Raw genomic sequence first — 461,373 nt, forward strand, 5'->3', positions numbered from 1 at the left:
TGCAAAATCATAAATCCTTTTTTTACCAACTCCTCAAACCGTTCACCGATCACCTCCCCATATAAGATTAGCTCTCTTCCTAAATTCCCGCTTGCCTGGCCATGCATTAAAATTTCTTTGAATTCAGGAACATACAAACGTGGCTGATCAAATAAATCCTCTAATTTTTCACCACGCATTAATGATCGTGAAACACGTTCGGCTTCTTCTTGAAAAAACACAAAGTGAGATTGTTTCGTTAATAACGAGAAAGCTTCTGCAATTGAAAGACCGCTTTGAAGTAGGAGCCCCAGGTGAAGAGAGGTATGATGTGTCAGATAAAGAGGAATAAAAAAATGCACGAACGGAATTTTACTGTAGACAAGCATTTTGTGTACAGCTGAACTTTTCTTGTTTTTTATCAAAGTGGAAAGGTAAAGGACAATAGAAAGTAAAATTAAAACGACAAAAATAGCTGGAGTAAATCTAACGAGCGTCATAAAAAATCTTGAAATAAAAGGGAGTGGAACATCAAGGGAGTGGTAGAGCGTATTAAATTGAGGTAATAAATACTTTCCTACGACAAACAGCATGATCGCTGTCATCCAAAATAAAAAGATGGGGTAAGCAAGCGTACTTCTAAGTCGTTTTTGCCATTCACTTCGCGTTTTCATCAACTGACCGGATGCCGAAATACCGGTTGCAAAATCTCGCTGCTCAGACATATATAAATAGGATAAGATATCTGCTGGAAACTGAAAATCTGCTAAAACATCGTGAAAGGAATCACCACCCTTAAGTCTGATAATAATCATTTCAATATTTGATCGAATATGGTCGTTTTGATATAAGGCGTATACCTCCAAACATTTGGCAAGTGAGTATCCTTCCTCAAGCATCTTCCCTATACGACAAAGAAAATCCGCTTTACGGTCAAGCTTCCATTTGAATCGTTTCACGATTAAATAAACCCAACTCCTTCTCGACAGTCTCTTTTTGAATATAACCTAGGGCATATGCTCGAAGAATGTAATCTTTAATGGTGGATTGACCAGGGATCGATAAAAGATCTGGATGATCGAGGGCTTTTTGAAGATGAAGACCAGCGAGAATTTCAACGACAGCAAGTTTTCTTCGTGTTCTTCGTTTTAGACACTCTAGAGAGCATACTTGACAATAGGGACACTTTAGGGGTACGAGTCGTTGAGTGGCGACTCCTCTTAACGTTTGAGTAATATTATGAAGAGGAATACCAAACTCAAGTAATCTTGGAATGCACTCTAGCGTACTTCCAGTGTGTAGCGTTGAAACCACAAGATGCCCCGTCATGCTAGCTCGAATAGCGAGTTGGGCAGTTTGTTCATCTCTTATTTCCCCAACGACAAGAATATCTGGATCATGCCTGAGCCCAGCTTTGAAACCTTCATAATAAGATAGTCCAGCTTTCTCATTGACTTCCATTTGAATAAAATCAGGATTGCGCTTTTCGATGGGATCTTCAATTGTAAGAACTCGCCTATGCCGCTTAACGCTGAGAGTTTGAAGGAGGGAATACATCGTTGTAGTTTTTCCTGAACCTGTTGGTCCTGTAATCATAAATAAGCCACTGTTACAACTTACGATTTGGAGAAGTCGAGTTGCAGTTGAGGGGAAAAGAAAGAGTTCTTTAAAGGAGTGGGTTTCATCTTGCGGAAGGATACGAACGACAAGACTTTCGTGATAAGGGGTGGGAATCGTTGAGAGTCTTAAGTGGAGTTTTCTTGGATATAGAACCATATCCATGGCCCCATTTTGCGGGCGACGCTTCTCTCCAATATCCATACCACTGAGGAATTTAAAATGAGACAATAGCTTTTCTGCTACCGTCATAGGAAGCCAAAGCGCATCATAAAGTCGATTATCAACACGAAATTGAATCAACGCTCCTTTTTCTTTCGGATGAAAGTGTACATCTGAGGCCCCTACTTCCACCGCTTGCTTAATAATATCCTTTCCTTTTTCTTCAATGTTCAGCAAAAACACACCTTCCTTTCATATAAATTGACAGCAAAACCAGTCACGATTTTTAAATCGTAAAGAGAAGGATTCGCCAGGTAAATGGCAATTCCTTCTTAATAAAGAAATTTCTTTTTGACTAGCCCTCAATAATGATTTGGGGTTTATACTCAATATTCAATATCTAAATGACGCATCATTGAGAAAATCATGAACCTTTGTTTCAAATAATGCTTTTTCTTCAAGAAAAGGATAATGATTGCTTTGATCAAAAATAGCCAGTTGGGCATTTGGAATTCCATCTGCTATTTCTTCCGAAAATAATAAAGGACACTGGACGTCATGCTTCCCACATGCTATTAAAGTTGGGGCAGATATTATATTAAGTTGTTTCGTTACATCAAATTGGATGATTTCGCGGGCAAAAAAGTTCATCCGATTTGTTGCCATCTTTTTATTTATTCGTTTTGAAAAATAGTCTTGATATTTTTCTGGCAAATAAAGAGACAGCTTGGTTCTGTCTCTGGTGATCCTTTCCCGCTCATCATCACCAAGTCTCGAGTCTTTTAGTTTTTCTATGTAATGCTGCATGATGTGATAATTCTCATGCGCAGAGTTATATATACATGCTGACGACGAAGAACCATATTCTCTAGCTGCAGCTCCTACTATTATTATGGCTGTAAGCGAACGGGATGCATGAATTCCATATACACAACCAAGCATCCCTCCCGTAGAATGACCAGCGAATGTCCACTGTTTAACTCCAAGAGCTGATCTAACACTTTCAAGATCAAATACAGTCTCCAACATAAAATACTCATAAGGTGCGTTTACAGAATCTGAATGACCCGCATCCTTTAAATTAACTAAGTAGACTTTATGACTAGTCGTAAACGTATCTGCAAAATAGTCTCCGCTTTCATTAAATTGAGAGTACAGGTGCGTCACACATAATGGAGGACCGTTCCCTTTGATAAAAACTTCAAAAGTCCCTCGCTTTGTATTAATAAGCGTTTGTTTCCACATATAGACCACTCCCTTTACTTAGGTTGCGTGAATCCCGTCATCCTATAATAACCGCTGTTCCATAAGCTATAATTTCTGATGCGCTTGACATTACAGCTGAAGACTGAAGGCGAAAACCGACAATCGCATTTGCTCCCTTCCCCTCAGCATCTTTGACCATTCTTGCGATAGCTCTTTGCCGTGCTTCCGTCATCATTTCTGTATATTCTGTTATTTCTCCCCCTACTATTGTTCGAAGACTTGCTAGTATGTCTTTCCCTACGTGTTTGGATTGAACTGTGCTCCCACGAACATACCCAATAACTTCCTTGATCTCTTTCGTTGCTATCTCATCAGTAGTTACGATCATCATCACTTTTTTCTCCTCTCTCCATCGATCTTCGTTCTTTTATTAGTACAAGAATTAAAAATAAAAGTGAAAGAACATATGCCAACGCAACAATCGGCACCCAAACTTTCTGGATAAAGAACATTACTACAATAAGGAACTGAAATACAGAGGCGCTAATTATAAGGAAAATCTTAATTATGCTCTTCCCTTTCATTCTTCAATTACTACTTAAAGAATACCTTATTAGGATCTACTTTACTTCGTTTTCTCTGAAAATTTCGCCTTTATTAGTGAACATTTTTATTTTTCACTAATTAATTAAAAAAACTTTAACAAACTACAAAAAAGCGATACGCAGAAGTTTTCCGCATATCGCTGTGACATGGATTATGATGCTATCTTATTCAAATAAGCAGTAGGACATTCCTAAAACATACATTACTTATTATTATTTAAAGTGCTAACTCAGAAAAAAGATACCATTACAATTCGCACCTTCAATGTAAGTATAAGTTACTGATTCTCTGATCATACTATCAGAGAAATACATGATTGGGCTATAGCCAAGCGGTAAGGCAACGGATTTTGATTCCGTCATGCGCTGGTTCGAATCCAGCTAGCCCAGCCAATTTCTTATGAAACCACCGCGAGTTTTTTCTTTCGCTGTTTTAAGTTCTGAAGTCCTGATTTGTTATAGCCCACAATCAGTTTTTTTCCATTTGTTACGATAGGTCTTCTAAGAAGTTTTGGTTCGTTATGCATAAGCTCTAACATCTCTGTTATGGTTAAATCGTCAATTTCAACATTTAGCTTTTTAAAGGAGCTACTCCTTCTAGCTAGAATCTCTTCAATTCCGTCAGTAGAAAGAGTGATAATTTCTTTTAGCTCTTCAATGGAAGGTGTGTCTTTAAATAAGTGACGCTCCTCAAAATTAACGCCATTTTCTTTTAACCAGGCTTTTGTTTTTCTACATGAGGTACAACTTGGATAAGTGTAAAACAATAATTTATCTTCCAATTTAAATCCTCCCCGTTTCGTTTTCCGTTAATAACTAACATTACCCACATTATACAACACTTAAACAAATATTGTACAAGAAAAAGATTTGTATTTTTGTGAACGATTTGGGATAATAAATTGGAACCCTTTTCAAGGTTAAATAAGGAAAGTCATTATTTTGCCATGAGACTAGCATTTACTTTTCTACAGAACCTCATATATAATACGATATGTATGAGGAATGAACGAGCAAGGGAGGAACTTTTATGCCTAGAATGTACCGAGTTTTAGCTTTCTGGACCGGCATTTTCTCACTAATGGGCTTTGTTGGTGAGATGCCAGTATTGGGATTGCTGTTCCTTGGCCAGGCCGGCATGTTTTTAGCGTTAAGTTATTTAAACTTAACAGAACGTACTTATCTGTATATTTTTGGTGTATACTTAACTTTATTTATGGTCGGTTTTTCATACTGGTCAGTGTTCATGATGACGCCTGGATCAGGCGGACATTAATTCGAACGAAAAAAGACGATGCTCATGCATCGTCTTTTTTTCTTTGGCGCTTTTCTTGAATCATGACAAGAAACTGATTTGATTCTGCTAACCATCTAATTGCTCGATTTTGTTTTTGTTCATTAGAAAACGGTTTATCTGGATTGACTTGCTTAATAAAGCTTAATAGATCATGCTTCAAAAGAAACTGTCCCTGCGGCAAGCACTCAAGCCATTCTAGTCCATTTTCTATTCCAATCTTTTCAATTGCATCAATAGAAACATGGGTGGTTAAATCCATTTCCCCTGGATACTGAAGAACATCTTCCATTAATTGGTGTTTCCTGTACCCGCGCAGACTCCCCCTTTTCCTTGCAGGATGTTGCCATTCCTCGTTCGTGTAGCCGTAGTCAATTGTATAAACTTTCCCCTCGGAAATCCATTCACCAGTCTTATAAAGCCAATCGCTCATGATCAAGGGTACTTCAAAGCGTTGATTTTCCGCAAGAACAACGTCATGATGATTTAACCATTTGATTAGCTTTGCATCTGTACAAGGTTTGTAGATCTCCCTAAAAGAACCACGATGATCTATTCCCACACATACTTCCCACAATTGATTTTGAAATTTCTCTACAACCCGAACAGGAAAAGCATCTAACAGTTCATTGGATAAAAGAATACCGTTTAATATAGGTACGTCATTCTTTATTTCAGAAAGTGAAGCATACATTCTCACGTTAAGCTCGTGCACCTTTTCTTTAATTAGACGACGATGGTATTGACTTGCTTCTATCACACAATAAGTTAGTTGATGAAAAAGTGCCTGGTCTTTTTGTTTCACTTCATCAAGAAAGGAGGCAATGAAGTTCCCATCACCAGACCCTGCATCAACAATGAAAGGTTCAAGATTATGCTTGTGAATATCGGCAATCAGAACCCGAGCCATAACTCTAGGAAAAATATCATGAACACTTGTAGATGTATAGAAATCACCGTTTCGACCTGTTTTAGGTTGATTTACCTGGTAATAGCCATACCGCTCATGATAAAGAGACAGCTTCATAAATTTCTCGAACGATATAGCGCCTCCAGGACTACGCTCGATCTCCTTCATGATTTCATCCCTTAAAGACGTCATTTATAAAGAAAATCCATTTAGAAACGGATTCTCTGCCATCTCCACTTCTATTGTCGTAGACGGTCCATGACCAGAGGCTACAATCGTTTCTTCTGGTAATACTAGAAGGCGGTTATGTATACTGTTCAGCAGCTGCTTTTGATTTCCACCAGGAAGATCAGTTCTTCCTACGCTACCTGCAAAAAGGGCATCACCTGAAAAGACTAGATTAACGTCTTTAAAATAAAATGAGACGCTACCAGGTGAATGTCCTGGCGTTTCAAATACCTCAAATTGAAACGGTCCGATTGTCATTTTCCCTTCACTTTCAATTAAATGATCAGCCGGCTTACCTTCAATATTATCAACTACCGGAAACAGCTTAGAGCCATTTAAAGAAGCATCTGAAAGCCATTTTTCCTCATAAATATGTAAGTAAACTGGGATTTGATACGTTTCTCTTATCAGATCCACCGCTCCAATATGATCGAAATGAGCATGAGTTAAAAGAATAGCGATTGGTTTTAGTTCTAGCTTTTCCACTTTCCTTTTGATTCGACCACCTTCAGCTCCCGGATCAATGATAAGAGCCTCATTTTGCTCATTCCATAAGAATCCTGCGTTTGCTTGCACCGGCCCAACAGCCATTTGTTTCCATTCCATTGTCATCGCCTCCATTGAAAGATTATGTTTCTTATTCTACACTATACAAAAGGTTGTACAAAAGGAGATGTTTATGTTGAAAAACATGTATGGCGTAGAAATGAATCCCCCAAATAATAAACTACCTGGCTTCATGGCCCAGATAGTGAAAAAGACAGCCGAACTTGCAAAAGTGTTTGATCGAGATAAACAGCTCGTTATTCTAAATGATCGTGAAGAAGCTGTTGCTCTTCAGGAATACTACATTTCCAAAAATATATTTCAAGACTTCTACCCACTTCTATACCTTTCTCCAAACACAGAAATAACTCCCTCTTTTTCAGATTATGGGTTTGTTTCTCAAAACAATGAGTATTTTCTTTATAAAAAGATGGTCTCCTGCTTTACTATAAGGAACGGAGAGCAGCCGCAAATCGAAATGGCGATTCTTCAAATGGAAGAGCATTTGATTTGCAAAGAGGGTGAACTCTTTTTTGTTGATCATATGTCCATTGAACTAATGGAGGGTATTGCTCGAGCTTATAACATTGAACTTACATTTTTGGATGAATAACACCTCGACAAACGAAAAGAAAACGGTTAAAATAAGAAAGGACTTATCGTACATACCACGCAAGTTAGAAAAATTTATGATTTAACCATGCAACAGCTATTTTACGGGTATACTGATAAAGAGTGCATGGATAGGGAGGTATTCCAAATGGGGTTAGCAATTATTTTTGCAATCGTTACGTTATTTTGCGTATGGGGCGTATTCCGTTCTCTTCGTGAAAAGAACTTTATGGGCCTTGCCTTTGCAGGATTAACAGTGCTTGTATTCGGCGCCTTTACCGTTGCCACAATGATCGATATACTTTTCGGATCTGGGGGCGGCGGAGGCCACTAAAAAAACAGCCATTTAGGCTGTTTTTTTATTTCGAAGAAAAATGAAAAGAATAATTTTATGAATCTGTCACAGCATAGCAAAACAACCAGTAATCAACTAAATGATGACAGGCACTTATTCTAAGTGCCTGTTTACCGAATCAAGTTTATCATCCATCTTAACCTTTTTATCACGACGATCATCTATACGAAGGTTAGTAGCGACACGCTCTATCCCCGCTTGAAAAGGTGCCTCATGTATGGCATGGACCACCTCGAGAAGATCTGCTATTTCCCCTTCAATAAGAGTGCTCATTGGTGTTAACCTATAAGTAACTCGATCTGAATAAGATTCAAGAATCTTCTGTACCTCAGCTACATATTTGCTGACACTAGGAGTTTCTGTACCAATCGGAATAACCGTAACGTCTACAATTGCCATTATTTATTTCCTCCTTTGACTTCTAATAACTGCATCTTTCGATTATAGAAAAAGCGGTATGTAACTAACGATATAATCATCGCACATATGGAAACGGATGAGAAGATGCTTATCGATATTACAATTTGATATCGTATAGCTTCAATGGGCGAAGCGCCACCTAGAATAAGTCCTGTCATCATACCGGGCAATTGTACAAGACCAATCGTTTTTAATCCATCTACGTTAGGGATCATAGCCGCACGAATTGTTTTCCTTATGATCATTTGAGAAGCTTGTGACGAATTTGCCCCAAGTGACAACGCTGCAAGAATTTTCCCTTTGCTATCATGAAACTCATTTTTCATTCTCTCGAATGCTAGACCTGTTGCAACCATACTATTACCAATAATCATTCCACTCATTGGAATGACTTGTTCTGATTTAAATGGAATGATATCAAAAATAATCCATAGTGAGAGAACAAACACTTCAATCAATATGAGAGAACAAAGAGATAGCAGAAAGGCATAGGGTATACCCTTTCCTCTTTTGGCAGCTTGTAGAGAAGCAATGACCAGCATAACCGCTACCCAAAGACCTATTCCCTGCCAATCACGCATTGAAAACAAAAAAGTAAGAATGTAGCCTATAAAAAATAATTGAACTACCCCACGTAAGGAAGACCAAATCGCGGATTTGCCAATTCCTAGTGAAAATAAATAAGAAAGAGACACGGGGATCATGACAAAGAGAATCATCGTTAATAAAGATAGACTTGATATTTCAGTCATTGGTTATCCTTCCAAAAAGTGCTTTAAAGCATCTGATTTAGGCGATTGAAACAATTTTTTCGTTTCTCCTTGTTCTTCAATCTTTCCTTCATTCATAAAGAGAGTATATGAACCAAGCCTCTTCGCCTGCTTTAGATCATGTGTAATCATTAGAATCGTTTTCCCTTCTTCATTCACAAGTGTATGTAACAATTCTTCCATCCAATCAACTGTACGCATATCAAGCGCACTAGTCACCTCGTCTAATAACAACACCTCAGGATTATTAGCAAGCGTTCTCGCAAATGCCACTCTTTGCTCTTCACCACCAGATAAATTTTCCACATCTTTTGTTAAAAAATCGCGAGGTAATTGAACTTTCTCTAATAGTTGAATGCCCATTTTTTCATTCCATTTCTTTTCTAGAAGCGGTCCAAACTTTAAATTATCTTCAATTGTTCCATTAAATAGGTGAGCCTGTTGAAAGACCATCCCAATATTTCGACGTAGCTTATTGATTGAAAATTCATCTAGCTTCTTTCCTTTAAAGAGAATTTCACCTCTATCAGGATCCTCTAATCGGTTCAGCAACATCAATAAGCTACTTTTTCCAGCGCCTGAAGGGCCGATGATCGTTGTTAATGATCCTTCTAGCATATCAAAATGAATATCTGACACACGTTCATTATTCACATTTTTCACTTCAATTATTTTATTCATGAGACGACCTTTCCTTACTGTAAATTAACACCATTATTCTATCATGCATTGATGACCTATGATACGAAAGTGCCTTTCGTGTATAGCTTATGTATTTTCGACCTTCTCATCCTAAAAGACAACCCCAAATAAAAAACTCTGCGCAGTGCAGAGCTATTGTTTCATTCCACTTATTAGCTTTTGCCTATGCGCAGAGTGGTTCGTAGGTCCAATTCCATTACCTATAGAAAGAGAATTCGCAATGGCTGCTGTAATAAATTCTTTTGCAGTTGAGACCGCCTCTTGTATTGTTCGTCCTTTCGCAAGCTCTGCAGCGATGCAAGCAGAGAAGGTACATCCCGTTCCATGAGTATGTTTTGTATCAATTCGTTTAGACTCATAGTGATAAAAACGTTGGTTCGCATACAAAACATCTATAGAAGTTTCTCCATCCATATGTCCGCCTTTAACAAGGACAGCCTTTGCACCAAAGTCCTGTAATGCCGCTGCAGCTTCTTCCATTTCTCGAACTGAAGTAATTGAGTCGCCACCTAATAACTCCGAAGCTTCAGGAATATTTGGTGTAATAATAGTACCAAGAGGAATGAGTTCTTCCTTCATGGCACGAATCGCCTCTTTTTGAAGGAGTGATGCTCCTCCCTTTGCAATCATAACAGGATCAATCACAAGGTTTGGCACCTGGTATTCTCTTATCTTCTTAGCAACGCCCAAAATAATATCACTAGAGAAAAGCATACCAGTTTTCACAGCATCTGTTCCAATATCCGATAGCACAGCATCTAACTGAGATTGAACCGCTTCTATAGATTGGGGATAAACATTGTGAACCCCTAGAGTATTTTGAGCTGTAAGTGCCGTTATGGCACTCATCCCAAACACTTCACGCTCTTGAAATGTTTTTAAATCGGCCTGAATACCAGCTCCTCCTCCACTATCAGATCCAGCTATCGTAAGTGCTTTACGCATAAAACTCACTCCTTCATTATATAACCTGGAAACGATCAGGTCGAAATTGACCGAGCCCTATTTCACTAACACTTCCATCGATTTCATTTGCTACAATTTTTGCTGTAACAGGACTAAGTAAGATTCCGTTCCGATAATGACCAGTGGCTAAAATAACCTTAGGTTTATGATCTAGCTTTCCGATAATAGGAAAGCCATCTTGAGTAGCAGGTCTTAACCCCGCCCACTTATGAAATGGATTTTTCTGCTGTAAGGCAGGCATCACTTGCTTACTCCATTTCTCAAGTCTTCCTACACCATGTTCTGTAACAGATGTATCAAAACCAGCGATGTCCTCCGAAGCACCAGCAACAACTGATCCATTTGCTTTCGCTACAAGATAGCCTTGACTTGTAAAAATAATGTGATTGAGAGATGGGGCTTCATATGCGCAAATTTGTCCTCGTATTGGATAAATGGGCAACGTCAAACCAAGTGCTTCCTCCCAGTACATAGACCATGCTCCTGCAGCAAGAACAACTCGATCGCTTTCGATCCGTTGACCTTTTACCACAACGTTATTCTCTTCAAACGTCGCCTCTCCCGCATTCTCTATCACCCGAACACCTAACTTGCGACAAGCATCTAAAAGCGCTGAGACGTAGCCAGGAGCATAAATATGTGACTCTTCTGGACACCATAATGCTGCAACAACATCTTGAGAAAGGCCTGGCTCTTTCTCTCTTACTTCGTCAGCATTTAATATTGTAGATTCGACGTTAAACTTACGTTGCCAGGCCTGCTTTGTCTCAAGAGACAGCCGATCAGCCTCATGAAAGATACAATAAAGACTGCCGCTCTCGCTATATTCAAAATCAACATCTGAATTCTGTTTGATTTCTTCCTGCCATTTCGGGAAAAGCTTTAAACTATGTTGGCAAAGCCTGAAAAAATCATCTGGATCTTCTTCAATTTCCGAATAAGGCGCAAGCATGCCTGCAGCTGCACCTGAAGCTTGCCCCCCACACTTATGAGCTTCTACTACAGTCGTTTCATGTCCCCTCGTACGGCATTCATAGGCAATGGAGAGACCAATCACTCCGCCTCCTACAATCGTAATGTTAGCCATGATCGCCCTCCTTCTATTAATTTCGTACTGGACTACTTGCAGTGGCGTACTTCTTTTTAGGAATTCTTCCTGCAACGTAAGACAATCTTCCTGCTCTAATAGCCAACTTAACTGACTCAGCCATCATAACAGGGTTTCTCGCTTTCGCTATGGCTGTATTAAGGAGGACTCCATCTGCCCCAAGCTCCATCGCTTGTGTTACATCAGATGCATGTCCAAGACCCGCATCGACTATGACGGGTACCTTCAGTTGTTCTGTAATTAGTTCAATATTGTATGGATTTAAGATGCCGAGACCAGTTCCAATAGGAGATCCACCTGGCATGACAGCCGCTGCACCTGCTTCTTGTAGTCGATAGCAAAGTGCTGGATCATCAGAAGTATACGGTAAAACAACAAAACCTTCTTTAGCAAGAACCTCTGTAGCTTTCAAAGTTTCCACCGGATCAGGGATTAGCATTTTTTCATCACGACTAACTTCGATTTTTATCCAATCACTTAAGCCAGATGCTTTTGCTAAACGAGCGATGCGAATGGCTTCTTCAGCAGTCGTAGCTCCGGAAGTATTGGGCAAATAGTGAAATGATTGATTCTCGATGTGCTGTAAAATCGCATCTTCATTTGGTGCAGTAAGATTCACTCTTCGAATAGCAAATGTGAGAACTTCTGCTTCAGAAGCTTCAATTGCTTTATTTTGAACATATGGATTTGGATATCTTCCCGTGCCAAGAAACAATCGTGAAGAAAGTTCTTTACCGGCTATTGTTAATTTATCATTCATTCGGTCAACCCCCTCCTACAAAGTGGACAAGTTCGATTTTCATTCCTTCTTTTACTTCTGTATCGATCCATTCCGAGCGATCAATAATTGTTCCATTAACTTCAGTGACAACCAACCCTTCTTGCAAGCCAAAATGAGTAACAACTTCTTTCAATGTTGCCACTTCTAAATCATGCTGCTCTCCATTAACTAGTAATGTCACTTGGGAATCACCTCTTTTTGAATGGATTGAATAAATGCTTCGCACGTGCCTTTAATATCGGCACTACCAACTACTTCACTAATGACACATACTCTAGAAGCACCTGAATGGAGGACGTCCGAAACATTATGCAATTTGATGCCGCCGATGGCTACAAACGGAATAGATATTTCTGCTGCAACTTCTTTGAGATAGTCAGTTGTTACTGGATCAACAACATCGCTTTTGCTATTTGTAGGAAAGACTGGCCCAGCCCCGATGTAATCAGCACCACGCTGCTCTGCTTCACGCGCTTCTTCGATTCGATGTGTGGAGATACCGATGATCTTATTAGGTCCAACAATCTTCCTTGCTACCTCTAAAGGTAAATCATCCTGACCGAGATGAATGCCATCAGCATCAACGGCTAGCGCAATATCAATGTGATCATTCACAATAAAGGGAACTTCATATTTTTGTGTTAGCTCCTTTAATCTCAAAGCTTTTGCTAGTACAACCTTTTTAGAATTCGTCTTATCACGCAATTGAATAATATCAGCACCACCTTGTATCGCTTGCTCCATTACCTCAACTAGGTCTCGATCAGGGTGGAATTCTTCCCCTGTAATGACGTATAATTTAAAATCCTTCATTATTTACCTCCTCTAATACTTTTAACCTTAAGCCTATGTTAATGAGCTTTGTTGATTTTCGGCTCAATTACGCTCTGTGATAACCAATCGCTTCGAGCTAAAAATCGAGAATCAAGAGTATAAGCTACCACCGTAAACGCTTAAAAACGATTAACATAAAACACACTAAAAAACCCCATTCCGCGTAAGGAATGGGGGTAGTAATACGTAATCAATACTGCTACCGACTTCCCTACGCTGGTATCAACCAGATCAGGTTCAAGGGTAAAAGAAATGACGGTTTCTTTTTCTCAGCCTTCCCTTACATGAAGGCACCCCTAGTCTTTGGAATTATGAAATTAAGTTTATTATGACAAAGAAGTGATTAAAAAACAAGCCACTAACCTACATATACAGAGAAGAAAGGAAAATCCCTAACGTATCTTGGTAAATAGTGTTGAAATCAGAAGTAGGCAAAGGACTTTCCCCTTTTCCAATTTCTACGGTAAAACCCGGTCTTCTAAAGTCTTGAATAAACCAATCCTTGTATCCAGCGAAACTATCAACATAGCGAACTGCTCGATAACCGCTCAGTCGCGAAAATTCTCTCACTAAGATTTCTGACTCAGGAGGTTCAAGTCCTTCGAAACCCCAAAAGATCACTTCACCTTGAGAATGAAATGCTAGCGCACGATCAAATTCCTTTCTTCTCGTCAGGTCTGCGATCGCTATTGCTTCTGGCTCTGTAAGCGGTGCTTTTCCCGGGTAATTTCTTGGAGAAGGTTTTGTTGGTTTTCGTTCAGCTTCTATTTCCCATTTAGCAGGATACTGATTGTTTAAATCAACTCCCCTAATGTTCGCCTTCCATCTGTTAAATTGTTCACTTCCATTATTAATTTGATCCGCTAATGAGCGATAAGGTTCTTCTTCAGGTAATCCATTAATGACAAGATCAACGCCATCTGGGTTTACCATGGGTACAAGAGAGAGAGAAGTCGATTCATATAGAGATGGGAGGTAAACACCGCTCAATCTCTGACTATTCGTCAATTCACAAGAATAATCATCTACAAATTTCATAATGAGAGTTGAGGTTAACCATTCATTAGCATGAAATGCTCCATTCATATGAACTTTTTTCTTTCCTGTTCCCACTACTAGTTCTGGGATTGGCTTTTCCATGACAGATTCGCCAATGATTGATCGTTTAATAAATGGATAAACAGCAAGTATTTTTCGAATATCATTAACAAGGGTTTGATAATCGTAATTTTGATTTGGGTTAATGAGTGACCACGTTACACGAATCGGTATATTCACTTTTTCTCCTGGTTGTAACGAAAAAGGATTCGAATCGTTTAGCAAAAGAACACCATCTAGGGGTGTTCCGTACCATCCTGCTATTTTCCATAATGTATCTCCTGGCTTAATGGTATAACTTTTCGTGACAAACCCAGGGATCTGAATTTGTTCTCCGACTATAAGTTGATCAGGATTCTCAAGATTATTACTATCTAATATTAATCGAAGTGGAATTTGAAACACTCGGCTATATTTCCAAAGGCTATCCCCACTCTTCACCCTAATTTTCATGTCATACCCTCCCACATTTCATATCCTTCTTACAATGATATGAAATAATGAGTGATGCATATGCTACATAATTAGGACATATTAGCCTTATTGCTCGCCTCAGAAAAAATTCATTACAATACAATAACCCCACCTAACATCCAAGGTGGGGTTTGCATCTTTCATGCTATTTTTCTATTTCTGTATCCTCTTGTTGCTCATCATGCTTGCCTAAGAAACGTAGAAGGTCTCCATAAACGATTTTATCTGAGTAGGCAAGATCAGTTTTTGCCTTCTCCATGTATGGTTCACAGGCTGATTTATCCGTTTCTTCTCCTGTTTCTTTGTCATAACAGACATTTTTAGTGTATAGATTATTTTCAGTAATGAAGCTTCCATCGCGAAGGATAGTGAAATTATCCTGTTCTTTTGCAAAAAGATCGTTACCAAATTTAATCATATCCTTCGTATCAATACCAAGCAGGTGCATGATCGTCGGCTTCAAATCAATTTGACCACCGACCTGGTCCATCACTTCCCCTTCTTGGCCAGGAATATGAACAACGAGTGGAACTTTTTGAAGTTCCGTGGATTCAAATGGTGTAATTTCTTTGCCTAAGAATTCTCCCATAGCTTTGTTATGGTTCTCAGAAATTCCATAGTGATCACCGTACATGACGAAGATGGAATCTTCATAAAGTCCTTCTTCTTTCATGCGCTCAAAGAATTTCTTTAGAGCTTCATCCTGATATCGAACTGTAGTGAAAAATCTGTTAACAGTTCCATCATCTGAAGTCCACTCTGGAATATATTCATCCTCTGATTCAAGTGTAAAAGGAAAGTGGTTCGTTAATGTAATGTATTTAGCATAGTAAGGTTCCGGTAGCGTTTCTAAATATTTAATGGATTGATCAAAGAAATATTCATCTTTCAATCCCCATCCGATTGAATTATCAGGCGTTACTGTAAAATCGTTAATGTCATAGAACTTATCGTATTTAAGGGAGTCATACATAACGTCACGGTTCCAGAAGCTTTTGTTATTCGCGTGGAAGACAGCATTATAGTATCCATCCTCACTTAATATTTCTGGAGATGCATTGTATTCGTTACCTGAATGGGTAAAGAATACAGCTCCACTTGGGAGTCCATATAATGAATTCTCAAGAATAAATTCGGAGTCAGAAGTTTTACCCTGAGCTGTTTGATGATAGAAATTCGGGAAATAATAACTTTCATCTATAAGATCATTTAAGAAAGGCGTAATTTCTTCTCCATCCACTTCTTCATTCACTACAAAACTCTGTGTGGATTCTAACGATACAAGGATGATGTTTTTCCCTTCTGCTTTACCAAACATTTCAGGATCTGGCTCAACGTGGTTAGCTTTTACATAGTTTTCGATATCTACAATCTCACTGCCATCTGCAAATGCTCGCTGTGCTTTTGCTTTCGACTGAAGAACAGCGTCATAAACGTGGTAGTTATAAGTACCAATATATTTTATGAGCATTTCACGATCAAACGTACGAGTTAAGAGCTGCGGGCGTTCTGTTTCTGCAAGCCCAACATTAACAGCAAAAAGAGCTATAGCACTAGCAAATACAATAGCAATTTCTTTCTTCTTAACCGTGTACGCCTTCGTTTTTCTTACGAAAAGGAAAACTGACAGAATAATGATATCTACAAAGAGCAAGAAATCAAAACCGCTTACAAGTTCAGCAATACTATTTCCGAGCTCTCCCATATTATTCGTTTGAAACAACAATGGTATTGTTATAAAATCAGTAAATTCACGGTAGTATACGACGTTTGCAAATAGAATAAATGAGCCAATAAAATTAATGACCAATAGTACTCTGTTGCGATACTTTGGTGAGGCAAATAGGGCAAAACCGAGGAATAGCAATACAGAACTAAGTGGGTTTAGCAGTAAAATAAACCCTTCCATTTTATTTTCAGGTTCAATGTTGAAAGCAAATTCATACACCAAATACGTTTTTAACCACAGCATAAAGGCTACGATTAGGAAAAAAGAATACTTATTTTGTAGCTTTTTCATGTTTTCTTAGTACCTCCTTAGTTGAATATAAGGAAAAGCTACCATTACTTTCTACGACCATACATAATCGCAATGATAGTATGTTTTCGAAATTTAATCAACTAACTTTTGTCCTTATTTTAGTATTTCTTTCACAATTATTTTGATTCTGAGCAGCCTGTCTGTTAGTAATAACGAATGAAAAGGACAAAAAGTTTCATTTGGGCAATTTTTTTACATAAAAAAAAGAAAAGATCGAACTTAACTGATCTCTTCTTCCCTTGTTATAGCAGGCTGAAACATGAAAAACTAGGACTATTTCATCAATTTCGTTTTTACGAGCCACGCTCCTCCTATTACGCCAGCATCATTGCCGAGTGTGGCAATTGCAAAATCCGCACCTTCTCTAACTCTTGGCAATGCATATTTTTCAAATTGTTTTTTTAAGGGGGTTAGAAGTACATCTCCTGCTTTTGATACGCCCCCACCTATTACAATTTTAGAAGGATTCAAGGAATTAGCCAGGTTTGCAATCGCAAGTCCTAGATGGAAAGTTACATTATTCACTACTTCAACAGCATATGGATCCTCGGCATCAGCGCCTTCAAAAATATCACGAGAAGTAATTTCATTCTTTTCTTGATAAATATGATATAGGACACTGTCCTGATGTGACATAAGTTTTTCCATCGCAATACGAACAACACCAGTCGCTGATGCTACTGTTTCAAGGCAGCCTGTTTTGCCACAATTGCATTGCGCTCCACCATCAGGGATGGATGTAATATGACCTATTTCCCCCGCCATGCCATTCGTTCCATGAATGATTGTTCCATTCGTAATAACGCCTCCGCCTACTCCAGTCCCAAGCGTGACGCATAGCAAATCACGTGCTCCATCACCTGCGCCACGCCACATTTCACCAAGAGCAGCAATGTTCGCATCGTTATCAATAATAACTGGTAACCCTGTTTCAACTTCAAGCTTGTCTTTTAAAGGAAAGTCTCGCCATCCAATGTTTACTGCGTGGTAAATAAATCCTGAATCCATTTCAATGAAACCTGGAGCTCCCATACCGATACCAGAAAACTTCTTTCTGCTAACGTTCATTTCTTCCATCTTATCATCAATAGCACGAGCTATATGAGTTGTGATATGACGACCAGCTTCCGATTTATCAGTAGGAATTTCCCATTTACTAATAATTTCACCATAAAAATCTAGGAATGAAAGCTTGATGGTTGTTCCACCTAAATCAACACCAATGAGCCATTTTTCTTCTTTCATCTTAATCCACCTTTCGCAAGTAACACTTTATTTCAGAGGAAAACCTTTCTTTTCAAGAAATTTCTTCATATACGTTCGAACAGGGGTCGCTAATTTATGTGCCATCATAGAAGTCCATCCTGCTGATCGTTGACCTCCCGTTCGATTCGTGTAATAACCTGAAATAACTTCATCATATTCGTTTAATCCTTTTTTAAATGCATTTGCATCCTGCTCATATTCATCAATATGATAGATGTTATTTAAGGGCAATCGTGGTTTTACATCTGGATCCTGATCGGGATATCCAACACAAAGACCAAATAAAGGAATAACAAATTGAGGAAGATTCAATACTTCACTCACTTTATCAAGGTCGTTCCGAATGCCACCAATATAGCAAATACCTAGTCCCATTGACTCTGCTGCTATGCTGGCGTTTTGTGCAGCAAGCGCTGCATCTATTAATCCTACCATGAACTTTTCAGTTGTTTGCGTCGTTTCCGTTACATCTGTCCCATGCATTTCAGCTGTTGCATGGTGACGATTGAAATCTGCACAAAAAACAAAGAAGTGACCATTTTTTTCAACATAACTTTGCCCACCAGCTAATTCAGCAAGCTGCTTTTTCTTTTCTTTGTCTTCCACACCAATGATCGAATATGCTTGTATGTAGCTTGAAGTTGAAGCGGATTGCGCTGCTTTTACTAACGTATGAATTTGCTCTTCTGTTAATGGCTTATCTTTAAATGCTCTAATTGAGCGGTGAGCAAGCATCGTTTCAATTGTCTGATTCATGTTTTGTCCCTCTCCTTGCTAATTTCATTTCTTATGATCATTCTGGCGACGAGGTAATCCTCATTCTCGAGAATTTTCATATCGTATAACTCTTGGATCTCGCCTTCCATTAGTTCAAGGTCTCCAAGTCGAGTTCCAGTATAAACAATCATGCCATATTGCTTTAAAAGCTGCTGTATATCATAAAATGTTTTCATTTTCTTCACCATTGTTCATTATAGCAATCCCTAGCGCCAAAAAAAATAATTACGCACAAAAAGACCACATTCCCGTTTAAGAAATGTAGTCTCTGCTTTACATCTTGTAAATAAGCCATTGATATTAACGATCCGGATCTTTAGGATGTAATACCGTAGGTCTACGATTTTTAAGTGGCATAGGTGATCTGAATATAACATCTCGAAATGCCCGATAAGAAAACGGGATAAACGGCCATAGATAAGGAATATGAAACGATTTTGTACGAATTAAAAGCATTATCCATAGTGTAAATCCTCCAACAAATCCAATTACGCCAAAAGCTGCGGTCAAAATGAGCAATAAGAGACGAAAAAGTCGATTAGCAAGACTTAATTCATAGGATGGTGTTGCGAATGTCCCCATTGCTGCAAGGGCCAAATATAAAATGACCTCATTAATAAACAGTCCTACCTCTACTGCTACTTGTCCAATCAAAATGGCCGATACAAGACCAAGCGCAGTCGCAAGGGAGGTTGGAGTATGAATGGTTGCCATCCTGAGTATATCAATCCCTATTTCTATAAGTAAAAATTGAACGAACAGAGGCAACGTTCCGTTTTGATCTACCCCAATAAACTGCATATTTGAACCGAGTAACCGTGGGTTTGTAGCAAATAAATACCATAGCGGCAAAATGAAAATTCCGATCCAAACGGCTATAAAACGAACAAGTCTCAAATATCCGCCAACAAGCGGCTTTTGTCTGTACTCTTCAGCATGTTGCAGATGATGCCAGAAAGTAGTAGGGGTAATAAGCACACTGGGCGATCCATCTACAAAGATCAATACGTGACCTTCATAAAGGTGAATAGCTGCTGTATCGGGACGCTCTGTGTACCTCACAAGAGGATAAGGATTTAAATGTCTTCCACAAATAAACTCTTCAATCGTCTTTTCGCCCATCGGTAAGCCATCTGTATCAATGTTACTAACAGAATCCTTAATTCTATTTACGATTTCAGGATCAGCAATATCTTCAATATAACTAACACAAATGTCTGTTTTGGACCTTCTACCTACTTGCATATATTCCATTCTTAACGTTTTATCTCTCACTCTTCTTCTCGTCAGTGATGTATTGAATACGATCGTTTCTACAAAGCCATCTCTCGCGCCCCTTGTTACACGCTCCAAATCTGGTTCCTGTGGTCCTCTGACCGGGTACGTTCTTGCATCGATCATAATAACTTCGCTCATACCTTCTACAATAAGGGCAGTTGGACCAGCAAGCACTAAATCCATTACAACATCCAGATCCTTTTGTCGATCAATTTCAACGTATGGGATATGTACTTTCATGAGCTTCTCAAGTGGATCAGGATCAAGTTGGGAAGGTTCAAGTCTTGATAGTAACTTCATAAGATAGTGAAGAATATCATCTTTGACAAAGCCATCGATTAAAAACATCGCCATTTTTCTACCTGCGTAATCAAGATCTAGTTGAATAACATCAAAACTTTTCCCAACACCTAATTCTTTATGAAGGAAATCGATATTTTCCTCAAATGAACGACTAACGGGATGAATGATCTTTTTTTGAGACATAGTTCCCCCTCCTCCCTTCCATCATTCACCATTCTTACATTATGCATACCTCATTGGAAAATTGGGCATAGAAAAACCAGCCTTTTAAGAAAGGCTGGTTATCTCATTCAATCGATCATTTCCGATAAGAGGTACTGATAAATTAAATGTGCTGTATGAAGCATTGAATCCTGATGTGTTCGCTCATATGCGTGGGAAGCATCAATACCAGGACCAATAAGCGCATGACGAACATCCACTCCTGCCCGAATGGCAGCTGATGCATCTGACCCATAATAAGGATAAATGTCGAGTTTATACTCAATCTTATTTTCCTCTGCAAGCTTCACAAGATGTTTACGTAAGCGATAATGATATGGACCGCTTGAATCTTTGGCACAGATCGAAACCGTATATTCATCAGAAGTTTGTCCATCTCCAAGTGCTCCCATATCCACAGCTATGTATTCGATGGTTTGATCAGGGATATTGGAATTACCACCATAACCAATTTCTTCATTATTCGAGATTAGAAAATGCGTCGTATGTGGAAGCCTGATGTTGTTTTCTTTTAGTTTCTTAATGTTTGCAAGAAGAAGAGCTACACTAGCTTTATCATCCAAATGGCGTGATTTAATAAATCCAGAATCGGTAATTTGGACACGAGGGTCAAAAGAAATAAAGTCACCAACACTCACTCCTAAATTCATGACATCTTCAGGATTAAAGACACGCTCATCAAGACGCACTTCCATGTTCTGTTCGTCTCGTTTGACCTCCCCATTGTTTTTATAAACATGAACAGAGGTTTGGTGTAAAAGAATCGTTCCAGTAAAACGCTTGCCATCTCCGGTGATAATCTCACAGTACTCACCTTCAATTGCATTAAATCGAAAACCACCAATTAAAGATAAGCGCAGGCGACCATCACTCTTAATTTCTTTCACCATCGCTCCCAATGTATCAACATGAGCTGTTAACATCCGTTGACGCGACGAATCTGCCCCTTCAATAGTAGCAATGAGTCCACCCTTATTATTTCGTTTTGTCTCTACTCCAAGCTCTTGCATTCTCCCCTCAACCCAACTAATGACTTCATCAGTGTAACCAGATGGGCTTGGAATACTAACTAATTCTTTCGTAGTTTGTAGAAGTTCTTCTGCATGAAATAAATCACTCATTGATTTCATCCTCTCAAATTGAATTAATTGGAAAAGCAAACGAATCCTTCTTCATATTTCAGTTAACTATCACATACATATGATGACAAGCTTACTCATTTGGAGGTATCGGGATGATCAAAAGAATTCACTACGTTATCATGCTAGGTATGATTGGTTTTTTTGCGCTCATCCTTGTTAACACTAGTAGTAATCCTGTTAGGGAATCATTTACGTATTTCCCACCTGATCCAGACGTCGCATTTGATTCAGCAAGCACATCTCTTTCTATTCTAACGCAGGACGATGAAGATGAATACACATTGGATTGGAAGACAGAATCAAGTCTTTCTGAAGTGGCTTACCTTCGTCAAGATTTATCATTTCTCTATGAAGAAGGTCGCCTGATTGATTCCATGTCAATTTGGAAAGAAAATACGGCTACACTTCGTCAAAAAAAAGAATCTACAAGTGAAGATAGCGGACATTATGAAGCGATTACCTACCATTATGGAGAAATCCATTACCCTAATGATGTAATTAAAAGTGCCCAGCAATTGAGTTATGACCAACTTTACGTCATTGACTCTCCGATGACACCACTTGAGTCTTTTAAAAAGGCTTCAAGTGAAGAGGAAAAAGAATGGCAATACATCCTCGATCATGCCATGGATCAACAAGCCCAGTTGGTTTTCAAAGCTATGGTAACAGAATATAATCTTCATCCTGAAGACTATTATATTTTCCCACTAACCTCGTTAGATCAATATCAACAGCGAACGCTCCCAGGACTATCTCAGAAACAGACCGCTGATACGATCGGAGGCATTTGGGAAGGTCTATACAAAAACTATTTCCTTGGCATAATTCCACCGAATGGCCCGACAGAATCACCTATTGGAAGTACAATTCCAATCATATTGCTTCATAAAGATTCACCATATTTACTCATCCTATTCCAAACGAAAAGTGGAAAGAACATTGAGCTTATTCAATACCTTAACGAGCCTATATTAGAGCCACAAGATACAGAAGAATAAAGAAAGGATTAATTGATTAATACTTTCTTCAGTTCTTCATAAGTCAATATTTCTGGAATATCTTTGCGAATTGCGTGGTCAACAGCTTCATTCCTGGAATTAAAATATATTGCATCAAAGCCTGCTTCTATAGCAGGCTTAATGTCATGATCCCACGTATCCCCTATGTAAAGATACTGCCCCGTACTTCCAAGAACATATTGAAATATGTCAACGTCTGGCTTTTCAATCCCTACAGTTTCTGAAATGTAAATATTCTCATGAGGGATCCATTGAAGCAGTTGAAGAGCTTTAATTTTTGCTAGCTGTGTTTCCTGCCCACCATTTGTAATAATGCCCAGCTCTATTCCACTATCCCTCAAATTAGATAGAATAGAGGAAACCCCGTCATATAATTCAGCGAAGGAGGCAACTTTAGATTGATATTCTCTTTGGAACTCTAACGCTTCCTCCTCAGAGCAAGTTAAGTTAAAATAGTCATTCGTTTTACAAAATCGCTTCACCTGGTACCGCTCTCTTGACCATCTACCTTCTTCATAGGCATTCCAATATTGATCGCAATTAGATTTGAATACATTAAACCACTGCTCAACTGAAACAGATTTACTTTTATTTAGCAACATTTTTTCTGCACAATGCAAAATGGTTTTTTTAAAGGCCTTTTCATGATCATAAAGAGTGTTATCTAAATCAAAGTAGATGTGTGTCCACTTCATCTAAAGCTCCCCCAGTCTCCGGTTAATCAAACTATTCCTTATTGTCTTCCCCCTATTCTAACCTTTTCAATTTTTAGAAGAAAGCTTTGTTAGCTTATATTGTTGATTCTCGACTTTTGCCTCATTCGAGTGGTCATCACAGAGCATAAATGAGCCAAAATCAACTGCGTGCATTAACATACCCTAGAACAAAGAAAAACCTCCACCGGTGAGGTAGAGGTTAAGATAGAAAAGAGCTAAAAAGTTTGTTACGTAAACCTGGAAATTTCAACGAATTTCCGACGACAAAGCGCCTTATCACCGCGACGCCTAGCAGCCCATTTAATAATCGGTATCGGTATTCATACAACACGACTACTAAAGATAATAGAACAAGAACCTTCGTTATTTTCATCATTCTCCTCCTGAAACTGTACTATATCTCTACTGTTTGCAGGTAATGACGTTTTTATCCATGATTCACAGAGGGGTCTTCACCTAATTTCTTATTGTTCCAATAGCCCAAAATCACAGTAAATAATGGTGATAGCCATAGAAAGACTGCAAACGGAAGATAGCTTAACACCGATACCCCTAACGTTTCTGCAAAAAAGGCACCCGATACTCCCCATGGGATTAACGGATTAATGAGCGTCCCAGCGTCTTCTAATGTACGGGAAAGATATTTCCGATCCACGCCTGCTTTATCATAAAACGGCTCAAACGTTTGACCAGGAAGAAGAATTGACAAATACTGCTCACCTGTTAACAAATTCACTCCAATTGCAGATGTGGCTGTGGCAGAAATTAAATGGCCTCGCTTATTTAGAAGCTTTGTTAACCCGCTCATGAGGGATTGAATGATTCCCATCACTTGCAGAACGCCACCAAGTGCTAATGCTAAAATAATCAGTGAGACGCTCCACATCATTGATTGAAGGCCACCTCTATTTACGATTCCATTTACAAGATCACTTGATGTATCACTCACAAAACCATTTTGCATCGTTCCAAGAATTGAACCAGCTGAATACACGCCTTGTGTTAACATTGATACGATAATTCCCGCAAGAAGCCCGGCAAACAAAGTGACTAGGACAGGCACTCTTCTTACAGCAAGAACGAGCACGATAACAGGAGGAATTAACGTCCAGAGTGATATATTAAACTCACTTTGCAAAACCGACATAGCTTTGTTCAAATCCTCCGGGTTAACGGAAGTAGATAAATTTTTACTCATCATAAAAAAGAAGATTACTGCTACGACAATGGCTGGAATGGTAGTCTGTGTCATATGTCGAATATGAGTGAACAGATCTACTTTTGCAACAGCAGGAGCAAAGTTGGTCGTATCAGAGAGGGGAGACATTTTGTCTCCGAAGCATGCACCTGAAATAACAGCTCCAGCGGCCAAAGCCGGGTTAACCCCCATTGCTGCTCCTATTCCCATCATCGCTACGCCAATGGTACCGATTGTAGTAAATGAACTGCCTGTAAAGCTTGAAACGATAATGGTCACGATCAATGCACTGATGAGAAACCACTCAGGCTGGATGAACTGAAGCCCTCCATATAACAATGTTGGCACCGTACCACTCTGCATCCATACGGCGATCATCATTCCTACTACAAAAAGAATGAGAATTGGCTTTAAGCCCGTAGTTATACTCTGCAGTAAAGCCTTCTCTATTTCTTCCCACTTCATACCAAGAATTAATCCCAATATCCCCATTCCTACTATGCCAGCAAGAAGAGGAATATGCGGTTCTACCTTTAAGCCAATAATACTAAACAACATCCAGCTCATTAATAGCGCAATCACAACAAGCGCTATTGGAAATGATATTTTTTTCATTTTCTTTCTCTCCCTTGATCTATGTTCTCTCACCGATTAGTTTTGCTCTATCTGTCTTTTTCCATTAAAAAAAGCCCTTCAATAATTGAAGGGACGAAATTTTTTCGCGGTACCACCCTTATTGACAGTAATAACTGCCCACTTATATCCTCAATATCGGGAGGATCACCCGTACCTAGCTCCTCAAATGTAATTTCACTCCTAGACGCCCTAGTTTTCACCAACCACCAGGTCTCTTCGACTGCTTATCTAGAGAAGCTACTTTTTCTGAATCTTCGCTTTTGTGCTTTTATGCTTTTGTGCGTTTAAGTAACATCGTTATTCTATAATTGAATATGAGCTATGTCAAGGATAAGAGTTAAGATGTCAAAAAGCACCAGCCTAAGGCTGATGCTTTTTACATGCCAATATATCTTGAATAGAGTGCTTTTGCTCTTCCACTATCTTCTGTTCCTTGAATAAGTACCCGTCCATCTGGAAATAACACTAGTCTTTCCCCCTCCTCAAGTTGCGCTTTAAGTAAGAAAGGAGTTTTCTTTACTGTAGTTGTTTTTTCTAGCTTTGATGCCCATTCTTTTAAATCAAAATGACTTTCAAGCTGTATCTGAATCGTTTCTCTTCCACATAGAGAGGTGATATCCTGCTTAGCTCCCGCTTTTAATGATGGATATTCGTTTGTTTGGCATGTTGGACAACCTTCTTTAGGCGAAGAAAATTTCATCGCATAACTATGATTATGCCAAATATCCATTGTCATTAGGCTGCGATGAAGCTTCTCATGGTCTCCCGCTATATATTTCATAATCTCAGTCACTTGATACGATGCGATAATATCAACGATAGGAGAAATAACCCCGATCGTGTCACACGTTTCACCAGTCGTTCCTTCGCCACCCTGAATAAAGCAACGAAGGCAAGGCGTTTCACCAGGAACAAATAGTGCTGTCATTCCCCTTGAACTTACCGCCCCACCATATACAAAAGGAATATTCATTTTAAAACAAGCATCATTTAAAAGAAAACGTGTGGAAAAGTTATCGGTCCCGTCCATAACAAAGTCCACTTCTTCCATAAGGTCACTTACGTTACTTGCATTAACATCCGCTATGATCGCTTCGATTTCAACTGAGGAATTCATTTTTTCTAGTTTCTTTTTGGCTGCAATTGTTTTTGGTAACGCTGCCGAAACATCCTCTTCGTCAAATAGCATTTGTCTTTGAAGATTGCTCTTCTCAACATAATCACGATCGACAATTCTTACATGACCGAAGCCCGCTCGCACAAGATGATTGGCAATCGCTGTCCCTAGTGCACCCATTCCTACAACAAGAGCCCGTGATTGACTGAAATTCTTTTGGCCTTCTTCGCCTATAGGAGAAAACAGCATTTGTCTTGAATACCTTTTAAAGTCATCCATTTAATCTCTCTCCTTTTGAACAAATTTATATTCTTCTTTTGTATTTACATTTAAAAACTGCTTTTTCAGTTCTTCAACTGTTATATATTGGGCATTAATTAATTCAAAAAGATCATTCATTTTTCTTTTTCCTGATAAAAGAAGCTCTTCGATAATGGATTGACAGGAAGAATGATAGATAGCACAGAGTGGCTGGCTTCTTCCAGAGCTCACCGGTATGACGGCCATTGCTTCTGGATGTTTGATCATTTCTTCAATTAGTGTAGAAAATAGACCATCTGTTACGAACGGCATATCACAAGCGACCGTTAGATAAAGATCACCATTCGTTTGAGTCATCCCAGAATAAAGACCTGCTAGCGGTCCCATCCCTACAAATTTTTCCTCATCTCTTATCACTCTTATATCTTCTGATGTGCTCATGCTAAACTGCTCTAATAAATCTCTATTTGTTACGATAATGGATTCATTTACAACAGGGTGAAGTTGATTCAGTACCACTTCATAAAAAGGCTTGCCGTGATAAGTGGCAAATGCTTTTGGGGATCCAAACCTTCTGGACTCCCCTCCTGCTAGCAATGTACCTATTATTTTCATAACCACCATGCCCCTCCCACAAGAGCGCCAATCATAGACGAGGCGAAATTGACCACGTCATTATTAAATCCTTTTATACCGCTGATTTTGACTGTCCTATTTCCACAATGCATATGGCGTTCGGTTTTTGAACCACATTTCTGACATTTTAATTCTTCTTGCAAGGTTGCTCCAATCAGCGTATCGCTTAAACAGCCGACAAATCCTGCGACCGTAACAATAACTAACCCTAGAAAAGATAAGTCAAAAACAAGTGAACCAACTCCTCCAATTAAACCAGCTCCGAGCAAAGACGCCAATATACCTGGCATACTAATAGCTCCAGAAGTGCCTGCCGGAACGAATTTCATCGTTATTATATGAAGGGGGCGTCGCTTTGAGAGAACGCCAAGTTCAGATGCCCACGTATCAGAATTAGAAGTGGCAATCGCACTTAGAAAAATAAACAGCCATACATCCCCAGGGAATAAAAGCATCATTATTCCAGCGAAAGCAGCAACCCCACCATTTGCAAGAACTTGATACTGATCTCTCGAAGCGCCCTTTTCTACAATTTGTTCCACGCCATCTTTTAACTGCGCTTTATACTTACTCCATATAGTAGAAGTTAAAAAAAAGATACCAAGAAGCAAGAGCCCTTTCCAGCCAAAACCTAGTGCGATCGCGCACCCAACACCTGTGGCGGCTATTGCTCCATTTCTCGAAAGTGCATGAACTTTATATCCTAAAATACCTGTTATAGCACTTAAAAAAGCGTAAATGATCATTTTCCGTTAACAAGCTGTTCATTAGTAATGATGGCTTCCACAGGTACGTCAAAAGATTCGGTTGGCACCTTTTCAACGACTTGAAATTGATAGGCAAGGGATACGGTTGAGTTTGAATAGTGTTGCAAATATCGATCATAAAAACCGCCACCAAATCCAATCCTAAAGCCATTAAGATCAAAAATGAGACCAGGAACAAGCAAAAGATTTATTTCTTCTGGGGGACACACTACTGTTTTATCGGGGCGAGGTTCTTCCAACCCAAAATAAACGCTTTCTAGCTGATCCCACTCTGTTAAGTAGCGAAAAGTCATCTGCTTCGTCTTCGGATTACACTTCGGGACTGCTACTCTCTTTCCATCAGTCCAAGCTTTTTCTATAATTTTCTTCGTATTTATTTCACCTTTCATTGCCACGGTTAATCCGATCGTTTTAGCCTTTTTGAATGGTTCATATGTATAAAGACGTTCACGTATTTGTTCATCAAGCAATATTTTCTCATCAGCACTAATTTCTTTTAATTTCACTTTCATGTTTGTTCGCCATTCATGTTTTGATTGCATCATCATTCCTCCTACTTTTCTCTTCTATTAGTTTACGAGAAAATGTGCAAATAAAAAAGCAGTAGGATATCCTACTGCTTACTTTGTTTCGCGATGTAACGTCTGCTTTTTAAGTCTTGGGCTGTATTTTTTAAGTTCAAGACGATCAGGGTTAGTACGTTTGTTCTTCGTCGTGATGTAGTTACGATCGCCTGTTTCAGTGCAAGCCAATGTAATTTGTACGCGCATGAATATCCCTCCAAATCCTATCAAACTGTTCATTTAACAACATACTTCATTATGATAACAAACATATCTCATTCAATCAAGTTGTTTTTGTTGAAGAAAGTGACTCATATTTCTCAAGATAATCCTTCACCACATCTACGTACGTTGCATGCGACCAGGTTAAGGGTGCTACAGATAGTGGTTTACCCGTGTAAGGATGAACCTGTTCTGGTAGTATACCACTTGTGAGGGCCTGCTTAAATACCCAATCAATATGATTCTTCGCATCGCGAAGTTGTTCAATCGTTTGAGCACTAGAAATTTTCCATTTGGCGATCCATAGAGTACAAATAACCCACGGATTCCCTGGTACTTCTTCTACATTTTGTGATTGTTGAAAATAATAATCACTAACATAACGTGCTACACCGCCTATACTTGTTTTGACAGACAGGCGTTTTTCAATTTCTTCCATTGTACGAACGACCCTTGGATCATCTGCAGGGAATACTCCAAAAGCAAATAGACCAAACAAACTGCTTTCTATTGTATAATCCTTCGTTATCTCTCCAGTCTCACCATTGCGGTACAACCCCCGAATAAAGCAGGAACGGGTCTTATCATATAAATGTGTCTCAATTCCTTTTTTGATCCGCTGTGCCCCTTCAAAATAGCTATCAGCGCGGTCATCTTCACCAAATAGCCTTGCAAACGAATGAGCTGCCATCAAACCTCCATAGCAAGCTGAAGCTGTAAAGCTAAAAATTCCAAATCGCTCTTCCCAAAGATCGTAAGAAGGAAGTGGTAAATCTAGCGCTTCATCCATAAATTGCAACAAGAACTTAGCTCCTGGCCGTACTAAGAACTTATAGAGCGATTGAGCAAATTCAATATCTCCTGTCGATTGATAATGCTCCCAAAAAGCCCAGAGAACAAGAGCAGTTTCATCTTCTTGTATTGGAAGCTGAGATTGCTTTAAACGATCCACATAGGGATGCCAGCTCGATCCTACAGAGCCATCAGGATTGTATTTGTGATGTAAATACCCTTCTTTTGAAAGAAGCTCTGCACAGCAGCGATAGAAGTTCGCCACCATTCCATGGTAACCTGCTTTTGACATCGCTGAAGCAATGAGCGCGCCATCTCTTGGCCACATATAACTATAATGGTCTCGATTGTAATGCAAAATGTCTGAATCATTCGCCGCAATAATCGTTCCATTTTGGTTGGTTTGCGTTCGAACAATTAATAAGCTTCTTTTATAAAGTGAAAGAATGTCCGATCCTAAGTCTGTCTCAGGTAACACCGACTTATTCACCCAACGGTTCCAGTACATCCGAATTTTTTCAACAGTCAATTGTGTTCCAATCTCACTTACATACTCATGAATACTACTAACTTCTTCCTTCGTTCTTCCAACTGTCATCCAATAATAGGCTACTTTCTCACTGTTAGGTTCCAGCTTCGTTTCCAAAGAAAATGTGCTATCTACTGATCCCTGTGCGATGGGATTCACATGTAAGTGGCCGTCTTCAGCATCGCGCCATGTACCTTCAGCAGCCTGGAATCGTTTCACACCAGAAGTATACTGTTTAATCCCCGCCCCATCTATTTCACCATTAAAAAGAAAATATCGATATCGTTTGTAATGAATCATCGACTTAGTATCCGGACAATAATAAGCTGTATCGCCTACTTCAGTTTCATAAATATTCAGATCTTGATGAAAAAAAATCCTAACGTCACGTCTTTGACCTTCAAGGTTATGAATCGTAATCTTACGAATCATCAGCATCTCACGCTGATGGACCCCCTCTTCAAACACAAGCTTAAGTCCGAGATGAGGATGGACAGCCGTACTATATGTTACCAGCGTGTCTTGATCATAATTAGGCTGAATCTCCCATTCAGATGAATGTAACCATGAAAATTTCCCATCTACCCAAACCCCTATACGATTTGCATGACCTTGAACGTGATTTTGCTGCCCAACATACGGATAATAAATATCTCGTATTTGAAGAAACTGATCCATATTTATAAGCAATTGTCCATTTCCTATTACTAAGTGTCTTGGCATTTTGCTACCTCCTATCCATCTCCTACACTAGTTTATTGCACGAGTGGACAGGTCATTACTTAAGCTTTCTAATTATATGAAAAAACCACACTCTAATTTAGAGTGTGGTTCGATCACTATGCATTAAGGTCGTATCGTTTCCCCTTCACAACATAAATCACGCTTTCGGAAATGTTCGTACAGTGATCACCAATACGTTCAACATAGCGGCATATAAATGAAAGCTGTTGAATTTGACTAACACTTTCAGGATGTTCGGTCATTAACTCAAGTAGCTCCTTCACAAGACGACCATACATGTTGTCAATTTCATCATCTGCATCCGCAACAGCCATTGCCTTATTCACATCTTCATCATAGAAAGATGCAAGCACTTCTTTCAGCATGTTGTTTGCTTTCTGAGCGAGCGCTGGAATTTCTTCGATCGGCTTTACAAATGGTTTATCGCCAATACGAATAATCGACTTTGCAATGTTAACTGCTAGATCTCCAACCCGCTCAACATCAGTTGTAATTTTCAGGGCTGAAATAAGTCTTCTTAGATCGGTTGCAAGCGGCTGCTCCTTCGCGATTAACCAAATCGCTGTTTCGTTAATCTCTTCCTCGAGGCGGTTAATTTTATAATCATTATCAATAATTTCAAGTGCTTTATCAACATCCTGATTCTTTAATGCAGTAATCGCATCATCAACCGCCAACTGCGCTAAAGAGCCTAGTTCAAGAAGCTTAGTCTTTATTTCATCTAACTGTTCTTGGAAATTTTCTCTTACTACCATAAATGCTCACCCCCGAAATAATTAACCGAAACGGCCTGTAATATAGTCTTCTGTTCGCTTATCTGTAGGATTAGAGAATAACTGGTTCGTATCAGAAAACTCTACGACTTCACCGTTTAAGAAAAAGGCCGTTTTATCAGAGATACGAGCTGCTTGTTGCATGTTGTGCGTTACGATAATAATACTGAAATCTTTCTTTAACTCTTGAACAAGTTCTTCTACTTTTAGAGTAGAGATTGGGTCAAGCGCAGATGTTGGCTCATCCATCAAGATAACATCAGGCTCAATTGCGAGACAGCGAGCGATACAAAGGCGCTGTTGCTGACCACCAGATAAACCGTAAGCATTTTCGCTAAGACGATCTTTTACTTCTTCCCAAAGCGCTGCACCTTTTAAGCTTTTTTCGACAATTTCATCAAGTACTTTTTTGTTTTTAATGCCGTGAATTTTGGGACCATAAACGACATTTTCATAGATTGATTTTGGAAATGGATTCGGCTTTTGGAAAACCATCCCCACTTTTGTGCGCAAATCTTCTACTTTGTATTTGTTCTCAAAAATATTTTTCCCACGATAGTTAATATCACCAGACATTTTTACAATTGGCACCATTTCAACCATTCTATTAAGAGCTTTAATAAACGTGGATTTACCACAACCGGATGGCCCGATAATGGCTGTTACCTGTTTTTCTGGAATTTCGAATTTAATATCTTTTAGAGCCTGGTCTTTTCCGTACCATAAATTAAAATTTTGAATGCTATATACAGAATCTTTTTCTTTTATCTGTTCTTCTGACCGCGGAGCTTTTACGACTTTCTTTTCATCCATAACTGTTTTCATTTTCAAAATCCCCTTTACACATTGATGAGAGTTTTACGTAGCTACAGTCTTTTAGAAAACTTATTTCGAATTAAGACAGCAATTGAATTCATAATGAGCAACATCGCAAGAAGAACGATAATTCCAGCTGCCGCAACATCATGGAACTCTGTCTGAGGTCGACTTGTCCAGTTGAAAATTTGGATTGGCATAACGGTGAAGCCGGACAAGAAATTCTCAGGCAAGTAAGCTACAAACGTTAATGCACCAATCATAAGAAGTGGCGCTGTTTCACCGATTGCGCGTGATAGCGCAAGAATTCCTCCTGTTAAAATCCCAGGGATCGCAGCTGGTAATACAACCTTTTTGATTGTTTGCCATTTCGTAGCACCCATCGCATAAGAAGCCTCTCGAAGCTCTTTTGGAACCGAACGTACAGCTTCTTGAGCAGCAACAACGATTATTGGCAAAATTAATAAACTCATCGTTAAACCACCGGCTAGAACACTGCGCCCCATTTCCAACATCCGAACAAATACAGTTAGACCAAGTAAACCAAAAACGATCGAGGGCACACCTGCTAAGTTTGAAATATTTATTTGAATAAACGTTGTAAACTTATTTTTCTTTGCATATTCTTCAAGATAAATCGCGGTTCCAACTCCAATTGTAAGTGCCACTGGAGCTATCACTGCCATCATCCATAAAGTACCGAAAAATGCTGCTTTAATCCCTGCTTTTTCAGGGAAACGAGACGCGAAATTTTGAAAGAACTCAAGATTTAAGTAACCAATTCCTTGAGTGAATATCCGATATAACAAGATAACAAGCACTACGAGTGCTAGCATTGTTGCTCCAAAGAAAATTCCTTTAAGAATCTTATTTTGTGCCAGTCTGGTTTGCATTTTACTTTTTACTTTTGCCTGATCTACTAATTGCATTAGTATTCCTCCCTGAATCTACGAGAAATATATTGCGCGATAAGGTTCATGATAAGTGTGAAAAGGAAGAGCGTCATCCCAACAGCATAAATGCTGTAGTAAATTGTTGTTCCATAACCAGCATCCCCTAGACTTACCTGCACAATATAAGATGTCATTGTCTGTATAGACTCCGTTACATCTAGAGTAAGTTTTGGTGTTGCACCACCTGCGACTGTTACGATCATTGTTTCACCGATTGCTCTTGAAATCGCAAGTACAAAAGATGCAATAATTCCTGATAATGCTGCTGGTAGAACTACTTTCACAGCAACCTCAAATCGTGTAGCGCCAAGTCCGAGTGCACCTTCTCGAATTGCGTTCGGTACAGAGCTCATCGCATCCTCTGAGAGAGATGCAACCATAGGAATAATCATAATCCCTACAACGATACCGGGGCTTAACGCGTTGAAAATAGGAAGACTCGGAATAATATTTTGTAGAACTGGTGTAACAAAAGTTAAAGCAAAGAAACCATATACAATCGTAGGAATACCTGCTAATACTTCCAGAATCGGCTTAATGATTCTTCTAACGCTATCACTTGCATATTCACTCAAATAAATGGCTGCTGCTAAACCTAACGGAATGGCAACGAGCATGGCGATCCCGGTAATCATTAATGTTCCAGAAATCAGTGGCCAGATTCCATAATCAGGGTTGTCTCCAAAAAACGGGTACCAATCTTTATTCGTAAAGAATTCAATAATTGAAACACGGTTGAAAAACGTAATTGTTTCTACAATCAATGTAAAAACAATACCAAGCGTTGTTAATACAGAGATAATTGCACATAAAAGCAATAAGCCCGGTACAAGTTTCTCCATAAACTTCGCTCGTGATTGATTTTTCTCTTTTTTGTCTTTAATCATCTGACGAACAGAGCTTTGCATTTATTACTCCCCCTCACAAAGAGCAAAACAGGATAAAGTGAGGAGCCGTAACTCCTCACCAATCTGTTTCATTTTATTCTTACTTACCAGCGATTTCTTCTAGTTTGTTCATGTCTTCTGTATACTTTTCTTCTGGAAGAGCTACATATCCAACTGCTTCTGCCATTTCACCAGCGTTTTCTAGTGCATATTTAGTGAAATCATATACTGCAGGATTTTCTTCTACTGCAGAGTGCTTCACATAAGTGTATAGCGGGCGAGACAGTGGCTCATATGTTCCATCTTGAATTGTTTCTGCATTTGGTTCTACAGCTTCACCGTCACCATTAACGATTGGAACAATGTTAAGGCTATCTTTGTTTTCAAGGTAGTAAGCATAACCGAAGAATGCCATACCGTTTTTAGAGCCAGTTACACCATTTACAAGTACATTGTCATCTTCAGAAAGTGTTGCTTCTTTCACCATTTGCTCATCTTCTAGTACTACTTCATTAAAGTAGTCATACGTTCCAGAATCTGTACCAGGGCTAAATAATTCGATTTTTTCTTCAGGCCATTCAGGGTTAACGTCGCTCCACATCGTTGCTTCGCCTAACCAGATTTTCTTTAAGTCGTCAATTGTAAGCTGATCTACCCAATCATTCTCAGAGTTAACAACGATAGAAAGACCGTCTTTTGCAATTTCAAATTCTGTGAAGTCAATACCAGCTTCTTCAAGTGCAGCTGTTTCTTCTTCCTTGATTGGACGAGAAGCGTTACTCATGTCTGTTTCACCAGCAGAGAATTTCTCAAATCCACCACCAGAACCTGAAACACCTACACTAACTTTTACATCAGGTTGTACAGAAGCGTATTCTTCAGCAACTGCTTCCATAATCGGGAATACTGTAGAAGATCCGTCCATTAGAACTTCGCCAGATACTTCTTCACCAGAAGCTTCTCCGCCGCTGTTTGTGTTACCAGAATTATTTCCGCAAGCTGCTGCGAAAATCATTACCATCGACATAACTACCATAAGCATAATGCCCTTGAACTTCATGTAATTTCCCCCTAAATGGATGTTTGTACTTTGTGACCAACCAGGTTGTTTGTGTATTGGCCTCTCAATCACAATTCTTAGAATACAGGCTAGATATTAATGTCGTATAAACCGAATGTAAAGAGATTGTAAATGCGTGTCGGAAAACGTTTTAATTAGTCTTTTTGGGGCATACCTTACTTTTGCAATGCATTCAGCCTATCACTTCACCTCAATCTGACAGATATTATTCATTAATTTGTCCTTAAACAATAAAAAAAACCGCTTTTCAGCGGTTTTTCATGAAATGCTATTCTGTTTCTTTTTTGTTAGCCTCAATAGGTTTCTTCGCTTCATCTTTTAAATCAAAATAAGCATCTAGAACGCGTCCACCTATTTTTTTATTAACATATCCTGAAGAAGAATCATTTACTTCTGGAACTACTACAGAAAAGGCTACTTCGGGATTATCATAAGGTGCATAGCCAACAAGGGTCAAATTATATCCATCTCCGATTTGCGCTGTTCCAGTCTTCCCAGCAGCTTGATAATCATCACTTTGGAAATAAGGATAATGTGTACCTGCGGTTCCATTTGCCGTATTCATAACCATCCACATCCCCTTTTGGACATGTGTCACTTCTTCTTCACTCATTTTAATTTTGTTTAACACCTCTGGAGTGTTTTGGAAAAGAATAGTATTTGATAGACCATCTTTTTCAGAAGGTTCATGAACTTCTTTTAATATGTGTGGCTCAATACGATAGCCGCCATTTGCGATTGTAGAGGTATACTGAGCCATTTGCATTGGTGTATACGTATCATACTGTCCAATTGCAAAATCGAGAATTTTACCAAATTCATTCACACCTCCGTTTAATCCTGCACTTTCACCAGGGAGATCAACCCCGGTTTTAACGCCTAGACCAAACTGAGAGAATGACTCTTTTAGCTCATCGTAAGCTGAAGGGTCATAACTACTACTTTCGTACGGAGCATAGTCATAGTCAGCCATCTTCATCGCGATTTTCCACATATATACGTTTGAAGATCTTTGTAAAGCAACTAGGTCTGATATAGGCCCCATTGCATTAGCCGTATATGAAGATTTTTTACCTTCGTCCTTAAAGTATAAAACTTCATCCACAAGCGTCGTATTCGGGTTAATAACACCATACTGATAACCTGTTAAAACAGTTGCTCCTTTAACAGTCGATCCCATTGCGTAGGAGTCACCGATCACTCCAAACGTTCGGTCTTTAAACTCTCCGTTGCTATATTCCTTACCAGCAAGAGAAAGAATTTCACCTGTTTTGGGATCCATCATGACTACATAGCCTCGTGTTGCCCCATATTGTCTTGCATCACGAAGCTCTTCATCGAGAATTTTCTCGACTTCCTTTTGAAGATCGATGTCTAATGAGAGGACCAAATCGTTTCCTCTTTGTCCTTCAATTACTTTCGGTTCACCAATTGGCTCTCCTGATTTGTCGGTCACGTAGGTTTGCTTTTCTTTTTGACCTTTTAAGTACTCTTCATATTCTTTCTCGAGATAGCTAATCCCCACTTTGTCATTTCTTTCGTAATCTCTCAAACCATAATAATCTAACTCATCTTTAGGGATTGGTCCGACCCTTCCGAAAATTGTTTGAAGAGTATTTCCATAAGGATATTCTCGAGTTGCGTCTGCTTGAATTTCTATTCCAGGTAGTGAACCAAGGTTTTCACTTACTTTAGCTATTTCATCTTCAGTTAAACCAATCTTAATTGTTTGAGATGATAAAGCGTACCCAGTATCCATCGCCCTTTTGATAGCAGCTACCTCAAGCTCTTGTGGATCGTTCTTAATCTCTTCTAAATCATCATCATTAATCCGTTCAATTTGGAGTTGATAAGCTTCACTCGACTCAAGTTCTTCCCACTCTTTTTCCGTTAGCTTTGCCTTCGCTTTTTCCGGATTCGTTACAATCCAATAATCTTTAAGATCTCGATCAATGACATCATCTGTATCTTTTTCAATATACCCAGCTAATTTCTGAGCTAATTCAAGCCTCTCAGCTTGCTTAGTATTCTGCGTTCGGATATATGTAAGCGCAAATTCAGGGTTATTATCAACCAGAACTCGCCCATAACGGTCATACATTTTCCCACGAGGTGCTGTTGATTCTGCTGTAACATTCTCAGTTTGCTCAGAAACACGCTCGTATTCTTCACCGTTTACAATCTGTATAACGCCCAGTCGAAGAATTAATGTAGAAAACAAAAGGAATACAGATAAAAATAATATATTTAGCCTTAAAGGCACATGATTTTTCTTTTTCTTCGTGTTCACGATAGACTCCCTTCCCTTAAACAAATATAGACACCTGTTCCAGACAGGTGTCTCTGCTCTCTCTTCTACTTACTATACTTAGTGATATAAAAAAAGTAAAGGGTCTAATGAGCTATTGTACGGTGTCAGGAGAAGGGTTTGGGGGATGGGGAGCTTGAAGTTTTCTTACAAATAAGTAAATAAACGAATGGCCAGCACCAACAATTAATAATAAAATCGGAATGCTCGTTTCATCGTCGAATAACGCTACTGTTATTAAGAATAAAAGAACGGAAACAATTCGTCCTAAGTTTAAGTACACCTCTCGAACGACAATGTACTCAATCCGCATTTCAGCTGCATTCCAAGCCTTACCGATCACATCGTACGTAAGCGAAATGTAGGGGACAAGTAAAAGTGGATAAGCAAGAGAAATACAAACACCATACATTAACAACCGGGCAAACGTTAGGTCGGATACAAGTAAAAAAACCGAAGCGTAAAGAATAAGTCCGCCATATAAAATAGCCTTCTTACGATATCGCGGTTTAATCAATCTCGTCGCCAAATAATAGGCTAAAAACGATACTCCTGAATTAACAAGTCCAAAAGTACCAATTGCAAGCTCACTTTCCGTCGTAATAAAAACTAGGACAACGATAATGAAAATAAAGGTACCTTCTCTTATACCTTGAAAAAAATGCGCGTGTAAAATGTTAAGCCAATCTGTATTCGCTTTTCTTTCTTGAAAAACACGTGTAAATGAAAAAGTCCCTTTGGCAGAACGACGTTCGAGAAAGAAACTTAAGATTACAGCTGCGAAAAACAAAGCAAGTGAGACGGCAAATATTACTTTGTACCCCGTGAATGCTTCTAGACTTGAAATAATAACACCAGCAAATATTGGCCCAATCATCCCAGCGAAAGATGTAAGTAAACCAAGGAATCCATTAAAGAAATCCCTTGTGTCCGGTTCTGTAATTTCGAATGTTAGCACATTAAATGCAAGCCAATAAAAGCCAAACCCTATTCCGAGTAAAGCGCCCAGTAAGATAAGCAAATGACTAGCGTTCTGACCAAGAAAAAGCACTGTTATATAGAAAAGAGCGAGAAAAATCACTCCAATCCGCAATACAATAACTCTATCCATTTTTTTAGCCCATCTACCTGCGAGAATAAAGGTAAGCGGCTGACTTATAACCGCAGCAAGGTTGTATATACCTATATCCGCAAAATCACCAGACTGCTTCCACAAGTAAACATTTACGAACGTATTTGAGAGCGCAATACTCAGCGCGTATAAACCACCGATTGTAAGTAATAACAACAAATCTTTTGTTACCTCTATCTCACCAATCATATGTTTTATAACTTTCATAACAAACTCCCCTTTTTTCATCCACCCTTATTTTGACTTAAATTCTGTTCGTTATGCGGATGAAACAAAAAGGATAAACTGTTTTTGAAAGGGGACTGGGTATGTATTACTTTCTATATCGGACAGACTACATTACTGAAGACAGTCAAATCCAACTACTTCAAAGCGTTCAACATCTTATAGGAGATGATGAACACTCGTTCTTTATTAATAGGATGAGGCACTATCTTCAAATCCAATATCGAAATGATCTCATCTCTTTAACCATCACAGATCATCAAGTTCTGATTTGTACACCTCATGATTTTGAAACTGGCTGTGATTTTACAGATTTTATAATAAATTTCATGCTACACCATTTAGGAACAATTTATACCTTAATCGAACCATAATAGAAAAACCCCCAACATAAATGTCGGGGGTTTTGAAAGCTTGGTAAATTATTTAGCTGCTTCGTAACGCTTTGCAACTTCATCCCAGTTAACTACATTCCAGAATGCAGCGATATAATCAGGACGTTTGTTTTGATACTTAAGATAATAAGCATGCTCCCAAACATCTAGCCCAAGAATTGGTGTAACACCTTCCATTACTGGAGTATCTTGGTTTGGAGTGCTTGTTACTTCAAGTTCTCCACCTTTTACTACTAGCCAAGCCCAACCTGAGCCAAAACGACCAGCTGCAGCATTAGCAAATTCTTCTTTGAAGCTTTCAAAGCTACCAAATTTCTTTTTAAGTGCTTCGCTTAGATCACCTGATGGTTCGCCGCCACCGTTAGGGCTTAGCAATTGCCAGAAAAGTGAGTGGTTAGCGTGCCCGCCACCATTGTTTCGAACAGCAGTGCGAATGCCTTCAGGAAGTGCGTCAAGGTTGCCAAGAAGATCTTCAAGGCTCTTAGATGCATGCTCCTCATGACCTTCTAGTGCACCATTTAATTTTGTTACATATGCGTTATGGTGCTTGTCGTGGTGGATCTTCATTGTTTCTTCGTCGATGTGTGGTTCTAGTGCATTGTAGTCGTAAGGTAGTTCTGGTAGTTCAAATTTAGCCATTGTGAATCTCCTCCTTAAATATAGTATGTAACTTGCTGTTAGGGTAGCGTTAGCCACCACTTGAACATGATGTCGTCACAAGTTTACACTAGCAGAATTGTCATGCGTTTTCAAATAATAAACCTTTGAATTTCCGCAACACAGATAAAGTTTCCCCTCAGTATATGGAATTAAACATCTTAAAGAAAAAAATCGGGAATTAACAGCGTAATAACATACATAAAACATAAAAAAACTCGTCATTAATTGACGAGTGGGATCTTTATTGAGTGGTGGCTCCGGACGGAATCGAACCGCCGACACGAGGATTTTCAGTCCTCTGCTCTACCGACTGAGCTACAGAGCCAAATCATGTTATCAGTATTAATTTTAATTAGTATGTAGTTTGCATTTACATTAAAAGTAATTTGGCCTTGCTATGAGCTTAGGTAGCCCCTAGGGCACTCCGATCAAATTCTAACAAAGAAGTATGTTCGACGTAGTAAGAATTTCATTTTGGTTGCACCAATGGCACTCCAATTAAATTCTGACGAAGAAGTATGTTCGACGTAGTAAGAATTTCATTTTGGTTGCGGGGGCAGGATTTGAACCTGCGACCTTTGGGTTATGAGCCCAACGAGCTACCGAACTGCTCCACCCCGCGATGATGTAAAAGAACTTAATTTGCATCCATTTTTTAGAAAGCTAACTTTTAGAAAATGGAGGAGGAAGAGGGATTCGAACCCCCGCGGGCGACTAAGCCCCTGTCGGTTTTCAAGACCGATCCCTTCAGCCAGACTTGGGTATTCCTCCGATATGCATTTGGTGGACCCTGCAGGACTCGAACCTGCGACCGGACGGTTATGAGCCGTCAGCTCTAACCAGCTGAGCTAAGGGTCCTTATGTAATAAGTGGGGCGGCTGATGGGAATTGAACCCACGAATGCCGGAATCACAATCCGGTGCGTTAACCACTTCGCCACAACCGCCATGTTGTATCGTTGAAATATATGGTAGCGGCGGAGGGGATCGAACCCCCGACCTCACGGGTATGAACCGTACGCTCTAGCCAGCTGAGCTACACCGCCATATGGCTCCACAGGTAGGATTCGAACCTACGACCGATCGGTTAACAGCCGATAGCTCTACCACTGAGCTACTGTGGAATATTTCTTAACGACAAGAACTAATATATCATATGGATAAAGAAAGCGTCAATAAGTTTTTCATATTTAATTGAATTAATCTTAATTTCAATTATGAAAATACTATATCACGCTTTCATTTTGTCATCAAGAACTTATAGGACATACACTAGGAACACAACCACCATAATCGTTTGGAGTAATCCTTTCATAACAGCTCCACCAAGAAAACCAAGCAATGAACCTACACCTACTTGAACAGATTCTTTAAAAGCTTTTCGATGAATAACTAGTTCAGCTAAGATAGCCCCGATAAATGGTCCAAGGATGATCCCTGCAAACGGAATGACAAATGGGCCAACAAGTAAACCAATTGTACTCCCCCATATCGCCGCCTTTGACCCTCCATACTTCTTCACGCCAAATAAATTACTAGCATAGTCCGCAACAAATAATAGCATCGTCAGCAGAACTTCAACAATCCAAAAGGAAATAGTCATTGAACTAAAATCAAAAAACACCCCATACAGGATAAACCCAACATAAATAAATAGTACGGCTGGAATAATTGGATAAATCAATCCCACAAATGCAATGATGAATGACGCAATGATCAGGCACCATAATAGAATATCCACGCTTTTAACCTCCCTTCAACTTGACTCTATTTTAGCGGAGATGTCACTTTTCTTCTATATAATGATAAAAAGAAGCAGAGGCATCCCTCTGCTTCCCACATTTATTCTTCTCCAATGACGGCTTCTGCAATATTCACCGCATGGTCACCAATACGCTCAAGGTTACTGATGATATCAACAAAAACAATTCCAGCACTTCCAGTACATTCACCCTCATTTAGACGAAGGATATGCTGCTTACGAAGCGTTCTTTCCATTTTGTCGATCTTATCTTCTAGCTTAACAACTTCCTGCGCCTTAGCTACATCCCATTTATCAAGTGCATCAAAGGCTTCATTGAGTGCAGAAAGAGTCAGATTAAACATTTCATCAAGGTCTTTCATAGCAACGTCAGTCATCTTCACTTTATTGCTTATTTGATAATCAACCAACTCAACAATATTCTCCATATGATCGCCAATACGCTCGATATCACGAACTGAGTCCATTAGCATACCGTGTCGTGTCGACTCATCTCCAGACAGAGAAGTTGCTGATAATTGGATAAGGTAATCTGTAATTTTATTATCCAGGTTGTTAATAGCTTCTTCATACTGAGCGGTTTTTTCAGCGCTCTTCTGACTCTTAGATGTTAAATAATTTGATGCTTCTTTAACACCCTTATAAGCAAATCCGCTCATTCGAATCACTTCTTCTTTAGCTTGTCCTAATGCAACAGATGGAGAGCGTTCGATAAATACTGGATCAAGGTGTTTTGGCTTATATTCAATCGTTGCATCATCACCAGGAATAATTTTTGTAACGAGATAGGCAAGTCCGGCAATGAATGGGAACTGGATAACAGTATTTGTAATGTTAAAGATCCCGTGTCCGAATGCAATCGTCATTTCCGGTGTTAAGTTTAATGCATCTCTTAAGTATTCAATAAACGGCGTATAGGCGAATAAGAATATTAGGAAAAGCGCCGTTCCAATTAAATTGAAAATAACGTGAGTCAGTGCTGTACGTCTAGCGGCAACGGATGCACCGATAGAAGCAAGAACTGCGGTAATCGTTGTACCGATATTATCTCCAAACAGAACTGGTAATGCAGCTTGAATATCCATTGCGTTCTGTGAATAAAGACCTTGCAATACACCAATTGTCGCACTGGAACTTTGTACAATGACAGTAAATACTGTACCGATCACAACGCCTAACAGTGGGTTCGAGCTCATGCTTACTGTTAATTCTTGGAAAGCCTCAAGGCTACGAAGTGGTTTCATTCCCGTACTCATTAATTCAAGTCCAAAGAACAACGCACCAAATCCGAAGACGATTTGACCAGCGTAGTTAATTTTCTTGTTTTTAAAGAAGAAAATTAACAAAGAACCGATGGCTATAATTGGAAGTGCGTAATCTTTAATAGGAAAACCAATAATAAATGCTGTAACAGTTGTACCAATGTTCGCACCCATTACAACGCCAATTGCTTGCTTCAGAGTCATAAATCCTGCGTTAACAAGACCGACTGTTAAAACCGTTGTTCCTGAACTACTTTGTATGAGAATAGTTACAATGACCCCAGCGAGCACACCCATAAACGGGTTAGTCGTAAAACGATCGAGAATGTCTCTTAATCGATCACCTGCTGATCGTTGAAGGCCGTCTCCCATATACTTTAGTCCAAACAGGAAAATACCAAGACCTCCCACAAACTGAAAGATCATCTCCTGAACGTTGAGTTCCATCATTTCAACCCCTTGCACTTATGTTTTATTTTTTTCGACAATACTCAACAAAGTCCCTTGTCTATTATCTACATCGCTCCCCCCTTTGTAAAGAGTTAATATAGATTTGTAAAGATATTATGCTGAAAACAAATTTATTTCAATAAAGTTTCACCAAGAATACTGTTCCCTTCTCTCTATATAAGATAAACTGATTGGGTGGAGAAACGCTCCACATTTAGAAAGGAGATTATTAATTTGAACGTTTTTAAACAACTTTACTACAGCTTATTTTCCCCTAAGATGATGGCCAGATTCCGTTTTCAAAAGCTAGGCAAGCCAATATTGTACGTGTTTTTACTTATGTTCCTTTCTTCTGTGCCAGTAGGAATTATGACGGCTCTATCCTTTACAAACGCTTATGAGGATCTCAAAACACATATGTCAGATCTACCAGAATTCACTTTAGAGGACGGATCTTTAACAAGTGAACAGTCTGAACCGCTTATTCGACAAAATGATGAAAATACTTTTATTTTTGATGCGACAGACCAGACAAAGCCTGATGATGTTGATCAATATGATTCCGTTATCGCATTCCTAAAAGATCGTGTAATCGTTGTAGATAGCGGTGCTAGACAGGAGTTTAATTACAGTAACTTTAGTTCGATGACTTTCACGAAGCAAGATGTTAATGAGCTAAGTAATAATCTGGACAACCTGCTCCCTATCTTTATTCCGTTACTGATATTCGTTATCTATTTGTTTCAAACCGGCCTTAAGTTTATAGGAGTTACCGTACTAGCTACAATTGGACTACTATTGAGAAGTATTACCGGAAGAAAAGCTTCTTATAAACAACTTTGGGTCTTATCTGTTTATTCAGTAACAATTCCAACGCTCTTCTTTGCGATTATGGCACTCATTAAAACAGCAGTCCCTTTAGGATTCCTACTTTATTGGATTGTGGCCATCATGCTACTTTATCTTACGATTAAAGAAATCCCGTTACCAAAAAAACGTGTAACGAACGAGCGAGCAAATGATTCAACAGAAGAAAAATTTTGATAATTTACTCAAATCCCTTGCTTTTCACTTTAAAGTGATGTAGATTATGAAAAAAGCGACACAATAAAATTCCATATATTTTCAATTCTTATCAAGAGAAGCAGAGGGACTGGCCCTATGAAGCTTCAGCAACCACCAGATATTTTCTGGTAAGGTGCTAACTCCAGCAAGTTGATTTCAACTTGGAAGATAAGAAGAAGAGCAACCAAAGTCTTCTTCTTATAGAGGGCTTTTTTTATTGCCCTTATTCAATGAAAAGGAGATTGATTATGTCGAATAAACAGTTAGAAACACTACTTGTCCAATTAGGTAATCATTCAGATACTAAAACCGGTGCGGTAAATCCTCCAGTGTACTTCTCCACATCGTATAGCCATGAAGGCATCGGTCAATCCACCGGATTCGATTATTCAAGAACCAAAAACCCGACACGATCCATTTTAGAATCCGCTATATCAGAACTCGAACATGGTGATCAGGGATTTGCTTTTAGTTCCGGAATGGCTGCGATTCAAGCAATCCTTGCCATATTCAAAAGCGGCGACCATATTCTCGTCTCAGATGATTTGTATGGTGGGACTTATCGATTATTTGCCCATGCTGAAAAACATTATGGTATCTCCTTCACATATTTTGATACACAAAGAAATGAACAACTTTCATCACTCCTAACTCACCGTACAAAAGCCATTTTTGTTGAAAATCCATCTAATCCATTAATGAAATTAACAGATCTTGAAAAAATTGCACGGATAGCAGAAAACAGGGACCTATTATTTATTGTAGACAATACTTTGTTCACCCCTCTTCTACAAAACCCACTACTGCTTGGGGCGGATATCGTCGTGCATAGTGCCACTAAGTATTTAGGCGGTCATAATGATATTCTCGCAGGGCTTGTGGTTGCAAAAGGTGAGAATATTTGCGCTGAAATCCAACAATACCAAAACGGTGCAGGCGCTGTGCTTTCTCCTTTTGATTCCTGGTTATTAATGAGAGGCATGAAAACCTTGCCACTCAGAATGAAGCAGCATGAAGAGAATGCCAGAAAGGTAACTGAATTTTTAACAAATCATGAAGCAATAACAGACGTTTTTTATCCAGATAAAGGTGGGATGCTTTCTTTCAGATTGCGGTCCGAAGAATGGGTAGATCTCTTTCTTAGAAAATTAACACTTGTCACATTTGCTGAAAGTCTTGGAGGGGTAGAAAGCTTTATCACATATCCTTCAACGCAAACTCATGCTGAGATACCAGAAGACATCAGACTTGAAAAAGGGGTGTGCAATCGACTGCTACGTTTCTCTGTTGGGATTGAAAACATTGATGACTTAATACAGGACCTGAATCAAGCATTGTCCATTTTTGAAGAGGAGGTTGTTCAAATTGACAAATACTGATTATACATTTCAAACAAAACTTCTTCATAACGATCACAAATTTGATAAAGCTACGGGAGCTGTTAGCGTCCCTATCCAACAGGCTTCTACATTTCATCAGATGGATTTTGACCAACCTGGAAAATACGATTACAGTCGTTCAGGCAACCCCACTCGCGAAGCGCTTGAAGAAACAATTGCCAATCTTGAAGGTGGGGTTAAGGGATTTGCGTTTGCTTCTGGGATGGCCGCTATCGCCACCTCGTTTATGCTCCTTTCACAAAACGATCACGTTCTTATATCTGAAGACGTCTACGGTGGGACGTATCGCATGATTCATGACGTTCTCGGGAGATTTGGAATTAAACATACTTTTGTAGACATGACAGATTTAAATGAAGTGGCGAGAGGTATTCAATCCAATACTAAAGTAATCTATATCGAAACGCCTTCTAATCCTTTGCTGAAGGTAACTGACATTCAAGCCGTTGTTAAATTAGCTAAAGCGAATAATTGTTTAACATTTGTCGATAACACCTTTATGACACCTGCTCTACAACGTCCGTTAGACTTCGGAGCCGATATCGTATTGCATAGTGCTACGAAATTCATTTCAGGACATAGCGATGTCGTCGCTGGTCTTGCTGCCGTAAAAAGTGAGGAATTAGCGGAACAGCTTGCATTCCTGCAAAACTCGTTTGGATCGATTTTAAGCGCTCACGATTCCTGGTTAGTTCTCCGTGGCTTAAAAACATTGCATTGTCGGCTAGATCAATCGTCTAGATCTGCGTTTCGTCTTGCGCATGCTCTTACTAAAGAAAAGATGGTAGAAGAAGTCTTTTATCCAGGGCTTTCTTATCACCCTGGTCACTCCACTCATATTTATCAAGCCGCTGGTCCTGGTGCAGTTTTGTCCTTTCGGTTACCTGATGAAAATGCCGTGCGTCTATTCACAAAGCATGTTCAAATTCCTGTTTTCGCGGTAAGTCTTGGTGCCGTAGAATCAATTCTCTCCTATCCAGCTAGAATGTCACATGCTTCTATGCCTCCTATAGAACGAAGAAAACGAGGCATCACAGATGGATTATTGCGATTGTCTGTGGGACTTGAAAATCCTGATGATTTATTAAAAGATTTCAAAAATGGATTTGCAGCTATTAGAAAGCAATACTCCGCTTCCGAAGCGAGTGGTCAACTATGAGTTTCCTTAATAAATTAAAAAACAATATTCTAATCGGTGATGGCGCGATGGGAACACTTCTCTATTCATATGGGGTAGATCAATGTTTTGAAGAGTTAAACCTATCGCATCCAGAGCAAGTATTAAACATACACCGCGCATATGTAGAAGCAGGTTCAGACGTGATACAAACGAACACCTATGGAGCAAACTACAGTAAATTAGCGAGATATGGTCTTGAAGATCTTGTAAAAGAAATGAACACTGAAGCTGTTAAATTAGCTCGACAAGCAGCAAACAAAGCGACTTATGTATTTGGAACGATCGGTGGCATACGAGGAATCAATACTCAAAAGACTTCTCTTGATGAAATCAAACGTAGCTTTAGAGAACAGTTATACTGTCTTCTACTTGAGGGCGTTGACGGGATCTTACTCGAAACTTATTACGATCTTGAAGAAATTTCATCAGTCCTTGGGATTGCTCGAAAACAAACGAACCTCCCCATAATAGCTCAAGTTTCCATGCATGAACCCGGGGTTTTACAAAACGGGACCTCCCTTCCATCTGCTCTTAAACAATTAGAAAAGTCTGGAGCAGATGTGACAGGTGTTAATTGTAGACTAGGGCCATATCACATGATTCAAGCTTTTGAAGAGGTCCCCCTTTCAACTAGTTATCTCTCTGCTTATCCAAATGCAAGTTTACCTGACTATGAGGAGGGACGATTGGTTTACCCCACTGCCCCTGATTATTTTAAACAAAGTGCTGAATCTCTCCGCAAACAAGGTGTTCGATTAATTGGAGGATGTTGTGGTACAACACCAGAACATATTGCTGCTGTTTCAAAAGCTTTAAAGGGAACAAAACCTATTACTCATAAAAAAATAGAAGTAATAGCTAAAGAAGTCACACAAACCGAAAACAACATAGAACGTTTGCCCCACTTGCATGAAATTGCTCAAAAGCAACGTTCTGTTATCGTAGAGCTTGATCCGCCTAAGAAGCTAAATACAAAGAAGTATCTCCAAGGTACGAAGGCCCTACAAGAAGTCGGAGTAGATGCTATTACACTAGCTGATAATTCCCTTGCCTCACCTCGTATTTGCAATACAGCTATGGCATCAACTATTCAGTCACAATTTAATGTTCGCCCTCTCGTGCACATAGCTTGTAGAGACCGGAATATCATCGGATTACAATCGCATATAATGGGGCTTCATACACTGGGAATTAATCAAGTACTCGCTGTTACTGGAGATCCTACAAAAATAGGAGATTTTCCAGGTGCAACTTCTGTATATGACGTATCATCTTTCGACCTTATCCGGTTAATCAAACAATTCAACAACGGGTTATCTTGTTCCGGTAAATCACTTGGGATGAAGACTTCCTTTTCGATCGCAGCAGCTTTTAACCCTAATGTTCGCCATCTTGATCGAGCTGTCGCAAGACTTGAGAAAAAACAGCAGTATGGGGCGGATTATTTTATTAGTCAGCCTATCTATAGCGAAGAACAATTAATCGAAGTACATGAAGCTACAAAACATTTAACGTGCCCTATTTACATCGGAATCATGCCGTTAACAAGCTATCGAAATGCCGAATTCCTGCATAATGAAGTACCAGGAATAAAATTATCTGATTCAATACGTAAGCGAATGTCCACAGCCACCGATGCCAGTGAGTCACAAAATGAAGGACTCGCCATCGCAAAGTCCTTAATTGATGCAGCATTCGATTTATTCAATGGCATTTATTTAATAACACCGTTTTTGCGCTACGAATTAACAGTAGAATTAACTCGTTACATTAAAGAAAAAACTCGTATTGAAGAAGAAAGGAAGATTCATAGTGGTCTACCCCTCATTTGAAGATCTACTTAAGAAGAGAATTCTTGTTCTTGATGGAGCCATGGGAACAATGATTCAACAGGCTAATCTTAAGCCCGCTGATTTTGGTGGTGAAGATTACGAAGGCTGCAACGAATACTTATCTTTAACAAGACCAGACCTTATCTCCTCAATACATGATGATTACTTAGCTTGTGGTGCTGATATTATTGAAACGAACACTTTCGGAGCGACCGATCTCGTTCTCGACGAATATAATCTTGGCCATCTTGCTGAAGAGCTTAACTACACATCTGCCATTCTAGCAAAAGAAGCAGTTTCAAAAGTGACGACATTTGATAAGCCCCGTTTTGTAGCTGGTTCAATGGGGCCAACAACAAAAACATTATCTGTTACAGGTGGCACTACATTTGAAGCTCTATGCCGATCCTATCAATTACAAGCAAAAGGATTACTAGAAGGTGGCGTAGATCTCCTCCTTGTTGAAACAAGTCAGGATATGCTAAATGTTAAAGCCGCTTTTATTGGGATTTCAAAATCTTTTAAAGAAAGCAATCGTTCTGTTCCCCTTATCATTTCTGGTACTATCGAACCGATGGGAACAACTCTCGCAGGTCAAAGCATTGAAGCTTTTTATTTATCACTTGAACACATGAACCCAGCTGTTGTTGGTCTAAACTGTGCAACAGGACCAGAATTTATGAGAGATCACCTCCGCTCTCTATCAGATCTTGCCACAACTTCTGTGAGTTGCTATCCAAATGCGGGTCTTCCAGATGAAGAGGGGCATTATCATGAAACGCCAGAAAGTTTGGCATTAAAAATTAGAGGATTTGCGGAAAAAGGATGGCTAAATGTAGTTGGCGGTTGTTGTGGAACGACACCTGCTCATATCAGAGCGATATCAGATTCTGTGAAGAATGTTCAGCCTAGAAAAGCGCCTCACTCCCACCCGCACGCAATTTCAGGGATTGAGCCATTTATCTATGATGAAAACACAAGACCTGTTCTTGTCGGAGAGCGGACAAATGTGATTGGTTCACGGAAATTCAAACGTCTTATAGCTGAGGAGAAATTTGAAGAGGCTTCTGAAATTGCTCGATCACAAGTAAAAAAAGGAGCGCAGGTTATCGATATTTGCCTAGCAAATCCTGACAGTGACGAACTTGCAGATATTGAGAATTTCATGAAATATGTTGTAAATAAAGTAAAAACCCCTCTTATCATTGACTCAACAGATGACGCGGTGATTGAAAAAGCCCTTTCTTATTCACAAGGAAAAGCGATCATCAACTCAATTAACCTCGAGGATGGAGAAGAACGATTTGAAGCTGTCACTCCTCTTATTCATAAATATGGCGCCGCCGTTGTAGTTGGCACTATTGATGAGTCAGGGATGGCGATAACAGCTGAACGTAAGCTCGAAGTTGCCAAACGCTCACATGAGCTACTCGTTTCTAAATACGGTCTCAAATCTTCAGATATCATTTTTGATCCACTTGTTTTTCCAATCGGAACAGGCGATGAACAATACATCGGCTCAGCTTCTGAAACAATTGAAGGGATAAAGCTTATTAAAGAAGCGCTCCCGGACTGTCAGACTATACTCGGAATTAGCAATGTATCATTTGGGCTTCCTCCTGTAGGGAGAGAAGTATTAAACGCTGCCTATTTGTACCACTGTACAAAAGCAGGATTAGATTACGCAATTGTGAACACTGAGAAATTAGAACGATACGCTTCCATTTCTGATAAAGAAGTTCGGCTTGCAGATGAACTTCTTTTCGAAACAAACGACATGACTCTTGCTGATTTTACAGCTTATTATCGTGGTAAAAAGAAAGAAAGCAAAGTACAAACGTCGAACCTCACGCTTCAAGAACGACTTAGTTTATATGTAGTAGAAGGAACAAAAGAAGGTTTGCTGCAGGATTTAGAAAAAGCCCTTAATGAATACAGTTCTCCACTTCAAATTATCAATGGACCTCTAATGAATGGGATGGCAGAGGTGGGTAAATTATTTAATGATAACCAATTAATTGTTGCTGAGGTACTCCAAAGTGCAGAGGTGATGAAAGCTTCCGTCGCTTTCCTCGAACCTCACATGGAAAAAGAAGATGCCTCCCATACCAAAGGGAAAGTATTATTAGCAACCGTTAAAGGCGATGTTCATGATATTGGTAAGAACCTAGTTGAAATAATATTAAGTAATAATGGTTTCGAGGTGGTTGACCTTGGAATCAAGGTTACCCCTACCGATCTTATTCATCAGATTCAGGAGCAACAGCCAGATTTTGTTGGACTTTCAGGACTATTAGTGAAATCTGCCCAACAAATGGTTCTGACCGCTCAAGATATGAAGCAAGCTAAAATATCTATACCAATTATGGTAGGCGGTGCGGCTCTATCACGTAAATTTACCGATAATAAAATTTCAGCTGAGTATGATGGACCTGTTTTTTATGCAAAGGACGCAATGGAAGGACTATCGCTTTCCAATCGGCTAAGTAATGAAGAAGAAAAAAGAACTCTTATGGAAGAGCAATCTAAAAAAAGAGCTACTCAACCTGTCATAGAAAGGAAAACTAGCTCTAATAACGGAACGGCCGTTGCTGTTAAACCTGTTTCTAATGTAACGACTGATGTGCAGGTTTATCAGCCATACGATCTCGAGCCGCATATTTTAAGAAATTACTCTGTTGCACATATTGAGCCATATATAAATATGCAGATGTTAATTGGACATCACCTGGGTCTTAAAGGGAAGGTATCAAGACTATTAAAGGAAAAAAACGAGAAGGCTGTTCATTTAAAAGAAGTGGTTGACCAGCTGTTAACTCGAGCGAAAAAAGAAAATTGGATACAGCCCTCAGCGAAGTATCAATTCTTCCCAGCACAGTCCAATGGGAATGAAGTGATCATTTACTCTCCACATGATTATCAAACAGTTATTGAACGGTTTTCGTTTCCTCGTCAGCAAAAAGAACCTTTCTTATGTCTTGCTGACTACCTTCGTTCGGTATCAAGTGGTGAAATGGATTATGTTGGATTCTTTGCTGTTACAGCGGGAAGAGGAATTCGAGAACGTTCTCTAGAGTTAAAAAATAAAGGTGATTATTTGGAAAGTCATGCACTACAAGCATTAGCTCTAGAGACTGCTGAAGGTCTTGCTGAACACATTCATCAGTTGATGAGAGATAAATGGGGATTCCCAGACCCCACAGATTTCACTATGCAGAATCGATTTTCAGCAAAATATCAGGGGCAACGCTTTTCCTTTGGATACCCTGCTTGCCCCGAACTCGAAGATCAAAACAAGTTATTTGCACTCATTCATCCCCGAGACATTGGGATTGAATTAACGGATGGATGTATGATGGAGCCCGAAGCCTCTGTCACTGCAATGGTTTTCGCTCACCCAGAAGGAAGATACTTTAACGTTTTATAAGAAACAAAAGGAGGAGCCAGGGCTCCTCCTTTCTTATCTTATGGTAATTTTAGGATCGTTTCAAACGTATCATTGATGATCTTGAAACAGAAAAATAGTCTAAGCGAATCAATAGCATGTGATTATAGAAATGTCTTATTCATAGCTTTTTCTAAAATGTCCTTCTTTTCACTTTCACACATGTTATTGCTCTTTATTTCCAGCCTTTTCTTATATAAACTCTCTACATACTGTCCATATGACTGGTCATATTGCAACGAAAGGTCATCTCGAATTTTCTTTGCGAGTAACGGACTTGCTCCACCTGTGACAACAGATATCACTAGTCTTCCTCGCCTCAACGTTGCAGGTAGAGACACGTTACCTCTGTCAGCCTGATGTGATGCATTAACTAGCTGATTATCTTCGGCATGTTTGACAACAAATTCATTCACTTCATACGAATTGGTCGCTACAATAATTAAAAACGCATTATGTATATCACACTCCCTAACTGCGCGTTCCACGAGGGTAATATTGTCAGAATCCACATATTTCTTAATATCACTGTGAATATCAGGACTTACTACTTTTAGATTCGCACCGCAACCAAGTAGACCTTTGAGCTTCCTAAGCGCTATACGCCCCCCTCCAACAATGACAACTTTTTTTCCTACCAGGTTAAGGGTAACCGGATATTCCCTCATACCTTTACCTCCATCTCATATGCTTCTATTACTCTTTCTTTCAATACATCTTTCAAAAATTCATGGTAGCCGAGGTAATGACAAAGATAGAAATCTGGACCATCTCCATCTAACCTACTTATTTTATGTTCCATTTCTCTCATTAGAACACCTGTAAATAAAAGATAAGGAATGACAAAGACCTGACTATTAGTGCCGTTTTTAGCGTGTTTAATTCCTTCATCAAAGGTTGGAGTTGCAGCTGCAAGATAGCACACAGAGACCTTTTTAAATCTCATCTTTTCAAGGATTCGCCTTGCGATTCGATCTAAATCTCTTATTATATCAGGATCACTACTTCCTCTCCCTACAAGTAGAGCACTTGCATCTTGTTGAATGGAAACTCCTGTCTCCCTAACTCTTTCTTCTATAATAGAGATCAACTTATCGTGTACTCCTAAAGGACATCCCATGTGAACAGTTATCGATGGAAATTCTCCAGAGACGCGCTCTACTTCGTTTGGAATGTCCTTCTTTACATGAGTTGCTGCAAGTAATAAGACGGGTACTACCACAATTTCTTTCGCACCTTGTTGTACACATGTTGATATACCTTGATAAATATCGGGCTTCGAAAGCTCAAGAAAACATGTCTCTTGTATTGGATACCCAAGTTCTTTTTTACACTTCTCAACAAATTCTACCGCTTGATTTCTTCCTTCTTTCACGCGACTACCGTGACATATATATAGAACGGCTTTCACTATCCACCACCTCCTATAAGGCGCTAACGACCGACTTAGTGCTTTGTTCATCTCGTGACATTTTCTCAAACCAATTCAGTTTCGACCTTAGGTTTACCACTTCACCCACGATAATCATGCTTGGGTTTTGCACTCCTGCTTTCTTTACATCTTCTGTTATTGTCTCAAGGGTACCCGTTACCGTTTGTTGCGTTTGTGTTGTTCCCCAGTGAACAAGCGCAACAGGAGTTTCTTTATTTCTTCCATATTTTCGAAGCATCGAGCAAATATAAGGTAGATTTTTCACTCCCATATAAATGGCGAGTGTATCTATACCTTTGGCGAGACTCTCCCAGCGTAATTCTTCTTCTTCGCCTTCTTTACGATGACCAGTTACAAATGCAAATGTTGAACTTAGTTCACGATGTGTTACTGGAATGCCTGCATACATAGGGGCAGCAATACCAGAAGTAATTCCTGGAACGATTTCAAAGGGGATTCCATGGTTTGAAAGGACTTCGGCTTCTTCACCACCTCGACCATAAACAAAAGGGTCTCCTCCTTTTAACCTTGTGACCACTTTCCCTTTAAGTGCATGCTTTACGAGAAAACGATTTATGGTTTCCTGTTTTAGCGTGTGGTAATCAGGTAACTTACCGCAGTAAATTAACTCGACTCCTTCTTTTGCGTAATCGAGAAGGTCTTGATTGATTAAGCGATCATAGAGGATCACATCTGCCTGCTCAATACACTTTACGCCTTTCACTGTAATTAAGTCGATGTCTCCTGGTCCTGCGCCAACTAGATAAACTTTCCCCATCTGATTTCCTCCTCCACGAGATGATTTTATTCTTAAAAATCACTTAAGATCAAAAGTTATTGATTTATAATCAACCCTTGCTTTACTAAATAGGACATCACTTTATCAGCACATTCTTCTCTTGAGTCGTTATAGGTATCAATGGTGATTTCGGGATTGATCGGTTCTTCGTAAGGAGATGATACGCCTGTGAAGTGAGGAATCTCGCCACTACGAGCTTTTTTGTATAATCCTTTAGGATCTCGACTCTCACACTCATTTATTGGACATTTCACATATACCTCAATAAATTCACCTTGTTGCAGAAGTTCACGTACTACTTGTCTATCACTATTGAACGGGGAAATAAATGCAGTGATTGCGAATTGACCGCTATCAACTAGTAGTTTAGACACCTCCCCAATACGTCTAATATTTTCCTTGCGATCTTCTTCTCGAAAACCAAGATCCTTATTTAAACCCTGACGGATATTATCTCCGTCTAGTACATAACTTTGGACGTTTAATTCATGAAGCTTCCTTGAAACATCATTTGCCAGCGTTGATTTCCCGGAACCAGACAAACCTGTAAAGAAGAGTACTGCACTTTTATGCTGATTCCTCTGCTGCCTCATTTCTTTTGTTATCACTGTATCGTGCCAGGTTAAGTTATTGTTCACTGTCATCTCAAATCTCCCCCTTATGCGTTCACTGTCTTCTCACTCATCCCTTTAATTAATACCTCCACTACCTCAGGACGACTGAATGTTGCTGGAGGCTGCTCCCCATTTCGTAAAAGGGCACGTACTTTAGTACCTGATAAAATGACGTGATGTTCTTTTCCATGAGGGCACGTTTTGGCCGAAGCCATGCTATCGCACTTCTCGCAGTAGAAACTGTGTTCAAAAAAGAGTGGTGTAATTCCTAATTCCTCGCTTGTAAATTGACTAAAGATTCTCTGGGCATCATAAGTGCCATAGTAATCACCTACTCCGGCATGATCTCTCCCCACAATAAAATGTGTGCATCCAAAGTTTTTTCGAACAAGCGCATGAAAGATTGCCTCTCTTGGCCCTGCATAGCGCATAGCAGCAGGAAAGACACCAAGGTGCACACGATCTTCAGGGTAATAGTTCTTAAGTAGAACTTCATAACTTTCCATTCGAATTTCTGCTGGTATATCATCTGATTTGGTTTCACCTACAAGAGGATTCAAGAACAAGCCATCCACTGTTTCAAGTGCGGTCTTTTGAATATACTCGTGCGCTCGATGAACCGGATTTCTTGTTTGAAATCCTACAACTTTCTTCCAGCCCTGACGTTCAAAATACTCTCTTGTTTCAGATGGATCATAATGATAGCGGTCAAACTTGCCTTTTTCGGTTCTTTTAATAAGCGTAATTGGTCCACCAATGTAAACATCTGGTCTATCGTAAACTTTTTTCACTCCTGGATGTTCACTGTCCTCTGTTAAATACACGTGGCGCCCCTCCACTCCCTTATCAGGAGTATATTTGGATTCCACTTCTATTGTGCCGTACACAGTCCCATTATTAGTTAACTTCACTTTATCACCAATTGCGATCTCAGCAGCTCGTTCGTGCGTAACTGGCAACGTAATAGGAATGCTCCATGGCAACCCGCTTTCTAATTTGAGGTGATGAACGACTGACGTATACTCATTTTCATTAAGAAAACCAGTTAACGGACTATACGCTCCTGTTCCGATTAATTCCAGATCACTTAACGCAGTAGCGTCTAACTCAATTTCTTGAATAATCCCATCAATTTCAGTATTAGGTTTGTAACGGTTAATCAATGTTCCTCCATGCGCGTTAATTGTTGCCATCTTAATCCCTCCAAATTGAATTTATTATAAGCTTCCTTCGTCTTGTAATGTTCTCTTTTGAGAGCGAATCGATCGAATTAAACTTCCTGACCCAAGCGTCGCTAGAATAACGCTGCCAATTGCAATTAATGTATATAAATCACTTTCTAAAAAAAGTTTGATCATACTATAAGAAATAACTAAAGAAAAAACCGGTGAAACTGCCCAAACTTTAATCATTCGCGTAATGACATCTTTCTGCCAAAGCTGAAATCCATCTTTAGCAGTTCCGATACCAATGATCGATGAGGTGGTAATCTGGGTAAGCGGCACCGGAATCCCAAATAAGGAAGCTCCAATCACAAGTCCAGCGCTCGTACCTGATATAGCACAACCTTCACCAAGTGAAAATTTTGTGATGCGATAACCATTCGTTTCAATGACACGTTTACCAAAAACTAAAGCACCTAAAGCAACAAAAGCTCCCCCAAAAAATGCGCCGTGAGAAAGGGATAAAACTCCCGCTCCAACTAGCGGTCCAATCGCATTTGCGACGTTATTCATTCCCGCTGAAAAGGCTTCTAGAAAACCGGCTACAATTAAAAAAATGGTGAGTGGCTTTTGCCACTTTGAAGTAAGATTGATTCTTTGTTTTAAAAGACCAAAAATTTTCCCAACACTGAGAGCTGTCGCAAAAGCAATAACCGGTATAACGATCCACAACAACATAATGAACATCACATTCTGAAAGTACAAAGCACGGTAAGCAATACCAACTCCTACCACTGCGCCCACAGTAACTTCACTTGTTGATAATGGAATCCCCATCATATTTGCTAGAAAGAGCGCTGTTGTAGCTGAAATAAAAATAATCAAGATAACCTTTAGACTGAGTACGGAAGAAGGTATAATGCCACTCCCCATTGTTTTAATAACATTACCTCCACCTAATGTGGCACCACCAACAATCCCAATCGCACAAACACTCAGTGCTACGCTTCTTCTTTTAATCGCTCCAGCCCCGTAAGCCACTCCCATCGATGCCGCAGCTCCACTAGCCCCAATATTCATAGCAAAAAAGAGAGCCACTGTAATAACTAGGGTTGTCATGACCGTCACCGATTTGGTGCTGAATCAAAATGCAAGCCGCATTCCGTTTTTTCCTGATTTGCCCATCTCCCAGCTCTAGAATCACTACCTTCCAATACTCTTTCAGTGCATACCGCACATCCTATACTTGGGTACCCTTTATCATGAAGAGGATTGTATGGTAAATCCTTTTCGTACACGTACCTCCAAACATCTTTCCATGTCCAATGAATAAGTGGACAAACCTTAATCGACTGAAACTTATCATCTCTATTGAAATAATTTGTCTTTTGTCTGAGTGGCGACTGCTCTCTCCTTAAACCTGAGATCCATGCACTTACATGATCTAATTCTTCATGCAATGGTATGATTTTCCTCAAGTTGCAGCACTGTCCCGGGTCTCGCTCCCATAGAGCATCCCCTTTACTTAATGCCTGTTCTTCGACCGACTCCTTTGGTTGCTTTAACTTAATATTTAGAGATGGATATTTAGCTTTCACTTTATTAATTAGCTCATAAGTCTCATCAAAATGGAGACCTGTATCCAGAAAAACAATCTTCGCGTTCTGGTTTACCCGGGAAATCAAATCAATTAGAACGACACCCTCAACACCGAAACTACAAGCATATACAATATCATCTTGGTAAATTTGATACGCCCACTCCAGAACTTCAAGAGCCCCTTTCGTTTCTGATTCAACGTCGAATTCAGGTTCCTTACCCGACCAATTATTATAGAACCAATTCATTTCTAACCCTCCCAATTCCGATCAAGGAAATATATTTAAAAGTTTAAAAAAAGAGGCGGTTCTAACCTTTAGGGTTAGAACCGCCTCTAGTTTCTCTAGTCAGCGCCAATATTAAAGTCGTTCTTTTTCTTTTCTTTCAAGTTGAACAACTTTCCCATCTTGAACAACAAGCGTAATTGACCCAAATTTTAACGAACTTAGCATTCGTTCTATACGTACAGCAACGTCTGAAAAATTCTGGTCTTTCGTTCCCATCATGCAACCTCCCTTAGTCGTAATAATCATGAGGAGAAGCTTATAAATGAAAAAAGCCTTCCCAAATTGGAAAGACAGATCAGGTTACCTTAATTCACCTTATCTTCCAAAATGGACTCCATTTTGCTGGAAGTAGCACCTTGCCAATCAGGCAGGTTGCTGGACGTCAACGGGCCAGTCCCTCGGTCTCTCTTGATAAGTTATTTTCTAAATCTTAACTATTATCTAACAATATGTCAACCCTAGTTTAGAGATCGGGATAAAGGGATTAGAAAAGAATATGAAAAAAACCCCGAATCTATGACTCGGGGACCATTTTTAAATTGGATGACGTTTACTTTCTTCTTTTTTCTCTTCTATTAAGATACGCGTACCATCTACAGACGTAATAACTACTGCCGTATCCTTGTCGATCCAACTTCCAACAGAAATGGCGCTGTACTTTTTCTCATTGACTTGTATTGTTCCACTTGGTCGAAATGGAGTAATTGTCATAGCCGATTCTCCAACTAAATTCTTATACTCAGCGTTCATGGAATTATACCCCATTTCACTGCTTAACCGATCCTTTAACGTCATTTTCGTCCACATAGAACGTGCGGGGAAAACACGCAAAAACAGGAATGAAGCAGCCGTACCAATTAAAAAACCACTAGAAACGAGAAGGCCATAAAGGAAAGTCGGAGAAGGAATGGCTACGGCTGTAACCATCATAATTAATCCAATCAAACCAAATGTACCATCATTGAGTAATTTCCCATCAAGAATAACTAAGCCTAAACCAACAGCAAACACAAGTCCCATCCAGAGAATTGATGATAAAGAAGTAAGATGGAAACTAAAATAAAATGTGAGCAATAGTATTCCGATCAATCCAAAAATACCTTTTACACGGACAAGTAACTCAGCAAACAAGAATAGCACGCTAAGTAAAACGATAAGAAAGCCAACTGCTGGCAAAGATAGAATCTCCATCCTCGCTCCCTCCTTTTCCTTCTTCTCTTATACGTTCAAAAGGGAAGAAAGTTTCAGTCACTTGTCACCTTACGATTGAAATACCCCTTTTATTCCATCAATAATCGCAATAAAGAAATCAATGATTTTTTGAATAAATGACTGTGTCTCGTCTTTATTTAAAAACTCGTCCAGGTTTTCTCTCGCGTTCTGCAACTGACTCTTCATTTGATCCCAATCAATATCAAGATTTTTCATTCGATTAAACAGTGCAACAAGACCATCCAACTCATCTTGAGTCAATTCAATACCTGAATCGTTAGCAATTTGTTTAATAACTGTTCTTAAATCATCTTCCGTCTCAGGTGGGTTTGTAGCAATTTCATCCTTAATCTTAGTCATTAGCTCTGTTGCTTTATCTGCGCCAATACTATCGCTCAATTTTGCAGTAGTGACAAGCTCTTCATTTGCTACTTGTTTTTGCTCCTCAGGTATCACTTCATCTGTGCTTAACTCATAAGCTTTGATTAAACCAGTTAATGCAGCCGTACCTGAAACCTCCATTGGTGCTGTCACATAAACATCAGCATCTTTTACTCCAGCTGTTATTAAAGCATTTGCGTACATTTCATCTGTTACCCAATTAATATTTTTTGTGTCAACGCTTAAACCAGCATCTTTTTCACCAATGGTTATGGAAGAAGAAGATAAGGCGCGGGTACCGATTAGCGCTTTACTTATATAATTCCCAAGATATTTATGCTCTTCTTCATTTGATACCGTTACCGTCATTGCATTTTCCGGAGCTTCCATTTCATCAACTAGCTTCTGTTTTTGCTCTTCAGATAGATCTTCACCAAGTGTAACGATGACATCCCCGACGCTCGCATCCGCTTGTGCCACCATAGGAATAATAGACATCATTAACACCATCGACAATAAAAACGGCAATCCTTTTTTAAGCATGTTTTTTGTCTCCTTTTAACGTGAGGCTCTAATGAAGAGTAACTCAGTTAATCTCCCCATCTCTTAGTATTCTACTCGACACTCGATCGAAAGAAAAGATAATTCACTAGGAAATCTGTCATATCATGGAAGGACAAGCATATCGTAGTACAAAGGAAATCATTCTGAAGGAGTTGCGAGAGATGCGAAAACTATTGTTAAGTTCCCTATTTCTGCTTGTCCTTCATACAACTTATTATGATTTAACAACAGGAACTCTTACAAATAACAGAGCTATTTCAGAAGTATCAGAAGCAGTCGAAGTGGGGTCACCTGAAAAAAACTCTCCCTATGTGGTTTATAAAATAAATGCTGGCGATACTGTTCTTTCTTTAGTAGAAAAAGCGAACGGCTCAATACCGGTTCCGATTGAAACGGTCGTTCACGATTTTGAAACATTAAATAAAATTCATCCAACTCTTATACAAATTGGGGAAGAATATAGGATACCAACTTATGACCAAACATCTGCTCAATGATTATTTCTTGTCAATAGCTCTCTAAAGTTGCTACAATGGGATAGTATTACAGATGAGTCTTATTCCCTACAAGGGAGTATATAAAAGCGATCTAAATCATGAGGTAAGCAATCCTACATGTAAAAGGAGCGATTTTCGCATGAATGAAATTACCCACCGTAGTCAAACTAGACCTGTTAAAGTAGGTCCTTTAACAATAGGCGGTAACGATGAAGTTATTATTCAAAGTATGACAACAACCAAAACTCACGATGTGGAAGCAACAGTTGCTGAAATCAATCGTCTTGAAGAAGCTGGTTGTCAGATTGTACGAGTAGCTTGTCCAGATGACAGGGCAGCAGATGCAATCCCTGAAATCAAAAAGAGGATTAATATCCCTCTTGTCGTTGATATTCACTTTAATTATAAGCTAGCACTAAAAGCCATTGAAGGTGGAGCAGACAAGATACGTATTAACCCTGGTAATATTGGACGGCGCGAAAAAGTGGAAGCTGTCGTAAAAGCAGCCAAAGCAAAAGGCATTCCGATTCGCATTGGCGTTAATGCTGGTTCACTTGAGCGAAAAATCCTTGAAAAATACGGCTATCCTACAGCTGAGGGAATGCTAGAAAGTGCCCTCCACCATATCAAAATTCTTGAAGACCTTGATTTCTACGATATCATCGTCTCCATGAAAGCTTCCGATGTTAACCTTGCAACTGAAGCATATGAACTGGCAGCACGTTCTTTTAATTACCCACTGCATCTCGGAATTACAGAGTCAGGCACTCTATTTGCAGGTACAGTTAAAAGCGCAGCCGGTCTTGGTGTTATTCTTTCAAAAGGAATCGGAAATACGGCACGTATTTCTCTTAGTGCGGATCCGGTTGAAGAAGTAAAAGTAGCTAGAGAGCTTCTTAAATCATTTGGACTTGCAGCGAATGCAGCCACATTAATTTCTTGTCCAACTTGTGGTCGTATCGAAATTGACCTTATTTCAATCGCAAATGAAGTCGAAGAGTACATTTCAACAATCAAAGCACCTATTAAAGTAGCCGTGCTTGGATGCGCAGTGAACGGTCCAGGTGAAGCGCGTGAAGCTGATATCGGTATTGCAGGTGCACGTGGTGAAGGTCTCCTCTTCCGACATGGTGAAATTATCCGTAAAGTTCCTGAGGAAACCATGGTAGAAGAGTTGAAAAAAGAAGTCGACAAAATAGCAGAAGAACATTACAAGAAAATGGCAGAAGAAAAAGAGAAAGCTGAAGCTAACTCTTAATTCTTTTTCTTGATCAAAGAAGAAAAGCCAGGCACTTTAAAAGTGCCTGGCTTTTCTATTAAGGTTTTCAACTAAAAGAACGGTGCGAAGAATAAGCTGATGATCATTGAAGCGGCACCAACACCAATCGCCCATGATCCGAGCGTTGTTAGTCCCTTTCTCCTAGCAACAAATCCTACGACGATTCCCGCTGCTCCAAGAATGACGGGAAGTATAAACAAGGAAATAACCGATAAAGCAAGAGCAGCTACACCCACTCCCACTCCTGTTCGATCCTGTTCTTGTCTTTTAGCTTCAAAGTGTTCATGATGCTCCTCAGCAGTTGGACGTTCATTTTCAGGCGACTGTAAATAAGGACGGTCTAATACACCAGGGGCTACTTCAGCTGCAGCTTCCTCAAGATATTCCTCTTCCGATTCGCTGCGAACTTCGCGCTCCTCGATAAAGTCCAGATCGTCATCATGTCTGTCTTCTGTCATATACATCCCTCACTTTACCTTGTTGTGGAGCATGATTAGTATTTGTCAGTGAGTGTAAGAATATGTTCGTTCAATCAGTAAGATAATCCCAATTCCTTCTTATTGCCTTTCTTTTCTATGATATGATGAAAAGAGAGCAAATCAAAAAGGAGTTTTATTATGACGATCAAAAGACTAGGACTTGATATTGATGGAACTGTAACAAGTCCTAAAACCTTTCTTCCTTATTTAAATTCTTCATTTAATAAACAATTATCCTTACATGATATTACACAGTACAATCTTGCTAACCTTCTCGGCATTCCTCAAAAAGAGTTTTTTGAGTGGTTAAAAATAAATGAAGAGAAAATTTACGCAAATGCCCTTATCGCAGATCAAGCTCATCCTATACTAGAAGAATGGAAAGTGGATTATGAACTTTTCTACATTAGTGCAAGAGGGGATCATTTACTCAACACAACAAAAGACTGGTTTACATCAAATGCCGTCCCTTATCATCACATCGAACTTATTGGAAAACATGATAAAATTGATTCCATTAAAGAACATAGCGTTGACGTTTTTTTTGAGGATAAATACGATAATGCATGTGCGATTGCAGAGGAATGTGAGATCCCAGTGATCCTTTTTGACACTCCATACAACCAGGGAACAGTGCCTTCTAATGTATCTCGATTGGAAACCTGGCCAGAAGCTCAACAGTGGCTTAAGCACCATAATAAAAGCGGAAGAGCATAACTATGCTCTTCCGCTTTTAGGCATATGCCTGACATGCACCACAACGACCGTACACTTCAAATTTATGTCCTGTTACTTCAAACTCAGAGTCCCCTACTGGGATGTTCTCCATTGGACATGATTCTATTTGGCGAGTTTTACCGCAATCCAGACAAATGAGATGATGATGATGCGTATTCGTTGAACAGCTAAGACGATAGCGCTTTTCACCGTTCCATTCTGTCTCCTCTAATATCGTTAAATCCGCAAACAGAGTTAAATTTCTGTAAATCGTATCAACACTCATCCCGGGATAGCTTTCTTGCATATGGTTCAGCACATCTCTTGCTGAAAGATACCTCTTTTCTTTGGCGAAAAGAGTGACGAGATCCTCCCGTTTTTCAGTGTATTTATAACCTTCATCCTTTAAAATACGCAATGCTGTAGAGACATTCATATATCCACCTCATTATGTTAAGATTTCCACTGTTTTAATCTTTTGAATAGAAGAACGAACAACAAGATCAACGCTGATAGAATAACAATTGTTCCACCAGGGGCAATATCTAGATAATATGCCAGAACCAGTCCACCAAGCACCGCAACTTCTCCCAAAATAATGGAGTATGCGATTGTTTGCTTAAATCCTCTAGCAATTCGAATACTTGCAGCAACAGGAAGCGTCATAAGCGCCGAAACGAGTAGTACACCTACAATCTGCATCGAAACGGCAATCACGAACGCGACAAGTAAAATAAAAATGAAATGAATCCACTTTCCTCTAACGCCTGATACGATTGCTTGCTCTTCATCGAATGAGAGAAAAAATAGTTCTTTGTATAATAAAATCACAACAAGTACGACAATAATCGTTATCACTGCCACAGCCATTAAGTCACTTCGACTAATGGCAATGACGCTTCCGAATAAATAATTAAATAGATCAGAATTGAATCCATCTGCTAATGATAAGAATACGACCCCAAGTCCAATCCCCCCAGATAAAGTAATGGGGATCGCTAGCTCTTCAAAATGCTTGTACACTTTTCGCAGTTGCTCAATAAATAACGAACCCGCTGCTGAAAATCCCATTCCCATATAAACAGGATTAACGCCCTGCCAGAATGTAAAATACTTACCTAGAAGTAAACTAGCAGCTATTCCTGCCAAAGTAATATGTGATAAAGCATCCGCTATTAACGCCTGTCTTCTAACAACAATAAACACTCCAAGTAGCGGCGCAATAATTCCAATTAATATGCCAGCCAAAAAAGCGTTTTGCAAAAACTCAAATTTCCATAAAGCTTCTATCATTTTCTAAATGCCTCCGTGATCATGGTCGTGACTTAGAACGTGAACATGATGGCCATAAAATCCAGATAGTTCACGATCATTAAACTGTTCAAATTCATTTGTTTCACCATGAAAGTGAAGGGTTTTATTCAAACATGCCACGTGCGTTACTTTATCCGTAATCGTACCGATATCATGTGTTACAAGAAGCAAGGTAATGCCATTCTCCTGATTAAGCTTACCAAGAAGTTCATAGAAATCACTCGTTGAATTAGCATCTACCCCCACCGTAGGTTCATCAAGAATAAGAATTTCTGGTTTACTGACAAGCGCTCTTGCAATAAACACTCTCTGCTGCTGTCCACCAGAAAGTTCTCCAATATTACTTGATGCATAATCACTCATTCCTACTTGTTTGAGGGCCTCCATAACTGCTTTTCGATGCGCTGCTTTCATAAATTTGAATAATCCAAGTTTACTCGCTAATCCCATCGAAACGACTTCAAATACAGAAGCAGGAAATCCTGAATTAAAACTATTTGCTTTCTGAGAGACATAACCGATTTTGCTCCACTCATGAAACTTATTCATCTTCTTGCCGAATATATTCACTTGTCCCTTTTGAGGCTTCAATAGTCCAAATATGATTTTAATTAAAGTTGATTTACCTGAACCATTCGGACCTACAAGTCCTACAAAGGCTCCACTAGGAATAGAAAAAGTAATGTCTTCAAGAACATATCCATCCCCATAATGAAAAGAGATATTCTGAAGATCAATGATATTTTGAGAAGTTGCCATAAATAAAACCTTCCATCTATAAGAATCATTACGATTTACATTATGTAGTATACCTTACATGATGAACATTTGTAAATTTCCTTGATGATATTCTATCTCAGATAACTTATTGTAGTCGCCCCCCGTAATTTGATTGGTCATAAATCGTATAGGAAGTTCCTCAATAACATTTAATGGCCACAGCTTTCAGACTTGTAAGCTGTGGCCATCTTTACGCTTCTTCGGAGAAAGAAACGAAGGTGCTTTTAAGCTGTGTTTACATTTCATGAAGGCTAGCCATCTCCTGAATCTCTTCTGAATAGCTACTTTTCGGTGTTCCTTTTTCTGCTACATAAGCCTTCAATCCGCCGATGCCTCGGTTATAAGCTGTCAGAGCTTCATCCCAATTCTCATATTTTTCATAAAGATAATCAAGATAGGTGACGGAAAGTGTTATTGAAAAATAAGGGTCAAATAGCTTGTCCTCTGAATAATCAATCTCCGCCATATCGGCAATCCATGGAGCCGTATTTGTCATGAATTGAGCCATCCCATAAGCATGCCCATACTTTGTTTCTGGCCCAATGAGTTCAGGATCAAACGTATTTCCTGTCTCAACTTTCAGAAGCTCATAAACGATTGTAGGATCAATATCTTCTTTCATAGCCTGATACGTTAAGAACAATCCCCACTTCTTACTAAACTTCCCCTCACTATCTTGATAGAACTGTTCAGAGTAAGCTTTCGCCTGCTTCCACTCTTCTACACTTACTGAGTTTGGGTCAAGTGAGTAACCCGTTTCTTTTTCTAATTTACTAATAGCTGTCTGTGTTTTCATCTGATCATTCTGGGATGATTTCTGATTCAATTCACCGACAGTTGTTTCAGCATCGGCAACCTGCTCATTAAATAGATGAGATTGTACAAGGACTAGTGCTAGAACAAGTGTTAGAACAATTACAGTGATCATAGACAGAGGTTTTTTGATATTGTTTTGAATAAAATTAATAGTGTTGCACTCCTTTTCAACTGGTATTAATAAAGCTGAAGAGCACCAGTTAAGGTAATACCCTATCATCTTTTTCTCAAACCTTTCTACTATTTTGCTCATAAATCATTACAATTTCATAAGAAAAAAGACCCCCGGTATAGGAAGTCTAATGAATTGGAGATTTGAACTTCGCCCCTCTTGTTTCTTGAGTATTCATAATTGTAATAAATGCATGAGGGTCAATGTCGTAGATCACACTTTTTAGTTTCGTCACCTCTAACCTTGTTATAACTACATATATAACTTCTTTCTCCTCGTCAGTATAACCACCTTTACCAACGAGTTTTGTCGTTCCTCTACCAAGTCGATCTAAAATAGCATTCGAAATTTCCTCGTATAAATCCGAGACAATCAATACAGCTTTCGTTTCATCAAGACCTTGAATCACCGTATCAATTGTCTTAAAAGCGATATAATACGCCATTACAGAATACATCGCATTCTCCCAACTGAAAACAAATCCAGCCCACGTAAAAATAAATATGTTTGTAAACATAACAAACTCGCCAATTGAAAAAGGAATTTTTTTCGTTAACAAAATCCCTAATATTTCAGTTCCATCCATTGAACCGCCATGTCTAATCACCAATCCAACGCCTAGTCCTAATGTCAATCCGCCAAAAACCGTACCAAGAATAGGTTCCGTTGTAAATGGATCTGTATGGTGAAGAAAGGTTTCGAATGTAGCAAGCCCGATAATACCGAATAGTGTTGAAAAGGCAAACGTCTTACCAATTTGCTTATAACCATAATACATAAATGGAAGATTTAACACTACAACCAGAATAGCAAAATTAAATGCTGTGAGGTGATCTAAAATAAGGGATATCCCTATAATTCCACCGTCAATCAACTGATTTGGAACTAAAAATAATTCAATGGCTGCGGCAGCGAGAAAAGCGCCAATCATAATCATAAAAAGTCTATAAATTAAATGCGTTTTACTTTCTTTCCTATGCTGTTTTTTCTCCATGGGACCCTCCAAAGTATGTCTCTTATTTCTTTGAAGCCTATGTTAATGAGCATGATTGTCTATTGGCTCATTCACGACAAGTCATGAGTCAAAAGTCAAGAAAACGATAATAAAATAACCTGATCCTAAAAGTTTAGAATGTTCTTTTAGCGAACACCATCGTGAACTGTGTGCATAGTATGAGATAGGCAAAGGGGGCATCGTGATGAATCCAATACAGCTTCAACTTGTAAATTTCAAATTGAATCGTATTACAACAGAGGAATTGCTTCAACTATCTAACCAATATGGTATTACACTTTCAGCAACAGATGCAAAGAAAATTGTGCAAATTTTAAAACAAGAGAATATTGATATTGCGAACCAAACGCAACGAAAACGTATATTAATGAAAATTAGTCGTGAAGTTAGTCCTTCGGTTGCGTCACGCGTACACAAGTTAATTCTCTCTTTTCTTACCCAATAACAAAAAACCGCTTAAGCGGTTTTTTGTTAGACAGACATTAGTTTACTTTTTAAATCTTCATCAAACTTTTGATTTCGAAGCATTTCAATCTCTAATTTATAAGGCGCCTTCTTATTTTTCTTGTCTTCTCCTACATAAGGCGTTTCTAAGATCTTCGGAACATCTTTCAATTGAGGGTGATGAATCACCTTATTAAGTGCATCAAAGCCAATATAACCAAACCCAATATTTTCATGACGGTCTTTAGACGCACCACGCTCATTTTTACTATCATTCACGTGAAGCACCTTTAACCGATCCACTCCGATTACTCGGTCGAATTCATTTAGAACCCCGTTAAAGTCATGCACAATATCATAGCCTGCATCGTGCGTATGGCAAGTATCAAAACAAACGGATAACTTTTCATTATGTGTAACACCATCAATAATTTGAGCTAGTTCTTCGAAGCTTCTTCCGCACTCAGAACCCTTACCGGCCATTGTTTCAAGAGCGATTTGAACTTCTTGATCGGCTGTTAGCACCTCATTTAATCCTTCGATAATTTTCTGAATTCCTTTATCTGCCCCAGCACCTACATGAGCACCAGGGTGGAGCACGATTTGACGAGCACCAAGAGCATGTGTACGCTCTATTTCAGATCTGAGAAAATCAACTCCGAGTTGAAAGGTTTCAGGTTTTGTAGTGTTACCAATATTAATAATGTATGGCGCATGGACAACAATGTCACTGATACAATGCTCTTTCATATGGGCCGAACCTTTATCAATATTAAGCTTTTCAATCGCTTTACGCCTCGTATTCTGAGGTGCACCCGTGTAAATCATAAAGGTTGTAGCGCCATATGAAACAGCTTCTTCGCTTGCTCCTAGAAGCATTTTATCACCGCTCATTGAAACATGTGAACCTATTTTTAACATTATCTTCAATCCTTCCCTTTTCACTTCATCATTTTATTATACCTTTTTTGCTAATCTGCCATCTATTCATGTCGATTGAAAAAGTAAACTTAACACATGCCCTCTCATACGATTAAGCAGACAAAAACCCTCTGTCATAAGAGGGTTTTGAATTATTTCCGACCGCGCTTTTGCTGAATACGATCTCTTTCCTGCTGCATTTTCTTTTTATAGCCTGGTTTTACTTTCTTAGGCTTAGGTACAAAAACCTCAGGTTTTGATGAGGTAGGCTTTTTTCTTGGAGTTACGGGCTTCGCTTCTACCCACTCACCATTTTTAATTTCTTTGTACTCAATGCTAATGCCTTTTGAAGATAGCTTTTGTATAGCTTGTTGATCAGATGGTTCTGCCAATGTATATGCTATTCCATCGTGACCTGCTCTTGCTGTACGTCCTACTCGGTGAATATAGAAATCAAGATCTTTTGGTAGTTCAAAGTTAATCACGTGTGAAACGCCCTTAATGTCGATCCCTCTTGAAGCAAGATCAGTTGCGACTACATACTGACATTCAGCTTCCTGAATTTTCTTCATGATTTGTTTACGCTGACGTGCTTGAACACCACCATGAAGTCTTTCAACATTATGGCCATTTTCGATAAGGAAGTCAGCCACTTCATCTGCCGTTTGTTTAGTGTTAGTAAAGACAAGAGCAAGATAAGGATTAATTGCCTTAGTCACATTTAAAAGTAGCTCTTTCTTCTCTTTATATCGTGCAGGAATAAAAATGTTTTCTACTTTATCAGCCGTCACTTGTTCTGCATTCACTTCTACAAATTTAGGATTGTCCATGTACTTTTTCAAAAATGGCTGCAAGCTCTTTGGAATAGTTGCAGAGAAAACAAGCATTTGTAATTGTTTTGCCATTCGAGATGCGATATAGTCTACATCTTCAATGAATCCCATGTCCAACATTTGGTCCGCTTCATCAACAACAAGCATCGTTGCAGGAAAAACGCTTAGCGCCTGCTCTTCGACAAGATCCTTAATACGCCCAGGAGTGCCGATGACAATATGGGGTGTATTTTTCATACGACTAATCATACGTTTACGATCAGTTCCACCTACAGCCTTTTTAATAGAAATTGCTTCTTCTTCAGGGAGGGTAGAGATCAATTTTAACGATTCGTTGTAAATTTGATCGGCCAATTCTCTCGTAGGCGCTGTAATAACAGCCTGACATTCATTTAATCCACTATCAATTCGATGAATAAGTGGGAGTAAGAAAGCAAGCGTTTTGCCTGATCCTGTTTGCGATTGTCCGATCGCACTGTCACCATTACGTATCGCTGGGACCAGTCTCTCCTGTATTTCGGTTGGTCTGTTGAATTTCTGAGCTTCTAGAGCATCAACTAAAAAAGGCTTAAGCCCTAATCTATCAAAGTGTTTCATTATTATTGTTCCTCCATCCATTAATCCAACTTGTATTATAGAACATTTTTGCTCAAAGCGCCATACGTTAAGGGAAGAGCGATCCTCTTATTTATTTTAGAAAGCCATAAATTCGATGAAAGTGATCGTTTTTCAATTTTGCTACACGTTTGCCATAGTCACCGAACAAGAACAACAGAAAACTATAAGATTGGATCGTCGAACACCATTTTATTAGTAAAGCGATGCCCTAACTAATTTCACTTCATACAACTTCTCATTACTTGTATTGCCCATTAATCTCTATTCTCACACCTTCTATTTTTGTGGCATACCATATTAATACCAAGAGCTTATTATGGTCAAGTTATCATAAGGAGGGTAAGACATGAATCAATTTCCTCCCTCCCCCCAAAGTGGTCCGGGTCCAGGTATGGGCTTTCCATTTTCCGGAGGAGGGTTTCAAAGTCCTGGGCCAGGATTTACACAGCCTCAGCAAACAGGAGGTGGCGGCGGTCTGCTATCCAGGTTTTTAGGAGGAGGCGCTCCTCAAGGAAGTCAGGGACTCCCGACTCCTCCAGGAGCATTTCCAGCCATGCAACGAGGTACCATCCCAGGTTTACCCCAACAAGCCGGCATGCTCTCTAGAATCCTTCCGGGTGCCGGACAGGGTGGCATGGATATGATGGGAATGATCCAAAATGTTCAAAAAGTGATGCAGGCTGCTGATACAATTAAACCAATGGTACAACAATACGGTCCAATGGTTAAGCAGCTCCCAGAAATGATTGCTTTGTTTAAGGAATATCAGAAGTCTTCAGGGTCAAGTGAAGAGGATGAAACAGAGGATGAAGTCAAAGAAAAAACGATCAAGCAGAAAAAAACCCCAAAGAAAAAATCAACTAAGCAGCCCGCTGGAGTAAAAGCCAAGAAAAAAACAAAAACGACAAGCTCAAATGAAATCAGTATCAAGTCTAAGCCGAAACTCTATGTATGAACATCGTGATTCATTGAGTTATCTCGGAATCTCCTTTATAATTGAGTAAGAACAGTTATACAACAATCCGTATTTGGGTTGAGGAGGTACTCGATGAAAGTAACTAAAATTTCGCCAAGAGGTTATTGCTATGGTGTTGTCGATGCTATGGTAATTGCACGAAATGCTGCATTAGATAAAACATTACCGCGCCCGATCTTTATTCTCGGGATGATCGTTCATAATAAACACGTGACAGATGCATTTGAAGATGATGGTATCATTACACTTGATGGACCAAATCGGATGGAAATTCTCGAAAAAGTAGAATCAGGAACTGTCATTTTCACTGCGCATGGTGTTTCACCTCAGGTTCGAGAGCTAGCGGAGAAAAAGGGCCTAACTGTACTTGACGCTACCTGTCCAGATGTAACAGTGACACATGATTTAATTCGCGAAAAACAAAAAGAGGGCTATCACGTCATTTATATTGGCAAAAAAGGCCATCCTGAGCCTGAAGGTGCGATGGGGATTGCTCCTGACATTGTGCATCTTGTTGAAAAGCCTGAAGAAGTTGATGAACTTGAAATCGATTGTGATAACATCATTATTACAAATCAGACGACCATGAGTCAGTGGGATGTTCAAGAAATTATGGAAAAAGCAATGGAACGTTATCCACATGCGGTTATTCATAATGAAATTTGTAATGCCACTCAAGTTCGTCAGGAAGCCGTAGCCCAACAAGCAGGTGATACAGACTTAGTTCTTGTAGTTGGAGATCCTAAGAGTAACAACTCTAATAGACTTGCCCAAGTTTCCATTGAAGTTGCTGGCACACCAGCCTATCGGATTGCGGACATTTCTGAATTAAAGCTTGAATGGCTTGAAGGTGTTGAATCAGTTGGAGTAACTGCAGGTGCTTCTACACCAACTCCGATTACAAAAGAAGTGATACGTTTTCTTGATCAATATGATCCTGACAACGAAGAAACGTGGACTCGTGAGCTAAGCGTTCCTTCTTCTAAAATTCTCCCTAAAGTGAAAGTGAAAAAATAACAAAAATCCCGCCTACTTTTAGGCGGGATTTTTGTTTATCTAAACTGAAAGGGGTCCGTTATTTCTTGTGAAGACATAATAACCGTATCAAAATTTTTCTCTTCTACAAAAGCCTGCAATTTTTCCCGTACACCCTCAATCATAATCTTTTCAATATTATGGCCTGCATCAATAATTTGGAGCCCCTCCATCATAGCATCGTGAGCTACATGGTAATAAATATCACCTGATACAAATACATCTGCTCCACTAAATCGAGCTGCACTAATAAATTTATTACCGTCTCCACCTAACACAGCAACTTTTTTTATTTTAGAAGTAAGATTGCCTACAATTCTAACACCACTTGCGCCAAGCCTCTCTTTCACAAAACCAGCAAAATCTTCTAATGTCATTTCTGCATCAAGATGACCTATTCTTCCCAGCCCAAGCTTTTCTGGTTCATTTTCTAAAGGATAAATATCGTAAGCTACTTCTTCATAAGGATGCGCCTTTTTAACAGCATTTAAAACCTTCGCTTGTTGATCTGCATGAAAAATGCTTTCAATTTTCACCTCTTGAACAGCTTCTAACTCTCCTGATTCACCAATAAATGGCTGCGCTTGAACTGTGGGCTTGAATCGGCCAGTTCCTTGAGAAGTAAATGTACAATCACTATATTCACCTATAAACCCTGCTCCTGATTTCGAAAGAGCTGTTCTAATTTGTTCCTGATGTGTAATTGGAACGAATATAGCTATTTTCTTTAGTTCTCGTTGAAATGTTTCAACAAGAACGCTCGTTTCTTGTAGTCCTAATGCATCCGCTAGCATATCATTCACGCCACCAGGTGCAACATCTAAATTTGTATGTGCCGCGTAAACAGTGATGTCATTTTTAATTAGCTTCTCTACCATTTTCCCCTGTTCTGTATCCAAATTGATTTTCTTAAGAGGACGGAAAAGAATGGGGTGATGGGCAATAATTAAATCTACCCCTTCTCGAACCGCTTCGTCTACCACGTTGGGAAGAACATCAAGCGCGGTCATTACCTTTTTAACCTTTTTGTTTAAGCTTCCGATTTGCAATCCAATAGGATCACCATTTTCGGCATACTTCTTTTTTGACCAGGCCTCAAATTCTTGAATAATCGCCTGAGCTGAAGCTATCTTGCTCATGAGAGTACCTCCTTAATGATGTCACGCTCATTCGTTACCTGCGCTTCTTTGTCAGAAACACCTTCTGTATTTGTAAGAGACTGTAAGATCCGTTCTCTTTTCTTTAATTCAATCTGCCATTTTTTCATAAACGCTTCATTTCTATCCTTTAGGAGAAAGGGGCCCGCAAGTAAATTCTTTTGAAGTTCTTTGCCATCCATTCCAGCGTAGGGTTGCTTTCCATTGCCAGCATCAAATACAAGGACTTCGTAAATTTTATCATCTTCCTCAAGAATCCGTTCGTCGACAAGTTCCCAGTTCAAATCCGCAAGTCGTTCACGTAAAAGATGTGCCGCAACATTAGGTTGTAAGATTAGCCGCTTTACATTTTCTAGCTTCTCTACTCCGCCTAGCAAGATATCCCGTATGAGTTGCCCTCCCATTCCTGCGATTGTAACCACATCCACTTCTCCAGGCGAGATGACTTCAAGGCCATTTCCCTTACGTACTGTTATTTCATTGGTGAATCCGCTTCGCTTAACTTGCTTGATTGCCGATTGGTATGGACCCTCGTTCACTTCTCCGGCAATCGCCATAGTAATACGTTGATGATTCATCAAATAACATGGCAAATAGGCATGATCAGATCCAATATCAGCCACACTACTTCCCTCTGGAACAAAATTCGCAACCATTTTCAAACGTTCAGATAATAATTTATCGTTCATTTTTTCACCACTACTTATCCAGTTTTCTTCTCTATAGTTTACCCTCTCTGCATGCAAGCTAACAAGAATTTGCATTCCGTAAAGGTTAATTGATATACAAATAGAAAAGCCTCCTGTTCTCACAGAAAGCTTTTTTCCTTCTTATTTTTTCTCAGATAACCACTGAGCTACTGCTTCAGCTTGTTCTCCCTGAATAACTCCAGCTGGCATTCCCGAACCTTTACCATTATTAATAATGTCGAGAATTTCATCTTTGGAGTACTTTCCGCCAACAGCATTTAGAGCTGGTCCAACCTGGCCGCCTAGATCACCGCCATGACAGGAAGCACAGTTCTGAGCGTAAATATCTTCTGGTGCTGCTGCTTCAGCTTGTTCTTGCTTCTCGCCTTCACCTTCAGCACTTTCTTCGCCGCCCTGTTGCAATGCCCAGAAAGAAACACCAATAATGAGAATTAATCCGATAACTGCCGTCCATGCAAATGGAATAAGCGGATTCTTTTTCATTTCTTTTCCTCCTTGTACCGATTCGCTGATATCGTTTTCCCCAATTATGTAAGAGTAAACAAATCATAACTTATTTTACTTGAAAACGCTATGAAAGAAAAGGGGAAGCGAGGCAAATCACATATTTGTCATTGATTTCACTCTATACTTATCATAGCAAATTTTTCTAATAAAACAAACGGCATCAGCACAATCACTGATGCCAACAATTATTTTTATTTGGATATTTCTGAATTAAGGTTTGCCCATTCAACTGCTGATTCACGTAACTTGTATTTTTGTATTTTTCCCGAAGCTGTCATTGGATACTCATCTACAAAGAAGACGTGTGCAGGTACTTTATATCTTGCAATTTTGCCTTTACAGTATAAAAGAATATCGGAAGCATTAACTGCTTCTTTTTCTTTTAATTGAATGCATGCTACTACCTTTTCACCGTATTTCTCATCTGGTACTCCAATAACCTGAACGTCCTGAACAGACGAATGGGTATACAGAAATTCTTCAATCTCCCTGGGGTAAACATTCTCTCCCCCGCGTATAATCATATCTTTCAAACGTCCTGTAATCTCTACATAGCCCTCTGAGTCCATTTTAGCGATATCTCCAGTATGAAGCCATCCTTCTTCATCAATCACTTGATTCGTAGCCTCAGGCATGTTGTAGTACCCTCTCATCACGTGATACCCTCTCGTGCATAGCTCACCAGCTTCGCCAGATGGAACCTCGAGGCCTGATACGGGATCAACTATCTTCACTTCGACACCTGGTAAGGCTCTTCCCACTGTATTAACTCTATACTCGAGCGGATCATTGGTTCTTGTTTGGGTAATTACTGGTGAAGCTTCAGTCTGTCCATAAGCTATTGTTATTTCTACCATATTCATTCTTTTCATGACGTTTTTCATCACTTCTATCGGACATGGGCTTCCAGCCATTATCCCAGTCCTTAACGAGCTTAGATTATAGGATTCAAATTCAGCAAGACTGAGTTCGGAAATGAACATCGTTGGTACACCATGAAGTGCTGTACATCTTTCTTTCTCCACAGTTCTTAGTACCAGTTCTGGTTCAAACTCAATGATCGGAAAGATCGTCCCTCCTGCAGAAAAAGCCGCTAAAGTTCCGAGCACACAACCAAAACAGTGGAAAAATGGAACAGGAATACAAAGTCGGTCATTATGAGTGAGCTCCATGCATTGGCCAATCTGGTAGCCATTATTGAGAATATTATTATGAGTGAGCATCACTCCTTTTGGAAAGCCGGTCGTTCCTGACGTATACTGCATATTAATGACATCGTCTGGATCAAGTTCTCCATTTCTCATTTCTAATGCTTTATCCGTCACCGATACGCTTCCCTTGAGAAAATCTCGCCACTTCATGAACGAAGAACGTTCTTCTGTACCAATATAAATAACATCTTTCAAATATGGAAGACCAGCTATCGCACATTTCCCAACAGTCAGTTGATCATTGCTTTTTTGAAGTTGCAAGAAAACCTCAGGATAAGAAGTGCCTTTGAAGCCATCAATTAAAAAGAGACGAGTGGATTCTGACTGCTTTAGGACATATTCTAACTCTGATGATTGGTAATTCGTATTAATCGTGACAAGAACCGCCCCCACTTTTGCAGTGGCAAATTGCAATAGTAACCATTCCGGTACATTCGTAGCCCAAACTGCTACGTTCTCTCCTTTAGTAACACCCAACCCTAGCAACGCTTTAGCAACTCTGTTCACTTCATTATTGAACTCTTCAAACGTGTATCGAACTTTTTCTTTTGAGTAGACGACAGCTTCTTTATTACCAAACTGATCCACTTGTCTTTCGAGCATCGATCCGATCGTCTCATGAAGCAATTTCGTCATAGTAACACTCCTATCATCATTAAGAATCCAAAAGAGATAAAGAGATCATCTTCTTCTCTTCTGGACCATGGGTATTTGCTTAGCTAATAATCAGTGTTGGTTTTGGCTCCTTTACGACTTGAACCAAAACTAACTAGTTAATGGGGTTCACTAATAAATTCATGTTATGAAAAAGACAATAATAAAGAAACTTCAAGAGTAACAACTAATCGAGCGCTCGTTCAGTTTAACAACCAATTTCTCGTGCAATAACCATTCTTTGGATTTCTGAAGTACCTTCTCCAATTTCAAGTAGTTTTGCATCTCTAAAATAACGCTCAACGTGATAATCGCGCATATATCCATTTCCTCCATGAATCTGAACAGCTTGATCACAAACTTCCATACAAATTTCTGAAGCATAGAGCTTACAAATAGAAGCTTCTTTCGTGAATTTCTTCCCTTGATCTTTCAACCAGGCTGCTTTATATACCATCGTTCTCGCTAATTCAATTTTCATCGCCATATCCGCTAGCTTAAATTGAATCGCCTGGAAGCGTGAAATCGCACGACCAAACTGCTTACGCTCATTAGCATACTGTAACGCCTTCTCATAAGCTGCCTGAGCAATCCCTACTCCCATAGCACCTATTCCAATTCGACCACCATCAAGAGTAATGAGAAACTGTCTAAAGCCATCTCCGCGTTTCCCCAGCAGATTTTCTTCTGGGACTCTCACGTCTTCCATTACAAGTTCCGTTGTGTTTGAAGAATGAAGTCCAAGCTTCTCATAGTTATCCACTACTCTAAATCCTGGTGCAGAAGTAGGCGCAATGATTGCACTAATTTCTTTATTACCATCCTTACGATCAGTAATAGCGGTTAATGCAAGATGATCAGCATACGAAGCATTGGTTATATAACATTTACTTCCATTAATTACCCATTCTCCATCTTTCAGTACGCCTTCAGTCTCGGTCCCACCTGCGTCAGAACCAGCATTAGGTTCTGTTAAACCAAAGGCTCCTAATGACTCACCAGAACAGATTGGCGCAAGATATTTCTGCTTCTGTTCTTCAGTACCAAATAAGTTCAGCGGTGCTCCTCCGAGTGATACGTGCGCCGAGTATGTAATTCCAGTTGAACCACACGCACGACTCAATTCCTCTACTACGATTGCAAAGCTGACGGTATCTGCACCGCCTCCTCCATATTCTTCTGGAAATGGAAGCCCCATAATCCCCAAGTCACCAAGCTGTTGAAATATCTCTTTTGGAAACCTTTTCTCTTTATCGCGTTGTTCGGCACCTGGCGCCACTTTTTCGTCAGCAAATTCTCGAATCATTTTCTGAATCATTTTTTGTTCTTTCGTTAAGTCAAAGTTCATGAACAAATAACCTCCTGTAAATAAAAATCCAATAATGTGAATGCGCTTACATTTCATTATCTCCTTTGATTGCTACTTTTTCAACATTTTAGAATATAAAAATAATTTTATATATTATTTTTTTGCCAAACTATTTTGAGAAGCCTACTACAACGGGCGTTAACGCTTTTTATACAAAAAGCGGCATTTGCAAAACGAAAGAAAAATCAGTAAAATAAATGACAGGAATTGTATTCTTTATTGATCCGTTCCACTAACGATAAAAAAAGAGTTTTTAACTAAACCGTTTTCACATATGGTAAGAATGTGATTCATTAAGCCATAAAAAAACTCTCTGACTGCATGAGCAGACAGAGAGTGATCCATTCTATTCAAGAAAATCTTTGAGTCGTTTGCTTCTACTTGGATGACGGAGCTTGCGAAGTGCTTTCGCTTCGATTTGGCGAATTCGCTCACGTGTAACTCCAAAGACGCGACCTACTTCTTCTAGGGTTCTTGTACGTCCATCATCAAGTCCGAAACGCAGTCTAAGAACATTTTCCTCTCGATCAGTTAGCGTATCTAGTACGTCTTCAAGCTGTTCCTTGAGTAGTTCATAAGCTGCAGCATCGGATGGTGCCAATGCATCTTGATCTTCAATAAAGTCTCCGAGGTGGGAATCGTCTTCTTCCCCAATAGGCGTTTCTAAAGATACTGGTTCTTGAGCTATCTTAAGAATTTCACGGACTTTTTCAGGAGAAAGGTCCATTTCCTTACCAATTTCTTCAGGAGCAGGTTCACGGCCAAGATCCTGAAGAAGCTGGCGCTGCACACGAATCAATTTATTGATTGTTTCAACCATATGAACTGGAATACGAATCGTTCTAGCCTGGTCTGCAATGGCGCGAGTGATAGCTTGACGGATCCACCACGTGGCATAAGTACTAAATTTGTAACCTTTACGGTAATCAAATTTCTCAACGGCTTTAATAAGCCCCATATTTCCTTCCTGAATTAAATCAAGGAAAAGCATCCCACGACCAACGTAACGCTTCGCAATACTAACAACAAGTCGAAGGTTTGCTTCAGCAAGACGACGTTTTGCTTCTTCGTCACCTTCTTCAATACGTTGTGCTAGACTAATCTCTTCCTTTGCAGAAAGAAGGTCTACTCGGCCAATCTCTTTAAGGTACATACGAACGGGATCATTTATTTTGACACCCGGAGGAACACTTAAGTCATTAAGATCAAATTCTTCTTCCTTATTCACTTCTTGAGGCGAAGGGTTTTCAGTACTATCTTCGATGACTTCTACACCTTGTTCCTCTAGATATTCAAAGAATTCATCCATTTGATCGGAATCCTGTTCAAACGGGGACAACCGTTCTACGATCGTAGAGTAAGTAATTAAGCTTGTTTTCTTTCCAAGCTCTACTAACTGCTCTTTCACTTGATCGATGGTTAATTCACCTTCCGCCGGCTGGCGAGTTGGTTTTTCAGCCATTCGATCCCCTCCTTCCATACATCTCAACAATAAAAATAGTTAATTTCTTAAAATGAATTTTTTAAGTTCTTCTTCATTTCAAGAATTTCCATAGCGATCTTAGCTGCCTGGACAAAGTCTTGCTTCATTTCCGCTTCTTTTTTCTCTTTTTCTCTCTCTTCTATCTTTATCCATTCTGGATAATTTAACACCTGCCGAATATAATCATGAAGTTCTTTATCCGACACGTCTTCATTTAAATCCATCATGGCCAGTTCAGAAGCAATTTTGACAAGGTTAGGATCAGTAAGCTGCTCCATGAATTGACTAATGTCCGCCTCATGGCCGTTAGCATAAAAGCTATACAGATATGCAGCGATCGCACTATGCTCGTCAATATTAAACGAACCGCCAACCTCTTCCTGTACTTTTTCTGCAACATCCAGATCTCGCATCATATATGCAAGTAAGATTCGCTCTGAATTCTGGAAAGCAGGCAGAAGCTTTTTCTTCACATAGAAATTTTTCCTAGCATTATTATCCCTTTTAGGAGGAGCATTATCCTTACTTTTCTTGCCCTCTTTATAAAATTGGGTAACTTGCTGCTTTAGCGCATCGAGTGAAAGCGAGAATTCTTCCGATAGCTGTCTAAGATAATGGTCTCTTTCGACAGGGTTTGAAAGGCCGCTAATTTCTTTAAGTACTTCTTCGATGTAGCGGATTCGTTCTCCTTCATCCGATAGGTTTTTTCCTGATCGAAAAACTTCCATTTTAAAAGCCATTACTGTTGACGCTGCCCCTATTACATCCTTTTCAAACCGTTCTGCACCGTATGTTCGGATATAGTCATCGGGATCAAGTCCGTTTGGCATTTTTGCGATTCTAACATAGCAACCGGCTTGGACTAATTCATCCGCGGCTCTTGTAGCAGCATTAATCCCCGCCTTATCTGAGTCATAACAAATCACCACTGATTCTGTCTGTCTTCGTAGAAGTTTAGCCTGATCTTTGGTTAATGCTGTCCCAAGACTCGCTACAACGTTTTGTACCCCATTCCCGTACGCTGTAATCACATCCACGTAACCTTCTAAAAGGATAGCCTGGTCTTTTAAGCGGATAGAAGAACGGGTAAGATGAAAACCATACAAAAACTTCCCTTTCTGAAACAATTTTGTTTCAGGGCTATTCAAGTATTTCGGTTCACCTTCCCCTAATATCCTACCTCCAAATGCGACCGGTCTTCCTTTTGGATCCCATATTGGGAACATAATACGATTACGAAAACGATCAAAATATTTTCCATCAAATTCCCTTTTCGCAAGAAGTCCGGCATTTGCAATTTTTTCTATAGGATAGTTTCTTTTCTCCAAATATCCCGTTGCATAATCCCACGAATCAGGGGCAAAGCCAAGTTGGAACTTCTCAATCATTTCATTTGTAAAGCCTCGCTCGCTCAGATAATCACGAGCTTTTTCGCCTTCTGGCGTCTTCACCATGCAATGATTATAAAGCTTAGCTAGAAAATCATGAGCCTTATAGATGACCTCATTCTCAGATGTTGTCTTTGGATTACTATTTTGATTGTCTTGAACTTCAGGTAGTTCTATCCCTGATTTCTGCCCAAGTGCTTCAACAGCTTCTATGAAGTTGTAACCTTCAATTTCCATTAAAAATGAAAATGCATTACCACCAGCGCCACAACCAAAACAATGATATATTTGCTTATCGGGAGCTACTGAAAATGAAGGAGTACTCTCCCCATGAAAAGGGCAAAGACCGAAGAAATTCCTTCCTTGTTTCTTCAGTTGGACATAATCACTAATCACATCAACGATATCGGTGGATTTGCGAATCGCTTCAATTTTCTCTTCCGGGATTCTGCCACTCATTAATTATCACCAACAGGTTCTATAATTTCGACAAATAGAAATGAACTCCTTCATAATTCGACAAAATTTTAATTAATTCTTTCCGAAACTCATCTCGATCTTCACTTGTAAACTTACGCGGACCTTTTGTATGCTTACCCGCTCTTCTACTTTTCGATGCTAAATAACGCGTATGTAGAAGAGTAGAAATGTTCTCTTCAGTGTATCTTTTTCCTCTTGGAGAAAGGACAAAAACACCCTTTGGAAGGAGTATACTTGCTAGTCCATAGTCTTGAGTTACAGCTAAATCACCTTTCTTAGCATGACGATGGATGTAGAGATCAGCTTCTTCCTTTTCAGAGTCTACCATAACCCACCTCGCTTCACGGAACGTCGTGCTCATATGAGCATACGATGCCACAAAAACGATTTCGGTGTCTGATAAAGCTTTTTGAAAAGACATCATTTCTTCTTTAATTAGTACAGGACATGCATCTGCATCGACAAAAAGCGTCAGTTTCTTTTTCGTCATAATTCTGTATTCTACATCTCCCTGAGTTATCCTTCTTTTGAAATTTATGTTTTAACTTTCAGAATTTTAGTTCAAGCCTCAATAGTTTAAGAATCTTATTAAAGCCTTCTTATATGATTATAGACAATTTTTATTGACAATATTTGATTATATACTAAAAATATTAAATTGAACAGGTAAAAACGATAAAAAAACGCCATCATCGTGACCAGATTCAATCCGATGATGGTGTGATTCATTGATTTTCAAGCTATCTTCATGTTTGTTCATCACTGGTTAAGTTTTCAGCATAGCTAAAAGGCGAGATATCAATAAAATTAGATCAAATAGCTTTTGGTGAAAATGTAGATGAAACCAATCATTCTATCCAAGCTATTTTTAAGAAGTATGCTTCCCTTTATGTAAGCTAAGAATTAAATTAGCTGTTTCTTCAACAGCACGATTAGAAACATCGATCACCTGACAATTCATCTTATTAATAATCGTATCAAAATATTCAAGCTCATCTTTTATTCTTGTCATATTTGCATAGCTCGCTTCGGCATTTAATCCAAGAGCAATTAGCCTTTCTTTGCGTATATTGTTTAATTTCTCGGGGCTTATTTTAAGGGCATAGCATTTACCTTCACCAACAGTAAATAGTTCTTCAGGTGGGTCCACCTCAGGAACAATCGGCACATTAGCCACCTTCAACCTTTTATGAGCTAAGTATTGAGATAGCGGTGTTTTCGATGTTCTTGAAACTCCCACAAGAACAATATCTGCTAGTGCAATTCCTCGTGGGTCTCTCCCATCATCATATTTAACAGCAAACTCAATTGCTTCTACTCGACGAAAATAATCTTCATCGAGTTTATGTACGAGTCCAGGCTCATTGCGGGGAGCTTTACCAATAACTTCTTGCATATGATCAATCATAGGACCAATAATATCAACAGCCTGAATATTTTCTTTTGAGGCGACATCAAGAAGAAATTTTCTTAATTCAGGCACCACTAGGGTAAACGCTACGATCGCTTTCGTTTCTTTTGCAAGTGTCATCACTTCATGTATTGTAGCCGTATCCTCTACATAAGGAACTCTTCTAACATCGAAATCGGTAGGGTCAAACTGACTTGCTGCCGCCTTTACGACAAGCTCCGCCGTTTCACCAACCGAGTCTGAAATAACATACACAATTGCACGATTTGTTGTATTTGTCATATAAACCTCCTAAGCTAAATAATTTCATCCTTAGCCAGATCTACAAGAGCTCTGGTAATATTTGTTTTCGTAATTCTTCCGATAACCTCTATGCCGTTCTCTACATCTTTTACAATCGGTAAGGCATCTATCTGCTTTTCGATTAGCTGATTTGCCACTTCAATTAAAAGATCTTCTCGTGAGCAAACAGTAATATTGGGCATTCTTGTCATAATAATTGTTACTGGAATACTACCAAGATCTTGCTTACCGAGCGCAGCTCTTAATAGGTCTTTTCTTGATAAAACACCGACTAAATGAGCCATTTCATTTACCACAAACAGCGTACCTACATCCTCAAGAAACATCGAGCAAATCGCATCATATACGCTTGCGTTCTCTTGGACAACTACTGGTATAGACTTATAATCGTCAACTTTAATTTTTCTTATTTTCTCAGTAAGAAGTTGTGAGCCTGTTTTCCCTGTATAAAAATACCCAACTCTTGGCCGTGCATCAAGATAACCTGCCATTGTAAGGATAGCAAGATCAGGTCTAAGCGTTGCGCGAGTCAAACTAAGCTTTTCAGCAATATGCTCGCCTGTAATAGGTCCTTCGTTTTTTACGATCTGAAGGATTGTTTCCTGTCGATTATTCAGTTGGATAAGAATCACCACCTCTACTAAAAATGTTATACTGTATTTTCATTATTATATACGATTATACCATTTGAACGAAAGCATCGAGCCTGTATTTGAAAAAATCAAGCCATAAAAACTTTTTAAGTGATATTGTGAAGTAAATAAAAGCTATATGATGGAATATCGTTGATTTAGCTCTATTGAAAATAAAAAGCCTCCGGATTCTCTCTCCGCAGACTTTTTACTCCAGTTTGAATTTGTCTAACTGATCCAAAAATCGTTTTGACTTTAGGTAAAGGCCCGAATAAGCGTCAAAATACAAATTAAGAATGTGCCTAATCTCTTTTTTAGTTTCATCTTTAAGTGAAATATTTCCTAATCTTCCGAGATCAATGTGGGCAAACAGGTGAAGAAGCTCTGCCGTTCGTTTTGTCATTGGAAGATGATAAGGATCGACTGAAAGACAACGGTGACATAGCAACCCACCTTCATTAATTGAAAAGTGGAATTTCCCTTCAGGAAGGCCGCAGTTCGCACAACGATCCAGTTGAGGGGTTATTCCAGCAACACGTAGCATTTTTAATTCAAATATAAACACCACTACTTCAGGGTCTTTTTCTTCATCTAACGCGTGCAGCACCTGATAGAGCATCTCAAATAAATAGGGGTTAGGCTTTCGTTCCTCTGTTAATTTGTCAACAAGCTCTGCCGCATAAGCAGCATATGAGGTAAGAAAAAGATCATTGCGAATGGAACGAAATGAATCAATGATTTCTCCCTGATTCAGTCCCCCAAGACCGGATGTATGCTGGTAAAGATACTGACCATATACAAAAAGTTGAGAAACAGCAGAAAGACGGCTTTTAGGTTTTTTTGCGCCTCTTGCCATAACGCCAACCTTACCCGTCTCTCTTGTAAAAAGTGTTAGTATTTTATTTGTTTCACCATAGTCTACGGTTCGAATCACAATTCCTTCAACCTTTTTTAACAAGAACATTCACCAACCGTTTCCTGTTAACATTCCATAAGGTCAAGTGAGGCGAGTTACTTCTTCCAAATCGATAAGAGATTCTCCCTCTTCATCGCTCGGTGTTTCCATTTCCTTCAAAAGAAGATAAGTATCAATGTTTCCTGTTTCACAAAATATTTTCCAGGTAAACTCTAACACTTTAGATCCCACCTTTCATTTTGTAAAAAAGTTTTTCTCTTACCTCTAGCTTGACCTGACATATGTCGGTTTATGTGATGGAATATTTAACAAAATTTCACTTAATAGTCATCTTCCCGGTAACCATAATCACGTAATGATGATGGTTTGTTTCGCCAATCTTTTACTACCTTCACCCAGATCTCCATAAATACACGCGAACCAAGAAGGGCTTCAATATCTTGCCTTGCTCGCTTTCCTACTTCTTTTAGCATTTTCCCCTGTTTCCCGATGATAATGCCTTTTTGAGAAGAGCGTTCTACGACGACTGTAACATGAATATCAATGACATCAGAACCTTCACGTTTGATCATTTGTTCTGTGACAACTGTAACTGAGTGAGGGATTTCTTCTCTTGTCAAATGAAGAACCTTTTCCCTTACAAGCTCTGCCACAATAAATCGTTCAGGGTGATCGGTCACATGATCACTTGGGTAATATTGGGGCCCTTCTTCAAGATAGCCAACTACCTGCTCTAAAAGTGTATTCACATTATTTCCTTGCAAAGCAGAAATCGGAACGATTTCGGCAAATGAATATTTATCTTTATAAAAATTAATCATGGGGAACAATTGATCAGGGTGGACTTGATCGATTTTATTTATGACTAGGAAGACTGGACTTTCTACATTCTGCAAGCGATCAATAATATACTGATCCCCAGCTCCGTAACCTTCTTCAGCATTAATAACGAACAATATTAAATCGACTTCATTTAATGAACTTTGAGCCATTTTAATCATAAAGTCGCCTAGTTTATGTTTTGGCTTATGAATCCCTGGCGTATCGATAAAGACAACTTGTGCATCATCTCTCGTATAAACGCCTTGAACTTTGTTGCGCGTTGTTTGAGCTTTGTCACTCATAATCGCAATTTTTTGGCCAATCACTTCGTTTAACAAAGTAGATTTCCCTACATTTGGTCTACCAACAATTGATACAAATCCTGACTTAAATACTTCTTTACTCATTCAAATCCTCCGGTGAAAATGCGCCAGGAAGCAATTCGCTGACGGTTAATTCATGTATTTTTCCATCTAAGTTTGTTAAGATAACTTGCATATCTGGAGAACAAAGTTCAGATATCACCTGTCTACACGCACCACATGGTGGGACTGGCCTTTTAGTATCTGCAACTACTGCAATCGCTTTATATGCTTTATGACCTTCTGAGTAGGCTTTAAAAAGGGCTGTACGCTCCGCACAATTACACATGCTGTATGCAGCGTTCTCAATGTTACATCCACCAAATACTGTGCCATCTTCAGAAAGAAGAGCCGCACCTACTTTAAATTTTGAATAGGGAACGTAAGCCATTTCTCTTGCCTTTTTAGCTTCATCAATCAACATTTGCTTATCCATTACTATTCCTCCTTATGACTGAAACAAGTGAACAATCGGTTCGAAAAAGAGAAGGATACCGATTATAACTGAAATGACCGCAAAAAGAAAGACTGCAGCGGCTGAAACATCTTTTGCCACTTTCGCTATAGGATGTTCTTTTTCGGTAATTAAGTCAATCGACCTCTCAATCCCTGTATTTAACGCTTCTAAGCTTAACATGATACCGATTACAGTTAATAAAATGCTCATCTTTATCACAGATAGCTCAAGAATTAGCCCCGCTATCAGAACGAAACTACCTGCAATAAGATGAAATAGAAAATTTTGTTCATTTTTCACTAAATAACGAAAGCCTTGTGAAGCATATAGAAAGCTACGTAAAAACCGTAACAACCTAGACCGATTATCTCGTGAGGCCATATTGTTCTAACAGCACTTTTTGTTTTCCGAACATTTCTTTCTCATCTTCCTCGGTCATATGATCATAACCAAGTAAATGAAGAAAACCATGAACACTTAAAAAGCCAAGCTCCCGCTCAAAACTATGTCCATATTCAGTAGCTTGATCCTCTATTTTTGGAACGGAAATAACAATTTCTCCGAGTAAATGCGGTAGTTCTTCACCAATAATAAGCGGTTCTTCTCCCTCTTCCTCATCATCAAGTGCGAAGGAAATGACATCTGTCGGTTGATCTTTCCCACGATATTCGCGATTGATCTCGGTAATACGTTCATTATCCACAAACATAACCGACACTTCACTTCCCGGTCTAACCTCTTCTTCCTTTGCAGCATGGTTTAATAAATTCTCGAGCATCTCAAGCTGCTCTTTTTTAATTGAGTTCGTCTCATCAACAAAGTCTATCGTTAAATTCATGAAGTCACCTTCTTTTTTAATTCTGTTGGATATTCAATTCGACTATGAAAAATACCATTTAATGTTTCTAATATTGTTTTTGCAACAATGTCGAGCTCTCTGAGAGATAAATCACATTCGTCAAACTGTCCATCTTCAAGTCTTTCAGTAATAATTTTTCTTACGAGCGATTCTATGGTATCAGGGTTTGGTTTGTTCATCGACCTCACTGCCGCTTCGATACAGTCTGCAATTCCAACAACAGCGGCTTCCTTCGTTTGAGCTCTTGGTCCAGGATAGCGGAATTCAGCTTCAGACACCTGCTGATCAGATTGTTCACTTGCTTTGTAATAAAAGAACTTCAGCAGTGTCGTTCCGTGATGTTGTTCAGCTATATCCACAATTTCTTTTGGCAATCGATGCTTCCTGAGCATCTCCGCCCCGTCAGTGGCATGAGAAACGATAATTGTTTTACTTAAATATGGAGAAATTTTATCATGCGGATTTTCCATATTCATTTGATTTTCAATGAAAAAGTGGGGGCGTTTTGTTTTACCAATGTCGTGGTAATAGGCTCCCACCCTTGCTAGTAAACCGTTGGCTCCAATCGATTCACATGCTGCCTCCGATAAGTTAGCAACCATTACACTATGGTGATATGTTCCCGGTGTTTCAACAAGAATTTTTCTCAGAAGTGGATGGTTTGGATTAGATAATTCGATTAATCTTGTAGTCGAGATGATCCTAAAACCTGCTTCAAAGAAAGGCATAAGTCCCAGTGTTAACATAGATGAAAGAAAACCTGATACAAATGCAAACAAGAAATGGTAGCTTAATTCGATACCACTGTATTGTCCGTTCTTTAACATTAATAATATAGCCACTGAAACGATGTTTATTAAGGATACTAGTAATCCTGCTTTCAATATGTTGGATCGATGATTTCTTTTACCGAGGAAAAAGACTCCCGATAAAGAACTCATCAATACATAGAAAGCAAGTGACGCATTCATTGGTCCCGTTATTTCTCCGTTGAAAAACACGCCAGCACATACTCCAAAGAGGAAGCTTGATGCAATGGCTAATTGTTCATTAAAGAGCATTTTGATGAGCATAGAACCTACCGCTACAGGAACAATATAAGCAATACCCGGCAATTCAATTCCCTGCATCAAGCTTGATAGTTTCAGAACAAGCAGTGTGCTGAGATAAATGAGAACGAGAATCAATAAATTTGTATTGGCTGAGCGGACTCTTGAATTTACATCCTGAAAGAAGTAATACAAATAACCAGTAAGAAGGACAACTAGCAATGCAAGGCCGATATAAGGAACTGCATCAAACCCCTCATCAAGAAGACCAGCTAGTCTTAATTGCTCCATCACTTCTCTATTAATCATCGCTCCTTCTTCAACGATAATTTGGCCTTCACGAATCATAACCGGCTGAACTGCTTCTATTGCTTCTTGACGACTTTGTTCGGTTTGTTCTGGATCTAGAAAATAATTAGGCACAATACTCTGCTGTGCTACTGTTATCATTGCTTTTTTCTGCTCAGTAGGTAGAGAAGTAAGGGATAACCGATCTTCCACATCCGTTTTAGATTGCTCTAAATTATCAATAGACACTCTATCAGTCATGACTTCCATTACTTCAGATAGTGTCAGCTCTTTAATTAAGCTAATTTGAGACAATTCCGCTTCAAGAAGCGGCACGAGAGTTTCGTTTGAAAGTTCTGCTGACATCGACACAGATAGCAAAGATTCAAGTTCTGTTATTTTCTCTTCTGTCGTTTCAGCGTCATCACTATCATTTTTTTTAACCTTTTCAATACCTGAAAACAAATCATTTAATTGATCGACCTGTGACTGAGAAACTTCATCTCTGTAAACATATTTTGCGTCGATTTGAGCTGCTTTCGATCGTTCATCTTCTGTGGCTGTTTTATTTTCGATCGTAATAGGCGAAGCTATATCATGATCTGCTCTTGAATAAAGAGAAACGTCCAATGATTCAGGAATGACATTTGAAAGCATCGTTAAATACATGATGAGAGCAACTAGGCCATAAAGAGACCATTTCACCATTTTAATTCGTTCAATATTACGGAGATTATCCTGAAACAGACGTTTAATCTTCGCAACCATAGCTTCCTTCACCTCATAAGTTCTGGCCTCTACTACTCTTCTTCATATTTTATCAGAATTCCCTAATAAATGGAGCGGAATCTCACAATAAGTTAAACTGATTGCTAGCAGTTCAACTTGATGAAAACATAAAAGATAAAGGTATCTTGTTGAATTCTTAAAGGCTAAAAAAAGACCCGTTTTTCACGGGCCTTTGAAAGCTTATTTCGTTTCATGCTCGTATGCGTCAATAATTCGTTGAACTAATGGGTGCCGGACCACATCCGTTTGCTGTAAGTAAATAAATGAAACGTCTTTTACTCTCTTAAGGATTTTTTCGGCAGCAGCAAGGCCTGATTCTTTACCTTTCGGAAGGTCAATTTGCGTTATATCTCCAGTGATAACCATTTTAGAACCAAATCCTAATCGTGTTAAGAACATTTTCATTTGCTGAGAAGTTGTATTTTGTGCTTCATCTAAGATAACGTAGCTATCGTCAAGCGTCCGACCTCTCATATAGGCAAGTGGAGCAATTTCGATCGTGCCACGTTCAATTAAGCGCGTCGTTTGTTCAACACCAAGTACATCATGAAGCGCATCGTACAATGGACGTAAGTATGGGTCCACCTTTTCCTTCAAATCCCCTGGTAAAAACCCAAGACTCTCTCCAGCTTCAACTGCTGGGCGAGTTAGCACAATTTTCTTCACCTGGTTGTACTTGAGAGCTGTTACCGCCATTACAACAGCAAGATACGTCTTGCCAGTTCCAGCTGGCCCAATCCCAAATACCAGATCGGTTTTCTTCATAGCCGAAACGTAATGACGCTGTCCCAGCGTCTTAACTTTAATCGGTTTCCCTTTAGCGTTCGTTGTGATTTCTTCTTGGTAAAGTTCAAGAAGCTGATCTAGCATTCCCTGTTGAACAAGTTGACAAGCATAAACGACATCTCTCCCTGAGATACTTGCTCCGCGTTTTATAAGGGTGTGAAGCGTGTGGACAACTTCCTTTACCATGGCGATGGTTTCTTCATTACCTTTTACGGATATGCCTTCTCCACGAGTAACAAGTGAAACTTCAAGTGATTCCTCAATTATCTTTAAATGCTCATCGCCAGGACCAAATAAGCTTTGAGCTTCATTAGAATTTTCTAACTGCAATGTAAGTTCAACATAAGATTCTGCCAATAGCCATCAATCTCCTTGAATAATCGGTATGTCTTTCCCGATCTCTTCTATTACTTCATAGTGTATCTTTACGTTTACTTTACCATTCTCTACCTCATGGTGCAAAATCTTTTCCTCTTTAATTTCAGCTTCTTTGGAGGTTTTATTTAGGATGTCCTCCCGACTAACACTACGCGCCGCATTCAGTGCTTCTTTTTCTGTGTATTTTCTTGTCACTTCCTTTGTTGCCAGCACCTCTGTCGTTTGAAAAGCTATCGGGATTTCCCACTTCAAAAAATGAAAATCAGTCTCTCTTTTGAGCTCTTCGTAGTGTTCAAAATCTGGTTTAGAGAAGCCCCATATTGGGATGCGTAAGCCAAACAATCCAATCGCGTATTTCGTTTCTGATTCTCCTGTGTTTGTTTGAAAAGTAGATTCAAGTGGAATGGAAACATTAGTTACATACCACGTCTTTCCATAAACTTCGCCTCTTGCAGGAACAAGTTCACTCTTATCTTCTTTTCCAATAAAGCCTGAAATAAGCAATTGACCCGGTTTGACATATGTGTTTTCCTCTACCTGCGCCTGACCTTCCTCAACATACATTTTTGTAATGATCGCTTTCTTATTCGCAACGATATGCCTAGGACTTAGCGCAGGTTCTTTTTCAGGAAGCTGTTTTTGCACAACTTCGAAATGATAGGTAGTCCCGCTTTGCTTAACACCAACCCACGTAATTTCTTCTAAACTCTCTGTAATCTCGCGCTGAAGCTCTTGATTAGAAGGCAATTGAAAGATAAATTTACCCTTCTTTACTCCTAGCTCGACTGCTGCCTGCTTTAGTTTATGCTCCACTTCAGGTGTAGCACCATTTACTGTAATAGACCAAACCATGTTTGATAAAATGAATATCAATACTAAACATCCAATTACTCCACTGAGAAAGCCTCTAGAATATACGATCCTTTTAATTACAAATGGAAAACCTTTTCTTTCATGAATTCGAATTCTACACCTTGTCCTCTTTAAGTGCGGCCTAATTCTCTTTACATCAGAAGTATAGAGCGAAAGAATAATAGTATCTTTATCCAAACGAACAATATCCCAAATTGGTATGTTGTACTCAATACACCGATTAATAAAGAGTTCTGAATAAGAACCCACTACTTTAATTCGAACAAATCCTGAAAAAAGTTCTCGTAAGTATTCCTTCATAGCAGCCTCCTGTATAGTCAGCCTGAGGATATCATAAGGCTTCTGATCAGTTATTAGGTCGATCAAGGTAAGAAACATGTTCAATTTTACCCTCAAGAAGTATCTCTTCTGGAAGAATTGTCTTAAGCATAAAATCTTTTCCTTTAATCAACAATTGGCCATTCTTAAGAAGGAGGCGAACTTCTTCATTAGAGAATTTTAAAACACCTTGATGATTCTCTATGTAGATATGCAGCTGCCCTACCATGGTTATTCGTGGTAAATCCATGACTGCATCTGCAGGAAGCTCTAACCTTCGGGTTAACCAGCTTTTTAGACCATGCTTCCACTTTGCCATGGATGCTCCCCCCTCTCCCTTCATCTTTATGAAAAGAATCGCAAAACTATCCCACTTACATTTGATTAAAAATCCTGTTCTCATCTTATGCAAACTTAAAATGAATGATCGCGCTCCAACAAAAAAAGACGCCAATCGGCGTCTTTTGAACATTTTATTTCTTCATCTGTTTCATGCTTATCATCGAGGGATGCGGTTTTCTTGAGCGCGGCGGCCCAAGGATTTCCGACCAGATTATACCATCCCTTACATTCTTCTTATTTATCGAAAGATTCTTATCATTCTTATAAGAAGTTTGCTTCACATTCTTTTGAACTTTAATATCGTTCTCTGAATATCGATTCTCCCGCTTCGCCATCCGTCCTAGAGCTTCTTGATAAGCACTGACAGTCTCAGTTTGAGGAGTTTCCTCTTCCCCTATCCCATTAGACTCTGAACGGCCTGAGGCGGTATTTCCCTGCTCTCTCCGTCTTTGTGATTGCTGGCGATTGTTAGCAGTGGGCTTCGATTTCTGTTTTTCTTCCTCACTGCCCATTCGCTTAAGGAAACTAATAATTCCCCCAATAGCGACCAACACAAAAACAAAATTATTTAGAAGCAGTTCAATCAGATTATCCAACAAGATCACCTCCACCACAGGACTTAGGAAACAGTTTAGCGATCATCCTCATCTTCTTCCTGATTCGGTTTCCCGATCATGTCACGCATATCTGTATCTGCTTCAATGTTCTTTAAATTCATATAGTCCATTACTCCAATATTACCAGCTCTTAGGGCTTCAGCCATTGCCATCGGTACCTCAGCCTCTGCTTCAACAACTTTAGCACGCATTTCCTCTACGCGAGCGCGCATTTCTTGCTCTTGGGCAACAGCCATCGCACGACGCTCTTCAGCTTTCGCTTGTGCAATATTTTTATCTGCTTCAGCTTGATCCGTTTGTAGAACCGCACCGATGTTTTTACCGATATCAATGTCAGCAATATCGATCGAGAGAATCTCAAATGCCGTACCTGCATCTAACCCTTTGGAAAGAACCGTATGAGAAATCATATCTGGGTTCTCAAGTACCTTCTTATGATTTTGAGAAGAACCAATTGTACTAACAATACCTTCGCCTACTCGAGCAATAACAGTATCTTCACCAGCTCCACCTACAAGGCGGTCAATGTTAGCACGCACTGTAATTCTTGCTTTTGCTTTTACTTCAATTCCGTCCATCGCAACACCTGCGATAAAAGGGGTTTCAATCACTTTCGGGTTAACACTCATTTGCACAGCTTCTAATACATCTCTACCCGCAAGATCAATCGCAGCTCCTCGTTCAAAGCTCAGTTCTATATTCGCGCGGTGCGCTGCAATTAACGCATTAACAACACGGTCAACGTTACCACCAGCAAGGTAGTGGCTTTCTAATTGATTTGTACTTAACTCAAGTCCCGCTTTTACAGCTTTAATTAACGGATTAATAACGCGTGATGGGATAACTCGACGTAATCTCATCCCCACAAGATTGAAAATACTAACTCGCACACCAGCTGCTAATGCTGAAATCCACAACATAACAGGTACAAACGTGAAAAGAATCGCTAAACCAATAATAACTAACCCTACTATAACTAATAAACCTAACGTTCCAGTATCCATAATTTTCCTCCCTGATTTAAACTATTTATTTTCTCTTACAATGACTCTAGATCCATTTGTTTTTACAACCTTTACTGCTGTCCCAGCTGTTAAGAAACTCCCCTCCGTTACAACGTCCAGACGTTCGTCTCCAAACTCCGCTATGCCCGATGGTCTAAGCGGAGTCACCGCTACACCTTCCATTCCAAGCAGTTCTTCCCGAGTAGCATTTGAGACATACCCAAATTCTGACTTCGTTGAATCAGAAAGAACGATTTTTTTGAAGAAGCCACGATAGCCGAATAGCCGAATGAACAGATAAGAACCACCAATTGTAACGGCAACGGCAATAAGGACCGCAATTAAAACGTATTGCATCGATTGTCCTGAAGCAAGAACAATACTTGCTACAACACCTACCGCCCCAAGAACGCCGAATATCCCAAAGCCAGGAATGAATATCTCGACGATGATCAGCACAACTCCGACAATCAATAGAAGAAGAGATTCCCATCCAGCAAAACCAGCAATCATATGACCAAAGAAGAACAGTAGAAGAGCACCCGCTCCCATAAATCCCGGTACTCCAAATCCAGGTGAATATAGTTCCAATACAAGTCCCAAACTCCCTATAGATAATAAGATGGGAATAATGATAGGATTTGTAACAAAACGTGCAATTCTCTCTGCAATACTAACTTCAGCATCACTTACTTCGGCATCCTTAAGATTTAGAACGCTTAGTAGTTCTGTGCGATCTTCTGCAGTCCCTTCGGCATATCCAACTTTCACAGCTTCCTGATCGTTAAGCGTTAAAAGCTCACCTTTAGGTGCGTTATAATCCGGAAGATCTACATCAGGATCAGCCATTGCTAGCGCATACTTTGGGTCTCGGTCATTAAGTTCTGCGGCCGACTTCATAGCCGCATGCCAGAAAGACTCTGCTTTCTTTCCTGCCGTATTGCCAGATTGATCAATGATAGCAGCCGATCCCATAAGTGCTCCTGGTTCCATAATAATCTGATCCGCATTTAAAGCAATATAAGCACCAGCTGAAAGTGCTCGATTGGTAACATATGCTGTAATCGGAACATCTGATGCTTTCATAATCTTGGCAATATTATCAGCCGCATTCACAGCCCCTCCAGGCGTGTTAATTTCTAACACAATGTGATCAGCTCCCTGGTCCTCCGCATCCTGGATCGACCGTTTTAGAAATGCTTCCAACCCCCGCTCCACTTCCTGCTCCACAGGTATAAATGTAACGAGATCTCCTTCGCCTTCACCCAAAACTAACTCCCCAAAGAACGGAAGAAAAACCATCATCATGAAGCAAATACACACTAAAAACCTGACTATGTTTTTTCCGATAGTAATCCCTCCCTCCAACTTCCTAAGTATACGAATGAGATCATCATGAAGTTTCAATTTTATGTAGAAGAATATCTTTAGTATGACAAAAGGATTTAGAAAATACTAGTTTGAAATGGCATATGGATCAAAATTCTTTGAAATATAACATAACTATTTTTCCTTTTCACTTGTATCGTATGTATGAGCGAGCGTTGATAAAAAAAACACGCCCTGTTCGTACAGGGCGTGTTTGCGCTTGATCATATTTATCCAACACTTAATGCATAACTAAGTTCTTCTTCTCTTTAACAGGGAAGTGAACACCCAGTCACGCCTTAAGGTCTGATTGTTTCAACTAGTCATCTTTAGAAAACAGATAATCTTCTAAAGTGACAGCATCACTTTATGATAAGTTTTTTTGTACAAGACGATTAACAAGTCCGCCGTCCGCTTTGCCTTTTACTCGAGGCATTAGCGCACCCATTACCATACCCATATCTTTCTTTGAAGACGCGCCAGTTTCAGAAATAACTTTCTGAACAATCTGGTCAACTTCTTCTTCAGAGAGTTGTTTCGGCAGGTAGACAGATAAAATCGACAGCTCTTCATCGAGATTCTGCACAAGATCACTTCGGCCAGCTTTTTCAAATTCAAGGAGGGAGTCTTTACGTTGCTTGACTTCGCGAGTGAGAACGGTAAGTTCTTCCTCTTCAGTTAGATCATGACCCAATTTAATGGACTCATTCTGAATTGAAGATTTCACCATCCGAATAACAGATAGTTTGTTCTTCTCTTTGTTCTTCATCGCTACTTTCATATCTGCTGTTAAACGGTCATTTAGACTCACTGACCTAACACCCTCTCTTAGAACTTACGCTTTTTCCTTGCTGCCTCAGATTTCTTTTTACGCTTTACACTTGGCTTTTCATAGTGCTTGCGCTTCTTTACTTCAGCCATAGTGCCTTCTTTAGAAACCGTTCTCTTGAAGCGACGCAGAGCATCATCGATCGACTCGTTCTTACGCACGCGAGTTTCCGCCATCTCTATCCCTCCCTCCAAAACATAGACAATCATAACACATGACTTTCTAACAAAGACATGTCACCTGCAATTATAATACATCCCGTCCTGTTTATCAACATTTCTTTCGTATATTTTATTTATATTAGTCTTATTAAAGATTTTTTGTTTTTCACACATAATTGCTTTAAAACCGCAACTAAGTGAAAATTTAACTATTTGAATGAGCGGTGGTTATAATGAAAACTTTTTCCATAGCAATGAGAAAAAACGAGCATGTAACACGGATCCTGTCCATAAACTTTCAATGGAAAGGGGAAGTGCTAAATTGAGTCAATATATTGCATCTTTCATCGTCTTCATTAGTATTTTTCTTTTTGGAATGGCTGTTCTCCGCGTTGGACTAAATACAATCTCCAGTTCCAGGCTACAAACATGGCTTTATAGGGCTGCTTCAACGCCTTTACGCGGACTAATTACCGGCGCTGTTATAACAGCCCTGTTACAAAGCAGCTCTGCTGTGATGGTCATTACAATAAGCTTAATTGCGGCTAAGCTGCTTACCTTTAGACAGTCAATTGGAATTATTCTTGGCACGAATATTGGGACTACTATTACAGCTGAATTAATGACTCTTAATCCCGATCAACTTGTCATACCGCTATTATTGAGCGGCTTTGTCTTGCTTCAAGTTAGAAAACAGCTGCTTTTCAGCATTGGAACAGTTCTCTTCGGCTTAGGTTGCATTTTCGTTGCTATGCATGGGCTAGAAGCACTTGCTAAACCTTTATCGACTTTATCATTTATTAAAGATGTTATCCATCATACGAATTCAAACCTTATGTATGGTATTGGAATTGGGACATTATTAACTGCAGTCATCCAATCAAGTACAGCAACAACTGGAATTACAATGAGCTTTATTAATCAGGACTTACTTTCGCTATCCTCAGCTATTGCCATCCTTTATGGAGCGAATATCGGCACTTGTATCACAGCGGTCATAGCAAGTATCGGAAGCAGTGCAGAAGCTAAACTTGCTGCTTATGCTCACGTTTGGATAAACATAATAGGTGTAGTCATATTCTATCCGTTAATAGGGATTTTTGGCACGATGGCTTCTACCCTTACTACCTTTCCTGACGTTCAACTTGCTCACGTATCTATCCTCTTTAACGTCTTGTCTTCATTACTCTTTTTACCTGTAACTGGTTTGTTAGCACTATCCATAGAAAGGGTACACTCAAAAAACAATTTAATATAAAGCTAGCGAATTCAGCATAAATTCTCAGGCTTAGTTCAATTGACTGTCACCTTATTATCTACTGAGCAAAACGATATTCCCTCTCCTTCATAATATCTAAAAAACCCCATCACTTCTGTTAATAGAAGTAATGGGGTCGTTATATTAATAATCCGTATCTGCTGTTTCACCTTGCACAATTTTGACTCCAGCACTAGCTCCAATACGTGTAGCTCCTGCATCAATCATTGCTTGAGAACCTTCTAGGTCGCGAACTCCTCCAGAAGCTTTCACACCAATGTTCGGCCCAACTGTATTTCTCATTAGTTTAATATCTTCAACTGTAGCTCCACCAGTTGAAAAACCAGTTGATGTCTTAACATAGTCAGCCCCAGCTTTTACCGAAAGCTCACACGCGCGTGTTTTTTCTTCATCAGTTAGAAGACAAGTCTCAATAATTACCTTAACAAGCGCCTTACCTTTTGCCGCTTCAACAACAGCTTTGATATCTTGCTCAACAAAGTCGTTATTTCCATCTTTAAGTGCACCAATGTTAATAACCATATCTACTTCAGTAGCACCCTTTTGAATCGCATCATTTGTTTCGAAGGCTTTTGTTTCTGTTGTAACGGCTCCTAGAGGGAAACCAATTACTGTACAAACTTTAGCTTCAGCACCTTGCAACATTTCCGCTGCGAGGGAAACCCAAGTAGGATTAACGCAAACTGAAGCAAAGTTAAATTCTCTTGCTTCTTCACAAAGCTTTTCGATCTGCTCTCTGCTAGTATCTGGTTTTAGTGCTGTGTGATCAATCATTTTTGCTAGTTCTTTATTCATGATAGTCATCCTTCCAATTCTGTTTAGTTAGGTTAAGTTAATAGCTTAAAATGAAGCAACTGCAGCAGTTGGCTCGTCCTCGTTCATAACGCGAACAAATTGACCTTCATTATAAGGATATCCTGGTTTAGTGATTTTCACTTTAACAATTTTTCCAATCATTTCTTCAGATGCTTCAAAGATTACTTTCATATAATTCGCTGAATAACCAACGAATAAGTTTGATTCTGGGTCATCCTTGTACTTCTCTTCCGGAATTACCTCAAGCACTTCACCTTCATAATGGGATGCGTACTCTTTCGCAAGTTGATTTGAAAGCTCAATTAAATGATGAACACGCTTGTTCTTAACTTCATCATCAACCTGGTCTTCCATCCGAGCTGCAGGCGTACCTGTTCTCTTTGAAAATGGGAAAACGTGAAGTTCTGAGAATTTATGCTTTGCAATAAAGTCATATGTCTCTTTAAATTCCTCATCTGTTTCACCAGGAAAGCCGACAATAACGTCGGACGTAATTGCTAATCCTGGAAGTGCTTTTTTCAAACGCTCTAAGCGCTCACCAAACATTTCCATTGTATACTTTCTTCTCATTCGCTGTAGTACTGTATTGGATCCAGATTGAAGCGGTATATGAAGATGCGGAACAACTTTTTCAGATTGATTCAATACTTCTATCACTTCATCAGTTACCTGACTGGCTTCAATAGAAGAAATCCGAATTCGCTTAAGACCTTTTACTTTAGCATCAAGGTCACGAAGAAGCTGAGCAAAGTTGTAATCTTTCAAATCCTCTCCATAACCTGCTGTATGGATACCCGTTAGAACGATTTCTTTATAACCGGCATCAACAAGCTGTTGAGCTTGTGAAATGACCGCTTCCGGTTCACGAGATCTGAGAAGCCCTCTTGCCCAAGGAATTATACAGAAAGTACAGAAATTGTTACAACCTTCTTGAATTTTAAGAGAAGCTCGGGTGCGATCTGTAAAAGCCGGAACTTCAAGCTCCTCATATACACGCGCTTTCATAATATTGCCTACGCCATTTACAGGCTCTCGTTCGCGCTTATACTGTTCAATGTAATCAAGCATTTTAACGCGATCCTGAGTTCCTACAACAACATCCACTCCAGGAATAGCCATAATTTCTGCAGGTGAAGTTTGAGCATAACAACCTGTTACACAAATGACGGCATCAGGATTTTTACGAATCGCACGACGAATAACCTGTCTGCTTTTTTTATCCCCAGTATTCGTTACTGTGCACGTATTAATAACATAAACATCAGATGCATGATCGAACTCAACGCGTTCATAATCATGATCTTTAAACAACTGCCAAATCGCTTCCGTTTCGTAATGGTTTACTTTACAGCCTAATGTATGGAAAGCAACTGAAGGCATATAATCACCTCATTAGTTCAAAATGATAAGAAACTGCTGCCAGCACGTACATAGCAGCCGTTTCTGTTCGCAAAATCCTTGGACCAAGTCCACATGAAGCAAAACCAGCTTGAATTAAACTGGCTACTTCATTATCTGAAAGTCCGCCCTCTGGTCCAAATACGACCATTATTCGGTCATTCACATTTGCCTCGTGAAGCGTTTGAACAAGCGCAGCAGTTTCTCCTGCTCTCGCTTCCTCTTCATAAGCAATTAATTTATAATCATAAGACTCACTTGCTTTAATAAGTGATGAAATGGAATGAGGCATTTCAATCAATGGAATGGTTGTTCGATGGGATTGTTCAGCCGCTTCTTTTGCAATTTTTTTTAGCCTTTGCAACTTTTTAGCGCTTTTTTGCTCATCCCATTTTACAATAGAACGCTCAGCTTTAAAAGGGATAAACTGATCTGCACCTAGTTCTGTGCCCTTTTGTATGACTGTTTCTAGTTTATCTCCTTTAGGCAGTCCTTGAACAATTGTAACATGAACAGGGAGTTTCTTTTGTTCTTCCAACCATTCTATTGGAACAGCTTTGATTAAGTCCGAATTAATTTCTTCTAATTCGCATAGGGCTGATTTACCGTCTTCAGTGCAACATATGATGTTGTCACCCTCTGTCATTCTCATCACTTTCGAGATGTGCTTCACATCTTCCCCTTCAATAGTAACGTGACCGTCTTGAACTTGAGAGGCAGAAATGAAATATCGTTGCATCGTTCTACCTCCTTACTCGTGGGGTTTTCTGGCAATAAACGCAACCCAATCTTCCATTTGGAGCGTTTCTTCAATGATAAGACCCTGTTCAATGATCGACTGTTTTACTTCCTGCTTTTTCGCAGAGATAATACCCGAGGTGATAAATGCACCACCTGGTTTAAGGACGCGGGCCACATCGTCTGTAAAGCGAATAATAATTTCTGAAAGTAAATTAGCGACAATGACATCGTAAGTTTCATCAATGCCCTCAAGAAGATTATTTTGACTAACACTAACTTTGTGATGAACTTTATTTAATTTAGTATTTAACGCAGCGCTTTTAACAGCTATTTCATCAAGGTCAAGTGCATCAACTGGTTCAGCCCCAAGACTAGCAGCCGCGATACTTAAAACACCTGACCCCGTACCAACGTCAATCACACGCTGACCCGGCACAATGATTTTTTCAAGCGCTTGAACACACAATACCGTTGTCGGATGTGTTCCTGTACCGAAAGCCATGCCAGGATCAAGCTCAATAATAATTTCATCTGTTGTGACAGGCTTGTAATCTTCCCATGTGGGTGTAATCGTAATTCGTTCAGATATTTTGACAGGTTTATAATATTTTTTCCACGCTGTAGCCCATTCTTCCTCATTCACTTCACTGATTTGAACAGTGTTATGTCCTAAATCAATATCATAGACAAGTAGTCCATTAATCGCTTCTTTAATTTGTTCAACCGTTTCACCAAGAAAACTATTGACAGGCAAGTAAGCTTTCAAGATAACGCCTTCTTCAGGATAATCATCTGGATTGAGCTGATAAACCTCTCCGAAAGTAGTATCCCATACTTTCACAAGATCCATTGGGTCTTCAATGACTACCCCACTGGCACCTGCTTCATGTAGAATGTTTGATACTGCTTCAATTGCTTCGTTTGTCGTATGAATGCTTATCTCAGACCATTTCATTCATTGCCCACTCCTCTTTTGGATCCTTTTTTTCGGAAAGGAAACAGGCAGGCCACTTGAAGTAGTAGCCTGCAATCTGTTACCAGCTTTCACCTTACTTATTCTCCTTTGAACGCCTTTTTCACTTTAGAGAAAAAATTCTCATGCTGTTCGTCAGGTACCTGTCCGGAAATTTCACTAAACTCCCGTAGAAGCTCTTTTTGTCGATCAGTTAAGTGCTTAGGAGTAATCACTTGAATTTTAACATGTTGATCTCCCTGGCCATAACCACGTACGTTCTGAATACCTTTCCCTTTTAGACGGAAATTAGTTCCACTTTGTGTACCAGCTGGCACTTTAAGCTTCACTTTACCATGAAGGGTCGGCACTTCAATTTCATCTCCAAGACCCGCTTGTGAGAAGGTGATCGGCATTTGACATAACACATCATCGCCACTACGTTCGTAAAAGTCATGTGATCTCACATAAACAACTACAAATAAGTCTCCTGGAGGTCCACCGTTAACGCCAGCTTCCCCTTTTCCAGTTATGCGGATTTGTTGACCTTCATCGATTCCTGCAGGGAGTTTAACGTGAATTTTCTTTTTAACTTCAACTTTCCCTTTACCGCGACACGTCTTACACTTATCTTTAATAAGTTTGCCTGTACCTTCACAATGATGACACACGCGACGATTAACTACTCGTCCAAACGGAGTATTTTGCTCTACATTCAATTGACCAGCTCCACCACAGTGTGAACAAGTTTCAGGTGAAGTTCCTGGTTTTGCGCCAGAACCATCACATGTTGAACATTCTTCTTCTTTTGGAATAAAGATATCCGTCTCTTTACCAAATGCTGCTTCTTCAAAAGTTAGTTCCATTGAATACTGAAGGTCAGCACCCTGTCTCGGAGCATTTGGATTACGGCGACCTCCGCCACCAAAGAACATATCAAAAATGTCGCCAAAGCCACCGAAGTCAGCTCCTCCGCCACCAAATCCTTGATTTGGATCTGCGTGCCCAAACTGATCGTACTGAGCTTTTTTCTGAGAGTCACTTAATACTTCATAAGCTTCCGTTACTTCTTTAAACTTCTCATCTGCACCCGGCTCCTGGTTGATGTCTGGGTGATATTGCTTAGCAAGCTTTCGATAAGCTTTTTTCAGCTCGGCATCAGAAGCATCCTTACTTACGCCCAGCACTTCATAATAATCTCGTTTACTCATCGTATCCACTCCCGATTCTCTTCACATAACGTTTATCATATCATTGAGTTTATACGCTCTGCAATACTCTATCGTAAGCACCAGTGAACGCTAATAGCAAATTGGGCAAAGTTGGATAATAACCCAAAAGTTAATTGGTGAATATTACCACGATACGTCGCTTCCACCCGATTTTTAGAATTTTTCAAGTATGGAGAAAACGTGACCTGTGATTAGTTATTGTTCAACTGCAAACAACATTCTTAGCATACGTATTATATGGAATTGAATGGTTTGCATTTCATTTTAAACGAAAAAAGTCAAAGTCAAGATACGCCTGACTTTGACTTTTTTTCGTATCATCTTCTTACTTTTTGTCGTCGTCTACCTCTTCATACTCAGCATCAACGACGTTATCATCTGCTTGTTCAGCTCCGCCTTCTTCGCCAGCTTGAGCCTGTTGAGCTTGTGCAGCCTGCTCATAGACTTTCATTGATAAGGCTTGAACGATTTCTTGAAGCTCATCTTTCGCAGTGCGAATTGCTTCAATGTCATCATTTTCAAGAGCTGCTTTCACTTTATCTTTTGCTTCATTAGCTTTTGTCACTTCTTCTTCCTCTACTTGACCTTCAAGGTCTTTTAGAGTTTTATCAGTAGTGAATACGAGCTGATCAGCTTCGTTACGTGTTTCAACTTCTTCACGACGCTGCTTATCTTCTTCAGCGTTAGCTTCAGCGTCTTTCACCATGTTTTCAATTTCGTCATCTGAAAGACCGCTTGAAGATTTGATTGTAATAGACTGTTCTTTATTCGTACCAAGATCCTTCGCGCGAACGTTCACGATACCGTTTTTGTCGATATCAAATGATACTTCGATTTGCGGAGTTCCTCGTGGTGCTGGAGGAATATCAGTCAGCTGGAAGCGACCAAGAGTCTTGTTATACTGAGCCATTTCGCGCTCACCTTGAAGAACATGAATGTCAACTGAAGGTTGGTTATCAGCTGCAGTTGAGAAAGTCTGTGACTTACTAGTTGGGATCGTTGTATTACGCTCGATAAGCTTCGTAAATACGCCACCCATTGTTTCAATACCAAGAGAAAGTGGAGTTACGTCAAGAAGAACAACGTCTTTCACATCTCCAGCAATAACACCAGCTTGAATTGCTGCACCAAGTGCAACGACTTCATCAGGGTTAACGCCTTTGTGTGGATCTTGTCCTGTTTCTTTCTTAATCGCATCTTGTACTGCAGGAATACGAGTAGATCCACCAACAAGAATTACTTTATCAAGTTCAGATGGTGACATTCCAGCATCTTTAAGAGCCTGACGAGTAGGTGCCATTGTACGCTCTACAAGATTTGCAGAAAGCTCTTCGAATTTAGCACGAGTTAGGTTAAGCTCAAGGTGTTTAGGACCTGAAGCATCCGCTGTGATAAATGGAAGAGAAATTTGAGTTTGTGCTACACCTGAAAGATCTTTCTTCGCTTTTTCAGCAGCATCTTTCAAACGTTGAAGTGCCATCTTATCCTGACCTAGGTCAACACCAGTATCTTTCTTAAATTCAGCTACTAGATGATCGATAATAACTTGGTCAAAGTCGTCACCACCAAGACGGTTATCACCAGCAGTAGACTTAACTTCAAATACGCCTCCGCCAAGTTCAAGGATTGATACGTCAAAAGTACCGCCACCAAGGTCAAATACTAGGATTGTTTGATCTTCATCTTCTTTATCAAGACCGTAAGCAAGCGCTGCAGCAGTTGGTTCGTTTACAATACGCTCTACTTCAAGTCCAGCGATTTTACCAGCATCTTTTGTTGCTTGACGCTCAGCATCGTTAAAGTAAGCAGGCACTGTAATAACCGCTTTTTCAACGCCTTCACCAAGATAATCTTCAGCGTAAGATTTTAGCTTCTGAAGAATGATCGCAGAAATTTCTTGAGGAGAAAATGATTTACCCTCAACGTCTTCTTTATGATCAGTACCCATATGACGCTTAATGGATTGAATTGTGTTTGGGTTTGTGATTGCTTGACGCTTCGCAACTTCACCTACTAGACGTTCTTCATCTTTAAATGCAACGACAGATGGAGTTGTACGGCTACCTTCCGGGTTCGGGATAACGGTAGCTTCTCCGCCTTCCATTACTGCAATACAAGAGTTTGTTGTACCTAAGTCAATACCGATAATTTTACTCATTACATTCTACCTCCTATTTCTTAATATGTAGTTAAGAGCTTACCTTTACCATTGCTGGTCGAAGGACGCGATCGTTTAGTTGATAGCCTTTTTGTAAGACCTCTACAACCACATCTGAATCATGTTCATCTGATTCAACCTGCATGACAGCCTGATGGAGATGCGGGTTGAATGCTTCTCCTACAGAACCAATTTCTTCGACACCTTCATTAGCAAGTGCCTCTTTCAACTGACGATACACCATTTCCATTCCGGTAAGCAATGACGTTACTTGCTCACTATCGCTTTGAACAGCTAGTGCACGTTCGAAATTATCCATAGCTGGGAGTAACCCTTCAGCTAATTTTTGAGAACGGTATTTTGCATCTGCATTTCGTTCTTCACGCGTTCTGCGGCGGAAGTTATCGTATTCTGCCTGAGTGCGCATATATTTATTCTCAAGCTCTTCAACCTGCTGTTGCAAGTTCTCAAGCTCTTCATTTTCATTGGTTTCAGATACTTCAATCACTTCAGGTTCATCATTCTCTTCAGCATTTTGCTCAAGATTCTCTTCCTCTTCAGTTAGAAGTTCTTCTTCCTCTTGATGACTGTTTTGCTTTTCCACGAATTTCACCTCCCTAACGAAATATAACAAATCTTTCTCCCATAGAAAAGGATGGAAGAAATGTTTCTCCCACCTTCTTCACTATTACCAATTTACCAGTGTTTGAAACTTTGATATCGATCGGTCAAGGTTCGAGTAAGATCATTTGCTAGAAAACCAAGAATACTCATTGAACGATGATATTCCATTCTAGTCGGGCCAAGCAAAGCGATAGAGCCCATTCGCTTGCCTTCTATGAAATAGTCGGCGGTTACGATGCTACAATGCTGCATCGCCTCAAGATCATTTTCCTGACCAATTTTAACTTCAATTCCATTTTTCTCAGGTCGAAGTATGTTATACATAACGTCTTCTTGTTCAAATGTATTAAGTAACAACCTGACTTTATCAATATCTTTGAATTCAGGTTGGGTCAGAATATTAGTCTTGCCTCCGTAATACACTTTTTCAGCATTGGTATAGAGAAAAAGATTTTCAAGCATTGTATTAACCTGATTATAATTTTCAATATGTTTCTTTAAGACAGTTGCCATTTCTTTCATCATTGTCGACTTCAAGGAGATTAGTGGAACGTCCTTCAAGCGTTCATTCATGATGTTCACAACTTTTTCAATATCAGACATACTGACCGAAGGCGGGATTTGCATTGTTCGGTTCTCGACATGTCCACTGTCAGCTACCAAAATCACAACGGCCGTATCCTTTGACAAGGGAATGATCTGAATTTGTCGAAGTTTCGTTTCAAATACTTCAGGTCCAAGAATAATGGACGTATATTGAGTTAGCTCTGAAAGTATTCCAGCAGATTGTTGAATCACTTTCTCTACTTCCACCATTCTCTCTGCAAAAAGAGAATGAATGTTATTCACATCTTTTTTCGAAAGCACAGGTGGAGACAGAAGATGATCAACATAAAAACGATATCCCTTTTCAGAAGGTACTCTTCCAGAAGAACTATGTGTCTTCTCGATGTAGCCCATCTCTTCAAGGTCCGCAAGTTCATTACGAATGGTTGCAGAACTGAATGTCACATCTTCACGCTTGGAAATCGTGCGTGATCCAACAGGCTCAGCCGTTTGAATGTAGTCATTAATCAATAACTGCAAAATGAATAGTTGACGTTCTGTTAACATCTCCTCATCACCTCTGTTAGCACTCTAATGTGCCGAGTGCTAAATCTATTAATAAGGTAACAGAAACTTATTTTAGTTGTCAATCATTACGTTAATCATTATTGTGACTAAACATTTCCAACAATAGAAAGGCTCTTAATTATCGCTTTATCGGGGTACTCTGAAGACCACCATCACTACCTTAGTTAACAACCTAAGGGCATAATTGACAACGATGTCACTAGATAGCAAGAAATTCTTGAAATACTTCATTGCCTAAAAAGAAGCCTTGCTCTGTCAATGCAATATGTGATCCAGTATCTTTCAAGAGGTCGCTTCGGACTAACTTTTCAATTTGTTCACTAAAAACTTCCTCAATCGACTGATTAAATTTATACTTAAACGTCTCTTTTGAAACGCCCTCTCTCATTCGAAGGCCCATAAACATTTCTTCTTCCATTCGTTCGTTTTTCGTTAGAACATTGTCATCCATATACGGAAACTTGTTCTCATCTATTTTAGTCATATATTGCTTAAGCGGACCAGCATTTGCTCGTCGTACCCCATCAATATAGCTGTGAGCACCCGCACCTATTCCATAGTACTCATTATTCTTCCAGTACGTTATGTTGTGTCGGCTCTCGTATCCAGGCTTTGCGAAGTTACTAATCTCATACTGCAAAAGACCAGCTTCCTCAAGGCGTTTCATTAGAAGCTCATACATATCAGCTTCAGCTTCTTCCGTTGGAAGAGGTAATTCTCCTTTACGCCATTTGTTATAAAACACTGTTTTCTTCTCTACCTGCAAGGAATAAGAAGAAATATGAGTAATCCCTAATTCAATTGCTTTTGTAATCGACTCTGAGAATTGTTCAATAGTTTGTTCTGGTAATCCAAACATCAGATCCAGTGAGAGGTTAACAAAGCCCTCACTCTGAGCCATCTGAACAATTTCTCCGATTTCTTCAACGGAATGACCTCTGCCAAGCTTGTTTAGAAGCGTATCTTGGAATGCCTGAGCTCCGATACTTAATCGATTCACACCGTACTTCTTCATAATTCGAAGCTTCTCAGGTGTGACACTCCCAGGATTTGCCTCCATTGAAAACTCGAGGTGCTCGGATACATACGGACCAAAGCGTTCTTGAACGTCTTTTAAAAAGCGCTCAAGCTGCGCTTCGTTTAATGCTGTAGGTGTTCCTCCACCTACAAATATTGTGTCTATTCGATTGGTCGGGAATCGCTCCAATGTATTTTTCATTTCAGTATCCATATGAGCTAAATAGTCATCCACAGGCTGACCTTGCATAAAAACTTTATTAAAATCACAATAGTGGCATATATAGTCACAGAACGGAATGTGTAAATAAACAGCGTTAACCATTTCAATCACTGCTTTCTGGCATAATGTAAAGACCGCAGAAACGCTCTGCGGTCTTCTAACCTACATAGTATAAAAATCAACTCAGCACTTCAACTAAAGCACCTTAATTATTCTTCGTGTTATCCTGACGGAGGACAGCCATAAATGCTTCTTGAGGCACTTCTACTTTACCTACCGTTTTCATTCGTTTCTTACCTTCTTTTTGTTTTTCAAGAAGCTTACGCTTACGAGAAATATCTCCACCGTAACATTTTGCTAGTACGTTTTTACGCATAGCTTTGATTGTAGAACGGGCAACAATTTTCTGTCCAATAGAAGCCTGAATCGGGACTTCAAATTGCTGTCTTGGGATAAGGTCTTTCAATGTCTCAGTAATGTCTTTACCACGGTCATAGGCAAAGTCTCTGTGAACGATAATGGATAGAGCATCAATTGTCTCACCATTAAGAAGAATGTCCATTTTAACAAGATTTGAAGCTCTATACCCAATTAATTCGTAGTCGAAGGACGCATAGCCTTTCGTACTTGACTTCAATTGATCAAAGAAATCATAAACAATTTCGGAAAGAGGAATATGATAGACAATATTCACACGACTTTCATCCATATATTGCATATCGATAAAGTCACCGCGTTTACCCTGACATAATTCCATAATAGCACCGACATAATCATTAGGTGACATAATTGTCGCCTTTACATATGGTTCTTGCACTTCCGCAATAGATTGCGCATCAGGCATCATTGCAGGGTTATCGATAATCACTTCTTCTCCGTCTGTTAGTTTAACTTGATAAATAACACTCGGAGCCGTCGTAATCAAATCAATGTTAAATTCTCGTTCAATCCGCTCCTGCACGATTTCCATATGAAGAAGTCCAAGGAAACCACAGCGGAAACCAAAGCCGAGTGCCTGAGATGTTTCTGCTTCGTATTGAAGCGAAGAATCGTTTAACTCAAGACGTTCAAGAGCCTCGCGGAGATCATTGTATTGCGCTGAGTCTACTGGATAAAGACCACAGTATACCATTGGATTCATTCTCCGATAACCAGGCAGAGGAGTTGCAGCAGGATTTTTCACAGCTGTAATTGTATCCCCTACACGAGAATCTCCCACATTCTTAATCGCTGCAGTAAGGAAACCAACATCGCCGACAGAAAGTTCTTTCTTAGATACCGGCTTAGGATTAAACACGCCAAGCTCATTTACTTCAAATTCTTTACCTGTCGCCATCATACGGATCTTATCGCCGACCTTAACAGATCCCTCTGTTATTCGAATATAAGCAACTACTCCCCTATATGGATCATAAAGAGAATCAAAGATAAGCGCTTGAAGCGGCCCTTCAGGATCTCCTTGTGGCGCGGGTACTTTCTCCACAATCTGTTCTAGAATGTCTTCTATACCAATTCCAGACTTAGCTGAAGCAAGCACTGCGTCAGAAGCATCCAATCCAATTACATCTTCTACTTCTTGCCTCACTCGTTCAGGCTCAGCACTCGGTAAATCGATCTTATTAATAACTGGAAGGATTTCTAAATCATTATCAAGAGCAAGGTAAACGTTCGCTAGCGTTTGAGCTTCAATTCCCTGTGCTGCATCAACAATTAATAATGCTCCTTCACAAGCTGCCAGGCTCCTAGATACTTCATAAGAGAAGTCGACATGTCCTGGTGTATCGATTAAATGAAAAATGTACTCTTCTCCATCTTTCGCTGTATAAGTAAGCTGAACAGAATTCAGTTTAATCGTAATTCCTCTTTCACGTTCGAGATCCATCGCATCGAGCGTTTGAGCTTTCATTTCACGGTCAGTTAACGCACCTGTCCGTTCTAAAATGCGGTCTGCAAGAGTCGATTTTCCATGGTCGATATGAGCAATAATGGAAAAATTTCGAATCCTGGACTGTCTTTTCAATTTTTCTTCAAGGTTCATCTACAATCACTCCTAAGGCGAAACTACGCTAGTATAGATTATAGCAATACCGCTGTCCAGATTCAATCCGGAATCCGCCCATTTACATAGACTATGAATTTCTCTTAGAAATTCCTCTCTTTTTCACAAGAAAGAATAACACTCTGTTACCTTTCGAGACTCAAATAATATAGAATAACTAAGCTTATACTTTCGATTCTCGATTTTTTACATAGCCAATAATTTAAAAAAGGCCGCAAATGCGACCTTTATGATTGAAAAAAGGAAAGAACTGTCGTAATTAATGTGAATACAAACGCTAAAAGGGATTTGATTAATGCTGATAACCAGTTACTAAGCTTTGAACCGAGGTCTCCTAGCACATTAAACTCATTTGCACCTTCTAACGTTTCTTGTTTATTTTGGAGATCGCTTTGTGTAATGGATGTTCCTAAAATTTCAGCTTCAACACCATTGGATGCAGTCTTGATTTGAAAAGCTCCAGTACTCTCATGATCCTGCATATAATTCATATTTCTAGAAGCTTGTTCCATTCCAAGAAGCACACCAAATAAAAGCAATGTAACAAGAAGAAAACATTTAAGAAAAAAAGATGCCATCACTTTGGCCCCTTCCTGAAATAGCTCGTCCTTCAGTAATACCTATGCAAAAAAAACCAAAATATACTCAATGGGTATACATTCCACTATTTTGTTGGTTTACTTCCCCATGAAGGCAGCTATTAAGCCCTCCAGATATGACATTCGCCATATCTTCTATAAAAACATCTACTTCTTTAGGTGTAACCATTAAGTTGTGTCCCATAGGAGCAAGAACCTCTCGGATTAAATTACGTTTTTCTTCATCTTCTAGCGTCCCAATCATGCCAAGAAATGTTTGTCTTTTCTCTGCATCAGGGAGATCATCCTCTGTATATGTTTTTCTTTCTCCGAAAGTCATTCCTGCAGGAGCTAATGATTTCGATGGCTTTCCTTTTTCCTTCAACTCTCTTCCAAAATGTTTCAAAATAAAATCAATCGTATCACTCGTTATAGAGACAGCGTCAACAACTGTTGGTATGCCAATCGCTATTACTGGTATGCCGAGGGTATCAAAGCTTAGCTCCTTACGCTTATTTCCTACACCCGAACCAGGATGGATTCCTGTATCAGAAATTTGTATAGTTGTATTTACACGCTCGATTGATCTTGAAGCAAGCGCATCTATTGCAATCACGAAGTCTGGCTTAGCTTTTTCGATAACCCCATGTATAATATCGCTCGTTTCAATTCCTGTTACCCCCATAACACCTGGAGTAATTGCGCTTACAGGGCGAAACCCTTCTGAAACGGTTTCTGGTTGAAGCTCAAATAAGTGGTTTGTAATGAGCAGATTTGAAACAACTAATGGCCCTAGTGAATCTGGGGTAACATTCCAATTACCCAGCCCAACAATAAGACAACTCGCTTCTTTCGCAATATTTTGTTGTTTAAGGAAAGCCGCAAATTCATGAGCAAAGACATCCTGAACGGTTTGTTGAAGAGCAGAGTCTTTTCGACGAATTCCCTGTACCTCGAAGGTAAGATAATGACCAGCTTTTTTTCCTATCTCTTTCTCACCCTCTTCTGTCACTTCAACGGTTGTAATATTTACTCCCTTTTCATTTCTTTCTTTCACAATAACGCCTTTAAGCCCATCAGGCTTATCTTCTTTCATGCTTTTTGCTTTTTTCTCTTTCACCATTTCTTGCGCTTCAACCGCAAGATCTGTTCTCACCTGATATTTTTCTAGATCAACGAATCCCATCAGATCACCTCTCATTCTATCTGTTACATGTTAGCGTAACCCTGAAATAAGGTTTTCATTCTCTATTGCAATTCATTGTGCTATTTGATAGAATGTTTCTTGTTCTATGCACGGATATGACATGGAATTGTTAAGCCTTGCAAGGAGGTGAAAGGTATGCCAAATATTAAATCTGCGGTTAAACGCGTTAGAACTCAATCTGATCGTCGCGCTAATAACCTCGCTTTCAAATCTGAAATGCGTTCTGCAATCAAGACTTTTGAAGCGAAAGTTGAAGCAAAAGACGTTGAAGCTGCGAAAACAGCTCTTAACCAAGCTTCTAAGCGCATCGACAAAGCTGCTGATAAAGGAATCATTCATAGAAACACAGTAGCACGTAAAAAATCTCGTCTAACTAAAATGTACAACGAGATTTCAGCGTAATTCCTTAAAACGTTAAAAGCTGTTGGGGCAACCCAACAGCTTTTTTATGTGTTTTTAATTTTAGTAACTAACAATTCAAGAATAAGTTTTTTATCCATTCTACCTGTTTTCATTTCATAATCCGATTCTGCGATTTGGTCTAGAATAAAACGCAACTTTTCTTCATGAAAACTTCGACTTTGCTGCTGTGCAATTTTAACCGCGTAAGGATGCAATTTAAGTGTCGAAGCCATTTGCTTTTGACCATAACCTCGCTTAGAAAGTTCACTAACCTGGTATATAATTCGAAATTGCCTGCCGATTAAAGAAAGAATTTTGATTGGTTCTTCATTTATTTTTAATAAATCATATAAAATACGAAAGGCTTTATCTAGGTCTTTTCTAACAATCCGGTCTATTAGCGCAAAAATATCATTTTCTAATGTTCTTGCAACAAGGAGATCAACAACCTCCGCATTGACAACTCCACCCTCACCAACGTATAGAGCCATTTTATCAATTTCCTGCTGCAATAACATCAAATGACTACCTGTTAATTGAACAAGCCTCTCTTCACCTTCCTGGTCAAATGTAACACCATTCTCTTTTGCTCGTTGCTGAAGCCAGTCCCCAAGATGACTTTCTTGTAAAGCCTCAGCTTTCACAAAGGCTCCTGCTTTCTTAATTGATTTTACCAATTTTTTTCTCTCATCCAGCTTTTCATAAGGTGCTTCAATTATGAGTATCGTAAAAGGAGAAGGGTTTTCAGCATATCGTTGAAGGGAATCAAGATCATGCTCAACTTTGCTTTTGTCCCTAGCAGCTGTTAAAAACAAAGGATTCTTTACTATTATCACCCGTTTCTCCCCGAGAAACGGCAGCGTTTCAGCATCTTCTACGGCAGCTTGTACGGGGGTTTCGTTTAGATCATAATAAGCAAGTCCAAATTCTCTTTCCTCTTCAGGTAGTGCCTGTTCAATGATCATTTTTTGCAGCTCATCAATTAGGAAAGCTTCTGTTCCTGTTAAGAGATATAGTGGATCTAACTTGTTCTGTTTGATTTTCTTTTTTAAGTCTGAAATGGACATTTATGTACACCTCGATTTTATTCGTCCATTCCTATCCTAATAGCAGACAACAAAGTTGGCAAGTAGAAAAGGGAAGCCGGCTGCTACAACCAGCCTCCCATTTATAGTAAACGCTGCTCCGTAAGGCCTAGGACTCTTACCAAGCAACGATGTTCGGTGTGTAGTAGATAGGATATCCTATGCAAAGTTAAAGTATGGGTGACAACTCTTTACAGGAAAGGGAGTGATTTTTTCGCATAAATTACGTTCATTAAAAACGTAAACAGTTCATGGATAATAAAGACATGAGGAATAATACATGATACAATATTGTTTGAAATGTACATTTAAAGGAAAACCCCTACATAAAGACTACATAGGTAGTTAACAGTGAATACTATTGGGGAAGCAGGAGGGAAGGCAAATGAACGAGTTCGAAAAAGATGTTCAAGCTAAGGAGAACGACGCTGTTCAATCAGCTGTTGGCTTTGCAGTACCATTTTTATTCTTTTCCATCATTTTCTTCACGGCTGTAATTATTAAAGCGCTAGGCTAAATAGACTGCCCCAGGCAGTCTATTTTCAATTTAACATCACAGACCACCTTCCAATTTTGTTGTTTCTAAAGATGTATCTCACCGTACCATTCTCATCTGTTCTGAGGACTGGAATATGAAGTTCTTCATACCTTTTCAAAACCTCTTCGTTTGGATGACCATATCGATTATTTACACCTACTGAAATAATCGAAAGCTCAGGTGATAAATGCTCAATAAACTCTTTAGAGCTGGATGTAGGGCTTCCATGATGCCCTACTTTTAGTACATCGATTTCTTTGAGGTAACCACTTGAAAGCAATCGACGTTCTCCCTCTTCTTCCAGATCTCCTGTAAATAGCCAACTATATCCGCCTAATCGTGCATGAAGTATAATGCTACCGTCGTTCTCTTCTGCTTTCTCTAAAGCCTGAAAAATTGTAAATCGAGCGTCATTCAGAGACCAGGATTGCCCCGCCTCCGCTAAAGAAATAGTGGTCCCCCCTTCTTTCGCAATATGAATCAACTCTTTTTCTAATGCCGTTTGTTCTGTGCTGTGATCGAGTAATAACCTTCTTACAGAGACCCCTTCAAGCAACTCCTTGGCTCCCCCCGCATGATCATAATCCCCATGTGTCAAAATTAACAAATCAACGGCACGAATTCCTTTAGACTTGATATATGGAAGGACTACATCACCCCCTATATCAAATGATGAAGCTCTTTTTCGCCACTCTTCCTCATTGCCATACATCGGTCTTCCTCCTGTATCAATTAAGATGACCTGCCTTTGAAAAGGCAATGTAATTAATATACTATCTCCTTGACCCACGTCAATAAACGACACTTCTCCATATGGATTCAAATAAGGCATAACGTATAATACGATGCAAAATACACTCCACAAAGTTCCGCCTAAGAGAACATTTCCACGCTCCCACAAAAGCAAAATACCAATACTTACGCCTAATGAGACAATTAGCGTTATGGCTGATATTTTCCCGAATACAACAATCGTATCCTTACCTGCAATAAATACAAAGAAAGTATGAATATGATCTATAAAAAAAACGAGAATTTCAGAAATAAATTGAAAAAGAAAATGTAAGTGGAGGAAATGCAATAGAAAGGTAAGCATCAAACCTGGTAATACAATGACTGAAATAATTGGAACATATATGAGGTTTAATCCAAGACTTAGAATGGAAATTTGATGAAAGTGATAAATAACAACGGGGAATGAAATAATTTGAGGGATAACAGAAAGAGAAAGAAGCTGAGCGAATGGATGAGTTGAACGATTAATGATCGATTTGGAAGAAACAATTAAAGCAAACGCAATGAGAAAAGAAAGCTGAAATCCAATATGGTAGGCGTAATATGGGTTTACAGATAAAATAACCACACAAGCGAATGAAACACCATCAAGCGGATTGACATTTAACTTTAGCCGTAAGCTGATGACAACTAGCATAGCCATTAATGAAGCTCTCATAACAGAAGGAGCACATCCTGTTAGAGTCATATAAATCGGATAAAATGCAATGAGTGAAGTATACGCTTTTTCTCTGGTTAGTCCTAAACGGATACATAACCAAAAGAACACCCCTCCCACAACGCCAACGTGTAACCCCGAAACAGCCAGAACATGACTTAATCCTAAAACTTGATAAGCTTCCTCAACTTCATCTGGTAATAGGCTTCGTTCGCCTATTAACAAAGAAGCAGCCAATCCATGAAGGCGGGCTGGGTATTCTGAAACAATGGTCGATAAAACATTTTGACGAGATTGCTGAACTAAAGAAAAAAATGACTTTGATAATTTGTGACATTCAGGCTTTGATTTTAGTTCATAAATCCAATGAATGTTTTGGTAATAAAGATAACGCTCATAATCAAATAAAGAGGGAACTCTGAGAGGGGATGGAGGCTCTAGCGACCCAGAAAGGTAACATGTATAACCAACTTCTAATTGCTCTACTTCATTTTTTTCTTGTATAGAGGAGATATAATAATTGACCTTCAATTTCTCTTTTTCAGTCTTTAGTTCAAATGACATAAAATCGCCATCAATTTCTGGTATTGACGAAATGGTTCCTAGAATATTACTTGGCCCTTCCTTTAAGGATGTTACATTAAAAACATTCACAATAACTGTATAACTAAAGAAAAGAATGCAGGTTAGGCAAACTAACAGCATTAATAGCTTTCGCTTGCCCTTCCATAACCATAGTAATACTACAAATAATACAAAAAAGGCGCCTGAAAAATTGACACTCATTACGCCAATGAATGCAGCAGCTGCTATGACCCACAAATTCCCTTTCATTACATGCCGTATAGTTTTGAAGCTTTCTCATATAAAGGTTTTACTTCTGTTGGATCGAGTCCAGCATCAGATACTTTTCTTAACAAATCAGCCGTTAAATCAAGTTTCTCTTGACTATTTGTATCCAAAATCATTTCTTCCAGCTCAACTTGTCTAACACTTACTCCTGCATCCTCAAATAATTCAATCGCATAAGGATGATTTTTATAATTCTCAGCGTAGATGACCGTTTTAATTCCAGCCTGTATAATTGCTTTACAGCAGTTGAGACAGGGAAAATGAGTAACATAAATTTCAGCATCAGTTGTTTGCACACCAAATTTAGCACATTGTATAATTGCATTCATTTCAGCATGAATGGTACGAACACAATGATTATCAATGACGTAACATCCTTCATCAATACAATGCACCCCACCTGACACAGATCCATTATATCCGCCAGCAATCATACGCTTATCCCTCACAATTGTTGCCCCTACAGTTAAACGAGTGCATGTGCTCCTAAGTGCAAGTAAATGGCTTTGCGCCATAAAATATTGATCCCACGAAATGCGTTCCAAGGTTCTCCCCCCAATGTCTTTTATCTTCTATTAGTTTGATCTAAATAAACTGTCTCGTCAATCTATCTCATTGAACCGTAATCAAATCCTTTAATTTCTCAAACGTTTTCTCCCCGATCCCACTGATATTCATCAATTCTTCTATTGCAGTAAAACTACCATTGTCTTCTCGAAATTGGACAATTGCTTCAGCCTTGGCAGGACCTATCCCCGGCAGTTTTTGAAGCTCATTTAAATCAGCTGAATTAATTGAAACGAGCTGTGATTCAACACTTGGCTTCTCACTAACTGAACTAACTGAACTAGATGTCACTTCCCCAACTATTGGTACATAAATGACCATTTCATCCACTACTTTGCTTGCTAAGTTCAGCTGAACCTGATCGGCATCTTCAAGAAATCCTCCAGCTTTTTTAATGACATCCTTTACGCGCCCATTGCTATTTATTTCATACACGCCTGGCGCTACTACAGCTCCTTTCACGTCTACCAGTACGACACTAACTACTTCATCCGGCTTCTCTACAACCGTTTCTTTTGTTTCTTGGAGTTCACCACCTTCACTTTCTAAAAGCGCATGATCAAATGAGAGATTGTCTTGATTTTCTGCAAATACATTAAAATAAAAGAGGAAACTAATACCAACCGAAACGGCCAGAATAGAAAGAATTACTTTTTCACGAACAGTTAAATTTCGAAAATACTTCATTCTTCTCTCATACCTTTCTAATGTTTCATGGTCTTAAACATATATTTAGACTTTCATACATATGTTGTAGGAGAAATGAGTATGGAAGGAGGGGGAGTAAATTGAAAATCGGTGTAATTGGTACCGGCAATATGGGGACAATTCTTATTTCTTCCTTTATTGATTCGTGCGCCGTAATACCTTCCCATCTCACAATAGTAAATCGATCAATCGAAAAAGCGGCAACATTAAAAAGGCAGTACCCTTCGTTAAACCTTGTGAGAAGCGCAGAAGAAGTAGTGAAAAAATCTGATATGATCTTTGTTTGTGTAAAGCCACATGAGTATTTCCCACTCTTAAAGAAAATTCGACCTGGACTTAAACCCCAGCATCTTGTTGTTTCCATCACAAGTCCAATTAAGGTGAGTGAACTCCAATCGTTTGTTCCATGTGATGTTGCAAGAGCCATCCCAAGCATTACAAACAGGGCCCTAAGCGGCGCTTCACTCGTAACATTCAGCAGTCAGTGTTCTGAAGCAAATAAAGTGAAATTGCTTTACCTCATGTCACAAATTTCAACGCCGATCGAAACAGAAGAAGAAATCACTAGAGTTTCATCTGATATTGTCAGTTGTGGTCCTGCTTTTCTAAGTTACTTGATCCAACAGTTCATCGAAGGAGCAGTAGCTGAAACAGACATATCAAATGAACAGGCTTCCATTTTGGCTACTGAAATGCTGATCGGGATGGGGAAGCTTCTTGAAAAAGATTATTTTTCACTTGAAACATTGCAGAGAAAAGTAACTGTAAAAGGAGGCGTAACTGGAGAAGGGTTGAAAGTTCTCGAAGCGGAAACTGGAGAGATGTTTCGTCATTTAATACAGAGCACTCATAAAAAATTTGATGAAGATCGCGAAGGAATTAAAATTCAATTCAAGGAAGAATCGAGACAAAAATAATAACTACTTAAAGTTCATTCGTCAAAACTTAGCCGTTTCCTTTAACCAAATAAAAAAAGAGTGATTTCAATTGAAATCACTCTTTTTTCATTTCACAGCTCTAAAAAACAGGCGCTCAGATGTAGGAGTTGGAGCTAGCTCAGTAAAGTCAGCTGTTACTGAAATATTTGAAAAGCCTACCTCTGTTAACCAGGCTATATAATCATCCGTTTGGAACGTTCTTTGAAAATGAAGCTCATCAAATCGTTCATAGAGACCTTCTTCATTTTCTACAAAAAAGCTTAATTCATGCTCAACAGATCCCTCTTCTTCCCCGGCATAACTATTCCATATATAAGAAATGTCATCTTCACTACTCGCAAAAGTATGACCAACAAAATGGTTTTCCATTTTGTGAAGAGAGTGAACATCAAATAACAAAACCCCACCTGGTTTTAAATGCTTATAAATGCTTCGAAAAGAATCTTGAACACCATTTTTATCTGTGACATAGTTCAAAGAATCACAAAAAATCGTTACTATGTCGTACGTTTCACCAGTATCAAGTTCTCTCATATCTTGTTGGAGCAGGTTTAAAGGAAGATTGTATTTTAGTGCTTTATCTTGCGCCACGGAAAGCATATGTTCTGAAAGATCCACTGCAGTAACATCATATCCCGCTGACGCAAGTCTAATTGAACATTCTCCAGTACCAGATCCTAAATCCAAAATACGACCATGAGACAATTCCCCTTTAACAAGAGCAGACCATTTCTCATAAGGAGCTTCTTCCATCAAACGATCGTAAACATAAGAAAAGCGTTCATACGATTGCATATTATGCCAGAATTTCTTCAAGGCTTAAATGCGGTGCATCGCCCCATAATTTCTCAAGATTATAATAGTTGCGCTCATCTTTATGAAAAATATGGACAATGACGTTCCCTAAATCAACAAGAACCCATCTCGCTTGGTCATATCCCTCAAGCCTCTTCACATCCATACCTTGCTCTAATGCCTGGTCTTTAACCTCTTTTGCAATAGCTTGAACTTGCTTCTCTGAATTCCCGTGACAAATCAAGAAGTAATCTGCAATTAAAGAAACTCCATTCATATTAAGGGCTACAATATCTTCAGCTCTTTTATCATCGGCTGCTTTTGCAGCAAGGTTAATCATTTGGTTTTCATTCATATTGTTTCCTCCAATTCTTCTCAGGCGTTCAATGATTTTACAATGCTGTTATATGTTAAGAACGTCGCCGGATAAACGGGTTGATTCTTCTTCATTAGAAACTGCACAGTGTTCCTGAGAGACAACGCAATAGCTTGATCGAGATCTTGTTGAACCATTTCTCTGACCTCATCTACACCAGGAAATGACCGTCCTGGTTCAATGTAATCAGCTATAAACACACATTTTTCCATTAATGTCATTTCAGGACGACCTGAAGTATGATATTTGATGGCATTTAGAATTTCTTCATCCTCAATCCCTATCTCACAACGTACTAAATAAGCTCCAACTGGAGCGTGCCAGAGTTCAGGCGAATACTCCAGCAAATCTTCAGGAAATCCTTGATCAATAATAACCTGGCGCATTTCATCCTTTGGACGAAACTTAGCATAATCATGAAAAATAGCCGCAATTTCTGTCTTTTGACGATCTGCGCCATATTTTTCTGCAAGCTCAATTGCAGTATCCGTTACTCCAACAGTATGAACGTAGCGATGCTCAGTTAAATGAGGCTCAACTAACTTTAACGCTTCAGTTCGATTCATATAATCCCTTCTCTTCAATAAAAGTTCGGACGGCTTCTGGAAGCAAGTACCGTCCACTCTTTCTATGGCGTAAATCGTCTCTTAATTCACTTGAAGAAACATCGATTTGAGGAACGTCTATAACAGAAACATTGTAACGTTCTTTATCTGGATCATACCCAGGTCGATTTACTCCTACAAATGAAATCATCGAAGACAACTCATCAATTCGATTCCAATTGGGGAGATCCTCAATCATATCTCCACCAATGATAAAATAAAAATCGATATTAGGATAATTTTCTTTCAATATTTCAATTGTATCAATTGTATAGGATCGATCATTACGTTCAAATTCGATTAAAGAAAGCTTAAAGTAAGGGTTCCCCTCTATTGCCAACTGTACCATCTTCACACGGTGATGATTATCAGTAATATGACTACCATTTTTATGTGGAGGTCGATGACTTGGCATAAACCAAATTTCATCCATTTGGCAAGTTTCGAGCACCCCTTGCGCAATGGTAAGATGACCGAGATGAGGGGGGTCAAATGTTCCACCGAGTAGGCCGACTCTTAATTTTTTCTCAACAGTCATTATGGAAGAATAATTTCTTTATTCTCTTCTGATTCTTTATACAAAACAACCATATTCCCAATAATTTGTACGAGCTCCGCCCCTGTTTCAGTTGATAGTTGTTCCCCAACTGTATTGCGATCTTCGTCACAATTTTGAAGAATGCTTATTTTAATAAGCTCTCTAACCTCTAATGCTTCTTCAATTTGTTTTGTCATATTCTCATTCACGCCACCTTTTCCTACTTGGAAAATAGGGTTTAGACGATTAGCTTTTGCGCGTAAGAAACGCTTTTGTTTTCCTGTTAACATTAATATCCTCCTAGCTCTTTTAAAACCGTATTTCGCATTCGTTTCCGATCAGGCGAGACTCCTGTCCACTTTTCAAATGCAAGCGCCCCCTGTTCAACAAACATCGAGATGCCATTATCAGTGACTGCGCCTTTTGATTTTGCAAGCTTCATCCATTTTGTTTCTAGTGGATTATAAATCAAATCACTAACAACCGTACCTGATCTTATATGTTCAAGTGATATTGGCATTCGATCAAGGTGAGGGCTCATACCAATAGACGTTGTATTAATAACGATATCGAACTGTCCCAATGAAGTCTCTGCTTCAGATAGCGTTATAGCATTTGCCACGCTGTAATGTTGACATAATTTTGATAGCTCTTCTGCTTTCTCAAGTGTTCGATTGGCAATCGTTAAAGATGCCACCTCGGATTGGGAAACAGAAACAGCAACTGCTCGAGCAGCGCCTCCAGCACCAATAACAAGGATTTTCTTTCCGCTCAAGTTTTTTTCTCCAATCAAAGTGAGCAACGAAAGTAAATAACCTGATCCATCAGTGTTCGTACCGATATATTTACCATCACGCTTATAAACCGTATTAACCGCACCAATATCAATAGCTTCTTGCTCCACCTCATCTAGTAATGGAATAATGGCGACTTTGTGTGGAATGGTCACATTGAAACCTTGAATATCAAGCATTTTCATTGCATCCACACCATCTTCCAGCTGTTCTGGCGATAGATCAAATGCATGGTAATGATGCGATAAACCAAGCTCTTTAAATTCACCGTTATGCATGACCGGTGACATCGAATGTCCTATAGGATGACCAATCAGTCCATATAACTTCCCCATTATCTGCCTCCTAGATGAGTGATTTTCTAATAGACACGCCTACTCCTTCAGGTGCATATGCTTTCACAGTTGTTCCTTTACCGGATACGGTTACCCATCCTAGACCTGAAAAAACGATATCCATCTTTTCCTCTTTGATCCGGAGTTCATGACCAACTAGAGCAGGCAGCTCTTTCTTTGACTGATATCCTGGAGGATAAAGAAGTTCTCCTAGATGCTCATCATAAAGATCATCAGCCTTCTCAATTTTTGTACGATGGATATAGAGATCATTTGACACATGACAAATAAAAGACTGTCTTCCGCCCTCAACAAAATCAAGGCGTGCAAGTCCACCGAAAAACAGCGTTTGTCCTTCATTTAACTGAAATACTTTAGGCTTAATTTCTTTCTTTGGACTAATCACTTTTAATTCCTCAGCGTTGACAAAGTGTGCCATCTGATGATGATTAATAATACCTGGAGTGTCATATAATGTGTTTCCATCATCAAGCGGAATATCAATCAAGTCAAGTGTTGTACCTGGAAACTGACTTGTTGTAATCATTTGCTCTTCATCTCCGCCAAACTCTTGTATAAGTTGATTTACAAAAGTTGATTTACCAACATTTGTACAGCCAATTATATAAACATCTTTTCCATCTCTCAAGCGATCAATTTCACCTGCTACATCCATAACGCTATCGCCTTTTTCTGCACTCATTAACATGACATCAGCAGGCTTTAGTCCATTCTCTTTGGCGCTTGTTTGCATCCACTTTACTAACTTTGATTTGTTTACTGACTTGGGCAACAAATCTACTTTGTTTCCAACTAATAAAACAGGATTTCCTCCTGCGAATCTCTGAATACCAGGAAGCCAACTTCCATTAAAATCGAAGATATCGACAATCTTGACGATAAGAGCATCCGTTTGGCTAATTTCATTTAGTATTTTCAAAAAGTCATCATCTGTTAAAGAAACGTCTTGAATTTCATTATAGTGCTTTAAACGAAAACAACGCTGACATATAATGACGTCTCGATTAAGTGCAGACGGTGGTGCATAGCCAAGTACGTTTTTGTCTTCTGTTTGAATGTGTACACCGCATCCGGCGCAAATAATTTGTTCGTTGTCCAAACTTATTCCTCCCAATTTATCTTCCCTTTTCGTTTCATCCAGGTAAGGAAAATGCTTTCTATTTTTCGATTGAATTTCGTAAAGAACCCATCTGTGCTTGCAACTGGCACGACAAGAATTGTATGAAGGCCCATGCGATTTCCTCCGACCACATCCGTGAAAATTTGATCTCCAATAACTACAGTATCATCTGCGCTAAGATTCATATCCTTCAACGCTTTCCGAAAAGCTTTAGTCATCGGTTTTCGAGCTTCATATATAAATGGCACCTCAACTGGTGAGGCAAACTTTTCTACTCTTGTCTTATTATTATTCGAAACAATGGTAACGAGAATGCCCTCATCACTCATTTGCTTAAACCATTTTAGCAACTTAGGTGTGGCGTCAGCTCTATTCCATTCCACAAGGGTGTTATCGAGATCAGTAATAATGCCCTTAATGCCTCGCTCTTTCAATAATTCTGGGCTTATTTGAAAGATGTCTTGTACATGTTCATTTGGTAAAAACTTATTTAGCAAATTGCAACACTCCTACTATTAGTGACATCCCTATTGTATCAATATTTTCACCTCGTACAACTATTAACTTACGAATGAACAAAATGAAAACAAAATAATAAAATCAAAATTTTTCGACACATTATGTCATTCACAAAATATGTGGATAACATTATTAACATAAACAAACCATTAAATCATTGTGAATGACTAAGATATAAACATGATACCCACAAATTATCCACTCTTCACTGTGGATAACGGAACGGTTGTTCTCCGTATGTTTACGTGGTAAGCTTACTGCAAATAAAAGATCCACATACACAATATGCGGACTAGACGGAGAATAGAACCTTATTCAGGAGGTGCTTAATCATGGAAAAGTTATCAGATGACTTATTGATTGAATCCTTTTATAAGGCAAAAGAATTAAAGCTAAGTAGCGACTTTATTGGTCTTATTCAACGTGAGATCAAAAGGCGCAGACTTGATAAGCAAGTTTCTCTTATCGGGATTTAAACATTGCCAACCTTGATCGTATCCAGGGTTGGCCTTTTTATTTTATTCGATTTCAAAGTAGTTCCCCCATGAAGAAGTCCACTCTTCGCTTGTTACTTCATCAGTCGTCTTCATTTTCTTCGCTTTTCGAAAGTGATCAGGTTCTGATAAGAAGACAACCGCCAATCCTTCTGCTTGAAACCATTCCTTGTACTCTGTAAGCAATGGCTCAATATCTTGTCTTGTATATGCAAAAGGTTTCAACGCCACCACCGTTTGGTCATTACGGGATAAAATAATGACATCATTTATAGCAGACTCATTTTTTATTTTTTTTCGAATAGCTTCTAATGAACTTAACGGTTTATGATCTTTCATTATTGCGGCTCCGATGGGAGCCATTTCTATTGAGCGAAAATATTCTCTTGGACCAAATGGAGATTGATCCTCGCTTTTATATATCGTTTGACACGCCGTTAACAATATAAGGATAGGAATAAGAATAGAAATGGATTTTATCACGTGAATCCTCCTTTCGCAAATAGAATCGGCGATGTTTGGAAAACTTATACGGGAAAGTTGCTTTTTTAAACAGGAAAAGTTGATAAACGTGTCGGTTTTTGATTACAATTGAGGTATCGCAATATGAGTTCATTTGAACTTTTATCATATTGAGCATTAGTGGGGAGGTTTTTGTAGAATGCTTCATGCAGCTGTCTTGCTACCTTTTCTGGCAGCGTTTTTCATCCCGTTACTTTATCGGGGCGTCAAACAAGTCCATTTAGGATGGTTTGTTCTTTTAGTTCCGATAGTGTTGTTTGGGTATTTTCTTACGTTTATAAAAGAAGTTACGCAGGGTGTACATACACTTAAAACGTTTGAGTGGATTCCATCACTCGGAGTGAACGTTACATTCTATATTGATGGTCTTGGCCTGTTTTTCGCGCTTTTGATCACTGGAATTGGATCACTCGTTGTTCTCTATTCCATTTATTATTTAAGTAAAGCCGAAAAGCTTGGCCATTTTTATGTCTATCTCCTATTGTTTATGGGAGCCATGCTCGGGGTTGTGTTGTCGGATAATTTATTTGTTCTCTACACATTCTGGGAATTAACGAGCATTTCATCATTCCTGCTAATTGGATACTGGTACCAACGAGAGAAATCAACATCTGGTGCCCTTAAATCCATGATGATTACTGTTTTTGGCGGTCTAGCCATGCTCGGTGGTTTTTTACTCATGGCAGATATCACAGGAACGGCAAGTATTAGGGGGATTATTGAAAGCGGAGAGATGATTGTTACGTCTTCCCTTTTCCCATTCATCTTAGTACTCGTACTACTGGGAGCTTTTACGAAATCAGCTCAGTTTCCATTTCATACATGGTTACCTGACGCAATGGAAGCACCAACACCAGTCAGTGCCTTCCTACACTCAGCTACTATGGTTAAAGCTGGTATCTACCTTGTTGCGAGGTTAAGCCTCATCTTCGCAGGTACCGATCTCTTTTTCTTGATTGTTAGTGGATTTGGATTGCTCACGCTATGCTGGGGATCTTATATGGCGGTTAGACAAACAGATCTTAAAGCTATCCTCGCCTATTCGACGATTAGTCAACTGGGTATGATCATGGCTATGTTAGGTTTTGGTACTGAAGTGGCTATTCTTGCAGCGGTATTCCACATTTTGAACCACGCTACGTTCAAAGGGAGTCTCTTTATGGTCGCAGGTATTATTGATCACGAGACAGGCACTCGAGATATTAGAAGGCTCGGAGGCCTATTTACGTTCATGCCAATCACTGCAACCTTAGCATTCTTTGGCACATTCTCAATGGCAGGATTCCCGCTACCTTTTCTAAACGGTTTCCTGAGTAAAGAAATGTTCTTTGAATCGTCCCTGCATTTTGAAAATGCATCTACAATTGTTGAAGCTGTTTCACCTTATTTCCCTTATTTAGCAGTTGGCGGAAGTATCTTCACTTTTGTTTATTCCATTATGCTTTTCTTCCGAACATTTACCGGTAAACAAAGGGATAAATTACCTAAAGAACCACACGAAGCACCGATTGGTATGCTTATCTCGCCAATCATTCTTGTACTTCTTGTGATCGTCATTGCTTTTGTTCCGAACGTTTTTGGGCATTCTCTTCTTTCGCCAATGGTGGATTCCATAGCCGGTTCAGCTGGTGAAACGCATATTAAATTCTGGCACGGATTAGGGCCTGCTCTTTACATGAGTTTAGCTGTACTTTTGCTAGGAACGGTTTTCTATCTGACCCGTACAAAATGGGAACGTATATACAATATTTTACCTGGTAAACTTTCTGCAGCTAAAGCCTATGATGGTATTATAAACGGCATCATAAATGGATCTAAGAAATTAACGAATGGTTATATGACTGGATCTCTCAGGCATTACATGATATATATCCTAATCTTCTTCATAGCTCTTGTCTCCATCACCATAAGTGTTACTGGAGGCTTCGAAATGTCATTTGATGACCTGGCCCCGATTGCTATTCCTGAGTTACTTATAGCGATTGTGATGGCCGGCGCTGCTTTTGGAACGATTTTTATGAAGAATCGTATTGCCGCTATTCTAGTACTTGGAATCGTAGGGTATGGATTATCCCTATTATTCGTCTTCTTCCGAGCACCAGACTTAGCGCTCACTCAGCTTATTGTAGAAACCGTAACGGTTGCACTATTTCTTCTATGTTTTTATCACTTGCCTAATTTTGATAAACAGAAGGAATCCAAAAGAACAAACGCCGTTAACTGGGTCATCTCTATATCTGTAGGGGTTCTTGTAACTATGATAGGAATCGCTTCACACAGTACGAAATTGTTTGAACCAATTTCAGAGTACTTTCTTAAAAACTCCTATAAATTGGGCGGAGGAGACAACGTTGTTAACGTTATTCTTGTTGACTTCCGTGGACTTGATACGATGCTTGAAATCCTTGTACTTGGACTTGCTGCGCTCGGCATCTTCACAATGATTAAATTGCGTCCGAGTAAGAAGGAGGGAAATGATTAATGGAAATTATCATGTCTGTACTTGCAGGTCTGCTTTTTACAGCAGGTGTCTACATGATGCTGCAAAAACAAATTCTTAAAATCATTATCGGTACGGCACTGTTGTCTCATGGAGCACACCTCTTTATTATTACGATGGGAAAGTTAAATCGTGGAAAACCTCCTATCCTTGCAGAAGGCGTAACAAGTTATGTTGATCCGTTACCACAGGCACTTATATTAACTTCCATCGTTATTAGTTTCGGTGTGACATCGTTTCTTCTTGTGCTAGCGTATCGGACATATCAAACGAACGGTACTGATAATATGGAGAAGTTAAGGGGTAACGAAAATGAGTAATCTAGCTATACTACCAATTTTATTACCGTTATTAACTGGAATCATTCTTGTATTCCTCAATAAACGGTTGCCACTTGTACGATTGATTACACGCATTATGGTGCTAGTCAATCTCGCAGTTGTATCTGTCATCGCATTTAATGTGATTCAAAACGGCACGATCGTATTAAAAGCCGGGGATTGGACAGTGCCTTATGGCATTGTTCTGGTCGCCGATCCGCTTGCTATGTTGTTAGTCGTCACTGCGAATATCATTGCGGTTGCATGTGCTTTTTATGCTTTTAATTCGCTTGATGAACAACGCGAACGGTTTTACTTTTATCCGCTTTTTCAACTTCTCATTGCGGGTGTTAGTGGTGCGTTTCTAACAGGAGACCTATTTAACTTATTCGTCTTCTTCGAAGTACTGCTTATTGCTTCATACGGATTAATCGTTCTTGGTGGGACCAAAGAACAATTCAGAGAGTCCTTTAAATACATCATTATCAATCTATTTTCATCTATGCTGTTTGTTACAACGATCGCCTTTCTATATGCAGTAGTTGGGACAGTCAATATGGCTCAGTTAGCTGAACGGATCGGTGAAGTTCAACAGGATGGTGTGTTAACGACCATTGGCATTTTGTTATTGATCGTTTTTGCAACGAAAGGTGCGCTTTTCCCATTATATTTCTGGCTCCCTAAGTCTTATACAGTTCCACCAACTGTTATTTCAGCATTATTTGGAGCGTTACTTACCAAAGTTGGGGTATATTCTATACTAAGAGTTTTCTCTCTGATCTTCGTCTATAACCTTACAGTTACGCATCAAATTTTGCTTGTACTGGCAGGATTCACGCTTGTTTTCGGTGTGATTGGGGCCCTTTCGACGAATAATGTGCAATTGATTATTGCCTATAATATCATTCCAGCAGTTGGTTATATGATTCTTGGTATTGGCACGTTCTCAGCAACTGCTCTTGCAGGCACAATTTATTATTTGCTTCATGATATGATTATTAAAGCAGCACTCTTCTTCCTTGTTGGTGCTATGGTGGCTTACGCCGGCACATCAGATTTAAGAAAGATGGGTGGCATTATTAAAAATCAACCAGTCCTTGGATGGCTCTTTTTCATTGCAGCATTAGCGCTTGCTGGATTACCGCCATTTAGTGGATTTATCGGTAAACTCCTTATTCTAAGAGGTGCTTTCGAGGAAGGACATTATGTACTAGCGATTATAGGATTAGTGACCAGTCTTTTAATTCTTCTTTCTGTTATCCGCATCTTTATTAATGGATTCTGGGGAGAGGCAAAGCAGGTATATGTTTCAACAGTTAACTCTACTAAAGGTAAAATAATGCCTGCTACTTTCTTACTCATTTTCACGATATTTCTTGGATTAGGTGCAGAATTTATTTATCCTACGGTTCAAACAATTGCGGATCAAATGATTGATCCAGCAAATTATATTGATTCGGTTATGAAGGAGTAGATGGCATGCCAATACAAATTATCATAAACCTGATTATTGCCGTTCTCTGGATGTTTCTTTTTGAAAGTTACTCTTTTAGTACGTTCTTTGTAGGCTATTTATTTGGAATCGGATTACTTCTATTAATGGAGCGTTTCATTCCAGACCGCTTTTACTTTTATCGTCTTTGGGCGATTCTTAAGTTATTGTTTTTGTTTATTAAAGAGCTGATTATGGCTAATGTTCAGGTTGTTAAGCTCGTATATAGTCCCAATCTTAAAATGGAACCAGGCATTATCGCTGTACCCATTGATGTTCGAACAAACTGGGAAATTACGATGCTCGCAAATCTCATTACATTAACACCAGGGACACTAACGGTTTCAGTCGCTCCAGATAATATGCACATTTATATCCATGCTATGGACGCACCTGATGCAGATGAGGTTATTAAAGAAATTAAAGGCACATTTGAGAAAGCAATTATGGAGGTGACGAGATGACTTCTCTTTTATCTACTGTATCAACCATTTGTATCGTCATCATCGCAATCTCTACCCTATTTTTACTCTATCGAGCAATAAAAGGACCTTCAAATCCTGACCGTGCTGTTGCACTGGATACAATCGGCATTAATCTTATGGCAATAGCGGGTATTCTAGCAATCAAACTGGAAACAGCGTATTTCAATGATATTATTCTTCTTATTGGAATTCTCGCTTTTATAGGCACAGTAGCTATTGCTAAATTTCTGGAAAAGGGTGTTATCATTGAAAGAAGTCGTGATTAGCATTTTTATGATCATTGGCACGTTTTTCCTTTTTTCTGGAGCACTTGGAATTTTTCGACTTCCTGACGTTTATACTCGTCTACATGCTGCTTCAAAAAGCGCTACTCTAGGAGTAGCTGGAATCCTCATTGCCGCTTTCCTTTATTTTATCTTTGAAGAACAAATGGTAAGTGGAAAGCTCATTCTCGGTATTATTTTCATTTTGATGACAGCTCCAGTTTCTGGACATATGATTTCTAGAGCTGCTTATCAAAAAGGTGTTCCGCTCTGGGATAAAACTACGAGAGATGATCTTGATAAAGCACAAAACCAAAAAGCAAGTACGAAAAAGGGTTAAACCCTTTCGTACTTGCTTTTTTACATGTTGACCGTGTCCTTGAAATTATTGTTATAGATTTATCAAATTATTTATAGCTTCCATAATGATTAGCGTAGTAATAGTATCCTCCGCCAATAACAAGTAGTAATACTAGTAGAACAACGATTAAGGCAAAATATCCTCCGCCATAGCCTGGATATGGGTATGGGTAAGGCGGATAAGGATAACCACAACCGGGATAACCGTAACTCATGCTCCCCCTCCTTCTCTCCTTCAAACAATCTATTGGTAGATATTACAGTCTATGATAGGTTGATCAAAAATGTATGGACATTGGCGGAGTTTTCTAAATTCATTACTACATCTGTTCATCCTTCATTTTATGTTCTACAATTATAGAAGGGTGTAAGCCTTGAACTAACACTAAGGGGTCGATTTAAATGATAACACCAATGAAAACAATAACGCCTAGCTATGACCCATGGGAAGCTTATATGGATGTTGAAGAATATGGAAATATGATTCTTTCCAACATAGAACTAACAACGACTACTTTATGTAATATGAGATGTGAACATTGTGCAGTTGGTTATACATTGCAACCAAAGGATCCTGATCCACTTCCTCTAGACCTTATTACTCGTAGTCTTGATGAAGTAGAAAAACTTAGGGCGTTAAGTATTACGGGTGGTGAACCAATGCTTTCCATGAAATCGGTTAAGCAATATGTAGCTCCACTTCTTAAATACGCTCATGAACGCGGAGCGAGAACACAAATCAATTCAAATTTAACGCTTGATCGTAAGCGATATGATTTGATCATACCCTATCTTGATGTTTTACATATTTCACATAATTATGGAAGCATAGACGATTTCACTGACATTGGATTCGCTGTTATGGAAAGGAAGCCATCTCTCAAACAGCGGGAAGCTTATTTCCATCGTATGGTTGAGAATGCAAAAGATTTAACATCTAAAGGTGTCATCGTATCAGCGGAGACAATGATTAATCGTAGAACTCTTCCAAATATCGTGAGCATTCATCAACAAATAGCAGACATGGGGTGCCAGCGTCATGAAGTTCATCCGATGTATCCGTCAGACTTCGCTTCAGGTCTTGATATTGCCTCTTTGGATGAAATTCGAGAAGGAATTCACCGTTTATTAGATAATCGAGATCCAGATGTTTGGCTCTTATTCGGTACCCTTCCATTTTACCCATGCAGTTCCAATCAAGAAGACCTTAGACTTCTCGAAAGATTATATTCAGAACCTAATGTCACTGTTAGAAATGACCCAGATGGACGTTCTAGATTAAATATGAATATTTTCGATGGCGATATTATCGTAACTGATTTTGGAGATACGCCACCACTTGGAAATATTAAAGATACTAATCTGAATGATGCTTACGAAAAATGGCAAGAAAGTAAAATGGCTCAAAGCATAAGTTGTCATTGCCCTGCAGTAAAGTGTCTAGGACCCAACCTTCTTGTAAAGGATGCTTACTATCAGGATGTTGATTTCTTACAAAAAAAGACAAACATCTCGCTATAACCTCCAATTTTGGGGGTTTTTTTACTCATTTTTAAATTTAATACCATTTTCAGCTTTCGCATTAACTCAGATAGGGTATAATACCTATCGTAATCTATAGGAGTGTGATAGTTGTGAAGAAAAAGACATGGATTCTGATTCTAGTTGCGGGATCTCTTGTTATTTTGCTTGCATTGGCTGAGAACCAAACAGATTTTCTAAGAACCAATGCAAATGAAATGCCCGAAAATGATTCAGAATCAAAGAAGAAAAACATTACGTATTATACTAAATATTATCAGACTAAAAAGAGCATTTATGACTCTTATAAACATGAGGAAAGCGAAACCATTTTCCTCGGTGATAGTTTGACTGATTATTATGAGTGGGGGGAAGCTCTTAGTGACCATGAAGTATTAAATCGCGGTATTGCTGGGGATACGACTACAGGAGTTCTAAACAGGATTGAAGAAGTCGTAAAAGCAAAGCCAGATCGGATTTATTTGTTAATTGGTATTAATGATATGATTGCTGGGCAGTCAGTAAACAAAATTGAAACCAATTATAAGCAAATTCTAGATACGCTCAAAACGCAATCACCTAACACAAAAGTTTATGTGCAAAGTTTATTTCCGGTGAACACAGCATTAACTGGTCACCCACTAAATAATTCAATCATTAAGGATTTAAATAAACGCCTAGAAGATCTTTCGAATCTGTATGATTATCAATTTATTGATATTTATCCAGAGCTAGTAGAGTTTGGTCAGTTAAATAAAGATTTCACATTTGATGGGCTTCATCTTAATGGAGAAGGATATAAAATATGGACACGAAAAGTTCTCTCAACATATAACACTAACGCAGAGGAGAAATAATAAACTCTTCAATGCGTTATTGCTTTTTTGCTTTTGTGTGTTAAACTATAAGAGACCAACCTTAAAATGCTTCGGAGGAAAACCTCCGGAGTCCTTTTTTTTGCTCTTTTTAGCTTTTAATTCATTAATGAGTCCTTGCTCCTGGCAAATTGACATGGTTAGTCAACAAAGAGTTGTTCAGTTTTAAACATTCAAACTATCTTTCTTAAATGACAAAATCCAATTGTTTCTTCTACATTTACAACATAAAATGTTACAACTCATTCAGAAAGCTGATTTTCTTTTGATAAATAGACTATTTCGACCGACTGATGATGAGTTAGATACCCTTTTTATTTTTGATACTTCATACACCCCCTCATTCAGATTGTTTGTTCCGATCGTATTACGAACAAACTGCCAATATTTCTCACGAGAAGAGAGAAGTTATTTTTCCTATTAGCGTTATGACCAATTGATGAAACAAACATAAAAAAACCTGCACTTTGGCAGGTTTAGGCTCCACTCTCTTTTTCTTTTCGATTACGATAGAATTCATGAAACAGTTTCATTAGTGCTCGCTTTTCAATTCTAGATACGTAACTTCGTGAGATCCCAAGCTGTCGGGCTATTTCTCGCTGTGTTAATTCCTTCTCAAGATTCAGACCAAATCGCCCAACAATAACTTCCTTTTCTCTGTCATCTAAAATATGAATGTACTCATATATCTTCTTTTTCTCCATGTTTAACTGAATTAATTCAACAATATCTTCCGTTTCTGCTTTTAAGACATCGATCAGAGAAATTTCGTTCCCTTCCTTATCCTGACCTATGGGGTCATGAAGAGATACGTCTTTTTTCGTTTTCTTCAAAGCGCGGAGATGCATCAGAATTTCGTTCTCAATGCATCTTGCAGCATAGGTTGCTAGCTTAGTACCCTTGTCAGTAGAGTAGCTTTCAATTGCTTTAATTAATCCGATTGTCCCTATCGAAATGAGATCTTCAGGGTCTTCACCTGTATTTTCAAACTTCTTCACAATATGAGCGACAAGACGGAGGTTATGCTCGATCAGACGATTTCGTGCATCTTCATCACCTTTTGCCATCAGTTCTAAATACTTTCTTTCGTCCTTTCTTGAGAGAGGCTGAGGAAAAGCATTGTTCTTCACAAACGAGACAAAGAAAAGAACTTCCTTACATACGTAAGCAAGTGCTGCCAGTAATGACACATACTCACCTCCCAAAGATGGGCTTTTACTATATCTTATGTTTATGTGAATGCCTACCCCTACGTGTCTGTCCTTATGGAATTCTAATTAAAAAAATAAGACGCCCCTGACTGGAACGTCTTATCAACCGTTATAATCTCTATTCTTTTCTCTTGCCCACTTCTCAGACATAACTTCTTCCCTTAAATACCGATGATGGGTGGAGTAACGTCCATACTTCAAACGTATAACTGTTAGGATAGCAACGATTCCGCCAAGACCTGTCAGCTCTAACCATTCCATACCTGCCACTCTCCTCTAATGACAGTATATTCATAAATAATTAGATTGCTACGCTATAGATTAGTGTTGAATAGTTTAACGAGCATCTCATCGTTTATAATTAAATCAGACAGCTGATAACCATCCAAAACTTCAAAATAAGCTGATAAGGCATCATGTAGGACATGTTTTAATCGACAAGCAGGACTAATCACACAACTATTATTTTCCTTATCAAAGCACTCCACTAAATTGAAGTCTTCTTCAGTGCTTCTTACAACTTTTCCTACATTAATATCTTCTGGGAGATGAGCGAGTCGCAATCCTCCATTTCGCCCTCTAATCGTTTCGATATATCCATTTTTCCCAAGCTCATGTGCTACTTTCATGAGATGATTTTTTGAAATTTGATAGGCATTAGCGATTTCTTGTATGCTAGCTAACTTATCCTCTTTCATACTACCAAGATAAATCAGCATTCTTAACGAGTAATCCGTGTAATTAGTTAAACGCATGTTCCTTCAACCTCTTTTCGCTCCATTGTTCATGGGTCTATTTTATCATACCTCCTAAAACATAGTGTTCTACAATGCTTTCTATAAGATGTGAACGTTTCTTTAAAGATGTATATTTTATATTGCTTTTCAAATAACAATTCGATACTATAAAGATGTATTAAAAATGCATCTTTAAAATATTGGAGGTTTTATCTATGTTATCACCTAAAACCATTACTACAATTAAATCAACAGTACCTGTCCTCGAAGTTCACGGTACTGAAATTACAAAGCGTTTTTATGAAATGCTATTTGAGAACCATCCTGAACTATTAAATATTTTTAATCACGCTAATCAAAAACAAGGAAGACAACAACAAGCTCTTGCAAATGCAGTTTATGCAGCTGCCAAACATATTGATCAATTAGAAACTATTCTTCCTGTTGTTAAACAAGTTGCTCATAAACACCGTAGCCTTGGTGTTAAACCAGAACATTACCCAATTGTAGGAGAATATTTGCTTAAGGCTATTAAAGAAGTTCTTAAAGAAGATGCAACAGAAGAAATTTTACTTGCATGGGAAGAGGCCTATGGCGTCATAGCTAGCGTTTTCATCGAGGTGGAAGAAGAGATGTATGAAGACGCAGCAAAACAACAGGGTGGTTGGGACCTTGAACGCACTTTTGTTGTCGACAGGAAACAGAAAGAAAGTGATGTAATTACCTCATTCTATTTAAAACCAGCTGACGGGGAGCCAATTGCTTCATTTAAACCTGGTCAATATATTAGTGTCAAAGTTCATATTCCAGGAGATCAATTCACTCATATTCGTCAATACAGTTTATCTGACGTTCCTGGTAAACCTTACTATCGTATATCTGTGAAAAAAGAAGAAAATCCTTCAAAACCTGACGGAATCGTTTCCAACTATTTACACGACAATGTTAAAGAAAATGATGAGTTAAGCTTAACCGCTCCTGCAGGTGACTTTTATTTGGAGGAAGATCAATCTCCAATCGTTCTCTTAAGTGGTGGGGTAGGTATAACACCTATGCTAAGTATGCTGAAGACCAGCGCAGATCAAAATAGAAAAACGACTTTTGTTCATGCAGCACTTAATGGAAATGTCCATGCTTTTGACGAGGAACTTAAGACTCTCAATCATCCATCTATGGACTATTTCGTATGTTACGAATCCCCTACGAAAGAGGATTCTATGAAAAACAGTTATCAAAAAGAAGGATTTGTAACGAGCGAATGGTTAAAAGAAATTCTTCCATTAGAACGCAATACGCATTATTATTTCTGTGGACCACTTCCATTTATGAAGGCTGTTAAAGAAGCATTAACAAAGCTCGGAGTCGATGAAGATAAAATGCATTTCGAGTTTTTCGGTCCAGCCGTCGCTTTAGAACCATCAATGCCATAACCGAACTTCTAAACATTAAAGAAGCGCCAAATAGGCGCTTCTTTAAATTGTTATAATAACCGTGTGATTTCGTTCCTTTATGAAAGAACTAATTTCATCCCAGTCCTTTTCAAATGGAATATAAGGGACAAAGATAGGCTTTTGAGTATTTTCGTTAATAATAGCAATAACTGGGGAACCGTTTATTTTTCCAAACATAACTTCTTTAACGGACGAAAAAGCTACACTTCGACAGCTAAATCCTAGTAACTTGTGTTCGATCCTATATTCTGTTAGTTCGATTCGCTGTGTTCGAATGCAGAAACTAAGAAAGGTACAAAACAAGACATAAATGAGCCCAATTAGCATGAAACTTCGCCAGCGTTCAAATGTTAAATCTTCTTTTAACCACAACAATAGGGTGCCAAAGCAAACGACAATACTATACACAAGCATCATAAAAAATTCGACTGCTTTCACTTTCGGGTAATACGTTTTGATTACCTTCATAAACGTCACACCTTTACGTTAAATGGATGTGAAGCACGTTTTTCACTTATTTTAACAAGGTGTTTATCATCTGTATATGTTTTCAGAAAATTACATATTATAAAGTTTTACTTATAAAGCTTCATAGAGTGTTCTTTTAGAAGCGCTAGAATGTCCTTGAATTGTGGAACAAGATTGTAAGCATAGTTCCAGGCATTATTTTCAATTAGGACGGATACTTGCTTCTTCATTTCTAAACACTCAGTATGTGCCCTCTTACTAGCTAAAATAGGAAGGTTAGAGTCTGCGGCATGACCAAGTTCATGAGCCAAAATCACAGTGAAAAAATCAAGAAATTGTTCCTCTGATCCAATTAACTTAACACACTGCGTTCGTACCTCTTCTACATAAATTGTGACTTGATTCGTTTCTAATGAATATTTTCCTCCTATTAGTCTTCGCTCAGGAAAATAGTCTTTTAATTGAATTTGCACATCTAAACCTGAATCTCTGAGAAGCTTGTGACTAATGTCTTGAAGATAATTTATATTATCGCTCATGTCCCCAAACCCTTTCACCTTGATAGCACCATCTCCTGTTTTATTTATTCATACGCAAAAAAAAGAGACCTTATTCAGGTCTCTTTCTCATCTTACTTCCACCAGCTATCGAATATTGTTGCGGCCATGTTTCGCTTATGCTTTGTTTTAATGAAATGATTCTCAATTGTCTTAGAAGCCTCTTCAGGAACTTCTTTTCCTTCAAGGTAATCATCGATATGCTTATAACTTACTCCTAGCGCTTCTTCATCAGGAAGTGCTGGGCGATCATCTTCTAAATCAGCTGTCGGCACTTTCTCCACAAGATGGTCTGGCATACCGATTTCTTCAAGAATCGCTCTACCTTGACGTTTATTCAAACCAAAAAGAGGCGTGATATCGCATGCCCCATCGCCATGCTTCGTATAGAAGCCCGTCACAGCTTCTGCTGCGTGATCTGTTCCAATAACAAGCTTCTTCTCATCGCCTGCAATGTTATACTGAGCAATCATTCGCTCTCTAGCTTTGTTATTGCCTTTTGTAAAATCAGTAAGGCTATTTCCTGTGGCTTCAAGATATGTTGAGACTGAAGCATCAACGGCAGGTTTAATATTAATCGTAACCGTTTGATCAGGCTTAATGAACTTGAGTGCGGCCTGAGCGTCATCTTCATCACTTTGCTCTCCGTATGGTAGTCGCACAGCAATAAAACTTGCATCAGTTCCTTCTTCACGAAGTTCCTCAACTGCAATTTGTGCAAGACGCCCTGCAAGTGAAGAATCCTGTCCACCTGATATTCCAAGAACAAATCCAGTTGTTCCACTTTTCTTGAGATAATCTTGTAAAAATCCAACGCGCTTTTTGACTTCTTCTTTTACATCAATTGAAGGTTGTACACCAAGCTCTTCAATAATTTCTTTTTGCATTTCTCTCATTATTGTCACTCCTTTTAAATACCACATCTCTTATTTTTATATAATTTTCTCTACTAATCAATACCCCTTTGCCTACTTTTAAAAACAGATTCAGCTATATGTACACTACTATTTTGACTCGCATCTTACCTTTTCATACAAAATAGCGATGCATTCAAGAAAATAGTCATAAGGCAGGGAGCGCCTGCCTTATGACTTATTGATGGATATAGAAACTTTGTTTGTATTGGTTTGAATCAATCAGTTCTTGCCTTCTCTTATGGTCTAATTCCTGATCAAGCGTATGCCGATTACGTTTGATCGAAAAAGTGATTGTAACAAACAATAAATGTAAAGTCATTCCACTTCACTCCTTTCCAGATAGATTACTTCAGGTTAACCCTTTCTCTACTGCGATCCATTTTTGAATGGCTAATTTCTTCTGATCGATAATCATCATTCTCTTCCTTTCCGTTTTGGTATTAATGCATCCAGATTGGTTTTTCACTTCTTACATTCATTTGTCTTTTCACTCGCAAATAATGTTGTTCCTCAGCTAAAGTTCGTTCATGAACGCGAAGACGAATTGTGACAAAAACTAAATGTATCGTTAACATGATCATTTCTCCTTACTGTCTTTTAAATTAGGATAACCACATCGAAGCTCGGTTTCGTTTCATTTCGGCTTCTGACATGCGTTGATGAATGGAGCGCTGATGTAGTTCCGTAGATAAACTACGATGAAAAGCACCCTTCACTTTTGTTATGATCATTAAATGGAATGGCAACATGTTAACGACCTCCTTTCTATTCAATTACTTCTGGGGACCCATTTTTTCCTTTTTAGTTGCTTTACGTTCAACACTTTTCCATTTACCATTTACATTCCTCCTCTCCATTTTTGGACACAAAAAGCCGCAGGATATTAGCCTGCGGCAAAAAAAGCATAGAAAAGCCACAGGCATCGACCTGCGGCTTTTCAATCCGATATTAAAAAGGATTCCTCTTATCGAGGCACTGGTCGAACAGATTGTGCATATTCAGTTACAGTCGTTGCATCTGCTTTCATCATTTTCATCATTCTGTTCGACCTCCTTTTTTCATATTTGTTTACAAAGGTAAGTATATCCAAATCCACCATTTAAGTAAACCTTTTTTACTAAATTTCCTAAATATTTTATTTATATGAATATTTTCGACAATCTTCAACATTGTCCTAAATCCCCTTATATTATAAGAAACCAAGAAAGTTCTGCTAAAGAGGACATACATATATACAAAGTGGAGGTGAACATATGCTGAACGTGACAACAATCGTCCTCTTTATCATTGGATTTCTTGCTGTGTTCGGGGTAACAGCTACGATTCAGATTAGTTTACAAATGAAAAAATGGCTCCGAGATATTGAGAATGCTGAGATACAAAATGATTCAACGACTCATACTGCACCATGGATTCAAAATGTTATGAAAGAATACAAGTCATACCATTTAGCAGGCGTATCTCAAGTCAATACACAAGCTCTTATTGAGAAACATTTCTATAAAGAATCCGTTCCTCTATTTGGCTTTGCTCGTGTTCCAGCAGGTGGAATGATGCGATTCATGCAGCAGCTACCCCCTACCTCCATTATCATAGGAATACTAGGAACTTTTATCGGACTTACACTCGCCATTTCATCGATGCAAGAAACGCTTATGTTTCTTTCACAGAAACCAGAAGATGCAAACCTCAATCTTGCTTCCGTGATTGAAGCGATCTCAAGTCCTTTTCAAGGAATGAGCGTTGCATTCATCACAAGCATAGCCGGGATTGGTAATGCTCTATTTTTAACACTTATCCAAAATGGTGTATTAACAAATGGGCGAACAACTGCTTATTATTTGGAGAAAATCATTTCGGATTGTGAGTCCCTTCTTGATCATAATCTAAATGCAAGCTTAACGCAGGAAAAACCTCACGATGAAATGGAACGCATATTAGATCGCCTTGCATGTAGGATTCAAGATAGTTTTCATGAAACACTTGGAGATTTTTCTACTAATATGGTCCACTTTACAGCTGGTCTTGAACAGGCGATGAAAGACGTTCAAGCTACATTAACAGCTCAACGTGAATATACCGAAAAATTCTCAAGTAGCACCGAGACGTTGGAATCATTCGGGATAAAACTTAAAGACTCATTTACCCAGCTTGACGGTGTTCAAGAAAAAGCAACGAACGGAATTATCGATCTTGGGAATCGATTAAAAACACTCGAAAGTCAACTTCAATCTTTATCTAAACACCATGAATCTGGTCAGCGTAAATTCGAGCAGCTTGTTCAACGATCGGATCAATTAATCAAGGAAACTCAAAAGAAAGCAGAAGAAACAGGTCAACATTACTTAAGAGGCTTAGATGAACAAATGCAGCGGTTCCAAGGCTCGCAGGAGGAGCTTGAGAGGCGCGTTCACCAAATGCAGGATGAATGGTATTACCGCTATCAAGATAAGCAAAATCAATATGGAAGAGCTTCTCAAGAATTCGCTGAATCAGTTTTACAGCTTGAAAAAGCCTGGTATAGCTCTCTCGATAAAATTAAGCGTGAAGCACTGGAGCCAATTATTCATCGAATGGAACGGGACCAGCGTGATCAACCTCTTCAGCATGAAATGAGAGCTATATCAAACAGTCTTGATTCTCTTTACCAAGGTCTAGCTCGAGAGCTAAAAGATATTCAACACCAGCTCTCAGAATCACATCAACTACAGCTACGCTTGTACGAGGAGCAAATGCGTCGTCAATCTATGGCACAGCAGCATGTCCAATCAAGGATGATTGGTGACAATCGATGAAAAATCGAAAAAGGCGATTTCAAATACAGAGTGATGAAGAACATTATTGGCCTAGTTTTGCTGATATGATGGCGATGATCGTTCTTGTCATGCTCTTTATCGCGATCATCGCGTTCGTTCAAATGATCTATGATGCATATGACCAAACGGTTATGAAACAAGAGCTTGCCAAAGTAGCAGATGTCAAAAAGCATATTAGTGATTTAATTGAGGAACAGCTTGAAGAAAACGTTGGCAAAGATAAGATCGTTCGCGGACCAAATAATACGATTTCAGTCGAAGGAGATATTTTATTTGATACAGGAAGCGCCGAAATTAGCCCTCAGGGGAAAAAAGTTTTAAACGACCTGGCGGATGTTTTTGCTAATTTAATCGATGAAGAAGATATTAGTCAGTACCTCTATATCATCTTAATCGAAGGACATACTGATAAAGTTCCCTATGATAACTGGAAACTTTCAGCTGATCGCTCTGTCGCAGTTGTAAAGGAATTGATGAAAGCAAACCCTAAACTAGATACTCCAGAATATGCAAAATATTTAGCGGCAACGGGATATTCAGAATATAAACCAGTTATTGAAGAAGATACAAGTGATGCGTACGAGAAAAACAGAAGAATCTCTTTTCAAATTATTCTTGATGACGAGAAATGGCAGGGACGCCTTAAAGAAATCATGACTTATTAGGAAATACAAAAGCCGCTTCCAAAAAAGAAGCGGCTTTCATTAAAACATATGGATCATTCATCATATATCGTTTAATAGTTTATATCTTGCTCGTTTATTTTTTTTTGAATAGCGATAGCGCGAGAATAGAAGAAAATCGCAATCCCAACGAGTACAAACCCACCACCCGTTAAAATAAGGGCTGCACCATCCGTCTTCCCTTCAACTGGAAGAAAAGAACCAATATATAAGAAAACACTAAGACTAAGCAATACAAACGCAAAACGTTTATAATCTGTCATTTTGTCTTGAAGTTGCTTCATAGCGCTCACCTCTCCCGTCTCTTATTCTACCATAAGAAACGGGTCTACTAGAGATGTAACTCTTTCCAATCATTAAAGAGCCCTTATCCAAATATATCAGATAAGGGTTCTACTATTATCCTAATGCGTTTGAAAGGTCTTCAATTAAATCATCTGCATCCTCAAGTCCAACAGAAATACGTACAAGACCCTCTGTGATGCCGAGCTCATCTCGTCGATCTTTCGGAATAGAAGCGTGAGTCATGCGAGCAGGAACTGAAATTAAACTTTCCACCGCTCCTAAACTTTCAGCAAGAGTAAAATATTTCACTTTGCTTAACAGCTCATCTGCTTTATCAGCACTTCCGATATCAAAAGAGATCATACCACCAAAGCCACGAGACTGATTAACAGCGATATCATTACCTGGATGTGTACTTAGCCCAGGATAATATATTTTCTCGACTGATGGGTGATTACTAAGGAATTGGACAATTTTCGCTGTGTTTTTCTCATGCTCTTCCATACGAACCCCAAGTGTTTTCAATCCTCTAATAAGCAGCCATGAATCCTGCGGTCCAAGAATGGCACCTGCCGAATTTTGAACAAAATGCACTTCTTCCGCCAGCTCTTTTGAATTAACAACAACAAGTCCAGCAACGACATCACTATGCCCGCCTAAATACTTTGTTGCTGAGTGAAGAACGATATCAGCACCATGGTCAATTGGATTTTGCCAATAAGGCGTATTAAACGTATTATCAACGATTGTTAGAAGATTGTGGTCTTTTGCCAATTTGGAGATGGCATTAATATCGGTCACCTTCAACAACGGATTCGTTGGTGTTTCAACGTAAATCGCTTTCGTATTATCCTGAATCGCAGCTTTAACAACAGCTAAATCAGTCGTATCGACAAAAGTTGATTCAATACCAAGACGGTTTAAAACCTTTGTCATTACACGGTAAGTTCCACCGTAAACGTCATCTGTCATAACAACATGATCTCCAGAATTAAACATCATCATAACAGAGGAAATGGCTGCCATTCCGGATCCAAATGCAAATCCTGCGACGCCATTTTCAAGGTCTTTAATCAGCTCTTCTAGTGCATGACGTGTTGGATTCCCTGTTCTGGAATATTCATAGCCGTTGAACTTTCCTACAGCTTCTTGTTTGTAAGTACTTACTTGATAGATCGGTACCGATACAGCTCCAGTTTGTGGATCACCGGTAATCCCACCATGAATAAGTTTTGTTTTTGGCTTCATTGGTTAAATGCCTCCTTGATAAATCTTCTTACTTAAGTATCGTTCACTACTATCTGGAAAAATCGTAGCGATATTTGTTCCGGGACGAGCGTGCTGTGCTTCGATAAGAGCCGCCTCGAGCGCTGCTCCAGAGGAACTTCCAACTAAAAGGCCCTCTTTTTCAGCGAGCTCTTTTACACGTTTGAAGGCTACTTCATCTGTTACGGTATGAATACTATCAAAGTAGGCTTCGTCCATATAATCAGGTAGAAACTCCATACCAATCCCCTCTGTTTTATGAGGACCAGATTCTCCACCATTTAAAATGGATCCCTCGGGTTCTACAATAACGGTTTTCACATTCGCCTTCTGCTCCCTCAAATAGCGAGCTGTACCCATAAATGTTCCACCAGTTCCAGCCCCAGCTACAAAAACATCAAGCTCACCGTCAAGCTGCTTCCACAACTCTGGACCAAGTGTTTTGTAGTAGGTTAGTGGGTTAGCAGGATTACCAAACTGACGAGGCATGTATGAATTAGGGATTTCCTCAATTAGCTCTTCAGCTCGAGCTATTGCCCCTTTCATTCCAAGCTCAGTAGGGGTATTGACAATTTTCGCACCAAGCGCCCTCATTAAATCCTGTTTTTCCATACTGAATTTTTCTGGAACCACAAACATCACGGTGTACCCTCGATTAACCGCTGCAAGAGCAAGACCAATGCCTGTATTTCCAGCTGTAGGCTCAATAAATGTTCCGCCCGGGGCTATTCGATTATGATCAATCGCTTCCTGAAGTAGTTCCTGACCAAGACGATCTTTAATACTTCCCCCAGGATTATAAAACTCTAACTTTGCAAAAAGGCGAACGCCTCCTGGTAGATCAAAATGATGGAGCTCGATGACCGGAGTTCGGCCTACGAGCTCATGAATATTATGAAAGATTTCCATAGCGTGAAATCCTTTCTATTTGGCGAAGATAATGTGCCACTCATCACGATGTGTCAGCATTTCGTCTGCGATTTCTTTTGCTCCTTCTAAACTATGGTTAGCAGCCCAGCCGCATTGTACTTCGTTGCACGCTGGTACTTCTTGTGCATTTAGAACATCCTGCAATGTTTTCTCGAGTACTTCTAGAATCTCGTCGTAGTTTGAATGATTTAGAACCGCAAGATAAAACCCAGTCTGGCATCCCATCGGACCAATATCAACGACGTTTTCCATATGATTACGAATATTTTCTGCCATCAAGTGTTCGATTGAGTGTAGACCAGCCATTTCCATGTGCTCTTTGTTTGGTTGTTTGAAACGAATATCATACTTATAAATCTCATCACCATTTGGTCCTTTTGTTACGCCTACTAGACGAACATATGGTGCTGCTACCTTTGTATGATCAAGATTAAAACTTTCTACATTCATTTTTTTAGCCATTCTTACTCAACTCCTCCACTAGATTTAAAATTAAGTTTGCTGAATTAATTGAAGCTGTCTCAAGAAATTGATCGAAAGAAATATTTGATTCTTTCCCTGCAATATCAGAAAGTGAGCGGATAATCACAAAAGGTGTACCGAACTGATAACAAACTTGTGCAATCGCTCCTGCTTCCATTTCTGCAGCGTCTAGGTTCGCAAGTTTTGACCTGACATAGTCAACTCTCTCCGCATCATCCATAAAGGAATCGCCAGTCGCGATCATTCCTTTTACTACCTGATGTTCCGTTACTTTCTCAGCACTTCGCTCAGCAGCTTCAACAAGCATGCTGTTCGGTTCATAAAGAGCCGGCATTTGAGGAACCTGGCCGTATTCGTAACCAAAAATGGTTGCATCTACATCATGGTAACGAACTTCTGAAGAAATCACGATGTCGCCTACTTTTAATTCAGGATTAAATCCACCCGCAGAGCCTGTATTGAGAATGTAGTCTGGTTTAAATAGTTGATTCATTAATGTTGTTCCGATGGCCGCATTCACTTTACCAATGCCTGATTTTAAGAGAACTACCTCCTGGCCATCTATGCTTCCTGTAGTGAACTCAGATCCTGCAATCACCTGTTCTTCTCTGTGATCGAGACGGTCACGTAAAATTCTAACTTCTTCTTCCATTGCTCCAATAATACCGATCTTCATGACGAACTCCTTTACTTGTTCAATTTTTGATGGCTTCCATCAACCAAACAAAATCGTTTAGTTGAGTAAAAGTAACGTCGAATCCATGCTTTCGAAATAATGTCTCCAACACTGAAATCGTCGTATAATATTCCGACTGTAAATCTTGTAGCAAATTGTAATATCCCTTTGCTTTCACTTTCTCATGCATCTTTACTCTAGCATTGTCATCCTTAAATGCTGTATCCGCAAATACAATTTTATCATTTTGAGCCAGTAGTTGGCTATATTTGTGAATGGCGATACTTTTTTCTTCGTCAGTGAGATGGTGAAATGCATAGGTACTCACGATTGTTTGTACAGGGTTAGTCGGAGTTGGAAAATCCATAAAATCACCATCATGAAGCGTGACATGAGGTAATCTTTCACTCGCCTTTTCTCTCATCGCTTTTGATGGCTCTATACCGGTTACCGACAAGCCTTTCTTAAGTAGAATAGAAGTTAAGTTCCCTGTTCCAACGCCAAATTCTAACACGTGGCCTGAGGAAGCTTGAGCAACTGCAGATAGAATGCCGTCGTATCCCTTAAAGACATCACGATACTCTTCATCTTGACCAGACACCGTTGTGTCATACGAGTCAGCCCAGCGCTCAAATAAATCAATAAACTCTCTTCCCATTGCTGTCACATCGCTTTCCTGTTTTTAATTCATAGTATTAAGGTATGAATAATATGCATTATGGTTCTAACTTATCATATTCTTTTTTGAATATCAATTTGTATGATTTAACAAAAATGTGTACACTGTTATGTGGAAAGTATTTTAAGGAGGAGCAATAAATGAGTTTTTCCCTTGAACGGATAGATGATAAAGTAGAATTTTTCGAAGGATTTTCGCTTGAAGAAATCGAGAATAAAATTCAGACTCAGATCGATAACAACCGTGCACTGCTGCTTCAAGTTCATTCTGTTCAGCATCACGCTCTTACACATGAAAAAACAGGCAGACCTTATTACTCTGCTGTTGTTCATTTTAAAGCTAAATAAAAAAAGCAGGAGCATTTGCTCCTGCTTTTTGTTATTCTGGCTTAACACTAACCGGCTTCCAACCTTCTCCATCAACCCACTCAAGTTCGATGTAATAGACTTGATTTCCAGATCCTGCTTTACTAACACGTGCAAAGGACTTTTGTGGCCCACCATTACCACCTATTCTCCAGATCGTCATTTGATCTTCTGATAGACCCATAACAGATTCTGCAGCTTTTATTTTTTCATTCCAGTCATCAGTACCTTTGGTATAACTGGATTTATGTGGACCTGATTGCACTGTACCCACCGGCTCCCACGGTCCTTCAAGATTTGGTTCACCTGGCTCTTGATCAGCTTCTTCTTTGTCCTGGTCTTCTTTATCTTCTTTCTCTTTATCGTTCTCTTCTTTTTCTTTCTCTTCGTCAGTACTTTCATCTTTTGAACTATCTTGATCAGCGCTACTGTCAGAATCTGAATCATTGGACTCTGAATCCTTTGAGTCGGCTTCATCAGAAGTAATGGAATCGTCACTGCTCTTATTCGATTTTTCATCTGAACTTGTTTGTGCTGTTGGTTGTTCTTCACTTGCTGTTTGTTGAGAGTCGTTACCCGTAAACACAATGTTGGCAACAAGTACAAGTATCACTGCGAGAACAATTCCAATTAAACTATTTAATACGATATTTTGTTTTCTCTTTGAATGTCGGTCCCCATATCGTGATCTCAAACCCATCCACTCCTCTATTTAGCTGTTGCTCTTATTTTATCATCTCTAAATGATTCGTAGAAGGCTTGACTTTTGTTTCGTTATTGTCTCTCAAATTGTTGCAACAGCTTAACGATTGAAGCAAAAGCTTCATAAGTTTTATATTCTTTCTCCTTTCGTTCGAAATCAACAACAACCAAAGCATACTTTGGAGAATCATAAGGAAAGTAACCAGCGAACCACTGATGATCAAATGACAAATCTTCACCAAGTTCAGCAGTACCTGACTTACCAGCTACTTTTACTGGTAAATCAGCTAAATATGTACGACCGGTTCCACTTACAACTACTTCTCGAAGCGATTCTTGTAGTGACTTTACTACCTTATTCGAAAGTTTTCCGTTCAAGTTTCTTTCACTAAAACTAAGGAAAGTTGTGCCATTTTTATAAAGTATGTCACTAACGGCCCTCACCTGTTTTGCTTCTCCCTCTCTTCCAATTGTCGCCATCATATTGGCGATAGCCAGTGGACTTAACTTAACATTTAATTGCCCAATCGCTGTTTGGTCAATCGCCTTAATCACAACTTTATCTTTATCATCTTTAAAAAAGACCGGTTCCGACTCGTCGGGAAACTGTTTAAAATCTTCGTAATGATAGAGCATATCTTCCCAGCCAACAGTTTTGCCAATCCCTAGTTTTGTTGCAGTATTTTCAATCACATCCGGATCAATTTTGATGAGCTCTTCAGCAAGTTCTGTGAAAGCGGCATTGCAGCTAGCTGCAAAGCTACTCTTTAGGTTCATGATTCCTAGGTCACGGTTCCCAGGTCCATCTCGATATAAATTTAGATCACAGTTGAATGTGCGGGTGTCTTTTATCCCGTTCTCATAGGCAGCTGCTAGAATAATCGTTTTAAATACCGAACCTGGAAAATATCCTTTTACCATTTGATTGACTGCGCCTTTTCCAAGTGGATCATCCGATTCAAAGAGAGGACGACTCACCATTCCAATAAGATTGTTCGATTCGATATCAAGTAAAACTGCTCCACCATTTGTAATACCTGCTTCATCTACCGCTTCCTCAAGGCTGTTCTGGATCTCCATATCCAACGTTGTCTTCACTTGAAGGGGGTAGAAAGAGTCTGTTGTTGAAAAAAGCTTCACATCAAGTCCGAGTAGAGGATTTCCCTGACGATCAGCATGATAAAGGAGTGTGGTATCTCCTTCAGATATTAAAAAGGGATCAAAAGCAGCCTGGAGTCCTGAAATACCTAATTTAGTGTGTTCATTAATTATTCCTTCTGCCCATTTCTCAGGATATTTCGATTTGATTAGATCTGGATTTGGTCTTACACTTCCAATAACATGAGCAGCTAACGGATTTTCGTTCAATGGTTTATTTACAGCGTAAACACCCGGAATACTTAATTCGTTTATTTGCCTCATCTGTTCAGATGTTAGTCTTTTTTCATAATTAAATGGTTGCTTTCGCTTATCAAAAGAGCGGTCGATTTCATCAGGAGAAGTCTTTATAATCTTTGCTACCTCTTCAATCGGCCAGTCCCGATCTTTCAAAAACGGAAATAGTACCAAAGCTGGAATGGTCTCACTCATCGGAATACCATTTCGATCTAGCATCGTTCCCCTTCCTTCATCTAGTACATAAGATTGGGTACGCTGATCGATGCTAGCTTCTATTAAATTCACTTCATGCTTTGAATAAGATTCCGTTTCAACTAATTGTAGCTGAATCAATCGCCCAACTAGCACGAACATCAAGCACATAAAGAGGAAACCAACTCCGGTCACCCTTCTCCTACTCATACCACTCACCTCTATATGAGTGTCGACCGATGTCCCCTATTTCAAACATAAGTAACCTGGGACTTGCTGTTGACTTATAACTTTAATTCAATTGATATTCCATAGAAAAAGACAGCCGGATTGGCTGTCTTTTTAAACATTGCATTTATTAGCTAACTTCTAGAATTTCAACGCGAATTTCTCCGCCTGGAGTTTGCACGTTAACCTTTTCTCCAATTTGACGGCCGAGAAGACTTCTTGCCATAGGTGAGTCATTTGAAATTTTCCCTTCAAATGGATCAGCTTCAGCACTACCAACGATAATATATTCTTCTTCATCTCCATCTGGAATCTCAACAAATTTAACCCGCTTACCTATTGATACAACATTCGATGAGCTATTGTCTTCTTCAATAATTTCAGCATTACGAATCATATTTTCAACTGTTTGAATACGCGCCTCGACAAATGCCTGCTCATCTTTTGCAGCGTCATACTCAGAGTTCTCAGATAGATCTCCAAAACTACGAGCAATTTTAATTCGTTCTACTACTTCTTTTCTTTTCTCTGTTTTAAGGGAATCAAGTTCCTTTTCAAGCTTTTCTTTACCATCTTGTGTCATGTAATACTTTTTATCCTCTGCCATTTCTTTCACTCCTTCATCAATTAAGGGCATCAATCGTAATAAACTGTATGAAAAAAAGAGGTAAATATACCTCGTTTAATCGTTATAACATGGCTTTATCTTCGAGTATCGTATGAATCTTCGTTACCATTAGGTCGATGGCTACTCTATTCTGCCCGCCTTCTGGAACAATAATATCTGCGTAACGCTTTGTAGGTTCTATAAACTGAAGATGCATGGGGCGAACAACTGAAGTATATTGCTCTACAACAGAATCAAGCGTTCTCCCTCTGTCACGGATATCCCTAACCATTCTTCTTAAAATACGGAGATCAGCATCCGTGTCTACAAATAGCTTAATATCCATTAAATCACGGAGACGTTCATCTTCAAGAATTAGGATACCTTCCAAAATAATGACATCTTTTGGTTCGACAGGGATAATTTTATCAGATCTTGTGTGAACTGTATAGTCATAGACAGGTTTTTGAATAGGGTTATATAACATTAGTTCTTTCACATGGTCAATTAACAGGTCATTATCGAACGCTAGTGGATGGTCATAGTTTGTACCTAGTCTTTCAGGCATTGACTTTTCACTCTGATCTTTATAATAAGAATCCTGTTCAATGACTAACACTGATTGATCAGCAAACTGTTTAAATATCTCTCTTGTTACAGTGGTTTTACCTGAGCCTGAACCTCCGGCAACACCAATTACTACGGGTCTATTAACCATAATTCTTCCCCTTCTATTATAGAAAAACCGCTCGTACATACGTACGTCGGCTTTTCTTCATCATGAGTTTTTACGCTGACTAACAGCTAATCCATCTCCAATAGGATATATTGTAGTATCTAGTTCGGGATGGGATATTAAAAATTCATTATAAAGACGGAGCTTTTTTACCATTGATCTAAAGCGCTTCTCTTCGATCTCCTCTTCTGCTACCATACCTCTAAAGAGAATATTATCAGAAAACACTACTCCGCCCTTTTCTAATTGATCATAAAATTCATCAAAAAAACGCTGGTACTGACCTTTGGCCGCGTCAATGAAGAGCGCTTGATATGAACCATAGCTCTTAAGCTCATCAGCCAGCTCAAATGCATCCCCAAATAAAACGGTTATTCTATCAGAGTATCCTGCTTTTTCAATATTTGCGATCGCTTCATTATAACGAGTTTCATCTCGTTCAACAGTAAGTATAGCAGTATCTGGCAAACGCTCAGCCATACGGATTGCTGAGTAGCCAATGGCTGCACCAATTTCCAATATTCGGCCCGGTTTCAAAAAGGTCAGGAGTTGAAGCATCACATCAAGACTCGTTTGTTCCATAATTGGAACATGTTTTTCCCGTGCATATTCTTCTATCTCTTTTATTAAGTCTTCTCGATTCGGGCGTAAAGATTCCAGATATTGTTCCACATGATCGGATATCATGATCGGTCCTCCTTCATGTAACCCGAATAATTTTATCATAATCGAAAGGGGAATGGTAGTCTTACTCGCCATTCCCCATAAATTTCTTATTCTTCTTTTTCTTTCTCTTCTTTCTCTTTCTTCTTATAATACTCTGTCCACTCTTCCTTATACTTAGCAACTTTCTTATTGTGCTCTTCATTAGTCTCTGAGAACAGCGTTTCGCCACTCGGTCGAGCATAGAAATAAAGTGCTTCTGTATCGGCTGGTTCTATTGCCGCTATGATTGACGACTCACCAGGGTTGGCAATAGGGCCAATCGGCAGACCTTTTTGCTTATACGTATTATAAGGCGACTTTGCATCAAGATCATCCTGGGTGATTTCTCCTGATTGCTCTCCTCTCGCATATACAACCGTAGGATCTGTTTGTAAGATCATATTCTTATCAAGACGATTATAAAACACCTTCGAAATTTTTGTTCGATCAGCTTTTGCTGACGCTTCTTCTTCAATGATCGAAGCAAGTGTCATCATTTCATGGATGGAATAATCACGATCTTCTATTTCAGAGCGATATTTTTTTAAGACGCTATCAGTTTTGTCTAACATATCTTTCACAACGACTTCCACTGAAGGTTCTTCTTCAAAATCATAAGTAGCAGGGAAGAGATAACCCTCTAACGGATGACGAATGTCTTCATTTAAAATATCTTCTGTTAAAAACCAATATTCATTCACTAAAGCTTTCATGTATTTCTCATCATCTAATTTCTTAATAACATCTTCTTGCTTTAAGTCAAGTTCCTTCGCAATACGAGCAGCTATGTCTTCTAACCAGATTCCTTCTGGTACAGATATAGTGGCAACAGCTTCTTTCATTACTTTCCCACTCTTCATAATGGCAATAATTTCATCCATCGTCATAGAAGGTGAAAGTTCATAATCACCTGCTTGAAAGCCGCTTTCATTCTTATATTTCACGTAATAACGGAAAGCTGTGCCATCTTTAATGATGCCTTCTTCTTCCAGTTTAGCTCCAATTGAAGATGTTGAAGATCCAATTGGAATAGTCACAGCTGCTTTTTCTTTGCTATCAGAATCAACTGGTTCGAGTATGTTTTTTATGTAGAAGTAACCACCTGTTATAACGGCAGCCACCGTTATGGTTAAAAGCAGTAAAATGATAAACACTATTTTTCTTACCGTTTGATTCTCGGTCTGGCGCTTCATAAGCTTCTCTTTATACAAGTCCTTAAAATCAGACAACGCCGTGGCCCCCTTTCATTCTTCATCTATTATACTATATGTCGACATATTGTCGGCAAGGATGCCAACGTTCGCCAAAAATTATCCATTATGTATTATACAAGGTTATTTGAAAGGTTTGTAGTCATTTCCAAAAAACAGTAAGAAGATTCTTTGCCCTAAGGTATCCAAACACATAAGAAATCTTACTCAAACCGATCATGACACAGTAATTCTAAACGTATAATCAAGAAAAAAAGCTGCCGATTTTCACCGGCAGCTTTTGATTGAAATTTACTCGCTATCTTCTTCTTCTTCTTCAGAGAAAGTGTTGAGCATTTCCTCGACCATTTCCCATTCCTTATCTGATTCAATAGGGAAAAGCTTATAGTCTCGCTCTTCATTGTCCTCTTCTTCATAGCGGAAAGCATAAACTTCCACTTCCTCTTCACTATCAGCTTGATCAGCAGGAACTACAGTCATATAAGATTGACCGTTCTCAGCTACATCAAATGTAAAGAGAACTTCAAATAGATGCTCGTCTCCATTTTCATCTGGAATGATAATACGTTCTTTTTCCTCCATGTTTTCACCTCATTAATTTTGCTTGCTGTCTAAGTATCCTTGCAGAATCATAACAGCAGCCATTTTGTCGATCACTTTCTTACGCTTCTTACGACTCACATCAGCACTAATCAGCATGCGTTCTGCAGCGACGGTTGTTAGTCTTTCATCCCACATGTCAACTGGAATATTAGTCGTTGTCTGAATAAGTTCTGCAAATGCCTGGCAGGCTTCGCCACTCGGACCAATTGAGCCATTCATGTTTTTAGGAAGTCCAACGACAATCTTGCTGACATCATTCCCATTAATGATTTCCATTAAACGATCAGGAATCACATCCTGCGCTTCTGGGTTACGTTTCACGGTTTCTAATCCCTGTGCCGTCCATCCCATCGCATCGCTTAGCGCTACGCCGATTGTTTTTGTACCGACATCCAATCCAAGTGTTTTCATGCTGTCTCCTTATCCCTGATGATGAGTAAGATACGATTTCACAAGCTCTTCAATTAATTCGTCTCTTTCAAGCTTACGAATTAAGCTTCTCGCATCATTGTGTCTCGGAATGTAAGCCGGATCCCCAGAAAGGAGGTAACCCACGATCTGGTTAATCGGATTATAGCCCTTTTCTTGAAGAGCACTATAGACGGTGAGTAACACTTCCTGGACATCATGATTATATGCGTCGTCTGGAAAATTAAATTTCATTGTTTTGTCCATCGAACTCATTCCTTACACCTCTTTCTCCGATCCCCATCTAGAATCGTAACTAGTCAACTAATTCTTATTGTACACTACTAAAACCAAATTAGGAAATGGATTTCACCCAATCTGTTGTGTAAGCAAGAGCATCATCCAGTTTCTCTGGATTTTTGCCACCTGCCTGCGCCATATCCGGTCGGCCACCGCCACCGCCACCACAGCGAGTAGCAAGCTCTTTAATCAATTTCCCTGCATGATATCCCTCTTTTACGAGGTCATCTGTAATTCCAGCAGCTAACTGAACCTTCCCGTCTGCACCGCTACCAAGTACAACAATGACACTGCCAATCTGTGCCTTCAGATCATCGACAATACTACGAAGGTTATTCATATCTGTATCGATGCGTTTAGCAACTACTTTCACACCGTCTACTTCTTGAACATCTCCTGCCATCTGTTTTGCCTCAACATTTGCAAGTTTTGACGTCAATGAGTCATTTTGGCGTTGTAATTCACGAATCTGACCAAGTAGTGCTTCTGTTCTTGATGGAACATCCTTCACATTTGATTTTAACAAGTCAGCCGTATTTTTCAAAATTGATACTTGTTGATTTAGAACCTGGTAAGCTCCTTCGCTTGTTACAGCTTCAATACGACGCGTTCCTGCACCAATGCCTGATTCAGAAAGAATTTTAAACAATCCAATTTCTGCTGTATTTTGAACGTGTGTACCTCCACATAGTTCAAGACTATAATCACCAACACGTACAACGCGAACAGAATCTCCATACTTTTCACCAAACAATGCCATAGCTCCCATTGCTTTAGCTTCGTCAATAGGCTTTACCATCGTATTCACTGGAATATTAGCCCAAATTTGATCATTCACTTGTTTTTCAATCTCTTCAAGCTCTTCAGATGTAATCTGTCCAAAGTGAGAGAAGTCAAAGCGAAGTCGCTCTGAACCAACGAGTGAACCAGCCTGGTTTACATGCTCACCAAGAACATCTTTTAAAGCCTGATGAAGCAAGTGAGTTGCCGTATGATTCTTTACAATTGCAGAACGGTTCGAACGATTGATTTCAGCTGTTATTTTTGCTCCAGTTTTTATCGTTCCAGATTCTACAACCGCCGTATGGACGTGTTGGCCATTTGGCGCTTTTTGTACATCCGTTACGCGAAGTTGAACATCTTCACCACGAATGATACCAGGATCTGCAACTTGCCCGCCGCTTTCAGCATAGAAAGGCGTGCTTTGGAGAATAACCTGGATTTCGTCGCCTTCTGACGCTACCTCAGTCAGCTCTTTATCTTTTATGATTGCGACTACTTCTGTATCAACAGACCGCTCTTCATAACCGACAAAATCGCTTTCGACTGAAATGTCGCCAAGCGCGCCACCTTGAACCTGCATGGAACCTACATCCTGACGAGCATCTCTAGCACGTTTACGCTGCATTCCCATTTCCTGTTCGAAACCTGTACGATCAATTTCCATGCCTTCTTCTTCAGCATATTCCTCCGTTAATTCCACAGGGAAACCGTACGTATCATAAAGTCGAAACACATCGCTACCAGAGATGACATGATTACCAGCTTCTTTTTCTTTCTTCATAATGTCTGAAAGAATTGAGAGTCCTTCATTTAATGTTTCATAGAAGCGGTCTTCTTCATTCTTAATTACTTTTTGGATGAATTCCTTCTTCGCATTAACTTCAGGATAGAATTCAACCATGATGTCCCCAACGACTGGTACAAGTTCATACATGAATGGACGGTTAATACCAATTTGCTTAGCGAACCGAACTGCTCTTCTAAGTAATCTTCTTAGTACATATCCGCGACCTTCGTTCGATGGAAGGGCACCGTCACCAATGGCAAATGTAACTGTTCGAATATGATCAGCGACTACCTTAAATGCTGTATCTCCCTCTCTGGAATCTCCATAGTTCACTTCTGCCATTCGCTCTGTTTCACGAATGGTTGGCATAAAGAGGTCTGTATCATAGTTTGTTTTTGCATCCTGAATAACCGATACCATTCGTTCAAGTCCCATGCCCGTATCAATATTCTTCTTAGGTAATGGTGTATAAGTACCATCAGGGTTATGATTAAATTGGGAGAAAACAAGGTTCCAGATTTCAAGATAACGCTCATTCTCTCCACCAGGATAAAGTTCTTCTTTAGGATCTTCGAAACCATACTCTTCTCCACGATCATAGAAAATTTCCGTATTAGGTCCACTTGGCCCTTCCCCGATATCCCAGAAGTTACCCTCTAGACGGATGATACGCTCTTCTGGAAGTCCAATTTTCTCTTTCCAAATGGTAAATGCTTCATCATCTTCCGGATGAATTGTGACAGATAATTTATCAGCATCAAAGCCAATCCAATTCTCGCTAGTTAGGAATTCCCATCCCCATTCAATCGCTTCTTCTTTAAAATAATCTCCGATAGAGAAGTTCCCAAGCATTTCAAAGAACGTATGATGGCGTGCTGTTTTGCCTACATTCTCAATATCGTTTGTACGAATTGATTTTTGAGCATTTACAATTCTTGGGTTGTCAGGTGTTACGCGACCGTCAAAATATTTTTTAAGCGTAGCTACACCACTATTGATCCACAGTAAAGTTGGATCCTCATGTGGAACAAGAGATGCACTTGGTTCCACCGAATGACTTTTTTCTTTAAAGAAATCGATAAACATTTGTCTTACATCTGCTGATGATAAGTTCTTCATACTAATTATCCTCCTTTAGTTACTCAGTAATGGATTTTGGTGGTGGTGTTTTTTGAACGCAAAAAAACTCTCACCCCTGAATAAATCAGGGACGAGAGTTTTGTTTAAATGCTCACGCGGTACCACCCTGGTTATAGACAAAACTGTCTATCACCTCAAGCGACCGTAACGAGGTCGAGACGGCGGGGATTAACCCGCACTCAGGATTAGCTTTCTGCTGATCTTGTTCTTAAAGCTCTTACAGCCAGGGAGCTTCTCTCTAACGAATACAGTTCGTATTCAAGAATAGGGGTCAACATACTCGTTCCGTCAATGTGTTTAATTCTTAATCTCTGGGATTATTATAGTCAGAGCAGCATTCGTTTGTCAATTGCTTCATTCATCTTCGTTTCGATAGAGAAAGAGTGCTTTCAGAACCGCAAGAGCAGGCACTGCAAGAATTAGTCCGATTACGCCAGCAATCTCTCCCCCTGCAAGAAGTCCAAAAATTATGATGACCGGGTGAATGTGCAGACTTTTCCCAACAATATAGGGCGATAGAATATTACTTTCAATAAACTGAAGAACCACAATAACGATAATCGTAATGATCGTCATTTTAACTGAAACGGTCGATGCAATTAATAGTGCTGGAGCCGCGCCAAGAAAAGGTCCAAAGTATGGGATAATATCCGTTATACCAACGATAATCCCCAGTAGAATTGCATATGGAAGCTTAATCAACCAGAACCCCAGTGCCGCAAGAACACCTAACACCGAAATGACAAAAAATTGACCTCGAATATAATTACCAAGCGATTCATCTATTCGGATGAGTAGGTTCTTTCCGGGTGCTCTCCACTTAGGTGGCGTTATTCTCCATGCTGTTTTTTTTAACGTCTCAAAATCCTTCAGTAAATAGAACACGATGAAAGGAATAATCATAATGACAAAAAAAGAACTAAGTAACTTCTTTGCTAATTCAACCGCCAATGTCAATGTATTGTTAACAGCATCTTCAACATCCTGAAAAGTTTGATCAACCTTTCCTTGTAAAGCAGGAGGTAAATTTGAAGTGAAGTCATATGTATGATGCACAGCATCCCGATACATATCAATGAACATTGGAACGTTCTCCATTAACTCCTGTGACTGTTTCACAATATGAGGAAGCCCCTTAAAAATCGCATAGCCAGTACCTCCAAAAAACAGAACATAGATTAAAAGTACAGCTATCCCTCTTGGCAAACCTTCTTTATGAATTTTCTCTACAATGGGATGAAGCAAATAAGTTATAAGAGAAGCAATTAAAAATGGAACAATTAAAACAGTTAACACATCGATGATCGGATCCCAAATTGGAGAAAGCTTCAGCAATAAATAAATGCATAAAAAAACTAGCAGAAGGGTCGTTAAATAAATGATCCAGTTCAGGTTCCATTCACGCTTCACTGTCAATCCCTCCTGCTAGCAAATACCATCTACAACTCAACTCGCATATCATAGTCTTCAAATAAATCATCCAGGGATGTCAGCGATCCGTCCTCTTCCACCTGGTGTAAGGAAAGAACTCCTTTAATAATCGACATTTCCACAAAACAGTTCCAACAATAGAATTGATTTGCCCCGATTTTCCCTATATTTTTACTTTTACAATTTGGACATTCCATCTCCATATGCCTCCTAATCCAGCTATTTAAGAAGATATACACCATCCTGTCCAGTTTGAAATCATTCTATACGGCATTTGTAAAGTAATCGCTTCTTTTCAACAGAGCCTCATGTTCATAAGGCGTGAATTACCTAGTAAAGCTAAATAGAAAAAAGCCAGAGATTTTCTCTGGCTTCTACATCGACTCTTCAATTGTCTTTTGTTCCCCAATCATTTCTTGCAATTTCTCCGTTAATTGCGTGTTTCGAACCTGATCATCTTCTGTTTGGATAGCTAGTTTAATGGCCTCTTCTTCTCCACATAAAATCAAATAATCCTTACTCCTTGTAACGGCTGTATAAAGAAGATTTTTTCGTAGCATCCGATAATACCCTCTTACAATAGGAAGAACAACAATCGGAAACTCACTACCCTGGGATTTATGAATGGAGCAGCAGTAGGCATGTGTTAATTGATTAAAGTCAGGCCTGTCATAAACTACTTCTTGTCCATCAAATGAAACAACAAGCTGATCCTGCTTTTCAATATTTTCTTTCGCAAAGAATACAGAAACAACTTCGCCCATATCACCATTGTAGACATTGTCTTCAGGATTGTTTACAAGTTGAAGAACTTTATCACCGACTCGATAAACGAGATCTCCATGCAAAAGCTCTCTTCGCTGCTCTGTTGCAGGATTAAACAGCTTTTGAAGCTCCTGATTTAGCCGATCCACTCCTGCCGATCCTCGATACATTGGAGCCAGAACTTGAATATCCCGAGGAGAGTATCCCTTCTTTAATGCATTGCCACACACTTGCGAGACAACCTCTATAATCTGTGCTTGGGAACAAGGAAAGAACCTCCGATCAGGCGTTGGTTTCCGAAACTCTTCTGGAAGCTCTCCTTCTTTAATAGAGTGCGCGAGATCAATAATCGAAGAGCCTTCAGCTTGTCGATAAATGTCCGTCAGTTTACTAACGGGAACTGCATGTGAATCGATCATATCCTTGAGCACCTGTCCTGGCCCTACCGAAGGAAGTTGGTCTTCATCACCAACAACAATCACTTGAATTTGAGATGGTAAGGATTTAAATAATTGATTGGCAAGCCACACGTCAACCATGGATACTTCGTCGACAATTAACAACCTGCCTTCAATCGGATTATTCTCATCATGCTCAAATCCCGCCTCACCTTTCCACCCAAGTAATCTATGTATCGTAAAAGCCGGTAGTCCTGTTGCTTCACTCATCCGTTTCGCTGCTCTTCCTGTTGGTGCTACAAGTAGCACTGGAAACGGCTTATCCTTTGAGTAATCTTTCGGTTCGAGTGAAAGTCCATTTAACTCAGCATAGAGCTCCACAATCCCTTTAATAACCGTGGTTTTCCCCGTACCTGGTCCGCCAGTTAAAATCATAAACGGAGAAGCGATTGCTTTTTGTACCGCTTCACGCTGTGAGGGAGCGTATTGAATACCAAGTCGTTCTTCAAGGTCTCCTAGAGCGCGATAGAATTCAGATTCCGGAAAAGAGTCAGCATACTCCGTTTGCGACATCACATTATTTAATCCAGTCACAAGACCTTTTTCAGCATAGTAAAGTGAATGTAAATAGATTCTCTCTCGATCAAGAATCAATTTATCACTCTCGTAAAGAGAGATCAGTTCCCTTGAAATATCTGCTTCATCAAGCTTATCACCTAGTAACTCATTCACAGATTGAATCAATGCATCGTACTCAAGATACACATGTCCCTCCTGTAACGTTTGTTCATTTAACGTATGAAGACATGCTGCCCGAATGCGATCAGGATGCTTTCCTTCAATACCAATCGATCTCCCTAAATCATCCGCACGTCGAAAACCAATACCTTCCACATCTTGAATAAGCTGATATGGATTTTTCTCAACAATCTCGAGCGTTTCTTGCTTATAGGCTTTAAAAATTTTCATCGATAGTCTCGGTCCAAATCCTAACTCAGTTAATCGAATCATAATTTGGTCAAGCCCCTGATGCTCCATTAGAGAATCATATAGTCCCTTTGCTTTTTCTTCAGATAGCTTTGGAACCTTACTTAATATTGATGGATCACGCATAATTTTAGCTATGGCGCGCTCACCTAACACATCAACAATCGATTCAGCTGTCTTTTCACCAATTCCATGGAATAAATCACTAGATAAATATTGGATAAGCCCTGGCTTTGATTCAGGCATCTGTCTCTCAAATGATTCAACAGCATACTGTTTCCCATAACGGGGATGATCCGTAAAGCGTCCGTAAAATACATACGTCTCATCTTCAAGAAGTCGAGGAATCATTCCATTCACGACGACTTCTTTCTCATCATAAGGTTCGTTCGTTTCAGAAATCCGAAGTCTTGCCACTCCATACAAACTATCTTCATTAAAAAAAATCATTTGAATGGGTCTTCCTTTGATATACCCTTTTTGTGGCTGATCCATAAGATCTTCTCTCCAATAACTTAAAATTTAATTGTTATTGTTCATCGCTTGTTCCATTTGTTTCTTCCCGTTTCCTGCTAAGAGATGATCTGGTTGGATAGCGAGTGCACGATCAAAACAGCTTATTGCTTTCGTCAAATTTTCTTGATAAGCATAGCTCACACCTAAATTAAACCACGCATCGGCATGATCCGGATCCTCTTCAACGACTCTCTCAAACTGAGGAAGCGCTACATCGATTGCCCCATCTTGCGCGAGACAAAGTGCATACTGAAAACGCGCTTCCGTATCTTCCTCATTGAGCTCAACAGCTCTCTGGAAGAAAGGTAATGCTAATCGAAGTGCATCCTGCATCATAAAGCACTGACCAATCATAAAGTGAACATCACTTTGGTCAAGCCCCTGCTGGATTGCTTTCTGGTACATGTCTGCAGCGTCTTTATACTGCTCTAGTTCAAAGAATGCGTTTCCTGCGCCATAATAAGCAGTCCCCTGCGTTTCATCCAAATCAATCGCTTTTTCAAAATATGCGACAGCCTGCTTAATTTCTCCTGCCTGTGCGAGGAGATTTCCAATATTCGTATAAGCAACTGGATCTTTAGGATTCTCTTCTATTGCTTCATAAAGTAGCGTTACAGCTTTTTCTAATTGTCCATTATTCATTGCTTCAATCGCTTGTTCATTTTTATTACTCATTTAAAAAAACTCCTTATTTCTTTAACTTAATCTCTAGTTTAGCATAAGTTAGCGGCGGTTTCTCCACCTAAAAAACAGCCTCATTTCATTTCGAAATGAGGCTAATTGTTAAACGTATGTTAGTTCACTTGCATTCTTAAATACTTGATCAATCGTTGCTCCGCCGAGACACTCATCACCGTTATAGAAAACAACGGCTTGTCCAGGTGTAATAGCGCGTACTGGTTCATCAAATGTTACTTTCAAGCGATCGTCATCCAGCTTTTCCACCGTAACGCCTGAATCTTTTTGACGATAGCGGAATTTCGCTGTGCAAGAGATATGCTCTTCTATCGGAAGATTCGAAACCCAGCTTGAATTCACTGCAATAAGGGAATCAGAGTATAAGAGATCATTATGGAAACCCTGGTCAACATAAAGAACATTATCGTCAAGATTCTTACCTACCACGAACCACGGTTCACCGTCGCCACCAATTCCAAGGCCATGACGCTGACCAATTGTATAATACATCAATCCATCATGTTGTCCTTTTTCTTCTCCACCAAGCGTCATCATTTTGCCTGGTTGAGCAGGAAGATATTGTCCAAGAAATTCTTTGAAATTACGCTCGCCGATAAAGCAAATTCCTGTGCTATCCTTTTTCTTAGCTGTAGCAAGACCCGCTTCTTCCGCAATCTCTCGAACTTTTTTCTTCTCGATGCCTCCAAGCGGGAACATTACTTTAGAAAGTTGCTCTTGCGTGAGCTGATTCAAAAAGTAAGTTTGATCTTTATTGTCGTCTACACCACGAAGCATTTTGACTTCTCCGTCGCGTTCGACCACTTGCGCATAGTGCCCTGTCGCAAGGTAATCTGCTCCAAGCGTTAGTGCATGTTCAAGAAATGCTTTGAATTTAATTTCTTTGTTGCACATAACATCAGGATTTGGTGTACGCCCACCTTTATATTCATCTAGGAAATAAGTAAACACTTTATCCCAGTATTGCTTCTCGAAGTTGACTGCGTAGTACGGAATGCCGATCTGGTTGCATACACGAATAACATCATCGTAATCTTCTGTTGCTGTGCATACCCCGTTTTCGTCGGTGTCGTCCCAGTTTTTCATAAAAATGCCGATCACGTCATAGCCTTGTTCTTTCAACATTAATGCAGCTACTGATGAATCAACACCTCCGGACATTCCAACCACGACTCGTATATCTTCATTCTTACGTGCTGCCATGGTTGCACCTCCTCTTCTTTAACACAAATTGTGTCCTGACTATTTTATAACTTCTTCAAACGATTGACAATCTTAACGACTTCACTCGCAGCTTTTGTGGCATCTTCAATTGCATTTCCATATCCAAAGCTAAAACGAATGGCCGTTTGTGTTCTCTCATTATCACCAAACATCGCTGTCAACACATGTGAAGGTTCATGCGATCCAGCCGTACAGGCCGAACCACTCGATACTGCAATACCTGCAAGATCTAGATTCATTAACATCGGTTCCACTTTTGCATCTAAAAAACTAACATTGAATACATGTGGAAGAATATGATCCTGATCACCGTTGATACGATAAGGAATGGATGCTTCTTCAAAAACACCTAGCATCACTTGCTTCATATTCTGATAAAGCTCCACTTTCGCTTCTCGATCAATCCGCATTAATTCAGCTGCCTTCTCCATTCCTACAATGCCAGCAACGTTCTCCGTACCTGCTCGTCGTTTTCTCTCCTGTTCACCGCCAAATGAATGAGGCAACAGCTTTGTCCCATCCTTAACATAAAGAAAGCCAACGCCCTTTGGACCGTTGATTTTATGTGCTGAAACAGAAAGAAGATCTACGCCAAGTTGCTTTACATCAAGATCGATTAAGCCATACGCTTGAACGGCATCGGTATGAAACAGAATATCAGAATCGTTTGCCAACCTGGCGATCTCTGCAATTGGCTGTACTGTCCCAACTTCATTATTACCATACATAACTGTTATTAAGATTGTCTCTGGCCGAATCGCCTTTTCTAGATCATCTATAAAAATTCTACCATTCTCATCTACAGGTAAGTACGTTACAACATATCCTTCTTTTTCAAGTACTTTACAAGCATTCAGTGCAGCATGATGCTCAATCTCTGTTGTGATAATATGGTTTCCTTTAGCAAGGTTTCCTTTAGCAGCTCCTACAATTGCTAGATTATCTGCTTCTGTACCCCCACTTGTGAAAATAATTTCATTAGCTCGAGCATGAATACTGCTCGCAAGATTGTTTCTCGCTTCATCAAGTGCATGACGCGACTTACGGCCAAACTGATGAATACTTGAAGGATTACCAAAATCACTTTTTAGTGATGAAACCATCGCTTCAATAACATCGGGATGGACCGGAGAGGTCGCAGCATGATCCATATAAATTGCACTCATTATTAGTCACCTCTTACTACCAGCAGTGAGCCGGCTACTAAATATAAAACATATAACTATCTTGCTCTCCTTCACCTTCATAGGTGGCAAGATCTTCTAGCGTTGTAGAATCGAGAACATCTTTCACAGCGTCTCGTATTTTTAACCACAGATCACGTTTAGCAGGTTCTTCATCGTCCATAACTTCAACAGGACTAATGGGTCCTTCTAGAACACGAATGATATCTCCCGCTGTAATTGAACTTGCTTCTTGCGCTAGAATATAACCACCATATGCCCCTCTAACACTCTTAACAAGACCAGCATTTCTTAATGGAGCGACTAGCTGTTCAAGGTAATGCTCTGATAAATCTTTGCTTCTAGCAATGGACTTTAAAGAAATCGGACCATCACCGTGCTTTTTTGCTAACTCCATCATAATTGTTAATCCGTATCTTCCTTTTGTTGATATCTTCAAACCTGCCACCTCTTTCTATCAATCGAGCCACAAGTTTTTTGCACTGTGGCAATGAATAACCCACAATTGGCCCTATCGTAATACAAAACAAAAGTGTTCCCACATGAATAGGACCATTCAAAAGCCATCCAAGAGAAAGGACAACTATTTCCATAGTAAGTCGGATATGTTGTACCTTCCATCCCGTTCGTTCTGTTAATACAAGCATCAAACTATCTCTTGGACCTGCTCCACGATCTGCTGCAATATAGAGACCGATGCCGTACCCCATGATCAGAATACCACTAACAAGCATAACCAATTTGCCTATCAAATGATCCGGAGTTTTAAAAAAAGGAACCCATATATAAATATCGATAAACACACCTACAAGCAGCATGTTTAGAAAAGCACCTAATTTTGGCCAGGTTCGATCTAATAATGAAGTCGAGCCTATAATCAGAAAACCAATTAGAATTGACCATGTGCCAATTGTTAATCCAAACTGCTGATACAGTCCAATATGGAAGACATCCCATGGCGCGCTACCGAATTCAGCTTTAATCATCAGAGAAATGCCAAAAGCCATAACCAAAAGACCTAATACAAATATTCCCCAGCTCATCCAGAACCATGGTATGCCTTTGTTATCTGGTTTCATCTCATCCCTCTTAACTCAATCTTCTCTCATCTATTTAGCCATTGATTCTGTTAGTAAACCTTCGCTATTATAGCACGAACCGGTTTTTCTTGCATTTCCAAAACCCGTATAGTATGTTTCAAATAACTATGAAAGGACGGGTGTTCTATGGATTTATTTGATTACCCAAAAGAAAACAACAATACTTCTTCTGGACCTCTCGCTAGCAGAATGCGACCTAGATCCATTGAAGAATTTATCGGCCAAGACCATATTATTGGTGATGGCAAATTATTGAGAAGAGCCATCCAAGCTGATCAACTTACTCCAATGATTTTTTTCGGTCCACCAGGAACCGGTAAAACAACACTTGCACGTATTATAGCCAACACTACATCTGCTCATTTCGAACAGTTAAATGCTGTTACTTCAGGAGTAGCTGACATTAGAAGACTCACGTCTGAAGCAAAAGATCGCTTAAAGCTTGATGATCAAAAAACGGTGCTCTTTATAGATGAAATCCATCGCTTTAATAAATCACAGCAGGATGCACTTCTTCCTTTTGTTGAAGATGGAACGATCGTGTTAATCGGAGCAACAACAGAAAGCCCAATGTTTGAAATTAATGCGGCTCTTCTTTCTCGTTCAAGATTATTTCGATTTGAACATCTTAATGAAACAACTATTAAAAACATTCTTTATCAGGCGATTAACGACAAGGATCGCGGCTTTGGAAGATACGATGTTGAAATCGAGGATGAAGCCATTGAGCATCTCATAGACGTTTCTAATGGAGACGCTAGAACAGCTCTAAACGCGTTAGAACTCGCCATCCTTACAACGACTCCAAATAAAGATGGGAAGCTTGTAATTAGTCTTGCAATTGCAGAAGAATCCATCCAGCAACGCGTGCTTCAATATGACAAGGATAGCGATAATCACTACGATACCGTTTCGGCCTTTATTAAAAGTATACGAGGATCTGATCCAGACGCTACGCTTTACTGGTTAGCAAAAATGATCTATGCAGGTGAAGATCCTAGATTTATCGCGAGACGCCTTTATGTCCATGCTGCCGAGGATGTTGGATTAGCCGACCCAAACGCACTTCTGATTGCCCATGCGGCCAGCTATGCGGTCGAATTTATCGGTATGCCGGAAGCTAGAATTCCACTAGCCGAAGCAGCGTTATATCTTGCCACCGCTCCAAAAAGCAATGGGGTGATTTCAGGTATAGATGCTGCACTTGCAGCAGTAAAAAAAGAAAAAAACGGAACAGTTCCTATTCATTTACGTGACTCACACTACAAAGGAGCTTCAGAACTAGGGCATGGGATTGACTACAAATTCCCGCATGACTATCCAGGAGGATATGTCCCTCAACAGTACCTTCCTGATCACATGGTCAGAAAAACGTTCTATAAACCTACTGAGCGCGGGCACGAAAGAACGATCCAAAAGAGACTTGATTATTTCGCTGAACGCATCAAATCCGATAGCAAGAAATCTTAACAGCAGGGCTTATGCTCTGCTGTTTTTTCTATTCACTCTTGCAATCTACCTCAAATTTACAAGACTTCTGTATAAATTCTTCCATACTGGCAAAGCTATGATTACTTTCAAAACGCAAAAATGTTAATCACATAAAGGAGCTGAATGAAAATGAAAGTAAGACAAGATGCCTGGTCTCATGAAGATGATTTAATGCTTGCCGAAACAGTGCTGCGGCATGTAAGAGAAGGCAGTACGCAATTAAAAGCCTTTGATGAAGTTGGTGATCGACTAAGTCGCACATCAGCCGCTGTAGGATTCCGCTGGAATGCCATTGTCCGCGAAAGATACGAGCAGGCCTTAAAGCTAGCGAAAAAGCAGCGAAAAGAAATGAAACGAGCCGAACGAAGGCAGCCTGAATACACAAATAAAGAAACACATACGACTGTTTCCACCCAAGAACAACCAATCTCACAACCATTAATTGAAACTTCAATATCATATACCGAACCGGTACAAATGAAAAAAGAAATGACTATGAGAGAAGTAATCTCATTCTTATCAAACTTAGAACAATCCGCTTCCTCAACAAACAGACTTAGAACAAATGTCGAGAAACTAGAATCAGAGAATCAACACCTAAAAGAAGAAAACACCCTTCTTCATCAAAAAATCAAAACACTCGAGAACGAACAACAAATCATGAAAGAAGATTACCAATCCCTCATCCAAATCATGGACCGAGCCAGAAGAATGGTCGTCCTAAACGACAACGAAGACCACAACGTCCCAACATTTAAAATGGATAAGAATGGGAACCTAGAAAAAGTCGCAAGGTGAAAACGAAAAGCAGAAGTGGGCGTTTAGACACGGCAGGCACTGGAGCCTTTTCATTTGAACACGCTCTTTGTGTTCGGATGAAAAGGTGAAGTGACCGAGGGTCTGCCCACTGCAGCTAGATCATGAAAAGCGGAAGCGATCGAGAGGCTGGGCGCTGCAGCTAGACACCAAAAGCGGAAGTGGGCGTTTAGCCTCGACAAGCACTGGAGCCCTCCAAATTGAACACGCCCTTTGTGTTCGATTTGGAGGGTGAAGTGACCGAGTGGCTGCCCACTGCAGCTGGACAAAAAAAGTGGAGACGAGCGTTTAGAAACGGAGATATTGGAACTCTTGAACTAGAACACTTAATAAACCATTCAAACAGAAAAAGCATCCGTTCAAAATGAACGGATGCTTTATTAATTGTCATAAAAATAGAAGAGCCCCAACTGTGCCGTCCTTTCCATAATCGTTGAACCTGCATTGGCAGGTGGGTGCCTTATCCCATTCTCCGTAAGTCCTCAGCTACCGAGGCATGTACTTTGAATGGAAAGAGTCAGGCTCCCGTTGTAAAAGTGTTGGCTCAAATTATTATGGAAGTAAACGAACACTTCAGGACTCTTCGTTAACTTGTAATTGAATTATAGCAGACCTTCAAACCGATTTCAATCATCAGGTATTAGGTCCTTTTTATTATTTTTTACTCTTTCTCAGCACCCACTGGCTTCTTAGCTAGCTCAAGATTCAGCTCCTTTAGTTGATCCTCACTAACTGGAGAAGGAGCTTCTGTTAACAGGCAGCTTGCGCTAGCTGTTTTAGGGAAAGCAATTGTGTCGCGAAGGTTCGTTCTTCCTGCAAGCAACATCACGAGACGATCAAGACCAAATGCAATTCCACCATGTGGTGGGGTACCGTATTCGAACGCTTCAAGAAGGAAACCAAATTCTTCCTCTGCTTCTTCTTTTGTAAATCCTAACGCTTTAAACATTTTTTCCTGAATATCACGCTGGAAAATACGTTGGGAACCTCCACCTAACTCATAACCATTTAGGACAAGGTCATATGCATCTGCACGAACTTTTCCTGGCTCTTCTTCAAGAAGATGAAGGTCTTCTTTCAACGGCATTGTAAACGGATGATGTTCCGCAAAATAACGATCAGCTTCTTCATCGTAACTCATCAGTGGGAAGTCCATGATCCAAAGGAAATTAAACTTGGAATAGTCAATAAGGTCGAGGTCTTTTCCAAGCTTTGAACGAAGAGAACCGAGACTGTCTGATACAACAGATTTACTGTCAGCTACGAACAGAAGAAGGTCACCCGCTTCTGCATCGAATGCTTCTTTTAGTTGAGATGCAAGAGCCTCGTCAAAGAATTTAGAAATAGGGCCTTTCAAACCATCTTCCTCTACTTTTAACCATGCAAGTCCTTTTGCTTTGTACGTTTTCACATACTCTGTTAAAGCATCGATATCTTTACGTGAGTACTTACTTGCTGCACCTTTTGCATTAATACCTTTAACAGCTCCACCAGAAGAAACAGCACTAGAGAATACTTTAAAGTCAGAGTCTTTTACAAGATCAGATACATCCACAAATTCCATTTCAAAACGCGTATCAGGTTTGTCTGATCCGTAGCGATTCATCGCTTCAGCATGAGTCATGCGTTGGAATGGCTTTTCAATTTCTAATCCCTTCGTTTCCTTCAATACCGCACTCATCATTTCTTCCATCATCGCAATTAAATCTTCTTTTGGAAGGAAGGATGTTTCAATGTCGACTTGAGTAAATTCAGGTTGACGGTCCGCTCTAAGATCCTCATCTCGGAAGCAGCGAACGACCTGGTAATAACGTTCAAATCCTGAAACCATTAACAGTTGTTTAAAGAGCTGCGGAGATTGCGGAAGAGCGTAGAACTCTCCTTCGTGCACACGGCTTGGTACCAAGTAATCACGAGCGCCCTCAGGTGTACTTTTTGTTAACATTGGAGTTTCAATTTCAAGAAATTCATTATGATCCAGGAAATCACGAATGACTTTAGTTGTTCGATGACGGAGCTTGAATGTCTCTTGCATCACCGGACGTCTCAAGTCCAGGTAGCGATATTTCAAGCGAATATCTTCTCCAACTTCTACATCGTTCGCAATGCTAATGGGAGGATTCTTCGCAGCATTGAGGATTTCAAGTGATTCAGCATGTACCTCAATCGACCCTGTTGGAAGATTCGGATTAACCGTTCCCTCCGCACGAGATACTACTTTACCAGTAATGCCTAGTACGTATTCACTTCTAACTTTCTCAGCAAGTTCAAGCGCTTCTTTTGAAAGGTCTGGATTGAATACAACCTGTACAATACCTGAACGGTCTCTAAAATCAATGAAGATTAATCCACCAAGATCACGACGCTTTTGAACCCAACCTTTTAATTCTACTGTTTGCCCGATCTCGCTTTCACGAATTTTCCCGCATGAATGGCTTCTTCCGATCATTCTCCAACTTCCTCCTTTAATTTCCCTTTCAGATAAGAATCAACATGTGTTAAATCTATTGATTCTTGCTCACCTGAGTTCATATCTTTAATGTTAATTTCATTCTTTTCAATTTCTTCATCACCTAGAATAGCTACGTACTTTGATTTGAGTCGATTAGCCGCTTTAAACTGACCTTTCATCTTCTTATCAAGGTAGTCTCGCTCTGTGGAAATCCCAGCATTTCTAAGCTTCTGAACAAGGCCATTAGAAACCTTTTGTGCTTCTTCCCCCATTGTGACAACATAACAATCAATTGTCTTTTCAATCGGGAGCTCAACACCTTCTGCTTCCAATGCCATTAATAGACGCTCAATGCTCATTGCAAAACCGATTCCAGGTGTTGATGGGCCACCCATCTCTTCAACAAGTCCATTATAGCGACCACCACCGCTCAACGTCGTAATAGCTCCAAAGCCGTCAGCGTCGCTCATGATTTCAAATGCTGTGTGATTATAATAATCTAATCCGCGTACAAGGCGGTCATCAAGAACATAATCAATTCCCATTTGATCTAAGGCTTCTTTTACTTTTGTAAAGTAAACAGTCGATTCCTCATTTAAATAATCGATGATGGAAGGCGCAGTTCCCATTAATTCATGGTCACGATCCTTTTTACAATCAAGAATACGTAAGGGGTTTTTCTCCAGGCGATTTTGACAATCGCTACAAAACTCTCCGATTCTTGGCTCAAAATGATTAATTAATGCCTGACGGTGTGCCTCACGACTTTCTTTATCACCGAGACTATTCAAATATAGTTTAAGCTTTTTAAGTCCCAATTCTTGATACAAACTCATCGCAAGCGCAATAACCTCGGCATCAATCGAAGGGTCATTACTTCCTAACGCTTCAATTCCGAACTGAACAAATTGTCTCATCCGCCCAGATTGAGGACGTTCATAGCGGAACATAGGGCCGATGTAATACAGTTTAACTGGCTGCTCGGGTAAACCGTACATCTTGTTATTCACATAAGCTCGAACCGCCGAAGCTGTTCCTTCAGGTCGGAGTGTTAAACTACGATTACCGCGGTCTTCAAATGTATACATTTCTTTTTGAACGATATCTGTTGTATCGCCTACTCCGCGTTGAAATAACTCGGTATGCTCAAATATTGGCGTTCGAAGTTCATGATAATTGTATCTGCGGCAAATATCTCTTGCCTTATCTTCAATGTATTGCCATAACTCCGACGTACCAGGAACAATATCCTGAGTACCTCTAGGAATTTGAAAACTCATGTTTATATCCTCCTTTAATCACTAGCAAGAAGCTCTTCTAACGGCTAATTCTAATGGGCTAAATCCTTTTTTTGGATACAAAAAAACTCCCATCCCTGAATCGAAATTCAGGGACGAGAGTTACCCGCGGTGCCACCCTAATGGAAAGATAAATCTTTCCTCTTAAAACAGTTAACGCCTGTCTACGTCGTCCCCTACTGAGTTATCTGTTCGGAGACGATCCTTGGAAGTGTCTTTCAAAAAAGCGGTATCGAGAAATGCTCTCAGCCTAGCGGCATTTCCTCTCTGATCAACCCGGTATTTTTTTACTTTTCTTCCTCATCGGAGCTTCGTATCGATTTACTGAATTGTTTTCTATCATACGAGTCAGTGATTTTTTTGTCAAGTATATTAGGATTGGTTTTACAAAACATTATCGCTTCATTTTTTGTTTCATGATTTTCACACTTTTTAATGACAGTCCAAATTCTTCCGCGAGTTCCATATTTGACAAACACTGTTCTTTTTGTAGAAAATCATGAAAGTCGATACCAAATTCCGGCTGTGACATATGATAGCTCATCATTTCTTTATTAGTTGATCTCACAAGACCCCACCCTTTTATTAGTTCAATTATTTCTTAGTTTCACCAAAAAGAATGCATTTTACTACTTAACGAAGGAATCTTTTTATCCGATAAAGAAATTATCTATGAAAGCAGCAGGCGTCATTGAAAGGAGTCATCACTTGAAAAAAATGATTTTTGCATTTTTATTTTTTGTCATATCCATTATTTTCTCTACTTCTGCTTCGGCTGAGAAAAATGCTTATTTTGAGGAAACTGTAAATGTTCGCGCCGAACCCTCTCTTACTTCATCTGTTATCACACAGGTTCATAAAGGGGATTCAGCCATCGTTCTCGAAAGTAAGACCGATTGGACAAACATTCAACTTCATACTGGGGAAGAAGGTTGGGTTTCAAGTAGACTAGTAAGCATTTCTTATGATTCCAAAGAAAGGAAATCAATACAATCAACCGTGTCTGATCTTCAAGTCCGTGCTGGCCCTGGTAAAGAATACAAAGTTATTGGAAATATCACTCAAGATTCTGAGTGGAATGTGCTTGAGACTGCAGGCGATTGGACCTCCATTCAATTTAAAGGACAGACCGGATGGGTAGCGTCCTGGTTAGTAAGTTCTACAACAGCTAGCCCAGATCAAAAAACAAGCCAGGTAAAAGAAGTAAAGGCGCGTATCTTAAACGTTCGTGACTTCCCAGGAACAGAGAACCGGATCATATCTCAACTCCCTTCAGGAACAATTGTAGAAGAAGTTCGTCAAGAAAAAAACTGGAGCTTCATTCGCTATCAGAATGGACAGACTGGTTGGGTAGACAGTACCTATTTGCAAGAAACAGACAAACAAGAGGAGTCAGAATTTCTTACAATTCTATACCAGGCAACAAACTTAAGAAGTGGGCCGGGGTTGAATTATGAAGTTATTAAACAAGCGCCTGCAAAAGCGCGCTACAAAATAGCTGCAAAAGAAGGCAAATGGTTTCGTATCCTTCTTGACGATGGTCGTTCAGCATACGTTGCTGACTGGGTCGTCTCTACTGCATCTAAACTATCCACTTCGCCTGTCTTGAAATCTGGAAAAACAGTTGTTCTTGATGCTGGTCACGGTGGCTACGACAGTGGTGCCCTAGGCATTACGACACTTGAAAAAATCCTTACATTGAAGACGACAACAACTATCGCGGAAAAATTAAAGAATGCAGGGGTTCAAGTTATTTTAACGAGAGATGATGATACATTTGTCTCTCTTTCTGAACGAACTCTTTTATCAGATCGTTATAAAGCCGACGCATTTGTAAGTATTCATTTCGATAGCACAGTTGATCCAACTGCAAATGGAGCAACAACGTATTATTATGGTGAGAATGATATGCCCCTAGCTTCAGCGATACACGCCAAAATCGGAGATGATACAACTTTGAGAGATCGCGGTATTCGATATGGAAATTATTATGTTCTAAGGAACAATAAGCAGCCTTCTGTCCTTCTTGAACTTGGCTTTCTCTCAAATCCATGGGAAGAGCAATTAGTGAATAGGTTGGATTACCAATCAAAAGTGACTACTGAAATTTCAAATGGCATCCTTACTTTTTTACAGTAGTAACGCTTAAGATGAAGAACAGTTTGACTTGCTTTTCTATCTATATGGATGAACCAAAAAACCGCAATTCCAATTAGGAATTGCGGTTTTTTGTCATTCTTTGCTCTCAATGATAAGAGTTACAGGTCCATCATTCGTAAGCTGTACGTCCATCATCTCACCAAAAACACCTGTCTGCACCTCGAGACTCTCTTCTCTAAGTAAAGCGTTAAACTTATCATAAAGTACGCTGGCTTCAGGAGGTTTTGCCGCCTTCATAAAGTTTGGACGTCGCCCTTTACGACAATCACCATATAACGTGAATTGTGATATAGATAGAATAGCTCCACCTTTGTCTTTCACTGACAGGTTCATTCGATCATTTTCGTCCTCAAATATACGAAGGTTTGCAATTTTAGTGGCAAGATAGCCTGCATCCTCTTCTGTATCCTCGTGCGTGACCCCTAGGAGCACCACAAGGCCATGTTCGATCTCACCTGTAGTTTCTCCATTCACGGTGACTGAGGCTTGCTTTGAACGTTGTATAACGGCTTTCATGGAGAACTTCCTTTCTTAACTACTGCATAATTCTACGAACAGCATAAATATCTGGAATTCGTTTAACGCGCTCAACCACTTTTTGAAGATGAGCTGTGTTCCGAATGGAGACAGTCATACTAATTGTTGCCATCTTGTTATTATCTGATCGACCTGAAACAGACGTCATGTCGGTTTTGGTTTCTGCTACAGCCTGAAGAACCTCATTCAGAAGACCTCTGCGATCAAAACCACTGATTTCGATATCAACATTATAGTTTTTTGGAGAGTCACTTTCCCATTCAACCTCTAAGAGGCGTTCCTGACCATTCTCTTCATTCACATTAGGACAGTCTTTCCTGTGAATCGAGACACCTCTCCCTTTCGTGATATAGCCCACAATATCATCACCTGGAACAGGGTTACAGCATCGTGAAAGGCGGATTAACAGGTTGTCTATCCCTTTCACTCGCACACCCGACTCTGCTCTCTTTGGCGGCCGAGAAGGTGAATGAGTCTTACCTTCAATAATTGATTTTGCTAGCTCTTCTTCCTGCTCTTTCGTCCGTTCTTTACGAGCCTTATCTGTCAGCCTTGTTGCGATTTGTGCAGCTGTAATTCCACCATATCCAACAGCTGCGTACATATCTTCTTCACTTGTAAAGTTAAATTTCTTAGATACATTTGCAATGTTATCTGAAGTCAAAACAGCCTTTAACTCAAAGCCATGGTTTTTAATTTCTTTCTCAACAAGCTCTCGGCCTTTTTCAACGTTTTCTTCACGCTTTTCTTTCTTAAACCATTGCTTAATCTTATTCTTAGCGTGGGAGCTTTGACTGATTTTTAACCAGTCTTTACTTGGACCATAAGAGTGCTTAGAAGTTAGAACTTCAACGATATCCCCTGTTTTCAACCGATGATCTAGTGGTACCATTTTGCCGTTCACTTTTGCGCCAATGCAATGATTCCCAATTTCAGTATGAATGCGGTAGGCGAAATCAAGAGGTACCGAGCCAGTAGGCAATTCAAATACGTCTCCTTTAGGCGTGAAGACAAAAACCATATCACTGAATAGATCAATCTTAAGAGACTCCATAAATTCTTCAGCATTCGAAACATCATTTTGCCATTCAAGAATTTGCCTAAACCATGATAGCTTTTTCTCAAATGAGCTATTCACCTGATTCTCATCGCCTTCTTTGTAGGCCCAATGAGCGGCAATCCCGTATTCAGCAACTTTGTGCATATCAGACGTTCGAATTTGCACCTCGAGAGGATCACCTTTTGGTCCAATGACTGTCGTATGAAGCGATTGGTACATATTCGCTTTTGGCATAGCAATATAATCTTTGAAACGACCAGGCATAGGCTTCCAGCATGTGTGAATAATGCCAAGAACGGCGTAGCAATCCTTGATGCTATTCACAACGATACGTACCGCGAGCAAATCATAAATTTCGTTAAATTGCTTATGTTGCTTAGCCATTTTCCGATAGATACTATAGATATGTTTCGGACGACCTGAAATTTCAGCTTCAATGGAAACTTCTTTCACACGCTCTTGAATTTCGTCCACAACTTCATGGACAAACCCTTCACGCTCAGCCCGTTTCTTTTGCATTAAATTCACGATGCGATAATACTGCTGTGGATTTAAATAACGAAGCGCCGTATCCTCAAGCTCCCACTTAATAGTGGAAATACCTAGACGATGGGCTAGAGGCGCAAATATTTCTAGCGTCTCATTCGCTTTTTGCATTTGTTTTTCTTTTGGCATGTGCTTAAGCGTACGCATGTTATGAAGTCTATCAGCCAATTTAATCAGAATGCACCTAATATCTTGAGCCATAGCGATCATCATCTTCCGGTGATTCTCAGCTTGCTGCTCCCGCTTGGACTTATACTTGATTTTCTTCAGCTTCGTAACGCCATCAACGAGCATGGCAAGTTCCGGGCTGAATTCATCAGAAATTTGTTCAAGCGTCACGTCGGTGTCTTCAACGACATCATGAAGAAAGCCCCCAGCCACTGTCACAGGGTCTACTTCAAGGTTCACAAGAATGCCAGCAACCTCAATAGGATGAATAATATAGGGTTCACCCGATTTGCGGTACTGGCCTTCATGTGCGTTTCGCGCGTATTCAAATGCTCTATTAAGATAAGAGAGATCGTCCTCAGACAGATACTTCTCCGCTCTTTCCATCACTTCTTCTATCGTCATCAAATCACCTTGATTACTGTTGGTATATTGCTTCTATTATCGTTAAAAAAAGTCAGCATGTAAAGAGATTAAGAGAAAAATGTCGTTTTCCCTAATTAGTAAACGCTCAATCTTTGTGTCTAAGGTGCATAAAGAGAAAGAGCGTCCGGCTATTCGGACACTCCATTCTTTAGTATGTCATTAGAGTAAAGATATCATGGCGGTCAAGGTTTTTACGCCCTTCGAGATAGGAAAGCTCAATCATGAAAGCAAGTCCTACAACAACTCCACCAAGCATTTCAACTAGCTCGATCGTTGCATTGATCGTACCACCAGTCGCAAGCAAATCATCCGTAATCAATACTCGTTGACCTGGCTTAATAGCATCCTTATGAATCGTAAGGACGTCTTTACCATATTCAAGACCATAGTCTACTTTAGCTACTTCGCGTGGTAATTTACCTTCTTTTCGAACAGGTACAAAACCGATACCAAGAATATATGAAACCGGACATCCTACGATAAATCCTCTTGCTTCAGGTCCTACAATAACATCAACATCTTTATCTTTCGCAAAATCCGCAATATCATTAACGACTCCTCGGTAAGCTTCGCCGTTTTGCATTAACGGAGTGATGTCTTTAAAACGAATACCCTCTTTCGGATAGTCTTCAACCACTGCGATATAATCTTTATAATTCATTTACTTAATGGCCTCCTCAGTGCTATTGAAACAATTAACTGATTGATCGAACCAACTTTTCAAAGCATGATAGGAGGAATAGCAAAAATCATTTTCGAGCTTTGCTTTTTCAAGCTTACTCCTATACGTTTTAGAAGAAGTTAATTCACTTTTTACAGATTGTGGATTTAGAGAAATCAGTCCATTATCCATTGTAACAAAATCTAGCTCAAAAAACACCTCTGACATAAACGGAACTGTTTCTTTTGACCAACCTTTATGCTTTGCGAGCTTTTCAGCATCGCGTAAGTTAAAGCTACCTCTCTTCATTAAGAAAGCATAGAACCATTTAAAATCCTCACGTGACGGAAGCGTTGAGAAAAAGTGATCCTCCTCATGCTCAAATACCGCATACGTTCGATCTGGTAATCCACCTTTTCGAAACAGATTGACAAGGTCTTCCTCTAAATCCGGAAGATCGAGTAGCATAACATATTTATTCTCAATTGCTAGTTTCTCTTGTTCTGTTGGATCAACAATAATGTAGTCTTTCCAATTCTCAAGTCCAAGCTTTGTCATGGTGTTTTTTTGGAAAGCTACCATAACAAGCTTATCGAGCGGCAACATTTCAAGTCGTTTTTTCAAATCTCGAATGCCACGATAATCAAAGAGCTGCCATTCATTCACAGCGATATCTTTCACAAAGATTTGTGGCTTTCGAAGTCCATTCCACTCGTTGACGGAGAGTTGGCCAATTACGCTTACAGCAGCTCTTGATGCTATTTCTTCAAATGCATAACCGAAATGAAACCCTACGCCATCTAGCGTAGCGCCGTTTTCCTCAAGACCTACCTTGAGGTGATTGTCCTGACTCCCAATCCTTCTGATTTGAGAGAGATGAACGTCTTTTAGCATAACGACTGGTTTCGGATTACTTACTCCAAAAGGAGCCAAAAGATTCATTTCTTCAATTGTCTCAAGAGTAACATCCTCTACACGACAGTGAAGATCTACTTTTGTAAGTGGTGTCAAATCTTCTTCTGTTAATTTATCTAAAGCCTGTTCGTTTAATCTTGAACGCAAATCTTCTAGGTAGCTTAAATCAATGGTCATACCAGCGGCCATTGGATGACCACCGAAGTGAGGGAGAATGTCTCTGCACTCAGAAAGGTTTGCAAACATATCAAAGGCCTCAATACTTCGTGCAGATCCTTTTGCGACACCTTTCTCACGATCAATACTCATCACGATGGTTGGGCGATAATACTTTTCAACAAGTCGTGAAGCCACGATTCCAATGACCCCCGCATTCCATCCTTCCTTAGCAATGATGAGTACACGATTGCTTTCATCACTCAAGTACTTTGACTCAACCTCTTCAATCGCTTCTTTCGTCATTGTATTAACTAGTTCCTGACGATTCTTATTAAGAGCATCAATATCAGATGCCAGCTGTTCAGCAAGAATCGGATCATCTGTTGTCAGCAGTTCAACTGCTGGGTCTGCACTATCAAGACGGCCCGCAGCATTTAGTCTCGGTCCTATCCCAAAACCAAGATGCTCTTCGTTAAGCTCCTGACCCTTTAGACCACATACATCTAGCAAAGCTTTTATTCCTGGCTTATTTGAATTTTGAAGGGCGCGAATACCTTCGCTTGCTAAAAGACGGTTCTCATCCTGAAGTGGCACAAGATCAGCTATGGTACCCATTGCGGCGATCTCTAATAAATCCCCTGGAATTCTTCCAAGCAAAGCCTGCGCAAGTTTAAATGCAACCCCTACTCCTGCTAAACCTTTGAATGGATAACCACACCCTGGCTTTTTAGGGTTTATTGTCGCGTAGGAATCGGGCAGAACCGGAGGAGGCTCATGATGATCAGTAATAATGAGATCAATACCGATTTCTTTAGCAACTTCCGCCTCATGTACACCGGATATCCCTGTATCTACAGTCACTATTAGTTGATACCCATCTTCTTTTGCCTGCCTAAAAGCAGCTTCGTTCGGACCGTATCCCTCTGTAAATCGATTAGGAATATAGTAATCAAATATAGCGCCAAGCTCGCGCAACGTATAGACAAGTACAGTCGTGCTGCTAACGCCATCGGCATCATAGTCACCAAAAATAAGGATTCGCTCACCAGAAGCAATCGCCTGTTGAATTCTTTCGACCGATTCCTTCATACCATCCATTAAATATGGGTCGTGATAAGTTAAATTCTCTTTATATAGAAATCTTTTCGCTTCTTCTTCTCCCTCAATACCTCGATTAACTAAAAGCGAAGCAGCAAGTCGAGAAATTCCAAGTTCACTCTGGAGCCGATCAATGTTTGTTTCATCTGTTTCAGCCAGTTTCCAGCGTGTTTTAGACCTTAACATCGAATCACCTCTTAACTTGTTCATTATATATAGTTTCAGGAGGTTTGACCATAGTTCAAGAAGAGGAATCTTTTACAATCCCTCTTCACTCCACTATAAAAAGCCTTGAACTTAATCAAGGCTTTCTCGTCATTATTCCCCTTCAGTACCGGTGCCCTCATCTGCTGCCTCACCATCAAGTGGAGTATGGACAGCTTTTGATTCATTTGATACTGGTTCTGTTATTAACCTTTCATTTTCTTTTTGTAACTTTCTCAGCTCTCTTTTCAGTCTGTAATACTTAACCATTCCAAAACCAAGCACAAGAATCGCACCCATCAATACAGATCCCAATATAACAAGCACAAGCGGCCAATCCGAAGTTCCAAATACATAGTTCACCTGTACAGGATCTACATTCACGACTGAAAACACCGCTATAATTAAGGCGAAAATAAGTGCTACAACTAATCCCCATTGTCCCTTCATCCTTATCTACCTCCTCTTCTACTACAATACCTATTCCATTACTCTCTCTTTTTTTCCTTCGGTTCATAAGGATTAATGTGGACTAACACATCATGCACGTCATCTTCTTCAAGAAGTCGCTTCTTCACGTCCTTACCGATGTCATGTCCTTCTTTAACAGAAATATCCGGGTCTACACCAAGCTTGATATCAATAATAACATAGTGTCCGTGCTCTCTAGCATAGAACTCATCAAGGTTCACAACCCCTGGCATCCCGGTAATCACTTTTTTATACTCCGTCGTATCCTCCTCATGCAGCACATGATCGAGTGTTGTGTGAATGGATTCGAAACCAAGCTTCACAGCCATTTTAGCAATCAGAACAGAAACGAAAATTCCTGCAATCGGATCGGCATAAATGAGCCATGGCAAGCTAAATTCGCTTCCTAAAATGGCACCTGCAATCCCTATTAAAACAGCAATAGAAGAATAGACATCTGAGCGATGTTCATACGCATTCACGATCAGTGCATCACTTTTTATCTTTTTACCCAACCGATACTTATATCGAAACATCGCTTCTTTGACCACAATCGAGATGAGAGCTGCATAGAGAGCAAGAGTACCGGGGGCCTCAATAGGTTCGAATATCGCCTTCCCTGAACTTATTCCAATTTCAACGCCAACTAATAACAACAACACAGCTACAATAATAGCTGCAATTGACTCTGCTTTACCATGACCGTAGGGATGATCTTTATCGGGTGGTAGCTTAGCGGCTCGCAAACCAACAAAAACAGCAAATGAGCCAGCTACATCTGATGCCGAGTGTGCGGCGTCGGCAATAAGAGCTCGACTATTGGAGATCGACCCAATAACGCCTTTAAGTACTGCTAGGATAATATTTCCTAGTATACCAATGATCGCTGCAATCTCAGCTTTTCGAAACCGCTCTTCTTTATTCATTTTTTCACCTCTTACGTAACAAGTCATTATAGCTTTTCCCTTATTTCAAAATCTCACACCGCACCATTTGGACACGTAAAAGCCATGGCTAAGCCATGGCTTCACTTCATCCGGGCACCCTCAAAGGAATTCTCTTATGCTTCACCTTCAACAGGGGCGAACTTTTTCTTCTTCAATTGTTTCCCCTTCCATACTGCCCAAAGCTGCGAGGCAATGAAGAGAGATGAATACGTACCTGCGACTAGTCCAATCAATAAGGCAATCGCAAATGGTCTAATTGCTTCGCCGCCAAAGGCCGTAAGAGCAGCAGCAGCAAAGACAACCGTTAGCACTGTATTAATGGAACGAGCAAGCGTTTGAACAAGACTTTTATTCACAACACGTGCGACGTCCTCAAATGTTTTGACCTTTTTTTCAAACTTCATATTTTCACGTATGCGATCAAAGGTAACGATCGTATCATTTATGGAATAACCGACAATCGTTAGTACTGCTGCTATAAACGTAATGTTCACTTCAATCTGCAGGATACTGAATACCGCAATTATGAAGAACGCATCATGGAATAACGCAACGACAGCGGCAAGCCCTTGTAACCATTCAAACCTTAGTGCAACGTATACGATAATTCCTATCGAAGCAATAGCAACTGCGATAAACGCATTCTTAGCAAGATCAACTGCTACATCAGGTGAGACCGTACTAATACTTGGTTCAGCACCATAAAGCTCTGTGAAGTGATTTTTAATTTCAGCAACTTCATCTTTGTCAAGCTCATCCTTAAATGCAGCAACGGCAATATCACCACCACCAGCAAGAGTTACTGATTCGGGTTTATATCCAAGTCCATCGAATTCGTCGCTTACTTCTTCTGTTGTTAGTTTACTATCAGATTGGAGATCAACACGTGATCCACTAGAAAAATCAATTCCTAAATTTAGACCAAATATAGCAATCGCTAACCCACCAAGAACGATTAAAGCTAGTGAAATCGCAAAAAACTTATTTCGATGTTTGACAAAATCAAACTTAATGTCTCTTACTTTAGAGCTCATCGATTTCACTCTCCTTTACGCCAAAAAGTCCGGGCTTTTTATTCAGTGCCCTGCTCTTGACCCATAGGCCGAGAAGAATTCGTGAACCCCAAACGGCAGTCAAAAAGCTAACGACGATACTAGTAATTAACATCACTGCAAATCCTTTAACAGAGCTTGTTCCATATGCAAATAGAACTCCTGCTGCAATTAACGTCGTGATGTTTGCGTCAAAAATAGTTGTAAACGAACGTCTTCCCCCAGCCTTGAAGGCCGACATGACGGATTTACCTGAACGAAGCTCTTCCTTAATTCGTTCATACGTAATAATATTCGCATCAACCGCCATCCCTACGCCGAGGATGAGTGCAGCAATACCAGGGAGAGTTAATACTGCGTTCATCCAATTAAAGACAACAAGAATCAAATAGATGTACGTAGTTAACGTAATCACCGCAATTGCTCCCGGCAAACGGTAATAGAACAGCATGAATAAGAAAATCAAACCGACTCCAATAAATCCTGCTATAACCGTTTTATCAAGAGACTGTTCGCCGAACTGTGCACCAACTGAAGTTGAATAAATTTCATCTAGCTGAACCGGTAAAGAACCTGCGTTTAAAAGCTCTTTTAGATTTTCAGCTTCTTCAAGCTGAAATGGTGGTCCTGAAATGACTACAGTATTTTGAGAAAGCACTTGATTGACCGCTGGATCGGAAATAAATTTCTGTTCATCAGCTGGCTTTGTAACTTCCTCTTTATAAGAATCGCCTTCTTCATAATCAAGCCAGATCACTAGTCGATTATCCGGCTGAGGCAATTGACTGAGGTCTCGAGTTATATTTGCAAATTTTTCGGGATCCTTAAGCGTTACCTGAACAACGGGTTGGTTGTTATCAAATACAACCTTGGCGGCGCCTTCTTTAAGATCAGCTCCGCTCATTTTCTCTTCATCATCCGTGGTTCGGAAGGTGAGCTCAGCCTGAGTGGAAAGAAGTTCACGCGCCTGGTTTTGATCTTTCACTCCAGCGAGCTGAACGCGAATGCGATCTTCCCCTTCAATCGTAATACGAGGTTCTGAAACCCCTAATACGTTAATACGCTTGTACAAAGCGCTTACTGTGCTGTTTAACAGGTCCTGACTAAGTTCCTGGCCCTCTTGAGCCGGTTCTACTTCATATAGAACTTCAAATCCACCCTGCAGATCAAGGCCTAATTTAATATCTTTTGTTACACCCATGACGGTTGTTCCAATTAATCCGCCAAGTAAAAGGACGATCAAAAAGAACGCAACGATCCGGCCTTTTTTTACCATGGAATAAAACTCCTCTCTAAACCCCCAACATTAATGCTTATGTAAAACGGATAGCACACAATATTAGCTATTATATCGAAATATGAATTTTTCTGTCAATTTTAGTCTTTTCTAAGTCTGACTTTCAAACGTTTTCGTACCTTTATACGCATGAATGGTTAACCAATTCATATATTCATTCACCGATAAACGCATAATTTCATTCACAAGTCTGTGCAACTTTACTTCTTCTAATTCATTGTTTCTTTCAAGGCGTGCAAGGAGACATTCCCAGATTTCGTCCATGGTCGCTCCACTATACCCTAACAGCAAAAACTCGTCTCTCTTGCTTTCAAGCGCTGGGGATATTTCCTTCTTCCACTCTTCCATCTCGCCGTCTCCTTTCTCAAATAAGCTAGCGTCCAACATAGCATTAAATCAAGAGGCGCTATAACCTTTCAAACATTTTACACTCTGGATTAAAAAATGGAATAAATCGCTGCGCCAACCCCAAGGCCTGCAATAATGACTCCTGTGAGGATGGAAAGAAAAGCATATTTAAAACGAATCGCAAATAAAGCAGCAGCGACACATGCGCTATATGCCCCAGTCGTCGGAAGCGGGACAGCGGTAAAAAGAATAAGCCCGATTGCACCGTACTTATCGACATTTTTACTTTTGCTTATCGTTCTATGATAAAGCCAGTCATAAAATCGTTTATACCAGCCAAATCTCATTAGCCAATTGCTTAACGGCTGAAAAAGAAGAAGCAATGGAATAATCGGTAACACATTTCCTAAAAGACTAAGTGAGAACGCCTTTAAAAATGAAAAATCAAAGGTATACGCGAGAGGTAATCCACCCCTCAGCTCTAATATTGGAAGCGCTGAAACAATAACTACAATCACTTCATGAGGTAGAAAACCAAGGTTCTCTACGACAAATTGTTTAATTTCTTCTTTCATTGAAACACTCCTATATGCCTGTCATGCTTTGTCCCCTAATAAGCATATACATAGTGATAAAAAATATCTAGACTTTTCTACAATTTCGCAGGTGCATTCTGGATAGAAAGTAGGGTGAATATGTCAAAGCAAACCTTTCTTAGAGGGACTCTTTTTCTCATTCTCGCCGGGTTAATTACAAAGGTACTAGGCTTTATTAACCGTATAGTGATGGTTCGTGTGATGGGCGAAGAAGGTGTCGGTCTTTATATGATGGCTGTCCCAACGCTAATTCTAACCATTACATTAACACGTATGGGACTCCCCGTTGCAATCTCAAAGATGGTCGCGGAAGCGGATGCCGGTGGAGATCGACAAAAGATTAAACGAATTTTAATTGTATCGCTCTCCATTACCACTGTCCTTAGTGTCATTTTTACGACAATTATGGTACTAGCTGCACCTTTCTTATCAAAAGAAGTTTTCACAGACGACCGTACCTTTTATCCTCTTATTGCTATCGCTCCAGTTGTATCGATTGTAGCTCTTTCCTCTGTGCTAAGAGGCTATTTTCAAGGATTACAAAACATGCGACCTTCTGCTTATTCCCAAGTAATCGAGCAAATTGTCCGCATTTGCCTTGTAGCGGTTCTAACAGGAGCTTTCCTCCCATACGGTGTTGAGTTTGCAGCTGCGGGCGCTATGATTTCCGTTGTTCTCGGAGAACTTGCTTCCTTACTATTTATGTTCTCGATGTTCAAAATGAAGAAGCGCATTAAAATTCGAAGCGGTTTTTTCAATTATTTAAAAGGCGGGAGGGAAACATTTAACAGCTTAATGAAAATTTCCCTACCTACAACAGGAAGCCAGTTAATTGGTTCGTTATCTTATTTCTTTGAGCCAATCATGGTTGCCCGTAGTCTGGCGATGGCTGGTGTTGCGACAACGCTTGCCACCACACAATACGGGCATTTATCAGGCCTTGCCATCCCACTCCTTTTTCTGCCTACTTTTATTACGTATTCCTTACAAGTCTCACTCGTCCCCGCAATCAGTGAGGCTCACGCTCAGAAACAATACAAACAGATTCAGCATCGTCTCAGCCAGGCGATTCGACTATCCATGGTTGCAGGTGGCCTTTCAGTTGTTGTTACGTATATTTTTGCCGTTCCTTTAATGGATATTATGTATCAAGCACCTCATGTAGCTATCTATGTGCAAGTAATGGCTCCTTTCTTTTTCTTCTACTATTTTCAAGGACCACTTGCGGCCGCACTTCAAGCTTTAGATTTAGCTAAAGCAGCGATGATCAATAGCTTCATCGGAGCAGGCGTAAAGCTCACCGCCATCTTCTTCCTAGCTTCAAGACCTGAACTCGGCATTATGGGGGCTGCTCTAGCGATTGTTATTGGGATATTACTTGTAACGCTTCTCCATTTTGCAACACTCGTAAAAGCAATTGGTTTCTCCATCGTAGTGAGTGATTTATTGAAAGGGGTTGCGTCCATTATTGGTGCCGGAGTTGCTGGTCACTTTCTGTATGAGAACCTCGCTTCTTCATCATCAGATATACTCGGTACGTTTGTTGCTATTTGTGTAACATCAATTATTTATTGCATCGTCCTTCTATTACTTGGGTTAATTAATCGAAATGATCTTAGAAGAATCCCTCTTATCGGAAAATATGTGCATTAAATGAAGAGAAAAAAAGGTAACCGCTCTGGTTACCTTTTTTCATTCTTTAAATCAATAAAAAAGCTGCCATTCTTATGAAGAGAACAAAATGAGATACGTTTAATATCCTTATGACCCACTTTTCTTAATTCCTGACGAAGCCATAAAGCTGTTTTTCCAATTCGTTCAAGATGTTCCTCCTGTACTTTCCCGTCGAGAATGAGAGGGAGTGGCATCAATGTCTCTGGATGTTCCTTCTTATCATCTTCCTCTTTTCTAATGACAGATAGCTTTCCAGAAGGCTCAAGGATGGCGAATTCCACGTCCGAAACAGAAGCAACGTTATTTTCTCTCAGTTGAATAAGCAAATCATCAAAGTTATACCGTTGTTTTTTCATTTCGATCTCATCAATTCGACCACGATCAATTAAAACAGACGGCTTTCCATCTACAATTTCTCTAACCTTCTCACTTTTTAATGAAATATAAGCCATAATCATTTGAATAAGTACTAGAATGACCATTGGAACAATTGTATTTATCATTGGCGTTTGAGGGTCTTCAATTGACATAACGGCAAGCTCAGCAATCATAATGGAGACAACAAAATCAAGAATGCTTAACTGACCAATTTCTCGTTTTCCCATGACTCGAAAAACAAAAATGATGACAAAATATAAAACAAGTGTCCTCATTATGACTGTCATAAATTCCATCCCTGAATCCCTCCTTCCAGTCTTGTTTTGATTAGTGTAACCATGTTTCAGCTCAGCATGAGGGAATGTATTGGAAAAACGGATTTTTACATTTCATTAAAATAACGTGTGAACCAAAGATAGGATGATCTTAGCACAAATAAAAAAGCTTCCCTCAATAGTAGGGAAGCAAATAGCGGAAATAAATGTAGATTGTACTAATGGCAAGTGAAACACAAACAACAGGTATTCCGATTTTCAAAAATTCAATAAAGCGAACTTCTTGTTTATCTTTCAGCGCTAGACCTGCTACTACTACGTTTGCTGAAGCACCGATTAACGTTCCGTTCCCCCCAAGACATGAGCCTAAGGCAAGCGACCACCACAATGGATCAAGGTTTGTCATTCCATAACCCGAAAATTCCGTAATGACAGGAATCATCGCTGCTACAAATGGAATATTATCTAAAAAGGCTGAAAGAAAACCAGATCCCCATAAAATCACAAGCGATGTTTTAGGCAAATCGCCGTCCGTGTATAAGAGAATACTTCTCGCCACTTCATCAATAATCCCTACTTCCTCTAATCCACCGATTAAAATGAACAATCCAATAAAGAAGAACAGGGTCACCCATTCAATTGACTCGAAAACCTCTTCAATCTTGTGTTCATTTTGTGTGATGAGTAATAAGAGGACCGCTCCTGCCATCGCAATGTTAGTTAGCTCTGTATGTAAAATAGGATGTAGCAGAAAGCCTGAAATCGTCATTAGCAGAACGACCGACGATTTATAAAGAAGAGGCCCTCTCTTTAAATAATCATCTGCATTAATTCGAAGCAACGTTTGTCGATGGTCGTCATCTACAGTCAATCCCTTTCGATATAAAAATAAAAGACCTGTCATGATCACGGCATAAATGACAACAACCACTGGTGCCAGATTATATAGAAAATCATTAAAGTCTAAATGATCAACAGCCTGCCCGATCATAATGTTCGGCGGATCACCAATCAACGTTGCTGTTCCACCTATATTAGAAGATAAAATAACAGTTACTAAAAAGGGCATGCTTGTAATTTTAAGTATCCTTGTTAAGGTAAGAGTAATTGGTACGAGAAGAAGAACGGTGGTCACATTATCTAATAAAGCTGATCCAACTGCAGTCAATGTCCCTATTACAGCAAGTAGCGGCAGCGGTTTTCCTTGTACCTGTTGCGCAAGTTTGATGGAAATATATTCAAACAATCCATTCTGACTTGTAATGGAGACAAGAATCATCATTGAAAACAATAATGCAATCGTATTCCAATCAACGTGGTTCATGAAAGCAGAATCTGTGGTTGTAATTCCTGAAAGTAGCATGAGAAGACCACCGCCACAGGCAACGATCGCACGATTAATTTTCTCAGTTAATATGCCGACATAAGCAAGAACAAATATGATGAGCGCGATGATCATTTCCAATCCATGCTGCCCCTTCCCTGTCCCGTTTCTAACATCGTATGACGAGCTGTTCGATTTCATGAATAGACTTCTATTTCCTTCTCAAACGAATAGAATGTACAAACTATCTCGTTTAAGGAGGAAGACAATGAGATCGAAACATGCAGTCTCAAGTATGGGCTCAGGGCTATTAGCAATAATCGTGATTGTGCTTGCAACTAGCGTGCTTTTTTCTTTAATTCTTCGTTTCACATCTGTATCAGAAAACGGACTGAGCCCGTTCATTATTGTTGCTACCGTTATTGCATTTTTTATAGGTGGCTTTATTTCAGGTGGGAAAGGAGGAGAACGCGGTTGGCTACTAGGAGGAGGAACAGCCATTATGTACGTCATTCTCCTCTTTCTCATTCAGTATCTGGGTTACAGAATAAACATGAATCTTGAACAATTGCTTTACCATGCTGGTTATGGTCTGATTTGCATTCTAGGAGGAATCATGGGGGTAAATGTTAGAGGCGGAAATCATCGAGAGGCTTAGACGAACAAAGAGCGCCCTCTGATGAGGACGCTCTTTATTATGTTACTTGCTGTTTTCAGTGATTGATTCGCGGATAGCCGCTCGGTCAAACACCATTTTTGTACCGTCTGTAGTACGGATTGTAATTGTACCTTCATCCATTGCATCAATGATGCCATGCATACCACCGATCGTTACAACTTTATTTCCTTTTTCTAAGCTTGCTTGCATTTCTTTCGTTTTCTTTTGACGCTTCTGTTGCGGGCGAATCAAAAGGAAATAGAAAATCGCAAACATTAGTAGAAGCGGGACTATATTCATTAACGTAGAACCCATATTCATTTCACCCCTTTCCAGCAATCATACAATCTATGGATTAAAAGTTTTTCGCATTTGGTTTATTAAACCCATATTGTTCAAAAAACTCATCCTTAAAGTCCAGGAGACGATCATCCATAATCGCCTGCCTAACTTGCTTCATCAAGTTTAACAGAAAATAGAGATTATGGTAAGTCGTTAATCTAAAGCCAAATGTTTCATTGGATTTTACAAGATGACGAATATACGCCCTTGAATAATTGCGGCAGACATGACAATCACAATTCTCGTCAAGCGGACGGAAATCACGTGCATATTTTGCATTTCGAACGACTAGACGACCATTACTAGTCATTAGTGTTCCATTTCGCGCGATACGAGTAGGAAGAACACAATCAAACATATCCACGCCTCGAATAGCTCCGTCAATAAGAGAATCTGGTGAACCAACCCCCATTAAATAACGAGGTTTCTGAGTTGGAAGGTGAGGTGTCGTAAACTCGAGCACGCGATTCATCACGTCTTTCGGTTCACCTACTGAAAGGCCTCCAATAGCATAGCCCGGGAAATCAAGTGAAACAAGATCCTCAGCACTTTGTTTTCTTAACTCTTCATACTCTCCACCTTGAACAATTCCAAACAACCCCTGGATGTCTTTTCGTTCATGAGCTGTCAGGCATCGTTCAGCCCAGCGACTCGTACGCTCAACAGAACTTTTCATGTAATCAAATTCTGCTGGGTATGGAGGACACTCATCGAATGCCATCATAATATCAGAACCGAGTGCATTTTGGATTTCCATTGCGCCTTCTGGAGATAAGAATAACTTCTCACCGCTCATGTGATTCCGAAAATGAACGCCTTTTTCCTCAATCTGTCTCAGGTCACTTAAGCTAAAGACCTGAAATCCTCCAGAATCCGTAAGAATCGGCTGATCCCAGTTCATAAATTTATGAAGGCCCCCAGCTTCTTTGACAATATCATGACCAGGACGAAGCCAAAGATGATACGTGTTACTAAGGATAACGCCAGCGCCCATTTCTTTTAGTTCTTCTGGACTCATCGTTTTCACTGTCGCAAGTGTTCCAACAGGCATAAACATCGGTGTATCAAACGTACCATGTGGCGTGTGCAACTTTCCAAGACGTGCCCCACTTTGTTTACACGTTTTTATTAATTCATAGCGAATTGGTTCTGTCATTCTTTCATACTCCCTTCCAAAATCAACATTGCATCACCAAAACTGAAGAAGCGATACTCTTCCTCAACAGCCGTGCGATAAGCAGAAAGCACAAAATCTCTTCCCGCAAGGGCACTCACGAGCATGATCAATGTTGACTGAGGCAGGTGAAAGTTTGTAATCAGCCCATCGATTGCTTTAAAAGTATAACCCGGATAAATAAAAATGTCGGTCCAACCAGAAGCTTCTTCAAATTGTCCATCATGTGCTGATGCCACGGTTTCAAGTGTTCTCGTTGAAGTAGTACCGACAGAAATGATTCGGCCTCCCGATTCCCTTACACTGTTCAACAGTTCAGCGGTGCCCTTTGTCAGTTGATAAAATTCCCCGTGCATTTCATGTTCAAGAATATTATCGACGGAAACTGGTCGGAAAGTGCCAAGACCCACATGAAGTGTGATAAATGCGACATGAACACCTTTATCTTCAAGACGCTGAAGCATTTCTTCTGTGAAGTGGAGGCCAGCAGTTGGTGCTGCTGCAGATCCTCTATGCTTAGCAAAAACGGTTTGATATCGTTCTTGATCATCGAGCGTTTCAGTAATATATGGTGGAAGAGGCATTTCGCCAAGCTGATCAAGAATTTCATAGAAAACGCCTTCGTATTGAAACTCTAATACTCGTCCGCCATGTTCAAGTGACTCTTTGCATACGGCTGTTAGACGTCCATCGCCAAATGAAATCACAGTGCCTGGCTTCACTCGCTTAGCCGGTTTAACAAGAGTCTCCCATTGATCCTCTTCCATTTGCTTAAGAAGCAGCACTTCAATTTTAGCTCCTGTTTCTTCTTTTAATCCATACAATCTAGCTGGCATGACTCGTGTATCATTCAACACAAGACAATCACCGGGATTTATGTAATCCTCTAAATTGGAGAATTCGCGATGCTGAAGCTTTTGCTTTAATGGATCTAATACCATCAATCTGGACTTAGTCCGTTCCTTTAACGGCGTTTGAGCAATTAACCGTTCTGGAAGTTCAAAATCAAAATCATTTACGTTCATTTTATTCACCACTGTTTCTAGAAAGTGTTCAACTTTATTGATTTTACCACAGCTCTACCTGTTGGCGCACCCTTAAGGGGCAGTTCCCCTTCTACCATGTTGAAAATGGCGTTTGGAAAGCTGCCCCTTATCTGAACTTACCTATAATAAAAAAGAGTAAAGACAAGGCAATACTAACGACTATTGAGGTTACAATCGGGAAAAAAAACGTAGTGTTTCCTTTTTTGATTACGATGTCACCAGGTAATTTCCCAATAAAGGACCACAACACACCAATGGCCAAGAAGGCGATCCCTAAGATAATAAACAGTTTTGAAATTCCCATCGCTATTGAGGAATCTCCATACCAAAGTGATCATATACCTGATGAGTAACCATACGTCCACGAGGTGTACGCTGAAGAAATCCAATTTGAAGAAGATAGGGTTCATACACGTCTTCAATGGTATGACTTTCTTCACCAATCGTTGCTGCAATTGTATCTACTCCTACAGGACCTCCACGGAATTTCTCTATGATGGCTAATAGAAGCTTGTGATCGATATGATCAAGTCCAAGAGGATCGACTTGCATCATCTCAAGAGCCTGAGAAGCAAGCGAATGCGAAATGACGCCATCCCCTTTCACCTGTGCAAAATCCCTTACACGTTTTAGCAAGCGATTGGCAATTCTAGGGGTCCCTCGCGATCTTCGGGCAAGTTCAACAGCAGCAGCGTGGTCCATTTCAACATCGAAAATGTCAGCTGTTCTCATTAAAATAGTTTGAAGTTCATCTTCAAGATAATACTCTAATCTACTCAGTACGCCGAAACGATCTCGTAAAGGCGCCGTTAATAGTCCAGCCCTTGTCGTAGCGCCTACTAGGGTGAACGGTGGCAGATCCAAACGAACAGATCTTGCCGTTTCGCCTTTTCCTATTACAATATCTAGACAGTAGTCTTCCATCGCAGGATAAAGAACTTCTTCAACACTTCGAGGTAGTCGATGTATTTCATCGATAAATAAAACATCCCCAGGTTCAAGGGCGGTTAATATAGCTGCAAGATCACCAGGTCTTTCAATCGCAGGACCTGATGTTGTACGCAAATTCACTTCCATCTCGTTTGCAATAATGGCCGAGAGAGTCGTTTTACCTAGACCAGGAGGGCCGTACAACAGCACATGATCTAAGGGCTCTTCACGCATTTTAGCCGCTTCAATAAACACTTCAAGATTTCGCTTTACCTTTTCTTGTCCAATATATTGACTTAATCGCTGAGGACGGAGGCTATATTCTACGGATGAGTCGTCACCGACCTGCTCTCCTGATAGAATTCGATCTTCCACTTTACTCCCTCCTTATTGCTTCAGCATAAGCTGAAGGGCTTTTTTAATATACTGATCTGTCGTTAACGTTTCTTCAACTAGCTTTGGTTTAATCTTCTTAATTTCTCGTTCAGCATACCCAAGAGCTTTCAATGCTTCTAGCGCTTCTTCTAGCTCATGAGCACCCTCTTCTTGAACTTCATCCACTGCAAACAATCCCTCAGTGGGAGCGCCAAAGCCTTTAAGCTTACCTTTTAGATCTAGAATGATTTGTCTGGCAGTTTTCTTACCAACGCCAGGAAACTTTGTTAGAAATTTCTCATCTTCCATTTCAATGGCACTCACAACTTTATCAGGTTCACCAGTCGCTAAAATGGCCACAGCTCCCTTAGGACCGATACCGGAAACATTTAGAAGCTTCTCAAACAAAAGTCGCTCTTCCCGTGTTGGAAATCCATAAAGGGCAATGAGATCTTCTCTAACGTAATGATGCGTAAAAATTTGAATCGATTGATTACGGTACTTCTGAAATTCAAAAGGATTCCCACAATAAATTTTATATCCTATCGCATTCGATTCTACAACAATGTATTCTGTATCAATATATTCAACCGTGCCTTTAATATATTCTATCAAAGCTACTCTCTCCCCTGTACATACGAACATGTATTTCTATCTCTCCATTCTACCATAAAAAGATGAAAAGCGGAGACGAGCGTTTAGAAACGGAGATAAGCGTCTAAATCAAAAGAAGAACCTGCCCTTACTGGACAGGTTCTTCTTTTTTAATTTTAGAAAAAGACTGGATGACGTCTTCAAACTGATACCATGACTCTACTGGAATTCCTTCCATAAGCTGCTCTCTTCTTTGACTTTCTAGCTTTCCTACATCAATTTGAAAAAATGTTTGAATGACTTTCTCTTCTGCCGGAATTCCATCAAATATCGTAAGAATGCCATCCTCTGTTAATCCAAAATGTCCATTTTGTTTACTCGCAGGCGAAATATCTTCTAGATTCCGTTCAAATATCATTCGTCCTTCTTCTTGATCTACAAGTTGCCAATCAGCGTATTGACTCCAAAAGTCTTCCATTGCCCATATGGTTTCATATACAGATTGGTTCGTTGAAACACCGTCCGCATAATTTGTTCTCAATACAACTTCAACAACTAGTGGTCCTTTTTCTTGAGTTTTGGTTCCTGTAACCGGTGATATGCCATCTCCTTCATAAGCCACGGCCGATGTTCCTCCAAGAACAAGAAGTATACCTAATAGAAGGAGTGGATAAAGGCTTTTCATATGTTTCCAACACCTTTCTTCCATTTTCAAGAAGTTCATGCCGTTAGCGTTTCCATTTTATTGAGGAATATGCATCAAAAAAAGCTACAGAAAAACTGTAGCTCACAATTGATCATAAACATCATCATTTATTTCAGCATTATGATAAACATCTTGCACATCATCGTTATCTTCAAGCATATCAATTAGCTTTAACATATGAAGCCCATCTTCATCTTCTAGTGGAGCATACGTTTCTGGAATCATCGTGACTTCAGTGGAAGAGAAACTTAATCCGCTCGCTTGTAATTGGTGCTTTACATCTTGGAATTCCTGGGGATCGGTATAAATCTCATAAGCATCCTCATTTGTTTCCATTTCTTCAGCCCCGGCTTCAATAACCTGAAGCATCAATTCATCTCCATCGAGATCATTTTCGGAACGATCGATCACAAGGAGACCTTTTCGGTTAAATAAGAATGAAACACAGCCATTTTCGCCCATATTCCCTTTATTTTTACTAAAGGCATGACGCACATCTGCTGCAGCTCGATTTTTATTATCGGTAAGTAGTTGAACCATAATGGCGGCACCACCTGGGCCATATCCTTCGTATGTCACGTTATCATATTGAACACCGTCTAAATCCCCTGTAGCTTTCTTAATTGCTCGATCAATGTTTTCGTTAGGCATATTTGATGATTTAGCCTTGTCCACAGCAAGCCTTAATGAGGGATTCGTTTCCGGATCGCCCCCTCCTTGCTTGGCAGCTACAAAGATTTCCTTAGCTAGCTTCATAAATACTTTTCCACGTTTAGCATCTTGAGCGTTTTTTCTACGCTGTATATTTTTCCATTTGGAATGTCCTGCCATCTAAGAGAACTCCTTTCAAATGAACTGATTTCCCAACTATATCATAGGGCTCAAGTCTCCGAAAAGAGTTTTGCATATGTAGTCGAGCAGGCTACTGCCCGCTCGTTATTTTTATTATTTATTGTTTTCAAATGGACGTTTTGCAGCATTTCCGATGTCATCTAATATGCCATTCACATCTGCCTGTACCTCTTCAAAACCATCTCCATCTTCGAGACGGTTATTAACATCGCCCATTCGACCAAACACATTTTCATCTGTTGAAATTGACACATTCTTTTGCTTTGTTACTTTTGCTACCTCGCTGCGAACCTTGTCTTTAACATCTGCATCGTTTTGGTCGTTTGTATCAACGGCAATCATAATTTGATCACCATATACGATAACTCGAGCATCATCCACGTTCTTAAGCTTATTGATTCGTTTAGCTAGTCGTGTAGAAAGCTCATTATCATAACCTGAATAATTGTTATCTGTACGCATATATCCAGGGCCATTCATGCCATTTCGCTTATCGATTTGCTTTTTGTCAGGGGCCTTAACTCCGTTTGAATAGTCACGATCAATCATATCCGTTACTGCACCTTCACGGTAATCACCGTTATTATCTTCACTCGTGTAGTAACCAATTGGACGTGCGGAGTCGTTATAACGCGTATCCATCGCCTCATTATCAGCTGTACAGCCGATCAAACCACCTGCGAGCATCATCGTTGAAAGCGTCAAGACTGTTTTCTTCATATTTAAAACCTCCTTTCACCTTTAGAATGTGAGGAGGCTTATCATTTTAATCTGTTAGTTCTAGGTAACACAGGGACCTACTTCAGAATCGAATTAATAAACCGTGATCTAAGGTTGTTTTGTTGTCTCATTTTAACTAATAGGGCACTTCTTCCATTTGGATTCATCAACCATTCTCGGTAGAAATCGGCAGGATAGGCTAGAAGCCTACACAACAAAGGGTTCTCTAAGCAATGTCGAACAGTCGGGATATGAGATCGTGACCATTCATCCAGTGACCAGTTAGAGTGAGGCAGCATTCGATTCATTAACTGCAAAAAGTCATATTCATGAGGGGCATAGTTCGCTAGGTCACCATCAATCAATAATAATGTATCCGTACGAAAGATAAAATTATGATGTGCGGGGTCGCCGTGAACAATGCATTTATCACGGAGAGCATTTCGTTCCAATTCTTCGATCGGTGTCATACCCGAAATGACTTCTTCCCCTACAGAAATATAATACTGAATGAATTGTTTTTCATTTGCAGATATTAGAGAAGATCCTACTTCATTCTTGAAGCGAATTAAACGGTTCGTCCACTTACGAGTAAGTGATACGGGAAAAATATCCTTACTGACTAATCCTATACTTTCTTGATGAAAGTGTGCTACTTTCTCAATCGCTAAAAGCCGATCTTCTTTCAATGAGTAATTGAGCGTTCGTCCCTCCATTGTTTTCATACAGGCAAAATATACTCCCCCGTCTTCCTTAAGCCAATCGCCATCTGGAAATGGAATGAAAGTAATAAAAGAATCTGAACAGTGATGTGAGAGGTGTATTTGTTTTCTTAACGTTTCCTTTTTTACAGATCCTTTCATATAAACCGATACGCCAGTAATCAATCTGCCCTTCCAAACAAATGAATTAACACGTTCTAAATGAAGAAAAAAAGGACGTACCCTTTCCAGGATACCGTCCTCTTTTTCCTTAGCGTGATTCTGCATAGCTACTTTCCATGCCCATGTAATCATCCATCATTGGCGCTTTATTCGCTCCCTGAACAAATCCCGGATTCGCATATTGCGGCATTTGGTGATATGGTGAAACGTTCGGATTCCCACCACATCCACAGTCGTGCTGTTGATAAGGTGATACCATTGGCTGGTTCGGATAACCCGGAGGCATCATCATGCCTGCTACGTTCTCATTTGGATAGCCATAAGCTCCCATTACAGCTTCAGGATATTCTTCATTTCCTTTATGGCCATAAGGTGATGGCATACCATTCCCATTCATTGAAGCACCTGCGACGTTTGGGTAGCCCATATTCATTTGCGGATAACCGGAAGCTGCACCTGCTACAGCACCTGGGTATCCACCATTGTTCCCTTTGTGTCCGTAACCTTCATACGCACCCGCTACGTTTTGATTTGAATAACCCAGGTTCCCATCATATTGCATGCCACCTACTGAGCCTGGGTACCCACCATTGTTATCTTTGTACCCATAACCATCATACGCACCCGCTACGTTTTGATTTGGGTAACCCTGATTCCCATCATATTGCATGCCACCTACTGAGCCTGGGTACCCACCATTGTTATCTTTGTGCCCATAACCATCATACGCACCCGCTACGTTTTGATTTGGATAACCCTGGTTCCCATCATATTGCATGCCACCTACTGAGCCTGGGTACCCACCATTGTTATCTTTGTGCCCATAACCATCATACGCACCCGCTACGTTTTGATTTGGGTAACCCTGATTCCCATCATATTGCATGCCACCTACTGAGCCTGGATAGCCTGACATTTGTTGATTGGCTTTATGACCGTAGCTTGCTCCTGCTACATCTGAACTTTCTTCGCCCATTCCATAATTACTTTTATTGGCCCCACCGACCGAACTTTTATTTCCATATTGATATGCGCCTGCTACATTCTGATTAGGATAGCCGTTACCTTGATTATACGCGCCTGCTACATTCCCAGAAGGCGCACCGAAATTCGGCTGACCATACCCTTCATAAGCCCCAGCTACTTCAGAGCTTTCCTCTCCTTTATGGCCGTAATTATTCATTTCTGCTCCTGCAACTGAACCTGGATAGCCACCTTTATTTCCATAGCCTTGATACATCCCAGCCACTTCTCCTGGAGAGGCATTTTGATTACTTTTGTTCCCATAACCATCATATACACCAGCAATATTCTGGTTGTTAGGGAAGCCCATATGCGCTCCGCCTACAGAAGTTGGATACCCCGGGTAACCTCCATTGTATTCTTTGTTCGCATAATTCGTTGCACCCGCTACATTATTAGGATAGCCCTGGTTCATTGGCGGTGGGGGCATTTCCATTGATGAGGATTCAAATTCGCTCAGCACTTCTTCGTCATTCATTGGATAGAATAAATTTTCTGCTTTCTTCGCTTTCTCAACAGGTTTCTTCGCAGCTGCCTTTTTCTCTTCTACTTTCTTCTCAGCCTTCTTTTCAATAGGCTTCATTTTCTTTTCAGGCTTTATTTCTTTTGGCTTAACCTTTTTAGGCTTCTCTTCTTGAGGCATCATGTTCATATTCATGTTCATGTTCATATTCAATTCATTGTTGATCGGCATTGTCATTGAAGGCTTCTCTTTCGGCTTCATCATTGGCTTTTCTTTTTTCTTAGGCATTTCTTTTTTCATTTCTTTAATCGGCATTTCCTTCTTCTTTACCGGAACACCGCCAGATGGTATTTTCACTTTCATACCAGGCATAATCATATTAGGATTGTTAAGCTGTGAATTAACAGCTTTTAGTTGTTCAAAATCAACACCATATTTTTTAGCGATTTTCCACAAAGTATCGCCTTTTTGAACGACATGTATTTTCAAGCTAAAAAACTCCCTCCTGTAATCAGTACAATGAAATTCAGTACAGTGTATGCGTGACTGGGCAGATTGCTACCTTTTTTAAAGGATAAGATCATCACATTAATATGCAGGAGTAAGTGTAGCTATGTATAGTGTCTCTCTCTTCAATAAAAAAAGGAATCAAACATCAAGTCTGATTCCTTATCCATCATGCTCGATCAAGCATTCGATTCAATGATTTAATTGCGTAGAAAGATGTTTCTTGATCAACGATTATTTGATTCGTTTTCTTTCCACTTTGTACTTCTTCAAGCGCCCAAAGAAGGTGGGGCATATCGATTCGATTCATTGTAAGACAAGGACACATATTTGGGTTTAAAGAAACAATTCTTTTATCTGGATGTTGTTGAATGATCCGATTCACAAGATTCATTTCTGTTCCGATTGCCCATTTCGTACCTGGCTCTGCTTCCTCAATGGTTTCAATAATCATTTTAGTAGATCCTGATAAGTCAGAACGTTTAACAACGTCAAAACTGCATTCTGGATGAACAATGACGGACATATCAGGATCATTCTCTCGAATTTGTGCGATGTTTTGAACTGTAAACTTTTCATGGACGGAACAATGACCTTTCCAAAGAATCACCTTAATTGCATCATAATCTCCTTTATATTCAAGCGTATCCGTTATTGGATCCCACACTGCCATCGCTTCAAGTGGAACACCAAGGTCGTAAGCTGTATTCCGCCCAAGATGCTGATCAGGTAAAAATAGGATACGTTCTTTTTGAGTAAAACCCCACTCAACCATTGCTACAGCATTTGAAGATGTAACAGTTGCCCCTCCGTTTCTTCCAACGAATCCTTTAATAGCTGCCGTTGAATTTACATAAGTTAGGGGGAGAATGGTCTCTCCAAAAAGATTAATGAGATGGCTCCAAGCACGTTCAGTTTGATAAATATTCGCCATATCAGCCATCGAACACCCCGCTCGCATATCAGGTAAAATAACCGTTTGATCTTCTTCAGTTAAAATATCTGCTGTTTCGGCCATAAAATGAACACCACAAAAGACTATTGCTTCTGCCTTCTTATTCCGAGCGGCAAGCTGGGCAAGTTGAAGTGAATCTCCGGTATCATCTGCAAATTGAATGACTTCATCTTTTTGATAGTGATGGGCAGGTAAATACAAACGATCCCCCATCTCTGCTTTAATCGCTGTGATTTTTTCTACCATCTCTTGATCTGATAGTTCTTTGTATCGATCAGGAAGTCCGTTCGATCGCTTCAACGCATCTAAAATACTCATTTCTCTTCCCCTTTCATTCGTAAGCTAATATCAAGGCTTTTAACAGAGTGTGTTAAGCAGCCGAGTGAAATAAACTGAACACCTGAATCACGATAAGTTGCAAGGTTCTTAAGCGTGATGCCCCCAGAAGCTTCAGTTATAATGTGGTCAGGTACTAACTGCGCGTATGAAGAGACTTCTGTAGGAGAACAATTATCAAACATAATAATATCTGCTCCCGCATTCACCGCTTGACGAACTTCTATTTCAGATGACGTCTCAACTTCAATTTTGGTCATATGCCCTAAGCGACCTTTCACATGTGCTACAGCCTGTTCGATACTACCAAACTGGGCAATGTGATTATCTTTTAACATTACCCCGCTATCAAGTGTCATTCGATGATTAAATCCTCCTCCACTCCTTACTGCATACTTCTCATACATTCTTAACCCAGGCGTCGTTTTGCGTGTATCACAGATCCGAATCGATGAATCCCCCAAAATTTCCACAGCATGAGAAGTCATCGTTGCAATACCGCTCATTCGCTGTATCATATTTAAAACAACCCGTTCTCCCGTTAATATTGTGCGAACATTTCCTTTCACAGAAGCAATTACTTCACCAGTTTGAACGTGATCGCCATCTTCGACGTAAACCTCGACACAAATATCCCGATCAAGAAGTTCAAACCCGGTCTCGATTACCTGATGCCCACAAAAAACGCCAGCCTCTTTCATTACAAATAACGCCTCAGCTTGATCCTCTGAACGAAATAACAACTCACTTGATAAATCAACATTTCCAATGTCTTCAATAAAAAACTGTTCGAGATCTTTTTTGACTTTCAGCCCAATCATCGTAATATATCCCCCTGAGTATTCTTTTTTGCTTCCACTCTTGCTTCTGATCTGGATAATCTGCGCGATAATGCCCTCCTCTGCTTTCTTCACGAAGAAAAGCTGAAGTTGCCATTAACCACCCTACCTGAAACATATTGTATCGCTCGATTGACTCTATTTTTAAATCCTCAACTAGCCTCATTTCATCCAGCTGAAGCATTCTTAGCGAGTAAGCTAACCCATCACTTGTTCTCACCATTCCTACATGTTGCTCCATTATGTTTTTTAACTCATTTGTTGTTAACAAAGGTTCATGAAGTTGAAAATGTGAGCTCTCCAATTTACCTTCCGTAACGTTCCGTTTATTTTGAAGAATCCACTCCGACGCTTCACTAGCAAATACAATTCCCTCCAAAAGAGAATTGCTTGCAAGACGGTTAGCACCGTGCACACCTGTATGAGCGACCTCACCAAGAGCAAATAAACCTTCTATGGATGTTCTACCAACCTGGTCCGTCATTACTCCGCCCATAAGAAAATGGGCGCCTGGTTTCACGGGAATGAGTCCCTCAGCTAATCTTACGGCATGACTTTGACACTGCTTAGCGATTGTTGGAAATCGTTCTTCAAACTGTGAAACCTTTGATATGTCAAGGTATACAGTCGAAGCCTCTTGTTGAATCTCTCTCGCAACGACATCTCTTGGGGCGAGATCTAATTGGTCATGCTTACCTTCCATTAAACGCTTGCCTTCAACCGTTACTAAAATGCCGCCTTCTCCTCGGACAGCTTCTGAAATAAGGAACGATTGCTCGGTGTCTCCTGCATACATTGTAGGATGAAACTGCATAAATTCTAGGTCGGCTAGAACGGCTCCGGCACGATAAGCCATCGCAAGACCATCGCCCGTTATTGATAGTTCATTTGAAGTAACAGGGTAAAGTTGCCCCGCTCCTCCGGTAGCGAGAATAGTGTACGCTGCATTAATAAGCATTCTTTCACCTTCTTGATTGATCGCTTCAGCTCCAATACACTGCCCATCTTTCATTGTTAAGTCAACGATTTGATGATGCTCAATGATCGTACACTTTCTTTGAACACGCTTCATTAGCGTTAAAACAATTTCTCTCCCCGTCGCATCTCCCCCAGAATGATAAATACGTGAAACACTATGAGCTCCTTCTTTACACCTTTTATACTTTCCATCAGCTTCTTGATCAAAATGAACCCCTAAGTTTATGAGCTGATCGATTTGATCTGGTCCTTTTCTGACCAAAAGTTCCGTTAGTTCTTCATTATTATGAAAAACCCCAGCACGAATCGTATCAAAAAAATGATTTGTCCAGCTGTCTTCATCAGCTGTAGCTGCGGCAATTCCTCCTTGTGCAAGCATTGAATTGCTTTGTCCAAACTTAGACTTTGTGATAATAGTCACATTCTTTTGCGCCGAAAGAAGTTCGGCCACCATCAATCCACTCACGCCACTTCCAATTACTAATACATCTGTTTTTAGCTGATTCATGAAATCCCTTCTCTCGCTGAACAATATGGAGATTACACCAAAGTAAATTAACATGTGTCTTGACACCTATATTTACATATATTTAAATAAATAACAAGACAGAATATAAGCGAGGAGATTAAAATGATTTATTTAGACTACGCAGCTTCAACACCGATGTCAGAAGCTGCAATTGAGGCATATACTCATGCCGCACAGCATTTCTATGCAAATACACAAAGTTCTCATGATGCTGGCACCAACGCTTCTCATTTACTAGAAGCTGCGCGTAGTTCAATCGCCTCTCACATAAATGGCGAACCATCAGGAGTTTATTTTACATCTGGTGGAACAGAATCAAATATACTTGCTCTTAGAAGTTTAGTAAAAATGTATGCTAAAGGACATTTGATTACTTGTGCTGCAGAGCATTCTTCCGTTTTGCATACATTCTCTCAGCTAGAACAGGAAGGATATGAGGTAACATATCTTTCTTATGATCATAATGGGCATGTATTACTTAGTGAATTGTTAAAGACTATTCGTGAAGACACGATTTTAGTATCGGTCGCCTTTGGCAATAGTGAAATAGGATCCGTTCAGTCAATGAAAGAAATCGGAGAAGAACTTGCGAAGCGTCACATTCTTTTCCATACAGATGCGGTACAGGCTTTCGGCAAAATCGCGATTAATGTCAAGGAGATGCATATCTCTGCATTATCCGTTTCATCCCATAAGGTATATGGACCAAAAGGTGTCGGTGCATGCTATATTGCACCGTCTTTAGCATGGAGGCAGAATTTACCCGGAACCGTTCATGAAAAAGGATTTCGCCCTGGTACCGTAAATGTTCCAGGCATTATGTCCTTTGCTGCAGCAGCAGAAGAAACGATTCATGCGTTGAACTCGAACCAAACAAAATATACAAACTTACGTGCCTACCTCGTGAATAAACTTACTCATCCGAATATTGTCATCGAGGGAGAGCAAGGACTACCACATATTATCGGACTTCGAATCAAAGGGATGGAAGGACAATATGTCATGCTAGAGCTGAATCGCAAAGGAATTGCTATTTCAACTGGATCAGCCTGTTCAGTTGGCCAACAGCAGGCTTCAAAGACATTGCGAGCAATGGGAAGATCGGATGATGAAGCTAGAGAGTTAATTCGTATAAGCTTTGGAAAAAGAACTACACAGAAAGAAATAGAGAAAATAGCAGACGTATTTAATGAAATCCTTACACGCACTTCCGTAACAAAGATATAATAAGGGTACACATCGTGGTCTTCGAAAGGAGTTTTCAATAGTGGGACAAGAAGGAGAAAAAATACTGGGTGAGAACAGGAGGTTACTCATTCTTCAATGGCTGAAAGAGAGCGAAAAGCCTTTAACAGGAAGTGATTTATCAAAACGAACCAATGTCAGCAGACAAGTGATTGTCCAGGATATTTCTTTGTTAAAAGCAAGAAATGAACCGATTATCGCTACTTCCCAAGGATATGTCATGTTCTCTTCAGATCGGAAAGATACAAAGCAAGAACAAGTGATTGCATGCAAGCATTTACCAGAAGATACAAAGAATGAACTCTATACAATAGTTGATAACGGAGGGACTGTGAAAGACGTCACCGTTGAGCATCCTCTTTATGGACACTTAACAGCTTCACTTTACGTTGGAAATCGCTTTGAAGCAGATCAATTTCTTTCTAAGCTCTCTATGACAAATGCTTCTCTTTTGTCCGAGCTTACTTCTGGTGTTCATCTTCATACAATCGAAGCAAACTCTAAATCACAGCTTGAGGCTGTTATCAACGCATTAAAACACGAAGGGTTTCTTTTAGAACAGGACTAATTCTAAAAACTTTATTTTCCAATAAAAAAGAACGGCTCAGATGCCGTTCCTTTTTATTGCATTCCTATCGCTATTTATTCGTTACAACAAAGCAGGGGTACTCTCCTAATACAGAAATACCAATACCAAGCGCTTGAATTTCTTCCATTACACCTTTTAAGAGTACATCGCGGTTAGGACGTTCGACATCAATAATAAAGAAATAGTTACCAAGTCCTGTTTTCATTGGGCGAGACTCGATTTTCGTTAAATTGAGATTACGCCATGCAAATGCCGCAAGCACTTGATGGAGGGCTCCAGGATAATCTGAAGGAAGAATAATCTTGTAAGTGACGCGGTCTTCCCGAAATAGGTTAGTTCTCGGGAGTGGTTCAGCCGTTTGATGTAAAACAAGAAAGCGAGTATCATTATCTTCTGTATCATGTATGTCAGCCTGTGCAATGGTTAATCCGTATTTTTCTGCAGCAAGCTCATTACCAATTGCTGCCTCTTCGATCTTTCCGGTACTCTGCACATATTCCGCTGCAGCACTTGTAGACGCTGCATTACTAAGCTCAGCTTGAGCTAACTCCTTTTGGAGAAAAACATGGCATTGGGCTATCGCGTGCGGATGCGAAAGAACTCGAGTAATCTTTGTCCAATCGTTTTGATCAGGATGGATCAGTAAGTGCTGTCGAATTGGCAATACAAGCTCTCCTACGATTGGAAGTGAAACTTGCTGCGAAAGAAGATCAAGCGTCATATTAACGGAGCCTTCAATCGTATTCTCTAGAGGAACAACGCCATAGTCAACAGAACCATTTTCTACTGCTTCAAGGCATGCGCGAATCGTAGGAAAAGGTGTCCGATCCTCGTCTTGAAATAACGTTTTTGCTGCGATTTCTGTAAAAGTTCCTTCTGGTCCAAGAAAACCTATCTTCTTTTGATTATCCATTTTCTCCCCCTATGCTCCAGATCCAATAATTTCAGCATTGTTTACGGCTTCGATGTCTTTAATTTTCTCAAGTAAATTGCTTAAGCGTAAGTTTGTTTCACCAATTTCCATTGTTAAAATAACCGTAGCATAGCCCTGTAGGGGAATCGTCTGGTTAATCGTCAATAAATTGCAACCAAGTGAGGCTACTGTGCTAAGCACTCTAGAAAGCGCTCCTGAACGATCTTCCAAATGAACCGAGAGCGTTACGATCTGTTCAATGATCATCGTATGAAACGGTAAGATTGTGTCACGATATTTATAGAATGCACTCCGACTTACGCCAACTTCATCAATGGCTTCTCGAACTGATTCCACAGTGCCACTTTCAAGAAGAAGCTTGGCTTGCAGCGTTTTCAACATCGAATCAGATAGGACATCTTCCCGAACGAGATAAAAATTCTTATCGTCTTTGCTCATTCTTCCCCTCTCCTCTATCGCGGCCAGCTACGACCGATAATCGTATACCATTCACAGGTTTGCTATGTTCATGTAGCTCTATGTAAAAAAAGACCGCCCTTCCATGAGGACAGTCTTCTCCGTTTATCAGTCTACGAACTCAAATTCGAACTCCAGAATTCGAACCGCATCTCCATCCTCAGCTCCACGCTCTCTTAGCGCATCATCAATTCCCATGCTACGCATTTGTTGCGCGAACCTGCGAACATTGTCTTCTCGGTTAAAGTCTGTCATCTTGAATAGCTTTTCAATTCGTGGTCCGTTAACAACGAATGTTCCGTCGCTATCACGCGTTACAAAGAACTCAGGTGCACCTTTTTCGTGACGGTACATCACGCGAGTCTCTTCTTCCTTCTCTTCATCAAGAGGGAACTCAGGTGTTGTCTCAAGCTTGTCTGCAATTTCAAACAATACTTCCTGGACACCTTGTCGCGTTACAGCAGAAATCGGATAAATCGGGAAATCTTCCTCAAGCTTTTCCTTGAAAATTTCAAGATTTTCTTCAGAATCTGGAAGATCCATTTTATTAGCGACAATGATTTGCGGACGTTCCATTAGACGCATTTTATATTGCTTTAACTCATCATTGATCTTCAAGTAGTCTTCATAAGGGTCTCGCCCTTCCATACCAGACATATCAATGACGTGAACGATAACTCGTGTTCGTTCAATGTGTCGAAGGAACTGATGGCCAAGGCCAACGCCTTCATGAGCGCCCTCAATTAATCCAGGTAAATCAGCCATAACGAAACTGCGTCCATCTTTTGTATCAACAACACCTAGATTGGGTGCAATCGTTGTAAAATGGTATGCTGCAATCTTGGGCTTCGCTGCTGATACTACGGATAGAAGCGTTGACTTACCTACACTAGGAAACCCAACAAGTCCAACATCAGCTAGAACCTTAAGCTCTAAAGTAACATCTTTTTCTTCCCCAGGTTCACCATTCTCTGAAAGCTCTGGTGCCGGGTTAGAAGGTGATGCAAAACGTGAATTCCCACGTCCGCCTCGACCGCCACGCGCTACAGTTGCTCGTTGCCCATGCTCAGTTAGATCCGCAATAACTTCTCCCGTTTCCGCATTAGATACAATTGTACCAGGTGGGACCTTTACAACCATATCTTCTGAATTACGGCCATGCTGATTCTTCGAGCGACCATGCTCACCTGTTTTGGCTTTAAAATGACGATTGTAACGGAAATCCATAAGCGTACGAAGACCTTCTTCTACTTCGAAAATGACGCTTGCGCCTTTTCCTCCATCGCCTCCTGCTGGACCGCCATCCGGTACATATTTCTCTCGACGGAAGGCAACCATACCATTTCCGCCATCGCCTGCTTTAACAAATACTTTGACCTGATCTACAAACATACTTTCACCTCATTTAATCAAAAACGTGCTAACTAGCTCCTGACCCGTTTGCTCTAATTCAATCAATTTAGCGCTTTTCACCTCAGGATTTTCGAACGCCAGCTTGAGCTTGTTTTGATCGGAAACTTCACCTTGAAAATCAAAAACAAGATGAATTTCTTCGTGGTACAACTGAAGCGTTAATAACAAGTGATGATCTGATGGAACTTTCACATGAGAATCAAGCACTGTTGTACATCGAGAGATTAACTCGATAAGATCCGCTTCATAAACGCAAATATCATACTCGTCTCCGATCACTTCAAAATCCAACTGAAATAAATGGTTACACCAGTTAAACGTTAATATATATTCTGCAAGTTTCGGAGCATTTAAATTCGATAATTTTGCTTCCTGTCTCGACTGGATAATAATTTCTTCGATAATTTCCTTTGCCCTGTCTACATGATCCAGCGCAAGGTTTCCCTTGATCAGCTGCAAACGATTTAACCAATCATGACGAGAATGGCGCAGAACGTCAAAGGTATTCCAATTTTTAGACATAATTGCACTCCCAATGCTCTAACCATTTCCTTCATTATAACAATAGATCTTTTCTGTATGTTACTTTGGATTAAAAGAAAACAATCTTACGCGAATTCATTGTGCATCGTCACTTATCCATCTCATTTTCTCCATTATATCAAAAAACTCTAACCGTTCGGTTAGAGTTTTTCTTAAGTTGCTTACGCTTCCTTAGCAACTGGATATACACTTACTTGTTTACGGTCACGTCCAAGACGCTCGAATTTCACGACGCCGTCGATTTTCGCATATAGAGTGTCGTCTCCACCGCGGCCAACGTTTGTACCAGGGTAGATCTTAGTTCCGCGTTGACGGAAAAGAATCGAACCGCCGGATACGAACTCGCCGTCTGCGCTCTTCGCGCCAAGACGCTTGGAGATTGAATCACGGCCGTTTTTTGTACTACCTACACCCTTTTTCGATGCGAAAAACTGTAGATTCATTTTCAACATATTGTCCCACCTCCTATGTGTGAGTAATTTGGATGTGCTTGCCATATTCCTCGGCAATAGCAGAAATGGATACTTCCATTCCTTGAAGGAGAAGTTGAACATTCTCATCTATACGTTGTTCCAGATGATCCGGAACAGTACAGCTGAGGTAGCCGCCTTCATCCTCCATATCAACTATGAGAGTTACATCGCAAAGGGATTCAATCGCATTCACCGTCCCAATCGACACAGCAGAAACACCTGCACAAACTAAATCATAGCCATAAGGGCCAGAATCAGCGTGTCCAGAAAGGGAAAATGAAAGGATGCGATTGTTAGAATCTCGCTTCACCTTGAAACGTATCATCTTAGATATCCTTAAGCGTTAATTTTGTCGATAACTACTTTAGTGTAAGGTTGACGGTGTCCTTGCTTACGACGGTAGTTTTTCTTTGGCTTATATTTATAAACCGTGATTTTCTTACCTTTACCGTGCTTATCAACTTTACCAGTTACAGTAGCGCCATCTAGCATAGGAGAACCAACTTTAATGTCATCTCCACCTACCATTAGCACACGGTCAAAAGTAACCGTTTCACCAGCTTCAGTGTTTAGAAGCTCGATGTAGATTTCTTGACCTTCAGTAACCTTGATTTGTTTACCACCAGTTTCAATAATTGCGTACATACGTGCACCTCCTCTAATACTAAGACTCGCCATTGCAGGTGCTAGAAACTAGCTTAAAAACCTGTTCTTGAGCGGTTGTAGCTCTTTGGGTGCTTCCAAACGAACTAACCACTAAATCATACCACAGCTAAAATTGCCATGTCAATGCGATTAACGTGACTTATTTTACACAAACCGACTTAACGGAAGTCCGGACTTTTTACGTTGCATCTCAAATAGTCCTAGCTTTGTAAATCCTCCAACTTTTAAGCGTTTATCTGTTTCTTCTTTGCTTTTCATTAACGCATGAAGGTTCTGTTGCTCTTCTTTCTCGACTCGTAAAAAATCGACGACAATCAATCCACTAATGTTGCGAAGTCGAAGCTGTTTCGCAATTTCGTCCACCGCTAATCGATTCACTTCGAAATGAGTTTCATTTTTCGTCCCAAGCTTTACTCCTCCAGTATCGACGTCAATAGCTGTCAATGCATGCGTTTCTTCAATATGAAGATTCGCTTTCCCCATTTTAATGGTTTTCTTCATATTCAGAATGGTATCTTCAAGCTTATCAAGCTTTTTTTTCTTCTCATTCAATTCCATCAGGGTCGCATTCTTTGATAAAAGCGGAAAAAACGAGCTAACCGCTTCGGAGGAATTTGCCGCTAAACTACTCACCCGATGAAGGGGGTATAGTTTGCTCACTTCCTCCCCAAGGCCACTGTTTTTTTTCACCATACTAGGCGCTCGTTGTGAAGAGGATTGTTCGAGAATACGCAGCCATTCTTTACGATGAGACTGTAATTCCGCTAAAAGAGCTTCTTCCTTTATGTATCCTGCACTAGTTCTAAAGATAACACCTTCTTGCTCTATACAATATTTATCTGCAAATTGGAGTAGTTCTTCACGATTTGTAGTTAACTGCTTCGATACAGCTGAGTATCCTGCATAAGGCATGTAGACTAAGTGATCCAACGTCAGCTTAATTAGCTCTGTAACAATTGGGCCCTTCCGATCAACGCCTGGATGCTTTACTTGAACAAGAATAGCCTGTCCTTCTTGAACGCATTCAGAAACAGCCGGTAATGGTTCTCCAGCTGTCTTTTTCCCTTGCGCTAAAACAAATTCTTCTCCATTTAATAACCCGGGTTTTCCACTGCCTAAAGAGATAAAGGCGGCGTTTTTGCCATCTAATACGGAAGACACTTTTCCGAGAATAATATCTCCTTGAGAAGGCTTCCTATTCGTCAACGTTTCCGCCCATATATCTGTAAGTTCATTATTTATTTCAATAGCTGCTGCCCGCAATTGATTTCTCTCAAGAACAATTAATCGCATAGCCGTTCTCCTTTAGTAGCTTTTCTTTAGTTTACCTAAATAGCGTTCCCACTGCACAGGCAATTTGATTTTTTTTGAAATAAGCCTCCAGTAAGAAATGTTCATCTGTTTCAATATTCAAATCTTGTATGAGGATATGGTAATGCTTCCCTCGTGAAAAGGTTGCTAGCAAGTCATTTAAGCGCATATCTGGAGCAATTGTAACAACCTGTTTTTTCCCATTAAACGATTTAGAATAGCGTTCAAGTAAAAATCTAAAATAAATATAAGGATGATGTTTCCATTCTTTAAATTGTGATACAGACAGAAACACAATCACCATCCACAAATTAAGATGAAAAGGAAATAATATCGCTGTTAAAATAATAAGAAGTGAAAAGCAAAACAACGAAGAATATAGCATCATTTTGTGAGCCGATTTAAAGGGAAGACGCAAAGAATAAAGAAGAAAGAGGAGCTTCCCGCCATCGAGTGGCCAAATCGGCAGCAAATTAAACAAAAGAATCATGATATTATGAAGCATAAAGAGATCGAACATGTCATTCCATATTCCCATATAATGGAGCGTCGCGCCAACCCCCATCATCCAAACATGCTGTAACGGCCCTGCGAGAATGACAATAAGCTCTTCTTTCAAGGGACGATTCCCATGTTCATCAACTACGGCTACGCCCCCAAATGGTAATAAAACGATCTCATTGATACGCCATCCTAAAATACGGGCTGCCCCCGCATGCCCTAACTCGTGAATGAGGACAACTAAGAAGAGCAGCAGCATCTCTCTAAACCTACCTGTTAAGATGGAAAGACCAATCGTCATCCAAAATAGTGGATGGATCGTTATCATTTTCACCATTATTTGATTGGCACAACTTGAAGCGGATCAATAAATGCTTCGTTCTTCTTAATGGCAAAATAGAACGTTCCTGTCTTCCCATCATCAGAATTCGACACGCTTCCAAGTTGATCCTTTGTTTGAACAAAATCATAGATCGATACATCCACCGAATCTAGCATCCCATACCATGATTCACTACCATCCGTATGCTGAATCACTACTGTTTGGCCAATTCCTTCTTTCTCACCTGCATATGTCACTACTCCTGCATCGATTGCTTCAACATCGGAGCTTAAAACCGTTTCAACCATGATTCCTTTGCCCGTCGATTCAAAGCTTTCAAGTACTTTTCCGCTCGCAGGAAGGGCATAGCTTGGTGCTTCCCCTACTGAATCAGTTTCAGGCGCTGTCGGGAACAATGCCACAGGATTCCCAAACTTTCCTTCATACCAACTTTTCACAGTGGCAAACTGAAATTCTTCTACCATCATGTCTGACACATACTCCTGAACAGGCGCAACCTTATCGCTCTCTGCTTTAAATAGTATTCCTGCAGCAAGAAACAAGCATGCCGCAACCATCGAGCGCATTAAAAAACTTTGCCTGTTAAAGAGAGGATGGATTTTGACCTCCGTGTTTTGAAAAGAAGATGAAGGGATAGCATCATGACGTCTTTCCATTTGGGGAACTGCTCGCCGCTGTCTTTTTCTTGAATGAAGTCGTTTCCTTACATCATCTAGGTCTCTCCGCATTCTTCACCCAACCTTCCTATAAGTAGTACTCAGTTTATGACTTGTCCTGTGGGGATATGTCATTGAGAATACTTTCTTTCACAAGGAATTGAATGAAATGAAGATCACACAACCGATCAAAAGCCGTCTTACTTTGATAAGGAAGAAGGAATAGCAAGAAACAAAAAAATCCCGGCCGCAGCCGAGATTTAGGAACGCATTCCAAAGAATTTCTTCACTTTACTAAACATCCCTCGTTCTTCCTGGAGAGAAAGAAGCGGAACAGATTCACCTAAAATTCGTCTCGCGATATTGCGATAGGCAATGGATGCTTTTGAACTAGGGTCGAGCGCAATGGGCTCTCCTTTGTTAGATGCTGTAATAACTGTATCGTCATCGCCAACAATGCCAAGTAGATCGATAGCAAGAATAGAAACGATTTCATCTACATCTAGCATTTCTCCACTTTCCATCATATGGTTTCGGATACGATTAACAACAAGTTTTGGTGCTTCAATACCTTCTTCTTTTTCAAGAAGGCCTATAATACGATCAGCATCTCGAACAGCCGACGTTTCGGGAGTTGTGACTACAACCGATTTATCCGCGCCTGCAATCGCATTCTTAAAGCCCTGCTCAATGCCAGCAGGACAGTCAATGAGAACATAGTCATAATCCTGCTTTAACTCACCAATAATCTTCTTCATTTGCTCTGGCTGCACAGCAGATTTATCTTTCGTTTGAGCTGCAGGTAGCATATAAAGCGCTTCAAAACGCTTATCTTTTATTAACGCTTGATGTAGTCGACATCGCTCTTCAGCAACATCGACAAGATCGTAAATAATACGATTTTCAAGTCCCATGACTACATCAAGATTTCGAAGACCTATATCTGTATCTACCAGACATACTTTTTTCCCCGATAGTGCAAGAGCTGTCCCAATGTTTGCTGTCGTTGTGGTCTTACCCACACCACCTTTTCCGGAAGTAATGACGATAGCGTCTCCCACACAACATTCCCCTTTCTGTCTACAACCTAGTCAAATTCGGTCGAACTTTAGTCAGTATTTGAACGCGATCAACGCTAATTTCAGATTGCCCGTCCTTAACAAAAGCACATTCTGCTTCATGAATACTTACTCCTGCTTGATCAGGTGGCCTGCTTATTAGTTCAGCGATTTTCAACTGAGATGGCTTCATAACAGATGCCGTAATCACGGCATTTATATCGCCATAAGCCCCTGCATGTGCGATGCCTCTAAGCGAACCCATTACGAATATATTCCCTGCAGCCATTACGGTGCCACCAGGATTAACGTCGCCAATCAAAAGAAGGTCTCCTTCTACTTCAAGTACCTGTCCGGAACGAACGGTTCTCGAAACAGATGTTACAGTTGTTCTTTTTCGCTCTGCTTCCGCTTCACTCCGAGAGATGACATTTGAATCAATCCGATCAACTTCAAGGTTTTGCTTAGATTGAATCATGGCACGAAGCTCTTCTTCTTGTTTGTCTGTTAAATATCGATTACCCAATTTAAGGGTAACAGTAATCGTATGACCTTCCGTCTGCTGTATATGACGAGCGGAAAGTTTTTCATCAAGTTCATTTATAACATCACGAAAAGCGCAAGAATCATCTAGAATCAGATTCAAGCCATCTTTCGTTCCTTTAATCGTGACAAAATGCTGTGTTTGCTTTTGTACCATAGACAATTTCATTCACCTCAACATAGAATAATTCAACGTTGCTAAAGGAAACTCCTTCTTTTGGCCTGATTTTCTTGTCTACGGTTTTCCGATAAATCATCCAGCAACCGTTTAACAGGATAGTAAACAATAAGCAAAAAGATTCCATTTAAAAGTAATGAAGGAAGATAGCGTTTGTAGAAAAAGGAAGAGAAAGAAAGATCCGTTACATTAATAAGTGAAAATAGTTCATACACATAGAATTCCACCAATGATACGCCCAGTAAACCGAGGATAAGCGTTGTAAACCAATTCAGGTGAAATACTTTCGATAAATAACCGATTATGTAGGCTGCAACAGACATTCCAAACATATAGACACCAACAAGATCCGTGTAGATCAAATCGTGCAATAGACCAAATACGACACCGTACACTACACCATAAGCAGGGGAGAGAATCATTCCAATCATAATCACAATCACCGTAACAAAACGTGGGATTAATTGAAATTCAAATCCAAATTGCTCAGGGGCAAACACCTGAAAAACGGTACCTTCAAGAAGAAAAAGAACAAATAGCGTTCCAATTAGAAGAAAACGCCTCATTCCTCTTCACCTTCTCCGTCATCAGGCGTAACATCCTGCGCTCCACGATCGATTACCATAACATTGTTAATATCATATAAATCGGCCGCTGGTTTCACATAAGCCGTCTGAGTCGTTCCAACGTTGTCTGTTTCAACATCTACAATTTCCCCGATGACAATACCTCGTGGAAAAATGCCTCCATTACCTGCCGTAATAACAGTTTGACCTTTTTCAACCTTTGTATCTACTGGAATTTTCGAGAACATAAGCACTTCTTTTTCAGTATCATAACCTTCTATTGTACCGAAAACGTTCTTATCTTCTTGAGTCATAGCAGCGATTCGATTCGTCCGGTCTACATCACTCACTAGCTGGACAGTCGATGAAAAAGGCTGAACGTTTTTCACTTTACCGATTAATCCATCCGGTGTGGCAACAGCCATATCCGCTTCTACCCCGTCCTGTTTACCTTTATCAATCGTTAATAAATCATTCCACCGATCTGGAGATCTTGCAATCATATTTGCGTGAAATGTTTGATAGCTAGCTAACCCAGTTGATGAATCGATGTTTAATTCGCTTTTTAAGTCTTCATTTTCCTTCTTCACTGTTTTGAGCTCTTCTGAGACAGCAACAAATTCATTAAGTCTCGATTTCAATAGCTCATTTTCTTCGTACATGTCCTTCATATCACCAATACTCTCAAATAAACCCGCTACTGAATTAGCGGGTTTATAGAAGATTGATTGAAGCCAGCCAACGGAATCTTTGAAAAATTGCTCCGGCATCGTGAGAGCATCACGTTCTTTCATAGACGTCCCAATTAACGCTACAAGAATAATGATACTGACAAGTAATACAATGAGTCGTTTATTCGAAAAAAATTGTGGCATGCCTTACACCTTCCAACTACTTCTGTTTTGAGCGGGAAGTAATACCAGCTCTAGATTTGAACAGATGAATATTTTCTAGCGCACGCCCAGTACCAATCGCTACGCACTCAAGCGGATTCTCAGCTACAATAACAGGCATTTTTGTTTCATCGCTAATCACCTGATCCAAGTTACGAAGCAATGCACCACCGCCTGTAAGAACAATTCCACGATCCATAATATCTGCTGCAAGTTCTGGCGGTGTTTTCTCAAGTGTTACTTTAACAGCTTCCATAATGCTATTAACCGTATCACGAAGAGCGCCCGACACTTCATCAGCGGATACGCTGATCGTCTTTGGAAGACCCGTTACAAGGTCACGTCCACGAATATCCATCGCTTCAATACCTTCTGTCGTTCCAGCAGATCCGATTTCAAGCTTAAGCTGTTCAGCTGTACGCTCACCAATCATTAAATTGTATGTTTTCTTCACATATTGAATGATAGACTCGTCCATCTCATCACCAGCAATGCGAATCGATTCACTTGTAACGATTCCACCTAATGAGATGATCGCAACTTCTGTTGTTCCTCCACCAATATCGACAACCATACTACCAGTTGGTTCCCAAACTGGTAGATCAGCTCCGATTGCGGCTGCAAACGGCTCTTCAATTGTATAAGGTTCACGTGCTCCAGCTTGACGAGTTGCATCTTCTACTGCTCTTTTTTCGACAGCCGTGATCCCTGAAGGTACACAAACCATCACGTTTGGCTTACGTGCGAACACAGAACGGTTTTTCTGTGCCTGTTGAATAAAATATTTTAGCATTGTAGCCGTTGTTTCAAAATCAGCAATAACGCCATCTTTCATTGGACGAAGTGCAACGATATTACCCGGTGTACGTCCAATCATGTTCTTTGCGTCGTTTCCGACTGCTTCAATAGAACCTGTATCTGTACGAAGTGCCACAACTGATGGCTCTCGAACAACAACGCCTTTTCCTTTTACATATGCCAGCGTATTAGCTGTACCTAAATCTATTCCCATATCTCTTGAAAATCCACCAAACATTTATGTTAAATCTCCCTTCAATTCAAGCAAAACTCATAAATATGATTATACTGCATCAGTATTGAAAACGGTAGTGGGAATACGTGCTATCCCACGTCCGATTTATACATACCCTTTTTCTTTTAAACTAATAAACTTCTGATCTCCGATAATAATATGATCTAGCATATCAATACCAAGCATTTTACCACATTCTGCAAGACGTTTTGTCACTTCAATATCTTCTCTGCTCGGTGTTGGATCACCGCTCGGATGATTATGAAAACAAATTAATGAAGCTGCCGACCGCCTAAATGCTTCACGAAAGACCTCACGCGGATGAACAATCGATGCGTTTAGACTTCCAACAAAGACAGTTTGACGATGCAGTACCTGATTCTTCGTATTTAAGTATAAGCAAACAAAATGTTCTTGTGATAGGAAGCGCATGTCTTCCATCACATAATTCGCACCATCTTCAGGAGAACGAATCGTATAGCGCTCTTCTAATTGAAGGCGGCTAACTCTTCTACCGAGCTCCATCGCTGCGATTAGCTGAACCGCTTTAGCAGTTCCAACGCCGTTTAGAGACGTTAACTCTTCAATACTTGCATCTTTCAGAAGTCGAAGTCCTTCAAAGTTCTGGATAATGCGATAAGAAAGCTGAAGTACTGACTCCTGCTTTGTTCCTGTCCTGAGGATAATAGCTAATAATTCTTGATTGGATAAGGTCTCAGGACCATCCTTCATCAGACGCTCTCTCGGGCGCTCTTCTTCAGGATAATCTCGAATCATTAAAGGTGTTTTCAACAACACGCTTCCTCCCTGGATTCATCTTCATGACTGACTACCGCTGAATCTCCGGAACAATTCCAAACGCACGAAGCTCTCGTAGCGTTTTCGAAATAGGAAGCCCTACCACACTATAATAATCACCATGAATTCGCTTCACAAAGGCGGCACCGAAACCCTGTATGCCATAACCTCCCGCTTTATCAAAAGGCTCTCCTGTATCCAGATAATTCTCAATCTCCTGATCTGTTAACTCCCAGAATTCTACTTCAGTTGCTTCAAAGAATTGAGAACTTCGTTCACTGGATAGAATGGCCACACCTGAATAAACGACGTGAGATCGTCCTGATAAGGCTTTAAGCATCTGCCTCGCATGCTCGCGGCTATCAGGTTTTCCAAGGACCTCATGGTCGAGTGTAACAACCGTATCTGCACCTAGCACGACAGCATCTGAAGTATTTGTATACACTTCATTTGCTTTCCCTAAGGCAAGCTGTTTCACAAGTTCTGAAGGTGGGACAGATTGAGAGAGATGCTCTTCAAAGCGGCTAACGATAATCTCAAATTGGAGATTCATTTGATCTAGAAGTTCTTTTCTTCGTGGAGACCCTGAGGCTAAGACGAGGCGCTTCATTTTACCACCCTTTTTGTAAATGATTCATAAGTGGGAAAAGGGCTTGATAACAGCTTATCAAATCCCTTTTCTTTCCACAATTTAATTTTCTAACGTTCCTCTACATTTTTCGTTTTCTTTCGTTTCTGTATGTGCATACAGTTTAAATTTGTTTAATCTTATTTTAATTCGTTAAGAAAAAGTCGTTAGGGAGGGTCGCTCCCAATACTCATATCGTACCGTTAATTGAGAATCTCCGCAAATAACTGATTATTTCAACCTTTCCACTACATTTTGAAATGCTACCATCCCGTCTAATAAATGCTGCTGAGCAACCCATAAAGACGGTACTGTTTCGTCAGAAGCGTACATTTCAAGTTCCTCCAAAGCACTGTTCAGACTTTGTTCAAGCTCTTTCCCGCCGATTTTATCCCACTCTTTTCTCCCCGAGCCACTCTCATTCCAGGCTTCAACTTCTTTTTTTATGTCACTCATTTCAGCTTCTTTCAGCTTTCCATCAGATAATGCGACAAGATCTAGCGTCGTTAATTTTTCGAGCAACGCTTTGCCTTCCTTCATCTGACCCGCCATTTCGTCACTCACAGATGCTTTCTGACCATCAATCGACCACACCTTCTTATAGACATCCTGTCCTTTTCCTTCATAATAAGCTCCAAGTGCATCCTGTCCTTCAGCAGAAGGAGATACACCTATAAACAAATAGTATTTCTCTCCTTTAAAAATAGCTGCCGGAAATCCATTCTCTTTTAACTTGTCTTGAAACTCCTTCGCAGACTCCTCTGTTTCATAAGCTCCAGATTGAACTACGTGAAAATCTAATGATAAGTCCAAATCCGTGGTCGTTGTAGCTGCTTCTTCATATCCATCATCTATCGTCGCCACGCTATCCCCACTGAATACCATTAATAAACCAAATCCAAATAAAATCCCAAGAATAATAGCAAAAGCAGCGGAAGCCACCACTTTCTTTTGTAGTGTAATAATAGGTTTCTTATTAACTAAGTGTTTTTTCTTTTTGCGTCCAACTGGGAGCCTTGGACTTTTCTTTTCATAAAAAGCTCCAGCTTTTTTTTGAATGTGCCTCTTTTTAAGTTCTACTATTTTCCTCGAATCACGCCGTTCGGGTAAAATCCACTCAAATTCCTTCTCCTCAGCTGCTGCGCTTTCTTCTTTATGTGTTTCGGGAGGCTCGCTTTTCTCCTCATCATTTAATCGGATTGAAATCGTCCGTCTCTCCTTATCCATAATCATCCTCCTCGGTACCGGCTTGTACTACAGTCTATGAATTCTGACGAAATACTAGAACTGAAAATACTAGAGTAGATCAGGATAATTCAGACGATAAAAAGAAGCCTCCGTTAACCGACAAAGGCTTCCTCCACTTGCTATATCACTTGTGATTATAAAAACATCATTACTCCGAAGCTTCTTCTTTATCAACCTTTTCATACAATGGATTGTCTTTATCTGCAGGTTCTGGATAATCAATCGATGGCGTTTGCTCTGCTAGATCCGTTAAGGTGGGATGTGAAAAGTAGCTACATTCGCCGTATATGTTAACTCATTTTTCTCAGCTTCATCTAGCAACACAGCATCCGTTTCACTAATCTACTCATAATCAAAACGAAATTCAGAAAAAGAAACGTGATGCTCGCCCCAAATTCAAGGTACAAGTAGCCTTTAATGTCATCGTTAGAAATGGCTCGCGGGATCTTCTCATAACGGAAAACAAGATAGGCATTAGGCACAAGAAAAACGACCCGCTTCCCTTTAATTCCCCACTCTTCTAAAATCACGAAGAGCGTATCACACTCCATAATTTTCCGTCCTTAACAAACCCTTCAGGTATAAATCGTTCCTGATAAGAACGAATCCCCATCGTAGAAGGCGCGAGCTCTACCACCCGAATCACATGATCATGCAGAATCAAACTAATCTGCTTTTTTTGGCTTGAAATTAAAAAGTCCTATCGTTTATTCCCTCCATCATGAAAGAAAACTAAAATACCAGCGCAAAATTTGTTCGCCATAAAAATACGTTAAGATCGCGCCTAGCGCTATCGATGGCCCAAACGGAATGTGCTGCTTTCGCTTTACTCTTCCAGTCGATAGCGCTGTTACGCCAATGATCGTGCCACATAAAGTAGAAAAGAAAAACACAAGAAGTAATTCCTGATAACCAAATACGAAGCCTAGTACCGCAAATAATTTAATGTCACCGCCCCCCATTCCCCCTTTACTAATAACAGCAATGAGAAGGAGTAATAAAAATCCTCCAGCCGCTCCAATAAAAGGGCTATACCACGGATCCATTGGAACAAGGATTCGACCAACAATAAAGTAAGCAGCAAAAAAGAGAAGAATACGATCTGGAATAAGCATATAGGTGATATCTGAAACAAAAATAATCACAAGAAGCGAAATCAATCCATAAGAAATGATCAATTCTTTTGACCATCCCACTAAAAACGGTGCAATCGTAAAAAGAAGTGCCGTAGCGAATTCAACACTGGCGTAAATAGGTGAAATGCGTGACGCACAGCCTTTGCATTTCCCGCGCTGGAATAAATATGAGAAAACCGGCACAAGCTCAAGCAGTGAAAGCTCTCGTTCACATGTTGGACAGGATGAGCGAGGGGCCACAATCGATCGTTTGACAGGCACCCGCAGACCTACGACATTATAAAAAGACCCAAGCGCAAGCCCAACTAGAAATAAATAACTATGTAAAATGCCCCCCATATGTTCCCCCCCCCCCTCTTCGAAAGAGTTTAGTAGGTTAAGAAAAACGGTATGTATATAAAGTGATTTCAGGATTAATAGTTGTTTTAATGCTATTAAAGTGAAACGAAAATCACCTTACCCATATATCAACAAATATTAGAAATGCGGTTATGGCTATTTCCAACAAAGAAATTTTCAAGAAAATGTACCCCCACCGACTACAAATCACTTACCAACCAACGATACTCAGAACATCTTCCTACTTCAAGACCGTACAACCCTGTGTTTTAAGTAAATTGTTGAACCCGTTCCAATTGAACGTTCCAAAAGGAATTCTTATAAAATCCCCGTTCTTCACAATTCGTGAAGAACGGGGATTTTCTTATTTATCCAACATAGCTCGCAACGCGGTTTCGCCCCTGCTGCTTTGCTCCAGTGTACATCGCTCGATCCGCGTTTCGTATCAACGTTTGCGCATCCTCTCCCTGATCAGGAGCCGTGGCCACACCAATACTAGCCGTTACGTAAATAACCTGGCGATTGCCGTTATCGAGATCATTATAAATTTCAAATGGACGATCCGCGATGGAACATCGTAAATCTTCTGCTACTTGAACACTCTTCTTATGAGAATGATTTTCTAGCAAAACGACAAACTCTTCTCCACCAAATCTTGCAACGGTGCCTCTGCCTCCAATTTCTTCTTCAAGTCGATTTGCTACCCCACAAAGCACTTCATTTCCACTATGATGACCAAACGTGTCATTCACTTTCTTGAAATGATCCAGGTCGAGCAGAATGATAGAGAACGGATCAGGCGTTTTGTCAAAACGCTTGTATTTCTCATCCAATAACTCCCCAAAAAACCTGAAGTTGTATAAATTCGTTAATGGACATCGTTCACTTCGCCTTTTCGTCTCTTCATAATGCCTAGCATTATCAACAGCAACGGCTAAATAGTTAGCTAGTATTTGCAGGACAAGAATGTGATGTTTCTCATAAGAACGGACGCGGTCTGAAGCAAGAGTAATGATGCCTACAACATTTTTATTCCGCTTCATTGGGACGGAAATTACTGAGTTGGCAGCATCAGAAAGCACACCTTCCGTAAGATTCTTCCACTGAGACCTCTTCGTATACAAGCGGCTTCGTCCGCTTCGCCACACCCTTGAACTGATACCTTCCTGGTATAGGTTACTTTCTTCTTTTGAAACGATGCCACGCTCATTCTCATATCGTTTAATAACCGTTAGTCGCTTCACATGTTCGGCATCCATAATATAAGCATAATCCACAAGAAACATATCTTTCACTTCATTTAAGAAGACATTTAATATTTCATCAGTATCGAGAGATTGTGTGATTTGCTGTCCTATTTCACTTGTCTGCTGAAGAAGATTATTTACTTTTTGGCTGGAATAATAGAGCCTGAGCATAAGAGAAGCCAGTATAAATGGTACGCCTACAAAGAAAATAGCGACTGTACCTAGATATGTATGTAGCATATATAGTAAGAAGCCAACAGGAAGAGTCACCCCAGTTGATATCGCTTCCCAGAGCATATCTTTACCAAAAAATTTAGTATCAGCTTCTTTGTAAATATAAATTTTTAAAAAATGTAGGAGAATTTGATTTACAACTATAAGCGATAAGATGTATGCAATTGAAGGAACGAGCTGCGTAATCGCATCACCAGAGAATTCACCTACTGAACCACCGAGTAAATAGAAAAGTCCTCCGGAAACGAGTGAAACAAGCATAAACATCAGCATGTTAACAGGATAACGATGACTATCTTTTTTTGTGACACGTAAGTTTAAAAGAAAAACGAGTATCGCTAACTGAGTTAAGATCATTTCGACAAATAGACCATACCTTAAGAACACAGCAAGCGAGATCCCCTGGATAAAAAAAAGGTCAGTCCCCTTTACATTAATTGGCATCATAGCAACAACAGCAAGAAGCACAAACAATGCAAGAACATCTGCCCAATTTCCTGATAATACAGGAGGAAAGAAATAGAACGTTGCAAAAATGAGTAGTGGCCAGAACAAAAGCCATACCAACCAAACTTTACGTTTCATTAATGCAGTCAATTGTTTCCCCCTCCATCTTCCAAACTCAGGAAGAATATTTTTCCATATTAATGTGGTTAAGTTCTATTTTAGCAAAAAATGGCGAAAAAGTCCTAGCTTTTTCTATAAAATTCTAATTTTTTAGAAAACGGCGAACTTCAGAGACAAAGTAAAGAGAGCCCGTTATCAGAAGCAGGTCATTTTCAATCATCTCATCCATCATCACCTGGATGGCTTTCCGCCAGTTTTCCTCATATCTCTTATTAGCAAAAGTCGCTTTATTCGACAACTCCTCACCTGATATAGCTCTTGGAAATTCAAAGGTAGTAAACGAAATAGTCTCAATTAGAAGATAAAGTGGTTTTAGCATCGATTCAATATCTTTATCACCAAGAGCACTAAAGATAACATGTATGCGTGTCTCAGGGTAATGCTGCTTAAGCGTGTTAGCAAGACTTTCGACACCTTCCGGATTGTGCGCACCGTCCACAACAATAGTCGGATTTGAACGAAGCTGTTCAAATCGACCTGGCCACGTTGCTCTCTCCAGTCCGCGCTGAATCATATCCTGTTCAATATGTAGACCATAGAAAACACGTAAATATTCAAGTGTCATAAGCGCTGCGCCTGCATTTTTTACCTGGTGCTCACCCTTCATCTGAATGTGTAGATTTTCTAGTTTACGGTAAGGTGATTGAAAAGAAAAACGCTCCCCTTCCTTATCACTCATTTGCTCCTTAATAGAAAACTCTTCATTCAATCGATAAATTTTCGTCTTTTTCGATTTGGTCGTTTCATGTAAAAGAGTGAGTACCTCTTCTTTTTCAGCAGTTGTCACAAGAGGAACCCCTGACTTAATGATCCCCGCTTTTTCATAAGCAATTTGCTTAATATCACTCCCAAGGATGTGCGTATGATCGTATCCGACATTTGTAATCACACTTACAAGCGGGTGAATAATATTGGTTGAATCAAATCGTCCGCCAAGACCAACTTCCATCAAAACAAGGTCTGGATAGGCAATTGTCCCAAAATATAAGAGAGCGATAACCGTAATCACTTCAAATTCAGTTGGTGACCCAAGCGGAGAGACAGCAGCCATCTCAACAAGAGGCTGAACACGATTGCATAGAGCAACTAAGTCTTCTTCATTAATCGGTTGTCCATTAATAGCGATTCGTTCGCTAAACGATTCAATATAAGGAGAAGTAAAGCTTCCTACTTCATATCCTGACTCTTCGAGCACCGTCCGCAAGTACGTAACGGTTGATCCTTTTCCGTTCGTTCCGCCAACGTGTACCGTTTTTAACCGTCTTTCTGGATGATCGAGCTGATCCAGCATCCATTCCATACGCTCTAAACCTGGTTTTATGCCATGATTTAATAAACTATGAATCCAACTCACCGCTTCGTCATATGAGTGAAACATGCGTCCCGCTCCTTCCTTAAAAGAAGACGAATCTCTAAAAGAGATTCGTCATTTTCTTATTTTTTTAGTTCGTTTATACGAGCTTCTACGTTGCTTCGTCTCTCAAGATAATCCTTTTCTTTCGCTCGTTCTTCTTCGACGACTTTCTCAGGAGCTTTGCTAATAAAGCGTTCATTAGCGAGCTTCTTCTGAACACGATCAACTTCAGAATCTAGCTTCTTCATTTCTCCTTTTAGACGCTCGATTTCTTCATCAATATTGATTAACCCTTCAAGCGGCAAGAATAATTCAGCTCCAGATACAACAGCCGTCATCGATTTTTCCGGTGCCTGAAGTTCCGCTGAAATAGTCAAGGTTTCTGGGTTACAGAAGCGTTCGATGTATTGACTATTTTGCTCAAGCTGTTTCTGAGTATCAGCTGATTTCGGCTTAATACGAAGTTCAATCGGCTTGCTTGGTGCCACATTCATTTCAGCTCGAATGTTACGTACTGAACGAATAACTTCCGTTAGAAGCGCCATATCAGCAGCAGCTTCTTGGAAGTGAAGTTCTTCGTTCTTTACTGGCCAGCTTGCAACGGTGATCGATTCACCTTCATGAGGAAGGTGTTGCCAGATTTCTTCAGTAAGATAAGGCATGAATGGATGCAGAAGACGCATCGTTTGATCAAGTACATAAGCTAGAACAGAACGAGTTGTTTTCTTAGCTACTTCGTCTTCACCATAGAGCGGTAGTTTAGCCATTTCAATATACCAATCACAGAAGTCATCCCAGATAAAGTTGTAAAGGTAGCGACCCACTTCACCAAACTCATAGTTATTAATCAGGCGCGTCACTTGTTCAATCGTATCGTTTAAGCGAGTTAAAATCCATTTATCAGCTGTCGATTTTTCACCTGTTAAATCAAGTTCTTCATACGTCATGCCATCCATATTCATTAAAGCAAAACGAGAAGCGTTCCAAATTTTATTAGCAAAGTTCCACGTAGACTCTACCTTTTCCCAATAGAAACGGAGATCCTGACCTGGTGATGAGCCAGTGGATAGGAAGAAACGAAGGGAATCAGCACCGTACTTCTCAATGACATCCATTGGATCGACACCGTTACCGAGCGATTTACTCATCTTACGTCCTTCAGAATCACGTACAAGTCCATGAATGAGGACGTCGTTAAACGGGCGCTGCTCTGTAAATTCAATACCCTGGAAGATCATACGAGCTACCCAGAAATAAATAATGTCATAACCCGTTACTAGAACGTTTGTTGGGTAGAAACGGTTAAAGTCTTCAGCGTCTTCGTTTGGCCATCCCATTGTAGAAAAAGGCCAAAGCGCTGAACTAAACCACGTATCTAGAACATCAACGTCTTGCTCCCAGTTTTCAATATCAGCTGGCTCTTCCAGTCCAACGTGGATCTCTCCAGTTTCTTTATGATGCCACGCCGGAATACGATGCCCCCACCAAAGCTGTCTTGAAATACACCAGTCACGAATGTTCTCAATCCAATTTAAATACGTTTTTTCAAAACGCTCAGGTACAAAGTTCACTTTGTCGTCTGACTTCTGAAGAGCAATCGCCTGATCAGCAAGAGGCCCCATTTTAACAAACCACTGTGTTGAAAGATAAGGTTCGACAACAGCACCGCTTCGCTCAGAATGACCTACGGAATGAACGTGCTCTTCAATGTTGAATAAGATTCCTTTATCCTGTAAATCTTTCACAAGTTTCTTACGGCATTCAAATCGGTCCATGCCCTTGTACTCTCCGGCATTCTCATTCATTGACCCATCTTCATTCATTACGAGAATGCGCTCAAGGTTATGACGGTTACCAATTTCGAAGTCATTCGGATCGTGAGCTGGAGTGATTTTCACAGCGCCTGAACCAAATTCCATATCAACGTAATCATCCGCAACAATTTCAATTTCACGACCTACAATTGGCAAAATCGCTTTCTTGCCAACTAGGTGCTTGTAGCGCTCATCTTTTGGATGAACCGCAATACCTGAGTCACCTAGCATTGTTTCAGGACGCGTTGTTGCAATTTCGATATGTCCTGAGCCATCTGCAAGAGGATAGCGCATATGATAGAAGTGACCAGTTACTTCCTGGTGAATAACTTCAATATCTGAAAGGGCCGTTTTTGTTTGTGGGTCCCAGTTGATAATATATTCACCGCGATAAATTAAGCCCTTCTCATATAGCTTCACAAATACTTCACGTACTGCATCAGAAAGACCGTTATCAAGTGTAAAACGCTCTCTTGAATAATCTAGAGAAAGACCAAGCTTCGCCCACTGGCTACGAATAAAATCCGCATACTCTTCTTTCCATTCCCACGACTTCTCTAGGAACTTCTCTCGGCCAAGGTCATAGCGCGAGGTACCTTCTTCGCGGAGCTTCCCTTCAACTTTTGCCTGTGTCGCAATCCCAGCATGGTCCATTCCTGGAAGCCAGAGAACATCATATCCCTGCATACGCTTTACACGCGATAGAATATCTTGAAGCGTTGTATCCCAAGCATGCCCGAGGTGTAGTTTACCTGTAACGTTCGGCGGGGGGATTACAATTGTATAAGGTTCTTTATCTTTATCACCTGTTGCCTCAAAAAATTTGCCATCTACCCAATACGGGTACCATTTCTGCTCTGTTGCCTTCGGGTCGTACTTCGTCGGCATCGTTAGCTCTTTATTCGCCATTGTCACTCTTCCTTTCCATTCAATAAGTCTCAGGACATTTCTTCGGCTTTCCTTGTTCTCTTTCCACGAAGGTGTAAGCTTTTTAGACAACAAAAAAACTTCCTCCATCCTTAGGAAAAGGACGAAAGAAGTATTTTCGCGGTACCACCTTTATTTACAGCTAAATAAACGTTAGCTGTACGCTTCATTCGAATAACGGGATTACCGGATTCTCCTACTACTCGTTCAGAGAAACAGCTCAAGGGCGACTTCGAATGCTACGATCCTGAGAAATCTTTCAGCAAATGACTTCTCTCTCTGAAGGGTTCACATTCTACTACTCCCTATCTTTGCCTGTCGACTATTTGTATCACTAAGTTTACCTTTTTGATTCGAGATCGTCAAGATCATAAGAGCCCTTTTTCTTAGCTTAGCCAGTTCGCTCCCGCCTTAATCACCCAATTCCAACTTCCCACATAGTCTATTTGTAACAATAACTGAAAACAAAGGGGAATACCTGATATGAAAAAACGGTTTGGTGGAATGAATCGCTTTCAGATCCCACCCTCGTTATATAAGTTCAGAGATATTTGCGCTCAGTTCGTACCTCCGTTTATTGTGTTTCAAACGATCCGAACAATCCTTTTTCCAACATCTATAGATGTACTCATATTAATAATCCTTGTTGCCTTAGAAGTGTGCTTTTACTTTGAATGGATCTAGAAGCTTTCTAGAACGTTATTTATCCCATTCATCACTTCTATTTTTTTCGTAAATAGGCGGACATGCTTAATATGTGGCCATTGTTGTCGGTTTTCATTAAATAATGACACGCTATTAAAAACCGACTCTGGAAAATATAAATAGCTTGCAAGAAGCTCCTTTTCCTCATCATTAAGAGAAAATTGGGCTTCATATCTGGCAAGATGAGCAGTTGTGGCAGCAGGGTTGAATTGAAAAGGTTGAATAGATGAGCGAATAAAATAAGCAACATCCCTTATAGGAGTATCGCTAACTGACTTTTCGAAATTAATGAAATACCCTCTCCCCCCGCTTGATACATAATGAGAAGGAGAGCATTTTCCGTGACAGAGAACACTTCGATACCGTTTTGTTTCCAGAATTTGCTCATACCAGTCATCTAATCTTCTTTTCGCGAGCTCACAATACCTCATCAGCATGTGAAAATGTGATACAAAGGTAAGCTCAAATGGCGAAAGATAAATGCGTTTTTCAATTTGACTTACGTATTTCTCCATTTCAAATTGTCTACTTTCTCTTAATAAAACCATTTTCTGATACGACTGTTTGATCACTTCTTCAGAAAAAGCTTGCTCTTTAGCAGTATAGCCATGTAATTCAGCTAGGTTATGAACGAGAAGCTCATTTTTCTGAGCCGGACTTGTTTCCCTTTCATCTACCCATGGCGTTAAATAAACGATGTTGTTCCCTTGATAAACGAAGGAATCCCCATACTTTGTTCGAACAAGCGGTACATAACCTTCGAATTTCAGCTGTTTAAACCGCTCCTCTAGATAAAGCATACGATCCATCTGTTCTTTACTAAGCTTCGTTTTTTTTAAAGCAAACGCGCCTCTCTCTGTTTCGATCTTTGTGATTTTCCCCATTTGTACAACCCGTTCAGGATATAAATCATATTGAAATAAGAGTGCTGGATCGCTCATTAGAAGGTAACCCTCCTATCTGAAAGGGAGAGCTCAAGTTCCCTTAACATATCTCTATTTGCTTCCCACTTATCAATAAACTCTTTCATGACCTGATCAGGGTCATTCATATTCGATTGCAATGCCTGAATACACTCCTGCCACTCCCATGGAGCAAAAATAGCCTGAATAAGTCTGTGTTTCATATCGTCTTCCACGCCATTCACTAACGCTTCAAAGCATTTTACAAAATGATGGGAGTTTTTAAGAGCATACCAGGATTGAACTTCTTTCCTAATAACTTCGGAAGCAGAAACAGGTGATTCGTCGCTACTTTCAAAGTAGATTTGGCCTAAAACCTCTTTTAAAACTTGGTGAGTAAATGGAATGAATGGAAGCGAATAACACACCTCAAAATTCAGACGCTTTTTCACTTCTGGAATAAGGTTAACAAGTAACAAGTATTGTTCCTTATACGTTAATTTTATAGATGATAACTCTTCTAACGTCTTACGATAAGGGAAATCTAATGTAAGAGTAGCCTTCTCATCTCCGGTACTTAGTAGTGTCGCAAGTAAATATCCTTTCATTTCAGGAACGACGTCCAATGGGTAAACTTCTTCTACATGATCATGTATAGTCAAATAATCGTTTTCTATTCGGATAAATCCTTTCCCTTCACTTGTTCGAATCATTCGATTACAAAGAAGTCCATGTTGAGAAAAAAGACGGTCACGGAAGTTGAGATGATACTCAAGCAAATCCCGATCCCGCCAGTATGATAGTTTTCTTTTACCTAAATGGGTCATGATCAATTGTGGTTTCTCTAACCATTGGACAACTTTTAGATCATACTTCTCTTCAATGATCGCTACGAGATCCATTTCAATTACCCCTTTATCCCCTACCTTATTTGCAACATTCCAAAAGGTAGGGGCAGCAAACAATTTAAGTTAACGATTGACAGGAATATATAAGATCTGTCCTTCCTTCACTTCATCTTCCTCAAGTCGATTAACGCGCGCAAGATGACTTGGTAGGACTCGATAGCGTTCCGCTATTTCGGTTAACGAATCCCCAGGCTGGATAATACACATCTTCATTCTCGAAAATTGTTCTTCTTCTTTTGTCAGCATACTTGTAAGATAGAGCGCATTTTCTTCGCGCGGTGCTTGATTCCGGTTTTCCTGACGCTCTTGTTCCTCCTCTTCATAGTTATAATGATCGTCTTGATATGACCTCGTTTCTTCTACGATTGGCTGGTTATTATATTCATTGGAACCATCCATTTGCCTAGCCATTCTCGTGAGAAAGTCATACGTGGGTTCCGGCTGCTCTTGATCATCGTTCTCTAGTTCATTTACTTCATATGAGTCTGACTTAGCTCTCATACCTACTTGTGGAGCGCGTAAATGATAGGCCTGTTCCAATGATTCTTCCTCATTGTCATCAACGTATTTAATATCATTCTCCCAGATTGCATCTTCCTCTGTTGTATAATCCTCTGTCCCTTCGTCCTCTTCTACAACGTATAGTTCAGCTTCGTCCTCTTCCACACGATTTTGATCCCCCTGAATGCCACTAATGGAAATATCTGCTTTCAACTGAAGGCAATTCTCTTCCACTAGAGAGTAATCAAACGTGTCAACCGTAACGAAAATTTCCTCGAGACTCCTTATACGGCTTGCTGGAATCGTAATATCAACAGGGAAACGATGCCCCATTGACGCTGTACCATCTTCTCTAACGTTCACCTCATGAATGGAACGATAAGGGGAAGCTTCGTTAATAACTTCCTCATCTGTTTGGTCACGCTGCAAATATTCACCCGTTAAATATAAACAGCCTTTCACAGCTACATAATCCTCATACTCTTCAATCGAAATTTCAGGGTCAAGTGAGATAGATAGAACCTCTTCAACTTCCTGTCCTTTCTTTAACCAGACCTGCTCCTCCACGGAGAAATGCAAATATGAGCCTTCAGGCATGCCTTCTCCTCCTTTCAAACATTATCCATACATTACACATGTATGAGTGATTCACAGGATTATGTCTAAATTGAAAAAGAATGAAGAAGTTTTCAATTTCTTATCATAGAAAAAGCTACCGGCAAATGCCGGTAGCTTTAGGTTAGACTAGTTTAGAGAAAGCCGCTTCTGCAGCCGCAATCGTTTCATCAATATCGTGATCTGTATGGGCGGTTGACAAGAACATTCCTTCAAATTGAGAAGGGGGAAGTGAAATCCCTTGTTCAAGCATTTCTTTAAAATAGTTTGTAAAATGTTCAAGATTTGAAGAGGATGCTGTTTCAAAATTAATCACATCTTCATTAGTAAAGAAGAAACCAACCATCGATCCTGCACGATTTACTGTATGAGGGATATTGTATTTTGCAGCAGCTTTTGAAAGTCCTTCTCCAAGTCGCTCTGCTTTCCGTTCAAATTCCTCATAACTTTCTGGTGTGAGTTGCGATAAGGTTTCATACCCAGCCGTCATAGCTAGCGGATTTCCACTTAACGTTCCCGCTTGATAAATCGGACCGCTTGGTGCGATTTGGTCCATGATTTCTTTCTTACCGCCGTAAGCGCCAACAGGGAGCCCACCGCCAATAACTTTACCTAGACACGTAAGATCGGGTGTAACATTGTAATATCCTTGAGCGCAATTATACCCAACGCGGAAGCCTGTCATAACTTCATCAAAAATAAGAAGTGTGCCATTCTCTTCCGTTATCTTACGAATTTCTTCAAGATAGCCCTGCTGTGGTGGGACGACCCCCATGTTACCTGCTACAGGTTCAATAATGACGCCGGCAATGTCATCTCCAAATTCTTTGAATGCGTAACGTAAGCTTTCAAGATCATTATATGGAACCGTAATCGTGTTTTTCGCAATTCCCTCAGGTACGCCAGGACTGTCAGGTAGCCCAAGCGTTGCAACACCTGAACCTGCTTTTATTAATAACGAATCCCCATGACCATGATAGCAGCCTTCAAACTTAAGGATTTTATTACGGCCAGTATATCCTCTAGCTAAACGTAAAGCACTCATAGTGGCTTCCGTTCCTGAATTCACCATACGAACAATTTCAATAGATGGGACTCGATCAATCACTAGTTCAGCTAGTTTCGTTTCATACTTACTTGGTGCACCAAAGCTCGTTCCAAGCTCTGTCACAGCTTTAAGGCGATCAACAACCTGTTCATCAGCATGACCGAGAATAAGTGGTCCGTACGAAAGGACGTAATCAATATACTCATTTTGGTCGATATCATAAATTTTAGATCCTTTTCCTTTTTCCATAAAAATAGGATCCATACCAACTGATTTAAACGCCCTAACTGGACTGTTCACACCACCTGGCATTACTTTAGATGCTTCTTGAAAAGCTTCCTTAGAACGATCAAAATTACCCATTTTTACAACCCCTCTCTTTCAGTTCTATTGATCTAGCCAGCGAGCAGCATCTTTCGCAAAATATGTGATAATTAAATCTGCTCCTGCGCGCTTCATGCTTGTTAATTTCTCAAGGACAACCTCTTGTTCATTTAGCCACCCGTTCTGACTCGCAGCCTTTATCATGGAATATTCCCCACTTACATTATAGGCAACCATCGGTAGAGGATAACGATCTTTCAGTTCACGAATGATATCAAGATAAGAAAGAGCCGGTTTAACCATTAAGAAATCTGCCCCTTCTGCGATATCGCTCTCTGCTTCTCGAATAGCTTCGAGTCGATTAGCAGGATCCATTTGATACGTTTTACGATCTCCGAACTGCGGAGTACTATGAGCCGCATCGCGGAAAGGACCATAGAAAGCAGATGAGAATTTCACAGCATAGCTCATCACCGGGACGTCAACAAAGCCCGCTTCATCAAGACCCTTGCGAATAGCTGATACAAACCCATCCATCATATTCGACGGTGCAATCATATCTGCTCCAGCTTTCGCTTGAGAAACCGCTGTTTTAGTAAGTAACTCTAGAGACTGGTCATTTTGTACATACCCGTTTTCGATCACACCACAATGGCCATGATCCGTATATTGACAAAGACATGTATCTGCAATAACAGTTAATTCAGGAAACGCTTCTTTAATTTGTGCAATAGCTCTTTGCACGATTCCAGTATCACAGTATGCTTCTGATCCAACCGCATCCTTGTGATTTGGTACACCAAACATCATAATTGACTTAATGCCAAGGTCAACAACTTCCTGTACCTCTTCATTCAAACGGTCTAATGAATAGTGATAAACACCAGGCATAGAAGGAATTTCGCGTTTTACATTCTCTTCTTCAACTGCAAATATGGGATAGATGAAATCCTCTTTATGTAAATAGGTTTCTCTCACGAGTGATCTCATTGATTCAGATCGTCTTAAACGACGATGACGATGAAAGTTTCCTGTTTCCATTATACTTTCCTCCTATTTTTCAAAGAAATGCTCAAGGCTATCAAGCATTCCTTCAATTGTATATTGATCAGGGACTACCTGAGGTACGATCCCATAAGACAGTAGCGTCTTTTCAGTAATAGGTCCGATTACCACTATTGTGATCCCTTTAAGCTTATCTTTCAAATTCTCGGCTTGAAGAAGTTGATTAAAATGGTGGACCGTTGACGAAGAAGTGAACGTAATCACATCACACTCCCGCTCTTCAATCACTCTTTTCAATGCTGCCCTGGACTCGTAAGGAATGACTGTGTCATAGATAGGTAAGTCAGTTACGTTAAATCCAAGATCCCTTAATTGCCCCGGCAATACTGCTCGACCAAGATTCCCTCTTGGTAATAGCATCTTCTCATTTGGGTCAGCCTTGCGAGACAAAGCAGCTACAAGCCCTTCTGCTATAAAATCCTTTGGCATAAGATTGATTTCAATCCCATATCGCTTTAGGGCCTTAGCTGTTTTACTTCCAACCGCTGCAACCTTTACACCTATTGGAACCTTCGCTTGCTTCAAGAAAAACCGCACACCATTCGCACTTGTAAACACAATCCAGCTATATTCACTCAACGTGATCGAATTCAACAATTGATTCCGAGATTCGAATGAAATAAGAGGGATTTCAATAGAAATCCCCTCTTTTTCTTCAATTAATTTCGTAAATGATGTTGCCTGCTCCCGAGCTCTCGTGACCAATACACGCTTTCCTGAGAGCGGCGAGATCATTGGTCTAATTCTTCTTTCACACGGTCGAGGATATCCTTAGCTCCCTGTTCTTTCATTCTATTTGCAAGTGTGTTCCCTACCTGGATAGGATCATCACCAATTTCCATTTCTTTAATAATGATCGAACCATCAGGTTCTCCCACTAATCCAGTAACCGTAAGCGTCTCATCCTTAAGCGTCGCATGACCGGCAATCGGCACCTGACATCCACCTTCGAGGGTATGAAGAAAAGCTCGCTCCGCTAATACTGTTTTCGTCGTTTCATAATCACTGAATTGATTTAAAATAGCTCGTAGCTCATCATCACTTTCTCGACATTCAATCGATAAAGCACCTTGTCCAACAGCCGGTACACACAAATCAGGATCAAGGTATTCTGTAACAATCTCCTTTGACCACCCCATACGGTGTAGACCCGCTGCAGCTAGTACAATGGCGTCAAAATCTTCATCTGTAAGCTTACGTATACGCGTGTCAATATTTCCGCGAATCCACTTAATCTCCACATCCGGACGAATGGCTTTCAACTGTGCACCACGTCTCAAACTGCTAGTTCCTATTACGGCACCTTCTGGAAGCTCTCTGAACGTCTTCTTCGATTCAGAAATAATCACATCTCGATGATCTTCACGTTCAGGTATACACCCAATCATTAATCCTTCAGGCAAAATAGAAGGCATATCCTTCATACTATGAACCGCCATATCAATATCTCCTCTTAACATGGCGTCTTCAATTTCCTTCACAAATAGTCCTTTTCCCCCAACTTTTGAGAGCGTAACATCAAGAATTTTATCACCACGAGTGACAATCTCTTTGATTTCAAAATCAACATCCGGATTTAATTCCTTTAGTTTACTGATCACCCATTTTGTTTGAGTGATCGCTAATTTACTTCTTCTTGAACCAACTACGATTTTACGCATTATTTATCCTCCAAACTTTCAGTGCTCCCCTTATACATACCAGAAATGGAATTCTGAAAATGTTCCAGAAAGGAAGACATTAATTAAAACGATAAGAAACGCCGCTACGTTCCATAAAGCAAGGGATTTCCCTTCCATATCTCTAGCTACCTTTTGATATAAATACGTACTATATGCGCCAAGAACAAAGAAAGAGATAATAACCTTTGCATCCAGTAAGCTGAATGTATCTACTTTCAAGATCGCCCATACGATTCCTAAAATCAGGCTCAGTAACAAAAGCGGCACACCCAGAACGCTACATAAATAAGACAATTTCTCAAGCTGTGACAAATCCCCAAATCTTCTCAGTCGTTTGCTCCACTTCTTGCCTTTTAACATTTGATAGAGAGTTAAATACATAATCGAGAAAATAAAGGAAAGTGAAAATGCTCCATATGATAAGAAAGCCATCGTAATATGAATAATCGAAAGCTCAGACATAAGCTGTTCTGTGAGTAAACTCGATGCCTGCTCTCGAGTAGCAAATAAGTTGATGGCCATGATACTGAAACCGAGTACATTTGCAAAAAAGACAAAGAAATCGACTCGAAAAAACCAATTAATTAAGAGTGATAGTGAGACAATCACCCACGCATAAAAAAATAACCCCTCAAAAGGTGTTAAAATCGGGAAGCCGCCAATTTCAATAATCTGCGTTACAAGAAACGCACTTTGCAGGATCCAGACAATAGAAAGCAACCAGAAAGCAAACTGATTTACTTTCCGGTTGTTCTGCAAGAAATCAATAAAATACCCAAGTACACTAAGTGCATAAAGTAATATCGTTATATCATAAAGCCAGCTGGCGTTCGTCACAAATCATGTCTCCTCTCCTAGGAGCGCAACTGCGATACCTGTAATAAAGGGGAGTAGTCAACGGATTCATGCTGTCTTTTTTCTTCGTTTTCTTTCACTCTTTGCTTATGGAGTTCTCTCTCAATCTCTTCTTCAATCGCAAATATTTTAGTGAAGATCTCAAGCGACTCTTCTGCATTTGGCTCTGCAGCCATCTCCTTCACTCGCACTATAGGATCACGTAGCAGCTGGTTCACTATACTTTTCGTATGCTTACTCAATACTTTTCGTTCCCGATCTGTTAAATTAGGCAGTTTGCGTTCAATACTATTCATTGTTTCTGCTTGAATCGCAAGTGCCTTCGTACGTAATGCTGTAATCATCGGTACAACTCCAAGTGTATTGAGCCAATCTCTAAATTGAACTAGATCTTCTTCAATCATAAGTTCAATTTTCTCTGCTTCCTTCTTACGCTCTGCAATGTTTGTTTCGACAATCCCTTCTAGATCGTCAATATCGTATAAGAAAACAGAGTCCATATTATTAAGTGATGGATCTAGATCTCTTGGAACAGCAATATCTACCATAAACAATGGACGACCTCTTCGCTTTTTAAGTAGAGGTTTGACATTTTGTTCTGTTAGAACATAACTTGTTGAGCCTGTTGAACTGATTAGAATGTCTGCATCAGCAAGCGCAGTTTCTACTTCATCCATAGAACGAGCCTGTCCTTTAAAACGCGAAGCAAGCTCTGTCGCTTTCTCAAGCGTTCGATTTACGACCGTCACTTGGTCTACACCGTTGCTTTGCAAATTCTTAGCAGTGAGTTCCCCCATTTTGCCTGCGCCAAGAATGACAACGTGTTTATTTTGAAGTCCACCAAAGATCTTCTTGGCTAATTCGACCGCAGCATAGCTCACCGAAACGGCATTTTCTCCAATTTCGGTTTCGGAATGTGATCGTTTAGCAAGAGTAATCGCTTGTTTAAAAAGCTGGTTAAAAATCGTTCCAGTTGTCTCTGAATCCTGAGCAAGCAAGAAAGCATCACGAACTTGTCCAAGGATTTGCGTCTCCCCGATGACAAGCGAATCAAGTCCAGCGGCTACACGATAAAGATGTTCTGTTGCCGCATCGTTTTCGCGAATCACTAGATATGGTGAAAATTCTTCTTTCTCAATTCCAAACCATTCAGATAGAAAAGCTTTTGAATAATATCTCCCTGTATGAAGCTGATCAGCAACAACATATAACTCTGTACGGTTACATGTTGATAAGATCACCGCTTCTAGAATACTTTTAGAGTGACGCAACTTATCTAGCGCTTCAGGCAATTCGTTCTCCTGAAAGGAAAGTTTCTCTCGTATTTCAACAGGGGCTGTTTTGTGGTTCAACCCTACGACCAGGATGTGCATCGTTCCACCCCCAAAAAATTGTTAGCTAAAACTAATCTTTTGCTATCATACCGTCTCTAATTATTGTAACATGTGACAAAACTCACAGAGTTATGAAATGTGAACAGACTATGAAAGCAATTATGATATGATGAAGAAAGTATTATCTCTGCATATTATTAGTAGTCATACAACTATTAATGTACCAGAAAATCAATTGTATAGCAAAAAATGCGTATTTCTGACAATAGGAGGATTTTCATTGAAACGTCAAAGTATTTTTCCGGGTGTTTTATTTATTGGAATCGGCCTTTATTATCTCTCACAAACGTTAAATCTGCCTTTTTCTGAACAACTAATGAATTGGCAAATAATCCTAATCGTTATCGGTGTAGCGATGATGATTCAAGGCTTCATTGCGAGAGAAGGAAACATGCTTTTTCCTGGAGTACTCCTACTTGGCCTTGGTGTCCATTTCTACTTCGTCAATAAACTCACTATCTGGCCAGACAGCTGGGGCATGTATACCCTTATATTAAGTGCTGCCTATCTCGTTACATATTATAAGACCAAGAAAACAGGCCTCATTCCAGGTTTAATTCTACTTGCCATATCCATTATTGAACTTCTATACACCGGGTTAGAAATTTGGCTTACGACTACTTTTTCTTTCGTAGGAAAATTCTGGCCTCTTGCTTTAATTGCAATCGGTATCTATCTTGTAACAAAAAAAAAGTAAGGAGCAGCAGCTCCTTACTTTTTTATAGAATTGAACTTAAAAAGTCTTGTGTTCTCTGTTCTTTTGGATCGTTGAACAGTTCGTTCGGGGGACCCTTCTCTACAATTTTACCGTCGTGCATGTATACGACCCAGTCTCCCACTTCTCGTGCAAAGCCCATTTCATGTGTGACCACCACCATGGTCATTCCCTCTTTCGCTAATTCCTTCATAGTTGAAAGAACCTCTCCTACAAGTTCAGGATCTAGCGCCGAAGTCGGCTCATCAAAAAGCATAATGTCTGGCTTCATCGCGAGTGAACGTGCTATTGCAACTCGCTGCTTTTGCCCACCTGAAAGTTTGTTCGGATACACATTTGCTTTATCAGCTAGCCCTACTTTCGCAAGAAGTTCTTTGCCTTCTTTCTCAGCCTCAGCACGCTTCAATTTCTTAACCATTAACGGTGCTTCGATAACGTTTTCTAAAACGGATTTATGGGGGAATAAGTTGAAATGTTGAAATACCATTCCAACACGCTGCCTTACTTTATTTAGATCATTTCTTTTAGGATCGATTGTTTCACCCTCAATGATGACATTCCCGCTATTCTTGATTTCAAGAAAATTCATACAGCGTAGCAATGTGCTTTTACCTGAACCACTAGCTCCAATCAGAACAACAACGTCACTTTCATTAACTTCAAGATCAATATCCTTAAGGACATGGAGGTCACCAAAGGATTTGTTCAATTTCTCTACTCGAATCATTTCAGCTTTTTCGGCCATTTCTAACACCTCTCTGGTTTCTTAATCACTAGCTGATAGTCGTTTCTCAAGAAGGTTAACTAAGAACGTAAAGATTAGAACCAACACAAGATAATATACAGCAACTATAAGTAAATACGTCATTTCATCAAACGTTCTTGCTCCCTGCGTAGTCGCAACGCTAAACAATTCTGGTAGAGCAATAAAGGCTGCTAGAGAGGAATCTTTCAAACCAATGATAAATTGGTTACCCAGTGGCGGAAGTGCTCGTCTGAATGCTTGTGGAAGGATAATCCGTCTCATAGCAAGAGTATGACTCATTCCAAGAGAGCGTCCTGCTTCCATCTGACCTTTGTCGATTGATTGAATCGAACCTCGAAAGATCTCTGCAATATAAGCCCCATTATGGAGAGCAAGTCCGATCGAAGCAGCCCAGAATTTCGGAATGTTGAATTCAGTTAAACCAAAATAGAAAATAAAGATTTGCACAATAAGTGGTGTACCTCGAATGACAGCGATATACACATTCGCAATCCAATTAAGTATTTTTGATTGAGATATTTTAAAAAGTGCAAAAAACAGTCCAATAAAAACAGCTATCAAAACAGATACAAATGTAACTCGAATCGTTAGCCATAAACCTTCAAAGAAAACAGGGTAGCTTTCTAATAATGTTTCAAAAAAATGAGCAAAAGTTGGCAAGTGCGATCAGCTCCTTAGAATTCGGTAACGTAACAGGTTAAAAAAAGGAATGTGCGCACATCGCACACATTCCTTTTCCTTACTCACTGTCAGGACTCTGGGTGATGTCTACTCCGATGTATTCCTCACTTAGCTTTGTTAGTGTTCCATCTTCTTTTAACTCTTCTAAAGCTTTGTTAACGGCTTCAAGAAGATTTGAGTTCTCTTTCTTAATGGCAACAGCTTGTTCACTTGTATCAAGTTGCTCAACCTTCTCAATCTTGAAACCTTCTTCGATTGCTTGTTTACCTGTAATGTCATCTGTAATAACTGCATCATGCTTTCCTTCACTTAATGCACGCAGTGCAGTTTGATCACTATCGTAATTTGAAATCTTATCAGTGTACTCTTCGGCTGATTTTTCGTAAGTGGAACCTTTAGATACAGCGACATCTTTGCCACTTAGATCTTCTACACTCTTAATATCGCTCCCAGGCTGAACATAAAGTACAGGTCCCGAATAGTAGTATGGTTCACTAAAATTAACTGCTTCTTTACGCTCATCCGTAATCGTATGACTAGCTACTGCCGCATCATAACGACCTGACTGAATGGCCGATACCATACCGCTAAATTTAAATTTCTCTACAGCGGGTTCAAGATCTAACTTTTCTGCGATGGCTTTACCAACTGCTACGTCAAAGCCATCAAGATCTCCATTCTTATCTACTGTACTAAACGGTGGGAATTCACCCGAAACGACGTAGCTGAATTTACCGTCTTCTGTTAATTCTAGACCGTCGTCTCCTTCAGAACCAGATGATCCACTTTCTTCTTCGTTCCCTCCACAAGCGGCTAAAACAAGCACAAACAATAACATTATTGCGGTTAGAAAACTCCATTTCCTTTTCATCATCACGTGTCCCCCTTGAACGACTTTTCAAACTTGCAGTTATGATTATGTAAACTGCGATACTTTTATAATACCAATTTTTAGACATTTCTATCAATTCTGACTTGTGGCTTGTACACCTCCTAATTCCTCCTAAGAGTGGATAACAGAAAACCAGCCTCTATATCCTTCTGTTTGCTTCATTTTATTTCCATTCCCTTTCTATTTGAATTAAAAACCTTAAATTGCTAATTATCTGAAAAATAATCATAAAGAAAAACCCGATCTATTGACCGGGCTTGATAACTACAAATAAGATTTAATTGCCCCCCATACATTTTCTTTACCTTGTCCAGTATGAGAAGAAAACGTGACGAGCTTGTCGGATGGTTCAATTTTCAGCGTCTGGTTAACAACTTTTAAATGTTTATCCCATTTTCCTTTAGGGATTTTATCCGATTTCGTCGCTACAACAATTACTGGTATTTCATAGTGCTTTAACCAGTCGTACATCACGACATCATCATTAGATGGAGAGTGACGTAAATCAACAATTTGAATGACCGCTTTAAGCTGATCTCGATCAGTTAAATAAGTCTCAATCATACGCCCCCAGGCATCTCTTTCTTTCTTGGATACTTTAGCAAAGCCATAACCAGGAACATCCACAAAATACAAAAGCTCATTAATCAAATAAAAATTAAGCGTTTGGGTTTTACCAGGTCTTTGTGATGTTCTAGCAAGATTCTTTCGATTAATTAGCGTGTTAATAAGAGAAGATTTCCCTACGTTAGATCGGCCAGCTAAGCCAATCTCAGGTAAACCATCTACAGGATATTGCTCTGGCTTAACAGCACTAATTATAAAATCTGATTTCGTTACTTTCATTTATTCTCCCCCACAAGTGCGGTTTTTAACACTTCATCCAAATGTGAGACTGGAAGGAATGTTAAATCTTTGCGAATGCTTTCTGGAATATCATCCAGATCTTTTTCATTTTCCTTTGGCATGATGATAGTGGTTAAACCAGCTCGATGCGCACTAAGCGATTTTTCTTTAAGTCCACCAATCGGCAGAACACGTCCACGTAACGTAATCTCACCGGTCATCCCTACATCTCTTCGAACAGCCTTGCCTGTTAATGCGGATACAAGAGCCGTGGCAATTGTAATCCCTGCTGATGGACCATCTTTTGGAGTAGCCCCTTCTGGTACGTGAATATGAATGTCGTTCGACTCATGGAACGACGGGTCAATGGATAGCTCTTCTGACTTAGAGCGAATATAACTAAACGCAGCTTGAGCTGATTCTTTCATCACATCGCCAAGTTTCCCTGTTAAAATGAGCTTACCTTTACCAGGTGATAGGGAAACTTCAATAGCAAGGGTGTCTCCACCAGCCGTCGTATAAGCTAGACCCGTGGCCGTTCCAATTTGATCTTCCTTCTCAGCTTCACCATAACGAAATTTCGGATGTCCAAGCAGCTCTTCAAGCATAGTTTCAGTAACAATAACGCGTTTTTTCTTACCTGAAACAATTAATTTCGTTGCTTTTCGACAAACCGTAGCAATTTGGCGCTCAAGATTACGAACACCAGCTTCTCTCGTATAGTGACGCACAAGCTTATAAAGACTCTCTTCTCTGAGCTGAAGATTTCCTTTTTTCAATCCGTGCTCTTTAAGCTGTCTTGGTACAAGATAATTCTTAGCAATATTCACTTTTTCAATTTCAGTGTACCCTGCAATTTGAATGACTTCCATACGATCAAGAAGTGGTTCCGGTATCGTTGCAAGATTATTAGCTGTTGTTACGAACATCACTTTCGACAGATCATACGGCTCTTCAATATAGTGATCACTAAATGTGTTGTTTTGTTGCGGATCAAGCACTTCCAATAAGGCAGATGATGGATCACCACGGAAGTCATTAGACATTTTATCGATTTCATCTAATAGAAAAACAGGGTTAACAGTGCCTGCTTTTTTCATCCCTCTGATGATTCGACCTGGCATAGCTCCAACATAGGTTCTACGATGACCTCGTATTTCAGCCTCGTCACGCACACCACCAAGAGAAATTCGCACAAACTCTCGTCCAATGGAACGAGCGACAGATCTTGCAAGTGATGTTTTACCTACACCAGGTGGTCCAACAAGACAAAGAATTGGTCCTTTGAGCGATTTGGTGAGTTGCTGAACAGCAAGATATTCTAGCACACGTTCTTTTACTTTCTCAAGACCGTAATGATCTTCATCAAGAATCTTTTCTGCATGATTAATATCTAGGTTATCCGTCGTTTCTTTTGACCAGGGTACTTGAATTAACCAATCAATATAATTACGAATAACAGAACTTTCAGCAGAGCTTTGCGGAATTTTCTCATACCGATCAAGCTCTTTATACGCCATTTCTTGAACGGATTCGGGCATATCCGCTTCTTCAATTTTCTCTTTCAGTGTTGCGATCTCACCAGTTTTACCTTCTTTTTCACCCAGTTCGTTTTGAATCGCCTTCATTTGTTCGCGAAGATAATACTCTTTTTGTGTTTTCTCCATCGACCGTTTTACACGCTGACCAATTTTCTTTTCAAGATCGATTACATCTTTTTCATTTTGAAGAATTTCAATCAGCTTATTTAATCGTTCTTGTGAACTATAGGTTTCTAGAATTTCTTGCTTTTGGCGAATCTTTAATGAAAGATGAGAAGCAATAATATCAGCAAGCCGTCCGGGCTGCTCGATATCACTTACAGAAGCAAATGTTTCCGCGGTCACTTTCTTCGAAACTTTAATGTATTGTTCAAATAAATCAAGAACTGTTCGCATTAATGCCTCTTCTTCAACATTCTTATCTGCGCTTTCATTAATTTGCTCTACTTCAACCTCATAAAACTCTTCTGTATCTTTAAATTCTACAATTTTTCCTCGTTGGAGCCCTTCAACAAGCACTCTTATTGTGCCATTTGGCAATTTCAGCATTTGCTTAACCGTTGCAAGTGTTCCAATTTCGTAGATATCTTTTACTTCAGGTGTTTCAATTTCCACCTCTTTTTGTGTAGATAGAAAAATTTTCTGGTCATCCATCATAACCTTCTCAAGTGCTTGTACAGACTTCTCACGTCCTACATCAAGATGTAAAACCATTGATGGGTAAACAAGCAAACCTCTTAAAGGCAGCAATGGCAATGTTTTATGTTCATTCTTCAATCACGGCACCTCCAGACAACAAACTAAAAAACGTTATGATTCGCAATTATCCGAGCTTATTCTATTGATAAGTTGTACTTCATTGTATCCTAAGTTTCTTCTACTTGTCTAATCATCCCTGCTCAAACTCCAAAAAAACTTACTTACAATAGAAAAACGCGCCTGGCAGTCTTTTTTAGCTATGTTAGCTGATCTAATTTATTTCACCTTTTTCTTTGACTTTTCTTCAATGCACAAAGAAAATCCCCGCCCCCTAACTTCCGGGCTGGGATTTTCCTATTACAATGGAAGGAAATTCTTGCGCTTTTTCAATCATAAAGGCTGCGTCAAATACTTCTGACAGATGTTTTACCGGTACTACAGTAATACCTTTTATGACTTTCAGCATTTCTTCATTATTCTCATATGGGATGAGGACTAATTCAGCACCAGCATCCCGTGCAGCTGTTACTTTGGCAAAAACGCCCCCGACAGGTTTAACAAACCCATGAATGCTAATTTCGCCAGTCATTGCAACTTTATGATTAACAGGACTTCCCTTAACAGCAGAGTATATACCTGTCGCAATAGCAACCCCTGCTGAAGGACCATCTACAGGAACACCTCCAGGAAAGTTAATATGTAGATGATAAGCCCCCACTGGTATCCCCATCGATTTTAATACGGTCATAACGTTTTCAACAGAAGATTTCGCAAGGCTCTTTCTTCGAATCGACTTTGACTGATTCCCGATGCTTTCTTCCTCAACAATACCTGTAATAGTAACAGAGCCTTCTTTTTCTAGTTTCCCTTTAACGGCTGTCACTTCAATTTCAAGTAAAGCTCCCATGTTTGGTCCATAAACTGCGAGCCCATTAACAACACCTGTTGCTGGGGAAAGAGGGATTTTTCTTTCTGGTCTTGGCGTAAGTCGACTGGCATGGATGACCCATTCCATATCTGCCGAAGTAATGCTTCCTCTATTTTCTGTAATCGCCAGTCCTGCCGCAATTTGCATTAAGTTAACCGCTTCACGACCATTTCTAGCATAGCGACTAACCCGCTCAATACCATCGTTATCGAGCGTAAGGTTTAATTTCTTCGCTGCTCTAGTCGCTATACGAGCGATTTCTTCCTGGCTCAACTCACGGAAATAAACTTCCATACATCTAGAACGAATGGCCGGCGGAATATCTTCTGGAGTTCTCGTAGTCGCTCCAATCATTCTAAAATCTGCTGGTAATCCATTTTGGAAAATGTCGTGTATATGGTTAGGAATATTTGTATTTTCTTCATTATAATAAGCACTCTCAAGATACACTTTTCGATCCTCTAGAACTTTTAGCAGCTTGTTCATTTGAATGGGATGAAGCTCTCCAATTTCATCAATAAAGAGGATCCCTCCATGCGCATTCGTAACAGCTCCTTGCTTTGGCTGAGGAATGCCTGCCTGCCCCATAGCTCCCGCACCTTGATAAATAGGGTCGTGAACAGAACCAATTAAAGGATCAGCAATTCCTCTTTCATCAAAGCGTGCCGTAGTAGCATCTAGTTCTACAAAAACGGCTGAATTTTTGAAAGGCGTTCCACGGTTTCGCTTAGCTTCCTCTAGAACGAGGCGGGCGGCCGCTGTCTTGCCTACCCCAGGCGGTCCATATATAATCACGTGCTGCGGATTAGGTCCACAGATGGCGGCTCTTAACGTACGAATCCCTTCTTCTTGACCAACAATTTCAGAAAACCCAGTTGGCCGAATACGTTCTGATAGCGGTTCGCTTAGCGAAATACTTCTTAATCGACGTAAATGCTCCATTTCTTTTCGCGATTCTTTATCTATTGAAACTTTCTGGGTTCGCTGATTTCGAAGCAAATTCCAGAAATACAATCCGATCACTATTCCAAAAAATAATTGTATCGCAAGTGCTATCCCTGTCCAATTCATACTCCTACCTCCTGAAGATTGATCAATAGAACTAGTATCTCCTGAGGTTTCGTTCCATAAACCGGCAATCCACAAATTGGATAGGGCATCTCACAAAAAAGCCAATCACCCGCAGGCGATTGGCTTTGAAATTATGCACTTTCTTTAGGTGATTTCTTATCTTCGTCGATAACAGAACCATCTTCAAGAATCAATTTAGGCGTAGTCTTCTCACTTACTGTAGAAGCTGACAAAACGCACTTCTTAATCTCTTCACGAGCAGGAAGGTCATACATAACATCAAGCATAATTCCTTCAATAATCGATCGAAGTCCACGTGCACCAGTTTTTCTTTCAATTGCTTGTTTCGCAATTTCTACTAGTGCATCATCTTCAAACTCCAGTTCAACATCGTCAAGTTCAAGAAGTTTTTGATATTGCTTCACTAATGCATTTTTAGGTTTTGTAAGAATTTCTACTAGTGCTTCTTCGTCTAGAGGCTCAAGGCTTCCAATAACCGGAAGACGGCCAATAAATTCAGGAATCAGTCCAAAACGAAGGAGGTCTTCAGGAAGAACCTTACCTAGGTATTCACCTGGTTTAAGATCTTCTTGTTTTGCTTCGCCACTAAATCCAATAATTTTCTTACCAAGACGACGTTTGATAATTTGTTCAATTCCATCAAACGCTCCCCCGCAAATGAAGAGAATGTTTGTTGTATCAATTTGAATAAATTCTTGATGAGGATGCTTACGTCCACCTTGCGGAGGCACACTAGCAGTTGTACCTTCAAGAATTTTGAGTAGCGCTTGCTGAACACCTTCACCAGAAACATCACGTGTAATAGAAGGATTCTCAGATTTACGAGCTACCTTATCAATTTCATCAATGTAGATGATCCCTTTTTCAGCTTTTTCTACATCGTAATCTGCAGCTTGAATGAGTTTAAGAAGAATATTCTCAACATCTTCCCCAACATACCCAGCTTCAGTTAATGAAGTAGCATCCGCAATAGCAAAAGGCACATTCAGAATTCTAGCTAGCGTTTGTGCGAGAAGCGTTTTACCGCTCCCTGTTGGTCCAATTAGTGCAATATTACTTTTCGCAAGCTCAACATCATCAGGTTTAGATGATGCATTAATACGCTTATAGTGATTATAAACGGCTACTGAAAGTGATTTTTTCGCCTTTTCCTGCCCAATGACATAGTCATCAAGAATTTGGCAAATTTCATGAGGTTTCGGTACTTCTTTGAAGTCCACCTCTTCTTCAGTTCCAAGTTCTTCTTCAACGATCTCAGTGCATAATTCAATACACTCATCACAGATATAAACACCTGGTCCTGCTACTAACTTACGGACTTGATCCTGCGTTTTACCACAGAAAGAACATTTAAGTTGTCCTTTTTCATCGTTAAATTTAAACATGAATTCACCCCTAACCTTTGATCTCGATGAAATCCGAGTAGGTCTATCTGCAAAGGAACTCCGTCAGTCCAATTGAACTTTAATTACTCATGAAGTAATCTTAACGGGCATCCACCACTGGTTTCTCATCCTATTTATGTAATGAAATTGTATCATATAACGCAAAAGGATACGAAATAAAACGACTCTTTAAAGCTTATTATGTATCAAGTTCTTTGTCTTACTACTATGTTTAGCAAATTTGTTACATTTCATTACTACTTCTTTTTGTAAAAACAAGGCGCGATTAAGCGCCTTGTTTTAAATAAGCCAATCTAATAGCTTGTATTAAGCTTTTTTACTGTTGTCTACAAGAACATCGATTGCTTTACGGATGCGTAGGTCACCTTTAAGTGCATCAGTGCCACCCTGCATAGTAAGCATTGAACGAATTTGTTCTTCTTCCATGTTGTACATTGCAGCCATTTTAGAAAGTTCTTCATTCACTTCTTCTTCAGAAACTTCCACATTTTCAGCTTCAGCAATTGCTTCAAGAGTTAGGTTAGTACGCACGCGCTTTTCACCGTCTTCTTGCATTTGCTCACGAAGTGCTTTTTCATCCTGACCAGAGAACTGGTAGTACATTTCAAGGTTCATACCTTGTTGTTGAAGACGCTGTTCAAATTCTTGAAGCATGCGGTCAACTTCTGCATCTACCATAGCGGATGGAAGGTCAATCTCGCTGTTTTCAGTAGCTTTTTCAATCAACGTGTCTTTCTTTTGAACATCAGCATCTTCTGCTTTTTGTTTCTCAAGATTTTCTTTCGTTGTTTTCTTAAGCTCATCAAGTGATTCTACTTCTTCGTTTACATCTTTAGCGAACTCATCATCAAGCTCAGGAAGTTCTTTACGCTTAATGTCGTGAATTTTAACTTTGAATGTCGCTTCTTGACCAGCAAGATTCTCAGCATGATACTCTTCAGGGAAAGTAACTGTTACTTCCTTCTCAGCACCAGCTTTCTCACCAATTAGTTGCTCTTCAAAGCCAGGAATGAAAGTGTTTGAACCAATTTCTAATGAATAGTTGTCGCCTTGTCCACCTTCAAATGGTTCTTCACCAAGGAAACCTTCGAAGTCGATTACTGCTGTATCGCCTTCTTGAAGTTCTCCATCTTCAACAACAACAAGCTCAGCTTGCTTTTCTTGAAGTGACTTAAGCTCTGCTTCCACTTCTTCATCTGTAACGCTTGTCTCTTGTTCTTCAACTTCAAGACCTTTGTATTCGCCAAGTTTTACTTCAGGCTTAACAGTTACTGTTGCTTTGAAGATCAAGTTTTGACCTTTTTCCATTTGCTCCACGTCTACTTCCGGACGATCAACTGGCTCGATACCAGATTCATCGATAGCTTCTGAATAAGCTTTAGGAAGAATAATATCAAGAGCATCTTGATAAAGAGATTCTACACCAAAACGCTTTTCGAAAAGAGAGCGTGGCATTTTACCTTTACGGAATCCAGGTACATTAACCTGTTTTACGACTTTTTTGAACGCTTCGTCCAGCGCACTATTAACCTCAGTAGCGTCTACTTCTACTGTAAGAACGCCCTGATTACCTTCAAGCTTTTCCCAATTTGCAGTCATTTACACATTACCTCCAACAATAAATATATTTCCACTAATCGAGCGTTTAAAAAAGATGACGCCTTTTGGAGTATAAAAGCGTCTGCTGTCTTTTAAACGGTCTCTTTTACTAGTAAATATGGGTTTGCAACCATTTTATTATAACATAGAACAGTTACTTTTCAACACATACGGTATGATTGTAAACCGCGTAACCATAGTACAGCTTACCTATGTTCCCGAATGATCGCAAGGCAAAACATTCTATTTCCATGTATTTCTACTCAAACGGGCGATAAAATGGCTGATTTTCAATGTTCATGATCCGATTTGCAGCCACCTCAAATTCAGAAGACTTAACTTCATAATAATCGCTAAGCTCCTCATTTAACAAGTCTTCACCATTCATTTCAGAAGCCACTTTATGAACAGCTGCCGCCCAAACAGCACTGTTCGATGGTTCGGCTTCAAATGGCGAAATGGCGAACAAATAATGCCACCAAATTTGCATACACATCTCAAAAAGAGCTGGGTTTTTCTGTTCCACCACATGAGAAAGTTTCGATTTAACGCTTAAAGAAAAGTCCTGCAGAAAAATATCCTTCAATTCGGAAGGATTAACAGTAATCTCTCTTCCAAACTTATGTACGATAACTTCTTGATTCAACTCTTTTTCTCTTAAAACCTGTAACACCAGGCTTTTAAGGAGGGGATCCTTATCTGTTGCATTTAAATATGTAAGATAAACTGGAATAGACTTTTTCTCATTAACAGCGCTCAGTTTCTGTATAGCCAACCACTGTTTTTCCGTCTTATTGCTTTCTAAATAAGCAATTAGCTTGTCTGCATCTTCCTCTTGGACAGTTTCAAACTCATCGTCAGAATCGATATCATAACTCGTCATTTGCCTGCTGAAATGCAATAGCTGATAGAGCGATTCCGCTATATTTGACGGAAGTTGATTTTCTTGCAATACCGCTTCGATCATCGTAACTACATTCTGATACTTTCCAAGCTGAACTAAAATTGATATGTATACTTGAAAAATGTCGTAATAGTCCCCGATACCCTGCTGCATCATTGTTTCACAGCGTTCAGATGCTTCTTTTAAATCGCCCATTTCAACCAGGCTTAGGACCATTCCAAAATTCCCTTGAGGATGATCTGGTTCGATTTCAAGTAGCTGACTAAAATGTTTATGTGCCTCTTTAATTTCTTTAGCTTTAAGTGCTGCCATTCCTTTTTCGACAAGCTTGCCTGCCACGTTTGGAAAATAAACTATTTTCCTCTCATGCTTTTCTTTATCCATGACGTAATCGCTCCACTCTCTTATATTCTCTATTAAAAGAGTTTACAGCAGGAAAGGCGCAGCTACGATTAGGTATCAGTTTATCAGTATCCACCTGTAAACTCAAGTTGAAGCACGTTACAGGTTCTATTCCCGCTTGTTTATTGTTTCACACGCTCTATTAGTAAAGCGCTACGATAAGTGATTGTTCCCCTGAAAGCAAGTCACAGTACAGCACCGTTTCTGAACGTACTCATTAATGTGTAAGCTATGTTAGGTTATATTGATGAAATGTCGTTTTGGGCTCATTCAAGTGAAACCTTATTTTCACATGGTGAAAATAAGCCAAAAATCAACAACGTTCATTCACACTGCTCAAAGTATAAAAAAAAAGCCATCTTATCACAATGATAAATGCCTTTACGTTATAAATATGGTGTCCCAGGAGAGATTCGAACTCCCGACCCACAGCTTAGAAGGCTGTTGCTCTATCCTACTGAGCTACTGGGACATTGTTTAGTTTGTAGCGACATTTATTAATATAACGAATATCAAAAATAATGTCAATAGAAAAACTAGAAAAACACAGCCTTCGCTGTGTTTTTTCCTAAGTGAGAGAAAATATTTTTGAAAGATCTTCTACTATTTCCCCATTTTCATCACGATACGTCACGCTAACATCATTTTCAGACCATTCTACAATCGCATAAGTTTGAATCGGCGGTTTTCTCGGAAGTTTGACACTACCAGGATTAAGAAACAGTGTTCCTTCCTCATATACAGATAGGACCTCATGAGAATGACCAAAACAAACAAGATCCGCTTGTACTTCTTCAGCTTTATACTGTAATTTCATTAACGTCATTTTCACATTATATAAATGTCCATGGGTCGTAAAAACAGTTTTGTCCCCTACTTTATCGACCGATTCATCTGGATAACGATGGTCGTAATCACAGTTTCCACTCACTCTCACCTGAAAAGGTAGCATTTCAGATGCATCATAATCAAATTCTGAATCTCCACAGTGGATCATACATTCGACTTCATTTTGATGTCTCTCTACAAGATTCTGCAATTCTTCCTTAGAACTATGATTATCACTTACAACTAGAACTTTCATCTCACGTCACCTCTTCAATTTAGAGTCGAGTCATGAATGCTATTAATGTTAACTCAGGCAAAGAAGCCGTATATTCAACGAGTTCAAATCATTAGTTATCCATATGTTTTAAAATAAATCCTTAAATCCCTTTTCTAAACGATCAAGAGCTTGTCCTCTATGTGAGATAGCATTTTTTTCTTCAGGAGAAAGTTCAGCCATCGTTTTACCGTATGAAGGCAGGTAGAAAATCGGATCATATCCGAACCCGTAGTTTCCAGAACGTTCAAAAGCAATTGTCCCCTTGCATGAACCCGAAAAAACTTCCGTGTTTTGACCAGGGATGGCGACCGCTAGAATACATTGAAAAGAAGCTCCACGATCTTCTTCAGGTACATTCTTCATTTCTTCGAGAACTTTGTCCATGTTTGCTTCATCATTTTTATCGAGTCCTGCATATCTAGCCGAATAAACCCCGGGATCACCATCAAGTGCATCTATGACAAGCCCAGAATCATCCGCAATAACCGGTTGGTTTGTTAATTTCATAATGGCTTCGGCTTTTAGTACGGCATTCTCCGCAAAAGTATGACCAGTTTCTGCCACGTCAGGCGCTTCTTCGAGATCCAATAAAGAAATTACAGTAAGCTCTTCTGACTCGAATCTTCTCTTAAATTCTCTTACTTTACCTTCATTCTTTGTTGCAATAAGAAGTTTACGCATCGTCCGTAGATTCCTCCTTTATTTTTGAAGCAAACTCACCGATCACTTCTGTTTGCTTCTGAATCAATTTCTCAACACCATCTTTACCTAGCGCAAGCATTTCATTTAATTGATTCATATTAAACGTTGCTTCTTCACCTGTTCCCTGTAGTTCCACGAATTCCCCACTACCAGTCATAACAATATTCATATCCACATGAGCAGAGGAATCTTCCTTATAACAAAGGTCCAATAAAGCCGTTCCACCTTGATCAATTCCTACCGAAGTGGCTGCAAGAAAATCAGTTAATGGCATTTTCTTAATTTGCTTTCGATTCATACCTTTTTCTACAGCCAGTGCAAGTGCTACAAATGCGCCAGTAATAGAAGCAGTTCGAGTGCCGCCATCTGCCTGAATTACATCACAATCAATCCAAATCGTGCGTTCTCCAAGTGCTTCAAGGTCAACTACCGTCCGAAGTGCTCTTCCAATTAGTCGCTGAATCTCCATTGTTCGACCAGCAACTTTTCCTTTACTTGATTCACGAATGTTTCTTTGTTCAGTAGCTCTTGGCAACATAGCATACTCGGCTGCAATCCACCCTTTCCCCTGTCCTCGCATAAAAGGTGGTACGCGATCCTCTATTGATGCAGAGCAAATCACTTTTGTATCTCCTACAGTAATTAATACAGAACCTTCCGGATGCTTTATATAATCTCTTTCAATATGTATCACTCTAAGCTCATCTTCCTTACGTCCATCAATTCTCATACTCTTCCTCCTGTTCCCCATCTCTTTCATTACTAAATCGTAACCATTTAATGAAACTACCTTTTATCTTTTCTAGACTATGTTAATAAACGTTACTGAATTCTAGATGACCCATGAATTTAAACGTAATAAGCCTAACTAACCTTCATTTAAATAGAAAAAGAGGCAGTACACCTGCCTCTTAATCGTATCATATTCTATTTTAAAAACCCACTTTGTTAACGTCTTCTGGCCTTGAAACTGGTTCTGACAAAGCATTACCAGCTTCATCAATGACTTCTGGGTGACCATCAACAGTAATAGCTACTTCACTAATGCTTTCCTTCTCGGTTAACGAAAGAACCAGACTATTTATAATATCTTTCTGAATAACCATCTCTTCTGATCCAGTTAAGATCGCTTCATTAAAATCTAGCGTTAATAAACCATCTTCCTCTTTAGCCTTCAATAATTTTACGTCTTTAGATAGTTGACTAAATAAGCCGGAATGAACTGCCGGTCCTTCCATTAGTCCTTTCAATACGCCTCGCACATCATCCGAGACGCCTTCCATCCGTTTTGTAACTGGGACGTAGTATGCATAGTCTTCACTTTGAGCCATGAAATAGACGGTTACATCTTCGCTATTGGAAACATCAACCACATTACCCATCTCATGGTTAATCCCATTTGCCCTGCTAACACTCTCACCGATTGGCGTCCCATTCACAGGCATTTCCTGTTGATCATAGCCATTGATTTGAATTTTCACCTTCTCAATTCCGTCAAATTGAGTTAATGTCCAAGTGACAGCCTCAAGAATTTGTTTCTCATTTTCTGCAGCATAATCTTTAAACTCATTTGAGAAATCCACAACCACCGTTTCATCAACTTGATCAACGCCCTGGATAACAGTTCCAGCAGGCAACACAGCTTTAAAACCGTTAGGAAGCATTTCTGTCACTGGACCATCAACAACAAGGTATTCTAACGCTTGCTTTGCAGCACCTTCTACGGCAGGAAGTTGAACGCTCTGTGGCACAACCATTCCATTGGCATCAAGTAAATAGAGTTGACGAGTCGTCATTCCATTAGCTTCATCAGCCGCCTCTTCACCCGTCGCTTCTTCTACTTCACCTTCTTTTGTAGCACCTGTCTCATTATCCTCCATCTGTTCTCCATCTTTTACATAATCGACTTTAGGAGGATCGATTTCCTTTAATGATTTTTCAAAACCGAAACCGCAACCAGATATTGTTAATATACATGAAAGCAACAATAGCGCGAACCCAATTCCGCGTAAACGCATAGCTATCCCTCCCCGGATGGTTTGTACTACCATTTATACGAGTTATATTTCAATTTATACCTGAGTAATTTGAATAACTTGTTTTATCATTTATTAGGAGAGATACGAGCTTCAAAAATTGGCTACGATATTGAACCTTGGTGATTTCTAGAAATTTTTTGAGAAAGACTAATTTTTTGATAACTAAAAAACTCTAATCTTTGATAGATTAGAGTTCGATACGTTCAACATTAGCTACAGGATAATCGAGCCAATGGCTCGCAATCCTAGCGAAGTTGTCAATTGATCCAGTTGTAAGAAATGTATGCGATGGACGTTCATCACCTGTATATAAAAGTGAACTGTACTCTAGAATACCACTCACTTCATATGCTGTTTCATCGCCTGAACAAATAATGGCTGTATCGTCTCCCATGACTGATTGAATCACTGATTCTAATAATGGATAATGTGTACATCCTAATATCAGGGTATCGATTCCTTTATTCATCAATGGGGCAAGCGTGCTTCTGACAGTCTGATACGTTTCTTCACTGTTCAGATTTCCGGTTTCGACCAGCGGCACAAAGGGAGGGCACGCAAGACTTTCCACTTTAATATCATTATCAATAGCTTTAAGGGAGTACTCGTAAGCTCGACTTTTTACAGTACCAGTCGTTCCAATTACTCCAACATACTTATTTGTCGTTTCTTTCAAAGCACTTCTTGCTCCAGGATGAATAACACCTCTTACGGGGATAGATAGTTCATCTTGAATCTCTTTAAGAACGACAGCGGTCGCAGTATTACAAGCAATAATGAGCATTTTAATATGGTATTGCTCTAATAGGTAATTCGTCATTTCCCAGGTGAACTGCCTCACCTCAGAAACCGTTCTTGGCCCATAAGGACATCTTGCTGTATCACCTAAATAAACAATTTCTTCTTTTGGTAGCTGTCGCATAATCTCTCTTGCTACCGTTAGTCCGCCAACACCTGAATCAATAACCCCGATTGGTTTCTTCAAAATATTTCGCCTCTCTACTTACCGGTCCAGTTAGTTCTTTTTCATTTCGTCATAAAGTAAATGCAAACTTTCTTCAAGTGCTTTTACTTGATCCCCCGAGAATTTCTGGGTAATGTTTTCCAAATAGACCTGTCTTTTATGAATCACTTTTTTAATTATTTCATTTCCCTTATCTAATATATGAATTCGTACGACTCGTCGATCGTGTGGGTCTTTCACTCGTTTTACTAGCTCCGTTTTTTCCATACGATCCACGAGATCCGTCGTCGTACTACAGGCAAGATACATTTTATTAGACAGTTCTCCAATAGTTAAATCACCGTATTCAGAAAGCCATTGGAGCGCAAGAAATTGAGGAGGTGTAATGGAAAATTCACTCAAAAGTTCCCGTCCATGTTGTTTAATAATACCAGCAACCATACGAAGTGATTTCTCTATATCAACAATTGACGCTGGTTCTCTTGTTAATTCTTCAGACATCTAGTCTCCCCCTTATAATATCTTACATTCTATTTTGATTGTAACCGATATGAATTGCAAGAGATGACTCCTCCTAACTTCTTATTCATATGCCCATGTATAAGAAGTAGCGTAAAAGACTTACCGAATTCATCATTGCCCAAAAACGAATCATGAACATATGTAAATAAAAAAAGAAGAGCTATAGTTTCCTATAGCTCTTCCGTTGCGAAATGTTCTTGTACATAGGCAACCACTTCTTCATTTGTTGCAAGTGAAAGAATGTGATCGATATGAGAAGAAATCTCTTCTTTAGATAGCTTCGTCATTTGACTTCTAGCAGGCAAAATCGAAGTAGCACTCATGCTGAATTCATCGAGTCCAAGACCAAGAAGGATCGGGATCGCAATCTGATCTCCCGCCATTTCACCACACATACCAGCCCACTTGCCTTCTTTATGAGCTGCATCAATGACCATTTTAATAAGTCTAAGAATTGCAGGATTATATGGTTGGTAAAGGTAAGATACCTTTTGATTCATACGATCAGCAGCCATCGTATATTGAATAAGATCGTTAGTTCCAACACTAAAGAAATCAACTTCTTTAGCAAAAACGTCAGCCATTGCCGCCGTTGCTGGAATTTCAACCATCATACCAATTTCAATATCTTCTGATACCTGAATACCTTCCCCTATTAGCTCCTCTTTAACAGAAAGAAGCATATCTTTAGCCTGACGGAATTCACCGACAGTTGCAATCATAGGAAACATTACTTTTAAGTTACCGAATACGCTAGCGCGAAGAAGTGCACGCAGTTGAGTACGGAAAATTTCCGTCTCTTCAAGGCAAAGGCGAATCGCACGGAACCCAAGGAACGGATTCATTTCTTTCGGAAGATTTAAGTAAGGTAGCTCTTTATCTCCACCGATATCAAGTGTACGGATTACGACAGGCTTACCATCCATTTTTTCAAGTACTTCTTTGTAAGCCTTGAACTGCTCTTCTTCTGAAGGCAATTCGTTACGGCCCATATATAGAAATTCAGTACGGTATAGGCCGACGCCTTCTCCACCGTTTTCAAGGACACCTTTTACGTCTTCAGGAGTACCGATGTTTGCTGCAAGCTCAACATGTTTCTCATCTTTCGTTGTTGTTGGCTCATTTACAAGCTTCGCCCACTCTTGTTTTTTAGCTTCAAAGTGTTCCTTTTTCTTTGTATATTCCGCAATTTCTTCTTCAGAAGGATCAACAATCACATTACCATCGATACCATCAATGATAACTAATTTACCTTCCACATCTTCAGAAGTAATAGTTTTCGTTCCAACGACAGCTGGAATTTCCATTGAACGAGCCATGATAGCAGAGTGAGATGTTCTACCACCAATATCCGTCGCAAACCCTTTAACAAACTGCTTATTTAATTGAGCAGTGTCAGAAGGAGTGAGATCTTCAGCTAGAACAATAACTTCATCGGTGATTGCACCTGGAGATGTAAACGTAACGCCAAGTAAATGAGCCAGTACACGTTTAGATACGTCTCGAATATCAGCAGCACGTTCTTTCATGTACTCATTATCCATGTTCTCAAACATGCTAATAAACATATTCGAAACTTCACTCATTGCACTTTCAGCATTTACTTTTTCATTATTAACTTTATCTTTCACTGCATTCAACAACTCTGGATCAGATAAAACGAGAAGATGAGCAGCAAAAATCGCTGCTTTATCTTCTCCGAGCTGTTCATTGGCGTGATTCTTAATGACTTCTAGTTCTTCTTTAGCACGATGAACGGCCGCTTCAAAACGTTCGATTTCAGCACCAGCATCAGTAATTGACTTTTGTTCAATTTCAAGTGCCGGATTTTCAAGTACGAACGCTTTAGCGATAGCAATTCCCGCAGAAGCGCCAATTCCAGTCAGTTGGTTAGACATTACTTGCCTAGACCTTCGTTTTCCATAACTTCAGTTAGTCCTGCAATCGCATCGTCAGCATCTGATCCTTCTGCTTTGATAGTGATTTCAGAATTTTGTTGGATACCAAGACTCATAACACCCATGATGGATTTCAAGTTTACAGACTTCCCGTTGTAATCAAGCGTTACGTCAGAGCTATATTGACCTGCTTTGTTTACTAGTGCTGTCGCTGGGCGTGCGTGGATTCCTGATTCGCTTGTTACTGTGAAATTTTTCTCTGCCATTTTCAATTCCCTCTTTCAAATGTTATATTTTTTATTTTGATATTGTAATAATATCTTTGTCTTCCCGAGAAACAGTTCCTTCTTTCGAAAGATCAATTGTTTCTCCCTCTTCAAGGTTAGTAAATACAATAGGCGTAATAGTTGATGTTGCATTCTCTTTAATAAATGAGAGATCAACCTTCATAAGCTTCTGTCCTTGCTTAATCTCATCGCCTTCGCTAATGAATACTTCAAAACCTTCACCTTTGAGGTTAACCGTATCAATTCCAACGTGAATTAGAATCTCACGTCCATTAACAGACTCAATACCAATTGCATGCTTCGTTGGGAACACATTCATTATTTTGCCATCAACCGGTGCGACAATCAAGCCATCAGTTGGTTCAATCGCAAAACCGTCTCCCATCATCTTACCAGAAAAGACCTGATCAGGCACTTCCGTGATTGGCATAATCTTACCCTCTAGAGGAGAAATAAGATGATCAGCACCCTTCACTCCAGAAATTTGCTCACTCTTTTCTTCTTTTTTCTCATCTTGAAGTGGCTTTGGTGTCTTTCCACTCATGATATCTCTGATTTGTCCTTTCAAACCATCGGACTGCGTTCCAAAAATAGCCTGAATGTTATTTCCTACTTCCATAACACCTGATGCACCAAGACGTTTCAAACGCTTCTTATCCACTTCGCCTTTATCTGAAACAGAAACACGAAGTCGTGTAATACAAGCATCAAGACTTGTAATATTGCTTTCACCGCCAAGAGCTTGAAGCACATTGTAAGCAAGCGCTGTATTGTCTTGACCATCGTCAGCAATTTCATCCTCTTCATCTTCTTCTCGTCCAGGAGTCATTAAGTTAAACTTACGAATCGCAAAACGGAAGCCGAAGTAATAGATTAATGCGAATACTAACCCTACTGGAATAACAAGCCACCAGGCAGTTCTACCTTGAAGTACTCCGAATAGAAGGAAATCAATGACACCACCAGAGAAAGTCATACCAATTTTAACATCAAGTAAAGCCATTGTCATAAAAGAAAGACCTGCAAAAATCGCATGAATTCCAAAAAGGACTGGAGCTACGAATAAGAAAGAAAATTCAAGCGGCTCAGTTATCCCTGTTAAGAAAGAAGTAAGTGCAGCAGAGCCCATGATTCCTGCTACAACCGCTTTCTTTTCTGGTCTAGCTTCATGATACATAGCAAGCGCTGCTGCAGGAAGACCAAACATCATAAACGGGAATTTACCAGTCATGAATGTACCAGCAGTTAACTCAGCACCATCTTTCAACTGTTCGAAGAAAATCTTTTGATCTCCTCGAATGATTTCACCTGCAGCATTTGTATATTGTCCAAACTCAAACCAGAATGGTGAGTAGAAAATATGGTGCAGTCCGAATGGAATTAACGAACGTTCAATAACACCGAATACAAATGCAGCAAGTGCTGGATTAGCATCAAGCATGTTGTGTGAAAAAGCATTTAGGCCAGATTGTACAGGTGGCCAAACGAAAATCATAATTACACCAAGAATCAAAGCTGAAACCGCCGTAGCGATTGGAACAAATCGTTTCCCAGCAAAGAAACCAAGATATTGAGGAAGTTGAATATTATAATACCGTTTATACATATAGGAGGCAAGAATACCGACTATAATTCCTCCGAAAACCCCTGTTTGTAATGTAGGTATACCCAGCACATTAGCATATGATGCGCTTTCAGCAACTTGATCAGCTGATACGCCTTCAAGTACACCCATTGTAATATTCATAACAAGGAAACCTACAATTGCAGCAATACCCGCAACGCCGTCTCCATCAGATAAACCAATTGCTACCCCAACCGCAAATAGTAGTGCAAGGTTAGCAAATACTATCCCACCAGACTCCTCCATGACAGTAGCAAGAAGCTGGAACCATTCAGCTGACAAGAACGGTAGTTTTTCAAGTAAAGTTGGATTTTGAAATGCATTACCAAAACCTAGCAATAGTCCAGCAGCAGGTAAAATTGCAACTGGAAGCATTAGCGCTTTACCAACGCGCTGTAAAACCCCGAAAGCCTGTTTAAACATGTGTTTTCCTCCTTTTATTTTTCCCCCAAAAAATTTGAATATAAAAAAGGCATGAGTGGACGGTATGACAACTCAATCAGGATATACTATACCCCAATCAGTTTTTGTCATTCCGGCTTCACTCATGCCTGATCGTATCAGTAACACGTTACCGTTAAGTATGAAATTATTTAGGAGAAAGCCTTTGCAAGTGCATCGTTAAGTAGACCGCTTCTGCATCAGGAAAATTCGTACGAAGTTCCTTCTGCATAATTTTAATCAACTTCCATGACAGATTATAGCACACTGGATATTCTTCTTTCAACACTTTTTCTAATCGTTCATGCGCTTCCACGGGTTGATTTAACTCACTACGTTCAATCGCATGTCTCAGATGACGTACAAGACGCAAATAATCAATTCCTGTCCGACTAATTTCAATTCGAAGAGATTCTTCAATGACTTTAACGAGTTGACTAATTAAAGCCGAATATTTGTTAAGCTTACCTACGCTTCTATTTGTAATAGCACTGTGAATGTGTAACGCAACAAACCCAATCTCTCCATCAGGAAGAGCCACATCAAGCTTATGATTAATTAACTGTATCACTTCTTCAGCAATTGTATACTCTTTTGGATACATTGTTTGCGTTTCGACTAGAAAAGGATTCTTTACATCCAATCCTTGACGAAGGCGTTTAATCGCAAAGGAAAGGTGATCCGTTAAGGAAACGTGGATATGCTCGTCTAACTCCGCATCCAGCTTATCTCCGATCAGCGAAATCGTATCATTCATCATGCCGATAAAAGATTCTGGTACATGTGGAACTAATAACTTATATTGTTCCTGCTCATGCTTATCTATAAGAACAAAATACTTGTCTACTTTGGATTCATCGAGTCTTTCGCCTTGTTTCTGATTGAAGCCAATCCCTTTTCCAGTTAAAACGACTTCATTATTATTCTCCGAAACGGCAATTACGACATTATTATTTAGAATTTTCTTTATTTCAAATTCACCATTCATGTTCAATTTCCCCTCATTAAACCGGTTTCATTTGTGATTATGAACGTACTAATAATAGTAAATAACAGATCGAACGTCAATGAGAAAACGTTCCATTAGGTTGCCCCTTACTCATGTAATATAGTTGATATCATAATCTATTGCTTTATTTATAACAACCCGAAGATAATTTTCTATCTTCCATTCATTTCATTTGCCGATATTTTATGTCATTATCATACAAAAGAAAATCTACTAATAAGCTACGCTTGTTTGTATAAGTGTCTCTCCTTCGCATGGAACCATCTTGTTATAAGCCTTTTTGTTATCTTAACATACTATTCATTCTTTTTTATTTTAACCTACTCACTTCATAGACTGATCTCTATAAATTTCTCTTCCTTACCCTTTATCATGAAGTTTAAGTTCCTATGTATCTCATTGATTCTTTTTCACAGAATGACATTTAACTCGAATGAGGAAATAATCTAGAATTAACAGTATAAGCAAACAAGACGTTTCACAAAAGAAAAAACCGGCTTTTAAGCCGGCACAGTTTTATATTTCTAATTCTCCCAGTCGAAGCAATTCGACAACAGCCTGAGAACGCCCCTTTACCCCCAGCTTTTGCATCGTGTTCGAAATATGGTTTCGAACTGTTTTTTCGCTAATAAACAATTCTTCTGCTATTTCTCTTGTCGTTTTGTCTTGAACAAGCAATTCGAAAACTTCTCTTTCTCTTTTGGTTAATAGTGGCTTTGGTCGGTAGTGGTTCCCTTTCAACATTCCACCCTCCTCGATAGGGCAACAAAGCAACTTCGATTGAAATTATATAGTCCATACAATATATGAATTTCTATCTTACGTGTTACATTAATTCACACATTGCATAAAAACAGTTTAGAGAATTTATTATGACAACCTTCGTTCTTCTTCATCATTTCCTGAGAAATATCGTAATAAGGTTTTATTCTTTTCTTAAGACTTGGCTCTTTTAAAGAAGCTGTAGATCTTAGAATCAATTAAGTTCTGTCATGATCAATCGCTTCGCAGAAAAAATCGAGAACCCACGTTATAAGCTAACATAGCTTAAGAATTATCTGAAACTAAAAAAGACCCCCTTGTAGGGGATCTTTTCCTAGTGATCACTTCCAAAAAAGTTTTTGAACGTTTGAAGTGACGTTGCTCTATTCATTGCAGCAATAGAAGTTGTTAGTGGAATTCCTTTCGGACAAGATTGCACACAGTTCTGTGAGTTACCACAGTTCCCAAGTCCACCCTCTCCCATTAAGCCTTCCAGACGCTCCTCTTTGTTCATCTCACCTGTTGGATGTGAGTTGAATAATCGAACCTGTGAAATAGCAGCTGGTCCAATAAACTCCGAGCGACTATTTACATTCGGACACGCTTCAAGACAAACACCACATGTCATACATTTTGATAGTTCATATGCCCACTGTCGCTTATTCTCAGGCATTCTCGGACCAGGTCCAAGATCATAGGTACCATCGATCGGAATCCATGCTTTCACTTTCTTAAGTGCATCAAACATTCTGCTTCGATCTACAGCAAGATCTCGCACAACCGGGAATGTGGTCATTGGCTCTAAGCGAATTGGTTGCTCAAGTTGATCTAGTAAAGCAGTACAAGATTGACGTGGTTTTCCATTAATGACCATCGAACAAGCTCCGCATACTTCTTCTAGACAACCCATTTCCCAAATAACAGGTGTAGTTTTCTCACCGTTTGCATTAACTGGATTACGACGAATTTCCATTAAAGCAGAAATAACGTTCATATTTTGACGATATGGAATCGTAAACGTTTCTTCATATGAATTAGATTCAGGTCCATCCTGCCTTTTTATCTTAAGTGTGACAGTTTTATTCTCACTCATCATTTATCCCCCGCTTTCTTCTTAGAATAATCGCGTTTACGAGGTGGAATTAATGATGTATCTACTTCTTCATAGTAGAATTCTGGTTTGTTGTTGACTGCATCGTATTTAGCCATTGTTGTTTTAAGAAATTCTTCATCATTACGCTCAGGGAATTCAGGCTTGTAGTGAGCACCGCGACTTTCGTTACGGTTTAAGGCCCCGATTGTAATTACCCGTGCCAACTGAAGCATGTTAGATAATTGTCGAGTAAATGAAGCCCCCTGATTACTCCACTTGGATGTATCATTAATATTGATGTTCTCGTAACGCTCCATCAACTCTTGAATTTTCTCATCTGTTTCCTTTAACTTGTCGTTGTTTCTTACAACCGTTACGTTAGCTGTCATCCATTCGCCAAGCTCTTTATGAATTTGATAAGCATTCTCTGTTCCATTCATCTTCATGATTTCGTCCTGCTTTGCCTGCTCTTCTTGTTGATGCTTTTCAAATAATGAAGAAGAGAGATCCTCAACCGTTGCTTCTAATCCATTAATATAGTCAACCGCATTTGGACCAGCAACCATGCCACCATAAATAGAAGATAATAGCGAGTTTGCTCCAAGACGATTGCCACCGTGTTGAGAATAATCACATTCACCAGCAGCAAATAGCCCAGGAATATTAGTCTGCTGGTTAAAATCAACCCATAAACCACCCATTGAATAGTGTACAGCAGGGAAAATTTTCATAGGGACTTTACGAGGATCGTCACCCATGAATTTCTCGTAAATTTCAATAATACCGCCAAGCTTAACATCAAGCTCTTTTGAATCTTTATGTGAGAGGTCAAGGTAAACCATGTTCTCTCCATTAATACCAAGCTTTTGACTAACACACACATCAAAAATTTCTCTCGTAGCAATATCACGCGGTACAAGGTTTCCATATGCTGGGTATTTTTCCTCAAGGAAATACCATGGTTTACCGTCTTTATACGTCCAAACGCGGCCACCTTCGCCACGTGCAGATTCACTCATAAGACGAAGCTTGTCATCACCAGGGATTGCTGTTGGATGAATTTGAATAAATTCCCCATTAGAATAAATAGCCCCTTGCTGATAAAGCGCACCAGCAGCAGAACCTGTATTAATAACAGAGTTTGTACTCTTACCGAAGATAATACCAGGTCCACCAGTCGCCATAATAACCGCATCTGCTTCAAAACTTCTTATTTCAGAAGTTGTTAAGTTTTCACCAACAACTCCTCGGCATACACCTTCATCATCTAAAATAGCGGAGAGAAATTCCCATCCTTCATATTTTGTAACGAGGCCTGCTACTTCATGGCGACGAACTTGCTCATCAAGCGCATATAGAAGCTGTTGCCCGGTTGTTGCACCGGCAAAAGCAGTGCGATGATGTTGTGTTCCACCAAAGCGTCTAAAATCTAGTAGACCTTCTGGTGTTCTGTTAAACATTACGCCCATACGATCCATTAAGTGAATGATACCAGGCGCTGCATCACACATTGCTTTTACTGGAGGTTGATTTGCAAGGAAATCTCCTCCATAAACTGTATCATCAAAGTGCTCCCAAGGAGAATCTCCTTCTCCTTTTGTATTAACAGCCCCGTTAATTCCCCCCTGCGCACATACAGAGTGAGAACGTTTTACCGGAACGATGGAAAGAAGATCTACTTGCATTCCAGCTTCCGCAGCTTTGATGGTAGCCATCAAACCTGCAAGGCCGCCTCCAACTATCACTAATTTACCTTTACTCATAAGAACAGTTCCCCCTTAAATGCTGGCTCTGTCTGAAAGTTATGTATCAGACGTGGTGAAGACAGTTCACTTTCTTAAACGAATGCAAATAATGCGCGCATGCCAACAACTGAAAGTGCAACGAAAATGACCATTGTTACGTATGTCATCGTACGCTGTGATTTTGGTGTTACTGTGAAGCCCCAGCTTACAAAGAAAGACCATAAGCCATTTGCGAAGTGGAAGACAGTACCAAGTACACCAACGATGTAAAAGATCATCATTCCTGGATTAGACAAGATATCAGCCATCATTTGGAAGTTTACTTCTGCTCCCATCGCAGCTTGTATTCTCGTTTGCCAGACGTGCCAAGTTACAAATATTAATACGATAACGCCAGAAATCCGCTGCAAATAAAACATCCAGTTACGTAAATAGCCATATCGACTTACGTTGTTTTTGGATTGAAATGCGATATAAACACCGTAAATCGCATGGAATAAGAGCGGTAAGAAAATGACGAAAATTTCAAGCAAATACCTGTAAGGAAGGCTCTCCATAAAATGAGCTGCGTCATTAAACGCCTCGGGCCCTCTTGTTGCAAAATAGTTAACAGTGAGATGCTGAGTAACATAAAGTCCGAGCGGAATTACTCCTAGAAGCGAATGCAATTTTCGGCTTACAAAGTCTCGACTTGCGGCCATGTTTTGTGTGTCCCCCTTTTAAGTTGTTAAGCTACCATCTGCCAGTGCATTTTTTTCTAATAAAGAAGTCTTTGCATGCACAGAAATCATCGCTTTCTGTCGATTATATTGTGACATACCCATTGTACTCCCATCATTTAGGACCGTCAAGAAAACGTGTACATTTAGATTTTTCAAAATTCCCTTGCAACACCTGCGTATATCTCAATTGAATACGCTTTCTATATATATAAATTCTATCTATGGTGCTATGGAGGATTTGTCGATAAAACGTTATAATTATTTTGTAGAAAAGCTGGGAGGAATTTATGTTTAAGAAGCGCACAAACTCGATTGATTATAGTCATGAAATAGAAACAACTGCTTTTGGATATGAATTTTATAGAGAAGTTCTTATTCCTGAACTTCTTGGTAGTGAACAGCCGGCTGTTTTATATTGGACTGGAAAAGAAATGGCTAGGCAATTCCCGCTCTCCACTCGAGAAGAGATCGAGGATTTTTTTCAGCGTGCTGGATGGGGTAAATTATCAATTGCACAAGAAAAAAAGAATGAAGTAACGTTTGATCTTCAGTCAGCTCTTATCACTGAGCGAAGAAATACTAGTCGAAATGCTTGTTATCAACTAGAAGCAGGTTTTCTTGCTGAACAATATCAAAATATGCTTCGTTGCATCGCTGAAGCCTATGAAACTGATAAAAAGAATGAAATTCAATTCACAGTAAAATGGGACCCAAAAGATCAGATTGAATAGAAAGGAGACCACATGTGGTCTCCTTTTTGATTACATTTGTTTAACAGGGGTTCTTTCATCTAGTTGAAATTTATCGTGTAGCGACTCAATAGCATAAATCATTTTATCTTCTGGAACGATCGTTGACACTTTGATTTCTGATGTACTCACCATCTTCATTTCTACCCCGTGTTCAGCAAGTACTTCAAACATTTGTGCCGCAACACCAGGGTTAGAAATCATACCTGATCCTACTATGGATACCTTAGCAAGTTCTGATTCGTGATAAATATGTTCGTAGGGAAGTTTCACTTTAATGCGACGGAGCACATCAAGAGTTAATTCAAGAGAGGCTGTTTCAATTGAGAATGAGATACTCGTTGTATTTTTCTCTCCTGTACTTTGAATGATCACATCTACATTAATACCATTTGCCGCAAGAGATGAGAACAAGGAAGGAAGTGTTGTAATCTCATTCGGCAAACCTGAAATTGTTATTTTTGTTACATTACTTTCAAAAGCCAGACCTCTAACCACCAAATTTTGTTCCATTGATACGACCTCCTCAATTAGCGTTCCAGGTTCATTCGTAAAGCTCGAGCGGACCTCAAGCAAGATGTTATAGTTTTTTGCAAACTCAACCGCTCTAGGATGTAAGACACCAGCCCCAAGGTTAGCAAGTTCAAGCATTTCATCATAAGAAATCGTAGAAAGCTTTCTTGCACCTTTCACATATCGAGGATCTGTCGTATACACGCCATCCACATCTGTATATATCTCACAACGATCCGCTTTAAGAGCTGCTGCAATCGCCACAGCTGTTGTATCGGAACCACCACGCCCTAGCGTCGCGATGTCAGACGTATCAGTTAGCCCCTGGAATCCTGCTACTATCACAATTTTCCCTTCAGCAAGGTGTTGATTCATACGTGATGCATCAATATCGAGGATTCTGGCATTGCCGTGAAGCGACTCTGTTTTAATTCCTGCTTGCCAGCCAGTTAATGAAATAGCATCGTACCCTTCTTCATTTAATGCCATCGAAAGAAGCGCTGTTGTTACTTGTTCTCCAGTCGTTAGAAGCATATCAAGCTCTCTTGCAGACGGTGTAGCTGTTATCCCTTTTGATAATCCTAAAAGCTCATCCGTTGTTTTGCCCATCGCTGAAACAACCGCAACAACCTCATCTCCATTATTTACAGCTTCCATAAGCCTTTTGGAAACATTTTTGATTTTCTCTACATCTCCAACAGACGTACCTCCGAATTTCAATACGCGTAGTCCCACTCTCTCCATCCTTTCTTTCATGCAGCTCGTTATCCCTCATAGTGCGTAATCATCGCACGTTACAAACACTCACTAACTAAGAGTCGAAATGGATATTAAAAAACTCGGCCACTCACCAGATTGAAATAGCGATAGCCTTCATTTTTTATACTTTAAACTTGTAAAGCGTTTATTAAAGTATAAAAAAACAACAATGAGAAAAACCTCACTGTTGTTTTCATAACAAATCCAAGAAAACGTCCCTTTGTGAGATAGTTCTCCATCCAATTCCCGGGTAGGTATTGGATGACAGCTCTGCACTTATTCAATACAGATCCAGCTTCAGACGGATAAGCGTCTTTCCACTTCGGCAAATCCCCCTTTCAGCTCCTATCACTGAGTCTTAACACTCTTCAGTAAGCTTACTATTGGTTTTTGCGCCTCTACCATCACTTCAACTTTCGAAGTGTGGAACTATTAAATTTCACTCATTATAACGAACTTACGTGAATGCCGCAACATGTTCTTACAAATTAATTTGATTGACTTTCAAATCGAGCGACTACTTCCTCTGCAACATTCATTGGTAGTCCTGCGTTGTGTAAGTCTTCAACGCTTGCTTCTTTCATCTTTTTGATCGATCCAAAATGATTTAGCAGCTTCTTTTTTCTCTTCTCTCCGATACCGGGAATATCATCAAGACTTGACTTAAGCATCGATTTTCCTCGAAGCTGTCGATGAAACGTAATCGCAAATCGGTGTACTTCATCTTGAATCCTTTGCAACAGGTAGAATTCCTGACTATTTCTTGGTAGATAAACAGCTTCAGGAGGATCACCAATAAGAAGATGAGACGTTTTATGTTTCTCATCTTTCGTCAGCGAGCAAACCGGTATGTCCAGACCAAGCTCATTCTCGAGCACATCCTGTGACGCCTGTATTTGAGCTATTCCGCCGTCAATAATAATTAAGTCAGGAAGCGGACCATTTTCCTTAAGCATTCTTGAATATCTTCTTCTCACAACCTCTTTCATAGAACCTACATCGTTTGGTCCTTCCACTGTTTTGATTTTGTACTTGCGATACTCATTTTTCTTTGGCTTTCCATCAAGAAAAACAACCATAGCGGATACAGGGTTCGTGCCCTGAATGTTCGAGTTATCAAAAGCTTCAATTCTGAGCGGAGCTTCTATATTAAGCTTTTCTCCCAAGTTGTCAACAGCATCAATCGTTCTTTTCTCGTCGCGTTCAATTAATGAAAATTTCTCATTAATGGCAATGGTCGCATTCTTCATTGTAAGCTCGACAAGCTCTTTTTTCTTGCCTCTTTTTGGCTGGTGAACTGGAATTTGTAGAAGTTCTTCTACCATTTGAGCATTAACCTGCTGAGGAAGCAATACTTCTTTTGGCTTAGGATGATTTTGTTGAAGATAGAACTGACCGATATAAGTTAAGAAATCTTCTTCAGCATCATTATAGAAAGGGAAAAGTGAAACATCTCTCTCAATTAACTTCCCTTGTCGTACAAAGAAAACTTGAACACACATCCATCCTTTGTCGAAACTATATCCAAAAATATCCCGATCAATACCATCGTTAGATTGGATCTTTTGCACTTCCATAACTTTATCAATATGAAACATTAAATCACGAAACTCTTTTGCTCGCTCGAAATCCATATTCTCAGATGCTGTGGTCATCTTTCTTTCTATGTCTTCTTTAACTTCCTGGTGACCTCCGTTTAGAAAACGCGTAATCCCGTCAATCATCTCTTTATTTTGCTCTTTAGAGACGTCGTTGACACATGGAGCCAAACACTGGCCTATATGATAATAAAGACAGACGCGATCAGGCATTTTACGACATTTACGTAAAGGATATAGTCGGTCCAAAAGCTTCTTTGTTGCACTAGCTGCATAAGCATTCGGATATGGACCAAAATACTTACCTTTATCTTTTTTTATTTTACGTGTCGTAATTAAGCGGGGCTGTTCTTCTGCCGTTATTTTTATATAAGGATAGCTTTTATCATCTTTAAGCATCACATTATATTTCGGATCATGTTTTTTGATTAAATTAAGTTCAAGAATAAGAGCTTCAAGATTTGTGGAGGTTACGATATACTCAAAATCACGTATTTCACTTACAAGCCGCTGCGTTTTTCCATCGTGTGATCCACTAAAATAAGATCTGACTCTATTTTTTAGCACCTTTGCCTTCCCAACATAAATAATCGTTCCCTGGCGATCTTTCATTAAATAACACCCGGGCTGGTCAGGAAGGATTGCTAGCTTATTTTTAAGATGTTGTTCCATGCTGCCTCACCTCACTACTCCTTTTCAAGGCGTATCTATGTTCCCCTCTCATTGTAACACATTACCTCAATTTTCTATCATCTTAAGAACTCATATAAAACAATGTCATGATAGACAGGATCATACAATGTGGAGGATTGGAATTCTTTGACCTTTTTGATCTGACCATCCATCGATATATTCTGTTTCTTAAATCCATCGAGAACCTGTCCTGTTAAAAATACGCGATGCTCATCATAATATTGAAGATCAGATAGAAAGGTTGAATACGTATAAATTTGTTCGTGTTCAAATGACACCTTGTTATAGGACATTACCCTAGTTTCTTCCCAAGTATACACAATGACCGGCTCGTTAATTTGCTCTACATAATCCATCAATTGATAAACAGCTGCTGGATCGTTTGCTTCTTTCATTGTTGAATAGGAAACAAGTGATTGTATGCTAATCATTACGGCTAAACCAAGCATTATTTTCGTTGAGTTATTACCCTGTCTTCCTAACCCTATCCAGACAAATCCTAACATTATTATCCCAGGTAGAGGCAGGATATGTCTTGGCTTATCAATGTTTTGTGCCAAAAGGGCCCATAGAAAATAGCTAAATGCCATAGCGACAAATGCCCATCCAAACCATGAAATTTCTCGCAATGTTCTCCCACTATTTTTCACCCCTTGGAAGATCATGAACGTAAAAAAGGTTAGATATAGTAGTAAAATCATTAGCGATTGACCGCTAAGACCTGTCCAAACTATATTATTCAATATCAGATGTGATATTCGTTCCAAAAGTGGGGCTGAGGCTGAAACCGCAGTTCCACCCCACTCTTCAAAGTGACCTTCAGAGAACCCAAAGGCTAGCTGTAAAAATGCAGCTACGCCACCTTCAGAAGCAGCAAGACCCCCTACCCAAATTAATTGAAAGATGACGGCTATACCGACCTGGGTGAGTAAAAATAAACTGTAGGATTTAATGGACTTATGCTGCTTTTTTCTCTGTATTAATAGTAGTAGAAGGCCGACACCAAAAGGTAAATAAGATAAACGAACTCCTAAAAGTAAACTAAACAACAAAGAAGCGACAACGATGCTCGTGAATGAATGTTCGCGATGAAATGCTTTTTGCAAACTCCATAAGTACCACCATAGAATAGCCACCGCTGCCGCCTCGCTCATCGGTTGAATGGTTAACACGTTGACAAATACCATTGATTGAATAAGAGCTACTGATGCCATACTAAGTGTTTTTGAAAGAAAAGAGCGACTAACTGCATATGCTGGATACATAGAAAGCGACATTAATAGTCCATTCCATAACGTTAAAGCCTCAACGGGATTTCCTATCCATTTATTTAACAACATCCCACCTAGAATAAAATAGGGATATCCGGGAAAGTGAGGTTGCATGGCAAATAAATCAAATCGATTTAAAGCTAGTGAGAAATCGACTTGATCCCAAGAACGTGGTAACTCAGTTGCATAGGCGGTTCTCCACCAAATAATCAACAAGATACTGCTCATTGAAATCAGCCAGATGAGTATTTTAATGTTTCTAGCTCGTATAAGGTATCTACCTGATCGATCCAATCCTAATCATCCTTTATAATTCTTGGTATGGGTCATACGTTAATCTATCCTTTTTAAATACCTCCGATGAAAAAAAGTACAAGACGAAGAATTTCGCCTTGCACTTTGGAAATTTATTTAACTGTCGATTGCTTCATTTCGTTTGTCGCTTTAAAAATCGCTTTACTCGGTTCTTTCACTTCTGATTTTACAGGTTCATTCTTTGAGTTCACAAGAAGATAAATCACTGCAAAATAACCAACGTACGCGATGATTTCTTCAATGGAAGGCATTGAAGAGTAACCGAACAACGCTTTAAAGAAAATTCCAATGTCTCCTGAGAGAAGAGGTGCCACACCATGATCACGAACATAATGCGCGTAGTCAATCGGATGTTCTGGCAAGAACCATGTAAGATCGTATACATGAGGCATTACGCTACCAATTAGTTTAATATCCTGCATCATCGAAATTCCCTGTACAAATAAGCCACCGGCAATAAGTACAATAAAGATTCCAGTAATCTTAAAGAACGATTTAAGCGGAATGCGCATCGTGCCCTTAAAGAAAAAGTACGATACAGCGGAAGCAATCAAGATTCCAGTAATCGCTCCCCATCCTTCAAATCCTTTACCAATATCGCCACCAGTAATTGCAGCAAAGAAAAATACGGTTTCTACACCTTCACGAAGGACAACGAGAAAAGAATGAATGACCATGCCTACCACGTTACCCGTTGTAATGTATTCCGTCATTTTCCCTTCTGTCTTTCCTTTAAGATTGCGACTATGTGAAGCCATCCAAAATACCATTTGAGTTAATAATACGGCGGAGATTAGCATAATGGAAATTTTCAGGTAAATCTCGCTTCCCATCGCTGCGAACCCGGTGAAAACAACCTGGAACAACATGGCTACGCCTACACTTGCAACTACAGCAAGCCCAGCACCTAACCAGACATATTTATTATACTGGCACTGTCCCATTCGTTTCATATAGGTAGTTATGATTCCAATTATGAGAAGCGCTTCAAGTACTTCTCTGAACATGATCAGTAATGCCTGAATTTCCATTAAACTTTCCCCTTTCCGTAAACAAAGATTTTAGGAGCGTCGCCGTTTTCTTGTTGTGTAAATTACTACTCCTGCAATCACAACGATGAGAATAACGATTGGCACCCAATTCGATAGCTGACCGAGATCAGTCCAATCCGTTTTTTCACTACCAGCGCTTTCATCCTCTGTTGCACTTTCTCCAAAGTGACCAATTTCAACTGATTTCATATCAAAATGATTTTTTAGTCCATCAAGTATAACTTTCTTACTTTCAGCGTATTTCTCTTCATCTGAATCTTTCTCCCCCACTCCAAAAAGGCCAGGGTTACCAAGCGAATCAAGCAATACCTCAAATTCATTCTTTATCTTTTCATCAAGTTCGGGATTCGTTTGTTTTACCACGGGAGAGAGCGTTTTATATGTGGCATCTGCTTTGCCAACTAGCTTTCTTGTTGTATCATATTCTTCAAAATCTGTTTCAGCGTTTTCAAGTCGACGTGAAATATTTAAGACCAGGACTTGCTGCATATTCGTTATAACAGCTTCCTTGTCTTCGTTGTCTAGCTCCTTTTGAACAGCTTGAACCGCATCTTCACCCATATGTAATTGAATTTCGTCTTTAACGGAAGCAAAAATTTTATTCGCTTCTGCAAAATTCGGAGGAGATTCATTAAGTTTTGCAGACATCTCACTGTATGCTTCAGCTACTTTCTCTTCGGTTGGGTCACCATAAGAGTATGCACTGGCAAGATCAGGAACTGCTAGTATACAAATTAGTGTCATTATTAATGCTGATGACAGAATACGTTTTATCATTTGAAATATCCTCCTCATTGATAATGATAATGATTATCATCATTGAAGTCAATAACAGATCTGCAATTAGTGTGACTTTTCTGCCACCATACTTGTCATGTGTCCAGGCAAGATTTTATGCGCACTATAGTCAATCGACACCTTTTGAACTGGTTGCATCATTTCTTTCAAAATAGCCGGTAAAACAGATGTTAAATACGCTTTAAACTTAATATATGATTCACCAGTAGATCGAACCTGGTACGTAATTGGAACTTCTTTAACTCTAAATCCTTTTCGAACAAGGTTCAATGTAATGACTTGTGCATAGTTGTAGTCATGAATGATTTCTCCATGCTCCATAGCTTGTCTAGAGAAAACTCTCATCCCAGACTGACCATCATAAATCCACCTTTGTAAAAGAAGGGACTGAATAAATGTAAAACAATAATTGCCTAAACGACGATGAAGTCGCATCCCATCAATCGTACCTTTAAAACGAGAACCCATCACATAGTCTGCCTCCCCTTTGAATAGAGGTTCGAGAAGGTCAGCTAATTGCCAGGCAGGGTATTCATTATCCGCGTCAAGCATCACACCTATGTCAGCACCTAATTCTACTGAATAGGAAAGCCCCTTTCGAACTGCGGCACCAAGACCCTGATTGTTATCAAAAGAATAAATATAGTTAGCTCCAGCCTTTTTAGCTACTTCTACTGTCCGATCTGTTGAGCCATCATCGATCACGAGAACGCTCACCTGAACAGAAGGATGAATACTTCTGGGAATTTGCTTAATCACTTCTCCAATGGCATGCTCTTCATTATGCGCGGGTAAAAAAACAATCACATGCTGTTTCATTTGATAATGTCTTCCTTCCTATCCTGAAGCGCTTCTTCTAGTATCGCTCCTCTACTATGTGAAGGGATAGGGGCACCTAGTAAATGAGCAACGGTTGGCGCTACTGAAGTAAGACTATGCCTTTCTTCTACAATTTTCCCCTTTTCGATAAATGGCCCATTCATAAAGAATGGAACAAATCGTTCTCCTTCATCTAGATGACCATGTCCCCCAATGCCATCTGCTTGTCCATGATCGGCACAAACAATGAGTGTTGTATTTTCCATAAACCCATTCACTTCAAGAAAACCAACGTAATCTTCCACTAATTTATCAGCTTCTTCAATTTTTTGAATGTAATCATCATACAAGACTCCTCTCGCATGACCAGTTTGGTCGGTCCCAATAAGCTGTACAGTGAAAAAGTCAGGGTTTTTATCTAACATAATCTGACGAGCGCCCTCCATAATTTTCGTATCAGCCACATCGTTATTCATAACTGCCGTTACAGTATCTACGTCATCTCCCATAGCGTCAACAAGGTGGGCAATACCGAGTAACCTTCCTGTTTTCCCAACTTTTCTTAACGAATCAAAGATCGTCTCTACTTTCACGCCAAGATTCCAAACCATATTGGACTTAATACCATGCTCAAGAGGATATGTACCTGTCATCATCGAGGAGAAGCAAACAACTGTACGCGCAGGGTATACCGTCTCCATTTGACTGTATTCTGTCCCATTTTTCTTTAATGAATCAAGAAAAGGCGTATTGGCTTCCTGGAATCGTTCTTTTCGCATTCCATCGATTACAATCATAATGACACGCTCATTAGTCGACGTAGGTGGCACAGCTTTCGTATAATCTGATTTAATTGCGGGCTTCCAGTCAAATAAGTAATGGTGAAGAATAAAACTAAATAACCAAATTCCTGCATAAAAGAAAACAAGAGTCGTCCATTCAAAAGTCATTTCATTCTTTACTGAAGAGTCAATAACCATCACCCATAATGGTAGAATTAATAAAAACTTCGGAAGTTGTTCTTGCGCGTTACCACTAGTAGAATCACTATTCTTAAGCACTAACTTCCAAAAACGAGTGAAGTTAAGCCAGCTCGTTCCAATTCGAAGATGGTAATAGAATGTTCCCCAGAAAAAGACAGTAAAGAAAAAATAGAGACCTATACCTAGCATGGCTACTTGAAGTGAAAATGAATCAAAAATCAGCAGGTACCCAATTAGAGGCATCCATAAATAATTTCGTAAAAATAATGGGTAATCATAAACGTAGTAGAGTACTAAAAGAGGCAATACGACGCCTAGTCCAACAAAGAAAGCCCCCCAGAACTCTATAGAAGTCCATTGTGAAATGTAAAATAACAAAATTGTCCCTGTAACAAAGATTGGTGTAAATGGCTTACCTTCATTTAACAGATTCCAGCATCTTGCTGCTATCTTTTCAAAGCCTGACGCTTGTTTCATGATGTTTCTCCTTTCTTATTCATAAACGACTTCAACTCCTGTAATCGAAGAGGATAAAGATAAAACGCCACTAATCCAGCGCCAAAAGAATAAATATACTTAAATGCATGCGTGACAATCGCAATTGAAAGGGCTTCTTCCCATCCGAAACCTACCCGATTAAGTGAAAAGCTCATCACACTTTCGTAAGTCGCAAAGCCACCTGGAGCTAATTGAAAGACACCAGATCCGACTGATAATGATGTAACCCACATGGCATCTGAATATGTAAACAGATGTCCAATAAGACTCGCTACGCTAAATACGACGATTCCTTCAGCTACCCAGCTTATACAAGATAGCGTTAGAACAAGCACCATATGTGGTGAACTTACAAGAGTCTGCATGGTAGTTATCTGCTTATTAAAAAAAGAAGCAGCGTGATGTTTTTTTAGATAGATAATCAACCCACTCACGGTAACACCAAAAATAACAAGCGCTGTTATGAAAAAAGTCAGGTTGATATCAATCCCAATAAGGTCCGCCCCAATAACTGAAAAAACCCCCAACCAGAAGAGATCAATTAACCTGAGAACGAGCACGGATTGAATAGCCATTCCCCATCGCCCTTTTTGTTTCTGCGCAAGCACTCCCATACGCACAGCCTCTCCGCCCTTGAAAGGAAGTAGATGGTTAAAAAAGAGACTATAAAAAACCCCTGCTAAATAAACCCTAATTGATATATTCTTATCAACAAGTAATCGCCAGCACCAACTACGCAGTAAAAAAGAACATGTGTATCCAGTTATCATAGCGATTAACCACCATGGTTCACTTAGCAATTCAGAGGTAAGAGCTAAAAGACTCGACAGATTAAACTCTTGAAAAAGAAGAAATCCAAATGAAATGAATAGGCCAATTCCAAATGACCACTTTAATAAGCGTGATATTTTTTTGCCCATTCGATTGTCCTTCTTAATCCTTCCTCAAACTTCACCTTCGGAGTATATCCCAATTCTTCCCTAGCCTTACTAATACCGCTCCAAGTATGCCTTACATCCCCTGGACGAAATGTTCCATCAAGTATTTTCGCATCAGGAAAATAGACACCAAGCGAAGTAATAAGTTCATTAAGCTGAATCGGCGTACCCGAACCGAGATTATAAATCTCTGATATTCCTTTTTGTTCGAATGCTAATGTTATACCTGTAACAATGTCATCAATATACGTAAAGTCCCTAGACTGGTCACGATCATAAACAATGATTTCCTCCCCCTTTATTAACTTATTAATAAATAGAGGAATCGCCATATCGGGACGGCCCCATGGCCCATACACTGTAAAAAATCGTAAAACCGTTAACTTAAAGTCGTAAAGCGATTGATACGCATGGCAAAAAGATTCTGCTCCAGCTTTAGCAGCTGCATACGGAGACTTCACTTTGCCATTTGCCTCATCTTCTAACACCGGGCCATTCTCACGATTACCGTATACTGATGAAGAAGAACCAAATAAAACATGGGGGACTCCCGCATCACCCGCAGCTTTTAATACATTTACCACTACTTTGATATCTTGATCAATATAGTCATGTGGATGTGTTAATGAATATTGAACTCCTGGAAGTGCAGCAAGATGAACCACCTTATCGTAAGAATGCTCTTTGAAGTGAGCATCCGTTTTTTCATGATCTAATAAATCAAAAACGTGAACTTTAATTGACCCAGCTTTTTTCACTTCTTCTAGATGTTCTTCTTTTCGATTAATATCATAATAGGAAGAGAAATGGTCAATGATTGAGACATCGTGACCATCTGTTAAAAGCGACTTTGCAAGGCTACTTCCTATAAAACCTGCCCCGCCAGTAATGAGTATTTTCATCTCAGGCACTCCTATATTTTTCAGTGTTTCAAATTAATCCGTCCTACAAGAGAAATGGCCGCATTTAGCGGCCATTTCAATCTAAAGCTATTCTACTACACTTTCTAGTTCGGTCAAAATGCGATCACTTAGCTTTTGCACTTCATCTGCATTCTCACTAGCAACTGCATCAAACCAGTTTTGTGCGTCTTCATAGACTGCATCCGTTTCCTCTTCACCGATTGCCTCCATTAATGGCATTTCAATCGCTTTTAAGAATACATTGGCTTCCATTGCAGCTTCTTTACCTTCAGAAAGCTTGTCTTCTTTAGCTAGCTCAGCTACTTTCTCGTGATATCCTTTGATTTTTCCTGTAAACGCTTTTGCGAACAAATCGTTTACTTCATCAGCTTTGATAGCCTCTGGATCGTTACTTATATCGAATAATTCACTTAACTTCTCAGCCGCTTCTTCATCGCCGCCTGAGAGTGATCCTTTTATTGCTTGATAAAAACCGAGAGCTTCTGTTTGCATCACTTGTAACTCATCTGTTTCACCAGTCTTTACCGCTTCTTCAATCTTTTCTGCATAGGAATTAGAAGCTAAGTAGTAGCTCTTATAAATGGACTTATCCGTTACTTGCTTCGTCACAGCAAAATCTTCCATATTCCCTTCAGAAAGCGCCTGTTCCTGCGCTGATAGGCCATTTTTAATATTCTCAACAATACTTGAATCTCCATCAAGTTCATAGTAGGAGTCGCGTTTTTCGGCTGTAGGAACAAATACTTTTTCTGCTAGTAACTGTATTTCTTCAAAATGAAGCATAGCCTCATCTTCTTTTTTAGCATCCTTCGCATCAATCACTGCCTGTTGAAGGGATTTTTGCTTTTGATAAAAGTATGACTGTGTCCCTTTATCAATGATCTGACGAGCTACATTCTTATCAAGCTCTTCAGATTTTCCAGCTTGAATTCCAGTAGAGATAAATGTATCAAACTCATTATCAATTTCATTCACAGCGCTCTTTAAGTCACTAGTGTAGGTAGTTTCAACTAACTCCCAATCTACTTCTTGATCTTCCTTCATTTTGTTTAGTTCATTAGTAATCGTCTGATAAGCTTCTACTTGTTTCGTAGTAGCAGCGCTTTCAATTGACATCTCACTAGACTTATCATCAGAATTCGTTTGTTCTTGCTTAGAACTGTTATTTTCTGTGTTTGTAGCATTTTCAGAATCATTACCACAAGCAGCAAGAACCGTAGCTGCAAGCGTAATAGAAGTGAATAGCATAGCCGATTTCTTCATTATGTAAAACTCCTTTTCGTCAGGTCTTATATCCATGATGATTATATCGAGAACGATTATCAGTGTCAATACCGTTTCATTTGAAGATAACAAAAAAAACACCCTGATCCTAAAACAGATCAGGGTGTTTGAAACTTAACTAATTATTGATGCTTAGAAAGCGTCTGTGCAAGTGCTTCTTTTGGTTGGAAGCCGACAACCTGGTCAACTACCTCACCATTTTTGAATACAAGTAGTGTTGGGATACTCATTACCCCAAATTTACTTGCTGTTTCCTGATTTTCGTCAACGTCAAGCTTTACAACTTTTACGTCGCTCATCTCAGAGTCAAGCTCTTCTAGTACTGGAGCAATCATTTTACAAGGACCACACCATGGTGCCCAGAAGTCTGCAAGAACGAGACCTTCACTTGTTTCTTGTGCGAAACTTTGATCTGTTGCGTGTACGATAGCCATACTGTATCTTCCTCCTTAAACATTATCACTTGAGTTTACCAGGTTAAGGCCGGTTGCCTCAGTGTGCTCTGCCAATTTGATTTCATATCAATAGGCACAAAATGAGTATATCATTAATACTCTTTCTGATTCCATTCTTTTGACTTAATTTCATTGTTCCCTATCTCTTCATTAATAAAACGAGCCTGAAATAATGAAATAAGATCGTAATGATCTCTATACAAAAAGCGAGCTAGATAAGCTCGCTTTTTTTCTTAGCTTGTTTGCAATACTTTCTTAAACTCCTGTGTAAGTAATGGTACAACCTCAAAGAGATCACCAACAATACCATAATCTGCAACATTAAAAATGCTTGCTTCAGGGTCTTTATTAATTGCTACTATCACTTTCGAGTTAGACATTCCTGCTAAGTGTTGAATAGCACCAGAAATACCGCAAGCAATATAGAGGTCAGGTGTAACTACTTTCCCTGTTTGCCCAATCTGAAGGGAGTAATCACAATAGTCAGCGTCACAAGCACCGCGGGACGCGCCTACAGCAGCACCGAGAAGATCCGCAAGTTCTTGAAGTGGTTCAAATCCTTCTTCACTTTTAACGCCTCGGCCGCCGGCTACAATCACTTTTGCTTCTGAAAGGTCAACACCTGATGTAGATTTACGGACCACTTCTTTCACGATCGTACGAAGGTCCTTTATTTCTACGGTTTCTTCAAAGACTTCACCAGAGCGTGATTCATCGATTTCAAGAGCAGAAATATTATTTGGACGAATCGTTGCAAGAACAACGCCTTCTTTTACTTTTTTCTTCTCAAAAGCTTTACCAGAGTAAATTGGACGTGTAAATACGACATCTTCACCATCAAGTTCAATACCCGTAGCATCGGAGACAAGTCCAGCGTCAAGCTTACTTGCAAGACGTGGTGCTAAATCTTTGCCCATTGACGTATGGGGCATTAAAATAGCATCCGGATCGACGCTCTGAACGATTTGCAAAAATGCCTGACCATATCCATCACTTGTATAGTTTTTAAGCTTTTCATCTTCTACTTTAATCACACGGTCTGCTCCGTAGTGAAATAGTTGGTCTGTTAAAGAACTAATACTTTCACCAGCAATTGCTGCAATCACTTCACCACCGGCTGCGATTTCTTTCCCAGCACCAATTGCTTCAAATGATACATTTCGTAATTCATTGTCACGAGCTTCTGCGAATACAAGTACTTTTTTGGCCATGTTGATTCCCTCCTATATAACTTTCGCTTCCTGGCGAAGTAATTTCACTAATTCTTCCACTTGATCTCCAATTTCACCTTCAAGTACTTTGCCAGCTTCTTTCTTTGGTGGCAAATAAACTTCAATTGTTTCCGTTTTAGCTTCGATCTCGTCTTCATCTATATCAAGATCGTCGTAGTCTATTTCTTCAAGTGGCTTTTTCTTAGCCTTCATAATCCCTGGAAGTGATGGATAACGAGGTTCGTTAAGTCCCTGCTGTGCTGTTACAAGTAACGGAAGCTGTGCTTCAACAACTTCCATATCACCTTCAACATCACGTTCCATTGTCGCTGTTGTTCCATCAATATCAAGCTTCGTAATCGTTGTTACGTAAGCGATTCCAAGTTTTTCAGCAAGACGCGGTCCAATCTGACCAGTGCTGTTATCATTAGAAACATTCCCGCCAAGGATAATGTCATATTCCTTATCTTCAAAATAAGCAGCAAGAAGGGCAGTCGTCGTATACTGATCACTCTCATCAATGTCTTCATTGTTAATGAGAACTGCCTTGTCTGCGCCCATCGCTAGAGCTGTTCTTAACTCTTTTTCAACTTCTTCGTCACCAATGCTTACAACCGTTACTTCTCCGCCATGATCGTCGCGAAGTTGGATCGCTTCTTCAATGGCATACTCATCGTATGGATTAATAATAAATTCAACGCCTTCTTCACTAATTCTCCCATTTTCAATTACGATTTTTTCTTCAGTATCAAACGTTCTTTTCATAATGACATAAATGTTCATATCTTTATCCCTCCCTGAAATAGTTCACCTTATTTATCTTGAAAGTTTGGCTGACGCTTCTCGATGAAGGCTCGAATGCCTTCTTGACCATCTTCTGAAGCAAATGCCTTTCCAAAATACTCTTTTTCTTTTTGAACGCCTTCATCAAACTTTTCTGATTTAGAATAAGTAAGAAGTTTAAGTGCATAACCAACTGCCACAGAGCTCTTCATAGCAATCTTCTCAGCAAGGTCTTTCGCTTTCGGAAGAAGCTCTTCTTCGCTATACATCTGATTCGCTAAACCAGTTGCAACAGCTTCACGTCCTGAGATTGGCTCGCTCGTTAGCAGCATCTCTGTTGCTTTTGCTTTTCCCACTAATGCTGGCAACCTTTGAGTACCTGCAAATCCCGGTACTAAACCCAGCTGTAGTTCGGGAAGACCTAGCTTTGCATCTTCAGTTACAAGACGAATATGACATGCCATTGCAAGTTCTAGTCCACCACCAAGCGCAGCACCATGAATAGCAGCGATGATCGGTTTTGGGAACGCTTCCATTTTGTCGAATAATTGTTGACCGAAGCTCCCCAAATCAGCAAATCCCTCTTCAGTGCTAACCGTTGTAAACTCTTTAATATCAGCTCCTGCTGAGAAAAACCTTCCTTCTCCAGAGAGCAATATAACCTTTGTTGCTGGATCGTTTTCAATTTGAGTGAATGCTTCTGACAATTCTCGCAATACGTCCGATGCCACTGCATTAGCTGGTGGACGGTTCAGCGTAATTTGTGCCACTTTGTTTTCAGTTGAAATGTTAATGAATTCCACTTCTCCACTCCTCTCAAAACTTTGTGACCCCAGTCAAAGCCGGGGTCTCTATTTATTTGCTTAAGCCATTGATCAAAAGATTATGAAGTGGCTTAGCAAGTGGTTCTAATTCAAATTTGTGGTCTTTCATAACCCAATTCGTTACGGTTTCATCGAGTGTCCCAAAGATCATTTGTCTTGCGAGACGAATATCTAGTTCCTCAATAAACAATCCTGATTTAATTCCCTCATGCAATATGTGATCAACGAGCGTAAGGTATTTCTTAAGTACTTCGCCAATTTGTGCTCGAAGGGCTTTATTTGTTTGTCTTAGTTCCAATTGCGTGACGATAGCAAGCTCATGATCAGAACCTAGATGTTTAAAGTGCATATCAATAAGCGTGAACAATTTATCCATTGCATTATCTTTCTTTACAATTTGTTCCTCTGTCTTATCGATAAAACTCCCCATTTTTTTCTGAAACAACGAAATTAACAAATCCTCTTTATTCTTAAAATAAAGGTAGATCGTACCGTCTGCCACGCCTGCTTCACGCGCAATTTTGGATACTTGCGCTTGATGATAACCATTTTGAGCAATGACAACAACAGCCGCATCAATGATTTTGTCGTATTTCGGACCCCTTTTTTTCCCCTTTTCAACCATATGAAGCTCTCCCTTATACTTTATCCGGCACTCATTCAAAATGAATGAGCATTCATTCATAATCTTATTGTAGCGATACGACTATGCTATTGTCAACATAAGATTTCTGAACGAGCGCTCGGTTGGAATCGAGAGTTATTTTGCAAATTCATCATATCATAATAAGCAGAAATGTGCGAATCTTTACGGAATTTTAATTGGAATTTTTTATTTAATACGTATTGATTTAACTGAAACCAAAAAACAAAACCAATCGCTACATCGATTGGTTTTGTTTAACTTTCTCTTCGTCGACTAGAACACGACGTAGAATTTTACCAACGGTTGTTTTAGGAAGTTCCTCCCGAAATTCATATAATCGAGGTACCTTATAAGCAGCAAGGTAACGTCGACAATGTTGATCTAAATCATCTTCTGTTATTTCAACGTTACTTTTTAGCACAACGAATGCTTTCACTGTTTCTCCTCTATAAGCATCAGGTACACCAATAATAACGGCTTCTTGAACTGCTGGGTGTTCATATAAAACTTCTTCAACTTCGCGTGGATAAATGTTATATCCGCCTGCTATAATCATATCCTTTTTCCGATCAACGACATAAAAGTAGCCCTTCTCATCTCGGTAAGCCATGTCACCAGTATAAAGCCAGTCATCCTTCAATACGGCAGCGGTTTCATCTGGTAGATTCCAATACCCCTTCATCACCTGAGGACCTTTTACAATTAATTCGCCGATTTCCTTCACTTCAGCTTCTTCATTTGCAGCGTTCACAATTTTTGCATCTGTGTCTGGCCAAGGTAAACCGATACTACCAACGACAGTACCATCTGATAAAGGATTGGAATGGGTTACAGGAGATGACTCAGTTAAACCATAACCTTCCACTAAACGACCGCTAATCTTCTCTTGAAATTTTTGTTGGATTTCAATTGGAAGTGGAGCTGAACCGCTAATACAAGCCTTAATAGACGAGAGATCATAGCGATCGATATTCGGATCATTCAATAAAGAGATATAAATAGTTGGTGCACCTGGAAATAAGGTTGGCTTTTGTTTTTGAATCGTTTTCAATGTATCTTTAGGTTCAAACTTTGGAAGTATGATCATTTTGGCAGCATACATAATCGATAAGTTCATCACACAAGTCATTCCGTAAACATGGAAAAAAGGGAGAATTCCCATCACACTCTCTTCGCCATATTTAGCATCACGAATCCAGTTCTTACATTGCATCGTATTAACAACGAGGTTATAGTGTGTCAGCATAACTCCTTTTGCGAGACCTGTAGTTCCCCCAGTGTATTGAAGAAGAGCCAAATCTTCTTTGGAATCCACATTAACATGTATATCATCGTTACTACCGTTTGCCACCCATTGCAAAAAGCTATGAATTTGGTCTGTTGAAGGCATTTCAACAAGTAATCCCTGCTTCTTTTGCTTTTGCACGAGTGGATACAGAACATTTTTAGGAAAAGGTAAATACTCCTGAATCTTCGTTACAACAATGTGCTTTAGTACTGTTTTATCTTTTACTTTTAATACTTTCGGTAAAACAAGATCAAGACAGATCATCATATCCGCCTTAGAATCTCTTAATTGATGTTCTAGTTCCCTCTCCATGTATAGTGGATTCGTCTGAACGACCACTCCCCCAGCCATCAATACAGCGTAATAACTAATCACAGCTTGAGGGCAATTAGGAAGCATGATTGATACTCTTCCGCCCTTGCTCAGACCGTGATCCCGCAATGAATTCGCAAGTCGTCTTGAGCGATGAAATAATTCCTGAAATGTAAGTTCTTTTCCCAGAAAGTGAACTGCCTTTTTGTTAGGATGTTTTGTAGCTGCATCAACAAGATACGCATGAAGGGGCTTTTCCTCATACTCTATTGAAGTCGGTACTCCTTCTTGATAATAATCAAACCATTCTTTTGCGCCATTGTTTGTCAATTTTCATCAACCTCCCTTTCACGACTCCTTCCAAACCAAAACTCTCTCTATATGATAATTATAATGAAAACGCTTCAAATATCCTATCTTTTTTTAATTTTTTGAATACATTGGCATTTTAGGTCGTAAAAAACAGACGAGCATACGACATTATTCTATCCATATTTAGGTTAAGTTGTGATAAGAGCGCACAGAATTTTGAAGAAAAAAAAGAACAGGTAAAGTACCTGCTCTTCTTGAACCATCATACAAAATAAAATAAATAAACAATGCCCGCAATAAAGAATATCCCTGATACAACCATAAGAACTTTCCATAAAGTCTCCATATGTGCTCCCCTTACGAAATTCCTGCCCCTATAACAAAGGACAAACCAATCGAAATAACCATAGAAATGAATCCTACCGCTCGATTGTCTGCTGTAATTTCTTTATCAATCCTAAATTTAGGTGTTAAAAACTCAAAGGTGAAGTAACCAATTAATAGAAGGACAAATCCAAAGACTCCCCACCCCATCATGGTCACTAGTGAATCATTATGCTCAATTGAAAAACGAAAGATATTCGCAATACCAAATATTTTACCTCCAGTAGCCATCGCTACTGCAAGATTACCTTTTTGGATTTCTTCCCAGTTACGATAGGACGTTACAAATTCAAATGCTGAAAGAAACACAATCATACAAACAATCACTACGCTATAATTCGCTGCAGTTTGAAATGCGATACTCTCCCATAATTGATCCATTGTGTAAATTCCTTTCTCTACTTCAATTCAACGACAGTTACACCACCGCCGCCTTCATTCATTCCACCCATGCGAAGATTTTTCACTCGGGAATGACGTTTCAACCATTCATGGACACCTTTTCTAAGTGCACCCGTTCCTTTACCATGAATGATTGAGACCTGGTTATACCCTGCAAGTAAGGCATCGTCGATATAGCGTTCAACTTCCATTTGAGCATCTTCATACCTCTTACCTCGTAAATCAAGTTCAGTTTTCACTCGACTATCACTTCCACGAACTGTCACAAACGGCTTTCGCTCAACGACCGGTTTTGATTTAATCGCTTCAAGATCGTTTGCCTTCACATTCATTTTCATTATCCCAAGTTGAACCTGGTATTCGTTCTTCCCGACTTGCTCAACAATGTGCCCCTTTTGGTTAAAGCTAATCACTTTCACTTCATCACCTGGTTGATATGATTTAGTTTGGGCTTTTTTAGGTTTTGGTTTTGAAGATTTTAATTCGGGTTTGGCATCTTCAAGCTGCTTTTGAGCATCAATCAATTGGTGTTCTTTAACAGATCCGTTTTGGAATGTACGCAGTTCCTGAATGATTTTTTTGGCTTGTTCTTGTGCTTTTTCTACTTCTTCAGCAGCTTTCTGTTCCGCTTCCTCAAAAAGTCGCTCTCGCTGTTTTTCAAATTTCTCAAGTTGCTTTTCCAGGTCATTCTTAAGTGACTCTGCTTCTTTTCTAAGTTCAGACGCTCCTTCTCGATCTAATTCGGCTTGCTTCTGGCTATCTTCAAGCGATGAAATCATCCGATCAACTTTGTTACTTTCGCTTGATATTTGAGATCGTGCATCCTCAATAATATCATCCATCAGCCCGAGGCGTCTTGAAATCTCAAATGCATTACTGCGGCCTGGCACTCCAATTAATAGGCGATACGTTGGGCGTAGTGTCTCAACATCAAATTCTACACTAGCATTCATCACGCCTTCTCGATTATACGCATAGGCTTTTAATTCACTGTAATGTGTCGTCGCAATAACTCTTGATCCACGTTTATATACATAATCAAGTATGGATATGGCAAGTGCAGCACCTTCCTGAGGGTCGGTCCCAGCGCCAAGCTCATCAAAAAGCACAAGACTATTGTGGTCAATGTTCTTGAGAATATGAACGATATTCGTCATATGCGATGAAAAAGTACTTAAGCTTTGCTCGATAGACTGCTCGTCCCCGATGTCTGCAAAGATATTTTGAAAGACCGCCATAGTAGATCCTTCATCAGCTGGTATATGAAGTCCAGATTGAGCCATTAGAGTAAGAAGTCCTGCCGTTTTTAATGTAACTGTTTTCCCGCCTGTGTTTGGTCCAGTAATAACAAGTGACGAATAGTCTTTCCCGAGAAATAGGGAAGAAGGGACGACCTCATCTTGAGGTAGAAGGGGATGTCTCCCCTGTCTTATTTCTAATTCCCCCTCATCATTCATGGAAGGATTCGTTGCTTTTAATTCGTTAGCATATAGGGCACGAGCAAAAATAAAATCAATATCCGCAAGTACATCAACATTATGTCTAAGCGTTTCAGAAGCTTCCGCAACATGTCCAGTCAATTCTGTTAGGATCCGCTCAATCTCAAGTTTTTCCTTAACTTTTACTTCTTTTAGCTGGTTGTTAATTGATACGACCGATTGTGGTTCAATAAACAACGTCGCACCAGAAGAGGATTGGTCGTGGACCATTCCACCAAATGAACCTCTATATTCCTGCTTAACGGGGATAACGTACCGTTCATTCCGAATGGTAATGAGCGCATCTGAAAGCATTTTCCTTGTGCTTGAAGATCGAATGAGACTTTCTAATTTCTCACGAACGCGAGATTCAAAGCTACGAAGCTGGGTTCTAAGTCGACGAAGTGCATCACTTGCAGAATCAAGCAAATCCCCGTCCTCATCTATGCAGGCGTTAATCTCATTCTCCAGCTCATTTTCAGGCATAATTTGACTAACTAAATCTCCGAGAAGAGGAAGCTCTACACCATCTTCAATCATATTATCAAGAAATGTTTTAAATCGACGACCGCCATAAATTGTACTCGAGATGTCGAGTAATTCAGATGGGTTTAGCATCCCTCCAATCTCTGCTCGCTTCACGCTTTGTCTAATATCTCGAATGCCACCAAGCGGAGCTTGACCACGAAGACGGATCACTTTTCTTCCTTCTTCTGTTCCTGCTAACTGTTGGTTAACATCTACTAAAGAATACAAAGGGGTTAACTGTTCTACTTTTTGTTTTCCTAATGAGGATGAAACGTGTTTTCCTAATCGTTCTTTCACTTTATTATATTCGAGTAGCCGTAACACTCTTTTTTGCAATGGTCGTTCCTCCTAATAAAACGGGATTTGTTTATGAGTGACGGTTAAAGAATGCTTCAAGATCTTTAGCCGTAAATGTGTTTAAGACAGTCTCTTTTCGCAGCCAGCCTCTTCTCCCAGCTGCTACGCCGATTTCCATATGCTCAAGCATGTCCATATGGTGAGCATCTGTATTAATCATTATTTTAACATGATTTTCTTGTGCTTTTTGAAGCCATTCCGCTGCAAGATCTAATCGGTTTGGATTTGCATTTAATTCAAGAGCCGTATCCGTTTCTTTCGCAAGCTTTATTAACTTATCATGGCTTAAAGCATACCCTTTCCTTTTTCCAAGTAACCTTCCTGATGGATGAGCAATGAGGTCAACATGGTGACTCCGAAGTGCTGTTTCAAGACGTGCCATTATCGTATCCTCATCTTGGGAAAAGGATGAATGAATTGAAGCAATAACAAAATCCATTTCCGACAGCATCTTATCGTCACAATCAAGTGTTCCATCAGGTAAAATATCCATTTCTACCCCTGCAAATATTCTAAAATCAATCCATTTTTGATTGAGACGATCAATCTCTTCTCTTTGATCTCGTAGCCTTTCTGGTGTCAAGCCATTCGCCACTTTAAGGTACTGAGAGTGATCTGTTATCGCGATATACGAATATCCTTTTGCTCTTGCTCGTTCGGCCATTTCTTCAATCGTATAAGCACCATCACTCCAGGTGGAGTGCATATGTAGATCTCCTTTTATATCGTTCAACTGGACTAATTCAATCTCATCTTTCTCAGCTTCTTCAATTTCACCTTTATCTTCGCGAATTTCTGGCGGAATATAGGCTAAACCAAAATGCTGGTAGAAATCCTTTTCATCTTCAAATGTGAGAACTTCCCCCGTTTCTAAAGACTCTACACCGTACTCACTAATTTTTTCGCCTTTCTTTTTTGCGATTTGCCTCATTTTCACATTATGAGCCTGTGAACCAGTAAAATGATGGAGTGTAGAAGCAAATTCTTCAGGCATTACAATTCTAAAATCTACTGAAACGCCATATTCATCGTCAAGTTCAAGTGTAATCTTCGTCTCTCCCTTTACGACTACTTTAGAAACACCTTCTAATTCAAGTAAGCTCGCTGACACATCAGCAGCAGAAGTTGTCGCTATAATAAAGTCAAGGTCTTTAATCGTTTCCCTTACCCTTCGCAAGCTCCCCGCTCTTGCAAATTTGTCAATGCTCTGGATTTCTTTTAATTGGCTTTCAATGTTTTCAGCAAGTGGTAGCATGTAGGCAATGGATAAGCGTTCAGGTCTTTTACCTGCTTCCTCAATCGCTTCAAGAATTTTATCCTCACTCTTCTTCCCAAAACCAGGGAGTTCTTGAATCTGATGATCTTCACAAGCTGTTTGTAATGTCGCCATATCAATAACATCAAGTTCCTTGTATAGCTTAGCAAGCTTTTTACCACCAAGTCCCGGTAATTTAAGTAACGGCACAAGCCCAGATGGGACTTCCTTCTTTAATGATTCAAGCGTTTCTGATTCTCCTTTTTCGAGGATTTCATTTATTACCGCTGCCGTCCCTTTTCCGATGCCATTTAGCTCAGCAGGATCTTCAATTTGCTCCATACTCCGATCATCTGTTTCGAGTGCTCGGGCAGCTTTACGAAAAGCGGATATTTTAAAAGGGTTTTCCCCTTTCAACTCCATATAAACTGCTATCTCTTCAAGGAAATGAATAACCTGTTTTTTATTCATCTTTTTCTCACCCTTCTTCATAAGATCATTACTACTATCCTATCCATATTCAAACCCAAATCCAATTAATTTATCTTAAAAAAAGCGGGAGCGCTCGATTAGGTCCGACAAGCGCTACCAATTTAACCAATCGTACTTATGCTAATACAAATAAATAACCCTTCTAATTGAAGGGTTATGCTACGTGTGTACTCCAGAGGTCTTTAATTTGTTCTGTCAACACAGGGGTATGCTTGACGATGCTTTCCGCAAGAAACGAATTTGATATGGCTGTTTGAACGGTTTCATTTGGAAGAAGCGCTGCAATAAATAGAAATAAAAACACGATAATGTATACTTCTACAAATCCAAGCACTCCGCCAAGCCATCCATTTACAGTTCTCAATATAGGTAAATCTGCAAGAAAGTCGAGCATAGAACCAACTATTTGCATGATAATTTTGGTACCAAAGAACAATAGCGCAAACGCAATTCCACTATAGTATGTGGCCTCTAAGTTTATAGCGTCAAACACCATTGCCGTTGAAGATGCCTCGTTGCCGAAGGACGGGTATGGAATCCATAGCTTCAAATGTGGAGCGAGATCCTTAAAATACATGTACGCAACAACAAATGAAACGATAAATCCTGCTAAATGAACAACTTGAAGGATCAAGCCTCTTCGAAGTCCAATTAGGAACCCTCCAACTAATATAATAAAAAGAATTAGATCAACCATCTTACGTTATTCCTCTTCTCTCAGTTTTTTCTTTAACTCTTCAAGTTCTTTCTTAATCATCACATAATCATTTACAATATTAACTGCTGTTAGAACAGCAAGTCGCTTCGTATCTAAATAGGTATTCATTCCTTTAATCTCATTCATCTTCTCGTCCACTAAAGTTGAGACTTCACGAATATGTTGATGACTTTTATCACCGATTATTGTATATTGTTCACCATAGATTTCCACGGTTGTACGTATTTTTCCATGACTGTCTGTCACCCCATAAGCCTCCTATCAAGAGAGAGAATCCTATTTTACATCATAGCATGAAAATTGGTATTTTTGAAACACAGCACTCCTGAACCATTCTTGTTCATCTTCAGATTCTGCTATAATAGGATGCAAGCCTAGTTCACAAAAGGAGTTTTGTTATGTCACAGGTTGTTTTAACTGTATCACCTTCCATTATGAATGAAATTAAAAAGAAATACAACAGCCACTTAAGCGATAAACAGCCACCGGGGAGCGTTTTTGTAGCGAAAACTTCTACCTGTACTATTACAGGCTATAAATCTGGAAAAATAATGTTCCAGGGCCCAGGGGCAGAAGGAGAAGCAAGACCATGGCAATCTAGCGGAACAGCGAGTTCTAAAAAGGCAACGAAATCTAAAAAGAAAACAGTGGGCGATCATCAATACTCTCCACCTGGTAATATCTCAACTCTTTCCGCCATCGGAAGTGATGAAGTTGGGACAGGAGATTTCTTTGGTCCAATGACAGTTGTTGCTGCATATGTCGACCAGAAGCAAATTCCACTCTTAAAGGAACTCGGTGTAAGAGATTCTAAAGGAATGAAGGATCCAGAAATTATTGAAATAGCTAGAAATTTGATTAAAACCATTCCTTATAGCCTGCTTATCCTACCAAATGAAAAATACAATACTATGCAGAAAAAGGGAACGAATCAGGGGAAAATGAAGGCTCTACTACATAATCAGGCCATCCAGAATGTGATGCGCAAAGTCCAGGGATATGATGCCATACTCATTGATCAATTCGCTAAACCTGAAGTTTATTTCAACTACCTAAAAGGTCAATCAACAATCGTAAAAGAAAATGTATATTTCGCAACTAAAGCCGAAGAAATTCACCTTGCTGTAGCAGCAGCATCCATTATTGCGAGGTACTCTTTTGTAATGGAAATGGATCGACTTGGAAAAGAATATAATGTAAAGCTTCCAAAAGGGGCTGGACCAGCTGTAGATATAGCAGCTGCAAAGCTTATTCAAAAACATGGAGATCAGATTCTTGGGAATTTAGCTAAGCTACATTTTGCTAATAGCTTAAAAGCTCAAAAAATAGCTGATCAATCACGTCGTTAAAGAAACTCTACGAAAAAAGCTGACTCGAGTGAGTCAGCTTTTTTGATGTTCATTTTATTAATAAAGGTGAGAAGCTTCTAATTGATCTTCTGCTTTCAGCATGACGGAAGTGAAATAGTTAAAGAACATGTCACGATCCACGTCATCTACTACAATCACTTCACGACCTGTTTCATCAAGAACGGTTCTCCCTTGACTTACTCCATCTACTTCAACACGACATTTTACTTTTCTTGAATGGATAAAGGATTTTGGTGTCACAGAAACTGTAGTCAGAACATCCCATAAATAGTAAGTCGAATTGGTCTCAACGTGTACAAGTGGAGGACACATGGCGTAGCATTGTCCAATAAAGTCTACACCAATTTCCTTTCGTTTAGCTGCCCACATGTTTCTTACATCATTGGTTAACGGGACTTGATTCGTGCTTTCAAGTGCGACCATTTCGATCTTAATAGAAGTTTTGAAAACAGTAGATACTGCTTCGGGATCCCAAAAAGCATTCCATTCTGCTGTACCATCATGTTCTGGTTCTTCCACATTTCCTACTTCTAGGAAAGTGCCACCCATCCATACTAACTTTTCAATACTCTGTTCAATATGTGGAGCTGTTTCTAACGCTCTAGCAAGATCTGTTAATGGTCCAGTAAAAAGAAGAGTTAACGGTTCAGAGCTTCGTTCAAGAGTATCAATCAGATGCAAATGAGCAGGTAGTTCTGACATAGGTGTATTCACTTTATTTGATTCATTTAGAATAGGTAAAGCATCGACATAAAAAGCATGCATGCGCCAGTCTTTAGGGAATGGATTAATCCCTCTTGAATTAGAAGCTGCAACATTTAATCCAGTGGCTTTTCCAAATCGATCTATTATTTTTCTGCTTGCAGAAACAGCTGGTTCTAGATAACAATCTGCCGGAATAACCGATACGCCAGCAAGCTCGATCTCTTCCATGTTTAATAATAGAAACAGTGATGCTAAATCATCAACGCCACCATCATGATTGAAATATACCTTCTTTTTTTCCATCCTATATCCCCCTGGTGGATAACTCGCATGTCGCTAACCATCGTTTCCTGAAAGTGAACCTTTTCTATTTATAGCGTTGAGGTACGTTTAAGGTCTTCTCAACTTTTTATTCACTCATAGTCCTGTCATTTCAGGTAACAGGGTAGAAACGTTCAGGCCAATTCCCGACATATATGAGCTTCCATTATTCTAATCACTTTGTACTCTATCAGAGCGTGAATAAGGAAGCAATAAGCAAAAAAATGTCGTACGTTTACATTTTTCATTCGAATATTCCAAACATTCCTACTTTCTTAATAGGTCTTGCTACCTATTCTATCTTCTGCTAGATTGATGAATACAACTTCACATTTATCTCTATATAATTTTGGAAATAGGGTCCAAAGAGTTTCTACCCGGCAACCGAGAATTGCTGGACTATAGGGAAGGCATGGCATCGTCACTTAGACAGGCATATTCTGTTTATTTGTGTGCCACTTTTCTTCCTGTAAACTCGGACTTTTTTCTACAAAGTACGGGTTTTTTTGTATTCATCCGATTTAGATTTGTGAAGAAACAACTAGTTTTCAGGGGGAATTGACATCATGAATATTTTCACAGGACTACTCTCGATTATTGGCGTACTTGCTATCGCCTGGTTAATGAGCAACAAGAAAAAATCAGTCAAATGGAGAACGATCGGGGTTGGCGTTTTAATTGAAGGGCTATTTGTTTTATTTGTTCTAAAAGTAAATGCAGGAAAGGTTATGCTCGAAAAAGCTTCTGCAGCTGTACAAAACGTTATTAACTATAGTAACGAAGGCATTCAATTCGTATTTGGCGGCCTCTATGAAGAAACAGGCTTAACATTTGTATTTGCTATAAATGTTTTAGCTGTCATCATCTTCATTTCTGCTCTTGTCTCAGCACTTTATTACATGCGCATTATCCCACTTATCGTTCAAGTGATTGGCATTACGATTGGTAAGCTAATGGGAACGACGAAAGTTGAAACATTTAACGCTGTCGGAAACTCCTTTTTAGGTCTAGCCGAAGCGCCTTTACTCGTAAAACCATATTTGAAATTGCTCACCAGATCTGAGATATTTGCCATCATGGTAGGAGGTACTGCTTCTGCTAGTGGAGCCATCCTCGTCGGTTATTCACTTATGGGTATTGAACTTAAATATTTATTGATATCTGTCTTTAGCGTTCCTTTCGTTTCACTTGTTATTGCAAAAGTGATGGAACCAGAAACTGAAGTTTCACAAACTAATGATAAAGTAAAAATGAAAAAAACGGATCATGCCAATATTTTTGAGGCAATCGCCGACGGAACAGTCAGCGGTGTGATGCTTGCGTTAAATATTGGAGGTCTTTTGATAGCATTCATCAGTATTCTAGCAGTTGTAAACGGCATGTTAGGTTTCGTCGGAACTGACCTGAGCTCAATTCTAGGATATATCTTCTATCCATTTGCCCTATTAGTAGGTATTCCAACGGATGAAGCATTTCGAGCAGCATCCATCATTGGTACGAAAATGTCAATTAATGAATTTGTGGCTTTCCAAAACTTAACCGCCATTCAAGCACAGCTTTCTGACAAAACCGTTGCCATTCTTTCTGTCGCACTATGTAACTTTGCTAACTTCTCATCCATCGGGCAGCTTATTATTGGACTAGGGTCACTCGAGCCCACTAAACGTTCTCAAGTTTCTAAATTAGGATTAAAGGCCATTATCGGTGGTACACTAGCCTCCTTTATTACGGCTATATTTGTAGGAATGTTTATGTAAAAAATAGTATAAATAAAAATCCTCCCTATACACGTAGGGAGGATTTTCTGTAGTTATCGACGAAGGGCAGCTCCAAATTGTTCTTCTACTGCTGTAAGAACACGGTCATGTGCCTTCTTCACTTCTTCTTCTGTTAAAGTTTGTTCTGGATTGTAATATCTAAGAGAAAAGGCTAGTGATTTTTGACCTTCATCAAGATGTTCACCCTGGTAAACATCAAATAGTTGAATGTCCACAAGCTTAGATCCACCAGCTTCTTTAATGACTTTCTTCACTTCTCCAGCTTCAAGCGACTCACTGACAACAAGAGCCACATCTCTAGTAACAGACGGGAATCGTGGAAGCTTTTTGTATTGAAGGTGAGCAACATCTGCATTCAGTAACTTCTCTAGATTGATTTCAAAAACGTATGTTTCACTCAAATCAAGATCTTTCTCAACTTCTGGATGAAGTTGACCGATATATCCGATGAGCTCATCATCGAGATAAACCGATGCTGTACGACCTGGGTGAAGCTTTGGCTCTTCTGCACGAGCGAACGAAAGACGATCCTCTAAACCAAATTCAACCGCTATTTCTTCGAGGATTCCTTTTACAACAAAGAAATCAGCGACTTTCTTTTCTTTTTGCCATAGGTGCTCTTGCCATAATCCTGACACTACGCCAGCAAGGTGTTCCTGTTCTACCGGAAGCTCATCACCTGGTAAGAACACAGAAGCCGTTTCATAGAAAGCAACATTATCTAGCTGACGGTTGCGGTTATACTGCGCTACCTCTAGAAGATGCGGAATCAGGCTCGTTCTAAGTTCACTTCTTTCTTCACTCATTGGCATCGCAAGACGAACAGCTTCGGCTGATTCATCAGAGAAGAAAAGACGTTTAGAAGGCGACGTAAGAGAATACGTTACTGTTTGGAAAAGACCTGCGCCTTCAAGCGTACGGCGAACATGGCGACGCTTCACTTGATATTCTGACAGCTGTCCTGGTGTACTTTCTGTAAGAGGTAGCGTTGCAGGAACATTATCATATCCGTAGAGGCGTCCTACTTCTTCAATTAAATCTTCAGAAATCGTTATATCCGGGCGGCGCGGCGGTACCTGAACGGTAAATGTGCCACCAAAGTTCTGATAAGAGAATTGCAGACGCTCAAAAATAGCAGCAACTTCTGTTTCAGAAATTTCTGTTCCAAGAACTTGATTAATTCGATTCACTTCAATACTAACGTCAAGAGCTTCGATGGTTCGAGCTCCCTGTTCAGCAATACCTTTTAACACTGTTCCACCGGCAATTTCTTGAATGAGCTGAGCAGCGCGTTCGCTTGCACCAACAACGCGGTTTCGATCAATTCCTTTTTCAAAACGCGCACTTGAGTCACTACGTAACCCTAGATCTTTCGATGCTTTCCGAACAAGCTTGCTGTTAAAGTAAGCTGCTTCAAGCAAAATCGTTGTTGTGTCTTCTTGTACTTCAGAATCAGCACCACCCATAACACCAGCCACGGCAACGGGTTTTGAACCATTCGTGATGACAAGATGCTCATTCGAAAGCGTGCGTTCAGCATCATCGAGAGTGACAATTTTTTCTCCTTCAGTTGCGCGACGTATCACGACTTCCTTCGATCCAAATCGATTATAATCAAAAGCATGAAGCGGCTGTCCGTATTCCAAAAGAACATAGTTCGTAATATCGACTACGTTGTTAATTGGACGAATACCAGCAGAAACGAGGCGATTTACAAGCCACTGCGGTGATGATTTGATCGTTACGTCTTTAATAATGGAAGCTCCATAATAAGGATTATCTTCTTCATTCTCTACACGAACTGACACATACTCTTCAACGTCTTCATCCGAGCGAACAAGCTCTGGAGACGGAAGCTCAATTGAGCGATTCAATACTGCCCCAACTTCATAAGCGACGCCGATCATGTTCATCGCATCAGCTCTGTTTGGAGTAAGACCTAGCTCAAGAACTTCATCATTTAGATTCAAGTATTCAAGCGCATCTTCACCAGGTGTCACGTCTTCACTAAATACAAAGATTCCGTCTGCATACTCTTTCGATACAAGTTTACTTTCAATTCCAAGCTCCTGAAGTGAGCAGATCATACCATGAGAAGCTTCACCGCGAAGTTTTGCTTTCTTAATCTTAAAATTGCCTGGAAGTACAGCCCCAACTTTTGCTACAGCTACGTACTGTCCTTGAGCAATATTTGGTGCTCCACAAATAATTTGGACCGGCTCTTCTTCACCAACATTCACCTGACAAATATTCAACTTATCAGCATCAGGGTGTTGCTGACATTCAAGAACGTGACCAATAACCACGCCGGTAATTCCTTTATTAAGCTTTTCGACTGTTTCAACCTCAATACCACCCTTAGTAATCAGGTCTGCTAGTTCATCAGCTGAGTAACTATCTAAATCTACATACTGCTGTAGCCAATTCATTGATACGAGCATGTTTTCTCCTCCTAACTTCCAATCATATTATAGTGAATTAAATTGTTTAATAAATCTGCTGTCATTCGTGTAGAAATGACGTATGTCATCAATACCATATTTCAGCATAGCGATCCGTTCTGGTCCCATACCAAATGCAAACCCAGTGACTTTCTCAGGATCGAAGCCGGACATGCGAAGTACATTCGGATGTACCATACCGCCTCCAAGAATTTCTATCCATCCGGTTCCTTTACATACAGAGCAGCCATTCCCGCCACAATTAAAGCAAGAAATATCCATCTCCACAGAAGGCTCAGTAAATGGGAAGAAGCTTGGGCGAAGACGGATTTCACGTTCTTCTCCAAACATTTTCTTCGCAAATGATTGGAGCACACCTTTTAGATCACTCATGCGAACATTCTCACCAACCATTAGTCCTTCAATTTGCATAAACTGATGGGAGTGTGTTGCATCATCTGTATCACGGCGATAAACTTTACCGGGCACGATGATTTTAACAGGACCTTCTCCATTTAACTTCTCCATCGTTCTAGCTTGCATTGGAGAGGTATGCGTTCTTAATAGCGTTTCTTCAGTTATATAGAATGAATCCTGCATATCTCGAGCCGGATGATCCTTAGGAAGATTTAACGCTTCGAAATTATAATAATCGGTTTCAACTTCTGGTCCTTCCGCAATCGAGAATCCCATACCAAGAAATAGGTCTTCAATTTCTTCGATTACCCTCGTTAGTGGGTGATGATTTCCTCTCTTAATTGGCCGACCCGGCAGAGAAATATCGATCGTTTCTTTCTTTAATCGTTCTTCTACGGCTGCTTTTTCTAAGCGAGTCACTTTCTCCTCTAATTGATCCGAAATCGCTGAGCGAATTTCATTAACGAGCTGCCCCATTTTCGGACGTTCTTCTTTAGACAATTTCCCCATACCTTTAGAAATTTCTGTAATTGGACCTTTTTTTCCAAGGTATTTCACTTTGATATCCTGCACTTCTTTCATTGAAGAAGCTTGCTGAATTTCTGATAGTGCTTCTTCTTTCAACGTTTGTAAACGCTCTTGCATCTTTTCAACCTCCACTTCATTTTCGTGTTTGCTTCTTTTTGCAATAAAAAAATCCTCGCTCCCCAGAAAGGGGCGAAGATTTGATTTCGCGGTACCACCCTAATTCACCGATAGAGTACACCTATCAGCCTTAAGCAAAGAATAACGGCTTGTAAACCGATCCGCTTTCGAACGAACAAAGCGGCAACTCCAGAGCGAATTCGGCAGCGTCCCAATAGAAATGCTTTCAGTCTCGGCATTTCCTCCCTGCAAAGGCAGCGGCAGCTTACTACTCTCCATCATTGTTTTTAACATATATAAGTTGCTTTTAATTATAGAAAAAAATCGCTATATCCGCAAGCCTTATTATGAAGGTAACAATCCATACATCAGAATTCCTGCTGCAACGGCGACATTTAACGACTCTGCTTTACCATATATCGGAATATACACGTTCTCGTCTGCTAAACGTTGAAGCTCGTCTGATACACCGTTTGCTTCGTTTCCAAGAATGACAGCAAACTGAGAAGATGAATCAAGCTCTTGATATGGCGTTCCTCCACTCACTTCTGTTGCGTATATAAGCATGCCAGCTTCTTTTAATTTCTGAACTTCTGTCACCAAGTCCCCTTTTATTACAGGAAGATGAAAAATAGATCCCTGGGTGGATCGAAGCACCTTACTGTTATAAGCATCAACGGTTCCATGTCCAAGTAGAAGGCCGTCGTATCCAGCACTATCTGCAGTTCGAATAATCGTTCCCAAATTACCGGGATCCTGAATAGCGTCCAGTAATAATAGTTTGCCATGACGAGGTAGTTCAGGCTCAACCATTTTACAAACGGCCATAATCCCCTGTGGTGTTTCTGTATCCGTTAGTTCTTGCATCACTTTCTCCGTAACAGTATAGACAACAGGAAGCTCTTTAAACGGATAAGCAGATAAGTCAGTGCCTTCTGTCACAATCAATTCTGTGATTGAAGCTTCAGCCTTTGCAGCTTCTTCTACAATATGTGGACCTTCAATGATATAAGAGAAAGCTTTCTCTCTACCCTTTCGCGTCTGAAGTTTTTTCCAATCTTTCACTTTTTGATTTTTAGCGGATTCGATAATCATTATGCTCTCCTTCAGTTTTCAATGTTTCCATTATAAAGGGTTGAAAGGGAAGATTCCAATAAAACTCATGAAATTTCTTCAATTCGCTCATACTAATGAGGCTTGAACCAACAAGCGAATGAGAAAGGTGAGGTGGAAAGTATGGACCTTAACTTACGCAAAGCGATTCTCGCTAATATTAATGGCAACAACGAGGAGCAACTCGAAGCGACAATCCTCGACGCCATGCAAAGCGGAGAAGAGAAAATGCTCCCTGGGCTTGGTGTTCTTTTCGAAATTCTTTGGAAAGAAGCACCAGAAAATGAGCGAGAGCAAATGCTCTCTTATATGGCACAGGGTGTAAATTAACAAGCAAAATCCGGTGGCAAGAGCCACCGGATTTTGTGTTCTAGTTAAAGATAATTTCTTTCACAGTATCAGCATCAAGCTTTTTAATCACTTCAACAATCAAATTAACTGCATTCTCAAAATCGTCACGATGAAGAATCGCTGCGTGAGTATGAATATAGCGTGTGGCAATTGTGATGGAAAGTGCAGGTACTCCATTTGCTGTTAAATGAATTTTACCTGAATCTGTCCCACCGCCTGCAATAGAGTCAAACTGATAAGGAATATTGTTCTCATCAGCTGTATCTGTTACAAAGTCACGAAGACCTTTGTGACCGACCATTGAAGCATCATACATAATAATTTGAGGACCTTTCCCCATTTTGGATTGAGCGTCCTTATCACTTACTCCAGGAGTATCACCAGCGATACCAACGTCAACCGCAAAGCCGATATCAGGCTTAATCATGTTTGTAGCCGTAGTCGCTCCGCGAAGACCTACTTCCTCTTGTACCGTACCAACGCCGTAGACAGTATTAGGATGCTCTTCTCCTTTTAGCTTACGAAGTACTTCGATCGCAATAGCACAGCCAATACGGTTATCCCATGCTTTCGCCATAAGCATTTTTTCGTTATTCATAACAGTAAATTCACAAACTGGAACAACAGAATCTCCCGGCTTAACGCCCCATTCCATAGCCTCTTCTCGGCTTGAAGCACCAATATCAATGAACATATCCTTCTTGTCGACCGATTTCTTACGCTGTTCAGGAGGAAGAATATGTGGTGGTTTAGAACCGATGACGCCCATAATGTTACCATTACGAGTCATGACGTTAACACGCTGTGCAAGCATAACCTGCTCCCACCAGCCGCCAACTGTTTGGAAATAAAGAAAGCCTTTATCATCAATACGCGTTACCATAAAGCCAATCTCATCGAGGTGACCTGCAACCATAATTTTTGGGCCTTCTGCTTTACCTTTTTTAACCGCAATTAAGCTGCCTAGATTATCATACATGATTTCATCTGAAAGAGATTCAATGTGCTTCTTCATCACTTCACGAGGTTCACGTTCGTTACCTGGTACGCCATTCGCATCAGTGAGTTCTTTCAGCATCTGCAACGTTTCGTCTAGCTTAGCCATATGTATTGCCTCCTTGATATGTATTCTCTGTTCATTATAACGGTTTCCGAAATATTTCACAATTCAGAGGACTCTTGAATCTAATATCCCTGATCCTGTCGAGTATGATTCACTTTATTTTTTTTCAAATACGCTTCATTCATTTCTTCAAACCGTAGCCCGATAAGTTGTCCAAGTAAAAGATAACTTTCCATTAAATCGTTAAATGCTTCCTCATTTTTTTCACTTGCCACTTGATCAATCGCTTTGTAGACACGATGGAAAGCATGTACTTCAGATCCAGCGGGATCGCCTTTTGACACTGCTTCATACGTTGTAATGCCCAATTCAATCCCTAATGAGAGAATAAAATGAATACCATCCACATACTCCTCTAGAATCGTTTCTTTAGGGGAAGGAGCTTTTTTACTCCAATATTTAAAACAACGTGTTTCATTCGCTAGTTCTCCAATCTCGACTTTAAGAGCAAGTAGTTTATTCTCGAATAAATCTTCATGCTCCAAATTGTGTTCCTTTACAATCCGAGTATCAAGTTGTCTTTGTAATGTAAATAATTGTTCGAATTTCAATGAACTCTTCCTTTCTTAAATCTTTTCTTTTTATGAAACCTTTCTTTATCATATACGTATAGAGAATAGAAGCATAGTGAAAATGAGGTGCTGACTAATGATTATTATTCTTTTTCGTCTTGTCATTCTCGTAGCCATGGTATTGATCGCTTATTCTGTCATCCGCTTTTTTATGGATCCAAAACGAAAGCTGGAAAAAGCTCACGATCATAAAGAATACTATTTTTTCGATGACTCGTCCAATGTAAGAAAGAATTTTCTCGTCACCTACAAAGGTGCCTTATTCGAAGGTGAAAAGTACCTTGGCACTACTGAAAATTCGTTCGATATTATTACCCTTTCAGTAGGGGTGAAAAATGCATCAGAACTATATTTACTTGAGAAAGAAGATTTCTATTTTCTTGAAAAGGAAATGGACATCCGCTATCCTAGTGCAAAAATTGAATGGAAGAGCCCAGTCAAAGAATTTTTACGCCATCGCGAAAATACTTAACAAACAAACCCCCTCCGATCTGGAGGGGTTTTGTTTGTTTACGATCAAATTAAAAAGCTTTTTTATCTCACAGGCTGAAAGAAATCCTCCCACTTCATAATCCACTCTCTTCTTCTTAGTAAATAGAAAAGGATGACAAGTCCACACAACATGAGTACGATGACGACCGGATCGAACCTACTAATTGCCGTTCCAAAGAAAGAATACAACAAAGCGAGAGGTACATTTGAAATGAGGGATGACCGCAAATAATCTCTAAAGTCTTTAGACACCTCAATTAAACAAAGGGAAATGAAATGAAAATGAACGAAAGGTACTAATCGAAGGATGGCAATTTGCCCAACTGACATTGGCATATGTTTACGTGTCCATCGTTCTTTCATTCGAATAATCTTCTTAAACAAACCCGGCGTCCGCTTAACAACTAAATAAAAAACCGTACTTACAACAGTAATCCCAATCAATGAGTAAATCGTGCCATATATTGCGCCAAACATCACTCCACCAGCAACACAAACAACACTAACTGGAACAAATACAAACTGACGAATAAAATGAAAAATAATGAAATAGAACGGGGCGTAAATTCCGCTATTAGATACAACCTCCACAAGCGGTAGGACGAGCTCATTCATGATGTTCCCCCCTTCCTTTAACCTTTATGACAAGAGACGAGCTGTTATGTCAAAAAGCGAAGGATCTCGATTAGAATATTATTTGGAAATACGTGGACAATAAGGGGAGATTTAATCAGTTCGGTAATTGGAGGGGATAAATTATGGATGAACTCGTTATTGCTCGTTCATTATTTGGAATGACAATGGGCGTACATATTATTTATGCAACACTCGGTGTAGGCTTACCTTTAATGGTTCTTGTAGCTGAGCTCATGTATCAAAAAACAAAAGATAGAGATTATGCGATAATGGCCAATCGATGGACGAAAGGGTTTGCTGTTTTACTAGGGGTGGCGATTCCTACCGGAACCATTGCAGGTGTACAGCTTTCTCTCTTATGGCCAGGATTTATGGAAGTCGTTGGACGAGTGATTGCATTGCCCTTTCAAATTGAAATATATGCTTTCTTCCTAGAAGCTCTCTTTATGTCAATCTATGTTTATGCTGCAGATCGCCTTTCTCCAATCATGCGAATTGTGAGCGTAACGCTTGTTGCATTCGGTGCGAGCGCATCAGCTATCTTAATTACAAATGTCCACGCTTTTGAAGGTACACCAGCTGGATTTGAGATAGTAGACGGAAAGTTCGTTAACGTTGATCCATGGGAGGCATTCTTCAATCCTTCCTTCCTAGTTACAGCTGGACACGTAACTGTTTCTGCTTTAATGACAGGGGCATTTGTTATCGCATCGATTGCGGCATATAAAATGATTCGTCAACGAGGTAATACGAGAGAATATAAATTTCATCATAAAGCATTAATGATGGGGCTCGTTATCGGAGGGGTTTTTTCAATCTTGACCGCCTTAAATGGACATGAATCCGCTCAACAACTGTATCAATATCAACCTGAGAAACTCGCGGCGGCGGAAGGTTTGTTTGAAACACAAACTTATGCACCACTTGCTATTGGCGGCTACACCGATAAAGAAGAACGTGAGGTAAAGTGGGCAATTGAAGTTCCGTGGGCACTTAGTTTTCTATCCGACGACGCATTTGATACTGAAGTACTCGGTCTTGAAGAATGGCCTGAAGAAGAGTGGCCACCACTATTTGTCCATACCTTGTTCAATTCAATGGTCGGGATTGGTTCCCTACTCATGCTATTGTCTATTGTTGGATTTACTTGGTACAAAATCCTTAAACGAAAAGAATTTCCACGCTGGCTTATGTGGGCATTTATTGCTGCAGGTCCGCTCGCCATTACAGCAATTGAATTCGGATGGATATTCGCCTGTACCGGCAGACAGCCCTGGATTATCTATCACGTTATGAAAACAGAAGAAGCGGTCACTACTTCAGGAAATATCGGGCTGCTCTTTGTTCTCTTTCTCATTGTGTATATCATTTTAATGATCTCAACAGTCCTCGTCCTTCGCTACTATTTCAATCGTAACCCAATTAGCGAGGAACTCGATCAGTAGGCACCTGTCTATACCGTTAAAAAAGAATAAGAGGTGAACCACATGTCAGAAGCATTTTACGCTATCACATTAATATGGGGTCTTGTTTTTATTTATGCGGTGATGGCCACAATCGATTTCGGTGCTGGGTTTTGGTCCATGATCTATTTAAATAAAAACAACACGAAAGCGACAAATATTGCGAATCGCTATTTATCTCCATCTTGGGAAGTAACAAATGTATTTATCGTTGCCATTGTCGTAGCTCTTTTCAGCTTTTTCCCTGGAGCAACGTTTACCCTTGGTACTGTCCTTCTCATTCCAGGGAGTTTGATTATACTATTACTTGCCCTTAGGAGTGCGTTTCTTGTATTTTCTCATTCCGCTTCTTCAAATTACAAACGCCTCTTAACCTTGATATCAGGAATAACTGGTTTTCTTATTCCAGCTCTCTTGATTTGCGTGTTGCCTATTACGCATGGCGGATTTATACAAACATCAAACGGGATAGAACGTCTTTTATTGGGTGAATTATTTACAAGTCCAAGTGTTTATGCTTTCATGGCCTTCGCCATCTCAAGCACGCTCTTTCTATCATCTCTGCTGCTTTCTGATTACTCTAACGTATCAGGAGATGAAGAAGCTTATCAAACTTATAGAAGGGATGCTATTCTTGTCGGTCCAATCTCACTAGCGATGGCGGGTTTACTCGTTCTCACTATTCGAACGGAAGCTCCATGGCTTTATGACAATTTAATGGACTATGTACCGTGGTTAATTGGTTCTATCACAACCTTTGCAATCGGATATCTCGCTCTCTTTATTCCTAGAAAAACAGGTGTCGGTATTCCGAGGCTTGCTATGGTTAGTATCGTTACACAATATTTACTTGCTAGTTATGCTTATGGTTCAGCTCATTTACCTTATATCGTATATCCAAATGTAACGATTGAAACTGGATTCACAGACCCCGCTACATTTAGAGCATTAATCGTCACCTACATTGTAGCCTTCTTTATTTTAACCCCAGGATTCATCTACTTCTGGCGCCTATTTCTGAAAGACAAAAGGTACCTTAAGCAAAATGAATCCTAATTGAAAACAAGTTCGTCTTATGAAAAAAAGAACAATACACTAAATAAAAAAAACGCCCATTCGGCGTTTTTTCTACATATAGATGTATGCATAGATAACAAAGAGCACGAGATGAAGAGCTAATAGAGCGGGGATGCCATACAAAAATTGCTTGTGTTTTGTTTTATGCCTAAAATTCTTCATTCCAGTTAAACCACCGAAGCTTCCTCCAAAGATAAATAAAAACCATAGCGTCTTTTCAGGAATTCTTCGCTTTCGATTTTGCGCTCTACGCTTATCGATCCCCATAGCTATGAAACTCCAACTATTGATGATCGCCAAATATATTCCTAATACAATTAAACCATCCAACACTTACTCTCTCCTCTATTATAACTTTTTTCAAAAAGGCTATGTTAATGAACGCTGTTGATTTTGACTCATTTACGCTCTGTGAGACAAAATTGAGAATCAACGATATAAGTAACATAGCTTACAAAAAAACCACCCTCAACATGTGAGGATGGTTTTAAAGAACTTATTTCAAGTTTTCTTTTGCTTTTGAAGCTAGTTCAGCAAATGCTTTTTCGTCATTTACTGCTAGTTCTGCAAGCATTTTACGGTTGATGTCGATACCAGCTGTTTTAAGACCAAACATCAAACGGCTGTAAGAAAGTCCGTTCAAACGAGCTGCCGCGTTGATACGAGTGATCCAAAGCTTACGGAAGTCGCGTTTTTTCTGACGACGGTCACGGTAAGCGTACATGTTTGATTTCATAACTTGCTGATTAGCAACTTTGAAAAGCAAAGACTTAGATCCGTAATATCCTTTTGCGAGTTTTAACGTTCTTTTACGTCTACGACGTGTTACGTAGCCACCTTTTACTCTTGGCATACTAAACCCCTCCTAATTTCTGTGTCTCAATAATATAATAACCGATTACTTCTTGTTGTAGATTAAAGTCTTAATGCGCTTGAAGTCACCTGCGGAAACAAGAGAAGCTTTACGAAGCTTACGCTTCTGCTTTTGAGACTTGTTACCGAACATATGGCTAGTGTAAGCACGGCTGCGCTTAAGTTTACCTGATCCAGTTTTCTTAAACCGTTTTGAAGCTCCACGGTGAGATTTCATTTTTGGCATGAGTGAGTTCCTCCTTCAAGAATTACTTTTCTGCGATAGGTGCCAAGATTAGGAACATGCTGCGTCCTTCCATTTTTGGTTTGGACTCAACAGTTGCAATATCTTTGCAATCTTCTGCTAGGTGCTCAAGCACCTTTTTACCGATATCAGAGTGTGTAATCATACGTCCGCGGAAACGGATCGATGCTTTCACTTTGTCGCCTTTTTCAAGAAACTTACGTGCATTACGAAGCTTCGTATTGAAGTCGTGTTCTTCAATGTTCGGGCTCAAGCGAACTTCTTTAACGGTAATGATCTTTTGTTTCTTACGCGCTTCTTTCTCTTTCTTCTGCTGCTCATAGCGGAACTTTCCGTAGTCCATAATGCGACAAACAGGAGGTTTCGCGTTTGGAGCAACCATTACAAGATCAAGATTTGCATTACGAGCCATATCTAATGCCTCAGTTTTGGATTTCACACCAATTTGGTTTCCGTCTGCACCAACTAGACGTACTTCCCGAGCACGAATGCCCTCATTGACGTTCATATCTCTACTAATAATCAGCCACCTCCATGGTTATTGTTCGATGATGATCATCTAACATGATGTCATTAAATGGTTTATATCCGGTTCAAAGCATAAAAAAAGCGTCGGCGCATACGGCACCCACACATTACACAATTATAAGAACAGTGTACCTGCAAACTACCAGTTACGGCGTCAATCAGGTGAGAAGCGGGCGCTTCTGCTTGCTTTGTTTCCGATATTTAATTACCTAAGACAGTATACCATGCTGACCAAATGTATGTCAAGGTGATAAGATTCGTTCGAAGTGCACTTGATTATCATAACGAATCTTTCCCTTTGTGACAAGTGTTTTTTGTAAATTTCTTTTCTATATTAATAAAAGACCGGCAATTATGCCGGTCTTACATTACTTCTTCTGTTTAATTTCTTCTTCAATTCTAGCTGTGAAATCATTCAATGAAACAGTCTCAGAATCCTGCTGGCTGTAGCGGCGTACGTTAACCGCTTCACCTTCAACCTCTTTATCACCTACTACGAGCATGTAAGGAATTTTCTGCATTTGAGCTTCACGAATTTTGTAACCAATCTTTTCATTGCGTTCGTCAACCTCGACACGAATTCCTGCACGCTGAAGTTTTTTCTGAACGTTCTTTGCATATTCTAAGTGAACTTCTGATACCGGAATAATCTCCGCCTGGATAGGTGAAAGCCAAGTTGGAAATGCTCCTTTGTATTCTTCAATTAAGAATGCTACGAAGCGTTCCATTGTAGAAACAACGCCGCGATGAATAACAACTGGACGATGGTGGTTGCCATCTTCACCAATATAAGATAGATCAAATCGCTCTGGAAGTAGGAAGTCAAGTTGAACAGTCGAAAGAGTTTCCTCTTTACCTAGAGCTGTTTTCACCTGAACATCCAATTTCGGACCATAAAACGCAGCTTCGCCTTCAGCTTCCACATATTCGACGTTTAGGTCATCCATTGCTTCTTTAAGCATTCTTTGTGCTTTTTCCCACATTTCATCATTGTCGATATATTTTTTCTTATCTGCTGGATCGCGATAAGAAAGACGGAATGAGTAGTCACTGATGTTAAAGTCTTTATAAACTTCCTGGATAAGCTCGACAACTTCAATAAATTCTTGCTTGATTTGATCAGGACGACAGAAGATGTGAGCGTCATTTAGCGTCATCGAACGTACGCGCTGAAGACCTGCTAGCGCTCCAGACATTTCATATCGATGCATTGTTCCAAGCTCCGCAACGCGGTATGGAAGACTACGATAGCTTTTCAGATCGTTTTTATAAATCATCATATGATGCGGGCAATTCATTGGACGAAGAACAAGTTCTTCTGTTTCATCCATTTTCATCGGAGGGTACATATCATCCTGATAGTGATCCCAGTGACCACTTGTTTTATATAGATCAACATTTGCAAGGTGAGGTGTATATACATGGTTATACCCAAGACGTTCCTCAAGATCTACAATATATCGTTCAATCGTCCGACGAATAGTCGCCCCTCTTGGCAACCAAATCGGAAGTCCCTGTCCTACCTCTTGGGAAATAGTAAATAGCTTAAGTTCTTTACCGAGTTTGCGGTGATCACGTTCTTTAGCTTCTTCTAAAAGATGAAGGTATTCTTCAACTTGAGATTGCTTTGGAAAAGCTGTTCCATAAATGCGTTGAAGCATCTGGTTTTCGCTATCTCCACGCCAATAAGCGCCTGCAATCGAAAGTAATTTAAAGGCTTTTATCTTACTAGTAGATGGAACGTGTGGTCCACGACAAAGGTCAAAGAATTCACCCTGTTCATAAATTGTCACTTGTTCGTCAGCAGGAATAGCTTCTAATAGCTCTAATTTGAGCTCATCGCCAATCTCTTTAAACATTTTCTCTGCTTCACTGCGACTTACAACGATACGCTTCACTTCAAGATTTTCATTAATGATTTTCTTCATTTCTTTCTCAATCTTAGGCAGGTCCTCAGGCGTAATAGATACAGGGCAGTCAATATCATAGTAGAAACCACTATCAATAACCGGCCCTACTCCTAGTTTTACATCACTGTAGAGGCGTTTAATTGCCTGTGCCATAAGGTGCGCTGTACTATGACGAAGCACTTCAAGACCGTCCTCACTTTCAGGTGTTACAATTTCAATAGAAGCATCTTCTTCAATTTCGCGTCTCAAATCAAAAAGAACACCATTCACTTTTCCTGCAAGAGCCTTTTTCTTTAGGCCCGGGCTGATTGAGCTTGCAATCTCTTCCGTTGTTGTCCCTTTATTAAATTCCTTTACAGAACCGTCAGGAAACGTTATTTTTACCATTTCAGCCATGCTTCTTCACTCCTTTTTTTGCATATAAAAAACACCCATCCCAAAAGGGACGAGTGTTGATCTCGTGGTTCCACCCTGCTTCCCGCATAAGATAATAACCTATACGGCTCAGACTGCTGTAACGTAGCAGAAACGCCACCCCATTTCCAGGGCAGAGTTCAAAGGTGGTAAGTATGCTCGTCTCGCTAGGAAGTTCGCACCAATCCTTCCCTCTCTGAAAGCTAACAACACATCTCATGTCCTTATCGTAACAATTACGTATATGCGTGTATGTAGGTATTATAAGTAGTGTACATATGAAAATCAAGCTTATTTTAAGGATTGCCTGAAAAAAATAGTTTAGACATACGATACGGAAAAAAACTTAACCTTTCTTCAAACACATTTCGGATTGTTTGAACGAGCCCCTCATCGGAATCATCCGTGTAAATACAAACTTCTTCTGGAGCAAGCAGCAGAAGGGGAAATAGAATTTCAGAATCTATCTCATCTATGGTTAGCCCAACAGGAAGATCTTCCAACTTCCCCTCTATACCAGTTAATAGTGACCCATTCATATCAAATAATTGATATGTTTTATCATAAACAAGAACTACTTTTTTCTGAAGAGATTGCCTGGATCGCAATAGAATTCTTAAACCTTCAACGAAGTTTTGATATTCTTGTTCAAGTTTATATTCGTCAATCGCTTCTCCAATCAATTCATTTAGCAAAGCACGATAAGGACCCGTTCGAAATCTTAAAAAAGAATCAAACAAAATGGTTCCACCCTGTTCAATACACGATAATGTTGACTGAAGCAGTACGTCCCTTCGATTAGCATAGCGATGAGCACCTGGATAGTCTTCTTTATCCCCATCTCCAATACTTCGAGCAATGGATGTAATTTCACCAATTTCATCTTTATCTTGATAATAATACGTTGAAGTTAATAGCTGTTCCATCCAACGCTTCTCATAGAAGGTACTCACACAGTTAGCAATGCATTGAGAAATCTGATAACACAGTTTTGTATCATATGGGCCTATCGCAACAGAAAGACTTAACTCTTCTTCATTTACAATGACTGAGTCACCGATTTTAATGAACTTGTTCAATTGATCGAATACAAATTGGAAGTCATCTATATCAGTAAATGTTATCGAAACCAACGCATTCCCTCCTGTCCACTACCTTCTCATTAGAATCTATATGGCAGAATATGCGAAATGATGTATAGAACCAAAAAAAAAGCCTTCCGTAATGGAAGACTTTAAACTCGTCTATTTTTACCCTCTAAAAATACAGGCGTGGTAAAGTGCTTAATTCGCTCCATAATCCGCTTAGCTTTCGTTTCTTCAATTCCACTTTTATGGGAATAAGCTAAATGATCTTCAAGCAAAGCATAGTCCAGGTTAGATGAATACAGAGTTGGTAACCCCTCAGTCATACGATATTGTAATAAAGCTCCAAGAATATCATCTCGTACCCAACTTGAGATATTTTCCGCTCCAATATCATCAAGTATCAAGAGCGGTGTTTCTTTTAAATAATCAAGCTTTTCATCAATAGATTGATCTTGAATGGCGCTTTTCATTTGACGGAAGAAATCCGGAGTATAAATAAACTGAGAACGAACCCCTTTTTCTTTCGCCAGCTGGTTTGCAATAGCCCCGAGAATAAACGTTTTCCCTACCCCAAAACCTCCATGAATATAAAGCCCTTTAGTGGTTTCACCAGGAACGAAATCTTCTACATATTGAATCGCCGTCCCAATCGCTTCAATTCTAACAGGATCTTCATCATCCAAATCCGCGAAGGTAGCCTGAAGAATTTCTTTCGGAATATAGTAGCTTTGAATCATCTGATTACGCTTTTTGTTCTTATCATCTTCAATTCTTGTTGGACAACGGTTGTAGCGAATATCAATCACCGAACGATTAATAAATAGCTCAGGCTCGTACCCCTCCATCATATTAATGCAGTTCGAGAGACCAGGGCATCCTTCACATCGCTTTGCTTGTGTTGTATATTCATATAGTCTTGCAAGACTTCTATCAATTATTTTGTCATCGACCTCGTCATGCTCTTCAATAAATGCACGAATATCTTCATCGGCCATAATAGCCTTCTTCATCTCTTGGTACTGTTCCTGGAATTTCTTATTGCCTGGCATCTTGTTAAATGATTCCTGGATTGATTCCATTCTTGTTCACCCCGCTTATTTCTTATATTTACTTAGCATCTTTTTAAGCTGATCCTGTTTCTCAGATCGCTCCTCATGAGACATATCCGGTTCTTTTTGATCTGAAATCCATTCAGGCACTTTGTCTTTTCTAGCGGCAGGTTTCCCACGATTGGAAGAGCCTGTTTTTTTCTTGGCCGGTTGCTGAAGCTCTTTAATGGCAAGGTTCATTGCTTCTCTTACTGTCTTTACCCTTGCCCTTGCCCAGTGACTCGCAAACTTTTCTACATAATTCTTCGATAACTTCTTATCCTGCGTTTCTAGAATGAAATCAAGTAAGACATTCATAACACCAGGAGTCAGCTTTTGTTCATCCATTATTCGCTCCACAAGCTTCATATCTGCTTCAGAAGGTTTTCCCCCTTCAGCTGCCCGCTGAAGAATATCATATGGCGTCATCTGTTCATATCTCTGCGCCGCTTTCTCTTCTTCTGTCTCAGGTTCTTTCTTATGAAACTCTTGTAAAGAAACAGGTTGACTTCTATATTGGAGAGCAGGCACTTTGCCACGATTTTCAAGCGCGAACCAACTGCTTACTTCCTTGCGCAGTAGATCATCAGAAAGTTCGTCATGGTGAATTGCAGCTTGTTCCACAATCCGGCCCATTTCATATGGTTCAATTTTATACACAAAAGCAAGTCGCTCAATCGTTTTCTTAACAGACTCTGTAAACATTTTCTCAGTGACAATCATATCAGAAATGTGCTGCTTCATCATATCGAAGTCGAATTGCGAAGAAGTAAAAACAAGGCCTTTATTTTCATCACGTTTCTCTATCGTTACTTCCTCTTCTACTTCGCTCATACCAGTCATTTCAGACGGGTGAAGAGAATCGTATACTTCATTAAATGATGCAGTCACGTCACTATACTCAGCTAGATCTGCCTTTTCCACTGTGAAGTGCTTTTTTAGATCATTGTATCGATTACGTCCTAATCGATTGAATAAATAAATATTCAGTACGCCATCATTGAAGAAGCGTTCCGGTGTGAGAGGAGCTTGCAATTCATAAGTAAAATGTCTAGGATCTCCACTGTCTTTTACATATGTTTTCAACAGGCCAATTCCTTCTAATTTACGTCTCTCTTCAAGTACTCTCTTCAAATCCCATCTCATCATAAGTAGCAAATTATGATGAGTCATTGTTGTAACAAAATGATTCTGCTGCTCATGAGCACTCCAGAGAGTCATATAAAGACTGTAGGCCGGAGCCCCGATTAAAGGTTGATATAACAATGTTAGTACTCTTCGATCATACTCGTGCAAAAGTCCGGATGCTTCAATCTGAAGCGTATCAACAGGAAGAAGTTCTTTCCAATGCATATGCTTCACCTTTGTATTCCTCATAATTTTTGAAACCGTACAAAAAAAGAGCTTACGCGAAGCTCCCCCTTTGTTATTCTGCTCTGTTAATTAATTCTTTTAATTCGCGGATAAAGACATTAATATCTTTAAATTGACGATAGACAGAAGCAAATCGAACATAAGCAACTTCATCAACCTTTGCCAGCTGATCCATAACAAGCTCTCCCACAACATCACTACTGATCTCGGAAGCTCCCTGATTACGAAGATCACGTTCGATTTCATTAACAATTGTTTCTAGAGTTTCAAGTGGAACAGGCCTTTTTTCACAGGCTTTAATTAAACCTCTAAGAATTTTATCCCTGCTAAACTCTTCTCTAGTTCCTTCTTTTTTCACTACAATAAGCGGTATTTCTTCAACTGTTTCAAATGTCGTAAATCGATACGTACACGATTCACACTCACGGCGCCTACGAATCGAACGGCCCTCGTGAACCGGCCGAGAATCAAGCACCCTTGTACCATTGTGATTGCAGTTGGGACAACGCATAAGATCATCTCCACTAAACGAACAAGATTTCTACTACTATTTTAGCATAAAATGTGTCATGACACACCTACCCTTAAAACTGCTCAGAAATCCCTGTTCCGATTAACGTAAGTTTCTTTTTTAAATCATTATAAATGGTTGCAATGACTTTCTTACTGTATCCGAAATCAACTGGAAGTGGCGTCTCTGTTGAAACAGAGAAATCAACGGCAGTTCTATAAGCACGAACCGTGACAACTGTTACAACAATAAGGGCCTTTTTAGGACCTTTCACTTGAAAAACAAATTCTCCACGCTCCGGAGAATTCGTAACGATTTCACCTTTATAGTGTTGTTGAAGGACGGCTTTCGCTTCTGTAAAAGCCTGTTCCTTTGTCGCTTTAAAATAATGGGTTTTAAGAGCATCATTCGGATGTCTTTCCCCAGTTTCAGAACGGTTGCTAAAAAATTCTTTTATTCCCACCCCAGGTCCTCCTCTATTTTTTTTAAGAATAGCAATAAATGACTGATAAATCAATCACATTGAAAGGAATAGGACCGATAGGAAAAGCGAGATGTCTTCTTAGTGAATATAAAAAAAGAGTGCACTGAGCACCCTTTTCAATCATTGTATTATTATGAAGTAAACGCTGACTGTTCTTCTCTAACTTTAGGTTTGACCGGACCCATGCCTCGAGGAAGTTCAATGTTTTCTCGTGAATCTGCACCGAGAGCATCAGCAATATAGTTAGCCGCAACGTTCGGATCAAGATCTCCACAAGTATATACATCAATACTTGCATAACCATGTTCAGGAAAACTGTGAATCGTTAAGTGTGATTCAGAAATAATAACAACACCACTAACGCCTTGTGGAGCGAATTTATGAAATGCAACTTCACGAACCTCAGCACCGGACTTAAGAGCAGCTTCAACAAATGTTTCTTCAATAAATTTCATGTTGTTTAATTTTTCAATGTCACAGCCCCATAGTTCAGCAATGACGTGACGACCCATTGTATCCATAGCAAAATTCCCCCTTTAAATTTACTCATGCATTGATTAGCATGCGGTATCGAAAATCCACCACGGGGGAAAGTTAGTCCGATGAGGTCCTAACCCTTTAAGTAGTTTTCAATGCCAAATTGCTATAAAAGAAGTTCACGAAAAATAGTATAAGGCTTTTAAAATAGATTTGCAAGAATAAATTAAAGAACCTTTTTGTTAGTTCGTCGTTATTGAGCATTAAAGCTCATTATATTCTTATATGACTAATTTTATCCTATTAACTGTAGTATGATTCAATCATTCAAATATATTTGGTTTATCGTTAACTGCTCCTTTAACTAAGATGTGAATTTCACGAGTACTATCATTACGTTATTTTACATACCGACTATATTAACGAGCCTTGTTGATTTTTGTAGTATTTACGCGCTGTGTCAACCCATTGATTCGAACAAAAATCGAGCTATCAATAACACAAGCTTATAAAAAAAGAAGCGGTGATATACCGCCTCTTCTCCCACTTTCTATACGATTGCTTTCAATCTCTCGGGTATTCTTTCTCCCACATACTTCGCCATATCAACAACTCGGCATGAGTAACCCCACTCATTATCGTACCAGGCAAGGACCTTTACTTTCTTATTCTCAACGACCATTGTAGAAAGTCCATCGACAATCGATGAATGATCATTTCCGTTGTAATCAATGGAAACGAGAGGTTCATCAGAGTAGCCAAGAATTCCTCGAAGCGGTCCCTCGGAAGCAGCCTTTAAAGCATCATTAACCTGATCAATTGTCACATCCTTCTCAAGATCTACTACAAGATCTACAAGTGAGACATTTGGTGTAGGTACACGAAGTGACATGCCGTTAAGTTTCCCCTCAAGGTGTGGTAAAACTTTAGAAATTGCTTTTGCCGCTCCTGTCGAAGTCGGTATGATTGACTGACCACAAGCGCGAGCTCTTCTCAAATCTTTATGGGGGTTGTCGATATTTTTTTGGTCATTCGTATACGCATGCACAGTTGTCATCATTCCCGAGACAACACCAAAGGATTTATCAAGCACCTGTACTACAGGAGCAAGACAGTTGGTTGTACAAGAAGCGTTTGAAAGAACGTGATGTTTTTCATTTTTGTATTCGCTTTCATTTATGCCCATCACAATTGTAAGATCTTCATTTTTACCAGGAGCTGTTATGATTACCTTGGTAGCACCCGCATCAATATGATAGGCTGCTTCTTCTCTTGTACGGAATTTACCAGTGGCTTCAATCACAATATCGATCCCCATATCCTTCCAAGGAAGACTTTTCGGATCACGGTTGTTTAAAACAACAACTTTTTTACCATTAATTTTTATCCCGTTTTCAACAGGGACTACTTCTCCATCAAATGTACCGTGAATGCTATCATATTTAATTAAATGGCTGAGCGTTTCCGGCGGATAGCTAGCGTTAATTGCCACAACTTCTAAACTATCTTCCATAATTGCCTTTCTAAATACCATACGCCCAATTCTTCCAAAGCCATTAATCGCTACTCTTGATTTCATCCAGCGTTCCTCCTGCCATATATGTGTTATACTTATTTCCCCTATCACAAAATTAGTATAACATATAATATGCAATTAAAAAGATTAATTTACACTATTTTTGTAAATCGTCATATATCTGAGCAATCGTCTAAATAAATACAAAAAAACACGCCAGAAAGGCGTATTTTTTTAAATGATTTTCCATTTAGTTAGAATGTTCCTAAGCTGCTTATCTGTTTCTTCACGTGTTCCCATATTATCAATCACTTCATCAGCAAGCTTTTTCTTCTGTTCGATAGGCAATTGAGAGTGTATGCGATCAGTTGCCTCTTCTTCTGTACTACCGTCTCGCTCCACTAATCGTTTCAACTGGACGTCAGCATTAACATAGACAAGAAGTGTTTGATCTACCATATGAGTCAGTTTACTTTCAAATAACAGCGGAATATCGAATACCACGTGAGCGTTTCCTTGTTCTTTATAAGCTGCAGCTTCGTCAAGCATTCCTTTTCGAATAGCAGGATGAAGAACACGATTTAATTGCTTACGCTTGTCATCGTCCTTAAAGATAACAGAGCCAAGCTTCTTCCGATCAAGCCCACCATTATCATCCTTCATTTCCTCTCCAAACAAACGAAAAATCTCTTCTAGAGCTGGCTCACCAGGTTCAACCACTTTTCTTGCCATCACATCTGCATCAATTATTGGTATGTTATATCGGCGAATCATTTCTGCCACAGTACTTTTTCCACTAGCAATTCCACCGGTAAGTCCTATATCCATCGTATCTTCTCCTTTCCTACATTCTCATAAAGCCCAGAATGATGAGTAAACACCCTGGTAAAAAAGAAAGTTTATCCATCCATTTAATATTTGAAGTGAAGTTACCAAACTTAAGACCTAAAAGCAGGAATAACGAACTCATACATGCGATTAAAAGAGAAGTTTCAATTGGTGGAAACCCAACCATTGACGCACCAATCCCTGCTCCAAAGGCATCAAGCGACAATGCTGCACCGAGCATGATAGCTTCAATACCTGTAATCGTACCGGAGTCATCAAAATCGGCTGTTGTCGGCTTTCTTAATATACTGATGACCACTCCAAGCGAGCGAATTTCATAATGAAGAAGGATTCGCTCTGAAACAGTTTTTTCTGCTTCTTTATTGTTACGAAACATTTGATACAGCACCCAGCCACCAAGCGCAATAAGGATGCCGCCTCCAATACGCTGGGCTAATATATCTGATATCCATAATTGTAAAAGGGACCCGAACCCCATAGCGACCAACATGGAGACCGCCGAAAAGATTGAAATAATGAGAATTGACTTAAAAGGAATCCTCATTCTTCGCAAGCCATAAGTTAAGCCGACCCCAAATCCATCTACACTTACTGCAAGTGCTAAGAAACAAAGAGAAACCCAGTACATAGGCGAGCTCCTTCCATACTAAAATCTTAAATAGTATATGAAAGCAGCCCATCCAACGCTACGAATCACTCATTTATCTGACAGTCAGGACAAAATGTCGTACCGCGCCCACCGACTACGATTTTGGAAAGTTCTCCATTGCACCTCTTACACTCTTGACCTGCTCTACCATAGACAAATAAACTGTCCTGATAAGTTCCAACTTTTCCCTGACTATTTACATAGGAACGTATTGTACTTCCACCTTTGTTTACAGCATCTTTTAACGTATTCACAATCTCAGCATGAAGCTCTTCAATTTCGTTTTCTTTTAACGTTGAAGCCACTCGCTCAGGATGAATACCAGCTTTAAACAATGCCTCATCCACATAAATATTTCCTAACCCCACAACGATTGTTTGATCTAATAATACCGTTTTTACTTTCCTAGAAGTCTTTTTAAACCCCTGTTGTAAAACTTCTGGGGTAAACTGATCAGAAAATGGTTCATAACCTAGCTGAGCAAGCGGCAACTCATTTTCTTCTATTCCAATCGGAAACAAGTGCATCGTGCCAAATTTACGTACATCATGGTATCGAAGTTCTGTCCCATCATCAAAAGTGAAGAATACGTGAGTATGATGATCAAACTCTTCTTCTATAGATGTTAACTTATATTTCCCTTCCATTCGAAGATGCGAAACGATCACATCATCCTCGAGTATAAGCTTTAGAAACTTCCCTCTTCTTCTTACACCCTTAAATGTCTGTCCAATCACCTTCATTTTAAATGCTTCGACATCATCAGGTTTCTTGATGATTTTTGGCCATTTTACTAATACATTTGTAATTCGTTTCCCTACGATTAATTCTTCGAGCGTGCGTTTAACTGTTTCTACTTCTGGTAATTCAGGCATTATTCCCTCTCCTTTGATGCCTACTTCGCATCATACCAGGTGGAGCCATATTCATAATCAACTTTCAGCGGTACATCCAGTTTGATTGCAGATTCCATCACTTCAGGTACGATCCGTTTTAACGTTTCAATTTCTTCTTCTGGTGCCTCAAAAATTAATTCATCGTGTACTTGAAGTAGCATACGCGTTTTTAGATTTTCTTCTTTTAATCGCGTATCCATTTGAACCATCGCAAGCTTAATAATATCAGCAGCCGTTCCTTGAATCGGTGTGTTCATTGCCGTTCTTTCAGCAAACCCTCTTTGATTAAAGTTCCTTGAGTTAATTTCGGGCAGATATCTTCTTCGCTGGAGCATTGTTGATACATACCCCTCTTCTTTCGCCTTAACAACTACATCTTCCATGTAATTTTTCACCCCTGGGAAACTCTCTAAGTACCGATCGATGAATTCGCCAGCTTCCTTTCTCGAAACGTCAATACTTTGAGAAAGACCATAATCACTAATACCATAAACAATTCCGAAATTAACAGCTTTCGCGTGTCTTCTCATATTCGACGTAACGTCATCCTTGTTAACGTTGAACACATTCATCGCTGTTTTCGTATGAATATCCTCATCCTGTTGGAAAGCTTGGATTAAATTTTGATCCTGAGCGATGTGTGCAAGGACTCTTAGTTCAATTTGCGAATAGTCTGCCGCAAACATAACCCAGTTTTCATTAGATGGAATGAAAGCTTTTCTAATCTTACGGCCTTCTTCTAAACGAATCGGGATGTTCTGTAAGTTAGGGTCTGTAGAACTAAGTCGACCTGTTTGCGTGAGAGCCTGGTTAAACCTTGTATGAATTTTCCCAGTATCAGAATAGATCACTTTTAGTAAACCTTCTACATATGTTGAATTCAACTTCCCTAATTGACGGTAAAGAAGAATTTCTGGAATAACATCGTGTTTACTTTCAAGCTTTTCGAGTACATCAGCTGAAGTTGAATATCCAGTTTTTGTTTTCTTAATCACCGGAAGCTCTAGCTTATCAAATAGAACCTCACCGAGTTGCTTAGGCGAATTGATGTTAAACTCTGTACCTGCAAGTTCAAAAATCCTTGCTTCGATTTTGCTTAATTTCTCATTTAACTCTGCACCCATTTTCTCAAGGAATTTCGTATCAACGGATACACCTTTTGTTTCCATTTCACCAAGAACAAGGGTTAACGGCATTTCAAGATCGTGAAATAGCTCATATTGTTCATTCTTTTTTAACTGTTCTTCAAGTGTCTCTTTTAATTGGAAAACAGCGAAAGCTTTTCGAACAAGGTGGTCTGCAAGCTCGTCTTGTTCTGGAAGTTTGCGTTTTGCCCCTTTACCATAAACCGATTCATCAGAGGAAACGATTGAAAAGCCTTCTCGACGAGAAATAGCAGATATATCATGCGTTGACTCAGAGGGATTCAGTAAATAAGAAGCAATTACTAAATCAAACGTAATGCCTTCTAGCGCAACCCCTTTCCACCCTAGAGCAACAACTGCTCGCTTCGCATCAAACACCCACTTCTTCTGAGATCGATCTTCAAGGAAGTTTTTTAATAGCTTAGAAGACATTGCGACTTCGGTTGGTATGAAATAATTCCCATTTTCATTCACAATAGAAATACCTTGTATTTCCGCATTGTGATAATTTTCTTCCATTACCTCAACGATCATGGCAGAAGGACTGATTAAATGATGCTCTTCAATTTCTTTAACCAAATCAAAAGACAATTCATCTATTTCTTGTTCTTCATTTTGCTCTCCACCAATTCGATTAAGAAGGTTTTTAAAGCCGAGCTCATTAAATAATGAAACTACAGCATCATGTTCATATCCGCTGTATGACAGATCATTTATTCCAAGCTCAAGAGGCGTCTCCTTAAATATTGTTACGAGTTCCTTACTCATCATGGCCTGATCACGGTTCTCTTCAAGTTTTTCCTTAAGCTTTTTGCCCGACACTTTATCAAGCGACTCATAAACCGCATCAACTGTGCCAAATTGCTTCAATAATTTAAGAGCCGTTTTTTCTCCAACCCCTGGTACCCCAGGGATATTATCCGAGTTATCACCCATTAGCGCCTTCATATCGATAATTTGATCTGGAGAAAGTCCATATTTTTCATTAAGAAATGCAGGGTCATATGTATCAATATCTGTAATCCCTTTACGAGTTAAAGCAACATGAACGTTATCTGAAACTAGCTGAAGAAGATCCTTATCACCGGAGTATATTTTAACTTCCCAATCTTCCTTACTCGCAATGGTTGATACCGTTCCAATAATGTCATCTGCTTCATAGTTCTTAATTTCATATCTCTTAATATTAAAGGCATCTAGCACCTCACGAATGACAGGAAACTGTTCACTCAATTCAGAAGGAGTCTTTTGTCTACCACCTTTGTATTCTGTATATGTCTTATGACGGAACGTGGTTTTTCCTGCATCAAACGCTACGAGCATATGAGTTGGTGATTCATTTTCAATAATCTTCAGCAACATCGTTGTAAAACCTAACACCGCATTCGTATATACACCCTTATCATTGTTTAGCAATGGCAATGCGAAAAATGCACGATAAGCAATACTATTTCCATCAATTAATACTAATTTGTTTTTCAATCGAAATCCTCCCGTTTCATTCATATAGACGTTTTATTATCGCTAAAATTATAAAAAGCGACGCCTGCTCCTTTCATTTTACCACGATGGCAAAAAGAAAGAAAAACAAGCGCCAATAAACAAATAAAGCATAATAAAATCACGACTTAACATTTTCAATAAAGTTTTGATTTTGTATAGAAGGCATTCCATAATATGATCTAAAAAAAAGGAGACGAGTTATACTCGTCTCAAAAATATGCTCTCGTCATGATGAAGGGGTCAATTGTTACTTTACAGAAATAGTTTAAAGGACATATAAATAGAGTGTAAAGAAATCGTAAAGTTTAGAAATGTCTCTCTTTGTTAAGTGTAATCACGAATGTTGTCCCATCTCCAAGTTCGCTCTTCACATCAATACGACCATGATGTGCTTCAACAAGGTGTTTCACTATAGCAAGCCCAAGACCCGTTCCGCCTGAATTTCTACTTCTAGCCCGGTCCACTCGATAGAAACGTTCAAATATCCTAGGAAGTTCTTCTTTACGAATGCCAATTCCGTTATCCGAAATAATGAACTGAACAATGTCACTTGACTCTTTAACAGAAATCGTAACTTTGCCTTCTTCCGGTGTATACGTAATGCTATTGGCAATTAAATTCAGAAACACTTGTTTTAAACGATTTGTATCTCCTTTAATATGAAGATTCCCCTCATATTGGACATTCACTTCAATGCCCTTTTTTTCTGCTTTGCTTTGAGTCATTAACAAACAATCATCAATAACCTCTTTTAAGTCCACAACTTGCCAGTTTAATGAGAAATGCTTTTGTTCCATTTTAGATAAATCGAGAAGATCCTGAATTAAACTTTGAAGTCGATCACTTTCATTTAGAATAATGGTAAGAAAACGAGTTCTAAAAGCTTTATTTTCCATAGCGCCATCTAATAATGTTTCAGCAAACCCTTTGAGCGAAGTCACCGGCGTTTTCAATTCATGAGAAACGTTTGCTACGAAGTCTTTGCGCATTTGTTCGAGCTTCTTCAATTCTGTAATATCGTGAAAAACAAGGACAACACCTTTCAGCTTATTGTCCTGATCAAGAATTGGTGCACCAGACACATCAAAATGCCTTATTTCAATTCCCACTTCTAACTCAACCTGCTTACGCACTGTTTGTTCTACAAGAAGTGTCTCCTCAACAATACGAATAATATCTCGATAAGGAATAGCCTCATAATAAAGCAGGTCCATATAATCATTTACTTGGATTTGAAAAGTGTCTTTATAAAAGCGGTTTACTAAATTAATATGACCTTTTGAATCAATAAGAATTAAGCCGCTATCCATGTTTTCAATGAGTGTCATTAAGCGATTTTGCTGAATTTCATAAGATGTGGTCATGGTTTGCAAATTTCTAGCAAGTATATTTAAAGCATGACTAAGTTGTCCCGTCTCGTCTAGTTTATACTCATATGTTCTTGCCTTGAAATTTCCAGAAGCTAGTTCATTCGCAACCTTTAATGCTCCCTCCAAGGGCTTCGTTAACTGATTGGAGATACGAAGACTAATATATATAATGATAAAAAAAGCAGCTGCAAAAGAAAAAATCAATATCAGCCACATATTCGATAGAGCTTCCTGACTAGCACTCTCGAATAGAATTCCTTCAAATAAATTGCCAAGGAAAACGATCATCATAGAAAATACGATAAAGAGGATAACAAATTGAGCATTAAGAAAGCGTGAACGAAATCTTTTCATTAAATTGAGGGCTCCTCTAACTTATACCCAAGACCCCTGATTGTTTTAATGTATTCAGGTTTGCGCGTATTCTGTTCGATCTTTTCACGTAAGTGACTAACATGCACATCAACAATTCTCGTATCTCCTACAAAATCATAATTCCATACAGCGCTTAACAGCTGCTCTCTTGTAAGTACACGTCCTTTATGACGTAAAAGATAAACGAGTAACTCAAATTCTTTCGGGGTTACCTCCATAATTTCTTCTTGGAAGAATGCTTCATAATTATTAGGGTATACTTCCAATTCTCCAACTTGGATTTTTTCGGATTCTTCCATTTGGCTAGCAGCCTTTGATTCCTCAAGTTGTTTCACTCGTCTGAGAATAGCTTTGATTCTGGCCACTACTTCCCTTGGACTAAATGGCTTCGTCATATAATCATCAGCACCTAGTTCAAGACCAAGCACTTTATCAAATTCATCATCCTTTGCAGTTAACATCAGCACCGGTGTGTGAATATGACGTTGTCTCAATTCTTTACATACTTCTAATCCATCCATTTCAGGTAACATGAGATCAAGGATAATGCAATTCGGCTTTTCCTCAATCACGACTTCTAAAGCTTCAGCACCGTTTTCAGCAGTGACGACTTCGTATCCTGCCTGTTCAAGATTAAATTGAAGCAATGTTAAAATTGATATTTCATCATCAACAACTAGTATTTTTTGAGCCATTGTCAAATCCCCCTAACGAATTTCCCCATTCATCAATACCGATTCTTATACCAGGCGGTTTTCTTTATTTTAGCCTGAATACTTTCATCATACTATTTTTTTCACAAAGGCAAAAGAAAAACTTAAGCTATCCACGATATTAACCGTTTTCCATACGTATGAAATTTCGTTACAAAAAAAGAGCCCAAAATGGGCTCTAAAAATTATCAAATGAAGTTGACTTTGTTAGTGGTTTAGCAGGATATGGAGGGCTGACAGTGAAAGTTCCGTCTAAAATGGAATCCTCCGATTCGTTTACACCCTTAACAGCTATGACGACTTCATGTGCTTCTTTAGACACGTTTATGACTTCAAACTTGAAGTGAAGCGTCTCATAATGATGAACCGGGTTTTCATATTTCACTTCATGTTTCTTAAGACTACTTCCAGGTCCTGGCAAATATTTAGAAATAGCACCTGTTACGATAGCAAGGAGCATAATTTGCGGAACAATCGGCTTTTTAAAAGGCGTCATAGAGGCATAATCATGCTGAATGAATAGGGGATTGTTATCGTTGGAAATTCCAAGGTAGAGAAGAAGATCTCGATCCTCTATTTTTTCTGATACTTCAAGCTTTTCACCAACAGAAATCTCTTCAATCATTCGTCCAATTTTTCGTTTTTTCCCTAAAAGCACAGCTACTCCCCCTTATATAAGAAAGCGCTTTCTTATAATGTTGTAAAAGAGATCCGGTTAACACCGGATCTACTTTAATGGCATTATTAACCTAATACCGTCATAACTTTGCGAACAGACTCGGCTGATTTATCCAGCTCTTTCTTTTCTTCGTCAGTTAAATCTAATTCGATGATGTCTTCAATCCCGTCGCCACCAAGTATTGTTGGCACACCAAGGTATAGACCATCATAGCCATATTCACCCTCAAGATAAGCAATTGTAGGAAGCACACGACGTTGATCTTTTAAAATGGCTTCAACCATCTCAACAAGAGATGCAGCAGGAGCATAATAAGCACTACCATTTCCAAGCAGACTTACAATTTCCCCGCCACCTTTACGTGTACGTTCTACAATTTCATTAAGCCGGTCTTCAGAAATAAGGCTTTGAAGAGGAATGCCTCCAGCAAATGAATAGCGAACAAGTGGTACCATATCATCACCATGACCACCAAGTACGAAACCGGTAATATCTTTCACAGAAAGATTTAATTCTTCAGCAATAAATGAACGGAATCGTGCAGAATCAAGAATGCCTGATTGCCCGATGACACGGTTTTTAGGGAGACCTGACTCCTTAAATACCGTATACGTCATGGCATCTACAGGATTTGTTAGAACAACTATTGTCGTTTCAGGAGAATATTTTACGATTTCTTGAGTAACGCTCTTCATGATTTTGGCATTAGTATTCACAAGATCATCGCGACTCATCCCTGGTTTCCTTGCAATTCCAGCAGTAATAACAACAATATCTGAATCAGCTGTATCTTCATAGCTTGAAGTCCCTGTGATTTTAGAGTCAAATCCTTGAACTGGGCTTGCTTCAAACATATCAAGAGCTTTTCCTTTTGTCGGACCTTCTTGATTTGGGATATCTACAAGTACTACATCAGCAAGTTCTTTTTGAGCTAGTAGAAAAGCCGTCGTTGCCCCTGTAAATCCTGCACCAATTACGGAAACTTTCTTACGTTTCATTGTCATTTAATAGCCACTCCTTTAATCCAGTTCAAAATTGGTGGTCTGTTGAATTAGTCCATATTGTTGATTAGTTCATCACCAAATTCAGATGTTTTCACTTCTGTTGCGCCGTCCATTAGTCGCGCAAAATCATATGTTACAACTTTATTCGCAATTGATTTTTCCATGGCATCAAGAACTAGCTTAGCTGCTTCATTCCATCCAATGTGCTCAAGCATAAGAACGCCTGACAAAATAACAGATGATGGATTTACTTTATCAAGACCAGCATATTTTGGAGCTGTACCATGCGTTGCTTCAAAAATAGCATGACCAGTTTCATAGTTGATATTTGCTCCTGGAGCAATACCAATTCCACCAACTTGCGCTGCAAGAGCATCCGATACATAATCACCATTAAGGTTCATTGTAGCGACAACGTCGAACTCAGCTGGACGAGTAAGAATTTGTTGCAAGAAAATGTCCGCAATCGCATCTTTCACGATGAGTTTGCCTTCACCTTCTGCTTTAGATTGAGCTTCGTTCGCAGCATCTTTACCTTTTTCTTCAACGATACGATCGTATTCAGCCCAAGTAAAGACTTTATCTCCAAATTCTTGTTCAGCCACTTCATAGCCCCAGTTTTTAAATGCGCCTTCTGTGAACTTCATGATGTTCCCTTTATGAACAAGGGTTACATTTCTACGACCTTCGTCAAGAGCGTATTGAATCGCTGCGCGAACAAGACGCTTCGTTCCTTCTTCAGAAACTGGCTTAATACCAATGCCTGAAGTTTCAGGGAAACGAATGTTTTTTGCACCCATTTCATCTTGAAGGAATGAAATCACTTTTTTCACTTCATCTGATCCTTTTTGGAACTCGATTCCAGCATAGATATCTTCTGTATTTTCTCGGAAAATAACCATATCTGTATCTTCAGGGCGTTTTACTGGAGAAGGAACTCCTTTAAAATAACGAACTGGACGAAGGCAAGTAAATAAATCAAGCTCTTGACGAAGTGCAACGTTAAGAGAACGAATGCCTCCTCCTACAGGTGTTGTAAGTGGCCCTTTAATTGCAATTATGTATTCACGAATTGCATCAAGAGTAGCTGCTGGTAGCCATTCACCTGTTTTATCGTAGGCTTTTTGACCTGCATATACTTCTTTCCATACAATTTTCTTCTTTCCTCCGTAAGCTTTGTCTACGGCACCTTCGATAACTTTAGAGGCAGCTGCCCAAATATCTGGACCAGTCCCATCTCCTTCAATATACGGAATAATTGCGTGATCTGGAACATTTAGTACACCATTATTTACGGTAATCTTCTCTCCATTTGCCATTCTGTATTCCTCCTATTGAAATAACTTTTATGTTAGCTAAGCAGGGAAGAAATGATCCTCCCTGAGTTTTCTTCTATCTGTCTTCTACTTTTACATATGTCTGATTCGTTGAACCAATATATTCTGCACGTGGACGAATGAGGCGATTGTTACTATATTGCTCTAGAATATGAGCAATCCAACCAGAAACTCTACTCACTGCAAAAAGTGGCGTGAACAGGTCATGGTCAATGCCAAGACTATGGTAAACAGAAGCTGAATAGAAATCTACGTTAGGTGGAAGACCTTTCTCACTTGTAACGATTTCTTCCATCTTCGTTGACATCTCATACCATTTTGTTTCACCTGTAAGGTCAGTTAACTGACGTGACATCTCTCGTAAATGCTTCGCACGCGGGTCACCTGTCTTGTAAACGCGATGTCCAAAGCCCATGATCTTTTCTTTGTTATCAAATGCATTTTGCAAATAAGGTTCGACATTATCAACGCTGCCGATTTCACTTAACATAGCCATCACGCGTTCATTTGCCCCACCGTGAAGAGGTCCCTTAAGAGCACCAATCGCTGCTGTGACACCTGAATACATATCAGATAAAGTAGCTACACATACGCGAGCGGTAAAAGTGGAAGCGTTCAGTTCATGGTCTGCATGAAGGACTAGGGCTTTATTGATAGCTGTCACAGCCACATCTTCCGGAAGCTCACCAGTTAATGTGTATAAAAAGTTAGCTGCAAAGCTTAGATCTTTCTTAGGTTCTACTGGAGCCTTTCCTTCACGAACCCGGGAAAAAGCGGTTACAACAGTAGGTATTTTAGCTTGAAGACGAATCGCCTTACGATAATTCGCTTCTTCACTCATATCATCTGCTTCTTCGTCATATAAAGCAAGTGTAGAAACAGCAGTACGAAGAGCTGCCATCGGATGTACTTTATCACTTGGATAAGACTTCATTTGAGCAACGATTTCTTCAGGAATAGCTGCATTTTTGGCAAAATCAGCTGTAAATTCCTCAAGTTCTGTCTTATTTGGAAGTTTATCATTCCATAAAAGATAAATTACTTCTTCAAAACTAGCATTCTCAGCGAGGTCATCGATGTTATATCCTCTGTATGTTAAGACATCATTAACGATAGAACTAATCGATGATGTTGTTGCAACTACGCCTTCTAATCCGCGTGTAGTCGTCATACGTCTCCCTCTCCTTTTCCATATTATTGGCTCTGATATTTTCTAAAAATTCTGCTTTGATAACGCTTTTAAAACGCTCCAAAAAAAATAAGAACCTATGTACAAGTTGGTGCGTCAGTTCTCATTATAAACAATTCTCTGATATTTGTGAATGAATATGCATAATTTCATCAATTCCTTTTTTTCTCACATGCCGAAAATCTGAATTGATAATCAAAGAAATACTGCACAACCGCCCCTTCCTGAACAGTCGTTCAGTTAAAAAGTTCGACAATCTTCATAGCCATGTAGGCAATTCCAGCTCCTATTAATGGACCTACAGCAATCCCTTGAAAAACAGCAACTGCAAGAATAGTACCAAATACAAGTGCTGTCGTAATATGCGGATCATTCTGAAGTAAGACGATGCCTTTTGAAGCTATGATGGCTACAAACACTCCTGCCCCCATCGCAATCCAGGCATAGGAAGATTTGACAGCTTCTCCAAGTTGCTTAAATCCTATTTCACCACTAGCAATTGGAACGAGTACGGCAATGGTTATAATCGTAACGCCCCATGAAATGCCTTTGGATTGGAATATCGGAAACACTTTATCACCTAATCCCACTGCTTTGATTAGTAACAAAACGACTACCGCAATGATCAGTGAGCTATTCTTCGCTACAAGTGCGATCCCAAGTAAGATAAGCAAAAAGATGGTAGGCTGTGAAATAATTGTCATATAACTCCCTCTTTCACACTAACAGAACTCTTATAGTATAACAAATTTTATGAATTTAAGCACGGATCACCTCAATCCCAATTGATTGTCACGAAGCAACCGGTGTAAAATATAGGAAAGACATAAGGGGGATTCAAATGAATTGGAAGTACATACATAGAATCTTACGCTTTCTACTTGTCATTCTTCTTATTATTGTTTCTCTGATCTCCTTTTATTATATCTGGCATCTTGCTTATCCATTTGTCATCGCTCTTTTGCTCGCTTTTCTAATTAACCCTCTCGTAGACTTATTAGAAAACCGAGCGAAAATACCGAGGCCGCTCGCTGTAGCCCTATCAATTCTATTCCTTATCGGAGTCCTTGCTGCCTTTATTGCTCTGCTAGTAAATGAAGTTGTACAAGGCGTTGTATACCTCGCAAATGTATTACCAGGAAATTTCCAAGAAATTGTCTTATTCATAGAAGATCTTTTCGTGTCTCACGTCATGCCACTTTATTATCAGCTTGAAGAATTATTTAAGGATTTGAACAAAGATCAACAAACCACAGTACTCGATAATATCCAGTCCATTGGAACAACCATTACAACTACCCTTACGAATATACTTCAATCTCTTGTTGAAGGAATCCGCTCGTTTATTGTCAGCTTACCTACGATCCTAACAGTTCTGATCTTTTCTATGCTTGCCACTTTTTTTATTAGTAAAGACTGGTATAAGTTCATAAATTGGATGAAACTAAAAGTAAAAACTGATATCCAAGAAAGTATTAGCACCGTTTATATTGACTTAAGACGCGCTCTTTTTGGTTTTTTGAAAGCACAGCTTACCCTTATTTCAATGACAGCAATTATCGTTTTAATTGGTCTTTTTATTTTACGAGTAGATTATGCGATTACCATAGCGATTATCATTGGGCTTGTCGATTTACTACCATACCTTGGTACAGGCGCAGTTTTCGTGCCATGGATGATTTATTCCTTTTTAATCGGAAACTACGGATTGACCATAGGACTTTCTATTCTTTATGGAATTGTCGTGATTCAGCGGCAAGTCATGGAGCCTAAAGTGCTATCATCGAATATTGGACTTGATCCTCTCGCAACATTGATTGCTCTCTTTGTAGGCTTCCAACTATTTGGATTCATTGGTCTAATCATCGGCCCAGTTCTTCTCGTGGTACTAAAAACTCTTTATCACGCAAATGTTTTTAAGGACATTTGGGTTTTTATCAAAGGAGTATAAGTTTAATTACACTGTTAACTTTAGTGGTTCTTACAACCTTTGCTCGCAACCAATTAGATGAATCTCTAATAGAAAAATCGGCCTGGGTGACTCTATCAAATCTCCTTTAATAATAAAAGCAAAAAAAGCATGGCAGCAACGTCTCATTTAGACGATACTGCCATGCTAGAGCCGAAAGGTTCTCGCTATCTACTAATTATTATTTTTGTATCTCAGTAGCGTCATAAACTTTAACATCTAAAGGTGCAACTAGATATTCTGGTGCTTTACCTACAAAAGCTTGAAAATGAGCACTTTGGTTATGCGCATCGACTGCAGCCATATCTTCATAAGCTTCAATCATTTTATAAGTGTTCTCTTTTTCAACTTCTTTTGAAAGTGTATAAGAAATGTTACCTTCTTCATTTCTAGCCGCTTCAATCAAAGTTGTCACTTCTTTAAGAAATTCTTCTTCTTTAGCCGGGTTAATTTGTAATCCTGCATGAATAATAATCATTGTTCATTTCCTCTTTTCAATTTTAAATTTTTTATTTCCACTCTGCAATCGATTCAATAGGTAAGCGTACAGATTTGTAGCCTTCATTTGCTGCTTTACCAATTGAAAGCAACATAACTGGGTAGTAACGCTCTTTATCCATACCGTAAGCTTCAGCGATTTGAGCTTTCTCATATCCTCCAATTGGATTGGTGTCATAACCGTGTGCACGTGCAGCAAGCATTAACTGCATGGATACCAAACCACCATCAATGATGTTCATTTCTCTAAACTGCTCTGTTGACATTCCTTCTAACAACCCTTTAATCGCTGGAAGCTGCTGATCTCTAACTTCTGCAGGCATATACCCTTTTTGTACAGCAGTGTCATAAATTTCATCAGCATAGTCCAGGCTGTTCATATCAACAAAAACGGCAATCATTGCTGAAGAAGTTTCAACTTGAGACTGGTTGAATTTAGCAAGTGGTGCTAATGTCGCCTTTCCTTCTTCGCTATCAATAACGACAAAACGCCATGGTTGAAGGTTCACTGAAGAGGGTGCGAGTGTTGCTTCAGTTAGTATTTCAGTCATCTCTTCTTTACTTATTTTCACGGATGGATCATAATGGCGGATTGAGCGGCGCCCTGTAATAATTTCGTTAAAGTCATTTATTTTCGTTGCATTCATCGTTAATTCTCCTTAGTACTTTTCTAGTTAGTATTGAATATCTTTAATGTTATTTTGAATACGGTTAAGCATATTCGATAATTCTGATTGTTCCTGCTCAGTAAAATCTTTTAGTACCTTTTGAATGAATTGCTCTTTCTCTTTCCGAAAAGATGCAATTCGATCTCTGCCTTCTTCTGTTAACCTCACGAAGGTAAACCGGTTATCATCTGGATTTTTACGACGAGCAACCATTTTTTTCACTTCCAACTGCTTTAAATGTCTCGTTACAGCAGCGCTATCAATATTCACTTCTTTCTGCAATGCTGTTTGGCTAATTTCATCAACCTCAAACAATTTATGCAGGAGCTCTAAGCGAGACTGACTGATGCCGGTGCATCGTTCGAATTTAGGGCTCATTTGCTTGTAAATATCATTTAACTGATATAAAATTTCGCCTTCATTTGAACAAGAATTCTTCAACGCATCCTCCTCCTTCAATCAGTTGACGGGTCAATCGTTGACTCATCAACTAATATACTAGATGAGTTCCTTGATGTCAACAATAAAACCTTAATTAATTGATAGGTCAACCATTGATCTATCAATTAATATAATTTACTTGTTTATACAATGTCAAATCACACTTTATTTCTTCCAATAGAAAAGGAGCTTGAATATGTATTCAAGCTCCTTAAGGACATTTCATTATACGTTTCTAAGGCAGAATTTTTACCTTCTAATAAACATAAACTGACCATTATTCATTCGACGTTCAAGGAATTTCTTAATCCATCTCTTAAAAGGTTTTCTCGTTGCCGGGATGAGAAGTAAAAATCCTGTTGCATCTGTGATGAAGCCTGGTGTGAGTAGAACGACACCACCTACGAGTATGCATAGACCATCTAGAATAGCCTCTCCAGGCATCTGGCCTGATTGCATTTGTCTGTTAACCTTTTGGATCGTTTCTGCCCCTTCTTTACGCGCAAGCCACGCCCCTAGAATCCCTGTACCAATAATCAATAATACTGTCGGAATAAGTCCCAGTGTTCTTCCTGACAGAAGTAACAAAGCGATCTCTAGAGCTGGAACGATAATAATAAAAAGCAACAAAATACGAAACATGACATAGCTCCCTCAATCATAATCGGGAAATTGTCCCGTTAACACTATTATACGTGATTTAAAATAATTTTCGAACTCAATTGCACCATTAACCTAATCCCCAGTGAAGAATACCCAAAATAAGTTAAATAATAAAGGCTGTCGATTTTCTCGACAGCCTTTTAAAAGTTTCAATCTTGCTTATAGAATGCTTGCTTTCCCGTTGTAAATAATTCCAGTCGTTGCATCAAGTGTTACTTGTTGACCTTCTTCGAATAGTTCTGTCGCATTTTCAAGACCAACTACGACAGGTAGTCCAAGACTAAGACCTACAACTGCAGCATGGCAAGTAAGTCCGCCTTCTTCTGTAATAAGTCCTGCTGCCTTCTCTAGAGCAGGAACCATATCTTTATCAGAGCCAATCGTAACTAGAATTGTGTTTCCATCTGCTTTATCAATCGCCTCTTGAGCATTTTTTGCGATAGCGATTCTTCCTGAAATAGATGTTTTCCCAATTCCTTGAGCTTTTGCAAGAATATCACCGATAACGTGAACTTTCATCAAGTTCGTTGTACCAGATTCTCCAACTGGAACACCAGCAGTAATAACAACTGTATCTCCGTGATTTACAATTCCAGACTGGATTGAAGCGTCAACTGCAACTTCTAGCATTTCGTCTGTTGTTGATACTTTGTGTCCTTCTTGTGCATGAACGCCCCATACAAGAGCAAGCTTGCGGCATACGCTAGCCGTATTTGTTACAGCTACAATCGGTGCCTTCGGACGGTATTTAGCAATCATACGCGCTGTATGTCCGCTCTCAGTAGCTGTAATAATTGCTGGGACGTTTAAGTTATAAGCTGTGTGAGCTACTGATTCACTAATCGCATTTGTTGTATTTGTTTCTGTTTCTTTACTTCTTACAGAAAGAAGCTCACGGAAGTTTAATGATTTTTCAGTATAAGAAGCAATGTTATGCATAGTTTGAACAGCTTCTACCGGATAAGATCCTGCAGCTGTTTCACCTGAAAGCATGATTGCATCTGTGCCATCAAGAATAGCATTGGCAACGTCACTCGCTTCCGCACGAGTTGGACGAGGATTACGCTGCATAGAATCAAGCATTTGTGTTGCAGTAATAACAGGCTTTCCAAGTGCATTACACTTTTTAATAAGCTGCTTTTGTACAAGAGGTACTTCTTCAGCAGGAATTTCAACACCTAGGTCACCACGAGCAACCATTAAACCATCTGAAATCTCAAGGATGGAATCGATGTTATCAACACCTTCACGGTTTTCAATCTTAGGGATAATTTGAATGTCAGTTGCTTTATGCTTCTCAAGAAGTTTACGGATATCAAGAACATCGGATACTCGACGAACGAATGACGCAGCAATAAAGTCTACACCCTGTTCAATGCCGAATTCAATATCTGCAGCATCCTTATCTGTAATACCAGGAAGGTTAACGCTCACGTTTGGTACGTTAACACCCTTTTTGTTTTTCAATGTTCCATTATTTAGAACCTCAGTATAAAGTTCATTCTTCTCAATTTGCTTTACTTCAAGTTCAATCAATCCATCATCAAGTAAAATCTTAGATCCAACATGAACATCATTAACAAGGTCAGGATATGTGACAGAGATTTTCTCTGTTGTACCAAGTACTTCTTCCATAGAAACGATAAGCTGTTGACCAGCCTCAAGATCGATCCCACCGTTCTCCATATTGTTCGTGCGGATTTCCGGGCCTTTTGTATCTAAAAGGATCGCAACGTTTTTTCCGAGCTTTTCAGCAACTGCACGGATTGATTTAATACGATTACCGTGTTCTTCAAAATCACCATGTGAGAAATTCAAACGAGCAACGTTCATCCCTGCATTAATCAATTTTTCTAGAGTTTGTTCATTTTCACTTGCTGGTCCAATCGTACAGACAATCTTAGTTTTGCGCATGGGTCTGTCTCCTCCTAAAAAGCTATGCTTCAATTAGTTTTCTTCATAACAACTATGTTATGTAACATTTTCAGACATTACGATACACCCCTTATGTTTAAAGGGGTGAACCACTTAAGGTCTTTTTAAATAGATAATTCCTTTGCAAGCTGACACATTTTTTGATTGACTTCATGTGGTAGAGCGAGTGCTTCGTTAATATCCATATCAACAATTTGGTTGTTCTGAATACCAACTGTTCGCCCTTCTGCTCCTTCAAGTAGAAGTTCAACAGCACGTGCTCCAAGACGGCTTGCTAGAACTCGGTCCGAAGCAGTTGGTGAACCACCACGTTGAACGTGACCAAGAACGGTTACACGTGTTTCCATGTTCATCTCTTCTTGGATTTGTTTCCCAATTTCAACACCACTTCCAACACCTTCAGCAACAACAATAATACTGTGACGTTTTCCGCGATCATGGCCGCGCTTCAGACGACTCAAGATATCGGACAACTCGAACTTCTCCTCAGGAATGAGGATTGATTCAGCACCGTCAGCCAGACCTGACCAAAGAGCGATATCTCCTGCGTCACGTCCCATTACCTCGATCACATATGTACGCTCATGAGATGTCGCCGTGTCACGAATTTTATCAATAGCTTGAATAACTGTATTTAGTGCTGTATCAAAACCAATCGTAAAGTCTGTTCCAGGGATGTCATTATCAATCGTTCCTGGAATTCCAATCGTCGGGAAGCCATGACCAGTTAATTTCTGAGCTCCACGGTAGGATCCATCTCCTCCGATTACGACTAGACCCTCAATACCAAATTTCTTTAAGTTCTCTACACCCTTCAGTTGACCTTCAAGTGTCTTAAATTCAGGGCAGCGAGCAGAATATAACATTGTACCGCCACGATGGATAATATCAGCTACAGAACCGATTTCCATTTTCTCTATATTTCCATTAATCAACCCGGTATATCCGTGGTAGATCCCATAAACTTCAATATCATGGTAGATTGCTTTTCGAACGACAGCTCGAATAGCAGCGTTCATTCCTGGTGAGTCTCCTCCGCTGGTTAGTACACCAATACGTTTCATAACTGTTCACCTCATTAATTCTTTGTGTTATTAAAATATCAAATACGGTCGTTGAATACAATAGCTAAGCTACATCGCAAAAAAGTGCTTTCTCTATAACGAGAAAGCACTTTCCTTATTTTAAGCCAATGGTATCGGTTACAAACGTATATTGTCCAATATTTCTGTATTTTTCATAGCGTTGATTCACAAGCTCCTGTTTGGAAAGTTGTGTCAGTTCTTCAAGTGATTTGACAAGTGCCGATTGAATCGCCTTCGCCTGTTCTTCCGTATTCCGATGAGCCCCTCCCTTTACTTCAGGGATAATCTCATCAATGACATTTAGTTCTTTCAAATCTGGCGCCGTGATTTTCATAGTATCAGCTGCCTGCTGAGCTAAACCAGAATCCTTCCACAACAAAGCCGCAGCTCCTTCAGGAGAAATAACGGAATACCATGAATTTTCAAGCATGTGCACGTGATTACCTACGCCAATCGCTAACGCACCTCCACTCGCACCTTCTCCAATAACAATGCAAATGATTGGAACGGTTAGCCCCGCCATTTCAATCAAGTTACGTGCAATCGCTTCACTTTGCCCTCTTTCTTCCGCTGCCTTACCAGGAAACGCTCCTTTAGTATCTAGGAGAAAAATAACGGGACGTTGAAATTTTTCGGCTTGTTTCATGAGACGAAGCGCTTTACGATAGCCTTCAGGATGTGGCATTCCAAAATTTCGTCTAAGATTCTCTTTTGTATCTTTACCACGCTGATGGCCGATAACCGTAACAGGTTTTCCTTCAAAGGTTGCAATACCACCTACAATCGCTTCGTCATCACCAAACAGTCGATCACCATGCAATTCAAGAAAGTTCTCAAAAATACGATCGATATAATCAGAAGTTGTGGGACGTTCAGGATGTCTAGCCAATTGGACACGGTTCCACGCTGTTAAATTCTCGTAAATTTCTTCTTCCATTTTTGAAAGTCTTTTTTGAAGACGAGAAACCTCATCATTAAGATCCACATTCTTTTCTTCCATGAAAGAATGTAATTCAGTAATTTTATCTTCTAACTCTTGGAGAGGTCGTTCAAAATCAAGTCTCTGTGCCATTATTCTTCACCTCCATTTCCATGAATCATTAGTACCTGACCGAGTATCTTCTTCATATCAGCTCGATGAATCACGCGATCCAACTGACCATGATGAAGGAGAAATTCAGCTGTCTGAAAATCTTCTGGAAGATCTTCACGAATCGTTTGCTCAATAATTCGCCTACCAGCGAAGCCAATCAAAGCCTTAGGTTCAGCGAAATTAAAATCGCCTACAGAAGCAAAACTCGCTGATACACCACCAGTTGTAGGATGTGTCATTATAGAAATGAATAGTCCACCGTCATCACTAAATCTTTTAAGCGCTACGCTGGATTTCGCCATTTGCATCAAACTCAAAACACCCTCTTGCATTCGAGCACCGCCCGATGCAGTAAAGACAATAAACGGGATTTTTTCTTTATGCGCATGCTCAATCGCTCTTGTGATTTTTTCTCCTACCACTGAACCCATGCTTCCCATTCGAAAACGTGCATCCATTACTGCAATAGCTGTTCGGTAGCCATCTATTGTTCCTTCACCCGTTACAACCGCTTCATTCAATGAGGATTTCTTTTGATCCTTCTCCAAACGCTCAACATAATCCGGAAAAGAGAGCGGGTTTTCTGAAATCATATCTGCATCCAGTTCTGTAAAAGAACCTGTATCAAGCGTATCCTTTAATCTTTCAGGGGCTGACATTTGATGGTGATACCCACATTTCACACAAACCTTATGCGATTTTTCCAGCTCTTTCGTATAAATAATACTTTTACACCCTGGACACTTTGTCATAATGCCTTCAGGTACATCTTGTTTTATTTTATCTGAGGGAACCGTCGCATACTTCTTCTTCTTGTTGAATAGATCCTTTAACAAAGTTGACCATCCCTTTCACAATATCAAACATATTTGCTATTCTTCCGCTTTTTTTATTTCATACGTGTCAAATAAACAAATGGCACTTTCCTTATTCCTAGAAGTCAATGCATCAATCATGGATTCATAATACTCTTTAGGGCGGAAAGTTAACTGGTGCCAAATTGTCTGATGGTAATCCGCAAGCTCTCCCCATAACCTCATGAGTAGATGATTATGAGTTGATGAAACAATAACTCGGAAGAAAGCTGTATCAAATTCAGTCGAAAAAATATTTCGACCGGAAGAGTTGTCCTTATATTCCATCATAGTTCTTAATCGATCAAGATATTCATCTGAGATTCGATCACACGCCACCCTTAGAATATCTTTTTCAATTAACCTTCTAGTTTCTAACAGATCTTCTTTAGACTTAGTATCTTTTAGAATAAAGGAGGCAATGACTTCTACAAGTCGATGATCTCTAGCATTTGCAATAAATGTCCCTTCTCCTCGACGAGTTTCAATTAGACCAAGCATTTCCATTGATCTTAACGCTTCTCTTACGGAAGATCTTCCGGCATTTAAGCGCTCAGAAAGCTCCCTTTCCGAAGGGAGCTTATCACCGGTTTGTAAACCATCGTTATAAATAATCGCTTTTATTTTCTGAAGGATATTCTGATAAACTTTCCCCTGACTCATCATGGGAAATCAACACCCTTTCCTGACTGAAAACAAATAGGAAAAGTAGACATTTGCGGTTTGGAACCGTGAATGCCTCTTAACCAAAATGAATGTTTAGAAGATAAGCTGTTTTTCATGTTCTCCATAAATAAAATGCAAGAAAAAAGTGAGAAAGTCAAGCTCTTCCCCACTTACTCGTTATCTTCTTCAATAATAGCGAGAGAACGTGTCTTTTCTTTAACTGATTCAGGATCTACGTTTATACGAGCCACACCCGTCTCCATCGCAGCTTTCGCTACACTAGCAGCAACAGCAGGTGCTACTCGTGGATCAAACGGTGCGGGAATAACGTAGTCGGCGCTCAAATCTTCTTCAGCAACAAGTTCTGCAATAGCATGTACAGCAGCAACCTTCATATCTTCGTTAATATGAGTTGCTCTAACATCAAGTGCGCCTCGGAAAATTCCAGGGAACGCTAGAACATTATTTATTTGATTTGGGAAATCTGATCGCCCAGTACCAATAACCTTAGCTCCTGCTTCTCTTGCATCATTTGGCATGATTTCAGGATTAGGGTTAGCCATTGCAAAAATAGTTGGATCGTCGTTCATAGATTCGACCATTTCTCTCGTCAGTGCTCCCTCAACTGAAACCCCAATGAAAACATCTGTGCCTGAAATAACTTCTTTCAATGACCCTTCTGCTTTGTCACGATTTGTATACTTCGCAACTTCTGCCTTCACGTCGTTCATTCCATAAGAACGGCCTTCGTAAATAGCACCTTTCGAATCACACATAATGATATCCTTTACACCAAAACGATTCAAAAGCTTAATAATGGCGATGCCTGCAGCTCCAGCACCATTGATAACGACTTTAATTTCACTCATTTTCTTACCTGATAGTTTCAAAGCATTGACAAGCCCTGCTACCGTAACAATGGCAGTGCCGTGTTGATCATCATGGAAAATAGGGATATTTGTTTCTTTTTTTAATCTTTCTTCGATTACAAAACAATTAGGGGCAGCAATATCTTCAAGGTTAATACCACCAAAAGTAGGTTCCATTAACTTTACTGTCTGCACAATTTGATCTACATCAGTCGTATTTAAGCAAATAGGAAATGCATCAACACCAGCAAAACTTTTGAAAAGCACTGCTTTCCCTTCCATTACAGGAAGTGCTGCTTCCGGCCCAATATTTCCAAGTCCAAGAACGGCTGTGCCATCGGATACGACGGCAACCATGTTTCCTTTCATCGTATATTCATATACTTTATTCTTGTCATCATAAATTTCTTTACAAGGCTCTGCAACACCTGGTGAATAAGCTAGACTTAAATCCGTAGCGTTTCGAACCGGCACCTTCGATTTAGATTCTAGTTTTCCTTGTCTCACTCTGTGAATATGTAGAGCTTCTTCTCTCGTAATGGACAATAAACCCACTCTCCTTTTTTCAGAAGCATTAGATGATGTTAACAATTTCCCTAGTACAATTGGGCAGTGGTCAGACCACTCTATTTTCACCATTATAACAAATCACCATTAGCTGTAAAGATTTTCATCGAGGCTTTTTCACAACATTGTTTTCACCAAGTAATTTTTTCAAGGCGTGAAGACAGTCAGTATCAGGGTTTACAAGCCATTCTTTACCGAGCTTTACGGTTTTATCTGTTTCACTATAATAAACTACGACCTCTGCATCACCCTCATAGTTTCGAAGCACTCCCTTCACTTCACTTAGCATACTTTTATGGTGAGGCTCAACTTTCAGAAATAAGGTTTTCTTCTCTTTCTTTGGTTGAACATCACTTAGCTTCATCGCTCTAGAAATAATAATATTCGTTTGATCATTTCGTTTCTGCCCTACACCATCAACGTAAAGAAATTGCCCTCTCGATAAAAGACTCTCCAATTGCTCCCAAACATCAGGAAAGGCGACTCCTTCTATTTCTCCCGTTTCATCACCCAACGTTAGAAAAGCCATCATTTGTCCTTTCTTCGTGCGAATACTTCTGACCTTCAATACCTCTACAGCTAACCTTAATGGAGCTCGATCTGAAGCATTGATGGCGTCCCTCGTAACATCTCTTACGTATCCCTTCAAATTTTCTAAATAGGGATCAAGAGGATGGGCTGTTAAATAAAACCCAATTGCTTCTTTCTCGAATGCAAGCATTTCTTTTTCATCAAAAGGGGGAACGCTCTCGTAAGCTGGTTCAGCCTCACCATCTTCAAAAAAACCTTTTTGTCCATTTTGTTCAGAGCCATAGTTCATGGCCCCTTCGAGTGAAGCGAGCATCGAAGAACGACTTACCCCGAACTCATCCATCGTACCAGCAAATATCAACGATTCAAGTGCGCGCTTATTTACTATTCTTAGTGAAATTCTTGCACATAAATCAAAAAGGCTTTTATAAAAGTGATTCCTCTTATCTAAGATTTCTTCTATAGCATTTTTACCGACATTTTTTACTGGAAGCAAACCGAATCTCAAGGCCTCATTTTCAACAGTGAAGGTTTCTTTGCTTTTGTTGATTGACGGCGGATGAACCGTCATGCCTTTCTGTCTCGCTTCTGATAAATACATAGCAAGTCTATCTTGGTTTCCGATTGCAGATGTTAATAGACTCGAAAAGAAGTAACGTGAATAGTTAGCTTTTAAATAAGCTAGTTGATAAGCAATCACGCTATAAGCTACTGCATGACTCCGATTAAATCCGTAATCCGCAAATCGGACAATGTACTCATATACTTTAACAGCAGTTTCTCTAGGATATCCCTTTGCAAGACAACCACTAACGAAATGCTCTCTTTCAGATTCAAGAACTTCACGCTTCTTCTTAGATACGGCCCTTCTTAATAAATCCGCTTCTCCAAGAGAAAAACCTGCTAATTTTGATGCAATTTGCATGATTTGCTCTTGATACACGATAACTCCATAAGTTGATTTTAGAATTGGTTCAAGATCTGGATGGAGATAATCAATTGAACGTTCTTTATGTTTACCTGAAATGAAGAGCGGAATGTTTTCCATTGGACCCGGCCTATATAAAGCATTAACAGCAACAATATCTTCAAATTCAGTTGGCTTCAGCCTCCTCAGCACTTGACGCATGCCATCAGATTCAAGTTGAAAAACACCTGTTGTATCAGCTTTTTGCAGCAGTGAGAAGGTAGGTTGATCATCCATTGGAATTGTAGAAAGCGAAGGGCGCACGCCTGTTTCACTTTCGATATCATTTAATATCCCTTCAATTAAAGTTAAATTTCGAAGTCCAAGAAAGTCCATTTTCAAAAGACCTACTTCTTCTAAATCGTTCATGGGAAACTGCGTCAAACTAATATGATGACCACCAAGTAAAGGTACATGTTTCGTAAGCGGCTCAGCTGAAATAACAATTCCTGCGGCATGTGTTGATGTATGACGTGGTAGCCCTTCAATCGTACTTGCTATGTCAAAAACCTGTTTTCCTTCAGAGGTAGATGATATGAGATCCATGAGTGCTTTTGACTCTTCTTTTGCCTGTTTCAACGTCATTCCAGGTCTTGAAGGAACTGCTTTAGACATCGCATCCAGAAGCTTCGTATCTACTTCTAATACTTTTCCAACGTCACGAATTGCAGCTTTTGCAGCAAGCGTACCGAATGTTACGATTTGGGCTACTCGGTCATGTCCGTATTTCTCGTAAACGTATTCAATGACCTCATCTCTTCTTACATCAGGAAAGTCGATGTCAATATCTGGCATCGTAACTCGTTCTGGATTCAAGAAGCGCTCAAATAGAAGGTTGTGTTCGATAGGATCCACATCTGTTATATGCAATAAGTAAGCAACGAGAGAGCCAGCCGCCGATCCTCTCCCCGGACCTGTAATCATATGATGATCATGAGCATATTTCATGAAATCCCAAACAATTAGGAAATAATCATTAAATCCCATCTCATTGATAATTGAAAGTTCGTAATCTAATCGGTCCGTCACATGTATACCTGGATCGTGATATCGCTCAGCTAAATGGTTTATACATATCTCCTTCAAGAACTCAAAAGCCGATTTTCCGTCAGGAACTGGATAAACGGGTAAGTGCGTTTGTTCGAAATTCAGTTCGACAGAACATCTTGCGGCGATCTTAATTGTGTTTGCAAGAGCTTCCTCATAACCCTTAAACCGCTCTCTCATTTCTTCCTCAGAGGTTAAATAATATTCATGATTAGGTAAGGCCACCTTGTCTTTCTCTTCATAACGTTGCCCTGTATCAATACACCTTAAGCAATCATGTGCTTCCCCATCTTCTTGATTAATATAGTGAACCGCATTTGAAACGGTTAATGGAATGTTCGCTTTATTGGCAAGCTTGGAAATTAACAAGTTAAGGTGTCTTTCTTCTCTAAGAGAATGATCCTGCATTTCGAGATAGAATCCCTCTTTGAAAACACGTTGATACTCCATTGCCATTTGTAAGGCGACCGTATCTTCTTCATAAAGAAGGGCTTTTCCAATTTCACTATGAAGGGTCCCAGATAAGGCAATGAGACCATCTGATCTTTCAAATAAATTTGTTTTATCTATGTATGGTTGTGGCCCCCCTGTACTTTGCATTTGCGTACTGATATTCAATAAGTTCTCATAACCTTCCGTATTAACAGCAAGTAGAACAAGGTTATCCAAATGTTGGTCCCGCTGATGGAGAGAAGACTCATCCCCAACGCTTACCTCTAGTCCGATTATTGGCTTTATTCCCTTTGCTTGACATGCTTTATAGAATGGAATTGTCCCATACATTGTTCCTTTATCTGTCAGAGCCATAGACTGAAATCCTTTTTGTATTGCAGATTCAACAAGTGATTCAATTCGACTTGGGCTATCTAGCAGACTATATTCACTGTAAACACGAAGATGCACAAATTCCATATATAATCCCACTCTCAATTTGCTATTACTTTCTATTATAAATACTTCCACCTTCTCAAACAAACATTATCAAGCATATCCCTCTCTCCTAATTGCATAGGCTGTACTAAAAGCGAAAAATAGGCTGATTTATAATCACACACTTTTTCTTCAACTTTTTATGTGCTGTGAAGACAGAAAAAGTTACTTCATGAAATTTGATACGAAAGAAGGAATCAAAATGGAGAGAGTAACTCTCGTAACATTAATTATCGCGTTTTTCGTTGCATTTGGTGTGATTGTTGGAGGGTCAATTATCGGAGGAATCGGGGCATTCCTTTCTGGTGAGCCACCACTACACTGGATCTATATCGTTGCACAAAGATTAAAAATCTGGGCGATTGCCGCAGCAATTGGCGGAACATTTGATACGATAAATAACATGGAAAGAAGTTTTCTCAGTGGTTCTCCAGATGAAATCATGCGCCAATTTTTATGGATTTTCTGTGCGCTTGGTGGGGCGCAGGCAGGTATGGAGATCATTAACTGGCTTACTCAGGAACGCTCTTCCTTATGAGAGTTCCGCAAATTTATTCTAGAAAAGGGTGGCAACGATTTCTTGCAGGTCTTTCTGTAGGGGTCATCTTTGGGTGGTTATTCTTTCTGATGCTATTCGGCATTATGTACGAAAAGCAGATCACAACGATTAAAGAACAAAAAATTGAAATCTCGGACTTAAAAACCCAAAATCAAACATTGCTCGATGATCAAGTAAATTATAATAATAAAGAAATCGAAAAAACTCTTCTCGTCAAAAAAATCGAAGTCACTTTCGAGAAAGATAATGATCTACCATTAAACTCATTAACGCGCCACGAGTTAAAGAAAGAAATTCAAACCGAATTAAATGATCTTCTCAACAAGGATCTCGGAGCGATTTCTAGAACCAGAAGCTTTATCATTCAATCCCTCGAAAACAAAACGCTCATGATTGACAATATTAAATATGGTTTTAAAGTGAAGCAATTTATTCTTTGGACAACAGTCGAGGTGGTGCTTACAATTGAACTCGTTCAATAGCGAAAATAAAACTATTTTGTGACCTTTTGTCAGACAAGTCGCAATTTTCTTAGGTGTAGTATATGATAAGAGTATAGAAAATTGGGAGGTGGCGCGATGGTTATTGATCGCAAACAAATCGCGAGAGCGAAAATTGCTGATTTAATGAATGGGCGATCCGCTTACGCAGAGTCACACGAAATGACTGCTCTAATTAAAAAGGAATTGCAATCACTTAACATCGACGTGCACGAAGACGTGACAAGCTTTGGTTCGTGGTTTATACCTAAATCGCATGATCAAGTGTAAATGTGGTAACAACAAAGACCGGCGCTCTCTCAATAAAGGAGACCCCGGTCTTTTAACTTGTTATTATACTTCTTCGCACACTTTGTCTAGCTCCGCAAGAACGTCATCAGCCTCTGCCCACGAATAAACAGTTGCCCCCGCAGCCATTGGATGTCCGCCACCATTAAATTGAGCAGCAATTGTATTCACAACAGGCCCTTTTGAACGAAGACGAACACGAATTTGATCTGGTTCCTCAATGAAGAAAACCCACGCCTTCAAACCCGCTACATTAGAGAAAGTATTCACTAGCTGTGATGCCTCACTAGCCGTTACGCCATATGAAGCAACTGTTTCTTTTGTGATTTTCATCCATCCAGCACCAGTTTCTGATGTTTCAAAATGCTGTAAGACATATCCGTTTAAGCGAGCGATATGCTGTTCCGTTTTGTATAGTTCCTTATATAAAGAGCCTGTATCTACACCAAACTTCAAGAGCTCACCTGCATACATAAAGGTACGCTGAGTCGTATTAGAAAACATAAAACGTCCGGTATCACCTACTATACCTGCATAAAGAAGAAAAGCTCCTTTTTCAGAAAGCTTGTACCCTCGTTCCTTAGCAGTAAGGTACAAATCGACAATCATTTCACTAACAGAGCTTGAAGAAGTGTCCACCCAGAGAAGATCACCATAAGGGTCTTCATTTGGATGATGATCGATTTTAATTAAGAGCTTGCCATTACGGTATCGGTTATCACTAACCCTAGGCTGATTCGCCGTATCACAAACAATGACAAGTGCGTTATGATATGTTTCATCCTGAACCTCATCCATTCGGTTCAGGAATGTAAGTGATGGTTCTTCTTCACCAACCGTAAACACACGCTTCTTTGGAAAAGAAGTTTGTATAAGCTCGGCAAGTCCTCCCTGCGAGCCAAGTGCATCAGGATCTGGGCGCACATGACGATGAATTATAATGGTCTCATATTGTTCGATAGCATCTAATATTTGTTCCTTCATCAACTTTCTCCTTTCGACCGCTTCCCAATTGTTACGTATATGTCATAGATTTTCAGTACTAAATTCTATACAATAGAAAAGAACCTTGAATTATGGAGGAAAACAGTCATGCCTATCTTTGTCATATTAATTGTCTTTTCAATCGTTTTCTATTTGTTTTATCGAGTAAAAGCTGTTCGACATAACGGTGTCGCAACAACTCAATGGCTTAATTCAAAAGCAAGCATTGCACTCGGACTTTTCCTTGTCTTTTTTGCCATTAATACGCTTACCGTTTCTTTATCAACGGTCACTGTGATTGTTGCCGCTGTCTTTATTTTACTTGGTCTTGTAAACGTTACAGTCGGCTATAAAAAGTATCGACACTATCTTCCATTTGCAATCGAAGAAGCAAAGGATATGAAACTAAACTAACAGCGCTATGTTTACTTGTAAAACCGCCACGGATTTATTTCTGGCGGTTTTTTTATCGATCAATCAATTGCGCCATCATAAGAGCCTTTCCTACGACCGCACCTTCATGATAAATTTCAACATCTACTTTACCAAATTTCCTTGATACCTCGAGAACTTTAGGCACAATTTCAATTGTATGATCAATTTGAACCGGTTTGATGAAATAAAGTGTAATGTTTTCTACTACTAAATCACCCTTTTTGTATTTCTTCAAAACTCGACTCCCAGCTTCAGTGACTAGGGTTGTTACAACACCATAAGATAACGTTCCAAGTAGGCTCGTCATTTGAGGTGTTACCTCACAGCTATAGCGACTTTCCGATCCAGTGGAAATATCTTTGATTTGACTCGTAATAAGGTCGTCAAAGGTTTCCCCTATCTGTGGTTGCTGCTGAATCATTTGAAGAGCCTTAAGTACATCCTGTCTACTAATAATACCGATAAGTCGCTGATATTGATCGAGAACAGGAAGCATCTCTATCCCTTCCCAGATCATTGTATGAGCTGCAGAAGCGACGGACGTTTGCTCATTAACAGTGAGCGGGTGTTTTGTCATCACCTTAGCTATTGACGTTTCATGCTGTTCACCTAAAATATCTTTAGATGTCACAATGCCTTGAACCTTCATATTTGGATCCACAACCGGATAGCGACTATGCAATGTTGATTCATTTAGCTCATGCCAGCGACCTACACTTTCTGTGGTCACTAGAAAGCTCGTTTTCGTAAGCGGCGTTAATATGTCACTTACTAGAGCTATTTCTTTCTTAATTAATCGATCATATATCGCACGATTAATCATTGTTGCCACTGTAAAGGAGTCATAGGAGGTAGATATAATTGGCAAATCATATGCATCCGCCATTTTCTTCACATCATCCTGCGCATCAAAACCACCAGTAATAAGGACAGCCGCCCCGGCTTCTAGTGCAATTTTATGCACGTTGTCGCGATTACCGACTATGAGCAAACTACCAGGATCGACGTAACGCATCATAGCCTCTAGCTTCATCGCACCGATAACAAACTTATGAAGGGTTTTATGTAAACCATTTCTTCCTCCAAGCACCTGCCCATCGACGACGTTCACTACTTCAGCATACGTGAGTTTTTCGATATTTTCTTTCTCTTTTTTTGTGATTCGGATCGTCCCAACCCGTTCAATCGTGCTGACCGTCCCTTTGTTTTCAGCATCCTTAATCGCTCTGTATGCTGTACCCTCACTAACTTTTAATTCTCTAGCAATTTGACGCACGGATATTTTACTTCCTACTTCTAGCGTTTCAATGTAAGAGAGGATCTGTTCATGTTTCGTTGTCAATTTCTTTCACCATACTTTCTACATGCACATCTGTATCAGTAGCTAAACTACTTCTGTTATAGTGGTGTTTGAATTGACTTCATTATACATAACACAGACCTATAACTTCAACGACCGTATTGTTTTTTTCTTAATTCTTCTACTGAATCATTAACTGTCATAGGTTTTCTCTCTTGCTTTCCAAAAAATAATCCAGAAAGATTTCCACCAAGTGCCATAATGGCAAATAAAAGCCAGAGACTAAAAAAAGCACCTTCTAGCGTTAAATCAATTTGAAAGCGCGGCATAGCATCATACATCAAAAACAGAATGCACAAGACGGATAAAAACAATCGTTGTTTCACAATGATTCCCCCTCATAGTCTTTCTAAAAGGGTATGTTCAAGTCCGCGTATTTAATACGCTTATCAAACACAAAACCGATGCAGGGCATCGGTTTTGTGTTTGATTACAATTCGATTGTTTCTCCTGTTTGAAGAACCTTACCTTTTGTACCTTCAAGGCTTTCAGTAAACGCCTCGCCATTTTGTTCAATAAGCGGGAAAGTATTGTAGTGAATTGGTACGGTTATTTCAGCTCCTATCCATTTTGCAGCGATAGCTGCATCTTCAGGACCCATAGTAAAATTATCACCAATTGGTAGAAACGCAAGATCAATTTGCTTATTAGATAATAGCTTCATATCAGAATAAAGCCCAGTATCACCCGCGTGGTAGACCGTCTTACCTTCTGCGCTAAAGAGAATACCCGCTGGCATCCCTGTGTAAATGATTTGCTGGTTTTCTTCCTCAGTGTAGCTCGAACCATGGAATGCCTGAGTTAGCTTCACATTACCAAACTCAAACTCATGCGCCCCACCGATTGCCATAGGATGCGTGTTAACACCTTTAAAACCAAGATATGTAGCAAGTTCGAATGGAGCTACGACTAATGCATCGTTTCGCTTTGCAATTTCAACTGTGTCACCAACGTGATCATTGTGTCCATGTGTTAGCAATATCACATCGCAAGTAACTTGATCCGCATCTAAATCACATTGACCATTACCGGAAATAAAAGGATCAATTAAAATTTTTGCTTTGTTCGTAACAACTTCTACAACTGAATGACCATGAAATGTAACTTTCATTTGTTATCGCTCCTTTAACAATTGGGTTTCATTACCTTCCCTAAAACGCTAGGAAGTGGGTTCTCTACTTATTACGTTCCCTTTGATAAACGATCTAAACTAATAATACAACCAGGCATTCTCATATTTTTCAATTAAATGAGGGCGAATTAGAGTATTAGGTTCAAAGCTGATTTTATTGCCATCTTTCACCATGTGACTGTCCTCATCTTTACCAAATACAGTAAGAGATGGAATCATCTCGTCTGAAAGATAATCGGTTTGAACTGAAATATCCAATTTCTCTTGAGCTACAGGATTCCTTGTTGCCATAACAAAACCCCAGTTCCCGAAACTTGGAATATCAACGTGATAATTTGACGTTCGTAGTCCAGTTTCTGAAATCGTTCGATCAATCGTCCAATAAGCTTCCCTCGCAAATAAAGGACTAGTCGCCTGCACCATTAGCGCCCCATCTACATCTAAATGATTGCGCAATAAAGAGTAGAACTCCCACGTGTAAAGCTTATTCAAAGACTCATTATTTGGATCTGGGAGATCAGATATGATGACATCAAACATTTTTTTCTGTTTTTCAATGTATTGAAAGGCATCTTCATTATGAATATCGACACGTTTATCCTCAAGTGAATGCTCATTTAATTCCATTAATAAATGATGATTCTTCGCTAGTTTTACCATTTCCGGATCTAGATCCACTACCGTAATGGATTTCAGATCGTCATATTTAAGTAGCTCTCTAACCGCAAGTCCATCTCCACCTCCAAGTATAAGAACATCCTCCGCTTCTTTAACAGCAGCCATAGGAATATGGACAAGTGTTTCATGGTACCTATGTTCATCACTTGAGCTAAACTGAAGCTGTCCATCCAAATAAAGTCTTAGATCTCCCTGCTCCTTCGTTAAGGTTATTTTCTGATAGGATGTTTCCTCAGAGTAAATGATGGGGTCTTTGTATAGGCGCTGCTCAAATGAGAACGCCATCTCCTCTCCAAATAAAGTCCCACCAATCATTAGTACAAACAGAAGAAAGGCTACTCCAATATAGATTCCTTGATAGACGATCTCTTTTCTAAATGAATAAATCATCCAAAATGCAACGAGAATGTTTACAATAGCTACAAGGAAGGCTGATTTTACTAGACCGAATTCCGGACGAAGGTAAAAAGCAAATAACATTCCTCCTACAAGTCCCCCAGCATAGTCAGAGAAGAGCACCCTGGCCGTGCTTTTGTTCATTTCCACGCCAATCTCATTCGCTTTCCGAATAAGAATGGGTAATTCAAGACCAGTTAGTCCACCAACAATGAGAATAATGGAATAGAGTACAATGGCTGTTGCTTCTTCTCCCGCAAAAGCTGTAATTCCAAACACAGCAAAACTTGAAAATCCTCCAATTAAGCCAATAAGAAGCTCAATTGCAATGAATCTCGTAATCAGGTTTTTAACTACCTTTTCACTCAATGATGCGCCAATACCCATACCTGTTAGAAAGAGCGAAATAGTTAACGTGTATTGCTTAACCCCGTCTCCGAGTATGTAAGAACCCAGTGCGCCGAACAGCACTTCAAAAATAATACCGCAAATGGATACAATTCCTGAAGCCCAGTACAATTGACTGCTTTTACTTAACGTCTTGCTCATGACTTCCACCTTCAGCTGATCATTTCTTTTTACGTAATTGATGCTCCTACTACTAAGCCCAGGCCTATTGAAACACACATCGATAGAATGCCTATTGATACGACACCTTCACTAAGCTTCTGTTCAACCGAAAATCGTCTAGTAAGAAAATCAAAAATATAATAGGCAACTAATTGAAGCACTACACCATACGCTCCCCAAATAATTGTTTCGAGAACATCCGAACTATGGTATATAGAGAATGCTAGTATTAAACAAATCCCGATTATCTTACCACCTATTGAAAGTGCAACGGCCGTGTTCCCGTTCTCAATCTGTTCCCAGTCCTTATATTTCGTCGTGATCAATTCAAACACAATCAATCCAACTACAACAACGACAATCGCCGCTATAAAATAAAAAAATGTTAATAGAAATGGCCCCATGTCATGATCCTCCTTTGTTTATTTTCCTGTTCCAGGTCCGCCCCCACGATTAGATCCTCGGAATGATGGAATCGTGGACGGTCCTTTATATGAACCTCCAGTAGATCCATAACCGCCATAACAATTTCCGCTAGCGCTCTGACAGCGGTTCTTCTGCTTCTTGCCCCAGTCGTCTACATCAAGTATTTCATCAAGAATGTAGTAAGCTAGCAACCCATCAAAGAAATCCGGCTGGTAATTATCTCTCACAAAGCCAACTGTCGCAACTTCAACTAGTGTGTTTGATGGCTCATCACTTTCTTCTAATGTAACGATATAGTCATCATAAACAAGAATTTGCTTACCTTCTTTTAATTCACTGACTTCATTCGGCTTTATTTGTTCCTTAAGATAGGTGGCAACAGAAGGAATATCTTCCTCAGCAAGATAGACCTTTGAGGTATCGTTTGAATCCACGCTACTCGCTACAACATCTTCAAGCTGATAGCGGTCTTCAACAATTTCGAGAATATCCTTCGTAATCCCACATGCCGATAAGAGCAGAATGAATGCTGTCAGCAATCCTATTAGCCATTTCATTCTTCCACCCCATTTAAGGGGAAAGGTTATTCTTTCCCCATTTTTTTCTTTAGCTCAGCTAATTCATCATCGATTCCATTATTTTTATCGAGGGCCTCAAGCTCATCATCAAGCGAACGATTTTTGGAACGCATATCTTCACTTGTTTCAGCTTCTGCCTCATATTGAAGGACCTTTTCTTCCATACGCTCAAATCCTCGTTTAGAATCATCACCACCAATATCAGACATGGCGCGATTCATTTTTGTTTTTGTTTTAGCTGACTCAGCTCGAGCCTTCAAACTATCTTTCTTCAGTTGCATTTGACGATATTCTTCTTTCATTTCATCTAATTTTGAGCGAAGAGAGTCGGCGTCAGCTTTTGCTCTTTCGTACGATACCTTTAATGTTTCCGCTTTGGCTTCATGATCTTTCTTATCCTGAAGCGCTCTTCTTGCAAGATCATCGTTATCAGTTTGGAGAGCTTTCTCAGCTTGCCCCTGACGCTTAGTCACCATAGAATTAGCATCGTCCCATTTTTTCTTTAACATCTTTTCATTAGAGATTTGTTTTGCAACAGCGGTTTCTGCTTCTCTTATATCCGCTTCCATATCCCTCATAAATTGCTCTAGCATTTTTACGGGATCCTCCGCTTTATCAAGTGCAGCGTTTAATTCAGAAGACATAATCGTTTTTACTCTTTTAAACATTTTAAACATTCGCTTTCATCCTCTCATTTGCTTCCAGCAAGAATTTTGATTTCATAATCTTCAATCGCGTAACCTTTACTCACTTCTACTTCGGAACCCCAGACTTCAATGGATAGATAACTTGATTCATCTTCATTGGAAAAATCATAATACTCGACTTCCTGTCCATCTAGATTACTTCCTCGTCCATTGCCCGTCACCTTTGCGTAACCATGTTCCTCTTTATAATAAGTAACGGAATCAATGCTTATTTCTTCAGGAATTGGTTTCGAGATTTTTTCTTTTACATTTCGATAAATGCCTAGCTCTAGTTCATCATCCATTTCAACACTAAGCCAGATCGAAGATGATCCTGAGATTAACTGGTATGCTTGCCATTCGTAACCTTTATTATGATATGTTAGCGTCCCCACAACCTCATAATCCTCAAGATCATATGTGATGATATCTCCTACCTGAATCGTAAAAACCGTTCTTTCTTCTACCTTCTTCTCTTCTTTCTTTCCAAAAAACTTTGATAAAAAACTCATACCGCGACCTCCCATCCTCTCTTTCATACGAATGATCGAGAAAAATGTTCCCGTTATTTTTCCCGTTTTCTATGTGTAACCATACTTTCCTGTTCTGTAAAATAGAAATCCAGTGGCGGTCGTTCTGTTAAAAGAGCTTTTTTCTCTAGCTTAAAAAAACTAATTTTTTTATACGGGTCTCCTTCAATAATTGGAGGTGCTTTTTCAGAACGAATGTATGCATCTACCGCTCTTTGCACTGCATCAATCCAAAAAGGAATGTGACGGTTTTCCTCTTCAAAGAGTTCGAATGTCTCTTTTGACATATAAAATGATTTAGAAGGAATGCCTCCAAGATGGGGAGCGAGGAGAGAAGAATCAAGTTCATTATTTTCTTTTACCAATACTTTCAACGAGATCCCATCTCTTTTCTTTTCAGCAAATGCTCCGACAGCCTGTCGTATCTCATGAAGGCTTGCATCTATTATCCCGATTGAATGTTGCGGATTGTTTTTAATGCTTTTTTTACTCCAAAAAGCCATTTGATGATTCACCTCCCTCTCTTATGATTCGTATAACTATATAAAAACCCTTCAACGCTGATGAAAATTTCTAAGCTTTTTAATACGATAAAAAAATAAAGCAGCTAACGGTTAGCTGCTTTATTTCTACTTCTATTTTTCAAGGAGTGAGCGAGCATTTTTATATGTGAGCTGATGGGCTTCAGCTACTGCTTCGTACGTTACAAATCCGTCCATCGTATTAATTCCTTTTAGCAAAGGTTCATTTTCAAGACAGGCTTTTTTATAACCTTTATTCGCAAGCTGAGCGGCATAAGGTACAGTCACATTCGTTAAGGCAATGGTTGATGTACGCGGAACAGCTCCAGGCATATTCGCTACCGCATAATGAACAACATCATATTTTGTGTATGTCGGGTTGTCATGAGTTGTGATACGATCGGTTGTTTCGAAAATACCTCCCTGATCAATTGCTACATCAACAATAACAGAGCCCGCCTTCATTTCTTTGATCATCTCTTCTGTTACAAGCTTCGGTGCTTTTGCCCCTGGAATAAGCACTGCACCAATCACTAAATCTGATTCTTTCACGGCTTCTGTTATATTAAGTGGATTGGACATCATCGTATTAATCTCAGTACCAAAAATGTCATCAAGCTGACGCATTCGTTCTGGACTTAAATCCATAATTGTCACATCGGCACCAAGCCCCATCGCAATTTTCGCTGCGTTCGTTCCGACGACTCCTCCACCAATAACCGTTACTTTACCTCTTTTAACCCCAGGGACACCGCCCAGAAGAATACCGAGTCCTCCTTTAGGTTTCTCAAGAAATTGAGCCCCTATTTGAGCCGCCATCCGACCAGCAACTTCACTCATGGGTGTCAAAAGAGGTAGCGAGCCATTTGGTAACTGAACGGTTTCATAGGCAATTCCGATAACTTTTTTTTCTACAAGAGCCCTGGTTAATTCTGATTCTGCAGCAAGATGAAGATATGTAAATAAAATCAAACCCTCACGAAAGTAGACATACTCCTCTCGAAGTGGTTCCTTTACTTTCATGACCATTTCCTTCGACCACGCTTCAGCGGCCGTCTCTACTAGATGAGCTCCAGCTTCAAGGTACTGATCATCCCCAAAACCAGATCCAACGCCCGCTCCTTTTTCGATATAAACTTCATGACCTAATCGCGTTAAGGTCAATACGCCAGCAGGGGTCATTGCTACACGGTTCTCATTGTTTTTAACCTCAACAGGCACTCCAATATGCATTGATACTCCTCCTTTATCTCTAACGAGCCATATACTGTTACCTCTATTGTATAACATTTAATACCATTAAATGAGGGAATGACTTAAGGGGTGAATCTATTTCATCAATAGATCGTATTAGTTATCGGAATATTTTTACACCATTATCATATACCCCACTGCCACCATTAACAACCCGCCAATTAAGCTAATTGATATATATGTAACAGAAAGCCAAAGCTTTATTGAGCCTAGTTCAAAAGCCTCGTACATAAAGGTGGAAAAAGTCGTTAGTGCTCCGAGAAATCCAGTCGATATCCCAGTCCCCCAATCGCCTGCTCCGAAAGCCATCCCTAGTATGAAACTTCCTATGAGGTTAACAAGTAGAGTGGCTAGCGGGAATTGAGAAGTGTTCCATCGGTTAACTATTAATGCCGTTATATATCGAAGCCATGCCCCTATACCTCCACCGATCGCAATCATTAACCACTCCATTACGTCACCTTCCTCGTTCTTTTAGCTAGTAAGACTCCAAGGAAGACACTTAGAATTCCACTTACAATAGTGCCGCCCCCATAAAGGCCCATCTTAATAAACTGACCATCTTTTATGTAGACCAAAAGATCAAGGGAGTAGGTTGAAAAAGTCGTAAATGATCCTATCATGCCAGTTGCAATCATTTTTTTCGCTGGCTCTGAAAAGCGATTGTTTGAATGATTGTATTGATAGAAAAACCCAAGGATAATGGAACCTACTATATTTACTATAAAAGTCGATAAGGGACTGCCATTCAATATGGTTCCCACCACCGCTCGTAGTGTAGCACCAATTGCACCACCTAAAACGACTGCAAAACTATTCTTCACTTGAATGCGGCTCCTTTCACGTCTTTCCTCATCTTAACGAAACCGCTATTCAAAGTCTACCGATCGTTTTGGTTCCAGACCCAAGTATATAATCTTCCACTTGCATCCATCCATTTCAACTCAAATCGCTCTGCATTTTTATAACCAAAGGTGTCCATTTTCTTTACTAATTCCTCTACGCGCGCGATTTCAGTTACTTCCAAATGCTGAAATAACGCCTCTACTTCGTCTTTTGCACGATCACCTTTCTCAACGACCGTTCCATTCTCTACCTCAAATTCGTTCGGACTGGAAAATTCCCATTCATGTTCAACTCCATTTGTTACTACCATACATTTAAACGAGAAGCTGTTTTCTAATGTAGAAGCCTCTGCTCGAATTGTAAATAGACACAAGTAAATAGCAAAGGTTATGACAACAAACTTTTTCATTATTAATCACCTCACCCTTATGCTGAGTGTAAACAGCAAATATTATTCCTAACCGAGCAATCAGGATTGCTTCATTCTTTTTTGCGAACTAAAATAAAGATAAGTCCGTAACTTTAAAGGAGATAATATGAGCAGTCTAAGCAAAACCTCTTCTACTATTCAAATTGAGCGTTATGGGCTTGAATCAGTCCCAGAAAAATTACGCACAACAAGATGGTATGAGTATGCCATGATTCAAATGACCGTTTCTGTCAATGCCGGTAACTTTCTCGTCCCAGCTCTCGCCGTCCTCGAAGGCGGCCTTAGTTTTGTATGGGCAGTTCTCGCCACTGTATTTGGAGCAAGTCTTGCATTCCTTTTCGTGTCTTACCTTTCTTTTCCAGGGGCACGTCGAGGTATCCCTTCACAGTATGCAGTAAGAGCTTTTGTTGGTCTGAAAGGAGCTCAATACTTCGCCTCTCCCGTAAGAACCATCACGTCGCTCTATTGGTTTTCTGTACAAACCATTGGAGGTACTTATATGGTTGTAGAGCTGATGAAACGTGCTTTTTCAATCGACCTTCTTTTTCTACCAACATCTCTATTTCTCGCTTCAGTAATGGCTTTACTTGCATTAATAGGATTCAATGCCGTCAAAAAAGCCACAAGGTACTTTCTCCCTCTTCTATTTGCCGGAGGAGTTGCCATGTTGTTTGTGTATTCTCAGACTCCTATTAACGGGAAGAGTTACTCAACCGTTCTATCAGTTAAACACGGTCCTGAACTAGGCTCTTTCTTTTTCTTTGCCAGCCTCGCTTTTGTGCAGTATGTATCAGGTGTTAGTAGTTCTTCAGACATGGCAAGGTACGCAAAATCCACTCAGCATGCATTCTGGGGAATCTTCTCAGGAAATACGATTGGTTTCACATTAACAGCACTACTCGGAGCCTACACCGCTTCAGTAGCTAGTACGTGGAACCCATTTTTAATCACGAGTCAACAAACACAGTCACCACTCCTATTGATACTCATTTTTGCTTCAGCCCTTTGCTCGATGATTATGATTAACATTAGCAATGCTTATACAGGAGGATATAGTCTGCTTAATACATTCCCCTCTCTTGGTCGAGTAAAAAGTGCGGTATTACTAGGTTGTGCCGCTGTTATATTAAGTGGATTCCCTACTTTTGTTAACCAGGCCGAGTCATTTATTTCACTTCTTGGAGCCTTCGTTATCCCGTTATCAGCTGTAATCGTGACTGATTTTATTATTGTGAAAAAAGGAAGGTTTACTTCAGCGATGCTCCAGGAATTATCTGAGAAGGCCAAGCTCTTGAATCGACCAGGGTTTGTCGCGATTTTAATTGGTCTTATCTTTTACATTATTCTTCCTGCATCCTATTCACCAGGTTTTCTCTCATTTTTCCTAACTGGTGGATGTTATCTCGCTTTTCGTTACTTCCCAGTTCGTTAATCATGGTGAAGTTCCATTAGAAACAGCAATTCAAAACGATCATAAATAAAAAAGTTCATGCGCTCAGCATGAACTTTTTGCTTTTTAATAATAACTTTTCCTGTCAGCTTTCCGTGGTAATTCTTTTGTTTTTTTAGTTTCTTCTTGATCAATGACACCACTCTGGTATGATTCACTCAACTGCTGATGCACGGCCATTTCGCCATTCTCATCGTAAATCAGTTCCTTTTTCTTATCAGCCATAAGACATCCTCCTATCATTTCGGACTTGCGCTTATATTGTTTCCAAAGCAAGGATGAAAAATGCTTCTAAAAATAGGATGATTGAATCTGAAATCGGAATGGATGGTCACATAAATTTCGTTACAAGACATTCTTTATTTATGGAGCTCACGGACAATATGCGGCAACTCCGGTAGCAGTAATCGCGACATTGCTAATTTGACTGCTCCTGAAGACCCAGGCATAGCAAATATTGCCGTTTCACCTGTCACCCCACCAATGGCTCTACTAAGCATCGCTGGAGTACCAATATCATCTGTATAGCTAATCATGCGGAATAGTTCTCCAAATCCCGCAAGCTCCTTTTCGAGTATAGCTTCAACAACTTCATACGTAACATCTCTTTTGGATATTCCAGTTCCACCATTTAATAGCACAACATCAACGTCTTTATCATCTATACCTTTTTGAATCGCCTGGCGGATCTCTTCTTGTTCATCTATTACGATTTTCATTTGCCCAACCATATGATTGTTTTCTTCAAGTAAGGAATAAATAACATCTCCGCTTTTATCCGTTTCAACTGTCCTTGTATCGCTCACGGTTACAATGAGAGCTCGAATCAATGGTGCATCTTTTTTGTGATCTTCTGCACTCATCCTACGTCCCCCTTTTCAAGCTCATTCAAGAAACGTTTCTGATAAAATTTATGTGCGGTTTCACTTACCGTTCGCGCAAATCTATAGTTCACTCCCGCTCCCATGGCAATTCCAAGAAGCGGTATTCCTTGAATTACTTTTTTCCTTAACATCATAAGAACAGTTCCCTTTATAATTTGCTTCATTGGTCCTTGTAGCCAATTTCCGTCTGCAATTTCTTCAGGCCCTTCATAAAAATAAGGATGCGTTTGCTCATGCTTTATCTCTTCCTCTAACGTTTTCCAGGCTTGTTCTTGTAGCACTTTCGGTAATGTTGCCATGTGAAATACTTTAAGAGCGATCATCATTTCGGAAGGATAGTTTACTGGATAGCCATATGTCATCGCTATTAGCTGAACAGTACGCAAGTTAATAGCAAGTACAGCAGGTATATCAAGACCCAGCAGTAGAAAACTCCCCGTTCCAGCAAGTCCTCCTTGAGCAAATGATACCATTCGCTGACGGGCAATTTGTTGATCTGCTATGTAAACAAGGTGATCAATCGAGAGGTTTTTCATATCCTGAATTTGTTCAATTTTAGGATCAAATAACCTTGCATCCGTTAACAATCGATGACTGGCATCCACTTGCGATTGTGAGTTTTGTATAAGCGAATGCATATGAAAAAGAGCTGAATCAATTACAGCATACAAACGGTTTTTCGTTGGTGACTCTAGCTGATTAAGCTGATAGTCATACCATTTCTGGAAAGTGCGCTCTACGTCCGTTGCATGATGCGTAAAGTGCTCTTCCTCCCATTGAATTATGCCGTTCATTCTTTTTTGTTCTCTATCTGTCCACACCATTCAAATTCACTCCCTTACAACTCTTTCCTATATTGTAGCTTTTCCAATCAAAAACTTCCAACAAAGGTGGAATAAGGAGTAAAAAAAGAACAGCGCATCTGTTAAGATACGCTGTTTCTCTAAAGTCTATTTTGAAAGCCTAACTGTATCACGCGCAATGACGACTTCCTCATTAGTAGGAATAATCATTACTTTGACAGGTGAGTGAGGGTAGTTAATGAAAGCTTCTTTCCCCTTCACCTTATTTAGAGCTGGATCCCAATATACGCCCATAAATTCAAGGCCACGAAGTACACGTGCACGAACAGCATCACTATTTTCACCGATACCTGCTGTGAAAATAATAGCGTCTAGTCCTGACATGCGCGCTGCATAAGACCCAATGTATTTATGAATACGAGAAGTAAATACTTCTAGTGCTAATTCAGCACGTTCATTTCCAGCTTCTGCTTTACTAGTGATATCGCGAAGATCACTTGAGAAACCAGACACTCCAAGAAGACCACTTTTCTTATTCAATGTATTCATTACTTCTTCTGCTGTTTGACCAGTCTTATCCATAATAAATGGAATCAAAGCAGGGTCAATGTTACCTGAACGAGTTCCCATTGTTACACCAGCTAGTGGAGTGAAGCCCATTGATGTATCAATTGACTTTCCGCCTTGAATAGCTGCAATACTCGCACCGTTACCAAGGTGGCAAGAAAGGAGACGCAATTGATCAAGCGGGCGACCAAGCATCTCTGCCGCTCTCTCTGAAACATACTGGTGAGAAGTTCCGTGGAAGCCGTACTTACGAATACCATAATCTTTATAATAATCGTAAGGGAGACTATATAGGAACGACTGCTCAGGCATAGACTGATGGAAAGCTGTATCAAATACGGCTACAGATGGAACATCTGGTAGAATTTCACGGAATGCACGAATCCCAACAAGGTGAGCGGGGTTATGCAATGGCGCAAGCTCTGATACTTCTTCAATGCTAGCTAGTACATCATCCGTAATCAATGCAGAGTCATCAAATTTCTCACCGCCGTGAACCACACGGTGTCCAACACCTTCAATTTCATTATAGGAAGAGATAATGGAGAAGCTAATCAGCTTATCTAATAGCATTTTAACCGCAACTCCATGATCAGGAATATCAGTAATTTCTTCTTTCTTTTCACCGTTCACTTCTATTGTAAAAATGGCGTCATCAAGGCCGATTCTCTCCACGAGTCCTTTAGTGATAACAGTTTCTTCCGGCATATTTAATAGTTGAAACTTCAACGAAGAACTACCGGCGTTGATTGCGATTATTTTCGCCATATGTGACAGCTCCTTTAATTCAATAAAATTAGAATACGACACGAAAATAGAAGGGTAAGACCCTTCTATCTTTAGCACTCTTATTATTTAAACATCGTCCATTACTTTATTCAAGGTGAAAACCGCTTACATTCAAGTATTCCGCCAATTCAGATTTGTAAACGTTTCATAACCTTTAAGAAAGCTGTGAAAACCACCCGTTAATCTGCTGCATCATGTTCAACATCGCTTCACGATTGGAGAAGGATGGAAGCTTTGCCATCATAACTTGTTTAGGCTTTAACGTATGTTCTCCTTTTTTCTGAGTAACAAGAATACTTTTAGCTTGCGACTCATTCGCAAATAAACTTGTAGGCAATTGAATAATGCCGTGGATAACAGAGCGATCATTTAGCAAATTCCTCACTTGCTTGGCTCCATCATCTCCAAAGAGAAAGTTTGGAATCATAAAGAAGAGCATGCCAGACTCTTCTGTCATATTTAAGCTTTGTTCGATAAGAAGATGGTGAACGTAAGACATCCCTTCTTCTGCTTTTAATTCGTATTTTGCAGATGCTTCCTCATGGGGATAGTAACCAACAGGTAAATCAGTTACGATCGTATTAACCTGGGGAATATAAAGTGGCTTTACGCTATCCTGGTGAAGAAATTCTACCTGGTGTTTTTGCAAATTCGCATTAACAAAACCTAAATGTAATAAAAGATCATCTGGTTCCGCCCCGAATGCTTCAACTTTCTCACCTTCTAATTGGTTTAGAACAGAAGTGAGTAAATTTCCTGTTCCTACTGCAGGATCAAGAATTTTCATTTCCTCTATATTTAATACATCTTTATATTTTTTCACAAGATAACCGATTAAATGCGCAACACTATCTGGAGTCATGGCATGATGAGGCTGAATTCCTTTCTTCATCCCTTTCAGAAGTGCAAGCTGGATCCCTTTACGCACTGTTTCTTTCTTAGCATCCTCAAGATCACATGAATCATAAAGAGCTTTAAGACGGACAACGGTATCCGTATCTAGTTCCTCTTGTAATACTTTATTTTCAAATATGTTTAAACCTGTCTCAACGAGAGCTTCAAGATACGACATTTCCAATTTATTTTGAATAACTAGCGTCGATTCATCAAGCACGTTATATAAATTTTCTACAGTTAGTTCGGTCATTGATTGGCCTCCTATCAGTTCGCCGTCTCTATTGTAAACAGTCTTGAGTTCTTTCGCAACATCGGAAGATCATCTGTTACGAGAGAGACTTTTTATACTTTGCAAAAGTTTATGGCTAATCGAGAGTTTTCTACACTAACGTCTATGAATTATAGATCACAATACAATTCCGTTAAAAAAGGACTCCGATCACGTCATCGAAGTCCTTGCCATGTTTGTTTACATTATTCAGCTTGCTTAGCGGCGTTAAGTGCAGCGTCATAATCTGGGTGATTTGTTGCTTCACTAACATATTCTGTGTATACAACTTCGTCCTTACTGTTTACTACAAAAACAGCTCTTGCTAATAAACGAAGCTCTTCCATCGCTACGCCAAAAGCTTTACCAAATGAAAGATCGCGATGATCAGATAAAGTAATAGCATCTTCAATTCCAGCAGCACCGCACCAGCGCTTCTGTGCAAATGGGAGGTCAGCGCTAATTGTTAACACTTTCACGTTATCAAGCTTAGCAGCTTCTTCGTTAAATTTACGTGTTTGAGCATCACAAACGCCTGTATCTAGTGATGGTACGACACTAATGAGACGAATACCTGCATAATCATCAAGCGTTTTTTCAGATAGATCATTAGCAAGAACAGTAAAATCAGGCGCTTTGTCCCCCGCTTTTACTTCTTCCCCTAAAAGTGTCATCGGCGTTTCTTTAAATGTAATATTAGCCATGTTCATACCTCCTTCATAATTGGTCGTATGTACGACTGTTTTCATCATATATGCCATCGCTTCTGATTTCAAGAAATCAGCTAAGGCTTTCTAGCTCAGTTTTTATGAATCAGAGGTATTTATGTTCGATTAATGCAACTTAGTTTTCTAGAATAACCCACAATGGCAGAAGAATCGAATCTAAAGACCATATAAAAAAGCTACTTTAATTAAAAGTAGCTTAAAAATCCAAATCCTGCTTATCGTCATCCTGCTGTCTCTTATGACCACGGAAGAGGTGTTTTCCTTGGGATGTATGTCGCGAAGATTGTGAATCGCTTTGGTGATCGTTTCCTCTTCTTCCCTTAGTCTCATGATTCATATTCTGAAGAATGCTTTGTACTTTTTCAATTGCCTGTGGGGCAAGATCGAGCAATCTCTCATAAAGATGTGTGGTGTTATCAAGGTGTATCATCTTTATATCGCCAGCACTTACAATTAAAAACGCAATTGGCGTTATGGAAACACCACCACCACTACCTCCACCAAAAGGATCGCCTTTGCTTTGCCCTTGCTGATCACGCTGATTGGACTGTTGCTTTAGCATAAATTCACTACCACCAGCAGCAAATCCAAATCCAACCTTTGACACCGTTAGAATGACGCTTCCATCAGGGGTTTCGACAGGATCACCTATAATCGTGTTGACATCAATCATGTCTTTCAGATTTTCCATTGCAGTCTGCATAAGTCCTTCAATTGGATGTTCAGGCATTTTGTGTTTTCCTCCTTCACTTACTAAACCGCTAAGCCTCCTGCACATTCTTTTGAGACTTCATTAATTTAATTGCCGCGATCATAGCATGCCCCAGTTTAAATGTAATCATGCATCGTATATAAGTTTGAATCGTTTTCACTTCATAAATTGGTGTTACGATGAGTTGAGGGACTGAATGAAGATTAGAGTAATGTGATAAAAGTGTGAAGATAGCGACTTTTGTATTCATAATAAGTTCAGCTACTACTGCAGTACTTGCAGCGTTTCCCATTCCAAAATTTGTTTCCCATTGAATCGTTCGAAATCGTGTCTTCCTAAGAAAAAACAAAACAGATGTTTTAGCCCCAAGCGTTTTTTTCAGTAACTGGATGACCTCTTTGAGGTCACCTTTCAGCCCCTCTTCTTCTTTGCTTGCTTTGACAGCCTCTTCCCCACCTTCTAATAACGTTTCAAGTGGTATGGTTGTCTCATAAATAACTAATCCGAAGAGGGCTTTCACAGCTATTTGAATTTCTTCAACTGAAGAAGAGTGTTCTATTGTGAACGTTACTCTTACTGTCGAAAAAACAATAAGGGGTAAGGAGGCGATCACTAATAAGCCAAATATAGCAACAAGAATAATAATCAATGAATAGCCTCCTCCCATATACCTTTCTATTTTGAGACAGTATTCATGAAAATAGAGTATAAAATAAACCTGCCCAATATGGACAGGTTTATTCATTCAGTATGTTCTTATTCTTCGTGCACAACAATTGTATCAGCGAACAAATCATGGATTCCTTGTTTCTTTTTCGTAAAAGCAACGACAAGGAAACCAACAAATAAGATTGTTTTACTAATAAATCGTCCAATGCCTTCTCTAAAAATAACCGTTCCCCATGTTAAAGTCGTGCTTTTAACAGAGGCTACCCTTAAACCAAAAAGCATTTTCCCTAGCGTTTGAGATAAGAACTTAGTCATCAGTATAAAATAAGCGTAATACACGATACCTGTTAATATCGCCTGTAGCGGCAGATAGGCAGGTTCATTAGCAGGAAGATCAAACCCCTTGATCATAGGAGTAATCAGAATTCCATTCAAACTTGCTACAACAATAATATCAACTAAATATGCCCAAAAGCGCATCCAGAAGCCAGCAAAACGCTCGTGCTTCACTTCTTTCTCTAAAGATGCGGGAGAGGCAGTCGTACTCATTGTTTCATCCATTCTGCCTGCCTCCTTATTCAGAATATAAATACATTAACTCAGGGGATTGTGGAGTGGATAATAACTGCTGGATGCCTAAGAGATCTTTATCAGGCCCCATGAGCTTAGCGGCCGTCATTTCAAAGAGAGAGTTTAATCCTAAGTTTTGCTTATATTGCACCACTTGTAACTTACGATCCCCCACGTCTTCTTTCATACCGGCAATTGTATCTTCAAGATTTCCCAGGTTATCAACAAGGTTAACTTCCTTCGCTTGCCTGCCATCATAAATTCTTCCGTCAGCAAGCTCCCTTACTTTGCTTTCATCCATTCCTCTACCTTCACTAACTACCCGAACGAATTCATCATATGAATTATCAATCATTGATTGGAGAATGTCCCGTTCTTCATCAGTCATTTCACGACTAGGAGACATAATATCTTTATGTGGACCGCTCTTAATTGTCTCCCATTTCACTCCTACCTTCTCAGCTAGTTCTGCATAGTTCATCGACTGCATAATAACACCGATGGAACCTGTAATCGTGGAAGGACTCGCAACGATTTTATCAGCTGGAGCTGAAATATAATAACCCGCAGAAGCCGTCATGCTTCCCATTGAAACATAAATGGGTTTATCCGTTTTCTCTTTAATCTCTAAGAGCTTATCATGAATCTCTTCACTTTCTACTACCCCGCCGCCCGGCGTATTAAGTCTTAAAATGATGCCTTTAACACTGTTGTCTTCCCCAGCATGCTCCAAACGTTTCATAAACACAGCATGATTGTATCCAGACTGTGGAAGAAAACTAGTGTTTGTTCCAGTATCTTGAATAACTCCTTCCACATTCAAAACCGCAATCTTATTCGAACTACTACCTTCCTCAATAACCGTCTCTGCAAATTGGTCCGTTGTGTTCATTTCTTCCTGCCATCCTCCAAATGCCAGACTAGAAACAAAATTAAACACGATTGATACGATAATCAGAACAACGGTAATGCCGAGGGCGATCCATCGTTTTCCATTCATAGTAAGCCTCCTCTATATCCTGATGCTATCTTATGTACGATGAAGCCAACTTATTGGTTTCATATTTTTGAGAATACCATACAAAATAAGGAATCGCACTCCTTAGAAGCGTTTGAACAAATTTAATGTGTCGAGAGAGGGAACCATAGAAAGTACACTTTACTCTTCTTTCCGCACTCGTTCATAGCCTTGAATAAATGAGCGAAATCATAATTTTTTCTTTTTTCTAAAAAGCGATAATGATAAAGTAAAGAAGACAAACAGATAGACAGGGAGGAATCTACATGCCAAATCGGCGTAATTTGTTTTTTTTCTATAAGCAGTCAAAAGAAATTCAGGAGAAAGTAGAACCGTTAAAGGCACTAGCAGAAAAAAACGATTTTCATATCGTAGAAAACCCTGAAGAAGCTAGCATTATTGCAAGTATTGGAGGAGATGGTGCTTTCCTTCAAGCCGTAAGAAAAACAGGTTTCAGAGAAGATTGCCTTTATGTAGGAATTTCTACTGGTGAGCTCGGATTTTATTGTGATTTCCACATCGACAACATCCAAAATATGGTGGGAGACATTTTGTCAGAAGGCATTGAAGTTCGTCGTTACCCGACGATTGAAGTAAAAGTGAACAATGAATCATCCTTCTATTGCTTGAACGAGTGCACCATTCGTTCGTCAATTATTAAGACACTTGCCATGGAAGTTTATGTGGAAGATTTTCACTTTGAAACATTTCGTGGAGATGGTCTCATTGTTTCCACACCAACAGGAAGCACGGCGTATAATAAGTCCGTAAACGGTGCAGTGGTAGATCCTAAGCTTGCTTGTATGCAAGTAAGTGAACTCGCTTCACTAAACAATAATCATTACCGCACGCTCGGCTCTCCTTTTATATTAAGTGATGAGAGAACGCTTTCTCTTCAAGTTATTCAGGATGGTAATGATTATCCTGTTATTGGTATTGACAATGAAGCAATGAGCATTCAGCATGCTCAAGAAATTCAAATTCATATCCCAGAAAAACGCATTAAAACTGTTAAGCTTAAAAACAATTCTTTCTGGCATAAAGTTCAAAGAAGCTTCCTCTAAACGAAAGAAGCGCCACAAAAATGTGCGGCGCTTCTTTTTTTATTGACTATGTTAACGAACATCGTTGAACTTCGGCTCATTTACGATCTGTTATAACCAATCGTTTTGAGCTAAAAAAAACGAGTTATCAACAATATAAATTCACATAGGTTTTTATTAGTAAAGAATTTTTTCTATGAGAGAGAACCACGCTCTTTTTGATAAACGATTGTTTCATCAATGACTGTCATAACAGCATCTGTTTGAATAATAAGGTCTGGATCACAATTAAAAATATCGCGATTTAATACAGTGAAATCCGCTGCAAAGTTCTCTTTAATCATACCTCTTTCACGTTCTCTTCCAATTGCAAACGCACTTCCTTTAGTAAAAAGAGAGACGCTCTCAAACACAGATAATTTCTGTTCAGGATAATATCCACCATGTGTTTCCTCAGGACGCTTTCGCGTAACTGCTGCATGAATACCTAACAATGGATTCACAGGTTCAATCGGTGCATCTGATCCACCTGCAATTGGAACGCCACTATCAAGCAGCGTTTTCCACGCAAATGACCATGTCATTCTTGCTTCGCCGAGACGCTCCATTACCCATGGAAAATCCGAAGCGACAAACCTTGGCTGAATATCAAGAATAACTGAAAGTTCTTTTAATCGTTTTAACAAATCATCACGCATGACCTGCGTATGGATAAGGCGATCTCTAAGCCCATGTGGAGCAGGATACTGTTCAATCGCTTCAATTGCATACTCGAGTGCCAAATCACCAATCACATGAATAGCCACAGGCATATCATGAACCCTTGCTTTCTTCACAAGTTCGGTAAGTCCTTCAATGCTATGAATCGCAACTCCTGACGTATCAGGAGAATCATTGTATGGATCGCTCAATAGAGCAGTACGACCACCAAGTGCGCCATCAGCAAAAATCTTCATCGCACCTAGCTCTACATAATTTGTTCCATCACCGAAACCTAACCCTTGCTTGCGCATCTGCTCGATTACTTCATGATGGACTAATAAATTAGCTCTAAATTTACGTTGTCCGTTGATGACATTTACGAAGGTCTCATAAGTACGTTTAAAACCACCATAGTAATTTAGATCTTCACTATGGCCACCTGTAACGCCTTTCGCTACAAGGTCATCGACTGAGCAAGATAGAGCTTTTTCAAGGTATTCAACACTTACTTCAGGCATAGCATCCTTTACTAGTTCCTGGGCACGATCCAATAAATAACCAGTTGCTCTGCCTTCATTATCCCTCATGATTACGCCACCTTCAGGATCTGGTGTATCATCCGTTATACCTGCAAGATCAAGGGCTATCGAATTCGCAAGTATGGCATGTCTACACACTCTTGTTAACATCATTGGATTATTTGGAGCAATATCATCTAATTCATCACGGTGGAAGATTTTGCGATCCTGAAAGTTGTTTTCATTCCAACCTTCCCCAATCACCCAGTCAAATGAGGCTGTATCATTCACTTTGTTAATCAGATGTCTTTTCATCTCTTCCGCTGACGTAGCCTCCGATAAATCGAGACGCAGAAGTTTTTCTCCATGTCCAATCATGTGGAGATGACTATCCACAAAACCAGGAATCATGACATTCCCTTTTAAATCATGTTTTTCTGTCATTTCTTTTTCGAACATAGAGGTTAGTTCTGATTTAGACCCGACCTTTTTGATACGGCCATTTTCTGTATAGACGGCTTCTACCGTTTCATTTTCATGTTCAAGCGTATAGATCTTACCACCAAACCAAAGCGTTCCCACTGATGTTCTCTCCTTTATGTAAATGTAAATTGTGAGCTAATTGTATCATTCCTCATATAAACTGTGAATCTTCTGGTTTTTCATCAAACTCTTGGTTGATTTTTCAATCATGATACAATAAGAATAACAAAGAGTATATGCAAGACAATTGTTGAAGGTGAGGAAATCTCGTTGAAAAAGAAAATCTTATTTACAGGTGGCGGCTCTGCCGGGCACGTTACAGTTAATTTAGCACTAATTCCTCGTTTTTTAAAAGACGACTGGGATATCCATTATATCGGTTCTGAGAACGGCATTGAACGTCAGTTAATTGAACCTGTCAAAGGGGTTACTTATCATCATGTTGCTACCGGAAAGCTAAGAAGATATTTTGACTGGAATAACTTCAAAGATCCTTTTAAAGTAATTAAAGGCGTAGGAGAGGCTTTTTCCATTATTAAACGTGAAAAGCCTTCTGTCATTTTCTCTAAAGGGGGATTTGTATCTGTACCTGTCGTAATCGCCGGAAAGATGAATGGAGTTCCTGTCATTATTCATGAATCTGATTTAACACCGGGACTCGCTAACAAAGTAGCCATCCCTTTCGCCTCAAAGGTATGTACAACTTTCCCTGAAACGGTAAACCATTTACCTGAAAGCAAAGCGGAATATATCGGCGCAGTTGTTCGTGATGAACTGAAAAGTGGCAAACGCTCCACTGGCCTTTCTTTTGCCGGATTCACTGGGACAAAGCCTGTTATGTTAATTATGGGCGGAAGTCTTGGTGCAAAACGAATCAATGAAGCTGTTCGCAATCAGTTAGATGAGCTTTTACAAACATATGATATTCTCCACCTTACCGGTAAAGGGCAAGTGGTTGAAAATTTGCAAATGCAGGGGTATAAGCAATTCGAGTATGTAACAGATGAACTTCCTCACTTATTAGCCATGGCTGATTTAATTGTCTCAAGAGCTGGTTCAAATTCTATTTTTGAGTTCCTTGCATTGAAAAAACCAATGTTACTCATCCCATTATCAAGAGCTGCAAGTAGAGGGGACCAAATTTTGAACGCCCAATCGTTCCAGAAATCAGGCTATGCGAATGTTCTATTGGAGGAAGATTTATCAGACGCTTCTTTCATAAAATCCGTACGTGAAACATTTGAGAACCGCTCGACATATATAAAAGCAATGGAACAGGATAATGCAGGTGATCAGGCAAATAAGATTGAAGCTTTAATTAAAAATAAAGCAAAAAAATAAGAAGAAGACCTCAAAGGTCTTCTTCTTATTTTTTACTGTATCCTCTATTCTAAGACGCCCCAAGAGTTTCTTTTTGACGAAGCTCAATTCTTCTAATTTTACCTGAAGTTGTTTTCGGAAGTTCTTCAATAAATTCAACTTTTCTTGGATATTTATAAGGCGCAGTTAGCTCTTTTACATGATCTTGTAGTGTACGAACTAAAGCATCTCCCGCTTGATTGGGATCTTTCAGTACAATATACGCTTTTACTATATTACCGCGAACTTCATCAGGACTTGCAACGACCGCACACTCCTGTACAGCCGGGTGTTTCACAAGAGCATCCTCTACTTCAAATGGTCCAATTGTATATCCGGAGCTAATGATAATATCATCACCTCTACCTTCAAACCAAAAGTAACCATCCTCATCTTTGGAAGCTTTATCCCCCGTTAAGTAATAGTCACCTCTGTACGCCATTTGCGTACGTTCCTGATCCTTATAGTACCGTTTGAACAGAGCAGGTACATCCTTATGGACGGCAATGTCTCCCACTTCTCCAACCTGAACAGGTTGACCATCTTCATTAATAATATCCACTTGATTACCAGGTGTTGGTTTCCCCATTGAACCTGGCTTTACTTCCATGCCTTTTAGAATGCCAACAAGTAATGTATTCTCAGTTTGACCATAGCCGTCTCTAACATCAATCTGAAAATATTTTCTAAACGTATCAATTACTTCACGATTAAGCGGCTCACCAGCTGAAACGGCGCTTCTGAGAGCAGGCAATTTGTACCTAGTTAAATCATCTACCTTTGCCATTAAGCGATACTCTGTTGGTGTACAACATAAAACATTAATATCATATTCTGAAAGAAAACCAAGGTACGCTTCTGGATCAAATTTACCACTATAAACAAAACCAGTTGCGCCACTACATAATGTGGCAACAAAAGGGCTCCAAATCCATTTTTGCCACCCTGGTCCTGCAGTTGCCCAAACGTTATCTCCCTCATGAATATCGAGCCATGAGGCTGAAGAAGTTCTTAAATGAGCATATGCCCAACCATGACTATGAACAACGCCTTTAGGATTTCCCGTTGTTCCAGACGTATAGGAAAGGAATGCCATGTCTTCTCTTGATGTGGCCACGCCAGCGAAAGAAGCGCTTTCATTTTTAGCTTCATCCAGTAAAGATATCCATCCATTAGCACGATTGCCTACAATGAATCTATGTTCCAAAGAAGGCGCTTCGTCTTCTACACCTTCAAATGATTCAATAAGTTCTGCTTCACAGATAACCGCTTTTGCTTCGGCATGATTAATTCGATAGATCAAATCTTTTTTTCTCAACATTTCTGAAGAAGGAATAACGACTAGACCCGCTTTCAAACAGGCAATGTATACGGCATATGTATCAATTAACCTGGGCATCATGATCAAAACACGATCTTGACTTGTTAATCCCTGGGCAGTTAGCGCGCCAGCGATGCGATTCGCCTTTTCAAATAAATGTTTATATGTAATTTCTTGAACTTCGCCTTGATCACTTCGCCATTTTAAGGCCACTTTATCTTCTTTAGAAGTAAAGCGCTCCATCTCGATTGTTAGATTGTAATGTTCAGGTGCAATTAAGTCCTGCATTCTTATCCCCCTTTATTCTGCAATAATTACATTATACATAAAAGTATGAAAGTTTTGAACATTATTGCCGATAAAAAAGGAGAAGGTGTCTAATTCACCTTCTCCAAGCCATTATATTAAATTATTTGGAGTATCCTCCGAATTGCTGTTCAGATTGTTGAACAAGACGCTTCGTGATCTCGCCGCCAACTGAACCGTTTGAACGTGAAGTTGAGTCTGGACCAAGATTCACACCAAATTCAGAAGCAATTTCGTATTTCATTTGATCTAAAGCTTGTTGTACACCTGGTACAACAAGGTTGTTTGAGCTGTTATTAGCCATGAGTTGTTCACCTCCTTGACACTATCATTTGATAGAGAAGGGAGGGTTATTCTCATTAACTATTGGTAGTATGGTTAAATGTTGGAAGATTAAAGTAAGTCATCAAATGAATCATCTTTTTCCTTAATAACAATCGTTTCAACACCACTTACAGCCTCTTCTACTAATTCATCAATTGGTAAGTATTGTTCAAATTTATTTGCATGTTCCCGTTTTGGTTTTGTCTTAGGTGCATCTGGCAAGAACACCGTGCAACAGTCCTCATATGGCCGAATCGAGATATCATACAGGTCAATAGCTCTTGAAATCCTCATAATCTCAATTTTGTCCATAGAAATAAGAGGCCTTAGAACAGGATAATTTGTCACTTCGTTAATTGTATTCATACTTTGAATCGTTTGACTTGCTACTTGTCCAAGACTTTCCCCTGTTGCAATGGCAAGTGCTCCACTTTTTTCTGCTAACTTTTCCGTGATTCGCATCATCATTCTTCTCATAATTGTCATGCTGTAATTATCAGGCATTTCTTTTTGAATTGATTTCTGTGTATTTGTAAACGGGACAATATGAAGGCGAATGTCTCCACCGTATCGAGAGAGAACTTTTACAAGATCCTCTACTTTCTGGCGTGAACGCTCACTTGTAAAAGGAGGGCTGTGAAAATGAACTGCTTCTACTTTTACTCCCCTTTTCATCGTTAAATAACCCGCGACTGGACTATCGATACCACCTGATAACATCAACATTACCTTATTATCTTGAGCAGTTGGAAGACCTCCAGCACCTTCTGAATTATCGCAACTAAGATAAGCACCATCTTGCTTCACTTCTACCTTCAATTCCATGTCAGGATTGTGGACATCCACCGTTAATTTTTCTGTATTAGTAAGAACATAACCGCCTATATCGCGATTCATATCTTGTGAGCGATGTGGAAATTGCTTGAAAGGTCTCCTAACTGTTACTTTGAAAGTCATACTTTCATTACCCATTTGATCCTTAACAAGCTGTAATGCCTTTTCTTTAATAAGATCGAGATCGTGTTCTGTCTTGATGGCGACACTAAGGGAGTGAATGCCAAAAATCGTTTTTAGTTTCATAATTATCGGATCTGGATCCTCTCCATTCAATTTCACAATCATTCGGTCAAAAGATTGATGAACCTCAATGGATGGATAGTCAGACAATACCTGCTTCACTCTTTTTTTCAAAGCAGTGATAAATCCTTTTCTGTTTTTACCTTTAAGTGAAATTTCCCCGTAGCGAAGAATGATATGATCATACATAGCTATTACCTCATTACATGTTTTAGTTTGGGTATTACTTTTTGAAGCTCTTCAAGAAAAAATTCTACTTCCTCTATCGTTGTATCAAAAGAAAGGCTTATTCTAATAGCCGACTTTGCCCCTTGATCTGATAAACCAACAGATGTTAATACGTGGCTTGCTGCTGCTGTTTTGGAAGAACACGCCGAACGAGTTGACACATAAATTTCTTTTTCCTCAAGCGTATGAATCAATACTTCCGGCTTAATACCAGGGACTGAGAAATTAACAATATGCGGAGAACCTAATCGAGTACTATTTAACTTCACGCCTTCAATATCGGAGAGTTCTTTTAGCAACAGCGTTTGTAATGTTTTTAACTTCTCCTTTTGAGCATCCGCTTTACCTAAAAATATTCGAAGAGCCTTTGCCATCGCGACGATTCCAGGACCATTTTCTGTACCTGAGCGAATGTCGCTTTCCTGCCCCCCTCCTGAAAGCAGTGGAAATAAAGACAGTTTATCTCGTTTTATTAATATCCCATTACCTTTTAGCCCATGAAATTTATGCGCCGAATAAGAGACTAAATCCGCTTGTACTTCATTAAAGTTGAGTGGCACCTTACCAATTCCCTGAACATCATCAATATGAAAGAAGGCACGTGATTTTTGTTTAATCAACTTTCCCGCTTCTTTTATTGGTTGAATGGCACCCATCTCATTATTCACGTGCATAATAGAAACAAGAATGGTTTCAGGAGTGAGCGCCTCTTCAAGATCATCTAGAGAGATTTCTCCTTCTCTGTTAACAGGTAAATACGTCACTTCAAATCCCATGGATTCAAGCTGCCGGAAGGACTCCAAAACGGAAGCATGTTCTATACTCGTAGTAATGAGGTGCTTACCTCGATTCATATATTGAAGTGCTGAACCTTTAATAGCCAAATTATTACTCTCAGTTCCACCAGAAGTAAAAATAATTTCATTCATTTTAACTTGTAACAAATCTGAAATACTCATTCTCGCTTGTCGAAACAATCGCTCTGCTTCTCCACCTTTTCGATGGAGAGAAGATGGATTAGCGAAAAAATTTTCAGCTGCTTTTCGATATGCATCAAGTACTTCTTTATAGGGCTGCGTTGTAGCACTATTATCCAAATAAATCATATTATGACACCTTCAGTCATCTTATATTTCCAACTAATAATCCTACCATAGGTCAAACAAATCACCAAATCAAATATTCTAGATAATGAGATAGATTCATCATTTTGTTCGTTACGCTAAGAATGGTTATGATTACCAAGGTCGAACGAACGCTGCTAGAATGGCAGATAAATTATTTGAATTATTAATCATTTTGGTTTTGTTATGATTTGTCGATCAATTGTGTTAATATAAAGTCCGAAAATTAGGACATGTTAAACAGTTTAATCAGGAGGCCCTTATGAAGTTGAAATTATCAAATAAAGACATTTTGACAATAGGATTAATGCTTTTTGCTCTTTTTCTTGGAGCAGGAAACATGATTTTCCCACCCGCGCTCGGTCATTCTGCTGGGAGTAATATTTGGGTAGCAACAGCTGGTTTTCTCATCACAGGGGTTGGACTTCCTCTTTTAGGCGTGACGGCGATTGGGTTAACGGGGGGAAACTTAAAAGATATTGCTTCTAAAGTTCACCCCACTTTCGGATTTGTATTCACTGCGATCCTCTATCTTGCGATTGGGCCATTCTTTGGAATCCCACGTACCGGGACGGTAGCATTTGAAATTGGTGTCGTGCCATTTTTGAATGAATCAACGAATGTTACCGGGATGCCATTATTTATCTATACCCTTATTTTCTTCGGTATTACGTTTTGGTTATCACTGAATCCTTCAAGATTAGTGGATCGAGTGGGAAAGATCTTGACACCTTTATTACTTCTAGTTCTTGGAAGTTTAATCGTAGGAGCTTTTATCCATCCACCAGGTCCACTTTCAGCCCCTTCAGCGAAGTATGAGGACGGCGTTTTCTTTAAAGGGTTCATTGAAGGTTATCTTACGATGGATGCAATTGCAGCTCTTGTATTTGGAATTGTGGTGATTCAAGCCGTCAAGGATAAAGGCATCACAGATCGAAAAACCATTTCCATCGCTGTATTGAAAGCTGGAATCCTAGCAGCAATAGGGTTAACGGGTATTTATTTATCACTTGCCTATATAGGAGCTACAAGTGTTAACCTTCTTGGTTCAGTCAATAACGGAGGAGAAATCCTCTCTAGTGTTGCGAGTTACCTGTTCGGCTCATTTGGCACATTTCTTCTTGGAGCCGCGATTACATTTGCTTGTTTAACAACATCTGTAGGACTAGTAACGGCATGTGGCGAGTATTTCTCAAAAACGTATCCAAAGCTTTCTTATAAGTTTGTTATTCTGATCATTACAATTTTCAGTGCTTTTGTGGCAAACCTTGGACTGACTCAATTGATTACATTTACATTACCTGTTTTAATTGCGATTTATCCTGTAGCAATTGTATTGATCTTCTTAACATTCATGAGCTACCTATTTTCTATCCATCACTACGTTTATAGGGGGGCTATCATTTTGACAATCCTTATAAGTGTCCCCAATGCCCTTGAGGGCGCCGGGATTATAATGCCTGGGATTACCATTCTACATAAGCTCCCACTCTATAGTGATGGCGTAGGATGGATTGTACCCGCTATCATAGGTGGAATAGTAGGATGGATAATATCTAAGAAAGATAGAACATCATAATTTTTTCTAACGCAGACAAATTGTCTGCGTTTTTTTAAAAAGAAAAATACTGATTACAACAAAAAACTCTCCTCAATGAGGAGAGTTATGATTTAACAGGTTCTCTTACATCATCTTTCAACGATTGAAGCACCTGTGGATCAACCTTTTCAATGGCAGCTTCAGCTGTTGATAATGCTTCATCGTACTCATATTGTCTGAAGTGATCTTCTGCTTTTTGAAGCAGTTCATCTACACTTCTGTGCTTCCCTCGATATCGATTCCCAAACTGAATCAAGCGTTCGGTCAGAATGGCGTCTTCGACAAGCTTTTTTGTTATTTCAGTACTATGTTCAACCGCACGTTCAGCATCAGAAAGCACTTCATTAATTTGATAAATATCAAGCGGTACGTCTGAAAGACGATCACTTAATTCTACAATGATATCCTCTGCCAGTTCATAACCATCTAAATATGATTCTGGAATGCCTGGTAGATTACTTAACTTCATCATTCTTCTTGATTCAATTAATCTTCTCTTCAAATCTTTAATCGTCTCAAGCGCTTTAAGCTCATCTTTTCTTAACATATGCAAATTCTCTTTTTGAATTTGCATTTCATGATCAATTGAAGCAAGATCTTCTTTTAAGGAAAGCACCGTTTCAGCAAGTGTGGTAAATGCCTGCTTATTGCCTTCAACTGCTTCAATAACAGCATTAAATCGAATATGCATATCAGAAATCTTTTTCTCAATTTCCTTAATCATTTTCAATTCCTGTTCCTCTAAACGGTAACTGAGCTGCACAACATTCGTTTCTTCTTGCAAGTCTTGAAAGTGATTATTAGTTTTAAGCAGCTCATGTTCAAGCTCCTCTACTTTCTCCGTAACAAGATGCCTTGCATCTACTTCAGATTCCAATTGATCATATAGTCCTTCAATATTTCTTCGCACTGTATCAATTTCTATCTTGATCTCTTCGACTTCCGTCTTCTCAATAGCCGAATCCCATCTGACTAAATCCGATTCGACGTGTTCAATATGATCTTGAATTTCCAAATGATCAAGTACATAGCCTTCAGACTCCATCACGGAAGTTCCATCTTCAAGTTCTTTTAGTTGAGAAGGTATCTGCGTATGCACAAGCGCTATTAATTCTGGTGTAACAGAAATTTTTTCTTGAACAGCTGTTAACCGCTCTTGGATTTCTTTCAACACACTTCTAGCTTCAAGATAGTTACCTTCTTCGGTTAGTTGTTCATAGCGCTTAAGATCTTGTTTAAGTTCTTCGAGTTCAGCTTCTAGGGTAGGATAAGCCTTACCAAGTGAACGATTTTGTGAAAGAAGTCGCTGTTTGGCTTCCCTGAACACCTCTTGAACGGAAACAATTTCTGTTCTATTCTGCTCTTCACTCGAAACGAGCTCATTAATATCTTCTAACATCAGTTCAATACGCTTTTCAATCTGTTCTAATCGTTCACGAGTTTCAACTAATGTTGCTTTCGCTTTACTAAAGCGATACCTCTCAGCAGCTTCCTCGGTATCCATAAGCTGCTCTTCCAAGTTGGGAAGCTTAACTGCTACGATCTCATCCCACTCTTCACGCCATTTTTCAAATTTTTCTTCCGTTTGACCTGACATTGTTAGACCTTTCACCTTCGAAATCTCATCTGTCACAGGTCTGTTTAATATATCAATCTTCCATTCTTCTAGACGATCGATTTCATTGTATATTTTTCTTCTAGCAAAAGTGCCGTATAAAATGACGGCAACAAGTAAAATAATCGCAATGACAATATACTCCAACGGAAGCACCCCTTCTTCCACATCATCAATTTATGTATACATGCTAAAACAGCAGTCTAAATCATCAGATATAGATCTTTTATAAACGAATATGTACGAATTTCATCAATGTTTTTATGATACCATGTAATTACCTCTTTGACTAAATAAATTCAATATTCGACAACTAAAATCCTTGATTTTATTATAAACTTTTTCATTTATTGAAAGAAGGTGCTTTTGGATGATTATTTCATATGATGGACACATACACTCTCCTTTTTGTCCACATGGATCAACAGATTTATTTGAGGATTACGTAGAAGCTGCTATTCAGTTCGGTTACAAAGGCATGACATTTACTGAACACGCTCCTCTCCCACAAAATTTCCATGACCCTGTTCCAAATCAAGATAGCGGAATGAAATGGGAAGTACTAGAAAACTATTTTAAAAATATTCAGCAGCTAAAACATAGATTTAAGGGAAAAATTGAAATTAACTGTGGACTAGAGGTTGATTTTATTGAAGGCTATGAAGAAGAGACAAGGCAGTTTCTTAATACAGTAGGACCACAATTAGATGATGCGATTCTTTCTGTTCATTTTTTGAAAGAAGGAACTAACTATACTTGCCTTGACTATAGTCCAGAAGCTTTTGAACAACTAATTGCTTCATTGGGTTCCGTTGATATGGTTCACCAAAAGTATTACGAAACGCTATTGAAGTCAGTCCATGCTGATCTAGGAAAGTATAAACCTACTCGAATTGGACATATAACTTTAGCAAATAAATTCCAGAAAAAACACCCGTCTAAAAGTTCCTTTTTCTCGGAAATCTCTACATTACTTGATGCGATTAAAGAAAGCGGCTTTTCATTAGATTATAATGGAGCCGGAACAGTGAAACCTTTATGTGGAGAGCCATATCCAACTGACTGGGTTATACGTGAAGCAATAAAACGAGAAATCCCTCTCGTCTATGGCTCAGATGCTCATAGCGCAAAAGGGATTGGTCAAGGAGCAGAACGACTTCTTACACACTCTCTACAATCACCAACCTTGCTTAGCCGTTCATAACGAACGGCCTTGCTTCCCAAATTCCAGTCTTACAAATATATCGTTCTATCCATTCATTTAATTGTTTCGTATATCGTTCAATAAAGTAATGTTCATTTGGCTGAATATGATGCACTTCTAGTATATATTGAGGTTGCAAAAATGGCATAGAAAGCATGCCTCTCATTTGCATGATGATATAATCAATGGATTGTGGACGAAATTCCTCCCTTGCAAACCCCACCTCAAATATTTTGCTAAAGTAGTACTTTTCTTTTGCTAGATAAGTGGTCATGATTTCCCGAACAAGCACTGAATCAAAAGTGATCTCCCGAAGTACAAACCTGGCGAGTTGCCTATTCTGATACTGATACTCCATAATCCTTTCAATAGCTTCAGCGAGACAGCTTCTGGCAGATCGCGCGTCAAGCTGCTGATATACTTTTTCGAGTTCCTTTACATACCCTTCTAGAAATGACGTCATTAGAAACTCAGCTAACCCCTTTTTGCCGTTAAAATAATACGAAATTAAGGCAACATTCACATCCGCTTTACCCGCTATATCTCGCACTGAAGTACCGTTAAAACCCTTTGTATTGAAAAGTTGAATGGCGGCCTGTATGACACTTCGCTTCGATGCTGTATCTCGCTCCTGTTTCACTAGGAACCACCTCCAAATAATACGATCTAAATTATTGATTCGGTAATAACATAGGCAATCCTTTATTAATCGTACGACAAAATATGTGTATTAATCTGCAAGATTTGATATGATGTTCATAATTTCGATGTAAGGAAGAGGTGTTTTGACATGTTTGAAGTCGAATCCTATTCAGGCAAAAGAGAAAAAGATTATCAAATGGTAATTAAACAACTAAGAGCACTGCTAGATGGTGAAACAAATCAGCTCGCTAATCTTGCAAATGCCTCTGCTTTATTAAATCAGTTTCTAACAGATGTCAATTGGGTTGGGTTCTATTTATACGAAAAAGAGACCGATCAACTTGTGCTCGGGCCTTTCCAGGGACTTCCAGCATGCGTTCGTATTCAGAACGGTAAAGGAGTCTGTGGCACAGCATCTAAAGAAGGCAAGACGATGCGAATTGACAATGTTCATGATTTCCCCGGACATATTGCATGTGACGCTGCTTCACAATCTGAAATTGTAGTGCCAATGTACATTTCAGATAAGCTCCTCGGAGTACTTGATATCGATAGCCCTAAAGTTGGCCGTTTCGATGAATTGGATCAGGAGTATTTAGAGAAATTTACTGAAGCATTGCAAGATTTTCTTTAGAGTTAAAGTAAAGTATTTTGTACCTATACTACTTAAAAAGCCATTAGAGAATTTCTCTAATGGCTTTTTTTAGTTCTCTAACGCTTGAAGAATATCTTCCCAAATATCCTCCCATGCTTCAAGACCAACAGAAAGGCGAATAAGAGTTTCACTAATCCCCATTCTTAATCTCTCATCTTCCGGGACAACGGCATGTGTCATTGTAGCGGGATGTTGAATCAGGGTTTCAGCATCCCCGAGACTAACAGCTATTTTAATCATATTAAGTCTATTCATGAAGGCTTGGGAGTCTTTCTTTTCCCCCGCAATTTCAAAACTAATTAAACCGCCTGGGCTCTTCATTTGTTTTTGAGCAATAGCATACGATGAAGATTCTTCCATACCTGGATACATCACGTTCGTTATGGCAGGATGCTCAGCTAATTTCTGCATAATTTGTCTAGCATTTGAAGAGTGACGATCCATTCGAATAGGGAGGGTCTTTAAGCCTCTTAACAATAGCCATGCATCGAATGGTGAAAGAATTCCACCTATATCCTTTTGCGTACTTTTAGCAATTGAAGAGATGGTCTCTTGGTCACCCACAACTAAACCAGCTACCACGTCTCCATGGCCACTGATATATTTCGTTGCACTATGCAAAACAATGTCACAGCCAAATTCTAACGGGCGCTGTAAATAAGGAGTCGAAAATGTATTATCCACCACAACCTTAATTCCTTTTTCTTTTGCGACCGCAGAAACCATTTCAAGATCAATTAATTTCAATGTTGGATTAATCGGAGTTTCAATATAAATAACTGTAGTATTTGGACGAATTGCTTTTTGTAATTGCTCAACTGAGTCTAGCGGAAGCAAGTCATGTTCAATCGAAAATTTCTCTTCTAACATTTTAAGTAATCCGAAAGTACATCCGTAGACCCCTTCTGAACAAAGAATGTGGTCGCCTGTCTTCACTAGGTTCAAAAGAACAGCAGACACGGCAGCCATTCCCGAACCAAACGCTAAGCCTGCCTCAGCATTTTCAAGAGAGGCAATCCGCTCTTCCAACATTCGAACAGTAGGGTTTCCAAGCCTTGAATAAATATAGCCAGGTTCCTCACCTGCAAACCTTCGTTCACCAGCCTCAGCCGTTTCAAATGTAAAAGTTGATGTTTGATAAATAGGAGATGCCAGGCTGTTGTGATGCGATTTAGATTCATATCCATCATGAATTGTTTTTGTCTCAAAGCGATGCTTCCCTGTCAAAGTTATAACCCCCTGTTATAAAAATAGCTAGATACACTTCCATTGTAAGCGCTTTCTATTATAAGGTGAAGAGGTATTTATCTTTCTTATATCCTAAAAATGATGTCGACGTGCTATCTATCCATCTCATTTCTACTAAAGTTGACATCTAATACTGAAAGAGTTACAATAGCATTTGTGTAAAATAAGAATGGGCAGCAGCGTGACGGGCTGTGATTTCATTGTGTTCCTTTTAATAGGTACGCCGCGTAACCTCCGGCTGTCGAGGTGAAGGCGTGTGAAAACACAATGTGCACAAACCGGAATCACGACACTGTTTTTATTTTATACCAATAATAATGGTATAAAGGAGGAGCTAATTATGGCTCGTTATACAGGACCAAGTTGGAAAATTTCTCGTCGTCTTGGTATTTCTCTAAGTGGAACAGGTAAAGAATTGGAAAAGCGCCCTTACGCTCCAGGTCAACACGGACCTAACCAGCGTAGAAAGCTTTCTGAATATGGTCTTCAACTTCAAGAGAAGCAAAAGCTTCGTCACATGTACGGCATGACTGAGCGTCAATTCCGACGTCTTTTCGATGATGCTGGCAAAATGAAAGGTGTTCATGGTGAAAACTTCATGATTCTTCTTGAAGCTCGTCTTGATAACCTTGTTTATCGTCTAGGTCTAGCTCGCACTCGCCGTCAGGCTCGTCAGCTAGTTAACCACGGCCACATCACAGTTGATGGCAAACGCGTTGACATTCCTTCTTATCGTGTAGCGACTGGTCAAGTGATCAGCGTTCGTGAGAAGTCTAACAACCTTGACATCATCAAAGAAGCTATCGAAGTAAACAATTTCGTTCCAGAATACCTTACTTTCGATGCAGATAAGCTTGAAGGTACGTTCTCTCGTCTCCCTGAGCGTTCTGAACTTCCTGCTGAAATCACTGAAGCTCTTATCGTTGAGTACTACTCTCGTTAAGCTGTTTCAAAAACCCCGGAACTTATTCCGGGGTTTTTTTATGTCCAAATTTACTTAGTACAAAAAATATAAAAAAATGAGGAAGATCCTCCTCTTTTCAATGGGAGGGTCTTCCTCTTAATGATTGGCTGTTCATAACCGCTGGTGATTTTTTACTCATTTACTCTCTGTGATAACCAACCGTTATTGGGAATCACCAGTATTAGTTAAAATAGCTAAATGATTAATACGTAAGAAGGAAATATTTCTTCTTCCCTCTACGAATAATCACGTATTGATTTTCGATTTGGTCGCTTTCTGAAATAACTTTATCCATTTCCTGACACCGTTCACCGTTGATATACACCGCTCCATTTTTAACATCTTCTCTTGCCTGGCGCTTAGATGAAGAAATACCAGCTTCTACAAGAAGATCGATAAGTCCCTTTTCATTATCTTCTACATGGAAAGAAGGAACATCCTTAAATCCTAAACGGATTTCATCAGCTGTTAGCTGTTTAATGTCACCACTGAACAGCGCTTCCGAGATGTTGATTGCCTGCTGAAGCTTTTCTTCTCCGTGAACAAGCTTTGTCACTTCTTCAGCAAGAGTACGATGAGCTTCTCTCTTTTCCGGTGCTTCGATATGTTTTGATTCAATCTCTTTAATTTCTTCAATACTTAAAAATGTAAAGTAATGAAGAAATTTCACAACATCACGATCATCTGTGTTAATCCAGAACTGATAGAATTCGTAAGGAGAGGTTTTATCGGCATCAAGCCAAATCGCTCCACCTTCAGATTTACCGAACTTAGAACCATCACTCTTCGTAACAAGTGGGAATGTTGCTCCATAGGCTTTTGAAGACTCTTCGCTGCCTTCTTCTTTACGAATCAGTTCAAGACCTGCTGTAATGTTCCCCCATTGGTCACTTCCTCCAATTTGAAGACGACAGTTTTCTTTCCGGTAAAGCTGAAGAAAATCATATGATTGAAGAATCATATACGTAAATTCTGTAAAAGAAATTCCCGCTTCAAGACGTGAAGTAACAGAATCTTTCGCAAGCATATAGTTCAAACCAAAGTTCTTTCCAACATCACGCAGGAATGGAATAACATTTAACTCCCCAATCCAGTCGTAGTTGTTTACAGCTTTTGCAGAGTTCGCATCTGTTCCAAAATCCAAAAAGCGAGCAAGCTGTCCCTGTAACTTATTCGTCCAATCTTTTACAATGTCTTCTGAATTCAACGTACGTTCATTTGAACGGCCACTAGGGTCACCAATCAGCCCAGTAGCTCCACCAACAAGCGCAATCGGCGTGTGGCCAGCTAACTGAAATCTACGTAGGGCTAGAATAGGCAAAAGATGCCCAATATGAAGGCTATCAGCTGTAGGATCAAAGCCAGAATAAAGAGCAATGCGGTTTTCTGAAAGTTCCTTTTCAAGGCCCTCTCTATCTGTAACTTGATTTAAAAGTCCTCTTGCTTCTAATTCTTCTAATATGTGCATGTAATCGACTTCCTTTCGTTAATAATATCTTTTGGCAAACCACTAAAATAATCCAAATGGGCAAAAAAACAAAAAAAACCCGCCCCAGAAAAGGGACGAGTTTCATCGCGGTACCACCCTTGTTGAAGAAAGTAACCTTTCTCCCACTCAGTCAGAATAACGGTCTGAACCGTCTAATGCTACACAGACACTGTCTTTCCCATTAGATGCTCATGGAGGTAATTCACATTTTCCTTTATGCTGATTCTCACCGCACATCAGCTCTCTGAAAAAGGGAGAAAAATGCTACTTCGTCCAATCAAGGCATGTCGTTCATTAAAAAACACTAATTAAATTAATATCACAAAGGTAAAATCATGTCAATTCTAAGCCTACAGAAATCCCTACCAGTTTATACAAATCTCGACGACATATGCTATAATAAACAGGATTAATTTGAGGGGGTATAGGAATGCGAGAGCTTTTTTCTTCTATCAGGCAGAAGTGGAACGCGTTCATTGATAGATTACAAGAATATAACATCTTAACCGGGTCCAGGATCGCCTACAAAGTGACTTGGAATTTATTTCTTATTTTTATCGTGCTAGGTCTAATGGGCACTATTTTCGCCGGTGGTGTTGGTGCAGGATATTTCGCATCACTTGTTAAAGATGAACCGATTCGCTCTTACGATGAGATGAAGAGAGACGTTTATAACTATGAAGAAACCAGTGAGGTATATTTTGCAGGTGATGTTCTTCTTGGTAACTTTCGTTCTGATATTGAGCGAAAAGAGGTTGAGTTAAAAAACGTTTCTCCTCTTCTACAAAAAGCAGTTATTTCCACAGAAGATGAATATTTCTTCGATCACGATGGTATTGTTCCAAAAGCAATTGGACGTGCCGTTCTTCAAGAAGTCACCAATTCAGATGATCGAAGCGGTGGTAGTACATTAACACAACAGTTAGTTAAGAACCAGATTCTAACAAGAGAAGTTTCTTTCGAACGAAAAGCAAAAGAAATGCTACTCGCTCTTCGACTCGAAAATTTCTTTAATAAAGAAGAAGTTCTAGAAGCATACCTTAATATCGTTCCTTATGGACGAAATGCTTCCGGTAATAATATTGCGGGCGTACAAGCAGCCTCACAGGGCATATTTGGTGTAAATGCTAGTGATTTAAATTTGCCTCAAGCTGCATTCATTGCAGGTATTCCCAAAAACCCTTATACATACACCCCTTTTACAAATTCGGGTGAGGTAAAGAAGGATCTTTCAGCTGGAATCGATCGGATGGAATTTGTTCTATATCGTATGTATGAAGAAGAAACAATCACTGAAGAAGAGTATAACAAAGCGCTAGAATACGATATTGAAAAAAATCTAGCTGAGTCTTCGCCTTCGCCAGTAGAAAAATACCCTTACCTTACATTTGAGATTGAAGATCGTGCGAAGCGAGTTCTTGCCGAGCAGATCGCGAATGAAGAAGGATATGACGGGAAGGAACTTTCGAAGAGTGTAGACTATTACAATCAAATCACTTATGATGCTAACGTTACTGGTAGATCTGCAACGGAAATAGCCAAGAAAATGGATTTGAAATGGGAAGAAGTTCAAGAAAATTCAGATGTATTCCTTGAATTTATGAGTAATGCAGAGAAAGAGCTTCGCAAAAATGGATATAAAATTTATACTACAATTGACAAAGATATTTATGAATCTATGAATGCTGCAAGAGATAAAGTGCTAGAAAACGGAAGCTATTTCCAAAGTGCTAAAACCCTCTCCGTGCAAAATCCTGAAACTGGAGAGCTTGAAAATAAAGAATTTCCTATGCAAGTAGGTAGTATCCTCATCGAAAATGAATCTGGAAAAATTCTTTCATTTGTTGGTGGAAGGGATTTCGCGCAAGAAGAACTTAACCATGCTACAGACGCCTATCGATCAAACGGTTCTACAATGAAACCATTGCTTGACTATGCCCCGGCAATGGAAATGGGAAAAGTTCAGCCTGGCTATATTGTGCCAGACTTACCAATTCAAGATGGATACAATCCTGGTAACTATTCATCAAACTACCATGGTCTTGTAACTGCACGTAAAGCGTTGGAAAGGTCTTATAACGTTCCAGCTGTTCGAGTTTATAATAAAATGAACCCAGTGGACGCAACCGACTATTTGGTGAAGATGGGCTTTAGTACAATGACTCTTGATGATCGAACCAATCCTTCAATGGCAATTGGTGCGCTACAACGGGGAGTAAGTGTCGAAGAGAATACCAACGCATTTGGCACGTTTGCTAATGGAGGAAAGTTTGTTGATGCTTATTTAATTGATAAAATAGTTGACCGCGATGGAAACACCATTTTCGAACAAAAACCAGAACCAGTGGATGTTTTCAGTCCTCAAACTGCCTATCTATCAATCGATATGATGCGTGATGTAGTTAACCAGGGTACTGCCCAAGACATTCCAGGGAAATTAAAATTCGCTTCTGATTGGGCAGGAAAAACAGGAACTGGACAAAATTATTATGATTCATGGTTTGTAGCAGTCAATCCTAATGTTTCACTAGGTGTATGGACTGGATATGACAAACAAATTAGCATGGATAGTCAATATGCCAACAGAAACAAAAACTTATGGGCACTATTTGCTAATGCCGCTTATGATAAAAAACCAGAAATAATGGATCCAGAAGAATCATTCAAAATGCCAACGGGTATTGTGCGACGTTCGTTCTGTGGTATATCTGGAAAGCTCGCCTCTGATCTCTGTCAGAAAGCCGGACTTGTCAAAACTGATCTATTCAACGCAAAGTATGTACCAACTGAAGTGGATGACAGTCTCACTCAAGGACGTTATGTCATCATGAATGGTAAGACCTATCAAGCACTTAGTTCCACTCCAGAAGAGTTTGTATCCAGCGGAGTCATGATTAAAGAGGATTACTTCTCAGGAGTTGATATTTCAAAGCTTCTCCCTTCTGGATTTAGTGATTTAAATATCGTTTCAGAAGGAAAAACTGCTTCAGAAAATGGGAAAAAACCTGGCGCAGTTGGTGGCGTTTCAATAAGTGGCTCTTCACTAAATTGGGGTGCTTCAGGTGAGAGTGATATTGTTGGTTATCGTATTTATCGCGCTTCGAACGGTAGTAGTTCATTTACGAAGCTTGGAAGCGTAAAAGCATCTGATGGTAGCTCATTCAACATCCCTTCTGGTGCATATGCCTATTACGTAACAGCAGTTGATGTAGCTGGGAATGAATCGGGACCATCGGCTAAAGTAACAAATGGAGATTGGTCTGATAAACCAGAGCCAAAACCTGAGAAAAAACAAGAAGCAGAACCTTCAACAGATGAAGAAAATGATGAAGCTTCTGATAATGAAGAGAACGAAAATAATGCTCCCTCCGATAATGAGAGTGATGAATCCAGCAACTCAGAAGATTCATCTTCAAATGAAGGGAATACCAACACCGGTGAAAATGCAAATGATAACAACTCCGGTAATGGAAATAACAATGGAAATAGTAATCCTACAAATGGTGCTGACAGCGGAAATAATTCAAACAGCACCGACGGCAACACAAGCAATAACGACCAGTAAAAAAACAGCCTGCAGCATTATGCTGCAGGCTGTTTTCTATTACTTAATCTTCCATTGTAGACAAATCGCCAGTTGGTAAATCCAGCTCCCACGCCTTTAATACGCGACGCATGATCTTACCACTTCTCGTTTTCGGAAGCTTATCTCTAAATTCGATTTCTCGAGGTGCTGCATGAGCTGCAAGTCCTTTTTTAACGAAATTTCTTATCTCTTCCATCAACTCATCAGACGGTTCATGACCATCTCTAAGTGAAATAAAGGCTTTAATAATTTCACCTCGCACAGGATCCGGTTTCCCAATAACCCCAGCTTCAGCAACAGCACTATGTTCGACTAGTTTACTTTCAACTTCAAATGGACCAACTCTTTCACCCGAAGTCATAATAACATCATCGACTCGCCCCTGGAACCAGAAGTATCCGTCCTCATCTTTATAAGCTGAATCACCAGATACGTACCAGTCTCCTTTTAAGAAATAGCTTTCATATTTTTCAGGACGATTCCAAATCGCTCGCATCATTGATGGCCAGCCTTTTTTAATCGCAAGGTTCCCCATTCGATTTGCAGGAAGTTCATTTCCTTGATCATCTACGATTGCTGCGTGCACGCCTGGAATTGGTTTGCCCATTGATCCTGGCTTTATTTCCATTGATGGATAATTACTGATTAGCTGTGCTCCCGTTTCTGTCATCCACCAGTTATCATGAATTCTCCGTTCAAGAACTTTGTTACCCCATTTAATAACCTCAGGATTTAATGGCTCTCCTACGCTTAGTACATGACGTAAAGATGAAAGTTCAAATTTCTTAACGATCTCATCTCCCGCACCCATAAGCATACGAAATGCAGTAGGAGCACTATACCATACAGTTACTTCATATTTTTCAATCGTACCGTACCAATCTTCTGGACTAAAACGACCACCACGAATGACGTTCGACGTTCCAGCAAGCCATGGAGCAAATATGCCATATGACGTCCCCGTTACCCAACCTGGATCAGCTGTACACCAGTAGACATCATCTTCTTTTAAGTCAAGTACCCATTTCGCCGTTTGATAGTGTTGTATCATCGCATTATGAACATGAAGTACGCCTTTCGGCTTACCAGTTGAACCTGATGTGTAATGGAGAATCATACCATCTTCACGGTCAACCCATTCTATTTTAAGCTTCTTTTCTGCTGATTCAAAATGCTTATAAAAGTCTATATAAGGACCTTCTTCTTTAACGTTATTTCCTACTAGCACAACACTTTCGAGATTAGGAAGCTCATCAACCGGAACGCGCTCAAGTAGCTCAGGTGTTGTAACAAGTACCTTTGCTTCACTATCCTCAAGACGATCCCTTACTGCACCTTCCATAAAGGCTTCAAAAAGTGGGCCAGCAATCGCACCTAACTTAAGCGTTCCGAGTAGAATGAAGTATAGCTCAGGAGATCTTGGCATGAAAATAAAGACCCTATCTCCTTTTTCGACATTCACTTTTTTTAGAACGTTACCTGCTTTGTTACTCATTGATTTCATCTCACTGTACGTATACTTCTCATCTCGTGTTGGGTCATAAAAATAAAGAGCTACTTTGTTTTTACGATCGGACTCAGCGTGCCTATCGATTGCTTCGTAGGCCATATTGACATTACCTGTCTCACTCCAGGTAAATGTTTTCTCCACGTCTTTCCAATCAAAATTCTCATATGTAGCTTCATAATCCTGTAAATTATGATTACCCAATGTAGCAGAAAGCGGTTTCAATTCCATAAGTAATCTCCTCCTTCTCCTTCATGTCTTTCACTGATAGTATAACATAAATTCCTAATTTTTTAACAAATGACAAAACTTCAAAAAATAACATTGAAACCCCTTACATTTATCGCGTTTCATGTATAATAAGAACTGAGACCATTATTAAAAGGTGGTGACTAGATGGAACATCGTAAAACGTATAATGCAATCGAGAAGAACACCCCGCATGGAAAACTTATTATTGAAGGACCAATTACTCCAGATCGCCTGGCATCCTATCATTTACATAAGGACCTTGTCGCATTTCGCCCACCGGAACAACAGCATAAAGCACTGGTTGAAATAGCAGGTCTGCCTGAAGGCCGTATCATTGTGGCTAGGGAAAGAGAAACCATTGTAGGCTATGTCACATTTTTATATCCAGACCCACTTGAGCGTTGGTCAGAAGGCAATATGGAAGATTTAATTGAATTAGGAGCGATTGAAGTTATTCCAAAGTACCGTAATGCTAAAGTCGGCAAAAGCCTTCTCAAAACGTCATTTATGGACGATGCAATGAATGATTACATCGTCATAACTACCGAGTATTATTGGCATTGGGACCTTAAAGGAACAGGTTTATCAGTTTGGGATTATCGTAAAGTGATGGAGAAAATGATGAATGCAGGAGGTCTTGAGTGGTATGCAACGGATGATCCTGAAATAAGCTCTCATCCTGCAAATTGCTTAATGGCTAGAATTGGGACAAGAATTAACCAGGACTCTGTTCAAGCGTTTGATCGCCTGCGATTCCATAATCGCTTCATGTATTAAGATTGCAAAGGAGTGAGCCAAGTTGGTCATTGAAGAAATTATGAATCAAAATGTATTTTCACTTGAAGAGAACCAAACCATTGCGGATGCCATTAAAATGATGAGAGAAAAAAACATTCGCCATCTCCCTATCGTAAATAGCGAAGGAGAGCTCACTGGCATTATATCAGATCGAGATATTAAAGATGCTAGTCCATCAATTCTTGACTCAAATCCAAACAAGGAAGTGTTACAGTCTCCTCTTTCCTCTATTATGAAGAAAGACGTCATTACAGCTCACCCATTGGATTTTGTAGAAGAAATTTCTACGATCTTTTATGAGCAGCGCATTAGTTCGATTCCGATTGTTGAAAACCGAAAAGTAATCGGAATGGTTACTGAAACGGATATGTTACATACGTTAATCCTTTTGACAGGGGCACACCAGCCGAGTTCACATATTGAAGTACAGGTGGAAAATGTGTCAGGACAATTGGCCGATATTACCCAAATCATTAAAAAGCGCAATGTTAACATTATTAGCGTTCTAGTCTACCCGTGTAGTCACAATGAAAAATTCAAAAATATCGTTTTTCGAATACAAACGATGAATCCCACTTCCGTTGTAAACGATATTAAAAATGAAGGTTATGAGGTTCTCTGGCCAAATATGCCGGGTGTTCAAAAATGAAGTGCGACTCCCTTTTTGTATATTCCTCAGACTATTTAAATTATAAATTCAGTGACGATCATCCTTTCAATCATATACGTGTTAAGCTCACACAGGACTTGCTTACCGAAATAAATGCTTTAAATGATCAAGAAGTGGTCCCTCCTCGGATTGCAACCGATAGTGAGATTGCTCTTATTCATGACCCAGCCTACATAGAAGCTGTAAAAAAAGCTAGTAAAGGAAACCTTGCATCCTCTGTTGCAGCTAACTACGGTCTTGGAACAGAAGATACGCCAATCTTTCCGAACATGCATGAAGCTAGTGCTCTTATTGTTGGGGGAACGCTGACTGCAGTTGATGCAGTTATGACAGGAAAGTCTGATCATGCCCTTAACATAGGCGGAGGACTCCATCACGGTTTCCGAGGTAAAGCATCAGGCTTTTGCATCTATAATGACAGTTCAATCGCCATTGAATACATGAAACAAAAATACGGTGCAAAGGTCCTTTATGTTGATACTGACGCCCATCACGGAGACGGTGTGCAGTGGGCTTTTTACGACGATCCTGATGTTTGCACACTATCTATCCATGAAACGGGACGCTATTTATTTCCTGGAACAGGAAATATTAATGAGAAAGGTCAAGGAAAAGGATATGGGTTTTCATTTAATATTCCGATTGACGCTTTTACAGAGGACGAATCATTTCAGGAAGTGTACGAGGATTCGTTTCGAAAAGTAATCGATTTTTTCAAGCCTGATGTAATCCTAACTCAAAATGGTGCAGATGCTCATTATTATGATCCGTTAACACATCTCTCTGTTTCCATGAAAAGCTATGAGTTCATTCCAAAACTAGCACACCAATTAGCTCATGAGTATTGTGATGGAAAATGGATTGCCGTTGGCGGGGGTGGTTACGATATCTGGCGTGTTGTACCACGCGCTTGGTCAAGAATTTGGTTAGAAATGAAAGGGCTATCAGTAGCCGGTGCCCTACCAAAACAATGGATTGAAAGGTGGGCCCCACTCTCACCACTTTCTCTTCCAGAGAATTGGCATGATAAAGCTGATTTGTATGAGCCCATTCCAAGGAAACAGGAAATCACAGAAAAAAACAAACTAACTTGCGAACGAGCGCTTTATCAAATAGTAAATTAATAAAAAAACGAGCCTAGGCTCGTTTTTTTAATCTTGATTATGAGTAGTTGAATTACGATGTTGCAAACGGTGTGGTAAAACAACCGTTTGTTCTTCTACTGTTTCTTTATTCATTAATTTTGTAAGAAGACGCATGGCAACAGCACCAATATCGTACATAGGTTGAACAACGGTTGAAAGCGTTGGTCGAACCATCGTTGCTAGTCTTGTGTTATCAAATCCAACGACCTCGAAATCTTCCGGAACGTTATAACCGTTGTCCTGTGCAGCGTGAATAACGCCTAGTGCCATTTCATCCGTACCTGCAAAGATAGCTGTTGGCTTCTCATCTAGTTCAAGAAACCCTTCCATTGCTTCAATACCTGAGTCATACGTATAGTCGCCAATTGCAACGCAATCTTCATCAACTTTCATACCTGCATCCTCTAAAGCTGTTCGGTAACCAAGAAACTTTTCTTCACCGTTAATTGGATCTTCTAATGGACCACTAACAAGTCCAATTTTTTTATGATCTTTTTCAATAAAGCTAGTCACAAGCTCATATGCAGCTTTTTGATAATCAATGTTAACTGACGGAATCTCCTGGCCCTTTTCTAGGGTTGCTGCTAGAACAATCGGAACAGGTGAGCGCTTAAATTCTTCAACATGTTCTTCTGTAATTTTACCGCCCATAAACACAATTCCATCTACCTGTTTTCCAAGCATCGTATTTAGAAGATGAATTTCTTTTTCTTTATTTTGATCTGAGTTACTCAAGATAATATTATATTTGTACATTGTAGCAATATCCTCAATACCGCGAGCAAGCTCAGCAAAGAAAATACTCGAAATATCAGGGATGATAACTCCGACAGTCGTCGTTTTTTTACTAGCAAGACCTCTTGCTACAGCATTGGGACGGTATCCAAGTCTTTCAATCGCCTCTAATACCTTTTTTCTTGTTGCAGGCTTAACATTAGGGTTGCCATTCACAACCCTTGATACAGTTGCCATTGATACTCCTGCTTCTTTCGCTACGTCATAAATCGTTGTATTCACGATGATCCTCCTTCATGCTCTTACGGACTTTAATTTATTTAATGATACGATACTATCCGTTTGACTGCAAACCAAAACCTATATCGACTCACACTAATAAACCACTATTAGCTGTGAAACACCTGCTATTATGATTATGTAGGTTATTTCACAATTAGATACTGTATTAAAGATAGCATATTTAGTCGCTTTTTGCTTTATATAAGCGTAAATTTTCAAAGACTAAATCATAAATCTGTCGTATTTGCTTCCATCTTTATATATGATAACACTCTTACGTTCTTTTATTCCAATAGAACCCAAGCCACTTAGGAACATCAGGTTGAGGATTCATACATCATACACAGAAAAAAACCTTCTACTTATAAAGTAGAAGGCGCAGCTTTCGCTGGATTGAATAAACCACTTGCTTTTAGATCTTTAACAAATTGTTCGTATTGTGGAATATCTAACTGCTGAGCCGCATCGGAAAGAGCTACAGCTGGGTCTGGATGAACTTCCACCATGATACCGTCTGCTCCAATAGCTAGACCTGCTTTTGCTGCAGGGAATAGAAGATCTTTGCGTCCAGTTGAATGCGTTACGTCAACTAGAACTGGCAAATGAGTTTCCTGTTTAAGAATTGGAACTGCTGTAATATCCAACGTGTTTCTCGTTGCTTTTTCGTAAGTTCTAATTCCTCGTTCACAAAGCATTACTTGTGTATTACCGTTCGATACGATGTATTCTGCCGCATTAATGAATTCTTGAATTGTCGCAGATAAACCTCTTTTTAGAAGAACCGGCTTATCAACGGATCCTGCCGCTTTAAGTAACTCAAAGTTCTGCATGTTACGTGCTCCGATTTGAATTACATCAACGTACTTAACTGCTGTTTCAATATCTGCAGGGTTTACAATTTCACTGACTACAGCTAGATCGTACTCATCAGCAACTTGTTTAAGAATCTTTAATCCTTCTTCTCCAAGACCCTGGAAGTCGTATGGCGATGTACGTGGTTTGAAAGCTCCACCACGAAGCATTTTAAATCCTTGCTTCTTAACAGCCCTCGCTACTTCAGCAACTTGCTCATAGCTTTCAACAGCACAAGGTCCTGAAATAAGAACTTGCCCGCCATCTCCAACTTTTTCGCCTTTAATATCAATAACCGTATTATCGGGTTGGCGTTTTCTTGAAACTAAAAGCGCCTTACGATGATCGTCTTCCTGTAACTCAAGGCTTGCCTTAAAAATTTCCTTGAATATATGTTGAAGAGTGGAATTATCAAAAGGCCCACCATTTTTCTCTGTAAGCAAATCAAGCATCTTACGTTCCCGAACAGGGTCAAAACGATTAATCCCCTGTGCTTTCTTTACTCTACCTATCTCTTTCGCCACTTCAGCACGCTCATTAATTAAATCAAGCAGCTGCAGGTTAATCTCGTCTAATTTCTCTCTCAACTCATCAATTTGGATATTAGCCATAATATCTCCACTCCTATCTGTTTAAGTGATTAGGGTTATTATATACGATGAAAAATAAAATGTCACTACTTTTCTTTTAATTCTTAAACGCTTTTAAGCATTAAACCATGTCAGTAAAAGAAAAACGGCTTTATAAAGCCGTTTACTTTAAATATTTTTTCGCAGCATCCGATAACGAGGTATTAGTGATTCTCCAATGTGAATCATTCCATACAACCTCATTTTCATTAAACACTAGCGCTTGTGGCGACTGATGCTTTACTCCATATGAGTCAGCAATTTCAGTTGATAAAGGACGTGATTCCTGCACGTTCAAATAATACACGTCTTCTGACACGCCCTCGGAAAACTTCTGAAATTCTTCAAAAGCTTGAGCACTTATTGGGCAAGTTGTACTATTTTTAAATAATAGAAATTGATTATTAGATTCCTTGATGCGTTTGAAATCTTCTGATGTAGTTATTTTTGTAATGGCCATAAGTTTATCCCCCTTCAAATTGCTATAAATTCATTATAAAGAAGTTTACAGGAAATGAAAAAGAAGAAGCATTATGCTTCTTCTTTTTCATTTCTATATAACAAATTAGGACTTAGTAGGATTCTCCATTGAAGCTGGTTCTTCTTCAGAGAAATGATCGCTAAGATCCTGTTGGAAGCTCTCAACGTCAGCATCTGCCTGAGTATGCAGATCACTATTTTCTTCTGTTTCAAGATTACGATCTTTAATCTTTGAAACAATGTTATTCGATTGATCCGATACTTGCTTGTAAATTGTTGAAGATTTTTCTTTAGCACGGTTAGCAAAATCTGTGCTACGTTCTACTGCAGAATCACGGAATTGAGAAGTCTTTTCCTTCACTGCTCCAGCTTGTTGATTTAGATCACTTCTAAGTTCTTTACCTGATTTAGGTGCTGAAAGTAGTGCAGCCGCTGCTCCAACGATACCACCAATAAGTGAACCAATGATAAAATCTTTTGTGTTAATGTTGTTATCCGACATATAAATACCTCCTATTATTTTGAATCAACGTACTGATCTGTGGCTTTCTTCTTAACTTGCCATTTTTGCCATATTTGCATGGCAGCATTTCCCCACTGAACGACTTTTGTAACTTGTTCAGATTGACGCTCTGCCTCATCTGTTACTTTTCCAGAAATATTTCTTAATGAATGATTCATCTTTCCAAGTGATGTTCCAACTTCTTTTACTTGTACAAAAACAGTATCCAGAGCTTCAGATTTCCCCTGAATGTCTTCTGCAAGCAAATTAGTCTTATGTAACAGTGCAGTAGTTTCAGTTGTTAAACCATTCATTTGTTTTTCAAGGCTATCAAGTGTTTTCGCCGTATTACTCAGCGTATCCTTCAAGGATTTGAGAGTTTGGGCTACGAAATAAACAAGAACTGCAAATGCAATCGCAATAATAGCTACACTTAAATACAAAATAATCTCCATGTGCTGGCACCTCCCTTTTCTGAATCTCTTCCCTTCATTCCTCTTTCGTAAACACAAGTTTGTCATTTCACATACGAACGAAAAATGAGTCTACTTTACTACCCTACACCATAATTAATTCGTTACAAGTTTCATTATTCCTTTTTTAATTTTTTTTATAACACATTCTCATTCTTCTCTATCAGGAGAATAGTAAAAAAAAGAAGGCTCAAGGAGCCTTCTCGCTTAAATAGACGCTTTTTCGGTCTCATATGCTTCTTGATATTTCTGAATATCACCGGCTCCCATGAAAAGAAGTACTCCTTTATCATGGTCATTAAGCTGCTGAATGGAATCTTCAGAGATCATGTGAGCATTAGGGATTTTTTCAATCAGTTGATCAATCGATAACTGACCTGCATCTTCCCGTGCCGATCCAAAGATGTCGCATAAGTAAACAACATCTGCTTCTTTTAACACATCTGCAAATTCATTTAGGAACGTCTTTGTTCTTGTAAACGTGTGAGGTTGGAAAATGGCCACAACTTCACGATTTGGATACTTCTGATGTGCTGATTCTATAGTTGCTTTAATTTCAGTTGGATGATGCGCATAATCGTCAATTAGTACCTGGTTATCAACGACTTTTTCTGTAAATCTACGCTTAACTCCTTTGAAGTTTGCAAGTTGAGCAGCTACTGCATCTCCTGAAAGATTTTCATAGTGACAAAGAGCAACGACAGATAAAGCATTCAGCACATTGTGTTTCCCGTACATCGGAATCTGGAATGTACGATAGTAATCATCACGAACATGAACATCAAATGTTGTCCCATGTTCATCAATTTTAATATTGGTTGCCTGAAAATCGTTTTGATCATCAAAGCCGTAGAATACGACTGGTACTTTTGTTTGGATTTGCTGAAGGTAAGAATCATCACCATAAGCAATAATACCCTTCTTCACAAGCATTGCCATTTCCTGAAATGCCGAAAAGACATCATCAACATCTGAAAAATAATCTGGGTGATCAAAATCGATGTTTGTCATAATCGCATAATCAGGCTGGTAAGATAAAAAGTGACGACGGTATTCACATGCTTCAAACACAAAATACTGACTGTCCTTTACGCCTTTACCAGTACCATCTCCGATAAGATACGATGTCGGTTCTGCTGCCCCAACAACATGAGACAACAAACCAGTTGTTGATGTTTTACCATGAGAGCCTGTTACAGCAATACTAGTGAATTTTTGAATAAAATCTCCAAGGAATTTATGGTAGCGATAAACAGGAAGGTTCATTTCTCTTGCTCGCACTAACTCTTCATGCTGATCATCAAATGCATTGCCGGCGATAATAATCATATTTTCTTTAATATTTTCTTCTCCAAATGGAAGAATAGTAATACCTTTTTGTTCAAGAGCCTCCTGTGTAAAGAAACGTTTCTCTACGTCTGAACCCTGTACACTGTATCCTATATCGCTAAGGATTTGTGCTAGAGCGCTCATCCCGGATCCCTTAATGCCAACAAAGTGATATATAGTCATTTCAGAACCTCCACACTTTCATTTCTTCTCCGCGTAACCTTTTTTAGTATATGATGCCATTACAAGTATGCGCTGCTTTTCTTTTCAATACTACATTATAGCAGAAAAAGAGACAGGTCTCCAATATAATTCATCAAAGTAATTTGGCACTACGGGCGCAAAAAAGACAGGATTTTGTTCCTGTCTTTTTTGCTTATTCAACACGCTCTAAACGCGGGTTGTGTCGATATTTTCTGCCTGCTTTAGCTTCTGCTTTATCATCAAGAATGACATTATCTCCTGTAAATCCAATGTCTACTTTAAGCAAACTACTTCCAACACCATAAATATCAACAGGAACGTTTTGAGATTCAAACGTTCGAATTCTTTCTTCCGTAAAACCGCCGCTTACTACAATTTTCACATGCTCGAAGCCTTCTTTATCAAGGGCATCTCTAAGTGCAAAAATCAGTTCTGCATTAACCCCTCTTGGATCGAACGTCCCTAGAACATCAGGATTACGCCAAAAATACTGATCAACCATCGTACGAGAGGTATCAACTCGAACACCCTTCAACGTCTTGCCAAATTCCCTTGCTACACGTAACGAATCCGTAATAACATCATTATTGTAATCAACAAGAGAAATCAATTCATCTTCAGGGTATTTCGCATAATAAGCTTTTGATGCTTCAACAACATCACCTTTAAAAAGTTGAATTAAGGCATGAGGCATAGTTCCCATTCCTCTTTTTCCCCACCATTCATTCATCGCATGGGTTGCCTGTGCAGTAGACCCCCCAATATGAGAAGCATACCCGTCACCCGCTTGTTGAGTATAATGATCATCACGATCGCCCATGAAAATAACCGGTTTTTGGATACCTGATGATCGTGCTGCTTTCACTACATGATAAACATTCGTCGCGACGGATGTTCTTCTGCCCAGAATACCATCAATAATTCCTTCGAGAAAACCGAAGTTTTGATATGGCCCTTTAATTTTCAAAACCGTTTCAAATGGAGAGATTTTATCCCCATCCTTTAGCGACTCTATTTCAAGCGATTCAGGGTCCTTCGCAAAGGTTTTTATGAGTGCAATTGCTTCATCTGAACCACAAAGAACGGCATCATGTTTTTGAAAGAACTGCATTGTCACAATATTGTCCGGCTTGAACTCTTCCACAATTTCGCATGTCTTTAGGAAGTAAACAGCTGAAAACCAGCCTTCGCCTACACGCTCATCAAATTTAAAGGTTCGGTTCGTAAGCCTTTTTATTTTGCCTTGCATTTTAAGTTCAATTTCCTTCATAATGGGGCTCCTTCAAGTAGTTTCGTCATTCGAATGTGAGCTCTCTATGTTCAACCATTCACTTATCTGACTATAATTTAACATTAGCTTAACACTACTTATCATATAGAACCTGGCTCTATAAAACAAGTAGAAAAGATATGCACTATACGTGCATATCTTTTAGGAATGTTTCTTCAAAATCAGCTTTCGTCATTAAAATACTTCTAGGCTTGCTTCCCATAGCTTCAGATACTAATCCACGTTCTTCCATCATTTCAATTAGTCTTGCCGCTCGATTGAATCCTATTCGGAAACGACGTTGCAGTGCAGAAGAAGAAGCCTGACCTTGTTCAAGTGCCCACATGCACGCTTCCTCAAACAATTCATCTTCCTGATCATCGTACTGCTGCTTCTTCATTAAATCTTCTTTTTTGATCAAATAATTCGGCTTCCGCTGCTTACGTACGTAGGATGTCACTCGCTCAATTTCTTCGTCCGAAACAAAATTACCTTGCAATCGAACTGGTTTCGAGGATCCATTCTCCAAACAAAGCATATCGCCTTTTCCTAGAAGCTTCTCAGCGCCACTTGTATCAAGGATTGTTCTAGAATCAATTTGCGAAGATACAGAGAAAGCAATACGTGTAGGGATGTTCGCTTTAATAAGCCCTGTAATTACATCAACTGACGGTCTTTGCGTTGCCACTAGTAGATGAATCCCACAAGCTCTTGCTTTCTGTGCAATTCGACAAATCGCATCCTCAACGTCCTGTGGTGAAACCATCATTAGATCAGCGAGTTCATCAATCACAATGACAATGTATGGTAGTTTGTGCTGAGGTTCTCCGTGGTTTATCGCTCGCTCGTTATATCGCTTGATATCTCGAACACCAGCTGCCGCAAATTTCTCATAACGCTCTTCCATTTCATCCACTGCCCACTTTAAAGCAGTAGTAGCTTCTTTCACATCATTAATAACTGGTGTGACTAGATGTGGCAGGCCATTATATGGTGCAAGTTCTACCATTTTAGGATCAATTAACATCATCTTTACATCATTAGGATTTGCTTTAAGCAATAAGCTCACTAAGATCGAATTGATACATACACTCTTACCAGACCCTGTAGCACCCGCAATAAGACCATGAGGCATTTTTTGAATATCAGTTATTTTTGCTTCCCCAGCAATGTCAAAACCGAGCGCCGCATTTAATAGTGAACCTTCAGATTGGAATGCTCCACTTCGAACAATCTCCCGAATAAATACAGGCTTACTCGTAGGGTTTGGCACTTCAATTCCTATTGCATTCTTTCCAGGTATCGGTGCTTCCATTCTTATGTCTCTAGCTGCTAGACTTAATTTAATGTCATCACTTAAATTCGTAATCTTATTCACCTTAACTCCTGGACTTGGCTGCACTTCGAAACGGGTAACCGTCGGCCCCATTGTTGCCCCTACTACCTTAGCCTGTACATTAAAGTTTGAAAGGGTTAGCTCCAATAGTTCCCTTTGCTCTTCAAGCCACTGCTCGTCATTACCTTCATTGCGAGGAGGGATATCAAGAAGTGAAATAGGAGGAAGTTTATATTCTGCTCCACTGCCTGGTTTTTTTGTTAAATGACGTCGGTCATTCGCAAGCATCATTACATTGTAAGGAACCTGCGGCTTTGGTCGAGCGGAATCCCGTCCGGATTGTTCTTGAACATTTTTCTCCTTATGTTCAAGATGTTGAGACGACTCCTCAATTGATTCTTCTATTTGTTCTCGCTGAAACTGCTGTTCTACTTCGAGTTGATTAGATGGTTCTGGTTCTGGTTCTGGTTCTGGTTCTGGTTCTGGTTCTGGTTCTGGTTCTGGTTCTGGTTCTGGTTCTGGTTCTGGTTCTGGTTCTGGTTCTGGTTCTGGTGATTCTTCAATAGCTGTCTGTTCCTCATTTTGATGCTCAACAATAAAATCTTCATCTGAAATGATAAAGTCCTCTTCTATATCATCTGTCACTTCATAATCAGCAGTCCACTCAGATTTCTCTTCGCTTTCCTCTTCTAACATATCGTTCTTTTGAAGGTCGGTTGTTTCTTCTAATGTTACATCTTCAGTGAAAGTTTCTATTTGCTCCCACTGTTTCTCAGGCTGACTGATTTCCAATTCGGCTTCAGTAGGTTGCTCACTCTCTTTTTCTGTCTCAAGAGGTAAGGAAGCATCGCTGTTAACTTCAAAGTTGTTCTTATCAGAAATGAAGACCTCTCTATTGTCTTCTCTTTCTTCTTCATTAACAATTGCCTTGCTTGTCGTTTCTTCTTCCACGCTAAAGGCCTCAGTCTCTTGCTGATCGACACCTTGAGTAACTTGATCTGAATCCGTCAGTATGCCGTTCCCTTCGCTTAGTGAATAAGGCTCAGGTTCCTGGATAAGTTTTTCAATTACGTCACTTTTATCGAGTGATGTATATCGATTGTTTGGATGCGATTTTTTTACTTCTTCTTCCATTTTTTCAGTAACAGGACGTTTGCTAAAACCATAAATAGGTGATGGGATTTGAGATGGTTTGAAATTCACACCTGAGAACTTTTTATTTGTTACTGAACCGTTGTTTTCTGAAAGCCCATCCCTCGTCGTTTTGCTGGAGGCGCCATCTTTCTTCGGAGAAGTGATGCTCTGATTACGATTCTCAGCCTTAGGTTTTTTCGTAGGAATCTGTTCACTTTGATGGCGTTGGACTTCTTTTCTCCCTTCTTTATTCTTTTGGTTATTTGAATGATCCGGAATAAGAGGGAATCGAAAGTTCCCTTCTCTTGGGTATTGGTGAACAATCCTTGCTTCATTCTTCCGATTCGCATTTTCCATCCGCCCAATGGAGTGTTTTCGATCAGGTCGGTCTTTTAACGATTTTGTTTCTTTAACATCTGTTTCCTTTCTTTGAGGTTCTTCTTCCTCATCAAGGTCAAATAATTTATTCCACGCTTTTTTTATCCAATTATTATCCAACTACTATCACCTTTTCTAATTAAGCCCTTTTAGGTCGATTTATTCTTCTATTTTATCGGAAACTCCCCTATCATTGTAAGGCTGTTTCTAAAATCTTTCGTAAAAAAAACAGGTTCTTCGTCTAAAACCGCAAAAATAGGTTCAATATTCCTTATTCCCAATTTTATAGAAAGAAAAAACCTACTAGAAAAATTTCTAGTAGGCCTTAAATTCCGTACCAATTTCATGATCCTCTGGAAGGACCAGAATCCCTTTCTCCTGAGGAGCATCTGGTAGTGCAAGTTCTTTTGCTGAGCAAATCATTCCAGTTGATTCAATTCCTCGCAAGCTCGCATCCTTTATGATCATACCAGAAGGCATGACGGCTCCAACCTTCGCAACGACCACCTTTTGCCCCTTGTCGACGTTTGGAGCACCACAAACGATTTGGAGCTTTTCTTGTCCTACGTTCACCTGACAAATATTTAATTTATCAGCATTCGGATGCTTTTCCATTTCCTCGACATAACCCACAACAAACTTAGGGGAACCATCGTACACAAGCTCATCATCAAATCCGTTAGCTTGGATGGCCCGATTGACAGCATTAACAAGCTCTTCGCTTTCCTCAACGACACCTGAGCTTGTTAACTCCTGGATTTGTGAAAAATGAAATAGATTATAGCCAATAGTTTTATTCGTTTCTTTACTATAAATACGTGCAATATTCTCTTTGCGCTGAACTGCTTTATCTTCTCGTTCAGTACTTCCTAAAGTAACGATTAGAGTATCTCCAACGCCTTCTTTATTGTAAAACATGTTCATTGTCCATGTACTCCTTTTATCAAACAGTTATTTTTTCGGTTTGTTTTTCGCCATAATAAATACCGGCTCTAATTTTCCATCTTCATACATAAAGGGAAGTCCAGTTACTGGTACGAGTCCACTAGAAAAGAAATGCATGGTCAACTGTGCAAGTGCATCATAACCTTGCTCATTCTCAATATCAGCAAAAATCAGGACATCTTGATGAGGAACAGCTACCGCTAATTCACCCTTCGCACTCTTCGCCATGCGTTCCAATAATGAATCGTTAAGAATTCTACTTGCGTCATAGCCGTCGTTTGTATTCAAGAAATAAAATGTATTTCCTGCAACCGTATCTGCTTTCACTTCAGTAGATAACCCTCTTAAATTGAACAATGACACTTCATGCAAGGCTTCTTTCGTCCACTTTTCCTTCTTTAACCATTCCTCATCAATCAAGCGATAAGAATGACCAAGATCAAGTGCATAGTAGATTCTTGTCTCCGCCGTATGTTCTTCGAAAACAAATGGAACGCCAGCTTCCGTTTCTGAAGCAAACGACCCCGAGCGAATGACTGGAAAGATGCGATTTTCTTTACCATTAAGTTCTTGCTTCTCTCTCATTACTTTTAACGTTTCTTCTACATGATGAACGACTTCATCTAGTATCTTTTCGCCTCGCTCTTCATACTTAGCAGACAATCCCTTTAATCCAAGACTGATTCCTTTACCTGTTGCACTATCCTCTACCCTAAGTTTTTCTTCCTTTTGATTGTATGTAAGCTCACGGTCTTCTTGTTGAAGACGTTTTTCGAGCAATTTCTTCAATTCTTTTGGTTCCATATTTTCACCACCTATAATTGAGATGCTCTTTTATCATACCATGAAATAAACCAATACAAAAACAAAGCTATGCCACGCATAGCTTTGTACGAAATTACTTAACTTCTGTAAGAAATTCCTCAATTTCTTCTTTGCTTTTTCTCATCTTACTTACAAATCTTCCTGTCTCTTCACCTTCATTAAAGGCTACAAAACTTGGGATGCCAAAAACATCCATTTCTTGGCAAAGTTCAATATGATCATCACGATCAACGTAATAGAAATCTAGCTCAGAGTACTTCTCTTCTAAATCTGGAAGAAACGGATCGATAACGCGACAATCAGGGCACCAATCTGCGGAAAATAACAAAACCGATTTCCCTTCTTTAATTGCTTGTAAATATTCTTCATGAGTGGCAAATTTCTTCATGATAAACCTCCTAGTACTAATCGGTATTAATTTTCATATCTCCTGGACGAATGAGTCCTTTTTTTCTCATTACCTCGGATATTAGCAGACTTATAATAGCTGGTCCAATAAAATGCAATAGAAGAATAGCTGTCCAAATATTTCCTCCGGCGCCCATAACGTTCAATGTCATGATTTGTCCAACAAAGCCGCTCGTCCCCATACCGGCACCTGATGGGTTGTTTAACATCGTCAGCCAACCGCTGCCAATCGGGGCAAGAATAGCGCCAGCTAGCGTAGGTGGAAGAAGAATCCATGGATTTCGAACAATATTCGCAACTTGTAACATAGAAGTACCAATTCCTTGAGCAATAACGCCTCCTACCCCATTCTCTCGGTAGCTACTTACAGCAAAACCAACCATTTGAGCTGCACAACCAACTGTAGCTGCTCCTGCAGCAATGCCTTCTAATCCTAGCATGATTGCAATGGCCGCACTAGAAATCGGAGCCGTAAGAGCTAGTCCCATAAGAACAGCTACTATGATTCCCATAATTATCGGGCGTTGCTCTGTCGCCCACATAATGAGTGAACCAAAATTAGTCAGTAATGTTTGAATGCCAGGTCCGATAAGAGCTGCCGTTCCATAACCTGCAAAAATAGTGATTAGTGGCGTCACGATAATATCTAACTTAGTTGACTTGGAAACAAGTTTGCCTGCTTCCGCCGCGATAATCGCTGCAGCGTAACTACCTGCTGGACCGCCAAGCTCAGCACCCGCTGCACCCGCTAGAAGCGATGCAAATAAGACAAGAGGAGGAGCTTGTAGACCATACGCTACGGCGACACCAATCGCTGGTCCCATTAAACTCATCGCAAGCTCACCAATAGGAACAAGAAATGATAACGATGAGATTTGCCCTCCAATCGTTTTCAGTATCAAGCCAATAATTAACGACGAAAATAGACCAAGAGCCATGTAGCTTAGAGCTGTAATAAAATAGACTCGTGGTGATAGAGTTACGCCTTTCCTTTGCAAAAATCCGTTCATTACTTTCTCCTTCCAGACTGATGATCCTTACTTAGTATACACAAATTTCTTATTTACCACGTTTGATTAAGGTTTCAGAACTAACAGGCATTTTCATTTTGCCTTATTCAAACAGAAATTGTAATTTAACCTTCTATTATCGAGAAAGGCTTTACTCGTTCTCTTTACTGGGAATATATGAAAAAGCCATGCTACAATAATACCGGTATCAAATTAAAGGAGGACTACAAATGGACTTAACTGTTTATCTTGCTGGACAAATTCACGATAACTGGAGAAATGAATTAAAAGAAAAAGCAATCAAACTGGAATTACCTATTCACTTCGTAGGACCCATGGAAAATCATGAGCGTTCTGACGCCATTGGTGAAGAAATTAAAGGCAATCAGCCTAATGCTATTATGAAGGATGAAGCAGCTTCAGAGATCAATAATCTCAGAACTCAGGTTCTTCTTGAAAAATCAGATGTTGTCCTCGCATTATTTGGTGAAAGTTACAAACAATGGAACAGTGCAATGGATGCTGCTACAGCTATCACCCTTGGCAAACCACTTATTCTAGTTCGCCCTGAATCATTGCACCATCCTTTAAAGGAGCTATCGAACAAAGCTCAAGTTACAGTAGAAAATACTGATCAGGCACTAAAAGCCCTGTCCTATATTTTAGAAACAAATTAACGAATCATCAGCTGATATTGACCGACCAGTAAAGAAACTAGTTGTTCATACATGTCAGTTCTTGTAACGGCGCCATTGGTAAAAACACCAATGGCGCCTTCTTTTTTGCTAACATCGACTTGTCTCGCATAATCTGAAATGACAGGACCTAATTCCTCCCCTTGTTCTAACTTCTTCTTAATTTCTTCAGGAAGTGGAAATCTTGCACCACCGGCTACTACTTCATTCCCATTCCCATCTACAAGTGCTCCCCAATTACAAACATATAAGTGGTCCCCTACCATCTGTACTCCGCCTTCAAGACCTATACCAATTATCGCATGCCCTTTTTCCATTGAAGCTATTGCTCTTTGTTTAGCACCAAGAAGTGTTTCTTCATCACCCCAAGGCTGCTCAGCGACACCTGACTCAACGCTCACCCCCACTACTTCACCTTTAAATTGAGCTTTGACTGCATTAACTTTCACAGGATTTGTCGACCCGATTGCAACTTTATCCATACATCTTCCCTCCACCATTTTTTAAAAGATCTCATAAGAAAAGGAGCCGTTTTGGCCCCTCCTCACTTACACGTTGCTTTTAATGCTATCTACTGTAGCTTGATCTGTTGACTTCACTAATTTAATCAATAGTTCTTTTGCCGCTGCGTAATCATCTACGTGGATCATTGATGAAGACGTATGAATGTATCTTGAACAGATTCCTACTACTGCAGATGGTACTCCGTTATTAGATAAATGCACTCGTCCAGCATCAGTTCCACCTTGAGAGATGAAATACTGATAAGGAATTTCGTTGCTCTCCGCTGTATCAAGCACAAAATCCCTTAGCCCCTGATGAGTAACCATTGATCGATCATAAATACGCAGGAGAGCCCCTTTACCAAGCTGGCCAAATTCATTTTTATCTCCAGTCATATCGTTGGCAGGACTAGCATCAAGAGCATAGAAAAGATCAGGATCAATCATGTTTGCCGCTGTTTGTGCCCCACGTAAACCTACTTCCTCCTGAACTGTAGCACCAGAATAAAGCTCATTTGGATGCTCTTCATTCTGAAGCTCCTTCAACAGCTCAATGGCAAGACCTACACCATAGCGGTTATCCCACGCTTTTGCCATGATTTTCTTTTCGTTTGCCATAGGCGTAAATGGACATACCGGTACGATCTGTTGTCCAGGCATGACACCAATTTTTTCTGCGTCTTCTTTGTTATCCGCACCAATATCAATGAGCATATTTTTAATAGCCATTGGCTTGTTTCGTGTAGCATCATCAAGCAAATGTGGAGGGATCGAACCAATAACTCCAGGAATGGGACCATTTTTGGTCATAACCTGAACACGCTGAGCAAGAAGCACCTGGCTCCACCAGCCACCAAGTGTTTGAAAACGAAGCATCCCATTTTCAGTAATTGATGTAACCATAAACCCAACTTCATCCATGTGGCCAGCTACCATAATGCGTGGGCCATTGTTTCGTTTAACTCCAAAAACGCTTCCAAGATTATCTTGAATAATTTCATCCGTGTACTTGCCAATCTCACTTTTCACGAATTTTCTAACATCATGTTCAAAACCAGGAGCACCTTGTAATTCGGTTAATGTTTTAAATAACGAGAGAGTTTCTTTTTCCATATGTATCCCCTTCCATCGTTCCTCTATTCCTTTCCTATTGTATCGAATCTAGATAATTGTTGCTAGTGTCACGGATTTTCTATAGAAATATTTGGTCAGAGAGCTAACTTCAGATATACTAAAGATGGAAAATAAATCGTCCATTAAAGGAAGGGAGAATCATAGTAATGAGAACAAGAGATCTATTAATTGGAGCGCTTATTGGAGCTGGGGCAGCAGCTATTACTACTTCAACGATTGCTTCTAAAAAAACGTATATATCACCTGAAAAGGCACTAAAAGCTGTGAAGGGAGCTGTCAAACCTACTTATACTGTCAAAGGTTCATGGATTCACATGAAAACGGATTCAGTAGAAAAGTTCCACCTCCCGTTCACAGTATATGCTGGTGGACTAACCTGTGAAAAAGAAGGACAGCTCCAACAGCTTGAATTTATGGTTGATGCTGAAACAGGCACACTAGTAGAACTACAAGCTCAATAAGAGGACTAACTCTTTAGGCTTCTTGGGACTCCCCTTTGGAGTCTTGAATCATTAAAACCCCCTTGCGGAAGAATCGCAAGGGGGTTACATACATTAATTAATTAGAAAGTAGTATTCGTATCGTATACGTTATTTTGTAATTTAAAACGAAGAGTTGAATACTTATTTTTTGACCATAGATAAGCAAGAAGTGCTGGACCAACAAGCATTATCGCACTTAGAATTAGAATAACACTCATATGAAGATGCTCACCCGTTACGTCTGCATGACTGTCTTTGTATTCTTTTGCTTTTTCAATGTCTAATACTTTTGAGTCTGGAATAATAGCATTAGCTTCAGTGTCATAGAAAAGGACCTGTGTATGATCTTCAAAGAAGATATTGTCACGAACTGTCGTGAATTCTACAAGCATCATAGAAACCTTACTAAAGTCCTTATCTGCCGAGCTATCAACTTCAATGTTTTCAGCATCTACAACTTTAAGAGAACCTTTATCATAGTCATAATGCTCTTCCCCAAGGTAACCCGCAACACCCTTCTCTACATCACCACTAACATCAGCTTCAGCTTGTGCTGCAGTATTCGCGAAAGGTAATGCGATCAAAAACGCAGCAATAAGTGCAAAAATCCCTTTTTTCATCATTTTTTCCTCCTCTATCAAACAAATTATCCAATTCTTATCATATCATATTCCATCTATTATTCTACTAACATTTTATAGAAAAAAACATCCAATACGAGGAAGTAGAGGATAGATTCTGGTTCTACCTTTATAGCCCCATATCCTTTTTCACGATTTCATAACGGCTATATAAGTTTCTTTTAATCTCATATGATTTGGTATAAAAATGGGATACGAACGAGCACAGCAAAAAAAAAGAACCGGTATGCACCGATTCTTATTGAATAACAGGTTTTTTATTAAACTCGTTGCTAATTTCTTTTGAGCGTGTTGCAGCATTATCAACAGCGGCTTCAAAAGCTTCTCCTCCACCATTTTCATACAATGCCTCAAGACCCGCTTGAGTTGTTCCATTTGGTGAAGTAACTTTCTTTCTAAGATCAGCTGGAGAGTCTTCTGACTGCTCTGCCATCATTCCAGCACCAAGTACAGTTTGAACAGCCATTTTCCTTGCTGTTTCCGTTTCAATACCGCCTTCAATTGCTGCTTTTTCTAAACTTTCAATAACATAATAAATGTAAGCCGGTCCGCTTCCAGCAACACCTGTAAATACGTCCATTTGTTTTTCTTCGATCACGACTGTTTCGCCAATAGAACGAATAAGTGCGCGGGCAATTGATACCTGCTCATCATTTACATGTTTTCCTGCTGCTAGGGCAGAAATGGATTTACCAATCATACTTGAAGTGTTCGGCATAACGCGGATCACTGGTTGCTCTCCATCGAGCTGATCCTCAATATAAGATGATGGTACGCCAGCAAGAACTGATAAGAGAAGTTGATCATCTGAAATGAAATCTTCAATTCCTTCAAGTGCACGTTCAACATCTTTTGGCTTCATTGCTAGGATAACAACATTAGCCTCACGAACTGCGAATTCTATACTTTGAGTCGCCAATACGCCGTGGTTCTCCATAAGTTCCTGACGACGTTGTTCATTACTTCTGTTTGTCATAATAATACGTTCAGGTTCAATAGTACCTGACTCAATCATTCCTGCAGCCATTGCTTCTGCCATTGAACCCGCTCCGATAAACGTTACGGTTTTATTTTCTAGCATGATTGCCTCCTTTGGATTTCCGAAAAATCATCTACGGTCATTTATACTAACACTGCATCCACCACGCTTCAACCTTTATGAAGCAAGAAATAAGCATACGTGCAAGATACATAGTGAAAACGCTATCATTCGAATCTCAACGTAAACTACGTGATTGAGATCGACTTATATCGCTTCTCACGCCATCTCACAAGCTCTCATCAAGACTGTGTCATTAACATATTGTGGTAAAAAAGGTTCGCTTCAGTTTTTTTAAACGATGGATTCTATTCATTACTTATATGAATTTCGATTTGCTTATCCATAAATATAGCAAAAAAGAGGTCCCCTTTTGGGACCTCTCATTATTATGCTTGTACTTGTGGTCTAGATTTCTTCAATATTCCTACCATCAATGCCGTAATAACTGTACCAATGACAATGGCAAGGATATAGAGAAGAATATGAGTTAATGAGATGTTGTTTACAGACCAGATCACAAACGCTCCGCCATGCGGTGCTGGTAAAGCTATATTAAACAACATTGTTAATGCACCTGCAACAGATGAACCAACAATAATGGAAGGAATCACTCGGCCTGGATCTGCTGCTGCAAATGGAATTGCGCCTTCTGTGATGAATGAAGCCCCCATTACATACGCTACTTTTCCTGCTTCACGCTCAGTTTTGTTAAATCGATTTTTAAATAGTGTTGTTGCAAGAGCGAGTCCAAGTGGTGGTGTCATACCGCCTGCCATAATCGCTGCATGATACGTCAGATTACCTGCATCAATCATCGCAATACCAAACGTAAAGGCCGCTTTATTAATTGGACCACCCATATCTACCGCCATCATTCCTCCTAGAATTAAGCCAAGAAGGAGTTTATTCGTAGTGCCCATACCACTCAACCAGTTCTCAAGCCCTGTATTCAGAGCCCCAACTGGCTCGATTACAACGTACATCATAATAATCCCTGTAATAAAAATACCAAACAGTGGATAAAGCAAGACTGGCTTTAACCCTTCTAGAGACTGTGGTAGTCCAGAGAAAAGCTTTTTCAAAAGAAGAACAGCGTAACCAGCAAGGAAACCAGCAATGAGTCCACCTAGGAACCCTGCACCGTTCGTAGAAGCCATCAAGCCACCAACAAGACCAGGAGCAAGACCAGGACGATCGGCAATACTCATTGCAATAAATCCTGCAAGAACTGGAATCATAAGGGCAAAGGCATTTCCACCACCAATTGTGCTAAGCGCTGCTGCAAATGCATTGTAACTTGGGTCATCTGGATCTGCAGCATTGATACCAAAGATAAATGAAAGGGCTATCAAAATACCGCCACCAACTACGAGCGGAAGCATATTCGAAACACCGTTCATTAAGTGCTTGTAGAAAGCTGATTGCTTTCCTTTTCTTTCGTTTTTCTTCTCACTGATTTGATCTTCGTATGATCCTGAAGATTTATAGACTGGCGCATCGCCATTTGCTGCCTGCTTCAACAAGTCAGCTGGCTTCCGGATTGCTTCTGCCACTGGAACTTCAATTACTTTTTTTCCTTTGAAACGTTCCATTTCTACCTTCGTATCAGCAGCAACAATAATACCAGGTGCCTTTTCAATTTCTTCATCAGTTAGACGATTTTTCACGCCTCCAGATCCATTTGTTTCAACTTTGACACTATAACCCATTTCAGATGCTTTCGCTTTCAGCGCATCCGCAGCCATATACGTGTGAGCAATTCCTGTAGGGCATGCTGTAACAGCTAATATTTTCCCAGTAACTTCAGTTGTTTCTTCTACTTCTTCTTCATCAGCATTTTCTTCTTCTTTCTGATCAAATGCTTGCAAAACTTCTTCTTCCGTTCTTGCTTCAAGAAGCCCTTTACGGAATTCGTTATCCATTAAGAATGAAGATAGTCTTGATAGCGCTTCTAGATGCGTTTGGTTTGCACCTTCAGTCGCAGCAATCATAAAGAACAGGTGCGCCGGCTGACCGTCAAGAGACTGATAATCGATACCCGCATTAGAACGTCCAAACACAATCGCTGGCGCCTTTACTGCTGCTGTTTTGGCATGAGGAATGGCTATACCTTCTCCAATACCAGTCGTACTCTCTTTCTCACGCGCATGTATCGCTTTTTTGAACGCGTTAAGGTCCTGTAATTTGCCTGCTCTCTCTAGTTTTTCAGATAGCTCATTAATAACACGATCTTTTGAATCCGCTTCAAGATTCAGAATCATTGTCTCTTTTGTTAATAATTCTGTAATTCTCATATACCTCGACCTCCCATTTCTTCATAAGTCTGAATCTTAATTTGCTTTCGTAATTCTTGTACTTCTTCTGCTGTACAAAAGCCTGTTGAAAATGCGCTTGCACTGCCTGCTGCAATTCCAGATTGGAATGCTTCCTTCAAATTCTCAGTTTCAATATATTTACTTAGAAAACCAGCTACGACTGAATCCCCTGCTCCAACTGAATTCTGTACTTTACCGACCGGGACATTTCCGAAAAGAATCTCATTAGATGTAATCAGCACAGCCCCATCACCGGCCATTGAGACAATCACGTTCATTGCTCCCATTTGTTGCACTTTCTTCCCGTATTCAACTGCATCTTCCACTGAAGTTATTTTAACTCCAAACAAATCGCCAAGTTCATGATGATTCGGCTTCACTAGGAATGGCTTTGCTTTCACGGTTTCTTCCAATGCTTTTCCCTTGGTGTCGACAATAGCCTGCACTCCGTCTGGTAAGGACTTCAAGATATTAGAGTAGATATTTTGATCAATACTAGTCGGCACGCTACCTGCCATTACGACGATATCACCCGCGACGGTTTGTGAAAGTTGTTGAAGTAATTTCTCAACATTTCCTTCAGAAATCATTGGGGATAGTCCATTAATTTCAGTTTCCTCACCATTTTTCAACTTAATGTTAATTCGCGTATCACCTTCAACATGGATGAAATGAGGATGTAGGCTTTCATCTTTTAGTGATTGTTCAATAAATTGACCTGTAAAACCGCCTACAAATCCTAACGCTGTAGAATCGTGTCCAAGTCGTTTTAATACTTTGGTAACATTAACGCCTTTACCACCGGCAATCTTTGTTTCTTCATCTACTGTATTAACAAGCCCCGTTTTAAGGTCATCAAGTCGAACAATATAGTCAACTGAAGGATTTAATGTAATTGTATAAATCATATTTTCACCACTTCTACTGTTGTTTGTTTACTAATATTATCTAAGAGCATTTCAGAATTTTCGTTCGTAATGATGGCACATGCTTCAAGATCAGCCACCTTACTGAATGCCGCTTCTCCGAATTTCGAGTAATCTGCAATAATGTATGGTTCGCGCGATAGTTTAATCGCTGCTCTTTTGATAATGGCTTCATCAGGGTCAGCTGTTGTATATCCTAACGTTTCATGAATACCGTTTATACCTATAAAACATTTATCAAACCGATATGTTTCAATACTTTCAAGCGCCTTTACTCCTGTCATAGCTCCTGTTCTTGATTTGAACTTCCCACCAATCACATAGGTGGTTATTCTATCTCCTTGAAGACTCTCAATTACAGGATATCCGTTAGTCACAACCATCACCTGTTTGTCAGATAAAAACTCAGCAATTTTCTGAGTCGTTGTCCCTGCATCAAGAAAAATACAGTCACCATCTTTAACTAATCCAGCGGCGTAAGAAGCGATTTTTTCCTTTTCGGTCAAATTCTGTGTTGATTTCTCACCAAGGGACGGTTCTGTCCACTTCGAGTGAAAAAGAGATGCTCCGCCATGTACTCGCTTTAGCTTATTCTCTTCTTCGAGTTGGACAAGGTCACGACGAATAGTTGAAACTGAAGCTCCAGTTGCATCGCTCAAATCATGCACCGTAACCGTTTCTTTTTCTTTAAGAACTTGTAAAATGATGAAATGACGTTCAGCATTTAACAATTCATCACCTACTTTCTAATCTCATTATAATGAAAGCACTTTCAATAGTCAATCATTTTCGTTCAAATTTATTCAAAAACAATCAAAAACAATCACAAATGATCATACGAGACTTTCTATCAACCACAATTGCTTATCATTACACTTTGAACAAAGCTTTATTTGAACAAAAAAAGAAGACTGCCATTTAGCAGTCCCCTTACTATCACACATTTCGTTTTACTTCATCCGTCACGTTGTACTCCTTATCCCACTTTAAAGCACGATAAATCGCATCATGGTAAAAAATAAACCACGAATTTTGATCAACAGCATCTTTTATCCATTTCTCTTTCTCATAAATCGATGTCATCGGATAATCATCGTATGCAAGAACCCATAAAGGATTGTGATGGGCATGAGTTGGCATAAGATCTGCCATATGAATCAGGCGCTCTTCGCCCTCATTCATAAAAATGATCGCATGTCCATCACTATGTCCTCCTGTATGGTACATATTCAAGCCTGGAATGACTTCATAAGATTCCTTAAATGTTTGAACTTGGTTTTGAATCGCTTCCCAGTTTTCTTTCCAATATGTATTTTTCGAACGAATATTTGGCTCCTTCATTTCGTTCCACTCTACCTCTGAAGCATAAATAACAGCATTCGGAAACGCTGGTTTATATCCATCTCCATCTGGCTCTGTTAATCCACTCGCGTGATCAAAATGAAGATGTGTCATTAAGACAATATCAATTTCCTCAGCAGATAGTCCAAGTTTTTCAAGGGATCCATGAATATCTGACTCTTCTTCAACTCCATAATTTCTTTTTTGTTTTTCACTTAATTTGTCTTTTCCAATCCCTGATTCAATTAAGATGTTCTTGCCCTGCCATTGTAAAAGGAGAGGATCTGTTCTAAGCTCAATTTGGTTTTTTTCATTTACTGGGTACCGCTTACTCCACAATGGTTTTGGTACAACTCCAAACATTGCGCCCCCATCCATATGAGTCACGCCACCTCTAAGCCATGTAATCGATAAACTCCCAACTTGTAACTGCTCCATCGAAATCCCACCTTTATAAGATTATTTTCATTTTCTCACTAAAAGAAACCGCTTTCAATAATATTCAAAAAAAGAGCCGCATTTAAACGACTCAACTTCTAAACTGTGCTTCACATCGATAGATCCGACTACCTTTTGATGAGAACTTTTCTTCATATTCCGTCATCACGTTATCTTCCATATTACTCTGATGCAAGTTAAGGCTAACGTGATTAAGTATCATCCCATATAAGGAGAAGCTATGAAGGGAATATTCAAAAAGCCCTTGATTATCTGTCTTAAAATGAACTTCTCCATTTGGTTTCATAACATCCCGATAAAGATCAAGGAATGTCTTATTGGTAAGTCTTCTTTTCTCATGACGATTTTTTGGCCAAGGATCAGAGAAATTCAAATATACTCGACTGACTTCATTTTCTTCAAAAATGGTGCTTAAATCTTGTGCGTTCTCATTCAACAAACGAACATTTGGAACATCTTCTTCAATTAATTTCTCTAATGCTGACACCATTACGCTTGATGAAAGCTCTAAACCAACATAATTCACATCGGGATTCTGTTTGGCCATACCGATTATAAATTGACCTTTACCAGTTCCAACCTCTAAATGTATCGGATTACTATTATCGAAAACATCTTTCCAATTTCCTTTACGATCAGTAGGGTTCGTCGGAACGAATTGAGGATTCTTTGTAAACATATCTTCTGCCCATGGCTTATTGCGTTGACGCATACTTTCACTTCCTTATTATCTAATCACCGTTTTTACACAACCGACATTTTACCATGAATTCTTAAGAATAGAAAGGCGAGGAAAAGGGTATGTAAAAGTAACAAGATTGTTGAAAAGCAAACCAGAATCATTTAATAATATCGGTTATGCTAGAGACAGAGAGGAGGGTGAATAAATGGAGCACTTTCTCATGATGTGGGCACCCTGGATTGTCATCGTCGTTTCCGTGGTTGCACTTTTTGGCTGGGGAGCAAAAGGGGACACTAAATAACATATCCAAAAGCAGATAAAAGAAACTTTTCATTTCAGAACACGGAGTAATTCGTGTTTTTTCATTATTCAACCGGCATAATTCCTGCACACATGTACACGCTATCTAATAGTACAAATAAGGAGGAACAATTATGCCACTATCACATCGCGACCAGCTTTTTATACTCGCTGATATTCTCAAAAATCATCAAACCGATTGCTCTGGAACAACTTCAGAATGTGAGCAAATTCAGCGCCTTGCCAATTCCCTGCAACAAAATAATGGCATTGCACCAGAAATCAAACAAATCCTCAATCAAATTGAGCAATATAGTGTAACAGGTGCGACAGAAACAAATTTATTAAACCACATAGAAACCCACCAGCCTCATATTAGCCAGTGGGTCGATACTATTGATCGGTATCAATAAGTCGATAATGATTCAAATTTTCTAAATCCCTTTTCCAGAATTCAACTTCCCCGTCTAAGCCTTTAAGATCATACCAGTAAATGGACAGTAAGGTCTGCGCTACCACATACCAATACATGCGGTGGCGAAGGCTTTCTGTATTCTCTAGCCCATAATGACCGAGCCATTCTCCCCATTCTTCTTTTGGAACATACCAGTATAGAAGCATCCCAATATCCAAAGCTGGATCTGCCACTACCGCTCCATCCCAATCGATCAAATAGAGATTCCCTTCTTCGCTAAACATCCAGTTGTTATGATTGACATCGCAATGACACACAACTTTTTCGACATGTTCAAGGTCATTCTTATTTGCAGCTAAATACGAAAGGGCTCTTATCACTTCCACGTCTCTCCGATGATGATTCTCAAACTTCTGCAATAGATCAAGATAAATCACATCGGGTGAGAGGGGCTTTTTCCCAAGCCGATTGAGCATCCTTCGAAGTTCTGAAGACCGATGTATTTTATAAAGCATTTGCGCCACTCGCGGCTGCTTCATTTCATAGGACTTCAGTTCTCTCCCCGGCAACCACTTTTGGGCTGTAATAACATCTCCATTCTCAAGTCGCTTGGTCCAGAGAAGTTTCGGTACAATTCCTTCCGCCGACAAAACAGCCAGAAAAGGCGAGGAGTTCCGTTTTAGGAATAATTTCTCGTCTCCATATTGAGCTAAGTATGCTTCGCCTGTCGCTCCGCCAGCAGGGGTCACCTGCCAGCCTTCGCCTAAAATGTTATCCAACAAATTCACCTTCGATTTCCGTTAGTTTGTAGATTCTGGAAGTTTTGCGTTTTTAGCGAGATCTTCTCCGGACTTAGCTAAAAACCGTCTACGAATAAAAAATTATAACACACGTTGAAGAAATCTTCATGTGTTAATCACTCGTTATTAGAACAATTGTGCTAAACGGTGCAATAGATATGACTTTTTCAGATGTTTTTCTTAGCGGTTCAACACTTGCATGTTCACCTTCAACAAGGACCCATTTGTCTCCATCTCCAATATCGATCACATCAGGATGATATCCTCCGTTATGAATCACAATAATCGATTCGCTAGTATGGTGCTGGTTGATTCGATATGCGAGAATAGGCCCTGGAGAATCGATAAAGTTAATTCGATTCATGTCATGACCTTCAGTCATTTTAAATGCTTCAAAATGTTTTCTAATCGAGATTAGTCCTCTAATATACTTGACATTTTCTTGGACAGCTCTCATTCTCTGCCAATCAAATCGGTTAATTTTATCTGGAGATTTATAGCTATCTTCTACCCCATTCTTTGTTCGGAAAAATTCCTGACCTGCATGAATAAATGGAATTCCCTGACAAAGTATTGTAATGGCAGTAGCCAATCTATGCATGCCTTGTTTCACTTCTTCGCTCACACTAGGATGACTGCGATTTAAGCGGTCCCATAGCGTATGGTTATCGTGACACTCCACATAATTAATGGATTGAGATGCTGTAATAAATTTTTCTCCAACACTCCCCATTATACACTTCTTTACATCTTCTTTAACTGAAAAATTTCCATTAGCGAAGCCTGTAGAGCCTGTATCAAACAATTTCCCTTTAACTGAATCTCTAAAGTGATCATTGAAATAACCGATTCTAGGCGTTTCCCGCGCATTTGAGCTCATCGCTTTCCGATGATCCGGTAGGATGGTGTTCATATGCCACCCTTCACCAAAAATCAATATCGATGGATCAATGCAATCTAACGCATAACGTACATCATTCATCGTTTCCTTATCGTGGATACCCATCAAATCGAAGCGAAATCCATCAACACCATATTCTTTTGCCCAGTAAACGACGGAATCTACAATTAACTTTCTCATCATTCTTCTTTCTGACGCCGTATCATTCCCAACGCCAGTTCCATTTGAAGGTTTTCCACCATGATCAAACCGGAAGTAGTAACCTGGCACAATTTTTTCCAAAGGGGATGCATGAAGTTGATAGACATGATTATAAACAACGTCCATAATCACTCTCAATCCCTTCTCATGAAGCTTCCCAATCATTTCTTTTACTTCTCTAATTCGCGTATAAGGTTCATGAGAATTTAATGAATAGCTTCCTTCTGGCACAAAATAATGGATAGGGTCGTAGCCCCAATTATATCCCGGAGGAGCTTTCATTTCATCCACACTACCAAAATCCTGAATTGGAAGAAGTTCAACATGCGTAACACCGAGCCACTTTATATAATTAATCCCAGAAGGAAGACCATCTTTAGGCGGTGGCTCTTCTGTAAATGCCTTATATTTCCCTCTATTTTTAAGACCACTTTTTGCTTGTGAGCTAAAATCTCTGACGTGAAGTTCATAAATAACTGCATCAGAAGGTTTTGCAAAAGTAGGTTTTTCCATAGGATTCCAGCCATCGGGGTTCGTATTTGAAGCGTTCATTACCATCCCAAACTTGCAGTTAGACGTAGCGGCTTTCGCATAAGGATCGATTGTTTCTCGCATTTCTCCATTCACATATACTGTGTAAGTGTACAGCGTTCCTTCTCCATCTTCAGGAGCTATCCCCTCGAATACACCTTGTTCTTGTTTTAGCATCGGTAATTCTTTTACCTTTTGGAATTCCTCATTATAAATATTGACGATTACTTCTGTAGCAGTCGGTGCCCATACTCGAAATATGGTTCCATTCTCAGTTAGAATTGCCCCTAGTTCACCATCATAATAATAGCGTTCATCAAATAAATCAGTTCTGACAACTTTCCCAGTAAAAACAAGACTTGTTTCACCACTCGAATGAACTAGAAAATAATTGTTTCCTGGACTATATTCATGATCAACATGCAACGAAACTAGCCTCTTTTTTCCCATTTTAGAGGTTTCTTTTACTTCAATTGAAAGATCTATATGTCCATCAGTAAGGGTGTAGGCATCTTGAACATCTAACGAGACATCAGCCATTACCGTAATCGTCTGAAAGTCATCCCAATAGGCTGTAAAAGCCTGGCTCACTTTTTTATATGCGGAATAATCTCGTATCATATGAATCCCATCCTTTGCTGAGATGCTTACAACCGTTTGTCACTACCTATCTTATTTTGAAAATCTTTTTTTGACATTTGTTCGATTTAGATTTTCATGAAAACCAACTTAATAATATCGGTCCAAGTATAGAGACACTTAGGGCACATAAACTTAACCCAATAGAACTAATAGCTGCTTCTCTCTCTCCATATTCAAGGGCTTTTGAAGTGCCAATGGCGTGTGATGCCCCACCAAATGCCATTCCCACTCCAAGAAAATTGGATATACCAAGTAGCTGAAATAACCATGGCCCTGTGACAGCACCGCCAATCCCAGCGATCATGACGAAAATAACCGCAAAAGCTGGCTCTCCACCAGTCATACTGGCTACTTCCATTGCAACAGGGGTTGTCACGTTTTTGGAAATAATTGTGGAGACAATCATTTCATTATACCCACTTATGACCGCAAGCCAATATCCTGACAAAATGCCTACTATACTTGCTATTAGTACCGTTACAAGTATTTCTAATTTGTATTTACTTAATAATTCCCTTTGTTGATATAGCGGAAAGGCAAGTGCCACAATGGCAGGTCCTAATAAAGCATCAATCCATTTCCCCCCGCTGAAATATGTGTCATATGACACATCCAAGGACGTTAAGATGATAACGAGAATAACAGTGCACGTTAGCACTGGTATCATAAATGGATAAGGAAATATCTGATAAAGACGCCGGAAAACAACATATAACAATAAAGTAATCATAAACCATAGAATCATTTGCATGATCATCATTTTTCTCTACTCCTTTCGATTAGCAAGAAACTGGCCAAGCAATCCTGTCGTTCCCATTACAACCCATGTGCTTATCAGAACGATTGGAACTAACCAGAGACTTTTTCCACTAAAGAAGTCGAGATGTTGCACAATACCGACAGTAACCGGTATAAAAAGCAACGGTAAATGATTCAATAATGTAGCTGCTCCTTGAGAAATCCAACTGACGGGAAGCCACTTTAAATAAAGTCCCAACAAGAGAAGGAGCATTCCAACAACGCTTCCTGGAATTGGAAGTGATAAGACCTTTTGGAGATAACCTCCTACAATGTAAAACCCGAACAGAAGGCCAATCTGCAAGGTGATCATAAGGAACTTATTAATTAGTGAATTCATAAGAGGCCACACATTTGTATCTCGGTTTATCATTAGGTTCAACTCGATATAGATGAATGCTTGAGACGTCCTGACTTTCACATGATAGTGACGGCCAATCAGGATGTATTTCTTTACTAGAGTCGCGCCATTTTTTTGCAAGCGTAACGTGAGGAGAATATTCCCCTTCACTAACAGGAAAACCTGCCAATTCACTCACCCGGAGTATTTCTTGATGAATTATATCCAATGGTTCTGTTCGATGGACGGAAGCGTAAAGTACTCTTGGGCGTCTATCATGACCGAAATGATCTAACCCTTCAAGCATAACCTCAAAGGGTTTACTATTCCTAACCACCCTCTCCAACCCTTGATGAAGTACAGATAACTGTTCTTCTTCTGCTCCACCTAAAAAAGCTAGTGTAATATGAAAATCTTCAGGATACACCACATGTTTAAACAATTCTAAAGGAGAGCTTTCTTGAATTTCTTGAAGCGTTCTTCTAAGTTGTGGTTGGATGGGGAGTGCTATAAAATAATGTGTATTCAACTTACTCACTCTTTCTATCCTAATTCTATTCTATCAAAAAAACTGAATAATCTTTTATCTTTTTGCTTTTAAGCTAGTTCTTATTACTTAAGATTTATCTTTTGCTATAATGGGGAACAGTAATAGGAATCATTATCTGTTGGGCTCCACCGATATTATTACTCTCTATACTCTTACCTATTAAATAAGGTAAATAACCTTAACTTGTCTGAAAAGGATGTGCTTATATGATCTATGAAAATATGGCTGATCTTATTGGTGATACACCATTACTTAAATTAAACCGTGTTCCAAACCCAGACGGAGCAAAAATTTACGCCAAACTAGAGTATTTCAACCCCAGTCGAAGCGTAAAAGACCGCGCAGCGTTCAATATGATTGAAAAAGCTGAGCAAGATGGGTTACTCAAAGAAGGTTCAACAATCATCGAGCCTACTTCTGGAAATACAGGTATTGGTCTTGCCATGAATGCAGCGGCTAAAGGATATCCAGCTATTATTGTTATGCCCGATAATGCTACACAAGAGCGAATCAAGCTTCTTAAAGCTTACGGATCAAAAGTCGTATTAACTCCATCTTCTGAGAAAATGCCTGGCGCAATTAAAAAGGCCAAAGAAATTGCCGAAACAATTAAAAATAGCTTTATCCCAATGCAATTCGAAAATGCAGCTAATCCGGATGCTCATAGGACATCAACGGCTCTTGAGATTATTGAAGGAATGAAGCAGATCGGCGTTACACCGGCAGCCTTTATCTCAACAGCTGGTACCGGCGGAACTGTAACAGGAACAGGAGAAGTACTGAAAGAACACTACCCTGACTTAACCGTTCATGTTGTGGAACCTGAAGGCTCACCAGTGTTGTCTGGTGGAAAGCCCGGAAAACACAAGCTTGTTGGAACAAGCCCAGGCTTTATTCCAGATATTCTTAATACGTCTGTCTATGATGAAGTTATTAAAATTTCAGATGAACAGGCATACGAAGTAACCAGGAAACTTGCTCGAGAAGAAGGGCTTCTTGTGGGACCCTCATCAGGTGCAGCCGTATATGCTGCTATGCAAGTTGCTGAACGTTTATCACCTGACCAAGTTGTTGTCACAATGACCTGCGATTCCGGTGAACGATACCTTTCAAGTGATTTATTCAGCTCTAAATAAAAGAAGTGATCTTTGATTTATCATTAATTAGTCAGCGCCATGCCAATGTTGGCATGGCGCTCATTCTATTATTTTGCAAGTTCATAAATAGCTTCAGCATAAATGGCTGTTGCTTTTAATAAATCTTCTATATCAACATACTCATCTTTTTGATGAGCGAGTTGTGGCTTCCCTTCAAATAAAGCACCGAACGCAACCCCCGCTTTTAGTGAACGAGCATAAGTCCCTCCACCAATCGATAAAAGTCTTGCTTGCTCACCAGTCTGCTTTTCATACACCTTTTGAAGCTTTTGAATCAATTCATGATCCTCAGGTACGTGATGGGGTGTCATATGATCAACTACATTCATTTGCACTTCCAGTGGTTCAGTTACTTTATTGAACGTTCTCTTAACATCATCGAACGAGCATGTAACAGGGTAGCGCAGATTAATGCCAATTCGCCCTTCATGATTAGCTTTATATGAAAATGTACCTGCGTTCATCGTTAGAGAACCTGTTACCTTATCTTCGTAAGCTACACCAAACCGCTCCCCATTAAAATCATTCAGGAGCCACTTAGTAATAAATCCAATATAGTTGGCGCCATTTTGATCGAGAGCTTGTTCATCTAGAAATTCAGCTAATTTGAAGGCTGCATTTAATCCTTCATGGGGAGCAGATCCGTGGACAGATACACCGTGCACTTCAAGTGATAGTTCCTGATCTAGTGTTACACGACCTTCTAAACCTTTCTTTTCTAAAAATAGCTCGAATGCTTTCTTTGCGTCAAGTAACTCAGCTTCATCCCCCTCACATTTAGCACTAGCAAAATCGGGAACCATGTTCAAACGCTGACCGGAAATAAATGATTGAAGAATCATTCCTTCTTTCTGAGTGTCATTAACAGGAAAAACCCATTCGAAATCAGCAATCCCCTTCTCCGCATGTATAATAGGGAAAACTGCATCAGGTGCAAAACCCATGTCTGGCATTTCTTCATATTTAAAATATGTGTCTACACAGCGCCATGAACTTTCTTCATCTGTCCCGATAATCATTCGCACTCGCTTTGAGACTGAAGGCAAAAGCTCTTTCACTATATTCATCGCCCAATAAGCAGCAATAGTTGGTCCTTTATCATCAATAGCTCCTCTAGCAAACAACTTTCCATCGCGTAGATCAGGATCAAATGCTGGAGTCGTCCAACCATTTCCCGCTGGAACAACGTCCACATGACACAGCACACCTACAATGTCTTCTCCTTCACCAAATTCTAAATGTCCTGCCACATGTTTAACATCCTTCGTTTGATAGCCATCTCGCTCACCTAAAGCAAGCATGTAATCAAGAGCTTCTTTTACGCCGGGACCAAACGGTGCTCCTTCATTTCCTAGCTCTTCTTCTAGCACACTTTCGATTTTCAAAAGTCCTTTTAAATCAGCTAACAAATCTTCTTTTCGATTGATCACTTCTTTTTTCCAATTTATACTCTCCATATTATTTACACCTGCCTACTTATTTTTTCATATACGCTTTTATCACAAATCACAAATAATTTTGCGTCACGTGAAATTGGTTCATCAAGACGGCGATTTATATCCATGCGGTTACCATCTGCAACCAATGTGGCACCCTGCTGTAATAAGTCCTGAAAGGCTTCCCTATATGTATTCCAATCTGGATGAACAGCTATTTCATATAAATTATCACCATGTCCTCGACTTAATAGCTGAGAATAGACGCCTGATATTCCTTTCGTAAATGCTGATCTAACCGCCATGCGAGATACAGCTTCATGCGAAAGTACAAATTCATCTACCTGGACATGAGTGAAATTCTTTATGTGCTCTTCTTTCATCACTTCAACCGTTGTGTGAATATCAGTTGACATGCGTTCGATCGAACTAGCAATAATCAACGATTTCCCATCAGCAAGAAGAGAATCGTGGATAGCATCATCCGAAAACACCAGAACCGCCTTCGCTTTCATTATATCCGCTTTTTTGAGAGTGGCTTCTTCAGCCGCATCCCCCTGTATATAATGAATGTTATCTTCTGTTAGCGGGGTTTTTGGTAGTTTATCAATGATGACAATCTCACATTTATCAGAATCCCTAATCTCTGATACGGCATATGCCGCCTTTTGTGACCACCCTATTATAACAATATGATTATCTCCCTGATACGGCATTTTCCCTTCCTCCTTTCGCTTTTTAATTTCTGCAAATCCGTCCACAAACTTACCGATAACCACACCAATTAATCCAATTCCTGCGATATAGAGAAACATTGCATAGATTCTTCCTCCAACTGTGACAGGGAAGTAGTCTCCATATCCTACTGTCGTAACGGTCGTCATAACCCACCAAAATGAATCAAAGAGTGAAGGAAATGTCTCAGGTTCGAGTAAACGCATAACAAAAGCACTTATGATCACTAATGCTATAGCGACAATGATCATAAACCGGTTGTTTAATTTAATCGCATTTTTAATAAATATTCGAAATAACACCAGCACACGCCTCCTCTCAATATTAGTCCTTTAAGAATAGCAAAGGTAAGTTCGATAAGGAAGTTTGACTCAAAAGAAATGAAATTTTTTGCCGAAATAACAGAATTATTGTAAAATAAACTTTAAAGAGGGGGTGTAAGTTCGCCCAAAAGAGGGAAATGGGAGTAGGAGTGGAATTAAATAATAATACCAATCAATCGCTTATCTTATGAAAGTGGTCATACCTATTCGTCAATACACCAAGTTGGGGAACCCAACACATCCAGAAATCACTTCCAGTCATAATCGGAGCACTCAACCAAACTTTCATGAAAAAATCGAAGGAACAATTAGAAAATTAAGTATATCTTTACGTTTCCTTCATATGGTTTTAATAGTCACTATTTATGCTAAGGATAAGGCATTGATTACATGTTAGGGAGTGGTTCTTTGAGTATTACTTCAACTGATCGTATGATGACCCGTATCAAGTCTATCTATTTATTTATTAGCAAGCATGGTACTGTCAGCACTAATGAGTTAGTTGAAGAGTTTGGGATTACCCAGCGCACTGTTCAAAGAGATTTAAACGTGCTGGCCTACAATGAACTAGTCAAAAGCCCAAACCGAGGATTCTGGACAACCACAAGCAAGAGAGTAAAAGTTGGATAACAAAATAAATTCACTCGTAAAACCTGGCTTTTCGTCAATGTCATTCTGACGAAGGCCTTTATTTTTGGTCTCTTTCACTTTTAATTTTGGATATGTTAGCTTCTATTGTTGATTTTCGATTTTTGAATCATTGAAGTGAGTATTCGCTTTAAATGCCTAAATGAGCTAAAATTCAACAACGCTTATTAACACAGCCCTCTAATTAAGGAGACCACGATAAAAGCCCTGCTACTAGAGCAGGGCTTTCATCATTTATTTTTTCAATAATGAGTGATGATAATTCGCTGGAACCATGATTTTATCATGACGATAACTTACAGATTGATCCGCACTTAGAAAAGGGTGATCACTTGAAAGAAAATCAGATAAGAAACCCTCTGAAAGATAAAATCCTTCAATCTGTCCATCCTTATGAATCACGATATCTTTCACCTTCCCTAACTCTTCACCATCCTCCGTTAGAACCTGACATTTATCCAACGATTTATATGAACATTGATCAATTAAAACGGAGGATTGCACTTCTTCTTGTTGATTATGAAGAAGGTAATCATCACCTTCCCAATTGATCTGATTATATGAAATAATCATCGTTTCATCGGCTTCCTTTTCTTTTCGGTCATCGTCTGTAACAGGATAGTTATCAGGAGTAAACTGCCCCCCAGAGGCTTGAATAGAATGAAGCATTTCATCTGAATGATGATCTGGTATTGCATTCTGCTTATTCGTTGCTTCTTTTTTCTGAACCTCAACAAACGTTGCTTTAGAAAGTGATCGATCGAAATAAACCTGCTTTACAACAAATTCAGCTGTTGAATCATTCTTAAGCTTTTGATTCAGCACTTCTTTTCCAACCTTAATCATGAACATCCTCTCCTTCGCGACTGACTAGTAAGGGTATTCCCCAGCTACACGAAAAGAAAACGGTAAAGTAAACCTTCCTTCATCAGAGGAGGACTTACTTATGCAGAATGTCTACTTCTTCAGCTGTTAATTCGCGGTACTCCCCCGGTTCTAAATCGCGATCAAGGTGAATATCCCCCATTTGAATCCGCTGCAAATAAACGACTTGCTTTCCGACTGCTTCAAACATCCGCTTTACTTGATGAAACTTCCCTTCATGTATCGTTAATTCAATCTCCGAGACCTCATCCGATGATAGAATGGTCAATTCACCTGGTTTTGTTTCGTAACCATCATCAAGAGTGACACCTTTTTCAAAAGCATGAACATCTTCTTCTGTAACAACACCATTAATATTAGCGAAGTATGTTTTAGGAACATGATGTTTTGGTGACGTTAAATGATGCGCGAGCTTTCCATCATTCGTAATGATAAGCAATCCTTCTGTATCTTTATCAAGACGACCGACAGGAAATGGTTCAAAAACTTGATCATCAGGAATGAGAATGTCAATGACGGTCTCATCGTCTTCATCTTCCGTTGCTGAAATCACACCTGCTGGCTTATTCATCATCAAATAAATAAATTCACGATATTCAACTATTTCTTCATGAACCGTTACTTGGTTCTGTTCAGTGTTAACGTGTTGCTTTGGATCTTTAATAATCTCTTCATCAACACGGACAACGCCTGTCTTAAGAAGTTTTTTTACTTCCTTTCTAGTTCCATAGCCCATATTTGCCAATAGTTTATCTAAACGCATAAAATCAATCCTTTTCCATATTTTTTCCACGATTTATTTACTTTTTTAGCATACTTTCTAGTTCTGAAGGGTATGTAAACGTTAAATGCCAATATGCACGTTTGGAGTGAATCGAATGACTGTGAAAGTTGGACTTTTAGCAACGGCTCGTAAGAAAAGTAATAAATCAGCACCTGTTACAGAATTTTACCAGAGTCCTTTATTTCAAAAAACGCTTGAGTATGCATCACACCACTATGATCGCATGTATTTTTATAATGCCAAAGACGGCCTCTTATTACCAGACGATATCATGGATCCATATGATGTATCTATCAAAACATTTACACATCATCAACGTGAGGAATGGGCTCAAAAAGTAATTGAGCAATTCTCTCAGTATGAAACGTCTACAGATATTGTTGTGTGTTTGCACGGAGGATCTGTCTATCGCAAACACCTTGAACCGCAGCTAAATCATTTCAATTACAAATATGAGGTTCCTCTCAAAGGTCTTGGAATTGGAGAACAATTAAGCTGGTATCAGAAAAACTCAGTATAACACGGGACATATGCCCAGCAACACTGCCCAGCATTCACATACACTATCAGGTACCTATTTAAGGAGGGATCTTTATGTATGATCGTCAGCAAGGGCAAGGGTATCAAATGTATCCCGGATTCCCAGGATATCCTGGTCAGCCCGGTTACCCTGGCCAACCAGGATACCCAGGAAACATCGAACAGCAATTAAGAGAAATTGAGCGTCAATTAAGACGACAAGATCGTCGAATTACAAGGATTGAAAGACAAATTGGAATAAGAGATGAGGACTACGGATATTAATATCATCTCTCAAAAAAATGAAGGCCATTTTGGCCTTCATTTTTTAACGTCTTTTTAAGAATGAGAATCGCTCTCCTAAAATTAAGCCTGCAAGGTTTGATCGGTAGGCTAGCCATAGAAATACAATTCCTCCAACTGTTACTCCAATCACCAGGTTAATGATTGAATACAGCATGCTACCACCTTCACTTGTTGAACGATACAAATCAGGCATGAGAAATTCCAATGGTAGTATTGAAAGTTTAGAAGCCACGGCCATCACGACCACAAAGATACCGATAAGCAGCAATCTTCTTGAAAGAAAACCGAATTCGTATTCAGTATATTTCTTAATAATAATGATTGTGATTAACACCGATGTAAACAATCCAAGATTTGTAGCTAGGATAGAACCTTTCCCTTCAAAAATTGTGACGAATGGGTAAGTTAATCCTGCTTTAAGGGCTAATCCTGCAAGTAAGCTATAAACCGCAAATTTTTGTTTATTTATTCCCTGTAGGATAGCAGCCGTTACAGAGAAAAGAGCAAACAATATAGCAGTTGGCGCATACCACATTAACAACGAACTTCCGAGTTCCTGATTCACTGTAGGATATAGCACTCTAAATATCGGTTCAGATAGAACCGCTAGTCCAATTGCGGCTGGAGTAGTCAAAAACAATAAAATCTGGAAGGTTTGTGTTAACTGAGTTTGCAAAGCACCTTCACGATTTGCTGTAAATGATTTCGTAATGGCCGGTATAATCGTCATTGAAAGAGCTGTTGCAAGAGAAACTGGGATCATAATCAATTTATGAGCAAGGCCTGTAATAATCGCAAAAACTTCTTCATAAGCGGGTTTATCATAACCAATACTCTTTAGCGCCGGATTAATTAATAAAGTATCAATTTGCAAATACAATGGAATTGCTAGACCAACAACGACAAACGGAAGAGCGTACGTAATAATTTCTTTATACATATCCTTTAACGACACATTATGATCAACCGTACTTTCAGCCAAATGTTGATCTAAAGCAGGTTTACGTTTTCTGTAATACCAGAAGACGACCATCAGTCCACCTACTGCACCAACGAAAGCGCCAAACGTAGCGTACGTAGCAGCAGTTGCCTCATCTCCGTCCATAAATTTCATAATAATAACACTTGATACTAGAATAAAAACAATACGAAAGATTTGTTCAACGACTTGCGAAACGGCCGTTGGCCCCATTGATTGAAGCCCCTGGAAAAAACCTCGAGTTAAACTCATAATCGGTACGATCAATAACGCCATACTCACAACACGGATAACCAATGTTACATCAGCAATCGTGTTTCCTTCATTACCTTCATCAATGACGATATGAGCAATTGGTTCTGCCATTAAAAAGAGAGCTAAAAACGCAACGAATCCAGTAAGAGACATTAAAAGAAGTCCTGATTTAAACAGCCTCCGACCAGTTCGATAATCCCCGAGAGTATGATATTTAGATACAAATTTAGAAACAGCCAATGGAATCCCAACCGTAGACAGGCTAAGCATAATGGTATAAGGAGTATAAGCATACGTATAAAGCGCTACCCCCTGTGTACCAACTAGTGCTGTAAAAGGAAACATATAAATCATACCAATAATCCTAGAAAAAAGGGTGGCTGCAGATAACAGCATCGTCCCTCTAATCACATTTGAATCAGACATTTCTCCATCTCCTACTTCTAACCATTCAACTATATCTATTCGTCATCTATCAACAATTTTCAACAGTTATGAAATACACTTCTCCATTTTAAGCTATTTACCTAGTAACAACAAATATAAATTTTTGTGAAACTTTTATAATCAGTACAAATTGTGGTATGTTTGTGTGTAGCAAAATGAGAGAGGTGTAAGTATGAACTATGATGTCATTGTGATTGGCGGTGGCCCGTCTGGACTCATGGCGTCTGTATCAGCGGCTGAACATGGAGCAAAAGTACTTCTCGTTGATAAAGGTAATAAGCTTGGGCGAAAACTAGCCATTTCTGGGGGAGGACGGTGTAATGTCACTAACCGCCTTCCACTAGATGAACTAATTAAATTCATTCCAGGTAATGGGAAGTTTTTATTCAGTGCATTTAACATATTTGATAATGAGGATATCATCACATTCTTTGAAGATCTAGGCATTAAATTAAAAGAAGAAGATCACGGTAGAATGTTTCCCGTAACTGATGATGCAAAATCTGTTGTAAATGCGCTCCTAAACAAAGTACGCCAGTTGAATGTGACTATCCAAGTAAACACCCCAGTTGAGAAAGTTCTATATAGGGATGGAGAAGTAGCTGGAGTGAAGCTACAAACAAAAGAAGAGATCCACTCTTCAAATGTAATTATTGCAGTAGGAGGAAAATCTGTTCCACATACTGGTTCAACAGGTGATGGATATGCATGGGCAAAAGAAGGTGGTCATACCATCACAGATCTTTATCCTACTGAAGTGCCTCTTACATCTAGTGAACCTTTTATCAAAAATAAAGAACTGCAGGGCTTATCGTTAAGAGATGTCGCCCTATCCGTTCTCAATCCAAAAGGAAAGATAATAAAGACACATCGATGGGATATGATCTTCACTCATATCGGACTATCTGGCCCCGCTGTTCTTCGCTGCAGTCAATATGTCGTTAAAGCAATGAAAAAATTTAATGCTCAGTATATTCCCTTACAAATTGATGCCGTACCAGATCAAAACGAAGAAGAATTATTTCGCGAGCATATGAAACTCGCAAAAGAAGAGCCAAAAAAAGCTATTAAGAACATTTGGAAAAGTAAAGTTCCAGAGCGATATATGCTCTTTCTACTTAACAAAGCAGAAATTTCTCCAGATACAACTTACGCTCACTTATCGAAAGAAAAAGTGCGCGAATACGTGCGGCTATTAAAGCAGTTCCAGGTGGCCATAGACGGTACGCTTCCAATCGATAAAGCATTCGTAACAGGTGGCGGAGTATCTCTAAAAGAAATTAACCCAAAAGAAATGGCGTCAAAATTCACAACTGGTCTTTACTTTTGTGGTGAAGTACTCGATATTCATGGGTATACCGGCGGATACAATATTACATCAGCCTTCGTCACAGGCTATACAGCAGGAAAAAGCGCAGCCGAAAGGAAAGCGGAATCCGCCGTTTAGTTCAACCACTAGATATTTTTAAGGTGAATACATGCAAAGAAAGAGGGACCAGTCCATAGACAGGTCCCTCTTTCTTTCGTTTAACTTATCGTTTGTTTCGATTTCTTCCGTTATTTCGATTGTTCGATGCCCCTGGCTTCCGTGAAGATCGATGATTTCTTCCTCTTTGATCATTCTCTCTACGATCGTTACGCTCTTCATGCGAAGGTAATGCACCCTCAACGCTCTTTCTGGCAAGTTTTTTACCGATTCCCTTTTCAATCATTTGAATAAAGGCCTGATCTTTTGCAGCAATAAACGTATACGAAGCTCCATCGCCACCAGCTCGTCCCGTTCGACCAATTCGGTGGATATAGCTCTCTGTATCTTGAGGAATATCATAATTAAAGACATGGGTAACACCTTCGATATCAAGACCACGCGCTGCCACATCTGTTGCTACTAGAAGCTGGATTTTAGCATCACGGAATCGCTTGATGACACCTTCTCGTTTCGACTGTGATAAATCACCATGAAGCTCGTCAGTTAAATAGCCTCTTGCTTTTAAATCTCCATTTAGTTTACTTACTCTACGCTTTGTACGGCAGAAAATAATCCCGAGGAACGGTCTGACCTCATCGATGGTTTCGGTAAGCGATGCGAACTTCCTCCGATCGGTCGTTTCAATTACAAACTGCTCGATTTCTTCGACAGTTTTCCCTTTTTCCTTCCCTCTAATTTTCTCAGGGGAACGCATAAATCTCTTTGCAAGCTGTTTAATATCACTTGATAACGTTGCAGAAAAAAGAGCTGTAAGACGACTTTCAGGCGTTTCACTAATAATATCTTCCACTTCTCTTAGGAAACCGATATGAAGCATTTGATCAGCTTCATCTAATACAAGATAAGAAGTATGGGATAAGTCAATGGTCTCTCTCCGAACGTGATCAAGCAGACGTCCAGGCGTTGCTACAACAATGTGTACTTGTTTATTAAGGCGCTTAATCTGTCTCTCTACATCCTGACCACCATAGACAGCTAGTACATTAATGTCATCGCGATGTTCTACTAACTTCATTAGTTCCGATGAGATTTGGATGGCTAGCTCTCGTGTCGGGGTTACAATAAGAGCCTGCACTTCAGGTGCTTCTGTATCCATTTTTTCAAGTATCGGTAGTAAAAACGCAAAAGTTTTACCCGTTCCTGTCTGGGCCTGAGCAATCACGTCTTTTCCTTGTAACATAACAGGGATTGTTTCTTTTTGAATATCGGTCGGGGTACTAATCCCCTGAACTTCTAGTTGTTTAACGAGACGTTCATCAAGTCCCATTTCTTTAAATTCGTTCAAATTATTCACCTCGTGTTTAGTATAACAATTATCTTTATTATCTTTAAGGCCATAAGAAACCATGACCCATCTTGGTCAAGATTGGAACGGTTCTAAGTCCCGTTCCATATAAAAAACTGCCTCCTTTACGACTGCTGAAGAGCGGTCGACGAGACAGCCTTTACTTATTATGTCTGGTAATGACCCATTACTTTTGAAACATAATTTTGCGTTTCTTCGAATGGAGGAATCCCACCGTAACGATCAACATTCCCAGGTCCAGCGTTATAAGCTGCTAATGCAAGCTTAATATTGCCATTATATTTATCCATCATTTGCTTAATGTATTTCACGCCACCTTCAATGTTTTGTCCAGGATCAAAAGGGTCCTTAACACCAAGTGAAGTGGCAGTTGCGGGCATTAATTGCATTAATCCCATAGCTCCTGCTCCGCTAACACTATCGGATTTATAGCTAGATTCCTGTTTAATAATCGAATGAACAAGTTTTGGATCAACACTATATTTAGCCGATAATTCTTCAATATATCCATCAATTTCAAGCGATGAAGATGTGTACGAAGAATTAGTCGACGGTACTATTTGGGAATTGTATGTGCCATAGGAATTCACCGAGGTTGAGTTTACAGGGACTTCTGCTTTCATTTGCTGTCCTGTACTTTGAGTTGAGAGAGCTTGCTCAAGCATGTCTGTAAAGGAAAAAGTAGACGGCTGTTGCTTGCCTAATGCGTTAGGCTGTAGCTGTCGCAAAGCCTGTAAATCCATCATTGCACGTATAAGATCTGCTTTCATTTCAACACCTCGGTGTAGTCTTTTCCATCATTATACCAGATCATGAGCAAGAACGATTATTTTTCTCATATTTTGATCCACTTACGAACCGAGCGATATACCTAGGAATCAACAAAATGAATAGAGAGCTTTAAGGCAATTTACTTGGACAATGGAGAAAAAAGTGCTATGATTTATTAATCTTATCAACTTACTAGGATTAAAGATTCAGTAAAACGCCTTTTAGAGACCAGCTCCAAAAGACGTCGTACTTAAGAAACTGTCATGTAATAAATAGGTTGCTTGCGTTGTTTCATCAAAATTTTAACAGCAAGACGTGCTGCTTTTCGATCTTCCGCAAGAACAATAATCTCTTTATCACACACTTCGTTTTCTTTCGTTTGTCTGCCTAGATAAGAAAGCGGGATGTTCTTTGCTTTTTCAAAAGGTGTCCGGTGTGAAAGAATGTAATCTCTCACATCGATTAGACAATATTTATCATCATCAAACCGCTCCATATTAATTGGCTTCATATAAGAATAAGGATAAATGACTCTCCATAATCCTAAAGTAAATGCAACAGCTGCTAAAGCCGTTCCCCATATCGCCATTCAATCTCTCTCCTTTTTAGCAGGGCTATTTCACTTTACCCTCCCATTTCATCATACCGCCAACCATGTTCTTCACTTCATAACCAGCTTCTTGCAAGTACTCACATGCGCGCTCACTACGACGTCCTGAACGGCAAATCATAATATGTTCTTCTTCTTTATTGATCTCATCAAGTCGTTCCGGAAGTGTGCCAAGACGAATATGCTTTGCTTCAGGGATCATGCCTTCTTCTACTTCTTCATCCTCACGAACATCGATTAATGAAACATTTTTGCCCTCATTAAGTAACTCTTGAACCTCTTGAGGTGTTACCGTCTTAATTTCGTTACTCATAAAAACATACCCCTCTCGTACAGTTTTAATATGGATTTTTCAGTTATAATCACTTCAACAAATTCAATCGTACATGATTTGCACCTTCAATACAAGAAATCTATCTTCCACTCATCTTAGTAGTATTCTCAGCTTTAGGAAAAGGTTATTCGAGTTGTTTAAAAATTTCCCATCCGTAGTTTACATTCAAAAACCCTCTCCTTAGTCGTTAGGAGAGGGTTCAACCTTAATTAGCTACAATATTAACTAGCTTTCCTGGTACTGCAATCACTTTTCGAAGTGTTTTGCCATCAAGTTGACCTTTAATCTTCTCATGCTCTAAAGCAATTTCTTGCATTTCATCACGAGATGCTTCAGTCGGAATAGAAATTTTGGCACGAAGTTTTCCATTGATTTGCACTACAATTTCTACTTCATCTACAGTAAGCTTGCTTTCGTCAAACATTGGCCAGTTTGCATAAGCGAGTGTATCCTCATGTCCAAGCGCACTCCACAGCTCTTCAGCAAGGTGCGGTGCGATTGGAGATAGCAACTTCACAAAGCCCTCCATTAATGTAACGGAAACTGACTCTTGCTTATATGCTTCATTCACAAATACCATCATTTGTGAAATAGCTGTATTAAAGCGTAAGCCTTCCATGTCCTCAGTTACTTTTTTAACTGTTTCGTGGTAGACGCGCTCCATGTCTTCTCCTGAATTTTCTTCAGAAATAGAAGACTTAGTTAGATCCCCTTCACCAAATAAACGCCACACACGATCAAGGAAACGGCGCGCGCCATCTAAACCATTGTTAGACCATGCAATAGAACCCTCGAACGGACCCATAAACATTTCATATAGACGAAGCGTGTCAGCACCGTGGCTTTCGACAATTTCATCTGGGTTAACAACATTTCCTTTTGATTTACTCATTTTCTCGTTGTTCTCACCAAGGATCATCCCTTGATTTCGGAGACGTTGGAATGGTTCTTTTGTTGGCACAACACCGATATCATAAAGAACTTTATGCCAGAAACGAGCATATAACAAGTGAAGAACCGCATGTTCCGCACCGCCGATATACATATCAACAGGCAACCACTCATCGAGTTTTTTCGGGTCAGCTAGCATTTCATCGTTATCCGGATCAATGTAGCGAAGGTAATACCAACAGCTTCCAGCCCATTGCGGCATTGTGTTTGTTTCACGTCGGCCCTTCATGCCCGTTTTAGGATCAACTACGTTCAACCAATCCTCAATATTAGCTAAAGGAGATTCGCCAGTTCCTGACGGTTTAATTTCCGTTGTTTCAGGAAGAACGACAGGAAGCTCTTCTTTCGGGACAGCAGACATTGTGCCATCCTCCCAATGGATAATTGGAATTGGCTCGCCCCAATAACGCTGACGACTAAATAACCAGTCGCGAAGACGATACGTCGTTTTTTTCGTTCCCTTTCCTTTTTCCTCTAGCCATTCAATGCTTTTCGTAATTGCTTCTACTTTCTCAAGGTCGTTTAAGAAATCAGAGTTCACATGCTTTCCGTCTTCTGTATAAGCTTCCTTGGATACATCTCCTCCAGCAACGACTTCTTTAATAGGAAGATTAAATGTAGTAGCGAACTCATAATCGCGCTCATCGTGAGCTGGAACTGCCATAATAGCTCCTGTTCCATAGCTCATTAGAACGTAATCTGCTACCCAAATTGGAAGCTTCTCATTATTGATTGGATTAATGGCATACGCGCCAGTAAACTCGCCAGTCTTCTCTTTTGATAACTCTGTACGCTCAAGGTCACTCTTTGTTTGTACTTTTGATCGGTAGCTTTCAACTTTTGAGATTTGTTCACTAGTAGAAATTTTGTCAACGAAAGGATGCTCAGGTGCAAGGACCATATACGTAGCTCCAAAAAGTGTATCAGGACGCGTCGTAAACACATCGATCGATTCATCATGACCGTCAATCGTGAATGTTACTTCAGCACCCTCAGATTTCCCAATCCAGTTACGCTGCATTTCTTTAATGCTGTCAGACCAGTCAAGCTCTTCAAGGTCTTCAAGTAGACGATCGGCATACTCTGTAATTTTAAGAACCCATTGCTTCATTGGTTTACGAACTACCGGGTGGCCTCCACGTTCACTTTTACCGTCGATCACTTCTTCATTCGCAAGAACCGTTCCAAGTGCTGGACACCAGTTAACAGCCACTTCATCTACGTACGCAAGTCCTTTTTCGTAAAGCTTTGTGAAAATCCACTGTGTCCATTTATAGTATTGTGGATCTGTTGTATTAACTTCTCTATCCCAATCATAAGAAAAACCTAACTCTTTAATTTGACGACGGAATGTGTCAATGTTCTTTTGAGTAAAATCTCGTGGATTATTTCCTGTATCAAGAGCATATTGCTCTGCCGGAAGTCCAAATGCGTCCCATCCGATTGGGTGAAGAACATTATATCCCTGCATTCGCTTCATACGTGAAAGGATATCCGTAGCTGTATATCCTTCAGGGTGCCCAACATGTAGCCCAGCCCCTGAGGGGTATGGGAACATATCAAGAATATAAATTTTTTCACCATTAGCATCGTTTTCTGTCTTAAAAGTCTTGTTTGTTTCCCAGAAGTGTTGCCACTTCTTCTCAATTGTTTTGTGATCAAATGCCATTGTCACTCTCTCCTTCCAGTCCTTGCAAAAAAATAAAAAAACCTCCCGTCCCCGTTGTTCATCAACAGGGACGAGAGGTTGAGAATCTAATATTCACAATCACCCGCGGTACCACCCGGCTTAGTGCTAGAAACAGCACTCACTTAAGGCCTTTAACGCAGGCATACGGGCAACCTTACTCTATTCAGGCTTCCGATTCAAAGGTGAGTTCACAAATCTCCTATGTTAACTTCCACCAGCCGTTAACTCTCTAGTAATAGAATTTTTGTTACTATTCCTTATCATTATCTTTGGTTTCACTAGTTACGTATATAATTTGTATTGTATGAATACTTGTGAGAAATGTCAAGAACATTATCAGAATAGACGTTTTTTTCGTAATCTATACATCCGCTGTCCTTATATTCGATGAATTAGCATGTGTGCCAAAAGAACAATTCCAATTAATACAGTAAGCGGATATCTCAAAAAAAGAAACGCACCCTGATTGGGTACGTTATCCTTTACGATGCTTTTTTTGACTAGCCGAATCATCTTTGGAATGTGGCTTATCTTTTTCTTCTTTTTGTTCTTCTTTTAAATCTTCTAATGGAATCGCATCGACATTCATTTCTGAAGCATCCTCGTCGAGCTGATTTTTTTCCTTATCTGGTAATTGCTCGGGATTATTAGTTTCGCCTTGTTTATGTGATTTTTCATGCTCTGCCATATGATCACCTCATTTTTTTGTATAGTACTCTGTACCACGAGCCAGATATTCCCAAACACATAAAGATGTTAGTTGGAGTAAAAGGTCGATCATGGTAAAGTCATACTTAGTTAGAAGCAAACAAGAAGCCACTCTAAACCTCGACGTCCTAATAAATTGATAGGATAAGTTTCAGAAGACTCATTTAAGAAAATTTTAATTGTTAGAAAGGATTACAGATCATGCAACGAATATTACCTTTTACAAGAACGCTACTGAATTCAGTATTAAAAGAAGGAGGCATTGCTATTGATGGCACTTGTGGAAACGGACATGACACTCTCTTCCTAGCTGAATCAGTTGGGAATTCAGGAAAAGTGTATGGCTTTGATATCCAACCTGAGGCGATTGAAGCTACAGAAAAAAGGCTGACAGAAGCTAAGCAATCTGCCCAGGTGGCATTATTCCACGAGAGTCACGCTTCAATCAATAGCAAAATTGAGACGAAAGATGTAGGAAACGTTTCTGCCGCAATCTTTAACCTTGGCTACCTCCCAGGTGGAGATAAAACTATTGTGACGAAACCTGAAGAAACGATCCAAGCAGTAACAGACATCCTACATTTGCTTCGTTCAGAAGGGCTCCTTATTCTAGTCGTCTACCCAGGACATCCAGAAGGTAAAATTGAAAGTGAAAAGGTGTCAGATTTCGCTTCAGATCTCGATCAGTCACAGTATCAAGTTCTAAAATACCAATTTATTAACCAAATCAATGAACCACCCTATATTCTTGCCATCAGCAAAAAATAAGAGGCTGTGCATCTGCACAGCCCCTATTCTCTATAGAATTCCCATCGTTTCGATATGTTCTCTTGTTTTCTTATTCCCTAATTTGTGTAAAAGACCATAGATCTCTTTCATATGATTATCATAATCATCATTGTTCTTATCTTCATGATAACTCATAGCTGGAACATGTGAACGATATAACGATAGGCGACTATCCTTATCTGTCAGATCAAATAGCTCACTGAGCTTGAAGATATCTTCCTCATCCGCATCGATTTCAAAATTATAGCTCGATGCCCCTTGATCTTCGAGTATCTCGCCCGAACTTACAGCCACATAGTAACGCTTTTTCATTTTAAGAGCCCCTTTCAAAATCCTATAGGCTTCTTTTCTCACGAAAGAGCGTTTTTTATACGCTTTTACTGAGACGCTTTGTGAAGTCTTCTATAAACCCAACCATTAAAGTAGAAGAAAAGGCTCGATCTTCCTCCAATTCGAATAATTTTACGAGCAAGAGAGCGCACGTCTTTCTGTTCCATTACTTTACGATCCGCAAGGTAAATACCAAGTAAACCGCGATTAATTAATCGATGAAAGGAAGAATGTGGAAGACTTTCAACGCTTTTATCCGCTTCTTTAATGAAGTGAGCAACACGCTGAGCGAGCTCATCATTGTCTTTATAATAAAAACAAAAATTCAAATCGCCACCTGCTCGATCTTCTTCCTGATCTATAAAGTAATCCAGCATTATGTGAAGACCCTGAACCCAGGGGAAATAACCTTCCTTAATCATAGCTGTACCGCCCTTAGGGATCATGTCTCCTAATGAGTAAGATACAAGACAGAAAATCCCTAAGGTTGATCCAGCACACGCTGAGAATTCATTCCATGTCATTTCTGGAAGCTGTTGCTTATGCTGGTCAAACCAGCTTTTCAACCTTGGAACACGGTCTTCCTCTGTAACATGCTTATGTACCTGGAGATCACAATAGTAATGGCAGAGTTCAAGTAAGGCAGGCTGCACTTCCCTTTGATTCGGCAATTCACGAATGACTTTTTGACACGTTTGAACCAGTTCTAATAGATAGCCTCCATCATCTTTTTCTTCACGATACCGATAATAGTTATTTGAAGCTTCAACTTCAGGGGAAAGAGCCTCCGCCATTGCCTCATGTAATGCACTAAAGTCTTCTGGATCAAGCGAAGTACTTCGATCACACAAGTTATCCAGATAGTCACTTATCGTCTGGTAAGCTGCGATAAATGAAATAGAACGATCAATTTCTTTCCCGGCAAGCAATCCATAAATCCCTCCACCTTCACAGTGAAACGTTTTTGAATCAATGCTATCTAACGCCTGCTTTCTCAATTCAGGATTAGGGATTTCTTCAGCCCGCTTCCTCCAATATTCTAATTCATGATGAACCCTCGGTAAGACGCGTCTATAAATACTATACATTAGCGTCCACGGTTGACTTGGTACTTTCAAGTGATCCCACTCCTGTATTAATTATTTATCTTATTTTCCTTACGCTCTAATAATTCAAGTTTTAACTCAACAAATGATTTTGCCGTTTGAAATACATCTTCACGATCTGGTTCATTAAACACCTCATGATAAAATCCATCCCACTCTTTAAATGCTTTCTCTGTTAATGGAATGCGATTGAACCATGAAATAACAGCATGCTTATCTACAATTCGATCGTCGCCACCCTGTAATACAAGCAATGGTAAATTATGAAATGATCTCGCTCCTTCATTGGCTATTTTCATCGCTTTTAGAAGTTCACGGTACCATCTAACAGATACTTTTTGAACCATTAATGGATCTTCTTGATCTCGTTTGTGGAACTCTGGATTCCTTGTCCCAATGTTCGGTTCTAGCTTTGAATTTAACCTTAGAGAAGGGACAATTGGATTTAGTACTTTTGAGAGCAAGTCTACACCTTTGTTAGGGGGATTAACTAGTCCAATACACGGAGAAGATAAAATGACTCCAGTTAGAGAAGGACGTTTTTCCATAATCGTACGGATGGATGCAAGTCCTCCCATACTATGCCCAAGTAAGAACACAGGTAGCTTATACTCATGAGCTCTCTTGATCCACTTATCAATCGTTTCAATATATTGGTTAAATGAATCAATATGGCCCCGTCTTCTAGTACTTTCACCTTGTCCAGGTAAATCGCCAAGCACTACATGATAGCCTGCTTCAATCCACTTAGAAACGAGCCAATCATACCTTCGATGATGTTCGTTTGCTCCATGAACTAACACAATAACCGCTTTTGGATATTCAGTTTCTTTTATACGCATGGACATTAGCCCCCTTATGTAGGTTCCTTCTTTTTGATACACTACTTTTGGAAAGGATTTCATCTATAATAAATGAAAGTTGGGATTGGAATGCTTTATGCTTATCATGACAAAAAACCAGTGATTCATGAAACGGTCTATATTGCGGATTATACTACCATTACAGGTGATGTGACAATCGGGGAACATAGCAGCGTCTGGTTTAACACGACCATACGTGGAGATGTGGCCCCAACTGAAATTGGAAATAAGGTCAATATTCAAGACAATTGTGTACTTCATCAGAGTCCAAATAAAAAACTCATTCTGGAAGATGGTGTGACGATCGGCCACCAGGTAATCCTTCATAGTAGTATTATTCGCAAAGAGGCACTTATTGGAATGGGTTCCATTATTCTTGATGGAGCTGAGATCGGGGAAGGTTCCTTTATTGGCGCAGGAAGCCTTGTTCCACCAGGTAAGAAAATCCCCCCTCATTCCCTTGCTTTCGGGAGACCTGCAAAGGTTGTTAGAACATTAACAGAGGATGATCGAAAGGATATGAACCGCATTCGAAGAGAATATGTTGAAAAAGCTGCCTATTACAAAGAGCAAAAGCCGCTCTAGAAAGCACGCATATTTATCGCTAGTTTGAGGAAGGTTACCAATACAATCCTAATGGATCGAGGTGGCCTCCGTGTACAAAATGACCATGGTCTTGATCGTGCTCGTCGTCATCACCTTGCTTATAGGGGCATATATGACGTACAGACTCGGACAAAATCAAAAAGGCGAATATGATAATCAAGGGAACGCCAGGGTGAAATCTTCTTTCTTTAGCAATCCGATTTTTCTTGTTTATATCGTCGCAACAGCACTTGCAATCGGTTATGTTATTTACTTCACATTAATTTGAAGAAAAAGATCAGGATGGTATTCCTGGTCTTTTTTCATGGTATTTTGTGTGGTTTTTGAAAACGTTTGGAGCGTTAGAGTGTGGACGATCTTATGTATTTTCTTGAAAGCCATCTATATATTCCAGATCCTGGGTCGCTTCACCTTTCAATTCAAACAAAAGGGGCTTGTTCTAGTTCAAGAGCTCCAATATCTCCGTTTCTAAACGCTCGTCTCCGCTTTTCTTGGCTAGCTGCGACTCGCAGAAACTGCGATATTTCACTCTTTCACCAGAACACAAAGGACGTGTTCTAGTTCAAGAGCTCCAATATCTCCGTTTCTAAACGCTCGTCTCCGCTTTTCATTATACTCTTAACAATTCTTTAAGATTTCTTTAATAGTAGCATTAAATTTCTCGTATAGGATAGAAGTAACACATAGGATGAAGGGGGATTCTTTTTGAGTAAAGTGGTTGGGTGGCTTTATGAGCGTGAGTGTACGATGTTTCGGTTTGTGAATTTAACGTGTCATTCAAGGTATCTTACTTCTATTTTTGGATTTGTTACGCATGCGGGTGGTGCTCGGGCAACGATTTTAAGTACACTTTTGTTGATGTTCCTGTTACCTGCTCCTTTAAAGATATGGGCGTTTCAAGCTGCGCTTGCCCTTGCTGTCAGTCATATACCTGTTCAATTTATTAAAAAGCATTATCCAAGACACAGGCCATATCTCGCTCTACCTGAAACAAAGATACTCGTATACCCTCTAAAAGATCATTCTTTTCCATCAGGACATACAACGGCTATTTTTTCTGTGCTTACACCGTTTATCTTTCATATTCCTTCACTAGCTATTCCCTTAATGGCTCTTGGGAGTCTAGTTGCCATATCGCGGATTTACTTAGGTCATCATTATCCTTCTGACGTTCTTGTTGGTTTTATACTTGGTGGCGGATCCGGTATTCTTTCAACTTTCATCCTAAGCTGAAAAAGGGAGGGCTATTCATGAAACTTGCACTTTTTACTGACACTTACTATCCACAGGTTAACGGAGTATCTCGCACTCTTGGTAAACTAACCAGGTATATGGACCGTCAGCAGGTTGATTATATGCTTTTTGCTCCTAACTGTCAGAAAGATGATGACCTTTTCTCAAGTAATATCCACCGCTTTACCAGTATGAAGTTTTTCCTTTATCCCGAATGTCGCATTGCCCTTCCTAACGTAAGTCTTATCCGCAACCAACTTAAAGATTTTCAACCGGACCTTCTTCATGTCGCGACACCTTTTAATATTGGCATGTGCGGACTACATTACGGAAAGAAAAATAACATACCTATGGTTGCTTCATACCACACTAATTTTGATGACTATTTAAAGCATTACCACCTTGAATGGTTCTCTCCTTTTATGTGGAAATACTTAACCTGGTTTCATCAACCATTTTCCACTACCTTTATTCCTTCCAATGAAACGCGCAATCGATTAAAAGGAAGAGGTTTTAAGAACCTCAAGCTTTGGAGAAGAGGCGTCGATTGCGAACAATATTCTCCGATTAGAAAAAATCACTCGCTACGTGAACGATATAATATTCAGGAGAAGTATATTCTTTTATTTGTTAGTCGACTCGCTCCAGAAAAAAATCTTGAAACGTTACAAAAAATCATGTGGAAGTTACCAGAACAGCTGAAACAACAAACAAGATGGCTGATTGTTGGTGATGGACCAGCCCTCCCTCATATTCAAGAAAACGTCCCTAACAACGTCACTTTCACTGGTTATAGAGAAGGGAAAGAATTAGCAGAGCTATACGCTACTTCAGATCTTTTCATCTTTCCATCAGCTACTGAAACATTTGGAAATGTCGCATTGGAGTCACTTGCCTCCGGGACCCCTGTTATCGCTGCAAATGCTGGAGGGTTATCCGACGTTGTCACTGGAGAAAGAAACGGTCTTTTCTGCTCTCCGTATAAAGAAGACGAATATATCCACGCTATCAATCGTCTCTTATCAGATGATACCGAACGGAGAATGATGGGTTATGAAGGACGTCGTTATGCACTTACTCAATCATGGGATGCGATCTTCGGACGATTAGTAGAGGATTATGAGAAAACAATTGGAATTAAAAGATTAGCTCGATATGCTTAGAAAGGAGAAAAAAATGATTCTTACTGTATTTGGGATTAACGAAATCGGCTTAACTGCACCTTCTATCTTCGCAACACATGGTCACAACTTGTACGCGCTAGATGAAATGCAAAAAATAGCAAATACGTATGATCTCATTTACTGCTCCATTGTTCAACCAAACATACACAAAGGTTTGGGCTCGATTTCTGTTCAATAAAGACGTTTAGTGTAACTTTCTTTCAACGATTCAATCACTTTTTCTTCGCCTATTTTTGCATGATCAGATAGCATTCTGGCAGCTGGGGCGAGCCCCTCAGTACTCGGCCATCGTTCAGGTTCAAAAAGATATGATCGTTTAAAGGCTTTGGCACAATGAATGTAGCATTCCTTTACTTCTACTCCAATACCTAACAAAGGCGTTTTCCCCTTATATTCACACTGCTCTAGCAGCGTTTTATCTTTTACAATCAAGGCCTTCCCATTAATACGCAACGCTTCTTCTCGGCCGGGAATCATCAGCAGCAAACCGATATTTGGGTTTTCTAATAAATTGATCAATGAGTCCATTCGTTTATTTCCCGGTCTTTCCGGTATCAATAAATGATGATCATCTAGAACCTGAATAAACCCCGGTGCATCGCCTCTTGGCGAAACATCACCACCCGTACTTGATTGGGTGGCAATCGTAATAAATGGTGTACGGCATATGAACTCTTTACAGTGTTTATCAAGAAAAGATATGACTTTGTTTGCAGCCAATTTACTCGGTATTCCTGCCATGTCTTTTAGTTCATTCACATCGGTCACGGTTTCTCCGAATATACTAGTATTCACACATTACACTCCTCCATTTTTTCTTCCATTTTATCACAACACCCATCTATTTTATGATAATTCAATACAATATAACGGATGTCAAAAAGGATGATAGAGCAAAAAAAAGAAGCCAAAATATTTTTGGCTTCTTAGAAATTAATTAAATTCCGGCACCCTGTTTAAGGGATTCTGCACGATCTGTTTGTTCCCATGGAAGGTCAATATCAGTACGTCCAAAATGTCCATACGCAGCTGTTTGCTTATAAATGGGACGTCTAAGATCAAGCATCTTTATAATGCCTGCTGGACGAAGATCGAAGTTCTCTCTTACTAGCTCTACAAGACTTTCCTCAGACACTTTTCCTGTGCCAAATGTATCAATAGCAATTGATACTGGCTGAGCAACCCCAATAGCGTAAGCAAGTTGAACTTCACAACGATCTGTTAGACCCGCTGCCACAAGGTTCTTAGCAACATAACGAGCAGCATATGCCGCAGAACGGTCTACTTTCGTAGCATCCTTACCTGAGAAAGCACCGCCACCGTGACGCGCATAACCGCCGTAAGTATCAACAATGATTTTTCTTCCTGTTAAACCTGCGTCACCCTGCGGTCCACCGATAACAAAGCGTCCTGTTGGGTTGATGAAGTATTTTGTTTCTTCATCAATTAATTCAGCAGGAACAACCGGCTTCACAACGTGTTCTTTGATGTTACGTTGAATTTGTTCAAGTGAAATTTCAGGATGATGCTGTGTAGAAACAACAATGGTATCAACGCGAACCGGCTTACCAGCTTCATCGTATTCCACTGTTACTTGTGTTTTACCATCAGGACGAAGATAAGGAAGAATTTCTTCTTTTCTTACTTCACTCAAACGACGCGCTAGTTTATGCGCAAGAGAAATCGGAAGCGGCATTAATTCCGCTGTTTCATTACAAGCGTAACCAAACATAAGCCCCTGGTCACCTGCACCAATTGCATCGATTTCATCATCTGACATCGTACCTTCACGTGCTTCAAGAGCAACGTTTACACCTGCAGCGATGTCTGCAGACTGTTCATCAATAGATGAAAGAACAGCACATGTTTCAGCATCAAATCCGTATTTCGCACGTGTATAGCCGATCGTTTGAATCGTCTCACGAACCACTTTCGGAATATCAACATAGTGTGATGTTGTAATTTCACCGGAAACTAGAACAAGACCAGTTGTTACTGTAGTTTCACAGGCAACGCGCGCATTTGGATCATGCGCAAGAATATCATCCAGAATGGCATCGGAAATCTGATCTGAAATTTTATCAGGATGCCCCTCTGTTACTGACTCAGAAGTAAACAAACGACGATTACTCACTCAAGTACCTCCTTAAGGATTGGATCCTATCTAATTATGTTGTAATGGATACGGTACTCATTTCCCTATTACCCTGTGCCGAAACGAGAGAACGAATTCAATTTCTTATCGTCTTACCTTTTTTTATAGCGTCATCAATCTCAACGACATTAAAAAAGCCCTTCCCTACAATCAGAGGGAAAAGGAGCTGATATCTCATGCCTTTCGCCTCTTATCTTCCAAGACTATCGTCTTGCAGGTTAGCACCTTAATCCTGTTGTATAGGAGTTGGTTGCTGAGCTTCATCGGGCCTGTCCCTCCGCCTGCTCGGGATAAGAGTATCCATTCTCGACATATAATAACGCACATGAAAGGATGTGTCAATGAAGAAAAGCGGAAGCGCCCGTTTAGCTTCGACAAGCGCTGGAGCCCTCCGAAAAGAACACGGGCTTTGTGTTCGAATTCAAGGGCGAAGCGACCGAACCACTACCCTAATCCTTTAGCCATAAAATAATCACTTCCTATATAATGGCGACAGGATTTCAACCTAAAGAAATAGTCATTCACCCATTTTTCACTTTTTATGCAAAAAATACATAGATTAGTATAGAATAATTGAATGAATGTGTTATACTATTTTTGAGTTAAACAAGTCAATCAACGAAATCTTTAAAAAAGGATGGGTTTAACGTATGAAAACAGCTTCCTTCTCCTCACCGTTATTGGATGCGATATTAAATAAGAATAATCCACATGTGAATTTATCAGTGTCTGAACTGGTTGAACATTCACTATTTAAAAACGAAGGGCAACTATCAGCTACAGGAGCTCTTCGCGTAGAAACCGGAAAATATACAGGACGTTCTCCTGGGGACAAGTTCATTGTAAAGGAAGATTCCGTAAAGAACAAAGTGAACTGGGAAACAAACCAACCTATTTCCGAAAAAAGTTTTGAAAACCTTTACACAAAGGTGTTGAACTATCTCGGTGAGAAAAAGGGACTTTATGTGTTTAAAGGATTTGCTGGTGCTGACCAGTCATCAAGACTACCCATTCAGGTTATTAATGAATATGCCTGGCATAACCTTTTCGCCCACCAGCTGTTCATCCGTCCGAATGAATCAGAGTTAAAAGAACATGACGCTGAATTCACTGTCATTTCTGCACCTGGTTTTCAAGCTGATCCAGAAGTGGATGGCACAAATTCAGAAACATTTATTATTATCTCCTTTGAGAAACGAACCGTCTTAATTGGTGGAACAGAATATGCTGGAGAAATTAAAAAGTCTATTTTCACCGTTATGAACTACTTATTACCAGAGCGAAATATTCTTTCAATGCACTGCTCTGCTAACGTAGGTAAAGAGGGGGATGTTGCTCTATTTTTCGGTTTATCTGGAACTGGAAAGACAACGCTCTCAGCAGATGCTCATCGATCTCTTATCGGTGATGATGAACACGGATGGTCTATGAATGGTGTCTTTAATATTGAAGGTGGATGCTACGCTAAGTGCATCAACTTATCAAAAGAAAAAGAACCTGAAATCTGGGATGCAATTCGCTTTGGAACGGTTCTTGAGAACGTTATGATGGATAACGGCTCGCGTGAACCAGACTACGATAACACTAGTCTAACTGAAAATACTCGCGCTGCCTATCCGATTGACGCCATACCTAATATTGCAATTCCTAGCGTTGCCGGACATCCCAACACGATTATTTTCTTAACGGCAGATGCATTTGGCGTCCTTCCTCCAATTAGCAAACTGACCAAGGAACAAGCCATGTTTCATTTCCTATCAGGTTACACGAGCAAGTTAGCCGGAACAGAAAGAGGCGTCACTTCACCAGAAGCCACTTTCTCTACATGCTTTGGTGCACCGTTCTTGCCATTACCTGCCCATCGCTATGCAGAAATGCTCGGCGAGAAAATTATGGAGCATGATGTTCAAGTCTTCCTCGTAAATACCGGATGGTCTGGGGGCGGTTATGGTGTCGGAGAGCGCATGAAGCTTTCATATACTAGAGCGATGATCCAGGCGGCTTTAAATGGAGAACTTGATCGTATCGAAACAGTAACAGACCCTATTTTCGGATTGCATATTCCTTCTCATTGTCCAGGTGTTCCAGCAGAAGTATTGCAGCCAAAACAAACATGGGAAGATCAAGAGAAATATGATGAGAAAGCAAAAGATCTCGCTACTAAGTTTGTGAAGAACTTCGACAAATTCTCAAATGTAGCTGACGAAATCAAACAAGCAGGCCCAAATGTTTAGTCTCATTGCAAAAAGCACCTTAACGGGTGCTTTTTTTATTTGAAGACTCATTCACCTCAACTTCGCGCATCCTCCTCTTTCTATCTACCTCCATTAATTTACCTATTCAAAACACCAATTGTTTTAAAATACATAGGCTATAGTATCTAAAACATGAGCCTACCTCATGTGACAAATGTGGAGGATAGATAATGAAAAGAAACTGGTTTATAACGTTTTGTATATACACAAGTGTATTTCTTCTTATTCTTTCGGCGTGTGGTACAAATAGTGGAAACGATCAGGTAAGAGTAGCTGAGGTTACACGCTCGATTTTCTATGCACCACAATACGTGGCACTCTCAGAGGGTATTTTTGAGAAGCATGGCATTGATGTCGAATTAACGACTACTTGGGGCGGAGATAAAACAATGACCACTCTACTATCTAACGGAGCTGATGTCGCCCTTGTAGGATCAGAGACGTCCATTTATGTCTATGCACAAGGCACTGATGACCCTGTCATAAACTTTGCTCAACTTACACAAACAGACGGTACGTTCCTTGTATCAAGAGAAAAAGTCGATCATTTTGAATGGGAAGATTTGAAGGGAAGTACATTCCTTGGCCAACGTAAAGGTGGTATGCCACAAATGGCTGGTGAATACGTGCTGAAACAGAAAGGAATTGATCCACAAAACGATTTGGACCTCATTCAAAATATTGATTTCGCAAACATTTCAAGCGCATTCGCTTCTGGAACTGGCGATTACGTTCAGTTATTCGAGCCAACAGCAAGTGTCTTTGAAGAACAAGGGGTTGGACACATTGTAGCTTCATTTGGAAAAGAATCAGGGAAAATTCCATATACAGGATTTATGGCAAAAGAAAGTTATTTGAGTAAAAATGCTGATGTAGCAGAGCGTTTTACAAAAGCACTTTATGAGGCTCAACTGTGGGTAGATACTCATTCTTCTGCAGAAATTGCAAAGTCAATTGAACCCTTCTTTCAGGATACCGATCTTGAACTCATTACAACTGTAGTAGATCGTTACAAAAGCCAGCATTCATTCGCTACAAACCCATCACTGGATCAAGAAGAATGGGATAACTTACAAAATATTATGGATGAAGCAGGAGAACTCCCAAAACGCGTTGATCATAGCAAATTAGTAGATAATAGCTATGCCGAAAAAGCGCAAAAATAGGAGGGAAAATAATGTCTTTCCTTCAACTCAACGCTATTTCACATGTGTATTTAACGAAAAACGCTGCCAAAGAAGCGATTTCCAACCTCTCTTTCGCTATTGAAGAAGGAGAATTCGTTTCCCTCCTTGGGCCTAGTGGATGCGGGAAATCTACTCTGTTGTCGATCATTTCAGGATTAGTAAAACCTACTGAAGGGAGCGTTTCTCTACAAAATAAAATTATAAAATCTCCCGGCGAACGAATGGGCTATATGCTTCAACAGGATTACTTGTTTCCTTGGAAAACAATTGAAGAAAATTGTTTTATAGGATTAAAGCTTCTAAACAAGTTGACAGCGGATAAAAAAGAACAAACATTGGAATTATTGGATAGCATGGGGTTAAGCGATGTCCGCTCGGCCTATCCTGATCAGCTTTCAGGTGGAATGCGTCAACGCGTAGCTCTCGTTCGCACACTTGCAACAGATCCTGATCTACTGTTATTAGATGAGCCTTTCTCTGCACTTGATTATCAAACAAAATTAAAACTCGAAGACCTCGTGTTTAAAACATTAAAGAAGCATCGAAAAACCGCCTTGCTGGTGACTCATGATATTGGAGAAGCGATTGCGATGTCAGACCGCATCATCCTCTTATCGCCTCGTCCCGGGAAAATCGCGAGAACTTTTCAAGTCCCAGCTTCCCTTAAAGAATTACTTCCTTTTGAAGCTAGGAATGATTCTGCTTTCCCTGAGAATTTCCAGCTGATATGGAAGGAGCTTGATTCTCTTGAACCATCTCCAACTTAAACAAAAGCATCAACATTATCTAAGAGAATTGAAAAGGGAAAGAAATGAAATATTGGGTTTTCAAGTGTGTATTCTCTTTGCATTTCTTACTTTATGGGAAATAGCAGGAAGGTTCACATGGATCGATCCATTATTATTTAGCTACCCCTCTAAAATTGCTTCTCTCTTTATAACTAAAGTAACAGATGGGTCATTACTGTTACACACTGGTGTAACGTTGCTTGAAACAATTGCAGGATTTCTTCTTGGAACAGTACTTGGGACCGTGTTCGCGGCAATTCTATGGTGGTCACGCAAGGCTTCTAGAATCTCAGATCCGTATCTTGTTGTATTGAATTCCATGCCTAAAGTAGCTCTTGGCCCGATCATCATAGTTGCGCTTGGTCCAGGTTATATCTCCATTATTACGATGGGTGCTTCTATTTCCGTTATTATTACTACTCTTGTGATCTACCACGCATTTCATACTGTTGAACCAAACTTCATCAAAGTTATTCGCTCATTTGGTGGTAATAAGCGCCAGATCTTCTTTGAAGTAATCCTGCCATCTTCCTTTCCAGCGATTATCTCTACCTTGAAAGTAAATGTGGGTTTATCGTGGGTCGGCGTTATTGTTGGGGAATTTCTCGTTTCAAAGCAAGGTCTTGGTTATATGATTATTTATGGCTTCCAAGTATTTAATTTCACATTGGTTTTACTGAGCTTATTTATGATTGCGATTCTCTCATCAATCATGTATTTAGGAGTCGAATGGTTAGAACGGAAATTAATTAAACACTAGCTCCTCATAAGAGGGGCTTATTTTGTTGTGATTGGGCAAACTAGTTAGCCACCACTCACAAATATGATGGGTTCCTACACGTCTTACCACTTGCAAAATGATTGCTATAGACCCAACCAAATACCATCTGCTAGCATATAGAAGAACATATTCTTATATAAGACAGGTGAAAACAATGAGCGCACTAAGAGGTGTATGGCTTAGCATAACAGCTTACTTACTACTTTCAATGATCAAATTAGCCGCAGGGTATCTCTTTGGTTCAGAAGCCCTCTTAGCAGACGGATGGAATAACGCATCAGATATCGTGGCATCCATTGCTGTTTTAATTGGCATGAAAATCTCTCTTAAGCCACCAGACTTGAACCATCCATATGGCCATTCTCGAGCAGAAACCGTTTCTTCTCTATTCGCCTCATTTGTTATGTTTGCGATTGGAATACAAGTCCTCTTCCATACAGCTACTGTCTTACTCAGTGGTAAAGTCTCCTCTCCTCCACTTAGCTCTGCCTGGGTTGCCTTTTTTGGAATGATCGTTATGGGAGGCGTTTATCTTTTTAACTACCGCCTCGCTAAAAAAACGAATAGCCTCGGACTAATGGCTGCAGCTAAAGACAATTTATCAGATGCTCTCGTTAGTCTAGGTGCTTTTATTGGAATTATTGGTGCTCACTTTAACATGCATTGGCTAGATCCTCTTACAGGCTTTATTGTAGGTCTTATCATATGCAAAACGGCTTATGATATCTTTAAAGATTCATCACTCATGTTAACGGATGGATTTGATAAAGAGAAATTGAATGATATAGAGGCGACGATCCAAAACATTGAAGGGGTAGAAACATTAGTGGATATTAAAGCACGGATGGCCGGAAATGATATTATTGTCGATGCCGTTGTAGAGGTAGCACCTCATTTAAATATTAAAGAAGGGCATACGATTACGGACAAAATAGAAGCCCAGTTAGAGAAGGATCATGACGTTCGAAATGCCACCATTCATGTTGAACCTGGCAGGGAAATTACTGAAAGAGGCTCTGCCAATGAATAGTGCATTCTCCATCTGTTATTTGTTTGAAGAAAGTGACTTATTGGATTTTGTATAATTACGAGCAAAAAAGTCCAGTACAATGAACTGGACTTTTTTCTCATTACAAATAATTAAGATGTTTTAGACTATAAGTAAGTACTTGATCCTTCATCATAAAGCTATAACGCTCATTTAAGTGAATATCTTTCGGAAGTGTTGTTAGCTTCACCGGTCCCTTTGTTTCCATATAATCTTCTTTGTCTACGAGACGATCAATATCAGCATAATAGACATTCTTAATAATTGTCCCGCCTTTTCCTTCAACACGATACTGACCTACATATTGAAGATGCTTAACAACTCCACCTGTTTCTTCATATACCTCACGCACCGCGGCTTCTTCGGCATTCTCTCCTACTTCCACTTTCCCACCTGGAAATTCAATGCCTCTTCGAGAGTGCTCGGTTAACAGCCACTGTTTTTCGAGGCGACAAATAACCCAAACATGTTTTGGTGCGGGAGAGTAAGGATGATCCTCGAAAGAAAATGTTACCTGATTATGATAGTAATCTGTAAACATAAATTCGCTCATTTGATAACCTCGTCCTTTAGTTTCTTACTTTATTGTAAAAGAGTAGCCTGTGCTTGTCCAATCTACCTGTACAAAAAATAAAACGCACGGACCAAAAGTTCCGTGCGTTTGAATTATTTAATCTCAAAATCATTAATGATCCAATGGTTGTTTTCATAAAGAAAATGGATGTTTATTGTGTAAGAGCCATAAAGGTCAGACTCATTCGATTGTGTCAGTTCATATTCATATTCATTAAGTTTCTCCAGTTCATATGACTCATCAGTATTCACCCACGGGAATAGCTCTGTTGGTACTAAGTAAAGATCACCTTCACGCTCTGCAAAATAAACATCCGCAATTTCAGAAGCGAGTTCTTTTGAGGTTATCTTTTGTAAGTCCTGCTCAACCTCTGCTATTGTTTGAAACTGTTTAACTTTACCCTCTTCATCTGTATCCTGAATAATATGATTGATAAGTTCGTTAGATAAATTCTCAACTTCTGGTTTTTCAACTGAATCCGTCTTTGCTTCTGCTTTATTCTCAAGAGTAGAAACCACGATTTCTGAATGATCAGCAGCAACTTTTGATAATTCTCCGCCACAACCCGAAGTGAAAGTTAGTGCACCTACAAACATTAATAAACCTATGTATTTTTTCATGTCACTCATCCTTTAAGTATAGTAGAATTTCTTTATATTGATTTCATACCTCATCCTATTAGGTGTCAAACAAACTAGAGATATATTAAGTCTTTTTTACCATAGCAATGAAAGGATTTTTGCTATTTTCTTTCGGATACACTACTTATACGAAAAGACATAGCAGAATGTTTCGATTTTTCTTAATTTATTTCGGGAGAGGGGTGATTTATTGGGAGAATTATGGAAGATTCGATTTAATAATTATCTGCGGCATCGACTTAAGTATTTGTCTTACATCATGCAAGGCGGATTTTTGATCGCTTTATTGCTAAGCGGAGCAATAGGAATTGTTTATTATCAACGTTTAATCGATGTTATACCTGAGCCATTTCCACTCCTATTTGCGATCGCCCTCATCATGAGCGTAGTACTAAGTATTCTTGAAGGAAAGTTCTTTCTCTTTCAAGCGGATCGCGTCTTTTTAATCGCATGTGAAGATCGTATGAGGCAATACATTAAATATACTTTCTTCTATTCTTTGATTCGTTCACTGCCGATAATTTTAATCGTTAGTTTAGTAAGTGCTCCTGCCCTCATTCATTTAGAAATTCCTTTGGAATTACTAACATGGATTTATGTCATGATACTCTTGCTCTTTATATTGTCTTTTTTTACGATCATACGATCTTACTTCACGAAGAAAAAATGGCTGCGTCTTTACCTTTTCATTAGCAATTTCACTATTCTTTCCTTCACCATGAAAGGATATGTTTTTATTGGTGCCTTATTCCTTATGTTTCCCATTACATACCTTTACTTACTATTTCGTCAAAACTCGATGCTTCAGTGGGAAAGATTGATTGAACTTGAATCATCACAAACTGCTCGGTTTGAGCAATTCGCAAACCAATTCGTCGATGTGCCTTCTTTACAGAATAAAGTGAAGGCAAGAAAGTATTTGAACTGGATTATTCAATTGATACCAGTGTCTAACGCACAGACCTTTCTATTGATTAGGATTTTCTTTCGTAAAGGAAACTACACATGGGTGTATATCAGATTAATTGGACTCGGAGCATTGATTCTCTATTATCTAAGAGGAGAGTACACATCGTACATAATGGTCCCAATCCTTTTATGGGTCACTCAAAACCAGCTTTTAGCAATCAAAAAAGAACAAATGAGAGACTCGTTTCTTGTTATTCTCCGTAACGATTATCCACTGAGAAACATGATTTTATCGTTATTAGTTATACAATCCATTTTATTTAGTATTGTTCAGCTTCCTTCTTTACAGCATAGTTTTTGTGTTTTAATAGAAGGACTTTTGATTTCATTTTTTTTAGAACATAAAAAACAGAGAAATACATAAAGAAAAGCCGGCTAATATTAGCCGGCTTCTCTTTATGATTTAGCAACAATAAGGATTGTAGTTTGCTCCGCCTACATAACCTGGTCCAGGACCACAACCGCCGCCCATTGCGCCAGCTCCAACAATAATTAGTAAAATAAACAGAACAACAATTAACGCAAAACCTTTACCATATCCTCCGCTCATCTTTATCCCCCTCGTTAAAATTCATTCACTACACTATTACTTTATGTAGTTGATTCCATTTAGGAAGGGCATGAGCGGAGTTCATGGAGAAAAACTAGTTGTTCATCCTCAATTTCTTGTATTGTGGTTTAGAGCTGATAATACGCCCATTTGATCAATTTGTTGCTTTGTATGAGGTGTGCCTAGTCGATGGATCATCTTATATAATTCATAAATTGCTTCATCCGTCCAATCTCGATGACGGTCTACTTCACTTTCATCATAATGATTCAGTGAAAAGAAATCATTTTGTTGCACATATTTCTGAGAGCGCAACTTCTCAATTACACGTTCCATTTCCATTTTCTCTTCTTGACTTGCTCTAATTTCAAAGGCATTCATTTGAGTGCCAACATTTGTCTCATGAAGCTCACCTTTAGGTGTTACAAAATACGTCTCACGTACCATTGCTTCTCACCTCCATGAAAATTTAAACAGGACTTTCTTCTAAATGACGATACCCTTTGTATTCATGTTGAGCAGCATCAATGGTTTTCTCAACAGTATCAAGCCTAGAGCGAAATGATCCAACGTCACGTCCCTGTTTCTTTGCTTCTTCAACTCGCGCATCATAGTTGGTTGCTTCGGTCGCTTCTGACTCCACATGAAATTGTTTTTTATCATGATCCACTACAACTTGAATAAATTTTTCCATTGATTTTTCCTCCTCTTTATCCTATCCTGCTTGTCACTTTACCCTTTTCGGATAAATATTAATCTTTTCCTTAAAAACGAAAACACTTAAATTTATGTTAAAATGAAGGGATGAATCCATAAGAATAGTTCAGGTGATGATCATGAATTTTACTACAACACCGCATCAAGCAGTGACTGAATTGGACCTATCTGCTCCTTTAACACCCCACTCGTCTCTCAGACCATTGGAAGATAAAGCAGAGCAGGCTTTTTTTCATGCTTTAGAGGAAAAAGGTATACGTCTGAATGAACCTCAAACAAAAGCAGTAAAGCATACTGAAGGCCCTCTTTTGACAATTGCCGGAGCCGGAAGTGGAAAAACATCTGTTTTAACAGCACGAACAGCTTTTCTAATGACAGTAAAGGAAAAAGATCCTTCTAGTATTCTACTCATTACTTTCACTCGAAAGGCATCTGAAGAAATGCGACAGCGTATCAGTCACTTACCAGGTGTCTCTTCTCAAGACTCCGGAAGATTAACAGCAGGAACATTTCATTCTATCTTCTTGAAATTATTAAGGAGTCTCGGTTATAACCAAAAAATATTGAATAGTGATCGTCACAAACAAATTATAATGAAGAATATTCTAAAAAAAATGAAGAGTCCTGAAGCATCTTTACCAGAGATTATGCTTTCATCAATATCTGCCTGCAAAGTTAAAATGATGGAGCCTGCAGATATCCCTGACAGTAAAGAAACAGAAGAATTAAAGAAAGCCTACTCTGAATATGAAGAGTGGAAAACGGCTAATGGCTATATTGACTTTGATGACATTCTTGTCTATATGTATCGAGAATTCAATCAAAATCTCGCTCTACTTCAAAAAATGCAAAATCGATTTCAATATATTTTAGTAGATGAATTCCAGGATACGAATCCAATTCAATATGAATTAATTAAACAAATTGCAGCTCCTCAAAACAACTTATTTGTAGTGGGTGACGATGATCAAGTTATCTATTCTTTTAATGGTGCAAATAGCTCAATTATTTTAGAGTTCGATCGTGCTTATCCCGAGGCATCCGTCGTAACGCTGGATACAAACTATAGATCAGCTCCACCCATTGTTGGACTCGGAAACCATGTAATTAAGCACAATACGTATCGAAGAACGAAAACGATGAACGCTACAGACAAAGACGGAAAGCAACCATACTATCTTCGCCCTGCTACAACAGAAGACGAAGCAGGTTATGTCCTCCGTCATATTCGAGAAAAGAAGCGAGAGTGGAAAGACATTGCCATTCTTACAAGAACTTATACGAATGCTAGAGCCATTTTCGAGCAGTTGATTGAACAGGACATCCCTTTCAACGCACAGGGAATGAAACAGGTCTTTTACGAGCAATCAATTATTAAAGGAATGATGGAGCACCTTCGCCTCGCATACGAGCACCAAAATCTTGATGCGACAGCCGCCATACTCCCATCCCTTTTTATTAATCAAGAATCAGGTATGCGCCACATTGAGATGGAAAATTTTGTTGATCCAGTTGAATTTCCTTTGTTACATTTAAAATCATGGAAAACACTACGTGATTTTCAAAAAAAATCGATAGATCGACGTGTCCGCCTTGTTCAAGAAGCTAAACGTCATCGACCCCAGAAAGCCATTCAATTGTTACGAGATGACTATATGAAACATCTGGACAGCGCAAATGACGAAGCATTAACTGTGCATAAGACTACTCTTAAAGAAATGATGGACGAGCTTGAGTTCTCGAGCTCACGATTTGAAACCATCCCAGAGTTCCTTGCCTACGTCGATCGAATCATACAACGATTCAATGAGCATAAACAAAAAGCTAGCGCCTCTAACGCGCTTTCACTACTATCCATTCACCAGGCTAAAGGGCTTGAATTCCCTGTGGTTTACGTCATTGGTGCTTCAGAAACGATTCTACCGCACGTTTCTGCGCTCAATACGATGAAAGACAAAGAAGCCTCTCATAAGCAGCTCTATATGAAAAATCCGACTGCTGACCTTGAGGAAGAACGTCGCCTTTGTTACGTTGCCATTACACGTGCAAAGGAAGAGCTCTATATTTGCTCCCCTGAGAAACACCTTGGTAAACAAACACCCGTCTCTCGTTTCTTAACGGATGCCTTCAAGAAGAAAATTCAACAAGAAGGTAAAACGGTGAAAGCATGGGTTTGCAGTAGTGAATTTTGCAAAGGATGGATGAAAATAGAGGATAAGAAACAACCTGATCAAAAGCAATGCCCCTTATGTGATAAGCCAATGATCATTTCGCAAAAGCCTGTTCAAAAAGACTGAACTATGTCACTGTGTTAAGCTTTGTTGCGCTTTGATTACAAATTATTTAAGAGAAGTTTAACTTCAATAATTCGCTCTCCAAACGTGCTATAGTAGAAAAAAACGCGCAACAGGAGGGCTCCGATGAGCAGCATTCGTTACGAAACCATCTTTCAGAAGCAGCTTGGAAACGGTACGATTATCGGTATTATGGATTACCTTGAAGGCAAGCTGATCAGACTGAACTTAAATGATGAGGAGCCGGACTTACTTAACCCGGAGCTAAAAGAATTTTTCCAGCAAGAGCGGATGAAGGTACATCCTAAACAATAGTTACCCACTCAGAAACAAATGTTTAAATAAACGAAGAAGCCTCCAAATAAAGGAAGGCTTCTTTTTATTTTTCAAGCATAAAAACCCAGATAACTGGAACGCTATTCATAAATCGCTTTGTAACTTGAAGTATTTTCTTCTGAAAGTAGTCATTTATAACTATTTATTTCAAAAAAAGGTTTGATATAAAAAATGAATAGGGTATATCAATAGTAGCAAAGGACATTGCTATATTAGAGGAGGAAGTCATTATGTTAAAACAAGTTCTCGTTATTATCGGTATTGTTGTTGTAGTAGCATTTGTTGTCAGCGCATTATTCTAGAAGGCAGCAAAAATATAGTTATATATGAACTAAATTGACTTTATCAAGGAGGAATAGCAATGGTACGTACAATCCTTATGATCATTGGCGCGGTTGCTGTGATTGCAGCTATCATTTCATTTATTTAATATTGTAAAATTGAGCAATTGAAATTTATTAATTCATCATAAATAAAACAGTCGAGCCATTACGGTTCGACTGTTTTTTATCGTCTATTAATCATTCTTCTTCATGTTTTTTTTGGCTTCATCAACTTTGGACTTTGGAATGTATATAAAGATTGCCTTTTTGTTATTATTCATACAAATCTCCTTCAGAGTTGATTTATTGTTACCCTCATTCATTCTACTCGATAAAGGCACGTATAAGCAATCATCACTTACAAAACATTTGAAAACAATGCCTTAGTACTAAATTTTCTGTGAATAAAAAATTGATTAGGAGTATTTGCATTCAAACTGTCAAGAAATCGATAAAACTTCAACTTCTATTGTAGGACTAGTATTGATATACTATTTGTAAACTGCCTGTAACTGTTTATGTGAAGCAGATCACATCAGCTAATGATGAAGGAGTGAAATACATTGTTGAAACAACCATTGAAACTATTCCGAGGCGTCGGCTACGCAGAAGGAATATCATTTTTATTATTATTAGGAATCGCGATGCCCCTTAAATATATGATGGATATCCCTATGGCCGTAACGATTGTTGGAGCGTTACATGGCGGACTGTTTGTTCTCTATCTTGCCGTAATTCTATATGTCACAATCGTTAAGCGCTGGTCTTTTATTAAAGCGGCGCTCGCAGTTGTCTCCTCCGTTATCCCATTCGGACCGTTTATATTCGATGCGCGAATCGCAAAAAATTCTGAAGTATAAAGACAAGGCAGGACCTTTAGAAGGTTCTGCCTTTTGTTATCTTTTCCCTAGCTATGTTAATAAACTTCTTTAGAAACCGTCACTCTCTCAAGTTCTTTCCAGTTTATTTCGTATCCGATCCCATTCTCTTTAGAAACAGTAATCAAACCGTTCTCCACTTCCACTTCAGGTTCAATAATATCTTTTTCCCAGTACCGTGCTGATGCAGAGACATCTCCTGGTATTGTGAAATTAGCCAAACTAGAAAGCGCGATATTATGCGCCCTTCCTATTCCGGACTCTAACATGCCACCACACCAAACAGGTATCCCCCTTTCACTACATAAATCATGGATCCTCTTACTAACGGATAACCCTCCAACACGTCCGGGTTTAATATTAATAATCTTACAGCTATTTAAATCGAGTGCTCGACGGGCATCATCATAAGAATGTATACTTTCATCCAAACAGACCGGTGTTTCAATCTCTTTTTGTAAAATCGCATGATCTACGATATCGTCAGCTGCTAGAGGTTGTTCAATCATCAGCAAATGAAATGGATCAAGTGCTTTTAAACGATCGATGTCTTGCAGAGAATAAGCTGAGTTCGCATCTGCCATTAACGATAAGTTTGGATAAGAATGACGTATTGCTTCTAGAATCGAAATATCCTGCGAAGGTTTGATCTTCACTTTAATTCGTTCATATCCCTCATCAACTCTTCTATGGATTTCTTCTAGCATAACTGAAGGATCCGAAGCGCCTACGGCAACTCCTGCCTTAATCTTCTGTGAAGAACCACCTAATGCTCTTGAGAGGCTAATTCCTTCTCTTTTAGCATATAAGTCCCAGATCGCACCCTCAATCGCAGATTTAGCCATTGGATTTCTTCGAATGCCCGCTAGTATTCCTTCCACATCGGACGGATGAGCAATCAGTTGGTTTTTGAGTTTAGGAATGATGAAGTCTCTTAGCATATGCCAGGAAGTTTGAAGCGTCTCTTCTGTATACCAGGGCGACGTAAAGGCAACTCCTTCTCCAAAACCTACTTCCCCTTCAGAATCTCTTACTTCGACGATAATTAAATCTCGAGCAGTGACTGTTTCCAAACTGTTACTAAAAGGGGATTTTAGGTTCATTCGAATATGACGTAGAGTAACACTCTCTAGTTGCATCATTTCGTATCACTCATATCTACTAATAAATTTCGCTGTAGCTTATTTGCCCCATTCCTAGGAAGGCTATCCACATAAGTAATCGTTCTAGGTAGCTTGTAACGCGCAAGACGTTCTGAAAGATAATCGAGCAGCTGCTGTTCCGTCAAAGAGCGATTCTTACTAACAACAAATGCTGCAGGTACTTCTCCCCATTGCTCATCTTTAACCCCAGTTACTCCTGCATCCTCCACATCTACATGCTCAAGGATCGCCGCTTCAATTTCTGCGGGATACACATTTTCACCACCAGATATAATAAGGTCTTTCCTTCGATCCAATACAAAGAGAAAGCCATCTTCATCCAGATAACCAATATCGCCTGTATGAAGCCACCCGTCTTCAAATGCAGCTCTTGTTGCATCATCCCTTCGCCAATACCCCTTTGTAATCGTAGGTCCTTTCACGAGAATCTCTCCATGCTCTAAAGCAGAAAGGGATTTATGATCAAGACTAATCATAATCTCTGATGGGAAAAGCGCCTTTCCAGCTGACCCCTGTTTATCTAGCATATATTCAGGTGAAAGCGTCACAATTTGAGAGGCAGTTTCCGTCATACCAAATGTCTGGAAGACAGGAATATGCTTCTCCTCGCAAGTAGAAAGAAGCGGGTATGGAGCTGGACCACCTCCAAGAAGCATGCAGCGAAATGTTTCGGGGTAATGATCGGTTCCAAGGTCATCGAGCATTTTTTTCAGCATAGCGCTTACTACCGATACAATTGTAATCCGTTCTTTTTGAATCGATTGATTAACGACACGCGGTTCAAACCGTTGTTGAATAACCATTGTGATTCCGTAAATAACACTTCGCAATAGAATAGAAAGTCCACTCATATGGAACATTGGAACCGCACACAGCCAGCGATCATTCATATCTAAACCAAGATTAAGACTGGAACCGATCGCACTCCACCAATGGTTACCATATGAAAGCATAACACCCTTAGGTTTTCCAGTTGTGCCAGAAGTGTACATAATCGTATGAAGCTGATGTAACTCAATAGTTGTTTGTAACTCTTCTAACTGATAAGCACCTGGGTGAACATCTTCCCAGATGATTATATTTACCGGACTTTGTATTGCATCACTAGCTTTCTTCTCAAGTGAATTGTCAGTGATCACATAGGAAATCTCAGCATCGTTCATTTGGAAAGATAGCTCTGGTCCTGTTAATCGATGATTCAATGGAACAATGACAGCCCCAATGTACATCAGAGTATGTAAACAAACGGCAGCGTCTAATCCATTCTCCATATAAAAACCAACATGCTTTCCTTTTTCGATCCCTTTTGCTTTTAGAGCATTTGCCATCTTAACTGCCTTTTCTTGTAACTGTTTATAAGTTAACTGTTTGCCATTATCGATAAGCGCCACTCGCTCAGGCGTCATAGAAGCACGTTTATGTAGCCAATTTGGCATCGTATCCATCTTTAACATCCTTTCTTTCATTACCATAGACTATTTGAAAAAAACAGCTTGATGGGAATCCATCAAGCTGTTTCAAGCAATCGATTTAAGGAAAACGTGGGAACTGTTTAAAGTCCGGTTTGCGTTTTTCTTTAAATGAATCGCGTCCTTCTTTTGCTTCGTCAGTTGTGTAATAAAGAAGCGTTGCGTCTCCACCCATTTGCTGTAGTCCTGCAAGACCGTCTGTATCGGCGTTAAGAGAAGCTTTAAGGAAGCGTAGGGCTGTTGGTGACTTATCAAGCATTTCCTGTGCCCACTGTACTGTTTCAGCTTCAAGCTGATCAAGTGGAACAACCGTATTAACAAGTCCCATATCAAGTGCTTCTTGTGCATTGTATTGACGACATAGGTACCAGATTTCACGAGCTTTCTTATGACCTACGATACGAGCAAGGTATCCTGCACCGTATCCAGCATCAAAGCTACCAACTTTAGGGCCAGTCTGACCAAAAATAGCATTATCTGCAGCAATTGTCAGGTCACATACCACGTGAAGGACGTGTCCTCCTCCAATCGCATAACCTGATACCATTGCAACAACCGGCTTAGGGATAACACGAATGAGGCGTTGAAGATCCAAGACATTTAGACGAGGAATCTCATCATCACCTACATAACCACCATGACCACGAACACTTTGGTCACCGCCAGAACAGAAAGCTTTGTCTCCAGCTCCTGCTAGAACAATAACACCAATATCTGAATTGTCTCTCGCAAATGAAAAAGCGGTAATTAATTCGTTAACCGTTCTTGGCGTAAATGCATTGCGCACCTCTGGACGGTTGATTGTAATCTTAGCAATACCATCATACGTTTCGTAAAGAATATCTTCAAATTCTCGTTCAGTCTTCCATTGAATCATTTAGAAATTCTCCTTCCTTATGTAACAAAATTTACAGATTAGAATCTGCATGCTTTTTTAGAAAAGCTACTACCATTTTATCAAAGATTTCAGGTTCTTCTACATGAATTGTATGCCCTGCGCCAATAATTTGCACAAAATCAGCCTGAGGAATCTTTTTTTTCATCTGTTTCCCAATTGAAATGAACTTCTGATCGTACTCCCCAACTATTAGAAGGACTGGAAAGGTTATCTTCTCTAACACACTCCAATAGGAAGCCTGTGCCCCCGTTCCCATTCCAATTAGACTATTTGCTAGTCCTATTTCAGTATTGCTCAAACGCTGCTTTCTTATTTCACTTTGAATACTTGGTGAAAGTTTCTTCTGCGAAGAAAATAACGGAAGAGATTCCCAGAAGGTTACGAAATCTTCAATACCTTCCTTCTGAATTCGCCTGGCAAGTGCATGGTCTTTCTGCACTCGTTCTCTTCTTTGATCTTCCGTAGAAAGCCCAGGTGAACTGCTTTCCAGAATAAGCGTTTTAATGAGCGGAGGGTACTGGACAGCAAATGACAAAGCAAAACGTCCACCCATGGAATAGCCAAGCAAATGGAGTTGATCGATCCCAAGTGAATTTAATAGTTGTTTCAAGTAACTCCCCATAGATTCCATAGTATATTGAGAAACATCATTCGGTTTCGCACTTTCGCCGTGACCGATAAGATCGATTGCAATCACTTTATATAGCCTGGACCATCTTTTCATAAAAGAAGACCAGTTCTCACTCGATCCTGTGAATCCATGCAATAATAGAAGAGGTTCTCCTTCTCCTGCGATTTCGACATGAAAAGGTTGTCCACCAACGGTATAAATCATGATTTAAAACTCTCCTGCAGGACTATTGCTGTTTCCTTCGAAACCTTCGCGAACATCTCTCGATGAAGCCTAAGATTGGCATCACGATCAGTTGGAACTTCAATTATGCTTAGCCCATGGTGATTCTGACTTTTCTCATACGCATAACTAAACTCTTCCCAATTCCATACGCGTTCAAAACTTGCCTCATATAATGCGGCAGCATGTTCATAATTTAGTCCATGTGGTGTGCCAAAGAGTTTCTCAAAGTGCTTCTCCTGCTTGCGCTGAGGTAGAAATGAGAAAATCCCTCCGCCATCATTGTTAACCACAATAACCGTCATATTGATCTCATATAGCTTAGCTAGAAGCAGACCATTCATATCATGGTAGAAAGAAAGGTCACCAATCACCAGCACGCTAGAAGAATAGGCTGTACTTGCTCCAAGAGCTGTTGAAATAATACCGTCAATACCATTCGCTCCTCGATTCCCCATTACAGTAGGTCGAGAATTCTCTGGCAAGAAAAAGTTCTCCATATCGCGAATAGGCATGCTATTCCCTACAAACAGGAGATCATTCGCACTCATCAGTTTCCCTAATTCTCTAAACACATGGCCCTCAAATAGCTCGTCAGTTCCTAAATCTTCATGAAGTAAGGTGAGAGTCGTTTGGTTAATGGCCTTCCATTTGTGTAACCACCGCTTCTCAGTAGAGTTGTTGCTTTGCACAGCAGGAAGAAGACTGTTTACAAACGATACAGAGGAAACTGTAAGCATGTCAGAACTATAAAGAGTAGGGTCTCTCCATCCTCTCTCATCCACAACTATATGAATAGGGCTTGCTACACTCTTCATAAAGAGCATATAAGCTTTTGAAACTGGCATCGCCCCAAACCTAATCACTACTTCAGGGTATAGCTCTGAATCCACCTCGCCCCTAAGAAAGGCGTCATACCCTTCTACAAGATTAGGAGAATCAATATGCCGACATTTTGAAAGTGGATCTGCTAAAACCGGATAACCTAATTCCTCAGCAAGAGCAAATAGCGGTTCAGCTAATTCGTCGTTATCCTGAGGTCCGACCACAATAATACCTTTCTTGCCAGCTAATTTGTTTGCATAATCTGTGACTGCATCTTCGTTTAAAACACGTATGTGATCTGCCGCATTTACCCACGGCTCATAATTCTCCCTACCATCTGAAAAAAGACCTGAATAGGATAGATCTGGTATCAAGGGATCTCTAAATGGGAAATTAAGATGCACAGGTCCAGCAGGGAGACCGGAAGAAACGGCTGTCGCTCTAGAAGCCGCAGTTCTGATATACCGATTTAAATCTGAAGAGGAAGAAGGCATCGCCATTTCCATAAACCACTTCACATAGTCCCCATATAGCTTGATTTGATCAATCGCCTGTGGAGCTCCATTATCACGAAGCTCATGCGGGCGATCGCCAGTCAAAACAATCAACGGTATATTGGATTGTGCAGCCTCAATAACAGCAGGATAGTAATTAGCGCCAGCCGTACCTGAAGAACATAGAAGTGCGACAGGTTCCTTATGCGATTTGGCCATGCCAAGCGCAAAAAAACCAGCAGATCGCTCATCGATGTGCACCCAGACGTTTAGTAACGGGTGTTCAGCCATGACCATTGCGAGCGGGGTAGAACGCGATCCTGGACTAATAACAGCATGTTTAACACCTGAACGTACAAGCTCATCAACAAATGACCCTACGTAACTTGCTAGTATTTCCTGGTCAGTCATATTTCTTACCTCCAAGAGCTGTTAGCATTGGTTTAAACTTCATTTTGGTTTCTTCATATTCACTATCAGGGTCAGAATCTCCAACTATACCGCACCCAGCGTATAGCGTTGCTTCTTCTCCTTTAAGTAAACCAGAGCGTATAGCTACAGCAAATTCTCCATTTCCCTGATAATCAACCCAACCAACAGGTCCTGCATACCAACCTCGATCAAGCTTCTCTATTCGCTTAATTTCATTTACGGCTTCCTTTTGAGGATAACCGCCAAGCGCAGGGGTAGGATGAAGCCGTTCAACCATACGAAAAAGGCTTGTCTCTCTACCAGCCCTTGCTACAACAGGAGTAAATAAATGTTGAATATGAGGCGTTTTAAGAATTTCCGGCCTTGACGGTACCTGAACAAATTCACACTCCTCTTCCATAGCTGATCGAATCATTTGAACGACAAGATCATGCTCAATTCGATTCTTTTGATCATGAAGAAGTGCTTGTCCAAGTTCATCATCCATTTCCTTCGATTCACCTCGTTGAATAGAGCCCGCAAGACAAGTCGAATACACTTGTTGTCCATCTCTTTTGACTAACCGTTCAGGTGAAGCTCCAAGAAAGCATTTGTCTCCATATTCAAACGCGAAAACATAGCTATCACTTTGTTGTTTTTTTAAATTTGTCAGTGTTTGGGTTGATGAAAAGTTTTGAGTCGACTGGAGCTTAATTTCTCTCGCTAAAACGACTTTATCAAGATGGCCATTTCTAATATTAGCAGCAGCACTTCTGACCGTTTCTTTCCATTCCTGAGGTCGTATTTCTTCTATTGAAATAGCATCGACATCTGCATAGGCATGAGACGTAAGCTTCTCAAAAAGACGATCATGCTTATCTAAAAGCGCTTCAGATATAACTTCCACATTATCTCCTGCGCTAACAATTGCGTTGAGTGTGAGCCAAGCATGGTTTCCAGCTGAAGTCAACATTAATTCTGGAAGAACCATCCCGCCTTTAGGAAAGGAATCCCATTCACCGCTATCTGGGGCAGTTGGATCGAATGAAAACCCACCTAACAGAACCGGTCCAACACCTGGCCTTGAAGGAGCCCCCTCTATGATCGCTTGTTCTAAAAAAGTTTGCCAATCACTTTCAATTGAACGAAAACGATCGATTTGAGCCTCAAATTGCTTCACACAACCCTGGCCCACTATTGTCGTGTCATTCTCAGGGTCCGACCAGAATGTTCGATCATTCTCGTTAGTAAACGAACCTGCAGCATAAAAGGAGAGGGGATCGACAGCAGCTACTGATAGCACCTGACTAACAAGCACGGACGTTCCCCGCTTTTCTGCCTTACTTACACCTTGATGAAGCAGGCTAAATAATTCTTGATGTTGTATTGTAGACACCGTCTTCTCCCCCCAACTTTCTGTCCATGCAAAAGCAGACCGAGTTAGCCTCGGCCACAGTTAATTAAAGGATACACCTGTCTGGCTAAGACTGTCAACGAAGCTGTTTAACCGTATGAATGGTTCTTATGTATAGATTCCCCATCTCATAGAAAAAAACCATTTTAATGTTCCGCAAGTGCCCTTAGCAAAAAAAATAGTGAGCATACACTGATAAAAGTAGACGCTGCTTTGCAGTCGTTTATAAACTAATGCATAAGGGAGGGTCTATATTGTCCAGACACTATTACCATGGGGTTTGTCGTCAACACATAGGACAATGTGTTGAAATCAAGTGTCATGACGGTCAATTGCATAGAGGTCACGTTGAAGAAGTTGATAATGAATTTGTTTATATCCGCCCTTTAAATCGCAATTGTGACGGACCACAACATCCCGAAGGACCAGGCATGTTTTTCTTCGGAGCACTTGCAGGAGGTTTTCTTGGCGGTCTTTTAGGAGTAGGACTAGGAAGTATTGCGTTCTTCAGACCATACCCATATCCTTACCCATATTATTAATCATTCAAAAACGATCCTTCGAACGAAGGATCGTTTTTGAATGGAAGAATAACTACTTTTACCCACCTCAAACTTAGAATAACCTTCATTTCTCTTTCGTTTGAAGGGAAATTCGCTACTTTCCTCTATTGACAGAGACTTCTTGATATTGACAAAAGGATTGACACCCCTTATCCATTTTTTTAAACTATAATGGTCACAAGGGGAATTTATAAGAAGTTTATTACTAAAGGGAGAGACACAATTATATGGAAGAGCGTATGAATAACAGCAACGATAAGCTGAACAAAGTCACGCCTTCAAAACCAACATGGCAGGTATGGTGGCGTTTACTCAGGCCGCATACATTAACTGCTTCCTTCGTCCCGGTTTTTCTGGGCACAATGCTTGCCCTTCAAAGTCATACATTACATTTTGGATTGTTTATGGCGATGATGATCGCATCTATTCTTATTCAATCTGCAACAAACATGTTTAATGAATACTATGATTTCAAAAGGGGTCTCGATCACGCTGGGAGTGTAGGAATTGGGGGCGCTATCGTACGAGATGGTGTTAGTGCAAGAACAGTATTAAACCTTGCTTTTATTTTCTTCGGCATTGCGATTCTTTTAGGTGTTTATATCTGTGTCCTTACAACATGGTGGATTGCGGTTATTGGAACAATCTGCATGGCAGCAGGGTACTTTTACACTGGCGGTCCGTATCCAATCGCCTACACACCATTTGGTGAAATTGCTGCTGGTGTATTTATGGGACTAATACTTGTATTACTTTCTTTCTTTATTCAAACAGGTGTGATTACGTTTGAAAGCATTCTCGTTTCGATTCCTATATCCATTCTAGTTGGCGGTATCCTCATGGCGAATAATATTCGTGACTTAGAAGGCGACAAGGAAAAAGGACGTAAAACACTTGCGATTCTTCTCGGACATGATAAGGCTGTAACATTTTTAGAAGGTATGTTTATCGTATCCTACCTCTGGGTGGTTGGACTTATTATTACAATTGATTCATCTTTATGGCTTTTGTTGATAATATTAAGCATCCCTAAAGCATTTAAAGCCATCCGCTTATTTGAAGGAAAAACAAAAGCAGCTCACATGATGCCTGCTATGCAAGCAACTGCTCAAATGCATACACAATTCGGACTGTTAATGGCCATTGGTTTATTATTAGCCTATTTCATTTAACACGATGAGAAAGTCAGAGATCCATTTGGTCTCTGACTTTTTTATATTTATGAACCACTCCCTCACCTTTGCATAAATTCGTGAAAATAATCCTCTATTCTCTGAATGAAAGTAAAAAGGAGTTTATTTAGAAATGCTACAGCCTATCGATCGCTAACTTTTCTCTTTTTCTCACGTTAGCCTCGTGTATACTGTAAATAAGTACATAAAAATGGGGGTAATACGATGGAATTTGCAAATACAATGTTAGAGGCACTCGGCATTAAAGCCATTACATTAACACCTGAAAAAGTTGTTCTCGAAATGCCAGTTGGACCAAGCACTCATCAACCACTTGGCTTTCTTCACGGTGGCGCATCAGTAGCCCTAGCAGAATCAGCAGCCAGCATAGGCGGCACACTTAATCTAGATTCAGAAAACGAAGCAACTTTTGGGATGGAGATCAACGCTAATCACCTCCGAAGCAAAAAAGACGGCGTCGTCCGAGCCATCGCCGAACCAATCCACATCGGCAAAAGAACAATGGTGTGGGAAATCAACATCGTAGACGAACAAGAAGAACTAATCTGCATATCCCGCTGCACCCTAGCCGTTAAAAGGTATTAAGAAAAGCGAAGACGAGCGTTTAGAAACGGAGATATTGGAACGCTTGAACTAGAACACTCAAAGAAAAGCCCGTCATTAATGACGGGCTTTCTGTTCTATTTTTCTTTCACCAATTTCTCTATAATCTTCATGATAGGTGTCTGATATTGCATAATGACATTCATCGCAAACCAATCTTCGTCGTTCCCACGGGAAGAGCAATTCTTTCTCACAGTAAATACATCCGTGATTCAATTGGATCACCCCCCTTTTAGATTATGCCTAATATGGGCGTCTAAGACCTAAGTGGAACGGAAAGGAGAGTAACAAATGATACGAATAAGACTGCCTTTTCTTTTTATCATCGTATTTTTATCTGCATGCGCTACACTCACATCTGATACAGAAATAAAAGAAAACACAATTCCGGCAACAGTGGATCGAGTTGTTGATGGCGATACATTGAAAGTAACTCTTGAAGATCGAGAAGAAACAATTAGACTCCTTCTCGTTGACACTCCGGAAACAAAGCATCCGAGTAAACCTGTACAACCCTATGGACCTGAAGCCTCCCAGTTTGCTAAGAATCAACTAGAAGGAAAAGAAATTGGTGTCGAGATAGATGTTTCAGAACGCGACAAATACGGTCGACTGC

General features: G+C 39.6%; 465 protein-coding genes, 9 tRNA genes, 1 other RNA gene, 2 pseudogenes, 7 riboswitches and 9 other annotated features (2 of these 493 cut by a window edge). Of the genes and pseudogenes, 93 read left to right on the top strand and 384 right to left on the bottom strand.

Annotated features, from left to right (window positions below):
* The 4 genes from comGB to AC0VYO_RS14310 form a co-directional block, all read right to left on the bottom strand.
* A protein-coding gene (gene comGB / locus AC0VYO_RS14295) for a competence type IV pilus assembly protein ComGB (protein ID WP_475367742.1) crosses the window boundary here: on the bottom strand, nt 1–938 show its 5' portion. Its footprint begins 91 nt before the window's first position; 938 of the gene's 1,029 nt are visible here — the first part of the coding sequence; the start codon lies at nt 936–938; its stop codon lies off the left edge, out of view.
* Nucleotides 913–1,995 (bottom strand): competence type IV pilus ATPase ComGA, encoded by a 1,083-nt coding sequence (comGA, locus tag AC0VYO_RS14300; RefSeq protein ID WP_430244324.1) that lies wholly within the window; start codon nt 1,993–1,995, stop codon nt 913–915. Before comGA ends, comGB begins: the two co-directional genes overlap by 26 nt.
* Before the next feature lie 156 nt (nt 1,996–2,151).
* Nucleotides 2,152–3,003 (bottom strand): alpha/beta fold hydrolase, encoded by an 852-nt coding sequence (locus AC0VYO_RS14305; protein ID WP_430244322.1) that lies wholly within the window; start codon nt 3,001–3,003, stop codon nt 2,152–2,154.
* A 37-nt stretch (nt 3,004–3,040) separates the two neighbouring features.
* Nucleotides 3,041–3,355 carry a YbjQ family protein gene (locus AC0VYO_RS14310; RefSeq protein ID WP_194222145.1) on the bottom strand — a complete coding sequence of 105 codons (315 nt, stop codon included), beginning with the start codon at nt 3,353–3,355 and terminating at the stop codon, nt 3,041–3,043.
* A 532-nt stretch (nt 3,356–3,887) separates the two neighbouring features.
* Between AC0VYO_RS14310 and AC0VYO_RS14315 the strand changes: the two genes are divergently transcribed.
* Nucleotides 3,888–3,962: transfer RNA gene (locus AC0VYO_RS14315), tRNA-Gln, on the top strand.
* 5 nt (nt 3,963–3,967) lie between these two features.
* On the opposite strand, the gene AC0VYO_RS14320 is transcribed toward AC0VYO_RS14315, so the two are convergent.
* Entirely contained in the window at nt 3,968–4,351 is a 384-nt protein-coding gene (locus tag AC0VYO_RS14320; RefSeq protein ID WP_194222147.1) for a Spx/MgsR family RNA polymerase-binding regulatory protein, read from the bottom strand.
* Nucleotides 4,352–4,599: 248 nt separating this feature from the next.
* Here AC0VYO_RS14320 and AC0VYO_RS14325 point away from each other — a divergent pair, with 248 nt between their 5' ends.
* Complete coding sequence (locus tag AC0VYO_RS14325) at nt 4,600–4,845, top strand: DUF2626 domain-containing protein (RefSeq protein WP_098444207.1); 246 nt, start codon at nt 4,600–4,602, stop codon at nt 4,843–4,845.
* 22 nt (nt 4,846–4,867) lie between these two features.
* Here AC0VYO_RS14325 and AC0VYO_RS14330 read toward each other — a convergent pair whose 3' ends face one another.
* Complete coding sequence (locus AC0VYO_RS14330) at nt 4,868–5,941, bottom strand: SAM-dependent methyltransferase (RefSeq protein ID WP_475367743.1); 1,074 nt, start codon at nt 5,939–5,941, stop codon at nt 4,868–4,870.
* Between the two features lie 24 nt (nt 5,942–5,965).
* A complete protein-coding gene (locus AC0VYO_RS14335) occupies nt 5,966–6,607 on the bottom strand; it encodes an MBL fold metallo-hydrolase (RefSeq protein WP_475367744.1) in 642 nt (213 codons plus the stop codon).
* Between the two features lie 73 nt (nt 6,608–6,680).
* On the opposite strand from AC0VYO_RS14335, the gene AC0VYO_RS14340 reads away from it, so the two are divergent.
* Nucleotides 6,681–7,160 carry a hypothetical protein gene (locus AC0VYO_RS14340; protein WP_475367745.1) on the top strand — a complete coding sequence of 160 codons (480 nt, stop codon included), beginning with the start codon at nt 6,681–6,683 and terminating at the stop codon, nt 7,158–7,160.
* Nucleotides 7,161–7,307: 147 nt separating this feature from the next.
* Nucleotides 7,308–7,493: a DUF2759 domain-containing protein gene (locus AC0VYO_RS14345; protein ID WP_098444211.1), complete on the top strand. Its 186-nt coding sequence runs from the start codon at nt 7,308–7,310 to the stop codon at nt 7,491–7,493.
* A 114-nt stretch (nt 7,494–7,607) separates the two neighbouring features.
* On the opposite strand, the gene AC0VYO_RS14350 is transcribed toward AC0VYO_RS14345, so the two are convergent.
* The 15 genes from AC0VYO_RS14350 to AC0VYO_RS14420 form a co-directional block, all read right to left on the bottom strand.
* A complete protein-coding gene (locus AC0VYO_RS14350; protein WP_194222151.1) occupies nt 7,608–7,913 on the bottom strand; it encodes an MTH1187 family thiamine-binding protein in 306 nt (101 codons plus the stop codon).
* Complete coding sequence (locus AC0VYO_RS14355) at nt 7,913–8,686, bottom strand: ABC transporter permease (protein ID WP_475367746.1); 774 nt, start codon at nt 8,684–8,686, stop codon at nt 7,913–7,915. Before AC0VYO_RS14355 ends, AC0VYO_RS14350 begins: the two co-directional genes overlap by 1 nt.
* A 3-nt stretch (nt 8,687–8,689) precedes the next feature.
* Nucleotides 8,690–9,385 carry an ATP-binding cassette domain-containing protein gene (locus AC0VYO_RS14360; protein WP_475367747.1) on the bottom strand — a complete coding sequence of 232 codons (696 nt, stop codon included), beginning with the start codon at nt 9,383–9,385 and terminating at the stop codon, nt 8,690–8,692.
* A 153-nt stretch (nt 9,386–9,538) separates the two neighbouring features.
* Entirely contained in the window at nt 9,539–10,351 is an 813-nt protein-coding gene (gene thiD / locus AC0VYO_RS14365) for a bifunctional hydroxymethylpyrimidine kinase/phosphomethylpyrimidine kinase (RefSeq protein WP_194222154.1), read from the bottom strand.
* 16 nt (nt 10,352–10,367) lie between these two features.
* On the bottom strand, nt 10,368–11,459 hold the full coding sequence (thiO, locus tag AC0VYO_RS14370; RefSeq protein WP_475367748.1) for a glycine oxidase ThiO: 1,092 nt from the start codon (nt 11,457–11,459) through the stop codon (nt 10,368–10,370).
* A 16-nt stretch (nt 11,460–11,475) separates the two neighbouring features.
* Nucleotides 11,476–12,240, bottom strand: a complete 765-nt coding sequence (locus AC0VYO_RS14375; protein WP_194222155.1) for a thiazole synthase — start codon at nt 12,238–12,240, stop codon at nt 11,476–11,478.
* Nucleotides 12,241–12,244: 4 nt separating this feature from the next.
* Nucleotides 12,245–12,442 carry a sulfur carrier protein ThiS gene (gene thiS / locus AC0VYO_RS14380; RefSeq protein ID WP_194222156.1) on the bottom strand — a complete coding sequence of 66 codons (198 nt, stop codon included), beginning with the start codon at nt 12,440–12,442 and terminating at the stop codon, nt 12,245–12,247.
* Complete coding sequence (gene thiE, locus AC0VYO_RS14385) at nt 12,439–13,074, bottom strand: thiamine phosphate synthase (RefSeq protein WP_475367749.1); 636 nt, start codon at nt 13,072–13,074, stop codon at nt 12,439–12,441. The genes thiS and thiE overlap by 4 nt, the downstream gene beginning before the upstream one ends.
* A 212-nt stretch (nt 13,075–13,286) precedes the next feature.
* Nucleotides 13,287–13,403: riboswitch (TPP riboswitch) on the bottom strand.
* Nucleotides 13,404–13,458: 55 nt separating this feature from the next.
* Nucleotides 13,459–14,646 (bottom strand): M14 family zinc carboxypeptidase, encoded by a 1,188-nt coding sequence (locus AC0VYO_RS14390; protein WP_475367750.1) that lies wholly within the window; start codon nt 14,644–14,646, stop codon nt 13,459–13,461.
* A 166-nt stretch (nt 14,647–14,812) separates the two neighbouring features.
* Complete coding sequence (locus AC0VYO_RS14395; RefSeq protein ID WP_430244296.1) at nt 14,813–16,687, bottom strand: LTA synthase family protein; 1,875 nt, start codon at nt 16,685–16,687, stop codon at nt 14,813–14,815.
* A 294-nt stretch (nt 16,688–16,981) separates the two neighbouring features.
* On the bottom strand, nt 16,982–17,953 hold the full coding sequence (locus tag AC0VYO_RS14400) for an ROK family glucokinase (RefSeq protein ID WP_430244294.1): 972 nt from the start codon (nt 17,951–17,953) through the stop codon (nt 16,982–16,984).
* Between the two features lie 27 nt (nt 17,954–17,980).
* Entirely contained in the window at nt 17,981–18,730 is a 750-nt protein-coding gene (gene nfsA / locus AC0VYO_RS14405; RefSeq protein ID WP_475367751.1) for an oxygen-insensitive NADPH nitroreductase, read from the bottom strand.
* On the bottom strand, nt 18,727–18,927 hold the full coding sequence (locus AC0VYO_RS14410) for a YqgQ family protein (protein ID WP_303530630.1): 201 nt from the start codon (nt 18,925–18,927) through the stop codon (nt 18,727–18,729). The genes nfsA and AC0VYO_RS14410 overlap by 4 nt, the downstream gene beginning before the upstream one ends.
* Nucleotides 18,928–19,051: 124 nt before the next feature.
* Entirely contained in the window at nt 19,052–20,515 is a 1,464-nt protein-coding gene (locus AC0VYO_RS14415; RefSeq protein ID WP_475367752.1) for a spore germination protein, read from the bottom strand.
* Nucleotides 20,516–20,622: 107 nt separating this feature from the next.
* Nucleotides 20,623–21,675, bottom strand: coding sequence for a M42 family metallopeptidase (locus tag AC0VYO_RS14420; RefSeq protein WP_430244288.1), 1,053 nt, complete (start codon nt 21,673–21,675; stop codon nt 20,623–20,625).
* A gap of 113 nt (nt 21,676–21,788) precedes the next feature.
* Between AC0VYO_RS14420 and AC0VYO_RS14425 the strand changes: the two genes are divergently transcribed.
* Complete coding sequence (locus AC0VYO_RS14425) at nt 21,789–22,694, top strand: hypothetical protein (protein ID WP_475367753.1); 906 nt, start codon at nt 21,789–21,791, stop codon at nt 22,692–22,694.
* 8 nt (nt 22,695–22,702) lie between these two features.
* On the opposite strand, the gene AC0VYO_RS14430 is transcribed toward AC0VYO_RS14425, so the two are convergent.
* From AC0VYO_RS14430 to AC0VYO_RS14505, 16 genes are all read right to left on the bottom strand, one after another.
* Entirely contained in the window at nt 22,703–23,410 is a 708-nt protein-coding gene (locus AC0VYO_RS14430; protein ID WP_475367754.1) for an HAD family hydrolase, read from the bottom strand.
* A 220-nt stretch (nt 23,411–23,630) separates the two neighbouring features.
* Complete coding sequence (locus tag AC0VYO_RS14435; protein ID WP_194222167.1) at nt 23,631–23,804, bottom strand: hypothetical protein; 174 nt, start codon at nt 23,802–23,804, stop codon at nt 23,631–23,633.
* A 54-nt stretch (nt 23,805–23,858) separates the two neighbouring features.
* Entirely contained in the window at nt 23,859–25,244 is a 1,386-nt protein-coding gene (gene nhaC / locus AC0VYO_RS14440; RefSeq protein ID WP_475367755.1) for a Na+/H+ antiporter NhaC, read from the bottom strand.
* Nucleotides 25,245–25,330: 86 nt separating this feature from the next.
* Nucleotides 25,331–25,529, bottom strand: a binding site (T-box leader).
* A 112-nt stretch (nt 25,530–25,641) separates the two neighbouring features.
* Complete coding sequence (locus AC0VYO_RS14445; RefSeq protein ID WP_194222169.1) at nt 25,642–26,661, bottom strand: ThiF family adenylyltransferase; 1,020 nt, start codon at nt 26,659–26,661, stop codon at nt 25,642–25,644.
* Nucleotides 26,662–27,258, bottom strand: a complete 597-nt coding sequence (gene mobA / locus AC0VYO_RS14450) for a molybdenum cofactor guanylyltransferase (protein WP_475369067.1) — start codon at nt 27,256–27,258, stop codon at nt 26,662–26,664. It lies immediately after the preceding gene.
* Entirely contained in the window at nt 27,255–28,025 is a 771-nt protein-coding gene (locus AC0VYO_RS14455; RefSeq protein WP_475365488.1) for a DUF92 domain-containing protein, read from the bottom strand. The genes mobA and AC0VYO_RS14455 overlap by 4 nt, the downstream gene beginning before the upstream one ends.
* Nucleotides 28,022–28,588 (bottom strand): 5-formyltetrahydrofolate cyclo-ligase, encoded by a 567-nt coding sequence (locus AC0VYO_RS14460; RefSeq protein WP_475367756.1) that lies wholly within the window; start codon nt 28,586–28,588, stop codon nt 28,022–28,024. The genes AC0VYO_RS14455 and AC0VYO_RS14460 overlap by 4 nt, the downstream gene beginning before the upstream one ends.
* Before the next feature lie 78 nt (nt 28,589–28,666).
* Complete coding sequence (gene rpmG, locus AC0VYO_RS14465) at nt 28,667–28,816, bottom strand: 50S ribosomal protein L33 (protein WP_048308894.1); 150 nt, start codon at nt 28,814–28,816, stop codon at nt 28,667–28,669.
* A gap of 76 nt (nt 28,817–28,892) precedes the next feature.
* Nucleotides 28,893–30,875 carry a glycoside hydrolase family 15 protein gene (locus AC0VYO_RS14470; protein WP_226614275.1) on the bottom strand — a complete coding sequence of 661 codons (1,983 nt, stop codon included), beginning with the start codon at nt 30,873–30,875 and terminating at the stop codon, nt 28,893–28,895.
* 116 nt (nt 30,876–30,991) lie between these two features.
* A complete protein-coding gene (gene phoU, locus AC0VYO_RS14475; protein ID WP_475365490.1) occupies nt 30,992–31,651 on the bottom strand; it encodes a phosphate signaling complex protein PhoU in 660 nt (219 codons plus the stop codon).
* 21 nt (nt 31,652–31,672) lie between these two features.
* The gene (gene pstB, locus AC0VYO_RS14480; protein WP_224883996.1) at nt 31,673–32,494 is read right to left on the bottom strand and encodes a phosphate ABC transporter ATP-binding protein PstB; all 822 of its coding nucleotides are present in this window, start codon (nt 32,492–32,494) and stop codon (nt 31,673–31,675) included.
* A 41-nt stretch (nt 32,495–32,535) separates the two neighbouring features.
* Nucleotides 32,536–33,414, bottom strand: coding sequence for a phosphate ABC transporter permease PstA (gene pstA / locus AC0VYO_RS14485; protein WP_160918775.1), 879 nt, complete (start codon nt 33,412–33,414; stop codon nt 32,536–32,538).
* The gene (gene pstC, locus AC0VYO_RS14490) at nt 33,414–34,346 is read right to left on the bottom strand and encodes a phosphate ABC transporter permease subunit PstC (RefSeq protein WP_098444237.1); all 933 of its coding nucleotides are present in this window, start codon (nt 34,344–34,346) and stop codon (nt 33,414–33,416) included. Before pstC ends, pstA begins: the two co-directional genes overlap by 1 nt.
* A 79-nt stretch (nt 34,347–34,425) precedes the next feature.
* A complete protein-coding gene (locus tag AC0VYO_RS14495; RefSeq protein ID WP_475365491.1) occupies nt 34,426–35,385 on the bottom strand; it encodes a PstS family phosphate ABC transporter substrate-binding protein in 960 nt (319 codons plus the stop codon).
* Nucleotides 35,386–35,674: 289 nt separating this feature from the next.
* Complete coding sequence (locus AC0VYO_RS14500; protein ID WP_475367757.1) at nt 35,675–37,696, bottom strand: peptidoglycan D,D-transpeptidase FtsI family protein; 2,022 nt, start codon at nt 37,694–37,696, stop codon at nt 35,675–35,677.
* 112 nt (nt 37,697–37,808) lie between these two features.
* Nucleotides 37,809–39,053, bottom strand: a complete 1,245-nt coding sequence (locus AC0VYO_RS14505) for an MFS transporter (RefSeq protein ID WP_475365493.1) — start codon at nt 39,051–39,053, stop codon at nt 37,809–37,811.
* Between the two features lie 101 nt (nt 39,054–39,154).
* Between AC0VYO_RS14505 and AC0VYO_RS14510 the strand changes: the two genes are divergently transcribed.
* Complete coding sequence (locus tag AC0VYO_RS14510) at nt 39,155–39,445, top strand: hypothetical protein (RefSeq protein ID WP_283153980.1); 291 nt, start codon at nt 39,155–39,157, stop codon at nt 39,443–39,445.
* 48 nt (nt 39,446–39,493) lie between these two features.
* Here AC0VYO_RS14510 and AC0VYO_RS14515 read toward each other — a convergent pair whose 3' ends face one another.
* The 10 genes from AC0VYO_RS14515 to AC0VYO_RS14560 all read right to left on the bottom strand — a co-directional run bounded on the left by AC0VYO_RS14515 (nt 39,494) and on the right by AC0VYO_RS14560 (nt 43,596).
* Nucleotides 39,494–40,105 carry a superoxide dismutase gene (locus tag AC0VYO_RS14515; protein ID WP_194222182.1) on the bottom strand — a complete coding sequence of 204 codons (612 nt, stop codon included), beginning with the start codon at nt 40,103–40,105 and terminating at the stop codon, nt 39,494–39,496.
* A gap of 270 nt (nt 40,106–40,375) precedes the next feature.
* Nucleotides 40,376–40,451: transfer RNA gene (locus AC0VYO_RS14520), tRNA-Phe, on the bottom strand.
* A gap of 220 nt (nt 40,452–40,671) precedes the next feature.
* Nucleotides 40,672–40,748, bottom strand: a tRNA-Met gene (locus AC0VYO_RS14525).
* A gap of 56 nt (nt 40,749–40,804) precedes the next feature.
* Nucleotides 40,805–40,897, bottom strand: a tRNA-Ser gene (locus AC0VYO_RS14530).
* 10 nt (nt 40,898–40,907) lie between these two features.
* Nucleotides 40,908–40,984 (bottom strand) — tRNA-Ile (locus tag AC0VYO_RS14535).
* A gap of 12 nt (nt 40,985–40,996) precedes the next feature.
* Nucleotides 40,997–41,072 (bottom strand) — tRNA-His (locus tag AC0VYO_RS14540).
* A 22-nt stretch (nt 41,073–41,094) separates the two neighbouring features.
* Nucleotides 41,095–41,171: transfer RNA gene (locus AC0VYO_RS14545), tRNA-Met, on the bottom strand.
* 3 nt (nt 41,172–41,174) lie between these two features.
* Nucleotides 41,175–41,249: transfer RNA gene (locus AC0VYO_RS14550), tRNA-Asn, on the bottom strand.
* A gap of 134 nt (nt 41,250–41,383) precedes the next feature.
* Entirely contained in the window at nt 41,384–41,866 is a 483-nt protein-coding gene (locus tag AC0VYO_RS14555) for a DUF456 domain-containing protein (protein ID WP_475367758.1), read from the bottom strand.
* Nucleotides 41,867–41,967: 101 nt separating this feature from the next.
* Entirely contained in the window at nt 41,968–43,596 is a 1,629-nt protein-coding gene (locus AC0VYO_RS14560) for a Na/Pi cotransporter family protein (protein WP_283153978.1), read from the bottom strand.
* 237 nt (nt 43,597–43,833) lie between these two features.
* Between AC0VYO_RS14560 and AC0VYO_RS14565 the strand changes: the two genes are divergently transcribed.
* The 5 genes from AC0VYO_RS14565 (at nt 43,834) to metH (ending at nt 52,503) form a co-directional block, all read left to right on the top strand.
* Nucleotides 43,834–44,643 carry a DUF1189 domain-containing protein gene (locus AC0VYO_RS14565; RefSeq protein WP_283153977.1) on the top strand — a complete coding sequence of 270 codons (810 nt, stop codon included), beginning with the start codon at nt 43,834–43,836 and terminating at the stop codon, nt 44,641–44,643.
* 85 nt (nt 44,644–44,728) lie between these two features.
* Nucleotides 44,729–44,839, top strand: a riboswitch (SAM riboswitch).
* Nucleotides 44,840–44,912: 73 nt separating this feature from the next.
* Nucleotides 44,913–46,043, top strand: coding sequence for a methionine biosynthesis PLP-dependent protein (locus AC0VYO_RS14570; protein WP_475367759.1), 1,131 nt, complete (start codon nt 44,913–44,915; stop codon nt 46,041–46,043).
* Complete coding sequence (metC, locus tag AC0VYO_RS14575) at nt 46,030–47,223, top strand: cystathionine beta-lyase (RefSeq protein WP_430244255.1); 1,194 nt, start codon at nt 46,030–46,032, stop codon at nt 47,221–47,223. Before AC0VYO_RS14570 ends, metC begins: the two co-directional genes overlap by 14 nt.
* Complete coding sequence (locus tag AC0VYO_RS14580) at nt 47,220–49,076, top strand: bifunctional homocysteine S-methyltransferase/methylenetetrahydrofolate reductase (RefSeq protein WP_430244253.1); 1,857 nt, start codon at nt 47,220–47,222, stop codon at nt 49,074–49,076. Before metC ends, AC0VYO_RS14580 begins: the two co-directional genes overlap by 4 nt.
* Nucleotides 49,077–49,116: 40 nt before the next feature.
* Nucleotides 49,117–52,503 carry a methionine synthase gene (gene metH, locus AC0VYO_RS14585; RefSeq protein WP_475369068.1) on the top strand — a complete coding sequence of 1,129 codons (3,387 nt, stop codon included), beginning with the start codon at nt 49,117–49,119 and terminating at the stop codon, nt 52,501–52,503.
* A gap of 122 nt (nt 52,504–52,625) precedes the next feature.
* Here the strand turns inward: metH and AC0VYO_RS14590 are convergent, their stop codons facing one another.
* The 10 genes from AC0VYO_RS14590 to AC0VYO_RS14635 form a co-directional block, all read right to left on the bottom strand.
* On the bottom strand, nt 52,626–53,189 hold the full coding sequence (locus AC0VYO_RS14590) for an NAD(P)-dependent oxidoreductase (protein ID WP_430244251.1): 564 nt from the start codon (nt 53,187–53,189) through the stop codon (nt 52,626–52,628).
* Nucleotides 53,186–53,932: a sirohydrochlorin chelatase gene (locus AC0VYO_RS14595; protein ID WP_475365497.1), complete on the bottom strand. Its 747-nt coding sequence runs from the start codon at nt 53,930–53,932 to the stop codon at nt 53,186–53,188. Before AC0VYO_RS14595 ends, AC0VYO_RS14590 begins: the two co-directional genes overlap by 4 nt.
* A 13-nt stretch (nt 53,933–53,945) precedes the next feature.
* Nucleotides 53,946–54,731, bottom strand: coding sequence for a uroporphyrinogen-III C-methyltransferase (gene cobA / locus AC0VYO_RS14600; protein ID WP_283153972.1), 786 nt, complete (start codon nt 54,729–54,731; stop codon nt 53,946–53,948).
* Between the two features lie 56 nt (nt 54,732–54,787).
* The gene (gene cysC / locus AC0VYO_RS14605; protein ID WP_430244247.1) at nt 54,788–55,396 is read right to left on the bottom strand and encodes an adenylyl-sulfate kinase; all 609 of its coding nucleotides are present in this window, start codon (nt 55,394–55,396) and stop codon (nt 54,788–54,790) included.
* Nucleotides 55,397–55,410: 14 nt separating this feature from the next.
* On the bottom strand, nt 55,411–56,559 hold the full coding sequence (gene sat, locus AC0VYO_RS14610) for a sulfate adenylyltransferase (RefSeq protein WP_475365499.1): 1,149 nt from the start codon (nt 56,557–56,559) through the stop codon (nt 55,411–55,413).
* Nucleotides 56,560–56,583: 24 nt separating this feature from the next.
* Nucleotides 56,584–57,648 carry an inorganic phosphate transporter gene (locus AC0VYO_RS14615; protein WP_475365500.1) on the bottom strand — a complete coding sequence of 355 codons (1,065 nt, stop codon included), beginning with the start codon at nt 57,646–57,648 and terminating at the stop codon, nt 56,584–56,586.
* 5 nt (nt 57,649–57,653) lie between these two features.
* Nucleotides 57,654–58,376, bottom strand: a complete 723-nt coding sequence (locus tag AC0VYO_RS14620; RefSeq protein ID WP_475365501.1) for a phosphoadenylyl-sulfate reductase — start codon at nt 58,374–58,376, stop codon at nt 57,654–57,656.
* Between the two features lie 111 nt (nt 58,377–58,487).
* Nucleotides 58,488–58,631, bottom strand: coding sequence for a YezD family protein (locus AC0VYO_RS14625; RefSeq protein WP_194222197.1), 144 nt, complete (start codon nt 58,629–58,631; stop codon nt 58,488–58,490).
* Between the two features lie 96 nt (nt 58,632–58,727).
* Nucleotides 58,728–58,833, bottom strand: a riboswitch (SAM riboswitch).
* A 116-nt stretch (nt 58,834–58,949) separates the two neighbouring features.
* The gene (locus AC0VYO_RS14630) at nt 58,950–59,606 is read right to left on the bottom strand and encodes an NfeD family protein (protein WP_430244241.1); all 657 of its coding nucleotides are present in this window, start codon (nt 59,604–59,606) and stop codon (nt 58,950–58,952) included.
* 69 nt (nt 59,607–59,675) lie between these two features.
* Complete coding sequence (locus tag AC0VYO_RS14635) at nt 59,676–60,551, bottom strand: DUF1002 domain-containing protein (RefSeq protein WP_430244239.1); 876 nt, start codon at nt 60,549–60,551, stop codon at nt 59,676–59,678.
* Nucleotides 60,552–60,733: 182 nt separating this feature from the next.
* On the opposite strand from AC0VYO_RS14635, the gene AC0VYO_RS14640 reads away from it, so the two are divergent.
* Nucleotides 60,734–61,069 (top strand): hypothetical protein, encoded by a 336-nt coding sequence (locus tag AC0VYO_RS14640; protein WP_194219538.1) that lies wholly within the window; start codon nt 60,734–60,736, stop codon nt 61,067–61,069.
* Between the two features lie 139 nt (nt 61,070–61,208).
* Nucleotides 61,209–62,327, top strand: a complete 1,119-nt coding sequence (gene ispG, locus AC0VYO_RS14645; RefSeq protein WP_194219537.1) for a flavodoxin-dependent (E)-4-hydroxy-3-methylbut-2-enyl-diphosphate synthase — start codon at nt 61,209–61,211, stop codon at nt 62,325–62,327.
* Nucleotides 62,328–62,398: 71 nt separating this feature from the next.
* Here ispG and AC0VYO_RS14650 read toward each other — a convergent pair whose 3' ends face one another.
* On the bottom strand, nt 62,399–62,806 hold the full coding sequence (locus AC0VYO_RS14650) for a hypothetical protein (RefSeq protein WP_226614328.1): 408 nt from the start codon (nt 62,804–62,806) through the stop codon (nt 62,399–62,401).
* A 159-nt stretch (nt 62,807–62,965) separates the two neighbouring features.
* Here AC0VYO_RS14650 and AC0VYO_RS14655 point away from each other — a divergent pair, with 159 nt between their 5' ends.
* Complete coding sequence (locus tag AC0VYO_RS14655; RefSeq protein ID WP_475365502.1) at nt 62,966–63,544, top strand: hypothetical protein; 579 nt, start codon at nt 62,966–62,968, stop codon at nt 63,542–63,544.
* 16 nt (nt 63,545–63,560) lie between these two features.
* Here AC0VYO_RS14655 and AC0VYO_RS14660 read toward each other — a convergent pair whose 3' ends face one another.
* The 5 genes from AC0VYO_RS14660 to AC0VYO_RS14680 all read right to left on the bottom strand — a co-directional run bounded on the left by AC0VYO_RS14660 (nt 63,561) and on the right by AC0VYO_RS14680 (nt 67,620).
* A complete protein-coding gene (locus tag AC0VYO_RS14660; RefSeq protein WP_430244234.1) occupies nt 63,561–63,980 on the bottom strand; it encodes a Fur family transcriptional regulator in 420 nt (139 codons plus the stop codon).
* Nucleotides 63,981–63,997: 17 nt separating this feature from the next.
* Entirely contained in the window at nt 63,998–64,837 is an 840-nt protein-coding gene (locus AC0VYO_RS14665) for a metal ABC transporter permease (protein ID WP_194219534.1), read from the bottom strand.
* Between the two features lie 3 nt (nt 64,838–64,840).
* Entirely contained in the window at nt 64,841–65,617 is a 777-nt protein-coding gene (locus tag AC0VYO_RS14670) for a metal ABC transporter ATP-binding protein (protein WP_430244231.1), read from the bottom strand.
* Between the two features lie 256 nt (nt 65,618–65,873).
* Nucleotides 65,874–66,707 carry a lytic transglycosylase domain-containing protein gene (locus tag AC0VYO_RS14675; protein ID WP_475367760.1) on the bottom strand — a complete coding sequence of 278 codons (834 nt, stop codon included), beginning with the start codon at nt 66,705–66,707 and terminating at the stop codon, nt 65,874–65,876.
* 46 nt (nt 66,708–66,753) lie between these two features.
* Entirely contained in the window at nt 66,754–67,620 is an 867-nt protein-coding gene (locus AC0VYO_RS14680; RefSeq protein ID WP_371018242.1) for a YitT family protein, read from the bottom strand.
* A gap of 205 nt (nt 67,621–67,825) precedes the next feature.
* Between AC0VYO_RS14680 and AC0VYO_RS14685 the strand changes: the two genes are divergently transcribed.
* On the top strand, nt 67,826–68,086 hold the full coding sequence (locus AC0VYO_RS14685; protein ID WP_475365504.1) for a DUF2624 family protein: 261 nt from the start codon (nt 67,826–67,828) through the stop codon (nt 68,084–68,086).
* A 26-nt stretch (nt 68,087–68,112) separates the two neighbouring features.
* Here the strand turns inward: AC0VYO_RS14685 and AC0VYO_RS14690 are convergent, their stop codons facing one another.
* Both AC0VYO_RS14690 and AC0VYO_RS14695 read right to left on the bottom strand, forming a co-directional pair.
* Nucleotides 68,113–69,006, bottom strand: a complete 894-nt coding sequence (locus tag AC0VYO_RS14690; RefSeq protein ID WP_475367761.1) for a deoxyribonuclease IV — start codon at nt 69,004–69,006, stop codon at nt 68,113–68,115.
* Between the two features lie 152 nt (nt 69,007–69,158).
* Entirely contained in the window at nt 69,159–70,436 is a 1,278-nt protein-coding gene (locus AC0VYO_RS14695) for a DEAD/DEAH box helicase (protein WP_194219529.1), read from the bottom strand.
* 367 nt (nt 70,437–70,803) lie between these two features.
* Here AC0VYO_RS14695 and vrrA point away from each other — a divergent pair, with 367 nt between their 5' ends.
* Entirely contained in the window at nt 70,804–71,412 is a 609-nt protein-coding gene (gene vrrA, locus AC0VYO_RS14700) for a VrrA/YqfQ family protein (RefSeq protein WP_475367762.1), read from the top strand.
* 93 nt (nt 71,413–71,505) lie between these two features.
* Entirely contained in the window at nt 71,506–72,450 is a 945-nt protein-coding gene (locus tag AC0VYO_RS14705; protein WP_430244221.1) for a 4-hydroxy-3-methylbut-2-enyl diphosphate reductase, read from the top strand.
* Nucleotides 72,451–72,485: 35 nt separating this feature from the next.
* On the opposite strand, the gene AC0VYO_RS14710 is transcribed toward AC0VYO_RS14705, so the two are convergent.
* From AC0VYO_RS14710 to rpsU, 25 genes are all read right to left on the bottom strand, one after another.
* Nucleotides 72,486–73,607, bottom strand: coding sequence for a Nif3-like dinuclear metal center hexameric protein (locus tag AC0VYO_RS14710; protein WP_430244219.1), 1,122 nt, complete (start codon nt 73,605–73,607; stop codon nt 72,486–72,488).
* Nucleotides 73,604–74,314, bottom strand: a complete 711-nt coding sequence (locus tag AC0VYO_RS14715) for a tRNA (adenine(22)-N(1))-methyltransferase (protein ID WP_475367498.1) — start codon at nt 74,312–74,314, stop codon at nt 73,604–73,606. The genes AC0VYO_RS14710 and AC0VYO_RS14715 overlap by 4 nt, the downstream gene beginning before the upstream one ends.
* A 141-nt stretch (nt 74,315–74,455) precedes the next feature.
* Entirely contained in the window at nt 74,456–74,818 is a 363-nt protein-coding gene (gene cccA, locus AC0VYO_RS14720) for a cytochrome c550 (RefSeq protein WP_194219525.1), read from the bottom strand.
* A gap of 215 nt (nt 74,819–75,033) precedes the next feature.
* Nucleotides 75,034–76,689, bottom strand: a complete 1,656-nt coding sequence (locus AC0VYO_RS14725; protein ID WP_475367763.1) for an AMP-binding protein — start codon at nt 76,687–76,689, stop codon at nt 75,034–75,036.
* 226 nt (nt 76,690–76,915) lie between these two features.
* Nucleotides 76,916–78,055 (bottom strand): acyl-CoA dehydrogenase family protein, encoded by a 1,140-nt coding sequence (locus AC0VYO_RS14730; RefSeq protein WP_475365509.1) that lies wholly within the window; start codon nt 78,053–78,055, stop codon nt 76,916–76,918.
* Between the two features lie 367 nt (nt 78,056–78,422).
* On the bottom strand, nt 78,423–79,538 hold the full coding sequence (gene rpoD / locus AC0VYO_RS14735; RefSeq protein ID WP_194219522.1) for an RNA polymerase sigma factor RpoD: 1,116 nt from the start codon (nt 79,536–79,538) through the stop codon (nt 78,423–78,425).
* A 47-nt stretch (nt 79,539–79,585) separates the two neighbouring features.
* Entirely contained in the window at nt 79,586–81,406 is a 1,821-nt protein-coding gene (gene dnaG, locus AC0VYO_RS14740) for a DNA primase (RefSeq protein WP_475365510.1), read from the bottom strand.
* Between the two features lie 19 nt (nt 81,407–81,425).
* Nucleotides 81,426–81,917, bottom strand: a complete 492-nt coding sequence (locus AC0VYO_RS14745) for a YaiI/YqxD family protein (protein WP_475365511.1) — start codon at nt 81,915–81,917, stop codon at nt 81,426–81,428.
* A gap of 378 nt (nt 81,918–82,295) precedes the next feature.
* Nucleotides 82,296–83,120, bottom strand: coding sequence for a pyruvate, water dikinase regulatory protein (locus AC0VYO_RS14750; protein ID WP_194219519.1), 825 nt, complete (start codon nt 83,118–83,120; stop codon nt 82,296–82,298).
* Between the two features lie 14 nt (nt 83,121–83,134).
* The gene (gene ccpN, locus AC0VYO_RS14755; RefSeq protein WP_276511807.1) at nt 83,135–83,776 is read right to left on the bottom strand and encodes a transcriptional regulator CcpN; all 642 of its coding nucleotides are present in this window, start codon (nt 83,774–83,776) and stop codon (nt 83,135–83,137) included.
* Between the two features lie 205 nt (nt 83,777–83,981).
* Nucleotides 83,982–84,731: a DNA repair protein RecO gene (recO, locus tag AC0VYO_RS14760; protein ID WP_303530562.1), complete on the bottom strand. Its 750-nt coding sequence runs from the start codon at nt 84,729–84,731 to the stop codon at nt 83,982–83,984.
* Between the two features lie 39 nt (nt 84,732–84,770).
* Nucleotides 84,771–84,908, bottom strand: coding sequence for a YqzL family protein (locus AC0VYO_RS14765; RefSeq protein WP_194219518.1), 138 nt, complete (start codon nt 84,906–84,908; stop codon nt 84,771–84,773).
* A gap of 101 nt (nt 84,909–85,009) precedes the next feature.
* The gene (era, locus tag AC0VYO_RS14770) at nt 85,010–85,918 is read right to left on the bottom strand and encodes a GTPase Era (protein WP_430244206.1); all 909 of its coding nucleotides are present in this window, start codon (nt 85,916–85,918) and stop codon (nt 85,010–85,012) included.
* Nucleotides 85,911–86,309, bottom strand: a complete 399-nt coding sequence (locus AC0VYO_RS14775) for a cytidine deaminase (RefSeq protein ID WP_226614372.1) — start codon at nt 86,307–86,309, stop codon at nt 85,911–85,913. The genes era and AC0VYO_RS14775 overlap by 8 nt, the downstream gene beginning before the upstream one ends.
* A 12-nt stretch (nt 86,310–86,321) precedes the next feature.
* Nucleotides 86,322–86,711 carry a diacylglycerol kinase family protein gene (locus tag AC0VYO_RS14780; RefSeq protein WP_194219515.1) on the bottom strand — a complete coding sequence of 130 codons (390 nt, stop codon included), beginning with the start codon at nt 86,709–86,711 and terminating at the stop codon, nt 86,322–86,324.
* Nucleotides 86,695–87,168 carry an rRNA maturation RNase YbeY gene (gene ybeY / locus AC0VYO_RS14785; protein WP_194219514.1) on the bottom strand — a complete coding sequence of 158 codons (474 nt, stop codon included), beginning with the start codon at nt 87,166–87,168 and terminating at the stop codon, nt 86,695–86,697. The genes AC0VYO_RS14780 and ybeY overlap by 17 nt, the downstream gene beginning before the upstream one ends.
* Complete coding sequence (locus AC0VYO_RS14790) at nt 87,165–89,306, bottom strand: HD family phosphohydrolase (protein ID WP_475367764.1); 2,142 nt, start codon at nt 89,304–89,306, stop codon at nt 87,165–87,167. The genes ybeY and AC0VYO_RS14790 overlap by 4 nt, the downstream gene beginning before the upstream one ends.
* 189 nt (nt 89,307–89,495) lie before the next feature.
* Nucleotides 89,496–90,458, bottom strand: coding sequence for a PhoH family protein (locus tag AC0VYO_RS14795; protein ID WP_475365513.1), 963 nt, complete (start codon nt 90,456–90,458; stop codon nt 89,496–89,498).
* Nucleotides 90,459–90,464: 6 nt separating this feature from the next.
* The gene (gene yqfD, locus AC0VYO_RS14800; protein ID WP_475365514.1) at nt 90,465–91,652 is read right to left on the bottom strand and encodes a sporulation protein YqfD; all 1,188 of its coding nucleotides are present in this window, start codon (nt 91,650–91,652) and stop codon (nt 90,465–90,467) included.
* A gap of 46 nt (nt 91,653–91,698) precedes the next feature.
* Entirely contained in the window at nt 91,699–91,989 is a 291-nt protein-coding gene (gene yqfC / locus AC0VYO_RS14805) for a sporulation protein YqfC (protein ID WP_194219511.1), read from the bottom strand.
* 154 nt (nt 91,990–92,143) lie between these two features.
* The gene (locus AC0VYO_RS14810; RefSeq protein ID WP_475365515.1) at nt 92,144–92,608 is read right to left on the bottom strand and encodes a hypothetical protein; all 465 of its coding nucleotides are present in this window, start codon (nt 92,606–92,608) and stop codon (nt 92,144–92,146) included.
* 35 nt (nt 92,609–92,643) lie between these two features.
* A complete protein-coding gene (floA, locus tag AC0VYO_RS14815) occupies nt 92,644–93,633 on the bottom strand; it encodes a flotillin-like protein FloA (RefSeq protein WP_430244195.1) in 990 nt (329 codons plus the stop codon).
* Nucleotides 93,634–93,654: 21 nt separating this feature from the next.
* Nucleotides 93,655–94,941, bottom strand: a complete 1,287-nt coding sequence (locus AC0VYO_RS14820) for an NfeD family protein (RefSeq protein ID WP_475365516.1) — start codon at nt 94,939–94,941, stop codon at nt 93,655–93,657.
* Nucleotides 94,942–95,368: 427 nt separating this feature from the next.
* Nucleotides 95,369–95,812 carry a GatB/YqeY domain-containing protein gene (locus AC0VYO_RS14825; protein WP_194219507.1) on the bottom strand — a complete coding sequence of 148 codons (444 nt, stop codon included), beginning with the start codon at nt 95,810–95,812 and terminating at the stop codon, nt 95,369–95,371.
* Between the two features lie 17 nt (nt 95,813–95,829).
* The gene (gene rpsU / locus AC0VYO_RS14830; protein ID WP_048312787.1) at nt 95,830–96,006 is read right to left on the bottom strand and encodes a 30S ribosomal protein S21; all 177 of its coding nucleotides are present in this window, start codon (nt 96,004–96,006) and stop codon (nt 95,830–95,832) included.
* 307 nt (nt 96,007–96,313) lie between these two features.
* On the opposite strand from rpsU, the gene AC0VYO_RS14835 reads away from it, so the two are divergent.
* Entirely contained in the window at nt 96,314–97,249 is a 936-nt protein-coding gene (locus tag AC0VYO_RS14835) for a Na/Pi symporter (protein ID WP_475365517.1), read from the top strand.
* 144 nt (nt 97,250–97,393) lie between these two features.
* Here the strand turns inward: AC0VYO_RS14835 and deoC are convergent, their stop codons facing one another.
* From deoC to gpr, 12 genes are all read right to left on the bottom strand, one after another.
* Nucleotides 97,394–98,065, bottom strand: coding sequence for a deoxyribose-phosphate aldolase (gene deoC, locus AC0VYO_RS14840; RefSeq protein ID WP_475365518.1), 672 nt, complete (start codon nt 98,063–98,065; stop codon nt 97,394–97,396).
* Nucleotides 98,066–98,110: 45 nt separating this feature from the next.
* Nucleotides 98,111–99,466 carry a tRNA (N(6)-L-threonylcarbamoyladenosine(37)-C(2))-methylthiotransferase MtaB gene (mtaB, locus tag AC0VYO_RS14845; RefSeq protein ID WP_194219504.1) on the bottom strand — a complete coding sequence of 452 codons (1,356 nt, stop codon included), beginning with the start codon at nt 99,464–99,466 and terminating at the stop codon, nt 98,111–98,113.
* Between the two features lie 4 nt (nt 99,467–99,470).
* Nucleotides 99,471–100,223, bottom strand: coding sequence for a 16S rRNA (uracil(1498)-N(3))-methyltransferase (locus AC0VYO_RS14850; protein ID WP_475365519.1), 753 nt, complete (start codon nt 100,221–100,223; stop codon nt 99,471–99,473).
* A gap of 12 nt (nt 100,224–100,235) precedes the next feature.
* Nucleotides 100,236–101,180 carry a 50S ribosomal protein L11 methyltransferase gene (gene prmA, locus AC0VYO_RS14855; protein ID WP_475365520.1) on the bottom strand — a complete coding sequence of 315 codons (945 nt, stop codon included), beginning with the start codon at nt 101,178–101,180 and terminating at the stop codon, nt 100,236–100,238.
* 98 nt (nt 101,181–101,278) lie between these two features.
* On the bottom strand, nt 101,279–102,388 hold the full coding sequence (gene dnaJ, locus AC0VYO_RS14860; RefSeq protein WP_194219501.1) for a molecular chaperone DnaJ: 1,110 nt from the start codon (nt 102,386–102,388) through the stop codon (nt 101,279–101,281).
* A gap of 346 nt (nt 102,389–102,734) precedes the next feature.
* Complete coding sequence (dnaK, locus tag AC0VYO_RS14865; protein ID WP_194219500.1) at nt 102,735–104,567, bottom strand: molecular chaperone DnaK; 1,833 nt, start codon at nt 104,565–104,567, stop codon at nt 102,735–102,737.
* Nucleotides 104,568–104,598: 31 nt separating this feature from the next.
* Nucleotides 104,599–105,171, bottom strand: a complete 573-nt coding sequence (grpE, locus tag AC0VYO_RS14870; protein ID WP_194219499.1) for a nucleotide exchange factor GrpE — start codon at nt 105,169–105,171, stop codon at nt 104,599–104,601.
* Nucleotides 105,172–105,263: 92 nt separating this feature from the next.
* Complete coding sequence (gene hrcA, locus AC0VYO_RS14875; RefSeq protein WP_226614406.1) at nt 105,264–106,304, bottom strand: heat-inducible transcriptional repressor HrcA; 1,041 nt, start codon at nt 106,302–106,304, stop codon at nt 105,264–105,266.
* Nucleotides 106,305–106,524: 220 nt separating this feature from the next.
* Nucleotides 106,525–107,667: a radical SAM family heme chaperone HemW gene (hemW, locus tag AC0VYO_RS14880; protein WP_194219650.1), complete on the bottom strand. Its 1,143-nt coding sequence runs from the start codon at nt 107,665–107,667 to the stop codon at nt 106,525–106,527.
* Nucleotides 107,668–107,770: 103 nt separating this feature from the next.
* Nucleotides 107,771–109,603 (bottom strand): translation elongation factor 4, encoded by a 1,833-nt coding sequence (gene lepA, locus AC0VYO_RS14885; RefSeq protein WP_194219497.1) that lies wholly within the window; start codon nt 109,601–109,603, stop codon nt 107,771–107,773.
* Between the two features lie 248 nt (nt 109,604–109,851).
* A complete protein-coding gene (locus tag AC0VYO_RS14890; protein WP_430244175.1) occupies nt 109,852–110,202 on the bottom strand; it encodes a DUF3679 domain-containing protein in 351 nt (116 codons plus the stop codon).
* A gap of 67 nt (nt 110,203–110,269) precedes the next feature.
* Entirely contained in the window at nt 110,270–111,388 is a 1,119-nt protein-coding gene (gpr, locus tag AC0VYO_RS14895) for a GPR endopeptidase (protein WP_430244173.1), read from the bottom strand.
* A 156-nt stretch (nt 111,389–111,544) separates the two neighbouring features.
* On the opposite strand from gpr, the gene rpsT reads away from it, so the two are divergent.
* Entirely contained in the window at nt 111,545–111,811 is a 267-nt protein-coding gene (rpsT, locus tag AC0VYO_RS14900; protein WP_194219495.1) for a 30S ribosomal protein S20, read from the top strand.
* 44 nt (nt 111,812–111,855) lie between these two features.
* Here rpsT and holA read toward each other — a convergent pair whose 3' ends face one another.
* Entirely contained in the window at nt 111,856–112,878 is a 1,023-nt protein-coding gene (gene holA / locus AC0VYO_RS14905; protein WP_430244171.1) for a DNA polymerase III subunit delta, read from the bottom strand.
* 403 nt (nt 112,879–113,281) lie between these two features.
* Between holA and AC0VYO_RS14910 the strand changes: the two genes are divergently transcribed.
* Complete coding sequence (locus tag AC0VYO_RS14910; protein WP_194219493.1) at nt 113,282–113,413, top strand: YqzM family protein; 132 nt, start codon at nt 113,282–113,284, stop codon at nt 113,411–113,413.
* Nucleotides 113,414–113,438: 25 nt separating this feature from the next.
* Here AC0VYO_RS14910 and AC0VYO_RS14915 read toward each other — a convergent pair whose 3' ends face one another.
* The 3 genes from AC0VYO_RS14915 to AC0VYO_RS14925 all read right to left on the bottom strand — a co-directional run bounded on the left by AC0VYO_RS14915 (nt 113,439) and on the right by AC0VYO_RS14925 (nt 116,993).
* Complete coding sequence (locus AC0VYO_RS14915) at nt 113,439–115,721, bottom strand: DNA internalization-related competence protein ComEC/Rec2 (RefSeq protein ID WP_475367765.1); 2,283 nt, start codon at nt 115,719–115,721, stop codon at nt 113,439–113,441.
* Complete coding sequence (locus AC0VYO_RS14920; protein WP_194219491.1) at nt 115,721–116,284, bottom strand: ComE operon protein 2; 564 nt, start codon at nt 116,282–116,284, stop codon at nt 115,721–115,723. The genes AC0VYO_RS14915 and AC0VYO_RS14920 overlap by 1 nt, the downstream gene beginning before the upstream one ends.
* Before the next feature lie 67 nt (nt 116,285–116,351).
* On the bottom strand, nt 116,352–116,993 hold the full coding sequence (locus tag AC0VYO_RS14925) for a helix-hairpin-helix domain-containing protein (protein ID WP_430244165.1): 642 nt from the start codon (nt 116,991–116,993) through the stop codon (nt 116,352–116,354).
* A 101-nt stretch (nt 116,994–117,094) separates the two neighbouring features.
* Here AC0VYO_RS14925 and comER point away from each other — a divergent pair, with 101 nt between their 5' ends.
* A complete protein-coding gene (comER, locus tag AC0VYO_RS14930; protein ID WP_475365523.1) occupies nt 117,095–117,931 on the top strand; it encodes a late competence protein ComER in 837 nt (278 codons plus the stop codon).
* A gap of 87 nt (nt 117,932–118,018) precedes the next feature.
* On the opposite strand, the gene AC0VYO_RS14935 is transcribed toward comER, so the two are convergent.
* Genes AC0VYO_RS14935 through AC0VYO_RS14970 form a run of 8 tightly spaced genes read right to left on the bottom strand, consistent with a single transcriptional unit; the run spans nt 118,019 to nt 123,033 of the window.
* On the bottom strand, nt 118,019–118,747 hold the full coding sequence (locus tag AC0VYO_RS14935; protein WP_475369069.1) for a class I SAM-dependent DNA methyltransferase: 729 nt from the start codon (nt 118,745–118,747) through the stop codon (nt 118,019–118,021).
* A 1-nt stretch (nt 118,748) separates the two neighbouring features.
* Complete coding sequence (gene rsfS, locus AC0VYO_RS14940) at nt 118,749–119,102, bottom strand: ribosome silencing factor (protein WP_194219487.1); 354 nt, start codon at nt 119,100–119,102, stop codon at nt 118,749–118,751.
* Nucleotides 119,103–119,122: 20 nt separating this feature from the next.
* A complete protein-coding gene (gene yqeK / locus AC0VYO_RS14945) occupies nt 119,123–119,689 on the bottom strand; it encodes a bis(5'-nucleosyl)-tetraphosphatase (symmetrical) YqeK (protein ID WP_194219486.1) in 567 nt (188 codons plus the stop codon).
* Nucleotides 119,676–120,266 carry a nicotinate-nucleotide adenylyltransferase gene (locus AC0VYO_RS14950; RefSeq protein ID WP_475367766.1) on the bottom strand — a complete coding sequence of 197 codons (591 nt, stop codon included), beginning with the start codon at nt 120,264–120,266 and terminating at the stop codon, nt 119,676–119,678. The genes yqeK and AC0VYO_RS14950 overlap by 14 nt, the downstream gene beginning before the upstream one ends.
* On the bottom strand, nt 120,266–120,556 hold the full coding sequence (yhbY, locus tag AC0VYO_RS14955; protein WP_475365525.1) for a ribosome assembly RNA-binding protein YhbY: 291 nt from the start codon (nt 120,554–120,556) through the stop codon (nt 120,266–120,268). The genes AC0VYO_RS14950 and yhbY overlap by 1 nt, the downstream gene beginning before the upstream one ends.
* On the bottom strand, nt 120,556–121,395 hold the full coding sequence (aroE, locus tag AC0VYO_RS14960) for a shikimate dehydrogenase (protein ID WP_430244160.1): 840 nt from the start codon (nt 121,393–121,395) through the stop codon (nt 120,556–120,558). The genes yhbY and aroE overlap by 1 nt, the downstream gene beginning before the upstream one ends.
* Before the next feature lie 10 nt (nt 121,396–121,405).
* Nucleotides 121,406–122,515 carry a ribosome biogenesis GTPase YqeH gene (gene yqeH / locus AC0VYO_RS14965; protein WP_475365526.1) on the bottom strand — a complete coding sequence of 370 codons (1,110 nt, stop codon included), beginning with the start codon at nt 122,513–122,515 and terminating at the stop codon, nt 121,406–121,408.
* Between the two features lie 2 nt (nt 122,516–122,517).
* On the bottom strand, nt 122,518–123,033 hold the full coding sequence (locus AC0VYO_RS14970) for a YqeG family HAD IIIA-type phosphatase (RefSeq protein WP_194219481.1): 516 nt from the start codon (nt 123,031–123,033) through the stop codon (nt 122,518–122,520).
* Nucleotides 123,034–123,387: 354 nt separating this feature from the next.
* Here AC0VYO_RS14970 and sda point away from each other — a divergent pair, with 354 nt between their 5' ends.
* A complete protein-coding gene (gene sda, locus AC0VYO_RS14975) occupies nt 123,388–123,531 on the top strand; it encodes a sporulation histidine kinase inhibitor Sda (protein ID WP_194219480.1) in 144 nt (47 codons plus the stop codon).
* 42 nt (nt 123,532–123,573) lie between these two features.
* Here sda and AC0VYO_RS14980 read toward each other — a convergent pair whose 3' ends face one another.
* Nucleotides 123,574–124,032 carry a hypothetical protein gene (locus AC0VYO_RS14980; RefSeq protein ID WP_194219479.1) on the bottom strand — a complete coding sequence of 153 codons (459 nt, stop codon included), beginning with the start codon at nt 124,030–124,032 and terminating at the stop codon, nt 123,574–123,576.
* 178 nt (nt 124,033–124,210) lie between these two features.
* Here AC0VYO_RS14980 and AC0VYO_RS14985 point away from each other — a divergent pair, with 178 nt between their 5' ends.
* From AC0VYO_RS14985 to mnhG, 6 genes are read left to right on the top strand one after another with little or no spacing between them, the layout of a single operon-like run.
* On the top strand, nt 124,211–126,553 hold the full coding sequence (locus AC0VYO_RS14985) for a Na+/H+ antiporter subunit A (protein WP_475365527.1): 2,343 nt from the start codon (nt 124,211–124,213) through the stop codon (nt 126,551–126,553).
* Nucleotides 126,553–126,891, top strand: a complete 339-nt coding sequence (locus AC0VYO_RS14990; protein WP_194219477.1) for a Na(+)/H(+) antiporter subunit C — start codon at nt 126,553–126,555, stop codon at nt 126,889–126,891. Before AC0VYO_RS14985 ends, AC0VYO_RS14990 begins: the two co-directional genes overlap by 1 nt.
* The gene (locus tag AC0VYO_RS14995; RefSeq protein WP_475367767.1) at nt 126,884–128,365 is read left to right on the top strand and encodes a Na+/H+ antiporter subunit D; all 1,482 of its coding nucleotides are present in this window, start codon (nt 126,884–126,886) and stop codon (nt 128,363–128,365) included. The genes AC0VYO_RS14990 and AC0VYO_RS14995 overlap by 8 nt, the downstream gene beginning before the upstream one ends.
* Nucleotides 128,366–128,370: 5 nt before the next feature.
* On the top strand, nt 128,371–128,847 hold the full coding sequence (locus AC0VYO_RS15000) for a Na+/H+ antiporter subunit E (protein ID WP_475365528.1): 477 nt from the start codon (nt 128,371–128,373) through the stop codon (nt 128,845–128,847).
* Entirely contained in the window at nt 128,844–129,134 is a 291-nt protein-coding gene (locus AC0VYO_RS15005) for a Na(+)/H(+) antiporter subunit F1 (protein ID WP_194219474.1), read from the top strand. The genes AC0VYO_RS15000 and AC0VYO_RS15005 overlap by 4 nt, the downstream gene beginning before the upstream one ends.
* On the top strand, nt 129,106–129,471 hold the full coding sequence (gene mnhG, locus AC0VYO_RS15010; protein ID WP_194219473.1) for a monovalent cation/H(+) antiporter subunit G: 366 nt from the start codon (nt 129,106–129,108) through the stop codon (nt 129,469–129,471). The genes AC0VYO_RS15005 and mnhG overlap by 29 nt, the downstream gene beginning before the upstream one ends.
* A 67-nt stretch (nt 129,472–129,538) precedes the next feature.
* Here mnhG and AC0VYO_RS15015 read toward each other — a convergent pair whose 3' ends face one another.
* Nucleotides 129,539–129,706 carry a hypothetical protein gene (locus AC0VYO_RS15015; RefSeq protein WP_194219472.1) on the bottom strand — a complete coding sequence of 56 codons (168 nt, stop codon included), beginning with the start codon at nt 129,704–129,706 and terminating at the stop codon, nt 129,539–129,541.
* A gap of 187 nt (nt 129,707–129,893) precedes the next feature.
* On the opposite strand from AC0VYO_RS15015, the gene yfkAB reads away from it, so the two are divergent.
* Together yfkAB and AC0VYO_RS15025 are read left to right on the top strand one after the other, a co-directional pair.
* Nucleotides 129,894–131,012, top strand: a complete 1,119-nt coding sequence (gene yfkAB / locus AC0VYO_RS15020) for a radical SAM/CxCxxxxC motif protein YfkAB (RefSeq protein ID WP_430244150.1) — start codon at nt 129,894–129,896, stop codon at nt 131,010–131,012.
* Between the two features lie 113 nt (nt 131,013–131,125).
* Nucleotides 131,126–131,869, top strand: a complete 744-nt coding sequence (locus AC0VYO_RS15025) for a GDSL-type esterase/lipase family protein (protein ID WP_430244148.1) — start codon at nt 131,126–131,128, stop codon at nt 131,867–131,869.
* 494 nt (nt 131,870–132,363) lie between these two features.
* Here the strand turns inward: AC0VYO_RS15025 and sigK are convergent, their stop codons facing one another.
* From sigK to AC0VYO_RS15040, 3 genes are all read right to left on the bottom strand, one after another.
* Nucleotides 132,364–133,077 carry an RNA polymerase sporulation sigma factor SigK gene (gene sigK, locus AC0VYO_RS15030; RefSeq protein WP_404681504.1) on the bottom strand — a complete coding sequence of 238 codons (714 nt, stop codon included), beginning with the start codon at nt 133,075–133,077 and terminating at the stop codon, nt 132,364–132,366.
* Between the two features lie 123 nt (nt 133,078–133,200).
* Nucleotides 133,201–133,359 (bottom strand): hypothetical protein, encoded by a 159-nt coding sequence (locus tag AC0VYO_RS15035; protein WP_194219468.1) that lies wholly within the window; start codon nt 133,357–133,359, stop codon nt 133,201–133,203.
* Nucleotides 133,360–133,412: 53 nt separating this feature from the next.
* Nucleotides 133,413–133,853 carry an Rrf2 family transcriptional regulator gene (locus tag AC0VYO_RS15040; protein WP_194219467.1) on the bottom strand — a complete coding sequence of 147 codons (441 nt, stop codon included), beginning with the start codon at nt 133,851–133,853 and terminating at the stop codon, nt 133,413–133,415.
* A gap of 197 nt (nt 133,854–134,050) precedes the next feature.
* Here AC0VYO_RS15040 and hmpA point away from each other — a divergent pair, with 197 nt between their 5' ends.
* Nucleotides 134,051–135,265, top strand: coding sequence for an NO-inducible flavohemoprotein (hmpA, locus tag AC0VYO_RS15045; RefSeq protein WP_194219466.1), 1,215 nt, complete (start codon nt 134,051–134,053; stop codon nt 135,263–135,265).
* Nucleotides 135,266–135,307: 42 nt separating this feature from the next.
* Here the strand turns inward: hmpA and AC0VYO_RS15050 are convergent, their stop codons facing one another.
* The 6 genes from AC0VYO_RS15050 to AC0VYO_RS15075 all read right to left on the bottom strand — a co-directional run bounded on the left by AC0VYO_RS15050 (nt 135,308) and on the right by AC0VYO_RS15075 (nt 137,977).
* Nucleotides 135,308–135,754, bottom strand: coding sequence for a hypothetical protein (locus tag AC0VYO_RS15050; RefSeq protein ID WP_475365530.1), 447 nt, complete (start codon nt 135,752–135,754; stop codon nt 135,308–135,310).
* A gap of 107 nt (nt 135,755–135,861) precedes the next feature.
* Nucleotides 135,862–136,293, bottom strand: coding sequence for a hypothetical protein (locus AC0VYO_RS15055; protein ID WP_430244139.1), 432 nt, complete (start codon nt 136,291–136,293; stop codon nt 135,862–135,864).
* A 92-nt stretch (nt 136,294–136,385) separates the two neighbouring features.
* Nucleotides 136,386–137,207 carry an ammonia-dependent NAD(+) synthetase gene (gene nadE / locus AC0VYO_RS15060; protein ID WP_194219463.1) on the bottom strand — a complete coding sequence of 274 codons (822 nt, stop codon included), beginning with the start codon at nt 137,205–137,207 and terminating at the stop codon, nt 136,386–136,388.
* A 196-nt stretch (nt 137,208–137,403) separates the two neighbouring features.
* Nucleotides 137,404–137,547 carry a YrzI family small protein gene (locus AC0VYO_RS15065; protein WP_194219462.1) on the bottom strand — a complete coding sequence of 48 codons (144 nt, stop codon included), beginning with the start codon at nt 137,545–137,547 and terminating at the stop codon, nt 137,404–137,406.
* A 121-nt stretch (nt 137,548–137,668) separates the two neighbouring features.
* Nucleotides 137,669–137,803, bottom strand: coding sequence for a hypothetical protein (locus tag AC0VYO_RS15070; RefSeq protein WP_276511805.1), 135 nt, complete (start codon nt 137,801–137,803; stop codon nt 137,669–137,671).
* Between the two features lie 27 nt (nt 137,804–137,830).
* A complete protein-coding gene (locus AC0VYO_RS15075; protein ID WP_194219461.1) occupies nt 137,831–137,977 on the bottom strand; it encodes a hypothetical protein in 147 nt (48 codons plus the stop codon).
* A 504-nt stretch (nt 137,978–138,481) separates the two neighbouring features.
* Between AC0VYO_RS15075 and AC0VYO_RS15080 the strand changes: the two genes are divergently transcribed.
* On the top strand, nt 138,482–140,023 hold the full coding sequence (locus AC0VYO_RS15080) for a hypothetical protein (protein ID WP_475365531.1): 1,542 nt from the start codon (nt 138,482–138,484) through the stop codon (nt 140,021–140,023).
* Nucleotides 140,020–140,709, top strand: a complete 690-nt coding sequence (locus AC0VYO_RS15085) for an OmpA/MotB family protein (protein WP_194219459.1) — start codon at nt 140,020–140,022, stop codon at nt 140,707–140,709. The genes AC0VYO_RS15080 and AC0VYO_RS15085 overlap by 4 nt, the downstream gene beginning before the upstream one ends.
* Before the next feature lie 71 nt (nt 140,710–140,780).
* Here the strand turns inward: AC0VYO_RS15085 and AC0VYO_RS15090 are convergent, their stop codons facing one another.
* The 6 genes from AC0VYO_RS15090 to AC0VYO_RS15115 all read right to left on the bottom strand — a co-directional run bounded on the left by AC0VYO_RS15090 (nt 140,781) and on the right by AC0VYO_RS15115 (nt 145,025).
* The gene (locus tag AC0VYO_RS15090; RefSeq protein WP_303531811.1) at nt 140,781–141,011 is read right to left on the bottom strand and encodes a YrhC family protein; all 231 of its coding nucleotides are present in this window, start codon (nt 141,009–141,011) and stop codon (nt 140,781–140,783) included.
* 115 nt (nt 141,012–141,126) lie between these two features.
* Nucleotides 141,127–142,260, bottom strand: a complete 1,134-nt coding sequence (locus tag AC0VYO_RS15095; protein WP_194219457.1) for a bifunctional cystathionine gamma-lyase/homocysteine desulfhydrase — start codon at nt 142,258–142,260, stop codon at nt 141,127–141,129.
* A gap of 3 nt (nt 142,261–142,263) precedes the next feature.
* Nucleotides 142,264–143,187, bottom strand: coding sequence for a PLP-dependent cysteine synthase family protein (locus AC0VYO_RS15100; protein ID WP_194219456.1), 924 nt, complete (start codon nt 143,185–143,187; stop codon nt 142,264–142,266).
* Nucleotides 143,188–143,202: 15 nt separating this feature from the next.
* Nucleotides 143,203–143,670 (bottom strand): S-ribosylhomocysteine lyase, encoded by a 468-nt coding sequence (locus AC0VYO_RS15105; protein ID WP_194219455.1) that lies wholly within the window; start codon nt 143,668–143,670, stop codon nt 143,203–143,205.
* The gene (mtnN, locus tag AC0VYO_RS15110) at nt 143,663–144,367 is read right to left on the bottom strand and encodes a 5'-methylthioadenosine/S-adenosylhomocysteine nucleosidase (protein ID WP_194219454.1); all 705 of its coding nucleotides are present in this window, start codon (nt 144,365–144,367) and stop codon (nt 143,663–143,665) included. Before mtnN ends, AC0VYO_RS15105 begins: the two co-directional genes overlap by 8 nt.
* 19 nt (nt 144,368–144,386) lie before the next feature.
* The gene (locus AC0VYO_RS15115) at nt 144,387–145,025 is read right to left on the bottom strand and encodes a class I SAM-dependent DNA methyltransferase (protein WP_194219453.1); all 639 of its coding nucleotides are present in this window, start codon (nt 145,023–145,025) and stop codon (nt 144,387–144,389) included.
* Between the two features lie 161 nt (nt 145,026–145,186).
* Here AC0VYO_RS15115 and AC0VYO_RS15120 point away from each other — a divergent pair, with 161 nt between their 5' ends.
* Nucleotides 145,187–145,393, top strand: coding sequence for a YrzA family protein (locus tag AC0VYO_RS15120; protein WP_194219452.1), 207 nt, complete (start codon nt 145,187–145,189; stop codon nt 145,391–145,393).
* A gap of 31 nt (nt 145,394–145,424) precedes the next feature.
* On the opposite strand, the gene AC0VYO_RS15125 is transcribed toward AC0VYO_RS15120, so the two are convergent.
* The 18 genes from AC0VYO_RS15125 to AC0VYO_RS15210 all read right to left on the bottom strand — a co-directional run bounded on the left by AC0VYO_RS15125 (nt 145,425) and on the right by AC0VYO_RS15210 (nt 163,491).
* Nucleotides 145,425–146,105 carry a YrrS family protein gene (locus AC0VYO_RS15125; protein ID WP_475365532.1) on the bottom strand — a complete coding sequence of 227 codons (681 nt, stop codon included), beginning with the start codon at nt 146,103–146,105 and terminating at the stop codon, nt 145,425–145,427.
* An 80-nt stretch (nt 146,106–146,185) separates the two neighbouring features.
* The gene (locus AC0VYO_RS15130) at nt 146,186–147,874 is read right to left on the bottom strand and encodes a peptidoglycan D,D-transpeptidase FtsI family protein (RefSeq protein WP_475367768.1); all 1,689 of its coding nucleotides are present in this window, start codon (nt 147,872–147,874) and stop codon (nt 146,186–146,188) included.
* Nucleotides 147,875–148,061: 187 nt separating this feature from the next.
* Nucleotides 148,062–148,538, bottom strand: coding sequence for a transcription elongation factor GreA (gene greA / locus AC0VYO_RS15135; protein ID WP_194219449.1), 477 nt, complete (start codon nt 148,536–148,538; stop codon nt 148,062–148,064).
* 82 nt (nt 148,539–148,620) lie between these two features.
* The gene (gene udk, locus AC0VYO_RS15140) at nt 148,621–149,256 is read right to left on the bottom strand and encodes a uridine kinase (protein ID WP_194219448.1); all 636 of its coding nucleotides are present in this window, start codon (nt 149,254–149,256) and stop codon (nt 148,621–148,623) included.
* A 60-nt stretch (nt 149,257–149,316) separates the two neighbouring features.
* Nucleotides 149,317–149,961, bottom strand: a complete 645-nt coding sequence (locus AC0VYO_RS15145; RefSeq protein WP_475365534.1) for an O-methyltransferase — start codon at nt 149,959–149,961, stop codon at nt 149,317–149,319.
* An 86-nt stretch (nt 149,962–150,047) separates the two neighbouring features.
* Nucleotides 150,048–151,208: an endolytic transglycosylase MltG gene (mltG, locus tag AC0VYO_RS15150; protein WP_242057264.1), complete on the bottom strand. Its 1,161-nt coding sequence runs from the start codon at nt 151,206–151,208 to the stop codon at nt 150,048–150,050.
* Between the two features lie 273 nt (nt 151,209–151,481).
* On the bottom strand, nt 151,482–151,772 hold the full coding sequence (locus AC0VYO_RS15155; protein WP_475365535.1) for a DUF1292 domain-containing protein: 291 nt from the start codon (nt 151,770–151,772) through the stop codon (nt 151,482–151,484).
* A 12-nt stretch (nt 151,773–151,784) separates the two neighbouring features.
* Nucleotides 151,785–152,204, bottom strand: coding sequence for a Holliday junction resolvase RuvX (ruvX, locus tag AC0VYO_RS15160; RefSeq protein ID WP_226614489.1), 420 nt, complete (start codon nt 152,202–152,204; stop codon nt 151,785–151,787).
* 9 nt (nt 152,205–152,213) lie between these two features.
* The gene (locus AC0VYO_RS15165) at nt 152,214–152,477 is read right to left on the bottom strand and encodes an IreB family regulatory phosphoprotein (RefSeq protein WP_048312684.1); all 264 of its coding nucleotides are present in this window, start codon (nt 152,475–152,477) and stop codon (nt 152,214–152,216) included.
* A gap of 79 nt (nt 152,478–152,556) precedes the next feature.
* Nucleotides 152,557–155,190, bottom strand: coding sequence for an alanine--tRNA ligase (alaS, locus tag AC0VYO_RS15170; RefSeq protein ID WP_475367769.1), 2,634 nt, complete (start codon nt 155,188–155,190; stop codon nt 152,557–152,559).
* Between the two features lie 375 nt (nt 155,191–155,565).
* The gene (locus AC0VYO_RS15175; protein ID WP_242057263.1) at nt 155,566–156,621 is read right to left on the bottom strand and encodes an AI-2E family transporter; all 1,056 of its coding nucleotides are present in this window, start codon (nt 156,619–156,621) and stop codon (nt 155,566–155,568) included.
* Nucleotides 156,622–156,650: 29 nt separating this feature from the next.
* On the bottom strand, nt 156,651–156,839 hold the full coding sequence (locus AC0VYO_RS15180) for a hypothetical protein (RefSeq protein ID WP_194219443.1): 189 nt from the start codon (nt 156,837–156,839) through the stop codon (nt 156,651–156,653).
* A gap of 177 nt (nt 156,840–157,016) precedes the next feature.
* On the bottom strand, nt 157,017–159,287 hold the full coding sequence (recD2, locus tag AC0VYO_RS15185; protein ID WP_194219442.1) for an SF1B family DNA helicase RecD2: 2,271 nt from the start codon (nt 159,285–159,287) through the stop codon (nt 157,017–157,019).
* Between the two features lie 27 nt (nt 159,288–159,314).
* Complete coding sequence (locus tag AC0VYO_RS15190; RefSeq protein WP_194219441.1) at nt 159,315–159,983, bottom strand: tetratricopeptide repeat protein; 669 nt, start codon at nt 159,981–159,983, stop codon at nt 159,315–159,317.
* Nucleotides 159,984–160,091: 108 nt separating this feature from the next.
* Entirely contained in the window at nt 160,092–161,207 is a 1,116-nt protein-coding gene (gene mnmA / locus AC0VYO_RS15195) for a tRNA 2-thiouridine(34) synthase MnmA (protein ID WP_194219440.1), read from the bottom strand.
* Nucleotides 161,208–161,251: 44 nt separating this feature from the next.
* Nucleotides 161,252–162,394 carry a cysteine desulfurase family protein gene (locus AC0VYO_RS15200; protein WP_475367770.1) on the bottom strand — a complete coding sequence of 381 codons (1,143 nt, stop codon included), beginning with the start codon at nt 162,392–162,394 and terminating at the stop codon, nt 161,252–161,254.
* 37 nt (nt 162,395–162,431) lie between these two features.
* Nucleotides 162,432–162,851 carry a cysteine metabolism transcriptional regulator CymR gene (gene cymR, locus AC0VYO_RS15205; RefSeq protein ID WP_160918687.1) on the bottom strand — a complete coding sequence of 140 codons (420 nt, stop codon included), beginning with the start codon at nt 162,849–162,851 and terminating at the stop codon, nt 162,432–162,434.
* Nucleotides 162,784–163,491, bottom strand: coding sequence for a YczE/YyaS/YitT family protein (locus AC0VYO_RS15210; protein ID WP_475365539.1), 708 nt, complete (start codon nt 163,489–163,491; stop codon nt 162,784–162,786). The genes cymR and AC0VYO_RS15210 overlap by 68 nt, the downstream gene beginning before the upstream one ends.
* Nucleotides 163,492–163,638: 147 nt before the next feature.
* On the opposite strand from AC0VYO_RS15210, the gene AC0VYO_RS15215 reads away from it, so the two are divergent.
* A complete protein-coding gene (locus AC0VYO_RS15215) occupies nt 163,639–164,982 on the top strand; it encodes an AAA family ATPase (RefSeq protein ID WP_194219437.1) in 1,344 nt (447 codons plus the stop codon).
* A 150-nt stretch (nt 164,983–165,132) separates the two neighbouring features.
* Nucleotides 165,133–165,801, top strand: a complete 669-nt coding sequence (locus tag AC0VYO_RS15220; protein ID WP_430244084.1) for an RsfA family transcriptional regulator — start codon at nt 165,133–165,135, stop codon at nt 165,799–165,801.
* 417 nt (nt 165,802–166,218) lie between these two features.
* On the opposite strand, the gene ssrS is transcribed toward AC0VYO_RS15220, so the two are convergent.
* The 4 genes from ssrS to AC0VYO_RS15240 form a co-directional block, all read right to left on the bottom strand.
* A non-coding RNA gene (ssrS, locus tag AC0VYO_RS15225) (6S RNA) lies at nt 166,219–166,402 on the bottom strand.
* A gap of 78 nt (nt 166,403–166,480) precedes the next feature.
* Entirely contained in the window at nt 166,481–168,268 is a 1,788-nt protein-coding gene (gene aspS / locus AC0VYO_RS15230; RefSeq protein ID WP_283153941.1) for an aspartate--tRNA ligase, read from the bottom strand.
* Nucleotides 168,265–169,551 (bottom strand): histidine--tRNA ligase, encoded by a 1,287-nt coding sequence (gene hisS / locus AC0VYO_RS15235; protein WP_194219433.1) that lies wholly within the window; start codon nt 169,549–169,551, stop codon nt 168,265–168,267. The genes aspS and hisS overlap by 4 nt, the downstream gene beginning before the upstream one ends.
* Nucleotides 169,552–169,657: 106 nt before the next feature.
* Nucleotides 169,658–169,882, bottom strand: a binding site (T-box leader).
* Between the two features lie 81 nt (nt 169,883–169,963).
* Nucleotides 169,964–170,137 (bottom strand): RNA polymerase subunit sigma-70, encoded by a 174-nt coding sequence (locus AC0VYO_RS15240; protein ID WP_194219659.1) that lies wholly within the window; start codon nt 170,135–170,137, stop codon nt 169,964–169,966.
* A 149-nt stretch (nt 170,138–170,286) separates the two neighbouring features.
* On the opposite strand from AC0VYO_RS15240, the gene AC0VYO_RS15245 reads away from it, so the two are divergent.
* Entirely contained in the window at nt 170,287–171,708 is a 1,422-nt protein-coding gene (locus AC0VYO_RS15245; protein WP_475367499.1) for an N-acetylmuramoyl-L-alanine amidase, read from the top strand.
* Nucleotides 171,709–171,801: 93 nt separating this feature from the next.
* Here AC0VYO_RS15245 and dtd read toward each other — a convergent pair whose 3' ends face one another.
* From dtd to AC0VYO_RS15290, 9 genes and pseudogenes are all read right to left on the bottom strand, one after another.
* A complete protein-coding gene (gene dtd, locus AC0VYO_RS15250; RefSeq protein WP_194219431.1) occupies nt 171,802–172,245 on the bottom strand; it encodes a D-aminoacyl-tRNA deacylase in 444 nt (147 codons plus the stop codon).
* A 19-nt stretch (nt 172,246–172,264) separates the two neighbouring features.
* Nucleotides 172,265–174,427, bottom strand: a complete 2,163-nt coding sequence (locus AC0VYO_RS15255; protein ID WP_371018278.1) for a RelA/SpoT family protein — start codon at nt 174,425–174,427, stop codon at nt 172,265–172,267.
* A 187-nt stretch (nt 174,428–174,614) separates the two neighbouring features.
* On the bottom strand, nt 174,615–175,127 hold the full coding sequence (locus AC0VYO_RS15260; RefSeq protein ID WP_194219429.1) for an adenine phosphoribosyltransferase: 513 nt from the start codon (nt 175,125–175,127) through the stop codon (nt 174,615–174,617).
* Nucleotides 175,128–177,485: a single-stranded-DNA-specific exonuclease RecJ gene (gene recJ / locus AC0VYO_RS15265; RefSeq protein ID WP_194219428.1), complete on the bottom strand. Its 2,358-nt coding sequence runs from the start codon at nt 177,483–177,485 to the stop codon at nt 175,128–175,130.
* Between the two features lie 132 nt (nt 177,486–177,617).
* Nucleotides 177,618–177,953, bottom strand: coding sequence for a LapA family protein (locus AC0VYO_RS15270; protein ID WP_430244078.1), 336 nt, complete (start codon nt 177,951–177,953; stop codon nt 177,618–177,620).
* A 38-nt stretch (nt 177,954–177,991) separates the two neighbouring features.
* A complete protein-coding gene (locus AC0VYO_RS15275) occupies nt 177,992–178,900 on the bottom strand; it encodes a cation diffusion facilitator family transporter (protein WP_475365540.1) in 909 nt (302 codons plus the stop codon).
* 134 nt (nt 178,901–179,034) lie between these two features.
* Nucleotides 179,035–181,249 (bottom strand): annotated as a pseudogene (secDF, locus tag AC0VYO_RS15280) (protein translocase subunit SecDF).
* A gap of 111 nt (nt 181,250–181,360) precedes the next feature.
* A complete protein-coding gene (locus AC0VYO_RS15285; RefSeq protein WP_475367771.1) occupies nt 181,361–181,618 on the bottom strand; it encodes a post-transcriptional regulator in 258 nt (85 codons plus the stop codon).
* Between the two features lie 89 nt (nt 181,619–181,707).
* Entirely contained in the window at nt 181,708–182,193 is a 486-nt protein-coding gene (locus AC0VYO_RS15290; RefSeq protein WP_194219422.1) for a COG2426 family protein, read from the bottom strand.
* Nucleotides 182,194–182,313: 120 nt separating this feature from the next.
* Here AC0VYO_RS15290 and spoVB point away from each other — a divergent pair, with 120 nt between their 5' ends.
* Nucleotides 182,314–183,867 (top strand): stage V sporulation protein B, encoded by a 1,554-nt coding sequence (spoVB, locus tag AC0VYO_RS15295; protein WP_475365542.1) that lies wholly within the window; start codon nt 182,314–182,316, stop codon nt 183,865–183,867.
* Between the two features lie 29 nt (nt 183,868–183,896).
* Here spoVB and AC0VYO_RS15300 read toward each other — a convergent pair whose 3' ends face one another.
* Together AC0VYO_RS15300 and AC0VYO_RS15305 are read right to left on the bottom strand one after the other, a co-directional pair.
* A complete protein-coding gene (locus tag AC0VYO_RS15300) occupies nt 183,897–184,562 on the bottom strand; it encodes a YetF domain-containing protein (protein WP_430244073.1) in 666 nt (221 codons plus the stop codon).
* A gap of 154 nt (nt 184,563–184,716) precedes the next feature.
* Nucleotides 184,717–186,066 carry an ArsB/NhaD family transporter gene (locus tag AC0VYO_RS15305; RefSeq protein WP_430244071.1) on the bottom strand — a complete coding sequence of 450 codons (1,350 nt, stop codon included), beginning with the start codon at nt 186,064–186,066 and terminating at the stop codon, nt 184,717–184,719.
* A 67-nt stretch (nt 186,067–186,133) separates the two neighbouring features.
* Between AC0VYO_RS15305 and AC0VYO_RS15310 the strand changes: the two genes are divergently transcribed.
* Nucleotides 186,134–186,523, top strand: coding sequence for a TIGR04086 family membrane protein (locus AC0VYO_RS15310; protein ID WP_194219419.1), 390 nt, complete (start codon nt 186,134–186,136; stop codon nt 186,521–186,523).
* Nucleotides 186,524–186,565: 42 nt separating this feature from the next.
* On the opposite strand, the gene yajC is transcribed toward AC0VYO_RS15310, so the two are convergent.
* The 14 genes from yajC to nadB all read right to left on the bottom strand — a co-directional run bounded on the left by yajC (nt 186,566) and on the right by nadB (nt 199,755).
* Nucleotides 186,566–186,838: a preprotein translocase subunit YajC gene (gene yajC / locus AC0VYO_RS15315; RefSeq protein WP_194219645.1), complete on the bottom strand. Its 273-nt coding sequence runs from the start codon at nt 186,836–186,838 to the stop codon at nt 186,566–186,568.
* A 40-nt stretch (nt 186,839–186,878) separates the two neighbouring features.
* The gene (tgt, locus tag AC0VYO_RS15320; RefSeq protein ID WP_194219418.1) at nt 186,879–188,021 is read right to left on the bottom strand and encodes a tRNA guanosine(34) transglycosylase Tgt; all 1,143 of its coding nucleotides are present in this window, start codon (nt 188,019–188,021) and stop codon (nt 186,879–186,881) included.
* On the bottom strand, nt 188,018–189,064 hold the full coding sequence (queA, locus tag AC0VYO_RS15325; RefSeq protein ID WP_475365543.1) for a tRNA preQ1(34) S-adenosylmethionine ribosyltransferase-isomerase QueA: 1,047 nt from the start codon (nt 189,062–189,064) through the stop codon (nt 188,018–188,020). Before queA ends, tgt begins: the two co-directional genes overlap by 4 nt.
* Before the next feature lie 127 nt (nt 189,065–189,191).
* Nucleotides 189,192–189,389: a DUF2905 domain-containing protein gene (locus tag AC0VYO_RS15330; protein WP_194219416.1), complete on the bottom strand. Its 198-nt coding sequence runs from the start codon at nt 189,387–189,389 to the stop codon at nt 189,192–189,194.
* Between the two features lie 2 nt (nt 189,390–189,391).
* Nucleotides 189,392–190,390 carry a Holliday junction branch migration DNA helicase RuvB gene (ruvB, locus tag AC0VYO_RS15335; protein WP_194219415.1) on the bottom strand — a complete coding sequence of 333 codons (999 nt, stop codon included), beginning with the start codon at nt 190,388–190,390 and terminating at the stop codon, nt 189,392–189,394.
* 12 nt (nt 190,391–190,402) lie between these two features.
* Nucleotides 190,403–191,005: a Holliday junction branch migration protein RuvA gene (gene ruvA, locus AC0VYO_RS15340; RefSeq protein WP_283153937.1), complete on the bottom strand. Its 603-nt coding sequence runs from the start codon at nt 191,003–191,005 to the stop codon at nt 190,403–190,405.
* A gap of 127 nt (nt 191,006–191,132) precedes the next feature.
* Complete coding sequence (locus tag AC0VYO_RS15345; RefSeq protein ID WP_430244061.1) at nt 191,133–191,669, bottom strand: BofC C-terminal domain-containing protein; 537 nt, start codon at nt 191,667–191,669, stop codon at nt 191,133–191,135.
* Between the two features lie 102 nt (nt 191,670–191,771).
* The gene (locus AC0VYO_RS15350) at nt 191,772–192,521 is read right to left on the bottom strand and encodes a YebC/PmpR family DNA-binding transcriptional regulator (protein WP_475365544.1); all 750 of its coding nucleotides are present in this window, start codon (nt 192,519–192,521) and stop codon (nt 191,772–191,774) included.
* A gap of 114 nt (nt 192,522–192,635) precedes the next feature.
* Complete coding sequence (locus tag AC0VYO_RS15355) at nt 192,636–193,262, bottom strand: YhcN/YlaJ family sporulation lipoprotein (protein WP_404681463.1); 627 nt, start codon at nt 193,260–193,262, stop codon at nt 192,636–192,638.
* Nucleotides 193,263–193,339: 77 nt separating this feature from the next.
* The gene (locus tag AC0VYO_RS15360; protein ID WP_475367772.1) at nt 193,340–194,278 is read right to left on the bottom strand and encodes a phosphotransferase; all 939 of its coding nucleotides are present in this window, start codon (nt 194,276–194,278) and stop codon (nt 193,340–193,342) included.
* Entirely contained in the window at nt 194,235–196,121 is a 1,887-nt protein-coding gene (gene safA, locus AC0VYO_RS15365; RefSeq protein WP_475367773.1) for a SafA/ExsA family spore coat assembly protein, read from the bottom strand. Before safA ends, AC0VYO_RS15360 begins: the two co-directional genes overlap by 44 nt.
* A 187-nt stretch (nt 196,122–196,308) precedes the next feature.
* A complete protein-coding gene (gene nadA / locus AC0VYO_RS15370; protein WP_475365547.1) occupies nt 196,309–197,412 on the bottom strand; it encodes a quinolinate synthase NadA in 1,104 nt (367 codons plus the stop codon).
* On the bottom strand, nt 197,409–198,251 hold the full coding sequence (nadC, locus tag AC0VYO_RS15375; RefSeq protein WP_430244046.1) for a carboxylating nicotinate-nucleotide diphosphorylase: 843 nt from the start codon (nt 198,249–198,251) through the stop codon (nt 197,409–197,411). The genes nadA and nadC overlap by 4 nt, the downstream gene beginning before the upstream one ends.
* Nucleotides 198,205–199,755: an L-aspartate oxidase gene (gene nadB, locus AC0VYO_RS15380; protein ID WP_475365548.1), complete on the bottom strand. Its 1,551-nt coding sequence runs from the start codon at nt 199,753–199,755 to the stop codon at nt 198,205–198,207. Before nadB ends, nadC begins: the two co-directional genes overlap by 47 nt.
* Before the next feature lie 123 nt (nt 199,756–199,878).
* Between nadB and AC0VYO_RS15385 the strand changes: the two genes are divergently transcribed.
* Nucleotides 199,879–201,003 carry an IscS subfamily cysteine desulfurase gene (locus AC0VYO_RS15385; RefSeq protein ID WP_475365549.1) on the top strand — a complete coding sequence of 375 codons (1,125 nt, stop codon included), beginning with the start codon at nt 199,879–199,881 and terminating at the stop codon, nt 201,001–201,003.
* A 40-nt stretch (nt 201,004–201,043) separates the two neighbouring features.
* Entirely contained in the window at nt 201,044–201,589 is a 546-nt protein-coding gene (locus tag AC0VYO_RS15390; RefSeq protein ID WP_370314245.1) for a transcription repressor NadR, read from the top strand.
* Between the two features lie 70 nt (nt 201,590–201,659).
* Here AC0VYO_RS15390 and pheA read toward each other — a convergent pair whose 3' ends face one another.
* The 32 genes from pheA to hemA all read right to left on the bottom strand — a co-directional run bounded on the left by pheA (nt 201,660) and on the right by hemA (nt 233,507).
* Entirely contained in the window at nt 201,660–202,523 is an 864-nt protein-coding gene (gene pheA / locus AC0VYO_RS15395; protein ID WP_194219405.1) for a prephenate dehydratase, read from the bottom strand.
* A 9-nt stretch (nt 202,524–202,532) separates the two neighbouring features.
* On the bottom strand, nt 202,533–202,982 hold the full coding sequence (locus AC0VYO_RS15400) for an ACT domain-containing protein (RefSeq protein ID WP_194219404.1): 450 nt from the start codon (nt 202,980–202,982) through the stop codon (nt 202,533–202,535).
* 126 nt (nt 202,983–203,108) lie between these two features.
* Nucleotides 203,109–204,392, bottom strand: coding sequence for a GTPase ObgE (gene obgE / locus AC0VYO_RS15405; RefSeq protein ID WP_194219403.1), 1,284 nt, complete (start codon nt 204,390–204,392; stop codon nt 203,109–203,111).
* Nucleotides 204,393–204,401: 9 nt separating this feature from the next.
* A complete protein-coding gene (locus tag AC0VYO_RS15410; RefSeq protein WP_226614537.1) occupies nt 204,402–204,935 on the bottom strand; it encodes a Spo0B C-terminal domain-containing protein in 534 nt (177 codons plus the stop codon).
* A gap of 182 nt (nt 204,936–205,117) precedes the next feature.
* Nucleotides 205,118–205,408: a 50S ribosomal protein L27 gene (gene rpmA, locus AC0VYO_RS15415; RefSeq protein ID WP_098444403.1), complete on the bottom strand. Its 291-nt coding sequence runs from the start codon at nt 205,406–205,408 to the stop codon at nt 205,118–205,120.
* Nucleotides 205,409–205,421: 13 nt separating this feature from the next.
* Nucleotides 205,422–205,754 (bottom strand): ribosomal-processing cysteine protease Prp, encoded by a 333-nt coding sequence (locus tag AC0VYO_RS15420; protein WP_430244036.1) that lies wholly within the window; start codon nt 205,752–205,754, stop codon nt 205,422–205,424.
* 11 nt (nt 205,755–205,765) lie between these two features.
* Nucleotides 205,766–206,074, bottom strand: coding sequence for a 50S ribosomal protein L21 (rplU, locus tag AC0VYO_RS15425; protein ID WP_048312605.1), 309 nt, complete (start codon nt 206,072–206,074; stop codon nt 205,766–205,768).
* A 12-nt stretch (nt 206,075–206,086) separates the two neighbouring features.
* Nucleotides 206,087–206,161 (bottom strand) — a sequence feature (ribosomal protein L21 leader region).
* Nucleotides 206,162–206,239: 78 nt separating this feature from the next.
* The gene (locus tag AC0VYO_RS15430; RefSeq protein ID WP_475367774.1) at nt 206,240–207,388 is read right to left on the bottom strand and encodes a ribonuclease E/G; all 1,149 of its coding nucleotides are present in this window, start codon (nt 207,386–207,388) and stop codon (nt 206,240–206,242) included.
* Between the two features lie 31 nt (nt 207,389–207,419).
* Nucleotides 207,420–208,244, bottom strand: a complete 825-nt coding sequence (locus tag AC0VYO_RS15435; protein WP_475367775.1) for a M50 family metallopeptidase — start codon at nt 208,242–208,244, stop codon at nt 207,420–207,422.
* Complete coding sequence (locus AC0VYO_RS15440) at nt 208,244–208,906, bottom strand: peptidoglycan DD-metalloendopeptidase family protein (RefSeq protein ID WP_475365552.1); 663 nt, start codon at nt 208,904–208,906, stop codon at nt 208,244–208,246. Before AC0VYO_RS15440 ends, AC0VYO_RS15435 begins: the two co-directional genes overlap by 1 nt.
* Before the next feature lie 260 nt (nt 208,907–209,166).
* A complete protein-coding gene (minD, locus tag AC0VYO_RS15445; protein WP_194219398.1) occupies nt 209,167–209,967 on the bottom strand; it encodes a septum site-determining protein MinD in 801 nt (266 codons plus the stop codon).
* 19 nt (nt 209,968–209,986) lie between these two features.
* Nucleotides 209,987–210,664 carry a septum site-determining protein MinC gene (gene minC / locus AC0VYO_RS15450; protein ID WP_430244350.1) on the bottom strand — a complete coding sequence of 226 codons (678 nt, stop codon included), beginning with the start codon at nt 210,662–210,664 and terminating at the stop codon, nt 209,987–209,989.
* Nucleotides 210,665–210,705: 41 nt separating this feature from the next.
* A complete protein-coding gene (gene mreD, locus AC0VYO_RS15455; RefSeq protein WP_430244027.1) occupies nt 210,706–211,251 on the bottom strand; it encodes a rod shape-determining protein MreD in 546 nt (181 codons plus the stop codon).
* Entirely contained in the window at nt 211,248–212,126 is an 879-nt protein-coding gene (gene mreC / locus AC0VYO_RS15460) for a rod shape-determining protein MreC (protein WP_475365553.1), read from the bottom strand. Before mreC ends, mreD begins: the two co-directional genes overlap by 4 nt.
* A 16-nt stretch (nt 212,127–212,142) precedes the next feature.
* Nucleotides 212,143–213,180 (bottom strand): rod shape-determining protein, encoded by a 1,038-nt coding sequence (locus AC0VYO_RS15465; RefSeq protein ID WP_194219395.1) that lies wholly within the window; start codon nt 213,178–213,180, stop codon nt 212,143–212,145.
* A gap of 102 nt (nt 213,181–213,282) precedes the next feature.
* Nucleotides 213,283–213,954 (bottom strand): RadC family protein, encoded by a 672-nt coding sequence (radC, locus tag AC0VYO_RS15470; protein WP_194219641.1) that lies wholly within the window; start codon nt 213,952–213,954, stop codon nt 213,283–213,285.
* A gap of 52 nt (nt 213,955–214,006) precedes the next feature.
* Nucleotides 214,007–214,585 carry a Maf family protein gene (locus AC0VYO_RS15475; RefSeq protein WP_430244024.1) on the bottom strand — a complete coding sequence of 193 codons (579 nt, stop codon included), beginning with the start codon at nt 214,583–214,585 and terminating at the stop codon, nt 214,007–214,009.
* 249 nt (nt 214,586–214,834) lie between these two features.
* Nucleotides 214,835–215,830 (bottom strand): SPOR domain-containing protein, encoded by a 996-nt coding sequence (locus AC0VYO_RS15480; protein ID WP_475365554.1) that lies wholly within the window; start codon nt 215,828–215,830, stop codon nt 214,835–214,837.
* A gap of 335 nt (nt 215,831–216,165) precedes the next feature.
* Complete coding sequence (locus tag AC0VYO_RS15485) at nt 216,166–216,402, bottom strand: hypothetical protein (protein WP_475365555.1); 237 nt, start codon at nt 216,400–216,402, stop codon at nt 216,166–216,168.
* 168 nt (nt 216,403–216,570) lie between these two features.
* Nucleotides 216,571–217,326 (bottom strand): prepilin peptidase, encoded by a 756-nt coding sequence (locus tag AC0VYO_RS15490; RefSeq protein WP_475365556.1) that lies wholly within the window; start codon nt 217,324–217,326, stop codon nt 216,571–216,573.
* Nucleotides 217,327–217,694: 368 nt separating this feature from the next.
* Complete coding sequence (locus AC0VYO_RS15495; RefSeq protein WP_475367776.1) at nt 217,695–219,404, bottom strand: sensor domain-containing diguanylate cyclase; 1,710 nt, start codon at nt 219,402–219,404, stop codon at nt 217,695–217,697.
* A 112-nt stretch (nt 219,405–219,516) separates the two neighbouring features.
* Nucleotides 219,517–220,812, bottom strand: coding sequence for a bifunctional folylpolyglutamate synthase/dihydrofolate synthase (locus AC0VYO_RS15500; RefSeq protein WP_475367777.1), 1,296 nt, complete (start codon nt 220,810–220,812; stop codon nt 219,517–219,519).
* Nucleotides 220,813–220,868: 56 nt separating this feature from the next.
* A complete protein-coding gene (locus AC0VYO_RS15505; RefSeq protein WP_475367778.1) occupies nt 220,869–223,511 on the bottom strand; it encodes a valine--tRNA ligase in 2,643 nt (880 codons plus the stop codon).
* Nucleotides 223,512–223,625: 114 nt separating this feature from the next.
* Nucleotides 223,626–223,850: a binding site (T-box leader), on the bottom strand.
* A 359-nt stretch (nt 223,851–224,209) separates the two neighbouring features.
* Nucleotides 224,210–225,175, bottom strand: coding sequence for a phosphotransferase (locus tag AC0VYO_RS15510; protein WP_475365559.1), 966 nt, complete (start codon nt 225,173–225,175; stop codon nt 224,210–224,212).
* Nucleotides 225,175–226,038 (bottom strand): hypothetical protein, encoded by an 864-nt coding sequence (locus AC0VYO_RS15515; RefSeq protein WP_430244008.1) that lies wholly within the window; start codon nt 226,036–226,038, stop codon nt 225,175–225,177. The genes AC0VYO_RS15510 and AC0VYO_RS15515 overlap by 1 nt, the downstream gene beginning before the upstream one ends.
* A gap of 69 nt (nt 226,039–226,107) precedes the next feature.
* Nucleotides 226,108–227,142, bottom strand: coding sequence for a stage VI sporulation protein D (gene spoVID / locus AC0VYO_RS15520; protein ID WP_475365560.1), 1,035 nt, complete (start codon nt 227,140–227,142; stop codon nt 226,108–226,110).
* Nucleotides 227,143–227,284: 142 nt separating this feature from the next.
* Nucleotides 227,285–228,571 (bottom strand): glutamate-1-semialdehyde 2,1-aminomutase, encoded by a 1,287-nt coding sequence (gene hemL, locus AC0VYO_RS15525; protein WP_404681437.1) that lies wholly within the window; start codon nt 228,569–228,571, stop codon nt 227,285–227,287.
* Between the two features lie 24 nt (nt 228,572–228,595).
* A complete protein-coding gene (gene hemB / locus AC0VYO_RS15530) occupies nt 228,596–229,573 on the bottom strand; it encodes a porphobilinogen synthase (protein ID WP_430244006.1) in 978 nt (325 codons plus the stop codon).
* 12 nt (nt 229,574–229,585) lie between these two features.
* Nucleotides 229,586–230,302, bottom strand: a complete 717-nt coding sequence (locus tag AC0VYO_RS15535) for a uroporphyrinogen-III synthase (RefSeq protein ID WP_475365561.1) — start codon at nt 230,300–230,302, stop codon at nt 229,586–229,588.
* 26 nt (nt 230,303–230,328) lie between these two features.
* Nucleotides 230,329–231,258, bottom strand: coding sequence for a hydroxymethylbilane synthase (gene hemC, locus AC0VYO_RS15540; protein ID WP_475365562.1), 930 nt, complete (start codon nt 231,256–231,258; stop codon nt 230,329–230,331).
* A gap of 30 nt (nt 231,259–231,288) precedes the next feature.
* Nucleotides 231,289–232,116: a cytochrome c biogenesis protein gene (ccsA, locus tag AC0VYO_RS15545; protein WP_194219380.1), complete on the bottom strand. Its 828-nt coding sequence runs from the start codon at nt 232,114–232,116 to the stop codon at nt 231,289–231,291.
* Between the two features lie 17 nt (nt 232,117–232,133).
* The gene (gene hemA, locus AC0VYO_RS15550) at nt 232,134–233,507 is read right to left on the bottom strand and encodes a glutamyl-tRNA reductase (RefSeq protein ID WP_475365563.1); all 1,374 of its coding nucleotides are present in this window, start codon (nt 233,505–233,507) and stop codon (nt 232,134–232,136) included.
* Between the two features lie 241 nt (nt 233,508–233,748).
* Between hemA and AC0VYO_RS15555 the strand changes: the two genes are divergently transcribed.
* Complete coding sequence (locus AC0VYO_RS15555; protein ID WP_475367779.1) at nt 233,749–234,225, top strand: LiaI-LiaF-like domain-containing protein; 477 nt, start codon at nt 233,749–233,751, stop codon at nt 234,223–234,225.
* Between the two features lie 22 nt (nt 234,226–234,247).
* On the opposite strand, the gene AC0VYO_RS15560 is transcribed toward AC0VYO_RS15555, so the two are convergent.
* From AC0VYO_RS15560 to AC0VYO_RS15675, 24 genes are all read right to left on the bottom strand, one after another.
* Nucleotides 234,248–234,988 (bottom strand): amino acid ABC transporter ATP-binding protein, encoded by a 741-nt coding sequence (locus AC0VYO_RS15560; RefSeq protein WP_475367780.1) that lies wholly within the window; start codon nt 234,986–234,988, stop codon nt 234,248–234,250.
* Between the two features lie 21 nt (nt 234,989–235,009).
* Nucleotides 235,010–235,669 carry an amino acid ABC transporter permease gene (locus tag AC0VYO_RS15565; RefSeq protein ID WP_160918640.1) on the bottom strand — a complete coding sequence of 220 codons (660 nt, stop codon included), beginning with the start codon at nt 235,667–235,669 and terminating at the stop codon, nt 235,010–235,012.
* Nucleotides 235,670–235,748: 79 nt separating this feature from the next.
* Complete coding sequence (locus AC0VYO_RS15570; protein WP_475367781.1) at nt 235,749–236,564, bottom strand: transporter substrate-binding domain-containing protein; 816 nt, start codon at nt 236,562–236,564, stop codon at nt 235,749–235,751.
* 282 nt (nt 236,565–236,846) lie between these two features.
* Nucleotides 236,847–237,428 carry a ribosome biogenesis GTP-binding protein YihA/YsxC gene (yihA, locus tag AC0VYO_RS15575; RefSeq protein WP_194219377.1) on the bottom strand — a complete coding sequence of 194 codons (582 nt, stop codon included), beginning with the start codon at nt 237,426–237,428 and terminating at the stop codon, nt 236,847–236,849.
* Nucleotides 237,425–239,746 (bottom strand): endopeptidase La, encoded by a 2,322-nt coding sequence (gene lon, locus AC0VYO_RS15580; RefSeq protein WP_475367782.1) that lies wholly within the window; start codon nt 239,744–239,746, stop codon nt 237,425–237,427. The genes yihA and lon overlap by 4 nt, the downstream gene beginning before the upstream one ends.
* A 253-nt stretch (nt 239,747–239,999) precedes the next feature.
* Nucleotides 240,000–241,667 (bottom strand): ATP-dependent protease LonB, encoded by a 1,668-nt coding sequence (gene lonB, locus AC0VYO_RS15585; RefSeq protein ID WP_475367783.1) that lies wholly within the window; start codon nt 241,665–241,667, stop codon nt 240,000–240,002.
* A 131-nt stretch (nt 241,668–241,798) separates the two neighbouring features.
* Nucleotides 241,799–243,073: an ATP-dependent protease ATP-binding subunit ClpX gene (gene clpX, locus AC0VYO_RS15590; RefSeq protein ID WP_194219374.1), complete on the bottom strand. Its 1,275-nt coding sequence runs from the start codon at nt 243,071–243,073 to the stop codon at nt 241,799–241,801.
* A gap of 327 nt (nt 243,074–243,400) precedes the next feature.
* Nucleotides 243,401–244,693, bottom strand: a complete 1,293-nt coding sequence (gene tig, locus AC0VYO_RS15595; protein ID WP_194219373.1) for a trigger factor — start codon at nt 244,691–244,693, stop codon at nt 243,401–243,403.
* 259 nt (nt 244,694–244,952) lie between these two features.
* Nucleotides 244,953–245,981 carry a tetratricopeptide repeat protein gene (locus tag AC0VYO_RS15600; protein ID WP_475365566.1) on the bottom strand — a complete coding sequence of 343 codons (1,029 nt, stop codon included), beginning with the start codon at nt 245,979–245,981 and terminating at the stop codon, nt 244,953–244,955.
* 413 nt (nt 245,982–246,394) lie between these two features.
* Nucleotides 246,395–246,471, bottom strand: a tRNA-Arg gene (locus tag AC0VYO_RS15605).
* A gap of 96 nt (nt 246,472–246,567) precedes the next feature.
* Nucleotides 246,568–247,083 carry a metallophosphoesterase gene (locus AC0VYO_RS15610; protein WP_430243986.1) on the bottom strand — a complete coding sequence of 172 codons (516 nt, stop codon included), beginning with the start codon at nt 247,081–247,083 and terminating at the stop codon, nt 246,568–246,570.
* Between the two features lie 108 nt (nt 247,084–247,191).
* On the bottom strand, nt 247,192–247,785 hold the full coding sequence (locus AC0VYO_RS15615; protein WP_194219370.1) for an XTP/dITP diphosphatase: 594 nt from the start codon (nt 247,783–247,785) through the stop codon (nt 247,192–247,194).
* Nucleotides 247,778–248,536 (bottom strand): ribonuclease PH, encoded by a 759-nt coding sequence (gene rph, locus AC0VYO_RS15620; RefSeq protein WP_430243984.1) that lies wholly within the window; start codon nt 248,534–248,536, stop codon nt 247,778–247,780. Before rph ends, AC0VYO_RS15615 begins: the two co-directional genes overlap by 8 nt.
* Before the next feature lie 202 nt (nt 248,537–248,738).
* A complete protein-coding gene (locus AC0VYO_RS15625; protein ID WP_430243982.1) occupies nt 248,739–249,824 on the bottom strand; it encodes a GerMN domain-containing protein in 1,086 nt (361 codons plus the stop codon).
* Between the two features lie 208 nt (nt 249,825–250,032).
* Nucleotides 250,033–250,830 carry a glutamate racemase gene (racE, locus tag AC0VYO_RS15630; RefSeq protein ID WP_475367784.1) on the bottom strand — a complete coding sequence of 266 codons (798 nt, stop codon included), beginning with the start codon at nt 250,828–250,830 and terminating at the stop codon, nt 250,033–250,035.
* 30 nt (nt 250,831–250,860) lie between these two features.
* The gene (locus AC0VYO_RS15635; protein WP_194219366.1) at nt 250,861–251,310 is read right to left on the bottom strand and encodes a MarR family winged helix-turn-helix transcriptional regulator; all 450 of its coding nucleotides are present in this window, start codon (nt 251,308–251,310) and stop codon (nt 250,861–250,863) included.
* A 191-nt stretch (nt 251,311–251,501) separates the two neighbouring features.
* Nucleotides 251,502–253,229 (bottom strand): phosphoenolpyruvate--protein phosphotransferase, encoded by a 1,728-nt coding sequence (gene ptsP / locus AC0VYO_RS15640; RefSeq protein ID WP_475367785.1) that lies wholly within the window; start codon nt 253,227–253,229, stop codon nt 251,502–251,504.
* On the bottom strand, nt 253,229–253,495 hold the full coding sequence (locus AC0VYO_RS15645; protein WP_136947743.1) for a phosphocarrier protein HPr: 267 nt from the start codon (nt 253,493–253,495) through the stop codon (nt 253,229–253,231). Before AC0VYO_RS15645 ends, ptsP begins: the two co-directional genes overlap by 1 nt.
* Before the next feature lie 31 nt (nt 253,496–253,526).
* A complete protein-coding gene (ptsG, locus tag AC0VYO_RS15650; protein WP_475367786.1) occupies nt 253,527–255,563 on the bottom strand; it encodes a glucose-specific PTS transporter subunit IIBC in 2,037 nt (678 codons plus the stop codon).
* A gap of 166 nt (nt 255,564–255,729) precedes the next feature.
* Nucleotides 255,730–256,569, bottom strand: a complete 840-nt coding sequence (gene glcT / locus AC0VYO_RS15655) for a glucose PTS transporter transcription antiterminator GlcT (RefSeq protein ID WP_194219363.1) — start codon at nt 256,567–256,569, stop codon at nt 255,730–255,732.
* A gap of 537 nt (nt 256,570–257,106) precedes the next feature.
* Entirely contained in the window at nt 257,107–257,334 is a 228-nt protein-coding gene (locus tag AC0VYO_RS15660; RefSeq protein WP_369810531.1) for a helix-turn-helix domain-containing protein, read from the bottom strand.
* Nucleotides 257,335–257,686: 352 nt separating this feature from the next.
* Entirely contained in the window at nt 257,687–258,445 is a 759-nt protein-coding gene (sdhB, locus tag AC0VYO_RS15665) for a succinate dehydrogenase iron-sulfur subunit (RefSeq protein WP_194219362.1), read from the bottom strand.
* Entirely contained in the window at nt 258,445–260,208 is a 1,764-nt protein-coding gene (gene sdhA, locus AC0VYO_RS15670) for a succinate dehydrogenase flavoprotein subunit (protein ID WP_475365572.1), read from the bottom strand. Before sdhA ends, sdhB begins: the two co-directional genes overlap by 1 nt.
* A 74-nt stretch (nt 260,209–260,282) precedes the next feature.
* Nucleotides 260,283–260,891, bottom strand: a complete 609-nt coding sequence (locus tag AC0VYO_RS15675; protein ID WP_194219360.1) for a succinate dehydrogenase cytochrome b558 subunit — start codon at nt 260,889–260,891, stop codon at nt 260,283–260,285.
* A 308-nt stretch (nt 260,892–261,199) separates the two neighbouring features.
* On the opposite strand from AC0VYO_RS15675, the gene AC0VYO_RS15680 reads away from it, so the two are divergent.
* Nucleotides 261,200–261,643: a YslB family protein gene (locus AC0VYO_RS15680; protein WP_475365574.1), complete on the top strand. Its 444-nt coding sequence runs from the start codon at nt 261,200–261,202 to the stop codon at nt 261,641–261,643.
* Nucleotides 261,644–261,673: 30 nt separating this feature from the next.
* On the opposite strand, the gene AC0VYO_RS15685 is transcribed toward AC0VYO_RS15680, so the two are convergent.
* The 21 genes from AC0VYO_RS15685 to zapA form a co-directional block, all read right to left on the bottom strand.
* A complete protein-coding gene (locus tag AC0VYO_RS15685; RefSeq protein ID WP_194219358.1) occupies nt 261,674–262,909 on the bottom strand; it encodes an aspartate kinase in 1,236 nt (411 codons plus the stop codon).
* A gap of 244 nt (nt 262,910–263,153) precedes the next feature.
* A riboswitch (Lysine riboswitch) is annotated at nt 263,154–263,342 on the bottom strand.
* 79 nt (nt 263,343–263,421) lie between these two features.
* Nucleotides 263,422–265,203: an excinuclease ABC subunit UvrC gene (gene uvrC, locus AC0VYO_RS15690; protein ID WP_430243966.1), complete on the bottom strand. Its 1,782-nt coding sequence runs from the start codon at nt 265,201–265,203 to the stop codon at nt 263,422–263,424.
* Nucleotides 265,204–265,280: 77 nt separating this feature from the next.
* A complete protein-coding gene (locus tag AC0VYO_RS15695; protein WP_475367787.1) occupies nt 265,281–266,789 on the bottom strand; it encodes a hypothetical protein in 1,509 nt (502 codons plus the stop codon).
* A 113-nt stretch (nt 266,790–266,902) separates the two neighbouring features.
* Entirely contained in the window at nt 266,903–267,841 is a 939-nt protein-coding gene (locus AC0VYO_RS15700; RefSeq protein WP_404681417.1) for an FTR1 family iron permease, read from the bottom strand.
* 30 nt (nt 267,842–267,871) lie between these two features.
* Nucleotides 267,872–268,639: a hypothetical protein gene (locus AC0VYO_RS15705; protein WP_430243961.1), complete on the bottom strand. Its 768-nt coding sequence runs from the start codon at nt 268,637–268,639 to the stop codon at nt 267,872–267,874.
* A 66-nt stretch (nt 268,640–268,705) separates the two neighbouring features.
* Complete coding sequence (locus tag AC0VYO_RS15710; protein ID WP_475367788.1) at nt 268,706–269,479, bottom strand: glycosyltransferase family 2 protein; 774 nt, start codon at nt 269,477–269,479, stop codon at nt 268,706–268,708.
* Nucleotides 269,476–270,939: an alkaline phosphatase family protein gene (locus AC0VYO_RS15715; RefSeq protein ID WP_430243957.1), complete on the bottom strand. Its 1,464-nt coding sequence runs from the start codon at nt 270,937–270,939 to the stop codon at nt 269,476–269,478. Before AC0VYO_RS15715 ends, AC0VYO_RS15710 begins: the two co-directional genes overlap by 4 nt.
* Nucleotides 270,936–271,880, bottom strand: a complete 945-nt coding sequence (locus tag AC0VYO_RS15720; protein ID WP_475365578.1) for a lysylphosphatidylglycerol synthase transmembrane domain-containing protein — start codon at nt 271,878–271,880, stop codon at nt 270,936–270,938. The genes AC0VYO_RS15715 and AC0VYO_RS15720 overlap by 4 nt, the downstream gene beginning before the upstream one ends.
* On the bottom strand, nt 271,853–272,800 hold the full coding sequence (locus tag AC0VYO_RS15725) for an NAD-dependent epimerase/dehydratase family protein (RefSeq protein WP_475367789.1): 948 nt from the start codon (nt 272,798–272,800) through the stop codon (nt 271,853–271,855). The genes AC0VYO_RS15720 and AC0VYO_RS15725 overlap by 28 nt, the downstream gene beginning before the upstream one ends.
* Nucleotides 272,801–272,887: 87 nt before the next feature.
* Nucleotides 272,888–274,084, bottom strand: coding sequence for a hypothetical protein (locus AC0VYO_RS15730; RefSeq protein ID WP_475367790.1), 1,197 nt, complete (start codon nt 274,082–274,084; stop codon nt 272,888–272,890).
* A 143-nt stretch (nt 274,085–274,227) separates the two neighbouring features.
* Nucleotides 274,228–274,539 carry a thioredoxin gene (gene trxA, locus AC0VYO_RS15735; RefSeq protein WP_194219347.1) on the bottom strand — a complete coding sequence of 104 codons (312 nt, stop codon included), beginning with the start codon at nt 274,537–274,539 and terminating at the stop codon, nt 274,228–274,230.
* A gap of 254 nt (nt 274,540–274,793) precedes the next feature.
* The gene (locus tag AC0VYO_RS15740; protein ID WP_194219346.1) at nt 274,794–275,771 is read right to left on the bottom strand and encodes an electron transfer flavoprotein subunit alpha/FixB family protein; all 978 of its coding nucleotides are present in this window, start codon (nt 275,769–275,771) and stop codon (nt 274,794–274,796) included.
* 12 nt (nt 275,772–275,783) lie between these two features.
* The gene (locus AC0VYO_RS15745; RefSeq protein ID WP_194219345.1) at nt 275,784–276,554 is read right to left on the bottom strand and encodes an electron transfer flavoprotein subunit beta/FixA family protein; all 771 of its coding nucleotides are present in this window, start codon (nt 276,552–276,554) and stop codon (nt 275,784–275,786) included.
* A 29-nt stretch (nt 276,555–276,583) separates the two neighbouring features.
* Entirely contained in the window at nt 276,584–277,357 is a 774-nt protein-coding gene (locus AC0VYO_RS15750; RefSeq protein ID WP_475367791.1) for an enoyl-CoA hydratase, read from the bottom strand.
* A 52-nt stretch (nt 277,358–277,409) separates the two neighbouring features.
* Entirely contained in the window at nt 277,410–278,003 is a 594-nt protein-coding gene (locus AC0VYO_RS15755) for a TetR/AcrR family transcriptional regulator (protein ID WP_430243946.1), read from the bottom strand.
* Between the two features lie 256 nt (nt 278,004–278,259).
* Nucleotides 278,260–279,954 carry an AMP-binding protein gene (locus tag AC0VYO_RS15760; protein WP_430243944.1) on the bottom strand — a complete coding sequence of 565 codons (1,695 nt, stop codon included), beginning with the start codon at nt 279,952–279,954 and terminating at the stop codon, nt 278,260–278,262.
* A gap of 339 nt (nt 279,955–280,293) precedes the next feature.
* On the bottom strand, nt 280,294–280,701 hold the full coding sequence (locus AC0VYO_RS15765) for a DUF350 domain-containing protein (protein WP_430243942.1): 408 nt from the start codon (nt 280,699–280,701) through the stop codon (nt 280,294–280,296).
* 17 nt (nt 280,702–280,718) lie between these two features.
* Nucleotides 280,719–283,064, bottom strand: a complete 2,346-nt coding sequence (locus tag AC0VYO_RS15770; RefSeq protein ID WP_430243939.1) for an endonuclease MutS2 — start codon at nt 283,062–283,064, stop codon at nt 280,719–280,721.
* Nucleotides 283,065–283,095: 31 nt separating this feature from the next.
* Nucleotides 283,096–284,832, bottom strand: a complete 1,737-nt coding sequence (gene polX, locus AC0VYO_RS15775) for a DNA polymerase/3'-5' exonuclease PolX (RefSeq protein ID WP_475367792.1) — start codon at nt 284,830–284,832, stop codon at nt 283,096–283,098.
* A gap of 154 nt (nt 284,833–284,986) precedes the next feature.
* Nucleotides 284,987–285,529, bottom strand: coding sequence for a CvpA family protein (locus AC0VYO_RS15780; protein ID WP_226614603.1), 543 nt, complete (start codon nt 285,527–285,529; stop codon nt 284,987–284,989).
* Nucleotides 285,530–285,535: 6 nt separating this feature from the next.
* Nucleotides 285,536–285,796, bottom strand: coding sequence for a cell division protein ZapA (zapA, locus tag AC0VYO_RS15785; protein WP_194219337.1), 261 nt, complete (start codon nt 285,794–285,796; stop codon nt 285,536–285,538).
* Between the two features lie 152 nt (nt 285,797–285,948).
* Between zapA and rnhC the strand changes: the two genes are divergently transcribed.
* Nucleotides 285,949–286,899 (top strand): ribonuclease HIII, encoded by a 951-nt coding sequence (rnhC, locus tag AC0VYO_RS15790; protein ID WP_475365585.1) that lies wholly within the window; start codon nt 285,949–285,951, stop codon nt 286,897–286,899.
* A gap of 57 nt (nt 286,900–286,956) precedes the next feature.
* Here the strand turns inward: rnhC and AC0VYO_RS15795 are convergent, their stop codons facing one another.
* A complete protein-coding gene (locus AC0VYO_RS15795; protein WP_475367793.1) occupies nt 286,957–287,928 on the bottom strand; it encodes a nucleoside hydrolase in 972 nt (323 codons plus the stop codon).
* 97 nt (nt 287,929–288,025) lie between these two features.
* Nucleotides 288,026–288,125: riboswitch (purine riboswitch) on the bottom strand.
* A 140-nt stretch (nt 288,126–288,265) separates the two neighbouring features.
* Nucleotides 288,266–288,368: riboswitch (purine riboswitch) on the top strand.
* A gap of 144 nt (nt 288,369–288,512) precedes the next feature.
* Here AC0VYO_RS15795 and AC0VYO_RS15800 point away from each other — a divergent pair.
* Nucleotides 288,513–289,703 carry a NupC/NupG family nucleoside CNT transporter gene (locus tag AC0VYO_RS15800; protein ID WP_194219334.1) on the top strand — a complete coding sequence of 397 codons (1,191 nt, stop codon included), beginning with the start codon at nt 288,513–288,515 and terminating at the stop codon, nt 289,701–289,703.
* Nucleotides 289,704–289,756: 53 nt separating this feature from the next.
* Here the strand turns inward: AC0VYO_RS15800 and pheT are convergent, their stop codons facing one another.
* The 3 genes from pheT to AC0VYO_RS15815 all read right to left on the bottom strand — a co-directional run bounded on the left by pheT (nt 289,757) and on the right by AC0VYO_RS15815 (nt 294,325).
* Nucleotides 289,757–292,165, bottom strand: a complete 2,409-nt coding sequence (gene pheT, locus AC0VYO_RS15805; protein ID WP_475365587.1) for a phenylalanine--tRNA ligase subunit beta — start codon at nt 292,163–292,165, stop codon at nt 289,757–289,759.
* A gap of 27 nt (nt 292,166–292,192) precedes the next feature.
* On the bottom strand, nt 292,193–293,227 hold the full coding sequence (gene pheS, locus AC0VYO_RS15810) for a phenylalanine--tRNA ligase subunit alpha (protein WP_194219332.1): 1,035 nt from the start codon (nt 293,225–293,227) through the stop codon (nt 292,193–292,195).
* A 65-nt stretch (nt 293,228–293,292) separates the two neighbouring features.
* Nucleotides 293,293–293,518, bottom strand: a binding site (T-box leader).
* 54 nt (nt 293,519–293,572) lie between these two features.
* On the bottom strand, nt 293,573–294,325 hold the full coding sequence (locus tag AC0VYO_RS15815) for a TrmH family RNA methyltransferase (RefSeq protein ID WP_475367501.1): 753 nt from the start codon (nt 294,323–294,325) through the stop codon (nt 293,573–293,575).
* A 138-nt stretch (nt 294,326–294,463) separates the two neighbouring features.
* Here AC0VYO_RS15815 and sspI point away from each other — a divergent pair, with 138 nt between their 5' ends.
* Nucleotides 294,464–294,670, top strand: a complete 207-nt coding sequence (sspI, locus tag AC0VYO_RS15820; protein WP_194219331.1) for a small acid-soluble spore protein SspI — start codon at nt 294,464–294,466, stop codon at nt 294,668–294,670.
* Between the two features lie 40 nt (nt 294,671–294,710).
* Here the strand turns inward: sspI and AC0VYO_RS15825 are convergent, their stop codons facing one another.
* Together AC0VYO_RS15825 and AC0VYO_RS15830 are read right to left on the bottom strand one after the other, a co-directional pair.
* Nucleotides 294,711–295,796 carry a M42 family metallopeptidase gene (locus AC0VYO_RS15825; RefSeq protein WP_283153904.1) on the bottom strand — a complete coding sequence of 362 codons (1,086 nt, stop codon included), beginning with the start codon at nt 295,794–295,796 and terminating at the stop codon, nt 294,711–294,713.
* An 80-nt stretch (nt 295,797–295,876) separates the two neighbouring features.
* Nucleotides 295,877–296,365, bottom strand: a complete 489-nt coding sequence (locus AC0VYO_RS15830; protein ID WP_475365588.1) for a dUTP diphosphatase — start codon at nt 296,363–296,365, stop codon at nt 295,877–295,879.
* A gap of 97 nt (nt 296,366–296,462) precedes the next feature.
* On the opposite strand from AC0VYO_RS15830, the gene AC0VYO_RS15835 reads away from it, so the two are divergent.
* Entirely contained in the window at nt 296,463–296,858 is a 396-nt protein-coding gene (locus AC0VYO_RS15835) for a sigma-w pathway protein ysdB (RefSeq protein ID WP_430243921.1), read from the top strand.
* A gap of 62 nt (nt 296,859–296,920) precedes the next feature.
* On the opposite strand, the gene AC0VYO_RS15840 is transcribed toward AC0VYO_RS15835, so the two are convergent.
* Nucleotides 296,921–297,493 carry a TVP38/TMEM64 family protein gene (locus AC0VYO_RS15840; RefSeq protein WP_194219327.1) on the bottom strand — a complete coding sequence of 191 codons (573 nt, stop codon included), beginning with the start codon at nt 297,491–297,493 and terminating at the stop codon, nt 296,921–296,923.
* Between the two features lie 143 nt (nt 297,494–297,636).
* Here AC0VYO_RS15840 and AC0VYO_RS15845 point away from each other — a divergent pair, with 143 nt between their 5' ends.
* The gene (locus AC0VYO_RS15845) at nt 297,637–298,959 is read left to right on the top strand and encodes a cytochrome ubiquinol oxidase subunit I (RefSeq protein ID WP_475365589.1); all 1,323 of its coding nucleotides are present in this window, start codon (nt 297,637–297,639) and stop codon (nt 298,957–298,959) included.
* A 33-nt stretch (nt 298,960–298,992) separates the two neighbouring features.
* Complete coding sequence (locus AC0VYO_RS15850) at nt 298,993–300,033, top strand: cytochrome d ubiquinol oxidase subunit II (RefSeq protein ID WP_408962569.1); 1,041 nt, start codon at nt 298,993–298,995, stop codon at nt 300,031–300,033.
* A 72-nt stretch (nt 300,034–300,105) separates the two neighbouring features.
* On the opposite strand, the gene AC0VYO_RS15855 is transcribed toward AC0VYO_RS15850, so the two are convergent.
* From AC0VYO_RS15855 to AC0VYO_RS15965, 23 genes are all read right to left on the bottom strand, one after another.
* Nucleotides 300,106–300,387 (bottom strand): DUF1294 domain-containing protein, encoded by a 282-nt coding sequence (locus AC0VYO_RS15855; RefSeq protein ID WP_475367794.1) that lies wholly within the window; start codon nt 300,385–300,387, stop codon nt 300,106–300,108.
* Nucleotides 300,388–300,550: 163 nt separating this feature from the next.
* A complete protein-coding gene (gene rplT / locus AC0VYO_RS15860) occupies nt 300,551–300,907 on the bottom strand; it encodes a 50S ribosomal protein L20 (protein WP_098444486.1) in 357 nt (118 codons plus the stop codon).
* Between the two features lie 45 nt (nt 300,908–300,952).
* Nucleotides 300,953–301,153, bottom strand: coding sequence for a 50S ribosomal protein L35 (gene rpmI, locus AC0VYO_RS15865; RefSeq protein WP_048312400.1), 201 nt, complete (start codon nt 301,151–301,153; stop codon nt 300,953–300,955).
* A gap of 22 nt (nt 301,154–301,175) precedes the next feature.
* Nucleotides 301,176–301,679 carry a translation initiation factor IF-3 gene (gene infC / locus AC0VYO_RS15870; RefSeq protein ID WP_194219324.1) on the bottom strand — a complete coding sequence of 168 codons (504 nt, stop codon included), beginning with the start codon at nt 301,677–301,679 and terminating at the stop codon, nt 301,176–301,178.
* Between the two features lie 89 nt (nt 301,680–301,768).
* Nucleotides 301,769–301,890, bottom strand: a sequence feature (ribosomal protein L20 leader region).
* A gap of 177 nt (nt 301,891–302,067) precedes the next feature.
* Nucleotides 302,068–304,005, bottom strand: a complete 1,938-nt coding sequence (gene thrS, locus AC0VYO_RS15875) for a threonine--tRNA ligase (protein WP_194219323.1) — start codon at nt 304,003–304,005, stop codon at nt 302,068–302,070.
* A gap of 42 nt (nt 304,006–304,047) precedes the next feature.
* Nucleotides 304,048–304,263: a binding site (T-box leader), on the bottom strand.
* 56 nt (nt 304,264–304,319) lie between these two features.
* The gene (locus AC0VYO_RS15880) at nt 304,320–305,156 is read right to left on the bottom strand and encodes a putative sporulation protein YtxC (RefSeq protein WP_475365592.1); all 837 of its coding nucleotides are present in this window, start codon (nt 305,154–305,156) and stop codon (nt 304,320–304,322) included.
* 101 nt (nt 305,157–305,257) lie between these two features.
* On the bottom strand, nt 305,258–306,190 hold the full coding sequence (gene dnaI / locus AC0VYO_RS15885; protein ID WP_194219321.1) for a primosomal protein DnaI: 933 nt from the start codon (nt 306,188–306,190) through the stop codon (nt 305,258–305,260).
* A 15-nt stretch (nt 306,191–306,205) separates the two neighbouring features.
* Nucleotides 306,206–307,552, bottom strand: coding sequence for a replication initiation and membrane attachment family protein (locus AC0VYO_RS15890; protein WP_283154270.1), 1,347 nt, complete (start codon nt 307,550–307,552; stop codon nt 306,206–306,208).
* A 73-nt stretch (nt 307,553–307,625) separates the two neighbouring features.
* Complete coding sequence (gene nrdR / locus AC0VYO_RS15895; protein WP_404681390.1) at nt 307,626–308,084, bottom strand: transcriptional regulator NrdR; 459 nt, start codon at nt 308,082–308,084, stop codon at nt 307,626–307,628.
* 73 nt (nt 308,085–308,157) lie between these two features.
* Nucleotides 308,158–308,547 (bottom strand): cytosolic protein, encoded by a 390-nt coding sequence (locus AC0VYO_RS15900; protein WP_475365594.1) that lies wholly within the window; start codon nt 308,545–308,547, stop codon nt 308,158–308,160.
* A gap of 152 nt (nt 308,548–308,699) precedes the next feature.
* Nucleotides 308,700–309,089 carry an adenosylmethionine decarboxylase gene (gene speD, locus AC0VYO_RS15905; RefSeq protein ID WP_194219317.1) on the bottom strand — a complete coding sequence of 130 codons (390 nt, stop codon included), beginning with the start codon at nt 309,087–309,089 and terminating at the stop codon, nt 308,700–308,702.
* Nucleotides 309,090–309,595: 506 nt separating this feature from the next.
* Nucleotides 309,596–310,624: a glyceraldehyde-3-phosphate dehydrogenase gene (locus tag AC0VYO_RS15910; RefSeq protein ID WP_475365595.1), complete on the bottom strand. Its 1,029-nt coding sequence runs from the start codon at nt 310,622–310,624 to the stop codon at nt 309,596–309,598.
* 171 nt (nt 310,625–310,795) lie between these two features.
* Nucleotides 310,796–311,389, bottom strand: coding sequence for a dephospho-CoA kinase (gene coaE / locus AC0VYO_RS15915; protein ID WP_194219315.1), 594 nt, complete (start codon nt 311,387–311,389; stop codon nt 310,796–310,798).
* A 16-nt stretch (nt 311,390–311,405) separates the two neighbouring features.
* Entirely contained in the window at nt 311,406–312,038 is a 633-nt protein-coding gene (gene ytaF, locus AC0VYO_RS15920; RefSeq protein ID WP_194219314.1) for a sporulation membrane protein YtaF, read from the bottom strand.
* 65 nt (nt 312,039–312,103) lie between these two features.
* Nucleotides 312,104–312,934 (bottom strand): DNA-formamidopyrimidine glycosylase, encoded by an 831-nt coding sequence (gene mutM, locus AC0VYO_RS15925; protein ID WP_430241394.1) that lies wholly within the window; start codon nt 312,932–312,934, stop codon nt 312,104–312,106.
* Between the two features lie 20 nt (nt 312,935–312,954).
* Complete coding sequence (gene polA, locus AC0VYO_RS15930) at nt 312,955–315,582, bottom strand: DNA polymerase I (RefSeq protein WP_475367795.1); 2,628 nt, start codon at nt 315,580–315,582, stop codon at nt 312,955–312,957.
* 326 nt (nt 315,583–315,908) lie between these two features.
* On the bottom strand, nt 315,909–317,327 hold the full coding sequence (pnpS, locus tag AC0VYO_RS15935) for a two-component system histidine kinase PnpS (RefSeq protein ID WP_194219311.1): 1,419 nt from the start codon (nt 317,325–317,327) through the stop codon (nt 315,909–315,911).
* The gene (locus tag AC0VYO_RS15940; protein ID WP_283153890.1) at nt 317,327–318,043 is read right to left on the bottom strand and encodes a response regulator transcription factor; all 717 of its coding nucleotides are present in this window, start codon (nt 318,041–318,043) and stop codon (nt 317,327–317,329) included. The genes pnpS and AC0VYO_RS15940 overlap by 1 nt, the downstream gene beginning before the upstream one ends.
* A 196-nt stretch (nt 318,044–318,239) precedes the next feature.
* Nucleotides 318,240–318,719 carry a MaoC family dehydratase gene (locus AC0VYO_RS15945; RefSeq protein ID WP_430241399.1) on the bottom strand — a complete coding sequence of 160 codons (480 nt, stop codon included), beginning with the start codon at nt 318,717–318,719 and terminating at the stop codon, nt 318,240–318,242.
* An 86-nt stretch (nt 318,720–318,805) separates the two neighbouring features.
* Nucleotides 318,806–319,744, bottom strand: coding sequence for a malate dehydrogenase (gene mdh / locus AC0VYO_RS15950; RefSeq protein WP_475365599.1), 939 nt, complete (start codon nt 319,742–319,744; stop codon nt 318,806–318,808).
* Between the two features lie 47 nt (nt 319,745–319,791).
* Complete coding sequence (gene icd, locus AC0VYO_RS15955) at nt 319,792–321,063, bottom strand: NADP-dependent isocitrate dehydrogenase (RefSeq protein ID WP_430241403.1); 1,272 nt, start codon at nt 321,061–321,063, stop codon at nt 319,792–319,794.
* Nucleotides 321,064–321,136: 73 nt separating this feature from the next.
* Nucleotides 321,137–322,252 (bottom strand): citrate synthase, encoded by a 1,116-nt coding sequence (citZ, locus tag AC0VYO_RS15960; protein ID WP_475367796.1) that lies wholly within the window; start codon nt 322,250–322,252, stop codon nt 321,137–321,139.
* Between the two features lie 254 nt (nt 322,253–322,506).
* Nucleotides 322,507–322,974, bottom strand: coding sequence for a DUF441 domain-containing protein (locus AC0VYO_RS15965; protein ID WP_306558417.1), 468 nt, complete (start codon nt 322,972–322,974; stop codon nt 322,507–322,509).
* Nucleotides 322,975–323,111: 137 nt separating this feature from the next.
* On the opposite strand from AC0VYO_RS15965, the gene ytvI reads away from it, so the two are divergent.
* A complete protein-coding gene (gene ytvI / locus AC0VYO_RS15970) occupies nt 323,112–324,221 on the top strand; it encodes a sporulation integral membrane protein YtvI (RefSeq protein WP_475365600.1) in 1,110 nt (369 codons plus the stop codon).
* Between the two features lie 199 nt (nt 324,222–324,420).
* Here ytvI and AC0VYO_RS15975 read toward each other — a convergent pair whose 3' ends face one another.
* The 11 genes from AC0VYO_RS15975 to AC0VYO_RS16025 all read right to left on the bottom strand — a co-directional run bounded on the left by AC0VYO_RS15975 (nt 324,421) and on the right by AC0VYO_RS16025 (nt 337,035).
* Complete coding sequence (locus AC0VYO_RS15975) at nt 324,421–324,717, bottom strand: putative quinol monooxygenase (RefSeq protein ID WP_430241409.1); 297 nt, start codon at nt 324,715–324,717, stop codon at nt 324,421–324,423.
* Between the two features lie 31 nt (nt 324,718–324,748).
* Nucleotides 324,749–325,384, bottom strand: coding sequence for a nitroreductase family protein (locus AC0VYO_RS15980; protein WP_430241411.1), 636 nt, complete (start codon nt 325,382–325,384; stop codon nt 324,749–324,751).
* A 27-nt stretch (nt 325,385–325,411) separates the two neighbouring features.
* Nucleotides 325,412–325,846 (bottom strand): MarR family winged helix-turn-helix transcriptional regulator, encoded by a 435-nt coding sequence (locus AC0VYO_RS15985; protein WP_430241413.1) that lies wholly within the window; start codon nt 325,844–325,846, stop codon nt 325,412–325,414.
* 249 nt (nt 325,847–326,095) lie between these two features.
* Nucleotides 326,096–326,488, bottom strand: a complete 393-nt coding sequence (locus AC0VYO_RS15990) for an FxsA family protein (protein ID WP_475367797.1) — start codon at nt 326,486–326,488, stop codon at nt 326,096–326,098.
* A gap of 180 nt (nt 326,489–326,668) precedes the next feature.
* Nucleotides 326,669–328,423: a pyruvate kinase gene (gene pyk, locus AC0VYO_RS15995; RefSeq protein ID WP_475367798.1), complete on the bottom strand. Its 1,755-nt coding sequence runs from the start codon at nt 328,421–328,423 to the stop codon at nt 326,669–326,671.
* 125 nt (nt 328,424–328,548) lie between these two features.
* Nucleotides 328,549–329,508, bottom strand: a complete 960-nt coding sequence (gene pfkA, locus AC0VYO_RS16000) for a 6-phosphofructokinase (RefSeq protein ID WP_226614638.1) — start codon at nt 329,506–329,508, stop codon at nt 328,549–328,551.
* Between the two features lie 115 nt (nt 329,509–329,623).
* Nucleotides 329,624–330,601 (bottom strand): acetyl-CoA carboxylase carboxyl transferase subunit alpha, encoded by a 978-nt coding sequence (gene accA, locus AC0VYO_RS16005; RefSeq protein ID WP_475365601.1) that lies wholly within the window; start codon nt 330,599–330,601, stop codon nt 329,624–329,626.
* Entirely contained in the window at nt 330,601–331,458 is an 858-nt protein-coding gene (gene accD, locus AC0VYO_RS16010; RefSeq protein WP_430241416.1) for an acetyl-CoA carboxylase, carboxyltransferase subunit beta, read from the bottom strand. Before accD ends, accA begins: the two co-directional genes overlap by 1 nt.
* A 36-nt stretch (nt 331,459–331,494) precedes the next feature.
* Nucleotides 331,495–332,139, bottom strand: coding sequence for a FadR/GntR family transcriptional regulator (locus AC0VYO_RS16015; RefSeq protein ID WP_475365602.1), 645 nt, complete (start codon nt 332,137–332,139; stop codon nt 331,495–331,497).
* A gap of 173 nt (nt 332,140–332,312) precedes the next feature.
* On the bottom strand, nt 332,313–333,557 hold the full coding sequence (ystJ, locus tag AC0VYO_RS16020) for an NADP-dependent malic enzyme (protein ID WP_430241481.1): 1,245 nt from the start codon (nt 333,555–333,557) through the stop codon (nt 332,313–332,315).
* Between the two features lie 124 nt (nt 333,558–333,681).
* Complete coding sequence (locus AC0VYO_RS16025; protein ID WP_475365603.1) at nt 333,682–337,035, bottom strand: DNA polymerase III subunit alpha; 3,354 nt, start codon at nt 337,033–337,035, stop codon at nt 333,682–333,684.
* 220 nt (nt 337,036–337,255) lie between these two features.
* Between AC0VYO_RS16025 and AC0VYO_RS16030 the strand changes: the two genes are divergently transcribed.
* The 3 genes from AC0VYO_RS16030 to AC0VYO_RS16040 all read left to right on the top strand — a co-directional run bounded on the left by AC0VYO_RS16030 (nt 337,256) and on the right by AC0VYO_RS16040 (nt 338,382).
* The gene (locus AC0VYO_RS16030) at nt 337,256–337,591 is read left to right on the top strand and encodes a YtrH family sporulation protein (protein ID WP_194219635.1); all 336 of its coding nucleotides are present in this window, start codon (nt 337,256–337,258) and stop codon (nt 337,589–337,591) included.
* Nucleotides 337,588–338,094 (top strand): sporulation membrane protein YtrI, encoded by a 507-nt coding sequence (gene ytrI / locus AC0VYO_RS16035; RefSeq protein ID WP_194219293.1) that lies wholly within the window; start codon nt 337,588–337,590, stop codon nt 338,092–338,094. Before AC0VYO_RS16030 ends, ytrI begins: the two co-directional genes overlap by 4 nt.
* Nucleotides 338,095–338,190: 96 nt before the next feature.
* Nucleotides 338,191–338,382: a YtzJ family protein gene (locus tag AC0VYO_RS16040; protein ID WP_098444518.1), complete on the top strand. Its 192-nt coding sequence runs from the start codon at nt 338,191–338,193 to the stop codon at nt 338,380–338,382.
* A 63-nt stretch (nt 338,383–338,445) separates the two neighbouring features.
* Here AC0VYO_RS16040 and AC0VYO_RS16045 read toward each other — a convergent pair whose 3' ends face one another.
* Nucleotides 338,446–339,384 carry a DHH family phosphoesterase gene (locus tag AC0VYO_RS16045; RefSeq protein WP_226614647.1) on the bottom strand — a complete coding sequence of 313 codons (939 nt, stop codon included), beginning with the start codon at nt 339,382–339,384 and terminating at the stop codon, nt 338,446–338,448.
* 108 nt (nt 339,385–339,492) lie between these two features.
* Here AC0VYO_RS16045 and AC0VYO_RS16050 point away from each other — a divergent pair, with 108 nt between their 5' ends.
* Nucleotides 339,493–339,798, top strand: a complete 306-nt coding sequence (locus AC0VYO_RS16050; protein ID WP_430241427.1) for a YtpI family protein — start codon at nt 339,493–339,495, stop codon at nt 339,796–339,798.
* Nucleotides 339,799–339,850: 52 nt separating this feature from the next.
* On the opposite strand, the gene AC0VYO_RS16055 is transcribed toward AC0VYO_RS16050, so the two are convergent.
* The 13 genes from AC0VYO_RS16055 to AC0VYO_RS16115 all read right to left on the bottom strand — a co-directional run bounded on the left by AC0VYO_RS16055 (nt 339,851) and on the right by AC0VYO_RS16115 (nt 349,205).
* On the bottom strand, nt 339,851–341,161 hold the full coding sequence (locus AC0VYO_RS16055; RefSeq protein ID WP_194219290.1) for a DRTGG domain-containing protein: 1,311 nt from the start codon (nt 341,159–341,161) through the stop codon (nt 339,851–339,853).
* A 107-nt stretch (nt 341,162–341,268) separates the two neighbouring features.
* Nucleotides 341,269–341,505, bottom strand: a complete 237-nt coding sequence (locus tag AC0VYO_RS16060) for a hypothetical protein (RefSeq protein ID WP_194219289.1) — start codon at nt 341,503–341,505, stop codon at nt 341,269–341,271.
* A gap of 104 nt (nt 341,506–341,609) precedes the next feature.
* On the bottom strand, nt 341,610–342,290 hold the full coding sequence (locus tag AC0VYO_RS16065) for a metal-dependent hydrolase (protein WP_194219288.1): 681 nt from the start codon (nt 342,288–342,290) through the stop codon (nt 341,610–341,612).
* A 99-nt stretch (nt 342,291–342,389) separates the two neighbouring features.
* Nucleotides 342,390–343,934, bottom strand: a complete 1,545-nt coding sequence (locus AC0VYO_RS16070) for a polyamine aminopropyltransferase (RefSeq protein ID WP_475365604.1) — start codon at nt 343,932–343,934, stop codon at nt 342,390–342,392.
* Between the two features lie 29 nt (nt 343,935–343,963).
* Nucleotides 343,964–344,359, bottom strand: coding sequence for a DUF350 domain-containing protein (locus AC0VYO_RS16075; protein WP_430241431.1), 396 nt, complete (start codon nt 344,357–344,359; stop codon nt 343,964–343,966).
* A gap of 18 nt (nt 344,360–344,377) precedes the next feature.
* Nucleotides 344,378–344,938 carry a DUF4247 domain-containing protein gene (locus AC0VYO_RS16080; protein ID WP_475365605.1) on the bottom strand — a complete coding sequence of 187 codons (561 nt, stop codon included), beginning with the start codon at nt 344,936–344,938 and terminating at the stop codon, nt 344,378–344,380.
* Between the two features lie 26 nt (nt 344,939–344,964).
* Nucleotides 344,965–345,636, bottom strand: a complete 672-nt coding sequence (locus AC0VYO_RS16085) for a PspA/IM30 family protein (protein WP_430241435.1) — start codon at nt 345,634–345,636, stop codon at nt 344,965–344,967.
* A 14-nt stretch (nt 345,637–345,650) separates the two neighbouring features.
* A complete protein-coding gene (locus AC0VYO_RS16090; protein ID WP_475365606.1) occupies nt 345,651–346,157 on the bottom strand; it encodes a DUF4178 domain-containing protein in 507 nt (168 codons plus the stop codon).
* Between the two features lie 53 nt (nt 346,158–346,210).
* Complete coding sequence (locus AC0VYO_RS16095; protein WP_475365607.1) at nt 346,211–346,678, bottom strand: DUF3939 domain-containing protein; 468 nt, start codon at nt 346,676–346,678, stop codon at nt 346,211–346,213.
* Between the two features lie 132 nt (nt 346,679–346,810).
* Nucleotides 346,811–347,929 (bottom strand): alanine dehydrogenase, encoded by a 1,119-nt coding sequence (gene ald / locus AC0VYO_RS16100; protein ID WP_475365608.1) that lies wholly within the window; start codon nt 347,927–347,929, stop codon nt 346,811–346,813.
* A 135-nt stretch (nt 347,930–348,064) separates the two neighbouring features.
* The gene (locus tag AC0VYO_RS16105; protein ID WP_475365609.1) at nt 348,065–348,403 is read right to left on the bottom strand and encodes a fluoride efflux transporter FluC; all 339 of its coding nucleotides are present in this window, start codon (nt 348,401–348,403) and stop codon (nt 348,065–348,067) included.
* A complete protein-coding gene (locus AC0VYO_RS16110) occupies nt 348,403–348,774 on the bottom strand; it encodes a fluoride efflux transporter FluC (RefSeq protein ID WP_475365610.1) in 372 nt (123 codons plus the stop codon). The genes AC0VYO_RS16105 and AC0VYO_RS16110 overlap by 1 nt, the downstream gene beginning before the upstream one ends.
* Nucleotides 348,775–348,830: 56 nt before the next feature.
* Entirely contained in the window at nt 348,831–349,205 is a 375-nt protein-coding gene (locus AC0VYO_RS16115; RefSeq protein ID WP_194219278.1) for a hypothetical protein, read from the bottom strand.
* 127 nt (nt 349,206–349,332) lie between these two features.
* On the opposite strand from AC0VYO_RS16115, the gene AC0VYO_RS16120 reads away from it, so the two are divergent.
* Complete coding sequence (locus AC0VYO_RS16120; RefSeq protein WP_475365611.1) at nt 349,333–350,658, top strand: purine-cytosine permease family protein; 1,326 nt, start codon at nt 349,333–349,335, stop codon at nt 350,656–350,658.
* Nucleotides 350,659–350,742: 84 nt separating this feature from the next.
* On the opposite strand, the gene AC0VYO_RS16125 is transcribed toward AC0VYO_RS16120, so the two are convergent.
* The 10 genes from AC0VYO_RS16125 to sppA form a co-directional block, all read right to left on the bottom strand.
* Complete coding sequence (locus AC0VYO_RS16125) at nt 350,743–350,901, bottom strand: hypothetical protein (RefSeq protein WP_226614667.1); 159 nt, start codon at nt 350,899–350,901, stop codon at nt 350,743–350,745.
* Nucleotides 350,902–351,035: 134 nt separating this feature from the next.
* A complete protein-coding gene (locus AC0VYO_RS16130) occupies nt 351,036–351,539 on the bottom strand; it encodes a MogA/MoaB family molybdenum cofactor biosynthesis protein (protein ID WP_475365612.1) in 504 nt (167 codons plus the stop codon).
* On the bottom strand, nt 351,536–352,384 hold the full coding sequence (locus AC0VYO_RS16135) for an EcsC family protein (RefSeq protein WP_430241447.1): 849 nt from the start codon (nt 352,382–352,384) through the stop codon (nt 351,536–351,538). Before AC0VYO_RS16135 ends, AC0VYO_RS16130 begins: the two co-directional genes overlap by 4 nt.
* Before the next feature lie 126 nt (nt 352,385–352,510).
* Nucleotides 352,511–353,698: an acetate kinase gene (locus AC0VYO_RS16140; RefSeq protein ID WP_475365613.1), complete on the bottom strand. Its 1,188-nt coding sequence runs from the start codon at nt 353,696–353,698 to the stop codon at nt 352,511–352,513.
* A gap of 175 nt (nt 353,699–353,873) precedes the next feature.
* Nucleotides 353,874–354,866, bottom strand: coding sequence for a class I SAM-dependent methyltransferase (locus tag AC0VYO_RS16145; RefSeq protein WP_430241452.1), 993 nt, complete (start codon nt 354,864–354,866; stop codon nt 353,874–353,876).
* 224 nt (nt 354,867–355,090) lie between these two features.
* Complete coding sequence (tpx, locus tag AC0VYO_RS16150; protein WP_194219271.1) at nt 355,091–355,588, bottom strand: thiol peroxidase; 498 nt, start codon at nt 355,586–355,588, stop codon at nt 355,091–355,093.
* A 220-nt stretch (nt 355,589–355,808) separates the two neighbouring features.
* Nucleotides 355,809–356,342 carry a GerW family sporulation protein gene (gene ytfJ, locus AC0VYO_RS16155; RefSeq protein WP_194219270.1) on the bottom strand — a complete coding sequence of 178 codons (534 nt, stop codon included), beginning with the start codon at nt 356,340–356,342 and terminating at the stop codon, nt 355,809–355,811.
* A gap of 31 nt (nt 356,343–356,373) precedes the next feature.
* A complete protein-coding gene (locus AC0VYO_RS16160) occupies nt 356,374–356,973 on the bottom strand; it encodes a DUF2953 domain-containing protein (protein ID WP_430241455.1) in 600 nt (199 codons plus the stop codon).
* 107 nt (nt 356,974–357,080) lie between these two features.
* Complete coding sequence (locus tag AC0VYO_RS16165) at nt 357,081–357,554, bottom strand: RDD family protein (RefSeq protein WP_430241457.1); 474 nt, start codon at nt 357,552–357,554, stop codon at nt 357,081–357,083.
* 13 nt (nt 357,555–357,567) lie between these two features.
* Nucleotides 357,568–358,563, bottom strand: coding sequence for a signal peptide peptidase SppA (gene sppA, locus AC0VYO_RS16170; RefSeq protein ID WP_475367799.1), 996 nt, complete (start codon nt 358,561–358,563; stop codon nt 357,568–357,570).
* A 284-nt stretch (nt 358,564–358,847) separates the two neighbouring features.
* On the opposite strand from sppA, the gene AC0VYO_RS16175 reads away from it, so the two are divergent.
* Complete coding sequence (locus AC0VYO_RS16175; protein WP_475365615.1) at nt 358,848–359,645, top strand: NAD kinase; 798 nt, start codon at nt 358,848–358,850, stop codon at nt 359,643–359,645.
* Between the two features lie 173 nt (nt 359,646–359,818).
* On the opposite strand, the gene AC0VYO_RS16180 is transcribed toward AC0VYO_RS16175, so the two are convergent.
* Nucleotides 359,819–361,426 (bottom strand): amidohydrolase, encoded by a 1,608-nt coding sequence (locus AC0VYO_RS16180; protein WP_475367800.1) that lies wholly within the window; start codon nt 361,424–361,426, stop codon nt 359,819–359,821.
* A gap of 171 nt (nt 361,427–361,597) precedes the next feature.
* Here AC0VYO_RS16180 and AC0VYO_RS16185 point away from each other — a divergent pair, with 171 nt between their 5' ends.
* Nucleotides 361,598–362,668, top strand: coding sequence for an undecaprenyldiphospho-muramoylpentapeptide beta-N-acetylglucosaminyltransferase (locus AC0VYO_RS16185; protein ID WP_475367801.1), 1,071 nt, complete (start codon nt 361,598–361,600; stop codon nt 362,666–362,668).
* Nucleotides 362,669–362,717: 49 nt separating this feature from the next.
* Here AC0VYO_RS16185 and mbcS read toward each other — a convergent pair whose 3' ends face one another.
* From mbcS to AC0VYO_RS16205, 4 genes are all read right to left on the bottom strand, one after another.
* Nucleotides 362,718–364,301, bottom strand: coding sequence for an acyl-CoA synthetase MbcS (gene mbcS, locus AC0VYO_RS16190; protein ID WP_475369070.1), 1,584 nt, complete (start codon nt 364,299–364,301; stop codon nt 362,718–362,720).
* A gap of 115 nt (nt 364,302–364,416) precedes the next feature.
* The gene (locus AC0VYO_RS16195; RefSeq protein ID WP_098444548.1) at nt 364,417–364,617 is read right to left on the bottom strand and encodes an alpha/beta-type small acid-soluble spore protein; all 201 of its coding nucleotides are present in this window, start codon (nt 364,615–364,617) and stop codon (nt 364,417–364,419) included.
* 89 nt (nt 364,618–364,706) lie between these two features.
* Nucleotides 364,707–365,909, bottom strand: a complete 1,203-nt coding sequence (thiI, locus tag AC0VYO_RS16200) for a tRNA uracil 4-sulfurtransferase ThiI (protein ID WP_276511810.1) — start codon at nt 365,907–365,909, stop codon at nt 364,707–364,709.
* Nucleotides 365,909–367,048: a cysteine desulfurase family protein gene (locus AC0VYO_RS16205; RefSeq protein ID WP_430241467.1), complete on the bottom strand. Its 1,140-nt coding sequence runs from the start codon at nt 367,046–367,048 to the stop codon at nt 365,909–365,911. Before AC0VYO_RS16205 ends, thiI begins: the two co-directional genes overlap by 1 nt.
* A 280-nt stretch (nt 367,049–367,328) precedes the next feature.
* On the opposite strand from AC0VYO_RS16205, the gene brnQ reads away from it, so the two are divergent.
* On the top strand, nt 367,329–368,645 hold the full coding sequence (gene brnQ / locus AC0VYO_RS16210; RefSeq protein ID WP_475367802.1) for a branched-chain amino acid transport system II carrier protein: 1,317 nt from the start codon (nt 367,329–367,331) through the stop codon (nt 368,643–368,645).
* 85 nt (nt 368,646–368,730) lie between these two features.
* Here brnQ and ezrA read toward each other — a convergent pair whose 3' ends face one another.
* Nucleotides 368,731–370,428, bottom strand: a complete 1,698-nt coding sequence (ezrA, locus tag AC0VYO_RS16215) for a septation ring formation regulator EzrA (RefSeq protein ID WP_430241473.1) — start codon at nt 370,426–370,428, stop codon at nt 368,731–368,733.
* Between the two features lie 223 nt (nt 370,429–370,651).
* On the opposite strand from ezrA, the gene hisJ reads away from it, so the two are divergent.
* Nucleotides 370,652–371,485: a histidinol-phosphatase HisJ gene (gene hisJ, locus AC0VYO_RS16220; protein ID WP_475367803.1), complete on the top strand. Its 834-nt coding sequence runs from the start codon at nt 370,652–370,654 to the stop codon at nt 371,483–371,485.
* Here hisJ and refZ read toward each other — a convergent pair.
* Nucleotides 371,472–372,125, bottom strand: a complete 654-nt coding sequence (gene refZ / locus AC0VYO_RS16225; RefSeq protein ID WP_475365619.1) for a forespore capture DNA-binding protein RefZ — start codon at nt 372,123–372,125, stop codon at nt 371,472–371,474. The two genes, hisJ and refZ, sit on opposite strands and share 14 nt — an antisense overlap.
* 150 nt (nt 372,126–372,275) lie before the next feature.
* On the opposite strand from refZ, the gene AC0VYO_RS16230 reads away from it, so the two are divergent.
* Entirely contained in the window at nt 372,276–372,761 is a 486-nt protein-coding gene (locus AC0VYO_RS16230; RefSeq protein WP_475367804.1) for a GAF domain-containing protein, read from the top strand.
* A gap of 69 nt (nt 372,762–372,830) precedes the next feature.
* On the opposite strand, the gene megL is transcribed toward AC0VYO_RS16230, so the two are convergent.
* Nucleotides 372,831–374,009 (bottom strand): methionine gamma-lyase, encoded by a 1,179-nt coding sequence (megL, locus tag AC0VYO_RS16235; RefSeq protein WP_475365620.1) that lies wholly within the window; start codon nt 374,007–374,009, stop codon nt 372,831–372,833.
* A 361-nt stretch (nt 374,010–374,370) separates the two neighbouring features.
* Here megL and rpsD point away from each other — a divergent pair, with 361 nt between their 5' ends.
* Nucleotides 374,371–374,973, top strand: a complete 603-nt coding sequence (rpsD, locus tag AC0VYO_RS16240) for a 30S ribosomal protein S4 (RefSeq protein ID WP_136948553.1) — start codon at nt 374,371–374,373, stop codon at nt 374,971–374,973.
* Between the two features lie 223 nt (nt 374,974–375,196).
* Here rpsD and tyrS read toward each other — a convergent pair whose 3' ends face one another.
* Nucleotides 375,197–376,462: a tyrosine--tRNA ligase gene (gene tyrS / locus AC0VYO_RS16245; protein ID WP_475365621.1), complete on the bottom strand. Its 1,266-nt coding sequence runs from the start codon at nt 376,460–376,462 to the stop codon at nt 375,197–375,199.
* 88 nt (nt 376,463–376,550) lie between these two features.
* Nucleotides 376,551–376,773 (bottom strand) — a binding site (T-box leader).
* 140 nt (nt 376,774–376,913) lie between these two features.
* On the opposite strand from tyrS, the gene AC0VYO_RS16250 reads away from it, so the two are divergent.
* Nucleotides 376,914–380,048, top strand: coding sequence for a transglycosylase domain-containing protein (locus tag AC0VYO_RS16250; RefSeq protein ID WP_475367805.1), 3,135 nt, complete (start codon nt 376,914–376,916; stop codon nt 380,046–380,048).
* Between the two features lie 43 nt (nt 380,049–380,091).
* On the opposite strand, the gene acsA is transcribed toward AC0VYO_RS16250, so the two are convergent.
* Nucleotides 380,092–381,807, bottom strand: a complete 1,716-nt coding sequence (acsA, locus tag AC0VYO_RS16255; protein ID WP_475367806.1) for an acetate--CoA ligase — start codon at nt 381,805–381,807, stop codon at nt 380,092–380,094.
* Nucleotides 381,808–381,972: 165 nt separating this feature from the next.
* Here acsA and AC0VYO_RS16260 point away from each other — a divergent pair, with 165 nt between their 5' ends.
* The 3 genes from AC0VYO_RS16260 to AC0VYO_RS16270 are packed head-to-tail and all read left to right on the top strand — an operon-like array spanning nt 381,973 to nt 384,420.
* The gene (locus tag AC0VYO_RS16260) at nt 381,973–382,605 is read left to right on the top strand and encodes a GNAT family N-acetyltransferase (protein WP_194219253.1); all 633 of its coding nucleotides are present in this window, start codon (nt 381,973–381,975) and stop codon (nt 382,603–382,605) included.
* A gap of 22 nt (nt 382,606–382,627) precedes the next feature.
* Nucleotides 382,628–383,275 carry an acetoin utilization AcuB family protein gene (locus tag AC0VYO_RS16265; protein WP_430245890.1) on the top strand — a complete coding sequence of 216 codons (648 nt, stop codon included), beginning with the start codon at nt 382,628–382,630 and terminating at the stop codon, nt 383,273–383,275.
* Nucleotides 383,272–384,420, top strand: a complete 1,149-nt coding sequence (locus AC0VYO_RS16270; protein ID WP_475367807.1) for an acetoin utilization protein AcuC — start codon at nt 383,272–383,274, stop codon at nt 384,418–384,420. The genes AC0VYO_RS16265 and AC0VYO_RS16270 overlap by 4 nt, the downstream gene beginning before the upstream one ends.
* A gap of 27 nt (nt 384,421–384,447) precedes the next feature.
* Here the strand turns inward: AC0VYO_RS16270 and ccpA are convergent, their stop codons facing one another.
* The 12 genes from ccpA to AC0VYO_RS16330 all read right to left on the bottom strand — a co-directional run bounded on the left by ccpA (nt 384,448) and on the right by AC0VYO_RS16330 (nt 397,233).
* Complete coding sequence (ccpA, locus tag AC0VYO_RS16275) at nt 384,448–385,458, bottom strand: catabolite control protein A (protein ID WP_226614743.1); 1,011 nt, start codon at nt 385,456–385,458, stop codon at nt 384,448–384,450.
* Nucleotides 385,459–385,820: 362 nt separating this feature from the next.
* On the bottom strand, nt 385,821–386,921 hold the full coding sequence (locus AC0VYO_RS16280; RefSeq protein WP_283153869.1) for a bifunctional 3-deoxy-7-phosphoheptulonate synthase/chorismate mutase: 1,101 nt from the start codon (nt 386,919–386,921) through the stop codon (nt 385,821–385,823).
* A gap of 142 nt (nt 386,922–387,063) precedes the next feature.
* A complete protein-coding gene (ytxJ, locus tag AC0VYO_RS16285; RefSeq protein WP_475367808.1) occupies nt 387,064–387,399 on the bottom strand; it encodes a bacillithiol system redox-active protein YtxJ in 336 nt (111 codons plus the stop codon).
* 105 nt (nt 387,400–387,504) lie between these two features.
* Entirely contained in the window at nt 387,505–387,921 is a 417-nt protein-coding gene (locus AC0VYO_RS16290; RefSeq protein ID WP_194219247.1) for a YtxH domain-containing protein, read from the bottom strand.
* Between the two features lie 14 nt (nt 387,922–387,935).
* Entirely contained in the window at nt 387,936–388,376 is a 441-nt protein-coding gene (locus AC0VYO_RS16295) for a DUF948 domain-containing protein (RefSeq protein ID WP_194219246.1), read from the bottom strand.
* A 225-nt stretch (nt 388,377–388,601) separates the two neighbouring features.
* Nucleotides 388,602–389,906 carry a UDP-N-acetylmuramate--L-alanine ligase gene (murC, locus tag AC0VYO_RS16300; protein WP_475367809.1) on the bottom strand — a complete coding sequence of 435 codons (1,305 nt, stop codon included), beginning with the start codon at nt 389,904–389,906 and terminating at the stop codon, nt 388,602–388,604.
* Nucleotides 389,907–390,099: 193 nt separating this feature from the next.
* Entirely contained in the window at nt 390,100–391,197 is a 1,098-nt protein-coding gene (locus tag AC0VYO_RS16305; protein ID WP_430245897.1) for a nicotinate phosphoribosyltransferase, read from the bottom strand.
* A 145-nt stretch (nt 391,198–391,342) separates the two neighbouring features.
* Complete coding sequence (locus tag AC0VYO_RS16310) at nt 391,343–394,165, bottom strand: DNA translocase FtsK (protein WP_475367810.1); 2,823 nt, start codon at nt 394,163–394,165, stop codon at nt 391,343–391,345.
* Between the two features lie 195 nt (nt 394,166–394,360).
* Nucleotides 394,361–394,969 carry a YtpR family tRNA-binding protein gene (ytpR, locus tag AC0VYO_RS16315; protein ID WP_475367811.1) on the bottom strand — a complete coding sequence of 203 codons (609 nt, stop codon included), beginning with the start codon at nt 394,967–394,969 and terminating at the stop codon, nt 394,361–394,363.
* Nucleotides 394,970–394,996: 27 nt separating this feature from the next.
* Nucleotides 394,997–395,794 (bottom strand): DUF1444 domain-containing protein, encoded by a 798-nt coding sequence (locus AC0VYO_RS16320; RefSeq protein ID WP_475367812.1) that lies wholly within the window; start codon nt 395,792–395,794, stop codon nt 394,997–394,999.
* A 94-nt stretch (nt 395,795–395,888) separates the two neighbouring features.
* The gene (locus AC0VYO_RS16325; protein WP_194219241.1) at nt 395,889–396,203 is read right to left on the bottom strand and encodes a thioredoxin family protein; all 315 of its coding nucleotides are present in this window, start codon (nt 396,201–396,203) and stop codon (nt 395,889–395,891) included.
* Nucleotides 396,204–396,219: 16 nt separating this feature from the next.
* On the bottom strand, nt 396,220–397,233 hold the full coding sequence (locus tag AC0VYO_RS16330; protein WP_430245903.1) for a PTS sugar transporter subunit IIC: 1,014 nt from the start codon (nt 397,231–397,233) through the stop codon (nt 396,220–396,222).
* A 230-nt stretch (nt 397,234–397,463) separates the two neighbouring features.
* Between AC0VYO_RS16330 and AC0VYO_RS16335 the strand changes: the two genes are divergently transcribed.
* On the top strand, nt 397,464–397,910 hold the full coding sequence (locus tag AC0VYO_RS16335; RefSeq protein WP_194219239.1) for a YtoQ family protein: 447 nt from the start codon (nt 397,464–397,466) through the stop codon (nt 397,908–397,910).
* On the opposite strand, the gene AC0VYO_RS16340 is transcribed toward AC0VYO_RS16335, so the two are convergent.
* On the bottom strand, nt 397,907–398,410 hold the full coding sequence (locus tag AC0VYO_RS16340; RefSeq protein ID WP_430245905.1) for a DUF84 family protein: 504 nt from the start codon (nt 398,408–398,410) through the stop codon (nt 397,907–397,909). The genes AC0VYO_RS16335 and AC0VYO_RS16340 overlap by 4 nt on opposite strands.
* Before the next feature lie 66 nt (nt 398,411–398,476).
* On the bottom strand, nt 398,477–399,544 hold the full coding sequence (locus AC0VYO_RS16345) for a M42 family metallopeptidase (RefSeq protein WP_430245907.1): 1,068 nt from the start codon (nt 399,542–399,544) through the stop codon (nt 398,477–398,479).
* Between the two features lie 167 nt (nt 399,545–399,711).
* Between AC0VYO_RS16345 and AC0VYO_RS16350 the strand changes: the two genes are divergently transcribed.
* Nucleotides 399,712–400,026: a hypothetical protein gene (locus AC0VYO_RS16350; RefSeq protein WP_430245910.1), complete on the top strand. Its 315-nt coding sequence runs from the start codon at nt 399,712–399,714 to the stop codon at nt 400,024–400,026.
* Nucleotides 400,027–400,127: 101 nt separating this feature from the next.
* On the opposite strand, the gene AC0VYO_RS16355 is transcribed toward AC0VYO_RS16350, so the two are convergent.
* The 7 genes from AC0VYO_RS16355 to trmB all read right to left on the bottom strand — a co-directional run bounded on the left by AC0VYO_RS16355 (nt 400,128) and on the right by trmB (nt 407,483).
* Nucleotides 400,128–400,667: a hypothetical protein gene (locus tag AC0VYO_RS16355; protein WP_430245912.1), complete on the bottom strand. Its 540-nt coding sequence runs from the start codon at nt 400,665–400,667 to the stop codon at nt 400,128–400,130.
* A gap of 259 nt (nt 400,668–400,926) precedes the next feature.
* Entirely contained in the window at nt 400,927–401,769 is an 843-nt protein-coding gene (gene proC, locus AC0VYO_RS16360; protein WP_430245915.1) for a pyrroline-5-carboxylate reductase, read from the bottom strand.
* A 347-nt stretch (nt 401,770–402,116) separates the two neighbouring features.
* On the bottom strand, nt 402,117–404,024 hold the full coding sequence (locus AC0VYO_RS16365; protein WP_194219233.1) for a PTS fructose transporter subunit IIABC: 1,908 nt from the start codon (nt 404,022–404,024) through the stop codon (nt 402,117–402,119).
* Complete coding sequence (gene pfkB, locus AC0VYO_RS16370; protein WP_475365627.1) at nt 404,021–404,953, bottom strand: 1-phosphofructokinase; 933 nt, start codon at nt 404,951–404,953, stop codon at nt 404,021–404,023. The genes AC0VYO_RS16365 and pfkB overlap by 4 nt, the downstream gene beginning before the upstream one ends.
* Nucleotides 404,950–405,702 (bottom strand): DeoR/GlpR family DNA-binding transcription regulator, encoded by a 753-nt coding sequence (locus AC0VYO_RS16375; protein WP_194219231.1) that lies wholly within the window; start codon nt 405,700–405,702, stop codon nt 404,950–404,952. Before AC0VYO_RS16375 ends, pfkB begins: the two co-directional genes overlap by 4 nt.
* Before the next feature lie 205 nt (nt 405,703–405,907).
* Nucleotides 405,908–406,750, bottom strand: coding sequence for a YtnP family quorum-quenching lactonase (locus tag AC0VYO_RS16380; RefSeq protein WP_475365628.1), 843 nt, complete (start codon nt 406,748–406,750; stop codon nt 405,908–405,910).
* Between the two features lie 91 nt (nt 406,751–406,841).
* Nucleotides 406,842–407,483 carry a tRNA (guanosine(46)-N7)-methyltransferase TrmB gene (gene trmB, locus AC0VYO_RS16385; protein ID WP_475367813.1) on the bottom strand — a complete coding sequence of 214 codons (642 nt, stop codon included), beginning with the start codon at nt 407,481–407,483 and terminating at the stop codon, nt 406,842–406,844.
* Between the two features lie 175 nt (nt 407,484–407,658).
* Here trmB and cydS point away from each other — a divergent pair, with 175 nt between their 5' ends.
* Both cydS and AC0VYO_RS16395 read left to right on the top strand, forming a co-directional pair.
* Nucleotides 407,659–407,754, top strand: a complete 96-nt coding sequence (gene cydS / locus AC0VYO_RS16390; RefSeq protein ID WP_371018339.1) for a cytochrome bd oxidase small subunit CydS family protein — start codon at nt 407,659–407,661, stop codon at nt 407,752–407,754.
* A 133-nt stretch (nt 407,755–407,887) separates the two neighbouring features.
* Nucleotides 407,888–408,166: a YtzH-like family protein gene (locus AC0VYO_RS16395; RefSeq protein ID WP_226614789.1), complete on the top strand. Its 279-nt coding sequence runs from the start codon at nt 407,888–407,890 to the stop codon at nt 408,164–408,166.
* On the opposite strand, the gene AC0VYO_RS16400 is transcribed toward AC0VYO_RS16395, so the two are convergent.
* From AC0VYO_RS16400 to thpR, 5 genes are all read right to left on the bottom strand, one after another.
* Nucleotides 408,147–408,956: a phosphotransferase family protein gene (locus AC0VYO_RS16400; protein WP_194219227.1), complete on the bottom strand. Its 810-nt coding sequence runs from the start codon at nt 408,954–408,956 to the stop codon at nt 408,147–408,149. The two genes, AC0VYO_RS16395 and AC0VYO_RS16400, sit on opposite strands and share 20 nt — an antisense overlap.
* A gap of 124 nt (nt 408,957–409,080) precedes the next feature.
* On the bottom strand, nt 409,081–411,222 hold the full coding sequence (gene pulA, locus AC0VYO_RS16405; protein WP_475367814.1) for a type I pullulanase: 2,142 nt from the start codon (nt 411,220–411,222) through the stop codon (nt 409,081–409,083).
* 94 nt (nt 411,223–411,316) lie between these two features.
* Nucleotides 411,317–412,003 (bottom strand): LrgB family protein, encoded by a 687-nt coding sequence (locus AC0VYO_RS16410; protein ID WP_430245931.1) that lies wholly within the window; start codon nt 412,001–412,003, stop codon nt 411,317–411,319.
* Nucleotides 412,004–412,009: 6 nt separating this feature from the next.
* Nucleotides 412,010–412,381: a CidA/LrgA family protein gene (locus tag AC0VYO_RS16415; protein WP_475365632.1), complete on the bottom strand. Its 372-nt coding sequence runs from the start codon at nt 412,379–412,381 to the stop codon at nt 412,010–412,012.
* On the bottom strand, nt 412,365–412,919 hold the full coding sequence (gene thpR / locus AC0VYO_RS16420) for an RNA 2',3'-cyclic phosphodiesterase (protein ID WP_475365633.1): 555 nt from the start codon (nt 412,917–412,919) through the stop codon (nt 412,365–412,367). The genes AC0VYO_RS16415 and thpR overlap by 17 nt, the downstream gene beginning before the upstream one ends.
* A 218-nt stretch (nt 412,920–413,137) precedes the next feature.
* Between thpR and cysK the strand changes: the two genes are divergently transcribed.
* Nucleotides 413,138–414,067, top strand: a complete 930-nt coding sequence (cysK, locus tag AC0VYO_RS16425; RefSeq protein ID WP_475365634.1) for a cysteine synthase A — start codon at nt 413,138–413,140, stop codon at nt 414,065–414,067.
* A gap of 68 nt (nt 414,068–414,135) precedes the next feature.
* Here the strand turns inward: cysK and pepV are convergent, their stop codons facing one another.
* Together pepV and AC0VYO_RS16435 are read right to left on the bottom strand one after the other, a co-directional pair.
* A complete protein-coding gene (gene pepV, locus AC0VYO_RS16430; RefSeq protein WP_475367815.1) occupies nt 414,136–415,545 on the bottom strand; it encodes a dipeptidase PepV in 1,410 nt (469 codons plus the stop codon).
* Nucleotides 415,546–415,550: 5 nt separating this feature from the next.
* Nucleotides 415,551–416,561: a potassium channel family protein gene (locus AC0VYO_RS16435; protein WP_475365636.1), complete on the bottom strand. Its 1,011-nt coding sequence runs from the start codon at nt 416,559–416,561 to the stop codon at nt 415,551–415,553.
* A 411-nt stretch (nt 416,562–416,972) separates the two neighbouring features.
* On the opposite strand from AC0VYO_RS16435, the gene AC0VYO_RS16440 reads away from it, so the two are divergent.
* The gene (locus AC0VYO_RS16440) at nt 416,973–417,212 is read left to right on the top strand and encodes a DeoR family transcriptional regulator (RefSeq protein WP_159783850.1); all 240 of its coding nucleotides are present in this window, start codon (nt 416,973–416,975) and stop codon (nt 417,210–417,212) included.
* 252 nt (nt 417,213–417,464) lie between these two features.
* On the opposite strand, the gene AC0VYO_RS16445 is transcribed toward AC0VYO_RS16440, so the two are convergent.
* Nucleotides 417,465–418,076: a PRC-barrel domain-containing protein gene (locus AC0VYO_RS16445; protein WP_283153849.1), complete on the bottom strand. Its 612-nt coding sequence runs from the start codon at nt 418,074–418,076 to the stop codon at nt 417,465–417,467.
* A gap of 94 nt (nt 418,077–418,170) precedes the next feature.
* Nucleotides 418,171–418,878 carry a pseudouridine synthase gene (locus AC0VYO_RS16450; protein ID WP_475365637.1) on the bottom strand — a complete coding sequence of 236 codons (708 nt, stop codon included), beginning with the start codon at nt 418,876–418,878 and terminating at the stop codon, nt 418,171–418,173.
* A 115-nt stretch (nt 418,879–418,993) separates the two neighbouring features.
* Here AC0VYO_RS16450 and AC0VYO_RS16455 point away from each other — a divergent pair, with 115 nt between their 5' ends.
* Together AC0VYO_RS16455 and AC0VYO_RS16460 are read left to right on the top strand one after the other, a co-directional pair.
* Entirely contained in the window at nt 418,994–419,419 is a 426-nt protein-coding gene (locus tag AC0VYO_RS16455; protein WP_194219218.1) for a DUF6884 domain-containing protein, read from the top strand.
* A gap of 74 nt (nt 419,420–419,493) precedes the next feature.
* Nucleotides 419,494–419,703: a hypothetical protein gene (locus AC0VYO_RS16460; protein ID WP_194219217.1), complete on the top strand. Its 210-nt coding sequence runs from the start codon at nt 419,494–419,496 to the stop codon at nt 419,701–419,703.
* 43 nt (nt 419,704–419,746) lie between these two features.
* Here AC0VYO_RS16460 and AC0VYO_RS16465 read toward each other — a convergent pair whose 3' ends face one another.
* Nucleotides 419,747–421,384, bottom strand: coding sequence for a putative polysaccharide biosynthesis protein (locus AC0VYO_RS16465; protein ID WP_475367816.1), 1,638 nt, complete (start codon nt 421,382–421,384; stop codon nt 419,747–419,749).
* Nucleotides 421,385–421,577: 193 nt separating this feature from the next.
* On the opposite strand from AC0VYO_RS16465, the gene AC0VYO_RS16470 reads away from it, so the two are divergent.
* Nucleotides 421,578–422,852: a BaiN/RdsA family NAD(P)/FAD-dependent oxidoreductase gene (locus tag AC0VYO_RS16470; RefSeq protein WP_475367817.1), complete on the top strand. Its 1,275-nt coding sequence runs from the start codon at nt 421,578–421,580 to the stop codon at nt 422,850–422,852.
* 85 nt (nt 422,853–422,937) lie between these two features.
* Here AC0VYO_RS16470 and AC0VYO_RS16475 read toward each other — a convergent pair whose 3' ends face one another.
* The 6 genes from AC0VYO_RS16475 to AC0VYO_RS16500 all read right to left on the bottom strand — a co-directional run bounded on the left by AC0VYO_RS16475 (nt 422,938) and on the right by AC0VYO_RS16500 (nt 429,244).
* The gene (locus tag AC0VYO_RS16475) at nt 422,938–424,188 is read right to left on the bottom strand and encodes a DEAD/DEAH box helicase (protein WP_475367504.1); all 1,251 of its coding nucleotides are present in this window, start codon (nt 424,186–424,188) and stop codon (nt 422,938–422,940) included.
* Between the two features lie 158 nt (nt 424,189–424,346).
* The gene (locus tag AC0VYO_RS16480; protein WP_430245953.1) at nt 424,347–424,970 is read right to left on the bottom strand and encodes a lytic transglycosylase domain-containing protein; all 624 of its coding nucleotides are present in this window, start codon (nt 424,968–424,970) and stop codon (nt 424,347–424,349) included.
* Nucleotides 424,971–425,221: 251 nt separating this feature from the next.
* Complete coding sequence (locus AC0VYO_RS16485; protein ID WP_475367818.1) at nt 425,222–425,560, bottom strand: rhodanese-like domain-containing protein; 339 nt, start codon at nt 425,558–425,560, stop codon at nt 425,222–425,224.
* Between the two features lie 25 nt (nt 425,561–425,585).
* Nucleotides 425,586–425,894: a rhodanese-like domain-containing protein gene (locus AC0VYO_RS16490; RefSeq protein ID WP_430245955.1), complete on the bottom strand. Its 309-nt coding sequence runs from the start codon at nt 425,892–425,894 to the stop codon at nt 425,586–425,588.
* Nucleotides 425,895–426,120: 226 nt separating this feature from the next.
* A complete protein-coding gene (gene leuS / locus AC0VYO_RS16495; RefSeq protein WP_430245957.1) occupies nt 426,121–428,535 on the bottom strand; it encodes a leucine--tRNA ligase in 2,415 nt (804 codons plus the stop codon).
* A gap of 63 nt (nt 428,536–428,598) precedes the next feature.
* Nucleotides 428,599–428,829, bottom strand: a binding site (T-box leader).
* Between the two features lie 202 nt (nt 428,830–429,031).
* Nucleotides 429,032–429,244, bottom strand: a complete 213-nt coding sequence (locus AC0VYO_RS16500; protein WP_283153844.1) for a hypothetical protein — start codon at nt 429,242–429,244, stop codon at nt 429,032–429,034.
* A gap of 221 nt (nt 429,245–429,465) precedes the next feature.
* On the opposite strand from AC0VYO_RS16500, the gene mnmM reads away from it, so the two are divergent.
* Entirely contained in the window at nt 429,466–430,032 is a 567-nt protein-coding gene (gene mnmM, locus AC0VYO_RS16505; RefSeq protein WP_475365640.1) for a tRNA 5-(aminomethyl)-2-thiouridylate-methyltransferase MnmM, read from the top strand.
* 30 nt (nt 430,033–430,062) lie between these two features.
* Here the strand turns inward: mnmM and AC0VYO_RS16510 are convergent, their stop codons facing one another.
* The 3 genes from AC0VYO_RS16510 to AC0VYO_RS16520 all read right to left on the bottom strand — a co-directional run bounded on the left by AC0VYO_RS16510 (nt 430,063) and on the right by AC0VYO_RS16520 (nt 432,331).
* On the bottom strand, nt 430,063–430,365 hold the full coding sequence (locus AC0VYO_RS16510) for a hydrolase (protein WP_226614834.1): 303 nt from the start codon (nt 430,363–430,365) through the stop codon (nt 430,063–430,065).
* Nucleotides 430,366–430,430: 65 nt separating this feature from the next.
* Nucleotides 430,431–431,501, bottom strand: a complete 1,071-nt coding sequence (locus AC0VYO_RS16515; RefSeq protein ID WP_430245965.1) for a tetraprenyl-beta-curcumene synthase family protein — start codon at nt 431,499–431,501, stop codon at nt 430,431–430,433.
* Nucleotides 431,502–431,518: 17 nt separating this feature from the next.
* Nucleotides 431,519–432,331: an alpha/beta hydrolase gene (locus AC0VYO_RS16520; protein WP_194219207.1), complete on the bottom strand. Its 813-nt coding sequence runs from the start codon at nt 432,329–432,331 to the stop codon at nt 431,519–431,521.
* A gap of 90 nt (nt 432,332–432,421) precedes the next feature.
* Between AC0VYO_RS16520 and AC0VYO_RS16525 the strand changes: the two genes are divergently transcribed.
* The 5 genes from AC0VYO_RS16525 (at nt 432,422) to AC0VYO_RS16545 (ending at nt 435,553) form a co-directional block, all read left to right on the top strand.
* Nucleotides 432,422–432,937 (top strand): gamma carbonic anhydrase, encoded by a 516-nt coding sequence (locus tag AC0VYO_RS16525; protein ID WP_430246000.1) that lies wholly within the window; start codon nt 432,422–432,424, stop codon nt 432,935–432,937.
* Nucleotides 432,938–433,007: 70 nt separating this feature from the next.
* Entirely contained in the window at nt 433,008–433,226 is a 219-nt protein-coding gene (locus tag AC0VYO_RS16530; RefSeq protein ID WP_206759433.1) for a hypothetical protein, read from the top strand.
* Nucleotides 433,227–433,705: 479 nt separating this feature from the next.
* Nucleotides 433,706–434,191, top strand: a complete 486-nt coding sequence (locus AC0VYO_RS16535) for a phosphatase PAP2 family protein (protein ID WP_194219628.1) — start codon at nt 433,706–433,708, stop codon at nt 434,189–434,191.
* 17 nt (nt 434,192–434,208) lie between these two features.
* A complete protein-coding gene (locus AC0VYO_RS16540) occupies nt 434,209–435,354 on the top strand; it encodes a glycosyltransferase family 4 protein (RefSeq protein ID WP_475367819.1) in 1,146 nt (381 codons plus the stop codon).
* 13 nt (nt 435,355–435,367) lie between these two features.
* Nucleotides 435,368–435,553 carry a hypothetical protein gene (locus AC0VYO_RS16545; protein WP_475367820.1) on the top strand — a complete coding sequence of 62 codons (186 nt, stop codon included), beginning with the start codon at nt 435,368–435,370 and terminating at the stop codon, nt 435,551–435,553.
* Here AC0VYO_RS16545 and AC0VYO_RS16550 read toward each other — a convergent pair.
* Both AC0VYO_RS16550 and metK read right to left on the bottom strand, forming a co-directional pair.
* On the bottom strand, nt 435,547–436,170 hold the full coding sequence (locus AC0VYO_RS16550) for an MSMEG_1061 family FMN-dependent PPOX-type flavoprotein (protein ID WP_475367821.1): 624 nt from the start codon (nt 436,168–436,170) through the stop codon (nt 435,547–435,549). The genes AC0VYO_RS16545 and AC0VYO_RS16550 overlap by 7 nt on opposite strands.
* Before the next feature lie 142 nt (nt 436,171–436,312).
* The gene (metK, locus tag AC0VYO_RS16555; protein WP_194219203.1) at nt 436,313–437,509 is read right to left on the bottom strand and encodes a methionine adenosyltransferase; all 1,197 of its coding nucleotides are present in this window, start codon (nt 437,507–437,509) and stop codon (nt 436,313–436,315) included.
* A gap of 208 nt (nt 437,510–437,717) precedes the next feature.
* Nucleotides 437,718–437,827: riboswitch (SAM riboswitch) on the bottom strand.
* A 353-nt stretch (nt 437,828–438,180) separates the two neighbouring features.
* Here metK and pckA point away from each other — a divergent pair.
* The 5 genes from pckA to AC0VYO_RS16580 all read left to right on the top strand — a co-directional run bounded on the left by pckA (nt 438,181) and on the right by AC0VYO_RS16580 (nt 443,571).
* Nucleotides 438,181–439,764 carry a phosphoenolpyruvate carboxykinase (ATP) gene (gene pckA, locus AC0VYO_RS16560; RefSeq protein ID WP_194219202.1) on the top strand — a complete coding sequence of 528 codons (1,584 nt, stop codon included), beginning with the start codon at nt 438,181–438,183 and terminating at the stop codon, nt 439,762–439,764.
* A gap of 191 nt (nt 439,765–439,955) precedes the next feature.
* Nucleotides 439,956–440,951, top strand: coding sequence for an ABC transporter substrate-binding protein (locus AC0VYO_RS16565; protein WP_475367822.1), 996 nt, complete (start codon nt 439,956–439,958; stop codon nt 440,949–440,951).
* Between the two features lie 11 nt (nt 440,952–440,962).
* Nucleotides 440,963–441,739, top strand: coding sequence for an ABC transporter ATP-binding protein (locus tag AC0VYO_RS16570; RefSeq protein WP_475365644.1), 777 nt, complete (start codon nt 440,963–440,965; stop codon nt 441,737–441,739).
* Complete coding sequence (locus AC0VYO_RS16575; protein ID WP_475367823.1) at nt 441,720–442,520, top strand: ABC transporter permease; 801 nt, start codon at nt 441,720–441,722, stop codon at nt 442,518–442,520. Before AC0VYO_RS16570 ends, AC0VYO_RS16575 begins: the two co-directional genes overlap by 20 nt.
* A 175-nt stretch (nt 442,521–442,695) precedes the next feature.
* Nucleotides 442,696–443,571, top strand: coding sequence for a cation diffusion facilitator family transporter (locus tag AC0VYO_RS16580; RefSeq protein ID WP_475365646.1), 876 nt, complete (start codon nt 442,696–442,698; stop codon nt 443,569–443,571).
* A 100-nt stretch (nt 443,572–443,671) separates the two neighbouring features.
* Here the strand turns inward: AC0VYO_RS16580 and ytkD are convergent, their stop codons facing one another.
* Both ytkD and AC0VYO_RS16590 read right to left on the bottom strand, forming a co-directional pair.
* A complete protein-coding gene (gene ytkD, locus AC0VYO_RS16585) occupies nt 443,672–444,142 on the bottom strand; it encodes an RNA deprotection pyrophosphohydrolase (RefSeq protein WP_430245984.1) in 471 nt (156 codons plus the stop codon).
* A 113-nt stretch (nt 444,143–444,255) separates the two neighbouring features.
* Nucleotides 444,256–444,783: a hypothetical protein gene (locus AC0VYO_RS16590; RefSeq protein ID WP_475365647.1), complete on the bottom strand. Its 528-nt coding sequence runs from the start codon at nt 444,781–444,783 to the stop codon at nt 444,256–444,258.
* Between the two features lie 211 nt (nt 444,784–444,994).
* Here AC0VYO_RS16590 and AC0VYO_RS16595 point away from each other — a divergent pair, with 211 nt between their 5' ends.
* Nucleotides 444,995–446,137: an ABC transporter permease gene (locus tag AC0VYO_RS16595; RefSeq protein WP_475367824.1), complete on the top strand. Its 1,143-nt coding sequence runs from the start codon at nt 444,995–444,997 to the stop codon at nt 446,135–446,137.
* 114 nt (nt 446,138–446,251) lie between these two features.
* On the opposite strand, the pseudogene AC0VYO_RS16600 reads toward AC0VYO_RS16595, so the two are convergent.
* The 3 genes and pseudogenes from AC0VYO_RS16600 to AC0VYO_RS16610 all read right to left on the bottom strand — a co-directional run.
* A pseudogene (locus AC0VYO_RS16600) lies at nt 446,252–446,323 on the bottom strand (YjcZ family sporulation protein); the annotation flags it as partial.
* Nucleotides 446,324–446,431: 108 nt separating this feature from the next.
* A complete protein-coding gene (locus tag AC0VYO_RS16605; RefSeq protein WP_194219193.1) occupies nt 446,432–446,770 on the bottom strand; it encodes a hypothetical protein in 339 nt (112 codons plus the stop codon).
* Between the two features lie 22 nt (nt 446,771–446,792).
* On the bottom strand, nt 446,793–447,017 hold the full coding sequence (locus AC0VYO_RS16610) for a hypothetical protein (RefSeq protein ID WP_430245990.1): 225 nt from the start codon (nt 447,015–447,017) through the stop codon (nt 446,793–446,795).
* A gap of 142 nt (nt 447,018–447,159) precedes the next feature.
* On the opposite strand from AC0VYO_RS16610, the gene AC0VYO_RS16615 reads away from it, so the two are divergent.
* From AC0VYO_RS16615 to AC0VYO_RS16625, 3 genes are all read left to right on the top strand, one after another.
* Entirely contained in the window at nt 447,160–449,337 is a 2,178-nt protein-coding gene (locus AC0VYO_RS16615) for a UvrD-helicase domain-containing protein (RefSeq protein ID WP_475365649.1), read from the top strand.
* A 123-nt stretch (nt 449,338–449,460) separates the two neighbouring features.
* Nucleotides 449,461–449,649, top strand: coding sequence for a hypothetical protein (locus AC0VYO_RS16620; protein ID WP_194219190.1), 189 nt, complete (start codon nt 449,461–449,463; stop codon nt 449,647–449,649).
* Between the two features lie 907 nt (nt 449,650–450,556).
* Complete coding sequence (locus AC0VYO_RS16625; protein ID WP_430245994.1) at nt 450,557–450,853, top strand: DUF3817 domain-containing protein; 297 nt, start codon at nt 450,557–450,559, stop codon at nt 450,851–450,853.
* Nucleotides 450,854–450,909: 56 nt separating this feature from the next.
* Here the strand turns inward: AC0VYO_RS16625 and menC are convergent, their stop codons facing one another.
* The 6 genes from menC to AC0VYO_RS16655 form a co-directional block, all read right to left on the bottom strand.
* Nucleotides 450,910–452,010 (bottom strand): o-succinylbenzoate synthase, encoded by a 1,101-nt coding sequence (menC, locus tag AC0VYO_RS16630; protein WP_475367506.1) that lies wholly within the window; start codon nt 452,008–452,010, stop codon nt 450,910–450,912.
* Complete coding sequence (locus AC0VYO_RS16635) at nt 452,010–453,479, bottom strand: o-succinylbenzoate--CoA ligase (RefSeq protein WP_475365650.1); 1,470 nt, start codon at nt 453,477–453,479, stop codon at nt 452,010–452,012. The genes menC and AC0VYO_RS16635 overlap by 1 nt, the downstream gene beginning before the upstream one ends.
* An 85-nt stretch (nt 453,480–453,564) precedes the next feature.
* Nucleotides 453,565–454,380 (bottom strand): 1,4-dihydroxy-2-naphthoyl-CoA synthase, encoded by an 816-nt coding sequence (menB, locus tag AC0VYO_RS16640; protein WP_194219187.1) that lies wholly within the window; start codon nt 454,378–454,380, stop codon nt 453,565–453,567.
* 31 nt (nt 454,381–454,411) lie between these two features.
* The gene (gene menH, locus AC0VYO_RS16645; RefSeq protein ID WP_475365651.1) at nt 454,412–455,236 is read right to left on the bottom strand and encodes a 2-succinyl-6-hydroxy-2,4-cyclohexadiene-1-carboxylate synthase; all 825 of its coding nucleotides are present in this window, start codon (nt 455,234–455,236) and stop codon (nt 454,412–454,414) included.
* Complete coding sequence (menD, locus tag AC0VYO_RS16650; protein ID WP_475365652.1) at nt 455,233–456,984, bottom strand: 2-succinyl-5-enolpyruvyl-6-hydroxy-3-cyclohexene-1-carboxylic-acid synthase; 1,752 nt, start codon at nt 456,982–456,984, stop codon at nt 455,233–455,235. Before menD ends, menH begins: the two co-directional genes overlap by 4 nt.
* On the bottom strand, nt 456,977–458,380 hold the full coding sequence (locus tag AC0VYO_RS16655; RefSeq protein WP_430241893.1) for an isochorismate synthase: 1,404 nt from the start codon (nt 458,378–458,380) through the stop codon (nt 456,977–456,979). The genes menD and AC0VYO_RS16655 overlap by 8 nt, the downstream gene beginning before the upstream one ends.
* A 272-nt stretch (nt 458,381–458,652) precedes the next feature.
* Here AC0VYO_RS16655 and AC0VYO_RS16660 point away from each other — a divergent pair, with 272 nt between their 5' ends.
* The 4 genes from AC0VYO_RS16660 to AC0VYO_RS16675 all read left to right on the top strand — a co-directional run.
* A complete protein-coding gene (locus AC0VYO_RS16660; protein WP_194219658.1) occupies nt 458,653–458,940 on the top strand; it encodes a hypothetical protein in 288 nt (95 codons plus the stop codon).
* A 260-nt stretch (nt 458,941–459,200) separates the two neighbouring features.
* The gene (locus AC0VYO_RS16665) at nt 459,201–460,133 is read left to right on the top strand and encodes a 1,4-dihydroxy-2-naphthoate polyprenyltransferase (protein ID WP_430241904.1); all 933 of its coding nucleotides are present in this window, start codon (nt 459,201–459,203) and stop codon (nt 460,131–460,133) included.
* Between the two features lie 225 nt (nt 460,134–460,358).
* Nucleotides 460,359–460,739: a hotdog fold thioesterase gene (locus AC0VYO_RS16670; RefSeq protein ID WP_226614868.1), complete on the top strand. Its 381-nt coding sequence runs from the start codon at nt 460,359–460,361 to the stop codon at nt 460,737–460,739.
* A 309-nt stretch (nt 460,740–461,048) separates the two neighbouring features.
* Nucleotides 461,049–461,373: the start of a thermonuclease family protein gene (locus AC0VYO_RS16675; protein ID WP_430241890.1), read on the top strand. 392 nt of this gene lie beyond the right edge of the window; the window shows 325 of its 717 coding nt (coding positions 1–325); the start codon lies at nt 461,049–461,051; the stop codon falls past the right edge of the window.

Source organism: Anaerobacillus sp. 63XJN7_4_ISO-PGPR-S23-413 (genome assembly GCF_056173725.1).

Bases quoted from the DNA above. Each gene is read 5' to 3' on its own strand.
- AC0VYO_RS15660 (WP_369810531.1), bottom strand. From the start codon at position 257,334: ATGTTGAAAGGGAACCACTACCGACCAAAGCCACTATTAACCAAAAGA.
- AC0VYO_RS15490 (WP_475365556.1), bottom strand. From the start codon at position 217,326: ATGGGGGGCATTTTACATAGTTATTTATTTCTAGTTGGGCTTGCGCTT.
- AC0VYO_RS14335 (WP_475367744.1), bottom strand. From the start codon at position 6,607: ATGGAATGGAAACAAATGGCTGTTGGGCCGGTGCAAGCAAACGCAGGA.
- AC0VYO_RS16395 (WP_226614789.1), top strand. From the start codon at position 407,888: ATGCCACTATCACATCGCGACCAGCTTTTTATACTCGCTGATATTCTC.
- AC0VYO_RS16615 (WP_475365649.1), top strand. From the start codon at position 447,160: ATGAATTTTACTACAACACCGCATCAAGCAGTGACTGAATTGGACCTA.
- spoVID (WP_475365560.1), bottom strand. From the start codon at position 227,142: ATGCCTGAAGGCTCATATTTGCATTTCTCCGTGGAGGAGCAGGTCTGG.
- trmB (WP_475367813.1), bottom strand. From the start codon at position 407,483: ATGCGTCAACGCAATAAGCCATGGGCAGAAGATATGTTTACAAAGAAT.
- menC (WP_475367506.1), bottom strand. From the start codon at position 452,010: ATGCAACTAGAGAGTGTTACTCTACGTCATATTCGAATGAACCTAAAA.
- AC0VYO_RS15705 (WP_430243961.1), bottom strand. From the start codon at position 268,639: ATGATAAAACGTATTCTGTCATCAGCATTAATAATGACACTAATTTGT.
- AC0VYO_RS16105 (WP_475365609.1), bottom strand. From the start codon at position 348,403: ATGGAGTGGTTAATGATTGCGATCGGTGGAGGTATAGGGGCATGGCTT.
- cydS (WP_371018339.1), top strand. From the start codon at position 407,659: ATGGAGCACTTTCTCATGATGTGGGCACCCTGGATTGTCATCGTCGTT.
- AC0VYO_RS15145 (WP_475365534.1), bottom strand. From the start codon at position 149,961: ATGATATCCGATCATGTGGAACAATATCTGGAATCTTTACGCCCGAAT.
- AC0VYO_RS16205 (WP_430241467.1), bottom strand. From the start codon at position 367,048: ATGATTTATTTGGATAATAGTGCTACAACGCAGCCCTATAAAGAAGTA.
- AC0VYO_RS15165 (WP_048312684.1), bottom strand. From the start codon at position 152,477: ATGAGTTCGATGGACAAAACAATGAAATTTAATTTTCCAGACGACGCA.
- icd (WP_430241403.1), bottom strand. From the start codon at position 321,063: ATGGCAAATGGAGAGAAGATTACCGTAAATAATGGTGTACTAAATGTT.
- AC0VYO_RS16355 (WP_430245912.1), bottom strand. From the start codon at position 400,667: ATGAAAAAAGGGATTTTTGCACTTATTGCTGCGTTTTTGATCGCATTA.
- AC0VYO_RS14355 (WP_475367746.1), bottom strand. From the start codon at position 8,686: ATGACTGAAATATCAAGTCTATCTTTATTAACGATGATTCTCTTTGTC.
- mreD (WP_430244027.1), bottom strand. From the start codon at position 211,251: ATGAGGCGTTTTCTTCTAATTGGAACGCTATTTGTTCTTTTTCTTCTT.
- gpr (WP_430244173.1), bottom strand. From the start codon at position 111,388: ATGGGATTCGTTGATCTAGAAAAATATCAGGTGAGAACAGATCTTGCG.
- AC0VYO_RS15130 (WP_475367768.1), bottom strand. From the start codon at position 147,874: ATGTGCTTGATGTTCGTGCTAGTTGGGCGATTGATTCAGCTACAATTA.
- AC0VYO_RS15075 (WP_194219461.1), bottom strand. From the start codon at position 137,977: ATGTTGCCATTCCATTTAATGATCATAACAAAAGTGAAGGGTGCTTTT.
- AC0VYO_RS16335 (WP_194219239.1), top strand. From the start codon at position 397,464: ATGGACTTAACTGTTTATCTTGCTGGACAAATTCACGATAACTGGAGA.
- cccA (WP_194219525.1), bottom strand. From the start codon at position 74,818: ATGAAAAAGAATCCGCTTATTCCATTTGCATGGACGGCAGTTATCGGA.
- AC0VYO_RS14630 (WP_430244241.1), bottom strand. From the start codon at position 59,606: ATGGAGATTCTATCTTTGCCAGCAGTTGGCTTTCTTATCGTTTTACTT.
- AC0VYO_RS16045 (WP_226614647.1), bottom strand. From the start codon at position 339,384: ATGAAGGAACAAATATTAGATGCTATCGAACAATATGAGACCATTATA.
- glcT (WP_194219363.1), bottom strand. From the start codon at position 256,569: ATGAATGGTGAATTTGAAATAAAGAAAATTCTAAATAATAATGTCGTA.
- minC (WP_430244350.1), bottom strand. From the start codon at position 210,664: ATGGTACAAAAGCAAACACAGCATTTTGTCACGATTAAAGGAACGAAA.
- AC0VYO_RS14515 (WP_194222182.1), bottom strand. From the start codon at position 40,105: ATGGCTAAATTTGAACTACCAGAACTACCTTACGACTACAATGCACTA.
- ytxJ (WP_475367808.1), bottom strand. From the start codon at position 387,399: ATGGCCATTACAAAAATAACTACATCAGAAGATTTCAAACGCATCAAG.
- AC0VYO_RS16580 (WP_475365646.1), top strand. From the start codon at position 442,696: ATGAGCGCACTAAGAGGTGTATGGCTTAGCATAACAGCTTACTTACTA.
- AC0VYO_RS15485 (WP_475365555.1), bottom strand. From the start codon at position 216,402: ATGGAGTGTGATACGCTCTTCGTGATTTTAGAAGAGTGGGGAATTAAA.
- dnaG (WP_475365510.1), bottom strand. From the start codon at position 81,406: ATGAGTGGCAGAATCCCGGAAGAGAAAATTGAAGCGATTCGCAAATCC.
- AC0VYO_RS16340 (WP_430245905.1), bottom strand. From the start codon at position 398,410: ATGGATAAAGTTGCAATCGGGTCGACAAATCCTGTGAAAGTTAATGCA.
- AC0VYO_RS15085 (WP_194219459.1), top strand. From the start codon at position 140,020: ATGAAAAATCGAAAAAGGCGATTTCAAATACAGAGTGATGAAGAACAT.
- AC0VYO_RS15755 (WP_430243946.1), bottom strand. From the start codon at position 278,003: ATGGTTGAAAAGGGGAAAAAAAGGGGTCCGAAATACGACAAAATCATT.
- ptsP (WP_475367785.1), bottom strand. From the start codon at position 253,229: ATGTCTAACCAACTGACTGGAATTGGCGCTTCTGCGGGAATTGCTATC.
- AC0VYO_RS14670 (WP_430244231.1), bottom strand. From the start codon at position 65,617: ATGGCAACTTCTCAAAATATCATTGATCTTCAGAATATCTCTTTTCAT.
- trxA (WP_194219347.1), bottom strand. From the start codon at position 274,539: ATGGCTATCGTACACGCAACAGATCAAAGTTTCGCACAAGAAACAAGT.
- nadA (WP_475365547.1), bottom strand. From the start codon at position 197,412: ATGAGTATTTTAGATGCGTTGAAGCGATCGAACGGACTTCCTGATCGA.
- AC0VYO_RS16090 (WP_475365606.1), bottom strand. From the start codon at position 346,157: ATGAGTTTTTTATCAAAGTTTTTTGGAAAGAAAGAAGAGAAGAAGGTA.
- AC0VYO_RS15560 (WP_475367780.1), bottom strand. From the start codon at position 234,988: ATGGCCGAAAAAGCTGAAATGATTCGAGTAGAGAAATTGAACAAATCC.
- pheA (WP_194219405.1), bottom strand. From the start codon at position 202,523: ATGGATAATCAAAAGAAGATAGGTTTTCTTGGACCAGAAGGAACTTTT.
- AC0VYO_RS14675 (WP_475367760.1), bottom strand. From the start codon at position 66,707: ATGAGCAAAATAGTAGAAAGGTTTGAGAAAAAGATGATAGGGTATTAC.
- AC0VYO_RS14510 (WP_283153980.1), top strand. From the start codon at position 39,155: ATGTATTACTTTCTATATCGGACAGACTACATTACTGAAGACAGTCAA.
- AC0VYO_RS15465 (WP_194219395.1), bottom strand. From the start codon at position 213,180: ATGTTTGGTGGATTTTCAAGAGATATGGGAATAGATTTAGGTACAGCT.
- nadC (WP_430244046.1), bottom strand. From the start codon at position 198,251: ATGATTGGGCTGAAAGTCAAAAAAGATCTCGAACAGTTTTTTATTGAA.
- nrdR (WP_404681390.1), bottom strand. From the start codon at position 308,084: ATGCGTTGTCCCAACTGCAATCACAATGGTACAAGGGTGCTTGATTCT.
- AC0VYO_RS14350 (WP_194222151.1), bottom strand. From the start codon at position 7,913: ATGGCAATTGTAGACGTTACGGTTATTCCGATTGGTACAGAAACTCCT.
- yhbY (WP_475365525.1), bottom strand. From the start codon at position 120,556: ATGTTAACAGGAAAACAAAAGCGTTTCTTACGCGCAAAAGCTAATCGT.
- AC0VYO_RS15350 (WP_475365544.1), bottom strand. From the start codon at position 192,521: ATGGCAGGACATTCCAAATGGAAAAATATACAGCGTAGAAAAAACGCT.
- AC0VYO_RS15435 (WP_475367775.1), bottom strand. From the start codon at position 208,244: ATGGTGAAAATGATAACGATCCATCCACTATTTTGGATGACGATTGGT.
- AC0VYO_RS16165 (WP_430241457.1), bottom strand. From the start codon at position 357,554: ATGGATGAAACAATGAGTACGACTGCCTCTCCCGCATCTTTAGAGAAA.
- AC0VYO_RS16130 (WP_475365612.1), bottom strand. From the start codon at position 351,539: ATGAGTGCAGAAGATCACAAAAAAGATGCACCATTGATTCGAGCTCTC.
- tgt (WP_194219418.1), bottom strand. From the start codon at position 188,021: ATGACAGAACCAATTCGCTATGAATTAATAAAAACGTGTAAACAAAGT.
- AC0VYO_RS14325 (WP_098444207.1), top strand. From the start codon at position 4,600: ATGCCTAGAATGTACCGAGTTTTAGCTTTCTGGACCGGCATTTTCTCA.
- AC0VYO_RS16665 (WP_430241904.1), top strand. From the start codon at position 459,201: ATGAATAACAGCAACGATAAGCTGAACAAAGTCACGCCTTCAAAACCA.
- pnpS (WP_194219311.1), bottom strand. From the start codon at position 317,327: ATGAAAAGATTTCGTTCACGCTTTCTTAATGCTCAATTTGTTATCCTC.
- AC0VYO_RS15330 (WP_194219416.1), bottom strand. From the start codon at position 189,389: ATGGGAATTTCAAAACTGTTTATTATCTTAGGGATCGCCTTCTTGGCC.
- rplU (WP_048312605.1), bottom strand. From the start codon at position 206,074: ATGTACGCAATTATTGAAACTGGTGGTAAACAAATCAAGGTTACTGAA.
- AC0VYO_RS14330 (WP_475367743.1), bottom strand. From the start codon at position 5,941: ATGAAGGAGATCGAGCGTAGTCCTGGAGGCGCTATATCGTTCGAGAAA.
- AC0VYO_RS15475 (WP_430244024.1), bottom strand. From the start codon at position 214,585: ATGAAGCGCCTCGTCTTAGCCTCAGGGTCTCCACGAAGAAAAGAACTT.
- yqeK (WP_194219486.1), bottom strand. From the start codon at position 119,689: ATGAATCGAACTGAAGCGTTAAAGTTAGTTGAGCCTCATTTAACTGAG.
- mnmM (WP_475365640.1), top strand. From the start codon at position 429,466: ATGCAACGAATATTACCTTTTACAAGAACGCTACTGAATTCAGTATTA.
- AC0VYO_RS15385 (WP_475365549.1), top strand. From the start codon at position 199,879: ATGATTTATTTAGACTACGCAGCTTCAACACCGATGTCAGAAGCTGCA.
- AC0VYO_RS14710 (WP_430244219.1), bottom strand. From the start codon at position 73,607: ATGAGCAAGATAGCTTCAGCTCAGGCGATTATTCAAGAATTTGAGGCC.
- AC0VYO_RS16260 (WP_194219253.1), top strand. From the start codon at position 381,973: ATGGAACATCGTAAAACGTATAATGCAATCGAGAAGAACACCCCGCAT.
- cysC (WP_430244247.1), bottom strand. From the start codon at position 55,396: ATGACAGTGAACAATAACTTAACCTGGCACGATACAGTGATAACAAAA.
- AC0VYO_RS14665 (WP_194219534.1), bottom strand. From the start codon at position 64,837: ATGATAGAAGCTTTATGGAAATTTGAGTTTTTGCAAAACGCTTTTTTG.
- hemL (WP_404681437.1), bottom strand. From the start codon at position 228,571: ATGGGTAATTTTGATCGTTCTAAGGAAGCTTTTCAAGAAGCATCTAAA.
- udk (WP_194219448.1), bottom strand. From the start codon at position 149,256: ATGGTTAATAGACCCGTAGTAATTGGTGTTGCCGGAGGTTCAGGCTCA.
- yqfD (WP_475365514.1), bottom strand. From the start codon at position 91,652: ATGAAGGAATACTTACGAGAACTTTTTTCAGGATTTGTTCGAATTAAA.
- AC0VYO_RS15625 (WP_430243982.1), bottom strand. From the start codon at position 249,824: ATGCGTTTACGCGGAATTGGGTTCGCGCTATTGTTGCTTTCATGTATA.
- AC0VYO_RS15645 (WP_136947743.1), bottom strand. From the start codon at position 253,495: ATGGCAGAGAAAAATTTCACAGTAACAAGCGAATCAGGAATCCACGCA.
- AC0VYO_RS16295 (WP_194219246.1), bottom strand. From the start codon at position 388,376: ATGGAGATTATTTTGTATTTAAGTGTAGCTATTATTGCGATTGCATTT.
- AC0VYO_RS15200 (WP_475367770.1), bottom strand. From the start codon at position 162,394: ATGAGTGCAATTTATATGGATCATGCTGCGACCTCTCCGGTCCATCCC.
- AC0VYO_RS15675 (WP_194219360.1), bottom strand. From the start codon at position 260,891: ATGGCCGCAAGTCGAGACTTTGTAAGCCGAAAATTGCATTCGCTTCTA.
- AC0VYO_RS16565 (WP_475367822.1), top strand. From the start codon at position 439,956: ATGAAAAGAAACTGGTTTATAACGTTTTGTATATACACAAGTGTATTT.
- rpmA (WP_098444403.1), bottom strand. From the start codon at position 205,408: ATGTTGAAAATGAATCTACAGTTTTTCGCATCGAAAAAGGGTGTAGGT.
- dnaJ (WP_194219501.1), bottom strand. From the start codon at position 102,388: ATGAGTAAACGAGATTATTATGAAGTGCTGGGCGTAAGTAAGGATGCT.
- AC0VYO_RS14890 (WP_430244175.1), bottom strand. From the start codon at position 110,202: ATGGCATCTTTTTTTCTTAAATGTTTTCTTCTTGTTACATTGCTTTTA.
- AC0VYO_RS16540 (WP_475367819.1), top strand. From the start codon at position 434,209: ATGAAACTTGCACTTTTTACTGACACTTACTATCCACAGGTTAACGGA.
- AC0VYO_RS14775 (WP_226614372.1), bottom strand. From the start codon at position 86,309: ATGGATAAGCAAATGTTGATTGATGAAGCTAAAAAGGCAAGAGAAATG.
- AC0VYO_RS15270 (WP_430244078.1), bottom strand. From the start codon at position 177,953: ATGAAGGGACAATGGGGATTAGTTGTAGCACTTATTTTCGCCTTAATT.
- AC0VYO_RS15275 (WP_475365540.1), bottom strand. From the start codon at position 178,900: ATGAATAAAGAAGAGCGGTTTCGAAAAGCTGAGATTGCAGCGATCATT.
- AC0VYO_RS14780 (WP_194219515.1), bottom strand. From the start codon at position 86,711: ATGGCCTCACGAGATAATCGGTCTAGGTTGTTACGGTTTTTACGTAGC.
- rnhC (WP_475365585.1), top strand. From the start codon at position 285,949: ATGTCACAGGTTGTTTTAACTGTATCACCTTCCATTATGAATGAAATT.
- AC0VYO_RS15065 (WP_194219462.1), bottom strand. From the start codon at position 137,547: ATGACTTTACATTTATTGTTTGTTACAATCACTTTTTCGATCAAACGT.
- rplT (WP_098444486.1), bottom strand. From the start codon at position 300,907: ATGCCAAGAGTAAAAGGTGGCTACGTAACACGTCGTAGACGTAAAAGA.
- mtaB (WP_194219504.1), bottom strand. From the start codon at position 99,466: ATGCCTTCAGTTGCTTTCCATACATTAGGCTGTAAAGTAAACCATTAC.
- AC0VYO_RS14305 (WP_430244322.1), bottom strand. From the start codon at position 3,003: ATGTGGAAACAAACGCTTATTAATACAAAGCGAGGGACTTTTGAAGTT.
- AC0VYO_RS14400 (WP_430244294.1), bottom strand. From the start codon at position 17,953: ATGAAAGAAGAAAAATGGCTCATTGGTGTTGATTTAGGTGGAACAACC.
- AC0VYO_RS15480 (WP_475365554.1), bottom strand. From the start codon at position 215,830: ATGGATAAGGAGAGACGGACGATTTCAATCCGATTAAATGATGAGGAG.
- aspS (WP_283153941.1), bottom strand. From the start codon at position 168,268: ATGATCGGAAGAAGCCATTCATGCGGGAAAATTCGTGAAAGCGAGATC.
- AC0VYO_RS15570 (WP_475367781.1), bottom strand. From the start codon at position 236,564: ATGATGAAAAGGAAATGGAGTTTTCTAACCGCAATAATGTTATTGTTT.
- AC0VYO_RS15940 (WP_283153890.1), bottom strand. From the start codon at position 318,043: ATGGCTCAAAAAATACTAGTTGTTGATGATGAAATATCAATTTTAACA.
- AC0VYO_RS16545 (WP_475367820.1), top strand. From the start codon at position 435,368: ATGATTCTTACTGTATTTGGGATTAACGAAATCGGCTTAACTGCACCT.
- AC0VYO_RS16490 (WP_430245955.1), bottom strand. From the start codon at position 425,894: ATGAGTAACGAAATTAAGACGGTAACACCTCAAGAGGTTCAAGAGTTA.
- uvrC (WP_430243966.1), bottom strand. From the start codon at position 265,203: ATGGAACAACATCTTAAAAATAAGCTAGCAATCCTTCCTGACCAGCCC.
- mnmA (WP_194219440.1), bottom strand. From the start codon at position 161,207: ATGGCAGCACGTAAGAATGAAGATATACGAGTCGTGGTTGGAATGTCC.
- AC0VYO_RS16350 (WP_430245910.1), top strand. From the start codon at position 399,712: ATGAGAACAAGAGATCTATTAATTGGAGCGCTTATTGGAGCTGGGGCA.
- AC0VYO_RS16330 (WP_430245903.1), bottom strand. From the start codon at position 397,233: ATGAACGGATTTTTGCAAAGGAAAGGCGTAACTCTATCACCACGAGTC.
- AC0VYO_RS15890 (WP_283154270.1), bottom strand. From the start codon at position 307,552: ATGCATTGGAAAGAACTTCTTCCTGTTGATACGCTTCAGATTGAAGCA.
- rpmG (WP_048308894.1), bottom strand. From the start codon at position 28,816: ATGCGCGTACAAATTACATTGGCTTGCACTGAAACAGGCGATCGTAAC.
- yajC (WP_194219645.1), bottom strand. From the start codon at position 186,838: ATGGGTTCTACGTTAATGAATATAGTCCCGCTTCTACTAATGTTTGCG.
- AC0VYO_RS15000 (WP_475365528.1), top strand. From the start codon at position 128,371: ATGCCAATACAAATTATCATAAACCTGATTATTGCCGTTCTCTGGATG.
- AC0VYO_RS15215 (WP_194219437.1), top strand. From the start codon at position 163,639: ATGGATTTATTTGATTACCCAAAAGAAAACAACAATACTTCTTCTGGA.
- AC0VYO_RS16510 (WP_226614834.1), bottom strand. From the start codon at position 430,365: ATGAAAAAGCGTTACTATGTGGCTGTAAGTTCGGGCGAGATACTCGAA.
- leuS (WP_430245957.1), bottom strand. From the start codon at position 428,535: ATGGCATTTGATCACAAAACAATTGAGAAGAAGTGGCAACACTTCTGG.
- AC0VYO_RS15105 (WP_194219455.1), bottom strand. From the start codon at position 143,670: ATGGCTAAAAAAATGAATGTAGAAAGTTTTAATCTTGATCATACAAAG.
- AC0VYO_RS15095 (WP_194219457.1), bottom strand. From the start codon at position 142,260: ATGAAGCCAAAAACAAAACTTATTCATGGTGGGATTACCGGTGATCCA.
- AC0VYO_RS16610 (WP_430245990.1), bottom strand. From the start codon at position 447,017: ATGGAAAAATTTATTCAAGTTGTAGTGGATCATGATAAAAAACAATTT.
- AC0VYO_RS15015 (WP_194219472.1), bottom strand. From the start codon at position 129,706: ATGAGTTACGGTTATCCCGGTTGTGGTTATCCTTATCCGCCTTACCCA.
- cobA (WP_283153972.1), bottom strand. From the start codon at position 54,731: ATGGGGAAAGTTTATCTAGTTGGCGCAGGACCAGGAGACATCGACTTA.
- AC0VYO_RS15035 (WP_194219468.1), bottom strand. From the start codon at position 133,359: ATGGAATGGTTAGAGCTGACAGGTCTTGGCGGAATCGTTGCTATCCTA.
- rpoD (WP_194219522.1), bottom strand. From the start codon at position 79,538: ATGGCTGAAAAACCAACTCGCCAGCCGGCGGAAGGTGAATTAACCATC.
- AC0VYO_RS15410 (WP_226614537.1), bottom strand. From the start codon at position 204,935: ATGTCTAAAAATTGGAATACCTTTGACGTTCTGCGCCATTCTCGTCAT.
- AC0VYO_RS16345 (WP_430245907.1), bottom strand. From the start codon at position 399,544: ATGGAAAAAGAAACTCTCTCGTTATTTAAAACATTAACCGAATTACAA.
- AC0VYO_RS14620 (WP_475365501.1), bottom strand. From the start codon at position 58,376: ATGAATTGGTTCTATAATAATTGGTCGGGTAAGGAACCTGAATTCGAC.
- AC0VYO_RS15220 (WP_430244084.1), top strand. From the start codon at position 165,133: ATGAAAGTAAGACAAGATGCCTGGTCTCATGAAGATGATTTAATGCTT.
- nhaC (WP_475367755.1), bottom strand. From the start codon at position 25,244: ATGAAAAAAATATCATTTCCAATAGCGCTTGTTGTGATTGCGCTATTA.
- AC0VYO_RS14625 (WP_194222197.1), bottom strand. From the start codon at position 58,631: ATGGGAACGAAAGACCAGAATTTTTCAGACGTTGCTGTACGTATAGAA.
- AC0VYO_RS14985 (WP_475365527.1), top strand. From the start codon at position 124,211: ATGCTTCATGCAGCTGTCTTGCTACCTTTTCTGGCAGCGTTTTTCATC.
- AC0VYO_RS14640 (WP_194219538.1), top strand. From the start codon at position 60,734: ATGCGAAAACTATTGTTAAGTTCCCTATTTCTGCTTGTCCTTCATACA.
- AC0VYO_RS15965 (WP_306558417.1), bottom strand. From the start codon at position 322,974: ATGACAATTATTTCACAGCCTACCATCTTTTTGCTTATCTTACTTGGG.
- pepV (WP_475367815.1), bottom strand. From the start codon at position 415,545: ATGGAGAGTATAAATTGGAAAAAAGAAGTGATCAATCGAAAAGAAGAT.
- rpsU (WP_048312787.1), bottom strand. From the start codon at position 96,006: ATGGCGGAAACTCGCGTGCGTAAGAACGAGTCGATCGATGATGCTCTG.
- AC0VYO_RS14990 (WP_194219477.1), top strand. From the start codon at position 126,553: ATGGAAATTATCATGTCTGTACTTGCAGGTCTGCTTTTTACAGCAGGT.
- sppA (WP_475367799.1), bottom strand. From the start codon at position 358,563: ATGAATGGAAAACGATGGATCGCCCTCGGCATTACCGTTGTTCTGATT.
- AC0VYO_RS14390 (WP_475367750.1), bottom strand. From the start codon at position 14,646: ATGAAAATTAGGGTGAAGAGTGGGGATAGCCTTTGGAAATATAGCCGA.
- aroE (WP_430244160.1), bottom strand. From the start codon at position 121,395: ATGGGGAAGTTATATGGACTGATTGGTCATCCTATAGGACATTCGATG.
- sspI (WP_194219331.1), top strand. From the start codon at position 294,464: ATGGACCTTAACTTACGCAAAGCGATTCTCGCTAATATTAATGGCAAC.
- AC0VYO_RS14560 (WP_283153978.1), bottom strand. From the start codon at position 43,596: ATGGAACTCAACGTTCAGGAGATGATCTTTCAGTTTGTGGGAGGTCTT.
- pheT (WP_475365587.1), bottom strand. From the start codon at position 292,165: ATGCTCGTATCAATGAATTGGCTACAGCAGTATGTAGATTTAGATAGT.
- AC0VYO_RS15040 (WP_194219467.1), bottom strand. From the start codon at position 133,853: ATGCGTTTAACTAATTACACGGATTACTCGTTAAGAATGCTGATTTAT.
- AC0VYO_RS16125 (WP_226614667.1), bottom strand. From the start codon at position 350,901: ATGGCTGATAAGAAAAAGGAACTGATTTACGATGAGAATGGCGAAATG.
- ytfJ (WP_194219270.1), bottom strand. From the start codon at position 356,342: ATGCCTGAACATCCAATTGAAGGACTTATGCAGACTGCAATGGAAAAT.
- AC0VYO_RS16145 (WP_430241452.1), bottom strand. From the start codon at position 354,866: ATGACCGAACTAACTGTAGAAAATTTATATAACGTGCTTGATGAATCG.
- AC0VYO_RS15050 (WP_475365530.1), bottom strand. From the start codon at position 135,754: ATGAAGGTAATCAAAACGTATTACCCGAAAGTGAAAGCAGTCGAATTT.
- AC0VYO_RS16460 (WP_194219217.1), top strand. From the start codon at position 419,494: ATGTATGATCGTCAGCAAGGGCAAGGGTATCAAATGTATCCCGGATTC.
- AC0VYO_RS14745 (WP_475365511.1), bottom strand. From the start codon at position 81,917: ATGACGAAAAAGAAACTGACGCTTTTTGTCGATGCAGATGCATGTCCT.
- AC0VYO_RS14660 (WP_430244234.1), bottom strand. From the start codon at position 63,980: ATGAATGTCTCTACAGCATTGCGTATTTTAAAGGATGAAGGTTATAAA.
- AC0VYO_RS16085 (WP_430241435.1), bottom strand. From the start codon at position 345,636: ATGTTTAAAATGTTTAAAAGAGTAAAAACGATTATGTCTTCTGAATTA.
- AC0VYO_RS16465 (WP_475367816.1), bottom strand. From the start codon at position 421,384: ATGTCTGATTCAAATGTGATTAGAGGGACGATGCTGTTATCTGCAGCC.
- AC0VYO_RS16450 (WP_475365637.1), bottom strand. From the start codon at position 418,878: ATGCGTTTAGATAAACTATTGGCAAATATGGGCTATGGAACTAGAAAG.
- AC0VYO_RS16305 (WP_430245897.1), bottom strand. From the start codon at position 391,197: ATGAAGGAAATTGAACTTAAAATGCAAGGCAAAATAAAAAGGCTTACG.
- pheS (WP_194219332.1), bottom strand. From the start codon at position 293,227: ATGCAAGAGCGTTTACAAACGTTGAAAGAAGAAGCACTATCAGAAATT.
- AC0VYO_RS15825 (WP_283153904.1), bottom strand. From the start codon at position 295,796: ATGGCTAAGCTAGACGAAACGTTGCAGATGCTGAAAGAACTCACTGAT.
- nfsA (WP_475367751.1), bottom strand. From the start codon at position 18,730: ATGAATCAGACAATTGAAACGATGCTTGCTCACCGCTCAATTAGAGCA.
- AC0VYO_RS14375 (WP_194222155.1), bottom strand. From the start codon at position 12,240: ATGAATGATAAATTAACAATAGCCGGTAAAGAACTTTCTTCACGATTG.
- AC0VYO_RS14655 (WP_475365502.1), top strand. From the start codon at position 62,966: ATGACGATCAAAAGACTAGGACTTGATATTGATGGAACTGTAACAAGT.
- AC0VYO_RS15310 (WP_194219419.1), top strand. From the start codon at position 186,134: ATGAGATCGAAACATGCAGTCTCAAGTATGGGCTCAGGGCTATTAGCA.
- thiO (WP_475367748.1), bottom strand. From the start codon at position 11,459: ATGGCTAACATTACGATTGTAGGAGGCGGAGTGATTGGTCTCTCCATT.
- AC0VYO_RS15210 (WP_475365539.1), bottom strand. From the start codon at position 163,491: ATGAAACCAGATAACAAAGGCATACCATGGTTCTGGATGAGCTGGGGA.
- AC0VYO_RS15730 (WP_475367790.1), bottom strand. From the start codon at position 274,084: ATGAAGAAATCGGCTATGCTATTCACTTCTATTACGCTTGCAGCTACG.
- AC0VYO_RS14680 (WP_371018242.1), bottom strand. From the start codon at position 67,620: ATGGAGAAAAAACAGCATAGGAAAGAAAGTAAAACGCATTTAATTTAT.
- pulA (WP_475367814.1), bottom strand. From the start codon at position 411,222: ATGATACGAGATTATTCCGCATATAAAAAAGTGAGCCAGGCTTTTACA.
- AC0VYO_RS14695 (WP_194219529.1), bottom strand. From the start codon at position 70,436: ATGAAACACTTTGATAGATTAGGGCTTAAGCCTTTTTTAGTTGATGCT.
- AC0VYO_RS15505 (WP_475367778.1), bottom strand. From the start codon at position 223,511: ATGGCGAATAAAGAGCTAACGATGCCGACGAAGTACGACCCGAAGGCA.
- AC0VYO_RS15715 (WP_430243957.1), bottom strand. From the start codon at position 270,939: ATGAAACAAGCGTCAGGCTTTGAAAAGATAGCAGCAAGATGCTGGAAT.
- AC0VYO_RS14505 (WP_475365493.1), bottom strand. From the start codon at position 39,053: ATGAAAGTTATAAAACATATGATTGGTGAGATAGAGGTAACAAAAGAT.
- AC0VYO_RS16250 (WP_475367805.1), top strand. From the start codon at position 376,914: ATGCGAGAGCTTTTTTCTTCTATCAGGCAGAAGTGGAACGCGTTCATT.
- AC0VYO_RS14705 (WP_430244221.1), top strand. From the start codon at position 71,506: ATGAAAGTAACTAAAATTTCGCCAAGAGGTTATTGCTATGGTGTTGTC.
- rpsD (WP_136948553.1), top strand. From the start codon at position 374,371: ATGGCTCGTTATACAGGACCAAGTTGGAAAATTTCTCGTCGTCTTGGT.
- AC0VYO_RS14995 (WP_475367767.1), top strand. From the start codon at position 126,884: ATGAGTAATCTAGCTATACTACCAATTTTATTACCGTTATTAACTGGA.
- greA (WP_194219449.1), bottom strand. From the start codon at position 148,538: ATGGCAGAGGATAAAAAGTATTACATGACACAAGATGGTAAAGAAAAG.
- rpmI (WP_048312400.1), bottom strand. From the start codon at position 301,153: ATGCCAAAAATGAAATCTCACCGTGGAGCTTCAAAACGGTTTAAGAAA.
- AC0VYO_RS16605 (WP_194219193.1), bottom strand. From the start codon at position 446,770: ATGGTACGTGAGACGTATTTTGTAACACCTAAAGGTGAGCTTCATGAG.
- hemW (WP_194219650.1), bottom strand. From the start codon at position 107,667: ATGGTTAACGCTGTTTATTTACACATTCCGTTCTGTGACTATATATGC.
- speD (WP_194219317.1), bottom strand. From the start codon at position 309,089: ATGGATACAATGGGTCGTCACGTCATTGCTGAACTATGGGGCTGTGAC.
- AC0VYO_RS15070 (WP_276511805.1), bottom strand. From the start codon at position 137,803: ATGTTAACGATACATTTAGTTTTTGTCACAATTCGTCTTCGCGTTCAT.
- AC0VYO_RS15840 (WP_194219327.1), bottom strand. From the start codon at position 297,493: ATGAATGAGCTCGTCCTACCGCTTGTGGAGGTTGTATCTAATAGCGGA.
- AC0VYO_RS14915 (WP_475367765.1), bottom strand. From the start codon at position 115,721: ATGAAAGGGAATTTGTGGGTCATAGCAGCTGCTGCATTCATTGGCGTA.
- AC0VYO_RS14690 (WP_475367761.1), bottom strand. From the start codon at position 69,006: ATGTTAAAAATAGGTTCACATGTTTCAATGAGCGGTGATAAAATGCTT.
- rsfS (WP_194219487.1), bottom strand. From the start codon at position 119,102: ATGAATGAAAACCAAATGATTAACCTTGCTGCAAAAGCAGCCGATGAT.
- alaS (WP_475367769.1), bottom strand. From the start codon at position 155,190: ATGAAGAACTTATCATCAGCAGATGTAAGACAAATGTTTATCGATTTC.
- radC (WP_194219641.1), bottom strand. From the start codon at position 213,954: ATGATTCGAGATTATCCTGAAGAAGAGCGCCCGAGAGAGCGTCTGATG.
- AC0VYO_RS14345 (WP_098444211.1), top strand. From the start codon at position 7,308: ATGGGGTTAGCAATTATTTTTGCAATCGTTACGTTATTTTGCGTATGG.
- yfkAB (WP_430244150.1), top strand. From the start codon at position 129,894: ATGATAACACCAATGAAAACAATAACGCCTAGCTATGACCCATGGGAA.
- AC0VYO_RS15835 (WP_430243921.1), top strand. From the start codon at position 296,463: ATGATTATTATTCTTTTTCGTCTTGTCATTCTCGTAGCCATGGTATTG.
- nadE (WP_194219463.1), bottom strand. From the start codon at position 137,207: ATGAGAGAAATGCAAAAAGAAATTATTGAAGAGCTTGGTGTACAACCT.
- AC0VYO_RS14910 (WP_194219493.1), top strand. From the start codon at position 113,282: ATGAACGAGTTCGAAAAAGATGTTCAAGCTAAGGAGAACGACGCTGTT.
- AC0VYO_RS15800 (WP_194219334.1), top strand. From the start codon at position 288,513: ATGAATATTTTCACAGGACTACTCTCGATTATTGGCGTACTTGCTATC.
- hrcA (WP_226614406.1), bottom strand. From the start codon at position 106,304: ATGTTAACAGAACGTCAACTATTCATTTTGCAGTTATTGATTAATGAC.
- AC0VYO_RS15910 (WP_475365595.1), bottom strand. From the start codon at position 310,624: ATGAAATCAAGAGTAGCGATTAATGGCTTTGGAAGAATTGGGCGTATG.
- AC0VYO_RS16175 (WP_475365615.1), top strand. From the start codon at position 358,848: ATGCCAAATCGGCGTAATTTGTTTTTTTTCTATAAGCAGTCAAAAGAA.
- AC0VYO_RS14425 (WP_475367753.1), top strand. From the start codon at position 21,789: ATGATCAAAAGAATTCACTACGTTATCATGCTAGGTATGATTGGTTTT.
- AC0VYO_RS14635 (WP_430244239.1), bottom strand. From the start codon at position 60,551: ATGCTTAAAAAAGGATTGCCGTTTTTATTGTCGATGGTGTTAATGATG.
- AC0VYO_RS15245 (WP_475367499.1), top strand. From the start codon at position 170,287: ATGATTTTTGCATTTTTATTTTTTGTCATATCCATTATTTTCTCTACT.
- ytvI (WP_475365600.1), top strand. From the start codon at position 323,112: ATGAATTGGAAGTACATACATAGAATCTTACGCTTTCTACTTGTCATT.
- floA (WP_430244195.1), bottom strand. From the start codon at position 93,633: ATGGATACTGGAACGTTAGGTTTATTAGTTATAGTAGGGTTAGTTATT.
- pstC (WP_098444237.1), bottom strand. From the start codon at position 34,346: ATGCAAAGCTCTGTTCGTCAGATGATTAAAGACAAAAAAGAGAAAAAT.
- AC0VYO_RS16440 (WP_159783850.1), top strand. From the start codon at position 416,973: ATGTTAGGGAGTGGTTCTTTGAGTATTACTTCAACTGATCGTATGATG.
- yqfC (WP_194219511.1), bottom strand. From the start codon at position 91,989: ATGGCAAAGTGGAAGCATGGTCTAAAAAGCTGGTTAACCCGAAGGTTA.
- AC0VYO_RS15515 (WP_430244008.1), bottom strand. From the start codon at position 226,038: ATGGATCTCGTAGCGATCATTGAAGAGAAGTATGATCTAAAAGTTGTC.
- AC0VYO_RS16590 (WP_475365647.1), bottom strand. From the start codon at position 444,783: ATGAAAAAATACATAGGTTTATTAATGTTTGTAGGTGCACTAACTTTC.
- polX (WP_475367792.1), bottom strand. From the start codon at position 284,832: ATGAAGAAGGGTGAGAAAAAGATGAATAAAAAACAGGTTATTCATTTC.
- AC0VYO_RS14470 (WP_226614275.1), bottom strand. From the start codon at position 30,875: ATGCCAAGACACTTAGTAATAGGAAATGGACAATTGCTTATAAATATG.
- AC0VYO_RS15990 (WP_475367797.1), bottom strand. From the start codon at position 326,488: ATGTTTCGTATTTTGTTGCTTTTTATTATTATCGTTCCAGCTCTAGAG.
- AC0VYO_RS15255 (WP_371018278.1), bottom strand. From the start codon at position 174,427: ATGGAAAGAGCGGAGAAGTATCTGTCTGAGGACGATCTCTCTTATCTT.
- AC0VYO_RS14650 (WP_226614328.1), bottom strand. From the start codon at position 62,806: ATGACAGAAGACAGACATGATGACGATCTGGACTTTATCGAGGAGCGC.
- AC0VYO_RS16485 (WP_475367818.1), bottom strand. From the start codon at position 425,560: ATGGCGATATGGGGAACGGCTTTAGCAGCTGTTGCATTTACTTTAGGA.
- hisS (WP_194219433.1), bottom strand. From the start codon at position 169,551: ATGAGTTTTCAAATTCCTAGAGGTACTCAGGATATTGTTCCTGGTACG.
- AC0VYO_RS15765 (WP_430243942.1), bottom strand. From the start codon at position 280,701: ATGGATCAATTATGGGAGAGTATCGCATTTCAAACTGCAGCGAATTAT.
- AC0VYO_RS14435 (WP_194222167.1), bottom strand. From the start codon at position 23,804: ATGAAAATAACGAAGGTTCTTGTTCTATTATCTTTAGTAGTCGTGTTG.
- sdhB (WP_194219362.1), bottom strand. From the start codon at position 258,445: ATGAGTGAGAATAAAACTGTCACACTTAAGATAAAAAGGCAGGATGGA.
- AC0VYO_RS14590 (WP_430244251.1), bottom strand. From the start codon at position 53,189: ATGAGGGAATATCCGGTTACCCTTAACCTGGTAGGAAAAAAAGTTGTC.
- thrS (WP_194219323.1), bottom strand. From the start codon at position 304,005: ATGGCTGAAATGGTAAAAATAACGTTTCCTGACGGTTCTGTAAAGGAA.
- lonB (WP_475367783.1), bottom strand. From the start codon at position 241,667: ATGAATTGGACAGGGATAGCACTTGCGATACAATTATTTTTTGGAATA.
- AC0VYO_RS16535 (WP_194219628.1), top strand. From the start codon at position 433,706: ATGTTTCGGTTTGTGAATTTAACGTGTCATTCAAGGTATCTTACTTCT.
- mobA (WP_475369067.1), bottom strand. From the start codon at position 27,258: ATGAAAATAATAGGTACATTGCTAGCAGGAGGGGAGTCCAGAAGGTTT.
- acsA (WP_475367806.1), bottom strand. From the start codon at position 381,807: ATGGAATTGAAACCGCTTTCTGCTACATTGGGTAATCATAATTTACAG.
- sda (WP_194219480.1), top strand. From the start codon at position 123,388: ATGGAAAAGTTATCAGATGACTTATTGATTGAATCCTTTTATAAGGCA.
- AC0VYO_RS14730 (WP_475365509.1), bottom strand. From the start codon at position 78,055: ATGAACTTTGACTTAACGAAAGAACAAAAAATGATTCAGAAAATGATT.
- mutM (WP_430241394.1), bottom strand. From the start codon at position 312,934: ATGCCTGAATTACCAGAAGTAGAAACAGTTAAACGCACGCTCGAAGAA.
- lepA (WP_194219497.1), bottom strand. From the start codon at position 109,603: ATGAACCTTGAAGAAAAATTGAAAAGACAGTCCAGGATTCGAAATTTT.
- AC0VYO_RS14460 (WP_475367756.1), bottom strand. From the start codon at position 28,588: ATGCAATCAAAACATGAATGGCGAACAAACATGAAAGTGAAATTAAAA.
- AC0VYO_RS14935 (WP_475369069.1), bottom strand. From the start codon at position 118,747: ATGCAATCGTATGAACGCTTTTCTTATGTTTACGATCGTTTGATGGAA.
- vrrA (WP_475367762.1), top strand. From the start codon at position 70,804: ATGAATCAATTTCCTCCCTCCCCCCAAAGTGGTCCGGGTCCAGGTATG.
- AC0VYO_RS15500 (WP_475367777.1), bottom strand. From the start codon at position 220,812: ATGTTTCACTCATATGACGAAGCGGTGAGTTGGATTCATAGTTTATTA.
- proC (WP_430245915.1), bottom strand. From the start codon at position 401,769: ATGCTAGAAAATAAAACCGTAACGTTTATCGGAGCGGGTTCAATGGCA.
- AC0VYO_RS16075 (WP_430241431.1), bottom strand. From the start codon at position 344,359: ATGGGGCCATTTCTATTAACATTTTTTTATTTTATAGCGGCGATTGTC.
- AC0VYO_RS15680 (WP_475365574.1), top strand. From the start codon at position 261,200: ATGTTTAAGAAGCGCACAAACTCGATTGATTATAGTCATGAAATAGAA.
- AC0VYO_RS16415 (WP_475365632.1), bottom strand. From the start codon at position 412,381: ATGAATTCACTAATTAATAAGTTCCTTATGATCACCTTGCAGATTGGC.
- dnaK (WP_194219500.1), bottom strand. From the start codon at position 104,567: ATGAGTAAAATTATCGGTATTGACTTAGGTACAACAAACTCTTGTATT.
- AC0VYO_RS15400 (WP_194219404.1), bottom strand. From the start codon at position 202,982: ATGAGCAAAGACGATAAGAATTTTTATCTCGTTCGGGAAGATGTCCTA.
- AC0VYO_RS16635 (WP_475365650.1), bottom strand. From the start codon at position 453,479: ATGGATACGATGCCAAATTGGCTACATAAACGTGCTTCTATGACGCCT.
- ald (WP_475365608.1), bottom strand. From the start codon at position 347,929: ATGCATATTGGAGTGCCTGTTGAGGTTAAAAACAATGAGAACCGTGTA.
- AC0VYO_RS14715 (WP_475367498.1), bottom strand. From the start codon at position 74,314: ATGAACGATAAATTATTATCTGAACGTTTGAAAATGGTTGCGAATTTT.
- phoU (WP_475365490.1), bottom strand. From the start codon at position 31,651: ATGGTAGTAAGAGAAAATTTCCAAGAACAGTTAGATGAAATAAAGACT.
- deoC (WP_475365518.1), bottom strand. From the start codon at position 98,065: ATGAATAAAGAACTAGCAAAAATGATTGATCACACAGCACTAAAACCA.
- AC0VYO_RS16115 (WP_194219278.1), bottom strand. From the start codon at position 349,205: ATGAAAAAGTTTGTTGTCATAACCTTTGCTATTTACTTGTGTCTATTT.
- hmpA (WP_194219466.1), top strand. From the start codon at position 134,051: ATGTTATCACCTAAAACCATTACTACAATTAAATCAACAGTACCTGTC.
- AC0VYO_RS15615 (WP_194219370.1), bottom strand. From the start codon at position 247,785: ATGCGTAAACTTCTTATTGCAACAAAGAATGAAGGTAAAGTAAGAGAA.
- AC0VYO_RS15090 (WP_303531811.1), bottom strand. From the start codon at position 141,011: ATGAAGCAACTTCAAGACAAAATGACAGATTATAAACGTTTTGCGTTT.
- tig (WP_194219373.1), bottom strand. From the start codon at position 244,693: ATGACTGCAAATTGGGAAAAGCTTGAAGGTAATCAGGGCGTTCTTACA.
- AC0VYO_RS14570 (WP_475367759.1), top strand. From the start codon at position 44,913: ATGTCGAATAAACAGTTAGAAACACTACTTGTCCAATTAGGTAATCAT.
- AC0VYO_RS15430 (WP_475367774.1), bottom strand. From the start codon at position 207,388: ATGCGATTAATTGTTCTTGAGAGAAATCAATTGCGGGCAGCAGCTATT.
- AC0VYO_RS16080 (WP_475365605.1), bottom strand. From the start codon at position 344,938: ATGAAATGGCTAATAGGATTGCTGACAGCATTCATTCTGCTCTTATCG.
- AC0VYO_RS16620 (WP_194219190.1), top strand. From the start codon at position 449,461: ATGAGCAGCATTCGTTACGAAACCATCTTTCAGAAGCAGCTTGGAAAC.
- AC0VYO_RS16455 (WP_194219218.1), top strand. From the start codon at position 418,994: ATGACTGTGAAAGTTGGACTTTTAGCAACGGCTCGTAAGAAAAGTAAT.
- pyk (WP_475367798.1), bottom strand. From the start codon at position 328,423: ATGCGCAAAACTAAGATTGTCTGTACGATTGGACCAGCAAGTGAAAAT.
- recJ (WP_194219428.1), bottom strand. From the start codon at position 177,485: ATGTTAAGGTCTAAAACACGCTGGAAACTGGCTGAAACAGATGAAACA.
- AC0VYO_RS14615 (WP_475365500.1), bottom strand. From the start codon at position 57,648: ATGACAACCCTAGTTATTACAGTGGCTCTCTTTTTTGCTATGAATATT.
- AC0VYO_RS16365 (WP_194219233.1), bottom strand. From the start codon at position 404,024: ATGAGAATTACAGAATTATTAACAAAAGAGACAATGATTCTGAATCTT.
- obgE (WP_194219403.1), bottom strand. From the start codon at position 204,392: ATGTTTGTAGATCAGGTCAAAGTATTTGTTAAAGCAGGCGATGGCGGA.
- AC0VYO_RS16290 (WP_194219247.1), bottom strand. From the start codon at position 387,921: ATGTCGGATAACAACATTAACACAAAAGATTTTATCATTGGTTCACTT.
- AC0VYO_RS15720 (WP_475365578.1), bottom strand. From the start codon at position 271,880: ATGGGCAAAAAAATATCACGCTTATTAAAGTGGTCATTTGGAATTGGC.
- AC0VYO_RS15610 (WP_430243986.1), bottom strand. From the start codon at position 247,083: ATGAAAGTTCTAGTTGTAAGTGATAATCATAGTTCTAAGGAAGAATTG.
- brnQ (WP_475367802.1), top strand. From the start codon at position 367,329: ATGAAGTTGAAATTATCAAATAAAGACATTTTGACAATAGGATTAATG.
- mreC (WP_475365553.1), bottom strand. From the start codon at position 212,126: ATGCCACAATTTTTTTCGAATAAACGACTCATTGTATTACTTGTCAGT.
- recD2 (WP_194219442.1), bottom strand. From the start codon at position 159,287: ATGGATCAGCCACAAAAAGGGTATATCAAAGGAAGACCCATTCAAATG.
- rpsT (WP_194219495.1), top strand. From the start codon at position 111,545: ATGCCAAATATTAAATCTGCGGTTAAACGCGTTAGAACTCAATCTGAT.
- AC0VYO_RS15710 (WP_475367788.1), bottom strand. From the start codon at position 269,479: ATGAAACAGCATGTGATTGTTTTTTTACCCGCGCATAATGAAGAGCAT.
- thiE (WP_475367749.1), bottom strand. From the start codon at position 13,074: ATGAAGGATTTTAAATTATACGTCATTACAGGGGAAGAATTCCACCCT.
- sdhA (WP_475365572.1), bottom strand. From the start codon at position 260,208: ATGAGTAAAGGTAAATTAGTGATAGTTGGAGGCGGCCTTGCAGGTTTG.
- AC0VYO_RS14395 (WP_430244296.1), bottom strand. From the start codon at position 16,687: ATGAAAAAGCTACAAAATAAGTATTCTTTTTTCCTAATCGTAGCCTTT.
- AC0VYO_RS15360 (WP_475367772.1), bottom strand. From the start codon at position 194,278: ATGATTACATGGGCATGGAAAGTAGCTATGCAGAATCACGCTAAGGAA.
- AC0VYO_RS14950 (WP_475367766.1), bottom strand. From the start codon at position 120,266: ATGACTGTTGAGAAAAAATTAAGAGTCGGCCTACTCGGTGGAACATTT.
- AC0VYO_RS16525 (WP_430246000.1), top strand. From the start codon at position 432,422: ATGCTTTATGCTTATCATGACAAAAAACCAGTGATTCATGAAACGGTC.
- AC0VYO_RS14445 (WP_194222169.1), bottom strand. From the start codon at position 26,661: ATGGATGACTTTAAAAGGTATTCAAGACAAATGCTGTTTTCTCCTATA.
- AC0VYO_RS14685 (WP_475365504.1), top strand. From the start codon at position 67,826: ATGAATCCAATACAGCTTCAACTTGTAAATTTCAAATTGAATCGTATT.
- mdh (WP_475365599.1), bottom strand. From the start codon at position 319,744: ATGACAATGAAACGTAAGAAAGTTTCCGTAATTGGTGCAGGATTTACA.
- clpX (WP_194219374.1), bottom strand. From the start codon at position 243,073: ATGTTTAAATTTAACGATGAAAAAGGACAACTTAAATGTTCTTTCTGT.
- AC0VYO_RS15180 (WP_194219443.1), bottom strand. From the start codon at position 156,839: ATGGAATGTCCAAATTGTAAAAGTAAAAATATAGGGAAAATCGGGGCA.
- AC0VYO_RS15440 (WP_475365552.1), bottom strand. From the start codon at position 208,906: ATGGAAAGACGTCATGATGCTATCCCTTCATCTTCTTTTCAAAACACG.
- AC0VYO_RS15845 (WP_475365589.1), top strand. From the start codon at position 297,637: ATGGATGAACTCGTTATTGCTCGTTCATTATTTGGAATGACAATGGGC.
- AC0VYO_RS15100 (WP_194219456.1), bottom strand. From the start codon at position 143,187: ATGGAAATCTTTCATAATATTCATGAGCTCGTAGGCCGAACTCCGGTC.
- AC0VYO_RS15975 (WP_430241409.1), bottom strand. From the start codon at position 324,717: ATGATTATTATTCATGCAGGATTACAAATTAACCCGGCTAAAGAAGAA.
- ruvX (WP_226614489.1), bottom strand. From the start codon at position 152,204: ATGAAAACACTTGGATTGGATGTCGGTACAAAAACAATCGGCGTAGCG.
- holA (WP_430244171.1), bottom strand. From the start codon at position 112,878: ATGTCCATTTCAGACTTAAAAAAGAAAATCAAACAGAACAAGTTAGAT.
- pstA (WP_160918775.1), bottom strand. From the start codon at position 33,414: ATGCAATTAGTAGATCAGGCAAAAGTAAAAAGTAAAATGCAAACCAGA.
- rph (WP_430243984.1), bottom strand. From the start codon at position 248,536: ATGAGAATTGATGGACGTAAGGAAGATGAGCTTAGAGTGATACATATT.
- nadB (WP_475365548.1), bottom strand. From the start codon at position 199,755: ATGAATCAGCTAAAAACAGATGTATTAGTAATTGGAAGTGGCGTGAGT.
- AC0VYO_RS15190 (WP_194219441.1), bottom strand. From the start codon at position 159,983: ATGAGTAATAAAAATGAACAAGCGATTGAAGCAATGAATAATGGACAA.
- AC0VYO_RS14430 (WP_475367754.1), bottom strand. From the start codon at position 23,410: ATGAAGTGGACACACATCTACTTTGATTTAGATAACACTCTTTATGAT.
- pstB (WP_224883996.1), bottom strand. From the start codon at position 32,494: ATGAAAACAGTTATGGATGAAAAGAAAGTCGTAAAAGCTCCGCGGTCA.
- AC0VYO_RS15260 (WP_194219429.1), bottom strand. From the start codon at position 175,127: ATGAATTATAAAGATTATATCGCAGTGGTTGAAGACTATCCGAAAGAG.
- AC0VYO_RS15780 (WP_226614603.1), bottom strand. From the start codon at position 285,529: ATGGTTGATCTAATTCTTTTTATTATATTAGTTGGAGGGTTCCTAATT.
- AC0VYO_RS15600 (WP_475365566.1), bottom strand. From the start codon at position 245,981: ATGGATAAAGAAAAGCATGAGAGGAAAATAGTTTATTTTCCAAACGTG.
- AC0VYO_RS14495 (WP_475365491.1), bottom strand. From the start codon at position 35,385: ATGAAGTTCAAGGGCATTATGCTTATGGTAGTTATGTCGATGGTAATG.
- dtd (WP_194219431.1), bottom strand. From the start codon at position 172,245: ATGAAAGCCGTTATACAACGTTCAAAGCAAGCCTCAGTCACCGTGAAT.
- AC0VYO_RS14820 (WP_475365516.1), bottom strand. From the start codon at position 94,941: ATGATGATGGTTTTTCTTCCGTTCTTTGGGGAGTTAGTTTTGGGTGAA.
- yihA (WP_194219377.1), bottom strand. From the start codon at position 237,428: ATGAAAGTAACGAAATCAGATTTTATAATTAGTGCTGTTAAGCCAGAG.
- AC0VYO_RS14580 (WP_430244253.1), top strand. From the start codon at position 47,220: ATGAGTTTCCTTAATAAATTAAAAAACAATATTCTAATCGGTGATGGC.
- ytaF (WP_194219314.1), bottom strand. From the start codon at position 312,038: ATGTACTGGGTTTCTCTTTGTTTCTTAGCACTTGCAGTAAGTGTAGAT.
- AC0VYO_RS16410 (WP_430245931.1), bottom strand. From the start codon at position 412,003: ATGATGATCATGCAAATGATTCTATGGTTTATGATTACTTTATTGTTA.
- tpx (WP_194219271.1), bottom strand. From the start codon at position 355,588: ATGGCTAATATTACATTTAAAGAAACGCCGATGACACTTTTAGGGGAA.
- AC0VYO_RS15510 (WP_475365559.1), bottom strand. From the start codon at position 225,175: ATGAGCGATCCAGCACTCTTATTTCAATATGATTTATATCCTGAACGG.
- ispG (WP_194219537.1), top strand. From the start codon at position 61,209: ATGAATGAAATTACCCACCGTAGTCAAACTAGACCTGTTAAAGTAGGT.
- ytkD (WP_430245984.1), bottom strand. From the start codon at position 444,142: ATGAGCGAATTTATGTTTACAGATTACTATCATAATCAGGTAACATTT.
- AC0VYO_RS14310 (WP_194222145.1), bottom strand. From the start codon at position 3,355: ATGATGATCGTAACTACTGATGAGATAGCAACGAAAGAGATCAAGGAA.
- AC0VYO_RS16570 (WP_475365644.1), top strand. From the start codon at position 440,963: ATGTCTTTCCTTCAACTCAACGCTATTTCACATGTGTATTTAACGAAA.
- AC0VYO_RS14410 (WP_303530630.1), bottom strand. From the start codon at position 18,927: ATGAAAACATTTTATGATATACAGCAGCTTTTAAAGCAATATGGCATG.
- AC0VYO_RS16520 (WP_194219207.1), bottom strand. From the start codon at position 432,331: ATGCGTATAAAAGAAACTGAATATCCAAAAGCGGTTATTGTGTTAGTT.
- AC0VYO_RS16230 (WP_475367804.1), top strand. From the start codon at position 372,276: ATGTTTGAAGTCGAATCCTATTCAGGCAAAAGAGAAAAAGATTATCAA.
- AC0VYO_RS16070 (WP_475365604.1), bottom strand. From the start codon at position 343,934: ATGAGCAAGACGTTAAGTAAAAGCAGTCAATTGTACTGGGCTTCAGGA.
- AC0VYO_RS15290 (WP_194219422.1), bottom strand. From the start codon at position 182,193: ATGAAAGAAGAAATTAAACAATTTGTCGTAGAGAACCTTGGTTTTCTA.
- AC0VYO_RS14850 (WP_475365519.1), bottom strand. From the start codon at position 100,223: ATGCAACGATATTTCATTTCTGCCTCTCAAGTTCAAGACGGTCACGTT.
- AC0VYO_RS16480 (WP_430245953.1), bottom strand. From the start codon at position 424,970: ATGAAAGCAGATCTTATACGTGCAATGATGGATTTACAGGCTTTGCGA.
- AC0VYO_RS16050 (WP_430241427.1), top strand. From the start codon at position 339,493: ATGCCTATCTTTGTCATATTAATTGTCTTTTCAATCGTTTTCTATTTG.
- AC0VYO_RS16095 (WP_475365607.1), bottom strand. From the start codon at position 346,678: ATGGCTTTTTGGAGTAAAAAAAGCATTAAAAACAATCCGCAACATTCA.
- AC0VYO_RS14925 (WP_430244165.1), bottom strand. From the start codon at position 116,993: ATGAAGTATTTTCGAAATTTAACTGTTCGTGAAAAAGTAATTCTTTCT.
- citZ (WP_475367796.1), bottom strand. From the start codon at position 322,252: ATGACGACTACACGCGGATTAGAAGGCGTAGTTGCAACAACATCATCG.
- AC0VYO_RS16140 (WP_475365613.1), bottom strand. From the start codon at position 353,698: ATGGCGAAAATAATCGCAATCAACGCCGGTAGTTCTTCGTTGAAGTTT.
- AC0VYO_RS14750 (WP_194219519.1), bottom strand. From the start codon at position 83,120: ATGACAAATACAACAAATCGTGCAATTGTGTATGTTATTTCAGACTCG.
- AC0VYO_RS15285 (WP_475367771.1), bottom strand. From the start codon at position 181,618: ATGGAAGAGTGGAAGAAGGAAATATCCCCAGCGCTTGAAAGCAAGAGA.
- AC0VYO_RS14725 (WP_475367763.1), bottom strand. From the start codon at position 76,689: ATGACGAAATTGCTTCATGAGACGATCGGATCGATGCTCGAAAGACAA.
- AC0VYO_RS16120 (WP_475365611.1), top strand. From the start codon at position 349,333: ATGAGCAGTCTAAGCAAAACCTCTTCTACTATTCAAATTGAGCGTTAT.
- AC0VYO_RS16135 (WP_430241447.1), bottom strand. From the start codon at position 352,384: ATGGTGTGGACAGATAGAGAACAAAAAAGAATGAACGGCATAATTCAA.
- AC0VYO_RS16015 (WP_475365602.1), bottom strand. From the start codon at position 332,139: ATGAGTCAGGGGAAAGTTTATCAGAATATCCTTCAGAAAATAAAAGCG.
- mtnN (WP_194219454.1), bottom strand. From the start codon at position 144,367: ATGAAGATCGGTATTATTGGAGCAATGGAAGAAGAAGTTAGAATTTTA.
- AC0VYO_RS16670 (WP_226614868.1), top strand. From the start codon at position 460,359: ATGGAATTTGCAAATACAATGTTAGAGGCACTCGGCATTAAAGCCATT.
- AC0VYO_RS15300 (WP_430244073.1), bottom strand. From the start codon at position 184,562: ATGGAATTTATGACAGTCATAATGAGGACACTTGTTTTATATTTTGTC.
- metH (WP_475369068.1), top strand. From the start codon at position 49,117: ATGGGAACAATGATTCAACAGGCTAATCTTAAGCCCGCTGATTTTGGT.
- AC0VYO_RS15740 (WP_194219346.1), bottom strand. From the start codon at position 275,771: ATGGCCAAAAAAGTACTTGTATTCGCAGAAGCTCGTGACAATGAATTA.
- AC0VYO_RS16500 (WP_283153844.1), bottom strand. From the start codon at position 429,244: ATGGCAGAGCATGAAAAATCACATAAACAAGGCGAAACTAATAATCCC.
- AC0VYO_RS15055 (WP_430244139.1), bottom strand. From the start codon at position 136,293: ATGAGCGATAATATAAATTATCTTCAAGACATTAGTCACAAGCTTCTC.
- ybeY (WP_194219514.1), bottom strand. From the start codon at position 87,168: ATGAATTTAACGATAGACTTTGTTGATGAGACGAACTCAATTAAAAAA.
- AC0VYO_RS14415 (WP_475367752.1), bottom strand. From the start codon at position 20,515: ATGTCTCAAAAAAAGATCATTCATCCCGTTAGTCGTTCATTTGAGGAA.
- AC0VYO_RS15155 (WP_475365535.1), bottom strand. From the start codon at position 151,772: ATGGAGGAAAAAGAACGTATTATCATTCCAGATGAAAATGGAGACGAG.
- pfkB (WP_475365627.1), bottom strand. From the start codon at position 404,953: ATGATTTATACAATTACATTAAATCCTTCAGTTGACTATATTGTTCGA.
- AC0VYO_RS14455 (WP_475365488.1), bottom strand. From the start codon at position 28,025: ATGATCATTTACGCTTTTTTAAGTGCTATAACAGGTATTTTAGGATAT.
- era (WP_430244206.1), bottom strand. From the start codon at position 85,918: ATGAGTAAAGAAGTATTTAAGTCAGGATTTGTATCAATTGTTGGTAGA.
- AC0VYO_RS15795 (WP_475367793.1), bottom strand. From the start codon at position 287,928: ATGGAAAAAAAGAAGGTATATTTCAATCATGATGGTGGCGTTGATGAT.
- AC0VYO_RS16325 (WP_194219241.1), bottom strand. From the start codon at position 396,203: ATGAAGAAATTTGCCACTCATGAAGAATATTTACAAGCAATTAAAGAA.
- queA (WP_475365543.1), bottom strand. From the start codon at position 189,064: ATGAACGTAAATGATTTTGATTTTGAACTTCCAGAACGGTTAATTGCT.
- AC0VYO_RS15345 (WP_430244061.1), bottom strand. From the start codon at position 191,669: ATGAAAAGCCTTTATCCACTCCTTCTATTAGGTATACTTCTTGTTCTT.
- hisJ (WP_475367803.1), top strand. From the start codon at position 370,652: ATGATTATTTCATATGATGGACACATACACTCTCCTTTTTGTCCACAT.
- AC0VYO_RS16195 (WP_098444548.1), bottom strand. From the start codon at position 364,617: ATGGCTAATAACAGCTCAAACAACCTTGTTGTACCAGGTGTACAACAA.
- AC0VYO_RS16040 (WP_098444518.1), top strand. From the start codon at position 338,191: ATGGTTATTGATCGCAAACAAATCGCGAGAGCGAAAATTGCTGATTTA.
- menB (WP_194219187.1), bottom strand. From the start codon at position 454,380: ATGATTCAATGGAAGACTGAACGAGAATTTGAAGATATTCTTTACGAA.
- AC0VYO_RS15725 (WP_475367789.1), bottom strand. From the start codon at position 272,800: ATGAAAATACTCATTACTGGCGGGGCAGGTTTTATAGGAAGTAGCCTT.
- AC0VYO_RS14420 (WP_430244288.1), bottom strand. From the start codon at position 21,675: ATGAGTGATTTATTTCATGCAGAAGAACTTCTACAAACTACGAAAGAA.
- AC0VYO_RS15355 (WP_404681463.1), bottom strand. From the start codon at position 193,262: ATGAAGAAAACAGTCTTGACGCTTTCAACGATGATGCTCGCAGGTGGT.
- accA (WP_475365601.1), bottom strand. From the start codon at position 330,601: ATGGCACAGAGACTTGATTTTGAACGACCTCTCCAAGAGTTAGAAGAT.
- murC (WP_475367809.1), bottom strand. From the start codon at position 389,906: ATGACTATATATCACTTTGTTGGCATTAAGGGATCCGGGATGAGCGCT.
- AC0VYO_RS15305 (WP_430244071.1), bottom strand. From the start codon at position 186,066: ATGAAATCGAACAGCTCGTCATACGATGTTAGAAACGGGACAGGGAAG.
- AC0VYO_RS15115 (WP_194219453.1), bottom strand. From the start codon at position 145,025: ATGGGAAGAGAGTTTATTGATTTATTTGAGCGCTGGGCTGACTCGTAT.
- infC (WP_194219324.1), bottom strand. From the start codon at position 301,679: ATGAACGTCAATGAGGGCATTCGTGCTCGGGAAGTACGTCTAGTTGGT.
- AC0VYO_RS14360 (WP_475367747.1), bottom strand. From the start codon at position 9,385: ATGAATAAAATAATTGAAGTGAAAAATGTGAATAATGAACGTGTGTCA.
- menD (WP_475365652.1), bottom strand. From the start codon at position 456,984: ATGACTGACCAGGAAATACTAGCAAGTTACGTAGGGTCATTTGTTGAT.
- cysK (WP_475365634.1), top strand. From the start codon at position 413,138: ATGATCTATGAAAATATGGCTGATCTTATTGGTGATACACCATTACTT.
- AC0VYO_RS16380 (WP_475365628.1), bottom strand. From the start codon at position 406,750: ATGGAGCAGTTACAAGTTGGGAGTTTATCGATTACATGGCTTAGAGGT.
- tyrS (WP_475365621.1), bottom strand. From the start codon at position 376,462: ATGCACATATTAGAAGAATTAGAAGCAAGAGGACTTTTAAATCAAGTT.
- ptsG (WP_475367786.1), bottom strand. From the start codon at position 255,563: ATGTTTAAACAGGCTTTCGGGGTTTTACAGCGCGTTGGTAAAGCGCTA.
- AC0VYO_RS15980 (WP_430241411.1), bottom strand. From the start codon at position 325,384: ATGAATGCAACGAAAATAAATGACTTTAACGAAATTATTACAGGGCGC.
- ytrI (WP_194219293.1), top strand. From the start codon at position 337,588: ATGAGAGTTCCGCAAATTTATTCTAGAAAAGGGTGGCAACGATTTCTT.
- pfkA (WP_226614638.1), bottom strand. From the start codon at position 329,508: ATGAAACGTATTGGTGTACTAACCAGCGGAGGAGACTCACCAGGAATG.
- hemA (WP_475365563.1), bottom strand. From the start codon at position 233,507: ATGCACATCCTGGTCGTAGGGTTGAACCACAAAACAGCCCCTGTTGAA.
- AC0VYO_RS16320 (WP_475367812.1), bottom strand. From the start codon at position 395,794: ATGGAACCAAAAGAATTGAAGAAATTGCTCGAAAAACGTCTTCAACAA.
- AC0VYO_RS16025 (WP_475365603.1), bottom strand. From the start codon at position 337,035: ATGGAATTTGTGCATCTTCGTGTTTACAGTGAATATAGTCTGCTAGAT.
- thiD (WP_194222154.1), bottom strand. From the start codon at position 10,351: ATGCGTAAAGCACTTACGATAGCTGGATCTGATAGTGGAGGAGGAGCT.
- spoVB (WP_475365542.1), top strand. From the start codon at position 182,314: ATGTCAAAGCAAACCTTTCTTAGAGGGACTCTTTTTCTCATTCTCGCC.
- hemB (WP_430244006.1), bottom strand. From the start codon at position 229,573: ATGGAAACAGGAAACTTTCATCGTCATCGTCGTTTAAGACGATCTGAA.
- AC0VYO_RS15420 (WP_430244036.1), bottom strand. From the start codon at position 205,754: ATGATACGTTTCAAGGTGAAGCGAGATTCTAACAATCGCATCCTTTCA.
- sat (WP_475365499.1), bottom strand. From the start codon at position 56,559: ATGGCAACAATTAACGCGCATGGAGGAACATTGATTAACCGTTACAAA.
- AC0VYO_RS16065 (WP_194219288.1), bottom strand. From the start codon at position 342,290: ATGAAAGTTACATTTCATGGTCATTCAGTTGTAGAAGTTGTTACGAAC.
- AC0VYO_RS15745 (WP_194219345.1), bottom strand. From the start codon at position 276,554: ATGAACATTTATGTCATTATGAAAAGAACGTTTGATACTGAAGAAAAA.
- AC0VYO_RS16270 (WP_475367807.1), top strand. From the start codon at position 383,272: ATGAAGTGCGACTCCCTTTTTGTATATTCCTCAGACTATTTAAATTAT.
- AC0VYO_RS16280 (WP_283153869.1), bottom strand. From the start codon at position 386,921: ATGGCTAATATCCAAATTGATGAGTTGAGAGAGAAATTAGACGAGATT.
- menH (WP_475365651.1), bottom strand. From the start codon at position 455,236: ATGATTTATACCGTTGGTGGACAACCTTTTCATGTCGAAATCGCAGGA.
- AC0VYO_RS15120 (WP_194219452.1), top strand. From the start codon at position 145,187: ATGAGTTTTTCCCTTGAACGGATAGATGATAAAGTAGAATTTTTCGAA.
- ytpR (WP_475367811.1), bottom strand. From the start codon at position 394,969: ATGAACATGTTTTACAATAAAGAAGGCGTTGGAGATACTCTAATCGTT.
- AC0VYO_RS15635 (WP_194219366.1), bottom strand. From the start codon at position 251,310: ATGTCTGAAGAATTAACAAGAGAACCAGCGTCAATTGTTGATATAGAG.
- AC0VYO_RS16030 (WP_194219635.1), top strand. From the start codon at position 337,256: ATGGAGAGAGTAACTCTCGTAACATTAATTATCGCGTTTTTCGTTGCA.
- AC0VYO_RS16445 (WP_283153849.1), bottom strand. From the start codon at position 418,076: ATGATTAAGGTTGGAAAAGAAGTGCTGAATCAAAAGCTTAAGAATGAT.
- coaE (WP_194219315.1), bottom strand. From the start codon at position 311,389: ATGGATATAGGACTTACCGGTGGAATTGCTAGTGGAAAAAGTACTGTG.
- AC0VYO_RS16470 (WP_475367817.1), top strand. From the start codon at position 421,578: ATGAACTATGATGTCATTGTGATTGGCGGTGGCCCGTCTGGACTCATG.
- AC0VYO_RS14340 (WP_475367745.1), top strand. From the start codon at position 6,681: ATGTTGAAAAACATGTATGGCGTAGAAATGAATCCCCCAAATAATAAA.
- pckA (WP_194219202.1), top strand. From the start codon at position 438,181: ATGAAAACAGCTTCCTTCTCCTCACCGTTATTGGATGCGATATTAAAT.
- dnaI (WP_194219321.1), bottom strand. From the start codon at position 306,190: ATGGAATCAATCCAGGAATCATTTAACAAGATGCCAGGCAATAAGAAA.
- AC0VYO_RS15080 (WP_475365531.1), top strand. From the start codon at position 138,482: ATGCTGAACGTGACAACAATCGTCCTCTTTATCATTGGATTTCTTGCT.
- prmA (WP_475365520.1), bottom strand. From the start codon at position 101,180: ATGAAATGGTCTGAGATAAGCATTCATACGACAAACGAAGCAATTGAA.
- AC0VYO_RS15005 (WP_194219474.1), top strand. From the start codon at position 128,844: ATGACTTCTCTTTTATCTACTGTATCAACCATTTGTATCGTCATCATC.
- hemC (WP_475365562.1), bottom strand. From the start codon at position 231,258: ATGCGTAAAATCGTAGTTGGTTCAAGAAGAAGTAAATTAGCGATCACT.
- AC0VYO_RS15700 (WP_404681417.1), bottom strand. From the start codon at position 267,841: ATGGAAATTCAGGCATTACTGATCATGTTCAGAGAAGTACTTGAAGCG.